This is a genomic window from Spirillospora sp. CA-108201 (genome assembly GCF_050936235.1).
Lineage (GTDB): Bacteria > Actinomycetota > Actinomycetes > Streptosporangiales > Streptosporangiaceae > Spirillospora.
In genome coordinates, this window is record NZ_JBNJNE010000001.1 from 6,276,407 (window position 1) to 6,730,936 (window position 454,530).

Sequence of the window (454,530 nt, forward strand, 5' to 3'; positions counted from 1 at the left end):
GCTTCACGCTGACGAGCAGCTCCACCGGACGATGCCTGAGCCGCGGGACGCCCGCCGCGGGCGTCCCCTGGGGGGCGGCAGCGAGTACTCGGTGGTCATGGCCCCCTGCGGCGGCCCGAACCAGGTCTGGAAGCCGGTGCGGTTCGCGCCGTCGGTCCACCGGCTCGCCAACGGCGACGGGTACTACCTCCAGGCGAGCTGGTCCGGGCTGAAGCCGGTGACGCTGAAACCGTCCTCCTACGCGGCATGGCGGCCCAGGGCTGGGCCGTCGAAGGCGCCGGCTGACCCCGCCGGCGGTCATCCGTAGCTCACGCCGTCGCGGGCGGCGTCGGCCTCGGCGGCGGGCTCGGCGTTGAGGGCGAGCCACGCGCGCAGCGCCATGTGCAGCTCCAGCCGGTCGGACGCCGCGTGCACCGCGTCCCCGAAGAGGTCGTCCAGCTGCCGCAGCCGGTACCGGACGGTCTGCGGGTGCAGGTGCAGGTGACCGGACACCTCCGTGGCGTTGAACCCGTGCTCCAGGCAGGCCAGGAGCGTCTCGGCGAGCCGGTAGCGCTGCGCCGGGCGCGCGCTCAGCAGCGGCGCGAGCCGGCGGGCGATCACCTTCTCCACCAGCGGCCGCTCCCGCATCATCACCAGGATCGGCATGTGCCGCTCGGCCGCGACGGGCGTCGCGCCGCCGACCAGGCCCTGGCAGGCCAGCGCGAGGGTCTCGCGCGCCAGCCGCAGGGACGTCGCGACCCCGCCCACCCCGACCGCCGGGCCGGTCGCGGCCGTCCAGCCGTGCAGCTGCCGCTCCAGCATCCGCGCGCGGCCGGGGCCCTCCGGATCCGGGACGACCAGGCAGGGCTCCGCCAGGTGCAGGCCCAGCAGGACGTCCGGGGGCAGCGACGGGTGCCGCGCGTCGGAGTCGTGCTCGCGGAGGGCGACGACCGCTAACGTGCGAGGCGGCGCCCAGTCGGCCTCGCGCGCCGCCCCCTTGAGCTCCGCCGGGCAGGCGCCGGTCAGCAGCAGGTCGAGCAGGTGCCGCCGGTGGTCCTGGAGCGTGCCCGCGGCCCGCGCGGCGGCGTCCGCGTGGCCCTCGGCGACGATCGCCGCCACCTGGTTCAGGTAGTCGAGCGCCGCGTTGGCGATCGCCGCGATGACCCCCGGGCTCGTCCGGTACCCCATCCGCTCGGCGCGGTCGGTGAGCCGCTCGACGGCCAGCCCCGTCCCGATCCGCGTCGCCGCCTGCCAGGAGTCCAGCGTCCGCCCCTCGCCGGCCTCGCCGACCCCGATCTGCCGCCAGAACTCCACGACGTCCGCCGACGGGGCGGCGGGGTCGGCCATCAGCTCCAGGAAGTGCCCGATGGCGCACTCCACGCCCAGTTGCATCGCCTTGGCGTAGCGGGGGTCGTGCGGCCGGACGAACTCCGGCAGCCGCCCCTCGATCCGGCGCACCGCCTCCGCCGCGATGCCGGGAACGTGCTCGCGAAGATCACCCGCGATCCGGGCGGCGCCCTCGAACGACAGGTCGAGCTCGATCCGGCGCACCGGAAGGCGGACCACCTGGCTGAGGTCGGACATGAGATCTCCGTCGGGGACGTCGTGCCAGGAGAGACGGCCCGCCCCCGCCCCGATTACGCGGGTCGGCGCGACTTTCTCGTTCGGCTGGAACGAGGTCGCGAGCCTCTAGGCTGGCCGGTATGGCGACGGAGGCGTCCCCGAAGGCGCGGGCTCGTAAGTGGAAGGACGAGACCAGGCTGGGGCTGGTGCGGCGGGCCCGCCGGATCAACCGGATCCTGGCCGAGACGTACCCCGACGCGCACTGCGAACTGAACTTCGGCACCCCCTTCCAGCTCCTGGTCGCGACCGTGCTGTCGGCGCAGACCACCGACATGCGGGTGAACCTGACCACGCCCGCGTTGTTCGCCAAGTACCCCACCCCCGAGGACCTGGCCGCCGCCGACCCCGAGGACGTCGAGGCCATCCTGAAGCCCACCGGGTTCTTCCGCGCCAAGACCAAGTCGGTCATGGGCCTGTCGGCCGAGCTGCGCGACCAGTTCGGCGGCGAGGTCCCCGGGCGCCTGGAAGACCTCGTCAAGCTGCCAGGTGTCGGGCGCAAGACGGCCAACGTCGTCCTCGGGAACGCGTTCGACGTCCCCGGCATCACCGTCGACACCCACTTCGGCCGCCTGGCCCGACGCTTCGCCTGGACGACCGAAGACGACCCCGTGAAGGTCGAAGAGGAGATCGGCTCCCTCGTCCCGCGCAAGGACTGGACGATGCTGTCCCACAGGCTGATCTGGCACGGCCGCCGGATCTGCCACGCGCGCCGTCCCGCCTGCGGGGCGTGCCCCCTGGCGCGGCTGTGCCCGGCCTTCGGCGAGGGGCCGGTGGACGAGGAGACGGCGCGCAAGCTCGTCAAGCCCGGACCCTTCTCGTGAGCGCTTCTCCCGGCCGCCCGGGAAGGAACGCGGCCGTTCCGGAGTTGGGGACGGACGTGACCGACGCCGCCCCCGACTGCCCCGCCTGGCTCGACCGCTTCCGCTCGGAGGCGCCGAGACTGCCCGTGCCGCCCGTGTTCCCGCCCGCCCCCGCCGCCCGCGCCGCCGCCGTCCTGATCCTGTTCGGCGACGGGTCGCACGGCCCGGACGTCCTGCTCACCGAGCGCGCCGCCACCCTCAACAAGCACGCCGGGCAGCCCGCCTTCCCCGGCGGCCGCATCGACCCCGGGGACGAAGGCCCGGTCGCGGCGGCGCTGCGCGAGGCGTGGGAGGAGGCCGGCGTCGAACCGTCCGGCGTGGACGTGCTGTGCACGCTGCCGGAGCTGTACCTGTCGCACAGCGAGCACCGGGTCACGCCCGTCGCCGGCTGGTGGCGCGAGCCGTCGGAGGTCGCGCCGGGCCACCCCGGGGAGGTCGCGACGGTCGCGCGGGTCCCGATCAGCGAGCTGGTCGACCCGGGGAACCGGGTGATGGTCAAGCACCCGTCCGGGATCAGGGTCGGCCCCGCGTTCCACGTCCGGGACATGCTCGTGTGGGGGTTCACCGCCGCGCTGCTCACCCAGGTGCTGGCCGCGGGCGGCTGGGACCGGCCGTGGGACACCTCCCGCGTCGAGGACCTCCCCGAGGACGTCGTGAGCCTCGCCGCGCGCGACCGGGGAGCGGACGTCGCCGCCCGCGACCGCGAGGCGGACGTCGCCGCGCGCGACTGAGCGAGGGAACCTCGCGGCGCGGCCGAGGAGCCTCGTCGTTTCCCACGAAATCGCCCTGCCTGTCCGGCGGCCGCCGATGCGCAGGTCAGACGGCCGTTCGCGATGCGTACGACCGTCGTCACGGTCGCATGTCACCCCCGGCGGCTATCCGGCGTGCCCCAAACTGGTCCATCGAGGGGACGTGAAGGAGCGGCCCGGACCTATACGGTGAAGCGGTGCTGCACGACCACGTTCTCGACCTGATCCTGCTCGTGCTCGTCGTGCTGTTCGGAGTCTCGGGCTACCGGCAGGGCTTCATCGTGAGCCTGCTGAGCTTCGTCGGCTTCGTCGGCGGCGGCGTCATCGGGGTCCTGATCGCGCCGCCGATCGCCGAGGCCGCGGTGAACGGCGCCGCGCAGCAGGCGCTCCTCGCCATCGTCGTCGCGTTCCTGTCCGCCACCCTCGGGCAGCTCGTGGCCTCGTCCCTCGGCGCCGTCCTGCGCAACCGGGTGACCGGGATGAACGCCCGCACCGCCGACGCGGTCGGCGGCACGTTCGTCAGCGCGCTCTCGCTGCTGATCGTCGCGTGGTTCTTCGGCAGCCTGGTCGCCAACTCCGAGTTCAAGCCCGTCCGCACGCAGGTCAAGGGCTCCTCCATCATCAACGGCATCAACGACGTGATGCCCTCGCAGGCGCAGACGTGGTTCACCTCCTTCCAGGGGTTCGTCAAGAGCAGCGAGTTCCCGCAGGTCTTCAACGGCCTCGGCGGCGAGTCGGTGGTGCAGGTCCCGCCGCCGGACGAGTCCGTCCTGAACACCCGGGGCCTGAAGAACTCCAAGAACAGCATCGTGAAGGTGGTCAGCACGGCGCCGCAGTGCCAGCGCCGCATCGAGGGCACCGGGTTCGTGTTCGCGCCGCAGCACATCATGACCAACGCGCACGTCGTCGCGGGCGCGCGCGGCTCCTCGGTGGTGGCGACGATCAACGGCGACACCAACCGCGGGCGGGTCGTGCTGTACGACCCGAAGCGCGACGTCGCCGTCCTGTACGTGCCGGGACTGAAGGCGCCGGCGCTGGAGTTCGCCAAGGAGGCGCGCGTCCGCGACGACGCGATCGTCGCCGGCTTCCCGAAGAACCAGCCGTTCACGACCGGCGCCGCCCGGATCCGCGCCCGGCAGACGGCGCGCGGGCCCGACATCTACCACTCCGGCCAGGTCAGCCGCGAGATCTACGCCATCCGCGGCAAGGTCGAGCCGGGCAACTCCGGCGGGCCGCTGCTGTCCACCGACGGCCGCGTCTACGGCGTCATCTTCGCCGCCGCCCTGGACACGCCGTCCACCGGCTACGCGCTCACCGCGGAAGAGGTCACGCCCGACGCGCGCGCGGGCGCCACCGCCACGAAGCCGGTCTCGACGCAGAGCTGCTCCGACTAGGCTGTGTTCGAAATCCCGGCCCGCTTCGCTCGCCTGGCGGCCCGCTGCGCGACCGGGCCTGGGCGAACGCGGCATCGCTTCGCGATCCGCCCGGTTCCGCTCGCCTCCGGCTGCGCTCCACTTCGCAGCTCACGCGTTCGCGCGCATCGCCGAGGCCCTTTCGAACTGGTCCTAGCCAGTGGTGAGGCGGAGGGCGATGGGGCCGTCCTGGGGCTCCTCGGTCAGGTTCCGTGCCCGCCGCGCGATTCCTCGTACGTCGATGCAGTACGGAGGGGCGTCCTGGTACGGGACGATCCGGTCGGCTGCGCGGCTGAGCAGAGCCTCGGCGCCGCGTGCGTTTCCACGGCGCAGGTGAGTTATCCCCACGGCGACCTGGGCGAGCCCCCGCCAGAGTTCCCGTTCGGACTCGGGAGCGGCCTTCCAGACCGCTTCCAGCACCTCATGCGCGTGGAACGGGCGGTCGGCGTCAAGGAGGCGCTGCGCCTCGGCCAGGGCTTCCGCCGGTGGCATGTCGAGGTCGTCGGGCATCGTGGGTATGCCGGTCTCGCCGTGCGGCAGTGGACGTCCGTAGGCGTCCCGCGGGCGTGCGTTGCGTGGGCGTCCCGACTCGTCCCGATCCCGCATGCCTCCACGGTACGCGGGTTCAGCGGCGCGGCTCCGGGTCGGTCAGCCAGTCGAGGAGTTGGGCGTCGAACTCCCGCGGACGCTCCTGGTGGGGGAAATGCCCCGCGCCCTCGATGAGCGTCCAGCGGTAGGGGGCCTTCACGTAGCGTCCGGAGCCCTGCGCGCTGGCCGGGAGGGTGCACGTGTCGAGCGCGCCGTGGACTTGGAGTGTGGCGGCGTGGATGGGGGCGCGCATGCGGTGCGCGTAGCGGATGCCGTCTGGACGGGCCTGCGACCGGATGAGCCAGCGGTGGTACTCCAGCGCGCTATGGGCGACCCCGGGGATCTGCACGGCCTTGCGTACGAGCCGCTCAGTGCGCTCGTCCGGCCAGCCGGGGCCCGACCAGTCGTGCAGGAGCTTCCCGACCAGCGCCGCGTCGTCGCGGACCAGGCGCCGTTCGGGCCACAGCGGAACCTGGAAGCCGAACGTGTGCCGCGTCGCCCAGCCCTGCCCGCGCGGGTCGCCCGCGACGGCCTGCCGCAGCCGCAGCGGATGCGGGGCGCCCACCACCGCCAGCCGTTGGACGATCTTCGGGTGGTAGACGGCCATCGTCCAGGCGAGCAGCCCGCCCCAGTCGTGCCCGACGACGGTCGCGTTCGCCTCGCCCAGCGCGCGGACGAGCCCGGCGGCGTCCCCGGCCAGCGTGACCAGGTCGTACCCGCGCGGCGGCTTGTCGCTGCCGCCGTAGCCGCGCAGGTCGACCGCCGCCGCCCGGTAGCCCGCGGCGGGCAGCGAGACGAGCTGGTGGTGCCACGACCACCAGAACTCGGGGAACCCGTGCAGCAGCAGGACGAGCGGCCCCTCACCGGCCTCGGCGACGTGGAAGCGCGTCCCGCCGGCGCTGACCTGCCGGTGCGTCCACGGGCCGTCGACCTCGACCAGCGCCGCGTCGTGCCCGGACACGGCGCCGGTCAGCCCGTCAGCTCGGGATCGCCGGAGTCGCCCCGGTGGCGCAGCGCGGTGAAGTCGTCCTTCAGCGTCTTGCGGGTCCGTCTGGCCCCTTCGATCTTGCGGATGCGGAAGTACCCGATGGCGAGCAGGACCAGGGCGAGCAGGAGGTACACCCCGGCCACGATGAGGAACGCGGCCCAGTGCCAGATGCCGGCGGCCACCAGCCCGTAGGCGAACGCGATCGACAGCAGGATGACGATCAGCCCGCCGATCAGCGCGGCGATCGTGAACATCACGCTGCCCAGCGCGGCCTTCTTGGCGTCGCCCTTCAGCTCCAGCTTGGCCAGGTCCATCTCGGCCCTGATCAGGTCGGAGACGCTGCTCGACGCCAGGGCGACCAGCTCGCCGAGGGACTTGTCCTCGACGCGCTCGCCCGGTTGTGCCTCGGACATATGGCTATTCTCCTTAGTCCGGGCGCGCGCGCTGACGCACCCTTCTCCGGAAGACGACGGCCGCGGCCGCCGAGGCGAGAACGCTCGCGATCAGGACCGCAGTCGTCACTCTCTCGAATTGTGACGGGTCGGTATAGGCCAAACCGCCGATCAGCAGCGAAACGGTGAATCCCACCCCGGCCAGGAGCGCGACGCCCGCGATCTCGTTCCAGCGCAGGTCCTCCCCGAGGGTGGCGAGGCCGAGCCGCACGGCCGCCCACGCCCCGCCGAGGACCCCCACGAACTTACCGACCAGGAGCCCGGCGATCACGCCGAGGGCCACCCTGTCGGTGAACACCGCGCCCAGTTGCGCCGCGCCGAGGCCCACGCCGGCCGACACGAAGGCGAAAACCGGCACCGCGACGCCCGCCGAGAACGGCCGCAGCACGTGGTCGGCGCGCTCGGCGTTGGTCGGCCGCCCGTCCGGCGTCTCCTTCGGGCTGGTGAGCATCCCCATCGCGACGCCGGCGACGGTCGCGTGGATCCCGCTGCGCTGCAGGCAGTACCAGGCCAGGACGGCGAGGGGCACGTACACCCATGGCGAGCGGAAGCCGCGGCGCTGGAGCAGCCCGTACACCCCGATCAGCGCCACGCTGAGGAGCAGCGGCGTCCAGTGCAGGGTGCTGGTGTAGAAGAGCGCGATGATGGTGATGGCCATCAGGTCGTCCACCACCGCCAGCGTCAGCAGGAACGCCCGCAGAGACGCGGGGCACGAGGTGAACGTCACGGCGAGCACCGCCAGCGCGAACGCGATGTCCGTGGCCGTCGGCACCGCCCAGCCGCGGGACGCGCCCGGCTCGCCCGCGCTCACCGCCAGGAAGATCAGGGCCGGCGCCGCCACCCCCGCCGCGGCGGCGATCACCGGCAGCGCCGCGTCCCGCGGATTGCGCAGCTCGCCGTGCGTCAGCTCCTCGCGGAGCTCCAGCCCGGCGATGAAGAAGAAGACGGCCAGCAGCCCGCTGGACGCCCAGTGCTGCACGTCCATGTGGCCGAGATGCAGCCAGTGCGGGCTGATCTCGAACGTCTGGAGGCTCTTGTAGGCGCCGTCCCACGGCGTGTTGGCCCAGACCAGCGCCGCGACCGCCGCGAGCAGCATCACCACTCCGCCGATCGTCTCGGTGCGGAGCGCCTTGGCGACCTGGACGCTGTAGCGGACGGTGGGACGGAACGGCCACGTGGCTGCAACGCGGCGTTTCACTGGCGGGCGCGCCATAGAGAGAACCCCTGGGAAAGCGGCGGACGTCTGGACAAGGCCACGGCCCGCACGATCACTACGGGACGTTCCCTGCCGACCAGACTTCCCGGCGCACCTGGGGATATTTTACCTGGCTCGCTCAGCGGGGAGGCCCGGCGGCCCCTGACTCGGGCGTCGAAAAACGGCCCGCGCGCCGAAACGGCCCGCGCACGGCGGTGTGCCAGGCGCGGGCCGTCGCGAACCCTGCGAACGCCGTGCGGGTCAGTCGTCCGACTTGGCGCTGGGCAGCTTCTCGGAGATGAGGTCCATCACCGTGCTGTCGGCGAGCGTCGTGACGTCGCCGACGCTGCGGTTCTCCGCGACGTCCCGCAGCAGCCGGCGCATGATCTTGCCGGAGCGGGTCTTCGGCAGCTCCGGAACGATCATGATCTGGCGGGGCTTGGCGATCGGGCCGAGGGTCTTGGCGACGTGGTCGCGCAGCTCGCGCAGGAACTCCTCGCCGTCGACGCCCTCGCCGGCGTCGCCGCGCGGGATCACGAACGCCACGATGGCCTGCCCGGTGACCGGGTCCGTCGCGCCCACCACCGCCGACTCGGCGACCTTCGGGTGCGAGACCAGCGCCGACTCCACCTCCGTCGTGGAGATGTTGTGCCCGGACACGAGCATCACGTCGTCCACGCGGCCGAGCAGCCACATGTCGCCGTCCGCGTCCTTCTTGGCGCCGTCGCCCGCGAAGTACAGGCCCTCGAAACGCGACCAGTACGTCTTGACGTACCGCTCGTCGTCGCCCCAGATCGTGCGGAGCATGCTCGGCCACGGCTCCCGGACCACCATGAAGCCGCCGCCGCCGTCCGGCACCGAGCGGCCCTGGTCGTCCACGACGTCCGCGGCGATGCCGGGCAGCGGGCGCATCGCCGCGCCCGGCTTGCCCTCCGTGACCCCGGGCAGCGGGCTGATCATGATGGCGCCGGTCTCGGTCTGCCACCACGTGTCGACCACCGGGGTCCGGTCGGCGCCGATGTGCTTGCGGTACCAGACGTAGGCCTCGGGGTTGATCGGCTCACCGACCGACCCCAGCACGCGCAGGGACGACAGGTCGTACCGGGCCGGGATGTCGTCGCCCCACTTCATGAACGTGCGGATCGCCGTGGGCGCCGTGTAGAAGATGGACACCTTGTACTTCTGGATGATGTCCCACCAGCGGCCCTTGTCGGGGGTGTCGGGCGTCCCCTCGTAGATGACGCTGGTCGCACCGTTGGCGAGAGGCCCGTACACGATGTAGGAGTGGCCCGTCACCCACCCGATGTCGGCCGAGCACCAGTAGACGTCCGTCTCCGGCTTCAGGTCGAACACCGCCCAGTGCGTGTACGCGCACTGGGTCAGGTAACCGCCGCTGGTGTGCAGGATGCCCTTCGGCTTACCCGTCGTACCCGACGTGTACAGGATGTACAGCGGGTGCTCGGAGTCCATGGGCTCGGCGGTGTGCTCGTCGCTCTGCCGCTCGACGACGTCGTGCCACCACAGGTCGCGCTCGTTCTCGGCCACCTGCTCCCCGGTGCGTCGCACCACGAGCACGTGCTCGATCGTCGGCGTCTGCGCGACGGCCTCGTCCACGATGCCCTTGAGGTCGGACGGCTTGCCGCGCCGGAAGCCGCCGTCCGCCGTGATGACGAGCTTGGCCTGCGCGTCGTCGATGCGCGTCCTGAGGGCCTCCGCCGAGAAGCCGCCGAACACCACCGAGTGGGTCGCGCCGATGCGCGCGCACGCCAGCATCGAGATCGGCAGCTCGGGGATCATCGGCAGGTAGATCGCGACCCGGTCGCCCTTGCGGACGCCCAGTTCGAGCAGGGCGTTGGCGGCCCTGTTCACCTCGCCCTGGAGGTCGGCATAGGTGATGGTGCGGGAGTCGCCCGGCTCCCCCTCCCAGTGGAACGCCACCGTGTCGCCGCGTCCGGCCTCCACATGCCGGTCGACGCAGTTGTAGGCGACGTTCAGCTCCCCGCCCACGAACCACTTCGCGAAAGGCGGGTTGCTCCAGTCCAGGACGTCGTCCCAGCGCTTCGTCCAGGCGAGCCGGTCCGCCTGCTCCGCCCAGAAGCCCAAGCGGTCCTCGGCGGCGCGCTCGTAGGCGTCCGCCTTGACGTTCGCCGACGCGGCGAGGTCCGGGGGCGGGGGGAAACGGCGCGTCTCCTGCAGAAGGTTCGACAGTGTCTCTTGGCTCTGGCTCAACGCGAAACTCCTTGCTAGCTCAAGCGGGGGTCGCCCGGTATCCCCACTTCACCAGGTAGGTCCCGGTCCCCACAAGGCCGCGATCCCGGGTGTCGGGGGGATGGACGCGATCGGCGCTCACTGCTCTGGATCCTGCATTGTGATGCCCGACACAACGGGCCTTCCCGCGTGCGGCCCCAGGGAACCGTCTCGGCTACGCGCCCCACTGGGCCGCTGCGTAAGCGCTCCGGACGACGGCATAAAGTCAGGCCGTGACCGATGCTCTAGCTGATGTTGCGAACCTTCCCGGCGTCGTCGACGCCGTCGACGAGGCGCGCAGGGCCGTGGACCGGCTGCTCGGCCACCGCGTCCTGCGGCGGCGCAGCGCCGAGGTCTCCACGGAGTCGGCGCTGCGCGGCGCCCGGGCCTCCGCGGTCCTCGACGGCGCCTCGGTCACGCTGGACGAACTGCGCACCACCGATCACCCGTCCGACCCCGTCGTGCAGGGGGCCCTGCGCGTGTCGGCCGAGCTCGGAACGCTGACGGAGGTCTGGCGCAGAGCGCCGCGGCAGGCATTGGCGCGCCTGCACGTCCTCGCCGCCGCGGACGCGGTCGACAGCGCCGATCTCGGACGTCCCCGCCCCGGCGACGGTGTCGTGAAGGACGTTCTCGGGCTGGGGGAGCCGCCCTCGCCGTCCGAGGTGGCGGCTCGCCTGGACGCGCTCAGCGGGCTGCTGACCGAACCCACCAAGGCGCCGGCTCTCGTGGTCTCGTCGATCGTGCATGGCGAGCTCCTGGCTCTGCGTCCTTTCGGCTGGGGAGACGGGGTCGTCGCCCGTGCCGCCCAGCGGCTCACCCTCGTCGCCCGTGGGCTGGACCCCAAATCGCTGGTCGCCCCTGAGGTCGGCCACCTCGAACTCTCCGACGAGTACGCCGAGGCCCTTCGCGCCTACACGTCCGGTTCGGCGGAAGGCGTCGCGCGTTGGATCGTCCACTGCTCCTCGGCCATCGCGGCCGCCGCGCGGGACTCGCAGGCCATCTGCGAAGCGTTCATGCGCGGCTGAGAATGTCACCTGGTAGGAGCATCCTGGTCCTATGGCCGATCGCATGCACGGGCGCCCCGCGGCACCGACCGAGACCACGATCTCGTCGGCGAGCTGGGATTCGCGTGACCTGACGGGGGAGCAGCACGACAGCGTCCTGTTCGTGGACGTGGACATGACCGAGGCCGGCGGCACGGGTGCCGTCTTCACCGACTGCACGTTCCGGGGTGTGCGCTTCAACGCGTCCAGCCACACCGACGGGGCGTTCCTGAACTGCACGTTCGTCCGGTGCGGTTTCTTCGACGCCGCCTTCACAGGCTGCAAGTTCGTGGGCAGCATGTTCGACGGCTGCACCTACGACCTGATGAAGGTCAAGGGCGGCGACTGGTCGTTCACCGGTCTCCCCGGCGCGGACCTGCGGCGCGCGGCGTTCACGGACGTGCGCATGCGCGAAGCGGATCTCACCGGAGCCCGCTGCGCCGGAGCGGAGCTGCGGGGGGTCGACCTCTCGGGGGCGTCGCTGCACAAGGCCGACTTCTCCGGTTGCGACCTGCGCGGAAGCGACCTGTCGTCGCTGGACCCGCTCACCGCCGAGCTGAGGCGCGCGGTGATCGACCCGTTCCAGGCGGTCGTGCTCGCGACGGCGCTGGGGCTGGACGTCCGCGAGTAGGGCGGGGCCTACCGGGTGCGCGGGCAAAGCGAACGGCGTCCCTTACCAGGACGCCGTTGCTGAGACACGTCACACCGGGTTACCAAGCGTGCACCTCATATCCGTCGGATCGGGTCAAGCCCGTCTCGACGCGCCTCCCGCGGCTGGTCGCGCGTGGGTACCCGGCTGCCGTGCCCGGACACTCGGTCCGTATGACCTGTGTACGCCTTATTTGCCCAGATGACAAGCCCCATTCGGAAAACGGCGCGCGACCCGCCGGGGCGGCGCCGCAAGGGACTCCGGTGCCCTCTGAGGCCGGTGAGGCATATTCCGGACTTCCGTAACCGTCATTCGGATCGCAAAATTGATCACTCAGTGTAACTATTTCCCTTTGGTCGCCGATCGGGCGAAGGCACAGGAAAGATCTTTAGTTCTCCTGTACGCTCCCACTCCCGTCCCGTTGCACTTCGTGCGCACCGGAACGGGGCCCTGCCGGGTCCGGGAGGCGCACCCTGCGCCGGCCGCTCCGGCGGATCGTCGCCGTCAGGTGCGAAAAATCGCCACGTGCCGGGCGAGTTTGCGGCTCGACGGAACTCTCGACGATCGGGCAGCATATGTTGTATCCGCCTAGACTTGAGTCGGTGAGTTTGCTTCTTCCATAGAGCGGACTTACCCGTGGCATAGCCCGAACTCCCCGAGACCATTCTGGGAAAGCGGGCCGGCTCTACCCCCCCGGAGCCGGACCGCCGGCGACCCCCGCTCTCCCCCCCGGCGGGGGTCGCCCTGTCGTGAGGCGGCCGGGCGGTGGCCCCCGGGGTATCGATCCCGCGCCACCGCCCGCCCGCCGCCTCGGGGCGAAGTTATCCACAGTCGGCGGAATCTTCTCGCCGCCCTCCGCGCCCGCCGCAAGGTGGATGTCTCCGAACGTCGAAGGAGCATCCGATGAATCTCGCGGCACTGATCGTCACGGGCGACCCCGCCCTCGCCGACGGCCTCCTCCGCCTCGCCGCCGCCGCAGACGCGCACGCCGAGGTCGCCTACGGCGCCGACGAGGCCCGCCCCGCCTGGAGCTGGCCCTCCCTCGTCCTCCTCGGCGCCGACATCGCCGAGGACGTCGCCGCCGCCGGCCTGCAGCGCCGGCCGGGCGTCGTCCTCGTCACCGGCGACGCCTCCGCCGACGCCTACCGCCTCGCCGTGGAGGCCGGCGCCCAGGACGTCGTCGCCCTCCCCGACCACGAGGACTGGCTGATCGACGCCTTCGCCGCCGCCTGCGAACCCGAGGGCGGCTGGGCCACCGCCCTCTGCGTCGTCGGCGCCCGCGGCGGCGCCGGGGCCAGCGTCCTCGCGACCGCGCTCGGCCTCGGTGCGGCGGGCCAGGGCCTGCGGACCCTCCTCGTCGACGCCGACCCGTTCGGCGGCGGCGTCGACCTCCTCCTCGGGCTGGAGTCGCACGAGGGCGTCCGCTGGCACGACCTCGCCGAGCGCCGCGGCCGCCTCAGCGCCGCGACCCTCCGCGAGACCCTGCCCGGCTCGGGCGACCTGTCCGTCCTGTCCTGGCGGCGCGGCGAGCCCGTCCCCGTCTCCGAAGAGGCCGTCCGCTCCCTGCTCGACGCCGCCGCCCGCGGGTTCGACCTGGTCGTCGTCGACGTCCCCCGCCACCCCGGCGACATCGGCCGCGCGGCCCTGCGCACCGCCGCCGCCACGTTCCTGCTCGTCCCGGCCGAGGTCCGCGCCACCGTGGCCGCCGACGGCCTCGCCACCGCCCTCCGCCGCGACACCGCCGACCTGCGCCTCGTCGTCCAGGGCCCGGCCCCGGGCGGCATCACCCCCGACGCGGTCGCGAGCGTCCTCGGCCTCCCGTTCGCCGGCTCCTTCGACCGCGACCGCCGCCTCCCCGCCGCCGTCGACTCCGGCGACCTCGAACGCGCCTGCCGCCGCGGCCCCCTCGCCGACTTCTGCGCCTCCGTCCTCGCCGATCTGGCCCTCCAGCCCGACGCCTACCGGGAGGCGGCGTGAACGGCCTCTCCAGCGCCGTCCGCGACCGGCTCGCCACCACGGGCGCCGAAGCCACCACCGGCCGCGTCGCCGCCGCGCTCCGCGCCGAGGAGCGCCTCCTCGGCGACCGCGAAGTCCTGGCCCTGGCCGACGAGTTACGCGCCGAGTTCGTCGGCGCCGGCCCCCTGGAGCCCCTGCTGCGCTCCCCGGACGTCACCGACGTCCTGGTGAACGGCCCCGACGAGGTCTGGATCGACACCGGCTCCGGCCTGGTCCGCACCGCGGTGCGCTTCCCGGACGAGGTGACCCTCCGCCGCCTGGCCCAGCGCCTCACCGCCGCCGCCGGCCGCCGCCTCGACGACGCGTCCCCCTACGCCGACGCCCGCCTCCCCGGCGGAGTCCGCCTGCACGCCGTCCTCCCGCCGGTCGCCGCGACCGGCACCTGCCTGTCCCTGCGCCTCCCACGCCGCCGCGCCTTCACGCTGGACGAACTGGTCACGGCCCGCACCATCCCACCCGAGGGCGCCGACCTGCTGGCGGCCCTGATCGAGTCCCGAGCGGCCTTCCTGATCAGCGGGGGCACCGGAACCGGCAAAACGACCCTGCTGAGCAGCCTGCTCTCCTTGGCGAACCCCTCCGAGCGCCTCCTCCTGGTAGAGGACTCCGCCGAACTGAAGCCCACCCACCCCCACGTCGTGAGGTTGGAGGCCCGTCCGCCCAACACCGAGGGCGCCGGAGGCGTGACCCTGAACGACCTCGTCCGCCAGGCCCTCCGCATGCGCCCCGACCGCCTGGTGGTAGGCGAGGTCAGAGGCCCCGAGGTGGTGGTTCTCCTGCAAGCCCTGAACACGGGCCACGAGGGAGGTTGCGGCACTCTCCATGCCAACACCGCGGCCGATGTCCCCGCCCGCCTCGAAGCCCTGGCCTGCGCGGCGGGCCTCACCCGCGAGGCCGTCCACAGCCAGCTGGCCGCCGCACTCGACGTCATCGTCCACCTGGTCCGCGACCCAGCCGGAGGCCGCCGCCGAGTAGCCGAGATCTGCCTTCTGCAACGAGGCCCAGACGGCCTGGTCGGCGTAGTCCCCGCAATCTCCTTCACCGCCTCCGGCGAAACCCTCCCCGCCAAGGGCGCCACCGCCCTGACCACCCGCCTACACCTCCCCGCACCCAGCCACCTTCTGCACTCTTGCCTCCCGCGTGGACCGAAATGACCTTCCTTCCTACGACTTGCCTCCTGAACCTGCTGCGAGGTGCCTGGTGTTGATCGCCATGACCGTCCTCGCGCATCTGCCGCCGTGCGGAGCCGCCCGACTCCCACCCCGGCGCCCTCCTGCCTGGACCTGCCGCGAGGTGCCCGATGCTGATCGTCCTAGCCGCCCTCTGCGGTGGCGCGGCCGTGTGGATTCACCTGGCGCCCGCCCCCGCTGCGTACCGCCTGGATCGCCTGGGCGCGCCGCCGCCAGGCGACCCGATGCGTCCGCTACGCGCCAGGCTGGAGGCCCACAGGGAACGGCGAACGCGGCCGCAACGGCGCCGGGGCTCGATCATCGAACTCTGCGATGCCATGGCCGCCGAACTGTCCGCCGGCCGGACCCCCGACGAAGCCTTCACGGCGGCCGCCGCCGTCCTCGACCCGTACATCTCCAGAGAACTGCTCAGCCTGCCCCGCCCACCGCCGGACCACCTGGACGAACTGGCCGCGCAGCCAGGCGCCGAGGGCCTCCGCCTCCTCGCGGCCTGCTGGCGGATCGGTTCCGAACGCGGCGGCACCCTGGCCACCGTCCTGGACGGTCTGGCAAGCGCCCTCCGCGATGAGGAGGCCCAACGCCAGGACGTGTCCGTCCAACTGGCGGGCCCCCGAGCCACAGCCCGCCTCCTGGCCGCCCTTCCCCTCCTGGGCCTCGCCATGGCCGCCGCCCTGGGGGCCCACCCCATTCCGTTCCTCTGCACCACTCTTCCTGGCCTCGCCTGTCTGATCGCAGGCACAGCCCTCAACGCCACCGGCCTCTACTGGACCCGCCACCTAGCCAAATCCGCCGAATCCCCCCACTAGCCGACGCCCCACTGGCGTCCAGAGGAGAGATCGGGCGAGGAGCGCGCTGGTGGCGGCCCGTGGGGGCGAGCTTCGGCAGCTGGGGCCTGCGGGGCCTGCTCCGGAAATGGCGTCTTGCGCGCCTATGGAGTCGCGGGGGTGTGATCGGACGATTCGAGCAGGAAGGAGTAGGTGAACTGATGACGACGCTCATGGTCCTGCTCTGCGCAGCGGCGTCTGGGTTTCTTCTTCCCTGGGGGACCAACACCTCCGCGTGGAGGCTGAGCGGCCAGTTCGGGGGGCCTCCGCCTAGGCATGCGGCTCCCAAACGGCGGCTCGCGTGGGTGCCGCATCGCGTTCGCCCACACGCCGGGTCCGTCCATGCCCCAGAAGCAAAGGACAGGGACGGGCCTCCCGAAGCATCCGGGCGCCGCGACGTGATTCTTCGCCGGGCGGCCGCGGGCGTCGCCGGAGCGTCGTGCGTGGTGATGCTGGGCGGCCTGGCCGGTGGAGTGATCGGTGTGCTGGTCGCCGCGGCCGTCTGGATGTCGTTCAGCCGCCTCGGCGGTGGCGAACGCCGCCGCAGACGGGCGCGGCTCATCGCCGACCTCCCCGTCGCCGTCGATCTCCTCGCCGCCTGCCTGCGCGGCGGCGCGCCCTGGCACGAGGCGGTCGAAGCGGTCGCGGGCGCGGTGGGAGGCCCGCTCGGCGAGGAGTTGCGAGCCGTGTCCGTCCAGATCCGATTAGGGGCGGACCCGGCCGAGGCATGGCTGGCCCTGACGGAGGAGCCGATGCTCGCCCCCCTGGCGCGCGCGGCCGTCCGGGCGGCGTCGACAGGAGCGGCGCTGGCCCCCTCCCTCAGCCGCCTCGCCCGTGACCAGCGCCGCGTGGCTCGTTCGGCCGCCGCCGCCCGGGCGCGAGCGGCGGGCATCCGGGCACTCGCCCCGCTCGGGCTGTGCTTCCTTCCCGCCTTCGTCCTCCTCGGCGTCGTCCCGGCCATCGCCGGGATCGCCTCGACGATCCTCCTGCCCTGGTGAGCGGGTTATCCACAGAACGCGGTCAGCCCTTCACCCGGCCCTCCAGCACGGCAGCCTTGAACCGACACGAGCGAAAGGAGCCCCCATGAGGGCGTGGAAGACGGTGGTGCGGCGATGGTCCGGAACGTGCAAGGACCGCGGGATGTCCACCGCCGAGTATGCGGTCGGCACCATCGCCGCGGCGGCCTTCGCCGGCCTGCTGTTCAAGATCGTGACGAGCCCGCAGGTGAAGACGATGCTCTTACGGATCATCGAGAAGGCCCTCAACCTGGCTGGTTGAGGGATGGCGGGATGGCCACGGCGGAGATCGCCGTGGCCCTCCCGTCCCTGGTGCTGATCACCGCGATCGCACTCTGGGGCGTGAGGGCGGCGTCCATACAGCTCGCCTGCTCGGACGCCGCCCGCAGCGGCGCACGAGCGGCCGCCAGAGGTGAGTCGCTCACCGCCGTACGTGAACTGGTGGAGAGGGCCGTCCCGAAGGAGGCGACCGTCCAGGTCCACCGCGACGAAGCCACCGTCCGAGTCGACATCTCGGCCCCCGTGGCCACAGGAGCTGCGATCGGCCTCCCGCCCCTCACCGTCCACGCCCACACGGCCGCCGAGACAGAACCGAACGCCCCGCCTGCCACCCCATAACCCACACACCCACCGCCGAGTGCTCACGGTCGAGCCCTCAGAAGTCGCCACGACCGCGAGTACCTCTCCCGCCTGCTCAGCGGATGGGGACGCCCGCGCGGACATCACGCAGCTCATCGAGCGGAGAGATCTTGCAGGCTCGGTTTCCGTCCCGGCCGAGGCCCGATGCCACCGCCGGACTTACACGGCCTCGCACGCAGCGAGGCAAGTGTCGGAGACGAGATGCGGCGCGGACCCGTGACGCGAGGTGCGGCGCGGACCCGTGACGCGAGGTGCGGCGCGGACCCGTGACGCGAGGTGCGGTGAGGGCGGTGAGGCGTGGGCGGGGAGCGGGAGGGCGGTGAGGGAGTTGAAGTGTGGGCGGGGAGCGGGAGGTGCGGTGTGGTCGGGGCGTGGGGCGGTGGGGTCGAGGCGTGGAGGGGGAAAGTGCGGCAGCGGGTTGGGGAGCGGGAGTGGAAGGGCTGGGGGCGGCGGGTGAGGGCTTGGGGTGGGGATCGGGGGTCGGGGTCGGTCTGGGTGTTGGGGTTCGCGGTCGTCGTCTGGGTGGCGGGGGTGGCGGCGATCTTGGTTGGCGGGGTCCGGGGAGCGCGGAACCGGGGGGAGGCGGCGGCGGACATGGCGGCGCTGGCGGGGGCGGCGCGGGTCGCGGACGGGGGCGCGGCCGCCTGTGCCCGGGCCGGGCGGATCGCGGTCGGGTCGGGGGCGCGGATGGTGCGATGCGTGGTGCGGGGTGAGGTCGTCGACGTCTCGGTGGCCGTCGAAGTCCCGAGGCTCATGGGGCTGGGGGGACGACGGATCGTTTCTCGGGCGAGGGCTGGCCCTGTGGCGCGAGACGGCGTACCCTGGCGCCACATGTCTCGTTGCACTGAGTGTCAATAGAGGCGGGGAGGGGTGCGGAGAATGAAAACACGTTCCTCTTTGTCATCCCGCTGTGACTTTTGCTACCGGGTGGTACGTTACGCTGCCGTAAGCCTGTAGTTATCGCCGGGTGCGGTGCGCCCGGCGGAAGACCGGCGCGAGCTGTCGAAGGGATTGAGGCCGTGACCATCATTCGCAGGATCGGTGCGATCGCGCTCGCGGCACCCCTTGCGATGAGCTTCCCGGTACTCGCCGCCCTGCCCGCGCAGGCGGCCTCGACCAGCGTCATCGTCCCGGCCAACGGCGCCGTGATCAGCAGCGGGTCCCAGGTGACGGCGAAGGCCCACTTCGACTTCGCGATCACGATGCAGCTGCGGGTGGAGGGTCCCGGGATCGGCGACACGTTCCTCCAGGAGAAGGGTCTCTCCGGCGATATGTCCGGAACCTTCTCGATCAACCGAAATGGTCGCTACAAGGTCTTCCTGCTCGGCAAGCAGACGAACCACGTCTACGACTCCAATACCTTCACCGTGCGCATCACGCCGGCGGCCCCCACCGGCGTGTCCGCCGGGGCGTCCGGCGGCAAGCTCGTCGTGAAGTGGAACCGCGGCCTCGAAGACGACCTCACCGGCTACACGCTCGCCGGTTCGGGCGTGAAGTCCAAGTCCGGTTCGCTGAACTCCCTCTGCTCGGGAACGAACTGCTCCACCACCCTGGCGCTGACCAGGTCCAGCGGCGCGGCCTCCGTCGGCGTCAAGGCGGTCAGGTCCACGGGCACGGGTGGATCGCTCTACTCGGGCATCACCTCGGCGACCGCCTCGCTGGGCGGCGGAACCGGTTCGACCCCTGGCGGTTCGGTGCCGTCCCTGCCGTCCGGCGGCTCCGGGGTCCCCAGCGCCGGCACGCCGCTGACGCCGTTCAACAACGAGTCGCCGGTGACCCTCCCGTCCGTCCAGCCGGACGGCGCGACGCCGGGGTTCACCTACCCCGCGCCGCAGATCGCCACCGATTCGCCGCGGGCCCAGAACATCGCGGCGACCGACCGGCTCCAGTGGGGCAAGAGCGTCGGCATCGCGCTGGTCCTGCTGATCGTCGCCGCGCACCTCGGGACCTGGACGCGCCGCCTGCGCGTCGCCCAGGCGGGGACGAGCAGCAACGGCATGGCGGCCCGCATCGCGCGCAGCGGCACCGGCCGCAGGCGGGTGAGCAAGACGCGCCAGCAGATCGCGCGCGCCGAGGCCCTCGCCAAGACCGCCCCGGTCGCGGCGGCCAGAGCCAAGGGGGCCCGCTCGTCGAAGCGCGGGACCGGCACGGCCGTCCTCGACTCGAAGCCGAAGACCGGCCGCCGTCCCGCGACCCTTCGCAAGCCGTCCGGCGGAGTGAACGTCCGCCTCGCCGACTCCGGCGCGAAGCCCAAGCGCGGCGCGAAGCCCAAGCGCGGCCGCCGTCGCAAGTGACCCTCTGAACCACCCCTGACCGAGCAGAGCACACGCCCCTGCGGGCCGGATGGGTCTGCTTGGTCTGCGTCTGGTGCCTGGCAGGACGGCAACGCGCGCAGCGGTCTCCGCGCCGCCCCTCCGGGCTTTCGGGCGTTCGGTGCGCTTGGGGTTGTGGGGAGGGCGGACTTGGGTTGGTCAGGTGGCTTGGTGATCTTGGGATAGGCCGGTGAGGATGCCTTGCAGGCCCAGGTCGAAGCGGTCTGTCAGGCCTGGGCGGGCGGTCAGGGTGTCGGCGACCGCCACCAGGTTCGGGTAGCGGTCGGAGGGCAGGTCGTTCAGGGAGCCGCTGATCTCGGCCAGGCGTGACGGGTTCTCGGGGCCCTTGCCGAAGTTGCCCGTCCTGGGCGGCCTCGCGGTCGACATCCCTGACGAGCGGCGTCTCGGCAGGCTCGGCCGGGCGGAGGCGGCGCAGCCGGCCGAGCGCGTCGCGGGAGGCCCGCTCGACGCCGAGGCCCTCCACCGCCTGTACGGCTACAGCGAGGGCAACCCGCTGTTCGTGGTGGAGACCATGCGGGCGGACGCGCCCGCGGACACCGCGAGGGTGCGGGCGATGATCGCGGGACGGCTGGAGCGGCTGTCGCGGCCGGCCGTGGGCAGCGCCAGGACCCAGCTGCGTCTGCTGACGGCGTTGCCGGCGCCGCTCGTGGCGTGCGAGGGGTACGGGTCGGAGCGGATGACGCGGGTGCACGCGCGGGCGCTGCGGCTGGCCGGCCGGCTCGGCGCCGGGCCGGAGCCGCCGCTCGTGTGGTCGCTCGCGCTGGCCGCGCTCACGCGCGGCGAGTGGGCGGCGGCGCACGACTCCGGTGAGCGGCTGCGGGACCGCGCCGAGCGCGACGGAGACGTTCCTCTCCCACGCCGGCGAGCGGGCCGGACGCGGCGCCCCGCTGTCCCAGATGGTCGTCTTCCGGATCGGCCAGGGCGTAGCGAGGGTGCCCGACGAGGCGACCGCGTTCTCGCACCGGGACGCCCGCTACCTGTTCCACCCGATCTCGGTGTGGGCGGACCCGTCCGACGACGGGGCCATGACCGCCGGGACCCGCGCGTTCGCGTCGGCCATGCGGCCGTTCGGCACGGGGGCGTCGTACGTCAACTTCACGGCGGAGGGGAACCGCGTCCGCGACGGCTACGGCGAGGAGTACGCGCGGCTGGTCGCGCTCAAGGACGCCTACGACCCGGCCAACCTGTTCCGCCTCAACCAGAACATCCGTCCGACGCACCCGGCGGAACCCGTGCTCGCGTGACGCGGCCCGCCTCGTTCACCGCTTTCCCGGGGGACGGGTGAGGGCAGTGGGGCTGGCGAGAGCTCTGGGCACGGTCTAGGCTGCCTTGCCAGTCGGATCGTCTGGCTTGTCCGGCAATGCGGTCCGTTGTCCGAGACCTCGGCCCCGTCCTGAACCGGGCCCGATGGAGAGGGGACCCTCCGCATGATCTTCCTGGGACTGCTCGTCGCGCTCGCCGCCGGCGCCGTCGGCGTCGCCGTGGTGCTGGACAATCCGGGCGCGACCCGGCTGACCCTGTTCGGCGACGAGGTCCCGGGGATCACCTCGCAGTGGCAGGTCTTCATGGCGGGCGCCGTCGTCGCCATCGTCTTCATGGCGGGCATGATGGTCGCGACGCTGGGGTTCCGGCGCGCGATGGGCATGCGGCGCGAGCTCCGCGACCTGCGGGACGAGCACGAGGAGTCCCTGCAGACCCTGGAGATGGAGCGGCGCAGGCTCCAGCAGGCGCTGGCCCAGGCCCGGCGCGGGATGGACGACCAGGCCTCCGTCCCCGCCCAGCGCGTCGCCCCCAACTGAACGCGCTACTCCGGGGCCTCGTGCAGGAGGACGGCCAGAAGGTCGAGAGCACCGCGCTTGTCCAAGGGCTCGTTGCCGTTGCCGCACTTGGGGGACTGGATGCAGGACGGGCAGCCCGAGTCGCACTCGCAGGACGCGATGGCGTCGCGGGTAGCGCGCAGCCAGGAAGCGGCGTCGCCGTAGCCGCGCTCGGCGAATCCCGCGCCGCCCTCATGCCCGTCGTAGACGAAGACGGTGAGCAGCCCGGTATCCGGGTGGACGGCCGTAGAGACGCCGCCGATATCCCAGCGGTCGCACGTGGCGAACAAGGGGAGCAGACCGATCGAGGCGTGTTCGGCGGCGTGGGCGGCGCCTGCCAGGTCGAGGTCGTCCAAACGCGAGATCTGGTCTTCGGAGAGCGTCCACCATACGGCGCGCGTACGGAGAGTCCTTAGCGGCAGGTCCAGGGGTTTCTCGCCGAGCATCTCGCCCGTCTGCAAGCGGCGCATCTGGTAGGCGACCACTTGGCGGGTGACCTCGACGGTCCCGAAGCTGAGCGTGGCCTCGCCCCAGGAGACCGAGCGGAGCCGCTCCACGATGCTGATGTCGGTGACGTCGCGGGCGGTGGTCGAGTAGTCGGGGTCGGCCGCTTCGACGAGCGCGACAGAGTCGTCCAGGTCGAGGGTCTGGACGATGAACGACTCGCCCTGGTGGATGTAGACCGCCCCCTCATGGACGGTGGTGTACGCGGACGGCTCGTCCACGGTGCCGAGGAGCCGCCCGGTGGAAGCTTCGACGACCTGGATGGGGGCGCCGCCCGCGCCCCGGATGTCGGCCAGGTCGCAGGCCCTGTCGCGCCGCGTCCAGTACCAGCCGGCGGGGCGCCGGCGCAGCAGACCGCGGCGCACCAGGTCCGGCAGCAGGTCGGCGGTCGCGGGCCCGAACAGCGGAAGGTCGTCCTCGGTGAGCGGCATCTCGGACGCCGCGGCGCACAGGTGCGGTTCGAGGACGTAGGGGTTGTCGGGGTCGAGCACGGTGGCCTCGACCGGCGTCCCGAAGATCGCCTCGGGGTGGTGGACGAGGAACGTGTCGAGCGGGTCGTCGCGGGCCACCAGGACCGACAGCGCCGCCTGCCCGGAACGTCCGGCGCGTCCCGCCTGCTGCCAGAGGGACGCGCGGGTGCCCGGCCATCCGCAGACCAGGACCGCGTCGAGCCCCGAGACGTCCACGCCGAGCTCCAAGGCGTTCGTGCTCGCCAAGCCGACGATCGAGCGTGAGCGCAGGGCGGCCTCCAGGGCGCGCCGTTCTTCAGGCAGATAACCGGCGCGGTAGGCGGCGACCTGCTCGGCCAAGCCGGGGGCTACCTCGTGCAGAGCGCGCTTGGCGCTGAGCGCCACCGACTCGGCGCCGCGCCTGGACCGTACGAAGGCCAGCGTCTGAACGCCCTCGACGACAAGGTCTGCCAAGAGGTCACCGGCCTCGGCGGTGGCCGTACGGCGAACGGGCGCACCCTGCTCACCGCGCAGGTCTGTCAGCGGCGGTTCCCACAGGGCGAACGTGGCGGGCCCGCGCGGAGAGGCATCGTCGTCCACGGCCACCACGTCAAGGCCAGTGAGGCGGGACGCGGCCACAGCGGGCTCCGACGCGGTGGCCGAAGCGAGGATGAACGTGGGGGACGCGTGGTACCGCGCGCAGACCCGGCGCAGGCGGCGCAGAACCTGCGCGACATGCGACCCGAAGACGCCTCGGTACCCGTGGGCCTCGTCGATGACGACATAGCGGAGGCGGCGCAGGAAGGACGACCACCGGGCGTGCGAGGGAAGGAGCGACCTGTGCAGCATGTCCGGATTCGTCAGTACGTAGTTGGCGTGCTGCCGGACCCACGTCCGTTCGTCCTGCGGGGTGTCGCCGTCATAGGTCGCGGCGCGCAGCCGCGTGAGGCGCAGCGAACGGAGAGCGCGGAGCTGGTCGGCGGCCAGAGCCTTCGTCGGCGAGAGATACAAGACCGTTCCCTCATGGCGAGGGTTCTCGTCACCCGCGTAGATCGCCTCGACGCAGGGCAGCAGGTAGGCGAGCGACTTGCCGGACGCCGTCCCTGTGGCGATGATCACAGAGCGTCCGGCGCGGGCGTGCTCGGCCGCGGCGGCCTGGTGCCTCCACGGGGACTCGATGCCGGCGGCGGCCAGCCGCTCCACCAGCAGCGGCGTCGACCAGGAGGGCCACGCGGCCCGGCGTCCGCGCCGTGCGGGAACGCTCTCCACATGGGTGATGCGTTCGCGCCGCGCGGGGTCGGCGAGCAGCCGGTCCAGGGGAGTTGAGGATCTTTGGGCGCCCATCAGGTTTTCAGTGTGCCAGCCGGGGCAAAACTACGGGAACGCCCCGGCGCCGGAGGGCCCGTTCCCCCTGCTCTGACCCTGAGATCAGCAGGTCAGGCGGGATGGCGCGAACTTTCGCCCGTGTGGGCGATTACGCGCGTACACGACGCCGGGGCGTGGTTGAATCACGGCGAAGTCTCGGCGGTCGGCGCCCTACCCAAGGGGCCCGGACGAGCGGGATCGGATAGTGCTGCACGGCGCGTGGAGGATCTGTGGATCTGAAGGTTAACGACTACACCACCGACGATGGCCTCACCGTCATCAACGTGGAGGGCGAGATCGACGTCTACACGGCGCCGAAGCTTCGCGAGAAGCTCATCGACCTGGTCAACAAGGGCAAGTTCCACCTGCTCGTGGACATGGAGAAGGTGGAGTTCCTCGATTCGACCGGGCTCGGCGTCCTCGTCGGCGGACTGAAGCGGGTGCGCGCCCACGACGGCTCGCTGGAACTCGTGTGCACCCAGGAGCGCATCCTCAAGATCTTCCGGATCACGGGGCTGACCAAGGTCTTCGGCATCCACGACTCGATCGCCGAGGCCGAGGAGAAGCGCAAGGGCGCCAAGTAGGCGGCCCGCGGCTGAGATGTCGACCGTTGAACTGTCCTTCAGCGCGCTGCCCGTCCACGTCCGGACCGCCCGCCTGATCGTGACCGCCGTCGCGCGCCGCAGCGGCGTCGCCGAACCTCTCCTGGACGAGGTCCGGCTCGCGGTCGCCGAGGCGTGCTCCCGGGCCGTGGAGGCGCACCGCCGGCACTGCCCGGACGAACCCGTCCGCCTCGAACTGCGCGGCGGGAAAGGCCGCTTCGAGGTGATCGTCAGCGACACCGTCCCCGGCGACCTCTCGCCGGAGGGGCTCCCCGCGGCCGCTTCGGACGAGGAGGAGGACGAGTTCGTGCTGGGCGAGGGCTCCGCCGAACTCGGCCTGGCGGTCATCGCCGGGCTCGCCGACGACGTGGAGATCGCCAACACGCCGAAGGGGGTCCAGATACGGATGAGCTGGCCGGCCGAGGCCGAGGCGAGTATTTGATTGCAGTGTTTGCTTTTTCGGGCCTGGGGGCCCGAAAAAGCAAGCCACTGCGTGCGATCGCTGCATCGCTTCGGCTCGCCCAGGGGCTCGCTGCGCGATCAGGTTCTCGCTCCGCTCGAACCTGCCTTCGGACGCGATCGCGGGTATTGAGGTCGCCGCGTGGTTGCTCCACCGGCTGAGGTCGGCGGTGTGTCCTTTGCAACCGTGGTCTCTGTAGGGCTTGGCGGCCCTGCTCGTGCCTTCCTCCTTCGGGCCTTGACGGCCCTCCATCATCGAGAACTGCTGGCGATCGCTGGCATCGCTCCGGCTCGCCCAGGGGCTCGCTGCGCGAGCACGTTCCTGCTTACCCGAACCCGCCTTCGAATGCGGGGGCAGGTCATTGACGTCTCTTAAGAAGCCCGCCCCATCGGGCGCACCTGTTCACCTGACGGGCCCGCACCAGAGGCTGCCCGGTGCTCTCGCCGCATGTGCCTGTGTCCACGTGTCGCGCTGCCCCCTGGCCCGGAGTGTCTGCGCCTCTCGTCGCGTCTGTGGCGTGGCCCGCGCTGGGGGCGCGGGAAAGGGTGGGGCGTTGCCTCGCGTGGCGGGGGGCGGGGGCGGTCACCGTGGGTGAGCGCGGGTGGGGGGCCGTGGGGCTGGTGGGGTGGAGGGTGTGAGATTCTCTTGTGATCGTCGGGATCTGAGGCGATTTGGGTCTAGACATATTCCGTGTTAATGCCTAGCTTGAATGCCGAGGCCGGTGGTCGTGCCGATGTGCCGGTCATGGCCTGTGCCCGTCAAGGTATCGGCCGGGTAATGAAAGTCTGGCCCGGTCTGACCTGGGACGATGCCGCCTGAACAGGCCAATGGGTCAATTTCCGGCGTATCGCGTGTTTCATTTCGGCGACATCTTCGTGAAGGGCGTCGCGGCCTTAACATTCGACTTACGCGTGCGTAGACTCCCGGCACCCGTGTTGCCGTGCGAGGCGTTCGAAATCGTGACTCGTTGGGTACGCGGTAAAGATCGCTTTTATCTCGGTCGCGATCGCAACGCCCCTGTCGAGGAGGACGGATGCCCGGGTTTTCCCTGTCAGACCCGGCCAGCGCTGAAGTGGATCTCGGCGGCGGCGACCTTTCCCTGGTCGTCGTCGTCGCCGTGGTCGCACTGCTCGCACTGGCCGTCGCCGCGGGTCTCGTACGCGACGTCCTGGCCGCCGGCCAGGGCACCGCGAAGATGCAAGAGATCGCGCGCGCCGTTCAGGTGGGCGCCGGCGCCTACCTGAAACGCCAGTTCCGCACGGTCGCGATCTTCGTGGTCCTGATCCCGCTCGTCCTGCTGATGCTGCCCGCCGACTCCACCGGCGAGCGGATCGGCCGGTCCGTCTTCTTCGTCATCGGTGCGATCTTCTCCGCCGTCACCGGGTTCACCGGCATGTGGCTGGCCGTCCGGGGCAACGTCCGCGTCGCCGCGGCCGCCCGGGAGGAGGGCGGCGAGAAGACCGCGATGCGGATCGCCTTCCGCACCGGCGGCGTCGCCGGGATGTTCACCGTCGGGCTCGGCCTGTTCGGCGCCGCGGTCGTGGTGCTGGCCTACCAGGGCGACGCGCCGAAGGTGCTGGAGGGCTTCGGGTTCGGGGCCGCGCTGCTCGCCATGTTCATGCGGGTCGGCGGCGGCATCTTCACCAAGGCCGCCGACGTCGGCGCCGACCTGGTCGGCAAGGTCGAACAGGGCATCCCCGAGGACGACCCGCGCAACGCGGCGACGATCGCCGACAACGTGGGCGACAACGTCGGCGACTGCGCCGGCATGGCCGCCGACCTGTTCGAGTCGTACGCGGTCATGCTCGTCGCGGCGCTGATCCTCGGCACCGCGGCGTTCGGCAACCAGGGCCTGGCGTTCCCCCTGATCGTGCCGATGATCGGTGTGATCACCGCGGTGATCGGCATCTTCGCGGTGGCGCCCCGCTCCGGCGACCGGTCCGGGATGACCGCGATCAACCGGGGCTTCTTCATCTCCGCGGGGATCTCGGCGGTCCTCGTCGCGGTCGCCGCCTTCGTGTACCTGCCCTCGTCCTTCGCCGACCTGGACGGCGTCCGCGACAAGGCCATCGCCGGCCTGGACGCCGACCCGCGCCTGGTCGCGCTCGGCTCCGTCCTGATCGGCATCGTGCTCGCCAGCGCGATCCAGCTGCTCACCGGCTACTTCACCGAGACCAACCGCAAGCCGGTCAAGGAGGTCACCAACAGCGCCCGGACGGGGCCCGCCACCGTCATCCTGTCGGGCATCTCGCTCGGCCTGGAGTCGGCCGTCTACACCGCGCTGGTGATCGGCGCCGCGGTGTACGGGGCGTTCCTGCTCGGCTTCGGCAACACCACCGTCGCGCTGTTCGCGGTGGCGATGGCCGGCACCGGGCTGCTCACCACCGTCGGCGTGATCGTCTCGATGGACACCTTCGGGCCCGTCTCCGACAACGCCCAGGGCATCGCCGAGATGTCCGGGGACGTCCGGGGCGAGGCCGCCTCGGTGCTGGAGCGGCTGGACGCGGTCGGCAACACCACCAAGGCCATCACCAAGGGCATCGCGATCGCGACGGCGGTGCTCGCCGCGACCGCGCTGTTCGGCTCGTTCCGCACGACGGTGATCGCGGCGCTCGCCGGCGCGTCGAACAGCGCCAAGGACGCGATCGGCGCCGAGTTCCTGGACTTCAACCTGTCGATCGCGAGCCCGAACGTGCTGATCGGGCTGATCATCGGCGCGGCCGTGGTGTTCATGTTCTCCGGTCTGGCGATCATGGCGGTGGGCCGCGCGGCCGGCCGGGTCGTGGTGGAGGTGCGCGAGCAGTTCCGCACCAAGCCCGGGATCATGGACTACAGCGAGAAGCCCGACTACGACCGGGTCGTGGACATCTGCACCCGGGACGCGCAGCGCGAACTCGCCACGCCGGGCCTGCTGGCCATCATGACGCCGATCGCGGTCGGCTTCGCCCTCGGGTACGCGCCGCTCGGCGCCTACCTCGGCGGCGCCATCGCCGCGGGCGTGCTGATGGCGGTGTTCCTCGCCAACTCCGGCGGCGCCTGGGACAACGCCAAGAAGCTCGTCGAGGAGGGCCACCTCGGCGGCAAGGGCAGCGACGCGCACGAGGCCACGATCATCGGCGACACGGTCGGCGACCCCTTCAAGGACACCGCCGGTCCCGCGATCAACCCGCTGATCAAGGTGATGAACCTGGTCGCGCTGCTGATCGCGGACGCGGTGGTGACCTACGCGGGCAACACCCCGCTGCGCGTCGGCGTCACCGTGCTGTCCGTCGCGGTCGTCGTCGCGGCGATCGTGATCTCCAAGCGGCGCGCCGACCCGATCGCGGACTCGTCCGGCGACCCCGCCGTCGAGGGCGGCAGGCCGGGGCCGGACGCCGCGAAGAGCGGCGAGGCGGCGGGCGGGCTCGACAAAGGGGCTCCGGAAGAAGCGGCCGTAGGCGCCGACCAGGCCGGGGCCAAGGCCGAGCCGGACGCCGAGGAGTCGTCCGCCGGGAAGTCCTGACCGTCTGAACGCGTGGGGCCGGTGGCGACGCGCCACCGGCCCTCCGCGTTTCCAGGGGTCCCGTGCGACCATCCCGGGGCCGGTCGTACGCTGGACGTGAGGGCGGGACGTCCCGTCCTCGACCCAGGCGGACCGAACTCGGGAGGCGGCCGTGGCGAGCGGCGGCGGCAAGCGGGCGATGTCGGGGCCCAAGGGCTTCGCGATCGTGATCGGCGGGATGCTCGGCATCATGCTCGTGCTCTGGACCCTGGCGGCCCTCGCGGCCCCCTAATGTGACGCCCATGCCCACGCTCATCGTGCTCCGCCACGCCAAGGCCGAAGCCGGCCTCGGCATACCTGACATCGAACGCAGGCTCACCGATCGCGGGCGCCGTGACGCGACCGCGGCCGGGGACTGGCTGCGCGCGAACGACCTCGTTCCCGGGCGGGTCCTGTGCTCGCCCGCCGCGCGGACCCGGGAGACCCTCGCCCGCCTGGCGCTGGACGCGGAGACCGCCTTCGAGCCGGGCATCTACGACAACGACCCCGACGGGCTCCTGACCCTCGTCTCCGAGGCGCCGGACGCCGGGACGCTCCTCCTCGTCGGGCACAACCCGTCCGTGCACCACCTCGTCCACGACCTGGCCGGCCAGGCCCCCGACGCCTTCCCCACCTGCACCGTCGCCGTGATCGACTTTCCTCCCGGCGAGTGGGCGGACGTGCGGCCCGGCCTCGGCGCGCTGCGCACCGTCCACACGCCGAAGGACTGACGGTTCAGCCCGGCGGCTCGGCGGCCTCCAGCGACGACGCGATGACCTGGTTCACGTCCTCGCGCAGCTCCCTGATCGTGTAGCGGGTCCCGGAGACCTGGAGCAGGGCGTGCCGCAGCGGGGTCGGCTCGTCGGGGCCGACGCCCTCCTTGATCTCGGCGCGGCGCCGCCGGGTCAGCGTGGACAGGTAGGAGTCGAGCTCGGCGAGCTCCTCGGCGAGCTCCAGGACGGGAATGCCGGCCTCCGGGTCGCGCTCCCCCGGCTCCTCCAGCAGGCCGGCCGCCTCCTCCAGCTGGTCGGCGAGGCGGTCGAGGATCTCGGGGATCGGCCCGGTGTCCACGGCCTGCTCCCGGGACAGCTTCGCGACCGCGATGAGGTGGTCGCGGGCGCGGTGCGCGGCGGCCACGGCCCTGCGCAGCCGGTCGATCAGTTCGAGGTCGGGCACCCGCTCGTGGCCGAGCCGGGTCCGGGTCTCGGCGACGGCCTCCGCCGCCCGCTCCGCCGTCACGATCGTGTCGTGCGCCAGCCGGACCCGCTCCCCGGCGAGGACGTCCGCCGCCGTCCGGACGAGGCCCGCGTGCGTCCGCAGGAGCCGTTCGAGCTGGCCGGGCAGCCGTTCGAGGTGCCCGGCGGGCCACAGCAGGAGGACGGCGAGGTAGGCCATCAGCGACCCGGCGAGCGTGAGCCCGATCCGCTCGCCCGCGATGCGCCAGTCGGCGGGCGCGGAGAAGTCCAGCAGCATCATCGCCAGGGGCGTGCCGAACAGGGCCCAGTAGGAGAAGTTCACCGCCCGCATCGCGAACCCCGCGCCCGCGAAGCAGAACGCGATGACCGCGACGGTCGGCTGCCCGGGCGCGAGGGTCAGGATGACCGCGGCGACGGCGGCCCCGGCCGCGGTGCCCCCGACGCGCTGGACGAGCCGGTCCACGGTCTCGCCGTAGGTGGCGCGCAGGCTCAGCATCGCGGTGATGGTCAGCCAGTGGCCGTGCGGGATCTTCAGCGCGGCGGCGAGCGCCATCGACACGACCGCCGTCACGTACACCCGCGACACCTGCCGGAACGTGGGGGACCGCGTGCGGACGGCGCGGCGCACCCGGTCCCAGACCGGCGTCGGGTCGAGCGTGCCCGGCATCCGCGGCGCCCCGAACCTGATGCGCAGGCCGCCCGCGACGAGCCGGCGCGTGGAGGCGACCTCGCCGGCGATGCGGTCGACGGAGCGGCGCACCTGGCCGATCAGCGCGACCGCGACCAGGTCCTCGTCCCCGGCGAGCCCGGCGCGCCTGATCTGCTCGGCGGCGCGGACCATCCGCCGGACGGCGGCGGACTCCTCGCGGCCGAGCGGCGCCTCACCCGCCGTGGCGATCGCCCCGGACAGCAGCCGCAGCCGCGCCGCGAGGGCCGAGATCGCCGTCTGCGTCTCCAGCTGCCACTCGCGGTCCGGCGGGTAGTTCTTCGCCGCCTCCAGCACGGCCTGGAGCGTCACCGTCTCGTGCAGGACGCGCCCCAGCGCGTCGATGACCCGCTCGGGCCGCGTGGGTTCGTTCCCCGCCCGCCCCGACCGGTACAGCCCGTAGGTGGCGCGCGCCGCCGTCAGCGACTCCGACGCCGCCCGCCGCTTGGCCTCCCAGTCGGGGATGCGGGTGACCGCCATCAGGTCGGGGTTCGTCAGCTCGACGGCGTCGAGGGGCCCCGCGTCGGGGGCGCCCACGTCCTGCGCGACGGCGTCCAGCGCCTCGGCGACCGCGTCGGCCGACTCGCTCAGCGCCTCCCGCAGCGGCCGCAGCCGCCGCGCTGGCCAGGGCGCCAGCAGCAGCCCGGCGGTGAGCAGCCCGCCGACCAGCTCCAGCAGCCCGACGTCCACCACGTCCGCGGACGGCGGCCGGACGGCGCTCAGCAGCACCGCGAGCCCCGCCGTCGACCCGATCCGCGGCACCGCCACGCCGAGCGCGACCAGCGGCGGAACCACGATCACGGCTGGCCACAGGTGCCCGCTGAGCAGCCCGCCCACCCCGGACCCGACCGCGACGATCAAGACGCCGACGGCGAGGTTGCGCGCCCGCGCCCCGTAGGGGCCCTCCGGCGCCCGCAGCGCGACGAGGTACGCACCGAGCGCGATCATCGACCCCTGCGCGGCGCGCCCGGTCAGCGCCCCCACGAGCAGCGGCACGGTCACCGCGAGCGCAGCGGCCAGCCCGTAGTAGGGCGCCGCCTGCCCATGCACCTGGGCATAAGCCCCGCGCGCCCGCCGCAGCATGGGGGGTGTCTACCCCCTTTTCCCCTGGGGCGCTACCCCTGGGGGTCCTCGGCGTCGGCGGCTTCCACCTCTTCGCGGGAGATGCCCAGGAGGAAGACGATGGTGTCGAGGTAGGGGACGTTGACGGCGGTGTCGGCGGCCTGGCGGACGACGGGTTTGGCGTTGTAGGCGATGCCGAGGCCGGCGGCCTGGAGCATGTCGAGGTCGTTGGCGCCGTCGCCGATCGCGACGGTCTGGCTGATCGGGATGCCGGCCTCGCGGGCGAAGCGCTCCAGGGCGGTGGCCTTGCCGGCGCGGTCGATGACCTGGCCGGTGACGCGGCCCGTGAGCTTGCCGTTCTGGATCTCCAGGGTGTTGGCCGCGGAGTAGTCGATGCCGAGGTCCTCGACGAGGGCGTCGGTGACCTGGGTGAAGCCGCCGCTGACGATCGCGAACTTGTAGTCGAGGCGCTTGAGGGTGCGGACCAGGGTGCGGGCGCCGGCGGCGAGGCGGAGGCGGTCGCGGACGGCGTCGATGGCGGAGGCGTCCAGCCCGGCGAGGAGCGCGACCCGCTCGCGCAGTGAGCCCTCGAAGTCGAGCTCGCCGCGCATCGCGGCCTCGGTGACCTTGGCGACCTCGTCGAGGCAGCCGGCGTGCTCGGCGAGCAGCTCGATGACCTCGCCCTGGATGAGGGTGGAGTCGACGTCCATGACGATGAGCCGCTTGGCGCGCCGGTGCAGGCCGCTGTGCTGGACGGCGACGTCGACCTGCTGCTCGGCGGCCTCGGCGGTGAGCGCGGCGCGCAGGCCGTCGGGGTCGGCGCCGGACACGTCCAGCTCGATGCAGGTGACGGGGTTCTGGGCGAGGCGCTCGATGCGGTCGATGTTGGCGCCGTGCGCGGAGATCCGCCCGGCGATGCCCGCCATGGCGGCGGGCTTGAGCGGGTTGCCGAGGACGGTGACGTGCAGGCGCCCGCTGCGCTTCGGCATCCGCTTGTTGCGCCCGGTCGACAGCTCGATCTCCATGTCGAGGTCGTTGGCGACGCGTTCGGCGGCGTTCCACACCCGTCCGATGTCGGCGCCCTCGGTGTAGGAGAGCAGGACGCCGAGGACGAGCCGTCCTCGGATCACGACCTGCTCGACGTCCGCCACCGTCAGTGGGAACTGCGAAAGTGTCCGGAAGAGGCGCGACGTGACGCCGGGGCGGTCGCGGCCGGTGAGTGTGATGAGCAGCGTGCGCTCTGCTGACCCGTCCATAGCTGTCCACAACGGTACCGGCCGCGCCGGGCGTCCCGCCCGTCAGGTCCGGCATGCGAGACGCTATCCGGGCAGGATCAGGTTCAGATCGCCGAATTCGTGCCAGAGGTAGCCCTCGGCGAGGGCGGCCTCGTAGGTGGCGGTGAGCAGGTCGCGGCCCGCGATGGCGGTCAGCATCATCAGGTGGGACGACCTGGGCTCGTGGAGGCCGGTGAGGAGGCCGTCCACGGCTCGGACGCCGCCCTCCGGGGTCACGACGTGCTCGGTCCAGCCGGAGGACGCCTGGACGCGTCCCGCGGCGTCCACGGCCGTCTCCAGGGCGCGCACGGCGGTGGTGCCGACGGCGATCACCCGGCGGCCCCGCGCCCGGACGTGCCCGGCGAGGGCGGCGGTCGGTTCGGGGACGGCGTAGCGCTCGGCGTAGGGCGGTTCGTGGGCCTCGGGGGAGGCGACGCCCGTGTGGAGGGTGATCGGGGCGATCAGCACGCCGCGCGACACCAGCCGCGTCACCAGTTCGGGCGTGAAGGGGCGGGCGGCGCTCGGCATCTCCGCGCCGCCGGACGAGCGGTCGTGCGCGAAGGCGGTCTGGTAGGCGGCGGCCGGCCAGTCGCGGCGGACGTACCCGTACCGGATCGGGACGCCGTGGCGCCGCAGGTAGGGGACGACGTCGGTGCTCAGCCGGGCCTGCCAGAGCCGGTCGGACTCCCCGCGGGAGGGGTGGCGGTGCCGTCCGACCAGGGTGAGGGTGGCGCCGCCGGGCATCGGGATCCACTCGCCGGGGGAGCCGCCCCCGTACGGGCGGCTGGCCTTGCCGGTGAGGCGGCGCAGCTCGACGAGCCACAGCCGGTCGTCTGCGCCGGGGACCGGGGTGGAGAAGTGCACGCTGATCCGGTCGAGGCGGACGGCGGCGGGCAGGGTGGCCGAGGTGTTGACGACCAGCAGGTCCCCCGGGTCGAGCAGGTCGGGCAGGTCGCGGAACCCGTGGTGGGAGACCGTGCCGGCGGCGCGTTGTGGGCTCGTGCCGGCGGCGCGTTGTGGGCTCGTGCCGGCGGCGCGCCGGGAGACCAGGAGCCGGACGCCGTCGCGGGTCCGGCCGCGCGCCTCGGGCGGCTCGTGCGCCTCCAGCGAGGCGGGGAGGGTGAAGTCGACGGTCATGTCCGGACCTCCAGACGGAGAGCGGCGATCGCGCCGAACGCGGCGATCGCGGCGAACAGCGCCCCGGCGACGGCGAGCCCGGCGTCCAGCCGGGCGGCGCCGAAGCCGGTGACCAGCGCACCCGCGAACCCGACCACGAGGGACGAGCCGAGGGTGTCGCTGATCTGCAGCGCGGAGGAGTTGACGCCCTGCTCGTCCTCGGCCGACAGGTCGAGCAGCAGGACGGAGAGGCTGCCGATCGAGAAGCCCATCCCGGCGCCGCCGACGATCCACGCGGGGGCGGCGAGCCAGCCGGAGAACTGCAGGGCGACGGTGGCGAGGACGATCCCGGTGGTGACGAGCACGGCGCCGAGCAGGGCGTAGAACTCGCGGGGGCGCTCGGAGCGGCCCTGGATCTGGGACGCCGCCGACCAGCCGAGCGCGCCGACCGTCAGGACGACCCCCGCCTGCGTGGCGCTGAAGTCGTGCAGCCGCGTCAGCGCCAGGGGGATGAAGACGTCGGTGCCGAAGAAGGCCCCCGACAGCAGGGCCCGGACGACGATGACGCTCGGCAGCCCGCGGCGGAGCCGGAGGGTTCCGGCGGGCACCAGCCGGGGCAGCCCGAACGCCACGCCGGCGAGGCCGAGGAGGATCGCGGGCAGCATCGTCCGGCCCGTCCTGTCGAGGCCGTAGAGGAGCACGCCGGTGCCGGCGGCGACGCCGAGGGCGGCCGGGAGCCGCGACCGGCCCGGGCCCGGGGCGGCACCGGACGGCGCGATGCCGCGCAGGACGGGGAGCAGCAGCAGCGCCGGCGGGATCACCAGCGGGACGAGCCCGAGGAACACCCACCGCCAGCCCGCGTGCTCGGCCAGGGCGCCGCCGGCCGCCGGGCCGATCAGCGACGGCAGCACCCAGGCGGCCGACAGCGCGGCGAACACCCGGGACCGCAGGTCCTCCGGGTAGACGCGGGCGATCACGACGTAGAGGGCGACGAGCGGGACGCCCGTGCCGAGGCCCTGCACGGCGCGCCCGGCGACGAACACCCACATGGACTGGGCCGCGCCCGCGACCAGCAGCCCGGCGACGAACACGCCGAGCCCGATCAGGAACGGCCGGGTCGGTCCCGACCGGTCGACCCAGCCGCCCGCGAGCACCGTGGACAGCAGGCTCGTGATCAGGGTCGCGCTGAAGCCCCACGCGTACAGGGGCAGGCCGTCCAGGTCGCCCGCGACGACCGGCATGACGGTGCCGACGGCCATGCTCTCGAACGCCAGCAGCGTCACGACCAGGACGATCCCGAGCGTCGCGCCCCGGAACCCCGTGCCCAATATGCCCCGTTTTGTTGCCACCCGATCATGATCAAGGACGGCGGTCACCGCGCGGCCGCCAGGTCCGCCGCGCGGTAGCGCCCGCTGGGGAGGCGGCCGGAGACGAGCCGGTGGAGCGCGGCGGCGGCCTCCTCGGGCGGCGGGGCCGCGTCCGCGTCCTCGCCCGCCGCGCGGAGCATGGCGGTGTTCATCTCGCCCGGGTCGGCCCACCACACGGCCACGCCCGGCTCCTCGGCCGCGAGGACGTTCGACAGCTGCTCCAGCGCCGCCTTGGACGCCCCGTAGCCGCCCCACGTCTCGTAGCCCTCCACGGCCGCGTCCGACGTGATGTTGAGGATCGCGCCGCGCCGCTCCCGCAGGCCGGGCAGGACGGCCTGGATCAGCGCGAGCGGCGCCAGGACGTTCGTCGCGAACGTGTCCGCCACGGCGTCCTCGGGAAGCGAGGCGAGCCGGGGCATCGGCGTCGGGCCGAGCGTGCTCGCGTTGTTGACGAGCAGGTCGAGCCCGCTTTCCACCGCGCGGGCGAGAGCGGCCCGGTGCGCGGGATCGGCGACGTCTCCGGGGATCGCCGTCGCGCCGGTCTCGGCCGCGACCGCGGCCAGCGCGGCGCCGTCGCGGGCGTCGATGACGAGGGTCCAGCCGTCCCGGGCGAGGGTCCGGGCGAGCGCCCGGCCGAGGCCGCGGGAGGCCCCGGTGATCAGTGCCGTCTTCATGCTCTCGACGCTAGGAACCGGCGCGCCCGGCGGCATCGGCCGACGGGTCCCCCGGACGGTCGTCAGATGGTCCTAGGACCCGCGTCCCGCGCCCGCGGGAGGGGCGGCGCGGCGCGTACTCCCGCCGGCTGATTCGAGAAGACCCGCCTAGAGAGTACGGTCTTCACATGCGCGCGTCGCGGGGCGCGCGCCGGGGGGAGAACGAGAGGCCGGATGGACACGGACGAGGGCTGCCGAGGCGACCAGGGCGCGACCCTGCACGCCGTCAGCTCCGCCGTGCTCGCGGTGACCCGCCACCTGTCCGTGCACGAGGTGCTCCAGGTGATCGTCCGGGCGGCCGCGCAGCTGCTGGACGCCCGGTACGCGGCCCTCGGCGTGCCCGACGACGAGGGCTCGTTCGCCGAGTTCGTCGTCGAGGGCGCCTCGGAGGAGGAGTGGGAGCGGATCGGCCCGCTGCCCCGCCAGCACGGGATGCTCGCCGCGATGCTGAAGGGCGACGCGCCGAAGCGGCTCGGCGACATCCGCAAGGAGCCCGAGTTCGAGGGCTGGCCGGTCGCGCACCCCGTCCTGAAGGACTTCCTCGGCGTGCCGATCCGCGACGGCGATGACGTCCTCGGCATCGTCTTCCTGGCCAACAAGCGCCGTCCCGGCGGCTTCACCCAGGACGACGAAGACCTGCTCACCCTGTTCGCCGCGCACGCCGCGATCGCGATGGCGAACGCCCGCCTGTACGAGCACAACCGCGAGCTGACGGTCGTCGCCGAGCGGAACCGGCTCGCCCGGGAGCTGCACGACGCCGTCGCGCAGAAGCTGTTCTCGCTGCGGCTGACGGCCCGCACCGCGACCGCGCTGGCCGAGCGCGACCCGGTCAGGACCGTCCAGGAGCTCCAGCAGGTCGAGCGGCTCGCCGCCGAGGCCCTCGCCGAGCTGCGCGCCGTCATCTTCGAGCTGCGACCCGCCGATCTGGCGGACGGCCTCGTGGCGTCGCTGCGCAAGCACGTCGAGGTGCTCGACCGCGCGCACGAGTCCAACGTCCGCCTCTGCGCCGACGAGGCGATCGTCCTTCCGGAGGAGCATGAGGCCGTCGCCTTCCGCATCACCCAGGAGGCGCTCTACAACGCGCTACGCCACGCCGGGGCGAGCACCGTGCAGGTGCGTCTGCGCACGGAGGACGAACGGGCGGTGCTAGAGGTCTCCGACGACGGCGCCGGTTTCGACGCGTCCGAGACGGAGCCCCAAGGCGGGCTGGGTCTCACCTCCATGCGCGAGAGGGCGTACTCGATCGGCGGCGACCTCGCCATCGACGCCGCGCCCGGCCGGGGCACGACCGTGCGGCTGGAGGTGCCGCTGTGAGCGCGGAGCGGGGGCCGATCCGGGTCCTGATCGCCGACGACCATCCGGTCGTCCGGCAGGGCCTGCGGACCTTCCTCGGAATCCAGGACGACATCGAGGTCGTCGGCGAGGCCGAGGACGGCGCGTCGGCCGTGACACTGGCCGAATCCCTGGAGCCCGATATCGTGCTCATGGACCTCAAGATGCCGGGCGCCGACGGCCTGACCGCGCTGGCGGAGCTGCGGGCTCGCGGGGTGGCGGCACGGGTCCTCGTCCTGACCAGCGTGACGGAACGCGGGCACGTGCTGCCGGCGGTCCAGGCCGGGGCGGCCGGGTACCTGTACAAGGACGTCGACCCGCAGGCGCTCGTCCAGGCGATCCGGGCGGTCAACGACGGGCACGTCCTGTTCGCGCCCGACGCGGCCGAGGCGATGCTGCGGAACGGGACGGCGGGTGACGCGGGACGGGACGACCGCGGCCTCGCCGCGCTGACCGAACGGGAACGGGAGGTGCTCGTGCACATAGCGCGGGGCAGGTCCAACCGGGAGATCGCCCGCGCCCTCGTGGTGTCCGAGAAGACGGTCAAGACGCACGTCAGTAATCTGCTCATGAAACTGGGAGTCCAGGATCGGACGCAGGCGGCGCTGTACGCGGTCCGGCACGGTGTGGGAAACACGAGTGCCGCCGGGGAAACCGGGAAGACCACCGCCCGCGGCTGATACAACTCCTCTGACAGGATCGTCATCGAAATTGGTATGAACGTAGCAATCAGGTACGCAGCAGGCAGCGACATCGGGTGCAACCGGGAGAACAACGAGGACTCCGGGTATGCCGGTGCGCGGTTGATCGCGGTCGCGGACGGCATGGGCGGGTATGCGGGCGGCGAGGTCGCGAGCTCGACCGTGATCGGCTCACTGCGCTCGCTGGACGCCGACGCCCATAAAGACGATCTTGTCGACATGCTGGGCCGCGCCGTGGCCGAGGCCAACGAGAAGTTGCGCATCGTCCGGGAGGAGCGCCCCGACCTGAGCCGGATGGGGACCACGCTCACCGCCATGCTCTGGTCCGGCGAGTCCGTCGCGCTGGCGCACGTCGGAGACTCGCGCGGCTACCTGCTGCGCGACGGCGAGCTCTTCCAGATGACGCAGGACCACACCATGGACGAGCTGCTCAAGGCGGAGGCCGAGCAGGCCGGCCAGCAGGCCGATCCCGCGGAGACGTCCCGGCTCTCGCACGTGCTGTACCGCGTGCTGGACGGGCGCGACGACCGCGAGCCCGACCTGCGGCTGCGCGAGGCCCGTCTCGGCGACCGGTACCTGCTGTGCTCGGACGGCCTGAGCGGCCCGGTCGACGCGCAGAAGATCTACGAGGTGCTGTCCGCCGAGGCCGACCCGCAGCGCGCCGTCGACCGGCTGATCGAGATGGCCCGCGACAACGGCGGTCCCGACAACATCACCGCCGTCATCGCCGACGTCGTCGAGGCCGAGCACCTCTCCGGCGCCGACGAGCCCGTCATCGTCGGCGCCGCCGCCCAGGCCTGACACTCGCCGGCCCGCCCCGGGCCGGACGCCGGACCCGGCCCGACGCTCCCCGGGCCGGCCGCTTCCTCGGGCCTCGACGCCCCGGGCCCGCCGCGACGGCGCCGGCTCGTCCGCCCGTGCGACACGCCGCGCCCCAGTTCGCCGCGCCGATCTCCTCCCCCTCCGGCGCATCCCCGGCCCCGCCCGGTTCGCGCGCACGTCCCGTTCGCCGCACGCCCCGAACAGGACGATTCATTCATACTCGTAACGCGAAAGAGTGCCCATGTAGCAGGTGATTTGTCCTACTCTTGCCCCAGAGGTGGTGTCGCCGAGCGCTGAGTAACGGTCTAATAGCAGATCGTTGCCCGGACTTGACCCGCCTCAGGGTGCACCCGATATACGGGTCACTCACCTGTATGTCATCGAGGCGGAGGATTCGTTGGGGGGAGCGCCCGGGGCGGCGTCCGCCGGTGCACCGCGAGGTGCGCTCGGGGGGATCGTCAGCCGGACCCTCACCGCAGCGCGGCACGGACCCCAGGGTGCGCTGCTGCGTGTCGCGGCGATGGCCGTCGCGGCCATCGGCGCGGCATGGATCCATCGCGTGAACGACCCCGGCGTGCTCTGTCCCCTGCGGGCGCTCACCGGAATCCCGTGTCCCCTGTGCGGGGGCACGACCGTGTTCATCGAGTTCGGCTCGGGCCGCCCCGGCCAGGCCGTCCTCGCGAACCCGGTCGCGCTCACCGGCGCCATCGCCGTCGCCGCCGCACCGCTGGGACTGGGTGGACGGTGGTGGGCACTACAGCCGAAAGCCCGTGCCTGGATGCTCGGCACCGCCCTCGTCGGGTCGGAGCTGTGGCAGCTCGTCCGGTTCGGTGTTCTGCGAGTTTGAGCCTCGGTCGGTCCTCGGACAGACTTGCGGAGCCCACCGGGTCCGGCGGGCGTCACATAACCACAGGGTCAATCAATAAGGAGCAAGTGTGGGTAACCCCTACGACCCGTACGGTCAGCAGCCGGGCTACGGGCAGCAGCAGCCCGGGTACGGCCAGCAGCCCCCGGCCCAGCCTGGTTACGGCCAGCCCCCGGCTCAGCCCGGTTACGGCCAGCAGCCCCCGGCTCAGCCCGGGTACGGCCAGCCCCCGGCCCAGCCGGGCTACGGCCAGCCCCCGGCTCAGCCCGGGTACGGCCAGCAGCCCCCCGCCCAGCCCGGCTACGGCGCGCCCTCGGGGCCCTCCCAGCCCGGCTACGAGGTGCACCACCACCACTACGGCTCGGGCGGCCAGCTCGCCGAGTGGGGCTCGCGCGCCGGCGGCTACATCATCGACTACCTGATCTTCGGTGGCCCGGTGTTCGTGCTGTACATCCTGATGATCATCCTCTCCAGCTCCGGCAGCTCGGGCGCGGCCCTGTTCGGCCTCCTGCTCATGCTGATCGGCGCGGCCATCTCCATCGCGGGCGGCCTGTGGATCTGCTACCAGGAGGGCACCACCGGCCAGTCCATCGGCAAGCGCCAGATGGGCATCCGCCTCATCAGCGCGCAGACCGGCCAGCCGATCGGCTTCGGCATGGCCTTCGTGCGCAAGATCGCGCACGTCGCCGACAGCTTCCTGTGCTACATCGGCTTCCTCTGGCCGCTGTGGGACGAGCGCAAGCAGACCTTCGCCGACAAGATCTGCAACACCATCGTGGTCCGCGCCTGACCCACGACCCACGACAGCGGGGCGCCCCAACCAGGGACGCCCCGCTTCGCCGTCCAAGGCCCCGAATCCCCAGGCAAAGCCCGCACTCCGCCAGCGCTCCGCCCAGGGACGGGGTGTTTTTCCGTGTGGGCCCCCACACCCCTCGGCAAAGGCGGGTTCGCCCCCGGCAGCTTTCGCTTCGCTAGCGCTCCACCGGGTCGAACGCGCTGTTGCAGGCCGCCACCAGGGCGCGGCGGACGGCGCCGTCCAGGAGGCGGAGGGCCTCGCCGCGGCGCCGCATCTGGTCGGCGCTGAGGCCGCGGTCGTCCATCTGCCGGGCGAGGTCGACGACGAGGGAGAGGCGTCCGGCGAGGGCGGCGACGCGGTGGGCGCGGGGCGGGTAGCCGGGGGACAGCGGGTGGTCGCCGCGGTCGGGGTCGCGCAGGTCGACCAGCGCGTCACCGATCTCGGGCGGGACGCCGGCGAAGTCGTCGACGGCCAGCAGCGCCTCGGTGGCGTCCCGCATGGCGAGCGTGAGCCGCCGGTCGGCCTCCGCGAGGGACGGGACGTCGGGCGGCGCCGCCGACGCCTCGTGCGTCGTCCAGCGGACGCCGACGTAGGACGAGCCGCGCCGGTCCTCCGACGGGACGAGCCCCATCGCCCGCCCGTCGAGCACGGCGACGACGGCGGCGCCCGCCTCGACCGCCGCGGCGTTGAAGGCCGGCGGCCCCGTCAGCCCCAGCGGGTCGCCGGGCTCCGGCAGCGCCAGCCGCAGCGCCGCCAGCCCGCCGACGCGCAGGTCGCCGAGGCCGCGCCGCAGCGTCACCTCGGCGGGCTCGCCGCCGACGATCTGCGGGCCCGCGCCCTTCTCGATCTCGTCGACGGCCTCGTCCAGGCCGACGTGCCCCGTCAGCCAGGCGTTGCCCCAGGCGACGAGGGCGATCGCGACGGCCCTGCTCATACGTCCGTGCTCATTCTCGGTCTCGTGCGTTCCGCAATGGGCATGCGATCCACGATAAGCGCTCCGATCGCCGGTGCCACCGTACGTAAGGGACCTCTCGCGTCGCGGCGGCGTTCCCGGGCCCGACTTCGGGTGCCATCCCGGGGGGCCACTCCCGCCCCGGATCGCATAGGTTCTTTCCTGCAAGCGGCAGCACGGACCACCGGATTGGGGACGAAGGCGCGCGATGGCAGGCGAGGTGCTTCAACTCCGCGGAGTCGGGGTCAGGCGCGGCGGGGCCACCCTGCTGCGCGATGTCACATGGACCGTCAACGAGGGCGACCGGTGGGTCATCGTCGGCCCGAACGGCGCGGGCAAGACCACGCTGCTGCAGATCGCCGCCGCCATGCTGCATCCCACCGAGGGCAGCGTCCAGATCCTGGAGGAGGAGCTCGGCCGCACCGACGTGTTCGAGCTGCGGCCCCGGATCGGCCTCGCCAGCTCGTCCGTCGCGGAGAAGGTCCCGTCGGGTGAGACGGTCATCGACCTGGTGCTGACCGCCTCGTACGCGATCCTCGGCCGCTGGCAGGAGGAGTACGACTCGACCGACCTCGACCGGGCCGTCGCGCTGCTGGAGGCCCTCGGCGCCGCCGACCTGATCCGCCGGACGTTCAGCACCCTGTCGGAGGGCGAGCGCAAGCGCGTCCAGATCGCCCGCGCGCTGATGCCCGACCCCGAACTGCTGCTGCTGGACGAGCCCGCCGCCGGCCTCGACCTCGGCGGGCGCGAGGACCTCGTCGCCCGCCTCGCCGCCCTCGCCGACGACCCCGCCGCACCGGCCATCGCGATGGTCAGCCACCACGTGGAGGAGGTCCCGGAGGGCTTCACGCACGCGCTGCTGCTGCGCGGCGGGGGGATCGTCGCCCAGGGCAAGGTGGACGAGGTCTTCACCCCCGGGCACCTGTCGGAGACGTTCGGGCTCCCGCTGGCGATCGACCGCCAGAACGGCCGCTGGTACGCCCGCTCGGCCCGCTGAACCGGACCGGACGCCACAAAGCGACCCCGATCGGCGGGGGTGCGGGGCGGGGTCCCTACGATGTGTGCGCCGCCGGGAACTCCTAGCGCAGGGATGGGACGGACGTGAATCTGCTGGACGCGGCCGCCGTCTTCGCGGCCGGTGTGGCCGCCGGGGGCATCAACACCGTCGTCGGGTCCGGGTCCCTGATCACCTTCCCGACCCTGGTGGCGCTCGGCTTCCCGCCCGTGGTCGCGAACATCTCCAACAACATCGGGCTCGTCCCGGGCGGCGTGGCGGGCGCCTACGGCTACCGCCACGAGCTGAAGGGGCAGCGCGGCCGGCTGACGCGCCTGGCCTCCGGCTCCGTCATCGGGGCCGTGATCGGCGGCCTGCTGCTCCTCGGCCTGCCCGCCGAGGCGTTCGACGTCATCGTCGTCGCGCTGATCGTGATCGCGCTGGTCCTGGTGGTCGTGCAGCCCCGCCTGCAGAAGTGGATGCTGCGCCGCCGGGAGGGCGAGCACCGGCCGCAGCACGGCGGTCCGGCGCTGTGGGTCGGCGTGCTCCTCGCGGGCATGTACGGCGGCTACTTCGGCGCCGCGCAGGGCATCATCCTCATCGCGCTGCTCGGTATCATGCTGGACGACGACCTGCAGCGCCTGAACGCGGGCAAGAACGTTCTGTCGGCCGTCGTGAACGGCACCGCCGCGATCCTGTTCACGCTCATGTGGCTGCTCGGCGACGCCGAGATCAACTGGTGGGTCGTGCTGCTCATCGCCGCGGGCTCCACCTGCGGGGGCCTGGTCGGAGCCCGGGTCGGCCGCCGGATCCCGCCGCTGGCGCTGCGCGCCGTGATCGTCGTCGTGGGCGTCGTCGCGATCGTCAATCTCCTGTCCTGACCAGGGCTTTCGCGTCGTCGGGAAGGGTTGCGAATCAGACGTTCCGGGTATAAGTCGAATATACGTTCGACTACCGGAGGTTCGCGCGGATGAAGGGCGACAGGGTCGAGATCGTGATCGACGCCGGCGAGGGGTCGCGGACGTACGAGGTCGCGGCGAGCCGGGCGGGCCGCCGCGTGGAGATCGCGACGCGGCGCGGCGTCGTGGAGGTCAGCGAGGTCACCCGGACGGGCACCCCCGTCCGCACGGCCCGTTTCATGGCGAGCCGCGTCCTCGCCCTGGTGGAGCACCCTGCGGCCGCCGACGGCCGCGAACCGTCCGGCTGACCGCCGCGAGCCGGGCCCGCCGGGCCCGGCTCGGCCGGCGGCCGGCGGCCGGCGGTCACGACTTGCGGTGGGTCCCCGGAACGGCGTTCCGGGAATCGGGGACCAGGGACGCGTAGACGATGACGTTGTCCACGTAGTGCCCTCGCTTGCTGTCGAACCTGCCGCCGCAGGTGACCAGGCGCAGTTCCGGCCGCCCTCCTTGCCCGTAGACGCTGTCGGTCGGGAACTCGTCCTTGTCGACCCGCTTGATCCGGTCGATGCGGAAGGCCGGCGCCGTGCCGTCCTCGCGGACGACCTCGATCGTGCGGCCCGGGCGGAGCGCACCGAGCCGGTAGAAGGCGCCGGGGCCCGACTTGGAGTCGACGTGGCCGACCAGCACGCTGCTGCCGTTCTCGCCCGGCGTCGGGCCGTCCTCCCACCAGCCGACCTCCCGGACCCGGTCGAGCGGCGGAACGCCGAGTGTCCCGTCCCGTTCCGTGGCGACGCGGCGGATCGGCGCGTCGACCTTGATGGACGGTATTCTCACGCGTTCGGGAACGGACGGCCGGAGTGCGCTGTCCGGTTCGGGCTCCGCGTTTCCGGGAGCCGGCCGCACGAGTTCCGAGGACGGCGGTTGCGGCGGCGGATCGGTGTGGTCGCGCACCAATCCCACGACGAACATCGCGGTCCCCGTCGCGATGAGCGCGGCGGCCAGCCGGTACCAGAAACGGCTCGACCGGCCGCCGCGCCTGCTCGTGTCCATGGGCTCAGGAAACGCCCTTCACCTGACGGCGACGGGCCACGACGCCGATGCCGCCGCCCAGGGCGAGAACCCCGAGACCGGCGCCGGCCAGCATCGGGAAGCTCGACATCGAGGTGCCGCCGCCACCGGCGCTGACGCCGCCGCGCGGCTTGATCGGCTTGAGGAAGCTGCGGAAGACCCACTTGCCGATCAAGGCCGGTGGGACGCTCTGGCGCAGCTGCGTCCAGCCGCTGTTCTTGCAGTCGGCGCCGATGTGCTTGCCGAAGGGCAGCGTGCCGACCTGCTTGAACCTGGTGCCGGGGCCGTTGCGGACCGCCAGGCCGCTGCGTGCGGTGACCTCGTACCGGCAGACCTTGACGGGCGTGATCGGCTTGAGGAAGGTGCGGGAGACCCACTTGCCGATCCAGGCCGGCGGGACGCTGCCGCGCAGCTGGGTCCAGCCGCTCCTCTTGCAGTCGGCGCTGATGTGCTTGCGGAACGGCAGCGTGCCGATCCGCCTGAACTTGACGCCGGGACCCGTGCGGACCGCCAGGCCGCTCCGTGCGGTGACCTCGTACCGGCAGACCGCCGCCGCCTGGCGGGCGGTGGTCGCCGCCTCGGCGTGGTTCCCGGCGGTCGCCGCGACGGCGGCGGTGCCGCCGGACAGCAGCGACAGCCCGCCCGCCGCACCGGCCACGGCGAGTGCCATGCCGGTTCGCGCACTTGACCTCATTCTTCCCCCATCGAAATGATCTTCGATGCCGGAGGTGTCCGGCAATCGTTTCCTTGATCACGCTTCCCGAGGGGAATTCCGCGCATGTCGTCCAGGTCGCAAACATTAGGAATAGTGATCAGTGTGTACCGTGAAGGCTTTGTCGCGGAATCGCCAATGGCAATCTCCATAGCGCTGGCGAAAGGCTCATATTGGACATCCGGACCCCTTTAAAGGGGGTCAATCAGTGAAAACCCCATGATCTCCCCGGTGTCCGGGCCATACCGGCACCATCGCGAGGGACGGCGGGCACGCGCGAAGGCGCCCGCGCGGTTGCGCGAGCGCCTCGGATCGGAGCTTTCGGGTCGGACCCGTCAGACCGGGCGGACCTGGAGGGTCCCCTCCTCGGTCACACGGGTCTCGAAGGACGGCTGGCGGGCCGTGGCCGGGCCGTGCATGACGGAGCCGTCGGCGACGCGGAACGTGCTCCCGTGCCAGGGGCAGACGACGCAGGTGCCGGCGCCGTCGTTGGTCAGAACGCGGCCCTGGTGGAGCGGTCCGGCGAGGTGGCTGCACCGGTCGGCGAGGACGTGCACCTCCTCGCCCTGCCGCAGCACGAACAGGTCGATGTAGCCCAGGCGCCGGGAGACGGGCCAGCCGTCCGGGAGGTCTTCGACGGCGCACAGGTCGTGCCATCCGAGCGGGACCAGGTGGGCGAGCTGGTCGGCGTGGCTGGCGCCGGCGGCCTGCCGGAACGCCAGATGCCCGCCGAGGTAGGCGCCCGCGACGAGGGCGCTGAGGCCCGCGAAGCCGAGCGCGCGCCCGGCGGCGTCGCGGCCCTGGTAGCGGGCCACGAAGGACGCCGAGTACAGCATGCTCGCGGTGGCCGTCCCGGCGGCGTGGACGAGCCCGACGCGCTGCTGCTCGCGGTGCAGGGACGACCAGTCGGCGATGCCGGTGAGGACGGTCGGGACGGCGCCGGCCAGCCCGGCCGCGACGAGGACCTGCGAGGCGCGCCGCGTGCCGGGGACGAGGTCCAGGAGTGCGGCCGACATCCACATGCCGATGGGCAGGTCGGTGAGCGGCGGGTGGGCCGGATGGCCGACCGGGACGCCGTGGAGGGCGTCCTTGACCGGCCCTGGGCGCAGCACCCGCCGGACGGCCCCGGACAGCGCCCGGATGGGGCGGTCCAGGGCGCCGGCGTGCTCCAGCCCCTCGGTGGCGTAGGCCAGCCGCGCGGTCGCCTGGGGGCTCTCCCCGCGCCGGAAGATGTTGACCCGTCGGTTCATGCCCCTCCTTCGCGGTCCTGCTGGGACGCCTGTTGCGACCCTAGTCTCCCGCGTTCGTCCGCGGCCAGTCATACCTACCTGGTGCCGGGAGGGGCTAAACAACGGGTCAGCGGGCCGCCTCCAGAGTGACGGGGACCCCGTTGAAGACGGCGTTGCCCGAGAGCGGGTCGATGTCCTGCTCGTCGGTGACCGCGTTGACGTTCACCCCGGCGTTGCGGCTCGCGACGCGCGTCCTGGTCCCGGGGCGGTCGTGGCCCCAGCCGTGCGGCAGGCTGACCACCCCGGCCATGATCGTGTCGGTGGGCTCGGCGACGGCCTCCAGGGCGCCCGCCCGGGACGTGACGCGGACGGTGTCGCCCGCGGCGATGCCGAGGCGGTCGGCGTCGGCCGGGTTGAGCTGGAGAGTGCAGGTGTTGGAGCCGCGCACCAGCTCGGGGACGTTGTGCAGCCAGCTGTTGTTGGACCGCAGGTGGCGCCGCCCGATCAGCACCATGCCGCCGGGCGTCCCCGGATCGCGCAGGGCGGAGCGCAGCCGGTCGACGTCGGCGGCGCACGTGGACGGGCACAGCTCGATCCGGCCGGACGTCGTGCACAGGACCTCGTCCAGCCGCGGCTTGAGGGCGCCGAGGTCGAGCCCGTGCGGGTACTCGGTGCGCAGCCGCGTCAGCGTCAGGCCGGTGACGCCGGAGGCGCCGCCGGGCTCCTCGCGGAGCGCGGGCTCGCCGCCGAACGCGTCGCCGTAGGGGCCGAGGCGGAGCATCATGTCGAGCCGCTGCTCGGTGAGGGTGCCGGTGTCGAGCATCTTGCGCAGCTCGTCGGGCTCGCGGCCGAGCACCGGGGAGCCGGGGAGCGCGACGGCCTTCTCCAGCGTCGCCCTGATGATCATCTCGTCGAGCAGGGCGGGGTCGCCGCCGGTCCCGGAGGCGGCCAGGGCGAGCCGCGCGAGGAGCTCGGCCTCGCTGGGCCGCCCCTCCGGCAGCGGGACGGCCGCCGGCGAGTAGCGCGCGTAGTCGCGGACGGCGAGCCCGGTCAGCGCGATGTCGTAGTGCGGGGTCTGCGCGGGGCGCGGCGGCGGCAGGACCACGTGCGCGTGCCGGGTCGTCTCGTTCAGGTAGGGGTCGACGCTGACCATGAACTCCAGACCGGCGAGCGCGCGGTCGAGCCGGGCGGCGTTCGGCGCCGACAGGGCCGGGTTCCCGCCGATCGTGACCAGCGCCCTGATCCGGCCCTCGCCGGGCGTCTCGATCTCGTCGGCGAGCGTCGCGACGGGCAGTTCGCCGTTGACCTCGGGCAGCCCGCGGACGCGGCTGCGCCACCGCCCGGTCGTGAACGGCTTCTTGCGCCGGTAGACCGGGGCGTGCGCGGGCCGCGGGAACATCGCCCCGCCCGGACGGTCGAGGTTGCCGGTGAGGACGTTCAGGACGTCCACGAGCCAGCTGTTCAGCGTCCCGTAGGCCTGCGTGCACGTCCCGATGCGGCCGTAGACGGCGGCGCTCTCGGCCGCGGCCAGCTCGCGCGCGATCGTGCGGATCGTCGCGGCGCCGATGCCCGTGACCGCCGCGACGTCCTCGGGGGCGAAGTCGACGGCGAGGGCGCGCAGGTCGTCCAGGCCGTTGACGCGGCCGGCCAGGTGCTCGGCGGTCCTGACGAGGTCCTCGGCGAACAGGGTGTGGACGAGCGCCATCAGGAGGAACGCGTCCGTGCCCGGGCGGATGAACACGTGCTCGTCGGCGAGGGCGGCCGTCCGCGTCCGGCGCGGGTCGATCACCGTGATCTTCCCGCCGCGCGCCCGGATCGCCTTGAGCCGCCCCGGGAAGTCGGGCGCGGACGCGAGGCTGCCGTTGGACTCCAGCGGGTTCGCCCCGAGCATGAGCAGGTGCCCGGTGCGGTCGAGGTCGGGCACGGGGATGGCGAGGGGGTCGCCGAACATGTGCCCGCACGCCACGTGCTTCGGCATCTGGTCGGCGGTGCTCGCGGTGAAGAGGTTGCGGGTGCCGAGCGCCTTGACGATCGCGGACCCGTACAGCGGCCCGGCGATCGAGTGGGCCGTCGGGTTGCCGATGTAGACGGCGACGGCGTCGCGCCCGTACCGCGCGACGACCTCCGCCAGCCTCCGGCTCACCGTCTCGAACGCCTCGTCCCATCCGGCGGCCTCGCCCGCCACGAGCGGCTCCGCCAGCCGGTCGGGGTCGCCGTCGAGGCTGCCGAGAGTCGCGCCCTTGGGGCAGATGTAGCCCTTGCTGAACGGGTCCTTCCCGTCGCCCCGGACGCGCGTGACCGCCCCCGCCTCGTCGAGGGTCAGTTCGAGCCCGCACAGGGCCTCGCAGAGGGGGCAGGTGCGGAAGGCCGTGCGGTCGCCCATCGAGACACTCCTTGTGAACGGGACCGTCTCTCTATCATGGCCGCCCGCCCCTGACGGCGCCATGCCGAACCCCGCCCCGTAACGACACTTCGGAGTTACTTCAAATCAATCCTCATCCAGCGCGACCGCGTCGGCTTCTCCCGGGTGGAGGTCAGACGGAGAAGGGCGCGGCGGATTTGAAGTCGGGATGGAGCTCGATGGTGGGGGCCAGGGCGGTGAGGACGCGGCGGGCGCGGGAGAGGGGGTGCTGGGGGAAGTGCGGGTCCCAGCCGGGGTCCTCGGAGAGATTGCGGGGCAGACCGCCCTGGATCTCCGGGGCGTAGGCGTGCTGCGCCCACCAGCGCATCATGTCCTGGAGGTCGTGGCCCTGGCCGTACTCGGTCAGGTAGTGGTTGAGGGCGGTGCTGTCGCGCATCCCGGTGACGCCCTGCTCCAGGCACTGGATCTTCAGGACGAGGCTGCGGTCCGCGCGGGGGACGGTGAAGGAGGCGACGTAGGCCACGCCGGCCGGGCGGTCGGGCAGCGGCAGCTTGACGATCTGCTGGACGGCCGGGAGCCCGTCGAGCGTCACCACGTCCAGTTCGATCAGCCCGCCGCCGGATTCGGCGGACCCCGCGGCGATGGCGCGGCGCAGCCGGTCGAGGTGCTCCAGCGGGGCCGGCAGGTTGGGCGGGATGTCGAAGCCGTAGAGGGCGAGGGTGTCGCCGTCGGGGTTGCGGAAGGCGCCGGGCTGGAGCGGCTGCCAGCCGGTCTGGTCGAAGCGCAGGGACATGGAGGTGCACGTTAACGCACAGGACAGGGCGGAGAGGGAGCGGCCAGGCTGAAGATCGTCCGGCCGCTCCCCGCGCGGGGACGCCCCGAGGCCGGACGTCCCTCCGATGAGGGTCAGGCGCCGTCCGCCGGGGGGCGGCAGGCGGGGCACAGGCCCCGGAACGTCACCTCCGCCGCCTCGATCCGGAAGCCGCCGCCGGCCGCCGGCTCCAGGCAGGGGTCGTGCTCCGCGGCGCCGTCGACGTCCTCGGCCGCTCCGCAGCTCCGGCACACCAGGTGGTGCGCGCCGGCGGCGCGACGCTCGGGCCGGGCGGGGCCCGCCACGGTCATCGGGTGCGGGGCCTCGGCGTCTCGCGTGCGATCATGCGGGTCAACCTATCCCCGCAAACATGAACTGCTCAAGGGAAAGAGTCGTACGTCTTTGCCGGGGCGCGGCGTGCTCGTGGCATGCTGGGCCGATCCGACCCAGAGGTCCATGGGGGGCCGGACGGAGGCGAGGCGATGGCCATGCGGGGGAAGACGGGCGTGCGGGGGTCGACGGCCCTGGTCATGGCCGGGGTGGTGCTGGCCGCGGCGGCGTGCGGCGGCTCGGACAAGTCCGATGCGGAGGGCGCGACGCCTCCTTCGCCGCCCGGCGGTCAGCAGGACGGGACGCAGCCGACGAAGGCCGCCAAGCAGCCGATCCTGCTCGCGTTCGGCGGCGACACGCACTTCGAGGGGTCGCTGCGCGGGCGGCTGGCGCAGCCGTCCACCGCGCTCGGCCCGGTCGCCCGGCAGCTGCGCGCCGCCGACCTCGCCATGGTGAACCTGGAGACGGCCATCACGACGGGCGGGACGCCCGCGCCCGGCAAGCAGTTCACCTTCCGGGCGCCGGCGACCGCGTTCACGGCGCTGAAGGCGGCGGGCGTGGACGTGACCTCCATGGCCAACAACCACGGCATGGACTACATGGAGGGCGGCCTGCGCGACTCCCTCACCGCCATCAAGCGCAGCGGGTTCCCGGTCGTCGGCATAGGCAAGAACGCGGACGCCGCCTACCGTCCGTACCGCGTCACGGTGAAGGGCAACAAGATCGCCATCGTCGGCGCCACGCAGGTGCTGGACGACAACCTGGTCCAGGCGTGGACGGCCACCGGCACCAAGGGCGGGCTCGCGTCCGCCAAGGACATCCCCCGCATGGTCCAGGCGGTGAAGGAGGCGCGCAAGGGCTCCGACGTCGTCATCGTGCACCTGCACTGGGGAGCCGAGCTGAAGGGATGCCCGCTGCCCCGGCAGCAGGAGCTCGCCAAGGCACTCGTCGCGGCGGGCGCCGACGTCGTGGTCGGCGGGCACGCGCACATCCCGCTGGGCGGCGGCTACATGAACGGCGCGTACGTCCACTACGGCATGGGCAACTTCGTGTTCTCCTCGGCGCAGGGCCAGACGGCGAAGTCCGGCGTGCTGCTGCTCAAGGTGGAGAACGGCAAGGTCACCAAGGACAGGTGGAATCCCGCGCTCATCTCCGGCGGCATCCCCGTGCCGATGAAGGGCGCCGCCGCCAAGGCGGAGATCAAGCGGTGGAACGGCCTGCGCTCGTGCACCGGCCTGAGCGCCCGCCCCTCCTGAGCTGACGCCGCCCCGCGCGCGGGTTCGTTCGGGCGGGCCCGCGGCCGCACGCGTCCAGCCTGTCTCGTACACCGACGGGCGGTGCGTGCAGGTGTTGCACAACGGGCCGTACTCCGACGAACCCGCGTCCCTCGCCCGCATGGCATCGCTGATGAAGGCCGAAGGCCTCGTGCCGCACGGCCTGCATCACGAGGTCCACCTGTCCGATCCTCGCGAGGAGGATCCGGCCAAAATGCGCACGATCCTGCGCCAGCCGGTCTGCTGGGGAACTGTGGACACGCCGCCCCAGAGGCGTAGTTTCACGGGAAACAAGCTCCGAGGGACAGGCGGGCGTGCCGATGCGTGACCAGTGGGTGAGGTCCGGCGAGATCGAGCTGGCCGTGCGGGTGCGGGGCGTGGAGAACCGGCCGACGGTCGTCCTCGTCCACGGCTACCCCGACACGGGCGCGATGTGGGACGAGGTCGCCGGGCGGCTCGCCGAGCGGTTCCGCGTCGTCGTCTACGACGTGCGCGGGGCGGGGGCGTCCGGTGTCCCGGCCGACCCGCTGGACTACCGGCTGGACGCGCTCATGGGCGACCTGGAGGCCGTTCTCGACGGCGTGGGCGCCGACGAGCCCGTCCACCTGGTGGGACACGACTGGGGCTCGGTACAGGGCTGGGAGGCCGTCATCGGTCACCGGCTGCGCGGCCGCGTGGCCTCGTTCACCTCGATCTCCGGCCCGGACCGGCGGCACATGGCCCGCTGGGCGCGGGAGGCCGTCCGGTCCGGGCCGCGGGGCGTCGGGCAGGTGCTCGGGCAGGCGCGGCGCAGCGTCTACATGCCGGTCCTGATGACGCCCTGCGTGGGCGAGGCCGCGGCCCGCTTGCTCGCCGCCGGGTTCGGCCGGGTGATGCGGCTGCGCGAGGGCGCCGAGCCGCGCTCCGGGCACCCGGCGGGCACGCTGCCCGCGGACGCCCGCAACGGGCTCGGCCTTTACCGCGCCAACATGGGCCGGGCCGAGGGAGCGCTCGGCGATGGACGGACGGACGTCCCCGTCCAGCTCATCGTCCCCGTCAAGGACCGCTACGGCTCGCAGTCGCTCCTGCTGTCCGCACGCGGGCCCGTGGAACGCCTGTTCGTACGGCGCGCACCGGCCGGCCACTGGGTGGCGCGCAGCCACCCCGACCTCGTCGCCCGCTGGATCGGCGAATTCGTCGAGCACATCGAGGGCGGACCAGAGACACCCGCTATCGCCCACGCGCGCGCGGCAGGGCTGCTCGGCCAGGACTTCGGGGGCGACCTCGTCGTCATCACGGGGGCGGGCAGCGGCATCGGGCGCGCCACCGCCCATGCCTTCGCCGCCGCAGGGGCCCGCGTCGTCGTGGCCGACATCGACGAAGGCGCGGCCAAGCGCACGATGGAGGAGATCCAGGCTGCCGACGGCGAAGGCCACGCCTACGGGGTGGACGTGGCCGACGCCGAGGCGATGGAGCGGTTCGCCGACCACGTCCGCGACACGCTCGGCGTCCCCGACGTCGTCGTGAACAACGCGGGCATCGCCATCGCGGGGTCGCTGCTCGACACGTCCGAGGAGGAGTGGAACCGCATCCGCTCCATCAACCTGGACGGCATGTACCGCGGCTCGCGCCTGTTCGGACGCCAGATGGTGGAACGCGGCGAGTGGGGCCACATCGTCAACATCTCGTCGATGGCCGCCTACCTGCCCAGCCCGGAGATGCCCGCGTACGGCGCCACCAAGGCCGCCGTCCTGCAGATGACCGAGGCCCTCCGCCTCGACCTCGACCGCTACGGGATCGGCGTCTCCGCCGTCTGCCCGGGCGTGATCGACACCCCCATCGTCGGCAGGACCCGCTTCGTCGGCCTGGCGTCCGGCGCGGAGACCGAGCTGCGCGAGCGGATAGCGCGGGCGTCCGAGCGCCGGGGGTTCGCGCCGGAGAAGGTCGCGCGGGCCATCCTGCGGGCCGTCCGGCGGGACAGGCCGGTCGTGCACGTCACCGCCGAGGCGCGCTTCGGGCGGGCGCTCTCCCGCGTGTCGCCCACCGCGAACAGGGCCCTGGCCCGCGCCGGGCGCCGCGCCGGGGACCGCCTCCAGGCGGGCCTGGAGCGGCCCCGGGGGTGACTCAGTGCCGCATCAGGGTCTGCGAGGGCGTCTCGCCGAAGCGCTGCCGGTAGTGGGCGGCGAAACGGCTCATGTGGAAGTACCCGGCGGCCCCGGCGACGTCGGTGATCGTGCCGGGGCCGGGCAGGGCCAGGGTGAGCGCGGCGCGGGCGCGGTCGAGCCGCACGCCGCGCAGCAGCTGCGTGGGCGTCATGCCCCACTCGGTCTGGCAGACGACCTGGAGCTGCCGCACGCCGAGGCCCACCGCCGCCGCGATGTCGGTGACGCCGATCGGGTGGTGGTGGTGGGCCTCGACCCACTCCCGGATGATCCCGGCCAGATGGTGGGGGACCCGGTCGGCGGGCTCGGCGAGGCTCGGCGTGCCCGTGTGGGGCAGGCCGAGCAGGATCGCCGTGAGCAGCGACTCCTCCAGGCTGCGCTCCGCCAGCGGGTGGAGCCCGCCCTGCGCCGCCGCGTCGTCGAGGACGTCGCACACATAGCGCCAGGTCCGCTCGACGATCGAGGACGGCACAAGGCCCTCCTCCCCGACGTCGTGGAAGCGCAGCGGCGCGGAGTGGGCGCGCCCGAGATGGGCGCCGAGATGGTCGGCGAGCCGCCCGGTGCTCGTCGCGATGACCATGCAGCCCTCCGTCGGGTGCGGCGTCATCCGCATCGCCTCGTCGTGCGACAGGACGAGGCCGCCCCGGGTCGTGCGCCGGCGCCCGGAGGTCCGGTACTCCACGCCCATCGGCGCCATCGGCGCGCACATGGCGAAGTGCCCTTCCGTGGGCGGCGTGTCGACGATGACGCCGCCGCCCCCGTACCGCACCCAGACGAGGTTGACCGAGCCCACGCCCAGGGCGTTGACCAGGCCGTCCATCGGCACGTCCGGTTCGATCGCCTGGAGGTCGTGGCCGACGGCGAACGGCTCGACCGTGTCGTGCAGGACTCCCATGTCGTTGCTGAGGATGCGCCGGTGAGCGGACAGGGGCGGCTTGGTATCGGAAGAAGTCATCGTCCTGGCGGGGGCGCCGTTTCCTCATCGTCGACGGACAGAACACCTCGGGCGCGCAGCCGCGGCATGACCTCGGCGGCGAAGTAGCCCAACTCGTCAGCGTAATTGAGGAACGACAGAGCGATACCGTCGAATCCCGCATGAGCGAAATCCGCCAGCCCGTCCGCGACGTCGTCGGGGTCCCCGACCAGCGGGCAGCTGCCGTGGCCGGCCGCGAACCTGTCGCGGTACACCTGGAGCATCTCCGGCGTGAACGACTGCGCGTGCAGCCCCTGCAGCCGCATCACCTCGTCGACGGCGGGCCAGTCGGCGCGCTCGTCGGCGTAGTAGTGGAGGAACTCCTCCGCCTCCTTCCTGGTCGGCCGGCACACGACGTGGCCGAGTGTGAAGACGCCCACCGTCCGGCCGTGGTCCGCGGCCTCGGCGCGGACGGCCTTCACGATGTCGGCCCCGTCCTGCGGGCCTCCGACGACGGTGAACGCCCGGTCGGCGTTGCGCGCCGCGAACGAGCGCCCCTGCTTGGACGATCCGGCGTTGATGACGGGAATGCTGTGCCCGTTGTACGGCTTGGGCCTGCCCACGACGTTCTTGAGCTGGAAGAACCGGCCGTCGTGGTCGAACGGCTCGTCGGACGACCAGATGCGCCGGACGACGTCCCACCACTCCTGCGCGAGCCCGTAGCGCGTGTCGTGGTCGCCGGGCAGCGAGAGCCCGAACATCTCGTATTCGGGAGCGTGCCAACCGGCCACGATGTTCAGCCCGACCCGCCCTTTGCTGAGGTGGTCGGCGGTCGCGAGCTGCTTGGCCGCGACGACGGGGTGGTGGAACGCGGTGTGGACGGTGGTGAACACGCGGAGCCGCCGCGTCTGGGCGAGCAGCCCGGACGCCCAGACCAGCGGGTCGAGGGCGCTGCGGTGGAAGTCGGTGTCCGGCCCCCAGTCCGTCCAGCGCGCCACCGGGAGGAGGAAGTCGATGCCGGCCTCGTCCGCGATCCGGGCGAGCCGCAGATTGTCGTCCCAGGTGGCGTGCCATCGCTCCGGCGCCGTGGTGATGGCCAGCCCCGATTCGGTGTTGGGGGAGAACAAGCCGAGTTGGAATGCCATGCGGAACCTTTCTTGTACAGCGCGTCCGGTAATGCCGGTCCGGTCGTCGCGCCCAGTATCGGAAGGCGTCACCACGATGGGCAACGCGGTGACATAGAGTGGCCGCCATGCAGGTGCGCGTGCTCACCTTCAACACCCTTTTCAAGGGCGAGGCCAGGGCCAGGATGGGCGTCCTGGCCGAGACGATCGAGCGGTCGGACTACGACGTCGTCTGCCTGCAGGAGGTCATCTCGTGGAGGGTCCTGCGGCTGCTGCGACGGGTCGCGGTCTCGTATCCGCACGTCGCCTGCCTGCCGCTGTTCCCGCTCGTGCGCGGCGGACTGGTGACCCTTTCCCGCCACCCGATCACCCGCCGCCATTTCCGGGCGTACGCCCCCGCCCCTCCGGTACGGCCGGAATGGCTGCTGGGCAAGGGCGCCCTGTTCACCCGGATCCGCCTTCCCGACGGCCACCTGACCGTTGTGAACACCCACCTTTCGGCGAACCTGGACATGGACTGGTCCGCGTCCAACGTCTACGCGCGAATCGAGAAGGCGGAGCTGCGGAGCCTGGCGGCCGCCGTCGACCGGATACCGAAGACGGAGCCGCTGGTGGCGATGGGCGATTTCAACGTCCCCCGCGACTCCCCCCACCTCGCCGAGTTCGTTTCGAGCACCGGCCTGCGGGACGTCTTCGGCGGCGCCGCGGAACCGACCTTCCGCCCCGAGTACGCCGAGATCGGCGCCATCGACCAGGTGCTGGTCGGGCCCGGCCTTGAAGCGAGGACGCGCCTGGTCTTCAAGGAGAAGGTCCGGCTCCCCAGCGGGCACTCGACCGTCCTGTCCGACCATTACGGGATCGAGGCCGACCTCACCAGCGGCGGCGCGGATGACGGCTAGCCGTCCTTGCGGGCCACGCTCGGTGTGCCGGTGTCGACACCGGGCACCGGCGAGGCTTCTCCGGAGTCCGCCATCCCGCCGCCACGACCTTCCACACCGGCCCAAAACGTGATCATTCAGTCTACGCCGCGCGGGCGTCGCGCGAGGGCGGCCGCCGCGCGGCGGTTAGGCTGCCGTCATGTGCGAGATCGCCGGTGGGGCGGGGGAGGCGGTGGCGTCGATGCCGCGCCCGGTGCGCGGCGCGGCGGTCGACCCCGTCGCGCTGGAGCCGGTGGACGAGGTCGAGATCGTCACCCTGGTCGACAACGTGTACGACGCCCTGCTGCGCGATGACGAGCGGACCCGCCGGGCGCGGTCCGGGGCCGGCGCGGTGGCGGCGCCGCAGTTCGAGGAGGGGCGCACCTTCGCGGGGATGGTCGCCGAGCACGGGTTCTCCGCGCTGGTCACGGTGCGCCGGGCCGGCCGCTCCACCACGCTGCTGTTCGACACCGGCCTGTCGCCCGACGCGATGATCACCAACGCCGACCGGCTCGGCGTCGACCTCGGCGACGTCCAGGGCGTGGTGCTCAGCCACGGCCACTTCGACCACGCGGGCGGGCTGGCGGGGATGGTGGGCCTGCGCGGCGTGCGGTCGCTGCCGATGGTGCTGCACCCGCTGGTCTGGACGAGGCGCCGCTTCGCCGTGCCCGGCCGGGAGGTCGAGGAACTGCCCACGCTGAGCAGGCGGGCGCTGGACGGGGAGGGGTTCCAGGTCATCGAGCGCCGCGAGCCCTCGCTGCTCCTGGACGGCAGCGTCCTGATCACCGGCGAGGTGGACCGGACGACCGAGTTCGAGCACGGCATGCCGCCCCCGCACCAGGCATGGACGGGCGCCGACTGGGTGCACGACCCGCTCGTCCTCGACGACCAGGCGCTCGTCGTCCACGTCCGGGGCCGCGGGCTGGTCGTGCTGACCGGCTGCGGTCACGCGGGCGCGATCAACATCGTCCGGCACGCGCAGCGGCTGACCGGGGTCGAGAGGCTGCACGCGCTCGTCGGAGGGCTGCACCTCGGCGGCCCGGCCTTCGAACCGGTCATCCCGCCCACCGTCGCCGCCCTCACCGATCTCGCGCCCGGGCTCGTCGTCCCGGGGCACTGCACCGGCTGGCGCGCCCAGCACGCGCTGGCCGCCGCTTTGCCGGACGCCTGGGTCCAGAGCAGCAGCGGCACCGCCTACCGCCTGAGCGCCGCCTAGCGCGTCCGCTTCACTCGGGCTTGCGGGCCTCGATGAGGGTCCGGGCGGAATGGGCGATGAAGACGCCGTCACGCCGGATCCGCTCGTCCAGCTCGCGCAGGCGGTCGCGGTGGTCGTCGACGGTGAAGCCGGGCACGATCCAGATCACCTTGCGCAGGAAGTAGACGACCGCGCCGACGTCGAAGAACTCCATGCGCAGGCGCTCGGATCGCAGGTCCGCGACGTCGAGCCCCGCGGCCCGCGCGTCGGCGCTCTCCACCTCCGGGGCGCGCTTGCGGCGGGCCTCGGGCTGCGGGCCGAGGAAGAACTCGGTCAGCTCGAAGACGCTCGCCGGGCCGACGTGCTGCGCGAGGTAGGTCCCGCCCGGGGCGAGGACCCGCGCGATCTCGGCCCACCGGACCGTGGCCGGATGGCGGCTGACGACCAGGTCGAACGCCCCGTCGGCGAAGGGGAGCGGCGACGCGCCGGAGCCGGCGACGACGACCGCGCCCCTCGGGTGCAGGAGGCGGGTGGCCTTCGCGACGTTCGGCGGCCAGGACTCGGTCGCCGCCATCGTCGGCGGGAGCTCCGCGGCTCCGGCGAGCACCTCTCCCCCGCCGGTCTCGACGTCGAGCGCCGCCCGCGCCCGGCCCAGCCGCTCGCTCATCAGCCGCCCGTACCCCCAGGACGGGCGCTGTTCGGTCGCGCGGCCGTCCAGCCAGGAGAAGTCCCAGCCGTCCACGGACACCGTCGCGGCCTCGGCGACCAGATCGTCGAACGTCCGCCCCGTCATTTCGGAAGCCCCAGCATCGTCCGGCAGGGGGCGAGGCCCTCGACGGTGACGGGGACGGTGCGGTGGCGCTCCCAGTCGGCCCGGGTGAGCCGGTACCGCTGTTCGAGGGTCATGATCCCGCGCACGACGTGGCGCTCCACTCCGTTGGGCTGGTAGCCGAGCTTGCGCGACACCGCGTTCGAGGCGTGGCTGTCCTCGAAGGCGGCGGAGGCGGCCTCCTCGGCGTCCAGGCCCGCGAAGGCCAGGTGCAGGACGGCCGCGCGCATCTCCGTGCCGATCCCGCGCCCGTGGTGCCGCCGGCCGAGCCACGAGCCGGTCTCGACCTGCCGGAGGACGACGAGATCGCGCGCCCAGAGGGACTGCTGCCCGACGACTTCGCCCTCATGGAACACGGTGAGGTCGAGCTCCCACTTCTCGGGCGTCCATTCCGCGAGGTTCCTCCAGTGGTGCTGGACGACGCCGCGCGCGACCTCCCCGGGCGGGCGGTCCGTCCACGGCACCATGAACGGCATCGTCTCCGGGTCGTGGACGCCCTCGGCGGCGAGGTCGGCGAGCGCGGCGAGTTCCTCGGGCGAGGGCAGCCGCAACTCCAGCCGCGGTGTCCTCAGCCGCAGCCCGAGCGGCGGGAAGTGATCGACCAGCATTCCCTCACCATGGCCCCTCCCACCGCTCTCCGGCACCTGTTTTCACGGTCCGGTCAGTGGCCCAGGAGGAGGAAGACGACGCCGCCGACGACGTGGGCGATGACGGTCACGGCCAAGACGGCCACGAACAGCGCCTTCGCGGTGGGGTGGTCGAAGTGGGAGCCGGGGCGTCCGCGCTGGGACGACCTGCTCTGCGCCTGCTGTTCGAGCTCGTCCAGGGACGGCAGGAAGGACGGTCGCTTGAGAGCCATCGAGGGAGCGTCCTCCTTCGTCGGGGGCTGTTTCCACCTCCTTCAACGCGCCGCGAGCCCGGTTCTAATCCGCCGTCGGCAGGCGTCACGACCAGCGCACGCCCAGGGCCGCGCCGGGGTCGCGCAGCGCGGAATCGATCTCGGCCAGCAGGCGCAGGACCGGCTCGTCGCCGGTCCGGGCGAAGGCGGACTCGACGGCCCCCGCCGCGGGGCCTCCGGTCAGCCAGCCGACGACCTGGAGGCGGGGAGGAGCCGAGGCGTCCCAGAACGCGTTGATCAGCCGCGGGGCGCCCTTTCTCCAGGTCAGCCCCTGGAGGGCGAATTCGTGCAGATGCCTGATGGAGGCCTCGGACGCCAGCCGTCCCCATGCGTCCAGGTAGCGCGGGACATCGGCCTCGGCCGCCGCCAGGGCGCAGAGGGCCGTGTCCACCGAGGGGCGGGAGGGGAACCGCTCCAGCGTCCGTGTCCAGAACGCGTCGAAGAAGGCCGCGAGGGCGTCGCGCTGACCCCAGGTCCGCCACCCCGCCCGGGCGAACTTGCCGAACACGATCTCCGGGTCGGGCCAGGCGAAGGCGTCGGCGGCGGCCAGCTCCAGGAGGCGCGGCGCGAAGTACCGCAGCTCCTCGGGGCCGCCCCACGTGTTCAGCGCCTTGGCCGCGTACCGGGACAGCTCCTCCGCACCGAGATCACGCGGGCGGTGCCGGAGCAGCGCCCGCCCCTCCTCGGGGCCGACGCGGCACGGGCATCCGGCCGGCGCGGCGGGATGAGGAACGTGCGCGAACGCCGCGTACAGCTCCTCGATCTCGCGCATCAGGCCGTGCGGAGCTCGTTGATCGTGACCTTCCGCTTCGGGGCGCCGTCCGTGCCGCCGTCCGCGACGCCCTCCCCGGCGACCTTGTCGACGACGTCCATGCCGGAGGTGACGTGGCCGAAGACCGTGTAGGACGCGGGGAGGTCCGTGGTGTCGCCGTACAGGATGAAGAACTGGCTGCCGTTGGTGTTCGGGCCCGCGTTCGCCATGGCCACGGTCCCCCGCGTGTAGCGCGCGGAGCTCAGGCTCTCGTCGTCGAACTGGTAGGCGGGCCCGCCCGCCCCGGTCCCGGTCGGGTCGCCGCACTGCAGGACCAGGAGGCTCGTGCCCGTCGTGAGCCGGTGGCACGAGGTGCGGTCGTAGAACTTCTGGGCCGCGAGGTAGGCCAGGGAGTTCACCGTGCACGGCGCCGTCCGGGCGTCCAGCGAGATCTGGAGCGTGCCGAGGCCGGTCTCGATCGTGGCGCGGGACGGCGGCGCCGCCGGGGGGTCCGCAGGCGGCCTCCCGACGTCCTTGGTGTTCGTGCCGGTCGCGGGCCGGTACGCGCACGACGTGGACGGCGTCGACTGGGCGACCGGGGTCCCGCCGCGGCCCCGCCCGGCGCCCTCCGCCCCGCGGTCGCCCTTGAGAAGGAGCGCGGCGACGAGCCCGCCGGCCAGGACGACGGCCGCGGCGGCGGCTCCGGTGACGAGGAGCACCCGGCCGCCCCGTCCGGCCGGTCGCGGTCCTCCGGGGTTCGGGTACGTCGCCGGAGGCGGCGGGGGCGCCGGGGCCGGCCGCGTCCAGGGACCGGCGGCCGGCTGCGTCGCGCCCGGCGGCGTCCAGCCCGCGGCCCGCGGTGGCGCGGCCGGTCGTGCGGCGGTCGAGGTGCCCTCCGCGAGGAGGTCCGCGTTCGGGCCGAGCCCGAGCAGCCGCTGCAGCACCTGGAGGGCCGTGGGGCGGGCCGCGGGGTCCTTCGCCAGGCTCGACGCGACGAGGGCCCGCAGGTCTCCGGTCAGCGCGCCGAGGTCCGGCTCCCCGTACAGGATCCGCTGCATGACGGCCGGCACCGAGTCGCCGCCGAACGGCGGGACGCCGTTAGCGGCGAACGAAATCGTGCAGCCCCACGCGAACATGTCCAGCGGCGCGCCGCCCGCGGATCCCTCCACCTGTTCGGGCGCCATGTAGGCGGGGGTGCCGACGGCGCCGGTCAGGGTGGCGGAGGTGGCCTCCAGCGGCCGCGCGACGCCGAAGTCGATGACCTTCGGGCCGTCCGGGCCGAGCAGCACGTTGGCCGGCTTGAAGTCGCGGTGGACGACGCCGGCCTCGTGGATGGCCGCCAGCGCGGTGGCGGTGCCGACGGCGAGCCTGACCAGCTCCGCCGGGGACGCCGCGCCCTCCTCGACGACCCGGTCGCGCAGCGACGGCCCGTCGATGTACTCGCTGACGATGTAGGGGGTGTCGCCGTCGGCGTCCGCCGCGAGGATGCGGGCCGTGCAGAACGGGGCGACGCTGCGGGCCGCCGCCAGCTCCCGGTCGAAGAGGGTGCGGGCCCGCTCGTCCCGTCCGAAGTCGGCGTGCAGGAGTTTCGCGGCGACCCGCCGCCCGGTTCCGGACTCGCCCAGGAAGACGACGCCCTGGGCGCCCTCGCCGATGCGGGCCGTCAGCCGGAACCCGCCGATCTCGCGGGGGTCGGCGGCGCGCAGCGGGCGGGTCTCCGGCATCCAGAACCTCCACGACGAAGCGGAGAGAGCAGCCTATCCGCGGCCTATCCGCGGCCTATCCGCGGCGGGTCGCGTGCTCGGTCAGCTCCAGGTCGACGAACGCGCCGACCATCGCCCGCCACACCGTCTCGGCGACCTCGGGCGAGAGCCCGGCGCCGGCGGCCCGTTCCTGCGCCAGCGCGACGACCCGCTCGACCCGGTCGGGCGCGCGGACGGCCCGCTCGTCCCGTTTGAACGCGGCGGCCGCGCGCACCAGCCCCTCGCGTTCGGCCAGCAGCCGCACGAGCCGCTCGTCGACGGCGTCGATCCGCGCGCGCACGTCCGCGAGCGTCTCCGGTGTCTCCATGCGGATCAGCATGCCGCACGCGGTCGGGAGGCGCGCGGTCAGGTGGGCGCGGTCAGGAGGGCGCGGTCAGGAGGAGAGGCGCAGGAGCAGGGCCAGCAGGGCGGCGCGGTCGTCCTCGGGCAGGGGTGCGAAGAGCTCGTCGAGGACCTCGTCGACGATCCGCCGGCCGGTGGCGAGGAGCTTCTCGCCGGCGGGGGTGAGGTGGTGCTCGACGCTGGGGAGCCGGCCCGGCCGCCGGTCGATCAGCCCCTGCGCGGCCAGGCGCCCGGCGAGCGTCCCGAACGCCTGCTCGCTCTGGAACGTCTCCGCCGCCAGGGCGCGGGCGGACGCCCCGGGAGCGCGGCCGATCGCGCGCAGGGCGTCCCACTGCGCGGGCGTCGTGCCGGCGGCGGCGAGGCGCCTGTCGAGCGCGCGGTGCTGCCGGCGGTGGGCCTGCCTGACCGCTCTCGCGAGTTCCTGCACTTCGACGGGCATGTGTCAAGGGTAGGAGCGCGGGCCCGCCGGGCCCGTCAGCGACGCCTGGACGACGCGATGAGGTCCCGGTACCAGCCGTAGGACGTCTTCGGCGTGCGCTTCTGCGTCTCGTAGTCGACGTGGACGAGTCCGAACCGGGGGTGGTAGCCCTCCGCCCATTCGAAGTTGTCCAGGAGCGACCAGGCGAAGTAGCCGCGGATGTCGACGCCCTCGTCGACGGCGGTCCGCATCGCCGCGATGTGGGCGTCCAGGAACTCGATGCGGGACGGGTCGTCCACGGCCCCGTCCGGGCCGGGCTCGTCGGCGAACGAGCACCCGTTCTCCGTGATGTAGAGCGGCGGCAGGTCGTAGCGGGAGTCGAGGGTGCGCAGCAGCGACAGGAAGGCGTCCGGGACGATCGGCCAGCCCATCCCCGTCGTCGGGTACCCGGTGATGTCGACGATGTCGAACGGCAGCGGGCCCTCGGCCGGGGTCGCGATGCGCGTGGGGTTGTAGTAGTTGACCCCCAGGAAGTCGACGGGTGAGGCGATGACCGACATGTCCTCGGAGCGGATGAACGGCGCGTCCCCCATCAGGTCCGGGTAGCGGCCGAGCAGGACGGGATCGGTGAACAGCCGGTTCATGAACGCGTCGAAGGCGTCGGCGGCGGGCTGGTCGGCGGGGGAGGCGGCCCAGGCCGGGGAGTAGTGGTTGGTCAGCCCGACCGTGCGCGCCCCGCGGCTGCGCAGGGCGTTGACGGCGAGGCCGTGCCCGAGGAGCTGGTGGTGCGCGGTGGGCAGCGCGTCGAGCAGCAGCGTCCTGCCGGGGGCGTAGACGCCGAACGCGTAGCCGTAGGCGGTGACGACCACGGGCTCGTTCAGGGTTATCCACATGTCGACGCGGTCGGAGAGGCGCTCGGCCGCCAGGTAGGAGAATTCGGCGAACCGGTAGGCGGTGTCACGCTCCATCCAGCCGCCGGCGTCTTCGAGCGGCTGCGGGAGGTCCCAGTGGTAGAGCGTGGCGGCGGGGGCGATGCCGGCGGCGAGCAGGCCGTCCACCAGCCGGTCGTAGAAGTCGAGGCCCTTGGCGTTGACGGCGCCGCTCCCGGAGGGCTGCACGCGCGGCCACGCGATCGAGAACCGGTACGCGTCGACGCCGAGGCCCGCCATCAGCGCGACGTCCTCGGGCCAGCGGTGGTAGTGGTCGCAGGCGACGTCGCCGGTGTGGCCGTCGCGGGTCCGCCCGGGCGTGTGGGAGAACGTGTCCCAGGTGGACGGTCCCCGCCCGTCCTCCTCGACCGCGCCCTCGATCTGGTAGGCGGCGGTGGCGACGCCCCAGCGGAAGTTCTCCGGAAGACCCATCCGCGCTTCCTTCCCCCATGGTCCGACCGAAAATGCGAATAGCCTTCGGATATTAGTGGCGGGGTGGTGCGGGCGGAAGACTCCCGCGACCCAGAGGTATGGCACGCTGTGCATGCTCGGCACCGCTGCGTCCGAGGGACAATGGCGGGGTGACCGAGATCCGAACCCCGCTCCGCCGCCGTCCCGCCCAGCGCCGCAGCGCCGAACGCGTCCAGCGGATGCTGGACGCCTGCGCCGAGATCCTGGACGAGGACGGCTACGACGGCCTGACCACGACGCGCATCGCCCAGCGCGCCGAGGTGGCGATCGGCTCGGTCTACCAGTTCTTCCCCGACAAGCGCGCGGTCGCGCAGGCGCTCGCGCTGCGCAACCTGCAGGAGTTCGGCGACCGGATCTCCGGGCGGCTCACCGCGGGCGAGTTCGTCGACTGGTCCGACACGGTCGGCGCGATCATCGAGATCTTCGTGGAGATGCACCGGACCGTTCCCGGCTTCCGGGTGCTGCGCTTCGGCGACGTCGCCGACGTGAACCTGCTCGACTCCGACGCCGACAACAACGCGGTGGTCGCCGACCGGCTCCGCCGGATGATCGTCGACACCTTCGGCGTCCAGGACACCCCCGGCCTCGCCACCGCGCTCGCCATCGCGGTCGAGGCAGGCGACGCCGTGCTGAAGATGGCCTTCCGCCGCAGCCCGGACGGCGACCCGCAGATCGTCGCGGAGGCCGAGCGGCTGATCCACGGGTACCTGGCCGCGCACATCCAGGAGTCCTGACCCGGACGTCGGACGCATCCGGGAAACGCCGGATGAAAGGGACTCGCTATGGCAGACTCCCGTCCGCAAACCGACACGGAACGGGTGAGTTCGCTGGACGAGGAAAGACTCCAGACACAGCGCAAGCTGCTGATCCGGCAGCGGGTGCGCCTCATGGTGAACCAGTACGAGGTGCACGCGGAGGGGCCGGGCGGCGAGGAGGGCGAACTGCTCGCCTTCGCGCAGCAGAAGCGGCTGGCGTTCAAGGAGCAGGTCACCCTGTACTCCGACGACTCCAAGACGCGTCCGATCCTCGGGTTCAAGGCGCGCAAGCGCATCGACCTCGCGTCGGCGTACGACATCACGGACGCCCACGGGCAGCCGATCGGCGTGTTCCGCAAGGACTTCAAGAAGTCGCTGCTCGCCTCCACCTGGCATCTGGAGCAGCCCGGCCTCGGCCTGACGACCGGCAGCGAGCGCAACAAGTTCGTCGCCGTGCTCCGGCGGGTCTGGCAGTTCATCCCGTACGTGGAGAACCTGCCGTTCGCGTGGCCGTACCACTTCGACTTCTACGCCGGCGACCAGGTCGTCTTCAGCGTCGAGAAGAAGTTCGGCTTCCGCGACCGCTACGTCGTCGAGATCAGCGATCCGCGCCTCGACCGCCGCCTCGTCATCGCCCAGGCCGTCGGCCTGGACGCCCTCCAGTCCCGCTGACCCCGGGGCCGTCGCGCCCGCTCGCCCGCACCCCCCTGCCGGGGGCGCGGGCGGCTGTATTCGAGGGGCCGTGCTCGGGCGCCCGTGTTCGCGCGCCTGTGTTCGCGCGCCTGTGTTCAATGGCGCACGCGTCACGGGTTCCGGCGACTCCCTGGCCTCGGCGCGCTTTACATGTTACGAAGGCATGTAAAGCCATGGGCGGTGCACACCCGCGTCGCGCTCGCGCGGCGTCACCCCCGGAGGAGGATCCCCCCGTGAGTTCCCACGATCTCTACGTCACGCCCGTCCCGACCGACACGTGGAACGTCCCGATGGCGGGCGACACCCGCTTCACCTGGGAGTACGACGAGGGCCGCGACCGGCTGCTGAACCTGTACCAGAAGGGCAAGGACAAGCAGTGGGACGCGCAGAAGCGCATCGACTGGGACCTTGAGGTCGACCCGGTCAACATCGCCGGGCTGCCGGAGAACTTCAACCCGCTGTTCGGGTCCGACATCTGGGACAAGATGTCACAGAAGGAGAAGGACGAGTTCGGCCGCCACCAGGGCTCGTGGCTGTTCAGCCAGTTCCTGCACGGCGAGCAGGGCGCGCTGAACGTGTCGGCGCGCATCGTCCAGACCGTCCCCGACCTGGACTCCAAGTTCTACGCCGCCACCCAGACCATGGACGAGGCGCGGCACGTCGAGCTGTACGGGAAGTTCGTCCACGAGAAGATCGGCATGTACTACCCGGTCAACCAGGACCTGGCGAAGCTGCTCGCCGAGTCGCTGGAGGACAGCCGCTGGGACCTGCCCTACCTCGGCATGCAGGTCCTCATCGAGGGCCTCGCCCTCGCCGCGTTCGGGCTGTACCGCGACATGTCGACCAACCCGCTGGTCAAGCAGCTCCTCGCCTACGTCATGCAGGACGAGGCGCGGCACGTCGCGTTCGGGCGGCTCGCGCTCAAGGACTACTACGCCGAGCTCACCGACAAGGAGCGGGCCGAGCGCGAGGAGTTCGTCGTCGAGGGCTGCTACCTGATGCGCGACCGCTTCAAGGGCCGCGAGGTCTTCGAGCAGCTCGACATGCCGGTCGACCGGTGCATGGAGTATGTCGACAACTCCGACATGTACACGCTCTACCAGTCGCTGCTCTTCAGCCGCATCGTCCCGTGCGTCCGGGACGTGGGCCTCTGGGGCGACAAGGTACAGGCCGCCTACCTGGACATGGGCGTCCTCGACAACGCCAAGGCCGACCTCGAAGCCCTGATGCGGCAGGACGAGGAGATCGCCGAGAAGGTCGACGCGGAGCGCTACGCGACCGAGCTCGCCGCCCGCAAGGACGAGGTCGACGAGGCCATCTCCCTCGGCGCGGGCGAGTAGCCGGAGGGTCGTCAGGCGGGGGCGCCCCTCAGGGGCCGCCCCCGCTTTAGTTTTATCGGAAATTGTCGGTATTTGACATTCCGCCGAACAGTTATGATCAGTCCATCTAGATCTTTCGGGTTTCCCCAAGTCATTTTGGAATCGGCCGCACGCGGCACCGCGGTGTACTAGCGTCCCCGCTCGACGGCGCGCCGGGATTCACCAGCCGCTCGGGCGCACGCCGCAGGTGCAGGCCAATCCGAAAACCCCGGGGGAAAGAATGAACCGCTCCGCCAGAAGCCTGTTGAGGGTCTCCGTCCTCGCCTCTTTCGCCGCCGCGGTCGCCGTGGCGGCCGCGCCGACGGAGGCCGCGCCCGCGAACGCGGCGCCGAGCGCGGTGGCGGGCCCGTCCACGCTGCTCCTCTACGAGACCGCCGCCACGGGCCATAGCGTCATGCGCACGCTTCCGGCCCCGGCCGCCGGGACGGGCGACCGGACCGCGGACCTCGCCGGCGGCGCCGCGGACGGAGTGCTGCGGGCCGCTCCGGCGAGGCCGGGGACGCGCGCGGCCCGCGCCCGCAAGCCGGGGACGGCACTGCCCGTCCTGTCCGGCGGAGGGGGCGACGTCCCCGGGACGCTGCTCGGCGGCACCGGCAAGCTCGCCCCGGTCGGCAAGCTCGGGAAGGGCCTGCCCACCGGAAAGCTCCTGTCCACGGGCGGCCTCGGCCGCCGCGAGGCCGCGCGGTCGGCCGCGCCGGGCGCCCGCGCGGCCGAGACGCCCATCAGCCTGGCCGGCCCGGGGCCGAGCTCCGGTCTGCCGGACCTCGGCTCCCTGCTCGGCGGCGCGACGCCCGGCGGCCTGCCCGTCGGCTCGGTGCTCTTCCCGCCGGCCGCGCGGTACGCCGGGCCCGGCCCGTCCGGCGACCTGGTCGGGAAGGCCGAGGGCGCCGCGGGCAAGGCCGGGAACGGCCTCACCCGGCCCGAGAGCGGTGTCGGAAACGTGGTCGACGTGCTGAAGTCGCGTGACGGCTCCCGCCGGACGGCGACCCCCGGCCCGGCGGAAGGCCCGCTGTCCATGCCGGACGCGTCCGCGCTCGGCGTGCCGAAGGTGCCGGCGCTGTCGGCGGTCCCGGGCGTTCCGGCCGCCCCGGGGCGCGACTGACAGGCGGCCCGTCGTCCCAGCTCACGGGGCGGTCCAATGGAAGTGATCTTCCGCTGGGCCGCCCCGTTCCGATGTGCCGGATCCTTTGTTATCCGTCCGAGATCAGCGGTATGCACGCAGTAAAGACGATCTTGAAATGCGGTCACCCGGCGAAGTTGATCAGCTTCGATGGGCAAAAGCTGAGGTGACAAATCCCACAAACAACGGCCTCACGGCTTGATCTACAGAGGACACAACGTACGGTCAGGGACTTGTGCGGCTCTTCAGTGATTTCGAAAAGTGAAGATGCCTTTCCAGCCGCACCTGCCGGACGCCGATCCGCGATCAAGCGGGCGCGCCTGAGAGAGCGGCGCGGGGCGGGCTGAGGAGCCCGCGGGCGGCGGGGGGATCCGGGGGACGGCGGACGTCGCCTGGCCACGCCGCGAGAAACGGCGGTGAGATCCGCCGGGCGTCCGGGGTCCTGTCCCCTAACAAAGGACTCCTCTGTGGGTAGCCCTGTCAGGCGTCTTCTTCGAGCGCGCCTACGCACCATCCTGATCGTCTCCGGCGCCGCCGTCGCCGTCCTTGCCGCGGGCGCGTTCGCCCTGGCCGGGCGCGACGGCCCCGCCGACTCGGCACAGGCGGCGCAGACCGCGCCCCAGGCCGCGGACCCGCTGGCGGACCGTCCGCACGGCGAGCCGACCCGGGCCGGCCGAGGCCGGCCCCGCTCTCCGGAGCCGTCGCCTTCGAAGACTCCCAGGAAGAGCAAGAAGAAGAAGTCGTCGAAGAGCGACGACCAGGCCGCGAACCTGGCGAAGCCCAAGAAGAAGAAGCAGTTCAAGGTCGTGAAGTCGGGTTCCTGCGAGGCCTCCTACTACTGGGAGGGCCAGATGACCGCGAGCGGCGAGCACTTCGACCCGAGCGGGCTGACGGCCGCGCACAAGACGCTGCCGCTGGGCTCGAAGGTCCGGGTGACCAACAAGAACAACGACCGTTCGGTCATCGTCCGCATCAACGACCGCGGCCCGTACGCGGGCGGACGCTGCCTGGACCTGTCCAAGGCCGCCATGAAGAAGGTCGGCGGCACCGGATCGGGTGTCATCCCCGTCCGCTACGAGGTCCTGTCCAAGGGCTGACCCCATCGGTTCCGACCCGCCCGGCGGGCGCCGCGGCGTGCCCGCCGGGCGGTCAGAACCCCTGGCCCAGCCCGGCGCCCGTCCGCGCGTCCGGAACGTCCCGGGCGCCGGACGACCACGAACCGTGCCGCCGCTCCATCGGCTGCGTGTCGCCGGTCGCCTCGGTCGCCTCGGTCTCCTCGGCCTGACCGGCCGCGCCGGGCGCGAGCGTGGCGAGGCGGTCGCGGAACCAGTCGGTGAGGGCGGCGTCGACCCGGACGGCCTCGGTGATCGGCGGGCGCGGCTCGGTGCCGGGCTCGGCGGCCAGCGCGTGCCCCATCCGGAACGTGGTGGACTCCGCCTGGCCGCCGTGCCTGCGCAGCTCGTCGCGGAGCGCCGTGGTCTCCCGTGCGGGGACGACGCGGTCCTTGGCGCCGCCGACGAGCAGGACCGGCACGTCCCGTCCGGCGATGTCGGCGGCGAGCGACCCGAGGTCGAGGCGGTCGGCGAGCGCGACGGCGTGCTCGGTCCAGGCGCGTTCCGAACCGGACCGCTTCTCCACCGCCCGCGCGGCCCGCGCCGGGGCGACGACGGGCGCGACGAGCGCGGCGGTGCTCACCGGGACCGTTCCGTGCGCCACGGCGAGCAGGGCGGCCGAGCCGCCCGCGCTGAAGCCCGCGAGGCCGACCGGGCCGTCCGGGACGTCGAGGTCGCGGCGGATCTGCGCGAGCGCCTCCGGCAGCCGCCGGGCGGCGCTCTCCACGGCCGCGCAGTACGCCTCGATGCTCTCGGTCTCCAGGATCGATCCGGAGCCGAGGCCGCCGGGCGAGCGCCCCGGCAGGTCCAGGTACACGCGCCACACGGGCACGCCCGTCATCGGGATCGCCGTCGCCAGGGCGCTCGCCGTCCGGGGCGGGTCGAAGCCGGGCCAGGCGACGATCAGCCGGGTCGGGCCGGACGCGGTCGCGTCGACGGCCGTCGGGGGCAGCGCGACGTAGGCGTCGCCTGCCGCGGTGCCGTGGACGGGGCGGTTCGTATGGTCGCCGCTCATATCGGTACGTCAGCTCCTGCGATGCTCGACGGGCCATGCCGGTCGTGCCGGGCGGAGGCGGCGCTCCCCCCGGATCGCTCATGTTCGCAGCGGACGCCAGCCGACACGCCGCGAACCGCCGCACGCCGACCAGGAGAGTGACGAACACCTCACCTCAGGTCACCTGGATCGGGCGTGACCGTCGGATCCGCTCGGCGATCACCCTGCCGAGGCCGGAATGGTCCGGCTGTGACCCGCACCTCATGATCGATCGAAGGGAACAAACCCGGCACTCGTCGCGTCCTAGTCGTACGTGGGCGTTGCGGGGGCGTGCCCTCACAGACGTCCGACACAAGGAGTGCTGGTGGACAGGAAGCGCAGTGCAGCCGCCGCCGGGCAGGCCTGGCATATCTACCGCGAGACGCTCGAACCCGACGCGCCGGGATTCTGGGAGCGCGTCCGCGCCGTCCCCAGGATGCTGAAGTCGGTCCTGCGCGGGCAGTACAAGGGAATGTCCTTCGGGACGCTCGGACTGCTCGCCCTGGGGCTCGTCTACATCATCTCCCCGATCGACGCCGTCCCCGACGTCATCCCCGTCGTGGGCATCGCGGACGACACCGGACTGGCCCTGTGGCTGGCCACCGTCCTGGTGAAGTCCGCGGGCGACTTCGTCGCCTGGGAGCGCGGCGGACGTCCCACCGTCATCGTCGGCGAGCCCGTCGACTGACGACCACATAGCGTCAGGACGCGGTCGGCCCGAGTTCCTTGGAGAACCGGTCGGCCGCGTCGCGCATGATGGGCACGACGTTCGGAACCGCCTCGTGCGTCATGCGCCCTGAAGGCCCCGACACCGAGATGGCCGTCAGTGTCGGCGCGCCTTGCAGCGCCACCGCGACGCAGCGGACGCCGACCTCCTGCTCCTCGTCATCGACCGCGTAGCCCTGCCGGCGGATCTGCTCCAGTTCCGCCAGGAGGGCGTCCGCGTCCGTGAAGGTGTTGGGGGTGTGCGCGTCCATGCCCGTCCTGGCGAGGATCTCGCGGACCCGCTGGTCGGGCAGTTGCGCCAGGAGCGCCTTCCCCACGCCCGTGCAGTGCGGCTGGACGCGCCGCCCCACCTCCGTGAACATCCGCATCGAGTGCTTGGACGGCACCTGCGCGACGTACACGGCCTCGTCCCCCTCCAGGACCGCCATGTTGGCCGTCTCGCCGACCTCCTGCACCAGCCGGGACAGCACCGGGCGCGCCCACGTGCCGAGCAGGCGGCTCGCACCCTCGCCGAGCCGGATGAGGCGCGGGCCCAGGGCGTAGCGCTTGGACGGCTCCTGCCGGACGTAGCCCTGGTTGACCAGCGTCCGCATCAACCGGTAGATCGTCGGCATCGGCAGTCCGGAGACCTCCGTGAGTTCCGACAGCGCCATCTCGCCCCCCGCGTCCGCCAGATGCTCCAGCAGGTCGAACGCGCGGGCCAGCGACCGAACGCCCTCTGCCACCCGTGACTCCTCTCCTCCGCGACCACCCGATTCTACGGAGAGATGATTTCGCTATGCGAAAGAGGGTGGGCGTCGGGATGAAGCACGTTACTTCGGCGAGTGATGCGGCAATAACTCCCTGTGTCCGATGTCACGGCACTACCCCCGGGTGGCCGTGGGGAGAACGCTAGGGGGAGCGTGTGCGAGGGGAGCGTCGAAGAGGCCGCTGGGGCGCGATCACGATGAGCGGCGCGCTGGCCACGCCGCTCACGCTGCTGAGCCCCGCCGCCCAGGCGGTACCGGAGGCGGCCCCACCGAAGGTCAGGCTGCTGGTGGCCATGACACCCGACGGGGTCACACCCCAGGGGGCCGACTACACGCTGGCGTTCACCGTCCGGGTCCGCGCCGGCGGTGGCGTCGCCCGCAAGGTCGGCCTGCGCCTCACGGGCGACCGACCGCTGTCCTGGACGAGCCGCACACCGGACTGCACGCCCCTCGGTTCCGGCCAAGGGTTGCGCTGCACCCTGGGCGAAGTGGGTTCGGAAGGGCGTCAGCGCAGGGGAACCGTACGATTCCCGGCCTCGATGGTGAAGGGACCGTCCGCGCAGCCACTGAGCATCCTCGCCGTAGCGAACGCCTCCAACGCCCCGCGCCGCACGACCCGCACGGTCTTCGACTTCTCCAGGGGCACCCGGCTCGTGTCGAACGGCGCGGCAAACCCGTCCAGCACCACGACGCCTCCGGCCACCGGGCCTCACCTGACGCACTGCAAGCAAAGCAGCGCAAACGCGGCGGCCCGTCCGTGCCGGCCGCCGTCCAACAGCGAACCGGCCCACGCCACCATGCCGAGCCCAACCGCACAGTCGAGCGGAAATGAGCCGGCGCAATGCGCGGAGGCCAACGCCGGCGTTAACGGACGGACGTGCCCGTCGTCTGACGGCAAGACGAGCCCGAGTGCGCCGCCAAGCGGGAACAAGCCGACGCATTGCGCTGAGGGCAACACCGGCGTCATCGGACGGGGGTGTCCGTCGCCGTCTGGGGGCAACCCCACGCCTGGAGTCAAGCCGTCTGGTGCAGCGACCCACGGCGCCAAGCCGAGTCCTAGCCGCAAGCCGAGTGGGGGGAGCGCGCCGTCGCACTGTGCGGGTGTGAGCGGGCGGCCGTGTGCGTCAGCCTCTGGGCATGCTGACAAGCCGACCTCTGGGGCTTATCCGCGGACGGTGGAGCCGGGTGGCGCGCCTACGCCGTGCGTGGGAAGCAGCACGACCGTGGGTGGGTGGCCGTGTCCGACGACGGTTGAAGGGAAAACGCCGCACGTTGCTGTGCCGTCCCACAGCGACAAGCCACACCAGAGCGCCAAGCCGCCGAGCCAGAACGTGAAGCCGCCGAGCCAGAGCGTGAAGCCGCCCTCCAACGTCATGCCGTCTCATGGCGCCAAGCCGAGCCACGGCGGAAGGCCGTCCGGTAGCGCGGAGCCGAGTGCGGGCACCGAGTCGCCCCACGGCACCGAGTCGCCCCACGGCACTGCGTCGCCCCACGGCGCCGAGCCGTCGGATGGTGCGAAGCCGTCGCAGGGCGTGAAGCCCGGGAAGCCGAAGGTGGGAGCCCAGCTGGATGAGGGCGGCCTGCCGCCTGGGAGCGGGCCCGTGGTGAGCGGGCCGGGGGCTCCGGGCGGGCAGCCGGGAGCCGGAGTTCCGGCCCCTCCGAATGTGCCCGAACAGGCGCTGCCGACGCCGTCGGCGCCGGTCGTCCTGCCGCCGGTGAAGCCGCCGGCCCTGCCGCCCGTGGCCGACCAGAGCCGCACGACCCTGATGTCCCCGGCCGGCGTGCAGGAAGGGGAAGGGAAAGGGGACGGGACGGACTGGGCGGTCGTCCTCGCAGTGGCGGTGGTGGCCGAGATCGGCCTGCTGTGGGGCGCGGCCTGCATCGTGCTGGCGCGGCGCCGGGCGGCGCTGAGCCGCACCAAGTCCGGCGCAGAGCAGGACAGAACGGGCTGATGTCGACGAAGGGGTCAGGGCGAGGCGAACGGGCGCGAACCCCGGCCCCGCATCCGAATCAGCGGACGAGTGTCCTGGTATCGCCCCGAAAAGGGATCGGTGTCGCTATGCTGACCGGCGACGGTAAAGGCGGGCGTGACGGACAGGGGATCCGGTATGTCAGACGCGACGCTGCAGTGCCCGAAGTGCGACTCCCGGCTCGACACCCACGAACGCCACGGCGTCGTGATCGAGGAATGCCCGGGGTGCAAGGGCGTCTTTCTCGACCGCGGCGAGTTGGAACAGCTCATCGACGCGGAGAGCCGCTACCTCGCCGCGCTTCCGGACGAGGTGAACCCGGAGACGACGTACCAGGGCAGGCACCGCCGGGGCATCATGCAGCAGATCTTCTCCGCCGACCGGTAGCCCCGGGCACGGTCGGTGACCGGCCGGAACCCCTGGTGTGAAAGGGGATTTCCTCTTGTCACGGGGATGACAAACCGGGCTTCGGCGAATGTGACCGGCAGCTAATATCGCACACTGACTACCATCCGGTAGCTTTGTGATCATCGCCGGTCACCAGGGCGTCCAGACGAAGTCGTCCGGCGGGCGCGCCGCACCTTCGCCGGCGGAGTGCAACCCCCTCACGGCACCGTCCACGGCCCCGTCCGGCCCGTCCCCTCGGGAGATGATCAATGGCATTGGGCTCGCTGCTTCCCGAACTCCTGCCCGGCGGCTCCGGCCGCACCCCGCTGATCGAGCGGGTCGCGCGGTGGGCGAGGGAGAAGCCGGACGCCCCGGCCTTCACCTTCGTCGACTACTCGGCCGACCCGTCCGGCGCGCACCTCACGCTGAGCTGGGCCGAGACGGACCGCAGGGCGCGCGCCATGGCGGTGACGCTCCGGCAGGTCACCGGGCCCGGAGAGCGCGCCGCGCTGCTGCTGCCGCAGACGCCCGACTACATGATGTCCATGCTCGGCGCCCTGTACTCGCACGTCATCGCGGTCCCGCTGTTCTCGCCCGACCTGCCGGGGCACGCCGACCGGCTGATCGGCGCCTACGCCGACGCCGAGCCCGCGGTGATCGTCACGACGCGGAACGCGCTGCCGCACGTGGAGAAGTTCCTCGCCGACCACGACGTCCCGCAGCCGAAGGAGATCGTGTTCGCCGAGGAGGTCGACCAGGCCCTGGCGGACCGCTGGCGGGACGAGCCGGTCGTGTTCGACGACGTCGCCTACCTCCAGTACACGTCGGGATCGACGCGCCGCCCCGCCGGAGTGGAGATCACCCACGGGAACGTGACGGCGAACGCCGCGCAGCTGTGGGCCGGGTGGGCGCCCGAGAAGCCGGATCCCGAGCTGGTGAGCTGGCTGCCGCTGTTCCACGACATGGGCCTGATCGCGACGATGGCGCTGCCGCTGGTGCGCGGCGACCACGCCATCTTCACCGACCCCGTCTCGTTCATCATGAACCCGATGCGGTGGCTGCAGCTCATCGCGGGCCGCCCCGGCAAGAACGTCTACACCGCGGGGCCGAACTTCGCCTACGAGTACGTCGCGTCCATGGCCGCACCGGAGAAGATCGCCGACCTGGACCTGTCCGGGCTGACGACCTGCCTGAACGGCGCGGAGCCGATCCGCACCTCGACGCTGTCGACGTTCGCCGACGCGCTCGCGCCGGCCGGGCTGCGTCCGGGCGCGCAGGCGCCGGGCTACGGGCTGGCCGAGGCCACCGTGTTCGTCACGGCCGCCGCCGAGGACGTCCCGCCGAAGATCATCTCCGCGGACCGGGAGGCGCTCACCCAGGGCGACCTGCGGCTCCGCGAGGACGGCGCGGAGGGGACGAGCCCGCTGGTGTCGTGCGGGCGCCCCAGCGGCCAGATCGTCGCGATCGTCGACCCCGAGGCCCGCGTCGAGCAGCCCGACGGGCGCGTCGGCGAGATCTGGGTGCACGGCCCCAACACGGCGCCGGGCTACTGGCGCAACTCCGAGCGGAGCCAGGAGACGTTCGGCGGCGAGCTGTCCGAGCCCGGGGACCTGCCGGCCGGGCCGTGGATGAAGACCGGCGACTACGGGGTCGTCCACGAGGGTGAGCTCTATGTCACCGGCCGTATCAAGGACCTCATCATCGTGGACGGCCGCAACCACTACCCGCAGGACATCGAGGTCACCGCGCAGGAGGCGCACCCGGCGGTCCGCCCCGACCACGTGGCCGCCTTCGCGCTCACCGGGGAGGAGACCGAGCGGCTGGTGCTCGTCGCCGAGCGCAACCGCCGCGTCCCCCTCGGGCGGCTCGACGTGGGCGAGGTGGAGTCGGCGGTCCGCGCGGCCGTCAACGTCGAGCACGAGATGAGCGTCCACGCCTTCGTGTTGATCGAACCGGGTGGCGTGTCGCGCACCTCCAGCGGGAAGATCGCACGGGCCGCGACCCGGCAGCGCTACCTGGACGGCGGCCTGGCGACGACCGCGAACCGCCTGGCATCCCGCAGGTAACGACGGAACCGGCCGCGCGGAGGCGACGGAGCCTCCGGGCGGCCGCGGCGAATCAGGAGGATCATGCTTTCGGGGCTGGGGCGTCTCATCCACCGGCGACGCTGGACCAGCCTCGTCCTGATCCTGATCATGACCGGGGTGGCGGGCGCCTGGGGGCTCGGCGTGTTCGCCAAGTTCAAGGAGGGCGGCTTCGAGGACCCCGACGCGTCCTCGACGCTCGTCGCCAAGCTGGGCGCGACCTACTTCGGCAGCACCAACCCCGACGTCCTCGTCCTGTATTCGAGCGACACCATGACGGTGGACGACCCGCGCTTCGAGGCGAGCGTCGTCACCACCATCGCGCGGCTGCCCAAGGCCCAGGTCGAGGAGATCATCTCCTACTGGTCCTTCAACGGCGAGGCCGCGCGCACGTTCGCGTCCCACGACCGGCACTCGACCTTCGTCGCGGTGAAACTGAAGGGCAAGGAGGGCGCGGACAAGACGGAGAACTACCACGCCGTCAAGGACCGCTTGGCCGCGCCAGGGCTCGACGTCCGGTACGGCGGCAGCGTTCCGCTGGGCGAGGAGTTCGGCAAGCAGGTCGTGGCCGACATCGTCCGCGCGGAGACCATCACCGCCCTGCCCCTGCTCATCTTGCTCGTCATCCTTTTCGGCGCCGTGACAGCCTCGGTTCTGCCCATCGTCGTGGCCGTCTTCTCGACGGTCGGGGGACTGGCCGTCCTGCACGTGGTGACGTACGCGGCCGACGTGACGTCCTTCGCGCTGGAAGTCGTCACGATGATGGGTGTCGGCCTAGCGATCGACTACTCGTTGTTCATCATCAGCCGTTTCCGTGAGGAACTTCAGCGCGGTATGGCCGTGCAAGGTCTGCCACCCGGAAAACCCTGGAAGCGGGAAAGCGGCAAGGCGGCGCGCAAGGCCGCCAAGAAGGCGCACAGGGCGGCGCTCAAGCCCATACGTGAAGCCGCCCTGGCCGCCACCATGGCGACAGCGGGCCGCACCATCATGGTCAGCGGCGTCACCGTTTCAGCGGCCCTCGCGGGCCTCCTGCTCTTCCCACAGATGTTCCTCCGGACGATCGGGCTCGCCGGCATTGCCACCGTCATGGTCGCGGTGTTCGGGGCCACCGTCCTCCTGCCGACGCTCTTGGCTCTCCTAGGGCCGCGCGTCGAAGGCGGGCAGATGTGGTGGCGGCGTCCCACGTCCAAGCGCGCGCGGCGAAACCCAGAGAGCGGCTTCTGGTATCGGCTCGGCCACAGCGTGATGAAGCATCCGCTCCCGTACTTCGCGGTCGTGCTCGTCATCCTGGGCGTGATGTTCGTGCCGTTCCTGAACGTCCAGTTCGGCAGTGTGGACGCCCGTGTCCTGCCCAAGGACAGCCCCACCCGCGCCGTAGTGGAGACCATCAAGAAGGACTTCCCCAACGGATCCGTTGAGCCCATCGACGTGGTGGTGTCCGGAGACCTCATCCCGCGCGACTGGACCCCGTCGGGCAAGGGCGACCCCATCCCGCCCTACCTGGAGCAGTTCCGCAAGCAGCTCGCGTCCCTCCCCGGTGTCACGAAAGCCCAGTACACCGGCTACTCCGGCTCGTACGGGGGCGTGCGCATCTCCGTCACGCACAAGTACGAGCCGATGGACCAGCACGCCCAGGACCTCGTCACCGACATCCGCGGGATGAACCTGTCCAAGGACGGCTACCCGATGCACATCGACGTCGGGGGCAGCACCGCCGCCCAGATGGACCTGATGTCGAGCCTGATGAGGTCCCTGCCGAAGATGGCGCTCGTCGTCGGGATCGCCACGTTCCTCCTGCTGTTCATGTTCTTCGGCTCGATCGTCCTGCCGCTGAAGGCCATCGTCATGAACGTCCTGTCGATCGGCGCCTCGTTCGGCGCGATCGTCTGGGGCTTCCAGTACGGGCACCTCGCCGGGCTGCTGGACTTCACCCCGACCGGCGGCGTCGAGGCCACCAGCATGATCCTCATCCTCGCGGTCGTGTTCGGCCTGTCCATGGACTACGAGGTCTTCCTGCTGAGCCGCATCCGGGAGGAATGGGACCTCACGCACGACAACCGCGTCGCCGTCGCGTCCGGAATGCAGCACACGGGCGGCATCATCACCAGCGCCGCGTTGCTCTTCCTCCTGGTCATCGCCGCGTTCAGCATGGCGGGGATCACCGTCGTGAAGCTGATCGGCGTCGGCATGTTCGTGGCCGTCGTCGTGGACGCCGCCCTCGTCCGCTCCCTCCTCGTTCCCGCCACGATGCGCTTCATGGGCGCGGCCAACTGGTGGCTGCCGGGCTTCCTCGCCGGCCTGCACGCCCGCATGGACCTGCGCGAACGCACCGCCCTCGCCCCGGCCGGCGCCACGGCGGCCCCGCCCCGCCTGCCGGACGAACAACCCTTCCCCTACGCCCTCAACTGGGAGGAAGCGACCCCGGCGCCCACCCCTGCCGGGCAAGCCGCTCCGCGGGGCGCGGCACCGCCGGATGGGCGCGGCCGCCCGCACCCTGCCGGGCAGCCCGGGATACGGCAAGAGCCGCCTCTCGTCAGCCGGGACTCGGGACCTTCCGGCGCACCCATCGCCCCGAAGTCTCCTTCAGGCCGGACGGCCGAGGCCCCCGTCGAGGTGCCGCACGCCCGCCGGCGGGTGGACGCGAACGCCGCGTTTCAAGCGGGCCCGCAGCCGAGCAGGGGAGAGTCGCCGAAGCTGGTCTTCCGGACGGCCCCTGACGGCGCGGAGCCCGCCCGCGCACCGGAGCCCGAGACGGCGCCGTGGGCGCCCTGGGCGGACGGCCCGCCACGACCGGCACCGCGCCCCGCCCCGCGCACCAGGCGCGTGATCGTCCCCAACCCGGACGGTTCAGGCTGGCACTGGGGCGAAGAGGAAGCCCCTACCTGACACCGGGGCAAGCCTCACCGATCGGGCGGGCGCGGAAGCCCGAAGCCCACGGCGTCGAACGCCTCGAAAGGGCGCTTCACGGCACCGCCGACCTCCCCTTCGAACCACGTGGGGGCATCCCGCGGACAATCGCCGCGAAGAGCCCCCGCCCCCACCGGCACGAAAAGTACGACCGACTGACCGAGCAGGTCCTGGGCCAACAGCCGCGACGCCTCCACCATCCCCGCGGCGCGGTCACGATCCCCGCGGCGCGGTCACGATCCACGCGGCGAGTTCACCATCCCACGGCGCGGCCACCATCCCCACGGCGCGGTGACCATCCCACGGCGCATTCGCCATCCCACGGGGCGTTCGCCATCCCACGGGGCGTTCGCCATCCCGCGGGGCGTTCGCCATCCCACGGCGGGGCGCGGTGCACTCGTTCGGGTCCGCTGCACACAGGGTGACAGCCGGGTGCTGCCCAGCCGCCAGGCGCGCCTCGGCGCCTACCTTACGAATGGCATGAAGTGTCGGACAGGCGCGTCTCGGTGCGTGCCTTACAAACGGCGTTGAGCGCCGAATTTCGAATCATTCTGTCTTCCGCAGAAGTCGCCCTTGTCGGGGACGCCAGACGACGCCCCGCCCACGCGAAAACTAACCGCTCCGCAAGGCGGGCCTTCCCTATCCGCAAGGCGCACCAAACCCCCTCGCCCCGTCGGGCCAAGACGCCCCCGCGCGATGTGAAGATGACGCCCATCAAAGGAGCGAGTCGATGATCCCCTGTGCCCGGCCGACGCCGTCCTCGTCCCGGATGCGCCGCCCCAGTTCACTCGCCCGGTCGGCCATCCCCTGATCCCCGACCGCACGCCCGATCTTGGACGCGAGCCGCGGGACGGTCATCGCGCGGAACGGCAACGGGGCGGGCCCCGCCCCCAGCGCCGCGATGCGTTCGCCCCAGTACGGCTGGTCGCCGAAGAACGGGCACACCACCGTGGCCACGCCCGCCCGCAGCCCCGCCGCCGTCGTCCCGGCACCCCCGTGGTGCACGACCGCCGCCATGCACGGGAACAGCCACGAGTGCGGCACGTCCCGGACGGCGAACACGTTCGCGTCCGACGTCGCCGGGTCGCCCTGGACGATGCCCCGCACGCCGGCGAGCTTCAGGGCCGCCCGCACGGCCATCCCGGTCATCTCGGCGTCCTTCGGCACCATGCTCCCGAACCCGACGTACACCGGTGCGGGCCCGGCAGCCAGGAACTCCGCGAGTTCCGCGGGAGGCTCCCACTCCGGCTCGTCAAGGAACCAGTAGCCCGTCATGTTCACGTTGGAGGCCCAGTCCTCGGGGCGCGGGACCACCGTCGGACTGAAGCACGCCAGGACCGGGGCGCCGTCGGTCCGCCGGCCCCGCAGCGGCAGCCGCGGCAACCCCAGCGCCTGGTCCCGCCACGGGTTGATGAACGGGCGCGACAGCTGCCACGCGATCTGATCGACCGCGAGGAAGCTCGCCCGCTTCGCCCAAGGCCCGAGCACGCGCGCCTGCGGGACGAACGGGTGCGGAAACGCCCCGGTCGGCTCGCTCGGCTGGAAATGGATCAACGCCCATGGAACACCGAGATGCTCGCCCAGATGCCGAGGAAGGAATCCCAGTGTGGGTCCCAAGATCAGATCTGCGCCCTTGCACGCGTCCGAACACTCGGCCAGCAGCCGCTCGGCCATCGGCCCGAGGATCCGCCGGAAGCCGCCGAGGAACTTCACCGGATTCCGCCCCCCGGCCAGCAGTTCCTGCCCGGCGTCGGATTCGAGGATCTCCGTCGGATCCGCCGTCAGCGGCGCGAGTTCAAGCCCCGCCGCGACGACCATCGGCGAGTACCGCGCACTCGCCACCAGCCGCACGTCGTCCCCCCGCGCCCGCAGTGCCCGCCCGAGCGCCACGCAGGGCTGGATGTCCCCCCGCGACCCCGCCGCGAAGATCACGATCCGGCTCACGCTACCTCCTACCAGGCATCACTGCGCGGGACGATCCGAGGCTTCTCCACCGGCTCCTCCTCGGGCATGTAAGGCTCGTACCACCCTTCCGGCGGCGCGGGCCGCCCCCCAACCCCGCCTTCGCCGGGCTCCTCGAAACCCACACCGTCCCCGGAGCCTTCCCCGAGAGCCCCCTCACCGGCCGCGCCCTCGACACCCTCCCGGGACCCCATCGCCCGCCCACGCAGAGAGAGGTCCGCACTCCCCTCACCAACACCGCCGACAACCCCCAGCCCACCAGGCTGGTCCTCGGCGGTGCGCTCGGGTGGGGTGGCCTGCACGGGTGTCCCCGACCCTCCGTACGGCGCTGCGTCCGCATCGTCGGTCGCTCGCGTCCCGGCTTCGGCGGGGATGGTGTCCGAGGCTTCGAGCCGGGCCTCGCCGCTTACGTCCCGGTCGGCGTGCTCGTCGGGTTCGCTTGGGGGGTTGTACGGCAGAGCGGCCGGGCTCTCAGCCGGGGATTGCCCGGAGCCCCCGGCGATCTCGGCCGGGACTTCCGAGCGGTCCTCGGATGGGGGTTCGGCTCCCTGGGAGGGAGGGGCGTTAGTGCCGAGGGCGTGCTCACTCGGCGCTGCCTTTTCGTCCCACTGGGGGCCGGGTGGTTCGGCGGTGCCGCCCGTGCTCGGTGGGGCTGCGCTCTGCGGGGCTTCCACGTCCCCGATGGGACGACCACCGGTGGGATTGGTGTCTCTCGGGGCCTCGGGGGCCTTGTTTTGTGGCGAGCTACTGGTGCTGGACGGCTCGGTGTCAGGGAGGGCCAGGTTGTGCTCACCGGGGGCGTGCGGGGAGCCCGGGGGGTGGGAGAGGGCGCCTATTGGGAGTTCTTGATGCTCCCCGAGGGACGTGACGGCGGGCTCTTCGTTGGCCGGGTTTTGTCCGGCTGGCTGGTCGGACAGCTGGGGGCGCTGCGAGGTGGGGGTTCGGGGGAGCGCCTCGGCTGAGGGGTGCGGGACCTGTGGGGGGCCGGAGGGGGTGTCGGTGATGTTGCGCGTGTTTTGAGGTTTTGGCGCTTCTCGGCGCGGGGTGCTTTCCGGGGGCGGTGGTCCGGGGGCCTCGGCCGGTGGCTCGGACACGAAAGGGTCGCCGGGCGGCGGGGTGGGGCCTATGCCTGCGGGAGCGTCGACCGGCGGAGGGATGGAGGGAGGGCCCGGGAGCGGAGAGGGGTCGGTGCCAGGCGGCAAGTCCGTGGGACTGCCGGGGTGTGGGAAGGCAGCGTTGCGGGGTGGCAGGTCCGTGGGAGGTGGGGAAGGGGCGGTGCCAGGTGGCAGGTCTGTGGGATTGCCTGGGGGTGGGGAGGGGGCGGTGCCGGGTGGCAGGTCTGTGGGGGCGCCCGGGGGTGGGGAGGCAGCGGTGCGAGGTGGTGCTTCTGCGGGGGTGCTTGGTGGCGGCTCGGTGGGGGCGAGCGGCTGCGGCTCTCGGGCGGGCCAGTCTTTCCACGGGTTGGGGGTGGGTGGGGGCGGAGGCCAGGGGGTTTCGGTGGTCCAGGTGTAGGTGTCGTCCTGGGGTTTGGGGTCGGTGTCGGTCCACCAGTGGGGGCCCGGGGTGGGGTCGGGCATGGGGTCTTCCTCCCAGGTCAGGGGGAGTGGGAGGGGCTCGCCCGGTGGGGTGGCGACCGCGACCGGGGCGGTCAGGGCGGGGACGGGCTCGCGCGGAGGCGTCGCGGGGCGGCGGGGCTCGGGGTCGACGAGAGGGGAGGACTTGCCGTGCTTGGGGCCCAGCCAGCCGCGGCGGCTGGGGAGGGTGAGGCCGCTGATCAGGCCGCCGACGAGGACGAGGACGGCGCCGAGGATGAGGCCGGAGGCGGTGCCGCTGCGGAACGTCTCCAGTTCGGCGGCGCTCGCGCCCTCCGCGGGGACGTGGTGGATGAGCAGGCCGACGATGGCGATGCCGAAGGCGCCCGAGGCCTCGCGGATGACGTTGATGATGCCGCTCGCGACGCCCGCCTGCTGCTCCGGGACGGCCTTCAGGACGTACATGACCAGCGGCATGCCCATCGCGGCACCGACGCCGACGATCATGACGCCGGGCATGAGGTCGGCGTAGCCGTCGCCCTGCTGGATGGTGGAGAACAGGAACATGCCGAAGGCCATGAGGGCGAGGCCGCCGCCGATGGCGGGGCGGGGGCCGAGCTTGGCGGCCAGCCAGAACGCGACGGGCGTCATGACCATGATGGCGATGGACGGCGGCAGCATCACCAGGCCCGCCCGGGGCGGGGAGAAGCCGAGGAAGCGCTGCAGGAAGGTCGCCGAATAGAAGATCATCCCGTTGAAGCCGATGCCGTAGAGCATCTGGGAGAGCAGGCCGCCGGCGAAGACCCGGTTGCGGAAGAACCGCAGGTTGATCATCGGGTCGGGGGCCCAGCTCTCCACCAGGACGAAGCAGGCCAGGGCGATGAACGCGAGCGCGAACACGCTGAGGACGGACGGGTCGGCCCAGCCGTGCTTGTTCCCCGACTCCAGCCCGTAGGTGAAGGCGAACAGCATGGTGGCGGAGATGAGGACGCCGGGCAGGTCGACGCGGGCGTCGCGGTTCTCGCCCTTGCCGGTGAGCACGACCAGGCCGAGCAGGATGACCAGGACGCCGGGCACGATGTTGATCAGGAAGATCCAGCCCCAGCTCCACTGCTGGACGATGAAACCGCCGATGGTGGGGCCGAGGGCGGTGGCGCTGGAGCCGGCGCCGACCCAGACGATCGTGCCGAGGGAGCGCTGCTTGTCGGTGCGCCCGACGGTGACCATGACCTGCGTGGCGGGGAGGGCCAGGGCGGCGCCGGCGCCCTGCGCGACGCGGGCGAGGATGAGGGTCGCCGAGTCGGGGGCGAGGCCGCACACGGCGGACGCGGCGGTGAAGACGACCATTCCCGACACGAAGGTGACGCGGCAGCCGAAGACGTCGGTGAGCCGTCCGCCCGCCACCATCAGGCAGGAGAACATCAGGATGTATCCGGTGGCGACCCAGTCCTTGGCCGAGTTGGACATGTCGAGGTCGCTCATGATGGTGGGCAGCGCGTTCGCGACCACCGTGTTGTCCATGGTGATCATGAATGCGCTGACGGCCACCACCGCCAGCGCCCATCGGTATCGGCCGCGAGTCAACAGTCCGTACGGCGTGGACTTCCGCGCCGGCCGCGGAAATCCGCCGCTTCCCCCTAAAAAAGTCGTCGCTATTGTTACTATTGGTTCGCGCTTCGTTACCCAGCCCCGGCTGCGGGCCGTGGTACCACAACTATCCCATCAGGCCACATTGGTTACTGCCGAGTCTTGTCATCGCCGTGACAAGACATGAGGGAGAAAAGTGGTCTGGGTGCGCATCGTGAGTCGCTCATCGTAAGACAAAGTGGTCCCTCCGCTTCGACGAACGATCCCGGTTTCATGGGGGGAACCCACCGCATGCAGAGCAACGATCGTTCCGGAGCCGCGCGGGAGAACGCGCAGGACGAGACACGGATCAGCGAGGATTCGGTCCGCCGGCACTTGATCGAGCAGATCGCGCGCCGCTCCAGGACCACCGCCGCCGACGTCGACCCCGACCGGCCGCTGGAGGAGTTCGGTCTGGCCTCCAGGGACGCGGTCGCGATCGCCGGCGAGCTCGAGCAGATGCTCGGGCGCGCCCTCCCCGCCACCCTCGTCTGGGAGCACCCGACGATCAACAAGCTCTCCGTCGCGCTGGCGGGCGGGACCCCCGAGGAGCCCCCGGCGCCGGAGCCGGTCGTGCGGCGCGCCGCGGGCGACGAGCCGATCGCCGTCGTCGGCGCCGGCCTGCGCTTCCCCGGCGGCGGCCGCGACCTGACCGGCCCGGACGAGTACTGGCGCTTCCTGACCGGGCGCGGCGACGCGATCCGCGAGGTGCCGGACGGCCGGTGGGACGCGTTCGACGACGGCTCCCCCGAGGTCGGCGACCTGCTCGGCACCACGACGCGGCTCGGCGGCTTCCTGCGGGACGTGGCCGAGTTCGACGCGCAGTTCTTCGGCATCACCCCGCGCGAGGCCGCGGTCATGGATCCGCAGCAGCGGCTCGTCCTCGAAGTGGCGTGGGAGGCGTTCGAGCACGCGGGCATCGGCCCGGCGTCGCTGCGCGGCAGCCGCACGGGCGTCTTCGTCGGCGTGTCCGCGCCGGAGTACGCCGCGTTCACCGCGTCCGACCTGGCGTCCCTCGAACCGTTCACGGCGACGGGCGCGGCGCTCAGCATCATCGCGAACCGGCTGTCGTACCTGCTCGACCTGCGCGGCCCCAGCATGATCGTCGACACGGCCTGCTCGTCGTCGCTGGTCTCGGCGCATCTCGCCGTGCAGGCGCTGCGGAGCGGCGAGGCCGACGTGGCGCTGGCCGGGGGCGTGAACCTGCTGCTGTCGCCGACCGTCACGATGACGTTCGACCTCGCCGGCGGGACGGCGGCGGACGGGCGCTGCAAGGCGTTCGACGCGTCCGCCGACGGCATGGTCCGCGCGGAGGGCTGCGGCGCCGTCGTCCTGAAGCGGCTGTCGGACGCGGAGCGGGACGGCGACCGCGTCCTCGCCGTGATCCGCGGCTCCGGCGTCAACTCCGACGGGCGCTCCAACGGCCTCGTCGCCCCGAACTCCGACGCCCAGCGGGCCCTGCTCCGGAACGTGTACGCGAGCGCCGGCATCGACACGCGCGGCGTCGACTACGTCGAGGCCCACGGGACGGGCACGTTCCTCGGCGACCCCATCGAGGCCAAGGCGGTCGGCGAGGTCCTCGGCGCGGGCCGCGATCCCGAGGAGCCGCTGCTGCTCGGGTCCGCGAAGTCCAACCTCGGGCACATGGAGTCCGCCGCGGGCATCGCGGGCCTCATCAAGACGGTTCTCGCGCTGCACCACCGGGTCATCCCGCCGAGCGCGCACTACAAGGAGCCCAACCCGCACATCCCGTTCGACGAGCTGCGCCTCGCGGTCGTCGCGGAGGAGACGCCGTGGCCCGACCGGGGGCATCCCGCGCGCGCGGGCGTGTCCGGGTTCGGCTTCGGCGGGACGAACGCGCACGTCATCCTGGAACAGGCGCCCGCGCAGGAGACGACCGTCCTTCCGGCGGTGGTCAGGACGTTCCCGCTGTCCGACACCAGCGACGACCGTGTCCGCGACCACGCGGCCCTCCTGGCCGAGTGGCTCCCGGACCAGGACGCGGATCTCGCCGACGTCGCCCGCACCCTGCACAGGCGCGCCGGGCGCGGCCGGGCCCGCGCCGCCGTCGCGGCCCGGGACGGCGCGGGGCTCGTGGAAGGGCTGACCGCCCTCGCCGAAGGCCGTCCCCACCCGGGCGTGGTGACGGGCACGGCGCTCGGGGCGCCCGGCCGTCCCGTGTGGGTGTTCTCCGGGTACGGGGCGCAGCGCGCGGGCATGGCGCAGCGGCTTCTGGAGGAGGAGCCCGCGTTCGCCGAGGCCATCGACGACCTGGACGGCCTGTTCGCCGAGGAGGGCGGCCCCGGCCTGTGGGCGCTCCTCGAAGAGGGCCGCAGGCCGGACGGCCCGGCCGACACGATGCCGGTGCTGTTCGCGATCCAGATCGCCCTCGCCCGCATGTGGCGGGCGTACGGCGTCACGCCCGGCGCGGTGGTCGGCCACTCGATGGGCGAGGTCGCGGCGGCCGTCGTCGCGGGCGCGCTGACCGTGGAGGACGGCGTCCGCGTCATCTGCCGCCGGTCCCGCCTGCTGACGCGGCTCGTCGGGGGCGGCGCGATGGCGGTCCTCGGCGCGTCCGCCGCCGAGGTGGCGCGCCTCGGCGAGGGCCTGCCCGAGGTCTACGCGGCCGTGCACTCCTCGCCGAAGCAGACCGTGGTGACCGGCGACGCCGGCCAGGTCGCCGAGATCGTCGAGCGGGCCGAGGCCGAGGGCCGGCTCGCCCGGATGGTGCAGGCCGAGGGCGCCGGCCACTCGCCCCAGGTCGACCCGCTCCTCCCCGAACTGCGCGAACTCCTCGCCGACGTGGGCGTCGAGCGGGGCGCCCCGCTCGCCGAGGGCATCAGGCTCTACACCACCGCCCTGGACGACCCCCGCGCGTACCTCGACTCGGCGTCCGCCCTCGGCGTCGACCACTGGGCCGCGAACCTGCGGAACGCGGTGCGGCTCACGGACGCGGTCGCGGCCGCCGCAGAGGACGGCTTCCGGACGTTCGTCGAGGTCAACGCGCACCCGATCCTGGCGCACGCGGTCGGCGAGACCCTGGACGGGACGGGCGCGCTCGTCACCCACACGCTCAAGCGGGCGCCGAAGGGCCAGGAGACCGACGACACGCTGACGTTCCACGCGCAGCTCGCCACCCTGGCCGCGCACGGCCACGCGGTCGGACGGCCCGTGGACGGGCGGATCGTCGACGTCCCGCGGTCGCCGTGGCGGCACGAGCGGCACTGGGTCGACCTTTCGGCGCGCACGTCGGGCAGGCGCGACGAGCATCCGCTGCTCGGCGCGCATGTGGAGCTTCCCGGAGAAGACCGGCACGCCTGGCGCGCCGACGTGGGGCTCGCCGCCCAGCCGTGGCTGCGCGCGGCGGCCGGCGCCGGCGCTTGGGCGGGGCTGCACGCCCTGCCGGTCGCGGCGTTCGCGGAGATGGCGCTCGCCGCCGGGGCGGCCGCGCTCGGCACCGGGGACGTCCGTGTCAACAGCCTGTGGATGGAGCGGCCGCTCGCGCTCGCCGACCACACGACCGTGACGACGACGTTCACCGAGGCGGAGCAGCGGGTGGAGATCCACGCGCTGACCCCCGCGGGCACGTGGACGCGGCTGGCCAGCGCGGACGTCGGCGAGGACCACCGTCCCCCCGCCGCGGCCGGGCCGGGCGCGGCCACCGAGGTCGCCGCCGCCGAGCGCGGCAGCCGCCAGTACCGGCTGCACCCCGAGGTCTTCGACCGCTGCCTGTCCGTCCTGTCGGACGAGGCGGCGGGCGGCGACGGCGGCGTGTGGCAGGCCGAGACGATCGGCAGCCTCCGGGTGTTCGGGCCGACGCATCGCGGCGGGCACGTCCAGGCGAAGGCCGTCCGGGACGAGGAGGCCGTGACGGGCTCGGCCGTCCTTCTGGCGGCGGACGGCCAGGTCCTCGCCGAGGCGACCGGCATCGTGCTCCGCCGGGTGGAGCGCCACGACATCCCCGTCCCGCTCGGCGACAAGCTGGTCGAACTCGTCTGGGACGAGACGCCCCTTCCGGAGGGCGCGGAGCCGTCCGAAGGCGGCACCTGGCTCGTGCTGGCCGACGAGGGCGACGCGCTGGGCGACGCGACCGCCGCCGGCCTGGGCGGACGCGGGAAGCGCGTCGTCCGGCACCGGCCGACGAACCGGCCGCCGGACGACCACCCGGCCATGGACGAGCCGGTCGAGGGCGTCGTGCTCGTCCCGCCCGCCGATCTCGTGGACGAGGAACTCGTCCTCGCCGTCGCCGGGGTGAGCCGCTCGCTGCCGGACGGCCCCCGCCTCTACGTCGCGACCCGCTCGGCCTTGCCCCTGTCGGGCGAGGGCCTGCCCGGTCACGGGTTCGTCAGCGCGCTCACCAGGGTTCTGGCGTTCGAACGCACCGTCCAGCGCGCCACCCATGTGGACGTCGACCGTCCCGCGGATCTCGTCGCGGAACTCCTCGCGGGCGACGGCGCGCGGGAGGTCGCCTGGCGCGCCGGCACGCGGCAGGTGGCGCGGCTCGCGCAGGCCGTCCTGCCGGAGACGCCGGCCAGGAAGAAGCGCGTCGTCCGGCGCGGCGGCGCCTACGTCATCACCGGCGGGTACGGCGGCATCGGCCTGGTCACCGCGCGCCTGCTGGCCGAGCGGGGCGCCGGGCGCATCGTCCTGTCCGGACGCGGCGGCCCGGGCGCCGACGCCGAGAAGGTGATCGCCGGCCTGCGCGAGGACGGCGTGGACGTCGGCGTCGTGCTCGGCGACATCGCCCGGCCCGGCACGGCCGAGCGCCTGGTCAGGGTCGCCCAGGAGGGCGGGACCCGGCTGTGCGGCGTGGTCCACGGCGCGGGGGCGATCGACGACCGGCTGATCGCCGACCTCGGCCCGGAGGATCTCCACAGGGTGTGGACGGCGAAGGTCGAGGGCGCGCGGCGGCTCAGCGAGGCCACCTGGGACCTCGACCTCGACTGGCTCGTCATGCACTCCTCGGCGGCCGCGCTGCTCGGTTCGCCGGGGCAGGCGGCCTACGCCGCCGCGAACGCCGCGATCGACGCGCTCATGGCGTACCGGCGCGCGAACGGGCGCCCCGGGACGACCATCAACTGGGGCACGTGGTCGCAGGTCGGCGGGGCCGCCGAGACGTCGGTCACCGTGATCGACCCGATCAGCCCGGCGGAGGGCGCGCAGGCGCTGGAGGCGCTGCTCGTGCACGGCAGGGCGGCGACGGGCGTGCTGCGCTTCGACCCCGCCACCGCGGTCGGGTTGTTCCCCGAGATCCGGAACATGCCGTACTTCGCCGCGCTCACCGCGGCGGCCGACGAGCAGGGCGCGGACGACGCCGGCGACTGGCCCGGCGTGGAGGCGCTCGGGGACCTCGACCCGGCGACCGCCCGCAGGATGATCGCGGCGCGGGTCAGGCACCGGATCGCGGCGGTGCTCGGCTTCGACCCGCAGCGCCTGGACCCGGCCGTCCCGCTCACCGACCTCGGCCTGGACTCCCTCGTCGCGGTCCGGATCAAGAGCGGCGTCGAGCACGACCTCGGGCTGACCGTCCCGGCGTCGGTGCTGCTCCAGGGCGCCAGCGTGAACGCCTTCGAGGAGTGGGCGGCCGGCGAGTTCGGCCTGGCCGGCGCCCCCGCCCCCGTCCCCGCGGCGGCGTCGAACGCCGAGTCCGGGTACGTCATGCCGCGCGACGCCGCCGAGCGCCTCGCCGTCCGGATCTTCGAGGACGTCCTCGGCCTCGACCGCGTCGGCGTCACCGCCGACTTCTTCGCCGACCTCGGCGGCCAGGACCACCACGCCGACCAGGTCGTCGCGCTCGTCGCGACGGAGCTCGGCGGCGAGGTCACCCGCGGGGAGCTGTTCGAGACGCCGACGGCGCAGAACGTCGCCGAGTACCTGAGGGCCGCGGACGAGGAGGCGGCGCGGCAGACCGTCCGCCGGCTGAACAAGAGCGGTTCCGGGGGGCGTGGGGGGTCGTCCCCCCACAGTGACGCGAGCGGTTCCGGGGGGCGTGGGGGGTCGTCCCCCCGCAGTGACGCGAGCGGTTCCGGGGGGCGGCGGCCGATCTTCATCGCGCATCCCGCCGGCGGCACGACCGCCTGCTACCGGCAGCTCGTCGACCTGCTCGGCGACGACCAGCCGGTGTACGGGCTGGAGCGGTTCGAGGACGCGCCGCCCGTCGAGGAGCGCGCCGCCCGGTACGTCCGGCATCTCCTGGAGGCGCAGCCCGAGGGCGCGTTCCGGCTCGGCGGCTGGTCGTTCGGCGGCGTCCTCGCCTACGAGACGGCCCGGCAGCTCCGGGCGGCGGGGCGCGAGGTCGAGTTCGTCGCGCTGTTCGACGCGGGCCTCCCGCTGGCGGTGGACGACGAGTCCGACACCCTCGCCCGCCGCTTCTCCGCCTTCGCCGACTACATCAACGAGACCTACGGCCTGGAGGTCGCCCTCACCTACGAGGAGCTGTCCGGGCTGGACGAGGAGTCGCAGTTCGCGCTGGTCATGGAGCGTGCGGCGCCCCTGGTGGACCACATCCCCCCGGCGGCGCTCACCCACCAGCTCACGTCCCACCAGGACACCCGTTCCCTGGAGGCGTACAAGCCGGAGCCCTACGACGGGCATGTCGTCCTCTACCACGCGCCCGAGGAGACCCCCTGGGCCGTGCGGGACGCGCGCTACGTGCTCGACGGGACCAACGGTTTCGGCGGGCTCTGCGCCGACCTGGAGATCGTCACGATCCCCGGTGCGCACCATCTCAACCTGCTCGATCCGCCCGGTGTGGGCGTTCTCGCCGCGCACCTGGAGGCCCGGCTCGCGGGACGGCGAGAGAGCGACACCGCCCCCGCGCCGATCACGGCCCGCTGAACGGCCGCCCCCCTCGAACCCCGTTCCACGGAGGACACCCCCATGGCCCACTCCGGCCCGTCCAACGCCCTGCTCGACGCCGTCAGGTCCGGCGCGAGCGGTCCCGAGCTGCAGGAGATCGACCTGCCGACCCGCTTCCGCGCGGCGTTCACCCGCAAGGACGAGGTCGGGATCTTCGAGGGCCAGACCGACAAGGACGTGCGCCGCTCCCTGCACGTCGGCGAGGTCGAGATGCCCGAGCTCGCGCCCGACGAGTGCGTCGTCGCGGTGATGTCGGCGGCGATCAACTTCAACACCGTCTGGTCGGCGATCTTCGAGCCGGTCCCGACGTTCGCGTTCCTGGAGAAGTTCGGCCGGCAGGGCTGGTACGGCGCCCGCCACGACCTGCCATACCACATCCTCGGCTCGGACGGCTCGGGCGTCGTCGTGCGCACCGGCAGCGGCGTGAAGAGCTGGAAGGTCGGCGACAAGGTCGTGCTGTCCCCGTCCTACGTGGACGAGGAGGACCACGGCTCCTACGACGACGGCATGATGTCGGAGAGCCAGCTCGCGTGGGGCTTCGAGACGAACTTCGGGTCGCTCGGCGAGTACTGCATCGTCAAGGCGAACCAGCTGATCCGCAAGCCCGCCCACCTCACGTGGGAGGAGGCCGGCTCGAACACGCTGTGCGCCGCGACCGCCTACCGGATGCTCGTCGGGACGCACGGCGCCCGCATGAAGCAGGGCGACGTCGTGCTGATCTGGGGGGCGACCGGCGGGCTCGGCTCGTTCGCGACGCAGCTCGTCAGGAACGGCGGCGGCATTCCGGTCGCCGTGGTCTCCTCCGAGGAGAAGGCCGACATCGTCCGGTCGCAGGGCTGCGAGCACATCATCAACCGCAACGACCTGGAGCTCGGCGAGCAGGGCCTGCGGCACCCGAAGGCCGGCCGGATGCTGGGCGAGGCGATCCGCCGGCTCGTCGGCGAGGACCCCGGCATCGTGTTCGAGTACCTCGGCCGCGAGACGTTCGGCGCGTCCGTCTACGTCGCCAGGCGCGGCGGCAAGATCGTCACCTGCGGCTCCTCCACCGGGTACCGGCACGAGTACGACAACCGGTTCCTGTGGATGCGGCTGAAGAGCATCATCGGCTCGCACGGCTTCAACTACCACGAGGCCGTCGAGATCAACCGGCTGATCGGGCTCGGCATGATCCACCCGACGCTGTCGAAGGTCTTCCCGCTGGACGAGGCCGGGGACGCGACCCGGGCCGTCCAGACGAACCAGCACATCGGCAAGGTCGCGGTCCTGTGCGGCGCGACCGGCGAGGGCCAGGGCGTGGACGACCCGGCGCTGCGCGAGCGCATCGGCGAGGAGAGGCTCAACCTCTACCGCCGCTGACGCGCGCCGGCGGGGCGGGCCCGGGCGCGGGGCCCGTCCTTTTGCTTCTACGCCTTCTGAAGGCGGGTTGAAAAACGTTTCGTTGACAGTACGAGGCGCGGATAGCGATTCTTTGGGACGGCATTAGCGCGCGCCAGCAGACCGCCCCCGCCCCAAAAGGAGTCGCGTGATGCAGCGTCGAACCCTGCTCGCCTGCGCCGTTCTCGCCGCCTTTACCGCCATTCCCGCCGCCGAAGCCTCCGCGGCGCCGGCCCCTTCCGCTCCCGACCCGGCCGCACCGAGGTACGGGCGCGTCGAGGGCGCCCGCACCTTCACCCCCGACGCTCGCAATGCCGGGGCCGTCCAAAGATTTCGCGACCTGCACCAGTCCCGCCTGCGCCGCGAGCAGATCCACCATTTCTGGGGCGTCGAGCCGGCCGCCGGCACCCACGACGGGATGACGGCCACCCACAGCGTCGACACGGGCTACCGGGTCTCGGGCAGCGCCGACTTCACCTACACGCCCACCATCAAGGCCGCCGGGTCCTGCATGGAGATCACGACCGTCTACTCGCAGGCCGTCGGGAACGAGATCTGGGCCTGGGACTGGTGCGGAGGCAACGGGCCCGCCAAGGAGGTGAAGATGGACGCCGCCTTCCTCCAGACCTACACCAGGAGCGTGAACGGGCACCCCGCCTACAGCGTCCAGCTCGTCAGGACGAACGCCTCCACCAACGCGTGGTCGGCGTACCTCTACAACTACACGACGAATTCCTGGAGCCTCCTCTACAGCAAGTCGGGCCGGGACACGAGCTCGCTCACCTACGGCTGGGACATCTTCGAGATCTACGCGACCCGCAACCCGAGCACAGGCAACGCCTACTACTGCGCGGACGCGAAGAACGTCGTCTTCGAGAGCAGTTCCATCCGGCTCCGGCGAAACGGCGCCTGGACCCCGGCGACCCCGTCGGACTCGCCCTGGCAGCCGACGGCGACCCCCGATCCCCGCGACTATCTGTGCCCGTCGCTGCAGTTCGTCCGCGCGGGCGCGAACGACCACTGGATCGTCAGGCAGTAGCTCAGGTGGGCAGCGGCCGATCGTTCACGACGTGCTTCATCACGAGCGTGGAGTTCAGCCGCTGCACCCCCGGCAGCGCCGCGAGAACGTCGTCCTCCAGCTCCTGGTACGCCTTCAGGTCCGCGGTGACGATGCGCAGCAGGTAGTCGGGGTCGCCGAAGAGCCGCTGGGCCTGCACCACCTCCGGCACCCGCGCGACGGCCGCCTCGAAACCCAGCAGGGTGTCGCGGTCCTCCTGCCGCATGGTGACGAACACCAGCGCCTGGAAGGTCAGGCCGAGCGCGGCGGCGTCGACGACCGCGCGGTATCCGCGGATGGTGCCGCCGCGCTCCAGTTCCCGCAGCCGCCGGTGGCACGGCGAGACGCTCAGCCCCACCCGGGCCGCCAGTTCGGTGACCGTCAGCCGCCCGTCCTCCTGGAGCACGGCAAGGATCTTCCGATCGATGGCGTCCACGAAGCAGATCCTTCCACGAACGGCCCGCATTGCGGCACAAGTTGAAATCACTTTCTGCCAATTCAATCGTATTCTCCCCGTAATGGCACCCGGTGGGGAAGGAATGCGATGGCGGTGGGATCGGTGCTCGCGTTCTGGGCGGTGGCGCTGCTGCTCATCGTCGTCCCGGGCGCGGACTGGGCCTTCATCGTCGGCGCCGGGCTGCGCGGCGGCTCGGTCGCCCCCGCCGTGGGCGGTCTGATCGCCGGCTACGCCGCGGTGACCGCGATCGTCGCCGCGGGCGTCGGCGCGCTGGTCGCCGGCTCCCCGTCCATCCTGACCGGCCTCACCGCCGTCGGCGGCCTCTACCTCGTCTGGCACGGGGCGACGACCTTCGCCCGCCCCTCCGCCCTCGACGTCCGGCCCGGCGCCGGCACCCGCTGGAGCACCTTCCTGCGCGGCGTCGGCGTGAGCGGCCTCAACCCCAAGGGCCTGCTGATCTTCCTGGCGCTGCCGCCCCAGTTCACCGATCCGCGCTTCGCCTGGCCCGTCCCCGCGCAGCTCGCCGTCCTGGGCCTGACCTTCATGGCCACCTGCGCCGCCTTCTACCTCTGCCTCGGCACCCTGACCCGCACCGTCCTGACCCCCCACCCCGCAGCCGCCCGCATCGTCACCCGCCTCTCCGGAGCCGCGATGACCGCCATAGGCGCCTGGCTCCTCCTGGACCACCTCCTCCCCTGACGGCATCTGCTACCCGGAGGACGCGGGCCTGTCCTGGCAGAGCGCCGTCTGGACGGCGGCCTTCATGTCGTCGCTCTGCGCATCCGTGCCGCCCGGGTCGACGTTCACCATGACGGTCGCCTGCCTGCCGCCGACCGTGGCGCCGCCCGTGGTCTCGTAGCCGAAGATGTCACCGCCGTGCCCCCAGTAGAGGCCGCCGCCGCAGGGCAGCGTGTTGCTCTCCAGGCCCAGGCCGTAGGCCCGGTCGCCGGAGCCGCCGGTCGGACGGGTCCTCATCATGTCCCGCAGCTGGGCCGGGCGCAGCAGCCTGCCGCGTACGAGGGCGCCGAGGAACCGGTTGAGATCGGCCCCGCTGGAGATCATCGATCCGGAGGCGCCCGCGACCGAGGGATTGATCGCGGTGACGTCGAGGAGCGGTGCGCTCGGGCCCGGTCGCGCGTATCCCCGCGGATGCGGTCCGGGGATCGCCGACGTGTCACTCGGGACGAAGGTGTGACGCAGGCCGAGCGGCCGGATGACGCGCCGGCGGATCTCTTGGCCGTAGGTGCGGCCGGTCACCTTCTCGATGAGCATGCCGGCCAGCAGGTAGTTGGTGTTGGAGTAGCGCCAGCCGTCGCCGGGCTTGAAGGTGCGCGGTCGGGTGAGCGCGAGGTCCACCAGGTCGCGGGTGTCGTGGTGGGCGAGCGGATCCTTGAGGATCTCCTGCGGGTCGAGGAGGGCGACGTAGTCGGGGATGCCGCTGGTGTGCTGGAGCAGTTGGCGGACGGTGACGATGCGCCCGTCGTTGTCGTTTCCGCGTACGACGCCGGGCAGATAGCGCTCGACCGGTGCGTCCAGGACGACGCGGTGCTCCCCCACCAGCTGGAGTACGACCGTGGCCACGAACGGCTTGGTCATGCTGCCGATCCGGAACAGGCTGTCGCCGCGCATGGGCGTACGGCTCTCCACGTCCGCGACGCCACTGGTCAGCACCGTGCCGCCGTTCCGGTCCCGCACCTGGACGACTGCTCCGGGCCCGCCGTCGACCGTGGTCAGCCGGTCCAGGAGCCGCCGCAGCTCGGCCTGGCCGGTGCCGCCGGCTCCGGCGGGGCCGGTTCCGGCCCGCGATGTGCCGGTGCCGGTCAGTGCGCTCACCGCGACACCGGTTGCCACGGCCAGGGTGAGTGCGCCGCGCAGCGCACGCCTTTGCTTGATCATGTTCGATTCCCTGCTTGTCCGGTGGTGACGGGTGGTCGATCGAATGAGGGGTGGCCTAGGCCGTCGCGGTGGCCTCGGCCCTGCGCCGCGCGGGAGCGGACTGGATCTGCCCGCGGGTGTGCGGGAAGAGGGCCAGCCAGATCAGCGCCGCACCCGCCGGCAGGAGGTCCAGGTCGGCCGTGATGCCCGCGAAGGCCAGGACGAGGAGGGCGGCGCTGACGGCGGCGGTGCCGCGCCGGGGGCCGACGACCGCGTACTGGACGAGCAGGGCGGTCAGGCCCAGCATGAAGAGCACCGGCCCGATCTCGTAGAGCGACTGGGGGAGGACGGCCGGAACGTCCGCGTACCGGTCGGAGAGCGCGCTCTTCTCGGCGGCGTCCGCCGCCCGCAGGCCGACGACGATGTCGATCACCGCGACACGGATGAAGGTGACCAGCCCGACGGCGGCCACCGCGGTGAGGGCGCCGGCGGTGATCCGGCGCGCCCTGCCGCGCTCCGCGACCGGCATGCGCCGCCGCAGTCCCGCGATCACCAACCCGTACAGGAGCAGCGAACCCAGGAAGAGCAGGTGGCCCACCGTCCAGGCGGGGCCGGGCCCGTGCTGCCCGTCGCGGCCGTCGATGAGCCGGACGACGCCGTAGGCGAGCATGAGGGCGGGGGCGAGATGGAAGGCGATCCTGGTCACGGGCGGTTCTCCTGAGGTTCGTGAGCTGCGTGCTTACGCTCTCGATCCTCTGGGAGACCGGTGTCCCGGCGGATCGCCGCCGCAGGCGATCTTCGGGCATCGGTGGCGCGGGGGAGAAGCGGGGTGCGGCTCCCCCGCGCGAGGGAGTCCCCTCTCAGGAGGGTTCGATCAGCCGGGTCTCGTACGCGGCGATCACCGCCTGGACGCGGTCGCGGATGCCGAGCTTGGCCAGGACGTTGCTGACGTGGGTCTTCACGGTGTGCTCGCTGACGACCATGGCCGCGGCGATCTCCGCGTTGGACAGGCCGCGGCCCAGCAGGCGCAGCGTCTCGCGCTCCCGTTCGGTCAGGACCGACAGGCGGTCGGAGACGGCCGCGCCGGCACGCGGGCGGTTGCGCGTGATGTCGGAGATCAGGCGGCGGGTGACGGCGGGCGCGAGCAGCGACTCCCCCGCCGCCACCACCCGGACCGCGTGCACGAGATCGTCGCGGCGCACGTCCTTGAGCAGGAACCCGCTCGCACCGGCGTAGAGCGCGTCGTAGACGTAGTCGTCCTGGTCGAACGTGGTGAGCATGATCGCGCGGGTTCGGGTCTCGGCGCAGACGGCCTTCGCGGCCTCGATGCCGTTCAGGCCCGGCATGCGGATGTCGAGCAGCACGATGTCGGGGTCGTGCTCGCCGACGGCGGCGATCGCGGCGCCGCCGTCGCCCGCCTCGGCCACCACCTCGATGTCGGGCTGCGCGTTGAGGATCATCGCGAAGCCGCTGCGGACGAGTTCCTGGTCGTCGGCGAGAACCACCCGGATCACGCGGTCACCGCCGCGGCGCAGGGGAGACGTGCCACGACCTGGAACCCGCGGCCAGGCAGCGGACCGGCCTCGGCCGCGCCGCCGCAGGCGACGGCGCGTTCACGGATGCCGATGAGACCGTCACCGCCCCGCCGCCAGCCCGGATCCTTCTCGCCGCGGCCCTGCCCGTCGTCGGTCACCCTGATCTCCAGTTCGTGCTCGGTCCAGCGGAGCCGGACCTCGGCCGTCCGCGCGCCGGCGTGCTTCACCGTGTTGGTGAGCGCCTCCTGCACGATGCGGTACGCCGCGAGGTCGACGTCGGAGGAAAGGCCGCGGCTCGCGCCCTCGACCGTGAGCCGCACGCGGACCTGGGTGCGGTCGACGTGCTCGACCAGGGCGGGCAGCGCGCCGACGGTCGGCTGCGGCGCGCGTACGCCGTGGTCCTGCTCCTTCTTCAGCACGCCCAGCGTACGGCGCAGCTGGGCCATCGCGTCCCGGCCCGCTTCGGCGATCGCGTCGAAGACCCGTTCGGCCTGGTCGGAATCGGTGTGGACCACCACCGGGCCGGCCTCGGCCTGAACGACCATGATGCTGACGGCGTGCGCGAGCACGTCGTGCATGTCGCGCGCTATGCGGGACCGTTCCTCCGCCGCCGCCCGCGCCGCCTCGGCCTCGCGTTCGCGCTCCAGCGCCTCGCGTTCACGTTCGAGCTGCGCGGACCGTTCGGCCATCGCGTCCGACCGCTCCCGCGCGGTCCGGGTCAGCGTGCCGAGCAGGAAAGCCGTCATGGGCAGCAGCAGCGTGAACATGAACTCGCCCGCGTCGTTGCCCTTGACGAGCAGCGCACCGGGCGGGATCGTCGCCACGATCGCGGCGATGAAGCCCCAGCGCTGCCAGCGATGGCGGCCCAGGTCGGCGAGGGTGTAGATGGCCACCAGCGCGCCGTACTGCAGCTGCTGGCCCGGCTGGTGGTGCAGCGACACCGCCATGGCGAAGGACGCCACGACCAGCGCGACCGCGAACGGCGCCCGCCGCCGCCAGATGAGCGGCACGACCGTGCCCAGGTTGAACACCACACCGAACGGCGACACCTCCGGCGCCGTCCCGAACGGGACGAACACCGGAACAGCGACCGCCGCGGCGACCAGCACGTCCACGAACCGGCCGGCCCCCGAACGGGAACGCGGGCGCGCGAAGAATTGACCGAACCGTTCCGACATTCACCCAGTATTACGGCCAAAGCGGGCGTGATCGCCTCGCTCGCGCGAGGGATTCGGCCCGGACCTCCCCAAACCGCGCCGACCCCCAAAGTTCACCTCCCTCGCCGCCCCTCCCCGGCCACAACGATGGCGCGATCGGACTACCGAGGTCTCACCTCCCATAGCCCATAGGGAGGAAACCAAGTCGTTAGCTCTATGTTGCCAGTCGATTACTCTTAGTTTGCATCCGTGCCCACGACCGAACATGAGCTGCCGCTGGAGATGGTCCGCAACCGGCCGCAGCTCGTCCCCGAACTCCTGCGGAGCGTCTTCGGACTCGACGTCTCCGATCACGCCCGTGCCACGCTCGCGTCGGAGTCCTACGCCGACACCAATCCGGCGGAACTGCGCTGCGACGCCACCGTCCTGCTCGGCGACCCGAAGTCGCCCGTCCTGGGCGTCGTGGTGGAGAGCCAGTTACGGCCCCTGAAGCAGAAGTCCTACAGCTGGCCCGCCTATCTGGCGTCATTACGCCTGCGGCGCCGCTGCCCCGTCATGCTCCTCGTGCTCTGCCCGGACCAGTCCACGGCGAGAGGATGCGCCCTCCCGATCGACATGGGCCACCCGGGATGGGTGCTCGAACCCCTGACCGTCCACCCCGGGATGCTGCCCCCGATCACCGACCCCGACCAGGCCAGGCGCCTCCCCGAACTGGCGGTCCTCAGCGCCCCCGCGCACGCGGACGGCCCGCACTCGGAAGCCGTGCTCCGGAGCGTGGCCACCGCCATCGGCTCCCTGACCGGCGACGTGGGCGCGCTCTATCATGACTACGTACTGTCGCGGTTCTCTGACGCCGCCCGCAAACTCATGGAGGACATCGTGAAGCTCGACCACTACGAGTGGCAGTCAGAGTTCGCCATCACCCACCGCGCCGAAGGCCGCACCGAGGGCCGAGCCGAAGGCCGCACCGAGGGCCGTGTCGAGGGGGAGGCCAAGGCACTTCTGCTCATGCTCAAGATCCGCGGCCTCGACGTTCCCGAGGACGTCCGTGCTCTGGTCGAGGGATGTACCGACTCCGACCAGATCGAGCGGTGGATCGAGCGCGCCGTCAGCGCCGACTCGGTTGAGGATCTCTTCAGCTGATCGGGTTCGCCCGTGGGGCGGCATGCGGTCAGTGCGGGGTGGCCGCGCTCCGCTGTGGCTCCATGTCGGGGCGGGGTTCGGTGCTCAGGGGCATGGGTGTGATGCGGGCAGGGCGAGGCGGTGGAGGCCTGCTCGGATGCGGTCCGGGTGCATGTCCTGGGCCGTGACGAGGTAGTCGATCACGTCGGCGCGGAGGGCGGTGAACACGGCGTGGGCCAGGTAGTCGGCGTCCTCGCCGGGACGGGCGGCGCGGAGGCGGCGGCCTAGTTCCGCGATCCAGAACCGGCTGGCCTCGTTGGCGTAGTAGGCGTAGGGGCCGCGGTGCTCCAGCGCGCGGATGAGGCCGCGGTTCGCCCAGACGAAGTCGAAGAGGCCGTCGAGGTAGGAGTGCAGTGCCTCGCCCGGTCCTCCGCCCGGCCCGAGTGGTGGCGGGCCGGCTTGCACGGCTTCCCGCAGCGCCGAGACCCGCGGGTGCAGCACCGCCTGGATGAGCGCGGTCCGGTCGCCGAAGCGCCGGAACACGGTTCCTTTTCCCACCCCGGCCGCGTCGGCGATGTCGCTCATCGAGACGTCCTGCACGCTGCCCCGGTCGAACAGTTCGGCCGCCGCCGCCAGGATCGCCTCGCGATTGCGCGCGGCGTCCGCACGTTCCGTTCCGCCCACCCGTCCTCCTTGCCTATCCGGACCGCTGGTCCGTATGGTAGCCCGCGCCGGTATCCGGACCGCCGGTCCGGATCTGAGGAGAACGGAAGTGGTGCCGCATGACTTCACAGGCCGACTGGCGGGAGGCCGCCGCGCGGGCGATCGAGGCCATCCGCGCCGCGCCCGTCGAGCCTTATCGCGAGGGTGCGCCGGCACGCCGAGTGGTCAGGACGGAGGGACGGCGCACCGGGCGGACCCGCCCGTTCGGGGTCAACGTGACCAGGGTCGGCGGCAGGCTCTATCTGTGCTCGTCCCATCGGCGGCGCGACTGGGTGCGCAACGTCGTGGCGGCCGGCCGCTGCACCGTCGAGCGGGACGGCCCCGGCGGAACGGACGCCGACTACTCTGCCGTCCTTGTCGAGGGCCGGGAAGCGGCCGAGGTCCTCGCGACGTACCTGCCGCAGGCCGGATTCCAGGATCCCGAGCTGCCGTTCGCCGTCGACGCGTCCGTCGCCGAGATCATTCCGCACGCCGCGACCACGGCGGTCTTCCGTCTCGATCCCCTCGGCGTCCCGGCGGGGGCCGGTCGCTGAGCGGGGCGGTGTCGTGGGCGGTGTCGGATCGTGGAGGCGGACGCGTGTCCGTGGTTTCGTCTGGCTGGGTGCGGGTGGGGCTTCGCTTGTGACGGTGAGTAGGGATTTCCTCTGTTTTTGGGCGTGTGAGGCCGGACGGTGTCCTTGCGCTGGAGCCGGGTCCCGGGGGCGGGAAAGAGTGTGAAATTTTCTCACGTCACCGGCCGAACCTGGACGTTTGCCGATCTAGACTTTGCGCCTTGGGTACGTCACGGGTCATGATTTGCCCCACACAGGTCCCATAAGTAAGTAATTACCCCGTGTGAACGGCGCGCAACGCAGGGGGACGGAGCTGGGAGGTTCTGTGGCGAACGACGGTTCGACCACCAGCGGGCGCCCGTGGGCGGATCTGCCGAGGGAACTGGCGGATCACATGCGACCCCACCTCGACGAGGTGGCGGACGACATGATCCAGGAGATTCAGACGCGCGTCAGGGAGTACGACCGGCCGGGGGACGGCTCCTACTCGGGAACCCTCAGGCTCGCGGTCGAGCGCGTGCTCCACTTCTTCGTCGAGCGGGTGGCCGATCCCGGCCATGATCCCGCTCCGGTGACCGACTTCTTCCGCGCCATCGGCCGCGGCGAGGCGGGCGAGGGGCGCAGCCTCGACGCGATGCAGACGGCGATGCGGGTCGGCGGCATGGTGGCGTGGCGCCGGATGACCGAGGGCGCCGAGACGCTGCAGGTGCCGCCGCGCACGTTCGGCGCCGTCGGCGAGGTCCTGATGCAGTTCCAGGACGAGCTCGCGCACGCCGCCGCCGAGGGGTTCTCGCAGGCCAAGGCGGCCGTCGCGGGCGAGATGCAGCGCCGCCGCAAGCGGCTGCTCGACCTGCTGTTCGCCGACCCGCCGGCCGCGCAGGAGGCGATCGCCGACCTCGCCGCCGCCGCGCACTGGCCCGTCCCGCGGACGGTCGCCGCGGTCGCGCTCGGCCGGCACCACGCCGACACCCGCCAGCCCGCGTTCCCGCCGGACGTGCTGGCCGACCTGACCCGCCGCACCCCCAGCCTGATCATCCCCGACCCGGACGGCCCCGGCCGCGCCAAGCTCGTGGACCGCGCCCTGTCCGGGACGCTCGCGGTCGTCGGCCCGACGGTCCCGCTGATGGAGGCGGCGCGCTCGATCCAGTGGGCGCGCAAGACGCTGTGCCTCGTCCAGCGCGGGGTGATCGAGGCCGACAGCGGCGTGATCCGCAGCGTGGAGCACATGTCCACGCTCATCCTGTTCCAGGACGAGGGGCTCATCACCTCGCTGGCCGACCTGCGGCTCGCGCCGCTGGCGCACCTGCGGGCGAGCCAGCAGGACCGGCTCGCCGAGACGCTGCTGGCGTGGCTCCAGTCGGGACGCAACGCCAACGAGGTCGCGATGCGGCTGCACGTCCACCCGCAGACCGTCCGGTACCGGCTGCGCCAGCTGGAGGAGCTGTTCGGCGACCAGCTCCTGGACCCGGACCTGCGCTTCGATCTGGAGATCGTGCTGCGCGCCCGGGCGCTGCTGGCCGACAACGCGGGCGAGCGGATCATGCCGCCGGCCCGCGCGGCGGTCGGGGACTCCGGCGAGGTCGTCAGCCTGCGGCGGGGCTGATCAGAGCCGGCTGGAGGCCCGCAGCCGCTCGGCGGTGGCGACGCGCTCGGCGAGCCGGGTCTGCGCGTCGCAGAGCAGCCACAGCTCGCCCTCGTCGGCGGCGACGATCTCTTCGAGGCAGCCGTTGAGGAGCTGGTAGTCCGACAGGGGGGTGACGCGGGTGGCACGCAGGCCGGTGTCCGAGCGCTCGCTGTGCCAGCCCGGCATGCACATGGTCGCCGACATGAAGCGGGGCTCCCTCGGTCGGTTCATGGTAGGTCTACCATAGGACCACCAAACACTGACCACAATGCGTTAGCCGCAACCCCAAGAGGGCGCGGCGGCGAGTGGGATCTGTACGGTATGAGGTCAATGCACCGACCTGGAGCAGGATCTGGTATGCCGCGACCCCCCGCGAAGGCCCAGGCGATCAGCAACGCGCTCGCCGCCCGTATCGTCGAGGGCGAGCTGGACCCGGCCGCCTGGCTGCCGTCCGAGCGGGAGCTGGCGCGCGTGTACGAGGCCGACCGCTCCACCGTCCGGCGGGCGCTGCGGCTGCTGGCCGAGCAGGGCCTCGTCCAGTTGCGGCACGGCGCGGGCGCGCAGGTGCGCACGGCTCCGAGGGTGCGGCGCGCGGCGTCCGACATCACGCGCCAGGTCGGGGGGTGGCGCGGTTTCCACGTGTCGGCGGGACGGGACGGGCTCACCCCGTTCACCCGCACGGCCGTCGCCGAGGTGCCGGCCGACGAGCGACTGGCGTACCACCTGGACGTCCCGGTCGGGACGCGGGTACTGGAGCGGGCGCGCGTCCAGGGCGTCGAGGGTGAGCCGCCCGTCCAGACGGCGACGACGTGGGTGATCCCCGAGATCGTGGAGCGGATCCCGGTGCTGCGCGAGCTCGACACGGGCCCGGGCGGCATCTACTCGCGGCTGGAGGAGGCGGGCTACCGGATCACGTTCGAGGAGTCGGTGACGTGCCGGCTGCCCCGCCCGGACGAGCAGGAGACACTGGAGATCAAGCCCGACCAGCCCGTCCTGACGCTGTGGCGACGTGCCCGCGACCAAACCGACCGCGTCGTCGAGGCCACCTACCGGGTGGTGGTCGGCGACCGGCACGAACTCGTCTACCGCTACGGGGCGGGCGCATGAGCGGCGAGGAGCGGCCGGCGGTGCGCCAGGTCGCGTCGCGCGTCGTCTACGAGAACCCGTGGATGGTCGTCCGGGAGGACGAGGTCGAGCGGCTGGACGGGTCGCGCGGCATCTACGGGGTGGTCGACAAGCCCGACTTCGTGGTCGTCATCCCGGAAGAGGGCGACGGGTTCCATCTCGTCGAGGAGTACCGGTATCCGATCGGCAGGCGCACGTGGAGCTTCCCGCAGGGCGCGGCTCCCGGCCGGCGCGAGGCCGACCCGGAGGAGCTCGCCCGGCGGGAGCTCGCCGAGGAGACCGGGCTGCGCGCCGGGACGCTGCGGCGCCTCGGGTACCTGAACTGCTCGCACGGGACGAGCGGGCAGGGCTTCACCGTCTTCGTCGCGTCCGACCTCCAGGCCGGGGAGGCCGACCGGGAGCCCGAGGAGCAGGACATGCGGCAGAAGTGGGTGTCGCGCCGGGAGTTCAAGGAGCTCATCCGCGACGGCCGCATCACCGACGACTCGACCGTCGCCGCGTACGCCCTGCTCACCATGGATCTGACCGGGTAGCGAGGTCCGCGGGGATCACGACGCGGATGCGGCAGCCGGTGGGGGCGTCCAGGACGCTGATGTCGCCGCCGTGCAGCTGGGTGGCCCAGTTCGCGATGGCGAGGCCGAGCCCGGTTCCGCCGCCGGGCGTGCCGGCGCCGGGCGCGGACCCGCGGGAGAAGCGCTCGAACACGCGGGCGCGCTCCTCGGGCGGGATGCCGGGCCCCTCGTCGGCGACTTCGACGACCAGTCCGCCGGGAGGGTGCGCGGGACGGGCGGTGATCCTGACCGGGCGGCCGTCCGGGCTGTGCCGGGCGGCGTTGTCGAGCAGGTTCGCGACGACCTGGTGGAGGCGGTCGCGGTCGGCGGCGGCGCGCAGGCCGGGCGCGACGTCCGGCTCGAACACCGCGTCCGGGCGTCCCGCCCGCGCCTCCGCGACGACGTCGGCGACGAACGCGGCGATGTCGATGTCGGTCACGTCGAGGGCCGCCGCGCCGGCCTCGACCCGCGACAGGTCCAGGAGTTGGGTGACGAGGCGCCCGAGCCGCTCGGTCTGGTCGAGGGCCGTCTCCAGGACGTCCGGCGTCGCGGGCGTGACGCCGTCCGCGACGTTCTCCAGCACGGCCCGCAGCGCGCTGATGGGGGTGCGCAGCTCGTGCGAGACGTTCGCGACGAACTCGCGGCGCTGCCGGTCGACCTCGGCGAGGTCGGCGGCCATCCGGTTGAACGCCTGCGCCAGCTCCCCGACCTCGTCGCGCGAGGTGGCGCGCACCCGGCGGCTGTAGTCGCCGCGCGCCATCGCCCGCGCCGCCGCGGTCATCTCGCGCAGCGGGGCGGTCATGCCGTGGGCGAGCAACTGGGTGACGATCAGCGAGATGAGCACGCCGACCGGCATCGTCTCCCGGGCGCGGAACCCCAGCGGGTACCCCCACAGCACGATCAGGACGGCGACGCACGCGGTCACGACGACCACGACGCCGAACTTCACCTTGATCGACTGGAGCGGGTCGAGCGGGCGGGGCAGCCGCGCCCACAGCCTGCGGGCGAACCGGGCGCCGTCGGCGGTCACAGCGCGGCCTCCAGGCTGTAGCCGACGCCGTGCACGGTGCGGATCAGCTCCTGGCCGAGCTTGCGGCGCAGGGCCTTGACGTGGCTGTCGACGACCCGCGTCCCGGACGCGTCCGCCCAGTCCCACACCTGCTCCAGCAGGACGGCGCGGGTGAGCACCGCGCCGCGGTTGCGCAGCAGGCACGCGAGCAGGTCGAACTCGGTCGGCGTCAGGTGCACCTCGCGGCCGTCGCGGCGCACCCGGCGGGCCCGCCGGTCGACCTCCAGCTCCCCGAGGCGCACCGGCCCGCTCTCGGCGTCCAGCGCGGGCCGGTCGACGCGGCGCAGCACCGCGCGTATGCGCGCCACCAGCTCGCGCATGCTGAACGGCTTGGTGACGTAGTCGTCGGCGCCGACGCCGAGACCGACGAGCAGGTCGGTCTCGGCGTCGCGCGCCGTCAGCATCAGCACCGGCACGGGACGCTCCGCCTGGACGCGGCGGCAGACCTCGAGGCCGTCGAATCCGGGCAGCATCACGTCCAGCACGATGAGGTGCGGTTCGTACGCGCGGGCGCGCTCGACCGCCGAGGGCCCGTCTCCGGCCGTCTCGACGCCGAACCCCTCGGCCGCCAGACGGTCGGCCACCGCCCGCGCGATCGTCGGTTCGTCCTCCACGACGAGGACGCGCGTCTCGTGTCCAGTCACGTCACCCGACTCTAGAAGGCCGGTTTGCGGAGGCGGAGTGTGATGTGTGCGGGAACTGTGAAGATCTTCGGGTCACCAGGTGTGGACGGGCTCGTTTCCGCGCTGGTGCTCGGCGTAGGCGCGGGTCATCATGCGCAGGGCGTCGTGGCGGCCGACGCCGTGCTCCTCCTCCAGGGACCGGACGGTGTCGATCTGCCAGGCGGCGCCGGTCTGGCCGGTGACGCAGCGGCGCTCGACGATGCCGAGGAGGCGGTCGCGGCGGGCGGGGTCGACGCCCCAGCGGTCGAGGCCCTCGTAGGCGAGGGGCAGCAGCCTGCGCAGGACGAGCTCGGCGGCGGGCACCTCGCCCATGCCGGGCCAGTAGAGGGTCGACTCGAGGCCGTCGCGCGCGGCGCGGTGCAGGTTCTCCTCGGCGGTGGCGAAGGACATGCGGGACCAGACGGGGCGGTCCTCCTCGGCCAGCATCCGGACGACCCCGTAGTAGAAGGCGCCGTTGGCGACGACGTCGGCGACGGACGGCCCGGCCGGCAGGACGCGGTTCTCCACGCGCAGGTGGGGGCGGCCCTTCACGACGGCGTAGATGGGACGGTTCCAGCGGTAGATCGTTCCGTTGTGGAGGGTGAGCTCGCCGAGTTCGGGGATGCCGCCCTGGTCCAGCACCTCGCGGGGGTCCTCCTCGTCGCACAGCGGCAGCAGGGACGGGAAGTACCGGGTGTTCTCCTCGAACAGGTCGAACACGGAGGTGATCCAGCGTTCGCCGAACCACACGCGGGGCCGGACCCCCTGCGTCTTCAGCTCGTCCGGGCGGGTGTCGGTCGCCTGCTCGAACAGGGTGATGCGGGTCTCGTGCCACAGCTGGTGCCCGAACAGGAACGGCGAGTTGGCGCCCATCGCGACCTGGGCGCCCGCGACGGCCTGTGCAGCGTTCCAGTACGCGCCGAACTCCTCGGGACTCACCTGGAGGTGGAACTGGACGCTGGTGCAGGCGGCCTCGGGGAGGATCGTGTCGGCGTGCATGCGCAGCGGCTCGGGGCCGTCGATGGCGATGCGCATCTCCTCCCCGCGCGCGGCGAAGATCTGGTCGTTCAGCATCTTGTAGCGCGCGTTGGACGACAGGGTCTCCTCGCCGATGTCGGTGCGCCGCAGGGTGGGCAGTATGCCGATCATGACGAGCCGGCCGCCGACCTCGCGGGCCCGGTCGTCGGCGTGCGCGAGGTGGTCCCGGACCTCCGTCTCCAGGGCCCCCGTGCCCGCGCCGCCGAGCTCCCGGGGCGGAATGTTGATCTCCAGGTTGAACTGGCCCAGCTCGGTCGCCCAGGCCGGGTCCGCGATCGCCTTGAGCACGTCGGCGTTGCGCATCAACGGCTCGCCGAGCGAGTCGATCAGGTTCAGCTCGATCTCCAGCCCGATGTGGGGGCGCTCGAAGTCGAACTGGGATTCGCCCAGCATCCGGGCGAGCACGTCGAGGCACCTGCGCACCTTGTCGCGATACCGCCGCCGGTCCTCGCCGCTGATGGAGACCGAAGCCACGTCCCTGCCCATGTGTGTCCGTCCCTGTACTCCGGAGGGAATCGTCATAAAACGGGATGTCCCAGGAGGCGAAGGTGAAAACACGGCGTGCAGTTTCGGGCTCCCCGTTTCGTGACCGGCCGGTAGCGTGTGTCGTCAGGCCCGGAGACCGGTACGTCCCCCTGGAGGGCCCATGCGCATGCGCCCCCGGTCCATCCGGGCCAGGGACACGCTCGTCGCCGCCGTGCTCGCCGCGCTGGTGCTCGGCGTCACCGCCATCGGCGCGGACGTCGCCGTGCGCAGCGCCGTCAAGGCCGAACTGCTCCGCCGGACGCAGGTCGACGCCCGGCGCGTCAGCGGCGGCGTCCGCGACGGGACGCTGGAGGGGGCCATCCGCGACGACTCCCCCGGCCGCGTCCTGATCCAGGTCGTCGAGCCCGGCGGGCGGGTGACGAACGCCACACCCGGCGCTACGGACAGACCACCGGTGAGCAGACTCTGGCCGCCGAGCAACATGAGGGTCCAGGACTTCGCCGAGTGCCGCGGCCGGTGGCCTGACCGCGAGTGCTACGTGGCCGAGGCGATCCGGGTCAGCACCGCGCCCGACTCCGTCGTGGTGTACGCCGCCGCGCGGCAGCCGTCCTATCTGGTGGACGGGCTGCTGGAGGGGGCGCTCGGCTCGGGCGTGCTGCTGCTGGCCGCCGTCGCCGCGGGGATCACCTGGCGGGTCGTCGGGCGCACGCTCGGGCCCGTCGAGGCGATCCGCGTCCAGCTCGCGGAGATCAGCGCCACCGATCTCAGCCGCCGGGTGCCGCAGCCGTCCGGCCAGGACGAGATCGCGCAGCTCGCCCGCACCGCCAACGAGACGCTGGACCGGCTGGAGCGGGCCGTCGCGCGGCAGCGGCAGTTCGCCTCCGACGCCTCGCACGAGCTGCGCACCCCGATCGCCGGGCTCCGCGCCAACCTGGAGGACGCCTCCATGCATCCGGAGGACAACGACCTCCGGGGCGTCATCGCGTCGGCGCTGCGCGACACCGACCGGCTGGAGTCGATCGTCGCGGACCTCCTGCTGCTCGCCCGCATCGGCACCGGCGGGACCGCCGTGCAGGAGCCGATCGACCTGGCCGCGCTCGCCGGCGCCGAGGTCCGCCGCCGCTCGTCCGAGCTGAAGATCGTCACCGAGCTGCCCCGCGGCGTCGTGGTGCGCGGGGTCCGCATGCAGCTCGTGCGGCTGCTGGGAAACCTGCTCGACAACGCCGAGCGCTACGCCGGGTCCTGCGTGACGGTGGAGGTGTGCAGGCGGGACGGCCGGGCGCTGCTCGTCGTCACCGACGACGGCGCCGGTATCGCGCCCTCCGACCGGGAGCGCGTCTTCGAGCGCTTCACCCGCCTGGACGCCGCGCGCAGCCGCGGCACCGGCGGCGCGGGCCTCGGCCTCGCGATCGCCCGCGAGATCGCCCGGGCGCACGGCGGGACGCTGCGGATCGAGGACCACCCGACCGGCGCCCGCTTCGCCCTGCGCCTCCCGCTCGACCAGCACCAGCGCACGCCCTCGGAGTAGCCCCGGCCCCGGCTCGGTGGCCTTCCGGGGGTGGCGTGGTTCGGGAAAGCGAAAGGGCCGCCCGGGTGGGCGGCCCTTTCGGCAGCGGGATCGCTCAGGCGCGGACGGCCTGGATCTCCAGCTGGATGTCGACCTTGTCGCCGAGCAGGGCCTTGTCGCCCGCCAGCGGGATGTTGAACTCGATGCCCCAGTCCTTGCGGTTGATCGTGGTCGCGGCGGAGAAGCCGGCGCGGGTGCCGCCCCACGGGTCCTCGCCGACGCCGTTGTACTCGACCGTGAGGGTGATCGGACGGGTGACGTCCTTGATCTTCAGCTCGCCGTCCAGGAGGTACTCGCCGTCCTGCGCGCGGACGCCCCTGGTCGTGAACGTCATGGTCGGGTGGTTCTCCACGTCGAGGACGTCCGAGGTCCGGACGTGGGCGTCCCGGTCGGCGTTGCGGGTGTCGATCGAGGTGACCTGGATCTCCGCCGTGGCCGTGGACGCCGACAGCTCCTCGGCGATCTGCACGGACCCGGTGAAGTCGGTGAACGTGCCGCGCACCTTGGTCATCAGGTGCCGGATCACGAAGGTGACCTCTGAGTGGGCGGGGTCGATGTTCCAGGTTCCGACGGTCAGCTCGGGGGCGGCGGCGGCGATGCTCATGGGAACTCCTGTCGCAATGCTTGAAACTTCAACGAACTCGTCGAAGGTTAGTTGAGGGTTCAAACAGATGTCAATCCCGGCTTGTTCCCGGGGAGGCCGAACCTTCCGGAGAGCGCTGTGAAGCACGGACCGCGATTTCTTTGGCACACCGTGCAACCTCTCCGGGCCCTCGCACGTAGAGAGCGGGCACAGAGACGAGCCGGAGCCCCTCTCCGGCGGAATCACTTGGAGTCTTCGTGAACGACGAACCACCCCGCGCCGCCGGGCGGGCGGCCCGGACGGCGGCGCCGGCCCTGCTGGTGACGGCCCTGCTCGTGACCGGATGCGGGGGCGGGCACAAGGGCGCGTCCGCCGGAGCGTCCCCTGCCGGCGGCAAGGAGAAACTGCCCGAGGCCACCACGTACACGACGCTGGACGACCTGCCCCGGGACGAGGCCCCGTCCGCCGCGAGCGACGGGACCGTGGTGCACCCGGACGGCGCGGTCCCGGTGTCGGCCAAGCCGGGCGCGCCCGCCATGGCCGAGCTGCCGAGCACCCAGCTCAAGGGACCGACCTGGGTCCCGGTCGTGGAGAGCCGCCCGGGCTGGCGGCGCGTGCTGCTGCCGAGCCGCCCGAACGGCGTGACCGGCTGGATCCCCGACTCCGGCCTGAAGACCGCGCGCAGTTCCAGCGCCGTCAAGGTGGACCTCGGCGACAAGAAGCTGACCCTGTCCCGGGACGGGCGCCAGGTGGGCTCGTGGCCCGTGGCGATCGGCGCGCCGAAGACGCCGACGCCCACCGGGCGGACGTTCCTGCTCGCCTCCCTCGCCCCGGAGAAGCCCGACTTCAGCCCGCTGGTCCTGCCCGTCGGCGCGCACTCGGCCACCCTCGACACCTTCGGCGGCGGTCCCGGGACGGTCGCGTTCCACGGCTGGCCGTCGAAGTCGGTGTTCGGCAAGGCCGTCACGCACGGCTGCGTGCGGGTGCCCGCCGACGCGCTGAAGCAGCTCGCGAAGGTCCCGCTCGGTACGCCCGTCCAGATCACGGACTGACGCACCGGCCCGGCCGCACGGCCGGGTCGCTCGACCCCCCACCCCATCCCCGACGTCAAGAATCCCCTGAGGAGAGAACCGTGCGTTTGCAGGCACTCACCAAGTGCGCGGCCGTCGCCGGCGCGCTGGCCCTGCCGTTCGCCCTGTCCGCCACCCCCGCGTCCGCCACCCCGGGCGGCGCCGGCTCGGCGGTCGCCATCGCCGCCACCGGCTCCGTCGTCGTCCCGCCGACCTCCGCGGTGGCGTCCTCGGCGCAGCGGCCCACCAGCAAGAGCGCGGCCGAACTGCCCGCCAACCCGCTCGTGTCGGCGCGGCTGCTGAACGGCTCGGCCTGGGCCGGGCACGGCCGCGCGTCCGTCGCCGACCTGCGGATCGCCAAGCTCGGCCTGTCCGCCCACGCCGTCTCCGCGAAGTGCGAGAACGGCACCGGGGTCTCCCACGTGGTGGGCGCGAAGCTGGGCGCCCGGGCGCTGGAGGTCGGCGCGACGCCCAACACCGTCGTCACCGCCGACCTGAAGAGCCTCGGCAACGTCACGGTCGTGCTGAACAAGCAGGTCCGGGGCCACGACGGGAACCTCACGGTCACCGCGATCGAGGTGTCGGCGACCCTGGCGGGCAAGACGCAGACGATCAGCATCGCGTCGGCCAGCTGCGGCAAGACCGGCCAGCCCGGTCAGCCCGGTCAGCCCGGCGAGCCCGGTCAGCCGTCGCAGCCGTCGCAGCCGGGTCAGCCCTCCTCGCCCGCGACCCCGCCCGGTGAGGCCCCCGCCCCGACCCCGGTCCCCGGCGACCTGCCGGTGACCGGCTGATCCGAGCCGCCCGCGCATGAGGCCGGGGTCCGCGCACCTTCGCGCGGACCCCGGCCTTGTTCGTCCCGGCCCTTCAGCGGACGGGACGCCGGAAGGCCGCGCGGTAGTCCTTCGGGCGCCGCCCGGTGTGCCTGGCGAAGAGGGCGGCGAACGTTCCGGGGTCGCGGTACCCGACGGCGGCGGCGATGGCGGCGACCGTCCGGTCGGTGGTCTCCAGAAGGTGGCGTGCGCGCCGGACGCGGGCCGACTGGAGGTACTCCAGCGGGCTCTGGCCGGCCTCGTGCGCGAAGCGCCGCAGCAGGGTCCGGGTGCTGACGTCGAACGCGTCCGCCAGCGCGGCGAGGTCGTACCGGGCGGCGAGGCTCTGGTCGAGGTGCCGCATGACCCGGCGGGAGAACGCGTGCCCGGGCTGCGGGAGGAGGCGGGCGTCGACGTAGGGGGCCTGGGACGAGCGCGCGTCGTCCACGAGCGCCATCCGCGCGGTCGCCCGCGCCACGCCGGCGCCGCTGTGCCGGCGCACCAGCTCCAGGGCGAAGTCGTACATGGCGCTGAACGCCGCCGTGGTCGTCACCCCGGCGTCGGTGACGACCAGGAGGTCGGGCCGGACGTCGGCGGACGGGCAGCGCCGGGCCAACTCGTCCGCGAACAGCCAGGCCGTCGTGACCCGGCGCCGGTCGAGCAGCCCGGCCGCGGCGAGCAGGAAGGCGCCGACGCAGATCGAGACCACCGCGCCTCCCGCGGCGGCGTGCGACCGGACGCCCGCGATCTCCGGGCCGAGCCCGGCGAGCCTCGCGTCCACGTCGAGGCCCGGATGGAGCTCGAACCCCGGCACCACGAGGACGTCGACCTCGCGGAGCGGTGAGACGGCCAGCGCCACGCCTCCGGAGGCCACGACGCGGCGCCGCGGCGACACGACCGACACCTCGTAACCGGCGCGACCGGGACCGGCGACGTGCCCGGCCATCGTCAGCAGATCCGGCACACCGAACACCTCGGAAGCGAAGCACCCCGGATGGGCCAGCACCCCGACCCGCAACGCGCCCATGTGCCCGCCCCTCTCCGATCGATGGCGAGATTACCCCCGGACATGGCGATCCGGCCTCTCCCCGTCCGGCCGCCGTCCGGCCACGCTGTCTCCATGAGCACCGAAGACGCCACGAGCCCTGAGAACACGCCGGGCACTGACGAGACCGAGAACCTCGACGAAGCCCCGGGCGCCGGTGGGGGGCTCGATGATCCGATCGCGGACTTCGCCAGGCGGCGGGTGGACGTGGACGGGGTGGTGAAGACCGTGTACGTCGCGGGCACCGGTCCGGCCGTCGTGCTGATGCCTGAGATGCCCGGCATCAGCCCGGACGTCCTGCGGCTGGCGCGGTGGGTGCGGGACGCGGGCTTCACCGTCCACGTGCCCTCGCTCTTCGGCCGCGACGGCGCGCATCCCACCGTCGAGGACGGCGAGCGGATCGTCCGCCGGGCGTGCGTGAGCGCCGAGTTCCGGGCCTTCGCGGGGGGCGGCACCAGCCCCGTCACGGCATGGCTGCGCGGGCTCGCCCGGCATGCCCACGCCGAGTGCGGCGGGCCGGGGGTCGGCGCGGTCGGGTTGTGCTTCACCGGGAACTTCGCCCTCACCATGGCGCTCGAACCGGCCGTCATAGCGTCCGTCGTGAACCATCCGTCACTGCCGCTGGACGACCCCGCCGCCCTGGAACTCGGCGACGACGACGCCCGAGCGGTCAAGGAGCGCGTCGCGCGTGACGGCCTGACCGTCCTCGCCTACCGCTTCGACGACGACCGGTGGTGCACCGGCCGGCGCTTCGCCGCCTACCAGGCGCTGCTCGGAGACGCCTTCGACGGGCGCGTGCTCCCGGGCGGCGTCGCGAACACCGACCCGCCCCCGTTCTTCCGCGACGTCGTCGCGACCCCCCACAGCGTCGTCACCGCACACCTCGTGGACGAGGACGGCCACCCCACGCTCCGCGCGAGGGACGAGATCCTCGCCTACCTGGCCGACCGCCTGAACCCCCAGACCCCCTAGGACGCGGCGGCTTGGCGGCCGGGGGTGCGGAGGGGGTGGGCGCTGCCCTCCAGGAGGACCTTCGCCACCAGGGCCGGGTCGTCGGACATGGGGACGTGGCCGCAGCCCTCCAGCCACACGAAGCGGGCGTCGGGGAGGCGGCGCTGGGCGCGGACGGCCTGGCTTCGCAGGAGCAGGCGGTCCTTCGTGCCCCAGGCGATGGTCACGGGGACGTCGGCGCAGGAGCCGAGGAACCGGATGGCGCGGCCCGCGCGGAGGGTGGGCTCGAAGCCCGGGGCGTCGCGCATGGCGCGGGCGTCGCCCGCGAGGGTCTCGACGTCCATCAGGTCGGGACGGCCGTAGATCATGCCGAACATGAGCGTGCGGCGGCGCGGGGAGCGGGCCAGCCGGGTGAGGAAGGTCTCGGGGACGCGGGCGCCGAGCCGCGTCGCGCGCAGCACCGACATGCCGTAGCGGAGCTCCAGGGCGTTGAAGAAGCCGGCCGGGGACAGGGCCGTCGCCGAGCTGGCGAGGCCGCGGTCGGCGGCTTCGAGGGCGAACAGGCCGCCGAGGGAGTTCCCCGCGATGTGCGGGCGGTCCAGGCCGAGGGCGGCGAAGGCGTCCGCGAGGGCGGAGACGGCGGTGTCCAGGGTGTAGGGGGTGCCGCCCGGAAGCGGCGGGGAGTCGCCGAAGCCGGGCAGGTCGACCGCGACGACCTCGCGTTCGGCGGCGAGCAGGTCCATGACCGGGGCCCACCCCTGGCGGCGGTGGCCGATGCCGTGCAGCAGGACGAGGGGCGGCCCCTCGCCGCGGCGCTCGAAAGCGATGTTCACCCGCGCGTTGTCCACGGGCGAAGGTTAGGCCGGAAGTTACTCAGCGGTCACTGGTGATGCTCGTCACTGCGCACTCGGCGGGGCGGCGGTGCTCCAGGGCGGTGCGCAGCTGCGCGCGGCCCCGGTGGATGCGGGAGCGGACGGTTCCGAGCTTGACGTTCAGCGACGCGGCGATCTCCTCGTACGACAGGCCCTCGATGTCGCACAGGACGACGGCCGCGCGGTACTCGGGGGCGAGGCCGTCCAGCGCCTTCTGGATGTCGTGGTCGAGGTGGCGCTCGTCGTAGGCCTGCGCGGGGCCCGGCTCGCGGCCCTGGAGGCGCTCGGCGGCGTCGTCGCCGAGGGAGTCGAACCGGATGCGCTGCTTGCGGCGGGCGCGGTCGAGGAACAGGTTCGTCGTGATCCGGTGCAGCCAGCCCTCGAACGTGCCGGGACTGTAGGAGGACAGGGAGCGGAAGACCCGGATGAAGACGTCCTGGGTCAGGTCCTCGGCGTCGTGGCGGTTGCCCGTCAACCGGTACGCCAGCCGGAACACCCTGGTCGAGTGCTCGCTGACGATCTCATCCCACGTCGGCGGGGTCCACGCCATCGCTCCTGCGCTCACCACTACCCCCGTCTGATACTCAATCGTTACGGCCAAGCATGCCGGTACCCAGATAAGAGCCGTGTAAGAACGTCGGGCGTGGCCGGATCAGGCACACGGGATGTGACCCATCTCATTGGACCGGATGTCGACAAGGATTGAGTCGCCGCCGGTCCGCGTGGAGGATCGGGGCAGGTCCCCACCCCGAGACGCGAGGACGCGGCATGGCGCGAAGCTACAACCTGGCCGACCTGCTCGAGATCCTGGCCGCGGCGGGGCCGGACCGCCCCGCCCTGGTGGCGGGCGCGGAGCGGCGGACGTACCGGCAGCTCAGCGAGCGGGCGAGCCGCGTCGGGCACCATCTCGCCGAGGCCGGGGTGCGGCCGGGCGAGCACGTGGCGATCCTCGCCTACAACCGGGCCGAGTGGATCGAGGCGATGCTCGGCGCGTTCAAGATCCGCGCCGTGCCGATCCCGGTGAACTTCCGCTACGTCGCCGCCGAGCTGCGCCACGTGCTGGCCGACTCCGACTCGGTGGCGCTCGTCGGCGAGCGCTCCCTGCTGGCGAAGGTCGAGGAGATCCGGGGCGAGCTGCCCGCGCTGCGGCACGTCGTCGTGCTGGAGGACGGCTCCGCGGCGGAGATCCCCGGCGCGGTCGAGTACGAGAAGGCACTCGCCGGGGCGTCGCCCGGCGACGACTTCCCCGAGCGCTCCGGCGACGACCGCTACATCATGTACACGGGCGGCACGACGGGCTACCCGAAGGGCGTCGAGTGGCGCTGCGAGGACATCTTCTTCGGCGCGCTCGGCGGCGGGAACGTCCTCGGCGACCCCATCGGCGACCCCGAGGAGCTGGCCGCCAACGCCGACCAGCCCGCGATGGCCGTGCTCGACTGCGCGCCCGTCATGCACGGCGCGGGCCAGTGGGTCGCGTTCATGGGGTTGTTCAGCGGGGCCAAGGTCGTCCTTTACACCGACCACGCGTTCGACGCGGACCGGGCCCTGCGGCTGCTCGCCGAGGAGCGGGCGAACGTGATGATGCTGGTCGGCGACGTCATGGCGCGCCCGGTCGCGAAGGCGCTCGCCTCCGGCGGCCACGACACGTCCTCGCTGATGGCGGTCGCGTCCGGCGGCGCGCCGCTGACCGAGGGCGCGAAGGCCGCGCTGCTGGGGCACCTGCCGAACCTCATGTTCCTCGACAACTACGGCGCGTCGGAGACCGGCGCCTGCGGCCCGTCCGTCGGCGCCGAGGAGGGGACGGCCCGGTTCATGATGAAGCCGGGCATCACCGTCCTCGACGACGACCTGAACGTCGTGCGGCCCGGCGAGATCGGCAGGCTCGCGCGCAGCGGCCGCATCCCGCTCGGCTACTACAACGACCCCGCGAAGACGGCGTCGACGTTCTTCACCGCCGCGGACGGGACGCGCTGGTCGGTCCCCGGCGACTTCGCGAGCCTGGAGGAGGACGGGACGATCACGCTGCTCGGCCGCGGCTCCCTGGTGATCAACACGGGCGGCGAGAAGGTGTACCCGGAGGAGGTCGAGGTCGCGCTCAAGGCCCACCCCGCCGTGGAGGACGCGGTCGTCGTGGGCCTGCCGGACGAGCGGTTCGGGCAGCGCGTCGCCGCCGTGGTCGCCCCGCGCGCCGGCGCGACGGTGACCCTTGAGGATCTGACCGAATACTGCCGCGACCGTCTTGCCGGCTACAAGCTTCCGCGGCAGATGACCCTGGTCGACGAGGTACAGCGAACGGCCGTCGGCAAGTCCGATTACAAGTGGGCCAGGAGCGTGCTCGCTTAGAGTTCTGGCAAAGTCACGGTGTGCGGGTTATACCACGCCTGAGCACTTTTTCCCCTGCGGACGCCAGTCAAGAATCAATTGATGGCGAGGGAGCGTGCCTTGGGCGCGTTCCGGCGATTATCCGCCTCATGAGTGGGGATCGGCTGATACCGCTCGCGCGCCGGTATCGCCTGCTCTCTGTCGTCGGCAGAGGCGGCATGGGCACCGTCTGGCGGGCGTACGACGAGATGCTCGACCGGGATGTCGCGGTCAAGGAGGTGCACCTCCCCCCGCGCATCACCGAGAGCGAGCGCAGGGTGATGTGCAGGCGCCTGTTCTCCGAGGCCCGCGCCACCGCGGCCCTGCGCCACCCCGGCGTCGTCGCCGTGCACGACCTCATCATCGAGGACGGCCGCCCCTGGATCGTCATGGAGTTCCTGGAGTCGTGCTCGCTGCACAGGCTGGTCACGGAGGACGGCCCGCTCGGCGTGCGCCGGGCGGCGGAGATCGTCGCGGCGGTCCTGTCGGTGCTGCGCGCGTCGCACGCGGCGGGCATCCTGCACCGCGACGTCAAGCCCAGCAACGTCCTGCTGTGCGACGACGGCCGGGTCCTGCTGAGCGACTTCGGGCTCGCCGTCCACACCGGCAAGGGCGCGCAGCCGGCCGACACCCTGCTCGCCGGGATCGAGGGCTCTCCCGCGTACCTTCCGCCGGAACGGGTGAACGGCCTGCCGAGCGTGGAGGCGTCCGACCTCTGGTCGCTCGGCGCGACGCTTTACACGGCGGTCGAGGGCTTTTCGCCTTTCCTGCGGTGCCACGCTCTCGCCTCGATGGTGGCGGTTCTTCTGGGCGACTACGCGCGCCCGGTCCGGGCCGGGCCGCTGACGCCGGTCGTCGAAGGGCTGCTGCGGCAGCGGCCGGAGGACAGATTGACCGCCGAAGCCACCGCGGAAATGCTGCAAAAGGTCATCGGAACGGTCCCCGAACCCGGTTTCACTCGCGCGCCTGTGCCGCATCCCCGCCGTTTCTCCGCCCACCGCACCGTTCTGGGGCGCCGCGTTCCGTGGGCGCTCAGCGGCGCCTGGGTGTCGCGGGACGCGCCGAGGGCGCCGGTCCCGCGCGGCCCGCGGGTCCCGTGGGCGCTGCGGGGCGGCAGGCCGCCGGGGGACCGGTCCGGGAAGCCGCCGTGCGGTTCGCGGCAGGCGGGGTGGCGCGTCCCGGCGCTGCCGTCGCGGCGGCTGCGGCCCGGGGCGGTCGTCAGTGTCGCGCTGCTGGCGGCGGTCGCGGCCGGGGCGGGCACCTGGACGGCCCGGTGGACGTCGATCGGCAAGGGCGACGCGGTCGCGCTGCGTCCCGCGGCGGGCGTGTCGGTGAAGACGGCGAAGTACCACGAGGCGGGCGCCTACTCGGTGCGGGTGCCCGCGGGCTGGCAGGCGGAGCGGCGCGGCGGCGTGATGTCCTGGAAGGACGCCGGAAACGGACGGGGGCTGCGCATCGCCCCGGTTCCGGGCGACGCGCTGACCGGGCTGCGCGCCGAGGAGCGCGACGCGGTGGAGAGGCACCGGTATCCCGGGTACCAGCGGCTGCGGCTGGAACCGGTGCCCGAGGTCATCGACGGCGCCGCCGAGTGGGAGTTCACCTGGCGGGACGGTGTGCACGACGCAGTGCGGCACGTGCTGTGCGGTCGGGCGGCCGGGTACGAGTTCTGCTTCCACGCGCCCGACCCGGAGTGGACGCCGGGCCAGCGCCTCTACGACGGGATCCTCAAGTCGTTCAGGCCGGAGAACGGCGGCTGAGCTCCGGCCGGATCGCCGGGCCGGGTCAGGTCGTCTGCTGGAGGCGCAGGAGGAACTCGGCGTTGGAGGAGGTGCCCTTCATCTTCTCCAGGAGCTGCTCGACGGCGGCCTGCTTGTCCAGGCCCTGGAGGGCGCGGCGCAGGCGCCAGGAGAGGGCGAGCTCCTCGGGGGACATGAGCAGCTCGTCGCGGCGCGTCCCGGACGCCTCGATGTCGACGGCGGGGAAGACGCGGCGGTCGGCGAGGCCCCGGTCGAGCTTCAGCTCCATGTTGCCGGTGCCCTTGTACTCCTCGAAGAAGACGTCGTCCATGCGGGACCCCGTCTCCACCAGCGCGGTGGCGAGGATGGTGAGCGAGCCGCCGTTCTCGATGTTGCGGGCGGCGCCGAAGAACTTCTTCGGCGGGTAGATCGCGGTCGTCGCGACGCCGCCGGCGAGGATGCGGCTGCTGGAGGGCGCCGCGAGGTTGTAGGCGCGGCCGAGCCGGGTGATCGAGTCGAGCAGCATCACGACGTCGTGGCCCTGCTCGACGAGGCGCTTGGCCCGCTCCACGGCGAGCTCGGCGAGCGCGGTGTGGTCGCGCGCGGGACGGTCGAAGGTCGAGTGGATCACCTCGCCGCGCACGGTCCGCTGCAGGTCGGTGACCTCCTCGGGGCGCTCGTCGATGAGCACCACCATCAGGTGCACCTCGGGGTTGTTCTGCGCGATGGCGTTCGCGAGGGCCTGCAGCACCATCGTCTTGCCGACCTTCGGCGGCGACACGACGAGCCCGCGCTGCCCCTTGCCGATCGGCGAGACCAGGTCGATGACGCGGGTCGCGAGCGGGCCGGTGTCCAGGCGCAGCCGCTCCTCGGGGAACAGCGGGGTCAGCGCGCCGAACTCGGGCCGGTTCGCCGCCTCCGCAACGGGGAGGCCGTTCACCGTCTCGACGCGGGTGAGGGAGGGGGAGTCGCCCCGGCCCTGCTTGGGCGCCCTGGCGAAGCCGGCGACCACGTCGCCGGGACGCAGGTGGTGCGCCCTGACCTGGGCGAGGGAGACGTGGACGTCCTCGGGGCCGGCGAGGTAGCCGGACGTGCGGACGAAGGCGTGCTTGTCCTGGAGGGACAGCAGGCCGTGGAAGGGGACGGTCGGCGCGTCGTCGGCCGGGCGCCGCTGCTGGCGCGCGTCCTTGCGGGCGCTCTGCGCGGCCACGGCGTGCGCGCCGCGTGCGGGTGCCTTGCGGCCTGCCGCGGGTTCTGATTCGAGAGTGGGGGCGGACATACGGGTCCCTTCTCAGGCGGGCGCACGGCGGGCGGCGCCGCCCGGAGTCGAAGTCCGCGTACGGCGGCGGAACCCGCGGCGCGTACGCGAGAGGAATGCGAAGGATGCAGCTCGGTCCACCGGGCTGACGTCGGCTCCCTTGTGCGATGGCCCCGCACGCCGTGTGCGCGCCGGACCGGAAAGTCACCGGGCGCTCAGATGGCCCGGGCGGGGAAGAGACGTCCTCGACGTGAGTCGTGAGAGTCCAAGGACGTTGCTTCGACAGTACAGCAATCGAGGTCGCTTTCGCATTCCCCCGTTTCGGTGACGGCTTCCACGCGGCTGTCCCCCTGCGTCCGTCCGGCGCCGCGGCGTCCCCCGCCCCGCGGTCCCGGTGCTCGTGCTGATGATGGTTATGACTAACGGACCGGCCTCCGGGTTCCAGCGGCCCCTCCCGCGGCCGGGCGCCGGGCGGCCGCCGAATACGATGAGCGGCGCTGCGCGGCGCGAGGGAGGACGATGGGCGAGGGGCTGCGGTCCGAGGTGGCCGGGGGCGTCGGGACGGTCACCATCGACCGTCCGGCCAAGCGGAACGCCATGTCGGCGGACATGTGGCGGGCGCTGCCCGGCATCCTGGACGGGTTCGCCGCCGACCCGGCCGTCCGCGTCGTGGTGCTGACGGGGGCGGGCGGGAACTTCTGCGCGGGCGCCGACATCGCCGAGCTGGACGACATCCACCGCGACGACGACTCGCACCTGTCGACGGTCGCCGAGCGGGCGCTCGCGGCGTTCGGCAAGCCGACGCTCGCCGCGATCGAGGGGTACTGCGTGGGCGGCGGCTGCCAGCTCGCGGCCGCCTGCGACCTGCGGTTCGCGGCGGAGGGCGCGCGTTTCGGGATCACGCCGGCCAGGCTCGGCATCGTCTACCCGGCCGCCGCGACGGCGCGGCTCGTCCGGCTGGTGGGGCCGTCGGCGGCGAAGTACCTGCTGTACTCCGCCGACCTGGTCGACGCCGCGCACGCGCTGCGCGTCGGGCTGCTGGACGAGGTCGTCCCCGAGGGCGGCCTGCACGACCGCGTCGCCGCGTTCACCGAGACCCTCGCGTCCCGCTCCCTGCTCACCCAGCAGGCGTCCAAGGACATCGTGGACGCGATCGTCGCCGCGGGCCCGGTCGAGGAGAGGGCGCGGCGGTGGCTCGCCGAGGTCGCGGCCAGCGGGGAGGTCGAGGAGGGCATCGCCGCGTTCCTCGAACGCCGGGCGCCCGAGTTCCCCTGGAAGTCGCCCCTGCGGTGAGAGCCCGGCGCTGACGGCGGTCCCGCGGCGGTCAGGCGTTGAGCGCGGGCCAGGCGGACACGTCGCAGAACCGGCCTTCGGGGAGCCGGTGGAGGCGCCGGGCGGCGGCGTCCGGGTCGCCGAGCGGCTCTTCGTCGCCCGGACGGCGCAGCTCGGCGAGCGGCAGCACCCCGCACACCAGCGACTCCGGCGTCCGCACCATGAGGAGCGGGCCGATCCGCGCGCCGCCCCGGTCGACGTCGCGCAGCGCGCCCAGCAGGGCCCGCGCCGGGCCGGTGGACTCCACGCAGTGCTCGCGCAGCGCGGCCACGAGGTCGAGGAAGTCGCCCTCCAGGCCGCGCGGGCCGCGTCCGGACAGGTAGTGGCGGTCCCCGTCGGTCAGCTCGACGCGCAGCCCGTGGTGCTCGGCGAACCGCTCGAACGGGCCGGTCAGCGCCGGGCGCGCCTCGGCCGGCGCGACGGTGAGCGCCCCGGTGACCAGGTCGGTGGGTTCGGCGCCGAGGGACGCGGCGGCGGCCTGGTCGAGGCGCCGGGCGAGCTGCCCGCGGAGCGCGGCCGTCTCGGCGGCCAGCCGCCGCAGGGCCTCGCCCTGCTCCTCGGCGGCCTCCCGCCGCTCCCTCAGCCGCTCGCTCACGTCCGGGACGAGCCGGTCGTTGATCTGCGTGACGAGCGACCGGATCCGGGCGTCGGCCTCGGCGAACGCGGCGCGGTCGCCCTCCTGGTCGGCGGCGAGCCGGTCGAGGCGCTCGCGCTGGGAGGCGCGGAACTCCTCCAGCTCGTCCCGGGTCCCCTTGAGGGCGCGCAGCTGCGTGCGGATGTCGGCGATCTCGGGCGCGCCCGGCGTCCGGCCGCGCTCGAACGCCAGGTACAGCTCCCGCCCGGCGATCGCCAGGCACAGCAGAACCAGAACCATCGTCATCGCGCCCTCCCCGGGCCTGCTCGCGGGGCAGACTACGCCCGCCGCGCCCGCCGGCGGAACGGCTCAGCGGTTGAGGTAGGCCAGGACGGCGAGGACGCGGCGGTTGTCGTCGCCGGTGACGGGCAGGTCGAGCTTGGCGAAGATGTTCGCGGTGTGCTTGGTCACCGCGCGCTCGGTGACGACGAGCCGCTCCGCGATCGCCGCGTTGGAGCGTCCCTGCGCCATCAGCTCCAGGACCTCGGTCTCGCGCGGGGTGAGGCGGCCGAGCGGGGTGTCGCGGGTGCCCCGGGCCACGAGCCGGGAGATGACCTCGGGGTCCATCGCGGTGCCGCCCGCGGCGACCCGGCGGACCGCGTCCACGAACTGGGCCGCGTCGAACACGCGGTCCTTGAGCAGGTAGCCGATCGCGCCGGTGCCGTCGGCGAGCAGCTCGCGGGCGTAGAGCTGCTCGACGTACTGGGACAGCACGAGGACGGGCAGGCCCGGCACCTGGCGCCGGGCCTCCAGCGCCGCCTGGAGGCCCTCGTCGGTGAAGGACGGGGGCAGGCGCACGTCGACCACCGCCACGTCCGGGCGGTGGTCGAGCAGTGCCTTCAGCAGGGACGGGCCGTTGTCGACGGCCGCCGCGATCTCGAAGTCGTGCGACTCCAGGAGGCTGACGAGCCCTTCCCTCAGGAGGGCGAGATCTTCGGCGAGGACAACGCGCACGGCAGCTCCATGGTCACGATCGTCGGGCCGCCCGCGGGCGAGCTGAGGGCGAGGACGCCGTCGAATGTACCGATCCGGCGCTCGATCCCGCGCAGCCCGGAGCCGCCCTCCAGGGTCGCGCCGCCGCGGCCGTCGTCGGTGACGCTGATCCGCAGCATGCCGTTCTCGTGCCGCATGTCGACCCAGACGCGGGACGCCCCGGAGTGCTTGGCCGCGTTGGTGAGGATCTCCGACACCGCGAAGTAGGCGGCGGACTCGACCGGCGGCTCGGGCCGCGCCGGCAGGTCGGCGGACACCTCGACGTCCAGCGGGTGGTCGAGCGCGAGGGCCCGGACCGCGTCGGCGACGCCGCGGTCGGCGAGCACGGGCGGGTGGATGCCGCGGACGAGGTCGCGCAGCTCGTGCAGCGCCTTGGCCGACGAAGCGCGGGTCTCGGCGAGCAGGATGCGGGCCTTCTCCGGGTCCTTGTCGAGCAGGTGCTCGATCGCGCCGAGGCTCATCCCCATCGCCACCAGCCGGGCCTGCGCGCCGTCGTGCAGGTCGCGCTCGATGCGGCGCAGCTCGGCGGCGGAGGCGTCCACGGCCTCCGAGCGGCTCTCGGTGAGGTGCTGGACGCGCAGCGCCAGCTCCGACTTGCGCGTCGGGCCGAGGATGGCGCGGCCCCAGTGCCCGTAGGCGGTCAGCATCTTCGGGCCGATGGCGTAGCCGAGGGCGATGAACGCGCTGGCGGCGGCCACCGTGGAGAGGACCCGTCCGGTGTCGCGGCCGAACCCCTCGGTGACGTGGATGTAGGCGTACCAGTCGCTGCCGCCGTAGTGCCCGATCATGTCGCCGGCGAAGGCGGCGAGCACGTACCCCCACACCCCGTAGAGGATCAGCAGGGCGGGCAGCGCCGCGGTGAACACCGAGACGACCGGGTCGGTGACGACCCACAGGTAGTCCCGCCAGGTGGCGGGGTCGCTGATCAGCGCGACGAAGCGCTTGAACACGCCGTTCAGGCCGGGCTCCCGCTCCGGTTCGGGAAGGTAGGGCCGTGCGATCTGGACGTCGGTCCACCGGTTGATGCGGACCCGGTAGGCGTCGAGCCGCTCGCGCAGCAGCATCGTCGAGGACGGGAACAGCAGCACCCCGACGAAGCTCGTGATCATCGACACGACCGCGATGAACCACAGGCCGACGAAGGTCGCGGGGATGGCCAGAAGCCAGAGGGCCAGCCCGCGCCAGGGCGCCCGCACATGCCGTTGCAGCCGTGTCTCTTCCACCAGTCCACCGTTCACCGGATCCTCCGCGGGTCGCTTGCCGTCTGGTGTCCAGTCTTCTGGCGGCGGCCCCGCAGCACAGTGTGCCCGCAACCCGAGCGTGGGGTGTACCTGAGTACACCCGGACGCGGGCCCAAAAAATTGGATCGGACATAAAAATAGTCTTGACCTTGTAGGCGTAATCAGTCTAATTTTAGGCTCGTTCCATTTAATTGGAGGCTCCCATGACCGCACCCGCCCGCGCCCCCGCGGCGCGGCGACCGGCCGAGAAGATGGACCCGGCCCTGCTGAAGACGTCGTTCGTGCTGGTCCTCGGCCCGGTCCTCGCCCTGCTCGACACGACGATCGTGACCGTCGGCCTGGACGCCGTCGCCGGCGAGTTCCACAGCACGCCCGCGACGTTGCAGTGGGTCTCGGCCGGGTACCTCCTCGCGATCTCGATGGTGATGCCGCTGGCGGGCTGGGCGAGCGACCGGTTCGGCGCCCGCAGGACGTGGATGGCCTCCGTCGCCCTGTTCGCCGCCGGGTCCGCCCTCTGCGGACTCGCGTGGTCGGCCGCGAGCCTCATCCTGTTCCGCGTCCTCCAGGGCGTCGGCGGCGGCCTGATCCAGCCGGTCGGGCAGTCGATCGTCGTCCGGACCGCCGGGCCCGCGCGCCTCGGCCGCGTCTTCGGGATCACCCTCCTGCCGCTGACGTTCGCGCCGGTCCTCGGCCCGGTCCTCGGCGGGCTGGTCGTCGACCGGTTCGACTGGCGGTGGATGTTCCTGGTGAACGTCCCGCTCGGCCTGCTGACCCTGCTGCTGGCGGCCCGCCACGTCCCGTCCGACACCCGGCGCGGGACGGGCGGCGACCGGCTGGACGTCCTCGGCCTCGCGCTCCTGTCACCCGGCCTGGCCGCGCTCGTCTACGGCTTCTCCGCGGCCGGCGGCGAGGGCTTCGGCGCCCTCCGCGTCGCGATGCCGCTGCTGGCCGGGGCGGCGCTCGTGCTCGGCTACGGCGCGCACGCCCTGCGCCGCCGCGCGGCGGCCCTGATCGACCTGCGCCTCTTCGCCCGGCGCGGCTTCGCGGTCGCCACGGCCAACTCGTTCCTTCAGGGCGCCGCGCTCTACGGCTCGATGCTCCTGCTGCCGCTCTACTACCAGCAGGTCGAGCACGCGACCGCGCTGGAGGCGGGCCTCCTTCTCGCCCCGCAGGCCCTCGGAACGGCCGCCGCCACGTTCTTCGCGAGCCGCCTGGCCGACCGCGTGGCGCCGCGCCCGCTGATCCTCACCGGCATCCTGCTGACGCTCGCCGGCACGGTCGCCTTCACCCAGCTGGGCTCGTCGCCGGCGGGCTGGCTCCTTGTGGCGTCGCTGGTCGTCCGGGGCGCGGGGCTCGGGGTGGTGATGGCGCCCGGGATGGCGACGATCTACGCGAGCGTCGAGCGCCACGAGGTCGCGCGCGCCGCCGGGGCGGTCAACACCCTCAACCGGGTCGGCGGCTCCCTGGGCACCGCGATCCTCGCCGTCGTCCTGCAGCGCTCCCTGGACGGCCACGCCCCCGCGGCCGCCTACGGCCGCACCTTCTGGTGGGCGGTCGGCCTGTCCGCCCTCACCCTCGTTCCCGCCCTGCTCTACCCGTCCCGGAAGGAGAACCGATGAGGCTCCGGCTGCTCAGCGTTCACGCACACCCGGACGACGAGTCGAGCAAGGGCGCCGCCACGCTCGCGAAGTACGCGGCCGAGGGCGCGGACGTCCTGGTCGCGACCTGCACGGGCGGAGAGCGCGGCGACGTGCTCAACCCCGCGATGGACCGGCCAGGGATCCGGGCGGACCTGCCGGCGATCCGGCGGGCGGAGACGGAGGCGGCGCGCACGATCCTCGGCGTCCGGCAGCGGTTCCTCGGCTTCGTCGACTCGGGCCTGCCCGGCGCGGGCGAGCCGCTGCCCGACGGCTGCTTCGCGCGCACGCCCCTCGCCGAGGCCGCCCGCCCCCTCGTGGCGCTGATCCGCGAGTTCCGTCCCCACGTGGTCGTCACCTACGACGAGACGGGCGGCCATCCGCATCCGGACCACATCAGGACGCACGAGGTGACGGCGGAGGCGTTCGACGCGTCCGCCGACCCGTCCCGCCACCCGGGGACTACCACCTCGCCCGTTCCCGCGTGAAGACGGAACTGCCCGAGAGCGACCTCTTCGCGGGCCTGCGCTGACGCTCAGAGCGCGACGAACGTCAGGCCGCGCTTCTTCATCTTCGGGATGACGGTGTCGAGGGCCCTGAGGGTCTGGGAGCGGTCGCCGCCACCGTCGTGGCACAGCATGATGTTGCCGGCCTTGCCCTTCAAGAGCGTGCGGCGGATGTGGCCGACGCCCGGACGGGCCCAGTCGCGCGGGTCGACCGCCCAGTCGATCGGCAGCATCTCGTGCTCGGCCACCAGGTCCAGGACCGTCTTGGACCACGCGCCGCCGGGGGAGCGGAAGAACTGCGGGACGACGCCGGTCACGTCGGCGATCCGGTCGTGCGCCTCCACGATCTCCTTGCGGACCCGCTTCCTCGACAGCCGCGCGATGCTGATCGGGTGCGTCTCGGTGTGGTTGCAGATCTGGTGGCCCGCGTCGGCGATGCGGCGGGTGAGCTTGGGGAACTCCTTCACCTGCTCGCCGATGACGAAGAACGTCGCGTGGATCTGGTGCTCGGCCAGCAGGTCGAGCACGCGCGGCGTCCACAGGGGGCTCGGACCGTCGTCGATGGTGAGGGCGATCGACTCGGCGGGCGGCGGGGGAGACAGCTGCGTCAGCTCGCGGACGGGGGTCTCCAGCGCGGTGAGCTTCGCCGGAGTCCACGGCGCGGGCCGGGGGGTCGGCGTCGGGGTCGGTGTCGGCGTCGGGGTCGGATGGATGACCGGCCGCGCGCGGGGGGTCGGCGCGGCCCACCCGGGCGCCCCCGGCCCGTGCGGCGGACGCGCGCCGTCCGCGCCGAGCGCGGTGAGACCGGCGGCGGCCCCCATCAGCCAGAGTGCTTTGCGGCGGGATGTCCAACCTGAGTCCTCAACCTCCACAAGTCCCACGCTATCGGGGTTTTGGGCGGGTAGGAGGCCGCTATGGGATCACAATCGGCTCACCCGAGTGGTCCGATTTCGGGCGGGAGCGCTGCGTCGCAGGTCGGGCCACTGCGGGCGGCGCCGGCGGTCGCCGTCCTTCCCGCGGCGGCCGGCCCGGAAAGAGGGCCGTGACCTGTGCGCGGGTGAGGCGCGGACGGCGACGAACGTGACGGCGGAGGTGTTAACGTCATCAGTGCGAATCGGGGGTCGGACGTCCCTGCCCGGGAACGAGGCGGGACGGCCGAGCGAGCGCGGCCCGGCGCAGCCGGCGTGCGGTGACCGTTACCAGGCAGTGCGCCGCGGGGGCCGATCTGTTCTGGACGACGCCCACGCCGCTGACCCCGTCGCCGGGCCCGATCCGAGGAAGACCGCGCGGCCCCGCGGTGTTCACCGGTTCCGGGAAGGCCCCGCAGGCCCGCCCCACCGCATCCCGGTGGCGGCGGCCGGGGTTGTCCCACCATGCCCTCCACCACCGGCCCCCGGCGGCCCGCCCTCATGCTCGCGGTGCTGCTCGCCGGGCAGTTCATGGTCAATGTCGACACCGCGGTCGTGAACGTCGCGGGTCCGTCCGTCAGAGAGGATCTGCGGCCGTCCGGCGGCGCGCTCGAACTCGTCGTCTCCGGTTACACGCTCGCCTACGCCGTCCTGCTGGTGACCGGTGCGCGGCTCGGGCAGGCGCGCGGCCACCGGCGGATGTTCCTGCTCGGGCTCGGCGCGTTCACGGCGGCCTCGCTCGCGTGCGGGCTGGCCCCCTCCACCGGCGCCCGCCTCGACCTCGGCGGTGCGGCCCTGCTGTCGGCGGCGGCGCTGCTGGCCGTCGTCCCGCTGCTGTTCGGGCGCGAGGCGGGCTGGCCGCTGTGGACGTGGGCGTCGCTCGCGGCCTGCGTGCCCGTGGCCGCCCTGTTCGTCAGGCGCCAGCGGCGCGCCGCGTCCCCGCTGCTCGACCTGGGCGTGCTCGGGCGCCCGGTCGTGGCGTGGACGCTCGGCGCACTCGGCGCGGCCACCGGCACCTTCTACGCGATGATGTTCGTCCTCGCCCTCTACCTGCAGGACGGGCTGGGCCGCAGCGCGCTGTTCTCCGGCCTGGTGCTCCTGCCCTGGGTCGCCGCGTTCGGGATCGCCGGGCCGCTCGTGCCGCGCCTGCCCGCCCGCATGGCCGACCGCGCGCCCGTCGCCGGGTACCTGCTGCTCGCGTCGGTGTACGCCGCGGTGGGGCTGACCGCGCGGACGGGGCGGCCCTCGCCGCCCTGCTCGGCTTCGGCGGGCTCGGCCTCGGGTTCGGGTTCGCGCCGCAGCTCGGCCGGCTGACGGCGCACGTCCCGGACCGGCACGCGGCGGACCTCAGCGGGCTGGTCAACATGAACTTCCAGCTCGCGGGCGTCGCGGGCGTCGCCGTCTTCGGGACCCTGTACCTCGGCTTCCCCGGCGGCCACGGCCCGGCGTTCACCGCCGTGATGTACGCCTTCGGCGCGGCGGCGCTCGCCGCGGCCGCCGCCTCGTGCGCGGGGCACCGGGCGGCCCGGCGCGAGGATCAGGGAAGCAGCCCCGCGCGGCGGGCGGCGGTCACGGCCTCCAACCGGGTGTGACTGTCGAGCTTGCGCATCGCCGACCGCAGGTAGCTCTTCACCGTCTCCGGCAGCAGCCCGAGCCGCTCGGCGGTCTCGGCGTTCGTACAGCCGATCGCGACGTACGACAGGACGTCCAGCTCGCGGGGCGACAGGACGCGGACCGGCGGTCCGGCCGGCTTGTCCAGCCCGGCGGCCGCGAGGCGCAGCGACGCCTCCCGCAGCCGGTCGCGGGTCGGCAGGTCGCGGACCTGCTCGGCGAGGGCGCGCAGCTCGGCGTGCACGGCCCGGACCTCCTCCCACCGCGCCGCCGACGTGCCGGGCGGCGTCCGCGCCAGCGCCTCGTCCGCGCGGTCCTGGACGGCGAGGTCCTGTTCGAGGTCGCGGGCCGCCTGCACGGCCGCGCCCACGACGCGGTCGGCGAGCGAGAGCGGCTCCCGCAGCGCGCCGTACAGGACGCCGCGAACGCGCCGCCGCACGACGATCGGTACCGCGACGATCGACAGCAGCCCCTCGCGCCCGACGGGCTTGTCGTAGTCGTGGCTGATCGACGCCGAGCACGGGTAGTTGCTGACCCACACCGGGCGCCCCATGGCCATCGCCTTGCCGCCGAGCCCGTTGCCCTGGCGCACCACGAGGCCGGTCAGCGAGTCGGTCGTGTTGCCGACCAGCTCGGTGATCACCAGCCGGTCGCGGCCGCCGAGCGCGCCCCCGAACACCATGGGCAGGCCGGTCGTGCGCTGCAGCGTCAGCACCGCCGACCGGACGGCTCCCGCGTCATCGCCCATGCTCCGAGAATGCCCTGAGCGAGCCCCGCACCGAAAGTGGCGGGACCCGCGAACCTCTAGGCGCGCCGTGCGGCGTCCTCCAGGCCGAGGATGTCCACGGCCTCGGCGCGCATCTGCACCTTGCGGATCTTGCCCGTGACCGTCATCGGGAACTCCTCCACCACGTGCACGTAGCGGGGGATCTTGTAGTGGGCGAGCCTGCCCTCGCAGAACGCGCGCAGCTCCCCGGCGGTCAGGCCGGGCACGCCTTCGCGCAGCCGCACCCAGGCCATCAGCTCCTCGCCGTACTTCTCGTCCGGGACGCCGATGACCTGCGCGTCGACGATGTCGGGATGGGTGTAGAGGAACTCCTCGATCTCGCGCGGGTAGATGTTCTCCCCACCCCGGATCACCATGTCCTTGATCCGGCCGGTGATGCTGACGTAGCCCTCCCCGTCCATCACCGCGAGGTCGCCGGTGTGCATCCAGCGGGCCGCGTCGACGGCCTCGGCCGTCTTGTCCGGCTCGTCCCAGTAGCCGAGCATCACCGAGTAGCCGCGGGTGCAGAACTCGCCGGGCACGCCGCGCGGGACGGTCACGCCCGTCTCCGGGTCGACGACCTTGACCTCCAGGTGCGGCAGGACGGTCCCGACCGTGGACACGCGGCGCTCCAGCGAGTCGCCCGCGCGGGTCTGCGTGGACACCGGCGACGTCTCGGTCATGCCGTAGCAGATCGCGACCTCGCTCATCCCGAGGCGCTCGATGACCTGCCGCATCACCTCGACGGGGCAGGGCGACCCCGCCATGATCCCGGTGCGCAGGCTGGACAGGTCGAGCCCGGTGAGCGACGGCTCGTTGAGCACGGCGATGAACATCGTCGGCACCCCGTACAGCGACGTGCAGCGCTCGGCCGCGACCGCCTCCAGGGTGGCCTTCGGGTCGAACGCGGGCGCCGGGATCACGATGCACGCGCCGTGGCTGGTCGCCGCGAGGTTCCCCATGACCATGCCGAAGCAGTGGTAGAAGGTGTTCCTAGGTCACTTCAGGAGGCGTCCCCATGACGACTACCGAGCGTAATCTCATCCCCGTCGTGGACTACAGCCGCGCCAGCTTCGACAAGGCGAAGGACGAGCACACCGTCAGGGATCAGCAGAGCGTCAACGACCAGACCGCCGCGCGGCTTGGGTGCAAGATCGTGGCCCGCTTTGCCGACAACGACAAGTCGGCCGCGAAAGAGTCCGTCGTCCGCCACAACTTCGAAGCCATGTTGAAGGTGCTCCGGGCGGGAGCACTGGCGGATGGGACCCCCGTCATGGGTTGCATCGTCGTCGCCGACGACCGCTTGGTCCGGCGCGCAGGTGACTACGAGCGTTTCGTAGACGCGATCACCTACGACGAAGGACGCGTTTTCGCAGACAAGCGGGGATTCAAGGACCTTTACAGTGAAGACGTCGAGTCGATGGGGCTTATGGGCGCGGTCATCTCCCGCATGGAGGTGAAGAAGATGCGCCGGAGGGCAAGGCAATGGCACCGGACGCGTGCAGAACGGGGAACGGCTCCGGGTGCCCCCCGTCCGTTCGGCTGGTCCGATGACCGTATCTCGCTGAACCTCCGAGAAGCTGAATTGATCCGCAACGCGGTCGAAGCATTTATTGCCGGACAATCCATAAGCTCAATTGTCAGAGAATGGCAGAGTAAGGGCGTTCAGACGCCGCGCGGCAATGCGTGGAAGGTTGGCACCCTGCGAAGGGCATTGGAAAACCCGCGCTTGTGTGGGTGGAGGGCCATCAAAGGTGAGTTGGTCACCGACGCGGATGGTACGCCCGTTTCGGGAGAGTGGGAGCCGATCATTACCCCGGAGCAATGGCGGGCGATCTCAGCGATAGTCAGGGAGCGCACGGGCCACAACGTGAGCCGGGACGGTGCCGTACGGGAGCCGCTCGCCCGTGACCACCGCGAACACCGCTACCTCCTGACCGGCTTCCTTCGATGTGGGCGCATCAAGGAAGACGGCACAATGTGCGGGATGAAATTGCGTGCCGGAAAAGTCACCACCAGTTCGGGGCACCGTTATGTCTGCCCAGCGCCAGGGGTGGGGGGCTGTGGACGACTCGGACGTCGAGGCGACATGGTAGACAGCTTCATTTCTGAAGCCGTAATTGCCAAACTCGAAGAGCGGGCGGGCGAATTCAAGCGGGCGCAGGGGGCGTGGCTGGGTCAAGCCGAACTCGACGACCGCGAAGAGCAGATGCGCGAATTGCGCGAAAGGTTCCGGCAAAGGAGAATCTCCAACAGCCTCTACTTCGACATGGTAGAGGAGTTGGAGAAAGACATCTCGCGGTTGCGTGTCGAGCGTGATCGGTACTCATTGGCCGTCGAACGTTCGGCAATCGACCTAACCGATATCCGGCGGCGGTGGTACTCCGAAACCGACGATGACCGGTTGGACCTTTCTCGGAAGCGCGCTTATGTACGGAAGTGCTTCGTGGCAATCATCGTTCACCCCGCCGGAAGTGGGACGAAGTTCAATCCCGACCTCCTTGAGCCAGTGTGGCGTGAAGACTGATCAGCGCTGCTGAACGGCACGGCCCCAGACTCTCGGAAGTCTGGGGCCGTGTTGTGATCTGCGACACTTTTATGCTCCGCGTGGCCGGGGCTCACGGTAACTCCCGGACACTCACGGACGTTCACGGTAACTCCCGGACATTCCCGGACGGGCCGCAGGCTCGACAGGCCCGGGTTTGTGGAGGTTTGAGTGTCGCCCTGTTGTGGCAATCTTGATCACGGAGTCGCGTGAGCGTCTTCGTGGCAGGCGAGTGGCACGCCGGGTCGGCACCGGCACCGAGACCCCGCGAGGGGACCTCATAACCAACAGGTAGCCGTACAACACGACAACACAGGTACGCACGGGCAGTTGCCCGCCGGGGTGGGCTCTCGGCACCGGAGATAGGCGCCAGGCGGAAGGCGTTCCGCTGAACAAGCCTCACACACAGATCGCCCTTACCAACTTCTCTCAGATACGCCACTCGCCAACAAGCATCGGACCATCGGGTTTGCGTCAGCATGCCCACCGTTCGGGTGCCCAGGTCGCGGAGCAAGCCGCGCACTCCTTCCACCGAGAGAAGGAGTGACCAGGGTTGGAACCCAGTCCGGAAGCCATCGCATGGGGCAAGCGCCAAGCCGAGCGCTCCCCGCGCTGGACAGACGCCACATGGCGTCAGGTCGGGACGATCTTCGGGATTGAGCTGTCCCCCGAGGGCGTCCCCGCCGAGCAGGACCAGGCCGCCACCGGCCAGGACGACCAGTCCATGCCGGAAGCGGCATGAGCGCCCCGCAGATGCCCGACCTACCGCCCGAGCTGCTCGCCGCCGTCCAGCGAGCGGCGATGCCCGACTTCGACCGCTGGCACCAGATGATCAAAGCTGCCGGAGGGTGCGAACAGCCCGTACGCCTACGCGGTGAGCGGATCACGCTGGACGGTGAGACCGGCGAGTTGATCGAGTCGTACTCGACCGCCGACGAGCCGACCGGGTTCCTGATCACCGCGTGCGGCAACCGTCGGGCGTCTCGGTGCGCCGCGTGCGCCGAGGTGTACCGGGACGACACCTATCACCTGATCATCTCTGGACTGACCGGAGGCAAGGGTGTGCCCGAGGAGGTCAGCGAGCACCCGCGCGTGTTCCTCACCCTCACCGCCCCGTCGTTCGGTGCTGTGCACGCCCACCGGGAGAAGGGCGGGAAGCCGCAGCCGTGCCGACCCCGCCGGGATGATCCTGTGTGTGCGCACGGTCGTCCGGAGGGGTGCCGAGCGCGGCACCAGGCCGACGACCCGCAGGCAGGGCAGCCGATCTGCGTCGACTGCTACGACTACGCCGGGTCGGTGCTGTGGAACGCCCACGCCCCCGAGCTGTGGCGGCGCTTCACCCTCACCGTCCCGAGGCTGATCACGGCCGAACTAGGCATCACCCACAAGGCCCTACGCGAACAGGCCCGCGTGTCCTACGCCCGCGTGATCGAGTACCAGCGGCGCGGCCTGATCCACTTCCACGCCGTGGTGCGCCTGGACGGACCGGACGGCCCCGACCAGCCCCCGCCCCCATGGGCCACCACCGAACTCCTGGAGCGCACGCTACGTACCGCCGCCGGACAGGTCGAGGTACCGGCCCCGCATCCGGACGGGACCAGCCCGCCACTCAGCTTGCGATGGGGGCGTCAGCTCGACACCCAGGCCATTCAGGTGGCGGCAGAGCTGGACGGCATCGCCGACAAGCACGTAGCCCGCTACATCGCCAAGTACGCCACCAAGGGGGCCGAGGACTCCGGCACCGTAGACCGCCCCATCCGCTTCGCCAGCCAGATCAGTTCGTTGCAGGTTCCGGTGCACGCCCGCCGCATGATCTGGACGTGCTTCACTCTGGCCGACCTGCCCGAGTACCACGACCTACGGCTGCGCCACTGGGCCCACATGCTGGGCTACGGAGGGCACTTCTCCTCCAAGTCCCGCCGCTACTCGGTCACCCTCACCGAGCTACGCCAGGCCCGAGCTGACCACGCCACCCAGGCAGCCCGCCAGGCCGAAGGCCGACCCGAGCCCGACCCGGACCGAACCACGGTGACCACAGGGCAATGGAAGTACCTCGGAAGCGGCCTCATGCACGGTGAACACTTCTGGGCCGAGCAAGCCCGCAACCGCATCCAGCAGGCGAGAGCCATCCGCCGAGGGATCACCGAGCGTGACAAGGAGCGGAAGGCGAGCTAGCCCGGATCACCCGGCGTCGAGGAGTTTCATTACAGGGTCAAGGCGGCCCTACGGGCCGCACACACGGGGCCGGGCGCAGGTGCCGCAGGCCGGTTCCGTACTTGCGCGGGGACCCCGCGCGGGGCCTCGCGACGGGCCATTGCGGGCAGGCAGGTGCTGCCCGTCCGCCGGTCAAGGCTACGAGGCCCCGCCCCCGCGCAAGTCCGGAACCGTCCAGCTTCAATCTGCGGCGTGTCCGATGCTCAAGGGCTGATCTCGTCCAGGGTGGGCGCGGGGCCGAGTGCGGGGTTGGGCCCGCCCACCGCAGGGCGGGACCGTGGACGGCCGCCGCGCCTTGCGCGTGCGGCCTTGGGGGCCGTTCGCGGCGCGGCCCCGACCACCGCCCCGCCCACCGTGGACGGCCCGCCCGTACCGCACCGCCCAAGCTGAGGCAGGCCCCGCGCAAAGGCTCACCGCATGAGGTGCCGGGCAGCGGCTTCCAGGCCGGGCGACGCTTGAGACGGAATTGCCGCAACGGCGCCGGCTGACTCCCTCCGGTCGCCCCTCCGGGGTGGCCTACGGCCATCGACCGGCCCCAACCATGTCAGCGCACAGGGAAGCCGCGGCCCTCAGGGCGTCACGGGTCTACACATGGAACAGCCCCGCTCCGGACAGTTCCGGAACGGGGCCACCACACGCGGATCATGCGATGTCGAGGTCACCGCGCTTGATACGGCCGATGAGTCGCTGAAGGTCATCAGGGCCCACCATCAGGTGACCTTCGCCAGGAGCCTTGCTATCCCTGACTCCGATCCTGTCGCCAAGGCTGGCAAGCTCGACGCACTGTGCCTCCGTGCCACCGGTAGACCTGCTGCTCTTTCTCCAGATGGCTTCCCTCACGTGTACCTCTCCATCGCTTGCTTTAGCAGTTCTCTAGATGAATCCACGGACTCAGCCTTCGATCCGATGCGATCGAATCGCTCCATGAACCACCGAACCTCATCGCCGTCGGTGACGAGCCGACCGGCCCGAGGCGCCTCCACGAAGGCGTCCGAATCTCCGTCAGGCCCACTCAGGACCATGAACGGCCCGTCCAGCCCGGGGTAGGCCCCTGCCGACCTGCGCACTATACGCAGCCAAACCGTGGGCAGGTCCGCAAGCTCCACAAGTCGCGCAAGCTGCTCCCTCATGACCTGCGGACCTCCAACCGGCCAGTCGAGCACATTCTCGGAGACCGTCACCCAGAGCTGCGGCGGGGTTGACCTGGTAAGTATGCCCTGTCTGGCCATGCGATGTTCTACCGCTTTCTGGGCGTCCAGAGCCTGCCCCACCCCCAGCAGCGCCCTTGCATACGCCTCAGTCTGGAGCAGACCGGGGACGATCTCGTTCCCGAAGATCCGTATGACTGCCGCCGTCTGCTCTTGGTCTGTGTAGGTCTTGAACCAGTCGGGGTCAGAGGCGCGACGGGCGTAGTAGACCATCAGCCCGAGCAGGCCACCCGTCTTCCATGCCTTGTCGATCTCGTCCGCTTGCCGCTCAGTGAGCTTCTGCTCTCCCGTCTCGATTCTGGAAGTGGTGGATTCGGCCACGCCCATCATGTCCGCCATCAGTCGGAGCGTCTCACCTCTCTCGGTGCGAAGAAACCGCAGGTAGAAGGCGATGAGGTTCCACATCGACCCCTTCGGGTCCGGACTCGGCTTGCGCGGCAACGAGGACTCCCTTCCCTTCTCTTCCACTTCCATCACTTCCATGGAAGTGGTCTCACCCGTGGACAGGCTAGAGCGCGAATAGCAACCTAGCCAGTAGTTCCGGTGAAGAGCGGAGGGTGCGAAGCGGGAGAGAGCCGGACGAGGATCAGAAGTCGGGCAGAGGTGGTTACCGCTGTGCGGCGAAGCAGGAGAAGCCGAGGGAAGCTGACTTATGGGTACGAACAGGCCCCAACAGGAAAACCGCGCTGTCGCAGTCCCACACGTTGATCACACGGATCCACTTCCCAGTCAGCCAGAGCCTCAGGGACGGTGGGCCGCTCCGTACGTCGCCAACTCCGGGAATTGGGCTGTGATCACGCGGCACCCTCTGACGTACTCGGCAGTCAGTTCTGGCTTGAAGAGCCAGCTTGTGGCGGAATCCCTCACCGAGCTTCGGAAGGCGATACAGGAAGAAGACGCCCGTTGGCTGGGGTACGTCGGCCAGCAAATGTCACACAGAAATACGGCGGGCGGATCGAGCTGATATGTACATCGACTTGAGCGGGATGCTGAACCAAGTCCTTTGGCTGTCGATCAGCCTTTATCTGTCGGGCGTACTCAGCGGCGGCGTAATCTTCTGGCTTCTTTGCCGCCCGCTGTACCGGCGAGGCCGCCACCAGAGGCGCGCCACCACCTCCCGAGGATCCGTGCAGCCGCCGCCCCGCCCTTCCCCGCCTCCACTTGCGATGCGCCCACCCAGACAGGGCACAGCAACGTCCTCGCGGTCCTGGGGGCCGCAGACGAGGCGACCCTAAACCCCTCCGGGCGTGCGGCGGGAGGCCCGTCGAGCGGGGGAGCGCTCCGGGTCACACCAGGGCCCCGCACGCCCGGGGGTTCCACACCCCTGCACCTCAGGATGAAGAAGGAAGGTGGTCTATCCGAGCCAAGACGACAGAGACGTGAGCAGTGGGGGCCCCGGGTGGACAACCCCTGGCCTGGGGTCCCTCCCCCCAAAGGTTGGAGAAGTCGCATGACAGTCACCGTCCAGACCCCGACCCGGAACCCGCGAGAGCTGGCAGGCCCCGACCTGTTCAACCGGCTCGTCCAGCGCGTCCGGAGCGACTACGTCCACGTCGCTACCTTCTACGCCGAGCTGGTGGTAGAGCAGATGCTCTGCTTCCTGGGGACGACCGCCGAGTACGACCCGGCCAACCCGCCCGAGGGCATCGTGATGGACGAGGAGGGATTCACCCACCTCACGCCGTCGAAGGAGATCGACGACGCCATGCATGCCTTCCTGGACATGACGGCGGACTACCGGGAATTCTGCAAGAAGCTGACCGGAGACCGCTTCATCGACCACGTCCCGGTCACCAACGCATCCATCACCAGCGGCCGGTCGGTCGCCATCACCGTCCGGGCGATGCGCCACTTCGGATGGCCGGTGGACGACCGATTCTGGGAGACGGGCACAAGCTGTTGCTCGGACATCTGCCAAGGCCGCCTCACCCACACGTAGGGACACATGACGCGAAGCGACTGGAATGACCTTCCCGCCACCGTGCGAGAGGTCATCGCCAACCAGACCGGACCAATCCGCCAGGTGGAGACAGCGCCCTCCGGTAACCACGCCGACATTGCCTCAACGGTGATCGGCGAGGACGAGACGGTATTCGTCAAGGCGGCGCGCAAGCACCCGGACAAGGACGGCCCGGAGGTCACCTCGCTTCGCTGGGAGGCGAAGGTCAACCCCTTCGTTCGCAAGTTCGCCCCTCGGCTTCAGTGGAACGCCGAGGCCGAGGGGTGGCTTGTGTTGGGCTTCGAACATGTCCCCGGGCGACGTCCGGACTACTCTCCCGGCTCGCCCGACTTGGACCTGGTCGCCGAAGCTGTCGAACTCCTCCAAACGACACCGCCACCTGCCGTCGTGGACCGCCCCGTCACGACGCGGTGGGCGGGCATCGGTGGAGACGTGTCACCAATGGCAGGGACAGCACTGCTCCATACCGACATCAACGCCAACAACGTCATCATCACCCCCGGCGAGACGGTGTACCTCGTTGACTGGGCCTTCGTCAGCCACGGGGCCGCCTGGGTCGAGATGGGACAGATGATCCCGTGGCTGTTGTCGGCGGGGCACACGCCCAGTTCGGCCGAAGGGTGGTTGAGCCAGTTCGCGGCATGGAGGGAGGCCGACCCCGCCTCCATCGACCAGTACGCCCGGCTGCACGAGGCCGTATGGACACACCGCCATGAGAAGTTCCCCGCCGCATGGATGAGGCCCTACCTCGAAGACGTGCGGACCTGGGCCCGGTATCGAGGAGTACTCGAATGAACCAGCAGAACGCGCCAGCCACGCACCCCCCGCAAACCGTCCAGGTACATCCGGCGGAGATCCTCACCACCCCCGGAGGCGAGCAAGTCCCCATCGACTGCGGGATGGTCGATCTAGTTCAAGCGCTCTGGGAGTTGAGCATGGGGACTCTCCAGTGTTGTGAAGACGTCGGCGCGAGCATCTACGGCGGGGGGTGGTTGTATCCAAGGCCGCGCCGGGTCCGGTACGCCGCCTTCTGGGACGGCTTCGCCTGGCTGAAGATGCCCGTCGAAGACGCGGAGCGTCTCATGGCGCTGACGGCCGACATCGCGGCGGGACATGGGTGGGAGTGCAGTTCACCTATCCAGAGGCGGGGACGGCTGCCAATCGCCAACTTGTACCTTCCCGCCCGACAGGTTGAACAGGTGCTCGCCGTGCTCGGACGGGTGTAGGGGAGACGTGTGCCGCAGGCCAGGGCCGGTTAGACATTGAAGTGACCTGGATGTACGTTCTAGTGGTAGAAGGGCACCGGCACGCAGACGCGGTCCTCCTCGTCGTAGCCGCACAGCTCGCCGACGAAGTAGCCGTTGTTCAGGATGTTGTGGTGCGAGAGCGTCGCGCCCTTGGGGAACCCCGTCGTCCCGGACGTGTACTGGATGTTGATCGGGTCGTCGGCGGTGAGCATCCGGCCGATCTCGGCGAGGACGCCCGGCTCGCCCGTCCGGCCCGCCTCCAGCAGCGCGTCCCAGCCGGGCGTGCCGATGAGCACGACGTCGCGCAGGGCGGCGCACTTCGGCCGCACCTGCTCGATCATCGCCGCGTAGTCGGACGTCCTGAACACCGGCACCGCGACCAGCGTCCGGATCCCGGCCTGGTTGAGGACGAACTCCAGCTCGTGCACCCGGTAGGCGGGGTTGATGTTGACGAGGACCGCGCCGAGCTTGGCCGTCGCGTACTGGACGAGCATCCACTCGGCGCAGTTCGGCGCCCAGACGCCCACCCGGTCGCCCTTGACGACGCCGAGGTCGCGCAGGCCCAGCGCGACGGCCTCCACGTCGTCGGAGAACTGCTCGTAGGTCCAGCGGCGGCCGGACTCCCGCTCGACGAGTGCGTCGCGCTCCGCGTGCGCGGCGACCGTCCGGTCGAGGTTCGCGCCGATCGTGTCGCCGAGCAGCGGCGCGGCCGAGACGCCCGACGCGTAGGAGAGGCCGCTCATCGCAGGTCCTCCTCCCGGAACTCGCCCGCGGGCCGGTCGTCCCGCCCCGGATGCTTGTCGATCTCGCTGGCCCGCAGCTCGACCCGGCGGATCTTCCCGGAGATCGTCTTCGGCAGCTCGGCGAACTCCAGCAGCCGGACCCGCTTGTAGGGCGACAGCTGCTCCCGGCAGTGCGCGAAGATCGCCCTCGCGGTCTCGGCGTCCGGCGCCCAGCCGCCCGCGAGCGTGACGTAGGCCTTCGGGACGGCGAGCCGCACCGGGTCGGGCGAGGGCACGACCGCGGCCTCCGCCACCGCCTCGTGCTCGATCAGCACGCTCTCCAGCTCGAAGGGCGAGATCTTGTAGTCGGACGCCTTGAACACGTCGTCCGCGCGGCCGACGTAGGTGATGTACCCGTCCTCGTCGCGGGAGCCGATGTCGCCGGTGTGGTAGCGGCCGCCGGCCATCGCCTCCTCGGTGCGCTCCTCGTCGCCGTGGTAGCCGGTCATCAGCCCGAGCGGGCGGTCCTCCAGGTCCAGGCAGATCTCGCCCTCCTCGCCGGGCTCCCCGGTCAGCGGGTCGATCAGCACCACCTCGTAGCCGGGCACGGGACGTCCCATCGAGCCGGGCTTGACCGGCTGGCCGGGCGTGTTGGCGATCTGGACGGTCGTCTCGGTCTGCCCGAAGCCGTCCCGGATCGTGCGGTCCCACGCCCGCTTCACCCGCTCGATGACCTCGGGGTTCAGCGGCTCGCCGGCCGCGACGACCTCGCGCGGCGGGGTGGCGAGCCGTCCGAGGTCGGACTGGATCAGCATCCGCCACACGGTCGGCGGCGCGCAGAAGCTCGTCACGCCGCAGCGTTCGAGGGTGTCGAGGAGCCGGTCGGGGTCGAACCGGGTGTAGTTGAAGATGAACACGCACGCCTCGGCGTCCCACGGCGCGAAGATGTTGCTCCACGCGTGCTTCGCCCACCCCGGCGACGAGATGTTCAGGTGGACGTCCCCGGGCCGCAGCCCGATCCAGTACATCGTCGACAGGTGCCCCGCCGGGTAGGACGCGTGCGTGTGCTCGACCAGCTTCGGCTTGGCGGTCGTCCCGGACGTGAAGTACAGCAGCAGCGTGTCCCGCGACATCGTCAGGCCGTAGGGGGTGAAGGACTCGCCCTCCTCGTAGGCGTCGGCGTACCGCAGCCAGCCCTCCACGGGCTCGCCCACGGCGATCCGCGTGTACTCGCCCTCGACGCCGTCGAACTTCCCGGCCTCGGACGAGGTGGTCACCACGTGCCGGGCCCGGCCGCGCGTGAGCCGGTCCTGGAGGTCGGCGGCGCCGAGCAGCGGCGTGCACGGGATCATGATCGCGCCGAGCTTCATCGCCGCGAGCACGGTCTCCCACAGCTCCACCTGGTTGCCGAGCATCAGGATGACGCGGTCGCCGCGCCGCACCTCCGCCCGGCGCAGCATGTTCGCGACCTGGTTCGACCGCCGCGCCATCTGGGAGAACGAGTACTTCGCCTCGGCGCCGTCCTCCTCGACGATCCACAGCGCGGGCGAGTCGTTCCCATCGGCGATCTTGTCGAACCAGTCCAGCGCCCAGTTGAAACCGGTCAGCACCGGCCAGCGGAACTTCTCGTACGCCGTCGCGTAGTCGTCGCGATGCGCGAGCAGGAAGTCGCGCGCCGCGCGGAACTCGACTGCGGGCATGGTCTTCTCCCTCGTGGCCGCACGGGCACCCGGTCAGAAGGATGCTTCGCCATCCGGGTGGCCCACGCCACCCCCGAACGGGGGTGGTGGGGTGGTCTTACCCTCCCGTGACGAAGGTTGAGCGCAGCAACAGCGCCATGTGGTCGCCGATTTGGCCGGGGGGCCAGCCGCGGTCGTCGAGCAGCGTCCCGCTCACCTCGTTGGCGATCAGCGCGAGGAGCATGTCGGTGGCGGTGTCGACCGTCCAGCCCGGGGCGAGCACGCCCTCCTCGTCCAGCCGCCGGATCAGCGCGCGGTTCGTCTCGTACCGCCACCGCATGGCGGCCTCCCAGTGCCGGGCCGCGTCCGGGTCGCTGCCGGCCTCCCGCTCCACCGCCCGCGCCACGGCGAGGACGCGCGGCATGAACTCGGCGTGCCGGCGCGCGAACATCTCCAGTGCGGTCACCGCGTCGGCCGCCTCGCCGACGGGCGCGAACCGCCCCCGCAGGTCCTCGACCTCGTTGACGTGCTCGAACAGCTCGCTGATCAGGTCGGCCCGCGACGCGAAGTGCAGGTAGACGGCCCGCCGCGACACCCCGGCGCGCTCGGCGACGGCCGCCATCGTCGTCGCCGCCATCCCGTGCTCCTCGACGAGCTCCCGCGCGGCCCGCAGCAGCGCCGTGCGGGAACGCCGGCTCCGCGCGTTGCGCGGCTCCTCGATCGCCCTCGTCATGGCGTCCATGCTCCCAGCCGGGCGCCCGCGCCGCCGGGGTGACGGGAGTCACGCCCGGGAGCCTGTCACAGCCCGCCACACCACCTCGTCAACCTGACGTAGCCCTCCAACGCAAGGAGATCGCCATGGACGCCCGTTTCAACTACTACGGCACCGCTTCCGGCGGGAAGTTCATGAAGCACCTGCTGTCCGCGGCCAAGGTCGTCTCGGGCTCGACGGTGCCGTCCAAGACGCTGCACCTGATGGAGCTGCGCGCCAGCCAGATCAACGGCTGCGGGTTCTGCGTCGACATGCACAGCAAGGACCTCGCCCACGAGGGCGAGACCTCGGTGCGCCTCAACCTGGTCGCCGCCTGGCGGGAGGCGACCGTGTTCACCGACGCCGAGCGCGCCGCCCTGGAGCTGGCCGAGGAGGGCACCCGCCTCGCCGACGGCGCCGGCGTCTCCGACGAGGTCTGGGAGACCGCCGCCAAGCACTACGACGAGGAGGAGCTCGCCGCGCTGGTGTCGCTCATCGCCCTCATCAACACCTGGAACCGGATGAACGTCATCACCCGGCAGCCCGCCGGCTCCTACCAGCCCGGCCAGTTCGGCTGACCGGCCCGGAAGGCGGACGCGCCGCCCTTCACCCGGGGGGAAGGGCGGCGCGCCCGGCCCGCCGTCAGGCGGTGCTGTAGGCGGCGAGTCCCTCGGCCGTGCCGACACGGCGGAGGCCGGCGTTCTCCAGGACGCGGACCGACGCCGGGTTGGACGGCTCCACGGTCGCGACGGCCCTGTCCACGCCGGGCGCGGTCAGGGCGAACGCCACGATGGCGCGGGCGGCCTCGGTGGCGTACCCGCGGCCCCGGCGGGACGGGACGACGCCGTAACCGAACTCCACGGCCCCGTCGACGGGCGGCCAGAACAGGCCGACGGCGCCGACCACCAGGCCGGTGGAGCGTTCGATGATCAGGCGCTGGCCGTGCTCGCCGAGCGCGGACGGGTTCTCGGCGACGAAGCCGGCGATGGCGCGGTCGCCTTCGGCGGGGAAGTCGCCGGCCCAGTGGGCGAGCCGGTCGCCGGACCGGACGGCGGCGATCTCGCCGGACGTCCACGGCCGCAGGACGAGACGGTCCGTGGTCAGATCCGCGCTCGGCGGCTCCGCGCCGGGGAGTCCGGAGTCGGGCGGGCCCGAGGTGGTCAGGTCGGAAGAAGACAAGTCTGGCTCCTGGTCGTGCTGGACGACCGGGCCGCGCTCAGTCGCGGGCGGCCCGGACAAGGGCATGCTGACGAAGCGCCGTGCGGGCCATATTCATCAACCTCCCCTGTCGCAGGAACGCCGCAGAGCCTACTACGGCGGGCATGCCTGCTCTGACGGGCTTGCGGCGACCGCGCCGGTGACGGTGTCCGCGGCGGTCAGGGGACCCGGAAGCCGCGGAAGGTCACCTTCCTCCGGGTCTCGAAGCCCAGCCGTTCGTAGAGGGCGATCGCCCGGGTGTTCGCCGCGGCCACGTGCAGGAAGGGGCGCTCGTTCCGGGAGGTGACGCGCGTCGCGAGCGCCCGTACAAGGCGGGCGGCGTGGCCGCGCCCGCGCGCCTCGGGGGTGGTGCAGACGGTGCTGATCTCCGTCCATCCCGGGGGCCGGAGCCGTTCGCCCGCCATCGCCGCCAGCGCCCCGTTCTCGCGGATGCCGGTGTAGGCGCCGAGTTCGCGGGTGCGCGGCCAGAACGGACCGGGCCGGGTCCGTGCGACGAGGTCGAGCATCTCGGGCACGCTGTCCTTCCCCAGTTCGACGACGCGGGCGTCGGCCGCGGCGGCGTCGGCCTCGCCGCCGCCTAATGGGAGCTGCCGGGTCGTAGAGACTCGGTAGCCGTAGCCGCCAGCAGGTGAGCACTCCCGCCGCCGGAAGCCGTCCGACTTCTGAGGTCAGACCGTGCCCCTGCTGGTCGGCCGGGAGGCCAGACCGCTGATGGGGTGGCGTGCCCGCCCAGTGGGGTGTGAGCACTGGATCCATTAGGCCGCGTGCCGCGCTTTCCGCAGGCTGCAAGGAGCGAAGTACCTGACCAGGAGGACGAGTGCTGCTGATCGGCGATGACTGGGCCGAAGACCACCACGATGTCGAGGTCCAGGACGAGACCGGCCGGAAACTGGCCGCCGCGAGGTTGTCCGAGGGCGTGGAGGGGATCGCCAAGCTGCACGAGCTCGTCGCCGAGCACGGCGGTGGGGACCTTGATGCCGCCGAGGTCGTGGTCGGGATCGAGACCGACCGCGGCTCATGGGTGCAGGCCCTGATCGCCTCCGGTTACCAGGTCTATGCGATCAATCCCCGGCAGGTGGCCCGGTTCAAGGAGCGGTACGCCTCCTCCGGCGCCAAAAGCGACAAGGGCGACGCACACGCGCTGGCCGACATGGTCCGCATCGACCGGGCCCAACTGCGGCCGGTGGCCGGGGACAGCGCCCAGGCCCAGGCCGTCAAGGTCGTCGCCCGCGCCCACCAGACCCTGATCTGGGAACGCACCCGCGCCTTCCAGCGGCTGCGCAGCACGCTGCGGGAGTACTTCCCCGCTGCCCTGAACGCCTACGCCGACCTGGCCCTGACCAGCACGGACGCACTGGAACTGCTGATCAAGGCGCCCGCCCCGGCAGCCGGGGCGAAGCTGACCCGCACCCAGATCACGGCCGTCCTGGCCCGCGCCCGCCGACGCAACCGGGACGCCAAAGCGGCCACGATCCAGACCGCGCTGCGCCAACGGCAGCTCGGCCTGCCCGAGCCGGTCACCGCCGCTTACGCGGCCACCGCCACCGCCCACGCCCATCTGATCATCGCGCTGAACGAGCAGATAGCCGCAATGGAGGAGCAGGTGAAGGCCCATTTTCGAACGCACCCGGACGCTGAGATCTACCTCTCGATGCCCGGCATCGCGGAGATCACCGGCGCCCGGGTGCTCGCCGAGTTCGGAGACGACCCCACCCGCTACGCATCCGCCAAAGCCCGCAAGAACTACGCCGGCACCAGCCCCATCACCCGGGCCTCCGGCAAGAGCCACACCGTCCAGGCCCGCTACGTCCGCAACAACCGCCTCGCCGACGCGCTGCAGACCCAGGCGTTCTCAGCCCTGCGCGCCTCGCCCGGCGCCCGCCGCTACTACGACAAACAGCGCGCCCGCGAGACCGGCTACAACCCCGCCCTGCGCCAGCTCGGCAACCGCCTCGTCGGCATCCTCCACGGATGCCTCAAGACCCGCACCCTCTACGACGAAGCGACCGCCTGGTCGCACCACGCACACCTCCATGCCGCTTGACATCAAACGACATGGGGTGTCTGACCAGACCATCTGCAGGCCTTCGAGGACGAAGACCGGCTCCCAGTCCGGCGGCGGCGTCGCGGGGCTGCTGAACAGGTCGGCGAGTTCGCCGCGGCCGAGCAGCCGGGCGAGGTCGGCCCAGTCCGCCGCGACCGGGTCGGCGGGCACCGCGGAGAAGGTCGCGACCTCCGGCAGGTAGGCGGCGGCCCGGCCGCGCCGGCGTGCGAGGTGCGCGTGGTGGCCGCCGAGCGACGCGCCCACGGGATCGTCGAGCGGGGTCTCGTCCTGGTTCGTCATGTCTCTGCTAGCCGGCGGGGACATAGGGCGGGGCGACGCCCCAGCCCCAGTGCGGCATGGGGGCCTGGAGGGGCGGCTTCGCGTCCGGCCGGGAGTTGGCGAGGGCGATGCGCGTGCCCCATTCGATGTAGGACGCGAACGCGGCGCGGAACTCCGGGTCGTCCGGGAGACCGACCTCGTCCGCCGCGTCCATGAGGAGCGAGACCCAGCGGCGGCGCTGCGCCTCGGTGATGGACTTGCCCAGGTGATGGCGCACCATGTGGTGGTAGCCGCCGCGCTCGCGGCTGTAGCGTTCGGGCCCCTGGAAGACCTCGCCGAGCCACGCCGCGACCCACTTCGGGTGGTCCGGCGCCATGTGCTCGAAGAGGGGGCGCAGCAGATCGTCCTTCAGGACGTTCGTGTAGAAGCGCTCGGTGAGCCGTTCGAGCGCCTCGCTCCCGCCCGCCCAGTCGTACATGGTCGGGACGGACGAGCCGGCGCCGCGCACCGCCGTCCGCTCGTAGTGCCGCATCTCCTCGATGCGCTGGACGTACGGCTTGATCTCCGCGAGGAACGCGGGGAAGTGCTCGCCGCCCCGGAAGCCCCGCATGTGGTCGTCGGCCGACGTCCAGCAGATGCGCAGGATGTAGGAGGACGGCTCGTCGACGCACCTGGACAGTTCGTAGTCCACGCACTCCGGGGCGGCGGCGAGCGGTACCGACGCCCGCGCGTAGGCGGCCTCGAAGTCCTCGGCGTCCGGCGGGTCGATGCTGTAGCGGACGTACTCGACGATCACGGTCCCCCCAGGATGCTTCCGGTCGGATTATCACTGTAATCCTGTAATCATCCGACCGGAAGCGAAAAGATCAATCCTGGGCGGGCGAGCGGCGGAACCAGGCGACGATGCCCGCCGCGACCGCGAGGACCACCGCGGCCAGGCCGATCCAGAGCCAGCCCGACGAGCCTCCCGAATCACCGGTGGACGCGGCGTCCGTCCCCGACGGCGCCGGCGCCGGGGGCTGGGCGGCACCGGTCGAGCCCTGCACGGTGAACGTGAAGGAGCCCTCGACCGGATGGCCGTCCGACGCGACGACGCGCCACCCCACGGTGTACTGCCCGTTGGGCAGCGTGCCGTTCACCGCCTGGGTGACCTTGTTGTCGACCGCCCGCGCCGACCCCGCCTGGTACTGCCTGCGCGACCCGTCGGTCACGACCACGCGCGGCAGCCGCACCGGGTCCGCGTACGTCAGGACGATCTGGGACGGGGCCGCCACCGTCGAGTCCTTCGCGGGGCTCGCCGACGTCAGCCCGGTGTGCGCCGACGCGGGGACCGCCGTCGTCGCCAGGACGGCCGCGAGCGCCGCGACGCCGGCGGCCCCCGCAGCGCCGCCCGGGTCACGCCCGGCTCCGCGCCCGGGTCACGCCGTAGGCGCCGACCCCGACGCCGACCACGCCGACGGCGATGCCGATGCCGCCGAGCAGCCGGGCCGTCCCGTCGCCGGACGACGCGGACGACGTCGCGGCGGCGGGCTTCACCTGCGCGGTCAGGCCGGTCGCGGCCGTCGAGCCCTGGGGAAGGAGCTTCAGCACCGGCGCGGGGTGCTCCGGCTCGTTCGCCCCCTCCGCGGGGGCCTCCTCCCACGTGACGACCTCGCCGCCGGTGTAGGTCTGGTCGGCCGTGAACACGAGCCGGTCGGTGTCGGTGGGCAGCGGCCCCATCGAGACGTCGAACTCCTCGAACCGGCCCGGCTCGATCTTGCCGCCGCTCCAGGTGATCTTCGTGACGGCCTCGGTCAGCTCGCCGCCCTCGATCTTCACCGGCTTCGGCAGCCTGGACTTCTCGACCTTCACCGTCCAGCCCGGCAGCGGCCGGACCGACACCGACGACAGCGGGTGGTCGTTCGGCAGGTTCACCACGAGCTTGGTGGTGGAGGCGTCGTCGCGCTCGTTCGGCACGCGGAACGAGACCTTGGAGTACGAGCCCTGCTCGGCGGTCCTGGGGTTGACGGTGACGTGGGCGGACGCCGCCGCGGCAAGGCCGACCACGGACAGGGCGGTGAGGGACGCGACGGCCCCGGCGCGCCGGGCATGCGGAAGGAAGGGCATTGCGGAACTCCGTTCGAGACGTACGGGAATGGCCGGGCGCCGTGAACCGGCGTCCGGTGACGTACGGCGCTCCGGCTCAGGAGTGAGCGAGCGCCCTCGAACGCGTGGGGGGACCCCGCCGGACGACCTGGTGCCGCAGGACACGTCCGGTGGCCGTGACGGCCGCCGCCGCGGGCGCCGTCCGGAGAGGGCGGACCGGAGGCTCGGCCGGTTCCACGGCGAGCAGGGCCAGCAGCAGCCGGATCGGGCGGTCCGCCAGGGCGGCCACCCTCCGGGCGAGCGACCACGCCGCCCGCTCGCCGCGCCGCAGCCACCACGCGGCCACCAGCGCGGCCGTGCAGTGCGCCAGCGTCATCGCCAGGCCGTTCCCGCCGTGGGCGGCGGGGAGCGCGACGGGGTCCACGGCGCCCGTCATGGCGGCGTGCGCCCCGGGCGTGTGGTGGGACGGCGGCGCGCAGGCGGCCGTGAAGAGGGTGTGGAGGGCGAACTGCCCGCCGAGGAGCCCGCCCAGGATCGTCGCGAGCGAGCGCTCGTGGCCCGCCAGCACCAGCGTCACGCCGAGGACGGCGCCGAAGCCCGCGAGCGCCGCCCAGGCCGGCACCGCCGCGCCGCCCGCCAGGACGTGCCCGAGGGTCGCCAGCGTCGCGCACACGGTGGAGAACACCACCGCGCGGGCGGGCCGGAACAGCGGCTGCGGCGCAAGGGGGCTCATGACGCGCTTATCGTCCCATCCCCCGCGCGCCCTGCCCAGCCGCCCCCGGAACTTCGCTGACACGCCCAACATCTAGGGGTTGTGCGTTGATCGTCAACTAGATGTAGGGTTCAGTCCCGTGCTGGTCCGCCCCCGCCGTTCGCGGCGGGGGCGGCGTAAGAGGGAACCCGGTGGGAATCCGGGACTGCCCCGCAGCGGTGAGCGGGAACGACCGCCGTCATCACGCACTGGGCCCGGCGGCCTGGGAAGCGACGGCCAGTAGGACGCCTCGGCAGAGGCGGCGCCCGGCGAGTCCGAACACCTGCCCGCACGCGGGGCCGGGAGACCGGCCCCACCACAGGTCCGGGCCCGTCCCGGATCGACACGTCCAGGCCTCGCGGGTGGGCCGGGGGCGGAGCGCGGCCTCCGCCGCGCGCCGTTCGCATGCCTCCGCGGGGCGCATGCGAGGGGAGACGTACGTGACACAGGCTCTGGCCGCGCCGCCGGCGGAGATCACCGTCGAGGTCGAGGCGGCCTGCGAGGGGGTGCCGGGCGCGGAGGCCGGACGGGTGCTGGCCGCCGTCCGGTCCGCGGACGGATTGGACGCGGCCGCCCTGCGGGACCTCGCGATCGGGGAGGCAGCCGCGCTGATCCCCGCCGAGCCCGGCTACTCCAGGGTGGCCGCGCGGCTGCTCGGCGGCCGGATCCGGGACGAGGCCGCCGCGGCCGGCGTCCGGACGTTCGCCGAGTCGGTCGCCGCCGCGCACCGGGAGGGCCTCCTGGCGGACGACCTGGCCGCGTTCGTCCAGGCCAACTCCGCGGGGCTCGACGCGCTCGTCGACGACGGGGCCGACGACCGGTTCGAGTACTTCGGCCTCCGGACGGTCTACGACCGGTACCTCCTCAGGCATCCGCAGTCGAGGCTCGTCCTGGAGCGCCCGCAGCACTTCTTCCTGCGGGTTGCCTGCGGGCTCGTCATCCCCGACGAAGTCGGGCCGGGGGGTGCGGGGGGTCGGCCCCCCGCGGGGGGCACCGAGACCGTGGACGAGGCGGCCGAGCTGTACGCGCTGCTCAGCACGCTGTCGTACCTGCCCAGCTCGCCCACGCTGTTCAACTCCGGGGCCCGCCGCCCGCAGCTCTCGTCGTGCTTCCTGCTCGACTCGCCGCGCGACGAGCTGGAATCCATCTACGACCGGTACGGCCAGGTCGCGCGGCTCAGCAAGTACGCGGGCGGCATCGGCGTCTCCTGGACGCGGGTGCGGTCGCGGGGCTCGCTGATCCGGGGCACGAACGGGCACTCCAACGGGATCGTCCCGTGGCTGCGCACGCTCGACTCGTCCGTCGCCGCCGTCAACCAGGGCGGCCGCCGCAAGGGCGCGGCGTGCGTCTACCTGGAGCCGTGGCACGCCGACGTCGAGGAGTTCCTGGAGCTGCGCGACAACACCGGCGAGGACGCGCGCCGCACCCACAACCTCAACCTGGCCAACTGGGTCCCCGACGAGTTCATGCGCCGCGTCGAGGCCGACACGGCGTGGTCGCTGTTCGACCCCAAGGAGGTGCCCGAGCTGGTCGACCTGTGGGGAGACGAGTTCGACGAGGCCTACCGGGCGGCGGAGCGGGAGGGCCGGTTCGTCCGGCAGCTCCCGGCCCGCAAGCTGTACGGGCGCATGATGCGGACGCTCGCCGAGACGGGCAACGGCTGGATGACGTTCAAGGACGCCGCCAACCGCGCCTGCAACCAGACCGCCGAGCCCGGCAGGGTCGTCCACCTGTCGAACCTCTGCACGGAGATCCTGGAGGTGACGGGCGACGGCGAGGCGGCCGTCTGCAACCTCGGGTCGGTGAACCTGGCCGCGCACGCGGGGCCGTCCGGCGTCGACTGGGAGCGGCTCCGGTCGACGGTCCGCACCGCCGTCCGGTTCCTGGACCGCACCATCGACCGGGGCTTCTACCCCACGCCGGAGGCGGAGAAGGCCAACCGCAGGTGGCGGCCGGTCGGGCTGGGCGTGATGGGCCTCGCGGACGTGTTCTTCACACTGCGCCTGCCGTTCGACTCCGACGAGGCGCGCGAACTGTCGACGCGCATCGCCGAGGAGATCGCCCTCGCCGCCTACAACGCGTCGGCCGACCTCGCCGCCGCCCACGGCCCGCTGCCCGCCTACGAGGCGACCCGCACCGCGCGCGGCCGGCTCCACCTGGACCACTTCCCGGACGCGGCGCCGTCCCGTTCCGCCGACTGGGACGCGCTGCGGGCCCGCGTCGCGCAGGTGGGGCTGCGCAACTCGCTGCTCGTCGCGATCGCGCCGACGGCGACGATCGCGTCCATCGCGGGCTGCTACGAGTGCATCGAGCCGCAGGTGTCCAACCTGTTCAAGCGCGAGACGCTGTCCGGCGAGTTCCTCCAGATCAACCGCTACCTGGTGGAGGACCTGAAGTCGCTCGGGCTGTGGACGCCGGCCGTCCGCGAGGCCGTCAAGAAGGCGAACGGGTCCGTCCAGGGGCTCGTCGACCTGCCGGAGGAGATGCTGTCGCTCTACCGGACGGCCTGGGAGCTGCCGCAGAAGGCGCTCATCGACCTCGCCGCGGCCCGCACCCCCTACATCGACCAGTCGCAGTCGCTGAACCTGTTCATGGAGACGCCGACGATCGGCAAGCTCTCCTCGATGTACGCCTACGCGTGGCGGGCCGGGCTCAAGACGACGTACTACCTGCGGTCCCGTCCGGCGACGCGGATCGCGCAGACGACGGTCGCCGCGGCCGTCTGCTCCCTGGAGAACCCCGAGACCTGCGAGGCGTGCCAGTGACCGCGCGAGAGGAGGGGCACCGGCGAGAGGAGGGGCGGGGCATGCTCCTCGACCCCGGCATGGACCTCACGCTGCGGCCGATGCGCTATCCCGACTTCTACGAGCGGTACCGGGCCGCCATCCGCAACACCTGGACGGTGGAGGAGGTCGACCTCGCCTCCGACATGGCCGACCTCGCGCGGCTCACCCCCGAGGAGCAGCACCTCGTCAACCGGCTCGTCGCGTTCTTCGCCACCGGCGACTCGATCGTGGCGAACAACCTCGTGCTCAACCTCTACAAGCACGTGAACGCGCCGGAGGCCCGGCTCTACCTATCGCGGCAGCTATATGAGGAGGCCGTCCACGTACAGTTTTACCTGACCCTCCTGGACACCTACCTGCCCGATCAGGACGAGCGCGTCAAGGCGTTCGCGGCGATCGAGCACATCCCGTCCATCCGGGCCAAGGCGGAGTTCTGCTTCCGCTGGATCGACTCGCTCGGCTCCCTGGACGAGCTCCGCACCGCCGCCGACCGCAGAGCGTTCCTGCTGAACCTCATCTGCTTCGCGGCCTGCATCGAGGGGCTGTTCTTCTACGGCGCGTTCGCCTACGTGTACTGGCTCCGGTCGCGCGGCCTGCTGAACGGCCTCGCGTCCGGGACGAACTGGGTCTTCCGGGACGAGTCCATGCACATGGAGTTCGCGTTCTCCGTGGTCGACACCGTCCGGGCGGAGGAGCCCGGCCTGTTCGACGCGGAGCTGACGGCCCAGGTCACGGCGATGATGGAGGAGGCCGTCCAGGCGGAACTGGCGTTCGCCCGCGACCTGTGCGGGGACGGCCTGCCCGGCATGAGCGCCGGCGACATGCGCGCCTACCTCGAATACGTCGCCGACCAGCGGCTCGTCCGGCTCGGCCTGCCCGCCCGCTACGGCACCGCGAACCCGTTCGCGTTCATGGAGTTGCAGGACGTCCAGGAGCTGTCCAACTTCTTCGAGCGACGCGTTTCGGCCTACCAGATCGGCGTCGAGGGGGCGGTCGCGCTCGACGAGGCGTTCTGAACCTTTCAGAACGGGCAGTCGTTGGACTGTAAAGACAAGGCCGAGGAGGAAGAACATGCCTTCCGTCATCGACCGCATCAAGCGGTTCGCCCGGAGCCCGCAGGGCCGCAAGGCGCGTGCCCGGGCGGAGCGCCTCGCCCGGGATCCGCGCACCCAGGCGAAGGTCCGAGGACTGCTGTCGCGCGGGCGCGGTGGCGGGCGCCGCCGCTACTGACCTCCGACTCCACTCCCGACCCCACCGCACCCGAGAGCCAGACCCGCACCGAGACCGGACCCGTCCCCTTCCCGGGGGCGGGTCCGGTCCCGTGTTGCGCATTGGACGTAACTGCAACTTGTTTGCAATAGTGGCCTCATGGCCGACTACACGCTTCCCGACCTGCCCTACGACTACGCCGCGCTGGAGCCGGCGATCACCGGCGAGATCCTGGAGCTGCACCACTCCCGGCACCACGCCGCCTACGTCAAGGGCGCCAACGACACGCTGGAGAAGCTCGCCGAGGCGCGCGACAAGGAGCAGTTCGGCGGGCTGGTCGGCCTGGAGAAGACGTTCGCGTTCAACCTCTCCGGCCACGTCCTGCACTCGATCTTCTGGGACAACCTGTCCCCGGACGGCGGCGACCGCCCGGACGGGGAGCTGTCGGCGGCCATCGACGAGCACTTCGGCGCGTTCGAGGCGTTCCAGAAGCAGCTCACGGCGGCGACCTCCGGCGTGCAGGGCTCCGGCTGGGGCGTCCTCGCGTGGGAGCCGCTCGGCAGGCGCCTCGTCGTCGAGCAGGTCTACGACCACCACGGCAACGTCGGCATGAGCACGACGCCGCTGCTGGTGTTCGACGCCTGGGAGCACGCCTACTACCTCCAGTACCGCAACGTGCGCCCGGACTACGTGGAGAAACTCTGGTCCCTCGTGAACTGGACGGACGTGAAGGCCCGCTTCGACGCGGCGTCCTCCCGATAGACGGCGTCCTCCCGATGGACGGCGGCGCCCGCGCGGCGCCGCTGAGGGGGCGGCGTTCACCTGGCCGGGATCGTGCTCAGAACCTTTCCTCGCGGCCTGGTGAACGCCGCTTCCGCCTTGTGCGCACGCGATGCCGCGCGGTTGTGCGCCCGCACTCGCGCACCCGGCCGGCGTTTGGCACGGTCACCGTTGTGCCCGGGCGGTGCGACTCCTCCGCGGCGCCGCCCCTAGTCTGCTCCTTATGACCGGCGAGTACCTGTACTGGGAGAACGTCCCGACGCGGTGGAAGGACAACGACGTCTACGGGCACGTCAACAACGTCGTCCACTACTCGCTGATGGACACCGTCATCAACGAGTGGATGATCCGGACCGCCGGCTTCGACCCCGCGGCCTCCGGCTCGATCGCGCTCTGCGTCGAGTCCCACTGCGAGTACAAGGCCGAGGTGGCGTTCCCCGACACGATCCGGGTGGGGCTGCGCGTCGGCGAGCTCGGCCGCTCCAGCGTCCGCTGGGAGATCGGCATGCTGCGCGGCTCGGACGGCGCGCTCGTCGCGCAGGGCCACTTCGTGCACGTCTTCGTCGACCGGGGCACCCGCCGCCCGGTCGAGATCACCGGAACCGTCCGCACCGAGATGCAGAAGCTGGTGGCCGCATGACCGCGACCCGCGCCGCCGTCCTCGTCGAGTCGGGACGCCCCGCCCCCTACGCCGCGTCCCGCCCCCTGGAGATCGCCGAGCTCCGCCTCGACCCGCCCGGCCACGGCGAGCTCCTGGTCCGCATCGGCGCCGCCGGCCTCTGCCACTCCGATCTGTCCGTCATCAACGGCTCCCGGCCGCGCCCCCTCCCGATGGCCCTCGGCCACGAGGCCGCGGGCGAGGTCGTGGAGACCGGGCCGGGCACCGAGTTCGCGCCCGGCGACCACGTCGTGCTCGCGTTCGTCCCGGCCTGCGGGCACTGCGAGCGCTGCGTCGCCGGACGCCCCGCCCTCTGCGGCCCGGGCGCCCAGGCCAACGGCGCCGGAACCCTGCTCGGCGGCGGCCGCAGGTTCCGCGCCCCGGACGGCACCCGCCCCCACCACCACCTCGGCGTCTCCGCGTTCTCCGAGTACACCGTCGTCTCCGCCCGCTCCGCCGTGAAGATCGACGGCGATCTGCCCTTCGACGTCGCCGCGCTGTTCGGCTGCGCCGTCCTCACCGGCGCGGGCGCCGCCCTCCACAGCGCCGCCGTCGTGCCCGGCGACACCGTCGCCGTCTTCGGCCTCGGCGGCGTCGGCCTGTCCGCCGTCCTCGCCGCGAAGGCGGCCGGGGCCTCCACCGTCCTCGCCGTGGACGTCGTCGCCTCCAAGCGGGACCTCGCCGAGCGCCTCGGCGCCCGTCCCGTCGCGGGCGGCCCGGACGCCGTCGAGGCGATCCGCGACCTGACGTCCGGCGGCGCGGAGAAGGTCGTCGAGACGACGGGCGTCGTCTCGACGACCTCGAACAGGCCTACGCGGCCACCCGCCCCGGCGGCACGACCGTCACCGTCGGCCTCCCCGCCCCCGGCGCGCCCCTGACCCTGCCCGCCCTCAGCCTCGTCGCCGAGGAGCGGACCCTGCGCGGCAGCTATCTCGGCTCCTGCGTCCCCCGGCGCGACGTCCCCCGCTTCATCGCCCTGTACCGCGACGGCGCCCTTCCCGTGGACGCACTTCTCAGCGGCCGCCTTCCGCTGGACGAGATCAACGCGGGTTTCGACCGTCTCCACACCGCCGAGGCGGTCCGCCAGCTCATTACATTTCCGTGAACAAAGGTAATCGCGTGCTATCGTTTTCATTCACCATTGTGAGTGAGCGATGCGGGCATGAAGAGAACCGCGACGGGCGACGGACGCGGGCAGGCCGAGGGCGAGCACCAGCCTGACCAGCCGAGATCCTGGCGCCGGCAGCCGTCCACCTGGCTGGTCGTGATCGTCATGGCGGTCACCGCCTCCTATTTCCAGGACACGCTCCGCGCGGTGGCCGAGGGGTGGCTGACGCCCGGCGAGCTCGCCGATTCGGTGTCCGCGGGCGATGCGATCCGGGTCGTCGACGTCCACCATGACCTCGACTCCGGAAATCCCGTGCTCGTCCCCGCACGAAAAGGCGGTGGGGACGCGCTTTCCGGCGGTGAGACGCCGCCCGACTCGCTGGACGAGGAATGGCTGGCCGCGCACGGCGCGATCGACGTCGGCTCGTCCCGCTGGGAGATCACCATCGAGACCCGGCGGAACGAGGACGTGGAGATCGTGGACGTCCGGCCGGTGATGGCCGGCGGACGGTGCGGCCCGGCCCCGACGGGCGCGTACATCGAGAACCAGGCCGCCGGGGGGAGTGACAAGATCCCGCTCTACCTCGTGATCGACGGCCCGCGCCCGCGCCCGGTCTTCCAGCGGAACGAGGACGGGAGGCTCTCCCCCTTCTTCGTCGGGGCCAAGGCGCAGCGGCTGACCCTGGAGAAGGGCAGGAAGGAGACGCTCGCCATCATGGCGAGCATCGGGCCCCCGGACGAGTTCCCGGAGAAGGAGGGGCCGTACTGCCGATGGAGCGTGCGGGTCGACTACATCGCGGGCGGCGGGCGCCACCAGATGTCGATCACGGCGCCGGGGAACCGGTTGTTCGCGCTCACCGGCAGGCTCCCCGACGTCGCGCGCTACCAGGTGGTGTTCATGGACGGCCTGAACTGCCAGAGGTCGCACTACACGAGGGTGCCGGCGGCCAGGTACGCGAAGCTCCTCAAGGCGTCGTCGCCGCCGAAGTGCCCGTAGGCGCGGCCACCGCGTCAGCGGGCCGGCTCCTCCGGTAGGAGAACGCGACGGCCAGGCCGACGAGCCAGCCCCAGACGACGCCGAACCGCATCGCGAAGGGCAGGATCAGCGTCACCTGCGTCCCGAAACCGACGGCGTCGTAGTTCAGGCGGGACAGCGCGGCATGGAAGAGCCCGGTCAGCGCGCCGGTGAGAACGACGAGCGACCAGCCGAAAAGGAACGCGTCCAGGGTGCCGTGGCGTGCCCCCGTTTCCAGCCCGGAGACGACCTTCCACAGCAGCAGCCACAGCAGCACGAGGAAGACGAGCGCCACGGCGGTCGACACGGGCCAGCCTTCCGTGATGCCGGAGTAGTCCATCGGCTTCCGGCCGCCGCCGGGCGCGAGCCAGTCGTCGCCCGCGCTCGGCGGAGGCTCCGGCCGCAGCCTCGGATAGAGGGAGATGTCCGACAGTGCTCCGGGCAGCGAGAGCCTGTGACGGGCGTCGGCGGAGACGAATCTCGTGGCGCCGCCCAAGAACGCCAGGCACACCGCGGGGATGACGCCGACGGTGGCGACGTGGCGCGCTCGCCCTGGCAGGTCGCCCACGGCTCTCGCGGGCACATCGGGGGAGTCGCCGGGCCGTTTCGTCCCCCGCAGGCGGTACGCCAGGTAGAGGCCCGCCAGCGGGAGCCCGATCCACAGCGACATGCCGGCGCCCGCGAAGAGCGCGTCGGACGGCCAGAAGTGGTGGTCCGTCCGCAAGTCGATCTTTATCGCCAGGGGGATGTGCGCCGCGTCGCCGACGCCGCCGAGGACCACGATCGTGAGGGCCGCCACCTCGCCCGCCCCGAAGGCCAGCATCACGACGCTCGTCCACCGCAGGAGCGCCCCGGCGAGCCCCGTTCTCGCCGTGACGGAGCGTGCGACGAAGTAGACGAGCGCGACGGTCAGCAGGTGGACGCCGATGCGCAGCGGCCAGCTCCACGGGGCGAGGTGGGGGGCGACGGAGTCGTTCGGCGTCAGGGGTGCGAAGAAGGAGATGACCCTGAGGACGGGATCGTCTCCATAGCGAAAAGCGGTCAGCCGTACCGGGACGTGCGCGGACGTGTCCCACTGCGTGAACGATAGACACCCCGTGGCGCTGATCCCCGCCGCGGTGCTCCAGGAGCGTCTCATGCGGGCTCTCAGGCGAGGACGTGGGTGGTGAGGAGTTGCTCGAAGTCGGCCTCGAAGGCCTCGTAGCGGGCGCGCAGGTCGGGCCCCGGCCAGTCGGCGGGCAGCAGCGACGGGGGCAGGAGGGGGTCGTTCAGGAGGTGGCGCAGGACGGCCGCCGCGAAGGTGAAGCGCTCGGCGATCGCGGTCGCCCCGGCCAGGGCGGTGCGCAGGGCGTCGGCCTTGGCCGTCCAGGCGTCCAGGTCCCACAGCGAGGCGGCCAGGGCGGCGGGGTCCTGCTCCGGGCGGCCCGTGAGGAAGGTGCACTGGCGGACGACGGGCTCGGGGCGCGGGCGCGTCAGGTTCGCCGGGCGCAGCCAGGTGCCCTCCCGCAGCTCGGCGAGCCGCAGCGTCGACATGGCGTGGCGCAGCGCGGCGCGGTCGGCGGCGGGACGGCGCTCGGCGGTGATGACGGCGATCTCCCAGACGCCGTCCCACGGGCGGGTCGGGGGGAGGCGGGCCTCGTCCTGGCGGGCCTGGCGGGCGAGGAGGCGCTCGGTGAGGGCGTACGTGCCGCCGGACTGGACGAGGTCGCCGGCGGCGACCATCCGCGAGAGGGCCACCCGGATCGTCCCCTCCGCGATGCCGAACAGGTCGCCGACGCGGACGAGGTAGCGGGCCGGGAGGCGGGGCGGGTGGACGCCCAGCAGCGTGCTCAGGACGACGGACCGAGCGGTGAGCGGGCGAATCTCCAGGCTGTCCATGGCTGGTGGTGACCCTACCCGGGGGGGAGGGTGGCCTCGTCCTCAGATTACAGTCTTTCCGTCGCGTGATCCGTAAGTGTAATGTCGGACCATGGCGTCCTACCTCATCGAGTCCTTCGACCGGCTGCCCTTCGGGGACGCGGAGAAGGCGCGCCGCTACGCCACCGAGCGCTACCGGGGCGCGGCCGGCCGCAACTGGTACGACTGCGACCCCACGCTGCGGTTCCTCATGCGGCGGCACCTGGGCGACGGCTTTCCCTGGGCCGAGCCCCGGCTCAGGGAGATGGGCGCGCTGATGGGCGGGCCGATCGCCGAGCGGGCCGAGGAGACGGACCGCGACCCCCCGCGCCTGGAGAAGTACGACCGGTGGGGGCGCGACATCAGCGAGGTCGTCATGCCGCCCTCGTTCGAGGCGGCGCGCCGGGACATCGTGGCGACGTCGTTCACCCGGCCCGACTTCGTGGCCGAGGCAGAGCGCCGCGGCGTCGACCCCGCGCCGATGGGCGTGGCCTGGAGCTACCTGCTCGACCAGGCCGACATCGGCATGGCGTGCGCGCTCGGCACCGGCGGCGACATGGTCGTGGGGCTGACGGAGATGTTCGCGCCGGACGACGTCAAGGCGCGCGTGCGGGAGCTGTTCGCGGCCGGGGAGATGTCCGGCGAGGCCGCGCAGATGCTCACCGAGCGGTCGGGCGGCTCGGACCTCGGCGCGCTGGAGTCGACCGCGTCCAGGGACGGGGACGCCTGGCGCCTCAGCGGCTTCAAGTGGTTCGCCTCCAATGCGGGGGGCTCGGCGTTCGTGGTGCTGGCCAAGCCGGAGGGGGCCGTGGACGGGGTCCGCGGCATCGCGCCGTTCCTCGTCCTGCGGGAGCGGCGGGACGGGTCGCGCAACGGCGTCCGGATCCGGCGGCTCAAGGACAAGCTCGGCACGCGGTCGGTGGCGTCGGCCGAGATCGAGTTCACCGACGCGGAGGCGTTCCTGCTGGCCCCGGCGTCGAGCGCGGGCGAGGGCGGGGACGGCAGGGGCCTGGCCCGCATGATGGAGCTGACCAACGGCGCCCGCCTCGGGATCTCCATGATGGGCCTCGGCTGCGCGCGGCGGGCCCTCGTCGAGTCGCTCTGCTACACGCGGGCCCGCGAGGCGTTCGGCGCGCCGCTGGGCGCGCAGCCGCTCATGCGCCGCAAGCTCGCCGAACTGATCGTGGAGACCGAGGCCGTGCAGGCGCTCGTCTTCGACGGGTACCTGGGGCGTCCCCGGCTGCGCCTCGGGGCCACGCTCATCAAGCTGCGGGCCGCGCGGCTGGGCGTGACGGCCGCGAGCGACGCGATCGAGATCCACGGCGGGAACGGCTACATCGAGCAGTGGCCGGTCGCGCGGATCCTCCGGGACGCGCAGGTCAACCCCATCTGGGAGGGCGGCGACAACATCCTGTGCCTGGACGTCCGCCGCGCCGTCGAGCGGCAGGACGCGCACGAGCCCTTCCTCGAACGGCTCGACCAGGCCGTCGAGCGGGCGCCCGGCGGGGACGACGAGACCGCCGCGCTGGTCGGGCAGAGCATCGGGCATCTCCGCGAGGCCGTAGAGAAGTGGCGCGGGCTCGACAGGACCGTGGCCGAGGCCCGGCTCTACCCGCTCGCCCAGTACATGGCCGACGTGTACGCGGCGGCGCTGCTGCTGGAGCAGGCCGGCTGGGAGCGCGCCGATTCCGGCGAGGACCGCAAGGCGCTGGTCGCGCGCCTCTACGCTCGGAGCCACCTCGCCGACCCCGGTCCGCTGCGGGGCATCGACGACCCGGCGGACGACCTCGAACGCTTCGAGGACCTGGCGGACGGCGCGTTCACCGGCGACTAGGAGGCCCGCGTGGCGGTACGGATCGAGCGGGACGGCCCGGTGACCACGGTGGTGATGTCCCGCCCGGCGACGCGCAACGCCGTGGACGGCCCGGCGGCGCGCGAGCTGGCAGCCGCGTTCCGCGAGTTCGACGCGGACGGCGGCGCGAGCGTCGCCGTCCTGTGGGGCGAGGGCGGGACGTTCTGCTCCGGCGCCGACCTCACCTCGGTCGGCACCGCGCGCGGCCCGCGCCTCGACCCGCCCCCGGCCGACGGGCCGCTCGGCTGCACGCGGATGCGCCTGTCGAAGCCGGTCATCGCGGCGGTCGCGGGCCACGCCGTCGCCGGGGGCCTGGAGCTGGCGCTGTGGTGCGACCTGCGTGTCGCGGAGGAGACGGCCACGTTCGGGGTCTACTGCCGGCGGTGGGGCGTCCCGCTGGTCGACGGCGGCACGGTCCGGCTCCCGCGGCTGATCGGCGCGAGCCGCGCCATGGACCTGATCCTCACCGGACGGCCCGTGGACGGGCGGGAGGCGTTCGAGATCGGCCTCGCCAACCGCCTCGTCCCGCTGGGGAGGGCGCGGGAGGCGGCCGAGGAGCTGGCGGCGGAGCTGGCCAGGTTCCCGCAGACCTGCCTGCGGGGCGACCGGCTGTCGATGCTGGAGGCCGAGGGCCTCGCCGAGGACGAGGCGATCGCCGCCGAGTACGGGCACGGCCTCGGCTCCATGGAAGACGCGGTCAAGGGGGCCGGGCGGTTCGCGGACGGCCGCGGACGGCACGGCGACTTCACCGACATCTGAGCCCGGCGGGGGCCGCCCGCGCCCCGCCGACGTCACCTGGGGGTCGTTGACCGAACTCGATTCGGGACCGTAGGTTCCTGAGGGGCGGCCGCCGTGACCGAGGAGAGCGAAAGCGATGACGCTGACCGTGGAGGAGGCGGGCCTGGCGCTCGCCGACCCGAAGGCCTACGCCGACGACCGGCGGTTCCACGACTCCCTCGCGCTGCTGCGCCGCGAGTCCCCGGTGCACCGGGTGGAGGCCCCCGGCTACACGCCCTTCTGGGGGATCACCAGGCACGAGGACGTCCTGGAGATCGAGCGCAACCACCAGCTCTTCCGCAACGCGCCGCGCCCGGTGCTCGGCACCGCCGAGTTCGACGCGCTGAACCGGCAGCGCGTGGAGCAGGGCGTCGCGCTGCGCACCCTCGTCCACATGGACGACCCCGACCACCGGGTCGTCCGGGCGATCGGCGCGGACTGGTTCCGGCCGCGCGCGATGCGGGCCCTGGAGCCGCGCGTCCGCGAGCTGGCCAAGCGGTACGTCGACCGGATGGTCGACCTCGGCGGCGAGTGCGACTTCGCCCGGGAGGTCGCCGTCCACTTCCCGCTGTACGTGATCCTCTCGCTGCTCGGCCTGCCGGAGAGCGACTTCGACCGCATGCTGAAGCTCACGCAGGAGCTGTTCGGCGGCGATGACGACGAGTTCCAGCGGGGCACCACGAACGAGGAGAAGCTCCAGGTCCTGCTGGACTTCTTCGCCTACTTCCAGGCCCTGACGGAGGAGCGCCGCAGGCGTCCGACCGACGACCTCGCCTCCGCCATCGCGAACGCGCGCATCGACGGCGAGCCGCTGAACGACTTCGACACCGCCTCCTACTACGTGATCGTCGCGACGGCCGGGCACGACACCACCAGCGCGACGATCGCCGGCGGCCTGCACGCGCTCGTCGAGCACCCCGGCGAGATCGAGCGGCTCCGCGAGAAGCCGGAGCTCATGCCGCTCGCCGTGGACGAGATGATCCGCTGGGTCACGCCGGTCAAGGAGTTCATGCGCACCGCCACCGAGGACTACGACCTGCGCGGCGTCACGATCCGCGAGGGCGAGGCGGTGCTGCTGTCCTACCCGTCCGCGAACCGGGACGAGGAGGTCTTCGACGACCCGTTCCGCTTCGACGTCGGGCGCGACCCGAACCGGCACCTGGCGTTCGGCTTCGGCGTCCACTACTGCCTGGGCGCGGCGCTGGCCCGCATCGAGGTCCGCGCCTTCTTCGAGGAACTGCTGCCCCGCCTCGGCTCGATCGAGCTCGCCGGGGAGCCGGAGAGCATCGCCACCACCTTCGTCGGCGGCCTCAAGCGCCTCCCCATCCGCTACACCCTCGCCTAAGGAACCCCCGGTGCAGATCGAAGCCGCGGTGCTGCGCGCCGCAGACGTCCCCTACGCCATCGAGGCGCTCGACCTCACCGACCCCGGGCCCGGCGAGGTCCTCGTCAAGATCGCGGGCGTCGGGATGTGCCACACCGACCTGCTCGGCCGCATTCCCGGAGACCTCGTCGCGAAGCCGGTCGTCCTCGGGCACGAGGGCTCCGGCGTGGTCGAGGCGGTCGGACCCGGCGTCACCGGCCTCACCGCCGGCGACCACGTGGTCATGTCGTTCGACTCGTGCGGGACGTGCGCCGATTGCCGCGCCGCCAAGCCCGGCGCCTGCCCGCAGATGACCGCGCTCAACATGCTCGCGATGCCGCTGGACGGGACGCCCCGCGCGACCGGTCCCGGCGGCGAGCCCGTCCACACGCGCTGGTTCGGGCAGTCGTCGTTCGCGAGCCACGCCCTCGGGACCGCGCGCAACGTCGTCCCGGTCGGCGGGGACGTCCCCCTCGACATGCTCGGGCCGCTCGGCTGCGGAGTGCAGACCGGCGCCGCCTCCGTGCTGATCTCGCTTGGCGTTCGCGCGGGCGACAGCGTCGCCGTCTTCGGCGCGGGCGCGGTCGGGCTGGCCGCCGTGATGGCCGCGCGGATCGCGGGCGCATCCACGATCGTCGCCGTCGACCTGCACGCGTCCCGGCTCGACCTGGCCCGCGAGCTCGGCGCCACCCACGTCCTGAACGGGGCGGACGACGACATCGCCGGGCAGATCCGGGCGATCTCCGGCGGCGAGGGCGTGCAGTACGCGCTCGACTCCACCGCGGTCCCCGAGGTCGTCTCGACGGCGGTCGCCTCGCTGCGCACCACCGGCGTCTGCGGCCTGGTCGGCGTCGGCGCCGCCGAGTACCGGCTGGACGCGAACCTCCTGCTCATGGGGCGGACGGTCAAGGGCATCATCGAGGGCGACGCCGTCCCCCACACGTTCATCCCGCGGATGATCGAGATGTGGCGGCAGGGCCGGTTCCCGTTCGACCGGCTGGTCACGACCTACCCGCTCGCCCAGATCAACGAGGCGGAGGCCGACGCGACGTCCGGCAAGGTCGTCAAGCCCGTCCTCATCCCGTGAGCCCCGTCCCGGGGTCCTCGAAGTACGCGGCGCTCCCGGCGTCCGCCGGGTAGTACGACTCGACGGCGACCTCGTCCAGCGTGATGTCCATGGGCGTGCCGAACGTGGTGATGGTGGAGAACATCCGCAGTTCCCGCCCCCCGGCGCGGACGATCATCTGGATCATGACGTCGGCGCCGGACGGCGCCTCCTCGGCGCCGGGCTCCAGCAGTTCCTCGTAGAGCGCGGCGAGCCCGGGGTCGGGGGCGGCGGCGAGCTGGCGCCCGACCCGGGCGCGGAACACCGCGCGCACGTCGGCCAGGTTGACGACCAGGCGGGCGAGCCCGCGCGGGTCCAGGCCGAGCCGCAGCAGGTTGACCGGCGGCCGGAGCAGCTCGGGGTCGACCTCGGCGAGGAACGGCTCGACGGCGCGGTTGGTCATGACGATGTCCCAGCGGCGGTCGAACGCCAGCGCCGGGTACGGCTCGTGCGCCCGGAGCACCCGCTCGACCGCCCCGCGGGCGGCGGACAGCGCGTCGTCGTCGAGCGGCCGTTCGGCATAGCGGGGCGCGAAGCCGGCCGCGAGCAGCAGCCGGTTGCGGTCGCGCAGCGGCACGTCGAGCCGCTCCGCGAGCCGCAGCACCATGGCGGCGCTCGGACGGGACTTCCCCGTCTCGACGAGGCTGACGTGCCGGGCCGAGACGTCGGCGGCGATCGCGAGGTCGAGCTGGCTGAGCCGCCGGCGATGCCGCCACTGCCGCAGGAGCCCCCCGATCGTGTCCATGGGCGTCGAGCGTACTCAGCGCGCGCGGCGAGACGCCATGAAACGGGACTTCATCGACAGCCGGCCGCGACCGCGGAAACACTGCGTCCATGACCAACAAGGACATCGTTCGGGGCGCCCTGTCGGAACTGATCGCCACGGGGAGCGCCGACGGGCTCCGGCCCCTGCTCAGCGACGGCTTCGTGCACCACCGGCCGGACGGGACCTCCTCGACCAGGACCGAATGGCTCGCCGCCGTGGAGGCGGCGCTCACCCCGCTCGCCGGCATGCAGGTCGAGATCCTCCACCTGCTGGCCGACGGCGACCACGTGGTGCTGCACACGCGGCGGCGGCTCCCGGACGGGCCGCAGATCGCGGTCGTCGACGTCTGGCGGGTCGACGACGGGCTGCTCGCCGAGGCGTGGGAGATCATCGAGCCGGCGGCACAGGCGGCCGCCAACCTCACCTGGTGGGCCCCCGCTCCCGCCTGACCCGTCCCGCCCGGCCTAGATCATGACCCGGCCTAGATCATGACCGAGTACACCTAGACGACCCGGTGGAGGAGGCCGTCGCCGCGCGCGAGGCGGCGGCAGTTCTCCGCCGCGACCGCGAAGTAGCGGTCCCACGTCTCGCCCGTCAGCCACGCCACATGCGGCATCACGACCACGTTGCCGAGCTCCAGAAGCGGATTCCCCGCCTCGACGGGCTCCTTCTCGAAGACGTCCAGCCCGGCGCCGCCGAGACGCCCCGACGCCAGCGCCGCCACCAGCGCCGCCTCGTCGATCACCGCGCCGCGCGCCGTGTTCACCACGATCGCGCCCTCCGGCAGCAGCGCGAGCCGCCCGGCGTCCAGCAGGTGACGGGTCTCGTCCGTCAGCGGGACGTGCACCGACACGACGTCGGCGGTGCGCAGCAGCTCGTCCAGCTCCCGCCAGGCCGGATCGTCGCGCCGGGGCCGCCGGGTCGTGTAGAGGACGGTCGCCCCGATCGCCTCCAGCATCCCGCGCAGCAGGGTCGCGATCTCCCCGCCGCCGAGGAGCCCGACCGTCCGCCCGGCCAGCTCGCCGCCCACGAGGGACCGGTCGGCGGGCCACCCCTCGCCGCGCCGCGTCCGCGCGTCGAACGGCACGACCCGCCGCAGCGCCGCCAGCATCAGCAGCAGCGACGTCTCCGCGACGGCCTGCGCGTTGCGGCCCGGCATGTTCGCGACCGCGACACCGCGCTCGGCCGCGGCGTCCAGGTCGATGGTGTTCACGCCCGTACCGAGCTTCTGGATCAGCTTCAGCCGCGGCGCCCGGTCCATGTCGGCGGCCGTCACCGGGCGCAGCACGTGCCAGAGCACCTCGGTCTCCGGCAGCAGCTCGGCGAACCGCGCGTCGTCCTGCTCCGAGCAGCTCACGATGTCGAGACCGGACTCCACGTGATCCATGTCGTAGTGCAGCAGCACCCGCATGCCGCCTCCCCTCCCTCGCCGCGACCCCGGCGTCACCATCCGGAGTCCCCCGCGATTATCGTGCGGAGCATGACCAGGAGTGGGACCGAGGTGAGCGCCGTGCGGACGGAACTGCCGATCGTCCAGGCGCCGATGGCGGGCGGGCCGTCGACGCCGGAGCTGGCCGCCGCCGTCTCGAACGCGGGCGGCCTCGGCTTCCTCGCCGCCGGCTACAGGACGACCGAGGCCATGCGCGCCGACATCGCCGCCACGCGCGAGCTGACGTCCCGCCCGTTCGGGATGAACGTCTTCATGCCGTCGCTGGACGACGTCGACCCGGCCGCCGTCGCCGCGTACCGCGACCTCCTCGCCCCCGAGGCCGCCCGCCTCGGCGTGGAGCCCGGCACCCCGGGCCCCCGCGACGACGCCTACGACGCGAAGATCGCCGACCTGGTGTCCGATCCGCCCGCGGTCGTCAGCTTCACGTTCGGCTGCCCGGCCCCGGACGTCATCCGGGCCCTGCGGGACCGCGGCGCCGCCGTCGTCGTCACCGTGACCACCGTGGACGAGGCCCGCCAGGCGTCCGGCGCCGACGCGCTCTGCCTCCAGGGCCTGGAGGCCGGGGGCCACCGCGGCTCGTTCACCAACATCCTCGACGACCCGCTGCCGCTGCGCGCGCTGCTCTCGGCCGTCCACAAGATCACTCGGCAGCCCCTCATCGCCGCCGGGGGCCTGGCCACCGCCGCCGACGTCGCCGGGATGCTCTCCCTCGGCGCCGTCGCCGCCCAGCTCGGGACGGCGTTCCTGCGCTGCCCGGAGAGCGGCGCCAGCGCCGTCCACAAGGCCGCCCTGGCCGACCCCCGCCACACCTCGACCGCGATGACCAGGGCGTTCAGCGGACGTCCCGCGCGCGGCCTGATCAACCGCTTCCTCACCGAGCACACGGCGGACGCCCCCGCCGCCTACCCGGACGTCCACTACGTGACGGCGCCCCTGCGCCGTGCGTCCGCCGCCCAGGGCGACCCGGAGGGCGTCAACCTCTGGGCAGGCGAGTCCTTCGACAAGACCACCGAGACCCCGGCCGCCGCCCTGGTGGCCGCCCTCGCCCCCGCCTGAGACGGGCTCGCCGCGCGGGGCGTCCGCCGGAAATCCAAGTGCCGGACGTCCGAATCCATGGCACGCTCAAGCGACGCCGCAGCCTCCCCGAGGAGCCCCTCGATGAAGGATCTCGAAGCGCGCATGCGCGCCCGCGAGTGGTTCCACTCCCTGACCCTTCTCCCCGGCGCCTGGGCCGTCGTCCGCGTGGACGGCCGGTCCTTCTCCCGCTTCACCGAGGCCAACTTCGACAAGCCGTTCGACCCGCGCTTCCGCGACCTCATGGTCGGCGCCGCGACGACCCTGCTCACCGAGCTCGGCGGACGGTACGCCTACACCGAGAGCGACGAGATCTCCGTCGTCCTCGACCCGTCCTTCGACCTGTTCGGCCGCGAGGTGGAGAAGCTCGTGTCGCTGTCGGCGGGCATCGCCACCGCCGCCTTCACCCACGCCGCCGGGCAGCCCGCCGTCTTCGACGGCCGCGTCTGGATGGGCACCTGCCTCGACGACGTGATCGGCTACCTGCTCTGGCGCCGGGCCGACGCGGCGCGCTGCGCGCTGAACACCTGGTGCTACTGGACGCTCCGCAAGGAGGGGCTGTCCGCGCGGCGGGCCGGCCGCGAGATGGAGCGGACGCCCGCCGGCGAGAAGAAGAAGCTGCTCCTCTCGCACGGCGTGAACTTCAGCGCGGTCCCGGCCTGGCAGCGCCACGGCATCGGCCTCTGGTGGGAGACGTACGAGAAGACGGGCCACGACCCGATCCGCGACACGTACGTGACCGCCACCCGCCGCCGGATCCGCGCCGAACACGACCTCCCCCTGGACGACGCCTACCGCGACCTCCTCGGAGGGGTCTTGCGGCCGACCGCCTGACTACACCTCGGCGCCCCAGTCCCACAGGGCCTGGAGCACCGGCCCCAGGCGGCGGCCCCGCGGGGTGAGCGCGTAGTGCGTGCGCGGCGGCCAGCCCGCCCTTCTCTCCCGTTCGAGGACGCCCGCCTGGACGAGGTGGGCCAGCCGATCGGCGAGCACCTTGTCGGACAGGTCCGGAAGGGACTGCCGCAGCTCGCTGTAGGAGCGGTCGCCCCGCAGGAGCTCGCGGATCACCAGCGTGGTCCAGCGCCCGCGCAGCGCGCCGAGGGCGATCTCCACCGGGCAGGACGGGGTGGGCCGCGCCGCGTCCGCGCGCGGATCGTCGGGCAGCCCCGGGCGGCTGACCGTTTGGTGAGTCACGAGGGCGCCTCCTAGCGTTTCGCGTCCCGGCCCTGTCTACCGGAAGGACGCCTGATGCGCCCCTTGGCCGAACGCCCCGAGGACGTCCCGCACGTGTTCGCCGACCGCTTCAACAGCGGCGACCCGGCGGCGGTCGCCGAGGTGTACGAGGACGGGGCGGTGTTCGTCCCCGAACCGGGCGGCCCGCTCACCGGCGCCGACGCCCGCGCCGCCAACGCCCGCTTCGTGGCCCTCGGCCTGCCGATCAAGGTCGCCCCCCGCCACGTCTACACCGCCGGCGACCACGCCCTGCTGATCGTCGACTGGGTGATCGAGGGCCCCGCGGACGAGGGCCCGGTCCGCATCGAGGGCACCGCGACCGACGTCGCCCGCCGGGGCCCGGACGGCCGCTGGCGCTACACCGTCGACAACCCCTTCGGCACGGCCGCCGCCGGCGGGCAGCCGACGTGACCAGCGCAGATGTGCGGCGCGGGCGTCCCTGGGAAAAATCTGGGAAGGTCGGGCCGGGCCGTGTCGATCGCGCCGTCCGCCGTTCGACCTAGGGATGAGAGAGGGCCCCGGCGGAGGGGCCCGGACAGGGAGACACCGGACATGAAGTACATGCTGATCATGCGGGCGACCGACGAGGCCTACGCGGGCATGGCGGACACGGACCCCGCCGAGATGATCGAGACCGTGGGCCGGTTCAACCAGGAGCTGATCCAGGCGGGCGTGCTGCTCGCCGCGGAGGGCCTCGACGACCCGTCCGAGGGCGTGGTCGTCGACCACTCCTCCGAGCCGCCCGCGGTCACCGACGGCCCCTACGGCGAGACGAAGGAGCTGTTCGGCGGGTTCTACCTCCTCGACGTGGCCTCGAAGGAGGAGGCCGTCGAGTGGGCGAAGCGGGCGCCGGCCGGCGCCGGCTTCAAGACCGAGATCCGCCGCGTCTCGACCATCGACGAGTTCCCGCAGGACAACGAGTGGATCGAGAAGGAGCGGGCCTGGCGCGAGGCCACCGGCCAGCTGTGACGGGCGACCCCACCGGCCGCGAGGCCGTCGCCGCCGTCTGGCGGATCGAGTCGGCGCGGATCGTCGGCGCCCTCGCCCGCTACACCGGCGACTTCGCGCTGGCCGAGGACCTCGCCCAGGAGGCGCTGGCCGAGGCGCTCGTGACATGGCCGCGCGACGGCGTCCCCGGCAGGCCGTCGGGGTGGCTGCTCACCGTGGGGCGGCGGCGCGCGATCGACGCGTTCCGCCGCCGCTCCGCCCTCGACGACCGGTACGCCGCCCTCGCCCACGACCTGGACGAGGGCGGCGCCGCCACCGGACGCCCGCCCGGGAAGGCCGACGACGTGCTCTGGGACCCCGACCGGATCGACGACGACGTGCTCGCGCTCATGTTCGTCTCGTGCCATCCCGTCCTGTCGCGGGAGGCGCGGATCGCGCTGACGCTCCGCGTGGTCGGCGGCCTGACCAGCGACGAGATCGCCCGCGCCTTCCTCGTCCCGACCGCCACCGTCCAGGCCCGGATCACCCGCGCGAAGAAGACCCTCGGCGCGGCCCGGGTGCCGTTCGGGGTGCCGTCGGCAGAGGAGCGGGCCGTGCGCCTCCCGTCCGTCCTCAACGTCGTCTACCTGATCTTCACGGAGGGGTCCACGGCCAGCTCGGGCGGCGAGCTGATCCGGTTCGACCTCGCGGGCGAGGCGCGGCGCCTGGCCCGCGTCCTGGCCCGGCTGGTGCCGGACGAGCCGGAGGTCCACGGCCTGCTGGCGCTGCTGGAGCTGACCGCCGCGCGCTTCCCCGCCCGCACCGCCCCGGACGGCGAGCCGGTGCTGCTGGAGCACCAGGACCGCACCCGCTGGGACGGCGCCGCGATCCGCCGGGGACGCGCCGCCCTGTCCCGCGCCGGGAAGGCGGGCCGGGGCCTCGGCCCCTACGGCATCCAGGCGGCGATCGCCGAATGCCACGCCCAGGCCCCCTCGGTCGCCGAGACCGACTGGGACCGCGTCGTCCTCCTCTACGAGGCGCTGGGCCGCCTGGCGCCCTCCCCGGTCGTCGACCTCAACAGGGCCGTGGCGGTCTCCATGGCGAAGGGACCGGCCGCCGCCCTCCCCATCGTGGACGGCCTCGCCGCCTCGGGCGCCCTGGCGAACTCCCATCTCCTCCCGAGCGTCCGAGGTGAACTCCTCACCCGCCTGGGCCGCCCCGAAGAGGCACGCACCGAACTGGAACGAGCCGTCGAACTGGCGTCCAACGACCGCGAACGCGCCCTCCTCCGCCACAAACTCACCGCCCTCCCCTGAAGGAGGACGTGGCGGGATAATCGGGCCATGCGGTTCGGGATCCTGGGGGAGACCCGGGCGTGGCGGGACGACGGCGGCGAGGTCGCGCTCGGCGGGCCTCGCCGGCGCGCGGTGCTGGCGACGCTGCTCGCCCGGCCGGGGGACGTCGTGCCGGTCGGACGGCTGGCGGAGGCGAACGGCGGCGGCGCGGACCACGCCCTCCACTCCCAGGTGTCGCGGCTGCGCTCGGCGCTGGGCCCCGTGATCGAGCGCACCGTCGGCGGCTACCGGATCCTGGTCCGCCCGGAGGACCTGGACGCCTGCCGTTTCGAGCGTCTGGCCGACGAGGGACGGGCCGCGCTGCGGCGCGGGGACCCGGCCCTGGCGGCGGACCTCCTGGGGGAGGCCCTCGACCTCTGGCGGGGCCCGCGCTCGCGGACCTGGAGGGCGGCGCGGGCATCCGGCTCGACGAGCGGCGCCTCGCGGCCGTCGAGGACCGGATCGAGGCGGGCCTGCGGCTCGGAGCGCACCGGGAGGCCGTCCCCGAGCTGCGCGAGCTGACCGGACGGCACCCGCTGCGAGAGCGCCTCGCCGCCCTGCTGATCACGGCCCTGCGGGAGGACGGCCGCCGGGCCGAGGCGCTCGCGGTGTTCGAGGAGACGCGCCGCCGCCTCGCCGACGAGCTGGGCGCCGACCCCTCCCCGGAACTGGCCGCCCTGCACGCGAGCCTGCTGCGCGGCGCCGCCCCGCGCCCCGTCGCACCGCCCGCGCCGCTGACGGCGCTCATCGGCCGCGACGCCGACGTCGCCGCGATCACGCAACTCCTCGCCGCGTCCCGCCTCGTGACCCTGACCGGCCCCGGCGGGGTCGGGAAGACCCGGCTGGCCGTCGAGGTCGCGGGCCGCGCGGCGGGGGAGGTGTGCTTCGCCGGGCTGGCGCCCCTGCGCGACGGGGCCGTCCTGCCGCAGGCCCTCCTCGCCGCGCTCGGCCTGCGGGAGAGCAGGCTGGGCGGTTCGGCGGCCGAGCGGCTCACGGCCGCGCTGTCCGGGCGGCGCCTCCTGCTCGTCCTCGACAACTGCGAGCATCTCGTCGGCGAGGCCGCCGCCCGGCTGTTCACCGCCAGGGCGACCGCCGCGCGGCGCGACGCACCGCCCGGCCCCGGCGCCGTCCGGCGGATCTGCGACGCCCTCGACAACCTCCCCCTCGCGATCGAGCTGGCCGCCGCACGGCTGCGCACCCTGGACGCCGCCGACCTCGCCTCCCGGCTGGACGACCGGCTCGGCATCCCCACCCGGGGCGACCGCACCGCGGACGAACGGCACCGCACCCTGCGCGCCGTCGTCGCGTGGAGCTGGGAGCTGCTGGACGCCGACGAGCGCCGGGCCGCCGAACGCTTCACCGTCTTCGCGGGCGGCGCCACGGTCGCCTCCGCGCGCCGCCTCTGCGGTTCCGATGCGCTGGAGTCGCTCGTGGACAAGTCCCTGCTGGAGCTGTCCGGCGGCCGGTACCGGATGCTGGAGACGGTCCGCGCGTACGGGGCCGAGCGCCTGGCCGCGTCGGACGAGGTGCACGCGGTCCACGCGCAGCACTACCTGGCGCTGGCGCAGCGCGCCGATCCGCACCTGAGACGGGCCGAGCAACTGCGATGGCTGCCCGTCCTCGCCGCCGAGCACGACAACCTGCTGGCCGCCCTGGGATGGGCGGTCGAGTCACGCGACATCGGAACCGGTCTCCGGCTGATCGCCGCCATGGCCGACTACCTGTGGATCCGAGGCCTGGCCGGCTCGGTGGCGACTCGGGCGGCGTCCCTCCTCGACCTGATCGGGGAGGCCCCACCCGACGGGCTCGCCGAAGAGTACGTGGCGTGCGTGCTCCTGGCCGACACGTGGCAGCACCACCGCGCCACGGCCGAAGCGCTGCTGCCGCGGACACCGCGCCGCTACCCGTTCGTCCCGTTCCAGTGGCTCATGCGGAACGTGAACGGCCCGGGAGCAAGGGCCGCGTACGCGCACGTCGCCGCCGACCGCGACGGCCCGGACCCCTGGGCCCGCGCCGCCGCCCGGTTCGTCGCGGGCTTCCCCGCTCTGGCCGACGGCGGCGAGGCGTCGGCCGAAGGGGAGTTCGGCGCGTCCCTCCAGGGATTCCGCGCGGTCGGCGACCGCTGGGGCGCCGCCCTGGCCCTCGACGCGCTCGCCGGACTGGCACACCGCCGGGGCGACCACGCGCGCGCGATCGAGTTGACGGACGAGGCGCTCGCCCTCACCGAGCGGCTCGGCGCCCTGGAGGACAGCGCCGACCTGCTCGTCAACCGGGGCGACTACCGCGTCCGCGCCGACGCCCCCGCCGCCCGTGCCGACTACGAACGCGCGGCCGGGCTCGCCGCCCGCGCGGGCAGCCCCACCTACCTGGCGGCGGCCCTGCGCGGCCTCGGAGACATCGCGTTCCGCGCCGGGGACCACGCCGAGGCGGAGCGGCTGTACGGCGACGCCCTCGGCCGCTTCGACCCGCACTGGGTGAAGAGCGTCGGGAACCGGGTCGGCGCGCTGATCGGCCTCGGCCGGGTCGCCGCCGCGCGCGGCGACCACGAGACGGCGAGGACGCACCACCGGAACGCCGTCGAGTCGGCGGCCCTGGCGGGCGCCTTCCCCGAGGCCGCCCGAGGCGTCGTAGCCCTGGCCGCCCTCCCCGCCGGAGACCCCGCGGAGCCGGCCCGCCTCCGAGCCGCCGCCGCGGCCCTGCGGGACGCCTCCTCAGAACCGGGCAGGCTTGACGCCCTCCGCCTGGCCGGCCTCCCCGAACGGGTGATCACAGCGGTGAGCGCGCGGTGAGCGTCCGGTGAGCGCGCCCCGCCACGCTCGTCCGCATGAACATCCTGATCTCCGGCGCGTCCATCGCCGGGCCCGCGCTCGCGTACTGGCTGACCCGCCACGGCTTCACGACCACCGTCGTGGAGAAGGCGCCGAGCCTGCGGGACGGCGGGCACGCGGTCGACTTCCGCGGTGAGGCCCACCTGACCGTCCTGCGCCGGATGGGTCTCCTGGACGAGATCGAGCGGGCCCGCACCGGCATGGGCGCGATGGCGTACGTGAACGCTGACGGCAAGGTGCGGGCGCGGATGCCCGCCGACCTGTTCGCCGGGGACGTGGAGATCCTCCGCGGCGACCTGGCCCGCATCCTCCACGACGCCACCGAGGAGAGCACCGAGTACGTCTTCGGAGACTCCATCGCGTCCCTCGCCGAGGACGGCGACGGCGTGCAGGTCGCCTTCGAACGCTCCGCACCGCGCCGGTTCGACCTCGTCGTCGGCGCCGACGGGCTGCACTCCACCGTCCGCCGCCTGGCGTTCGGCCCCGAGGAGCGGTTCGTCCGGCACCTCGGCGTCCACTGCGCGATCTTCACGACCCCCAACCACCTGGGCCTCGACCACACCGCGCACGCCTTCCGCACCGGCGGCAGGCTCGTCGCGGTGTACAGCGCGCGGCACAACACCGAGGCCAGGGCCGTCTTCTACTTCGGCTCCCCGCCGCTCGACCTCGACCGCCACGACACGGCGGGACAGCAGAAGATCCTCGCCGAACGGTTCGCCGGCAACGGCTGGGAGAGCGACCGGCTGCTCGCCGAGATGCCGCACGCCCGGGACTTCTACTTCGACTCGGTCGGCCAGGTCCGCATGGACGCCTGGTCGAGCGGCCGCGTCGCGCTCCTCGGCGACGCGGCCTGGAGCCCGTCCTCCCTGTCCGGCCTGGGCACGGGCCTCGCGGTCGTCGGCGCCTACGTCCTGGCCGGGGAACTGGCCGCCGCACGGGGCGACCACCGCGTCGCCTTCCCCCGCTACGAGAGCGCCCTACGGGACTACGTCGCGAAATGCCAGAAGATGGGGGACGGCGTCGTCAAACTGATGGTCCCGAAGAACCGCGCCGCCGTGGCGCTGCTCGACCGATACTACGCCCTGATCCCTTACCTGCCCGGCAGGACGATGGTCGCCAAAATGGCCCGACGAACGGCCGAGTCAATCAGTCTCACCGACTACTGAGGCGCGGTCTCGCCACTCCCGGCAACCCGAACGCGATCCACGGTCGCAGTACCGGAGACCGGTCAGAAGAGGCCGGGCATGTAAGGGGCGCCATTCACGCGGACTCCGCGGGCCACGGCCGCCGCCCTTGCCGCACCACGCGGATGCCCGGCCTGCCCGGCCCTGCGGAAATACTCCTCGGCCCCCGCCATGTCGTCTTTGTGCTCGCGGCGTACGCCGAGGTTGAACAGGGAGTCCGGGTCGCCCGCGGCCGCCCCCTTCTCCCACCACTCATCGGCCTCTTCGCGTCGGCCCTGGGACCAGAGATGGTTGGCGAGGGCACTGAGCGCACGACCATCGCCCTTCTCGGCGGCGCGCCGCAGCCATTCCTCGGATTCCTCCGCCCGCCCCATCTCACCGAGTGCCAGGCCAAGATTGGTGATCGAATCGGTCTGCCCCGCCTCGGCCGCGATACGGAACTGCTCGGCGGCCCCTTGCACGTCCCGGCGGCGGATGAGCAGCAGCCCGAGATTGCGCCGAGCGTCGACCTCACCCGCCTCGGCCGCCTTGCGGTACCAGCGCTCGGCCTCCTGCGCCCGCCCCTGCTCCCGGAGCGCCTCCGCCTCCTGGAACTCGGCCTCTCCACTACCCGTCTCCACGCCGTCCCCTTCCGTGATCATCACGATCGGACCGCCCCGGCCCCGGAACGGTTCCCTCCGGTTCTTGACGATCTCGTCGGCCTGTCCGAAAACCCGCACCCTAATAGGTGGAGGTATTCGGAGAGGCCGCTCAAGATCATTCTCTTCGCGGCGGCATTTGCGCCCTCTCCAGAACGGCGGACGGTTTCAGCAGTGGCGAAAGGAAAAGCGTTGCCACTAAGCAAACAAGAACGGGGAAAACCATGGATCCGGCATGCGAGGTCTTGCGCATCCGAGGAAACGTTCCTCTCTACAAGGGAGGCGACGTGCGTTCCGTCATCCGAACGGATGGTGGACGTGAAGGTTGGGACGCTCTTATGGAGTGCCCCGAGCGTGCTGTCGTGCTGTGGGACCTCAACGGGGCGACCTTGGAGCTCGCCCCCCTCGAAGGAATGCCGCAGCTCGACTCCGACGTTCGTCGGTTGCTCCCCCAAGTGGGGGGACGGTACGCCGTCAACGGGATCTTGACGGGCTGGGCGTACGGCCAGGTCAGCGAAATCGGCCTGGCCGTCCCCAACTGTCATGTCTGGGGGCAGTTCGCCTGCGAGCACTGGGACTGGGAGACGCAGACCCGCCGCGAGCTGGTGCCGCCCTCGTCCGGGCTGAGTACGGCCCACGAAAAACTGCACGGGGTGGTGAAGGACCTCCGTCTGGACACCGAGTGCATATACGCCAAATCCCATTCGCTCGCCTTCCGCTTCCCGGTGGACACCGACGAGAAGGTGGTCGAGCGGCTGGCGTTCAAGCCCTCCGTGGTCATGGATGTGGGCGACGCGCCCGACAGGGTGATCATGGACGAGCTCGACCGGATGCGCCGCGAGGACGGCATCCCGACCTTCAAGGTGGGCGTCCGCAACCTGCGGGAAGGGGTCGACCTGTTCCTGCCCAGCCCGCCTCGGGGCGTCCTTCCGTTCATGCGAGCGCTGAGGGACGCTCCCGTCCGATAGCGCCGGCTCCGTAGTCGATCCGACTGCGGGACCGTCGCCCCACCCAGTGGCCCCCGGGACATCCCGGGGGCCACGTACCCACCCTCCCGGAACCCGTCGGCCCTGCCGCGTCGGGGAACGTCTCCGCGGCGATGCGGACGGCCTTCATCGGCTGCCGCGCAGGCGCAGGATGTAGGTCGCTGTGAGTGCGACGGCGCGGTCTTCGTCTTGTGACAGGTCTGCGAGGGCCCGGGACGCCGTGGTGCCCGGGATGTCCGCGAGGGCCTGGGGCAGCCGTCGACGGGCGGATGAACCAACGGTGCCTTGGGCGAGGCGGTCGATGAGCGCGGTGGCGATCTCGTCCGCCAGGGCGGGACGGCTCGCCAGGGCGGCCAGTGCGTCGGCCGCGTCGACGTCGTTCGCCTCTTCGGCGACCATGTCGATCAGTGTCGGGACGGCGTCCTCCACGCTCCGTGCTCCGAGCGCGAGAGCCGCACTCCTGCGAACCGCGATGTCAGGGCTCGTGAGGACGTCCCGCAGCAGCGCGGTCGCCCTTTCGCCCGGGATCTCGGCGATCGACTGGACGGCCCGTCTCCGCACCTCGGCGTCGGGTGAGCCGAGGCCCTCCGCCAGCGGCTCCAACGCGCTGTCGCCCGACTGCGCCAGAGCCCATCGAAGGGCTCCGGCCACGTTCGTGTCGGTCTCGCTCAGCGCCGCCTCGACCAAGGCGGCCACTGGCGTTACGGATGACAGGGCCGCGCGTTGGCGCTTCCCGGCGCTTTCCGACACCAGAGCCTGGAGGAGTGCGACGACCTGGAGGACGTCCTCCCAGCCGGCGGGCTCCGCGGCGTCGATCCGCCGGAGTCGCGTGAGCAGTTCGGTCTCGCGGGCGATGCGCTCCCGCGTCCGGCGGACGAGGTCGTCGACGAGCTCGGAGGGGGCGAAGCCGGGATCGTCGAGCGCGCGCCCGACCTCGCGCAGCGACAGCCCCAGCGACCGCAGGCTCTCGATGTGGAAGATCCGCCGGATGTCGTCGCCGGAGTACTCGCGGTAGCCGGCAGCGGTCCGGCCCGTCGGCCGCACCAGGCCGAGCGACTCGTAATGCCTGAGCATGCGGGCGCTCACCCCGGACCGTCGCGCAACATCACCGATCAGCATCGCCCGTCACTCCTCCCGGCCGGTCGTGCCGAGCACCGTCCGGGACCAGTGGCGCAGTTCGGTGGCAGCCTCGGCGCGGGTGAGGGAGCCGCGTTCCAGGTAGATCTCCTGGAGATGCCGGATCGCGGCCCCCACCATGGGGGAGGGCGGAATGTCGAGCATCTGCATCACGGCTCTGCCGTCGAGGACGACGGGGACGTCGTCACGCCTGATGTACCGGGCCCGTTCAGCGGCTGCGCGAGCGTCGGCCTCTTCCTCGGCGCGGCACGCGGCCTCCCACGCGTCGTAGTCGGCGGCGTCCAGGGCGCGAAGGCCTGCCCAGTGCCAACCCTCCATGTCGCGTTCCTGCCCGAAGCCGATCGTGTCGAAGAGGTCCAACGCGCCCGTTCTGACCGCTCCGAGGCGCGCGAGCGCGGCGTTGACCGGCCAGTCCCCGCGTGGTCCTCCACGGATCCAGGCGTACTCGGGGCCCCAGCTCTGACGGCCGTCCTCCCACAGGGCGGCGGCCTGGCCGCCGTCACCACCCCAGAAGTCCGCCTCCACGTAAGCGAGGCGGCCGCCGCGTGACCAGTCCTCCAGTCTCCTGGCGAAGGCCGGGGACATGAGGGTGAACGCCTCGCTCTGCCGTGGCGCGCCGGTCAGCTCGTCGAAGATCTCGCCGGTCACCGGTACCAGCCCCAGGCGCTGCCGAAGGGGCGCCACCACGGCCCGCGGCAGATCGTCCGACAGGGACCGGAGGCGGTCGAAGTCACCGACAACACCGCAGAGCACGTAGGACATGCCCGAACCCTAGATCGGGCAACGACACCCGACCGCCATGTTCTGCTGGGGCCGGACCAGCCCACAGCACGCCGCATTCGGCCTACACCCACTCGAATCTGGCGTCCGGGTCGCGCAGCAGGCGTTCCGTGGCGATCGCGTGCGTGCGCACGCGTGAGCCGGGGGCGGCCCGAGCGGCGCGCAGCACGGGCAGGATCACCTCACCGAGCGCGATCAGCGCCCGGCTGAGGCTCCGCTGCACCGCGCGCCCGCCGCGCCCGAGCTGCGTCGCCAGCACCGCCGCCAGCTCCGGCTCCTCACCCTCGGGCACGAGCACGACCGCGGCCCGCCAGGCGCTCCGCGCCACCTCGTCGTCGGCGTCGGTCAGGAGCTCCCGCGTGATCGCCGGCCACGCCCGCGGGTCCCCGACCTTGGACAGCGTGTGCAGCGCCTGGCTCCGGGCCTGCGCGCGCTCCGATCGGAGTTCCCCGATGAGCCCCGGAACCGCCGTGGACGCGGAATGGCAGGTCAGCGCCCACGTGAGCATGTCGCGCACGAAGAACTCGGGTTCGACCGCGCAACGCTCGATGAGCTTGCCGACGAACCTCGGGTCGGGGGCCATGCCGACCGCCATCGCCGCCCGCAGCCGCACCGAGGCGTCGGCGTTCTCCAGCGCCCGGAACGCCCGCGCGGTGTCCGTGTCCTGTCGCGGCATGGTCATCGGGACCACCTCCCCGGTCACAGTGAAGAGCCTGTCACCGTGTCAAGGTCAAGCGCGGTCACGGCACCACGGCGCAGGGCTACGGTTCGGCCTGCGGTTCTTCTCGCGCGCCACCGCCCGGTTTGAGGCGTGGGAAAGTGTGAAATAACAGAATCTGATTACTCTCGGGGGGAACTCGTGCGCACGCTGTTGAACGTCCTCTGGCTGGTCCTGGCGGGCTTCTGGATGGCGATGGGCTACGTGGTCGCCGGGGTGATCTGCTGCATCCTCATCATCACCATCCCGTTCGGCATCGCCTCGTTCCGCATCGCGGGCTTCGCGCTGTGGCCGTTCGGCCGGACGACCGTGCCCCGGCGGGACGCCGGCGCGGGCTCGCTCATCGGGAACATCATCTGGATCATCTTCGCGGGGTGGTGGCTGGCCCTCGGGCATCTCCTCACCGGCATCGCGCTCTGCATCACGATCATCGGGATCCCGTTCGGCATCGCCAACTTCAAGCTGATCCCGATCTCGCTCACCCCGCTGGGCCAGGAGATCGTCCCGTCGGACCGCGCCGGGACCTTCTGAACGGCCGCCCTTCCGAGGGCTTCACGGGCCCGGACGGGGCGGTTACCCTCTAACTGGCGTCCACGCCGGTCGTAGTGCCCTGCTCTGGGAGAGTCCCGTCCCCACGGGACTTGTTCGGCTCTCGCACCGGCTCCTCTGTCCCGCTCAGCTGAGGAGTCGTCCCCGTGAAGCGCAAGCACGCGCACTTCAAGCACAGACCCTTCCACCGCGCGGCCGGTGCCGCGCTGGCCTCGGGCGCCGCCGCGGCCGTCCTGTCGTTCGGCGCGCTGGTCGCGGCGCCGGCCCCGTCGTCGGCGCAGCCCGCGGCCGCGATCTCCTGCACGTATCCGGCGTGGGCGGAGGGCGCCTCCTACAAGGTCGGCGACAAGGTCGTCTACAGCGGCCGCGGCTACGAGGCGATCGTCGCCCACACCGCCTACCCGGGCGCCGGCTGGAACCCCGCGTCCACCGCCACGCTGTGGCGCGAGCTGGGCGCCTGCGACACGTCCGAGCCGCCGACCACGCCGCCCACGGATCCGCCCACCACCCCGCCCGGCGGGGACGGGACCTGCGCGGTGAAGCCGAGGCCCGCCGGCAAGATCCTCCAGGGCTACTGGGAGAACTGGGACGGCTCGTCCAACGGCGTGCACCCGCCCTTCGGCTGGACGCCGATCGACAACCCGGTGATCAAGCAGCACGGCTACAACGTGGTCAACGCGGCGTTCCCCGTCATCCGCTCGGACGGCACCGTCCTGTGGGAGGACGGCATGGACTCCACGGTCAAGGTCTCCACCCCCGCCCAGATGTGCGCGGCGAAGGCCGCGGGCGCGACGATCCTGATGTCGATCGGCGGCGCCGCCGCGGGCATCGACCTCAGCTCCGGCACCGTCGCCGACCGGTTCGTCCAGACGGTCGTGCCGATCCTGAAGAAGTACAACTTCGACGGGATCGACATCGACATCGAGACGGGCCTGTCGGGCAGCGGGAACATCAACCAGCTGTCGGCGTCGCAGTCCAACCTGATCCGCATCATCGACGGCGTCCTCGGCCAGATGCCGTCCGACTTCGGGCTCACGATGGCGCCGGAGACCGCGTACGTGACCGGCGGCAGCGTCACCTACGGCTCCATCTGGGGCGCCTACCTGCCGATCGTCAAGAAGTACGCGGACAACGGCCGCCTGTGGTGGCTGAACATGCAGTACTACAACGGCAGCATGTACGGCTGCTCGGGCGACTCCTACTCCGCCGGGACGGTGGAGGGCTTCGTGAAGCAGACCGAGTGCCTGAACAACGGCCTCACCGTCCAGGGCACCACCATCAAGGTCCCCTACGACAAGCAGGCCCCGGGCCTTCCCGCGCAGCCGGGCGCGGGCGGCGGCCACATGTCGCCGGGCCTCGTCGGCCAGGCGTGGAACCACTTCAACGGCCAGTTGAAGGGCCTGATGACCTGGTCCATCAACTGGGACGGGTCGAAGGGCTGGACGTTCGGCGACAACGTCCGGGGCCTTCAGGGCCGCTGACGCCCTGACCCGGGGCGGGCCCGGCGCCGTCCGCCGGACCCGCCCCGCTCGGCGCTTGACGTTGACGGCGGTGTCAAGGAGTAGCGTCGGCCGTGAAGCCGAGGAGGGGCCGATGCGCATCGGGGAACTGGCCGCGCGTGCGGGCGTGAGCACGCGCATGCTGCGCTACTACGAGCAGGAGGGGCTGCTGCCCGTGCGGCGCGCGGCCAACGGCTACCGCGAGTACGAGGAGTCCGACCTGAGGCTCGTCGAGCAGATCCGCGCGCTGCTGGACACGGGCTTCACGCTGGACGACGCGCGCCCGTTCCTCGACTGCCTGCGCGCCGGCCATGCCGACGGCGCCTCGTGCCCCGAGTCGGTCGCGGTCTACCAGCGCGCGCTCGGCGAGATCGACGCGGAGATCCGCGCGCTCATCCGGCGCCGCGCCGAGGTGGCGGGGCGGCTCGCCCGGTCCTGCGCGGGCTGCGCGCCGGGGCCTCAGGAGGTCCAGGCGGTGCCGGTCAGGCGTTCGTAGACCTCGGCGTAGCGGGCGCGGGTGGCCTCCACGACCTCGTCGGGGATGGCGGGGCCGGGCGGGGTGCGGTCCCAGTCGAGCGTGCTGCTCCAGTCGCGCACGAACTGCTTGTCGAGGGAGTGCTGCGGACGGCCGGGCACCCACTGGTCGGCGGGCCAGAACCGGGACGAGTCGGGCGTGAGCACCTCGTCGCCGAGGACGAGCGAGCCGTCGGCGGCGCGTCCGAACTCCAGCTTGGTGTCGGCGATGATGATGCCGCGCTCGGCGGCGACGGCCGCCCCGCGCCGGTAGATCTCCAGCGTGACGTCCCTGAGCCGCGCGGCGGTGTCGTCGCCGATCTCGCGGACCACGTCGTCGTAGGTGATGAACTCGTCGTGCCCCTCGGTGGCCTTGGTGGTCGGAGTGAAGATCGGCTCCGGTAGCCGGGACGCCTCGCTCAGGCCCTCCGGCAGGGCGACGCCCGAGACCGTGCCCGACTTCTGGTACTCCTGCAGGCCGAGCCCGGCGAGGTGCCCGCGGGCGATCCACTCGACGGGGAGCATGGTGAGCCGGCGGCAGCGGATGGCGCGCCCGGCCCACTCCTGCGGCACGTCGGTGGCCGACACGACGTGGTTCGGGATGATGTCGGCGAGCCGCTCGAACCACCACAGCGACAGCTGCGTGAGGATCTTCCCCTTGTCGGGGATCGGGGTCGGCAGGACGACGTCGTAGACGCTCACCCGGTCGGACGCGACGAGGATCAGCTCGTCGCCGTCCGCGTAGACGTCCCTGACCTTGCCCGAGTGGACCAACTCCATGACGCTCCCCATCTGCCCGCTGTGCCGGTAGGAGTCTTCCACAGCGCCGCCCCGCCACCTGCGGCGGCACCGGCCGCCGGGCGGCTCCGCCGGCCCTTTCCGTTGCATCGGCCGCAAGGTAGGACGAATGGGGCGGCGGCCTCCGGGTAGGGCCAGCGTGAACGCGTACAGGGAGTGTTTGCCATGGACAACCGCGTATCGCCCGAGGTGGAGCTGGCGTGGGAGGACTTCCACCGGCTCGTGAACATGACCTCCGACGAACTTCGCACCTGGTTGCTCACGGACGCGTCCGGCGAGGAGGCGTTCCCGGCCGACGGGCCCGGCCCCGGGGTGTCGGAGCTGGGGGCCCACGTGGTGGACGTGCTGCGCAAGCGGAAGGTCGACCTGACCGAAAGCGACGGGGAGGTGATGCAGGAGGTCGTCGACTTCGTGGAGGACCGCCTGGAGCACCGTCCGCCGAACGCGGAACGCGATGAGGAGTGGCGTCACGCGCTGATGAGCGTGGGGCACGACCCGCTGCGTCCCGAACCGTCCGGCGCCTAGGAGGCGAGAGCATGCGGAACCCGCCGCACCCTGGCTAGCGGCAGGTCGGAGGCCGCCCCGGAGAGAGTCCGGGGCGGCCTCCCGTCTGCCGGCCGCGCCCGACGGCTGGTCAGCACGCGGTCGTGGTGTTCGACTGGGGAGTCCGGCTTTCGACGGCGGAAGAGGGAGGAGTGGCGGGAACGTCTCGCTCGACCCCCCCGGGTGGCGGCGCAGATCATGTGCGGAATCGGCTTCATCGGCAGGCGGGCTGATCTTCGTCCGCCGGACGCGGTGCGCGGCGGGCTGCCGGTCCTCGCGGTGGCGGTGACCGCGATCCACTTCCTCATCGTCTACGGGCTCAGCGGGGTGACGGAGAGGCTGCCGCTGGAGCGGTTCCGCGGGGCCGACGTCGCGCGGATGCGGATCGTCTACCAGGACGGGCACGGCGTGCTGCGGCACGTCCTCAGCCGCGCGCCTTGCCGATGGCGTCGCGGACGCGGTCGGCGACGGCCGCGACCGGCCCGACCGCGAGGTGCTTGGCGGGCGACTCCACCCCCTGGTGGGGGTGGGTTGGGGCGACCGCCTCGGCGGCCCTGACGGCCGCGGCCATCCCGCGCATCTGCTCCGGCGTGGCCTCGCGGGCGATGCGGGGGAACTCCTCCTTCTCCTCGTGCGTCGCGTGCGCCACGAGGTCCCTGCGGAACCTGGCGAACGTCGCCTCGAAGCCGATGGTCTCGGGATCCATCTTCTCCAGGTCCGAGAGGACTCCCTTGGCCCTGTTCTCCTCCTCCAGCCGCTCGTCCACCACCTGGGAGCCGTCGCCGTCGGCGCGCCGGGCGAACGGGTGGACGACCTCCTCCTCGGCGGTCTCGTGCACGGCGAGGAGCCTGCGCAGCCGGTCGAAGGCGTCCTTGCGCACCCTGCCGTGGTTCTTCTCCACGAGCATGGCGAGGTGGCGGATCTCCTCGTGCTGCGCGAGCAGCAGATCGACGACGTTCTCCTTGGCGGCCTGGTCGGCCATGACGGGACCCCCTGTCGGTGTTCGGCGCTGTAGGAGTACGAATCGTGGCGATACCCGAGGTGAGGGCTTCAACCATCCGGGCGCCGCGCCGGGCTGAGTAGGGTGAACGCATGCTGCACGGGCGGGACGGGGAACGGGCCGCGATCGACGGACTCCTCGGCCGGGCCCGCGCCGGACGCAGCGGGGCGCTCGTGCTGCGCGGCGAGGCCGGGATCGGCAAGTCCGCCCTCCTCGACCACGCCGCCGGCGCCGCGGACGGCATGCGCGTGCTGCGCGGGACGGGCGTCGAGACCGAGAGCGGCATGCCGTACGCGGGCCTGCACCTGCTGCTCGGCCGCCACCTCGACCGGATCGGCGGCCTCCCGGACGCGCAGGCCGAGGCGCTGCGCGCGGCCCTCAACATGGGCGGCCCGGAGGCCGAGAGCGACCGGTTCCTCGTCGGGCTCGCGGTGCTGACCCTGCTGTCGGACCTGGCGGAGGAGCGTCCGCTGCTCTGCCTGGTCGACGACGCGCACTGGATGGACGGCGCGTCCGCCGAGGCGCTGCTGTTCGCGGCCCGCCGCCTGGACGCCGAGCCGATCGCGGTCGTCTTCGCGGCCCGCGACGCGGTCGCGCCGGAATGCGCCGCGCCGGAGTTCTCCGCGCCAGGGCTGCCGGAGCTGCGCCTGGGCGGCCTCGACGGCGACGCGGCGGCCGGGCTGCTGGCCGAACGCGCCCCCGACCTGCCCGGCCACGTCCGGCGGGAGATCCTCGCCGGGGCGATGGGCAACCCGCTCGCGCTGCTCGAACTGCCCGGCCGGGGCGGTCACGGGTCGGCGTACGAGCGGATCCTGCGGTCGTTCGCCGGGCGGATCGCCGCGCTGCCGGAGCCGGCGCGGCGGCTCGTCCTGCTCGTGGGCGTGGACGATCTCGGCGACGCCGGGGTGGTGGTGAGGGCCGCGGCGCGGTTCGGCGCGGCGGCCGGCGCGTCCATCGGCGACCTGGAGCCCGCCGAGCGCGCGGGACTGCTGCGCACCACGCCCGACGGGCGGCTGGAGGTGCGGCACCCGCTGATCCGCACCGCCGCCGTGCGGGAGGCGACGCTCGGCCTCCGCCTGGCCGCCCACCGGGCGCTGGCGGAGGCGTACCTGGAGCGCGGCGACGTCTGCCATCACGCCTGGCATCTGGCCCGGTCGGTGACGGAACCGGACGAACGCGTCGCGGCCGTGCTGGAGAAGACCGCCGAGACCGAGCGGAACGCGGGCGGCAACGCGGCCGTCGCCGCCATGTACGAGGCCGCTGCCGGCCTCACCCCGGACCCGGCCGAGCGCGGCCGGCGGCTGGCCGCCGCGGCGCGGGCGTCGGCCGACGCGGGACTGCCCGAGCGCGCGGTCGAGCTGGCGGCGCGGGCGGAGGCCGACCTGCCGGACCCGCTGGCGCGGGCGGAGCTGACGCTGATCCGGGCGTCCCTCGCCGACGAGCAGGACCGGGCGGGCGACGCCCACCGGCTGTTCGCCGAGACGGCGGCGTCGGTCGCGCGGCTCGATCCCCGCACGTCCGGCTACCTGTACTTCCAGGCCGCGGTCGCCGCCGCCAACGCCGGGGACTTCGCCGCGATGGACGGCATCGCCGCCGAGGGCGTGCGCCTCGGCGTCCCGAACGCGCCGCACCTGCGGGCGCTGAGCCGGGTGTTCGCCGGGCAGAACCCCCTCTCGGACGCGGACCCGGCGGACGGCGTGGCGGCGCTGCGCGAGCTGATGGAGGCGATGGTCGCCTGCTATGCGCCGCGCGAGCGGATCCGCGCGGGCATGTGGCATCTCATGGTCGGCGACGTGCGGGGCGCCGCCGAGGTCGCGGCGGCCCTGGAGCGGCGCTTCCGCGACCGGGGCGCGATCGGGCTGCTCGCGCCCGTCCTGATGCTCCGGTCCCGGACGGACCTGCTGCTCGGCAGGTACCGCGACGCGCTGACCGGCGCCACGGAGGGCGTGCGGATCGCCGCCGACACCGGCCAGCACCGCATCCGCGTCTACCTCGACACCAGCCTCGGGCAGCTCGCGGCGATCCAGGGCGACGAGGAACGCTGCCTGGAGCTGACGGAGGAGGCGCTGTCACGCGGCGTCCCGCCGAGCAACGTGCACGCCGCCGCCGCGCGCAGCCTGCTCGACCTCGGGCTGGGCCGGTACGAGCCGGCCCTGGACCGTCTCGCCGACGTCGTCGCCGGACCCTCCCGGCAAGGCGCCATCGCCGCTCTGCCCGACCTCGTCGAAGCGGCCGTCAGAGCCGGTGCCCCAGAGCGCGCGCGGGACGCCGCTGACTGGTACGGCGTTTGGGCTGCGCAGACCCAGCAACCCTGGGCCCAGGCCATCGCGGCACGCTGCGCCGCCCTCCTGACACCCGACGACCCAGACCCGCTGTACGCGAAGGCCCTCGACCTGCACCGCGAGGGCGGGACACCTTTCGAGCGGGCACGCACCGAACTGCTGTACGGCGAGTGGCTCCGCAGGTCACGCCGCAGGAACGACGCACGGGCGCGGCTGCACGCGGCGCTTGAGGCGTTCGAGCGGCTCGGCGCGGCACCATGGGCGGAACGCGCCCGAACCGAACTCCGCGCCGCCGGAGAAAGCCTCACCACCGGACGGGACGACGCGGCCTCCCGCGACGACCTGGCCGCCCGGCTCACCCCGCAGGAACTCCAGGTCACGCGTCTGGCGGCGACGGGCCTCAGCAACCGCGAGATCGGCGCGCAGCTGTTCCTCAGCCCCCGGACCGTCGGCTACCACCTCTACAAGGCCTACCCCAAGCTCGGCATCACCACGAGAGCGGCCCTGGCCCGCCTCGACCTCGGCTAGCTGTGTTTCCTAAGTCCCGGCCCACTTCGCTCGCCTGGCGGCTGTGTTTCACCAGTCCCGGCCCAGTTCGCTCGCCTGGCGGCTCGCTGCGTGACCGGGCCTGGGCGAACGCGGCATCGCTTCGCGATCTGCCCGGTTTCGCTCGCCTCCGGCTTCGCTCCACCGGGCAGGTCACGCGTTCGCGCGCACGGCCGAGGGCACTTCGAGACAGGCCTTAGCTGCGTGCTTGGACGAAGTCGATTAGGCGGTCTGCGTCTTGCTTTTCCAGGACGATTCCGAAACTCTCGGCCAGCGTTTCCGGTAGGTCTTCGGGGGCCAGGGCGCGGGACTCGACGTCGCCGTCCGGGCGGGTGAGGGTCAGTTTCGTCCCGTCCAGCACGCGGTGCGAGCCGGCGGAGAACTTCTGCACGAAGGGGCGGGTCGTGAACGGCGAACGCGCGCTGGTCGAGACGAAGTAGCTGCCCACCTCGAAGTCGATGCGGAACACCTCGTTCAGCACGAACGTGTGCCGCTGGACCCAGCCGTCCGGGCCGCGCTGGTGCATCTCCCATTCGGCCGTGTTCGGCGTCCAGGCGGTGACGGTGCGGCCTCGCCGGAGCCGGAAGCCCCAGCCGTCCTGGACGGCCTCCTCGCCGTCCACGAGCCGCAGCGGCTCCAGCGGACCGGCGCCGAACCCCACGTCGCACAGCCACGCCGGCTCGTCCGGCGACGCCTCCGGCGGGCGGACGTGCAGGAGCGCGTGCGTCAAGGGAAGGATCTTCGCCGCCCCCAGGGTGACCCGCCCCGCCAGCGCCGTGACCTCGTACCCGAGCCTCTCCAGCACCGCCGCGAACAGCCGGTTGTGCTCGTAGCAGTAGCCGCCGCGCGGGCGCTCGACCAGCTTCGCCTGGACGGCGTCCAGCGACAGGTCGACCGGCCGCCCGAGCATGATCTCCAGGTTCTCGAACGGGATGGACGTGACGTGCGCGCGGTGCAGGGCCCGCAGCGCGGCGGCGGTCGGGGCCGGGGCGCCGTCGTGGCCGATCCGCTTCAGGTAGGCGGGCAGGTCGACCGACTCGCCCTGCCACCCGCAGCCGAGATCCTCGCTCATGTTCTCCCTCTCCCCGGTGACGGCGACTCGCCGGACGCCCACGGCTCGCCGGTGATGGTGACAACACCGCCGGCGTCCCGGATCCTCCCGGCGATGCGGTCGACGTCGCGCCGTTCGGCCGGGGGCAGGGCGGCGCCGGCCGCAGTGCGGAGCGCGCCCGCCTCGGCCAGCAGCCCGGCCGCGGCCTGATGATCGCCTGCCAGGGAGCGCGCCCCGGCCAGCCCTTCCAGCGCGAGCGCGACGGCGCGCGGGTCGCCGACGGCGCGGGCGGCGGCGAGTCCCTCGGTGTGCAGGGCCAGCGCGCCGGCGGCGTCACCGCGCTCCTCGGCGACGAAGCCGAGCTGGGCGTGCACGAAGGCCAGGCCGGCCGTCCCGCCGATGCCGCGCAGCCAGTCGAGCCGGGCGCGCAGGTGCTTCTCGGCGGCGTCGAGGTCGCCGCGGGCCCGGGCGACGAGCCCGAGCCCGACCTCGGCGAACTCCTCGGCCGACCGCGCCATGTGCCGCCGCGCCAGGTCCAGTGCCCGCTCGTGCAGGTCGCGGGCCTCGCCGAGGGCGCCGGTGAGGAGCGCGACGCGGCCGAGGCCGGACAGCCGGAACGAGGTCTCCGGCCACATCCGCGACTCCTCGGCCAGCCGGAGCCCGTCGCGGAGCAGCCGCGCGGCCCCGTCGTAGTCGCCGGTGATCTCGGCGCGCCGGACGAGCGCGTCGGACGCCTCCAGCCGTCCCCACGGGTCGCCTAGCTCGGCGAACAGCGCGGCGCTGCGCACCGCGTCCCTTTCCATGGCGGCCAGATCGCCGTGCCCGACGGCCTGCTTGGCCCGCGTCGCGAGCGCGGCGGCCGTGAACCAGCGGTCCTCCTGCTCCAGGAACACCGCCAGGGCTCGGTCGACGCGTCGCTCGTTCAGGGCCAGATCCCCGTATGCCCAGTGCACGTGGCTCAGCAGCCACTCGGCCCTGGCCTTGGCGAGCGGATCGTCGTGCTCGGCCAAGGCGGCCTGCCGGAGCTCCTCCGAATCGACGCCCTCGCCGACCAGCATGGTGAAGGCGGTCAGCCACGTCGCGGCCTCGGTTCTGGCCGGTGACGCCTGCGGATGGGCGGACACGGCCTCGGCGAACGCGCGGCGGGCCTCCCCGAAGCGCCCCCGCAGGTACCAGTACCAGGCGAGCGCGTTCACCAACCGGAATCCGGCGCCGTTGGCCAGCGCCGCGCGCAGGTTCACGGCCTCCACGTCGAGCAGCTTCAGCCAGTGCCCCTGTTCCGGCCCGCGCAGCCGCTCCGACGCCTCTTCGGCCAGGCCGGTGTAGTGCAGGACGTGACGGCGGCGGAACTCGTCCTCCTCGCCCGCTTCCCGCAGGCGTTCCAGGGCGTAGGCGGCGACCGTCTCCAGCAGCCGGTACCGGCCCTCCTCCGTCCGGACGACGAGGGAGCGGTCGACCAGCCGGGCGAGCACGTCGACGCCGGTGCCGCAGACCGCCTCCGCGGCGTCCAGTGTGCAGCCGCCCGCGTGGACGGCGAGGCGCCGCAGCGCGATCCGCTCGGGCCCGGTGAGCAGCTCCCAGCTCCAGTCGATCACCGCGCGGAGCGTCCGCTGCCGGGCCGGGCCGCCGTGCCGCCCGCCCGCCAGCACGCGGAACCGGTCGTCCAGCCGCTCCGCCAGCTCCCGCACCCCGAGCGCGCGGACGCGGGTCGCCGCCAGCTCCAGCGCGAGCGGTACCCCGTCCAGCCGCCGGCAGATCGCCGCGACCCACGGCGCCGTCCCGGCGTCCAGCACGAAGCCGGGGGACGCCGCCGAGGCCCGCACGACGAACAGGCGGACCGCGCTCGACTCCCGCAGCGCGTCCGGCGCGGTCTCGCGACCGGGCAGGTCGAGCGGCGGGACGAGCTCCAGCCGTTCCCCGGCGATCCCGAGGGGCTCGCGCGACGTCGCGAGGACGCGCAGTCCGGGCGCGCCGGCGAGCAGCCGCCCGGCCAGCTCGGCGACGGGTTCGAGCACGTGCTCGCAGTTGTCGAGGACGAGCAGCGCGCGCCGTCCCCGCAGCGCGTTCGCGAGGGGGCTGCCGGCGGACTCCTCGCGCAGCCCCAGCGCGCGGGCGACCTGCCCGGCCACGTCGTCGGCCCCGGCCAGCTCGACCATCCACACCCCGTCGGGATGGTCGGCGACCGACCGGGAGGCGATCTCCACGGCCAGCCGCGTCTTGCCGACGCCCCCCGGTCCCGCGAGCGTCACCAGCCGGTGCTCGGCCAGCAGGGACCGGCCCCGCCGGGCCGCCTCCTCGCGCCCGATCAGCTCGTCGAGCGCGGCGGGCAGCCGGGGAGCCGGACGCGGCGGAGCGGGACCGTCCGCGAGCATCGAACGGTGGAGGTCCGCGAGCTCGGGCCCCGGGTCGGCGCCCAGCTCGTCGGCGAGCCGCTCGCGCAGCGCGTGGTAGCCCGCGAAGGCCTCGCCCTGCCGCCCGGCGCGGTGGAGGGCGCGCAGGTGGAGGGCCTGGAGCCGCTCGCGCAGCGGGTGGCGGGCCGCCGGCGCGGCCAGCTCGGCCGCCACCGCCGCGTGCTCGCCGAGGTCGAGTCGGGCCTGCGCGTGCCGCTCCAGCGCCACGAGCCGCCCCTCCTCCAGCTCGGTGATCGCGGCGCGGGCGAAGCCGGCGTCGGCGAAGTCGGCGAAGGCGGGGCCGCGCCACAGCGCGAGCGCGTCGCCGAGGAGCCGTCTGCGGGCGAGGGGATCGGCGGTCTCCCCGCCGAGCGCCGCCGTGAACCGCACGGCGTCGACCGTCTCCGGGTCGGCGTCGAGCGCGTAACCGGGCGGGCTCGCGGCGACCAGGCCCCGGCCGCCCGGCTCGCCCTCCTCCAGGGCCTTGCGGAGCTGCGAGACCCGGGCTTGGAGCGTTCCGACCGGGTTGCGGGGCGGCCGGTCGCCCCACAGCGCGTCGATCAGCAGATCGACGGACACGGGCCGTCCGGGACGGGTGAGCAGGACGGCGAGCAGCGTGCGGACCTTCGTCTCCGGCACGCGCACGGGCGCGGCGGCGTCCGTCCACACCGCGAGCGGTCCCAGCACCCCGAAGCGCACGCCGTCCAGCGTAGCCACCGCTACGGACGGACCCGCAGCACGTCCGTAGCTGCCATGGCGAGGGTGGAGGTAACACACACCCAGGAGGACACATGAAGACTTCGGTGACCGTCATCGGTCTCGGACCCATGGGCGCGACGATGGCCAGGACGTTCCTGGAGAAGGGCCACCCGACCACGGTCTGGAACCGGACGGCGTCCAAGGCGGCCCCCTTGGTGAAGGACGGCGCGGCCCTCGCCCCCACCGTCGCCGACGCGCTCGCGGCCTCCGACCTGGTCGTCGTGAGCCAGACCGACTACAAGGCGATGTACGACTCGCTCGACGGCGCGGACCTCCAAGGACGCGTCATCGTCAACCTCAGCTCCGGCAGCCCCGGCGAACTGCGCGGTGCGAGCGAATGGGTGTCCGAGCGGGGCGGCGTCCTGCTCACCGGTGGCGTCATGGTGCCTCCGCCGGGCATCGGGCAGCCAGGCGCGTACGTCTTCTACAGCGGCCCGGAGCAGACGTTGGAGCGCCACCGGGAAACCCTGGGCCTGCTGGGGGACGTCACGTTCGTCGGCGAGGACGCGGGCCTGTCGATGCTCTACTACCAGGCGCAGCTCTACCTCTTCTGGTCGACCTTGACCGCTTACATGCACGCCGTGGCCCTGCTGGGCACCGCGGGCGTCTCCGCCAAGGAGTTCCGTCCGTTCGCCACGTCCACGCTGCTCGGTCTGGGCGGCGACGGGCCGATGGGCTTCGTGAAGTACGCCTCGGAAGCGATCGACGCAGGCGTCTACCCGGGCGCGGACAACACCCTTCGCATGCAGGCCGTCGGAGCCGACCACGTCGTGGAGGCCGCCCGCGAGGCCGGAATCGACACCGCCGGGCCGACCGCCCTGCGGGACCTGTTCCGGCGTGCCGTGGACGCCGGCCACGGCGAGGACGGGCTGTCCGCCGTCATCGAGGCGGTTCGCCGCCCCTGAGCAGCGGGAGGCGGAGCACGAACCGGGCGCCCGCGGGGGAGTCGGCGATGCGCAGGGAACCGCCGTAGATCTCGGCGATCTCGCGGGCGATGGGCAGGCCGAGCCCGGTGCCCTGGGGGTCCCGGACGCGCGACTCGCTGAGGCGGGCGAACCGCTCGAAGACGCGTTCGCGGGCCTCCTCGGGGATGCCGGCGCCGTCGTCGGAGACCTCCACGACCGCGTCGCCGCCGTCGCGCGCCACGGTCACCTCGATGAGCGACTCGGCGTGCCGCTCGGCGTTGCCCAGCAGGTTCCCGAGGACCCGGCTCAGCCGCACCGGGTTCGCGCGCACGACCACGCCGGGCTCCAGGTGCGTCCTGGTCGGGACGTCGCCGGCCCGCAGGCCGACCTCCCGGCGGACGAGGGCGGCGAGGTCGACGGGCTCCACGGGCTTCGGGGTGCGGGCGTCGAGCCGGGACAGCTCCAGCAGGTCGGCGACGATGTCGTTCAGGCGCCGCGTGTCGCGGAGCGCGCCGCGGACCATCGGCTTCCAGTCGGCGTCGTCGGGCTCGCCGAGGGCGACCTCCAGCCGCGTCCGGAGGCCCGAGATCGGGTTGCGCAGGTCGTGGGAGGCGTCGGAGACGAAGCGGCGCTCCCGGGTCACCGCCTCCTCCAGCCGGTCGAGGGTGGCGTTGACCGTCTCGGCGAGGCTCTGGATCCCCCCGGCGGCCTCCGGGACGGGCACCCGGTGGTCCAGGCCCCGCGCGTCCAGGTCGGCCATCTCGGAACGGATCAGGTCGACCGGGACGAACGCCTGCCCGATCGTGTGCCACGTCCACCACGCGATCAGGCTGAGCAGCGCGACCAGCAGGCCGAACAGGGCGAGGGGCAGCAGCCACACGTTCAGCAGGCCGGGCAGCGGAGCCGCGGCGATGACCACGACGTCCGGGCCCCACGGTGAGGTGCGGATGCGGAGGCCGAACGCCCACAGGCATGTGCTGACGAAACGGGGGCATATCCGCTGGTCGATCAGCAGCTCGCCCCTCGCCAGGTCGGCGGTGGCGAGCGCGGGGCGCCCCTGGATCGCGTCGCTGGCCGCAACGACCCGCCCCTGGGGGTTCACCACCTGCACCATCGGCGCCTCGCCCGGAGCCACCTCGATGACGCCGGGATTCCGTCCCCTGGAGAGCTCGAACGCGATCCGCTCCGCGGTCCGCTCCGTCTGGCGCGCGACCCTGTTCTCCGCCCAGTCCCGGGCGAGCAGCAGCATCAGGACCAGCGCCAGCGCCAGGATCAGCGCCGACACCGCGACGGTGATGAGAGTGGCGCGCCCCCGCACCGAGAAGAGCAGCCGCCTGCCCCACATGCGGGCGTACTCCCGATTCCCCGTCGTCACCCTGGCATCCCGGAACCGTGCACACCGTCACTCTAGGTGACTCACCGTGAAGGGCCCGCGCCGCCCACGACGCCGGAACGACGCCGGAACGGCCCCGTGAACAGGACAAGGGCCGCGATCCGTATATCGAGGGTGACGGGCCGCCTTCCGGACGTGAGGGCGGCCGGGACGGGGAGGCGGTGCTGTGGTCGGAACGCGGGACCGCGTGCTGGTCGGCGAGATCACGTTGCCGGGCGTGCGGCGGTCGGTCGGGTGCGTGCGCGGCTTCGTCCGGACCGTGGCGGCCGGTCATCCCGCCCTGGACGACATGGTCCTGGTGGCGAGCGAGACGGTCGCGAACGCGATCACGCACACGGCGTCCGGGCTGGAGGGCGGGCTGGTGAGGGTCGCGGTCCTGGCGGGGGACGGGGGCTACAGGATCGAGGTCGCCGACGAGGGCGCGGCGGGCGGCCGTCCCCACGTGAAAGGGGAGCGCTCGCGGGACGGAGCGGGCGCGGAGTCGGGACGCGGGATGCGCATCGTGGAGGCGCTCGCGTCGCGATGGGGTTTCCGGACGGACGGCGGCCGGACGGTGGTGTGGGCGGAGTTCCCGGCCCCGAGGGCCCTGCCGGCCCCGGCCGCCGCGGTGGGGCGGGGCCGGGGCCGGGAGGGGCCGGTCAGCGGCCCCGGTTGAGCTGCCGGGTGGGCATCTGCCGGGCGTTGCGGCGGTTGTTCGCGAAATTCGCCGACCTGAGGTCGGAGTTCTTCCGCCTGCCCTTCTTCCGGGATTTGGAGAAGGGGTCGTTGTTCATTTCATGGTTCATTGCACGCATGAAGAGATCACCTCCGGGCACGTCTGAATTCGGCCGTGAAAGGCCGCGAAGAGGGTGAGGAAGGGCGCGCCGCATCGCCGCAGGACACACGCGTGCCGATGCGAAGGAGGAGCGCCGGGGAAGGAGACGGGAGCGGGCCCGCGGCAACACCGGGGGCGGCTCGACCGGAAAAGGATCAAAGCTTCATGGGGGTTAGTAATCCATACTTCCGGGCGCCATGTCAAGCATTAATTTCTGCCGGGCGTGAACTCGATGGCGGGGAAACGGCGATACATGCCGGGAGGCTTCATGAAGCTGCTGGCTCGGGTCGCCGTCGCGGTGGCCGCGGTGACGGTGACGAGCGGGCTGTCCGCGTACGGGTACTACTGGCGGTTGCAGAACGCCGTCCAGCACGAGGACGTCGACCGGCTGATCGGGGGGAACCGGCCCAGGAAGCTCAACGGGGCGGTCAACATCTTCGTGCTCGGGTCGGACACGCGCGAGGGCGCCAACGCCCAGTACGGGCGGGGCCTGCGGGGCAAGCCGCCCGCGTCCGACACGATGGTGCTGCTGCACCTGTCGCCGGGCGGCGGCCAGGCGATCGCCGTCGGCTTCCCCCGCGACCTGATGGTCCCCATTCCGGCGTGCACCCGCCGGGACGGGACGAAGGCGCCGGGCAGCGGCGTCGCCATGCTGAACGAGGCGATCGCCCACGCGGGCCCCACCTGCACGGTCCACACCATCGAGCAGCTCACGAAGGTCCGCGTCGACCACTTCGTGCAGGTGGACTTCGTGGGCTTCAAGCGGATCGCGACGGCGGTCGGCGGCGTGCCCGTGTGCGTGACGGCCGACGTCCACGACAAGGACTCGGGACTGACCCTCACCAAGGGGCGGCACCGCCTGAAAGGCGAGGACGCCCTGGCCTACGTCCGCAGCCGCAAGGGCTTCGGGAACGGCAGCGACACCGAGCGCATCCGCCGGCAGCAGCTCTTCTTCGGCGCGCTCGCCAAGGAGGCGATGAGCGCGGGCGTCCTCACCGATCCGGGACACCTGAACGCCCTGCTCAAGGCCACGGCCGAGTCGCTGACGACCGACAGGGGGCTCACGGTCGCGGAGATGCTGAAGATCGTGCAGGGCATGCGCGACCTGGACGCGGGGAAGCTGCGCTTCGTCACCGTGCCGTCCGGGGCGTACCCGCTGAACCGCAACCGGGTGGCGCTCACCCAGCCCGCCGCGAACGAGTTCTTCGACGCGCTCCGCAAGGACGTGGTGGCGCCGGCTCCGGCGAAGTCGCCGGGCGCGCCTCCGGGCAGGGCGCGGGTCTTCAACGCGTCCGGGATCGACGGCCGCGCCGCGCAGGTGGCGGCGCAGCTCCAGGACGCGGGCTGGCAGGTCGCCGAGGTCGGCGATCTCGGCTCCCGCCCGCAGGCCACCGTCGTCCATTACGGGACGGGCGCCGAACCGCAGGCGAGGGCGCTCGCGAGCCTCCTGCCGGGCGCGCGGGTCGCGCCGCGCGCCAAGACGCCGCCCGGCGTCGTCGACCTGGTCATCGGGACGGGCTTCAGCCGGGTCCGGACGTCCGGCGGAGTCCCCGTCCAGCGCGGCGAGAGCCGGGCGAGCGACGAGGTCTGCGAACAGGTGGCGTGACCCGCGGGATCTGCGTGGCGCGTTCTGTGGGGTGCCCGTCGTGGACGCCACAAGAACCCCGGTGACAGCCTGGAGGCATGCGCGTCGCGTTCGTGATCTATGACGGCTTCCAGATCCTGGACCTGACCGGCCCGCACGAGGTGTTCGAGGCCACCGGGCGGTACGAATGCCTGGTCGTCGGCCCACAGGCCGGACCGGTGACAGCGTCCGGCGGCCTCCGCGTCCACGCGCCCTTCGGCACGGACCTCGCGGTCGTTGGGCAGGGGCTTGTCGTGCAGCTTCTTGCCGGAGGGGTCCAGGGCGCAGGCATGGTGTTCGCCCTTGCCGACGTCCAACCCCAGGAACACCGCGTACCCGACGCTCGCGTTCGCCTCTATCGGGAGGTGTTTGGCCTGGTCACGAGTCCTGGCGACGGCTGTCGGCATCCACGTTACGGCGAGACGATGACTTCGTCACGGAAGGTTGCCTTGTCCCTTGAGCGGTCCACCGACGCCACCCGGGCCCGGTGACAACACCCCCCCGGATCATTCCTGCGACAGGGGGCTTGAGCCATGCCGGGCCGGGCTTTCCACCGGCATGTCGGCGTCGCGCCGTCGGACTACCGGGACCGTTTCAGAGGAACGAGGGAGTACGCATGTTCGAGGATCGTATGTCGGCGTAGGGCCGACCGTCCTCCCTCGACGGAAGCGACGAAACACGCAGAACTCTCCCTCAGGAGCGCTCTGCGGAGACCTCCGACGGCATTGCGCCGCGGAAACGCCCGCCAGCAGCTTGCGGGCAGCTCGTGGAACCTTCCGCCGGTATCCGGAATCGCACCTCCGATCGCTGACGAGGGCGAGGCACTATCTGCCACCGACGCGATCCCCTTCTTGATGGCGTCCTCACGGGCCGACGAGAGACTGCGCTCATGGTGGTCACAGCGGTCGGGCGCAGGCCGCGGCGGCGGTCTCGGGCGTCTGCCGCGAGTGGCTGAGCGTGTCGTCGGGCAGGACGAGCATCAGCCCGGTGACGGCCGCCCTCCCCCGCGCCGGAGTCGGGGGACTCAACGCCCTCCGGACCCGCTCAGCCTGACGATCAGCAGCGTCGCCTGCGGCGTCTCGCCTTCGTCGGTGGAGCGGTCGCCTGGCCGATCGTGGCGCTGCTCGGTGCCGGGACGCTCATGGGCGGCTGGATCGGCACCCGCGCCGGCCATGTCTCCCCCGGCCGCTCGGCGCGCGCTGCTCCAGTCCGCGGGTGTCATCTCCGCGATCAACGTCCTGGGTCCTCGGGATGTCCGAAGCTCTGCGCCCGAAACCGACGCCGTCCGCCTCGACCAGGATCGGGGGGACGATATGGTCTTCCGAACGCCGGTTCACCGACGCCGACTCGTCACGTAGAGCGGGCACGACGTCGCCTCCACACCACCCGCCGAATCAGGCAATCGGCAGATGCTGGGTTCATGTGCGGCGTGCGGCCGATTGGTCGACACGGTCCGGCAGGGCGGCCGCTCCAGTCAGGCACACGTCGCAGTTCCCGCATGAGCCCGGGTAAGCGGCGTCGCCAAGGGTGCCGGCACGGGTGGTGCTCGATGCTGTGCCAGGTGCGGGTTAGTAGGTTGACCAGGCAGTTCACCCCGGTGACGGTGAGCGCGATCATTCCCGGATCGGTCGGTTGTGCTTGGTCTGGTCCCGAGCCGTGATCATGGTTGCGCTTCCCTTGGAGATCCGCACGGTCTGTTTTGGCGCCCCGACTTGGTAGGGGCGCAACAAAAAAATAGAGGTAAGGAGCTTCGCATGCGTAGCGTCTACAACACTGGCGGCCCCGGGGACGAGGCCGCCGACCAGACCAGAGGAGCGGTCCCACCTGCGGACCCTTCAGGGCCGGGCAGCGCTGAAAGGTCCGCCGAAAAGGCGGCATCCGCCGTTGGATCGGACCGAAGCGACACCCATGGCTGGCTGCTGACGGCCGCACTCTCAAAAGTGGGTCCTCCTTCGGAGGGAAAGTCAGTGCGATCCGCACCCTCCGGTGAGGGGTCGTCACCGACCTGGCCCCAGTGGCTCACCGAGAAGGTCCGCAAGGGCAGGGTTGGGCTCTCCAGGGGCGAGTTGAAAGTCGTCCGGGGCCTAGTCCAAACGGTGGAGAACTGCGGCCGAGTAGGTATCCTCAACGCGTCTCGTCTGCAGCCCGACAGGGTCATCGAAGCCGCCGACCACGGTGGCGTGATCCTCGTCGAGGCACCCGGACTGTACTTCGTCGATTATGGCGGACGGGTAACGTCGGAAAACCTTTTGCCGGAGGACCGACTGGGGCTGGAGTTCGCCTCCAGGCTCGTCAAGGCCCTGCGGGATGACTATCCGGATGCGAAGGTCGTTGTAGTCGGTCTTTATGACGATTACAACCCCTATAGTCACAGCACTCCCCGAGGGGCGGTGTCCTGGCCCTTCGATCCGGATCGCGTCAGAGAGTTCCGAGAGAGTGTTCCCGGTGTTCTCGAAGAAGCCGGGGTCATTTCTCCTGGAGCCGATAGGCGAGATCATGTTGAGTTTTGGGAGGCGGACATGGTGTCCGCCGCGCACAACTTGATAGACGAGTTGACGGGTAGCGGTTATACGATCGAGTCGGATGGACGACTTGATTACGTGAACCCGGAGGTCGAGAATCCAGAGCATTTTCGCTTTCCACTGCGAAAGGAGAACGGACACCTCGCGTGCGAGGTCCTGGATCTTGTGAAGGTGCTCAAGAGCATGGAGATCCTCCGTGCCGCCAATCTCGACCGAGAGATGCGGCTCGTTGTCGCGCTTCCGGAGTATTTCCGGAAGCAGCAAGATCGGCTTTGGGAGCTGTTGCGAATATTCGGAGTGCAGTATTACGAATACCACAATGTCTTCTATCCGGAGGATGCCCTCCCCGGGGAAGTGACCCGGGCCGCTCAACGCCTGTTGCGTTCTGCGCGGCAGCATGGCGGTCCACATCTCCGGCCGCCACAACCGAACAGCGTCACCGCCCGCGGCTAGGGCGGAGACGCCGGCCACTGGCAGCGATCAACGATTAGCGCGGAGGGCCCGGCATCACCGCCGGGCCCTCCTTTGCGGGAGAACCTCCTTGACCTCGTACTTTCGTGCACCCGGCAGAACGGGAGGTGATGCCCTTCGGCTGCCTCCTGCCATTGGGGGTGGCGGAAGGTGAAGCCTTCTTCCAGGAGGCGGCCGGGGACGACGCGGCGGCTTTTCATCAGTGGTTCGGTGTCCGAGCGCAGTGCGAGCGCTCCGAGCTCGGCCATCCATTTCGCTGTGGGCAGGCCCACCGGGACGCCCCACGCTCTGCGCAGGTCTCGCATCAGGGAGGGCTGTGGCAGAGGGTTCGGAGCCGCGAGATTCACCGGCCCGGCAATATCGTCCTGGTCGATCAGGAACTCCAGCGCGCGCACGAAGTCCTGGTCATGGATCCAGGACACGTACTGCGCGCCGCCCGCGACCGGGCCGCCGAGGCCGAGCCGGGCCGGCCAGAGCAGGTGGTCGAAGACCCCGCCGCAATCGGGGCTCACCACCATGGCGGAACGCGGGGCGACCTTGCGGGTGGACGGTGTCCCGACCCGCTGCTGCGCCCGCTCCCCGTCCTTGGCGATCTTCACGCTGTAGGCGCCCAGTAGCCGGGAACTCCGGGCTCGGTGCCGCCGATGATGCCGGACGCCTCGTCGTTCCTTACGTCCCTTGCGTCGTGGACGGCAACCTCATCACGAGCCCAAGCGTGTCGGCCGGTACCGACATGGCTCTCTGGCTGGTCAGACGGATCCACGGCTGCGACCACGCGCGCAAGCTGCGCGTGGCCACCCACCCTGCCATGCTCGACGTCTCCCGTGAACGCCTTCGGCATCTCCCAGGCCACCGCCTACCGGTACCTGCACGAGGGCATCGACGTCCTGGCCGATCGGGCACCCGATCTGCACGAGGCTCTCGAACGCGCCGTCGCCGACGGGCTGGGGCACCTGATCCTGGACGGGAAGATATTCGACACCGACCGGTGCCGCCTGAGCACCATCAGCGTCAAGGGCGAGCAGATCGATTCCTGGTACCCGGGAAAGACCCACGACTTCGGCGGCAACATCCAGGCCCTGTTCGAACCCGACGGGTTCCCGATCTGGACCAGCGACGTCGAACCCGGCCACACCGTCGACATCACCGCCTCCCGCGTGCTGCCGATCCTGGCCGACCCCGGCTACGACGGCGCAGGCCACGGCGTCCATATCCCGTTCAAGCAGCCCACCGATGGCGGCGAACTCCACGTCGACAACCGCACCTACAACGCCCTGCCGCGCGCGCTGCGCAGCCTGGGCGAACGCGGCTTCGCCCTGCTCGCCGAACGCTGGACCACACTCCAGCACATCACCCTCAGCCCCGGCCGGATCGGCGATCTCGTCCGGGCCGCCCTCGTCCTGGTCCATTCGAACACCGCCGGATCACCTGAAAGTCAGTGAGAAAACGTCTGTACGAGCCCGCGCTCCCGTACATGGCGGACGAGCAGTAGGCCGAGGAGACGGGGCCGGGGAGGCCTGCCCGATTGGAACGAACATTCAGCCCTACCGGTGATGATCTTCGCTTGTAGGCATAATCACCCGAATGGCGATGTCGCTTCCGGTGCGGTTCCGCAGCGATGGGGTGAGGGTGGCGGTGGAGACCGACCCCCTGCACGCCCCGCTGCGCGACTTTCTCATCAACGACCTGGGGGACGACGTCTCCGCGATAGCGCGCGCCCAGGGGCGGCTGAGCGACGGCGCGGCCCTGCCCTGGCAGGAGCAGTACCGCTACCACCGCCTCGACTTCGACGGCACGACCGTGCACGTGCGCGACGTCGCCGGATGGGCGTCCTGCGACCTCGAACCGGCCGTCCTGCGGCGATGCCTGGACGAGTACCTCCACCAGGTCGGCGCCCTCAGGAGCCGCCGCAGCCTGGAGCGCGATCTCGGCGGGCCGGGCAACGGCGAGCCCATGGCCGCCTCCCTCGCCCTCGGCTCGGTGTCCCGGCGGACGCAGGGATGGGGCCTCGTCCAGACCCCGCGCGCCGTGCTGGAGGACCTCGCCGGGCTCACCCCGCACCCCGACGGCTGCATCCCGCACGGCGTCATGGAGACCGGCTCGGGCGCCTGCTGGGCGGACCTCGCCGTCCTGGACGAATCGGGGAAGCGCCTACGCAGCGGCACCAAGACCTTCATGCCGAAGGGCATCGACCCGGAACGCGTCATGGGCGAGCTGGGGAACGCTCTGACCCAGGCCCGCTTCCTCAACGGGATTCCAGGGGCGTGGTCGGGCGTCGTCGCCGGTGTGCCGGTGCACGGCTACGTCGACCCGGAGGCCGTCCTACGGCTCCCCTGCCAGCCCATCGAGATCGGCGGCGTCGTCCGGCGCGTCAAGGTGTTCTTCCCCGAACTCGCCGATTCCGGTGTGGACCTGGCGTCCGCGGCGTCCAGCGCCAGCGCGTTCACGCCTTCGGTCTACGGGCCACGGCACGTCCTCACGGCGTTCCTGCTCCACGACGTGCAGAGCCACCGCCACCACCTGGAAGTCGTCCGCGCGGCACGTCCCGGCTGGGAGCACACGGGCAACGCCTGCCACATCCGCATGGACGTCCAGACCGTCCGCCTGGAACACCTGTGGCTGCCCGGCCACACCTGCGAGGTGCCGACGGGCGAATTCGCCAGCGTCCTCTACGAATACGACCGCCTGACGGCACCCTGACCCCGATCGGCCGTCACGGCCTAGGAGAACGCCGCGACGACCGTGTCGGTGAGGGCCGCACCGGCCATGCCGTCCGGATCCAGTTCCGGGTCGTAGATGGCCACCTGGAGACCGACCGCGCGGGGGCTCGCCACCAGCGTCCCCAGGACGGACGTCAGCTCCTCGAACGACAGACCGTCCGGGTTGGGGGAGTCGACGGCCGGCATCACGCTCTTGTCGAGGATGTCGGCGTCCAGGTGGATCCAGTACCCCTCGATCGGCGCGGCCTCCAGATGCGCCCGCGCCCCCTCGGCGGCGGAGTCCGCGCCGTGCTCGCGGATGTACTCGATCGGGAAGCGCCGCACGCGCGAGGCATCGAAGGCGTCCAGGTCGAACAGCTCGAAGTCCTCGGGCTCCCGCTGGACGCCGATGTGCGCGACGTGCTCCTCCCGCACGTAGGGGCCCAGCCCCTCGACGTCGGTGAGGGCGGCCGGACCGTGCCCGGTGACGAGGCCGAGCGCCGTCCCGCCCGCCGTCAGCCGCCCCGCGGCGGCCGACGGGTCCCGCCGCGGCGAGTAGTCGTCGTGCCCGTCCAGGTGCGCCAGCCCGTGGACGCCGCGGCGGCGCAGCGCGAGCATGGGGCCCAGCAGGATGCCGCAGTCGCCGCCGAGCACGACCGGGAACTCGCCGCGGTCCAGCACCTCGCCGACGCGGGCCGCGAGACGCTCGGTGTAGTCGGCGAGGCCGGGCCCGTTCAGGTAGCCGGTCTCGTGGTGCGGGCCGAACACGTAGGGCGGCGGGTCCACGCGGCCGGCGTCCTCGGCCTGGAGGCGGCCGACGATGCCGTGGCCGCGCAGTGCGCGCGCCAGCCGGCGCACGCCGGGCTCGTGGCCCTCGCGCGGCGGACGGAGTCCCAGGTTGGACGGTGCGTCGAGCACTGCGATCATTCTTGCAATCTAGAACACCGAGACACCTCGGGCACATCGCCCGACTGCCGGGACCCCGGACAACGGCCGTGGCCCGGGAGCGGCCGCGGCGACGGGCGGCGGCCGGACACAACGGGAAGGGGCGTCCGATGACCGCTTCGGGACGACTCGTCGACCGCCTCCTCGGCCTGCCCGAGCCGCCGTCGCCGCATGTCGAGTCGGTGCGGGACCTGCGCGTGCCCATGCCGGACGGCACCGAGCTCGTCGCCGACCTGGACCGGCCGCGCGGCGCGGGACCGCTCCCCGTCGTGCTGATGCGCACCCCGTACGGCAAACGGCAGGCCGTCGTCCGGCTGTTCACCGGCGTCCTGACCCGGCGCGGGTTCCAGGTCGTCGTGCAGAACGTGCGCGGCGTCTTCGGCTCGGGTGGCGAGTTCCACGCCTTCCACGACGAGAAGGACGACGGCTTGGCCACGCTCAAGTGGCTCCGTGCGCAACCCTGGTGCGACGGAAGGGTCGCCATGGTCGGCGCCAGCTACCTCGGGTTCGCCGAGTGGGCCGTCGCACCCTACGCAGACCCGCCGTTGGCAGCGATGGGGTTGGGCATCACCGCGTCCGAGTTCGCCAGCTCGTTCTACCCCGGTGGTGCACTCGCCCTGCACAACACTCTCGTCTGGTCGTCCTTGATGGGCACGCAGGACGAGAAGCGGCGGCCGTTCCACAACAGGCGCGTCCGGCAGGCGATGCGGCACCTGCCGGTAGGCGAGGCCGACCTCGCGGCCATCGGACGCCCCGAATCGTTCCTGCGCGAAGTCGCCGCCCACGCCGAGCCCGGCGACGACTTCTGGGAGGCGACCGACCACAGCGCCGCCGTCCCCGCGACCACCACCCCCACCACGATGGTCACGGGCTGGTGGGACCTCTTCCTGCGCGGCCAGCTCAGAGACTTCACCGCCCTGCACGCGGAGGGTCGCCAGGTCCGCATCACCATCGGCCCTTGGGGGCACGACGCCAAGGCCCTCCGTGCGACGCTCCACGACCAGGTCTCCTGGCTGAACGCCCACCTGAACGGCGACAAAGCCCAGCTCCGCAGGGCGCCGGTAAGGCTGCACCTGCAACAGGCAGACACCTGGCTGGACTTCGACCAGTGGCCCCCACCTGAGACCGAACCCACGCCGCTCTACCTGTCCCACGGCCTCGTCTGGGACGAGCCGGACGCGGATCCCGCCACGTTCACCTACGACCCCTTCGACCCCACCCCGAACGTCGGCGGGCCACTCCTGTCACCGGGCAAGGGGAAGCAGCGCGACAACGCCCCCCTCGAACGCAGGGGCGACGTGGCCGTCCTCACCGGCGCGCCGCTGACCAGGGACCTCGACGTGATCGGGCCCGTCTCGGCGACGATCCACGTGCGCACCAGCACCGGCCGGGGCGACCTGTTCGTCCGGCTCTGCGACGTCGACCGCAGCGGCGTCTCCCGCAACGTCACCGACGGCATCCTGCGCATCACGTCCACCGGGATCGTCCGCGCCGAGATCGAGATGCATCCGACCGCCTACCGCTTCCGGCGCGGCCACCGCCTGCGCGTCATGCTCGCGGGCGGCGCGTTCCCCCGCTTCGCCCGCAACCACGGCACCGCGGAACCCGCGGGCCGGGCCGTCGCGTCCCGGCGCACCCGCTTCGAGATCCTCCGCGACGCGGCCCATCCCTCCGCGCTCCACCTCCCTCTCTGGAAACCCTGACCGTCCCGCCGCGGACGAGGCCGCCCGGCCGACGCTCAGCCGAGACCTTCCGGCCGCCCGTCGCGGCCGGACGCCCAACGTGTTCCACTCATCGCACACCGCGGTCCGTTCGTCGACAAGCCAGGGCAAAGCCGCGATGCGCCGTCGCACCCCTCGCTACGTTCTTCGCATCCGCCAGTCGGCCGGCGCGAGCCGCTTCGGGGGGAGCGGCCGTTCTGCGTCCGCGCCGAGACCGCGACGGCGGAACGGGGGGAGAGGGGTCACTCGGGGGAGTGGCCCCTCCGTCCGTGCCGGGCGGCGGGGGAGAGCCGCAGGTCGCCCTGGTCGAGCCGGACCGCCGCCTGCAGCCCGTCCAGGCTGCGGCCCTTGCGCGCCTCGTACGCGCCGATCCCCTCGAAGATGCCGGTGACGCTCTCCCACTGCATGTCGGGGCGGCCGATGGCGTCCACGAACTGGCGGACGGTCTCCCGGACCGCCCAGCGCATCCGCCGTCCGTAGCGGCTCTCCGGCGGGCGCGTACTCCGGGACGAGGCCCTGGATCTCCTCGACCATCTCCACCGCGGCCGTCTCCAGGTGGGGCCGCAGGGGCCCGGCGACCTCAGGCGGGAGCCCGGACAGCGGGAAGCGCCGCCCGGCGGACGGGACGGTCCGACTCATGGCGCGCCCTCCTGAGGCCGACTGCCCTCAGGCTCCGTTCGGGGAGCGACGATCCGATAGGCATGTTCGGAAAGGTTTGGAGGGGATTGTCACCCGGCTGACATCCGGGAGCCCGCGCCCCCGGCGTGTCGCGGGGTGCGGGGCCGGCGGCGCGAGGGCGGGCTCCGCCGCATAAATGGGGATCTCCCCTCGCGGCCTTCCGGGGGCGCCGGTGAAAGTCCGGGCAAAGGTATCCCCGCGCCCGTTCCCGTATTCCGGCGTCCCGCGTCAAGAAGACGAAGATCGCGATGCGGGGCGAGCTTTTCCGATCTGACGGGAAATGGTCGTTCTGTGAGCCTGGGTCGAAAAATTGACCCGGGGGGAGTCGACTTCGGTGCGGGGCTGCGGAATGGTCTCCCGCATGGATTCACGAATTCGGGCCGCCGCCGGTGCGTCCGGCCCCGTCCGGTGGCTGCTGGCTTTTCTCAGTGCCCGGGAGAAGGCACTGCGCACGCACTCCGGGACCGCCTCCGGCCCGGCCGAGTGGCTGCTGGTCTTCCTGGAGGTCGAACGCGCGGGGGCGGCGGCCCGGCGACGCCCGGCCGCCCTGCCGCCCCGCCGCGGCAGGACCGAGGAGCCACCGTTCGGCCGGCTGTCCGCCCGCAGCGCGTAAAGGAAGATCATGACCATCGAGATGCTCCTCGCCGCCCTGATCGGCGGCGCGATCGGCTTCGCCGAGCTCGTCGCGCGCTACCGCGACCGGCCCGCCGCGGCCCTGCTCTCCCCGGGCGGGCTGCTGTTCGTCTTCGTCAACGCCAGCGCGGCCGTCGTCGCGCTGATCGCGGTGACCGCCTCCGGCTGGACGTTCGGGCTGCCCGCCACCACACCCCCGGCGAGCCTCGTGGTCGTCCGGGTCATCGCCGCGGGGCTCGGCTCCGCGGCGGTGCTGCGCATGTCGTTCGCCCCCGCGCAGGGCCGCGGCGCCGGCGCCGGCCCCGTCGCCCTCCTCAACGGCATCCTGCGGATCGCCGACGGCGAGATGGAACGCAAACGCGCGCTCAGCAGGCTGTCGCACGACGACCTGGCCGGGCTGTCGTTCGAACGCGACCACGCCGCCCTCGCGGAGCTGTGCTGCCACCTCATGCGCGAGTTCGACCTCGCCGAGGCCCAGCGGCTCGGCGGCCTGGCGGCCGAGCTGAGCGGCCGCGACGACCTCACCGACGCCGACAAGCTGGACTGCTGGGGGCTGGAGCTGACGCGGCTCGTCGGCGAGCGCGCCCTCCGGCAGGCGGCACGGCGGCTGCGGGACCGCCCCCGCGACGGGGCCGGCCCGGCGGCCGAACCCGAGCGGCGCCCGGCCGCCCCGGCGACCGACCACGACCACCTGGTCGAGACCGCCCCGGCCCGGCCCCCGGTCGCCAAGGCCTCCCGCCTCGCGCCGAGCGCGAACGGCAGGGCGGAACGCAAATCATTCAGCGACGCCTGACACTCCGAGGAATACCGGTGCGCCCCTTCGCCAGGGCGCACCGGTATTTTCGCCGGACGGACGCCCGCGGGACGGGCGGCTATCTCGGCTGGCCGGAAAGGGCCGCCGCGGAATCGTCCCGCGCCTCCAGCGCCGCCGCGATGCGGTGCAGCGCCTCCGCCATCGAGACGAGCGCCTGCACCTGCGCGGCGGCCATGAGATTCCCAGGCGAGGGGTCGGCGGCCTGCGCCTCCGCGGCCGCCTCGCACGCCTGCTGGTTCCACCAATGCACGTGCCGATCCTATTCGGTGACACGAATGCGGCCCATTGCGCCGCGCCGCCCCGCGGCCGGCCCTGAAAAGGCTTTGCCGGTACCGGAATTGAAAGGACCCCGCCGTGAGCACCGAACCCCGCGCCGCCCCTCCCGCCGGAGCGTCCGGCGTCTCCTCCGCCGGACCTCCGCCCTGGACGGGGAAGCCGGTACGGCGACTGACCACCGCGGAACTCGCCGAGGCCCTCGCCTATCTGGAAAGGCACCGCCCGGACGACGACGTCCTCGGCCGTGCCCTCGCGGGCGAGTTCGCCCGGCGGACGGCCGCCGCCGAGTTCGCCCGCCGCGCCGCGGCCGACCGCCGCAGGACCGTGGAGAACGGGCCGGGCAGAGACACGGGCGGCGACAACGGCCCCTTCAGGGGACGCGACCTTGGCGAGCCCCGCCCGGCCTCACCGGATCTCGACGGGTCGAGCCGCCCGCCCCTGACGCCGCCGCCAGGACGTCCCCGAATGCCGCAGTGACCCGGAGGGCCCGCCGGAGGGCCTCGTGTGCAGGGGGCCATGAGGTCGCGCGTCACTTCCGCGGCCCGGGGTATAGACGCGCCATGGAGGTACGGCTGCGCAGGGTGTACGAGGCGCCGACGGCCGACGACGGGGCGCGGATCCTGGTCGACCGGGTGTGGCCGCGGGGCCTGTCGAAGGACAAGGCCCGCCTGGACGAGTGGGAGAAGGACGTCGCCCCCTCCACCGAGCTCCGCAAGTGGTACGGCCACGACCCCGCCAGGTTCGAGGAGTTCACCCGCCGGTACGACGCCGAACTGGCCGAGCCCGACCGCGCGGCGGCCTTCGACCACCTGCGGGAACTCGCCCGGCAGGGCACCGTGACCCTGCTCACCGCGACCAAGGACGTCGAGCGCAGCCAGGCGGCCGTCATCGCCGCCAGGCTCCGCGACTCCTCCTGACCCCCGCCGGCCGAACTCCCTCACGGTCGCCCCTACGGGGTGGCCTCCATGTCGTTCCGCCACCGCGCCAGCCCCCATCCCGCCAGCCGCAGCCCCACCATCGTCCGAACCTGACCAGGAGCCGTCAGCGCCGCCACGAACTCCATCGTCAGCAGGCCACTCGCGGTCCCAGGAGGCCCCTGCACCGCATAGCCGCCCATCACGACCACCGCCCAGCCGACCTGAACACCTTCGCCACCGCATCGGCCGCCGCCAATGCCTCCAGCCGCCTGGCCCTCACATCTCCCACTGGTCCGACTCCTTCCAGTCGGGCTAGACCCTGGGTCCCCCGACATAGCCGCGTCGGGCCGGGGCCGCTCTGATCTACCGCTGATCTCTTGCCTCTGTCCGGAAAGCCAGGCCCTCCAGCCGTTGGTGCAGCTCAGCGCGCTTGAGTCGTCACCGAACGTTCCGGTGTCGCACTCAGGGGAGACTTTAATGATACTCGCGATAAGTACACAAGTGGTAGTCATGCGAGAGGGCCTGCCACCCGGAACAGGTGCCTCTACCAGGGTGGTCAGGCTGGCAAGCGGTAGACCAGTTCGTACAGGTGAGAACCCTTGACCAGCACCGATACTTCTACGGGCCGGTCATCGTGAGAGTAGGCGACCCGGAACTGCCTGATCACCGGAACGTCTGGCAGTGCCAAGAGATCGATCTCTTCGTTCGTCGGCATCCGGGCGGACACAGCGTCTACGAAGTGCTGAAGGTCGTATCCCAGGTCAGCCAGGACGCGCGGCGCTCCGCCGGGGATCCTCTGCGACCCGGCCAACTCCGTACCGGCCGCCAGTTCCAGCGGGTAGTACGACCACTCGACCTCGACCGGCCGAGCAGCATGGCGCAGCAGTCTCCGCCGTACGAGCACCCGCTCTCCTGCGCCGATGCCCAGCGCCGCCGCAACATCGTTCGGTGCCGGTAGCTCCGCGACCTCAAGCAGTTCGTAGGAGTAGCCGCCAGGCGTCGGCTCGAAGTAGGCCCCAACCTCCACCCGGAACGGCTGGCGGTCCCGTACGAAAACACCCTTGCCCTGACGGCTCGTCAGGTAGCCCTCGGCCTTGAGCACCGCCAGGGCTTTCTGGACGGTGGTGTTCGAAACGCCGAACTCCGCGACCAGGTGTGCTGTCGAAGGTAGTTGGGTACCCGCCACCAGGTCCCCGGCCATGATCCGCGCCCGCACCTCCGCCGCCATCTGCTGGTACGGAGGCCGGTCGTCCGCTCGTTGGGTCAACGTGAACCCGCCACCAGTCGGTAGCGTAGATGGCGCTCCTCGGCGATCATCACCATCACCGATGCTTCGAAGGCCACGCCTTCAACGTTCAAACAGGTGCGCGACAGGACGATCACGGGCGTGCCAGGAGTCAGGCCGAGCTCGGCGGCCTCATCTTCGGTAGCACCTCGAAACACGATGTCCTCCCGAGCTTCGTGCACCTCATAGCCCATGTCTGCAAGCAGAGTCACGGCCCCGCCTTTGATCTTCTCCGGAGTGGCCAGAGCCGTCCCCTCCGCGATTCCTGTCGGATACCACGAGTCGGTAAGTTCCACAGGCTGACCGTCGAGCAGCATGGTTCTGCGCCGGCTCACGGCGACCTCTCCCGGAGCGAGACCCAAGGCCGAACACACGTCTGAAGGTGGGACCTCCAGCGACACCCCGCGTAGGCGCTGAGTGCCGACGCGGCCAGCACTTGCGGCTTCCTCCGTCCAAGCATCAACCTCGCCCTCCTGTCGAGGAGACAGGTACGGCAGCGAACTCACGATCCACACAGCACTTCGCCCTTCCTGCCACTTCCCGCGAAACCCATTATGGTGCTCGCCGACTCCGGGATGCACATCTCAGCGATCAACGACTCCACCGCATTCCCCGTAGCCCAAGCTCCACGACACCTGCGTGAGGGACTCTTGGCGGTCGTGGTCATGAGGGTCAAGCGTGCGCGCGGGCGGCCGGATGCGGCCTTGACCGGGGACCCCTCCGACGGGCCGCCCCGGCCTGATGTGGGCAGCCCCAAGGGCAGCCCGAAGCCCGCGAGGCTAGCAGCCCGCCGCCCCGGTCAAGGCCGCATCCGGCCACCCACACCGTTGCGGCCCGTGCCTTCTGCGGTCCAAGCGACAGCGCCGTGACCAGCGCAGAAGCACCGCCCAAGGCGTCATCACCGCGTCAACACCACGTCATCCGGAGGGGTCGCAACGGCCCCGAACGGACGGGAACCGACCCAATCCCGGTGGGCGCCCCACCCCGGAAAAGCGGGGTTGACCTGGGCAGACGCCACCAGACCGGAAGCGTCCGGAACGGGCAGGAACACCCAGGCCAACCCCGTCCAGGAACTGGCAGTTCACCGACACCAACGACGTGGCGCAACTCGTCTTCAAGCCGTGCGGCGAGGACCGCAACTTCAACATCAACACCGAGCTGCGCGTCTACAGGGGAACATCGGACGCCGCGAAGACCAGCTTCATGGCCTTCGACTCCACCGACGGGAGCGTCAGGACGACCTACCACTTCGCGTGGAAGAAGTGCCCGGGCTGACCGGACCCCCACCCCGGCACGCCGGGCCGCGCCCTCTGACCAGCGAGGACGCGGCCCGGCCGCCGTCCGGGCGGGGGTCGCTGCGGCGAGGCGTCCCAGCAGCACTCGGAACGGGTTTTAGAGTGAGGGGGTCTCTAGGAAGGATCCTCACATGCCCCTCGCCTCACGCCTGCCGGCCCCGCCCGAGACCATGGCCGTCCTGGAGGAGACCTACGCGGGCGTGCTGCGCCGCGATCCGGGGGAGGCCGAGTTCCACCAGGCCGTGCACGAGGTGCTGGAGTCCCTCGGCCCGGTGCTGGCCGCGCGGCCGGGCCTCGCCACCGCCAAGCTCGTCGAGCGGGTGATCGAGCCGGAGCGCCAGATCATGTTCCGCGTCCCGTGGCAGGACGACGACGGTCAGATCCACGTCAACCGCGGCTTCCGCGTCGAGTACAACGGCGCGCTCGGGCCGTACAAGGGCGGGCTCCGCTTTCATCCCACGGTGAACCTCGGCATCGTCAAGTTCCTCGGCTTCGAGCAGATCTTCAAGAACGCGCTCACCGGCCTCGGCCTCGGCGGCGGCAAGGGCGGCAGCGACTTCGACCCGCACGGCCGCTCCGACGCGGAGGTCATGCGCTTCTGCCAGTCGTTCATGACCGAGCTGCACCGCCACGTCGGCGAGCACACCGACGTCCCGGCCGGCGACATCGGCGTCGGCGGCCGCGAGATCGGCTACCTGTTCGGCCAGTACCGCCGCGTCACGAACCGGTGGGAGGCCGGGATGCTGACCGGCAAGGGCATGCTGTGGGGCGGCTCCGCGGTCCGGACGGAGGCGACCGGCTACGGCAACGTGATGTTCACGGCCGAGATGCTGCGCCGCCGCGGCGAGGACCTCGACGGCCAGCAGATCGTCGTCTCGGGCTCCGGCAACGTCGCGATCTACACCATCGAGAAGGCGCAGCAGCTCGGCGCGAACGTCATCACCGTCTCCGACTCCGGCGGCTACGTCGTGGACGAGAAGGGCATCGACCTCGACCTGCTCAAGCAGGTCAAGGAGGTCGACCGGGGCCGCGTCTCCGACTACGCCGACCTGCGCGGCGCCTCCGCCCGGTTCGTCCCGGGCGGCCGGGTGTGGGACGTCCCCGCCGACATCGCGCTGCCGTCGGCGACGCAGAACGAACTGGACGCCGACGCCGCCGCGATCCTGATCCGCAACGGCGTGAAGGCCGTGTCGGAGGGCGCCAACATGCCGACCACGCCGGACGCCGTGCACGTCCTCCAGGACGCGGGCGTCGCGTTCGGCCCCGGCAAGGCCGCCAACGCGGGCGGCGTCGCGGTGAGCGCGCTGGAGATGCGGCAGAACGCGAGCCGCGCCTCCTGGGCCTTCTCCCAGGTGGAGGAGGAACTGCTGGCCATCATGACGAGCATCCACGACACCTGCTACGAGACCGCCGACCGCTACGGCGCCCCCGGCGACTACGTGGTCGGCGCCAACATCGCCGGCTTCGAGCGCGTGGCCGACGCGATGCTGGCCCAGGGCCTCATCTAGGACGCCGTTCACTTCCCGCCCGGGGGGCGCCCCGCCTCCGCGCGGCACGCGGCCCAGACCTCCGTCACCGATCCTGGGCCGCCGCGGGGCTCAGGCAGGCCCGTCCTGGGCATGGACGGAGAGTGAACGCGCAACCGCGAAGAGCTCGCTTCCGGCCCTTGGTCCAGGTGGCCGTGCGCACGTCGCTGACCACGGTGGCTCTGGTCGCCGTCTACTTCACGGCCCCGTTGAACAGGACGTTCTCGGTACTGACCGGGGTGGTGCTGGCTGTCGCGCTGCTCGCCCTGGTAGTGCTCGTCGCGTGGCAGGCGAGATCGATCGCACACTCGTCCTCCCCGCGGCTGCGCGCCATCGAGGCGCTGGGGACGACCGTCGCGCTGTTCCTGCTGCTGTTCGCCTCCAGCTACCGCCTGATGAGCCACGACACCCCGCCCGGCTTCTCCGAGCCGCTGACGCACATCGACGCCCTGTTCTTCACCATCACGATCTTCACTTCGGTCGGTTTCAGTGACATCGTCCCGATCTCGCAGACGGCCCGCGCCCTGACGGCGCTCCAGATGCTCGGCGACCTGGTCTTCCTGGGCGTCGTGGCCAAGGTCTTCCTGGAGGCGATGCGGCAGGGCGTCGAACGCAGAACCGGCGAGCCTCTCCACTTCGGGGAACTCCCCGGCCGCGGCGAACACCGATCGGGTGACGGCTGACGACCCGACCGCAGGGGCGGCCGACGCCCCGCGTCCGCCCGCGTCGGACGGGCCGGGCTCAGAAGTCGAGCAGGCCGGAAGCGGCGCGGTCGGCGTCGATCAGATCACTGAGCAGGCCGGCGGCAGCGGCGGCGAGGTCCTGGAGCGGGGCATCGGGGGCCGCCTCGCGCCCGAACGCATGCCGGACGGTCCGCGCGAGAAGTTCGGCGTGCCGCTCCGGGGCGCCCGCAGGGGCGGAGCCCTCGGCGCGCAGGAAGCCCTCGAACGTCGCCTGGTAGGCGTAGCCGATCTCGTCCAGGCTCAGGTCGTCGCGGAGAAGGCCGTGCTCGGCGAGCAGTTCGAGGTAGTCGCGCGCCATCGCGGCGTGGCGGTCGTCGCGCGCGGTGTCGGGAGAGCCGGTCAGCTTCCCGAGCAGGTGGGGATCGCCGAGGAGCAGGCCGCGCAGCAGCGGCCGGTCCATGATCGCCAGGAAGTACGCGCGGGCGAAGCCGTGCAGGAGGCAGACCCCCCGGGTCCTGCTGGAGCGCCCGCCGCAGCTCGTCCATCGCGCGGAGCACCTCCCGCGCGAAGACCGCGCCGAACAAGCTCGACCAGGGCGTCAACGTCGCGGACGCCGCGAAGGCCGCGGGCGTGCGGCACATGGTGTTCTCGTCCGTCGGCGGCGCGGAGAGCCAGAACCGCTTCTACGTGGAGCGGGGCTGGGGGCGGATCGAGAAGTGGCGGATCGAGCAGCACATCCGGGAGCTGGGCGTGCCCGCCACGATCCTCCGGCCCGCCGGGCTCATGGAGGACTTCACCAGCCCCGCGCGGTTCTTCCAGAACGGCTCGCTGAACGTCCCCTGGCGCGACGACCTGGTCATGCAGCTCATCGCCGTCGACGACACCGGCGCCTTCGCCGCCCGGGCCTTCGCCGGCCCGGACGGCCACCTGGGCAAGGCCATCGAGATCACCGGCGACCGGCTCACCGCCCCGCAGATCGCCGAGGCGCTCGGCGCGGCGGCGGGACGTCCCGTCCCGCACACCAGGATTCCCGTCGAGGCCCTGTGGAAGCACGCCCCCGAGGTCGCGAAGGTCTTCACCTGGGCGGACGCCGCCTACTACGACACCGACCTCGCTCCGCTGCGCAAGGCCCACCCCGACGTCATGGACTTCCGCACCTGGCTCAAGCACTCCGGCAAGGCCCGCCTCACGGCGCAACTGGAGGCCGCCGCCCCCTGAAGCGCCGCCCCCGGAGACCGAAGGCCCCGCCGGTAGGGTGCCGTGTCGTGCTGAAGACGCGGCTCGACATCGCTCGGATACGGGCGGCCCGCCGGACGATCGACCCCGTTTTCCTCGACTCCCCGCTGTACCGCTGCGAGGCGCTGGAGACCGCCCTCGGGTGCGCGGTGAGCGTCAAGTTGGAGACGGCGAATCCGGTCCGGAGCTTCAAGGGGCGCGGCACCGAGGTCGTCGCCGGGCTTCTCGCCGGCAACGGCCCCCGGGCGGCGGTCTGCGCCAGCGCGGGCAACCTCGGCCAGGCCCTCGCCTGGTCCGGGCGCGGCCGGGGGCTCGACGTCACCGTCGTGGCGTCCCGCTTCGCCCCCGCGGCCAAGCTCGACCGCATCCGCGCGCTGGGCGCCGGGCTGGAGTTGGTGGACGGCGACTTCGACATGGCGCGCGAACGGGCGGCGGCCATCGCGCGGCACGACGGCATCCGGCTCGTCGAGGACAGCCTGGACATCGAGACCTGCGAGGGCGCGGCGACCATCGGGCTGGAACTGCTCGACTCCGCGCCGACGATCGACGCCGTCCTGGTCGCGCTCGGCGGCGGGGCGCTGGCCACCGGCGTGGGCCACGTGCTCAAGACCTTCGCGCCCGGCGTCGAGGTGATCTGCGTCCAGCCGTCGGGCGCCCCGGCGATGACGCGCTCCTGGCGCGAGCGGCGCGTCGTCACCACCGAGTCGACCGACACCATCGCCGACGGCGTCGCCGGACGGCGTCCCATCCCGGAGGTGCTGGACGACCTCCTCGCGGTCGCCGACGACGCCGTCCTGGTCGAGGAGGCGTCGATCATCGCCGGCATGCGGATGCTCCTCGACGGCGCCGGCCTCGTCGTCGAACCGTCGGCCGCCCTCGGCGTCGCGGCGATCCTCGAAGACCGCCCCCGCTTCGCCGGCCGGCACGTCGTCACCATCGTGTGCGGCGCCAATGTCGACGCGAGCGCCTACCGCCGCTGGGTCGGCGCGGGCCCCGATCACACGTCCTGAACCTCCCGCCGCCAGGACGGGCCTGTGGAACCATCCCAGGATGGCGCGCTTCGAGCAGTTCGTCGAAGAGCTGCTCGACTTCCTGTTGACGCGGCTGGACGAGGTCGGCTTCGAACGACTCGTCGCCCATGAGCCTCGGCGCATGGCAGCCGGCTACATGTTCACGGACCGTGGGTGAGTAGCGTCGAGCCCCGGGGCGCCGCTCTCGCGTGCTTTCACCTGCTGATTCCGTGCCAGCGCCTGCCTCCGGCCGGCCGTACTGGTATCCGTTGACCTCACGCTGGGCGCGGCCCGGTCAAGGGCGCTTCCCGATTCCTGACCGGTCGCGGCGCCCGCGCGCCGGGCCGCCGCGAAAGCGGGAGCCATGCCGCGGGACGGTTGGCGCAGGGGTTTCCTGGGGCATGCCATGGGCAGGGGGAAGTCCGTTGTTATGACGTGTCCTTCGACTACCGGGGGGTTTTCGGAGATGACCGCGGGATGGTACGGGCCAGGGGGAATGGACCCGTTCGAGGAGATGCTCGCCCGCTTCTTCGGAGCGCGGGCGCACCGGCGGCCCATGGAGCGGATCAGCATCGCGCGGCTGATGAGCGAGCCGGCGCGGGACCTGGTGCGGGACGCCGCCGCGCAGGCGGCGCAGTGGGGCAGCCGCGATCTGGACACCGATCACCTGCTGTGGGCGGCGACGCGGCAGCAGGGGACGCGGCAGTGGATGGCGCGGGCCGGCGCGGACCCGGACAAGATCCGGGAGGAGATCGAGGACCATGCGCGGCGCGGTGAGCCGCGCGACGTCCCGCCGGAGCTGACCCCTTCGGCCAAGCGGGCGCTGCTCGACTCGCACCAGGTGTCGCGGGCGCTCGGGTCGTCCTACATCGGGCCGGAGCACCTGCTGTTCGCGCTGGCGCTGGACCGCGGGTCGAGCGCCGGGCGCATCCTCGACCACGAGCACGTGACGCCGGACTCGCTGCAGCAGGCGGCGTCCGGCGGAGGTCCGGGGCAGCCGCCGCCCGGCGGTGGCGGCGGGCAGCCGAGCGGGACCCCCACGCTGGACGAGTTCGGACGCGACCTGACCGCCCTCGCCCGGGAGGGACGCATCGACCCGGTGATCGGACGCGAGGACCAGATCGAGGAGACCGTGGAGGTCCTCTCGCGGCGCACCAAGAACAACCCGGTGCTGATCGGCGACCCCGGTGTCGGCAAGACCGCGATCGCCGAGGGGCTGGCGCAGCGGATCGTCGACGACGAGGTCCCCGAGACGCTGCGCGGCAAGCGCATCGTCCAGATCGACCTGGGCGGGGTCGTCGCGGGCACCCGGTACCGGGGCGACTTCGAGGAGCGGCTGAAGAAGCTCGTGGACGAGATCCGCGAGCACGCCGGCGGGCTGGTCGTGTTCATCGACGAGATCCACACGATCGTGGGCGCGGGCAGCGCGGAGGGCGCGATGTCGGCGGGGAACATGCTGAAGCCCCCGCTCGCCCGCGGCGAACTGCACGTCGTCGGCGCGACCACGATCGACGAGTACCGCCGCAACATCGAGAAGGACGCGGCGCTGGAGCGGCGGTTCCAGCCGATCCTCGTGCCGGAGCCGAGCACCGACGACAGCGTCGAGATCCTGCGCGGCCTCCGCGACCGGTACGAGGCGCACCACCAGGTGCGCTTCACCGACGAGGCGCTCGTCGCGGCCGTCGACCTGTCCAGCCGCTACCTGACCGACCGGTTCCTGCCGGACAAGGCGATCGACCTCATCGACCAGGCGGGCGCCCGCGTCCGGCTGCGCTCCACGCGCGACGGCGGGCGCCGCGAGCTGGAGCAGCGCCTCGACCAGCGGCGCCGCGAGAAGGACCAGGCCGTCGCGGACGAGGACTACGAGCGCGCCTCCGAGCTGCGCGACGAGGTCGGCCGGCTGGAGAAGGACCTCACCGCGACGCTGGAGAACGGCGGCCCGGCCACGGTCCCGGAGGTGACCACGGAGGACATCGCCGAGGTCGTCTCCCGGATCTCCGGCGTCCCCGTCACCCGGCTCACCCAGGCCGAGCGGGAGCGCCTGTCGAACCTGGAGGGGCACCTGCACGAGCGCGTGATCGGGCAGGAGGACGCGGTCGCGGCGGTGGCGCGGGCCGTCCGGCGGTCGCGCGCCGGGATGGGCGACCCGGACCGGCCCATCGGCGGGTTCCTGTTCCTCGGCCCGACCGGCGTCGGCAAGACCGAGCTGGCCAAGGCGCTGGCGGAGGCCCTGTTCGGCAGCCAGGACCGGATGATCCGGTTCGACATGAGCGAGTTCCAGGAGCGGCACACCGTCAGCCGCCTGATGGGCGCTCCGCCCGGATACGTCGGCTACGAGGAGGCGGGGCAGCTCACCGACGCCGTCCGCCGCCAGCCGTACTCGGTGATCCTGCTGGACGAGATCGAGAAGGCGCACCAGGACGTGTTCAACGTCCTGCTCCAGCTCCTTGACGACGGCCGCCTCACCGACGCGCAGGGCCGCACCGTCGACTTCCGCAACACCGTCGTGATCATGACGAGCAACCTCGGCTCGGAGCTGATCACCGGCACCACCGAGATCGGCTTCGGCACGTCCGGCGACGGCGGCGGCGGGCTGCGCGACCGGATCATGCGGCGGCTGCGCGAGTCGTTCCGGCCCGAGTTCCTCAACCGGATCGACGAGATCATCGTCTTCCGGCGGCTGGAGGAGGGCCAGCTCCGCCAGATCACCGACCTGCTGCTGGACGAGACGCGCCGCCGCCTGCGCGCCCAGGACGTCTCCGTCACCTTCAGCACCGAGGCCGTGGACTGGCTCGCCGAGCGCGGCTACCAGCCCGAGTTCGGGGCCCGGCCGCTGCGCCGCACGATCCAGCGGGAGGTGGACGACGAGCTCTCCGACCTGCTGCTGTCCGGCGATCTGCGGCAGGGCGGGCACGTCGACGTGTCCGCGGTGAACGGCGGCCTCCAGTTCGACGTCGCCACTGGGTAAGGGTTACAGTCGTCCTATAACCCTTACGAACGGGTGCGGGAGGACGTGTGCTCATTCCCCTGGCCGACTACGCGGCGGGCGTCGAGGTCGCGAACGACCTGGTCGCCACGTCGCCGGACGTCCGGGGCGCCGAGGCGCTCTCCGGGCCCGGCGACCTGGCGGGCCTGCTCGCGGCGTACGACCTCGCGGCGCCGACCGCCGCGGACGTCGAGAAGGTCCGCCTCCTGCGCGGCGAGGTGCGCGCCGTCATGCGGTCGGAGACCGAGGACGAGGCGGTGGAGCGCGCGGCGCTGCTGGCCGGGCACGCCGGGCTCGCCCCCGTACTGCGCCGCGACCCGTCCGGCCGGTGGCAGTGGTACGTGCCGACCGCCCGGAACGCCGCCCTCGTCGCGGAGGTCGCCGCCCTCGCGGGCGTCGCGCTGCTCGGCCTCGTCCGGGCGCTCGGCCACGGCCGTTTCCGTGCGTGCGCCGCCCCCGGCTGCGGCGGCGTGTTCGCCGACGCCAGCCGCGCCGGCCGCCGCCGCTACTGCAGGCCGGAGCTGTGCGGAAACAGGCTCAACGTCGCCAACCACCGTGCGCGCCGCCGGGCGGTGGCCCGATGACGCTCACCGGCGCGATCCCGCTCCCGGACGGGACCCTCGTCCGGGGCCGCGGCCTGCGGAACCCGCTCCCGGACGGCCCGGCCCCCGACTTCGGGCTCTACCTGGGCTCCGGCCGCCTCCGCCGCAGGCACGAGCCGGGGCTGGACTGGCCGTCCGTCTGGATCGACTGGCCGGACTTCCTGCTGCCCCGCGACCGGGACGAGGCCGTCCGGCGGATCCGCGCCCTGCACGAGCGGGCCCGCTCCGGCGCGGCCGTCGAGGTCGCCTGCGGAGGCGGCGTCGGACGCACCGGAACGGTCATCGCCTGCCTGGCCGTCCTGTCGGGCGCGGCCCCGGCCGAGGCCGTCGCCTGGACGCGCGAGCACCACCACCCGCGCGCCGTGGAAACCCCCTGGCAACGCCGCTGGGTGACCCGCTTCCCGCCCTGACACCGTCCCCCGGGCCGGCCCTACCCGAGGATCAGCTGTGCGGCGTGTTCGCCGATCATCATGCTGGGGGCGTTGGTGTTGCCGCCGATGATGCTCGGCATGATCGACGCGTCCGCCACGCGGAGCGCCTCGATGCCGCGCACGCGCAGCCCGGGGTCGACGACGGCCCGCTCGTCGACGCCCATCCGGCACGATCCCACGGGGTGGTAGACGGTCGTGGCGCGGTTCGGCAGCTCCTCGGCCAGCGCCTTCCGGCCGGGGTACCGCGGCCCGGGGGACAGCTCCTCCTTGACGTCCCCGGCGATGGCCCGGCTCGCCATGACCTCGCGGACGAGCTCGATGCCGTCCAGCAGCAGCCGGGCGTCGTCGGGCTCGGTGAGGTAGCCGGGGTCGATGACCGGCGGGGCGGACGGGTCCGCCGACCCCAGCCGGAGCGTGCCGCGGCTCTTCGGGTAGATCAGCGTCGGCATGATCGTGAGCGCGGACCGCTTGTCGACGGCGTGCCGCACCGGCGCGTCCTGGTTCGGGAACGGGTACGACCACGGCAACGCGTGCAACTGGATGTCGGGCACCGCGCCCGCCTGCCCGCTGCGGACGAAGCCGACCGCCTCGAACACGCTGCGGGCCACCCACGTCCCGCCCCTCGTCCACTCCTTGGCGACGCCCCTGGCGAAGTAGGGGGCGGTGCCCCTGTGGCGGGCCGTGTCCATGACGAACGTCATCGGCACGAACATGTGGTCGTGCAGGTTGTCGCCGACCGGCAGGTCGGAGCGCACCTCGATGCCGTGGTCCCTCAGATGGGCGGCCGGGCCCACGCCGGACAGCATCAGCAGGTGCGGGGAGCCGAACGCCCCCGCCGACAGGACGACCTCCCGGGACGCCCGGATCGTCGCACCGTCCTTCTTGCCGGCGACCTCGACGCCCGTGGCCCGCCCCTTGTCGATCACGACCCGCCGCACGGTCACGTTCGTCAGGACCGTCAGGTTCGGCAGGCCGTGGTCGTCCAGGTAGCCGACGGACGAGCTGTAGCGCAGGCCGTCCGCGACGCTCTGCTGGAAGATCCCCACACCCTCCTGCTCGGCGCCGTTGTAGTCGTCGTTGCGCTTGACGCCCGCCGTCTGGGCGACCGCCTCGATGAATGCCTCGGAGGCGGGGGTGAGGTCTCGCTGCCGGGTCACCTGGATGGGGCCGCCCGCACCGCGCAGGTCGGAGGCGCCGTCCTCCCAGTTCTCCATCCGCCGGTAGCTGCCGAGGACGTCGTCGAAGCCCCATCCGGTGCAGCCCTCGGCGGCCCAGTCGTCGTAGTTCCTGCGGTGGCCGCGCACGAACAGCATCCCGTTGATCGACCCCGAGCCCCCGAGGACGCGCCCCCGGACCTGCGGGATCCTCCGGTCGAGCGCGCTCTTCTGCGGCGTGCTGTAGAAGCCCCAGTCCAGCCGCTTCTTCAGCTGCGGGACGTTGTGGAAGACGGCGATCAGCCCCGGCTTGCGGACCAGCGGCGTCCTGTCCGGACCGCCCGCCTCCACCAGGACGACGCTCGCCCCGGACTCGGCCAGCCGCCTGGCCAGCACGCAGCCGGCGCTGCCGGCCCCCACCACGACGTAATCAGCGCTCCGGTCCATGTGTTCCTCTCAGCGGACGCCGTGCAGCGAGGCGACCGCTAACGAGGGCCCGCGCCTGGCCCTTGTCGGCGCCGCCGTCCGGCCGGGCGCGGGAGTCCCCGCCGGTCGGGCGACAGAAATGGGTGGCCCGATCGTAGAAGGGCGGGGACCGGCCTCCAAGGGGTGTCCCGGTGACCGGAACCTCACCTCCGCCCGCGCCCTTTCCCGCCTGGTCGGCGGTCCGCGGCGGGCCCGGTCGGCGGACGTCGCCGACCACCGGCGTGCGGTTGCGGAGAACGGTGCCAAATCTCCCGACCGGAATCGGCTGGTTCGCTTTTCTGCCTGCACTGGTCCGGCCGCGCCCCCGCGGCGCCGTTTCGGCGGTTTCCGGCGGGCTCTTGCCCGCGATCGCGAGCGGGGTTAACGTTCGCTAAATCCGATAGGAAAGTTTCCTATCCGATGGAGTGTCCATGCCCCGCTCCCGCGCTCCACCGCGTCACCGCCGTTCGTCGGCTGCTCCCCTCACGCGGCGGGTCCCGCCGCGACGACGTCCCATGACCACCCCCATCACGCAAGGACCCCCCGCATGGAAACCACCCCACGCACGAAGAACCCAAGCGCGAGGACCCCCCGCACGAAGCGCTCGCGCCGGATCGCCGCCGTCACGGCCGGCGCCGGCCTCGCCCCGCTCGTCGCCGTGGTGATCCCGGCGACCTCGGCCTGGGCCCACGGATACGTCTCGGCGCCGATGAGCCGCCAGGCCCAGTGCGCGCAGCACATCGTCCAGTGCGGCTCCATCCAGTGGGAGCCGCAGAGCGTCGAGGGTCCGAAGGGCCTGCGCAGCTGCAGCGGCGGAAACTCGCGGTTCGCCGACCTCGACGACGACGCCAAGGGCTGGCGGGCCACCACCGTCGGCCAGACGGTGACCTTCACCTGGACGTTCACCGCCCGGCACCGCACCTCGAACTACGAGTACTACGTCGGCGGCCGGCGCGTCGCCGTGGTCGACGGCAACGACCAGCAGCCCCCGGCCACCGTCTCGCACTCGGTCAACCTCGGCGGCGTCACCGGCCGGCAGAAGGTGCTGGCGATCTGGAACATCGCCGACACGTCCAACGCCTTCTACGCCTGCGTCGACGTGAACGTCCAGTGATGCCGGTCCGCAAGGCGCGGCGCGTCCCGCTGCCCCGGGGCGCCCGGCTGACCGGCGCCCTCCTGCTCGCGGCGGGGACGCTGTCGGCCGTCCTGCCGATGGCGCCGGCCTCCGCCGCGGACTGCGCGGCGGCGTGGAGCTCCTCCGCCGTCTACACCGGCGGGGCCGCGGTGTCCTACAACGGGCACAACTGGTCGGCGAAGTGGTGGACGCAGAACGAGACCCCCGGCCGCGCCGACGTGTGGGCCGACAAGGGGACCTGCGGCGGGTCGTCCGACCCCGGCGATCCGCCCGGTCAGAGCGGGTTCGTGGTGAGCGCCTCGCAGTTCGACCAGATGTTCCCGAGCCGCAACGCGTTCTACAGCTACGGCGGCCTGACCGCGGCCATGGCGGCGTTCCCCGCGTTCGCCGACACCGGAAGCGACACGGTGAAGAAGCAGGAGGCGGCCGCCTTCCTGGCCAACGTCAACCACGAGACCGGCGGGCTGGTCTACGTCGTCGAGCAGAACACGGGGAACTACCCGCACTACTGCGACGCGAGCCAGCCCTACGGGTGCCCGGCGGGGCAGGCGGCCTACTACGGGCGCGGTCCCATCCAGCTGAGCTGGAACTTCAACTACAAGGCGGCGGGCGACGCCCTCGGCCTCGACCTGCTGAACAATCCGTGGCTCGTGGAGCGCGACGCGTCGGTCTCGTGGCGGACCGGGCTCTGGTACTGGATGACCCAGAACGGCCCGGGCACCATGACCGGCCACAACGCGATGGTCAACGGCCGCGGATTCGGCGAGACGATCCGCAGCATCAACGGCGCCCTGGAATGCGACGGCCGGAATCCGGCCCAGGTGCAGAGTCGGGTGAACGCCTACCAGCGATTCACCCAGATCCTCGGCGTCGCCCCAGGCTCCGATCTCACCTGCTGAGGGAATCCTGAGGGCGGCGGTTCGCCGACGGCCCGTGCCCGGTGACCCCGATCACTCGTAGGGGTCGCCGGGCCTGCCGACCCGCTGGAGGGACCGCCCGCGCAGCGTCTGGACGACCGTCGCCCGGCGCCCGGTCGCGGGCGGCTCCCACACCCCGTCGACCCGCACCCACGTGTCGGCGGGCGGACGCGGCAGGCCGCGCACGATCACGGGGAACGGGACGGCGTCCCCCGCGCAGCACGCGACCTTGAGGCGGGTGACGCGCCAGCCGCGCTCGCCCTTCGCCGGCGGGCTCACGAAGCCCGTCAGCCGCACCGGGACCCCCTCGAACGAGGCGGGGTCGCCCGTCTGCGCCTCGTAGGCGCGCCCGATGAACTCGCCCATGCTCATCGGGGCGGGCGCCCCCGTCCTCGGCAGCGGGGCGAAGCCCTCGGCGGGCGCCGGCGGCGGCGGCGCGGCGCGGCCGGCGCCGCGCGCGGCGGTGAACGAGCCGAGCGCGGGCGGCGCGATCACGAAGACCACCAGCACGGGCAGGCAGAGCAGCCACGCCACACCCGGCCCGTGCGCGTGCCCGTCGTGGTCGCCGCCGGTGTCCCGCCATTCCCGGCGCAGCCCGGCGGCGCCCAGCACGACGAGCGCGACCGCCGCGGCCACCAGCGGGTAGCGGAACGCCGGCCGGACGTAGTTGACGTATTCGCCGCTGCCGAGCGTGATCCACAGCATCGCGCCGCCGAGCAGCACGAGCAGCAGGTTCTGCGCGGACCGGCTCACGACAGCAGCCCTCCCACCAGCGCGCTGACCCCCACCGCCAGGCAGAACGTCAGCGGGACGAACCGGACCGCGAAGCTCCGGCCGAAGAACCCGGCCTGCAAGGCGATCAGTTTCAGGTCCACCATCGGCCCGACCACGAGGAACGTCAGCCGCGCGGTGGTGGAGAACTGCGACAGGCTGGCCGCCACGAACGCGTCGGCCTCCGAGCAGATGGACATCAGCACCGCCAGCACCGCCAGGAGCAGGACCGACACCGCGGCGTTGCCCGCCGCGGACGAGACCCAGGACGAGGGCACCGCGGCGTTGATGGTCGCGGCCGCCGCGGCGCCCACGACCAGGAACCCTCCGGCGTGCATGATGTCGTGCCGCATGGCCTGCCGGAACGCGTCCAGGCGTCCGGCCGCCCCGTGCGCGTGAGGGCGGGAGGGCACCCTGAGCCATTCGCGCTTGCCCAGCAGCAGCCACGCCCACCCGGCCAGCACCGCCACCAGCAGCGAGGCGGCGAAGCGTCCCACCACCATCTCCGGCTTCCCCGGGAAGGCGACCGCGGTGGCGACCAGCACGACCGGGTTGATCGCGGGGGCGGCGAGCAGGAACGTGAGCGCGGCGGCGGGAGCCACCCCGCGCGCCATCAGCCCGCCCGCGACCGGCACCGACGCGCACTCGCACCCCGGCAGGACCGCCCCCATCGCGCCGGCGACCGGAACCGCCGCCCCCGGCCGGCGCGGCAGCACCCGCCGCCACACCGAGGCCGGGACGAACGCGGTGATGGCGGCCGACAGCGCGACCCCGAACACCAGGAACGGCAGCGCCTGCACGCACACCGCCACGAAGATCGTGGCCCAGGCGTCCAGGGCCCGCGCGTCGATTCGGGGCGCGGCCCACACGCGCCCGAGCACGAGCGCCGCCGCCAGCGCGCCGAACACCCACGCCGCGCGCGCTCCGGACGCCGTACGCCGGCGCCCCCATTCCGCCGGCGGAAGCAACTCCTCGGCCGCCCGCAGGCCAGTGCGTCCGGTCATGCAGGACATCGTCCCAGAGACGACCCCCCGCCCCGCCCGACTTGGAATCTATGACCGCCTGCCGTTCAGACGTCGCCGGCGTGCCCGTGCTCCGGCCGTCCGGGCCGCGGGTGTGCGGTCAGCGCATCGCGTGGGACGCGCGGCCCCCGACCCGTTCGTCCATCTGGCCGCGCTGCTGCGGGACGTCGGTGCCTTCCTCGCGCATCTCCTCCAGGCGCATGGCGACGCCGATGGCGAAGAAGGTCGGGGCCCATTCGCCGACGAAGATCCCCCAGCGGTCGGCGCGGTCCATGCCCCTCTCCTCCAGCTGGTTGGACAGCGCCCACGACGCGAACGCCAGGCCGATCGACCCGAGTCCCGCCATGTACATGTGGTGCGACTTGAGGCCCCGCTTGTGCAGTGTCCTGATCATTTTCCCCCCTTGGTCGGTCGGCCCGTACCCGGGCGTTCACCGGCACAAGCACGCATTAACCGGTTTTTGCCCACTCCGGACGCACGGGTATCCGGCCCCCGCCGGCGGTCGGGATCCGTGGCGAGTACCCGTTGGGGAGGCGGCGCACCCGCGGGCGGAGCGGGGTGCGCCGTTCACCGGTGCCGCGCTCCTCTGAGATCCAGTAGAGGCGCGGCTCAGGGTGTCAGACGCGCTGCCAGAGCGCCGGGACGTTCTCCGGCGTCCAGCCGGGCTGCGCCTGGTGGGACTGGATGCACTCGTAGCTGGAGCCGTTGTAGGTCACGACGTCGCCGACCTGGTAGACGGTGCCCACCGCCCAGCTGCCGCTCGGCGGGTCGTCGGGCGGGTTCGGCGTGCCGGTGTAGAGCGTCAGGCCGTAGACCTGGAGCCCCTCGTTGACCGGCTGGAAGAACGTCGTCCCGCCGCTGCTGCAGTTGCCGGAGCCGCCCGACGTCGTGCCCTGGGCCTGCGTGCCGGAGATGAACGAGCCGCCCGAGTCGCCCGGCTCGGCGCACACGTTCGTCTGGGTGACCCCGGACACGGTGCCCTGCGGGTAGGTGACGCTCGTGTTGAGCTGCTGGACGGTGCCGCAGTGCCAGCCGGTGGTGGAGCCGGACCGGCACACCGAGGAGCCGGTCTGCGCCACCGTCGAACCGGAGACGGCCGGATCCTGGACGGAGCCGTAGCCGTTCACGCGTGCGACCGGCGACCAGTTGCCGTTCGTCGCGACCCAGGCGTAGTCGTTGCCGGGGAACGAGGAGCCCTGGAAGCCGCCCTGCTGGACCTGGTTGTACCCGCTGGTGGACGTGCCCGGCTGGCCGCAGTGCCCCGCGGTGATGAACCCGGGCGTCCCGCCCCGCGTGACCGAGAAGCCGATCGAGCAGCGTCCCGAGCCGTTCATGTAGTAGGCGTCGCCGCCCCGCAGGTCGTAGTACGTGCGCGGCCTGATGGTCGAGCGCTTGACGGCGACGTCGGCGGCGCCGACCCCGGCGGCCTTCGCGAAGGCGCGCGCCTCGGCGGGCGCGGAGCTCAGCACGACGATGCGGTTGGCCCTGACGTCCGCGTACCAGACGGGGGAGTGGGACGGGGCGCGGCGCGCGGCGGCGCGGTCCAGCTTCGCCTTGGCGGCGGTGAGGTCGGCCAGGCTGCGGCCGACGACCGTCGCCCGCGCGCCCCGGGCGGTGATCTCGGACGCCCGGGCGGGGTCGGTGGTGGCGACGTGCAGCGTCTCGGAGGTCTTGCCGCTGACCCGGCTGCCGGCGAAGGCGCCGCCGAGGCTCAGCCGCAGCCTCCCGGCGGTGACGCCGGAGAGGGCGTGGAGTACCGCGCCATTTACGCGCCCGAGGCCCTCGCCATCCCCGCGCGCATGGACCTGGCCCGCGAGGATTCCAGCATCGGCGAGCGCGCCCGCATCCTGGAGAATCCGCCCGCCAAACTCGTCATCGTGGACGACGAAATGGCGCTGATGCCGCTGCGCGGCGACGATCCCGGCATCACCGCGCTCATCCGCCCGTCGACCCTGCTCGACATTCTCATCGAGGTTTTCGACACCTGCTGGGAACAGGCGACGCCGCCGCATTTCGACGACGAGTCCGGCTCCGCCGACGTGTGGCCCCGGCTGTCCGACGCCGACCGGCATCTGCTCACCCTGCTCGCCGCCGGGCTCAAGGACGAGGCGGTGGCCCGCCACACCGGAATGGGCGCGCGCACGGTCAGCCGCCACGTCGCCCGCCTCCTGCGCACCCTCAACGCCCGCACGAGGTTCCAGGCCGGCGTCCACGCCGCCCGGAGGGGCCTGGTCTGACGGCCCGCGGGAGCGGGTCGTGAGCGCGCGCCGGAGTCACCTGGCAGGCCGGGGGCGTGCGCGCCGCGTGTCGACGTTGGCGGTCAGGGCTGCGAGCACGCCGGGCAGGTCCGCGACGGTCCGCTCGGGCAGACCGGTCACGGTCTCCTCCGCCAGGGCGCACCACAGCTCCTTGACCTGCTCGGCCAGGGCGGCGCCGGAGTCGGTGAGCTCCACGACGCTGGCGCGCTTGTCCGCCGGCGCGGGCCTGCGGCGCACGTGTCCGGACGCCTCCAGCTTGCGGGTCATGAGCGTGACGCTGGGCGGCTCGCAGCCGAGCGCCTCGCTGAGCTGGGCCTGGATCCTCGGGCCGCTCCGGGCGAGTTCGAGCAGCAGCGTCTCCTGCCCGGGATGCAGGCCGAGCGGGGCCAGCAGCGCCGCGGCCCGGGCCCGGTGGCGCAGGCTCAGCAGGCGGATGGCCTGGTTGATCGCGTCGGCTCGGTCGAAGTCCACGGGCCCTCCTTGACGGATTGGTTATGCGCATAACATTATGCGGATAACTAATCCTACCGCGCCATCGAGGAGCCGACATGTCCGTGAAGGTCGCCGTCATCTACTACAGCGCGACGGGCGCCGTGCACGCGCTCGCGCAGGCCGTCGCCGAGGGCGCCGCCTCCGCCGGGGCCGAGGTGAGGCTGCGGCGGGTCGCCGAGCTGGCGTCCGGCGACGCCATCGACGAGAACCCGCGGTGGCGGCGGCACGTGGACGCCGCCGCCGCGATCCCGGAGGCCGCCGTCGAGGACCTGGCGTGGGCCGACGCGTACGCGTTCGGGACGCCGACCCGCTTCGGCACTCCCGCCGCGCAGCTCAAGCAGTTCATCGACCAGAGCGTCGGACTGTGGCGGGAGGGCGTGCTGGCCGACAAGCCGGTGACCGCGTTCACCTCGGCCTTCAACCGCCACGGCGGCAACGAGGCCACGATCCTCGCGCTGTCCAACGTCTTCTACCACTGGGGCGCGCTGATCGTCCCGCCCGGCTACACCGACCCGGCCGTCTACGCCGCCGGAGGCAACCCCTACGGCGCCTCGTCGGTGACCGGCCCGTCCGGCGACGGCCCCGACACCGCGTCCCTCGACGCGGCCCGCCACCAGGGCCGCCGGCTGGCACGGACGACGACCCGCCTGCTCGCCGGCGCCGACGCGCGGGGGCTCGCCCCGCAGAGCGTGTGAGCGGCGACGTCATGCGCGGTTCCGCTCATCCTCAGGAGGTGCCCGTGTCGTCTCAGCCGTCCGCGAAGGCCTCGGACCGCGAACCCGGGAAGGCCGGGGCCGGGGTCGGCTGGGCGGTGCTGGTGCTGGTGTGCGCGTGCCAGTTCATGGTGATTCTGGACGCGTCCATCGTCAACGTCGCCCTGCCCTCGATCGACCGGGACCTCGGGTTCACCGCCGCGGGACCGGCCTGGGTGGTGAACGGCTACCTGCTCACCTTCGCCGGGCTCATGCTGCTGGGCGGACGTGCCGCCGACCTGTTCGGCCACCGCCGGACGCTGGCCGCCGGAATGTTCCTGTTCTCCGCCGCCAGCCTGGTCGCCGGCCTGGCGACCGCGCCGCAGATCCTGGTGGCGGCGCGCGCCGTCCAGGGCGTGGGGGCGGCCGTGCTGGCCCCGGCGACGCTGGCCGTGATCAACACCGCCTTCCCCGGGGGCCGCGAGCGGGCGCGGGCGTTCGGCGCGTGGTCCGCCGCCGGCGGCGTGGGCGGGATGGCGGGCGCGGTCGCGGGCGGCGCCCTCACGACCGGCCTGTCCTGGCGGTGGGTCTTCCTGATCAACGTGCCGATCGGCGCGGTGCTGATCGCGGTGGCCCTGGCCTCGCTGCCCGGCGCGCGGCCCGGCCGGCGGGAACCCCTCGACGTCCCCGGCGCCGTCACCGGGACGGCGGGGCTGGCCGCGCTGATCTACGGGGTGATGCAGAGCACCGACCACGGCTGGACGTCCGCGCGGGTCGCCGGCCCGGCCGCGGCGGGCCTGCTCCTGCTCGCCGCCTTCCTCGTGGTGGAGGGACGCCACGCCCGGCGGCCCCTGATGCCGCTGCGGCTGTTCAGGATCCGAGGGGTGGCCGCGGGCAGCGGCATGCTCCTGCTCTTCGGGGGGATCGCCATCGCGATGTGGTACTTCACGTCGCTGTTCCTGCAGAACGTCCTCGGCTACGGCCCGCTCCAGGCCGGGCTGGGGCAGACGCCCGCGGCGGTGCTGTTCATGGTGGTCGCGCGCTTCGCCGCCGGGCTGCTGCCGCGGACGGGTGCGCGCCTTCTGGTGCTGGCGGGCTCCTGCTGCTTCCTCGCCGGGTTCGGGTGGCTTTCCCAAGCCGATGCCGGCAGCGGCTACCTCACCGGCGTGCTGGGGCCCACGCTGCTCGTCGCGGTCGGCATCGGGCTGACGTTCCCCACCCTCATGGCCGCCACGACCGCGGGCGTCCCGGAAGGCGACGCGGGGGTCATCGGCGGGCTGGCCAACACCGCCTCCCAGGCGGGCGGGGCGGTGGGCCTGGCGGTGCTCGCGACGGCCGCCGCCGCGCGGACGCGGGAGGCGGCCGGCGCGCCGACCACGACCGCCGCCCTCGCCGCCGGTTACGACCGGGTCTTCCTGATGGCGGCCGGCCTGGGCCTGCTCATCGCGGCGATCGGCCTCCTGCTGCCCCGCCGCCGGGCCGCGGCGTGACGGTCGATGCATCCGCCGAGCCGTCCCGGTACGAGGTGATCGTGTGGGGGAGGCAGCCCCACGTACCAGGTCCGCGCCCGCCGCGCCGACCGTCTCGGCGAGGACCTCCGGCATGGTCAGCACCGAGGGGCCGGTGTCGAACCGGTACCCGCCGGCGGGCCCGGTGTTCGCGGCGGGCCCGGTGCGGACGGTGCCGCAGCAGCCGCCCGGCACGTCACGGGCCTCGACCAGCACCACCTCCCGGCCCCGCGCCGCCAGGTGGATCGCCGCGGACAGGCCGCCGAGGCCCGCCCCGATCACGACGACCGGTCCCCGCGCCCCCATCAGCCCGCCCCGGGACGGCCGCCATGCGGGCGCGCCGCAGGATGTCGGGTTCGCACTTTTCTCTCCATCGCCGTCCCGGGTGAGTTCCGCACAGTTCTCGAGGTCTGCACAGTTCTTCGGGACACGGCGGCCGGTCGGTTGCATCGCCCCGGGGAGCCCGACTTCAGTGGGCTTGTACCGTCGCGCGGGGTTTGGGTGCTTCGCCGCGCTCGGCCGCGCGGACGATCCCCGAGCACATCCCCCCGAAGATCCGGTCGTGGAACGGGCGGAACGCCCACCAGTACGCGTGCCCGGCGAGGCCGCGGGGGTGGAACAGGGCCCGCTGCGTCAGCAGCGTCCGGGAGCCGTCGCGGCGCACCGTGAACTCCAGCCAGGCCGGCCCCGGCAGCCGCATCTCGGCTCGCAGCCGCAGCAGCCGCCCCCGCTCGATCTCCTCCACGCGCCAGAAGTCCACCGCCTCGCCGATCCGCAGCCGGCGCGGGTCGCGGCGGCCGCGCCGCAGCCCGACCCCGCCGACCAGCCGGTCGAGGACGCCCCGCGCCTGCCAGGCGACGGGGAAGGAGTACCATCCGCGGTCCCCGCCGATCCCCTCGACCACCTCCCACAGCCGCTCGGGCGTCGCGCCCGTCCGGCGGACCTGCTCGTCGGTGTAGAGGCTGCCGCCCGCCCAGTCCGGGTCCGTCGGCAGCGGGTCGCTGGGCGCGCCGGGAGTGCTCGCCGACGACCAGCGGGTCGCGACGTCCGCCTCCCGGACGCGGCGCAGCGCCAGTTCGACCGAGCGCTCGAACCCGATCGGCCCGTCGGGCGGCGGCGGCACGTACTCGGCGAGGTCGTTCTCCCCGCACACCACCTCGTTGCGCAGCGACTCCACCAGCGGCCGCGCCAGCGCGCCGGGCACGGGCGTGACGCCCCCCACCCACAGGCTCGACAGCCGCGGGCTCAGCACCGGGACCGGAAGGATGATCCGGAGCTTCAGGCCCGCCACGCGGGCGTAGCCGCGGATCATGTCGACGTAGGTGAGCACGTCCGGACCGCCGACGTCGAAGCCCCGGTTCACGTCCGGGGGCAGGTCCGCGGCCGCCACCAGGTAGTACAGGACGTCCCGGATCGCGATCGGCTGGATGCGGGTGCGCACCCAGCGGGGCGTCACCATCACCGGCAGCCGCTCGGTCAGGTACCGCAGCATCTCGAACGACGCCGAGCCCGAACCGATGATCACCGCGGCGCGCAGCCACGCGGTCGGCACCCCGCCGTCCAGGAGGATCCGGGCGACCTCCGCGCGGGACCGCAGGTGCGCCGACAGCTCCTCCTCCGGCTCCATGCCGCCGAGGTAGACGAGCCGCCGGGCCCCCGCCTCCCGCGCCGCGGCGGAGAACGTGCGCGCCGCCCGCCGGTCGGTCTCGGCGAAGCCGCCGGCGCCGCCGATCGCGTGGATCAGGTAGTAGGCGACGTCCACGCCCTCCAGGGCCCGCCGGGTCGACCCGGGGTCGGTCGCGTCGGCCTCCACGATCTCCACCCGGTCCGCCCACGGGTGGTCGCGCAGCCGCCGGGCCGAGCGCGCCATGCACCGGACCCGGTAGCCGGCGTCCAGGAGTTCCGGCACGAGGCGGCCTCCGATGTAGCCGCCGGCCCCCGTGACGAGGCAGGTCCGCCCATTGCCGGCCTTCATGTGCTCCTCCAGGGTCGGTCGCCGTCGGTGCGGGCGGGAGCCGAGGGCGCGTGCACCGGCCCGCCTACCGGTCGTCGGGGTCGATGATCGGCGGCGGGTAGTCCAGCGACCGCCTGCCGTCCTCGTCCAGCGTCCAGGGGCGGTGGACGCGCGAGCCCTCCACGCCGGCCAGTTCGGGCACGTACCGGCGGACGTAGTCGCCGCGCGGGTCGAACCGCGACGCCTGCCGGAACGGGTTCATCACCTGGTCGGGGCGGGTGCTGTTCCCGGTTCCGGCGACCCACTGCCAGTTCCCCGCGTTGTCGGCGACGTCGCCGTCGGCGAGCCACGCGTTGAAGTGGCCGAGGCCCCGCCGCCAGTCGATGCCGAGGTCGCGGGTCAGGAACGAGGCGGTGATGAGCCGGGCGCGGTTGTGCATGAACCCCTCGCGGCGGAGCTGGCGCATCCCCGCGTCCACGATCGGGACGCCGGTCGTGCCGTCGCACCACGCGGCGAACGCGTCCCTGTCGTCGTTCCACCTCCGGTCGCGCGACCGGTAGTCGCGCCGCGGGAGGTCGCGGAAGGCGGCGGCGACCTGGTGGTGGAAGTCCCGCCACGCCAGCTGGCGCCGGTAGGGGTCCGGCGCGGCCTCCGCCAGTTCCCGCGGCGAGACGCAGCCGAACTTCACGTACGGGCTGAGCCGGGACGTGCGGTCGGCGGCGAGGTCGTCGCGGACGTCGTCGTACGCGGCGGCGTCGTCGCGCAGCCACGCCCGCATGCGCTCGCGGCCCGCGCCCTCCCCGCCGGGCGCCAGGTCGGGGGACGGGGAGCCCGAGGTCAGGTCGCCGAGCCGGGGCAGCGCGCCCGGCTGCACGCCGGACGGCAGCCGGACCTCCCGCGGCACGTCCGCGGCCGGACGCCACCGGGCCGCCTCCCAGGCCCGCCAGTACGGGGTGAACACCTTGTAGTGGTCGCCGCTGACCGGGGTGAGCTCGCCGGGCGTGACCACGGTGATGCCGGGATGCGCCGACACCTCCAGGTCGATGCCGTCCGCGCGTGCCGCCTCGCGGATGCGGTCGAGGCGCCGGGCCGCGTACGCCGACCGCTCGTCGGCGAGGTACAGCGTGCGGGCGCCGGTCTCCCGGGCCAGCCGGGCGACCTCCTCGGCCGGGTCGCCGCGCCGCACCACCAGGTCGCCGCCCCGGTCCTTGAGCGATTTTCGCAGGTCGGCAAGGCTGTCGAGGAGGAACCGGACGCGGTTGGGCGCGGCGAACGGACCGTCCAGGATCGCGTCGTCGAAGACGAAGACCGGCACCACCCGTCCGGCCTCGCAGGCCGCGGCGAGGGCGGGGTTGTCGCGGACCCGGAGGTCGCGGGTGAACAGCATCAGCGAGGTGTCCATCACCTGGGTCTTCGGAGCCGGGGGCGCGAACGGTTGCGGTGGGCGATGTCGCCGTTCAGCGCGGTGGCGAACGGGGAGGTCGGTGCCGAACTGGGATGCAACCGGAAGGTCCGGCTCCGGCGAAGCTCAGTGAGACCGCGCGATCGGCGGGCTCGCTTCGCCGGAGGACGGGAGACGCCGAGAGGATCACGGACGCCGTACGCTGTGCCGTCGGAGCAGCACGGGAGACCGAAACGCATGCGTGGGGAGACGGACCGGGAGCCGGGGCTGGGCGTGGGCGCGGTGGCGCAGCGCCTGGGCTTGGCGGCCGCCACCCTGCGCACGTGGGACCGCAGGTACGGCATAGGTCCGAGCGGGCGCAGCCCCGGCGGCCACCGCCGCTACACGCCCGCGGACGTGGCGCGGCTGGAGGAGATGCAGCGGCTGATCCTCGCGGGCGCCCCGCCGGGTGAGGCCGCCCACGCCGCGCTGCACGAACCGCCCGGCGCGCCGCGTCCGCCCCGCGGGCACGGCGCCGGAGGAAACCGCGTGCCCGTCGGGGAGGCGCCCGCCGGAGCCGACGCCGCCGAGGTGCGCGGGCTGGCTCGCGCGGCGATGTCGCTGGACGTCCCCGCCCTGACCGACACCGTCCGGACCGTGATCGCGCGGGACGGGGTCGTGCGGGCCTGGGACGGCCTGGTGGTCCCGGTCATGGTCGGGATCGGCCGCAAGCACGCGGCGGGCGGCGAGTGCATCGAGGTGGAGCACCTGCTGACCACGGTGGTGCTCGGCTGCCTGGCGGAGGTGCCGCCTCCCAGGCGGCCGGTGAACGTCCGGCCCGTCCTGCTCGCCTGCGCTCCGGAGGAGCAGCACAGCCTGCCGCTGTACGCGCTGGCCGCCGCGCTGGCGCAGGGCGGTGTCGCGGCGAGCCTGCTGGGGGCGCGGGTGCCCGCGCAGGCCCTCGCCGCCGCGATCCGGCGGACGGGGCCGGGCACCGTCTTCGTCTGGTCGCAGATCGCCGAGACCGGCGCCCCGGACTGGCTGGCCGAGCTCCCGGGCACCCGTCCCGCGGTGCGGCTCATGGCCGGCGGCCCGGGCTGGCGGCGGGACCGCCTGCCGGACGCGGTCCGGCTCGTGACGAGCCTTTCCCAAGCCGTGACCGAGATTTCGGACGGCCCCGCAGCGCCCTGACCGGCGCGGAAGTCACCCACGCGCACGACACGCGGCCGTGTCGGGCCGGACGCCGCCCCTGGAATCGACTATGAACAAGTTTTGAAACGATTCTCCAGGGAAAGGCCCAGCTCATGAACCTGGGAGAGCGGCTCGCGCGCGGGGACGAGACCGCGCTGACCGAGTGCTACACCTCCCTCGGCCCGCTCGTCCGCCGCCACGTCGTCCGGCTCGTGCCCCGGCACACCGTGGACGACGTCGTCCAGCTGGTCTTCCTCGAGGTCTGGCGGTCGCGCGGCCGCTTCGACCCGGCGCGCGCCCTGGAGCCCTGGGTCCTCGCCATCGCCCGCAGGCGAGCCATCGACCAGCTCCGCGCCGAGGCCCGCCACTACCGCCGGACGCTGCCCCTGGAGGAGCACGCCGAGCCGCCCGCCGCGCGGACGCCCGACGCCTCCCCGTCCGTGGAGACCGCCTGCGACGTCCGGGAGGCCCTCGCGGTCCTGCCCCTGCCGCAGCGGCAGGCGATCGTGATGGCCCACTTCGGGCAGCTGACGCAGACCGAGATCGCCGACCGGCTCTCCGTCCCTTTGGGCACCGTCAAGGCGCGCACGGCCCGCGGCCTGCGCCGAATGAGAGAGCTTCTGTGACCGCCGCCCCCCATCCGCGCCCCCGGCTGGCGGTGTCGAGCTGCCTGCTGGGCGCCCCCGTCCGCCACAACGCCGGCCACAGCCGCGACCGGTTCCTCACCGACGTCCTCGACCCGCACGTCGACTGGGTCCCGGTCTGCCCCGAGATGGAGATCGGCCTCGGGACGCCGCGCCCCACGCTGCGGCTGCTCACCGACGGGCATCTGGTCACCAGGGACGGGTCCGCCGACCACACCGCCGCGATGACCGCGCTCGCCGGGACCCGCGTCCCCCAGCTGGAGGAGCTGGACGGCTACGTGCTCAAGTCGCGGTCGCCGTCCTGCGGGCTGTTCCGCCTGCCGCGCTACGCCTCCGGCAGGCCGGGCGAGCGCACCGACGACCAGCCGGTCGACCGCCAGGGCCGCGGAGTGTTCGCCGACCTCGTCCGCGAGGCCCTCCCGGACCTGCCCGCCGAGGAGGACGGCCGCCTCCGCGATCCCGTCCTGCGCGAGCACTTCATCGAGCGCATCTTCGCCCACGCCCGGCTCCGCGAGCTCTTCGACGAGGAGTGGCGGCCCCGCGACCTGGTCGCCTTCCACAGCCGCCACAAGCTCCAGATCCTCGCCCACGACCCGGCCGCCTACCAGGCGCTCGGACGGATCGTCGCGCAGGCGGGCACTCGTCCACGCGACGGGCTGGAGGCCGACTACCGGCACACGTTCAGCGCGGCGTTCGCCGTCCGTGCCAAGCGGGGCCGTCACATGAACGCCCTCCAGCACGTCCTCGGGATGCTCAGCGGCCACCTCGACGACACCCGCCGCCATGACCTCGCGGCCGCCATCGAGACCTACCGGCAGGGGCGGGCGCCGCTGAGCGTCCCCATCGCCCTGCTGCGCCACCACGCCATGGGCGAGAAGCTCGACTACCTGACCCAGCAGACCTACCTGGACCCGTACCCCGCCGACCTGGTCCTCCGCCATTACCTCTGACCGCGAGGGCCCGTGCCGAACGGGCCGGTGGTGAGCGAGGCTCACCACCGGCCCGTCGACCAGTCACGCCCGTTCAGCAGGCGGCGGGCTCCAGGACCACGCCGGCGTCCTCCGGCTTCTCGGCCGCCGGCGGCGCCTCCGGCGCGGCGGCGGCCTTCGGGCGCTTCGGCAGCAGGAACGCGACCCCGAGCATCCCCAGCGACAGCGCGGCGCTGATGACGAACGCCAGCCGCATCCCGTCGAGCTGGGCGAGCGCGGCGGCGGCCCCGTCGGCCATCCGGCTCTCGGCGCGCCCGGTCATCACCGTCACCACCAGCGCCGTGCCGAAGGCCGCGGCGACCTGCTGGAGGGTGCCCAGCATCGAGCTGCCGTGCGCGTAGAGCGGCGCCGGGAGCGCCCCGAGGCCGAGGGTGAACACGGGGGTGAACGCCGCCGCGAGCGAGACCATGAGCAGCGAGTACAGGCCGAGCACCTGCCAGTACGGCGTCGTCGCCGAGATCTGGGTGAACCCGGCCAGGGCGAGCACGATGCCGGCCGCCCCGGGGATGATCAGCATGCGCCCGCCGAAGCGGTCGAACAGCCGCCCCACGACCGGGCCGAGCAGCCCCATCGCCAGCCCGCCGGGCATCATCAGCAGGCCGGTCTCCAGCGGCGTGAGCCCGCGCAGGTTCTGCAGGTAGATCGGCAGCAGGATCATCGACCCCATCATCGCCATGAACCCGAGGGCCATCAGCAGCAGCGAGAGCGCGTAGGCGGGGTGCCGCAGGACGCGCAGGTCCAGCAGGGGCACGTTCCGGCGCTGCAGACGGAGCTGGCGGACGGCGAACACCGCGATCGTGACCGCCCCGAACGCGACGATCGCCGCGGGGACCGCCGCGCGGCCCTGCCCGAACCTGCTCAGCCCGTACACCAGGGAGCCGAACCCGAGGGCGGCGGCCGCGACGCTGAACCAGTCGACGGTGCCGGCCTGCGGCTCCCCGACGTTCTCCAGCCGTCCGAGCCCCCGCCAGGCGATCAGCGCCGCGACCGGCAGCACCGCCGCGAACCGCAGCCGCCACGAGCCGAGCTGCAGGATCAGGCCCGAGACGGCCGGACCCATCGCCGGCGCGACCGAGATCGCCATGGTCACGTTGCCCATCACGCGGCCGCGGTCCTCCTCGGGCACGACGGTCATCAGCGTCGTCATCAGCAGCGGCATCATCACCGCCGTTCCGGTCGCCTGGACGATCCGCGCGAGCAGCAGCACCTCGAACACCGGCGCGACCGACGCCAGCGCGGTCCCGGCGAGGAAGACGCCCATCGCGGTGGCGTAGGCGCGGCGGGTGGTGACCCGCTGCAGGAACCACCCCGTCACCGGGATCACCGCCGCCATGGTCAGCATGAACGCGGTCGAAAGCCACTGCGCCGCCTGCTCGGTGACGTCCATGTCCGCCATCAGCCGCGGGATCGCGTTGATCATTACCGTCTCGTTGAGGATCACCACGAAGGTGGCCAGCACCAGCAGCCGGATCACGGCGGGCGTCCCCGAACGGCCGGCCCCCCGGGCCGCGGTCTCCGGCAGCTCGCCGCTCGCGTGCTCTCGCGTCGTCGTCATGCCCGGGTAGACCGGCGCCGCCCGAAGAACTCATCGCCCGATTCGAGAATTCTTTCGACCGGCCGGCGACCTGCACCGGCAGGACCGGCGCGTCCGCGAGCCCGTGGTCAACCACCTGCTCCGGGTGACGCTGCGCATCATGTGCCGCTACGAGACGGACGACGCGGACCTCCTCGTCGCCGCCCTCATGCAGACTCCGTCGAGGACCACCCCGCCGACCTGGCCGGAGACGGCCACGCCGACCCGGCGGAGGCCGCCCTCGGCGTCCTGTCCGCCGAGTTCGGGCCGCGCGTCGCCGAGCTCGTCCGCGCCGTGACCAACCCCGTCTACGACCGCGGCCGGGACGTCCACGCCCAGTACCGCGCGCACGTCGTCGAGAGCCTGGAACGCCACCCGGCCGCCCGCGTCATCAAGGTCACATCACCGGCCAGCTCGACCGCGCCGACGAGCGCTTCGCCGCCATCCTGCAAGTCCACGCCGTCGCCGGCCGGGCGGTCTGACGCGGTCTACGCCCGTCTCCGGAGGGCCTCGGCCCGATGCCCGGCGATGTTCCGGACCTTCCTCGTGCCGCCGCTCTCGGCGAGCAGTTCGAGGACCGGCAGGAAGGCGGTCCTCTCCGCGAGCCTGCGCTGCATCCAGGGTGTGGCGCCCGCCAGCTCGGCGGACGTCGGCGTCCGCCCGTCCTCGATCGCCAGGTGGAGCGACCAGTCGCGGACGCGGCGACGCACGAACGCGCCGTGCCCTTCCACCTCGAATCCCCGCAGCTCCGGCATGAGTTCCGTTGCCCACCGCTGGAAGTCCTCCGGACCGCCGGCCCTCAGCGCGACCTCGTCCACGAGCTGGACGACCGCCGTCTTCGCCACCGAGGAATCGGGATCGCGCAGGATCAGGGCCGCGATCCGGCGCTCGGCGGCCGGACGGCGGGACGCGGCGACCGCGGCGACGACCTCGCGATGGACGCGGACCCGCACATGCTCGTCCTCGACGGCCTCGTCGACGTCCACATCGAGCATCCCGGCCTCCGCGACCAACGCGGCCAGATCCGCACGCAGAGCCATCAGACACGCCATCCCATCACGACCACCCCATCCAACAGGAGACCGCCGAACCCGTCGACCAGGCCGAGAGCAGGAGAGGAGGAGGGACGCGGGGTGGGGTGCCCCGCGTCCCTCGCGGGTCAGCCGGTGGTGCCGGTCCAGGCGGCCGGGATGTGGGCCAGGCGGACGCGCTGGGGGTGGTCGCCGACCGGGACGGAGGTGATCTTCTGGCCCGTGCCGAAGCCGATGGCGGTGACCTGGTCGGCGCCGCTCTCGGAGATGACGCAGGCGCGGCCGTCGCCGCTGACGGTGGCCCAGCAGGGCTTGGAGGCGGTGACCAGGGGGCCTTCCTGGAGGGTGGAGCGGTCGACGACGGTGGCGTAGTCGTCCATGGTCCCGGCGACGCAGAGCCTGCTTCCGTCGGGGCTCATCGACAGGCCGTGGTGGCGGGAGTCGTTGACGAAGGTGGTGCGGTCGTCGCCGGTGGCCGGGTTCTTCGGCAGGGTCCGCACCCGGGTGATCTTGTCGGTGGCCATGTCGTACTCGACGAGGCCGTTGAAGAAGGACACCTGGAAGTACAGCTTCGACTCGTCCGGGGAGAGCACCGCGGGCCGGATCGCGTTCGACAGGTCCCTGCGGCCGAAGGCGTCGAGGCGCGACCGCATGTCGATGGTCTTGACGATCTTGAAGGTGGACGCGTCGGCGACGGTGATGTGCCGGTCGCCCTTCGTCCAGTCCTGGGACGGGTCGTCGAAGTCCGTCTCGACGTTCCCGATGGACATGTTCAGGATGTACCGGCCGTCCCTGGTGAAGATGTTCTCGTGGGGCTTGTCGCCGGTGGCGAACGAGCCGAGCTGCTGCCGGTGTTGATGTCCAGGACGTGGACGACCTTGCCGAGCGAGGCCGACACCGCGACCTTGGCGCCGTCGGGGGAGACGGACATGTGGTCGGCCCGGTAGCCCGAGACGGCGAACCGCCACCGGACCTTCCCGGTGGTCAGGTCGATGGAGACGACGTCGCCGAAGCTCGGCCGCGAGGCGACGAGGGCGGAGCCGTCGGGGGTGGAGTACAGGTCGTCGACGAGCTGGTCGTGGCCCTCGCCGGCGGTGGCCCGGATGCCGAGGAAGACCGCCAGGTTGATCGGGTTGAGGTGGATCGCGGTGAGGCGCCGGCTCCGGTCGGGGACGACGTCGACCCGGCCGATCCTGGCGAAGTCGCCGCTGGACTTGATGACGTCGGCGGTGCCCTCCCAGTTGTTGCCGACGAACATCACCTCGCGCAGCGGGGCCGCGTGGGCGGTGGACGCGGTGACGGCGGGGGCGATGGCCCCGGCGGCCAGGACGGCGGCGGCGGCGATGCTCCGCAGGCGACGGTCCGGTCTGGGGCGGGCAGGGGTGGTCGCAGCGTGCATGCTTGCTTCTCCCAGAGGGGGTGGGGGTCGCCCTAATCCGAACATCACCGTGTTCAGATTTTGGTTACTGGATAGTAAGCAGGGGTGGTGTGCGCCGCAAGACCCGATGTGGACGGAATTCTTGTCACCTGGTGGAGGAGCGCGTCACCCCGCGCTCATGCCGGGATGATCAGGCCGTAGTGCCCGTCGTAGCGGTGGTAGAGGACGTTGCCCCGCCCCGTCTCGGCGTCGCGGTAGAACACCCAGCGCACGCCGGCCGCCTCCAGATGCTCGACCGCCTCCTGGACGGTCAGCTTGGGCGCGGGACGCGGGCTGATCGTCAGCGGGACGGCGCGGGGCGTGCCCGTCCGCTCGCGCGGCGTCGCCTGCGCCAGCCGGTACCCGTGGTCGGCGGGGTAGATGACGCTGTCCTCGCCCGTCTCGACGTCGGTGAACAGCAGGAAGCCGTAGTCCAGCACCTCCATGTCGAAGGCCGCCTCGTCGGGCGTTTCGGGGGTCAGCGTGAAGGACTTGTGCCGGATCAGCTCCCGCTCCTCCGGGGGACGCGGGTAGTAGTCCGGACGATGCGTCGGCTCGGCGCCGTGCCGCCACTCGTGCGGGCCCGTCGCGGGACTCGTGGGGTAGGCGCCGCGGCGGGCCTCCCAGTGCCGGGCGATCCGGTCGAGCCGGTTCCGCAGCCGGTCGTGGAGCCGGTCGACGGCCTCGGTCATGCTCCGCGCCGCGACGTGTGCCCGGACCAGGCGGCCGTTGACGTCCACGTTGGCCTGGGCCGCCGCGGGACGCGCCACAGCCGGATCCGGCGACATGGTCAGTTTCACGCGCGCGAACAGCACCGGCTCCGCCGCGTGCCGGAACACCGCGCTCACCTTGGAACGCGCGTAGTCGGCGGCGCCCTCCGGCATGCTTCCCCGGTGCTCCACGGTCACCTCGGGCGCGGTGCCGGCCGTCGTCCGGTCCATGGCGTCCCCTCCCGGCCGCTCTACCGCTTCGCCCACGCGGCCGGCTGGTGCTCGATGGTGGAGTCCGAGGACGGGTAGAACGTGGTCTCGTGGCCGTCGTCCCATCGCACCAGGTAGGGCGGCTCTCCGTCCCGTCCGTGCACTTCGAGGATCTCGGCCCTGCGGGCCGCTTCGCCCACGTGGTGCCCGTGGACGATCAGCCGGTCTCCTTCGCTCGCTCGCATCGTGTCCCCCTCACGTCGCGTTGAGTCCATGGTGCGGGCAGGCGCGGGTGCGGCACCAGGGCCAAAGGTCCATATTCATGCAGGTCAGTCGGTATGCCGAGATTCCGGCTATCCGGTCGGGGGAGGGGAAGGAGTCGGGGAGCGGCCGACGACGGGAGGGCGATGTCCGGCAGAAGCACGATGCCGACCCGGATCGTGGCGGGGACGGCCCACCCGGGGCTCGCCGCCGCCGTCGCGGCCGAGCTCGGCGTCCGGCCGGTGCCCTGCGACGTGGAGAGGTTCCCGGACGGCGAGCTGCGGCCGGTCGTGCACGGCGTGCAGGGCGGGGACGTCTACGTGGTGCAGCCCACCGGTCCCGCGGTCAACGACCACCTGGTCGAGTTGCTGCTGCTCCTGGACGCGTGCCGCCGGGGCGGCGCCGAGACCGTCACCGCGGTCGTCCCGTACTTCGGGTACGCCCGGCAGGACCGCCGGGGCCGGGCGGGGCAGGCGCTGGGCGCCGGGGTGATGCTCGGCGCGCTGGCCTCGGCGGGGGCCGACCGGCTGATCGTGGTGGAGCCGCACACCGTCGCCCTGGAGGCCATGTGCCCGGTTCCGGTGGAGATGCTGACGGCCGTCCCCCTCCTGGCGGACGAGCTGGCGGAGCTGACACCGGACTCGGCCGTGCTGGTCGCGCCCGATCTCGGCGCGGTCAAGCCCGCCGAGCACTACGCGCGGCTCCTGCGGCGCCCGGTCGCCGTGGTGCGCAAGACGCGGGTGAGCGGTGAGAGGGTCCACGCCGAGGAACTGGTCGGCGACGTGGAGGGCCGGCCCGCCGTCATCGTGGACGACATGATCAGCACCGGCGGGACGGTCGAGGCGGCCGTGCGCGTCCTGCTGGCCCACGGCGCCTCGCCCGACATCACCGTGGCCGCGGCGCACGGGCCGCTGGCGGACGCCGCGCGGGACCGGCTCGACCGGCTCCCGATCCGCCGCCTGCTGGTCACCGACACCCTCCCGGTGGCCGGGGCGCGGGCGCCGCGGCTCCGGGTGCGGTCCGTGGGCCCGCTGATCGCCGACGCCGTCGGCCGCCTCCACCACGGCCAGTCCCTGGACACCCTGCTGGTGGGCGGCTGACGCACGGCCGCGTCGCCGACGCGGGTCCCGGCGATCCGCGGCGCGGCGGCCGGAAGATCACGCGGTGCCGTAGCCTCCGCCGCCGGGCGTCTCCATGACGAAGACGTCCCCGGCGCCGACGGGCAGCGAGTCGCGTCCCTCCATCGGCGTCACGGAGCCGTCCGCGCGCCGCACCCACTGCCGTCCGAGCGCGCCTGGCCCGCCGCCCGCCATCCCGTACGGCGGGACGCGCCGGTGGCTGCACAGCGTGGTCACCGTCATCGGTTCGAGGAAGCGGATGCGCCGCCGCCCGCCGTCGCCGCCGCGCCACCGCCCCGCCCCGCCGCTGCCGCGCCGGATCTCGAAGCCCTCCAGCAGGACGGGGTAGCGCCACTCCAGCACCTCGGGGTCGGTGAGCCGGGAGTTGGTCATGTGGGTCTGGACGACGTCGGCGCCGTCGAAGCCGTCGCCCGCGCCGGACCCGCTGGCCACGGTCTCGTAGTACTGGTGGCGCTCGTTGCCGAAGGTGACGTTGTTCATCGTGCCGGAGCCCTCGGCCATCACCCCCAGCGCGGCGTACAGGGCGCCGGTCACGGCCTGGGACGTCTCGACGTTGCCCGCCGCCACGGCCGCCGGGTAGCTCGGCGCGAGCATCGAGCCCGGCGGGATCGTGACGCGCAGCGGGGTGAGGCATCCGGCGTTCAGCGGGATGTCCTCGGCCACCAGCGTGCGGAACACGTACAGCACCGCGGCCATCGCCACCGACGACGGCGCGTTGGCGTTGCCGGCCGACTGGGGTGAGGTGCCGGTGAAGTCGATCTCCGCCGTCCGGGCGCGGCGGTCGACCCGGACCGCGACCTTGATCACCGCGCCGCCGTCCAGCTCGTAGGCGCGGGAGCCGTCCCGCAGGGCCGTGATCACCTGGCGGACCGCCTCCTCGGCGTTGTCCTGGACGTGGCGCATGTAGGCGTGCACGACGTCCAGGCCGAAGTGGCGGACCATGTCGCGCAGCTCGCCGACGCCCTTCTCGTTGGCGGCGACCTGCGCGCGCAGGTCGGCGACGTTGTCGAGCGGGTTGCGGGACGGGTGGAGCGCCGAGGTGAGCAGCTCGACGGTCTCGTCCTCCCGCAGCCTGCCGCCCTCGACCAGCAGCCAGTTGTCGATCAGGACGCCCTCCTCCTCCACCCGCGTGCTGAAGGCCGGCATCGACCCCGGCGTGATCCCGCCGATCTCGGCGTGGTGCCCCCGGGACGCGACGAAGAAGGAGATCTCGGCGGCCTCGTCCCCCGCCGCGCCGGGCTCGACGTCCCCGAGGAAGACGGGGGTGACGACGGTGACGTCGGGCAGGTGCGTGCCCCCGTGGTAGGGGTCGTTGAGCACGTAGACCTCGCCCGGCCGCATTCCCCCGGCGGCGCGGCGCCGCTCGATGAGCTCCCGGATGGACGCCCCCATCGAGCCGAGATGGACGGGGATGTGGGGCGCGTTGGCGATGAGCCCGCCGCCCGCGTCGAAGATCGCGCAGGAGAAGTCGAGCCGCTCCTTGATGTTGACCGAGTGCGCGGTGCCGCGCAGCCGGACGCCCATCTGCTCGGCGATCGACATGAACAGGTTGTTGAAGATCTCCAGCATGACGGGGTCGGCCCCGGTGCCGGCGGCGCGCCCGCCGGACCGGGCCGCGACCCGGGCGAGGAGCAGGTGGCCGAGGTCGTTCACCGTCGCCCGCCAGCCCGGGTCGACGACGGTCGTGGCGTTGTCCTCCACGATGATCGCCGGGCCGGGGACGGCGTCGCCGGGCCGCAGGCGGTCCCGCCGGTACAGGTCGACGTCGCGCCACGCGCCGTCCACGTGCATCGGCACGCGCTCCGCCTCGGCCGGGCCCTCGCCGGCCCCGGCGACGGGAGTCTCGGCGGCGCGGTCGCCGGCGCTCACGGCCTCGACCGACACGGCCTCCACGACGATCTGCTTGTCCCGCATGAGGAACGAGAAGCGGCGCAGGTAGGCCTCCTCGAACTCGGCGACCATCGCCTCCACGGAGCCGGCCCGCACCAGGAGGGCGGTGTCGGTGCCGGCGTAACGCAGGTGGGCGCGGTGCACGACCTGCTGGGCGTCCGTCCCCTCGTCCCGCAGCTCCTCGCGAGCGTCGCCCTCCAGCCTTCCCAGGGTCGCGTCCAGGTCGGGCAGCAGGTCCTCGCCCAGCGGCGCCTCGACCGCGCACTCCCGCATGGCCGTGACGTCGGCCAGCCCCATCCCGTACGCCGACAGCACCCCCGCCAGCGGATGGACGAGCACCTGCCGCATGCCGAGGGCGTCGGCGACCGCGCAGGCGTGCTGCCCGCCCGCCCCGCCGAACGTGGCCAGGACGTATCCGGTGACGTCGTAGCCGCGCTGCACGGAGATCTTCTTGATCGCGTTGGCCATGTTCGCCACCGCGATGCGCAGGAACCCGGCGGCGACCTCCTCGGGCGGGCGGCCGTCGCCGGTCTCGCGGGCCAGCGCGGCGAAGCGGTCCCGGACGACCGCGGCGTCGAGGGCCCGGTCGCCGTCCGGGCCGAAGACGTGCGGGAAGTGGTCGGGCCTGATCCGTCCGAGCATCACGTTGGCGTCGGTGACGGTGAGCGGCCCGCCGCGCCGGTAGCAGGCGGGCCCGGGGTCGGCGCCGGCGGAGTCGGGCCCCACCCGGTACCGGCCGCCGTCGAACCGCAGCACCGAGCCGCCGCCGGCCGCGACCGTGTGGATGCTCAGCATCGGCGCCCGCATCCGCACCCCCGCGACCTGCGTCTCGTACTGGCGCTCGAACTCGCCCGCGTAGTGCGAGACGTCGGTGGACGTGCCGCCCATGTCGAAGCCGATCACCCGGTGGAAGCCCGCCGCGGCCGACGTGCGCGCCATGCCGACGATGCCGCCCGCCGGGCCGGACAGGATCGAGTCCTTGCCGCGGAAGCCGTGCGCCTCGGTGAGCCCGCCGCCGGACCGCATGAACATGATCGGCGCGCCGTCCAGCTCCTCGGACACCTGGTCCACGTACCGGCGCAGGATGGGCGAGAGGTAGGCGTCGACGACGGTGGTGTCGCCGCGCGAGACCAGCCTCATCAGCGGGCTCGTCGCATGCGACTCCGAGACCTGGGGGAAGCCGGTCCGGCGCGCGATCCTCCCGACGGCGATCTCGTGGACGGGCTGCCGGTAGGCGTGCATCGACACGATCGCCACCGAACGGAACCCGTCCTCGTACGCCGCCCGCAGGTCGCGTTCGACGGCGTCCTCGTCCAGCGGGACCAGGACCCGCCCGTGCGCGTCGACCCGCTCCCTCGCCTCGATCACCCGCGCGTAGAGCGGCTCGGGCGGCACGATCTCCCGGGCGAAGATCTCCGGGCGGTTCTGGTAGGCGATCCGCAGCGCGTCGCGGAATCCCTCGGTGATGACCAGGACGGTCGGCTCGCCCGCCCGTTCGAGCAGGGCGTTCGTCGCCACCGTCGTGCCGAGCCGCACGCCCGCGACCAGCTCCGCCGGGATGCGCTCGCCGGGCGCGACCCCGAGGAGACGCCTGATCCCGGCGACGGCCGCGTCCCGGTAGCGCTCCCTGTCCTCGGAGAGGAGCTTGCGGGTGACGAGCGTGCCGTCCGGCCGCCGCGCGACCACGTCGGTGAACGTGCCGCCGCGATCGATCCAGAACTCCCAGCGCGGCGCCATGGCGACCTCCGAAACGGCTTCTCCCTTGGCCGTTTCCGCTCGTCGAGGGTGGAAACACCCCGCGGTAGAGGAGGGAGGCGGCCGATGGAGGACCAGAACGGGATGCGCTCCATCCTGGTCGGCTACGACGGGTCGCCGGCGGCCGAGCAGGCGCTCCGGTGGGCGGCGGGCGAGGCCCGGCTCCGCGGCCACGCCCTCACCGTCTGCCACGTGTGGCACTGGCCCTACCCGGCGCGTCCGCCGGACAAGGAGACCCTGGAGGTCCTCCGGAGCGAGGGCGCGGTCACCGCCGACGAGGGCGTCCGCAAGGCCCGCGCCTTCGCCGACGGCCTGGAGGTCCGCTGGTGCCTGGAGCGGGGGTCGGCCGCGGCCGCGTTCCTGAAGGCGTCCCGCGGCGCCGTGATGGTCGTGCTCGGCTCGCGCGGCCACGGCTTCGAGGGGCTTCCGGTGGGCTCCACCGCGGTCCAGGTTTCGGCCCAGGCCTCCTGCCCGGTCGTCGTCGTGCGTTCTCCCGCACGGCTGGACGGCGGGCCGATCGTGGTCGGCGTGGACGGCTCCCCTGCGGGCGACGCGGCGCTCGGCTTCGCCGTCGAGGAGGCCGCGGTGCACCACGACCCGGTGACGGCGGTGTGCAGCTGGTGGGATCCCGCCGCGCTCCCCGGACCCGACCGGGTCCCCTTCGTCGACCCGCAGGCCATCAGGCACGAGGCGATCGCGCGCTTCGAGCAGGCCGTCGCCCCACGGCGGGCCGAGCGGCCCGAGGTGCTGATCGAGACGAGGTTCGTCCCGGACGCGCCGCGGCGGGCCCTCGTCGGCGCCTCCCACGGGGCGGCCCTGCTGGTCGTCGGCGTCCGGGGGATCGGCTCGCCGCCGCAGACGCTCCTCGGGCCGGTGCCCCAGGCCGCACTCCACGAGGCCCGCTGCCCGGTGGCGGTGGTGCCCGCACCCGAAACCGGGAGGTGACGATGCTGGACTTCGACGACCGCGCCGACGCCGGACGGCGCCTGGCCGAGCGGCTGGACGAGCGTTCGGACGACCTGCGCGGCCGGGACGCCGTCGTGCTGGGACTGCCGCGCGGCGGGGTGCCCGTCGCCTTCGAGGTCGCCCGGGGGCTGGGCGCGCCGCTGGACGTGATCGTGGTCCGCAAGCTGGGCGTCCCCTTCCAGCCCGAGCTGGCCATGGGCGCCATCGGCGAGGGCGGCGTGCTGGTCGTCAACGACGAGATCATCCGGCACACGGGCGTCGGCGAGGCCGACCTGACCGCCGCGCAGCACCGCGAGCAGTCCGCACTGGACGCCCGGGTCGAACGCTTCCGGCGCGGCCGCCCCCGGGCCGGGCTGAGCGGCCGCACGGCCGTCGTCGTCGACGACGGCGTCGCCACCGGCGCCACCGCGCGCGCCGCCTGCCAGGTCGCCCGCGCGCTGGGCGCCCGCCGCGTGATCCTGGCGGTCCCCGTGGGCTCCCCCGGCACCCTCGCCGACCTGCGCCGCGTCGCCGACGACGTGGTGTCGCTGCTGGAACCCGACCTCTTCCACGCCGTCGGCCAGTGGTACCGCGAGTTCGGCCAGACGTCCGACGGCGAGGTGGTCGAACTCCTGGACCGCGCCGCCGCCCCGCCCCCCACCGCCCGTCACGATCACGACCCCACCGGAACCCCCGAACCCGCCGAAACCGCGAACCCCCCGGACGCCGCCCACTCCGACGAGACCACCACGCCAGGCGGAACCGACCCTGACGGGACGACCAACCCGGGCGGCACCGCCCACCCCGGCGGAACCACCGACCCCGGCTGGATCGCCGACCTCACCGGAAAGACCACCCCAGGCAGACCAGGCAACCCTGGCGGACCAGCCACTCCGGGCGGACCGGCCAATCCAGGCGGACCGGCGAACCAAGGCGGAGGCGCCCACCCCGGCGGAGCCACCAACCCTGGCGGGGCGGCGAACCCTGGCGGGGCGGCGAACCCTGGCGGGGCCGCGAATCCCGGCGGGATCGCCAAGCCGGGCGGGTCGAGCAGCGCCGGCGGGTCCGCTCATCCCGGCGGAGCCACCAACCCCGGGCCGGCCGTCAACCCCGCATCCGGCCCGTCTGGGGGCGCCCACTCCTCCGGGGCGTCCAATCCCGTTGCGGGTGCGGGCGGCACGCCGGTGGTCGACGAGGAGGTGTGGATCGACGGCGGGTTCGTGGAGCTCACCGGGCATCTCACCGTGCCCGCGCGGGCCGGCGGGGTGGTGGCCTTCGCGCACGGGAGCGGGAGCAGCAGGCACAGCCCGCGGAACCGGCTGGTGGCCGCCGGGCTCAACCAGGCGGGCCTCGGGACGCTGCTGTTCGACCTGCTGACCAGCGGGGAGGAACTCGACCGCGGCAACGTGTTCGACATCGGCATGCTCGCCGACCGGCTCGTCGCCGCCACCGCCTGGCTCCGTGCCCGGCCGGAGCTCGCCGGCGCCCGCATCGGCTACTTCGGAGCGAGCACCGGCGCGGCGGCGGCGTTGCGGGCCGCCGCCGAGCCCGGAGCGGACATCGCCGCCGTCGTCTCCCGCGGAGGACGACCGGACCTGGCCGAACGCCGCCTGAGCGACGTCCGGGCTCCCACACTGCTGATCGTGGGCGGCGACGACCCGCAGGTGCTCGCCCTCAACCAGCGGGCGCAGCAGCGGATGCGCTGCCAGAACGAGCTGACCGTCGTCCCGGGCGCCACCCACCTGTTCGAGGAGCCGGGCGCGCTCCAAGCCGTGACCGAGCGCGCCAGAGCCTGGTTCCTCACCCACATGGGCTGAGATGGCGGTGCGGGCCTCACATCACGGCCCTGGGGGCCGCGGGGCTGGCCGCGGTACGGGCCGTGGGACGGGGCGCGGCGCGTTTCTCCTGCTCGCCGGCCGGCTGGAACAGTCTTCGGAGTTCCTCGGGCAGCTTCCACAGCGCCTGGTCCACGCCGCCCGCCATCTTGGAGGACACGACCCCGGTGACGATCGCGGCCGTCTTGGGCACGTCGTCGCGTCCGATGCGCGCCTGCTCGGCGAAGTGGACGGTGAGCTCGTGCAGGTCGTACTTGCGGGGCACGTGGCCGGGGCTCCACCCGTCGTAGTACACCCCGCGCAGCAGTTCCGGCAGCTGGGCGGCAAGGTGCGCGGCGGACTCGGCCGTCAGCCGGTCGCGCAGCGTGTGCATCCAGGCCCGGAGCGCCCGGTAGGCGAACCTGCGGTCCTCGGTGCCGAAGGCTGCGGCCACATCGGTGATCCACCGGTTGGTGGTGTCGATGCTCCGATCCAGCCCCTGTATCCCTGTGAACGTCATCGCAACGGCTCCAGAGCGGTCTCGGCGAACACGGACCATTCCAGCGTGCCGCCGCCCGGACGCGGGGCGGCAGGGACGAAGGTCCCCAGGTCGGGAGCGTTTTCGCAGGTCCGGGCGTCTGTGAGGTCAGCGGCGGGCCCGCGGGAGGCCGACCGGCTCCTTCAGGCGTAGCGGCACAGGGCCCCGATGCCCTGGGCGGGGAGGTCCGGCGTCCCGGGGTCCAGGACGCGCACCTCCGCCCCGGTGAGCACGGCCGCGCGGACGGCGACGTCCACCAGCCGCCCGTGCTCCACGGGGTCCGCGCCCGTCTCGGCGAGGGTCGCGCGCCGGTCGGACACCTGCGTCGGCGCGGGGCCGAACCAGGCCGTCCGCCGGTCGGCGGGGTCGTCGGCCACCAGCAGCGTGCCGACCCGGCCGCGAGCGAGCGCCCGCAGGGTGGCGGCCGCGCCCTCCACCGCCAGGCCGGACGGGCCCCGCCCCTCGTCCAGCCGCTTCAACAGCGCGCGGGTCTCCTCGTCCGCCCACCGGCTCACCTTCTCCCGGACCTGCCTCTGGCGGCGCCGCCGCGCGCCGTCCCGGCCCCGTCCTCCGGAGACGTGGCCGACGGTCACCTCGTGGCGGACGCCTTCGGGCAGGTGCTTGGTGAGGTACTGCATGGCGCGCACGTCGCCGCCGAGCAGCAGGACGTGCGCCCCGGTCTCGGCGAGGTCGTCGGCGAGGGCGTGCGCCACCCGGGTCGCGTTGTGCTCCCAGGAGTCCTCGGCGCGGTGCTGGTGGCGCGACTGGGACCAGCCGCCCGGCGCGCTGCGCACGATCTCGTCGTCGGGACCGTCGATCGTCCTCGTGGTCGCGGTCCCCGTCCCGCCGCGGGACGTCTCGATCTCGGCGCCCTTGCGGTCGACGAGGGTGAGCACGTACGGGGGACGCTCCTGGAGCCACGCCAGCAGCGGCAGGAGGCGCGGCGCGGGACCGTGGACGGCGAGGTCGGGCTGCCGCGCGTCCGGCATCTCGACGACCGTGGGCGCCGGATCGCCGTCGAAGGCGAAGGCGGCCAGCGCTCCGGAGCCCGGTTCCGCCCTCGCGACCAGCCGGTCCAGCGCGTCGACGACGGCGCCGTCGGCTCCTCGCGCGCGGAGCCGCCTGCCCAGCCGCTCCCAGCGGAGCGCGGCGTCCTCCTCCCCGGGAGGCGCGGTCAGGTTGAAGTAGACCGATGTCACCGGCCCTCCCGAACAGAGCCGACGCAGGGTCTCGGTAGCGATTGTCTCGTCCGGCCTCATGCCAACAGCCTGTACAGCGAGCCACCGTCCGATTAGGGGCGAAGGTCCACAGGTCGCCGGACGTTCGTGAGTCCACCCCGAACGGACCCCTTCGCGCGCCGCCTTCGCCCGCGCCGGGCCGTGCGCCACACTGAGCGGGAGTCCAGGCGTCCAGGGGGAGGAGCCGCGTGGCTCACGACCGTAAGGCCCGCGACCACTCGGAGACCGGCTTCCACTGGCTGTTCGGGGACCAGTTGGGCCCGCACTTCCTGCGGCCGGACGCCGAGATCGTCATGATCGAGTCGCGTGCGGTCCTGCGGCGGCGCCGCTTCCATCGCGCCAAGGCGCACCTGGTCCTGTCCGCGATGCGGCGCCGCGCGGCCGAGCTCGGCGACCGCGTCCGCTACGTCAAGGCGGAGACGTACCGCGACGGCCTGGAGCGGGCCGTGGGCGACGCGCCCGTGACGGTCCACCACCCCACGTCCCATGCGGCCCTTCGCTTCGTGCAGGGGCTCCGGCAGGTGGAGGTGCTGGAGCCGCGCGGCTTCCTCGTCCGGCCGGACGCGTTCGGCCGGTGGGCGGAGTCCGCCGGCGGCGGGCGACTGCGGATGGAGAGCTTCTACCGCCAGGTGCGCCAGGACCACGACCTGCTGATGGACGGCGACCAGCCCGCCGGCGGGCGATGGAACCTGGACGGGGACAACCGCGAGTCCCCGCCCGAGGACGAGGCGACCCTGCCGGTGCCCGCTCCCTACCGGCCGCGCGAAGACGAGATCGACGAGCGGGTCAGGGACGATCTGGACCGGTGGGAGCGGAGCGGGGACGTCTCGTTCGTCGGCCGCGACGGCCCCCGGCGGTTCCCGGCCTGCCGCGCCGAGGCCGCCGAGGCCGCCTACCGCGCGGGCGACGCACCGCTCAACTCCGTCGAGGGCTACGTCCGGCAGGTCGCCGGGTGGCGCGAGGACGATCCTGGGCAACCACGCCCTCCAGCGCGGCTGGGACCCCCGGCGGTGACCGACTGGTTCCACCGCTGCTTCGTGGACGGCTACGACTGGGTGATGCTGACCAACGTGATCGGCATGTCGCAGTACGCCGACGGCGGCCGCATCACCACCAAGCCCTACGCGTCGGGCGGCGCCTACATCGACACCATGAGCGACCTGTGCGGCCCGTGCGCCTACCGGCCCGCCGAACGCACGGGGGAGCGGGCCTGCCCGTACACCGCCGGGTACTGGGAGTTCGTCCACCGCCACCGCGAACGGCTCTCGCACAACCACCGCACCGCCCGCGCCGTCAAGCAGCTGGAGCGCCTCGGCGACCTGGACGAGGTCCTCGCCGACGTCCGCCGGCGCGACCCGCACGCCGCCCCCTGACCGATCGCCTCCCGCCGCCCCGCCGGGGTCGGCGAGCTCGTCGCCGAGGAGGTGTTCGAGGACGCGCATCCGGTACCGGACGGTCTGCACGTGCGCGCTAGGTTGGACCGAATGGTCCAATCGAGGAGGCGTGCGTGCGGAAGAAGTTGACGGCGAAGGGGGCGGCGACCCGGGGGCGGATCGTCGAGGGCGCGGCCGAGGTGGTGCGCGACAGGGGAGTGGCCTTCGCGACCCTGGAGGACGTCATGGCGCGCACCCGGGCCAGCAAGAGCCAGCTGTTCCACTACTTCCCCGCGGGCAAGGACGAGCTGCTGCTCGCGGTCGCGCAGTACGAAGCCGATCAGGTCCTGGAGGACCAGCAGCCCCACCTGGGACGCCTGGACTCGTGGGACGCGTGGCGGCGCTGGCGCGACGTGGTGGTCGAGCGCTACGAGGCGCAGGGCGACCGGTGCCCGCTCGGCTCCCTGTTCCTCCAGGTCGGCCGCGCCACCCCCGGGGCGCGCGCCATCGTGGTCGAGCTGATGGACCAGTGGCAGGCCAGCCTGGCCGCCGGCATCCGCTCCCTCCAGGAATCCGGGAGCCTGCCCGCCGACGTCGACGCCGACCACCGGGCGGCCGCGCTGCTGGCGGGCATCCAGGGCGGCGTGGCGATCCTCCAGTCGACCGGCCGGTCCTCCCACCTGCGGGCCGCGCTCGACCAGGCGATCGACGACCTGCGCCGCCTCGCCCCCGCCTGATTGGACTTGCAGGTCCATTTTTCTCCTTGCAGAGTGGCGGGTGCCGCGCGGGCCGACCGGCCGAGCGGCACGGCACGAACCGAGGGGGAGCGCGTGATGAGCGGACGTCTGCAGGGCAAGCGGGCGCTGGTGACCGGATCGACCAGCAACATCGGGCGGGCGATCGCGGAGGCGTTCGCCGCCGAGGGCGCGCATGTGATCGTGTCCGGCCGCAGCGCCGGGCGGGGCCGGGAGGTCGTGGACGGCATCCGCGCGCAGGGCGGCCGCGCCGACTTCGTGCGGGCCGACCTGGACGGCGGCGCCGAGGCGTCGCGGGCCCTGGCGCGGGAGGCGGCGTCGGCGCTCGGCGGCGGCATCGACGTCCTGGTCAACAACGCCGGGATCTACCCCGGTGACGGCACGGCGGCCACCGACGAGAAGACGTTCGACCAGGTCTACGCGGTCAACGTGAAGGCGCCGTTCTTCCTGACCGCGGCGGTCGCCCCCGCCATGGTCGAGGCCGGCGGCGGCGCGATCATCAACCTGGGGTCGTGGATCGCGCGGCTGGGCGTCCCCAGGGGAGCGCTCTACAGCTCCACCAAGGGCGCGATGGAGACCCTCACGCGGGCGTGGGCCGCGGAGTTCGGCCCGCACGGCGTCCGCGTGAACGCGATCTCTCCGGGCGTGATCCTCGAACCCGCGCCGGGAGAGCCGCACCCGGGCGAGGCCATGATGACCGGCACTCCGGCCGGGGGCATGGGCGAGCCGCAGGCCATCGCGCACGCCGCCGTCTACCTGGCCGCCGAGGAGTCCGCCTTCGTCCACGGCATCACCCTGGACGTCGACGGCGGCCGCACCACGACGGCCGTCATCGCCGCCTGACACCCCCGAACCCGGTGCGGCCCCGCCCGGATCGTGCGCCTCCCGGTCGGGTCGTGTGGTCAGGGGGCGCTGGCGAGTTCCTTGGAGTTGGGGCGGGACGGGTGGCTGCGGCCGAGCGGTCCGGCGGCCATCGCCCGCACGAGCGTGTCGGTGACCCGGGTGACGAACGCGCGGCCCGCCTCGTCGACGCCGTGGCCGCAGGCGCGTCCCCGCATCGTGCACACCCAGCGCATGGTGCCGGTGGCGAACACCCCGGCGCCGCTGGGGGTGGTGTAGTAGGACGCGTGCGCGACCGTCGTGCCGTTCCCGCAGCTGATCGGGGAGCGTCCGACGATCTCCAGTGTCGGCGGTGTCGGACCGCCGGCCGCGATCGCGTCGGCCTCGGGGCCGATCATGCCGGGGAACCGGGTGCCCGCGCGCACGCCGGTGCCGCGGAACATCCAGAAATCGGGCCGGTACACCGTGAACGCGCCTTCCGCCGGAAAGCACAGGTACTGGATGCCGATGATGTCGCTCTCCGGTCGCGGCACCGGCGGCAGCCGCCAGTCCTGTGTGGATTCGGCGGGATTCGTTCGGGCGACGGGGTCGGCGTCGGAGTCCTTGTAGCAGACCACCAGCCGGTCGGCGCCCAGCGGCGTCGCCTCGAACCGGATGTGCCGGTTCACCGCGTTGGCGCCGAGGAAGGCGATGTTGACGCCCTGGTCGCGTGCCTGCGTCGCCCGCCGGCGCATGGTCGACGACCAGTACTCGTCGTGCCCCAGGGTGAGCAGGCCGCGCGCCTTGCTCAGGATGGCGGGGTCGCTGTGCAGGTCGTTGTCGGTCGCGTAGGCCAGCGGGACGCCCGCCTTCTCGGCCAGGGCGATCGCGGGCTGCTCGTAGGTCAGGAACTTGCCCGCGCCTGTCTTGTCGTAGGGGCGGTCGAAGCTCACCGCGTAGGACCGGTCGGAGTAACCGGACGGCCCTTCGTACAGGTCGTGGCCGCCCCACATGTTGTACGCCTGCCAGGTGGTGGTCGCGTTCAGCACCACGACCCGCCCGGCGGCGTCCGGCGAGCGGACGGTCACCGGCACGTACCGCTGCGCGCCCGAAACGGCGGTCAGCCTGATCAGGTAGCTGCCCGCGGGCCAGCCCGACGTGGCGACGGTCATCGACGGCCGCCACGGCGCCGACACGGTGCGCGTCTTGCGGTCGATCCGGGCCGCCGCCTGGCGGACGCCGGCGACCTGCCCGGACCGCCACACGCGCCGCGCGTTCGCGCCCCCGTACCAGCCCATCCGGAACGCCTCGGCGCTGAACCCGGACGTCGTGGTGGAGACGAACAGCCGGAACGACCGGCCCGGCAGCACGCTCACATGATCGGCGTACCCCTCGATCTCGTGCTCGGCGCCCTTGCGGCGGACCTGCCAGTCCGCGGTGCCGGGTTTGGCGTTCTCGGACGCCTCCGCCGTCGCCGCACCCGCCTTGCCCGGCCGTTCGGCGGACGAGCGCCGCGACGTCGAGCAGGCGCCGGCCAGGCCGAGCGCCGAGACCAACGCCAGCGCGACCGAGATCCGGAACACGCGCGGAAACACGCCTAAGGGACGTCCCTCTTCTGCATCTGCCACGGTGGGCCCACCCTCCCCCGAACTTCCTGCGGGCACCCCGTCCACCGCCACGTACCAGAGATCGTCTTCCCAGCTCGCGACCACATAACCGCCGGTTCGGAGCGCACTCGGCGGCTCCACCTGGTTCATGGAAGTTCGCTCCGTCATGTCGCCGCAGCGACCGTCGAAGAGGCGATCCGTCAGCCGGGGTTCGCGTGGTCGTATCGCACGGGCGTCCGCCACTCGAAGGCGACCAGCGCGAGGAGCAGCGCGCTCACCAGACCGAGCGCGGCGATCGCGGGCAGAAGCCGCGCGGCGGGGATGAGCAGGAGGAGCGCCGCGGCGACGACCGGCGGGGCGGCCGGGACGGAGCGGACGGCGAGCCCGGCGAACGCCGATCGCCCCAGCAGGAACACGGCGGCCCCCGCGTACAAGGCGGTCAGGACAGGCCAGTCCAGGGCCCGGTCGTGATCGGGGGAGGGGCCGGACAGCTCCGCGAGAACCTCATGGGCGCCGAGGGCGATGTAGAGGGCGCCGGCGATGAGCGGGAAGTGGACCATGGTGTAGGCGTCGCGGGCGATCTGGGCGCGGCGCAGGCCGGACGCCCGTTCGAGGACGTCCTCGGCGGCGTCCGCCAAGCCCCGGAAGTACAGCAGCCACAGGCAGACGACGGTGACGAAGGCGACCAGCGCGGCCAGGAGCACCAGGGGCCCGGCCACCGAGTCGCCCGCCCCGGCGCCCGCGGAGATCAGTGACTCGCCCAGCGCGATGATCAGCACCATGCGGTGCCGCTCGGCGAAGTGGCCGGCGCTGCGGACCGTCCAGCCGCCCAGGCCGGAGGCGACCCGTCCCCCGCCGAAGTCGACGGCGAACGCGGCGGCCCACAGCGCGGTCTGCCACGTCCCCCCGAGCAGCGCGCCCGCGAGGAGCGCGATCAGGGAGATCGTCTGGGGGACGGCGTCGAGGAGCAACTGGTCGCGCAGCCCGCGGTCGCCCGCGACCGAGGACAGGTGCAGCCCGAAGTAGACCGCCCGGACGACGCAGAAGGCCACCGCGAGGACGAGCGGCGCGTCGACCGTCCCGGCGTGGCGGCCGAAGGCGTCCGGCATGACCAGCGCGGCGACGAACAGGGCCGCCATCACCACCAGCATCCCGCTCCGGACCACCCCGCGGTCGGCGCGCACCCGGTTGCCCAGCCACGCGTACGCCGCCCAGGACCACCAGAGCAGCAGGAACAGGATCAGTCCGCGCACCAGCGACACGGCGGACGGGGAGTGCGCCAAGAACGAGACGACCCGAGTGATCGCGAACACGAAGACGAGGTCGAAGAAGATCTCGAAAGACGTCGCCCGGTGGGATTCGGACGTGATCGCCGGGCGCCGCCAAGGGAGGTCTGCCACCGGCCCAGGCTACCGGCACGGAAATCCACGTCACCGCTGGTCAGCGGCCGTCGCCGCCCGTTCACACGCGCCGTCCTCGATCAGGTGGCCTTGCCGCGGGCGATGGAGAGGTTCATGCCGACGAAGTCGAGGGTGACTTGTAGGGCTTGAAGAACGGGTGGAAGAAGCCCGCCAGCGTCGTTCCCGTTCGGCGGGCGGTGGGGTGGCCGTATGAGGTCAGGGGGTGGATTTGGTGATCTTGCCAGTGAATGCTGGCGGTGGTGGTCGGTGGAGGAGGCGTTGTGGGGCGTTCGTTGGATGGTCTGGTGTCGCGGCGTGCCTTCGAGTTGTGGGGCGCTGCAATGCTGGGGGCCGTTCTTGGAGGGGCGCTGCGCGGGCGTGCGCGGGCCGCCGGCCCGTCGTCGGGGGAGTGGGCCGATGTGCCTGCGCCGCCGTTGGCGGGGCGGAGTCATCTGCTCGGCATCGCCGCGCCCGACTCGTGGCACGTTTTCGCCGGTGGTACCGAGAACGCGTTTCTGCCGGAGTCGCGTGCCGTCATGCTGCAACGGACACCGCGTGGCTGGACGCGCGTCGCGATGCCTGAGGGGTTGGTCGTCGTCAACGATGTCCGCGCTCGGCACGCCGCAGACGCGTGGGCACTTGCCGCAGGTCAGAACGCCCAGGAGCGCACCGACCTGCTGCACTGGAACGGTCATCGCTGGACGACGGTGGCAGGCCCTGCCGGCGAGCTTCTGCAGGCCATCGACGTCGATCGGACGGGCGGCCTGTGGGCGACCGGGATCAGCGGGGACGCCACGACGGTGTCGGTGCGACGGCACGGCCGGTGGACGAACGCGCTGACTCTCCCGCTGCCCTCCGGGCTGAACGCCATCGCCGCCGGGAGCGCCTCGGACGTCTGGGCCGGGGGATATGGCGAGTCGCAGATCGGACCCACCCCGCTGTGGCACTTCGACGGCACCGACTGGACGCGCACTCCCTGGGGATCGCAATGGGCTCACTGGATCCTGCAGATCGAGTACGTCGCCCCGGACGATGTCTGGTTCTACGCCCTCGAACAGCACCCGCTGTTCCCGCCGCCGTCGCTGCACCACTGGGACGGCTCCACGTTCACCGTGCACCAGCTTCCGAGCTCGTCCGGCCTCGGCGGGGAGGTGCGCCCGAAGTCCACGGTCGGTTTCCTCGGATCGATCGCCGGTGACGGGCGCGGTGGGGTTTGGGTCTCCAGCCCGTTCGACCCCGCGCATCTGCTGCACTTCGACGGCACTTCCTGGAGCCAGGCCACTCCGCCTATCGGGGTGACCGCGTACTCGATGACGCGCGTCCCGCACACCACCACCGTCTGGGCCGGTACCCAGATCGGAACCGTCTGGCGTCGTTCCTGACGACCCAGGTGGTCCTGCGGCGAGTTTCGCTAGGGGCCGGTTCGACGGCTGTGGCGGCGAGCGACGGGCGAGGGGGCCTGGGGTCAGGTATTGAGGGAGGAGGCCCGCCGCCGCGGCCTGCGCGAGGAGGCGGGGGTGCGGGGGTTCCCGCGCTGGGAGCCGGACGCGGCGGGCCGCGGCTCGCGGGCCGCGGCGGTGTTCGGCGCGGCGGCCGCGCGGGCCGGCGGGCGGGCGCCGGTGATGCGGGCCAGGTCGGCGTCACCGGGACGCACGCGGGTGACGCGGGGGGTGATGCCCGCCTTGGACATCAGGTCGTCCATCTCGCGGCGCTGCTCGGGAAGGACGAGGGTGACCACCGTTCCGGCGTTTCCGGCTCGGGCGGTGCGGCCGCCGCGGTGGAGGTAGTCCTTGTGGTCGGCGGGCGGATCCACGTTGACGACGAGGTCGAGCTCGTCGATGTGGATGCCGCGGGCGGCGACGTTGGTGGCGACCAGCACGGTGATGTCCTTGCGGTGGAAGCCGTCCAGCGCGCGGTTGCGCTGCGACTGCGTCTTGCCGCCGTGCATCGCGGCGGCGCTGACGCCGCGGGCGGTCAGCTTGCGGACGAGGCGGTCCGCGGCGTGCTTCTTGCCGACGAACATGATGACGCGGCTCTCGCGGGCCGCGATGTGCACGATCGTCTCGTGCTTGTCGTCGCCGTCGACGTGCAGCACGTGGTGTTCCATGGCGGTGACCGCCCCGGCCGGCGGGTCGACCGAGTGGGTGACCGGGTCGCTGAGGAACCGGCGGACGAGCCGGTCGACGCCGCCGTCGAGCGTGGCGGAGAACAGCATCCGCTGCCCGCCGGGCGGGGTCTGCTCCATGAGGCGGGTGACCTGCGGCAGGAAACCCAGGTCGGTCATCTGGTCGGCCTCGTCCAGCACCGTGATCCGCACGTCGTCGAGCCGGCAGTCGCCGCGCTCGATCAGGTCGGCGAGGCGGCCGGGCGTGGCGATCAGGACGTCGGCGCCGCGGGCGAGCGCGTTCGCCTGCCGCGCGATCGGCAGGCCGCCGACCACGGCGGTCATCCGCAGGCCCACGGCGTCCGCGTACGGTTCGAGCGCGCCGGAGACCTGCTGGGCGAGCTCCCGGGTGGGGACCAGGACGAGGACGAGGGGACGGCGGGGCTCGGCGCGGTGGCCGGCGGTGCGGGCGAGCAGCGCCAGGCCGAACGTGAGCGTCTTGCCCGACCCGGTGCGTCCCCGGCCGAGGACGTCCCGCCCCGCGAGGGCGTTCGGAAGGGCCGCCGCCTGGATGGGGAACGGGGCGGTCACACCCTGGCGGACCAGCGTCTCCTGGAGCGGCGCGGGCATCGGAAGTTCGGCGAACGACGCCACGGCGGGGAGCGGGGGCGTGGCCTTGGCGGCGGGCCTGCGCTCTTCCGCCGGCTTCCCGGTGGACCTGGACCGGGACCGGGGGCCTCGGGCGTTCGAACGAGGGGCGCGGGGCATGGTGGAGCCTTCCTTGAGAGCGGTGCGTGTCAGGGAAGTGCTCCGTCATGCGGGACCGCGGCCTCGCGGGAGGCCGGGTGGAGGATTCTCAAGAACGAACCGGGACGGTCCGGCGGGGGGTTCTTCCGCGGACCGGGGAGAGACGAGAGGCGCGGATCAGGCGCCGAAAACGGCAGCGCGGTGCGCGGTCCTCGGGACCGCGCACCGCCGCAACGCCGCGATCAGGCGGGGACGATGTTCTCCGCCTGGAGGCCCTTCTGGCCCTGGGTGACGTCGAACGACACCTTCTGGCCCTCCTGGAGCTCACGGAAGCCCTGGGCCGCGATGTTGGAGTAGTGGGCGAAGACGTCGGCGCCGCCGCCGTCCTGCTCGATGAAGCCGAAGCCCTTTTCCGCGTTGAACCACTTGACGGTACCGGTGGCCATGATCATCTCCTTCAGGGGTCGGTCCCGTTCGCACACCGTGTGCGGACGGAGACGCCGCGATGGCCCATCCGGAAGATCCAGAAAAAACAAAAGTGCGCCTGAGGTCAGATCCAACAGGCGCACACACATGTCTATGGGAACCGCAACTGACATCTACGATATCACAGGGTTCACAGGTCCGATCAGGCGTCCCTGGTCACGATAATTTACCAGCTGGTCTGCGAGAAGCCTTCAGGGAACCGCCCGGTACGCGCATAATGAGGTAATGAAACCCACCGGCCCCGCCCGACGGCGACACCTGCCCACCAGCCCCTTCAAACCTCCGCCCGCCGCTCCGCCGGCGAAGGAGTTCACCCTCGACGACCAGGTCACCCACGACAAGTACGGGCTTGGACGCGTTCTGGAGGTCGAGCCGGGCAATGCCGTCCTGGTCGACTTCGGTACACGGAAAGTGAAGATCCTCTCACCGTTCACGAAGCTTTTCAGGCTCTGAGAACCCCCCCGGGACCCGGCACGGCCCGCAGAGTGGCGCGCCGCCGACCGGGTCCGGACAGGCCCGCGGAAGCCGGGCCCTGAGCGACGAGAACGCCGCCGCCGCACCTGACTCAGCCGGACGACCGCGGTCGAAGGGTGGGCTCGGCGACTCCTGGCGGGGCGCCTGGGAGGCGCGCCCCGGCCACCTCGATCAGCCGGGCGGCCATGTCGGAGAACAGGAGCATCTGGCGCGCGGTCGCCGGACTGAAGGGCTCCGCACCGACCCGCCCGAGGACGGCGAGCACTCCCCGGGTCGCCTCTCCCGTCTCCAACGGCAAGATCAGGATGGGGCCGGCCGGGAGACCGGTGAGCGTCTGGTCGGCGGCGATCCGCGCGGACACCGCCCGTCGGGACGTGAACGCCCGGCCGAGCATCGACCGTCCCCGCCGCACGGTCAACCCGCGTATGCGGTCGCCGCCAGGGCCGTCGGCGACCTCGACCCGCAGTGTGTTGCCGTCCTCGCCGGGCAGGGCGACGAACGCGAGCGGGACGCGCGCCAGTTCCCGGGCGCGCGCCGCCACGAGGGCCAGCATGTCCGGTACGCCGGTCCCGTCCAGGACCACCGCGCTCATCAGGTCGAACGTGGCCGCGAACCGCCGGCGGTCCGCCTCGCTCGGCGCGGCTCCGGCGGCGCCCCACCCGTTCGATCCGGGTTCGCCCGTCATCTCGTCATCCCGTCCTCCCGCTCCGGCGGGGCCGGGCCCGGCGCTCAGGCCGCGGCCGATCGGGCGAGCGCCGCATCGACGGAGGGGCGGACGGCGAACACCCGGGCCAGCCCGCTGACCCGCAGGAGCCTGACCATGTGCGGGCGCGGAGCGGCGAGGACGAGCGTGACGCCCTCCGGCTCCGTGAGGCGGCGGGCGCCGGTGAGCAGGGCCAGCCCGGCCGCGTCGCAGAACGTCACCCCGGACAGGTCGATGACCACGAGGGGCCCGGCGTCCCGCAGCGCCGTCTCCAGGGGCTCGCGCAGGGACGGGGCGGAGGCGATGTCGAGGTCGCCGGTGATGGTGATGAGGGTGTGGCCCGCGAGTGCGTCGCGGTGCAGCCCTGCCCCGGGGGAGGCGGTGCCTGCGGTTTGCATCTGGGGGCTCCGATCAGGAGTGTGCGTGGCGCGCGGGTCCGGGACGGACCTTCGGCGCCGGACTCAGAGAGGCCGCATCGAGGTCGTGGAGGGCCCGGCGACTGTAGCGGGCGCGATGGCCGTCGTGGGCGCGGTGCGCGCGATGGGCGCGATGGGCGCGGTGGGCTTCGGGGCCGCGGCGGTCCCGGTGCCGGCGGCGTGCGTCCGTGTCCGGGGTGGACGGTGGAGCGGCGTCATGAGCGCCGACCTGTCTGGCCTCGGAGGCCGAGTATCGGGAGAACGGGGGGACGCCGGCTTGGTCGCCCGCATCGAGAACCCCTGATCCGCCACGAGTCTACGCTCTTCGACGACGACGCGCGCGCCTCGCGCCGACCGCCCCCGTCCCCCACCCGACGCCGCCGGACGCCCCCTCACCGACCAGCGGCAACGCGACCGAACCACGACCGCCGAGCCGGCGGCGAGCGCGCGCGGAGCGTGTGCCGGTGGGGGCGTATGAGGGCTCGATGCGGGCAGGGGACGGGCATGAGCGATGTGTGGATCTCCGCCGCCGACGGTGACGACCTGATCCGTGCCGACGCGATCGTGATCTTCCGCATGGACCGGACGGGTCGCCTGACCGTGCAGCTCCGCGACGAGGCGAAGGTCAGCGTGACGCTCCTCGAAGGCTCGCCGGGCGGCGCCCGCCCGCCCGCCGACTTCCACCGCCGCCTGATCCGGCTGATCGCCGAACTCGCGGACTCCGAAGGTACGCAGTTGGTCCGCGCTCGGCACGAGAACGGCGCGTGGCACTGGACGAGCGAGAGCCTTTAGGCCGCCTCGCCGGGGCGCGCACGGTCGGCGCCCCACCGGGCGTTCGCGACAGGGCACCGGCGGAACCCCGGGTGCGGCGGGTCAGGGAAGGCGGCTGAAACGGTGGGCGGCGCGGATCAGGGCGATGATCGTCAGGGCGGCCATCAGGGCGCATTCGAGGGGGAGCGGCGGACGCCACGAGCCCAGGGCCAGCGGCTGGAACAGGTGGTGCGGAGCGTCCGGCAGATATGCCGCCATGGTGCGGCGCATGACGTCGACGGCGTAGGTGAGCGGGTTCGCCAGAGCCAGGCCCTTCATCCACACGGGCATCGCGCTCAGCGGGAAGAACGCGCCGGACAGGAACACCATCGGGGCCATGATGACGGTCAGGACGGTGCCGAAGGTCTGCGGTCGCCGCAGGATGGTGGACAGCAGGACGCTCAGGACGGTCATGCCCAGCGAGACGAGCACCAGTTCCCCCAGCAGGAGGGCGATGAGGACGCCGTCGAGCGGGACGCCGACCGGGGCGGCGGCGGCGAGGAGGACGGCGGCCTGGCACGTGGCCACCGTGGTGCCGCCCAGGCACTTGCCGATCAGCAGGGAAGCGCGGCTGACGGGGCCGGCGAGCATCTCGCGCAGGAAGCCGCCCTGCCGGTCCCACATGATCGAGGTGCCGGTGGCGAGCGCCGGCCCCTGCGCGGCCGTGACCAGCGCGCCGGAGAAGAGGAAGAGCTGGTAGGAGTCGCCGTTCGGGCCGGGCATCAGGTTCGACAGGCCGATGCCGAGGATGAACAGGAACATCAGCGGCTGGACGAGGGAGATGGCGGCCCCGATGCGGTCCCGCCGGAAGTGCAGCATCTCGCGCCGCCACACCATCCCCATGGCGCGCAGTTCGGCCCGGGGCCCGCCCTTGCCCGGCTCGGACGCCGCCCGGACCCGCACCGGGCCGGCGGTCGGTTCCGGCGGGGCGTCGTCGCGGATCCGGTGGCCGGTGTGGTGCAGGAAGACGTCGTCCAGGCTGGGCGGGGTGACCCGTGCCTCGTACACGGGGACGTCGAGTTCGGTGAGCAGGCGCGGCAGCACCCGTGCCCCGTCGGGGACCTGGAGGCGCAGCCCGCCGCGGTCGCGGGCCACGTCCAGGCCGAGGCGCTCGGTGATCAGCAGTGCGGCGGCCGCGTCGTCGCCGGTGCGCAGCTCCACCCGGTCGGCGCCGAGCACCGACTTCAGCTCGGCGGGGCTGCCCTGCGCGACGATCCGGCCCGCGTCGATGATCGCGATGCGGTCGCACTGCTCGGCCTCTTCGAGGTGGTGGGTGGTCAGGAAGAGGGTGACGGACTCGGTCTCGCACACGTGCCGCAGGTGGCGCCAGACCTGGGCGCGGGCGTTCGGGTCGAGCCCGATCGTCGGCTCGTCCAGGAAGAGGATCTGCGGGCGGTGCAGCAGCGCGCGGGCGATCTCCAGGCGGCGGCGCATGCCGCCGGAGAAGGCGTGCACGGCGCGGTCGCGGCAGCCGGTCAGCCCGACCAGGGCGAGCGTCTCCCCGATGCGCGCCTCCACCTGGCCGGGCGGGACGTTGTAGAGGTCGGCGTGGAACCTCAGGTTCTCGGCCGCGGTCAGCTGCACGTCCAGGGTGGACTCCTGGAAGATCAGCCCGATGCGGCGGCGCGCCGCGGCGGCGTCGGTTCGCGTGTCGTGGCCGGCGATCTCGATCCGGCCGGACGTGGGCACCGCCAGCGTGCACAGCATCGCGATCGTGGTGGTCTTGCCCGCCCCGTTCGGCCCGAGGAACCCGAAGCTCTCACCGGGCGGGATCGTCAGGTCGAGCCCGGCCACCGCCTCGACGCCGGGGTACCGCTTGCGCAGCCCGACCGCCCTGATCGCGGGGGTCGCGGCGGCGGGCGCGGCGGCGCCGGGCGCGGCGGTGGCGGGTCGCGCCGTCACGACCGGCCCGCGATGGCGCCGAGCCAGGTGTCGGGGACGTGGCAGCCGAAGCTCCACCGGTGCCGGGGCGTCGGATTGACGATGCAGTGCCAGAACAGGCGGTCCGGGTCCTGCTCCACCTTGAAGAACCGCGCCAGCCGGGGGCGTTCCCGCAGGGTGACCAGCTCGTCGGTCTCCGGGTGCTGGTACCGGAAGAACGAGGTGTGCTCGGAGTCGGGGAACCCCTCGTCGAAGTCGATCAGGTACATGCGCCAGCCCGGCTGGTCCTCGTTGGTGTGCCACAGCCGGTAGCTGGACGGCGGGTACCACAGGTTGCCCGACAGCCGGACCTCGCCGCCGAAGATCTTCTCCAGCGCGCCGACCAGCCGGATCTTGGCGGCGTAGTAGGACGCGTAGTCCGCGTGGTCGGTGTGGGAGTCCAGGTTGACGAGGTGGAAGTCGCGCCTGCGCCGGGTGTCCAGCGCCGCGCGCCACCGCCGGTACTCCGCGCTGTTCGGGGCGAGCGACGTCGAGCGCAGGTCGTCCGTACGGAACTCCTCGTCGAACTCCGCGAGGTCGACCGTGGACGGCTTGATCTTCAGTGCCGGCAGCTCGGCGAGGACGGCGTCGAAACCGGGGAGGTCTTCCATGTCGTACTCGTAGTGGTAGAACGCGGTCGGTTCGGCCGCGGCGGGCGCCGCTTCCCTCCTCGGGCCGGGCACCGCCTTTCCGGACGCCGCCTTCCCGGACGCAGCCTCCCCGGACGCGGCCTCGGAGAAGTCCGGCGAGGACGACGCCGCCGCGAGGTCCCGGGCGTCGAACAGGTAGCCGTGCGCCTGGCCGAGGCGGACCATCTCCGCGACCGCGGTCATGGCCTTCATCTGCTGCCTGATCCCGCTGTCGCGGAGGGCGACGCGCAGGAAGGCCGCGCAGGACTCGACGGACATAGGTGAGATCACTCCTCAGATCGACGCGGGCGGAGGGTCCAGCAGGAGCGCCGAGGGGACCCGCTCCGGATGGGCCAGCCGCAGGAAGTGCATTCCGAAGCCGGACATGCCGAGCATCAGCCCGGGGAAGAAGCCGGTGGCGGACGCGGGCGGGGCGTCCTCCAGGTTGCGCCACTGCGCCTGCACCTGGACGTTGGCCTCCAGGCGGAACGCGGGCTCGTCCGCCAGCAGCGCGAACCGCAGGAACAGTTCGGCGTTGCCGGACCGGCCGTGGCACAGCGAGTCGTTCATGAGGCGCGGGAAGTTGCGCATCGTCGCGGTCAGCGCGCTCCTCGCCTCGGTCAGCACCGCGTCGTCGTCCTTGCCGAGCGCCGCCCAGCTCTGGATGCGGCTCAGCCCGATGCCCGCCGCGCCGTTGCACCAGGCGTTGGCGTAGTGGCGGCCCTGCCAGAGCGTCCCACCGGGGAACTCGCGCAGGTCGTACCAGTCCTGCGCGCTCTGGTCGAAGTGGAGGGCCTCGTAGGCGAAGGCGCGCCGGCCCGCCGAGACGTACTCGGCGCGGTCGGTGAGCCGGCCCAGCGTGATCAGCGCCCATCCGACACCGCCGGCGCCGTGGGACAGCCCGGTCAGGTTGCCCCCGGCGGCGCCGAGGTCGGAGCCGGGCCAGGAGAGGGTGTCGCCGTCGGCCTCGGCGCGGCTCAGCAGGTGCGCGGCGCAGCGGTGCGCGTGCTCCAGGCCCCGCCCGTCCGCGACGCCGGCCAGGCCGGTCAGCACCGGGATGAGCCCGGCCGCGCCGTGGAAGACGTCCAGGTGGTGGTCGCCGTCGATGCGTCCGGCCAGATCGTCGGCCAGTGCGAGGGCGTGGTCGAGCAGGGCGCGCTCGCCCCACAGGCGGTGCAGGTGCGTGAGGACGTAGATCATGCCGCCGAGCCCGGTGAAGGCCCCGATGCGCTGCCGCTCCCAGGTGGCGACGGCGTGGTCCAGCGCCCGGCGCGCCGCCGCGCGGAACTCCGGACGCGGGTCGAGGGCGTCGAGATAGGCCAGGAACAGGGCGATGCCGCCCGAGCCGTTGTAGAGGTCGCCCTCGATGTCGACCTCGTCCCGCCCGTCGGGGGTGATCACGAAGGACGTCCAGGGGGCCGGCGCGTCCGGCGCGCGGAGCATCGCGCAGAGCTGCTCCCCGAGCGCGGCGGCGCGCTCGACGCACGTCTCGGCGAAGTCGGCGCTCGTGACGTCGCCGCCGGACAGGCCCGCGGCGATGTACTGGCGCTGCTGGGCGCGGTTGCGCGCGGACAGGCCCCGGATCCGGGACGCGGCGTGGTCGAGCGGGCTCGTCTCCAGATCCGCCCCGACCGCGGACGCGTGGTCGTGGACGAGCCCGGTGCCGCCCGCCTCGACGCTGAACAGCGGGACGTCCCGGCGCCACATCGACGCCACCTCCCAGTCGGGGAGGGCCGCGTCCTGGTCCCACTTGCGCGGGAAGGTGCGGACGGTCTCGACCAGCAGGTCGGCCTCCAGCGGCTCCAGCAGGCACCGGGGGTGCAGGGCGGCCGCGAGCAGCTGCGAGTAGACCTGGGTGCTCCAGTTGACGAAGCGGACGTCCGCGTCGGCGAACAGGTCGCGGACGCAGGCGATCGCCTCGTCGGGCCGCCGCCGGAACCACTCGTAGACCCGGTCGAAACCGGAGCCGATGGCGTCGACGTAGTCCTCGGCGTGGGTCAGGTCGTCGCCGACGAAGACCCGGTTGGCGGCCCCCGGGTCGACGCGCACCCCGTCGCGGTAGCTGACGGACGACGCGAAGGACTGGAGGCGGTCGACCTGCGGCACCGGCATCGGCATCTCGTAACCGCCGCCGCCGGTGTACCCGCTGATCCGCATCTCGCCCTCGGGCGCCGCGCCGCTCCTCGGCCACTCGATCAGGCCCGTCCTGAAGACCGAGTCCATCAGCGTGCCCGACGGGCGCGGCCATCCCTTGGGCAGGGCGCCGAGCACCGTCTCGCAGTCGCAGATGAAGGCGTGGCCGTCCGCGATGAGGACGTTCTCGAAGTGCAGGTCGCCGCCGCCCAGCACGTAGAAGATCGCCAGGTAGCCGCCGAGCTCGGCGTGGACGCGCTCGGCCTCCTGCCGGGTGGCGACCCGGTTGCGGTCCGGCGGGATCAGCGCCTCGAAGCCGTAGCCGTCCTTCGGGAGCACGGCCCGCCCGGCGAAGTCGAGGACGCCGTCGTCGCGCAGCCGAGCCAGCAGCCCCTGGAACGCGGCCTCGCCCGCGAGGCCGCGGGGCTTGTAGACCACGGACTCCCGCGCGCCGTCCGCGAGCTCGACCTCGACGATCGCGACGCTGCGGCCCCCGGCGTGGTGGTCGGAACGGCCGAGCCGCGCGGTGCGCACCGCGGCCACGGGCCGCCCGAAGAACGCCTCGGACAGCTCGGCGGCGTCGTCGCGGAGCCTGCCGATCATCTGCGCCCCGTGCTCGGCGAGCTGCCCGGTCGTCTGGGCGAGCCAGCGGCCCAGCAGGGGGAACTCCAGGTAGAAGCGGTGGTAGGCGCCGGCGTCGGCGAAGGTCTTGTCGAGGTAGGCGAGGTAGTCGTCGTGGGTCGCGCTCGCCGGGTCGATCCCGTGCAGCCGGCAGTGCACCTTCGCGTCGGTCTCCACCGCCCAGGCCAGCGCCAGCTCGAACCGGTCGAGCAGGTAGGCCTGGAAGTCGGCCACCAGCCGGGGGTCGACGCGGACCGCGGGCGCGCCGCCGTCGACCGCCCGGGTCAGCCGGCGGCCGAGCTCCACCAGGAAGGGCTCGCAGGCGGTGGCGAGCCGGCCGTGGTAGACGTCGTCCGCGCGCCACTCCGCCGGGGCGAACGCCTCGTCGCCGGGGTCGAAGCCGTCCAGCGTCTCCCGGTAGACCGGCAGCCAGCCCTGGTGGAGGTCGGCGAGCATCCGGCCGAGACGGCTCCCGGGGTCGGTGAGGCCGAGTTCGTGCGCGCGATAGGTCCGCAGGACCTCGCGCAGCGACTCCTCCGTGTGCCGCTCCCGGCGCGGGCTCGTCTCCGCGCCGAACTTGGCGGCGAGCTTGGCGGCCAGCCGGTCGATCCTCCAGGCGTCGAAGGCCTCCAGCGGCTCCGCGCCGGACGGCGGGCCGAGGACGGACACGATCCGGATCCGCTCGGACAGGTTCGCGGCCCGGGCCGCGATGTCCACGGGGAAGGTCGGCTTCACGCGGGCGGGCTCCTCGCCTGGGGAGAGTCGGGCCTGGGGGAAGGTCGGGGCCTGGGGAGAAGTCGGGGGGTGATGGGCCGATGGCTTCGGCCCATCGGTGTTTCCGCGCCCCCGGCGCGTGGCCGGGCTCTAGGACGGAGGGGTTACTTGGTGCTTCCGTCGCACGCGAAGGTGAACGGCCCCGAGCTGCACGTGGACGCGCAGGCGTAGGCGTCGACGGCGGCTATGCCCTCGGTCCAGTAGCCCAGTGAGGCGGTGTCGGGCTGCGCGACGGCGGCGGGGACGGCGGCGGCGGACACGCCGAACCGTCCCGCTCCGGCGAGCAGCTCCGTGCGGACGTCGGCGTCGGCGGCGGCGTGCCGCAGAATCGTGCTGGGTGACATTTCTTCCTCCTGGTTCGTTGCTGTTCACTCGACCGTTCGTGGCGCCAGTCGGATTCCGAGTCGGCGCTCGGCCTCCCGGAGCTCTTCGACGGCGATGTCCATGCTCGGCTTGTCGTTCTGCCAGTCGATCAACTCCCTTTCCTCGGGGGAAATGCCGACCCGGGTCCAGAAGAACTCGAGCCAGGTCTTGGTGGCCTGCGGGTGAAGGTCGCGGATCGGCTCGACACCGTCCGGGAACTGCTCGTTGCGGACGTCGAGCGCGAGCCTGAGCATCTCGCGCGCCTTCCCGTCCGGCGGGAGCACCGAGCACAGGACCATCAGGAACTGGAGCTGGCGGACGGTGTCGATGCCCTTGTGCTTCGTCAGGTCGCTGGGCGGCTTCGGGCCAGACCTCACGGCTCACCCTCCTTCCGTTCTCGGCCGCCGGACGCGCAATTGTTCGGCGCAATTCGAGCGGCTCGCGGGACGGACACCAGAAAAACTCTGCGTACTCAGTTCATTACGCAGAGTAACCTTAACAAGGGGTTGCCGGGAAGGTCAATGCCGAAAAGGCCGGCGCTCCGATCCGCCGAAACCGGAAGAATGAAGCAATTCGCCGACCGATTGGAGGCTTGCCGCCCGCTATGCGAGCACCTCACCTGACCGCCGCGGTCAGATTTCAGTTCCCCCTGGAGACCATTCCGCATCCCGGCCCCCGCCCGCCGGTAAGGTCTCGCGGCACGCGACCCATCGGCTTGGACCGCTCCTCGGGGGCCGGCGCATCGCACGAGCCGTGCATGCCGGAGTTGCTCAACAGCACGCGGAACTGGGAGACACCTTCCCCGTTACCGTTTTCACGTCCCCGCCACGGTGGGGAGCTGCCGGGTCACCCGGCCCGGCATGACTCAAGCCCTGTCGCACAGATGATCCGGGGGGTGTTGTCACCGGGCCCGGGTGGTGTCGGTGGACCGCAGGGCTGCCAGGTCGCCCATCTGCCCGGTCTGACCATGCGGCGCATGGCCGGGCGCCTGGTCGATGCGGTCAAGGCCGCCCTGGACGCCCAGAGCGTCGTGGTCCCCGGCACCGCCGCGGTCGCGACCGTCCTGCCGCACCTGGCCCTCAGACGTCATCTACGCCATGCTCCGCGACGAACAGCCCTACCAGCCCACACGCAAACCCGCTGCACGAGCAGCTTGACGAATCCCCTGGGGACATTCCCGGGGGCCGTGGTCCTCACGGTCGGCGCGGCGGTCGCCTCGGGCGTTCAGGTGGCCCGGTTCGGGACACGGCGGGGCCGAGGCGACCTGGAGCGACGTGAGCGGAGGTCAGCGCGGCTGATACGCCTTGGGCAGCCGCATGCCGCGCTCAGCCATGATCTGGCGGACGCGGTCGGGGTAGTCGGTGATGATCCCGTCGACGCCCATGTCCATGAGGGCCTCGACGGTGGCGGGGTCGTCGCAGGTCCACGGGATGACCTTCAGGCCCCGGGCGTGCGCTCGCGACACCATCGCGCGGTCGGGGTAGAAGCGGAAGCCGGGGTCGCCGATCTTGCCGTTCTGGGGGAACCCGTAGTTGGGCGACAGGGCGGTGACTCCCGGGACGGCGGCCGCCGCCCTCACGAAGTCGCCCCCGAAGTCGTCGGCGTCGAGGCCGCCCAGCCAGGGGGAGGCGCCGGGCCGGCCGACCTGGAGGAAGTCGTAGTTCGTCAGCGCCACCAGCGGCCAGCCCGGCGCGAGCCGGTGCATCCGACGCAACGCGCCCCAGTCGAAGGACTGGATGGTGACCTGCCGTTCGATCCCCGACGCGCGGATCTCCTCGAAGACCCGGCGGACGAACAGCTCGCGCGGCGCGGTCTGCTCGGGCGCGCCCGCCTCGACCTTGGTCTCGATGTTGAGCTTGACCTGCTTGGCGCGGTAGCGCTTGACCAGGTCCAGCACGTCCTTGAGCTCGGCCATCCGGAAACCGTGGACGACCTCCTGCTCGGGGAATCCGGGCAGTTGCCCGTACCCGCAGTCCATCGTCTTGATCTGGGCCAGGGTCAGGTCCTTGATGTACTTGCCGACGTAGGGGTACATCGGGTCGCCGGGCGCGACCGGGGCGGTGTCGCGGCACTTCTGGGCGCTGACCTGCCGGTCGTGGGTGACGACGACCTTCTCGTCCTTGGTGATTTGGGTGTCGAGTTCCAGGGTGCTGACGCCCAGGCGCATCGCCTTGCCGAAGCCCTCCAGTGACTCCTCGGTCGTCATGCCGATGCCGCCGCGGTGGGCCTGCAGGTCGAAGTGGGTCTTCTGGGGCGGTACCCCGGGGCCCGCGGCGGTCGCCGCGTGGGCGGGCGCCGGCGCGGCGACCGCGGACGCAAGGGCCAGACTCGTCAGGACAACACGTATGGACATCAGGACCTCCGCTAATCTCGATCAACCCTCGCGACGCTAGACCGGGGCCCGGCCCCCGTGGTTGACGTGGCGTGATGGCCTTATGAACACGCGAGGGACACGAGCGGGAAACCGGGCCCGTCCCGCTGGGCGCTGTTCGACCCGGCCACCCTGTGCCACCAGGCGACGCTGGAGATCTACCTCGAAGCGATCGGTGTTCCCGGCGGCGAACGGGACCGGTGGCTCGACGCGTGGGAACGCGCCCGCGCGACCACCGGCGCACACGGCGCCGTCCGGGCGGGGGAGGCGTCCTGGAAGATCCTCGGCGTGCACGAGCCGATCGAGGTAACCCGCCGCCGGCCCCGGCGTCCTGCCGGTCTACGTGCCCCGCGACGTCGATGGCGAGCCCGGGACCGGCGCGCGGGCGCGCCTGGCCGCGGCCGCTGTGCCGGACGCGGGGACCAGAATGATCCAGTTGCTGCGCCGGAGCGGCCGCTCCCAGGAAGCCGAGCGGCTGGGGCGGCTGGGGCGGCTGGGCCTGTCCGCCGAAGGCGGCATCGAACTCGAATCCGTCCCGAACCTTCTCCTGCGTCCCCGCCTCTAACGGGACGGCGGTGAGGGTCACCGAAGAGCGCGGTTCGGCGATCCACCGGATACCGGCCGGCTCCGGGAAAGGCGGGCGCCCGGTGTCGGCCAATCTGCCGCTGTTCCGGATTCCGGTTCTGCGGCGGTGTGATGGCGGCGCTTTGAGCTTGGTTGTGGCCATCTCTGCCTCCACGAGTTGGATAGGTTTGCCTTTGCCCGAGTCCCTGATTGCATAGACAAGAAAGGTTCGCCCTGTGCGGGAGCAGCCGAGGCGTCCGCGACTGCCCAGCGGAAGCGAGCAGCTCCGACCTGGAGACCCGGCCGCCATCGGGGACTACGAGGTGGTCGGCCGGCTCGGCGAGGGCGGCATGGGCGCCGTCTTCCTCGGCCGGCACGACGGGCGGTACGTCGCGATCAAGGTGATCCGCGCGGAGCTGGCGGCCGACGAGGGCTTCCGCGCCCGCTTCCGCGACGAGGTGCGCAACGCCCGGCGGGTGGCGTCGTTCTGCACGGCGAAGGTGCTGGACCACGGCGAGGAGGGCGGGCGGCCGTATCTGGTCACCGAGTACGTGGACGGCACTCCGCTGGACGCCTACATCGAGACCGGAGAGGCGCTGCCGGACGGCACCCTGAACGGCGTCGCGGTCGGGGTGGCGGCGGCGCTGACCGCGATCCACGCGGCCGGGCTGATCCACCGGGACCTCAAGCCGCCCAACGTGATCCTTTCGGTCTCGGGGCCACGGGTGATCGACTTCGGGATCGCCCGGGCCACCGACGCGCCTTCGGGGCACACGCAGGCGGGGTTCGTCGTCGGCACGCCGGGGTGGATGGCGCCCGAGCAGGTGCTGCTCGGCGAGGTGTCCACGGCGGCCGACGTCTTCGCGTGGGGCTGCCTGGTGGCCTTCGCCGGAACCGGGCGGCACCCGCACGGCACGGGCACGGTCATGACGATGGCGGCCCGCGCCGAGCACGGCGAGCACGACCTGACCGGCCTGGCCGGGCCGCTGCGCACGCTGGTCGAGCGTGCCCTGAACCCCGACCCCGCGCGCCGTCCGCAAGCCCAGGAGCTGCTGCTGGAACTGGTCTCCGGAGGGGCGCCGGGTGCGGCGTCGCCGGGTGCGGCGCAGGCCGCCGCCGGCGCCGAGCTGACCCGTACCTGGCAGGCCGACGCGCTGCCCCCGCCGTGGATCCCGCCGTCCCCGCCGCAGGGGGTGCACACGAGGCTCTACGAGCAACCCCAGGCCCAGGCCCAGGCCCAGGCCCAACCCCAGGCCCAGCCTCAGCCTCAGCCCCCGCCGCCGCCGAGGCCGATGCCGCCGCCTCCGGCACCGTGGACGCCGCCCCCGGCGACGGCTCAGGCGCCCCCGAGGCCGCGACGCGGTCGCGGCTGCATGGGCTGCCTGGTCGCCGCCGTCGTGGTGGTCGTGGTGCTCGTCGTCGCCGGCGTCTCGGCGTACCGCTACTTCCAGCCCGTCGAAGGGCAGCAGAACAAGCCCGCCAGGGACGGCCAGTTCACCTTCGTGGCGTCGCCGGCGTCCTGCGGCGTGACCGTGCGCGGCCTCAGGCCCTACACCGGCGACAAGCTGTGCCGCGTCAGGATCACCGTGACCAACAGCGGGACCAGGACCCGCACGCTCACCGCGGACCAGCAGAAGCTTCTCGACGACGGCGGATCTTCACACGAGGCGCGGGCGATGCTGCAGGGCGCCAGCGCGGACGTGCGCAACAACTCGCCGGCCAAGGTGCTGCCCCCCGGCGCCAGGTTCAGCGGCATGCTGATCTTCGAGATCGCCGCCACGGCGGAGCCGATCTCCGTGGTGCTCCACGACGCCGCCCTGAGCAAGGGCGTCCGCATCGCCGCCAAGTCCGGCTGAGCGTGCGCGGCCGGTCCAGCCGGGCCCGGGTGCCGCCGGACGGGGTCAGCAGCGGCCGAGGAAGGCGGGCCGCAGCGAGCTGACCTTGTAGCCGAACTGGCCCGTGTTGCCCTTGGCCCCCGCGAGCGGCTCGCGGGGGTACTTGTGGCTCTCGCCCTTGAAGCGGGCTTCGGAGTACATGCACCAGGTCTTGCCGGTGCGGTTCCAGAAGGACAGGGAGTGGTCGTTGAGGCCGCCGCCGAGTTCGCTCAGGTCGCGCGCGACCTTGGCGTAGGAGCCTCGCGAGCCGTGGGCGTTGGGGAGGCGCCAGACGCACATCCGGCCCTGCGGGCAGTCGGTCCAGGAGCGGAGGGCGACCGGTGGGGCCGAGGCGTCCGAGGCGCCCGAGGCGCGGGTCGTGCCCGCCGGGACGGTCGACGCGCTCGCCGGTGCGAGGGACGGGGCCTGGACGAGCGCGGTCCCGGCGGCGAGGACCAGCACGGCTGGGGTCGTTCGGATCGACGGCATCTGCGATCTGCCTCCTGTTGTTCTCTTTGTACTCGATTGACTACTCTCTGTAGTCACTTGGCAGTGTAACCCGGCGGGACGGCCTTCGAGGCCGCCGCGCGGCGGCCCGCGAAAGGTCTCGCCGAGATTGGCCGGTTCCGGAGGTTGCAAGATCGACCGGACTCCGGACGGTGTGTCCTAGCGGTATCGGACTCGGCGAAGACCAGGGCGGACGCACCGCGGACGGAGTCGCGGTCCGATCTCCGAGACGGCGAAGGTGCCGCAGTGCGCTTGTGCGGGGCATCGCCGCCGCCGTCGCGGCCCGGCTCGATGAGCCGTACCCGCATGACGTGAAGGGCTGGGCCTGCGCCGCGAAGCCCACGGGACGAAGGAGTGGCCGTGAAGTCTCGGATGAAGGGCGCCGAGCTGGTTCGCTCACGGGGCGGCTGGTGGGGCGCGGCCGCCCTCGTCACCGTCCTGCTGCTGGCCACGCTGCTGGGCGGGGGGCGGGTCGGCCTCGCCGTCGCCGCCACCGATGGCAGCGCCTGGCTGTGGAGCCGGACGGCGGGCGAGGTGGACCGGGTCAGCCCCGACAGCGGCAAGGTGGAGCAGCGCCGCGCGGTGACCGACTCCCGCGGCCACCGGGTGCAGGTCACCCAGAACGACAAGTTCCTGCTCATCCACGACCTGGAGACCGGCCGGGTGTCGTCGCTCGACCTCAACGGCCTGGGCTTCTCGGGACGGCTGGACATCGGCACCCGCGGCGACCCGCACCTGGTGATGGGCTCCAGCGGAGCCGCGCTGGTCGAGCGCACGACCGGAGCGGTCCGCGCGCTGGACCCGGCCACGCTGCTTCCCGTGGGCGCGGTCCTGCAGCTCCCCGGCCCGCTGGTCGGCGGCGAGTTCGACGACGCCGGCCAGCTGTGGGTGGCGGCGCCCCGGCAGGGCACCGTCATGGCGATGAGGGTCACCGGCGAGGGCGCCACGATCGTCCGCACGGCGGAGGCCGCCGAGCCCGACCACGACCTGACGATGACCGTCCTGGACCAGGGCGCGCTCGTGGTCGACCGCGGCGGGCGCGATCTGGTGGTCGCGACGGGCGACGACACCCGCCGGATCACTGCGCCGGTGCCGCTCGCCGGCGCGATGGTGCCCGAGCGCACCCACGGCGCGCTCGCCGCGATCACCGTGCCCGGCGCCGGCTCGGTGGTCACGCTGGGCGACGTGCGCCAGGGCGGTCCGGTCCGGTCGTTCCCGCTGACCGACCCCGTCCAGGAGCCCGCCGTGCCGTTCGCCGGCAAGGTGTACCTGCCCATACGGGAGACCGGTCAGGTCCGCGTCTTCGAGCCCGCGGGGCGGCAGACCGGCATGCTGTCCATGCCGGCCGGCCGCGGTGACATGGAGCTCCAGGTCCGCGAGGGCAACCTGTTCGTCAACGCGCCGGGCAGCACGGACGCCCTGGTCGTCGGCGGGGACGGGGTGGCCCGCAACGTCGGCAAGTATCCGGGCGGAGCGGGGCAGGGCACCGAGAAGCCGGGTACGCCCGACGACGGGGCGGGCAGCCCGCCGCCGGTACCGGCACCGCCCGCCGATCCGGTCTTCCCCGACCCGATCGACCCCGGGCGGCCCACTGACGCGCCCGTGACGCGGCCGTCCAAGAAGCCCGAAACGCCCCCCACGGTCATCCCCACGGAACTGCCTCGGCCTACGGTGAACCCCGTCCCGCGCACTCCGTCACCTCGGCTGCCCTCGCGGACGCCCACGACGACCCCCACGAGCGCATCGCCCACGAGCAGGACGCCGACCAGCATTCCGACCACGCCCAGGCCGACCACGCCCAGGCCGACGACACCGAGGCCGACCACGTCGAGGCCGACCACGCCCAGGCCGACCACGCCCAGGCCGACCACGCCCAGGCCGACGACACCGAGGCCGACCACGCCCAGGCCGACCACGCCGAGGCCGACCACGCCCAAGCCCACCCCGACCAAGCCGAAACCCACGCCGACCAAGCCCAAGCCGACCACCAACCCGTACACGCCGGCGCAGGTCTGCAACGCGACCGCGGGCGGCAACTACAAGGTCCAGCGGTCGTCGTCGTTCCAGGGCGGGCGGATCTACCAGCTCTACAGCGCCACCACCAAGAAGAACTGCGCTGTCACGATGAAGACCACGGACATCGGCAAGGGGACCAACGTCTGGATCCGCCTCCAGAGCCAGAAGGGCGGCAAGGTCGCCTCCGACAACGGCACGTTCAAGTACTACGCCGGACCGGTCTTCGTCCTGGCGCCGGGCGACTGCGTCCGGTACTCGGGCGGCGCGTCCGGCGCGAGCGCCTCGGCTGGCTGGGGCAACTGCGGCTAGAAGGGTAACGAGTGAGCACCACGACAGCGACGCCTGCGCTGCCTGACGAGGAGGCGCTGCTGGCCGCCGCCGCCTTCGAGCGGATGGCCGCCGGCATCCAGTCGGCGGCACGCTGCGATCCCGCCACGGTGCGGCTGATCCTCACCGCGTTCGCGGCGGGCGGGCACGTCCTGCTGGAGGATCTGCCCGGCATGGGCAAGACGACCCTGGCCCGCGCGCTCGCGGCGGTGACCGGCGGACTGATCGGCCGCGTGCAGTGCACCCCGGACCTGCTGCCGTCCGACGTCACCGGAGTGACGATCTTCAATGAGCGCAACCGCGAGTTCGAGTTCCATCCGGGCCCGGTGTTCGCCAACGTCGTCATCGTCGACGAGGTCAACCGGACCTCGCCGAAGACGCAGTCGGCGCTGCTGGAGGTGATGCAGGAGGGCCAGGTCACCGTGGACGGGAAGGCGCACCCGGTGCCGCGCCCGTTCCTGGTGGTGGCGACGCAGAACCCCATCGACCTGGAGGGGACGTTCCCGCTGCCGGAGGCGCAGCTCGACCGCTTCCTCATGCGGCTGTCGCTGGGATACCCGGGCGAGGAGGCGGAGCTGTCGCTGCTGCGCGGCTCGTCCCTGGCCGATCCGGGCGACCTGGCCCCGGTGCTGATCGGCGAGGAGATGGCGCGGCTCGGCGCCGCCGCCGACCGGGTCGCGGTCGCCGAATCCGTCTACCAGTACGTCCTGCGGCTGGCCCAGCGCACCCGGCGGCATCCGCAGCTGCGGGCCGGCGTCTCCCTCCGGGGCTCCATCGCGCTGGCCCGCACGGCGCGGATCCACGCGCTGGCCGACGGCCGCGGCTACGTCACCCCGGACGACGTCAAGGCCCTGGCGGGGCCGGTCTGGGCGCACCGGCTGGTGCCGCTCTCGGGCGCCGCAGGCGCGGCGGAGACCGCGGAGCTGCTGGACGGCGTCCTGGCCGAAGTCCCCGTCCCGGCGCCGCAGGGGAACGGCTAGGCCGTGACCCGCGGCACCCTCCGCCCCACCGCCCGCGGCTGGGCGCTGCTCGCGTCCGGAGCCGTCCTGAGCGGCGGGGGTTTCGGTCTGGGCTACCTGGCACCGGGTGCGCTGGGGGCGCTCGCCCTGCCGGCCGTCGCGCTGGCCATGCTCCTCGCCGGCCGGCTCCCCGCCACGCGGGTCGGCCGCCGGATCACGGCGGCGCGGGTCCGCGCCGGCGAGCCCGTGACCGTCATCCTCGACATCGCGACGGGAGGCGGCGCCAGGAGCGCCACGGCCGCCGAGCGCGTCACCGGGGTCGGAGATCCGGTCGTCCTGTCCCTGGGCCGCGCCGGTCCGAGGATCCGTTACGAGCTGACCCCGCAGCGGCGCGGCGTGGTGGAGGCGGGACCGCTCAGCCTGGTCCGCACCGACCCGCTGGGGCTCGCGCGCGCCGTCCGGGCGGCCGACGACGTGCCGGTGCGGCTGCTGGTGCATCCGCGCCACCACCACCTCGCCCATGTGCCCGCCGCCGGCGGCGGGGGCCGGGACACCTCGTCGGCGTCGGTCCGCGCCTCCGAGGGGGCCTTCGCCGGGCTGCGCGAGCACGCGCCCGGCGACGACGTGCGCCAGATCCACTGGCGGACGTCGGCGCGCCGCGGGCGCCTGATGGTCCGCGAGCACGCCGACTCCGCCGGCACGGGCATGACCGTCCTGGTCGATGACCGCTACGGCCCGGACGAACTGGACGCCCTGGTGGAGGTCGCGGCGTCGATCGTGCGCTCCGGCCCGGACGTCCCGGTCGAGCTGCGGCTCGCGGGCGGCGTGCGCTCCGCCGCGGCCGCGGGCGTCACCGGCCACCTGGACGTGCTCGCCGAGGCGGCGGCCCGGCCCGGCGCGGACTTCGCGGGCGCCTGCGCGGGGCTGCGCTCGGCGCCGACGGGACGCGCGATCGTGCTGCTGTCCACGAGGGCGGCGGACGAGGACGCCGCCGCCGCGATGCGGTCGCTCGCGTCGCGGCACACCGTCTCGCTGGTCGGACTGGTCGGCCCCGGCGACGCGGGCGGCGGCCTGGCGCCGCCCGCCGGGGTGCGGCTCCTGTGCGCCGCCGATCCGGCCGGCTTCGCCGCGCGGTGGAACGAGAGCCGGTGGTGGGCGCGGTGACCCGGATCCGGACCGTGCTCTCGTCCGCCGCCGTCGCGGTGGCCGCCGCCGCGTCGGCGCCGCTGCTGGCGGTGGGCTACGACCGGCCCCTCCCCGCGTTCGCCGTGCTGGCGGTCACCGCCGCCCTCGGCGTCGCGGTGACGTCGGCGGCCTACCGGATGCTGCGCGGGCTCGGGCCCGCCGCGATCCCGGCGGGCCTGCCCGTGGCCGCGGTCTGGCTGGTCGCCCTCGCGTCCTGGGCTCCCGGGCCGGTCAAGGGCCCGGTGCCGGCCGCCGTGGACGCGGTGCTGCACTCCGGCGCCCGCATCCTGACGACCTCGCCGCAGGCCCCGGTGACCGTGGACCTGCTGGCGTTCCCGGTGGCGGCGGTCTGGCTGGCCGCGGCCATCGCGACGGTCTTGTGCCGGGACGGCCGCGTCCTGCCCGCGCTGCTGCCCGGTGCGCTCCTCCTGTGCGGGGCCGCAGCGCTCAACCCGCAGGCGGCCGGGCCCGGCTACTGGTCGGCCGCCCTGCTCGCCGCCGGCGCCGCGGTGCTCCTGGTCTCCGCGCCGCGGGCCCGCCCGGACACCGCGAGTGCCGGGTTCACCGTGCGCATGCCGGACCTGGCGGACCTTGCGGACCTGGCGGACCTGGCGGACACGGCGTCCGCGTCTGCCCGTCGCCGTCCGCGCCCGCGCGTCGGCGCGGTCGTCGCGGCGGTGGCCTGCGCGGTGGTCCTGCCCGGCGCGGTCGCCGCCGTCGGCGGGTCCGGCGTGCTGGAGAACTGGCCGGTCAAGGCGGCCGATCCCCGCAGGGCCGCGGAGACCCCCGAGGCGCCGACCGAGGAACGCAACCCCCTGTCCTACCTGTCGGCGTGGTCCGCCGATCCCGGCAGGCCGCTGATGGAGGTGTCAGGACCGAGGACGCAACTGCGGTGGGCCGTCCTCACCGAGTTCACCGGGCCGACCTGGCTGCCCGACAGCACCTACCTTCCCAGCGGGGCGAACCTGCTGCCTCCCGCCGAGCTGCCGCCGAAGACGCTGCGGACGAAGGTGCGCGTCTCGGTCGGCGCGCTGCCGGGCGGCTGGGTGCCGGCCCCCGGCATCCCGACCCGGGTGGACGGCCTCGCGGTCGAGCAGGACGCGGACTCCGGCGCGCTCCTGTCCTCCGACGGGCCGGTGGCCGGGCGGAGGTACTCCGTGACGGGCGACGTCCCGGAATGGAGCGCGATGCGGACGGCCGACGCGGTGACCGCCTCCGGCGAGGAGGACCAGCGCTACCTCCGGTTGCCGCCCGGTGCGCCGCCGAAGCTGGCGGAGATCGCCCAGCGGGCCGCGGGGGACGGCAACGCGCACCAGCGCGCGTCCCGTCTCGCCGAGTACCTGCGCGACTCCTACACCTTCAGGCCGGGCGCCCCGGGCGGGCACGGTTACGCCGAGCTCGCGAAACTGCTGGTCGCCCCGGGCCGCAGGGGCGGGGGCGCGACGTCGGAGCAGTTCGCCAGCGCGTTCGCGGTGCTGGCGAGGGCGGCCGGGCTGCCGAGCCGGGTCGCGGTCGGGTTCGGTCCGGGAAGCGGCGACCGCGACCGCGTGGTCCGCACCGGCGACGCGGTGGCGTGGGGCGAGATCTACTTCCGGGACCTGGGGTGGGTGCCCTACGACCCGAACCCGCGCGAGCGTTCGCCCGCCTCCGCGCAGGCCCCTTCCCCGAAGCCGACCGAAGAGGAGGGTCCGCGGCCCGACGAGCCCGATGCCCGCGACGCCGGCGGCAAGGGCGGCGCGGGCGGCGGCGGGAGCCGGGGGGCGGGCGCCGGCGAGGGGATCCTGCTCGTCCTTCCCGCGCTGGCACTGCTGGCCTTCCTGCTCGGGGTCCCGCTGCTGGGCGTGATCCGGATCCGCCGGCTGCACCGGGGCGCCGCTCCCGACCGGGTCAGGGCGGCCTGGACCGAGCTGATGGTGGCGGTGCGCGTCGCGGGCCTGCCCGTGCCCGCGTCCGCGACCCCCGTCGAGATGTCGGCGCGGCTCGCGCGGGAACTGCCGCGCGCCGACCCCGAACGGCTGCGCAGGGTGGGCGGACTGGTGAACGCCGCCCGCTACGGCGGCTCGGTCACCCCGGAGGACGCGGCGTTCACGGTCGCGGAGGTCCGCACCGTGGTCGCCGCGCTCCGCCGCTCCCGGCCGATCCCGCGCCGCCTGCTCTGGTGGTGGGACCCGCGCGCGCCGCTGTGGGCGGCTCAGCCCGCCCGCTTGCCGCGGTGAGTGCAGACGGGCTGGGCGTAGGCGACCCGCTCGACGTCCAGCACGGCGACGACCGTCAGGCAGTACTCCACGCTCGGGTTGAGAGCGAGGATCTGGGCCTTCGCCGTCCCCGCGGGCACGTTGGCCATGGTGGACGGCGTGCGCCCCACCGGGCCGCCGACCACGTAGTACGCGGCCCTGCCGCCGGTGGCGTCCCTCCAGCTGATCTCGATCGAGACCCGGCTGTCGACGATCCGCACCTGGCTCGGCGCGTACCTGGTCTCCGGCCGCACCACCGTCGGGCTGGACGTGGGCGCCGGCGGCTCTGAGCCGGGCGCCTGCGAGGTGGGAGCGGGCGCCGAAGGCGCGGGCGCGGACGGGGACGCCGGAGGCGGATCCGTGCGGCGCCGCTCGGCCGTCCCCGAGCCCGACAGAAGGGAGACCGCGGCGAACACGACCAGGGCGAGCACGAACGCCACCAGGGCCAGCAGCGCGATCCCGCGACGACGCGGTCCCGCGGGCGCCGCCTGCTGCTGCGGCGTGAATGGCCCCTGCTGTTCCGCGAAGGGCATCTGCTGCTCAGCGTAGGGCGGCGGTTGTTCCGCGTAGGGCGCTTGCGGTTCCGCGTAGGGCGGTTGCTGTTCCCCGTGGGGTGTCTGCTGCCCCGCGAACGGCGTGTGCGGCTGAACGAAGGGCGCCTGCTGGTCCACGTGGGGCGCTTGCTGTTCCCCGAAGGGCGCATACGGCTCTGCGTAGAGTGCCTGCTGGTCGGCGTAGAGCTGCGGTTCCTGTCCTGCGAACGGCGCATGCTGGTCGCCGTAGGGCGCCTGCGGTCGCGTGTAGACCGCGTCCGGTTCCGCGAAGGCCACCGGCTGGTCGGCGAAGGTCACCTGCTGGTCCGGGACCGGGACTTGCTGTTCGGTGACCGGCGCTTGCTGTTCGGTGTACGTCGCCTGAGGTTCCGCGAAAGTCACAGGCTGGTCCGCGAAGGTCACAGGCTGGTCCGCGAAGGTCACAGGCGCGTCCGCGAGCGGTGCCTGCTGCTCTGCGGCCGGGACCTGCTGGTCTTCGGGCCAGACCTGCTGGTCGGTGTACGTCTCCTGGGGTTCCGCGAAGGTCACAGGCTCGTCCGCGGGGGGTGCCTGCTGTTCCGGGAGAGGGACCGGCACCGGATCGGGTTCCGGGGCCGCCTCCTCCTGCGGGCTCTTCTCCTGGACGTCCTGCGCGGGAGCGGCGCGCAGCCCTTCCTCCAGCGCCTCGGTGAACGCCCGCACCGTCGGGTACCGGTCGGCGGGATCGCTCGCGAGCGCCTTCGCGAGGGCGTCGCCGAGCCACTCCGGCACGTCGTCGCGCGGTACCCGAGGGGCAGATTCGTCCGGGTCGCGTTGCCCGTCGGAGGCGAAGGGAGCCCGCCCGGCCAGCAGGCTCCAGAGGGTGGCGCCGAGCCCGTACACGTCGGCCTGCACGGTCTGCGGCTGCCCCCGCAGCGCCTCCGGAGCGGCGAACCCGGGGTGGACGCGCTCCCGGGCGACCGGCCCCAGCACACCCGGTGAGGGATGCGCGGCCAGTCCCCGTGCGGTGGCCGAACCGGTGAGCAGCGGCCCCGCCTCGCCACGCAGGATCCGGCCCGGGCGGACGTCGCCGTGGACCAGTCCCTCGTCGTGCAGCGCCTGCAAGGCCCGGCCCGTGGAGACGGCGGTCCCGACCGCGTCCGCGACCGGCAGGGACTCCGGCGAGTGCGCGTCGCCGGGGCAGTACTCGGACGCCGTGTACATCTGCCCGGTGGTGGCGCGGCCGCTCCGCAGCACGCTCACCAGGTGATCGCCGCGGGAGGCGCGTTCGAGGGCGGAGAGCTCCTCCGCCGGGGTCTCGGAACCGTCGAGCCGCACCCTGACGGCGACCGCGGCGCCGGACTCCTCGTGCTCGGCGCGGTAGGTCACCGAGCCGGTGCCGCGATGGACGATCGACAGCCCGCCGTACCCGGGGATCAGGCTCGACGAGTCGCCGCGGGAGCCGACCCGCAGCTCGGGCGGGGGACCGTCGGACGGCCAGGTGAACATCGTCCCGGCGGGGACCGGCGCCGACTCGGCGGCGCCGAGCAGCTCCAGCAGCTCCGCCAGCGTCAGCGGCCTGGCGGTCGCGATCACTTCCGGGGCGAAGACGTCGCCGCGCTCGGTGTAGAAGCCGTGCACGATCACGGTGTGGCCGGTCGCCGCCAGCCGGTCGGCCAGGAACGGGACACCGGCGTCGGGAAGGTCCTCGTCGAAGTCCGGAGCGAACAGGAACGCCGCCGGGGCACGGACCCTGCCGCTCTTGGAAAGGTCGCGGAGCCCGCTGGCGGAGGCGGCGTCGAACACGGCCGGGAAGCGCCCGGTGTCGCGCAGCCTTCGTGAGAGGTCCGGGTGCCCTGCCACGATGAGGTTCGGTGCGGCGACCATCACATCAGGTTCAGGCCGGGATGGTCGGACATCGGCACAGGGACCCTCCTCGCTGACAGGTCGAGTGTAGTGCCCATCCCTTCTAGACGTCCGGGTGTGTCCTCATTGCGCAACCCGTCCCGGCCCCCGATCCGCGGACGGGTCCGCCCTCTCACCAGACGATGGCCGAATTGTCGCCGTCCTCGCCGCCCGCCTCGACCGCGTCGGGGGTCGAGGCGCTCTCGACCGGTTTGCCGGCGTGCATCTTCTGGATCATCGCCTCCGCCGCCGCCTTGCCCCGCGCGATGGCGTCCCGGTCCCTGCGCTTCCACCAGGGGGTCAGCCACATCTCGACGGGACGGGCGGTGCCGGCGACGACGGCGGCGCGGCCGAAGGGCATGGTCCGCAGCTCCTCGGGGGTGAGGATCTGCTTCCCGTCGTGCTTGCCGACGAGATCGGAGAGGTCGGAGAGGTCCTTGGCCGTGCCGGAGCCACCCGAGATGATCTTGACTGTGGCGTTGTCCCACAGGGACGCGGCGCCGTCCGAGCCCCACACCCTGCGGGCCTCCGCCAGCGACGTCAGGTAGACGTGCAGGCTGATGGAGTAGCCGCCGGACTCTCCCATGTAGGTGGCCAGGCCGCCGAGGGGGCAGATGTCGGCCACCTGGTTCAGCTCGAACGTCAGCGGCGGGTCGAGGCGGCCGGACGGGTTCCTCATCGCCGTGCCGCGCGCGCTGCGGAAGTACTGCTCGATGATGGTCGTGACGATGGGGGCGATGCCTCCCCAGTCGCTCTGCTTCTTGGAGACGAAGTACAGGGTGTTCCGGCCCTGGAGGAACTGCTTGAAGTCGAACTCCTCCCCGGGGTCCGGCGTGCAGTCGTCCAGCACCTCGGGCTGCGAGAAGCACGACATCACCTGGATCACTCCGGACCACGCGTGCTCGTCCCGCATCGTGAACTCCAGCGCCCCCGGATATCCGGGGGCGGTCCGACCCTCGCGCTCGCCCTGGCGCAGGATCTCCAGCGCCTCCTGACCGTCGGCCTCGTAGACCCAGCGCATCACCTCGCGGAAGTTGAGCCTGCCGATCGCCCCGGCGTGCAGCAGGCAGCGGATGATGGTGATGATGCCGCTGAGCGCCTTGCCCCCTTCGTGTCCGATGTCGAAACCGCTCGACTGGACGAGCGTCCCCGACCGGACCGCGCACACGTTCGGGTCCTCGCACCCCTGCAGCGGCGACCAGCGCATCCGGTTCGGCCAGCCGGTCCAGTTGTACGGGTCGAAGACGTACACCTCGCCGTACTGCGCGCGCACCATGGCGGTGTTGATGAACGTCTCCCGGCGGCTGGACGTGACGATGCACGGGCCGGGCGCGTCGATGGTGAACGGCGTGACGAAGTGCACGTCCTTCCCCTGGCGCGGCGCCGCGACGACGATCGCGGTGTCCTCCAGGGACGCGTACAGCTTCCGCCGGGACCTGATGTCCCGTCCGATGTAGAACCCGACGTCCTCGGGCTTCACCGACCGCTTGGGAACGCTCTGGGTGGACGGCCGGACCTGCGCGGCCTTGCTCTGGACGGTCCGGGCGCTCAGCAGCTGGCGGACCTCCCAGCCGGAGGCGAATCCCAGCCGCAGCCGGCGGAACGTCCGGTGGCGCCGCCAGTTCAGCAGGAGCCGGGCCAGGAAGAAGGCGACGACGGCCGCCACCAGGAGCAGCACGGCGAGCAGCATGAAGAAGACGGGGGTCGACCCTACGGCCGCTGCGGCCGCTGGCGGCCACGCCCTGCTCGGATCGGTGGGATGGCGCACGAGGTTGAAGGTGACGTGCAGGCAGTCCGTCGGGCTGGAGTCCGGCCATCCACCGCCCGAGAGGACGCCGGACAGCTGGCCCGCCAGCCATGTCAGGAAACTGCTGGCCCCACCCATCAGCGCGCACACCAGGCCGATACCGATGAAGACCACGTAGACGTCATCGTCGTCGTTACCGGCCATGGAGTCTCCTCAATCGTGATGTTCCGGATCGTCGGCGGGTCATGCCGTGGTGACCCCCGAGACCCGCCAGTCGTTCTCGTCGCCGCGGGTCAGGGTGACGAAGGCGATCGCGCGGGTGGGCGTGCCCTTCCAGCCGTCCCTGCCGACGGGGGTGACGGCGACCTCCCATTGGCGGTGGGCGGTCCGGGCGTTGTCGGGGGGTGCGCCGTCCTCGGGCGTCTGGGGCGTCAGGCGGACCCGGGCGTAGGCGCGGTGGTCGCGCCAGAGCGAGGGCACCGTTCCGGTCGGCTGGGCCTCCGCCCGCGCGGCGTACTCGGGGGTCAGGTAGGGCCGGGCCCGCTGGTAGGCGTCGCTCTGGCCGCGGTCGATCGCCGCGTCGACCGTCCACATCGTCTGGACGGCGGCGCGCGACACGGCGGTCGCGTCCCGCCGGTCGACGGTCTTCGGGTCGGGGAGGCCGCGGGGCGTCCCGGTCGGCGCGGGCGGAGGCGAGGGCACGGCGGCCGGCGGGGACGTGGCGGTGCCGCCCGTCCTCTCCCGCTGCGGCTCCCGATGCGGCAGCCCGCACCCCGAGGCGAGCAGCAGGCCGGTGACGGCCAGGACGGCGGGCCGGAAACGGCGCCGGGCCGACGACTGACGATGAGGCCTTCGCATCATGCCCTCGCCGTCTTCGGTGCCGAGAAACGGACTCCGCCGCTGAATTCACCCTCGTTCATAGGGCCGATCTGCACGACGGTTCCCGTGTACGGCGCATGGAGCATCTGGTTTCCGCCGACGTAGATTCCGACGTGGTGCGGATCGGCGTCGCCGGGCTTGGTGAAGAAGACCAGATCACCGGGTTGGAGATTTCCGCGGCTCACCTTCGTGCCGCGGGAGTCCCTGATCTGGTTTCCGGTGTAGTGCCCCAGCTCGATCTTTCCGCCGGTCGCGTGGTACACCGCGTACAATGTCAGGCCCGAGCAGTCGAAGCCCCCGCCCGTGGGGCCGTTGATATTGCCGCCGCCCCATACATAGGGGGTCTTCAACCAGCGCTTGGCATAGGCGATGATGCTCTGCCCGAGTTCTGACGGGGCGCCGCCGCCGAACGAGGCGCATGACATTCCGGCATTGTTCGCCTCGCCGAGGGAGAAGCCGTTGCCCGCGTACCGTTCGGCCCACGACAGCACCAGATCCACGTAGTCCCAGGAGTGGTTGTAGGCGTAGATCGCCTTCCTGGTCTGGGCGGGCGCGCCGCTGGCGTGCAGGTAGTTCGCGGCGCTGAAGATCGCGTCAGACGGGTCGTAGCGGCTCTTCCTGCCGTCGGGTCGGCCGAGATCGCCCTTCTCGCTGATCGTGGGGCCGTCGACGGCGTAGGCGTCGAAGGTGGCCTGGAGGAACTGCATCGGACCGCCCGCACCGGCGTAGTTGGCCCCCGAGTGGACGCCGGGAAGGGGGGAACGGCCGTGGTCGGTCTCCACCTTTCCGATTCCGGCGAGAACGTACCAAGGAATGCCCCACTTCGGCTCGGCGGCTTTGTAGAGCTTGACGTAGTTGGAGGGAATGCTGGTCGCCGGGGCCTTGGCCGCGGCGGCGACGTTCTCCACGTTTCCGGAGCCGAACGGCCCGACGGCCGGACCGCGTTCGTAAGCCGCCGGGATCGCGGTCGGGCCCCCGCTCGGAGAGCTCGGCTTGGGTGCCGGGCTCAGCAGGTCCGGGCCGTCGGGGTTCGCGGGCCCGCACACATTGGTGATGCCGAACGAGGAGACCTTCTGGATCGCCACGGCCATCACCCCGGCCATGAGACCGAGAATGGCGACGGTCCCGAGGCAGCCCGTCCTGAGGACGAACTTCCCCAGGCTGAACGTCACCATCGGAGATCATTCCTGGAACAGTTGATGATGTGGCCTTCCAAGATCGGCAGTGGCGCCGCCGCTCCTCCCGCCAGGGGGTGGAACGCCGGACGGCCACCGTCGGCGTGCTCTCCGGGGCATGCCCCGTCCTGCCGGGACCCGCCGACCAAGACCGTGCGGTCAACGCGCGGTGATGCAAGGTGCGACCTGCCGGCCGCGTCCGGCGAGCGGGCGTCGCGGAGCCGTGCGGGCGGCGGGTTGCCGGCGGCGGGCCTTCGCGGACGGTCGCTTCCAAGGGGCGACCTCCGCCGGCGCGGAGGCGGCCCGAGCCACAGCAGTACCAGCGCAAGCCAGGGCAGAACCAGAGCAGAGCCGCTCGCGACTTTTCCGGAGGTGGCACCCGTGGTGCGGGCAACGACGAACGACGCCCGGCAGTACGGGGCGGTCGGCCCTGAGGCTCCGCCGAGTATGCCGGGACCGTCGGCGTACACGGCTCAGCAGGCGCGGCCCCAGAGCGAGGGCTTCGCCGCGCAGGCGGTCATACCCGCCGAGCAGGGTCCCTTGCCGAGGAGCGCGCTCGGTCTGGTCACCTATAATGGACAAGCCCCCGGGCTCTGGCTCTCCTCATGTCATGGGGGAGCCGGTGCCTCCACACTTGCCGCTCTCATCGCCAACAGCGTGAGCGCGGGACGTTACTGGCCGACGCCCGCACCCGCGGGCCGGTCCCAGGTACTGCTGGTCGCCAGAAGCCACGCGGCCGGACTGTGCGCCGCTCAGGCGGCCGTGGCCCAGTGGGCCGCGGGCGGCCTTCCGAGCGTGCAGCTGGTCGGCCTGGCGGTGGTGGCCGATGCCCCCGGGAAGCGACCGAAACCGCTTGCCGACCTCCTGCGCCTGATCGCCGGCGGTGTGCCCCAACTGTGGGACCTGCCCTGGGTGGAGGCGTTCCGCCTCGGCGATCCTCCGGACAGTGTCCGGCTCCCCTCCGCGTACGCACGTCTGGTCCGCGACATGAGCGGTCCGGTTCCCGTGTGACCGCGCCAGAGTTACCGATCTCCGGGGCTTGACGATTACTGCGGCCCCCGGACCGTTCAGTACGAATACAGAACCGTGCTCGGAAGGTGTCTCGCCGGTCCAGCCCTGACCGGCGGCGCCCCCTTCCGGGAGGGCTCATCGAGCAAGCGCGCGGCTGTCGTGCCGTGACGCGCCGGTGAGCCCCGGCCGAACCGCCGTCCGCTTGCGCACGGCCGGCCAGAACTCTCGATCGCATCATCTCGGAGGACGCGCATGCTCGACGCGACGATCACGTGGACGGCCCACCTGTTCGGCCATGCGGCAGCCCTCGCCAAGGACATCCCGAATCCCGGGCAGGGCGAGGCGCCGCCGTTCGCGGACAAGATCGAAAAGCTGCTCGGCTGGGCGGCCTGGGGCGGTCTGCTCGCCTGTGTGGCGGGCTTCGTCATCATCGGCGCCCGGATGGGCATCCAGCACAGGAAGGGTGAGGGGGGAAGCCACCTCGGAAGCATGTTCATCGTGGGATTCGGCTGCCTGCTCATCGTGAGCGCGGGACTGATCGTCAGAAACCTCGCCTCTTGATGGCGGCGCCCTCACACCTCGGCGCGGCACGCGAGAAGGGCCGCGCGAGCCGGGCGCCCGTGCGCCGGCGCGTGCCCTTCCTGGCCGCCGCGTTCCTCGTGCTGGGCGCCGCCCTGCTCGCGATCAGCCTCCTTCCCGCTCGCACGCCCGAGATCGTCCTGGACGGCCAGCGCGGCGCGGGGTCGTTGGAACACTCCCAGACGGCCGGGCCGCTCGCCGGCGGCCCGGCGCGGCTCGCGGTCGAGGCCGCCCCGGCCGTCCAGGGACCGGGCCGGGCGAGCACGGTGGGCCTCGCGGCGCTGGCGGCCCCGGTCGACTGGGGCAAGACCGACGACATCGAGACCATCGACACCGATCCCGGCGCCAAGCTCCAGTTCGACCCGGCGACCGGCCGGATCAGGGTGTGCAGCACCGAAGGCGGCCACCTCGCCCGCGGCTACGCCATCGTCGACGGGAAGGAGGTGGCCAGTGTCCACGCGGACGACAAAGGCAAATGCGATGAGATCGAGATCCCCGGCTACAAGCGCACCACGGACGGGAAGTACCAGTTCAAGGTCTGCCTCCGCAGAAGCGACTCGGAGCCGGACGGGTACTGCAACACCAGCAACAGTGCTCAGTGGCCGAAAGCCGACAAGAAGAACGACTCCTGCTGGGATCTGAAGTCCGAGGACGAGAAGATCGACTGCGTCGGGGGAGTGGAGGAGTACTGCAGCCAGAAGCAGCACGGCAGCGGGATGTTCCCGAAGCAGTGCAAGAAAGATAACTCCGACAAGAAGACGACGGCACTCAAGCCTCCCACCGGAAGAAAGCCGGATATCAACGCCAGACCCGACGCGTCGCTGCCGCGCGGCCACGCGAAGGGGGTCGGCAGCGTCACCGAACCGGTGGAGCCCTTGCTGCGCTGGCTGCTCTGGACCGCTCTGGCGGGCTGCGTGCTGGGTTTCATCCTCGCCGGCGGGACCATGGCGCTCAAGCACAAGAGGGGCGAGTTCGGAGCGCAGGCCGTCGGCCTGGGATGGGTGATGATCGCATGCGTCATGGCGGGTTCGGGATTGGCCCTCGCCTTCGTCAGCCTTCTGGTCGATCCCTTCTGAGAAGAAAGCCCATCGTGCGTGAGTCGATCGACTTCGTGTTCCCTGCCATGTCCCGTCCTGGTGGTTCCTGATGGATGACCTTCTTGACGAGGCTTGGGCGTGGCTCGTCAACAAGCTGCTGGACTGGGCGCTGTCGAGCTTTCAGACGTTCCTCACCTGGTGGATGAGCGACAGCGCCTACAGCGTGTCGTTGACAGGTGAGAGAGGCGGAGTGCTGTACATGCTCCGCGAGTACACCAACTGGTTGACCGCCGCGATGGCGTTCGCCGGCTTCCTCGTCGCGGCCTTCCGAATAGCGGTCCAACGCAAGGGCGAACCGTTCCGGCAGGCGATGTCCCAGTTCGTGGAACTGGCCGTCATCATCCTGACGCTGGCCACGCTGGTCAATCTGCTGAACATCGCCGGGGACAGGTTCTCCCAGTGGATCGTCGAGGGCATGGGGCCGAAGGACGACGCCTGGATCGACAACTGGAAGAACGGCATCAGCCTGCTCGGGGACGACAAGAGCGACACGTCCTTCATCCTCGCCTTCTTCGCCCTCGCCGCGGCGCTCTCGTCGGCGATCCAGTTCGTGCTGATGCTCTTCCGGAGCGGGGCCCTGATCATCCTGGTCGGGATCATGCCGACCCTCGCCGCGGCGAGGTTCAGCGCCTACGGGAACGCCGCCTACCGGCAGGGCCTCGCCCTGCTGGCCGCCCTGATCGTGGTCAAGCCGGTCATCGCGGTGATCGACGGCGGGGCCCTGGCGCTGATGGCGTCCAAGTTCGAGGCCGACCGCCTCTTCGGCCTGGCCCTCGCGGGCGGGTCGGTGTTCGCCATGCCGATGACCTTGCGCGCCATCATGCCCGCGGCCACGGAAGGCCTCGGCTTCTTCGGCATCCGCCACGTCGGCCACTTCACGTACGGCGGCACCGCGATGGCCATGCGCAGGCAGGCGACGGGCTTCTTCACTGGCCTGATGGGCGGCCCCGGCGGCAGCGGGCCGGGTCCGAAGCCGGGCCCCAGCTCGGGCGGCGGCGGCGGTTGGGGCTGGGGCGGTAGAGGCGGTTCGGGCGGCGGTTCCGGCGGCGGCGTACCGACCGCTGGGCCGAGCAACGGCCCGGTCGGCGGGCCCGGCGGCGGCCCCGGCGGCGGCGGACCGAACGGCGGACCGGGTGGACCGGGTGGACCGGGTGGTCCGACCGGCGGTCCGAGCGGCGGTCCGAGCGGCGGTCCGAGCGGCGGTCCGAGCGGCGGTCCGGGCGGTCCGGGTGGTGGTCCAGGCAGTGATTCAGGTGGTCCGGGCGGCGGCGGAGGAGCGCCGGGACCCTCGGGAGCCGACCCGTCTTCCAGCGTTCCCGCATACGACGTCCCGGCATACGACGTCCCCCCGTACGACGTTCCCGACCCTGACTTCTCCTCCATCGGAGGCAACGGCAGCGAGATGCCCAGCTACCGGCCCCCCGATTCCGGTTCTCCTTCGGGCGGGTCCGGTTCTCCTTCGGGAGGGAGCACCGGGCGGACGCCTCCTTCCGGGGGCCGGGGCCCGGGCGGCAGCGGCGGAAACACGGGTAATCCAAGTGGCAGCATCTAGGCCCGAACGAACGAGGAGGAGCCGACGTGGCGTCCGACTACCGTGAACCCACGTACGGGAACTGGCGGAAGCCGGTCTCCCCGGGGATCGGTCGGCTGGGACTGGCCGGCACGCTGATCCTCATGGTCGGGTTGATCCTCATCACCCTGATCGCGACGGTGTCGCTGGTGGTGAGCCTGGCCGGCGCCGTCGTGCTGGGCCTGGTGATGCTGCCGCTGGTCATCCAGGACGCGCACGGGCGGACGGCCCTCCAGGCGCTCACGGCGCGGGTGACCTGGTGGTCGGGCCGCGCCCAGGGGTGGCACCTCTACCGTTCGGGACCGCTGAGCGTCGTCCCGCACGGCTCGTGCCGGCTTCCGGGGCTGCTCGCCCAGTCCCGGCTGGTGGAGGGCCGAGACTCCTACGGGCGCCCGTTCGCCCTGGTCGTGATCCCGTCCACGAAGCACTACACCGTGGTGTTCGAGTGCAACGCCGAGGGCGCGGCGCTGGTCGACCAGAGCCAGGTCGACACGTGGGTCTCCCACTGGGGGCAGTGGATGGCCTCGCTCAGCTACGAGCCGGGCCTGGTCGCCGCGAGCGTGACCATCGAGACGGCCCCCGACACCGGGACCCGCCTTCGCGAGGAGATCTACGCCAACACCGACCCGAACGCGCCCGAGCTGGCCCGGCGGGCGCTGGACGAGATCGTCTGGAACTACCCGGTGGGCAGCGCGCGGGTCTCCACCCGCATCGCGGTGACCTACGCGGCCCTCCCGCAGCTCGGGGGCAAGCGCCGCGACCAGGACGCCATGGTGCGGGAGATCGGGATGCGCATCCCCGGGCTGGTCTCCGGGCTGTCGATGACCGGCGCGGGATCCGCTCGCGCGCTGACCGCGAAGGAACTCACCCGCGCCGTGCGGATCGCCTACGACCCGGAGGCGCAGACGGTCCTGGAGTCCGCCGAGGACCAGGAGACGCGCTGGGAGGACGCCGGGCCGGTCGCGGCGCAGGAGTCGTGGGACCACTACGTCCACGACAGCGGCTGCTCCATCACGTGGGGCATGTCGGAGGCGCCGCGGGGCGAGGTGCTGTCCAACGTGATGACCGGGCTGGTGGCCCCGCACCACGACATCGCCCGCAAGCGCGTCACCTTCCTCTACCGGCCGCACGATCCGGCCTCCGCGGCCCGGATCGTGGAACGCGACCGCCGGGACTCGCGCTTCCGCCTCGACGGCTCCTCCAGCGCCGCCAGGAACGAGATCGACGTCATGAAGAGCGACCAGTCGGCGCTGGAGGAGGCCCGGGGGGCGGGGGTGATCCGGTTCACCGTCCTCGTCACCGCCACCGTCCGCTCGGCCGAGGAGCTTCCGGTCGCGGCGGCCGCCGTCGACACGCTCACGGGCCCCGCGCGGCTGCGGCTGCGGCAGATGTACGGGTCGCAGGCGTCGGCGTTCGCGGCCGCCCTCCCCCTCGGCATCGTCCTTCCCGACCACCTCCAGGTGCCGGCGCTGGTGAGGGAGGCCCTGTGAAGCGTTCCGCGAAGCCGGCCCCTGGCGGCGCGGCCGGGGAGCCCGCCGCCGCCGAGCAGGACGGCGAGAAGGAGAAGAAGGGCGGCAAGAAGGGCGAGAAGAAGGGCAGGCCCGAGCTCAAGCCCGGATTCAGGGGGTTCGCCCGCCGGGGCGGCGGCCGGGCGTCCTACGTGGAGATGCCGTCGGAATGGCGCGGCACCACGGTCCAGGTGTGCGGGCTGTGGCCGTTCGGGGCCGGGTCGGGGACGCCGATGGTGGGGGTGCCGCTCGGCCGGGAGCTCACCACCGGCGCCGCGCTGTGCTGCGACCCGATCTCGTGGTTCCAGCGGGCCAACCTGATCCACAACCCGTCGGCCCTGGTCCTCGGCAAGCCGGGGCTGGGCAAGTCGACGCTGATCCGCAGGATGGTGGTGGGTCTGGTCGGGCAGGGGGTGTTCCCCATGGTGCTCGGCGACCTGAAGCCCGACTACGTCGACCTGGTCCGGGCGATGGGCGGGCAGATCATCAAGCTCGGCCGCGGTCTCGGCTCGCTGAACGTGCTCGACCCCGGCGCGACGGCGGGCGCGGCGGCCCGGCTCCCCGAGGCGGCGCGGACCAAGCTGGTCGCCGACGCGCACGGCCGCCGGCTGAACATGGTCAGCGCGCTGCTCACGCTGCTGCGCGGCGGCCCGATCGCCGACACCGAGCGCACCGTCCTCAACGCGGCGCTGCGGGTGCTGGACGAGCGCCACCCCGGCGTGCCCGTCCTGCCCGACCTCATCAAGGTGATCGACGACGGGCCGGAACGGCTTCGCGCGGTGACCCTGGCGCGCGGCGACGAGGCGCGGTACCGCGCGGCCGTCGACCCGCTGCACGCGTCGCTGCTCGGGGTCCTGGACGGCCCGATGGGCGAGACGTTCGCGCACCAGACCACCACCGCGATCGAGCTGGACAACCCGGGCGGCGTCTGCATCGACATCAGCGGGATCGACGACGCCGACGCCGAGCTCCAGGCCGCCGTGCTGCTGGCCTGCTGGTCGGACGGGTTCGGTTCGATCGAGGCCGCGCACGCGCTGGCCGACGAGGGGCTCGAACCGCAGCGGCACTTCTTCGTCGTCCTCGACGAGCTGTGGCGGGTGCTGCGGTCCGGGCGGGGCCTGGTGGACCGGGTCGACGCCCTCACCCGCCTCAACCGGCAGCGCGGCACCGGGCAGGTGATGATCACGCACACCATGGCCGACCTGCTGTCGCTGAGCGACCGGGCGGACCGGCTGAAGGCCAAGGGATTCGCCGAACGCGCGGGCATGGTGATCTGCGGCGGGCTGCCGCAGGCGGAGATGGCGATGGTGAACGAGGTGGTCCGGATGTCCTCCATCGAGGAGCGCATGATCGTCGACTGGTCGACGCCGCCGTCCTGGAACCCCGAGCTCAAGCAGGACAGCGAGCCCCCGGGGCGCGGCAGGTTCCTGGTCAAGGTCGGCGGACGCCCCGGCATCCCGTTCAAGGTGGAGCTCACGTCCGTCGAGCGGGACGTCAACGACACCAACAAGCGCTGGACCAACTCGACCACGAGGCCGCCCGCCCAGATCCTCTGACCGGCGCGGTCGCCACGGCGCCCGTCCTGCGGCAAGGAGCCGCGGGGCGGGCGCCGTCGTGTCCGCGCCCTCGTGCGCGCTCTCTCCACTCACCAGATGCGTCACGGAGACGCGATCGAAGATCGCCACCGGCGGCGTGGGCGCCGGCGGGCTGTTCGTCCGGCCGACCGTGGTCCTGGACGCGCCGCCGACCGCGCGCGTGCGCCGGGAGGAGATCTTCGGCCCGGTCGCCGTGGTCACGCCCTTCGACACCGAGAACGAGGCCGTGGCGGCCGCCAACGACACCCCGTACGGCCTGAACGCGATGGTGTTCACGGAGGACCTCTCCCGGGCGCACCGGGTGTCGGCGGCCCTGAAGGCCGGCACGGTGCGGACGAACTGCTTCTTCATCCGCGACCTGCGCGCCCCGTTCGGCGGGGTCGGCGACTCCGGCCTCGGCCGCGAAGGCGGCGCCTACAGCCGGGAGTTCTTCACCGAGCCGAAGGCCGTGGTCCTGGCCATCGACCCGAACGGCTGACGCGGCGGGCGACGGCCCCGCCTTCTCAGACGCCGAGCCGCCTCACTGATCTGTCCCGTGAGGTTGGGGACGCGGCTGGCGGGTGGGTGGCCGCCGAGTGCGGTGTGGCCGCGCATCCGTCCCCGGCAAGGCGGTCTGGTGCCGGCATCGGCCGTGCCCTGACGTCCCTCTTCACTGACGAACCCCAATCCAACCGCCAGTAGACACCTTCCCGAACAGCACTTTGACGGAGAGAATTCTGGATCGTTCCATATGTCTACTTTTACACAAAGCCGTGTTCGGCGCGATTGTGCAGGTTCGACAAACCAGCATTGGGTCGCGCCGTTATCTCGTCTGCATGACGAGAGTTCACCTACGCCGCTAACCTGAAAAAGACGCCCCGGCAGAGGGCCTTGTGAGGAAGGCGGATCATGAAACTGGTCATGCTTTACAAAGATCAAGGTTCCGGTGGAAACGGATGTCCGTCCGTCTACCTGGCGGAGAACGGGGACATCGTCGTCCAAGGGCACGCCGTGGACGGCGGCACCTTCGCCGAACTGGCCAACGTGCTGCCGGGCGAGAACGCCGTCCGGATCGCGCCGGACGTCCTCGAGGGCGCGATCGAGCGGCTGCGGGCCGTGAGGGAGGAGCGCTAGGTGGGACGGGTCTTCCACTCACTCGCCGACAAGGAATTCAACCGTCTCTTCAGTGACTTCGCGTACTCCGCTTACCGTCTGGAGTCCCTGCAGAGCTACGACGTCTCCTACGAGCAGGACGAGTTCGCGCTATTCCTAGCCGGTCAGGAGCGTGGGGAATTCCCGGGGATCGCCGACTGGATCGAAGGCAGCGTGCGACCGGCGAAGAAATCCGGAAAGCGCATGCACCGGGTCCATGTCGTCGAGGAACCGCTGTCCGACTACGTCCGGTTCGAGTGTGCCTGGTCGTACGAGCACACCGTGCCGGCCGGAGAAGACGTGCGGATCATCCCGGTACGGCGGGGCGAGTGGCCCGAAGGGCTGCCCCGCTACGACTACTGGCTCTTCGACTCCTGCCGCCTCGTCACCATGCACTACGAAGACGACGGGGCGTTCGCGGCGGCAGAGATCGTCGACGATCCCGAAAAGATCGTCCAAGCGAGCTACTGGCGGGACCTCGCGGTGAGCCGCGCCGTCCCGTACCGGGAGTTCGCCGCCCGGTACGACGGACGGTTCCTGGCCAAGACCGGCTGATGTCCGGCGAGAACCGGACCGCGGCGAACGAGTTCGAGGGGGACGCCGGCACCGTCATCCAGGCGCAGGGTGTCCAGGGTGGTATCCGCATCGGCGGTCGCCGTGAGTTGCCACCGCCGCGGCAATTGCCGATCGACGTCTCCGGTTTCGTCAACAGGGAGGCAGGTCTTCGAGCATTGGACGTCCTGCTCGCGGGCACCAGGGCGGAGGTGGCCGGGCCGGCCGGATCGGCGGGCACGCCTGACACAGGTGTGCCCGCCGTCGTGGTGTCCGCCGTGTCCGGTGCACCGGGCATCGGCAAGACCGCCCTCGCCCTGCACTGGGCGCACCGGTCCAGGTCGCGATTCCCCGACGGCGACCTCTACGTGGACATGCGCGGCTACGGCCCCGGCCGTCCACTGACGGCGGGCGAGGCCCTCGACGGGTTCCTGCGGGCCCTCGGTGCGCCGCCGGAGGCCATCCCCGATGACCCCGGCCAGCGGGCGTCCATCTACCGGACGCTTCTCGACGGCAAGCGCATGCTGATCGTCGTCGACAACGCCGCGTCCCCCTCCGACATCAGGCCCCTGCTCCCGGCGTCGCGCGGGTGCTTCGCACTGATCACCAGCCGAAGTACACTCGCCGGTCTGGCAGCCAGGGAGGGAGCGGCGCGCGTGACCTTGGACGTACTGTCGCCCGACGAGTCCGTCGCCCTGCTCGCGACCGTGCTCGGAACGGACCGGGTCGCGGAAGACCCACCGGCGGCCCTCCGCGTCGCCGAGCTCAGCGGTCACCTCCCGCTGGCCCTGCGCGTCGTCGCCGAGCACGCTGCGGGCAGGCCGGAACTGCCCCTCGCCGGGCTGGTCGCCGAACTGGAGGACGAGCGGCACCGGCTCGACGCCTTGGCGGCCGAAGAAGACGAGCTGAGCGACGTGCGCGCGGCCTTCTCCTGGTCCTACCGCGCCCTGAGCGATCCTCTCCGTCGCGCCTTCCGGCTCCTCGGCCTGCACACCGGCCCCGACATCGGCATCGGCGCCGCCGCTGCGCTGATGGGCGCTGCCCCGGCCGCCGCAGGCCGCCGGCTGCGTGGCCTCACCGCCGCCCACCTGCTCCGTGAGACCTCGAACGACCGCTTCCATCTCCACGACCTGCTGCGCGCCTACGCACGCGAACGCTCGGACTCCGAGGACTCCCAGCGGGATCGCACGCGCGCCGTGCGGCGGATGCTCGCTTGGTACCTCCACACGGCCGATGCCGGACGGCGCCTCATCCTGCCCCACTCCCATGCGGTCCCGCTGGTCCCCGCCGAAGACGTCGATGTGCCCGGGTTCGCCGGTGCGCGGGAGGCGGCCCGGTGGTTCGAGCGCGAGCGGCCCAACGTCCTCGCCGCGCTGCGGCTCGCCGTCGACCTCGGACAGTACGACATCGCCTGGAAGCTGCCCGTGGTAACTGACGGCTTCTTCGAACTCGGCTCGTACTGGTCCGACTGGGAGAACGTGCACAGGCTCGGGCTGCGTGCGGCGCAAGACCTCGGCGACGCCCTCGGCGAGGCTTCCAATCTCTTCTGCCTCGGTGACGCGGGCTGGCGCGGCGGCCGGTACGACGAGGCGCTCACCTACTACCGACGGGCGGTCGAACTGAGCCAAGAACTCGGCGACGCGTGGCTCGAGGGCTTCGCATCGCGCGGCATCGGTCTGATCCATGAGGAGCGCCACGAGATCGGGGAGGCGGCCGACCACTTCCGGTCGGCGTTGCGGGTCTTCCGGGAGAACGGGGTACGGCGCGGCGAGGGCATGGCGCTGCTGAGTCTCGGCCGCTGCGCCGCCGAGACCGGGGACCGGCGGGAAGCCGTCGACCTCTGCGAACGAGCCCTCGCCGTCTTCGCCGAACTGGGCGACGACTGGAGCGAAGCATGGGGCACGCTGTCGCTCGCCTCCGCCCTGATCACCCTGGAACGTGCACCGGAGGCCGAACCGCGGCTGCGGCGGGCGGCCGACGTCTTCGAGCGTTTCGGTGATCGCCGCAGCACGGCGATGGCACTGGTCTCGCACGGTGATGCGCTGCTCGCCATGGACGACGCCTCCGGCGCCGCCGCCCGCTGGCGCGAGGCCGCCGGAATCTACGATGAACTCGGCGACGACCGAGCGGAGGAACTACGCGCACGGGTCCGGAGCCTTGAGCGAGGGCAGACCGATGACCCTTGACGCGACCATCCGCAGCGGCACCCGACCCCTCGCCGAACAGTCCTTCGCCGCGATCTGCGACGTGCACGACGCGGTCTTCGCACAGCCGCCCTTCGCATGGGTGCCGCGGATGTCGGCGGAGAACGCCGACTACCTGCGGCGGCTCATGGACGATCCGACCTTCGGGCTCGTGCTGGCCGAGCACCGTGGCCTCATCGGCTATGCCTTCGGTCACCGCCTGCCGGCCGACCACGGTTGGTGGAACGACTTCACAGAGCCGCTTCCCGACGCCCTCACGGCTGAATGGGACGGGCGTACCTTCGCCCTGATCAGTCTCGCTCTGCTGCCACCGTGGCGTGGCCTTGGAATCGGCCGGCGCCTCCTCAACGAACTACTGGCAGGACGGGACGAAGAGCGCGCCATCCTGTCAATGCAACCGACCGCTGTCGCCACCCAGGACTTCTACCTTCATCTCGGATGGCGCAAAGTGGGACGCAAAGGCCCCCTGGACGGCGTCGTCCCGCCCTACTGGGACATCTTCCTCTCGACCGTCCCCCCGCCTTCGCATCGACAGTGAGGCGCCCGCCAGCACCACGAGGATCCGCGTGGCAGCTTCCGCCCCCTACTCCCGGAGAAAGTCGTACCTACGCGCGACGGCAAGCCCTAGATGTTCTGTCCTGTGAGGTTGGGGACGCGGCAGGCGGGTGGGTGGCCGCCGAGTGCGGTGTGGCCGCGGTGCACAGTGACTGTAGGTGTGGAGCCATTGCGGGAGTGCTCGGCGGCGTTCGGCTTCGCTGGTGTAGGGCTGGTTGTAGGCCCATTCGTCGGTCAGGGTGCGGGTAGGGTCGGCCGAACGGCGAGGTGCCAGCCCGTAGGGCTGGTCCTTTTCCGTTCGGCCTCCCTCCGAACCGGGCGGACCCGTTTCCGAGTACCCGGCTCTCCAGCGATCTACTGCGTGAGCGGTGTTGCAGAGTGCCCGTGGATAAGGTCGTGGCAGTTCCCGCAGACCACGAGGGCCTTCCTGCGGATCTTGGCCATGGCCGTGGCCCAGGCGGGCTGCGGCTGTCCGGCCCTTCCGAGGTCGGCGAGTTGGCGGACGTGGTGCACTTGGATATCGTCCGTTCGCTCGCAGAGCTCGCATCGCCCTTTCAGCAGCCGGGTGACCAGCTGCCGGTTGGGATAGACGGGGCCGGTGTGCTGGCGGTCGGTGAGGACCGCGTTCTTCTGCCGCTTCAGGGGGATGCCGCCGAACCAGGCGACCAGCGGTTTCCTGCCCTCGCGCTCGACCTTGGCCTCGAACCGCGTGCGCAGCCCGTGCGGTGTCTCGACCTTCGCCTTGTGACGGGCAGCGGTCTTCGTCACCGTCGAGCGGTGCTTCCTGGCCAGGGTGTGGAGCATGGAGGTCTCCATGACCCAACGCAGCCGGTGCAGTCGGAAGACGTCACTGGCGAGCAGGTAGTACTGGACGATGCCCCGGTACTCGGCCCCGAATCTGGCGACGATGTTGTAGTCGCTCTCGTTGACCATCGGATTCCGGCACGCGGGTTTTCCGCGTGACAAGTACGGGGCGGACTTGGCCTTGACCACCGAAGCGGGAACGTGCAGGACGACCGTCCCGTTGAGCGACCGGCGGTTGCGCCCGTCGCTCTTGGACGGTCTTCGTGTCCTGGTCGCGCTGCTCGCGACGGCGATCTCATAGCCGAGGAACCTGGCCCGCTGGGTGCGGGCATGGGTGATCAGTGTCTTGTCTGGCGAGAGCTCCAGCTTGAGGTCGTCACGCAGGAACTCCGTCAGACGCTGCTTGATCTGTTCGGCTTCGGCCTTGGGCCCGGCGAACCCGAGCAGGGTGTCGTCGGCGTATCGGCAGTACCTCAGTCTCCGGTAGCCGGGATCACGGGAGTCCTGGCTGGGGAGGCTGTGGAGCCGCCGATAGAGGTCCCGCACTTGTGTGCGGTCGCCTTTGCGGCGGGCTCTGACGATCGCTCCCTCCACTGCCCGGTACTCCGGGTTGCGTGCCCGGAGCTTTCCCAGAGTGAACTCGGGGATCAGAGTCTTCTCGATGAAGACGTCCAACTTGTGCAGGTAGATGTTCGACAGGATCGGGGACGCGATGCCGCCCTGCGGGACTCCGCTGAGCGTTGCGTTCCAGGTCCAGTCCTCCAGATACCCGGCTGTCAGCATGTTGCGCAGCAGCCGCAGGAACCGGTTGTCGTGGATCTTCTCGGCCAGGATCCCGACCATCACCTGATGATCGAGCGATCCGAAGCAGTCGGAGATGTCCCCCTCGACGAACCATGTGGTTCCGGTCCAGGTGTTGGCCACCTCGCGCAGTGCGGTGTGGCAGCCTCGGCCGGGCCGGAACCCGTGGGACCGGTCGGAGAACGTCGGCTCGTAGTAGGCCTCCAGCAGGAGGCGGACCACCTCGCCGACGAGCTTGTCCGACCAGGTCGGCATGCCCAACGGGCGCGTCTTTCCGTTCCTCTTCGGGATGTGCGTCCGCCGGACCGGCCGGAACCGGTAGCGCTCGTGGCGCATCGCGGTGACGATCCGGTCGATCCTCTTCGTCGACATGCCGTCCGCGGTCTCCCGCGTGACCCCCGGCGTCATCGCGCCCTTGTTGGCGTAGATGCGGCCGTAGGCCAACAGATACAACTGCGGGTTGAACATCTGCCGATACAGCTCTTCCAGCGGCAGGCCGCGCCTGCCGCGCTCACGCAGGACACCCAGCACCGTTTCGGCGCTCTGCATTACGCATACCTCCCGACTCTCGGTGTCCCGATCACCTGGCCCCCTTCGCCCTGCGGACGGCTTTCCCGTCCTCCTTGGCCGGTCGTGACTCCGGCGACTACTACGAGGCCTCCGTCACCCTGGGGCTCGCGCCCGGTAGGCGATCCCACGTTCGTCACGGTCGTACGTATCAGCGTGATTTAGGCGTCCCGTTCGTCTCCTTCAACACCCTCACTGGGCGTCGCTCCTGGCCCCGAAGGTTGCGAATTCGTTCTTCAACCCACGTCGCAGGGCCGGCACCGGTTTCAGTCGCCTTTCCGGTGGATGTGAACTTCCATCTTCTGGATACTGGGATTCAGGCAATCCAGCTTTCGCCATGTCACACGGGTCCCCCAGAGCACCGTCCCTGACGCTGAGCCCGGTCTCTGGTTTCCTGGCATGCTCTTGTCCCCATAAGCCTTTCGGCGCTGGGTAAGCCATCAGACCCAGGAACCTCCCTTCGAGTTCCTCCCGGATGATCCAGGGATACGACCATGCGCCTCGTGGCGCACTTGTAGCGTTCGACCTTGCCATTGGTCTGGGGCCGGTAGGGGCGGGTGCGCTTGTGGGCGATGCCGGCTGCGGTGAAGGTGTCGCGCCACAGGTGTGAGCTGTAGCAGGCGCCGATGTCGGTCAGGACGCGGGCCACGGTGATGCCGGCGTCGTTGAAGAAATGCCTGGGCGCGCTGCCAGAACGCGGCGGCCGTCTCTTTGGTCTCGTCGGGCAGGGTCTCGGTGTAGGCCAGGCGGGAGTGGTCGTCGACGGCGTTGTGCAGGTAGCTGTAGCCCAGGCTGGGGCGGCCGCCGACTTTGCGGGGCCGGGTGGGGTCGCGGTGGGCTGATGAGTTGCGGCCGCCGGTGGCGCGGCCGTGCACGCGGTGGCCGCCGCCATCGGGGATGTTGCCGAGTTTCTTGATGTCGACATGGACCAGGTCGCCGGGCGCGGGATGTTCGTAGCGGCGGACGGGGCGGCCGGTGGCGCGGTCCAGGTGCCGCAGGCGGGGCAGACCGTAGCGGGTCAGGACGCGGTGGACGGTGGCGGGGTTGAGGCCGAGCAGGTAGGCGATGCGGGCCGGTCCCCACCGAGCAGTACCCGCACCTTGATGATCCGCCGCTCGGTGCGGGTGGGGATGCGGCGCGGGCTGCGGTGCGGGCGCGAGGACCGGTCGGCCATCCCGGCCTCGCCCAGCTCCCGGTAGCGCGCGGCCCACCGCCGGGCGGTGCCGACCGAGACCTGGAACCGTTCGGCGGCCGTCGCAGCGGCCAGCGGTCATCGACCACGCAGCGGGCCAGGCGCAGGCGTCCGGTCTCGGTCAGCGGGGCGTCACGGTGGGGCATGAGGCCTCCTGCGGTGCCGGTGCAGATGTCGCAATCCACACCGAACCCGGAGGCCCTCCCTCATATCAAGATCATCCGACCGTGCCGCCGTGTTCCCAACCTCCGTGGGCAGTACGCCTAACCGTGGGTGCGCCACCAGCCGGCCGCGGCGTCCACGGCGAGGCCGGTCGTCCAGATGTCGGCCGGGTCGTCGGGCAGCAGGCGTTCCCGCACCGCGTCCCCCGTGGTGGAGGAGAGTGTGGCGCCGGTGAGGGGAAGGCCGTCGCCCAGGACCTCGGCGGGGACCTGGCAGACCGCGGCGGCGGCCGCCACCCCGAAACCCGCCCGTTCCGCCAGGTCGCGGACGGTGGCGGCGGGGTCGATCGGCGCGGGGCCGCGATCGGCCAGCAACCGGACGAGCCGGACGACGCGGTCGGCGCGGCCCCAGCAGGGGACCGGGGCCCGGGCCGCCTGCCAGCCGGGCGGCCCGGCCGGGTCGAACGTTCCGCCGGGCGCGTACTCCACGGCCGTCGCGGTCCGGTCGTGCCGCTGGTAGTCCAGGATCAGCAGCGTGCCGTTCGGGGTGCGCCAGAGCTGCCCGGGCGCCTCCTTCTCCAGTCGCCTGTCGACCATCTGGCGTTCGGCGTTGGACTGCCCCTCGGCACCGGCCGGAGTGAGGCGCAGTACCCGGCAGGCTCCCTCGGCGTCGCCGATCGGAGCGTTGGCCCAGAGACGCAGGACGTCGAGGATGCGCTCGCGCTGCGGCTCGGGAGTCCACGGCAGGATGGCCGGGAGCGCGTAGCCCGCCAGGGTGTCCAGGCCGACGCCCGCGTAGGCGCGGGGCGGCAGGGAGACCGTCCGGACGAGGTAGGGCCGGCCGGCCGCGGGCTCGTCGGTCGCCGACTCCAGCGCGCGCGCCAGAAGCCGCTGGCGCACGAGCCACCGCGTCTGCGCCCGGGTGCGCGCGAAGGGCAGGCCGGGAGCCGGTGAGACGAGCGCGGGCAGTGCCGGGGGCTGGGGACGGCCGGTCCGGTCCCGCAACTCGATGGCCAGGAGGAGGCACTCGACGGCCGTGCGGGCCGCTTCGAGGACGCCGTCGCGCAGGGCCGGCGCGGTCACCTCGGGCAGCACGGCCTCCAGCGCGTCGGCGGCCCCGCGCGGTCCCGTCAGCGACGCCTCCAGCAGGCGCGCCGCCCCCTCCCGGTCGAGCCCGCGCAGCGCCGCCGACCCGTCCGGGTCCACCGGGTCACGCAGCGGCCACCAGCCGGGCGGCGGCACCAGGCTGCTCTTGCTGCTCATGACGGGGGAGAAGAGCAGCCGGGCCGTCCGGGTCCCGTCGGGGGCGGTGACCGTGATCGCACCGCGGCTCAACCGGATCTCGCTCGGTCCGGCGGCGCCCGGGAACGTCACCTCGGCGGCTGCCGGCGCCTCGGGGCGCGCGGTGGCGGCGGCGGGGTCGAGGGTCAGCGCGACGCTCTCGCCCGTCTGCCCCTCGACCCGGAACGTCTGCCAGACGCCGTCCTTGATCCGTGACACGACGCCGGTCTTCCCGTCGTACCAGGGCAGCATCCCGTCGGGCAGCCGGGGAAGCCTCAGCGCCGGGCCGTCGTCGCCGGTGACGGACGCGTCGCCGGTGACGGACGCGTGGGCGTGCCAGCCCCGTTCGGCGATGGTGAGGTGTCCGCGGTGCTGAATGATCGTCCGGCCTGCCTTCGGCGACTTCGACGGCGTCGCGTCGCCGGGTACGGCGAACTCGGCGGGGACTCCACCGCGCAGGGCCGCCAGCAGGGCGTCCACGGGGTCGGCGGGGTCGAGCCCCTCGGCGAAGCCCGGCTCCAGAGCGAGGAGGCCGCCCGGGCCGGCGAGCCGAACCAGCCGTTGCAAGGCGTCGTGCAGGAAGGGGAGGTCCGGGCGGCCCGCGTCGGCCTTCCAGCCCTCGACGGCTTCGCGCAGCACCTCCCGCGTCTCCGGCAAATCCCAGACCGCCCTCGTCGTGGCCGGGTAGTCGACGTTGCCGTAGTACCCCAGGTCGCGGACGAACGCGTCCAGCAGGCCGGCGAAACGCTCGCGTCCTTCCGGCCCGGATGCCACGTCCGCGGCCTGCCGTCCCGTGTCGAAGGACGGGCCCCACCAGCGGGGCGAGTCGGTGCCCGTCCTCCCCTGGGGGATGATGTGCCGGTGGTCGGGAGGCGGGAGCGCCGGGTCCGTCTCCTCGCCGTACACCACCCCGGCGTCCGGGAAGAGCCGGTCCCCTGCCTGGTCGGCGAGCTTCAGCAGGACGGCGGCCGCGCACGCCCGTCCCGTGGTGCCGAACCACTGCGCCGGCAGGTGCGCCCCCGCCCCGCTCTCGGCCAGGCACTCCAGCCACATCTGCCGGATCTCCTCGGCGACCTCCTCGCCGCTCTCCTCCTCGTGCCGGGCGCGGTCGGGCTCGGCGGCGACCAGCAGCTTCAGCAGGTCGCCGTCGCGGCCGGCCACCGCGGCGAGCGGCTCGCGGGCGGCCGCCCAGACCTGGTGCGACGCGATCGGCACGAGCCCGGCGCGCAGCAGCCGCTCGGCGAGGAACTCCTCCTCGTCCCGCTTCTTGATCTTCGCGGCGCGGGCCAGCGTGCGCAGGTCAGGGAAGATCCGGGCGTACGGGATGAGCCCGGCGTCGAAGCCCGCGCAGACCACCTCGCGGAAGCGGGCGTGCGCCTCCGCGGCGGGCAGCTCCGCGGCGAGCGTCTTGGCGTAGTCGCGCAGCGCGGCCGGTCCGACGCCGCCCGCGGGCACCAGTTCGAGGAAGACGGCGTGGACCCGGTCGAGGTCGAGCAGCGCGGGATGGGTCTTCTCGACCTTGCGCGCCTGCCCGAACGCCCAGAACGCGAGCTCGCTCTCTCCCGCCCGTACCAGCCCCCGGCAGGCCTCCTCGAAGAACGGCGCCAGGTCGGCGGCGGGCAGCGGGCCCGCGGCCTTGGTCAGCATCTTCTTGGCGCCCGTGGGCCCGGCGGCGGCGAGGTCCGCCGGTGCCGGCGGCCGCGGAAACTGGGTCATCGCGTCCTTCGTCCCTGATCTCCTGAACGATCCTGAGAACCTGCGACGGTCCGCCCACGTGATCGGTTCCGCGGCGCCGGAGGCTCCGGCCGCGCACCGAGGGCCGGCGTCCTCGCTCACGATCCCGTCATTTCGACGATCGCACTAGGATCCCGGCATGACGGTCGGGAGGCGCCGCGATGAGCGGACCTGAGCTCAGCGGGACGCTGGCGCTGCGACGCCACTGGTGCCGACCGGACGAACCCGTCCTGCTGTGCCTGTACTGCCACGGCGCCGCCCTGCGCTTCGACGTGGACGGCCACGACTGGCGGGGCGTCCCGGGCGGCGCCGGACGCGCCGTGCTGAACGCCGTCGGGGCCGGCGTGGACTCGGCGTTCCGCGAGGAGAGCCTCAACCCGCCGGCGGTGGTCGTCTTCGGGCCGTCCGGCGGCATGGCCGCGCGGATGACGCTTCCCGAGTCCGCGGACACCCGCTACTGGGTCCTCACCCCGTACCGGATCGGCGTCGTGGCGATGGTGCGGGGCGAGGCCGCCGAGACCGGGCCGCAAGGCGAACCCCAGGCGGGCGTGCTGTCGCGGGCCCGCAGGATCGCCGCCGGGGCGGCGGAGTTCGGACGCGCGCTCACCCGCGACCACCCCTATCCACCGGGCGAACCGGTGCCGCTGTCGCGCGTCGCGGGCCTCGCCGAGGCCCCGGCGGCGCAGATCGCGCACCTCGGCCTGGACCGGCGCAAACTGCCGTCCGGGTTCCGCCCCCGCAAGGTCCCGGTCCTGCGGATCGGGCTCCGCGACGGTTCCGGTTTCGACGTCACCGCACCAGACGACGAGGCGGCGGGACGGCTCGCCCACCTCGCCGCGCAACGTTCCTGACGGGTGGCCCCATGCCGCGCAACGAGCAGAAGCTGTACGAGATCGCCCGCGCGCACTGGTGCGCGCCCGGCGAGAGGCTGGTCATGGGCGACCACGCCGCCGGGCACGTCGGCGCGACCGTACGGGGGGTGAGCGCGGCCCCGCACCCGCCCGCGGTCCCGGACGGTTCGCAGGTCCCGGACCCGTCCTGGCCCCTGCCGACCGATCCGGTCCGGACGGGCCGGTTCTGGTACGACGAATGGGCCGACGACCCGGTGGTCTGGGGGTGGGCGCACGCGCCCGGACCGGACGCGGCGGCGGCCGCGGTCGCCGCCCACATGACCGGGTACGCCGACGAGGCGTGGCTGCTGCTCACGGACCGGCGTCTCGCGGTGTCGGTGGAGTCGCGGTTCGCCCGTCCCTCCGCGCGGCCGGGCGGGCTGCGCGGTCGCGTCCGCGGCGCTCGCGGCGATCGGTCGCCCGACCCCGCCGGGCCGCTGACGACCTGCTGGGAGATCCCGTTCGCGGCCCTCCGGGGTCTGCGGGCGGTGCCGCTCGGCCGCACCCCGCGGCCGGAATGGTTCATCCGGATCGACTTCGCCGACGGCTCGGCGTTCGACTTCCGTCCCCGCCGCGGCGCCAAGGCCCCCGACTACGCCGACTCGGTCAACGCCGGTCTGGCGTCCAGGAACTGAGCCCGGAGTCAATTCGGAGATCAAGAAGGCCTTCCGCCGAACGCCGCGCGCCTGATCACGATCGGGTCCGCGGATGGTAAGAGTCTTGTCGGTTCAGTGGTGATTTTGTATGTTCGCTCTCACCCGGGGGAAGTCCGTCGTCCCGCTGTTCGCCGCCGAGTCGGGAACCGATGCCGGCGGCGGCGCCCATCTCCCGAGGAGACGCCATGTCCGAGGTCAAACGCCGCGATCTGCTGGCCGGGGCCGCGGCCCTCACCGGATTCGCGACCGTCGGCCTGCTCCCCGGCACCGCAGCGGCCGCGACCCGGCAGCGCCCCGGCGCCCTCCGGCCGCCCTCCCTCACCGCCGGCGACAAGGCGGTCGTCGCCCGCGTCGACGCCCGCCGGGCGCTGCGGCACCTCAGAGTGCTCAGCGACGAGATCGGCTGGCGCATCGCGGGAACGCCGTCGGAGCACCGCGCCGCCCGCTACATCGCCGAGTGCCTGCGCGATCTCGGCTACAGGGTCGAACTCCAGCCCTTCCCCGTCGCCGACAAGTACCTGGCGGAGATCCACTCCCGGGGCGAACGGGCCTGGCAGTGCAGTGCCTCCCCGCAGGGCGCCGTCGCCTCCGCGGACGGCACGGTGGTGGACGTGGGACAGGCCACCGAGGTCACCGGTGACGTGCGCGGCCGGCTGGTGCTGTTCGACCGGGTGCCCGGCATGGAGACCGAGCAGGCCGCGGCCGCCGCCGGCGCGGGAGCCGCGGCGGCGCTCATCGTCAACGCGCGCTCGGTCACCTATCCCGAGCGCAAGGCCGGCACCTTCGTCCCGACGCTGAAGGAGACCGTCGCGATCCCGGTTCTGGGCCTGGCCGAGTACCACGGCGAGCGGATCCGCGCGGGGGCCCGGCGGCTCTCCTTCACGATCACCCACCACTCGGGGCTGACCTCCTACAACGTCCTGGCCGAACGCAAGGCGTCGCTGCCCAACCCGACCGGCAAGGCCGTCATCGTCAGCGCGCACTACGACAGCGTCCCCGGCTCACCCGGCGCCAACGACGACGGCAGCGGAACCGTGCTGTGCCTGGAACTGGCGCGCGTGCTGAGGCGGCTGCCGGCCCAGCAGGCGGTCCGCGTCTGCCTGTGGGGCTCGGAGGAGTACGGCCTGATCGGTGCCCGGCACTACGTGAAGCAACTCGACGAGGCGGGCGTCGCGCAGATCACCGGCTGCTTCCAGAACGACATGGTCGCCACCAGCCATCCCCCCGCGGGCACGTACTGGCTGCTGTCGGTGGACGGTGCGGACAACACCACGACGGCCGCGGTGGCGGCCGCCGCGAACCGGCTCGGCTACGCCGGTCAGACGAAGGGCCCCACCGCCCGAGGCTCCAGCGACCACGAGGCGTTTCACGAGCGCGGCATCCCGGCGGGCAACTTCAGCTGGCGCGGCGCCGAGGCGCCCAGCCAGTTGGAGCCCCTCTACCACACCCCCGAGGACACGATCGCCCAGAACGTCAGCCCGGAGCGGCTGCAGGTGTCCCTCGAACTGATCGGTTGCGCCCTCTACGACGTGGCACGCCGCAAGTAGCGGCGCGGCGCCGTCTCCCCGCACATCGCGGCGACAGGACAGGAGCGGGAACGGATCTCCTCATGCCACCATGAACGGTGATTCGTGAGGAGGCCCGTTGCATCGTCTGGTCGTGTCCTTGACCTCGCCCGGGGCGTATCGAACGGTACTGGAGGCGCTGAAAGCGCCGCTGCCGGCGAACGCACCGCCCGGACGGCACATCTTGATCGAACCGGGCTCGTACCCGAACACGGGGTTCCGCAGTTCGGGCGACTTCGTCATGACGGCCGTGGAGGGCCTGGGCTCGGTGACGCTCGACGGCCGTACCATCGGCACGGTCGAGGTCACCGGCAAGGTGACACTCCAGGGGCTCATCGTCCGGAACTGGAGTGACAAGGGCCTCGCGCTGGAGGTCGCGAAAGGCACCATCCTGGCGGAGCAGTGCGAGTTCATGACCCGGGGCCGGATCGCGGTGCGGGCGTCGAAGGGCGCCCACCTCACCCTGCGGGACTGCGAGGTGCAGGAGGGCGCGGTCGTGTACAGCGCCTCGTCCGGGCTCATGGAGGGCACCTCGGTGGGCGGGACGGAGGGCAACGCGGTCGCGATCCGCAGCGGCAGCACGGTGACCCTCCGGGCGTGCCGGATCAGCGATTCGGGCGACCGCGGCATCTGGGCGACCGAGGGGTCCAAGCCGGTCATCGAGGGATGCACGATCACCGATCCGGCAGGCGTGGGGATCCGGGTGGACGAGCGCGCGGAGGCCACGCTCCGCGACTGCGAGATCCGCGGCGCGGGCAAGTCGGGCCTCGTGGCGGTGGAGAAGGGCAGGGCCGTCGCGGAGGACTGCCTGATCACGGGCGCGGAGGGCGACGGGATATGGGTGGCGACCGGCGGGTCGCTGACCGCGCGGCGGGTCAGGACGGTGTCGCCGCGGCGCGCCGGCGTGGCCGTCGAGAAGGGCGTCGCGCTGCTGGAGGACTGCGAGGTCGTCGACACGTCCAAGAACGGCGTCCACCTCGTCCGGGACGCGGACGTCACGATCGTCCGGGGGCGCGTCGCCGGCGCGGGAGTGGTCGGCGTCGAACTGAAGAGCGGCTCGCGCGCCCGGATGGAGGGAACGACGGTCACCGGCGGCAAGGTCGCCGGCATGAGCGTGGATCCGGAGACCGACCTCGTCATGCGCGGCTGCACGCTGGCCGACAACGTCGGCCGGGGCATCCTCACCTGCCTCGGGGCGAACGTGGTGATCGACAACCTGACCAGTGTCCGCAACGGGAAGCCGGACCGGTTCGACTTCGATCTCGCCGCCGCGAACGCCCGGGCCGCGAAGCGGGCGGAGGCCAAGCCCGAGGGGGAGGCCCCGTCCAAGCCCGTGAGTCAGGCCCCGGCCGAGCCCAAGGCGGCGCCGCCCGCGTCGGCGAAGCCGGAGGGTGGGACGTCGGCGGATGCGTTGCTGGCCCGGTTGGATTCGATGGTGGGTCTTGCGGGGGTGAAGCGTGAGATCCGTAAGTTGACGAATTTGCAGAAGGTGGCTGAGCAGCGTCGGTTGGCGGGGTTGCCGCCGGGTCCGTCGATCGGGCGGCACATGGTGTTCGCGGGTCCGCCGGGGACGGGGAAGACGACGGTGGCGCGCCTGTATGGCGGGATCCTGGCGGCTTTGGGGGTGGTGGAGAAGGGTCAGGTGGTGGAGGTGAGCCGGGCGGATCTGGTGTCGGAGAATGTGGGCGGGACGGCGTTGCGGACCACGGAGGTGTTCCAGCGGGCGTTGGGCGGGGTGTTGTTCGTTGATGAGGCCTACACGTTGTCGCGGAGGTCGACGGGGACTGATTTCGGTCAGGAGGCCATCGACACGCTGGTGAAGTTGATGGAGGACCACCGCGAGGAGGTGGTGGTGATCGCGGCGGGGTATTCGGCGGAGATGCGTGATTTCCTGTCGGCGAATCCGGGGTTGAAGTCGCGGTTCTCGCGGACGGTGGAGTTCGAGAACTACAGTCCGGCCGAGCTGTTGCAGATCACTGAGTCGCATGCGGTGCGGGACGGGTACCGGCTGGGTGAGGATGCGCGGGCGGCGATCCTGGGGCATTTCTCTTCGCAGCGGCGGGATGCGACGTTCGGGAACGGGCGGGCTGCGCGGCAGGTGTTCGAGGCGGCGGTGGAGCGTCAGGCGCAGCGTCTGGCCGATCTGGTGGAGTTGCCGTCGGGTGATGAGTTGAGTCTGCTGGTGGCCGGGGATCTGGATGTGGGGGCGGGGCTGGCGGCGCGGTTCGGGGAGGCGCGTGATGCGGGTCAGGTCAGCGCGGTGATGGGCCGCCTGTCGGGCATGACGGGGTTGGAGGAGGTCAAGCGGGAGATCGGTGATCTGCTGGATCTGCTGGCTTCGGCGCGGCGGCGGCGGGCGGCGGGGTTGGAGGCCGAGCCGTTCACCGGGCATCTGATCTTCGCCGGGCCGCCGGGGACGGGGAAGACGACGGTGGCGCGGCTTTATGGGGAGTTGCTGACGGCGTTGGGGGTGTTGGCGCAGGGGCAGGTGGTGGAGGCGGCGCGGGTGGATCTGGTCGGGCAGTATGTGGGGCAGACCGCGCAGAAGACCACTGAGGTGTTCGAGCGGGCGCGGGGCGGGGTGTTGTTCATCGATGAGGCCTACACGTTGTCGCGGCCGGGGGGGTCGGGTCATGATTTCGGGCAGGAGGCCATCGACACGCTGGTGAAGTTGATGGAGGACCATCGTGACGAGGTCATCGTGATCGCGGCGGGTTACACCGGTGAGATGGAGGGGTTCCTGGCCACCAATCCGGGGTTGGCGTCCCGGTTCGCGCGCACGTTGAACTTCCGGCCCTATGAGGTCGAGGGGCTGGTGTCGATCTTCTTGGGCAAGTCCAAGGCCGCGGACTACCGGGTGCCCGAGCCGACCCGGCTCGCGTTGACGGAGTATCTGACGGCCCATCATGGCCGGTTCCGGGAGGGCAACGGGCGTGAGGTCGACAAGCTGGTGCGTTCGGCGATGACCGCGCACGCCCGCCGTACCGAGCAACTCGCCAACTCCGGCGCGGAACTCACCACCGAACAACTCGCCACCCTCCTCCCCGAAGACATCACCTAGTCGCTGCTGACCGAAAGGTCGAGCTTGCGCCACACCCCGAGCCACCCGGACAGGGCGGCTCGGGGCGGGTCCTCGGCTCAAGGAGCCGGCGCGTTCAGCCGGCCGTGTCCGGCGCCTCGTCGGGCGCGACGCTCCACCAGGCGGCCGTGTCGGGCGGAAGGACCGCGTCCCGGCCTTCGGTGCGGATCGGCGCGCTGCTCAGCAGGAGCGAGCCGGAGACCGGGATCCGGACGCTCCGGTCGCCGGTGTTCACCGCGCACAGCATGCGAGGGCCGTCGGACCGGCCTCTGCGCTCGAACACCAGGCAACCCGGCCGCGCGTCCAGCCAGCGCAGCTCACCGTCGCCCAACGCCGCATGGTCGCGCCGGATCCGGAGGGCCTGGCGGTAGAGGTTCAGCATGGACGTCTCGTCGCCTTGCTGCGCCTCCACGGTGAGCGACTTCCACTCGGGCGGCGACGGCAGCCAGCCGCCGCCCGATCCGAACCCGAACGGGGGCTCGTAGCCGGACCACGGCAGCGGAACCCGGCAACCGTCCCGGCCGCCCTTGAGGCTCTCCAACTGCGGGTCGGTCAGCAGCTCGGCCGGGATGTCGAGCACCTCGGGCAGACCGAGCTCCTCTCCCTGGTACACGTACGCCGAGCCGGGCAGCGCCAGGGTGAGCAGCGCCGCCGCCCGGGCCCGGCGATGACCGAGCTCACCGTCGCCGTAGCGGGTGACGTGCCGCTGGACGTCGTGGTTGGACAGCACCCAGGTGGTGGGCGCGCCGACGGAGCCGGTCGACGCCAGGGACTTCTCGATCACCGAGCGCAGCGCGCCGGCGTCCCAGTCGGTTCGCATGTAGTCGAAATTGAAAACCTGGTGCAACTCGTCCGGCCGCACGTAGTTGGCCAGCCGATCGAGCGAGGGCGCCCAGGCCTCCGCGACCCCGATCCGCTCTCCGGGGTAGGAGTCGAGCAGCCGCCGCCAGGCACGGTGGATGTCGTGCACTCCATCCTGGTCGAAGTACGGCACCTTGCCGCGTCCCAGCAGCCGCGACTGCGGCGCGTCGCCGACGTCGGGCAGCCCGGCCGCCTTGACCATGCCGTGCGCCACGTCGATGCGGAATCCGTCGGCCGCCAGATCCAGCCAGAAACGCAGGACGTCGTCGAACTCGGCGCGCACGTCCGGGTGCTCCCAGTTGAGGTCGGGCTGCTGCGGAGCGAACAGGTGCAGGTACCACTGCCCGTCGGGCAGCCGGGTCCAGGCGGAACCGCCGAAGACCGACTCCCAGTCGTTGGGCGGCAGTTCCCCGGCGTCGCCTCGCCCCGGCCGGAAGACGTAGCGCTCCCGCGCGGGCTCGCCGGCCCCGGCGGCCAGCGCCTCCTGGAACCAGACATGCTGGTCGGAGGTGTGGTTGGGCACGATGTCGACGATGACGCGCAGCCCCAGGCCGTGCGCGTCCTCGATCAGGCCGGCGGCGTCGTCGAGCGTGCCGAACGCCGGATCCACCGAGCGGTAGTCGGTGACGTCGTAGCCGCCGTCGACCATCGGCGAAGCGTAGAACGGCGTGATCCACAATGCGTCCACGCCGAGCGCCGCCAGGTAGGGGAGCCGGCCGCGGATTCCGTTCAGGTCGCCGACGCCGTCCCCGTCCGCATCGGCGAAGCTGCGCACGTAAATCTGGTAGATGACCGCGTCGCGCCACCAGCGCGCATCACCCGCGGAAAGGCTCGGGGACCCCGCAGGGCGCTCCACTCCGCGCGCCGGTGAAGGAGACGTCGATGAGAGATCCATACGAGGGACCGTCTGGAGAGCCGGCCGATGCGCAGAAACGACGCCGGCAACCGTCATCGCCCGGTCCGGAGTTCAGCCGGCTTTGCGGGCCGGGTCGTCCATACCTGTGCCGTCAGTACGGCGCCGGCGCCGAACAGCGCCACGCCGAGAGGAACGTGGACGGCGACGTTGCCGTGGACGGCGAACTGGATGCTGACGAACACCCACAGCACCGCGGTGACGGCCAGGTACCGGCCTGATCCGCGACCGGCCCGCCACACCAGCAGCGCGGCGATGGTCTGGAGAACCAGTGCGAATGTGACGACGCCGCCCGTGGTTTGGTGCAGACCACGGCCGTCCGCGTTGGACAGGAGTTGACCTGCGGTGAGCCCCTGCACCAGCAGCGCGGCGGCTAGGAACACCGTGGTCGCCTTCATCAGGCCGAAGAACCGTGGGGGCGGGTTCCGCTCCGCGTGGGTGTCGGAGGGCGGGTTGGTCGGCGAGGACATGCGATCACTCCGTGGTGGTCGTTGCGCTGGGTGGGACGGGGGACGGAATCGGCGGCCGTGAAGGGCACACCCCGGTTCAGTCGGCGGGGGAGCCCGCGTGGGCCGGCGCCTCGGCGGTCCTGGCCTCGCGGTCGGCGACCATCGGTTCGGCGGTCGCCGTGCCGGCCTGCCGACCGGGCGCCTTGGCGTTGATGAAGACGCCCGCGACCAGCGCGGCAAGCAGGATGACGCCCGCGGAGGTCCAGGTCGCCACGGAGTAGCCGTGCACGGTCGCCTCCGCCAGTGCGGCCTTCGCCTGCGGCGTCTGCTGGAAGGGGTCGGCCCCGTGGCCGGCCAGCCAGTCCGTCGTCGCGCTTGCGGCGATCGTGTTGAGGAGCGCGGTGCCGACCGATCCGCCCACCTGCTGCATGGTGTTCAGGGTCGCCGAGGCCGCCCCCTGCTCGTGCGGGGCGACGCGGCCGGTGGCCGTGGACATGGCCGCCATGAAGGTGACTCCCATGCCGAGGCCCATCATGCAGATCCCGGGCAGGACGTGGCCGACGTAGGTGGCCTGGACGTCCATGGAGGCCAGGACGGCCAGACCGCCGGCGGCCAGCGCCAGGCCAGGGATGATCAGCGCCCGGACCGGCACCCTCGGCAGCAGCCGCACCGAGATCTGCGTGGAGCCGATGACCATGCACACGGTCATCGGCAGGTAGGCCGTACCCGTCTTCAGCGGCGACCAGCCCTTGATGCCCTGGAGGTAGAAGGTCAGGAACAGGAAGACGCCGAACATGGCGATGGTGACCAGGGCCATCGTCAGGTAGGCGCCCGCCCGCTGGCGGTCCCTGACGATGTGCAGGGGCAGCAGCGGCGTCCGGGCGCGGGTCTGCCACAGGGAGAAGAGCCCGAGGATCAGCACGCCGCCGACGAGCAGGGCCAGCACCCGGATGTCGTCCCAGCCCCGGGACTCGGCCTCGCTGAAGCCGTAGACGATGGACAGCACGCCGCCGGAGCCCAGCGCGGCGCCGACGACGTCAAGCTGTGCGCCTGCCCTGCGCCCGGGGTCGTCGAGCAGCACGATCGCGCCGACCATCGCGACGGCGGCCACCGGGGCGTTGACATACAGGCACCAGCGCCAGTCCAGGTACTCGGTCATGAGGCCGCCGAGCAGCATGCCGACGGCGCTGCCGGCGCCGGCGACGGCGCCGAACACGCCGAACGCCCTGCCGCGTTCGCGCGGGTCGGTGAAGGTCGTGGTCAGCAGGGACAGCGCGGCGGGGGCCAGCAGCGCGGCGAAGACGCCCTGCACTGCGCGGGCGGCGAACAGCATGCCGGGGCCGGTGGCGGCGCCGCCGAGCGCGGAGGCCGCGGCGAAGCCGAGCAGGCCGACGATGAAGCTTCGCCTGCGCCCGAACAGGTCGCCGAGGCGTCCGCCGAGCAGGAGCAGGCCGCCGAAGGCGAGGGTGTAGGCGGTGATGGCCCACTGCCGGTTGCCGTCGGTCATGCCGAGGTCGCGCTGCGCGGACGGCAGGGCGATGTTGACGATGGTCATGTCCAGCACCACGATCAGCTGGGCGAGGGCGATGACCACCAGGCCCCACCAGCGGCGGGGGCTGGATCCGGGTGGGGCTTGCGGGGCCGTGCCGGAACGGGCGGGGATGTTCTCTGGTGAGGCCGTTTCGGTCATGTGGCGGATACCTTCCACTCGTGTCGCGAGCCGCCCGGACCGTTCGCCGTGCGGCGTCCTGACGGACACGAGACGTCGGCGCGCCTCCCCCTGTAACAGTCGAGGTGGTGTGACGTAGGCCACCCGACCGCGCGTGTTACAAAACGGCGGGGACCGGCGTCCAGTGCATGAGGCAGGTCGAGCACAGACAGGCGGGAGCCGGGGATGAGCGAGCACAGGGAACGGACCGCGGGCACGGCCGAGCCCGCGGACCCGGTGGACTCCGCCACCGAGGTGTTCGTCGCCCACCGCAACCTGCTGTTCACCGTCGCCTACGAGATGCTCGGCTCGGCCGCCGACGCCGAGGACGCCTTGCAGGAGACCTGGCTGCGCTGGGTGGACGTCGATCCGTCCACCGTGCGGGAGCAGCGCGCCTACCTGGTGCGGATCGTCACCCGGCAGGCGCTGGACCGCCTGCGCATGCTCGGCCGGCGCAAGGAGTCCTACGTCGGTCCGTGGTTGCCCGAGCCGCTGCTGACCACGCCGGACGTCGCCGAGGACGTCGAGCTGGCCGACAGCGTCTCGATGGCGATGATGCTGGTGCTGGAGACGCTCCAGCCCACCGAGCGGGCGGTGTTCGTGCTGCGCGAGGTGTTCGGCCTGGACTACGACGAGATCGCCGAAGCCGTCGGCAAGAGCCCGGCCGCGGTCCGCCAGCTCGCCTATCGGGCGCGGACGCACGTCGCCGCGCGCCGACCGCGCGGCACCGTCTCCCCGGCCGAGACCCGAGCGGCCCTCCAGGCCTTCCAGCGAGCGGTCGAGACCGGCGACCTGCAAAGCCTGCTCGACATCCTCGCACCGGACGTCGTGGCCCTGAGCGACGGCGGCGGAGTCAGACACGCCCTGCTGCGGCCCATCGTCGGCGCGGACAAGGTGGCCCGACTGATGGCCGCGGGCTGGTGGAAGCGCGACGCCAGGAGGTCGGTCGAGCTGGTGCAGGTCAACGGCGGCCCGGCGCTGCTCGTCCGGGTCAACGGTGAGATCGACGGCGTGGTGGCGGTGCGGGTCGAGGGCGGCTGCGTCACCGGCGCCTACCACGTCCGCAACCCCGAGAAGCTGTCCCGTGTGGAACAGGAGACCACCCTGAGCCGCTGAGGCCCGAACAGCCCACGCCCTCACCGGGCACCGGCCCGCCGTGCAGAATGGCTGCGGGGCGCGGTCTCAGCCGGTCACATCCAGATGTACTCCTCGGCGATGGCGCCGTCCTGCCACCTCGCCACGGTCACCATCCGGCCGCCGCCCTCGAATTCCCCGACCACGCAGGTCCATTCGCCGGACCCGAACCGGATCGGGTGGGACGCGATCTGTACGGGCTCGCCACCGGTCTTCGCGATCATCGCCTTCATGGCGTCGACATGCTCCCCGATGCCGTGGGTCGGCGGTTGGCCCTTGAGATCCACGAGGACGTCGTCGGTGTGGTAATGGGAGAACACGCCGCCCCAGTCGGCACCGTTCCACCCTTCGAAGTCGAGTTCGTCCATACCGTTGAGATTGCGAGTCACCGTTTCGTCGGCCATGGTCCCAGACTCCTTCCCTGCTCTGGGTCTCCTGTCTCGCTGCTCCTTTGACCGCCGGGGCGGAAACCGCCAAATCCGCTGGAGCCGCCGTGGCCCGGTAAACCCTGCCCCCGCCCGGCGTCCGGTAAAACCACGGGAGCGTCATCTCCACGACCGCGGCGAGAGGCCGGAATGCGAGAGCGTTCGCGACGTCCCAGGTACGCGGCGGACGAAGGCGTGGGGTTAGCACTACCCCGGTTGGCGTCCTGGGCCTACGGCCCGGCGAGGCCTCCAGGTCGAGCATTGATGGCATCGGCCGTCGGGAAGCGCCCGGCTTCGGCCGCACTGAGGAGTGATGGGTCATGAGCGGGTCCAGGACTCGAACCATGGCGCTGTTCGCCGCGCTCGCACTCGCCGGGACGCTCGCCCCCGCGATGCCGGCCCGCGCCTTCGCCGGGCACCGGCCCGCCGTGCAGAGGATCCGGTCCTCCGGGACGACGGAACTGACCTCCGGCTGGGCGATCCGGTCGTCCGCGGACACCGGCGACACCGGCGCCGAGATCTCCAAGCCGGACTACTCGACGAAGGGCTGGCTGCCGCTGTCCCGGCCCGGGACGCTGATGGCGGGCCTGCTGGAGAACGGCCGCTACCCGAACATCTTCCACAACGACACCATGGCGAAGGTCCCGGCCAAGCAGTTCGACGTGAACTGGTGGTACCGCGAGCAGTTGACCGTCCACCCCCGGAAGGGCGGCCGCACGTTCCTGGTGATGAACGGCGTCTCCGGAAAGGCCGACCTCTGGATCAACGGGAAGAAGATCGCCGGAGGCGCGCGGTTCCAGGGCTCGTACGCCCGGCTGGAGTACGACATCACGCCCCACGTCCGGGACGGGGCGAACGCCATCGCGCTCGACGTCTCCCGCAACGACGCCGACATCACCAGGTTCGACACGCCCATGCGGTACCTGACCCAGAACCAGGTCGACTGGAACCCGATGGCGCCCGACCAGAACACCGGTCTGCAGTACGCGCCGCAGATCGTCCAGGAGGGCCCGGTCTCGGTCCGCGACGCGCACGTCCTGCAGGACGTCGCCCGCGACCTTTCCACCGCCGACCTGACCGTCAAGGCCGACGTGCGCAACAGCACCGGAACGGCGCAGCGGGTGTCGGTGTCCGGCACGGTGGCGCACGGCTCCACCCGCATCGCCTGCGAGGCCACGGTCACGGTGCCCGCGCACGCGACCCGCACGGTCGCGATCAGCCGGGCGGACTGCCCCGGCCTGCACCTGGAGCGCCCGGCCGTGTGGTGGCCGTACCAGATGGGCGACCAGCCGATGTACCACCTCGCACTGGACGCGTCCGTGGGAGGAACGGTGTCCAGCGCCGCCGCCGAGGACTTCGGCGTCCGGACGGTGACGTCGCGGCTCACCAAGCCCGTCCCGGGCAAGACCCACGGCAAGGACGGCTACCGGCAGTTCATCGTCAACGGCAAGCCGCTGGTCATCCGCGGAGCCGGATGGTCGCCGGACCTCTTCCTGCGCTACTCCCCGTCCAACGTCTCCCACCAGATCTCCTACATCCGGAACATGGGCCTGAACGCGGTCCGGTTCGAGGGCAACTTCCCGCCCGACGACATGTTCGCCCAGCTCGACCGGGCGGGCGTCCTCGCCATGCCGGGCTGGCAGTGCTGCGCCCTCTGGGAGGGCAGGTCGTCGACCTGGTCGGACGACGTCAAGGCCAACGCGTCCAACCAGGCGGCCACGATGGCGGAGCGGCTCCGCGACCACCCGAGCGTCTTCACCTTCTTCCAGGGCAGCGACGACGCGCCCGACCCGGAGAAGGAGGCCCTCTACCTGAAGGCGTTCGAGGAGGCCGACTTCCGGCTCCCGCAGGTCGCCGCGGCGGAGTACAAGTCGTCGCCGAAGCTCGGGCCCGCCGGCGCCAAGGAGGGCGGCTACAACTACTTCCCGCCGAGCGCCCTGTGGAACAACAGGCGGGAGACCGTCAACACCGACGACCCGACGCTCAGCATGACCGGCAGCGCCTGGGGATTCGACACCGAGGTCAGCACCGGGAACACCATCCCGACGCAGGACTCGCTGAACCGCTTCCTCCCCGCGGACGAGCAGAAGAAGATCTGGGACCCGGCGACCGCGCAGGGCCAGACCGCCGGCCAGGACATGTACCACACGTTCTTCTACTCCGACTACACGCGCCTGTCCCGGATGGGCGTCTACAACACCCCGCTGTGGCACCGGTACGGCCCCTGGAAGGACGCCGGTTCCTACCGGAAGACCGTCCAGCTCGGCCAGTACGAGGTCACCCGCGCGCAGTTCGAGTCGTACATCGGCAACTCCACCGACAAGGCCAACCCCAGCACCGGGATCATCTACTGGATGCTGAACAAGGCGTGGCCGTCGCTCCAGTGGAGCATGTACGGCTCCGACTTCGACCAGCCGGGCGTCTACTTCGGCGCGAAGAAGGCCAACGAGCCGGTGCACGTCATGTACGACTACGACGACGGCTCCGTCAAGGTCGCCAACCTGACCGGCGCCCGCCAGGACGGCCTGCGCGCCACCGCGCAGATCATCGACCTCGACGGCCGGGCCCGCGCCACCGCCACCGCGCCCGTCGCGTCGCTGGGCAGCCAGGACGTGCGGACCGTCCTGCGCCCGAAGGTCCCGGCCGGGATCTCGAAGACCTACTTCGAGAAGCTCGTCCTCACCCGCGGCTCCAAGGTCGTCAGCCGCAACGTGTACTGGCTGTCGACGAAGGCCGACAAGGTCGACTGGCCGAAGACGCACGCGCCCGGCCAGTACACCCCGTCCAACGGGTTCGCGGTCTTCCAGAAGGACGGCTACGCCGACCTGACCGGCCTGCGCGCCCTCAAGCCCGCCGACATCAAGGTCCAGGCCACCACCCGCCGCGAGGGCGGCGAGACGGTGACGAGCCTGACGATCCGCAACGTCGGCCACGGCGGCGCCCCGGCCCTGTTCACCCGGGCCGACCTGTTCGCCGGCGGCAAGCAGGTGCTGCCGATCCGCTGGAGCGACAACGACATCACGCTCTGGCCCGGTGAGCGGCAGACCATCACCGCCCGCTACTCCGGCACGTCCGCGAAGCCCGACGTCCGCGTCAACGGCTTCAACGTCCCCGACCAGACCCGCCGCGCAAGCTGACCTCCGCCCCGAAGGCCGGACGGCACCCCCGTCCGGCCTTCGCGCATCCAGGCCCGTGCGCCTCAGTCGAAGGTGGTGGAGATCTCGTGCCAGCCGCCGGGAACGAAGGCGGTGGCTTCGTCCGGCCCCCAGGTGCCTTTGGCGTAGGGGAGGGGCCGGGCGGGGAGGTCGAGGACGGGCTGGACGATGCGCCAGGACTCTTCAGCCAGGTCGAAGCGGACGAATCGTCGGGGGTCGCCGGTCACGGCGTCGGTGAGGATGCGCTGGTAGGCCGCCTCCATCGGGCCCAGGACCCTGGTGAAGTCCACGCTGAGCGGGACTTGCCGGGTGCTGTTGCGTCCGGGGACCTTGGCGAGCAGGTCGAATGTGACCCCCGCGTCGGGCTGGATGCGGAAGCGGATCAGATTGGGCTCCGGGGCGCCGTCGAAGTACGTGATGGGCGGGGTGCGGAGTTGGGCGACCACTTCCAGGTCGGTGGTGCCCAGTGCCTTGCCGGAACGGATGTAGAACGGGACGTCGGCCCAGCGCCAGTTGTTGATGCGCAGGCGCATCGCCGCGTAGGTCTCGGTGGTCGAACCCTCCCGGACGCCCTCGGTGGCGAGGTAGCCGTCGTACTGGCCGCGGACGACATCGCCGGGCGCGAGGGTCTCGACGGCGCGCAGCACCCGCCACTTCTCGTCGATGAAGGCGCGTGCGTCGGTCGACGGCGGCGGGTCCATGGCCAGGAGCGCGAGGATCTGCAGAAGGTGGTTCTGAACGACATCGCGGATCGTACCGTTGGCGTCGTAGAACGAGCCGCGGTCGGCGACGTCGAAGTCCTCGGCCATGGTGATCTGCACGTTGTCGACGTGGTGACGGTTCCAGATCGGCTCCAGGAGCATGTTCTCGAACCGGAACATCAGCAGGTCCTCGATCGGCTCCTTGCCGAGGAAGTGGTCGACGCGTCTCAGATGGTCCTCGTCGAAGAACTTCAGCAACTCGGCGTTCAACGCCCGCGCCGACTCCAGGTCCTTGCCGAACGGCTTTTCGACGACCATCCGGGCGTTCCTGTTCAGGCCGACCTCGGCCAGGCCCCCCGCGACCGTCGCGAACAGCGAAGGAGGAACCGCCAGGTAGTGAGTGAGGAATCCCGCGTCGCCGACCTCGCGACGGATCGCGTCGAAGGTGGCGCCATCGGTGTAGTCGCCCGCGACGAGCCGCAGGTTCCCTGCGAACTTCTCGAACGCCGCGTCGTCCACCTCGTCGTACTTGGCCTCGCAGGCCTCACGGGCCCGACTTCGCAGCCCGGCCAGGTCGAGGTCGGTCTTGGCGACCCCCACGATCGGCTGGTCCAGCACCCCGTCCGCCGTCAGCCGGTACAACGCCGGCAGCAGCATCTTGTACGCCAGATTCCCGGTGATCCCGAACAGCACCAACGCGTCGGCCCGCTCCATCGCCGGCCCCCTTTCCGTCGGCTCACAGCTTGCCGTCCCGGCCATCCGGCGAACAAGCGTCCCGCGGGTCGCATAGTGCTCGGTCATCACGTGCGCGGAGATTCGTGCGACTCCTCAAGCGGGCCACGTCGGATTCAGTAGAGCAGTCCCGGGGTCAGGGCGGCCGCCGCGGTGGCGAGGAACACGATCCCGCCGACGATGTCGCGGGAGCCCACCCGCAGATGGGCGATGATCGCGCCGATGAAGTACAGCACGAGGCCGGAGGCGGCACCGTTGATGACCGCGCCGAGGATGCTGACAGTGGCGTAGGCGACGAACACGACTTCTCCGGTTCTGTGGGGGCAGTGTTGCTCGGCACCCCGTTGCGGTGTGCCGTTCTCCTGGATGACGAGTCGGCAACTCGATGTGCGCAGCCTGATCTGCGGTTCGGCTGGGACGCGGGTCTCGCTGCGGGCGGCCATGGGGGCTGAGAAAGATCCCGGTGCGATCCCCTCGGCCAGTTCCTGATCACCGGCGACGGTGTGCGGCAATCTCGAACGGTCATCGGGTCTGCTGGTCCATCTGGTCGCGCAGTTCCCGCTCGGTCAGCTCCTCGACCGCGCCGACCTGGGCGTAGCCGACCGCCTCACCGAGGTCGGCCTGGCTCCAGCCCCTGGCCTTTCGGATCTCCTCCATCAGGGCTGGCACATCGCAGGTGGCGAGGGCCTGACTCACGTCGGCCACGGCGGCGCCCCGGCCCTGTTCACCCGGGCCGATCTGTTCGCCGGCGGCAAGCAGGTGCTGCCGATCCGCTGGAGCGACAACGACATCACGCTCTGGCCCGGTGAGCGGCAGACCATCACCGCCCGCTACTCCGGCACGTCCGCGAAGCCCGACGTCCGCGTCAACGGCTTCAACGTCCCCGACCAGACCCGCCCCGCCGCCTGACCCCGGCACGAAGGCCAGGTGGAGTGCCCGATGTCGCGACCGACCGCACGGGGCCGCAGGGTCCGTCACGGCGTTCGCGTCGCCGCGGGTCAGCGGGCGCCCGCGCCGTGCAGCAGGGTGTCGACCACCACGTCGGCGGCCTGCGCCGGGCTCAGCTCGGGCAGTTCCTCCGCGGCGTGCAGCATCAGCGGCGGAAGAAGCGACGCCACCCAGCCGTGGGGCAGGTCGGCTCGCAGCAGGCGCTCCTCAGTGGCGCGCTGGAGGAAGGCGTCGATCGCCTCGACGAGGGGCCGGCGGCGCTCCTGGATCGTCTTCTCGTGGAGCATGCGGCTCGTCTCGACCGGCCATTCGCGGTTGACCGCGATGATCCCTTCGACGAAGCGGTGGAGCGCGACGGCTACGGGGGCCTCGCGGAGCCTGGCGGCGGTGACGGCCTTCTCCACCGCGTCGTACCGGGCGCGGTACACGGCGAGGAGCAGCTCCTCGCGGGAGGCGAAGCGGCGGTAGACGGTGCGCCGGTCCACTCCGGCCGCGGTGGCGATGGCGGCGATGCTCGTCGAGGGGTCGTCGGCCAGCAGGCGTGCGCCTGTGTGCAGGACGAGCTCCAGGTTGCGTGCCGCGTCTGCTCTCATCTGCCCAATATACCCAGCGGAGGTGCACATCCTGAAAATATTGACACAGCACAGATGAGGCTCATAGATTAAGTGTCACAGAGATGAGGCAGTTCTGATCATGTCCCGCCCTCCCGGCGAAGGGGGGCGGATCCCGGTGGTGGCCGGCTGCCGGCATCCATGACGACGAGAGGGGAGAGGACCCATGGCGAGGACATGGTTGATCACTGGGGCGTCGCGGGGCTTCGGGCGCCGCCTCACCGAGGCCGTGCTGGAGGCGGGCGACCAGGTCGTCGCCACCGCGCGGCGCCCGGAACAGCTGGACGACCTGGTGGCCCGGTACGGCCGGCGGATGAGGCCGGTCGCGCTGGACGTGACCGACGCTGCCGCCGCCGCCCGCGCGGTGAAGGAGGCCACCACCGCCTTCGGCGGCCTGGACGTGGTCGTCAACAACGCCGGTTACGCCAACAGCGCGCCGATCGAGGAGATGGCCGAGGACGACTTCCGCGCCCAGATCGAGACCAACCTCTTCGGGGTGGTGAACGTGACGCGGGCCGCACTCCCCGTCCTGCGCGCGCAGCGTTCGGGAACCTTCGTGCAGTTCTCCTCCATTGGCGGACGCGTGGGCGGCACCCCCGGAATGGGCGCCTACCAGACGGCGAAGTTCGCGGTCGAGGGCTTCTCCGAGGTGCTGGCGAACGAGGTCGCGCCGTTCGGCGTGAAGGTCGTCATCGTCGAGCCGGGCGCGTTCCGCACCGACTGGCAGGGCTCGTCCATGCGGCTCCACCCCGTCGGCCCCGACTACGAGGAGACGGTCGGCGCCGTCAACCGCTTCCGGCAGGACGGCGACGGCGAGCAGCCGGGCGACCCGGCCCGCGCGGCCAGGGTCATCATCGAGGTGGTCGGCGCCGACGACCCGCCGCGCCGGCTCGTTCTCGGCGGCGACGCGCTCACGCTCGCGCGGAAGGCCGCCGAGGCCCGCGCCGCCGAGACCGAGGAGTGGGCCGCCGTGAGCCGCTCGACCGACTTTCCCGCCGCTGAGCGCTGACGTTCGAAGTCGAGGACCCGGTCGCCGAAGGCTGCCGCGCTCTGCCGCGGACCCGCTGCCGTCCCGGGGCGTAGCCCTCGCGCTCCGCGGCCAGTTCGACCACGGTAAAGACGACCGAACGCAACAAGGCGAGAGAAGTGTCCACTTCTCTCGCCTTGTTGTGGTGCGTCCGAGGACGGACCAAGCCCGTCCCCCCAATCGGCTACCCCCTACGCGCCGCCCCACCGTTCCCGGCGACGCCGTAACACCGCAGCGTGGCTTGCTCCCGAACGCGTTCAGCCCTGCCCTGAACGCCGGTCACGTCAGACCGGTTCCAGAACGTCCCCGGACACTCTCTCGATGATGTGGATGATGAGGCGCGAAAGGTCGCCGCAGTAGACGGACGGGTTCAGGTAGCCGACTCCGGACTTGTAACGGTGCGCGTAGAGTCCGCCACCGCAGATATCGCGGATCGGGCAGGCCTGGCACGTGTCGCAGAGCGCATCCGCGCCGATTTGGCGGGCGATCACGCCTGGCTGGCGCAAGAGCTCGTCGAACGAGTCGCTGGACACGTGATGGCCGGTCGCGGCGGCTCCGTTGAAGGCCGACTTGAGCTGGTGGCAGAAGTCGATCGAGCCGTTGGTGTCGATGGTGAGCGATTGGAAAGGCGAAAGGCCAACGGTCTCCGCGCGGCTGCGGCCACCGAGGACAAGGTTGATGATCTCGTCGAACAGACGGATCGACGTGGGCTTCACCGGAGCCTCGTACCAGCGGTCGAAGATCGGGATGAGCCAGTCGGCGTAGGGCGTGGTATCCGAGTCGCCGCCCCAGGCCGGTGGTGGCTGGGTCCAGTTCCCGTGCGGGAGCAGGAAGTCCACCATGGGCGGCTCGTGGCTGATGAGCGAATCGTAGACGTCGATCGGATCGTTCGCGACGTCTATCGTGCACAGCAGGCCGGAGAACAGGTCCCGATACTCCTCGGAACGCAGGGCGTTGAGGCCGCGAACGGCCGCGTCGTAACTGCCACGACCGTTCGCGTACTTACGGTGCCGATCGTGAGCTTCCTGGCCTCCGTCCATGCTGACGAGGGCGCGGATCCCGCACGCGCGCATCAGCCGCAGGTTCTCCGGGGTGAGGAGGACCGCGTTCGTGGTCATGCGGAGGTCGAGTTCGATGCCGGGCGGCGTCTCCGCTCGGAAGCGCTCGGTCAGATAGGTGATCAGTTCAGGGCCCGCCATGAGCGGTTCTCCGCCGTGCAGCACGACCTTGGCGACGGATATGTCATCCGCATGGGTGCGCATGTGCTCACCAAAACGGGTGGCGCCGTCGTCCACCGTGGCCTTCGACATGTTGGCCGGGTTGTCTTTCCAGCTGTCGTCGGACATCTCGTAGACGTAGCAGTAGTCGCATGAGAGGTTGCACCTGCTGTGCACCTTCATGACGAACTCAACAAAGGGCATCGGCTGCCACTGCGGATCCGCCAGGACGCTTTTCACGAGATCTTTCGCCGGCCACTCAGGACATTTGGCGCCTGGGCTCACATTTGAGCTCACCCGGACCAGAGGGAGTTCCTTCATTTCAACCGCCCTTGCCCTTGACTTCCGAGCGGGGAGGCTGTGCGATGACGGCACTCGGACACCGCGCAGCCTCCCCTTTTTCGACCCTGAATTATCAGCTGTTGAACGCGGAGGTCGGCGTTACGGAACCGTCGTCACTGGTCACGTGGGCGACCGCGGAGTCCAGCGCGCTGGAGCCCGAGTCGGCCGAGGCGGCGGATGCGGCCATTGCCAGCGCGGCCGTCGCGGCGGCGGTGGCCGCCGCGAGAGCCGCTGCGCGACGCAGTTGGTCCAGTTTGGAGTTGTCGGTCATGTGGGCGCCTTTCCGTCCGGCGAAATGATCTCTCTGAGATTAAGGGTGATCATCCACGTAAATCTATTGGCAATGATTTACATAAGATCCCGTCGACATGCTCAAGAGATTGCCGGGACGCTGGTCGGCGCATCAGGCTTCGCCTGAGTCGACTGGTGGTTGGTTTAAATAAGATCGAAGCGGGTATAAAAACCTGCCGAGTTGCGGGCGTTGCGGTCTCGATATGCCGGCGAGTTTTACTCTGTGAGATCTATTCGGACAGCAGAGACTTCCAGGCATGAACGGCACGGGCAGGCAGGCGTGCGGACACATCGGAATTCCCCGAAACATGCGTACGGCCTGCGGCGCCCGCAGCGCTGAGCGCATTCTCGAATGGTGAGATGGCCGGGGAGGGCGGGCATGTCACAGAGTGATCGCGGCGTGACGTGTCGCCGGGCGGAGATGCCACGAGGCTCCGCAGGACGGCGATTGCTCAGATCATCTCGCCCGACGGAGCCTCGTTGCCCGTGCCGGCTGCCATGCCGTCCACGCCGTCCACCATCCCCGGGTGCCCTGCGAGGTCATCGAGCCCGAGAACACCGGTGGGGCGTCCGGCCTTGGTGAACCCCCCGCCGGGGATGCCGGGGAGAGCCGTTCGGCGGGAGGGACGGCGAGCCTGCGGCAGGTGTGGGCACAGATTGGTGATCCGCGTGATCCGCGCGGGCGCCGTCATTCGCCGGTGGTGATGTTCGCGCTGGTCCAGGCTGCTGCCACGGCCCCGCATCCCCGACACCCTCTGCCGGCCCCTGGCGCAGGTGGATGCCGCCGAGGTCGACGCGGCCTACGCCCCGTTACCGGGCGTCTTGCCGTTCGGGCATTGCCCGCCACCGCGCCCGCGCCCTGCACATGCCGGTCATAGCCCGGATGAGCGGTCAGCTCGGCCTCCAGCGCGCGCTCCAGCACCGCTTTGACCGGCTCGCCCGGCATCGAGCCTGCCCGGTGAGGCGCAGCCCGCCGGGCCCCCGAAGAACGGGGGTGCTTCACCCACTGATCACTTGCTCCTCGGCAAGATCACTTTCCACGCCTGAGCGAATACCCTCTTCGGGTCTCCTCGGGCAAGGAGTTTCGCCGGCTGGGCCATCTCGGTGGGTGGGTCGATCATCGGCCGGTCGAGCAGTTCGTCGATGCCGGCTTGTGAAGATGATGCTTCTTGGCGATTGCTGGATCGAATACGACTACTCGCGGGTGACCTGTCTGGAGGACTGCCTCAGATACGTCATCGCCACATGGGGCCTGGTAGGCGCCCGCGAAGAATTGTTCAACGAGTACCGCGGCGACCTGCGCGAACCTCTGCGCCACGCTGCCGCCCGAGTCTCGACGATCTTGTCGGCCATGTGACCTGACATCGGAGGCTCGGGCTGAAGATGACATACAACCCCGACTTGTGGAAGCCAGGGGCGTCCCGGCTTCCGCAAGGCTTAATGATCTGTGTCCGAGGGGCGACCACAACCATTTGCACATGCCCACCGCCACCCTGATCGGCGACGTCTACCGCGTCCCGGTGGGATAGCTATCCGCCTGCCTGTCGCAGCAATATCCCGGCCCGTACGCGGCGTGACCGTGTACGGGCCCAACGCTATCGAAAGTGCCCGGCCTGAGCACCAACTGGCTCCAAAGACGCGGAATAGATCTCCCCGCGCCGGTTCGAATCAGGTACAGGGGACCACGCGCATGGCTGCCCGCACAACCCCGCCGCCCACCGCTGCCAACTGACGATCCCGTCCCGCTTCCCGATCGGGTGATCACGGCGGGTTCGCGTCGGTGGTGACACGCACCCGCTCGTAGACGGTTTACCTACCCGCCTTGTCTCAAACGGACCGGTGACCCCGGCGTGGACGTCAATGGGAGGTCGTGTTGCTGGGGGACTGAGCTGTAAACCCACACGCCATCTCGTTGATAGACGTGCTGCCGTTCCTGGCTGTCGCAGAGAGAGCTGTGTGGTCGAGCCGTGTCGCTGTGGTATCACAACCATTTCCCATGTCACCTCGGGGGTGGTGTCCACCGGGTCACTCTGGATCTGGCTGATCGACGGCACGTTTTTTTGCCAATGCTCGGCCAGGTTCGCCTCGGCGCTCGTGAGGATTTCCTCTGCGCTGGGAGTGAGTATGTCGTATGTCTATGAGCCGGATGCCTTTTTCGTGCCCCCGCCGTGTTGCGTTATCCGGGGACGACACCGAATGCGCACGGCGCTGTAGGTGAAGGCAGAATCAGTGGCCTTGCCAGACCAAATGTAGGCCTCGCCCGGGCGGAGGTGCGCTAGTTTTTCGGCTGTGAGGCCAGACAGGGCGGCATTCGCCTTCTGTAGGTGCTTCAGCCAGGCCGGCGAGGTGAACTTATGCAGGATGACGTGGTTGGAGAGCTCGATCAGTTGTACCGGGACGGACGGCGGGTCTTGGCTCGCGACCAGGATGCTCATGCCCTTATGGCGCATTTCGCGGACAGACTCGACAAGCCCAGCCACGAGGTCGGGGCTGTCGATGTACTTATGGGCTTCATCGAAGACGACCAGCTTGTTGAAACGGCGGTCACCGTCGCGTGCGTCGGCGAAGAGCTGCATGAGGACGACGAACAGGCCGAGGGCGTCGTCTTTTTCGATGAGGTCGTCGCGCAGGTCGACGATGACAAGGCGGCCAGGGCGGATCAGGCTGGTGAGCCGGACGTTGTCGTCGATGTACTCGGCGGCCAGGTCGAGGCGGTCTTCAGCGAGGTCCTTGATGTGCTCCGGCATGCGGGAGTCAGCCAGTTCCTGGCGGATCGTGCCGAGGGTCAGGTTGTTGCGATGTTTGCGGATGGCCTTGGCGATCTGCTTGATGTACGTGGACCGGTTTCCGACGGCACCGAGCAGGAACTTCCAGTGCTCAGCCTTGAGTTCGGCGGAGGAGAACGCAAGAGGGTGCACTTCGATACCGGGGTACTGCGCGCGGCGTTCGTCGACCTGGGCCTCCGGTGTGAGGAGGAGAACGTCGGTCAGGGCTCGCGGCTCGGCGCCGTAGCGTTCCTTGAGGGTGGCGAGCTGGACGGTGTCGTCGTTGGGATACACCATCGAGGTGAACTCCGGCGCGTAGTCCTGGGCCTTGCTGTAGTGGAAGACCACCGTGGCCAGCGGGTGGGGCAGGACGTTGACGGGCGGGGCCGGGAGCGAGGCCGCTTCGATGATGCTGCCCAGGGTGTAGCTCTTGCCGCCGCCCTGGACGCCGAAAAGGCTGATGGTGTGGGTCTCGTTGAGGTCGAGGGAGACGGTACGGCCTGCGACGTCTCCCAGGACGCCATGCTGAGATGAGGGACCTGTGACACCAAGGTAGATATCTGAATGTCTTGTGCCAGGGATGTTCGACCCGGGGCTGGGGGTGTCCACGCTCGGGGCGTCGTGGATGTTCTGCGGATCAGGGGAGGCGGCCTCGAGGGATGACGTGTCGGGCGGAGCCGGGTCCGCGGGAGTTGGTGGAGTGGGCGGGTCAGGCTCCCCGTCCTCGCTGCCGGGTTTACCGGATGCAGGCTGCAACTGGGCTGAAGTCGGTTGTGAGTGCGACGCCGGTTCCTCTTCCGTTGTCAACTGCTCTGGGTCCGCCACCAGAGCGTCTTCTGCGCGGAATGCCGCTTCGGCTAGACGCGGGACCGACAGCGGGAGCAGGGCCAGTGTCGGAGCTGTCGCGGCACCGTCCGCTGAAGGAGCGTTGACGTCATCCACCGCCGGCTCGGCATCGTCCTCTAGAGCCGGGGTACCCGGTCGCGCGGTCGGGATCGCCTCGACCAGTTCGCTGATGAGGTCTCGGCCGATGCGATGGAACTCCACCTCGCCGTCGGTTTCATAGTCGGTGCCGGTGCGGGCGAGGTCGAAGATCAGGCCGCTCCGGGTGAAGCGGAGCTGATAGCCGTCATCGAGGCTGTCGAGCAGCTGATGGGTCGCCGTGCGGGTGGTCCGGCTCAGGGTGCCGTGGCGAGCCGCGCGCTCCAGGTAGAAGCGGAGCATGGAGGCGAGGGCGAGATTCTTGACGGGGCGGTCGACACGGTCGGGGGTGTTGAGGTTCGAGTCGAAGGACTCGGCGAGTACCGTCTGGCTGCGCTCCAACTGCTGGGTGACCTTGGTCTTGAGTCGCTGGTAGGCGCTGACGTCGTCGAGCGCGGTGTAGCACTTCACCTCGACGAGGCGGCATGTGATGGTCCGCTGCCGTGCGTCGAGTTGGAACAGCGCAAGGTCGCTGCGCTGGAAGGAGAGGGCGTCGCCGAGTTCGCGGGCTTGGCGGCGGGCCTCTGTGTACAGCTCCGGGTGGGCGTCGAGGGGGACGACAATCTGGTTGTGTAGGACGTCCTGGTAGTCCAGGTAGAGGCGGGCGAGGGACAGACCGAGGACTTCGGTCCGCTGATTGGGGGCGGTGGAGGCGAGTTTGAACGCCAGGTTGCCCGACAGCAGCCGGAGTTGGTCGAAGAACGTGTTGAGATGACGTTCCGCAACATTGAGGCCGTGCTGCTCAGCCGTTGGTCTGAGGAGAGCGCGCAGCTCGTCGACCGAGTTGGAGCTGACCATGATCTGGTGGCCGAGTCCGCTGGTCTGGGAGGGCGCATAGTCGATGACGTACTCAGGCCTGCCGTGCTGACCGGCGTTGTCGAAGTACTCCAGCCCCAATGTGCGGTCAATGGTGACGACCCAGTCGCCGGACTGGTGTGCCTGGTAGAGGAGATCACGGGCGTCCGTGTCGAGGGACAGGACGGTGCACGGAACGCTGCGCAGCGCCTGCCCGGCGGTGGCCACGCAGGCCGCGGCGGTGGCGAGCAAGGCGGGGAGTCGACCCATGAGTGTGGTGAGGTCTTCGCCGTCTTCTATGGCGATGGCCGTACCGTAGCGAGGGACGGTGCGCCAGACGATCTGCTGACCGCTGTCCTCGTAGGCGGAGGCGGTCGCCTGTACCAGGCCGTGGACGGGCGAGTGGGCAATGGTCTGGCGCGGCATGGAGGCATGCTGTTCGCCGCCGAAGGCGTCGATGAGGACGGTGAGGTGGGCGTCGAACTCCGCCGGTTGGCGGGTGAACTCCTCCACCGAGCGTACGGAATGGACGAGCTTGGCAGTGCGGGCCGGGCCAGTGGTGTGCAGGAAGGCTTCGGCCTCGGCGGAGGGAATCTGGCTCTGCGCGCTCTGCAGTTCCATCAGGGCGGCGCCGGTCTCGGGCGCCTCGGGATCGGTGACGCACAGGCGAATGTCGTAGGTAAGCTCGCGGGTCGTGGTGCGGCGCTGCAGTTCGAGCAGGGCATCGGCAACAAGTTCGGCCCGGCCCGCGTTGACGACGTTCATGACGAGGGTGTGGACATATGGGTGCAGGCGAATGTAGCGCTCGATGCGGTCGGCCAGAGCGACTCCCGATAGGGCGCCGCTGGCGTTGCTAGTGGCGTGGGCACTCTCAGGAGGCAGGTGAAGGGCGGTGGCGAGTCGCCCGATCACTCCACGTGGGTCTGTGGTCTCGCTCGGCAGGTAGGCCCCCCAGTATGGGGTGAGATTGTCGGCCGCGGCCATCAGCCGTCCGTCCTGGCGTGGGACGGCGAACGGGAAGCCGAGGGGTCCCAGCGAAGCCAGCAGCGAGTCCCGTACAGACAGAACCGCCTTCTTGTCCCCGATGGTGAGGTGGGACATCCAGTCCAGGCTGAGCGCTGACCACGTAGCCAGCCAAAGGGCCCTTAGGGGGTGGGTGGGGGCGACGAGCAGCACGGTGTCGTGCCGGCCCATGCCATCCGTGAGCGTCGCCGCCACGCAGTCGATCTGCTGGACCCGGGCGAGTGACTCCAGAGCGCTGCCTCGGGTGGTGTCCGTGGCTCTCTCAAGCTGGAGCGCAGTTGCGTCAATGAGCTCGGCGTACGCCTCGGCATACGCGGCGAGTTCATCCCGCACCCGCTCAAAATCGACCGCCTCGCTGACCAGGAACTCGGCAGATTCGGTGGAGTCGGACGTCCCCCCTGTGACTGCGGCGAAATATGTCCGCCGGGCGGCGACGAACGCGTCGTACGTCTCGGCTGCTCGGCCGCTGAGGGAGCGTCCGAGGTCCGCCTCGTCGCTATCGGGCATCTGGGCGGTGCCGTCGGGGTGCAGGAGCAACCGGCGCAGGCTGGTGTCGTCTGGATGTGCGAGGAGGTGCTGTTGAGCCTGGACGAGCAGCGGGGACAGTCGGATCTCGCCGTTGCCCGCAGCATGGATCTTCGCGCTGAGGGTGCGGTGCGGGCTCCGGACGCCGGACGCCTTCCAACGGATGTCGGTGCTGGCAACCCCGGCCGGGTCCTCTCCCGCGGAGAGCGCCTCCAATTGGAGGGAGCGTAGAGCCTGGGTGAGGCCGGGGAAGCGCCCCGCACTGCGCTCCGACGGTTCCTCGGTCTCAGCATTAGGGACGACGTAGAAACGCTCGCTCTCGCCGCCGGGCAGGCCGTGGGCGCCGGGGGCGACGTTGAGAGGATCGCCCTCTGCGTTCAATGGGACGACGCGGATGTAGTGCCACCCCTCCTCCCAGTCGATTCTGTTGAGGCGGCTCAGCGCCTTCTTATACTCCGGCTTGGCCGTCTTCCCCTTGCTGACATGAGCGACCCTGCCGATCGGTCCGCCGTCCTCGGAGACGATCTCCACACGGAACTTCTCCAGTCCTTCCACAGTGCGAGGGTCGGGCTGCACGGCGAAGCGCGCGGTAACGTCGCGGATCCCCTTCTCTCCGCTGAGAAGGTAGGGCTGGCCTGCCATGGCGGCCAGAGCTGGGTAATCCTTCAGGTGCTGGGAGTTGTCACCTGCTGAGGGCAGGCCGAGTTCGCGGATGTCGATGGAGACAGTGGCGCGGCGGCGCTCGTCGATGCGCCAATTACCGAAGGACAGGCTCCAGTTCTCCCGCTCGATAACGATACGGCGGGTCCAGACCGTGGGCTCTTCCAGGCCACAGCGGGTGGCGAAGGCCGCGAGACGGGCGGCGAAGGCACTGTCACTCAGGCCGAGGTCTAGCGCGCGCTGCCGTTCGGACCGCGGCGAGTCGGTGAGTTTCTGGACCAGACCGTGGTTCTTGTCGGCCCGTTCCCGTACGAGGGCGGGGTCAGCGAATAGGTCGAAGTCGGGTACGAGGCCGAAGTGATAGACCGCCGCTCCGGCTACCTGGTCCCGGTAGGCGTTGACCTGCAAGGTGAGGAGGTACTGGGCGACGGCCCGGTCGCCTACTCGCCGTCCTTCAGAACCGCGGACGGCGGCGAGCAATTCGTCGACGGCGGGACGGAGCCGCTGCGGCACCTGGTCGAGGAGATGGTCGACGAGACGGGTGTATGCGTCTCCGAGGGGGACTTCTTCGAAAGTGGCGATCCCGAATGAGTCCTCGGCGCTGACCCGGATGCCGGGCGGCACGAAGACCAGAAGCGGGCCAGGCAGGACGCCTTCACCCTCACTGCGGTTGCGCAACTCGACCAGCTTGGTGCTGCTGACCCCCACGTCGTGCAGTGATCGCCCAGGGGAGAGGTCATCGGCAGAGCACAGCAGGCAGACCGTCGTCTCAGGGTCGAGTGCACCGCGTAGCCGGCGCACCAGGGCGGCGGCGAGTTCGGGTTCGACCTCGGTGACACGCATGCAATGCCCCGCGCCGCGCTTGCCGATGAGCCTGGCCAGATGGGGCACAAGGACGCCCTCGAGGGCTTCACGCAGGTCTTTGGCAGTGGCCTCGACCAGGCCGGTCGTGCCGGTCGGGGTGCTGGTCATCGGGTGCTGGCTCCCGTACGTGCTGCGGTACCGATGGCATACCGGGGGGTTATGGTCTGCGTCAGGTAGGCGTCTGACATGTCCTGGTAGTAACCGATCTCGCGCAGCCGGTTGAGGAAGGCAGCGGAGTTGGCGCGCAGCGCCGCCTGATCGTCGAGTTGGGCGCCGGTGAAGCCGTCGCCGTCGGGGAGATGGTCGATGTACAGCCCGTATCGGCTGCGGAGCAGCCCGAGAAATGCGTCGACCCGCATCGGGGCGGTGGCCAGATTGCCGCTGGCGTCGTCGCTCTCGCGCAGCAGTGAAATCTGAAGGAGGACTTCGAGGAGACGTCCGTCCAGGACGAACCGGCGGGCGGCATCTGCTGTGCCACCGCGCGGCTGGGCCAGAAGTGCGCCGGGACGGTGTTTCAAAAGCATCGAGTCGAGGCACTTCACGAATTGGCCCCGGTAGTAGCGGCCGCGGTAGTGCAAGAGCATCTCAGTGTACTCGTCAAAAGGGTCGAGCCCGAGTTGGATGATCTGCTTGAGCTCGGGCGGAAGGTCCTCCTCTTCGTCCCGCACTCGGTTGACCCGCTGTAGAAAGAAGGCGTCGCGGTCCTTGCGGCGCTTTCTGTCCAGGAGTCGCAGCGCTTCTTCCGGGGTGAAGTAGTTCCGGCCGGCGGGTCGGCTCAAGGTCCCGGCTTTGGCCAAGGACTCAGCGAAATCATCCAGCTTCTTCACCTGGTAGGTCGCCTGGATGAAGCTTGGGATGCGCCGGTACCAGATGTTCGCGCTGTGTTCGGCGAGGGCGGCGGACGCGGTGCCGGGGGTGCCGTCCGTGTCGAGGAAGAGCCGTACCCGGTACGGACAGCGGTCCGCCGCGTCCTGCGAGCTGTGGCCCTTACGGCAGGAAGCTGGCACCGTACCGGCCTCGACGACCGCGGGCAGCAGCTTCATCATCCGCAGGTGGTACAGCGCCAGGTGAAAGGCGAACAACGTCTTGAGATAGTCCACGAGCACGGTGCGCGGCATATGGTCCTGGTGGTACAGGAGCCGCATGATGTCCTGGCAGAGCAACTGCGCGGGCTCGGCGCACAGCGGCGGATAGGGGGTGCGGGGCTTGCTCGTGTCCGCTTGGTCCCGCATCTTCCGGCCCGCCAACTCGACCAGGTGCAGCAGCGCCTGTGTCTCCACGTCGGTGTCCGGACCGGGGGTGATGGTGCCGGTGGTCCGATCGACGTCCGAGAAGAAGAACTCGCGCAGTTCCTTCAGAGCTCCCTCGTCCGCGCAGAGCATCTCGTACAGCTGCTCGTCGGCCCCGTACGGACGGGATCTGCGGCTGTTGCGGAACCGGTAAGTGAAGCCGTGCAGCGGCCTGGGGGCGGCCACTGCTTCGTCAGCCCGGCCACGGTTGACCATGTCCATGAGGTGGGTGACGGTCCAGCGGGTGGTGGTCTCCCGGTCGAAGCCGTCGAACACCTCGGGGTGTTCGAGAAAGAGCTTGACGAACACATCGACGTCGAGCGTCGCCGTTCGGCTGATCTTGCTGGGCATGCCGTAGTGCCAGAGCCGGGCAAGCAGCGCTGTGAGGACGCGGTCCATGTCCAGAGGCTTGTAGTCGACCCGGCTGACACCGGGGTGATGAAAGGTGCCGAGCGATCCCGTCAGCGCCATACTGTCTCCTCTGCCCCCTCGGCGTGTCCATCGTCGTCCAGGTCGTGGGCTGCGGCTGCCGAGGCGGCCGCCAAGTCCTCCATGTACAGGACGCCGTCCTCGGCGCGGTGGACGCGGCGCAGGTCGTGCCCGTGGGTGGTGAGGAGCACTTCTTGGTAGGGGACGGCAGCCAGCCGGTTCTTGAACACGGCCAAGGCAAGCTGCTGCCCTTGGACGTCGGCCACCGAGGGGCGGTACCCCTGTCCGAATCGCTGCAGCAGTTCGAACAGGTCGAGCCGGATATCCAACTCGGCGGTACCGCCCTGCCTGTTTGCGGGGTCACGGTATGTCAGGCGGAGTGCCGTCCGGCTGGATTCGATGTAGTCGGACTCAGGCGGGTCGACGGGGGTCAAACGGAAGCCTTCGGCAGGGAAGCGACGATAGCTGCGGATGAGACCGCCCGTCACTTCACGGACCTTCAGGGCCAGAGCATCGCCGATGCGGTCCGGAGCCGTCAGCCCTTCCCCCCGGTTGAGGGCGCGCAGCACCATGTCGCGTGCGTCCTCAACCGAGGCATCAGTGCCCAGCAGGTCCATGAAGCGCAGCACGGAGGGATAGGGCAGCATCCGCTGGGCCCGCTCCTCGTCGTGGAGCTCGAAGTAGAGCAAACGGCGCGCCGCGTCAAGGTAGCGACGGTGGTCAGCTGCCTGGTCCGCGTGCCCCCGACCGTTGTGGTTCGACTGACTGAGCTCGGCGAACTGCTGGTCCAGCAGCACGCGGTCCCGGTTCCCGCGACCGTCTACAGTCACCAGGGCACCGTCTTCCAGCAGCCCGGTGTAATCAAGGCGGCGGTCAAGGCGCGGCTGTGGAATGGTGGCGACGTCTGCCTCGCGCAGCAGGGAAAGCAAGCGATCATGCTCCCTCCGGCTGCCGTCCGCAGCCGGGGGAGCTCCAAGGTGTGCAGAGAAGTAGAAACTGTCCAGGATGGCCTGGGCATCGCCGGCCGCGTACAACTGGTGGATCTCCGCGCAGTCGCGGCCTGAGGTGAGAGTGAAGGCGAGCGCCGAGCGCAGGTCGCGCAGCGTTATGTGCAATCTGCCACGCAGCTGGGTGAGTTCGTAGATCCGGCGCAGCCTCCGCATCACCTGTGGACCGGCGGCGGGGTGCTGGAAGGTCTGGGCGTTGTGCCGGGCGTAGCATTTGGCGGCGAGGTTGCAGGATGCGCAGTCCTCCCAGAACCGCTCATGCGTCATCCGTCCGATCATGCGCTCCAGCAGCGACTCACCATCCTGGGGAACACCCTCTGGACCTGTCTGCCGAGCCGCCACGTCGCGGGAGTTCAGATTGACGACGGCGACCGCCTGCCCCGTGCCCCGTCCGGCGAGGCCCAGGTTGACGAGCTTGGCGAGATGCGGGTAACGGTCGTGGCGGTGGCTCAGAAAGTCGATCAGACGCCCCTCGTTGATCGCGATCAGCCGCGTCTCGCCCTCGTTGCTCTGCCAGCCGGACTCGTCCGCTCCGGCGAACGGTGCGAAGAACTCCTCCAAGACGTCGTCCCCGCCCACCTCACCTTCGTCCTGGCTGCCATCGTGGTTGGTACGAAACCGCCGGCCGTCCAACGTGAAGTCGTTGCCGTTGGGCCGCGAGGGCCCGAAGTCGGCGCCCTGGTCCTGGGCGAGGCGCTCGAAGCGTTCCAAGAACGCGGTCTTCCCGTCGCCCGCGTTCCCTGTGACGATGACGAGAGCGTGTTCGCCCCGCCGCAGCGCGGGGACGAGCTTGCGGTCCAAGGCGGTCTCGACGTAAACCGACATGGCGTGCGGGTCCAAGCCCCGCGTGCCGCGGTTGCTACGCCGACTCTGGCTGTACAGGGTCTGTAGATGGGTGACGAACGGGTTGGTGTTGGGCTCGGGCAGGGTCGTCTCGTCGAGACCGTTGCCGGACGGCGGGGCGAGCGGCCGTTCCGAAGGCTCGGGCACATGAGGGGGCGTGGGGACGTTTCGATCCGACTCCAACGTCTGGAGCGCCCGAAGGAGTTCTTCGGCGGTGGTGAACCGCTCGGCGCGGTACGGGGAGACCAGCCGGAGCAGGATCTCGGCGAAACCCGGGGTGAGATCGTCGAAGCCGCTGTATGCGACCCGCGGGTCGATCGGCGCGACCCCGGGCAATGGGGCCCTGGCGTCCCAGGGGTACTCCCCGCCGGTCAACGCCTCGTAAAGGGTGACACCGAGCCCGAAAAGGTCGCGGTCGACGTAGCCGGTGGCGTTGGCCGGCACCTGATCCAGATCGGGCGGGGTGTAGCGGGCGCTGGTGTAGGTATGCCCCTCGGAGGAGTCGGCGGTCTTAGCGATCCCGAAGTCGATCAACTTGACGCCGTCGTCGGTCCACAGCAGGTTGCTCGGCTTGATGTCGCAGTGCCACACCCCGAGGTCGTGGATGTGCCGTAGCCCCCGTGCGGTATCAACGGCAAGTCGTAGTACGTCCGCCGCACCCATCCGCCCACCGCGGCTCACCTCAGCCACGTCCTTGCCGTCGACGAACTCGAAAACCAGGTACGGGTACGGGTCGGGGGCGGGTAGCCGGTCCGCGTCCACCATGGACACCACGTTGAGATGCGGTGCGCTCTGCAGACGCTGTAGCACGTCGGCCTCGCGTTTAAGCCGGTCGAGAACGGAGTCACGGTCCCTGAGGACCAGTTTCACCGCGCGGTCGAGGCTCCTGATGGTGTCGTACACCCGGTAGGCGACACCGAATCCGCCGGGCCGACCCAGTCGGTGGCGCACCAGGTATTTGGTGCCAAGCTGGAAGTCAGGAGGCAAGTTTTTGAAGAAGTCCGACCCGCGGGGTGCGTCCGTGTCGCCAGGCTGATCGGCGGCGGGCGGCTGTGCCGGTAGTGCGGCCGAGGAGCCGATCCGCTTCGCCGGGGCCCGGCGTGCGCCTATCGCCAAGTTCAGCCGGCGCAGCGCTTCCAGGGCGGTCGGTCGGGTGTCGGGATTCGTCGCGCACAGCGTCCGCAACCAGTGCGCCATCTCCACCCGGACCCCGGCGTTGTCCAACACGTCGGTCGGAAGCTGGCCGGCGGCTTTCGCCTGCTCTGTCACCGAGCCGAATGGCAGCTCTCCGGTGAGCAGTTGGTAGCCGATGACACCGACCGCGTACACGTCTGAGGCCATCCCCATGGCGGCGGGATCGACATGGCACTCGGGAGCGAGATACGCCGGGTCGGCGACCTGCCGCGCCTCCTGAAACACCGTGTGGCCACGCTGCTGTGCGGTCTTGGCGTACTCGAAGCCGGTCAGCATCGCCCGGCCGTCCTGCGCGATCAGAACCGTCGACGGGTTCAGCTCACGGTGCGCGATCCGTCGGCTGTGGGCATGCGCGAGCCCCTGCAGGACATGCCGGATGGTGCGCAGCTTGGTATCGGCAGTGAGCGGGTTGGCAGCCCCGGTCAGGTGCAACTTCAGCGCATGCCCGGGGACATCATCGAAGACGGTGACGTACACACCCCGGTCCTCGTCGGCGAAGAAGTCCCGTACCCCGACGATGTTGGGGTGGGCGGGTAGCTTACCCAACGCCTCATAGGCGATTCCGATCCGTTTCTGCTGCCGTAGACGCTCGACCTCCGGCGCGTAAGGGTCGGCTTGGCGGACCTGAAGCCGGACCGTGCCCGACCCCTGCACGGCCAGGGCGTTCTTCGCCCGATACTCGTCCAGGACGTCGGCGCCGTCGGCATGCTGCGATTCGCTGAGCCGCTCGATGACCTCCCAGCTGCCGAACCTCAACGGTCCCGATGGGGCACGCGAGGTGCCCCGAACCGTGTCCACGATCGCTTCATGGTGCGCGGAGATGTCTGTGTCGAACTGCCCAGATGACACGGGAACGTGGGTGGAGTCCGCCAGCCGCCCGACCAGGTCGGGCAAGGTGACCGTCGCTTTCGCGTCTCGCCGTGCGGGAGTGTTGTCCAGCAGGACCGCGTCCGTGGCCGATAGGACGACCAGGGCATCGATCCAGAGCCGGGACAGCGGTAGGTGCGCGGTCTCCAGGATCGATTTGAGCTGTGTGGCGTGGCTCTGCAGCTTTGGCACCGGGCTGCGGAACGGGGCACGCCGCGTCGGATACCAGTAGCTGCTATCGACCTCGATGCGGCCGTGGGCGCCCTTGACGTCGATGACGTACACAGCGTGCCCAGTGACCACCACGAGGGCGACTTCGAACAGACGGCTCTCATGCGGGATCTCGACGGAGTGCAGGACCGTCCAGTCGTCCGGCGCGTGATCTCGCAGGTGCGCGATCACGCGCCTCTCGGCATCGTTGGTGGCCTCCCCGACAGCAACGATCCTGGCACCCATCAGCCAGTGGCCTCCTCGACGGCAGCGGTGAGCAGTTCGAGCGCCTCGTCCTCCAGGACATCAGCGCGGTCGCGGCATTGGTAGGCGGAGCGGACGGTGGCGGCGATGCGCTCGCGATCCGTGGGAGATGCGACTGGAATGTGGAGCGCCTGCAGGCGTGCTGGATGGAAACCTTGCTGTTTTCCGCCGTAACTCATGGATCGCAAGACTCTGAAGGCAGCATCAGATCGGAGGAAGGCAAACAGGTAGGCGCCAGGAATAGCGTGGTCGCCGCTCGTGATCCGTACGAAGTCTTGGCTGTAGGCGTGCTCCAACCAGGAACCTGTGACAAGCGTGGAGCGCCCGTAGACTTCGTTCTCCCCCAGGGTTCCCCGTCCTGCGATGAGGATCGTCTCATCCTGAAGGCGTGAATCTTCCGGTGCTTCAGAAGCACTGATCCAGCGCCCTTCAGGGCTGATCCAAAATGCCTGCCTCTGTCCGATCAATCGCATGCCATGAGATTCATCGGTGTCAATTCTCTTGAATCGTGCGCCGATACGTAGGCTGTCACTCGTGCAGATGCGCCCGAGGCCTTGCCCCGGAACCGACTCCAGAGTCCGGATGACTCTCCGGGCGCGCGGCGAGAAGTTGAGCGCCCGAAGTGAGAACGAGTCGAGGTTTTCCACCTCGAACCCGAGATCACGGTCCTGTTGATGCCAGCGCAGTTCGTTCAGCTCGGACAGCCCATTGCTATCGAAGAAGTCTTTCGTCGCGGCGACGAGTTCAGCCTGGTGGCGAGCGCGTAGCTGCGCGCTCTCCTCCACCAGATTATGGATCTTCGACTCTACCTGCTCACCGAATCGCGGCACCGGAAGTCCCGCGATGTGGTGCGGCTCGATGTGCTTGACGGCAGAGCCGTATACCGACCCGCGCACGAGCGCCTCGCCGAACCGGCTGAGTAGAAAGGCATACAAGTATCCCGACTTGATCTCTCCCGGGTCGGGTTGGACTTTAAGCGTGTCCTGCGAAGACCAGATACCGTCCATGTCCGGACGGACGTACGCCCGCCTGCCGGCGTTGAACCCCGAGCACGAGATCAGTGTCATGCCCGGTTCGAGCTTCAAGTACGACAGCGCCGCCGAGCGGGCGTCGGTCTTGCGGAGCCGAGGCAGCCCCGTCAGATCGGCGGCCATCATGTCCTTCGTCCCGAGGAACGGCACGCTGTGCTCGGGGGCGGGGAGGTACACCCGGCGGAACATGGGACCGTTGAAAATCCCCCCGTTGTGCCCCGCCGTAAGGCTCGACAACGGCACCGTCTCCGGAAGCTGTTCCAGCAGCTTCTTCACCTTCAGCGCGCCCGAGACATACGGCGAGGCGTCGAGCCGCAGTCCCTGCTCGCGGAACCAGGCGGACGTCACCGGGGTCGACAGGCTGGCGATCTTCACGCGCCCGCCTCCGTGTTCTTGCGCGGGTCGGAACCGGGCACCGGGTACTGGGCCCGGAACTTCCGGTAGTTCTCCGCGATCACTGGCAAGTCGTTGTCGATGACCGGCTTGCTACGGTGCAACGGGCGCACGACCTCCTTGCCACGGATGCGGAGACGCTCCTGCTCCACCGAGGTCTCCACCACGATCTTCCCGTCGGGCTCACGCTTGTACAGGTCGTTCCCGCGCCGGTCGAAGCCGACCTTCTCGGCGACCGCCATGAAGACCGGGTACTCCTTCTCCGTTCCGAGCCGGTGATTGCGGACCTCCTGGTCCGTCTTGCGCTTGAGGAAGAGGAGCGTGGTGAGGATGTTGACGTTGGCATCGACGATGAACGTCTCCACCGGGAGTTCGACACTCGCGAGGACCCAGCAGTGCTCCAGGATGTAGCGACGGATCGCCTCGTCGGTCGGGCCCGGGTTCGACAGGATGCCGTTGGGTAGAACGATGCCGATCCGGCCGCCGGGCTTGACCCACTCGATGGCACGCTGGATGAAAAGCTGCTCGGGAGCCATGCTGCCCGGCTTGCTGGTCAGGCTCTCTTCGATCTCGCCGGTCGCTTTGTTACGGCCCCAGGACTTGGCGATGCCGTCTCGGAAGGAGCCCAAGACCGATTCATCACTGACAGGGATGTCCGCCCCGAACGGCGGGTTGGTCAGCAGGACGTCCACGCTCTTGAGCGGGATCTTCGTCTTTGCTTTCTCGACACCTGGGAGATGCCCGCGCGGGAAGCCGAGGGAGTCCATATGGAAGACGTTCCCTGTGGTCTCCGCGAGCGTCATGATCGCCATGGCGGTGGCGCGAACCAGGAAGGGGTCGAAGTCCGCACCCATCAGGTGCTTCTCCGCGTACTCCTTGAGCCGGTCCCGGTAGCGCTCCCGTTCCTCGTCCGTGTCCGGGAAGCCGTAGGTGCCCGCCTGCTTCTTCCAGGTGTCGTGTAGGTGCTTGAGCGTGGCCTGGAGGAAGCCGCCGGTGCCGCAGGTTGGGTCGAGGACAGTCTCGTCCTCCTGCGGGTCGAGGATCTCGACCATCAGGTTGACCGCCCCGCGCGGGGTGAAGTATTGACCGCGGTCGCCGCGCAGATTGGTACCGACGAGCTCTTGGTAGGCGAGGCCCTTTGCGTCGACGTCGGTGCCGCTGAGGTCGTAGGGAGCGATCTCGCTGACGATGAAGGCGAGAGCTCGGTCGGAGAGGGTGATCTCGTCGGTAAGCTTGAAGACGTCTTTGTACTCGCGTTTGACATCCTCGAAGAGCTCCCGGACGCGGGCGCTAATCGCCGCCCGGCCGCCCTCTTCGAACATCTCCTTCAGACCGGTGCGGAATCGTCCGTGGCCGGTGCCCCGGCTGACCCGCTCGTCGTACATCTTGGAGAACAGCAGGTAGAGGAACTGCCAGAAAGCGGCGTCCTTCGGCATGCCCTCGTTGCCGTGGATGTAGTTGTGGCAGCGGCGGAACGCGGTCTTGAGGCGTTCCGGCTCGGCTCGGCGCAGTCGCTGGTGCGAGGCTACGGTACGGCTGCCGAGGGTGCTATCGGCGATGGCCCAGTCACTGCGGTCCTCGAAGTCCGCGCCGAAATCGCTGACCACCTTCTTGAGGAAGAAGAAGTCGACTCCGTTCGTCCACATGCCGTCCGCGCAGAGCGGGCGGTCCTCGTTGCCCATCAACTCCTGGAGGGCTTCAAGGTCCTTCCGCGCCTCGTCGGGCTCGCGGAGCTTGACGACGTTCTTGCCCTTGCTCTTGGGTTCCGGCTTGCAGATCACCACGCGGCGTAGGTTGGCCGTGGTGTGCAGGGCGCCGGACTCGAAGATTGCGATGTCGGCTGGTTTGGTCCGCTTCCGCTTGGCGCCCTCTTCACTGATGGTGACGCGAAAATCGCGCGCCATGTCGGCGGGGTCGATTCCGTGCTCGTGGACGAGGGCACGGGCGATGCGCTGGCGGACCTTCTCCTTCTCGGTCTCCTTGATCGCCTCACCAGTGATGTAGTCGACGATCTGCCCCTCTTCCAGGGCCGTGACCTGGGGCTGGGTCTCTTCCGCTGCCACCGTCCGGCCGGCACCGTCCCGGGGCTGCTGCGGGATGTCCAGGTCCAAGGTCAGTTCCTCCATCGGCGTGGTGCTTCTTCCCTGTGCTCGGTGGTGCATACGATGCCCGCCGCCCGGGACTGCGTCTGCTCTGTAAGCCCTCCAAAGCGGCTGTCACCTGCGATCCTACGGCCCAGGAAACGACCGGCGGAGCTTCCTGGAGAAGGGACCTCGACCGGTCGCACGAGCGCGATGACCATACCGTCAGGCGCTGACAATCAGCGTGTCTCGGGGGCCAGAGCTGCGTCCAGTTGCCCCCTGTCATGGCCCCGTTGGCCCGGTGTCGGTGTCGGTCCCTTCGCTCTGCCGTACCTCGTACGCCAGCTCGTCGAGCGAACCCTGGTCGGGTACGAACCAGCGGACTGTTCCCTGCGTCGAGGTGTTCACCCCGGACGCCGCGACCCGCATCTTGCGGGCCAGACCACTGGGCGAATACCACTCTCCGTCCACAGCCCATCGCAGCGGGGTTCTGGTGCCGTTCTCGTTGGACCAGGTCGCACGGGCGCGATCCGGGTTCGAGGCGAGCCACTCCGTCATGTCCCGTCGTTCCGGCCGCGAGAATGGGCGGAACTCCAGCTCCGTGCCCTCCGGGATGCGGCTGGCCTCGATAAGGGTGATGACGGCGTTGACTTGCCGTCCGCGTTGCTCGGTTCCAGCGACCTGGTAGCCGTCTTGGAGGACGGGAGCGGTGGTGTCAGAGTCAAGGCCGCGCATGGCTGCGCGCACCACCCGCTGCATGCGCTCGGCGTTTCGGACTGCGGCGATGATGTGGCTGGTTTTGCCGTACTCGTCGTCGATCGCGCGCAGTACCCATGCGAAGGTGTCCCGCACGAGCTGCGGAACCCTGGCGAGCTCGCTCGCCCAGTCGAAGTCCGAGCTTTCGATGGCTGTGGTGTTCAGACGTCGGAAGACGATATGGGTGACGAGGAGATCGCCGTGTGAGGCGGCAGCGTCGGCGCGCCAGAGCAGTCCGTCGCGGAGCGCCTGCAGCTCAGTACGGACTGTGCGGAGCAGCTCGACCGAGCGCCAGACCCGATACACGTTCGGCGTTTTCCCGAAGATTTGCTCATAGATGCCGTCCTCCCACAACCCCGCGAGGTTCTGGTCTCGCTTGGCCACCGCCGCGAGCTGAGCATTGGGGTGGACGGCAGCTAGAGCCTCAGCAGCTTCCGACATGGAACAGCCATGCTGCGGGTCCGGGACATGCTCACCGCGCTTGATGACATAGCTGCGGTGCAGCAACAGGGCGAAGTCGTCCCGAAGCTGGATCTGCCCTTGGTCGAGGGACTTGAAGTCGCGATCCTCGATGGGGTTCTGCGTGTTCGTCGTCGTGGTGACCTGATCTCCGAAGCCTTCCGGGCAGTCCTCCAACGAGATCAACCGCACCGTGACCCGGCCGATCTGAGCAGTGTCGGGATCCTTGACGAAGGCTCGGTGCAGTGCGCTTACGGTCTGCGCGCCGTTGACCACGCTGATGCCGCTCAGCCTGAAGTCACCGACTTTGCCGGGGACGGCCCGCCCCACCGGCTTGATCGTCTCGCAGAGCATGGTGATGCCATTGCTGAAGTACCAGAAGTGCTCGGGCTGCTCCAGCAGCGTGTTCTGGATCTTGACGTTGACATCGGTCAAATCGAGAGAGTCTCGGATGTTGCGGGCGAAGAGCCCCCGCCGGTGCTCGCCGTACAGGTCAGCGAGGTCGGGGACAGCCATGGTGCCGTAAAGCGCCTTGTACGGGGTCGACTCCTGTACGAACCCATCAAGCCTGACTGTGGCGTCGATCTTCGGCATCGCCGCGTCGCCGAGGATAGCCCGGTGGAAGTCGCGCAGATCGAGGACCTCGTAGTCGACGATCTCGTCGACCTGGTTCTGTGCGGCGATCTTCTCCTCAAGAAGCTCTCGCACCCTGGAGTCGAGGGGCGCAGTCCGCATCAGCGCCAGAACGATGGTTACCTTCGGTAGACCCAAGTCGAACGCCTGTTGGAGATCCGGTACGAGTGCCTGGAAACGGCTGTTGAACTTCGAGTAGGCTCGGTCGAAGATTAGGTCAAGGCCGCGGAACAGCTTGTGAACCGCCTCCTCGTCAAACGCGCCCTTGCCGGCGTCACTCCACTTGGCCTGCACTAGACAGATCCGTGGTTGCGGGGCGCTGAGCTCAACCGATATCGCGTCCACACCGCGATCGTCAGCGCCGTCGAAGACGCACGCGGCGGCAGCCCGCGGACCGACTTGGTGCTCGTTCTGCACGGCGAGTGCCGCGATCCCGCGACTGAGGAATGCCTGTCTACGGCTCTGGTCGGACGTTGACTTCGGCAGGTCGGACAGGTCTAGCAGTCCGGTGTATCGCTCATCGATGGCATTGCGGATGTACTCGATGTGCAGCTTGCTCATGGCTTTCCCCTGCCCCAAGACTTACTGATGTAGGGAGGGTATAAGGCGAGGGGTACTCCTGGGGAACCGTCGTACGGGTTTCGCCAGCCGGAGCGTGCTCGCCAACGAGGCGCACTGCTGCGTTGGCGTGCGTAAGCAACTCTGCGTGTCCGAGCACCACGCCGCGTCGGCGCCGACCACGTTGTGCCGGTTCTGCAGGGGCTCCCGGCGTCCGGCTGTGGTCCGGTTGAACGGCGATACCTTCTCGGCCTCGTCCGCTGTCACGAGATACCTTGGCGCGAAAGTTGATCAGCTGGGATTGCTGCTTCCGTTACCCAGCGCCCACTCACTGAGGGGGACGTCTGCGCGTGTAACCACCTCATGAGACGGCGCACTGTGTGTCAGTCCCGAGTATGAGCTGATACCCATTACTTAATATGGGGAGCTTTGGGGATCGGACGGCCTCAGTGATTTTGGAGAGATTTACCTTTCTGGTCTCGCGATGTGTGGCCAACGCCAACGGTCTGGCTCTACTATCGCTCGATGTTGCTGTTGTGCGGCTTGTGGGCGAGTCGCGTTCGAGGCCGCAAATGATCATGCATATGAAGGTGGGTTTTGTCTGATATTGGTCGATACGTTGGGATTCGACTCTGCTGGCTCGGAGTCGTGGGCGCTGCGTTGCTGACTTCTAGCTGTGGTGGCGGGTCGAAGGCTGTTGCTCTGCCCTCGTTGACGGACGCAAGCACGCCCCTGCCCTCGTCGTCGACTGCGGCGGAGGAGAAGGCTGCGGCATCGGCGTATACGAGGTTCGTTGCCATGCTGGATCGTGCAGACTCTTTGCCTGCCGAGTCTCGTAAGCGTGAACTCGCTGCCGTCATGGTCGAGCCGCAGCTATCGAGAGTACTGCAACGCATCGACAAGATGAAGAGCCAGCACATCGCGACTTACGGTCGCATCATCGTCCATGTGAAGGGCGTTCAACTCACTGCGGACGGCGCCACGGTGTCCGACTGTCAGGACTCTCATGGCTCGGGTCTTCTAAACTCAGTTACACAAAAGAAGATTAATCGCGGTGTCCGGCAGGGAAATACCAAGGCTCTGCTCGTGAAGGGGGCTGATGGGAAGTGGCGGGTCAGTAAGTCCATCACGATCGGTGAAGGGTGCTGACCGTTGGACGCTGTTAGGCACGTGCTCGAGCTTGGTCTTCTCTTCCCCTCTTTCGTGGCTGCACCGCCTCCGCAGGACCCCTTGCCGCCTGATGCGAACGCCTATAGCTACAACTTCGGTGCGCAAGATGACGGCGACCCTGGTGACGGAGCAGCGCTCACGGCTCGCCCGCCCAAGAACCTCGCGGGCGAGTCTCACGATCTGGGACCGCATGATTGTCGGACGCTCAGCGACAGCGTGCAGGTCTGCACGCCGGAGAATGAGGGCGGGGGTAAGGCGCACAAGATCTCTCCGGCCGAACTGGCGTTGACGAAGTGGGCGCGCATGCCGATTCCGGTGCCAGCGGTGCAGACGGCGCCGCCCCGCCGCAGGGAGGGCTTGGTAGGGCTGCCGGAGTGGTTCTGGGTGACCAACTGGCATCCGCTAAGCGGTCGTGTCGCAGCTCGCAGCGTGTGGGTTGAGGTGACCGCTCGGCCGCAGAACATGACCATTTCCCCGGGTCCTGGAGAGTCGGTCGTCCGATGCTCGGGGCCCGGTACGGCCTACGACAAGTCCCGCCCGGCCGCATCACAGCGCACCGATTGCTCCTACACCTTCGCACGGTCTTCATGGCGTGAGCCTGGCCGGGCGTATCGGGTGCGAGTGACCGTCGTGTGGGGCGGCACCTGGCGCGGTTCTGATGGGTCGGGCGGTGTGCTTCCACCCTTGAGCCGCTCGACGACCTTCCGGTTGCGGGTAGCCGAGGGACAGGCGCTTTACGGATGAGGGTCGGTATGAAGTCGAGTGGCCAAGTGCTGTCGGGGCCTGCCGGCTCCAGTGCGATGAGCGGCACCGGTCCTGCACCGTCCAAGCGGCTGGCGCGGCAGCGCCGTCCAGGGACGATCGCCGCGGCGGTGATGCTGCTGGTGTTGGCCGTGGCAACCAACGTGTACCTGTTTCGTTCTTCGGGCGGTCGGGTGTCAGTTATCAAGGTGGCACGCGACGTCGCGGTGGGACACAAGGTCACGCAGGCGGATCTCGAATAAGCCGAGGTTGCGGTGGAGGCGGGAGTGACAGTGGTTCCAAGCCGTCAACTGCCCCAGGTTGTCGGGCGGCGGGCTGCCGTGGGACTGCGGAAAGGATCGCTCCTGGCGGCGTCGCAACTGACGACGGAGCAGAGCCCTCCGGCGGGGCGGGCGCTGGTGACCGTACCGATGAAATCCGCTGCGATTCCACCTGGGCTGGCTCCGGGTTGGAGCGTTTGTGTGGTGTTCACCTTGGGCAATCAAGGCCAGGAGCCCGTGACCGGTGCTCCGCAGGGCCGGGCGGAGACCACAGTCCCACGGGATGTCGCCGCGGTAGTCGATGAAGTGGACGGGCCGGATGCCGAAGGCGTGACAACGGTGTCCTTGATGGTGCCCAACTCGGACAGCGGTGCGGTGGCGAGGCAGGCAGCCGCCGGGATGGTCGTTCTCGTCGTGACGGAGAGGCGGGGCTGATCATGGCGCTGCACTGTTTGGTCTCGCCGGGCGGATCGCCAGGTGTCACCACTGCCGCCTTGGGGCTGGCGCTGACTTGGCCAAGCGAGGTGCTGTTGGCGGAGTGTGACCCCATGGGGCGGCGCGTTCTGCCGGGCTTCATGGCGGACCGCGTCCGCGAGCCGGTCGGCACCGGGCTGCTCGGCTTGGCAATGGCAGCCGAGTCGGGGCCGCAATCTCAGCTTCCGGTGGAGGACTATCTGATCCCCATTCCCGGCGAGGATTCCGTGAAGTTGTTGCACGGAGTCCGTGATCCTCGACATGGGGTGCGACTGGGGCCATTGTGGGGCCGGCTGGCCGAAGCGTTGTCCTCGCGGCAGGGCGATGTGATCGCGGACCTCGGGCGCATCGGTGGACGAGACACCCCCGATGACTTGCTGCGGGCTGCGAAGACCGTCGTCATGGTGTTGAAGCCGACGTTGACGCAGGTCGATGTTGCCGGTCCACGACTCGACGCTCTGACGGGTCTGGTAGGCGATCACACGACTGTCGGGCTGTGCCTGGTCGCGGAGGGGCCATACAGCGCGGCGGAGGTCGAACGCGTTCTCCAGAAACCGGTGTTGGCGGAGCTCCCGTGCGCGCCCGCCGACGCCCGGGTCCTCTCGGACGGTGCTCGACCCCGAAGGATCTTCAAGGCTTCGCTGCTTCTGCGGTCGTTCAAATGTCTTGGTCGGCGCATCCGTATGACCGCCGACTCGCTGCCGACGGGCACCGAGGGCGGGACGGTTCTCTCGGGCGTTGGTGCTGCCGCTCGGGTGGACCAGTGAGCGCGCCGGGATGGACGTTCGCCAGGCCGGAGGGTGCTCACCATGCCGTTCCCACGTCCACCGGCGCAGCACTGCCGGCTGAGGCGGACGACGCGAACGTATGGGCGGCGGTCCACGAGGTCTCCGCGCAGCTTGTAGACGTCCTCAGCGACGCCATCGACCGGATACGGGCACGGCAGTTGATCGACGCCCAGGTGCAGGCGTGGGCGCATAACCAGATGGCGTCCGGCCAAGTGATGTCGGCCGAAGCAGTGCGGAAGGTCGCACGACTGGTCTTCGACCGCCGGTTCGGGCTCGGCCCGTTGCAGCCGTATCTGGAACGCTCCGACGTGGAGAACATCGTCGTCAACGGCTGCAGACAGACGTGGGTCAGCTACACCGACGGCACCAAGCGACCAGGACCGTCAGTCGCCGAAACCGATGAGGACCTCATCGAGTGGGTTCAACTGCTGGCGCGCCGCGGGAACACCGGCCGGGAGTTCTCCCACGCCTCGCCGCTGCTGGACGTCGCGCTCTCTGACGGTGTCCGGCTGGCCGTGGTGGGGTGGGTGTCGAGGCGCCCGCATCTGGCGATCCGGGTACACCGGCTTGTCGATGTCACCTTGCGACAGCTCACCGACCTCGGCACCCTGACCAAGCCGCTAGAGGTATTCCTGAAAGCGGCGATTCGGGCACGCCGAAACGTCATCGTGTGCGGGGAGGTCAACACCGGTAAGACGACGCTCGTGCGTGCGTTGGCCAACGAGATTCCGCCCGAGGAGCGGGTCATCACGTTGGAGAGCGATTTCGAGCTGTTCCTAGACGACCCGCGTCTGGCGCACCGCCACCAGGACGTCGTGGCCTTGGAGGGGCGGCAGGCCAACGCTGAGGGCGCAGGCGAGGTTCGATTGCAGGACCTGGTGCCGGCGTGCCTGCGCTTGAATCCCGATCGGGTGATCGTGGGTGAGGCGCGGCACGGGGAGCTGGCGCCGATGTTGGAAGTGATGTACTCCGGTGCGCGAGGCTCGATGTGCACGCTGCATGTCCACCGGCCGGAACACGTGTTCAGCCGTGTTGTCCAACTCGGCCGTCGTGCCGATCTCGGGCTCGGGGCCGATGATGTGCACCTGATGTTCGGTCTGGCTGAGCCCTTGGTCGTCTACTTGGAGCGGGATCAGGCGAGCAATGCGCGATTCGTCTCGCAGGTGATGGAGATCGGGCCGCCAGCGGACTCGGTAGAACCGACCCGCAACCTCGTCTTCAGCCCAGGAGCTGATCGGCGAGCCACCCCCGCGGATGGGCACATCAGCGCCACCCTCCTCGACGAACTCGTAGCGCACGGCCTCAACCCCGAGTTGCTGAAGCCCAGTTCCGGCACGGGGGGCTGGTTGTGATGAGCCTTCTTGCGGCCCTGGCCGGCCTGTGCGCCGCCGGAGCCGTCTTAGCAACCGTGGCTGGACTGCGGGGTTCCGAACCTGCGGAACGGCAGGTGCGTCCGCCATCGCGGTTGCAGACGCTCCTACGCTCGTCGGCCTGGCCAGGGCGCCGTAACCGGTTGCTCGCCGGTGTCGCAGTGGCGCTCGCGGTGTTCCTGATGTCTGGGTGGCCGGTCGCCGCTCTTGCGGTAGGCGCCGGGGTGTACGCGGTTCCGCCGATGCTGTCGGGACGGGGACCGCAGCGCCGGATCGCGCGGTTGGAGGCGCTGGCTCAGTGGTCCCGACGGTTGGCGGAGATGATGGGCGCCAGCCGCGGCTTGGAGCAAGCCTTGGCGGACAGTGCCCGGATCGCGCCCGAGGCGATCCGCGCACCGGTGACCGTCCTGGCGGAGCGGCTGAACAATCACGCCAACACCGAACAGGCGCTTCAGGGGTTCGCCGACGAGCTGGATGACCCAATCGCCGATCTGATCGCGTGCGCACTGGTGCTGGCTGCCCGGCGTCGTGGGCCTGGGACGCGGGAAGCGTTGAGCCTGCTGGCAAACGCAGTCGAACACGAGGTCATCGTCCGTCGAGACGTAGAGGCTGAGCGTGCCGGATTGCGCACGACGTTGATCGTCATCGTGACTTCCGTTGTCGTGCTGAGCGCGCTGTTTGCTTCATCCCAGACGTTCGCCGCTCCCTACGGCACCGCGTTGGGCCAGACGGTCCTGGCCGTGGTCGCGGTGATCTATGGGGCCGGGCTCTGGTGGATGCGTCGGCTGGCCGTTCTATCGACCGGCGCCCGCTTCCTCAACACCACCCGTCGGGCGCCGGCTGAGCAGGGAGCCAGGCTGTGACCGGAGCCGCCGCTATTGCCGGGTGCTTGGGCGCCCTCGGCCTCATCCTGCTCATCCGTGAGTTGCGGCCTGCCCCTCCTCGACTGGATGCCGCACTGGCTCGCGTCCTACCGGTTCCGAACCACCTGCCGCCCGTTGACGATCTGAGCACCCGCGACAGTGTCGGACGGTGGCTGGCGGATCGTGTCGCGCGACCGGCTGGACTGCTCGCCATACCTCGGACTGATCTGGCATTGCTCGGCCGTCGGGTCGAGCGGTTCATGCTGGACAAGCTGGCCCTGTTCATCACCGGGCTTGTCGTGCCACCCGTCTTCAGCGGGCTGGTGGCCTTGACCGGAGGCTCACCGGAGTGGACGTTTCCGGTCATTGCCGGGCTCGCCATGGCCGCGATCCTGTGGCTGGTCCCGGATTGGCACGTACGGTCTCAGGCTCGTCAGCGCCGCCGTGACTTCAGGTACGCATTCACGTCCTATCTCCAGCTCGTCGTCCTGGAGCGCGAAGCGGGTGCCGCCTTGAACGCCGCGCTGGAGAACCCGGCGAAGATCACCGAGGGGTGGCCGTTCCGGCGCGTACACGAGGCGCTGATGCGCGCCCGGCGCGCCCAGCAGCAGCCCTGGCGGGCTCTTGCCCAACTCGGTGAGGAGATCGGCGTCCGGGACCTGATCGATCTGGCTCACACGGCTGAGATAGCCGGTAGCGAGGGCGCCAAGATGCACGACGTCCTGGTTGCCAAGATCACTTCGATGCGGCACGAGGCGTCCGCTGCCGCGCGCGCCGAGGCCAACTCCCGCACCACCGCCATGTGGGTGCCGACCAGCCTGCTCATGCTCGGCTTCGTGATCCTCGTCGGCTTCCCATTCTTCTCCAAGCTCCTGGCGTCTGGCTGAACGCTCGGACTTCCACACAACACATCGGGGGACCATGAACATGCTCAACGCAGTGGCGATCCGCGTCGCGCTCGCTTTCCACGACCGCAGCCGACGACTCGCCGCAGACTTGCGCGACCGCGGCGACCGGGGCTCCGGGGTGGTCGAGACGATCATCATCGTCGCCGGATTCGCCGGACTGGCGTTCATCGTCTACATGGCCGTGTCCAGCAAGGTGCACGGCTGGATAAACAAGATTCCTGGCGCCGTCGGTCAATGAACACGCCTGGACGAGTGCGAAGGCGGGAGGACAAGGGGTCCACGACCGTTGCGACGGCCATCACCTTCCCTGCCGTGGGGCTGCTCTTCCTCGCGTTTGCGCAGGCGGTGATGGTTTCGGTGGCGCGTGACGTGGCGCAGTCGGCTGCTGAAGAAGGGCTTCGCGTCGCACGCGCCCGCCAAGGAACGTTCGCCCAAGGACAGGCCGCCGCAACCGCCTTCGCCCGCAACGAGCCCGTCCTACAAGCACCCGCGGTCGCCGTGTCAGGCGCCAACACCATCACCGTCCGGGTTTCTGGTCGCGCGCCGTCGTTCTTGCCAGGCGTCAACATCGCCGTTTCTAAGAGCGTGCGCGGTGCCCGTGAACGCTTCACTACTCCAGGGCCGACGTGATCGTGAGCAGGGAGACCCTGGCCCGTGTGAATCGTCCGCGCGATGCGGGCAACGCGGTAGTCGAGACCGCGATCCTCGCGCCGGTGTTCGTGACGCTTCTTGCCGGGCTGCTCGTGGTGATGCGGGTAGCGCATGGCAGTGCCGTGGTCGCACAAGCCGCTGCCGACGCCGCGCGGCAAGCGTCCATCGCCCGCACCGCACATCAGGCACAAGCCGAAGCGAGAACCAGCGCGATGCGCACCTTGCGTGACCGGGGCCTTCACTGCGCGCCTTCCGTCCGACTCGATCTGTCGGGCTTCAACCGGCGAGTCGGGCAGTCGGCCACGGTGTCCGCGCAGGTGAGCTGCGCGATCGGGCTCAGCGACGTCGGGCTACCCGGGATGCCAGGAGCCCGAACGGTCACCAAGACCCACCGATCACCGATCGACCCCTACCGGACAGCTCGATGATCGTTTTCACGTGGTCGCGGCCGCGCGTGGGCGCACTACACCAGCAGGCCGAGCGCGGAAGTGTGAGCGTCTTCGCCGTCATCATCACATTGGTCGTCCTGGTGTTCTTCGGTGCCGTCGTCGACTTCGAGCAGGTTCTCGAAGCCCGGCAAGACGCCAACACCATTGCCCAGGAAGCCGCCCGCGCCGGCGCCGGACGAGTCGACCAGAACCGTGCTTATGCCCACGGGCAGTACGTCGTGGATCGTGAGTCCGCGATACGAGCGGCGCGGTCCTACCTTCGGGCCAGCCACCACACCGGCACCGTGACCACGGCTGGAAGACGGACGATCCGTGTCCACGTCTCCATCACCCGCCCCGCGCAGTTCCTGTCCCTGATCGGGATCTCCGTGCTGCAAGCCGATGGCACCGCCATCGCGAACCTGACCACCGGAGTGGAAGGATCCCAGCAGCCGTGACCTACAACGGACGCAGCCACCTCGCCGATTTCGCGCGCGGGCTCGCCGCTCTCGTGGTCTTCGTGTTCCTTCTGGTCGGATGGCCGGTCGCGATGTACGCCACGGGAGGCTCACCTCTCCCGGACCGGGTCCCGTCTTGGGAGGAGGTCAGCGCGACTCTCATGCGGCAGGACACCGACCAGAGCGTGTTCCTGGCCACCCTCTGGCTTGTCGGCTGGGGCGCATGGTGCCTGTTCATCGTCAGCGTCTGTGCCGAGGTGGTGAATTACCTGGCCGGACGATCCAGGCCCATCCTGCCGCGCACGATCCGACCGCTCCAACATCTGGTTCGGGACCTGATCGCCACGGCCACGCTCACTTTCAGCGCCGCCGCATCCCTGGCCTCCTCAGCCTCCGCCGCGACACACATCCCCGCTGCGAACGGCGTCCACGCCGCCGCCGCTCCGGAGCCGGGCACGTCAAAGCATCAGTCGCCCGGATTGAATGCCTCGACCCCAGGACCACCTGCATCTGACTGGACTCCGCTGCTGGCCGACGAGCCCTCACCCCCTCCAGAGGCCGACCAGCGCCCTTTGCGAACCCACATCGTCAAGCGAGGCGAGACCCTCTGGGACCTCGCTCGTCGCACCTACGGGTCCGGCACCCTCTACCCCAAGATCTTCAAATCCAGCCGGGGCATCGACCAGCCTGACGGAGTCCCCGCCCTTACCGATCCCGCCGTGCTCCACCCGGGACAGCACGTACGGCTCCCACGACCGAGCGCACCAGATGACGCATCTTCGTCCCCGCGAGCGATGCCGCGTGGAGCCGGTCACTCGGCGCCGTCTGGACGCGGTGAGGCAGGCAGCATCCGAACTCCAGCTCCGGGCTCAACAACCGATGAGTCGACGGCGTCGCAGGTGCCGAATCCAGTTGTGGCACCGCCCGCCCGCCAACCCGCCAGCCCGACACCTTCAGCACCACACGATCAGGACGAACCACATTCGCCGTCGGCGATCTCGCTGCCGTCCGGCTCACGTATCGGCCTCAGTCTCGCTGCTGCGCTCTGCGTGGCCGTGGCGGCAACTCGCCTGCACCGACGCCGCCGGCGCCCGTTGGAGATCGACCTGGGCTCCTCCCAACAGGTTCCCGAGCCCCCGATAGCGGCCCCGGCCCTCAAGGCCCGCAAGGCGCACCTGGATACCTACGCCGTCCGCGAAGCTACCGTCCCGTCCGACTCGGACCTCGTCCACGAGGACCTGCTGGCCAAAGAACCCGACCACGTGGTCGTCGGCACCCGTGACGGCCACGCTGTCACGGCGCCCCTGCCCGGGCTCAGCCTTGGCCTGTCCGGAGAGGGCGCGCACGCTGCTGCCCGCGCGGTTACCTGCGAACTCTTGGCCAAGGCCCACCGCTACCGCGCCGAGGTCGTGATCCCACATGCCGACGCACAGGCGCTCTTTCCGGGCGACGACATCACCGACCTGGCCGCGGCGCTCGAGGGTTTGGTCGTCACACCATCCCTGCGCGAGGCCATCTCCAAGATGGAGCTGGAACTTCTGCGCCGTGGCCGAACCCTGGAGATGACCGAACAGCCCGACGTCCCCGCGCTGCGTGCAGCTGATCCCGGCGAGCCACTGCCGACCGTGCTGCTGGTCGCGTCTGTTCCCGCGGATAACGCCACCGTGCACGCTTTCGCAACACTCGGCCGCCGCTACGGCATGGGCGTTCTCAACCTCGGCGACTGGCCGTCCGGCACTGGCGTGGAACTCTCCAGCGACGCGACCGTTACGGACGCTCACGGCCCCGATGCCGAACGGTTCACCGGAGCCCACCTGTTCCATCTGACCACCATCGACGCCACCGGCATGCTGCAAGCCATTCGGACCGCCACTGGCTTCGAAGCAGACGATGCGTCCTCCTCATCGGGCGCGGACACTGGGCCCACACCCGAACCCAATCCGCATGCTGCCTCGACCATCGTCCCGCCCCCACGTCCGCATGAAGAAGCGCAGCGCCCCCCGGTCCGCCTTAGCGTGCTCGGGCACGTCCGCCTGCACACCGCAGACGGCCCCATCAACACCGGGCTGCGCCAGCGCGCCCGTGATCTGCTCGCGTATCTCGCCCTGCATCCAGACGGCGTCACCCGCGACCGAGCCAATGCCGATCTTTGGCCAGATGACAGCCCCGAGGGTGTCGTCATGAAATTCAACACCGCCGTCGGCAACATCCGCAGCGTCCTCCGGGCCGCTACCGGCCTCAGCGAACCCATGTACGTCATCCACAGTGCCGGCCGATACCGCATCGATCCTGACCTCGTCGACATCGACCTCTGGCAGCTGTCCTCCGCCCTGGCTGACGCCCAGCGGGCCGCCAACGACACTGCTCGCATCAAGGCACTCACGGCGGCCGCCGACCTCTGCACCGGTGAGTTCGCAAGTGGCCTCACACAGGAGTGGGCCGAGAGCCATCGCGAGTACCTCCGCCGTACCATCGGCGACGCCCTCGCGAACCTCTCCCGGCTCATTCAGGAAGACGACCCGGAGCGAGCGCTGATGATGTTGGAACAGGCCATCACCCATGATCCCTTCTGCGAGTCCCTCTACCGGCACATCATGCGGCTGCAAGCGCACCTCGACCGTCCGGACGCCGTCCGCCGTACCTACCGGCTCCTCACGACTCGTCTCGATGAGCTCGACGCCGAACCCGACGACGAGACTCGTAATCTTTTGAATTCCTTCGCGCGGCCGTCGAATCGAAACTGACGACAGTCACCAGCGCCCATCAAGTGCGCAAGCGCCGGTTCCGTGCGAGCCTTGGCAACGGGCCGGTACTGCCCAAGGCGTTGTCATGACCAGGGGGATGTGATCGGGTATCCGCGTGGACGTCGACCAGTTCTTCAGCTTCGGGCCGCGCGCTCCATTCGAAGTGCAACATGTCTTTACTAACCGGGAAGTGCAGATCAGGGCCTTTCGGGACCGGTTCGTCCAACTGGCCGAACGGTCGTGGACCGTTGACGAACTGCTCGACTTCCAGCGGCCGGCGTCCAACCTCATCGCCGTATCCGGTGAGGGCGGGATCGGTAAGTCCACGCTGGCCCGGCACGTCGCAAGCCTGGCGGTGGCCGGTGAACTGGACGGCCTGCCACGACGTGGCGCGCAAGCGGTGCTGGACTTCGCCGACCCTGCCAGTTCAAGCTTTGAGGCCGTCCTGTTGCGAGTGCGTGCCGCGCTCGCGCCGTTGGCGAGAACGTGGCCCGCGTTCGATGTGGCGCTGGCCGTCTACTGGCAACGTAAGCACCCAGGCGAATCGCTGACGGCGTTCCTGCGGAAGGAGAACGCGGCGGAGTCGCTCGGTGTCGCAGACCAGGTGGGTAACGCCGTCGATCAACTCCTCGGTGGCTTCGGCGCGCTGTCGGTCGCGTACCGGGCACTGAACCTGCTCGGCCGGACCGCCACGCAGAAAGCGCGGTTGAAACGGCTGCGAGCTGATCTGCCCGCGCTCGATCCGATCCTCAGTGAGCAGGACCCGGATCGGATGCTGGGGTACATGCCGGTGCTGCTGGCCGCCGACCTGGAACGAGCGCGCCGCAAGCATCCGGCGCTGGCGTTGTGCGTGTTGGACACACTGGAGAACGTCCAGCGCCTGCCGGCCGAGCGCGGTGGCCTGGAGGACCTGGTGTCCAGGCTGGTGTATCTGACGCCGAACGTGGTGTTCCTTGCGGCCGGACGGCTCGCGTTGCGTTGGCACGACCCGGCCAGGGCCGTCACGCTGACCTACGGCGGCGAGCGCCGCTGGCCGGGCCTGGCTGACGGCGACCAATTCGGCCTGAACGGGTTCGACGGGGTGTCGGCCGAGGCATACCTAACCGCGCGGCTCACCGTGAACGGGACCCCGGCGATCGGGTCCGGGATCAGGGAACGGATCATCGCGGGATCGGGCGGGTCGCCGCTCTACCTTGATCTCTCGGCCGGACTGTTCGGGCAGTACCTGGCACGGGGCCAAGCGCCGCCCGCCGATTCGTTCGGGCTCGGGTTTCCTGAGTTGGTGCTGCGGACGATGCGGGACTTGTCCGCGCCCGACCGTGACCTGTTGCGGACCGCGGCGCTGCTGGAAGCGTTCGATGAGGACGTCCTGCAAGCGGTGCTGCCACATCTGCGGCTCCGGCAGATCGAGCGGTTCGTGCAACGCCCGTTCGTCCGGCGGGACGAGACGGTGTGGCCGCCGTACCGGCTGCACGAAAACCTGCGCCGCAGCGTCATCGAATGCGACGCGGACACCGACGATAGCTGGACACAAGCGGAGAGGGCCCGGAACACCGAACGGGCGATCGAGCATCTGACGCGCGTCGCGTTGGCGGTCTGGGACGACGATGCTGACCACCCGCTGCCCTTGGGCGTGCGGAGCAGGCGATGTGTGGCGGCGTTCCTGCTCGTTCTGCGTGCGGCGGACGAACATCGGCTGGCGCCGGAGTCCATCGGCGACATCGCCTACAGCCTCACCGTGCTCGGGCATTGGCAGGTGCTGGTGTCCCTTCCAGAGCTGTCTGGCTCGCAGGAACTGGCGCGACTGACCGCGGTCGCGCGGCTGGCGGCACGCGGCGACGTCAACGTCGAGGAGAGGTACCGGGCGCTGCGTGAGTTGATCGGTGAACCCGTGGGTCCGTACGCCGACTACTTCCGGCACGAACTGGCGAGCCGCGCACACATTGTCGGCCACGTTGAGGAGGCCGCCGACCACCTGTCCGGAATCGAGCCCGCTTCGCTGATCGGTGCGAGCGGGCGGTTCGGCTTGGCCGATAACGCGCTACGCCGAAGCGACTACCGGTCCGTCGCGCGGCTGATGGACGGTGCATCGCAGACGGGCCCCGACCAAGTGCGGGTCGCTGACATGCTCGGCCACACCTACCTGCACAACGCGCAGTTCGCCGAAGCAGCCCAGTTCTTCGAGTCGACCTTGCAAGCGGCGCGCGAAGCCAATGCCCCGCTGTGGGAGGCGCGCGCGCTGCGGCACCTGCTGCTGGCGCTGATGTGGTTCGACCCAGACCGCACGCTGTCGTTGCTCGGCCGCGCGCGGGACCTGAACAGCTCCGCCAGCGAACCGATCGGGCTCGCCCAGTGCGACATGGCCGAGGCGATGGCACGGGCGCTTCGCGGCGAACGCCGAGCGGCCATCGGACTTCTTGAAGTGGCGGCGCGCCGATTCGGGGATCTCGGAGCCTCCCGTGAGCTGCTGCCCGTCGAGACGTTGCAAGTTCTGCTGGACGCCTCCGGTGGCCGCATGAGGCAGGCGGCTCGCACCGCACAGAGCCTGGGTGAGGACTGCCTCCCAGCCTGGGCACCGGTGACCCAGTTGTGGGCGGGGCTGGACGCCGACTTCAGCGCCGTCGAGTGGCTGGACGATCCGGGATCCGCGCGGCGTCGCTGGTCGGAGGTGCTGGCACGGCTGAAGGCACCGATCTGCGGGCCTCCGGACGCAGGCGACCGCCGTGCATTGATTGCGACCGGCCGCGTGTCCGACGCTCTTGTCGAGTCGGCGATTCGGGGCGCACTGGCCAGCTCGGCGTTCGACGGCTCGCGCGACCTGGCGGCCGCGTTGCGGACGCTCGGAACCGGCGGTGTCGTGCCGGGTGTTCGGACGGTGGTGAAGGTACGCCGACGACGTCACGAACGGCTGGAAACGGTCCGCAGCTTTGAGGAGCTGCGCGTTACGGCAGGCATCCGGGCGCCACGGCTGTTGGATGTCGGAACAGTCGGGGAGGCGTGGTGGGCTGTCTTGGAACGCCTACCTGGCACGCCTGCGGACCGGCCGACAGCTGAACAGCAGCGGGAACTAGGCCGCCAGCTTCGCCTCTGGCACTGCCAACCCCCCGGTGACGGCCTGCGCCTGGACGATCCCGGCGCGCTGGGTGTTCTGCTGGGCTGGGCACGAACCGCTGCCCCGGACGCCTACCCGGCCATCGCCGAGCACTTCGCCGCAGCCTGCCAGGGCCTACCCATGACCGCGATCCATGGCGACGTCGCGGTGTGCCACAACGCGCAGTTCGACGGGGACGTCCTCACCGGGTTGCTCGACCCGGGCGCGACCGAATCTGGACCACCGATGCTCGACCTCGCCTGGTGCCTTGCCGTCGACATGCCTCGCGGGGCAGCTCCCGGCCCGCTCATCGAGGGTTACGGCAGCGAGGCCGTCGACCAGGACGCCCTGAACGCGCTGCTGCCATTGATGATGCTGCGCCGCCTCATCGACACCCCGTCCCTCGGGCTCGCCGACAGCGACGGCCGGTGGATTAGGCAGTGGCTGGGCGACCGTCGTCCTGATCTGCTCACTCTGGCGGAATGAGCCCGGCCCGGCGGGCGCACGCATACGGGATGTAGTTGTCCAGCACGTTCGCGGGCACGGCAAGCCGTGCAAGGAGGTCAGCCTCGTCGTCTCGCGCGTAGAAGCGGTTGAGGCCGTCGAAAAGCGCCAGCCCGTACCCGGCCCCGAGGACATGGGGCTCCCACTCCTGGTGACTCGGCCGGGTCGTCAGCGGCATGGTCGCCTCGACCACGATCACTCGCGGCCGCCACGCTCGCAGATCGGCCGACCGCAACACGGCGGCCTCCGCCCCCTCCACGTCGACTTTCAGCAGGTCGAATCCCGGTTTCGTGTACGCGTCGAGGATCGTCTCCAGAGGGACAACCTCAACGCTCAACTCCTCGTAGTGCCAACCATCCGCGAGATGCCCCTCTAGGACATCTCTGCGTAGGGTGCTGAGACCACCGCCACCAGTCTTCCCCCGCCCCGGAAGCACTCGGAAGAACGTTGTGGTACCCGGCTCATCTCCCACAGCCACGCGCAGGTTAACGTCGTTCGGCCGGGCCAGCCGGAGGCGTGAGTGGCGCTCGGGCAACGGCTCGATGTTGACGCCTCGCCAGCCGAGGCAGTCCACAAGATTCTTGGTCAGAGAGCCGCTGATGGGCTCGCCGGCACCGACGTCCACGAAAAATCCGTCCCACTGGCCGGCGAAGGCGCGCATCAGTACGACATCCTCCGCATTGCCCGCATACGCGATCAAGTCATAACGACCCACATGCGCCAACCTACGACCGTCTCGCCCAGCCCTATCAAGATCGTTAAGGCGTCAACGGGCGTACCTTGCCCCTTACAAGGATGAGTAGGGCGTCGAGTGCTCAGCCCTTGTCCGCCAGCTTTGCTGCGTGGGATCGAAGGCCGCGCCGCATTGGGCGACCAAGCAGTCACCAGAACGAGGAATCCCAGCTCGTTGCGTCCAGGACCGTGTTCCAGACCGCTTCCTGCTGCCGGGCCGTCTCCCGGTCGCGTCGCGCGGTGCCGTCGATATGGGCACGCTCGCTTTGCAGCAACGCCAGTTTGTTGCGCAGCTCCTGCTCTGCCTTGGTGACCGGAAGCTTCTTGCGCTGGCTTCCCGCCTTGCCAGCAGTGCGGAGCCGGGTGAATTCAGCCTGTTGCGGCCGCAGCTCGGCCATCTCGGCATCAATCTGTGAGAGCAGTGCGGCACGTTCGCCCGCCAGCGCATCCAGCTCAGCGCGTACTGCCCGCTCCTCCTCGCTCCAGGAATCCTTCTTGAGCTTCTGCCCAGTCTCCTGGAAGATTCGGGAGCGTTCGCGGTCGAACTCGCTCCGTCGGGACTGAAGCTCGGCCTCACGCGCGTCGATCTCCAGCCCTCGCTTCTTACGGGCCGTCATCACCGGCCCCGGCGTCGCTGAGGTACTCACCGGCCCATCGTCGCTCCGGGACGATCCGCCGTCTGCTGTCCTCCCGGAGACAAGCCACTGCTCTGGCGTACCTGGCCAGCTGGGGCTGATCGGTTTGTCGGGGTTGGTAGCGTCGGTGCGGTGAGGCGTGAGGAGCCGGTTGAGCGGACTCGGTGGACGATCCACGGTGAGCGGGTGGTGGACGAGAACCGGCACATCCGGCTGTCGATCGCCAACGTCGAGCTCCCGAACGGCGTGGTCTTCGACCAGTACGTATTCAAGATGCCCCGGTGCGTGATGACGGCGGTGCTGGACGAGGCGGGGGAGAACATCCTGCTCATTTACCGGCACCGGTTCATCCTGGACCGATGGGACTGGGAGATTCCCGGCGGATATGTCGAGCCCGGGGAAGACCCCGTCATCGCGGCTGCCCGGGAGGCTGAGGAGGAGACGGGCTGGCGCCCCCGCAGCGTGGAGTTCGCGTATTCGTTCCAGCCCATGGTCGGGTCGGCGGATGCCCCGCAGGATCTGTACGTCGCTCACGGGGCGGAGTTGGTGGGCGAACCGCATGTCGACGAGGCCGAAGAGGTTCGCTGGATGGCGTTGGACGAGGCGCAGCGGCTGATCAGGAAGGGCGAGATTGTTGGGGCGGCAACAGTCATGGGTGTCCTCCACGCGGTCGCAGCGCGGGCAACCGCTGTTCCGCGTACTCCCTGAGGTCGCGTACCGGCCGCTCGTCGCCGTAGGGCGCGAGTGACCGGTCGACGTTGCGGATGTAGCGGTACACCCGGGCGGACGTGAGTCCCGCAGCGAGGTTGATAGCGATACGGCCTTGCGTGCACGCCTCGTCGACCTTGCCCTGGGCGGCAAGCGTCATCGACAGGACAGCGATGTTGAACGCCTTGCCACGTTGATAGGTCGGGTCCATGTTGAGGGACCTGGTGGCGTAATCCTCAGCCTTGGCGGGTTCGCCGAGGTCCCGGAAGCAGTGGGCGATCTTGGCGGCGAAGTATGCCTGATCGAAATAGCCCAGCCAGGCTGGCGCCTTGGTGCTTGTGGTGCGCTCGAAGGTGCTTTCGGCCCTTGTCAGGGCGTGAGCACAGGCGCGAGATTCGCGTTGGGCAGCGTATCCGCGGGCTTCCATGACGTGGCATTCGGTCATGAGGACGGGTATCCCGGCGCGTTGCGCGGCGGTTTGAGCGGTCCGGGCCAAGTCGACGGCTCGCCCGGGCTGAGCTACGTACAGGCACTGCTGGCTCATGGCGGCGAGGATCTCAGCGCCGAGGGAAACGTCGCCGGCGAACTTGGCCATGGCCAGGGCCTGGATGAGGTATCGCTGTGCGAGACCCTGTTTGTCGAGGTCGTGATAGAGCCAGGCTGCGACCTTGGTCAGGTCCGCCGCGGCGCTGAAGAGCTGACGCCGGACTTCCTCAGTGCACCTTCCGTCGCGGAGCATCGGACCGACGTGTGTGTGCAGGTATTCGATGACGGGCACGCGAACGTGGCCACCGCCGAGCCGGTTGTCCAGGATCCGGAAGGCGTGAGTCACCTCCCGTATCTCCTCGACATCGGCCGCGCCGATGCGTCGGCCGGTGCCTTGGAGGGGTGTGGGGTCCCAGGGGCCGACAAGCCAGCGCAGCGCGGCGGCGGTGAACGCGGACTGATCGAAGTCGCACTCGAGTAGGCGTCGGTGTTGCTCGTTGTCAGCCTTCCAAAGCAGGCCGGCGATGCGGGCGCTGTTGCACTGTGTGGTCGGCAGCTCGAGGCCGACGCCAGTTGGCACCTTGGACGTCTTCATACCGATGTCGGCGACGGTGACGCGCCGTCCGAGTTCGACGGTGAGGACTTCGCAGATCAGCTGCGGTACGGGTGACCGAGGCTGCTCGCCGCGAAGCCACCGGGTGACCGAGCTGTGGTTATAGCGGAGCTCCGATACGCCTCGTAGCCTGCCGACCCGGTTGACGCGGTCCGCTAATCCCTTGTTGGAGAAGCCCGCCTCTGTGATGAGTGTGGCGAGTGCGCGGTTGGGCTGCCTGTCCTTACGTGGCATGGCCGTCCTTCACGGGCTACCGGTGGCTTGCAGTTTCGCACGGGCTCTCGACGGCCGCCGAGGACTTGACCTGCGCGCACGCCCCCCAGTTCACGCACCACCCCCGTCCGCACGCCTTATGGGAGCCCATGTGGGTCCGGTTCGCTGTGCGGCGGGAGGTGAGACCGATGACCACGCAACAGCAGGTCGATGCGCCTTGCGACAGCGCGGACGGTGGAGCGAACCGCAGCCCCTGTGAAGGCGAGCCGTGGCCGCAATGGCCGGCGGCGCGCGGCGGCTGCCGAGTACGGTCCGCCGCCTGCCCCCGCCAAGTCTTGCTTCACGGAAGTCATGCCATGACCGCAGCGACCGACCCGGCCGCGATCTCGCCTGAGGCGATCAAAGCCGCACTTCAAGCCGAGTTCCCCGGATGGCGCGTGATGCGCACCGACCAGCTCCGTTGGTGGGCGTTGTGCGGCCCTCTGCCTGCCGACAGGTACCACGAGCAGGACGTGGTGGAAGCCGATACGCCCGAGGCTCTCCGCCGAGAGCTCCGGCGACTGAAGCAGGCCAAGTCATGACCAACGGCATCGGCGGCGGCGACCTGGCCGAGGCGCTTCGAGCTCATTCCGGCTTTCCTCTCCGTCAGCCCGCCCGCTCCCGAGCCTGGAACCACCTCATGGGGGGCTTGACCAGAGCGGCCAACGGAATCGAGACCGCCGTCAGGCACAAGCACTGTCGCGCTCCGCCCCGTGCCGCTCACCGCAGATCGACACGCGATTCAGCTGGCCATAGGAGAGGCGAGAACTCCGTCCCGGCACCACCTGTGACCTCGCGCATCATCGACAAGAACTTTAGGGAGCAACCATGACCACGATCTCCGATGCCCGTCCCCTCATCAGGGCGGAACTCCCCGAGTCGTTCCACCTCGGCTGGAACCGCATCGACGGCGTCTCGGTCGAGGGCAAGGTCATCACCATCGACCCGGCCCGCTACTTCTTCCGGTACGAGAACCCGTCGTGGATCATCTGCGATTGGCGCGGCGTCGAAGCCGAGCTTCTGACCGCCCGCGAGACTGAGAGCACCGCGGTCGAGCAGATGGCCCTGGACTTCGTCCGGACACACGGCAGGACGACCACCGACCCCGCCGAGGTGCTCGCGGTGGCCTGGGAGGCAACCGCCTACATCTTCAGGGACGAGTACCTGAACGAGCCGGGCCTCATTGCGCTCGGCGTGCGTCCCGAACACCTGCGGATGCTGCGCGAGCTGGGCACCGTAATGGCCCTCAACCGCGTCGAGCAGAACGGCAGGATCAGCAACGTCGGACCGGCCTGGATGTTCCCCATCGCCTGCAAGGTCATCTACGGCCTCGACCACGACGAGGCGCAGCTGGTCGACGAGCTCTACCACGGCACCTGGTTCGACGAAGCCCGGCGTGTGGAGGCGACCAAGGCCAACGCCGCGCTCGGAGGACGGCTGGTGCACGGCTGCCAGTCCCAAGTCGACATGCGGGGAGGTGCGATCGTGCCGTTCGGCGTGGACCTCGGCGAGTTCCGCCGGGAACTGCGACAGTTCGGGGATGACTGGATCGAGCGGATCGAAGCCTGTGGCAAGTAGCGTTCAGGGACCCGAGGGAGCGGACCCGGTGTCCGCTCCCTCGCCGGTCCTCTCGGCCCTGCTCGCTGCCAGCCCACTGAGCCCTCGCCGAACCGTCAGCCGCGATCCCATCCATGTCTGGACGCTGTCGGCCGTTGAGCGCGTCCACCTGGACGACGGCACCACAGTCATCCTCAAGTCCGCCGTCGCCCCGTTCACTGGCGAAGCACGTGTCCTGGAATATGCGGCGCACCACGGCGTACCAGTACCAACGGTTCTCGCCTCCGACCGACAGGGTGAAGATCACCTGTGGATGCTGCTGGAGGACCTGGGTGAGCACTCCGAAGAAGACACATCGCTGTATCTGGGGGCAGCCACTGCGGTAGCGGTCCATGTCTGCCCGCCGATGCTGGGCCTCCCCGTTATGGACGCCCAGGAACTCGGGTCACTGCCGGGCCGCGCACTCGGCTCGCTGACCCGCCTCCAAGAGGCTGGACGCTGGACGGACACGGCCGACATCCGGCACTCCCTAGGACGGCTTGCCGCCGTCGCCGATAAGCGCGCCGTGGGGACGACCACACCACCGTTCGGCATGTGCCACAGCGAGTTCCACCCCACCTCGATTCACGCGGGCCCTGAGGGTGTGCGCGTCCTGGACTGGGCACGGTCCTTTATCGGCCCCGGGCTGCTGGACCTGGCGTCGTGGCGCGACACCCCGCTGCCGCTCGATACCGAGGCCATCGCGGAGATGATCGACGCTTACATCGCCGCCGGCGGATCGGAGAGCGCCGCCGCGAACCGCGGGGGCCTGCCGGCGGAGTCCTGGGCGGGCGGCTGGCATCGCATCTGGATCTGCGAGTGGTACCTGCAGCAGAGCCTTCGCTGGATGCCCTACCCCGACACCGACGGGGCCACGCAACGCGTGGTGCGACGGCACCTCACGGAGGCAGAAGAGTGTTTGACATAGCCAACATCCATCCGTCCATGGCTCTCACCACCCCGGCCGGCGACGATGTGGAGATCGACCTCGACATGGTTCCGCTGGTTCGTCGCCTGTGGGCGTTAGGACTGCGAACAGGTGGCTGCTGCCAGGACTTGGGGGCGTCCATCAGATGCGGACCTGGATGGGCGACTGGCCCGGGACGGCAGCGGCACGCCGACTTCTACGCCGGACAGGTGTGGCTCAAGATGCCCGCTGAGGATGCGCGAGCGATGCTGGACATGCTCGCGAGAGTCCTGCCGCAGATCAAGGACCGGCTCAGCCGATGGACGCGTGCGGACGCCTGGGAGGTCTTCGTCTATCTCGTAGCCGACGAGCGAAGAGTGGTCCCCTCCTGCTGGGCACAAATTCACTTTCCCAAGGCTCAACTCCTGGAGGTCACCGAGGCTCTGAGTGTTTACCACCCGCCAGTCGTAAATACTCAAGGGGAATCTTGAATGATGCTTAAGTAGAAGAAGTGTCAACTATTATTCGCTCGCCCTTGAGGGTATGTCAGCGGGATCAAAGTCCACGGGCTTGACATCTCGATTGGAGTGGATACTTGATTGGGGCCGGTTCGCGCGTATCAACAGTGGCCGAAAGAACGGCAGCTGCGTGCGCACCGGTCAGGAGGATTCAAGGAATGGCGAGAATCGATCTCGAACCCAAGGCGTCGGTCATGGGAGCGTCGATGTCATGGCGGCGCGTCTTTCCGGGGCGAGCGGACCAGATTCCGGTGGCGAGGCAGTTCGCGATGTTCCTGTTCGCCGAGACCTCGATCGCCTCGGACGTGGGGTTCGTCGTGACGGAGCTGGCCACCAACGCGATCCGTCACACCCGATCGGGCCAGCACGGAGGACGGTTCACCGTCGAGCTGGTGCTCGGCGGACTGGCCTACGTCGGAGTCGGTGACCTGGGCGGCGGCGGATATCCGACGGTGAGATACGACCCGCTCGACTGTCGAGGCGAGAGCGAGAGCGGACGTGGCCTGTGGGCGGTCTCGCAACTGGCGGCGATGCTGGGCGTCCACGGCAGCCCGATCGAGGGCCACACCGTCTGGGCGGACCTGATCTGCGTCGACAAGCCGCACAAGGAATCACCGCTGGTCACACCAACCAACCTGACCGATTAGAGCGGGACCAGCCTGTCCATAGCAGGCTGGTCCCGCCCTCCAGGTTAGGACCACGCTCAGGTCCCGTCTGCACCTTCGCCAGGTGCAGACGGGACCTTCCCTTGTTGAGGGAGCCGCGGATGGGCGGGGGCAACGGGGGGCGCGGTCGGGGGAGCAACCGGGGGGCTGTCTATGAGCGCTCCCTCCTCCCAGCGGTATCGACGCAGGTCAGCACGCACACTGGGTGGGGCGGCGATGCGACCGGATACCCCCACGGGGGCATGCGAAGGGGTGTGGTCGGCCGCAAGGAGTCGTTTGCCGGCTACCTGGCAGAAAAAGAACTCCGCCCCTTCCGGGTTGACTGCTGTAAGCGCACAGTATTCCGCGCATCCATTGCCCTGTGGAGAGCTGAGGCTAGAGCCCGAGAAGTCGGCGCATTGGCGTTTGGGGATTGGGGCGAGTCCCGGGCGCTGTCGCCGAGACCGGTCGATCCCTAAAGTATCGTTTACTGAGGTAAGCCTCTCCAGTCGTTACGGCGACACAATTTGTCGGCGCTCCGTGTTGCGTTCGTAGCGGCGTCGAGAAATGGTCGTCATGGCGGACGACGCCAGGCGGGAAAGCCCCGCCGAATCGGCCGCCATTCAGGAGGCAAAGACAATGGCGAACACCAACATCACCGCAACGGCTGACACGGCCACCACCGCCCCGACGAACGGCGCGGCGGACGAACGCCCGACCGGTGCGGCCGGGGCCGTGTGGGACGCACTGAATGCCGCGCCGGACGGCGCGACGGTGACGGCGCTGGCCGAGGCGTCGGGGACCAGCCGCGCGACGGTGACCAAGTCCCTGACGACGTTCGAGGAGGCCGGGCGCGCCGTCAGGGCGGCCGGTGAAGGCACCGGTCGGGGCCGTACCCCTGACGTGTGGTCCCCGGTCACCCCCATGGCCGCTACCGGGGCCGTCGACCCCGATCCGATCGCCTCGGCGGACGACCGCACCACCGACACCCCAGCAGAGCCGGAGACCGCCACCGGGTCGGGTGTCATCTCACCGGACACACTCGCGACCGCCATGCAGGTCCTGGCGGACGAAGCCGACCGGCGGTCTGCGGCGGCTGAGTCGCTCCGTAAGGCGCAGGAAGAGGAGGCCGAGCGGCGCGCACGGGTCGACGCCGAACTGCGGAAGGTGGAGCAGCGCGAGACCGCGCGCGTGGTCCTCACCGACCTGCTGAGCACGGTCACCACCACCCTCGCCGCGATCGCAGCCGACGACGATGAGCAGGTCACGCGCGGCATGGAGGACATCGCGCGCTACGTCGGGAGCGTCCGCCGCACCACCCGAACCACCACGGGAACTCGGACGGGTGCGGGAATGCGCGCACCTCGCGCGGCCGGGGACCGGGGCGCGCCGTCGCCGCTGCGGCCCCTCATCGCTGAGCACCTGAACGCGCACCCGGACAAGGAGTTCACGCCGGGGGAGATCGCCAAGGTCCTGGACCGGTCGTCAGGTGCCGTCGCCAACGCTCTCGACACCCTCGTGGGACGAGGCGAGGCGGTTCTGACCTGTGAGCGCCCCCGCCGATTCCGCGCGGCCAACCCGGCTAACTCGGGGGCGACCACCGGTAGCGGCGACGGGGACAGCACGGACGCCGCGTAACCCCGTAGGCGGGGCGGACGGGTAACGGCCCGTCCGCCCCGTCATGACTCGGGGTCTCACGACCCCACCCAACGCGATGAGGTTGTCATGACGAAGGAGACGCTACATGTCCGGTGACGCGACCGGAACGACCTCGCACAGCACGCAACATGATCCTCACGACCAGGTGTTCGTCCTGCTCGGCTGGGCATGGGATGTCGCGCTGGCCGCGCGAGCTGCGACCCGGTATTCAGTTACGCACGCGAGGGTCTCAGAGATCGGCGCGCTCAGCGCACTCATCCGCGTCGACCAAGATCACGCGGAGACGGTAGATCTGTCCCACCCGCTCCTGGCCGTCCCGCTTCCCGAAGTGGGGACGCCGATCGTGATCGACGGATGGCACCGGCTCCACAAGGCCCGGCAGACCGGCGTCACGGAGTTGCCGGTCGTCTTCCTGAATGCCGACGACGAGCGCGCATGCCGCATCATGGGCGGCAGTGTGAAACGCCGCTGGTAGACCGGCGAGGACAGCACACCGCGCTACGCGCGAAGGGCCCGGGTAGGCGGAACGCCACCCGGGCCCCGTGCGTGCGGTGGCGGGGGCGGCCCCGTGCGGCTCAACGATCAGGCGACACGGTACTCATTGAATGATGCCGACAGCCGCCTGCGCCGCCCTCACAACGGCACTCCATTCGGGCCGGGAGATCACTTGAGCGTCTTCGAGTTTGGTGGGCAAGGAGTCCAAGAGAGGATCTAGGACAGCGGTCAGACTTTCGATTGCCGCAGCCTCTGCCTCACTCTCAAGCGTCACACCGATCTGAGCTCGCGGGTCCTCTGCGACCGAGGTGTCGTCGTAGAGGACGTTGACATTGTGGGTCAGGTCATCGTAGAAGCCTGGCTGGGGGTAGGTGCGCTCCACCCAGACGCGACGCTGATACTCCGGATCCGAAAGCGCCTGTAGGGCCTCGATGACAGCACGACGCATGTCAGGGAACTGTACGACCACGAGATTGACCCTAGCAGCCATCACGGAGATCTCCAACTATCCCATTTCAACCACTCCGACAAGGGGACATGGGCCTGATCCCAGTTCTCCTTGATGGACCCTTCCAATGGCTGCCCATTTCGGCCGATGACTTTTCCGTTGACGCGAACAACGACATGGTCGACCTGTTGAGCAGGCTGGGGGTTGTTCGGATCCCCCTCATCTATCCTGATTCCGTTCCCACGGTTCTCTGGGTCGGTCCAGCGGCGGCCGACACCCTTCTTGTTCGGACTGCCGTCCCCCCACTTATCTGGGACCTTCTCGAGTGCCTCTGCGGGCGGCATCTCATCGACCCATTTGCCACCCTTCGGCTCGGGACGCGAGGCATCGCGGCCGCCGGGTTCGGTGGCGGTCTCGCCGTTCCCGTTCGCCACCTCCGCTGCCTCCTGCACACCCTGCTGCTCACCAGGGGAGGAGCCGGTCTTCTCGTCTTCTGGCATACGGGGCTCGGTCGCCTCCGCGGTGCTGGGAGAAGGAGGCTGGTGGCGGTTGTCGGGCGGATCGCCGTCGCTCGTGTCACCGATGGATGCCTTGGCCCCTGGGGGCTTTGGTGGCTGTCCGCTGCTGTCCTGGGGTGAGGTTGCGCTGTGCGGCGGGAAGCTCGCGTCGCCTTGTGGACCAGTGGCGTTCTGGCCACCGTCGTTGCTGGCCTGGGTGTCTTGGAAGATGGCTCGGTTGCGTTCCGCGGCCGCCAGTTGTTCCGCGCGGGCCAAGGCCAGGCTTTGCAGGCGGGAGTGGGGCTGGGCGGGTGGCTGGGAGGAGTCGGCCGGAGGGGTGCTCTGAATTGGTGCGGGGTCGTCGGTGGTCTCGAGGCGGGGGTCGGGCCGTTGCTCAGAAGACTGAGGTGAGGGCGGGTCGAAGTCCTCGGAGTTGTCACCGTCGATTCTGTCGCCGGTGCTGCTGGCGTCGGCGTTGTCCTGAGGGGGCGGATCCTCGTCGCGGTCGTCCTGCCCTCCCGTCTCGTCGGTCTGGGGTTGGCCGGCCCCGGACCCGCGGTCGTCGTCCTCCCGCTCACCCTCGACTTGACGCGGGTCCTCCGGCTTGGCCTGGACGGACTCCTCCGCCTCTGCGCCGCCGTTGCCGCTCTGGGCCAGGTCGGTCTTGTCGCGGCCCTGCTCTTCGAGCGGCTGGGAACCGCCTTCGGTGTCGCCGGTCTCCGGCTTCTCCTTGTCCTTGGCGCCGGATTCGGCTGACGGGCCGGCGAGGGTCTTCGGCTTCTCGCCAGCTGAGGCGGCGGAGGAGGACTCGTCGGATTGGTCCTCACGGTCGTCGCGCTGTCCATTGCCGGCGTCCGGCCGTTCAGGGAACTTCCAGCCCGCTGCTCGGAGGCTGTCCATGCGGGGGGTTTTGCCGTCCGCTCCGGGAGTAGTGGACGGAGACTCACTGCCGCTATCTGGTGGTGTGGGCTTGTCGGTGGTCTCGGGGCCTTTGTCTGGCACACCCGGGGGCCTATCCACACCCACGTTCGCAGCCCTTCCACTGGGGGGAACGCGAACCGGCCCGCCGGACGGCTCGCCGCGCGTGTCCGTGACGTGCGGGGTGAATGCCGGATCACACCGCCCCTATGTAAGCGTGCATGCGCGAACTTTGCACCTGCACGGTGCCGAGACCGTAACACTCGCATGCGTTTTCACGGTGTCTCGCCTGTCCAAGGCTTCAGACTCGTTCTGATTCGCTTCTGTGACCGGACGAGCAACGGTTTATACCGACCCTAATCAAGTAATTCGGCGCAGCCTCGTCCATCGAAGCCTGGAGTGTGGAGAGGTGGTGGTGTGTGGGGCCCACCTGAGGTCGGGTCACTCGTCGGCATTGGAAATAGCGGCGGTGAAGTTCAAAGATGGGCGAACTGGGTTGAGGGCCTACATGGCATAGCGTCATCGCCATTTATTGAATAGGAAAAACGTGATAGTTGACTCTATTTTCGGTGCCGAAAATTGAGGAGGGGGCGAGTGGTGCCTGTCCAATCGGAGCGATGGTAGCTCTCGACACCGATGGCTGGATGGCAGGTGGAGCAGCGTGCGGCGATCATTTGGCCATGGCCGATGACCAGACCGACGTGGCCGGGGTTGGTGGCGGAGGCGCCGGGGCCGGAGTTGAAGAAGACGAGATCGCCGGGCTGGGCTTGGTTGTTGGGGATGCGGACGCCGAAGGGCCACTGGGTGAAGGTTGTGCGAGGGATAGCGAAGCCGACGGCTGCGTAGGCGGCTTGGACGAGGCTGGAGCAGTCCCATGCGTCGGGTCCGGTAGCACCGAAGACGTAGGGCTTGCCGCGTTGGGCCATAGCGAAAGCGATGATCTTTGCGATCGTCGCGGAGGGTGCGGCGAGGGCGGCGCCGGCCTCTGCGCACTCGGCTGGGGGAGTGACCTCGGTCCGAATGCTTCCGGTAGTGGGTGTCGTCTTGTACCTACGGGCGCGGTTGAGGACGTTCTCGACGTAGGTGTTGCTGTGGTTGTACGCGAAGAGCGCGGCTCGTATCTTGGGCGGTGCCCCGTTGTGGCGTAGGTAGTTGGCGGCTGCGGGTATGGCGTCGGCTGGGTCGTAGCGGTCTCTCTTGCCGTCATGGTTGCCGTCGACACCGAAGCTTGCCCAGGTACCGGATAGGAACTGCATGGGACCGCCGGCTCCGGCGTGGTTCTCACCGGAGTGGACCCCGGGCGCCTTGGAGCGTCCATGGTCGGACTCGATGGATCCGACGGCGGCGAGGATCTCCCAGGGGATTCCGAAGTCGGTGGCGGCTTTGCGGTAGAGGGCGAGGTAGTCGGCGGGGATGCCGCTGACCTGCGGCCCAGCGGCCTGCGGTTCGCATGCGCCGGATCTGGGTGTTGAGCCCGTGACAGCACCGATGAGGACGACCGCCAGGACTACGAGGGCAACCAGGAGCGCGATTACCGGCAATCAGTGTCCTCCGTCCTGCCGGGGCGAGCACCGATCGGCGGCGATGCGCTTGCCAGGTCGGTCAATCGGCGTCGGGGGCCGTCCTGGCCTGCTGGGAGCCAGACGGGTCCAGCGGGGCCGACGGTGGCGGCGTCGGTGGGTGTGTGGACAGCGGTGGCGACCGGGACCGGTGGTGTCGCTAGCAGCGCGCGAAGGTTGGCTTCGCGGCGGGCGTTGGGCAGCCAGAACAGGACTGGGGTGGTTATGCCGGTGGCCTCGGTGAGGGCTTCGTAGCCGTTGAGTTTGGCCGCGACTTTGGCGAGGGTGACACTGCCGGTGTCGTGTTCGAGGAAGAAGTCGACGGTTGCCGGCTTCTGGGGTCGGCGGGTGGTTTCGGTCCATCGGCCGTAAGCGTCAGGGCGGGCGAGGTCTCCCCATAGTTGGGTGCAGCGGCGCTCGGGCCACCACTTGTCGAGATGGGCACCAGGGGTGTGGCGGGCGTGGGCGTGGAGTTGGGTGAAGAACTCGTTGACGCCGACCTGGTGAGCCAGGTGCCGGGAATGGCTGATCATCAATGCGGTGGTGCGGCGGTACCCGAGTCCCGCGAGAGTGGTGTCGCGGTGGGCGGCCAGGCACTGAGCGCCCAGAGGGCCGAGGACCCAGTGATATGGCGCTGCTCCGACCGGGACCCATGGCTGGAAGCGTTCGAGGGCCTTGAAGCGGAACAGCTGTAGGAGGCGATCGCGGGCCTTGCTCGGTGTGGTGAAGAAGATGGCGGCGAGTTGGTGAGTGGTCAGCACGCGGTGCTCCCAGACCAGCTCCAGGATCGCCTGGTCGCGGTCGGTGAGGCGCCCGCGGAGCTCAAGGAAGAGCTCGGGCGTTGCTCGTCCGGGCCTGCTGGGCGCCCTGCGGTGGCGGATTGTCTTTTTCAACGTGATTCCTCAGCGTCTGGACGCTCGGCGCGGGGGTCGCGCAGCCGCGGCACGGTCTTGCCGACGGCGGGCTTGGTCGTTTTCACATGGGGTGTGAAACGTTGGCGTGCGGCTGCGCGGATGTGGTCGGCGCGGCCAGGGATCGGGGCGCAGAGTGGGCGGGTGCGGAAGGTGAACGCCTGGGTTGGCTGGCCTGCTGTGACGAGGCGTCCGGCGGCTTGGTAGGCACCGAGGTGAGTGAGGTCGTGCGCGGACAGAATGGGGCCGGCGTGGCGAGCGAGGTCTCCGGCATCTTCAGGCGAGGCGGCGAAATAGATCTTGTTGCGGGCGTCGGCGGAGACCGCGTCGCGCAGGTCCTTTGGCAACTGCGAGAGGTGCTGGTGGGCGAGGACGAGCGAGAGTCGATACCCGCGGGCCTCGGCCAAGATGTCGGAGACCGAGCCGGGCAGGTTGAGGAAGTTGTGGCACTCGTCGATGTAGGCGGCCGAGTCCGGGCGCTCGTTCTCCGGCAGCGCGGCTCGGCGTGTGATGCCTTGCCAGGTGTGGGCGAGGAGGAGCGATCCCATGAGGCGGGCGGCGTCTTCGCCGAGCACACCTTTGGGAAGGCGGGCCAGGACGAGCCCGCCGTGGTCGAGGTGCTGAGCCAGGTTGACGGTCGAGCTGGTCGCCGAGAGGGCCTGATGAACGAACGGACGCAGCAGGACGGCGCGGAGCTTGTTCATTACGGGACCGATCGCGGCCGCCCTTCCAGCCGGTGACAGTTCGTCGTAGCCAGCCCAGAAGCCGCGCAAGAGATCGTCCGAGAGCCGCCCGACTACGCGCATACGGAAGGCTGAATCGGTGAGGAGCTGCGGGACTTGGGCGAGGGTGGCGCGGGAGCCATGGGCTCGCATGAGGCTCAGGCAGGACGAACGCAGCAGGTCGTCCAGACGTGGCCCCCAAGATGAACGGAAGCAACGGTGGAAGATCGACACCACCGAGTCCACGGCGAACGCAGGATCGGGGCCGGACAGAATCCCAACCGAGGGCGGCGGAGCCGGGTCGGACGGGTCGAACACCACCGTGCGGCCAGCCATGCGGCTCGGGAGCCGGTCGATGACGTCGGCGATCAAGTCACCTTTGGGGTCGATGACCAGGGCGCCTCGCCCATCATGCGCATCGGCCAATACGAGGGACGCGAGGAGCGTCGATTTGCCCACGCCGGTCTGCCCCAAGACGTGAACGTGTTGCCGTGCCCCGATGATTGGTAGGGCAACGGAGCGTGGGTGGCCGGCGTCGGCGTCACCCAGCACACGTGCGGGTCCGGAGATGGGGTCTGGGCCGGTGGGAACATCCGGAGACGGCGCGACTGGCCGGGCACCCGCGCGGATGATGCCGGGCGCGTCAGGGTCCATGGGCAGGTGCGCGAGCGCCGCCAACTCGGCCGCGCCTAGCAGGTAACCGCGACGCAGCCGACGCTCTTGAAGGATGAGCGCGGGATCTCGTAGGTCGCGCCGGCGTAGGTGCTGGTGGCCAGATGCATAGAGCGCGGCGACCGAGGCGACGGCATGGGCTCGGCCGCGCAGCCACTTTTCCGAGCGTCCGGTATCGGGCGCGGCGACGGCGTAGCGGATCTCGACTTCAAAGCGCGGCTGCGTCGCCTTGGTCAGAACCGCGCGGACCTGCTCGGCACGTTCCGGGTGCGCGCTCACGCCGAGAGTGCGGGACGGATGGCCGGATGGCCTTGCACCAGCACCGGGTGTGACAAGGTCGAAGAAGAAGCCTCGCGAGGATGCAGGGGTTCCACCCTTGAGCGCGGCTGCCACGCGGTGGGCCCGGGCGAGTCGGCGGCCAGTGACAGGCCGGGCTAGAACCTGGACGGTGGCGTATTGCCCTCGGTCGAGACCAGAAACCGCGCCGAGGAGCGAACGGATGGGGTCGGCGGGGTGATCGGATTTCAACGGGTACGAGTCGTCCCGCGATAGGACGAGACGGCCTCCGACCGCCGCCAGTTCCAACGGGATGGGAGATGTCGCGGGACTGGTAGTGGTGGTTGCTCCTGGCCAGGCAGCTCGGATGGTCTCCTCTACCATTCCTGGCGGCACCGTTCCGGGAACCCAGATCTGGACCCGCACTCCGGCGGCGTCGGCGACGTACTCGAAGGCCAGATGTGATTGGCCGAAGACCAGGCGCTTCCATGTCGGGGCGAGCAGGCCGGTTTGGTGAGCCCACCATGCGGGCGCGCTCGCCGGGTCGACCTGCGGTGGTACCGACACTGTGACCAGGCGGGCGTCGCGGGCGAACCGCCGGGCCTGCCAGCGCCACAGCAACTCACGCGAAGCCCGGTACGCCACGGCGGCGGCTCCCGCCCCGAAGGCGATGACTGGGCCGTCATGGGCAACGAGCGTCGGGAGGTGCTGTGCCTGATCGAAGATATGCGTCCAGCGCGGGACGTCGTCAGGCGTCGTCACAGCGGGTCGCCCTCCCCGTCGTGGTAGTCGAGCAACTCGGCGGGATCGGTGGTGATGACCTTGTGTTCAGCGGGGGAGGAGATGGCGGCGAAGGCCGCCCGGTCGCCGGCGTTACCACCGCAGAGGAGGCCCTCGCCCTGTTCGGCTGAGAGCAGGAACGCCCGCTCACCCTCGGACAGCCCAAATGCGTCGCCCACGGCCGAGATGGCCTGGGGTGCTTGGCGGAGCAGGATCTGTGTTGCCGAGTTGGCGACAACGGCGCGGCCGAGGTCGGAGGCGAGCAGGTCGGCGGCGTCCTGAGTGACGACCGTCAGCCCGGCCCAGTGCTTGCGGGCGGACTTGGCGAGCCGGTAAAGGAAGCGGGCTCCTTCGGTCTCCTTCATCAGCATCCATGCCTCGTCCACGATGACCAAGCGGGGGCGGCGGTCGGCAGGGTTGGCGACCTTGCGCCAGATCGCGTCGAGCGCGAGCAGTACACCGACGGATTTGACCTCGTCGGGTAGGTCTCGTAGGGAGAACACCACCAGGTGCCCGTCCGGCCGCGTCGTCGTCGCTTGTGCGAACAGCTCCCTGTAGGAACCAGAGACGTACGGGATGAGGCGGTCGGCGATCGCGAGGCCCTCTGGGTGCGAACTGATCGATAGCTGCTCCACGAGATCGGCGAGGAGCGGGGCCGAACGAGACCAGGTGGCCGGGGCAGAGTTGATGCCCTTGGCCGCGTAGGCCGCCAGCACTGCGCGATCGAGTACAGGCCGTGCGGACGACTTCAGCGGTTCACCGAGCATGGCGGCTACGAGTGTCTGGGTGAACAGCGCCCGCCGGATCAAGGTGTCGTCGCCTTGGTTGGTTGGCAGGTCGAAGGGGTTGAAGGCGACACCTTGGGCGCCGAGGCCGAGGTGGGTGCCACCGGTGGTTTCGCTCAGGGCTCGGTATTCGTCTTCGGGGTCGATCACCGATACCTCGACGCCGTGGTAGAGCAGGCGCAGTGCTTCGAGTTTGGTGAAGTAGCTCTTGCCGGCACCGGACCGTGCAAGGACGACGGAGTTGTGGTTGTCCTGGGCGAACCGGTCCCACATGACGACACCGGAGCTCGCGACGTTCACCCCGTACAGGACCTCGTTCGTGCCCGTCGGGGCGTTCAGGTCCGGCGAGGCGAACGGGAACGAGGCGGCCAGGGCGCTGGTGTCGAAAGTGCGGCGTTGCCTGATCGCATCGGTTCCGAGCGGCAGTGTGGACACCCAGCCCTGCATGGCGCGAAAGGTCGTTGGTTGTGCGTCCAGCAGCAGGGATGCGGCCAAGGCGCGGACCTGCTGAACTTCGGCCTCCAGTTCCGCGGTGTCCCAGCAATGAACGGTGAGGTACAGCCCGACTCTGAACAGCCGACCGTCTCCACGTGCCAGCGACGCGGCCAGATCGGCGGCATCGTCGGCAGCGGCTTCGGCGCTGAAATCGGCCAGCCTGCCCGCCTCGGCGTTGGCGCGGACGCTGGATTCCAGACGAGCGAGCTGACGTCGGAGCCGTTGAGCGGCGACCATCGGCGGGATCGGCTCAACGTGCAGGGAGACGTCGAGGCGTCCGGGGTAGGTGAGGAGCGGCTCCAGCCAGCCGGCGCCGACCTCGCGCGGGTATCCCGTGACGGCGAAGGACGTGCAGCAGCCGTCTGGCATTTCCAGGGACGATGCGTTCACTCGGAGCGCGGAGGGTGCGAGTAGATCGCCCAGGCTGGCAGCCCCATCGTCCTCTTCGGTGGGTGCGGCTGCGGTGAAGGCCGCGCGGGCAAGTGTGGACAGGTTCATCGGATCACCACTTGAGAGACCGGGCGACCACTTGCACGTACGGCAGCGGTCAGAACGTGAGCGAAGTTGTCGCGGTCGAGGCTGCTCAGTGCGGATGTCGGGAACGCTCCGCCGGTACCCAGCGCGGCGGCTATCTGCAGGACGTCGGCCTCACTCGTGGAGCAGGCCAGGAGGCCACAGCCCAGTGCGGCTACGGCCTGGTCCCACATCACCCAGGCGAGCGCTTCATCGCAGACGTCCGGGTCGTCGTCCCGGTCGATGAATCGAGAGCGGAAGTCGGCGCGTGTCAGCCAGAACCCGTGAACGATCAGCAGCTCGACGGCCGCGAGCTCAGCGCAGGTGCCTTGTGCGTAGCGACGGAGTCTCCTGGCCAACTGGTTGACGGCTGGTCGCTGCGAGCGTCGATGAGGGTGCGTCATGCCGAGGCTCCTTCGGTGGTGTGCGCGGTGATGGGCCGGTCCAGATCAGCGGGTGGAGCGGGCCTCTCGTAGCCGGGCGAGAACGTGTCCGAAAGCACGCGGACACAGGCGTCGGCGTCCAGGGCTTCGGCAGTGACGCCGAAACCGGTCAGAGCTCGGACGGTTTCGGCCGCTCGGCGGGCGACGATGGCTGCGCCTGCCTGACGTGCCCGGCCTCGCCGTCCCGAGCCCGGGACAGGCTGGTCGCGCACGACGATGAGCACCTCCCGCATCAGCAACGTGCGTGAGTCGCCGAGCTCATGGAGGAGATAGGCGGCGTGGTCCTCGGCCGCCTGTTGCAAGGACGGGTGCGGAAGATCGGGTGCTGCTTCCGCCACCCGCGAGGCGAGGTCGGACAGATCGACAGGACGCGCCCGGATCAGAATCTGCACCGGGGCCTCAAGCGAGTTGAGCCACCGGCCGAAGAACCCCACCAGCGCGGCCTGCTCAGCGGACGTCCGCAAGCCGAACGAGATCGTTCCTGCCCGGACGAGCGCAGCCGTCCCCTCGCCGTCCAAGTCCATGACGCCGTCTTGGCGGACGGCACGAACCGGGAACCGCAGGGAACCCGGCAGCCGTCCTCGGACCTTGCACCAGGCCGGGGCCTCGGGAATCGCTTCGGAGGCTGCGACGAGCGTGCGCCGCCGGCGTAGGTGCTCCAGGCCGGCGAGGGCGAACCGGTCCAGGCCCATGCCGTCACGGCGGCCGAGCGCCATCGAGCATCCGACCGTCACCAGCGGGAAGCACAGCCCCGCCGTAACAGCGACCGGCAGCAACGGGGAGACCGTGATGACCACCGACGTTGTGATCAGGGCGGTCGCGCCGAGGATGATGAGTTGACGCGTGGTGAGCCCGTACATGATCTTGTCTGGCTGTTCCACGTCGGCCGGGATTCGCGCAGACAGCGGCTCGTGATCATCGTTCAACGGTTCCCCCTGCCGTGGCGTCGGCGTCGAGGCGGATCGAGCCGCACGAACCTGGGTGGAGCTGGACGGTGTGGACGTTCGGCACGCCTGTAGGAACGGGGCGGCGGCTGCACCGGTATGCGCGGGTGCGGCCGGGCCGGGCCACCTGCACCCGTCCGGCCGGGTACGGGCGGGACGTGCGGGCGGTGCGGCGCGCCCCTGGGTGCGGCGCCGTGTCCGGGCCTGTGATGCGTTCGTGTGCTGCCGTGTGCGCCGCTGTGCGTGCCGCTGCGGGTCGCGTTCGCGGGGCCCGGGCGGTGACGGTGGCGCCGGTCAGGGCCACGCGGTTCACGGCATTGGGGGCCGTGGCCGGGCCCGCGATTCGGGCGCGGTCCTGGGTCGCTGTGCGGGCCACCGGACGGCCCACCACGTGGCCGGTCAGGGCCACCGCGCCAGCGGGGTCCACCGCCGGGACCAGGCCGGGTACGTCCGGCGGCAGCGGTTGCGGCGCGTGCCCCACGGGCGCCCCGCATCGCTTTCCCGGCGACGCCCAGCGCCGCGCCGACGCCTTTATAGACCAGGAAGGTGCGCACGAGCTGGGAGAGCACGCGCGGCTGCGCGGGCTGCCAGACGGTACGCGCGACCCAGCGAGGGATGCAGATCAGGATGTACAACAGTGCGATCACCAGCAGCAGATCGACCAGCTCGGCCTGCTCGGTCGGGACGCCGTAGAAGGTGTGGTTGTTGTCGTTGTGCTGAGACAGCAGCAGTCGCAGCGCGGTGATGAACACGAACGACTGGCAGACCTGGATCGCCAGGGCTCCGGTGATTCCACGCCACCACAGGCGGGCGAGGCCATCGGTGAGCGGCAGCGCGTGGAACATGAGCGCGAGCGGCGCGATGCCGACCAGGACCATGATGATCGCCAGCCGCATCACGTAGATGAAGGCCAGGATGCACGCAAGGACGACGACCACCAGCGTGACGATCACAAAGAAGATCCCCGCGGTGTTGATCGACGCCTCGATGCCCTCGGCGAAGATTCGTCCAGCCTGGTCAGGGTCGATCTGTTCAGCCCCGTTCATGAAGATCGAGCGGGCGAGGCCGTTGGCGAGCTGTATGCCGTAACCGATCACGACGAGGCTGGTGTTCATCGCGATGAACGCGGCCACCAGGCGCACGATCGTCTGGCCCGGCGCGGCCATCCCGGAGAAGGTCTGACCGGCGAGCAGCAGCACGCCGGCGAGCATCACCAGGAGCACGAAACTGGTGTTGGCGATCGTGCGGGAAGTGCCCCAGATCTGCTCGGCCTGGTTCATGGCGGGCGACCCGATCTCAGGTGTCGCGAGCTGGGTATCGGCGAGGAACCCCAGCACCGGTTTGAGAGAGCTTTTGGCCAGCGAACGGAACCAACCGGTGATCGCCTGCTTGGTGTGGCAGCTCACGTCCACCCAGCCGCAGTCGTCCTCCTCCTGGTCACCGGATGAGCCGTCGTCCGCCGGGTCTACCGGGACGATGGCGGAGACCGTGCTCGCGTGCTGGAGCGGCACGGAGGTGTCGGTGGTGGGGTGCAAGACCAGGCTCAACGCTGAGGCCCCCGCCAGAAGCGAGGCAATGACCAGAGTGCGTCCCCGACGAGTTCCGCGGATCCCGGCCCGCACGATCAGGACCCGACGACGTACTTGAGAATCTGCACTAGGGCGGGGGCGAGCGCGGCGATGCCGTAACCGATGGCGGCATTGCGCAGCGTGCGCTTACCCGCCTCCGCCTCGCTCGGGTCGCCGCCGGCCAGCAGGTACCGGACTCCGCCGATCGTGGCGAACAGCGTGGCCAACGCCACCAGCAGGCCGACGATGACATTTCGAAGGTTGTTGATGACCTGCTGAAGGCGACCATTGCCTGCCGGGGCGGAAAGCAGGTGCGCCTCGGCCGCTGAAGCCAGCGTCGCGGCGATCACCAGGCCGCACACCAAGACGCCCGCGCACCACAGCAGAACGGCGGCAGCGAGGCGTCCTCGGCCTACCTCAGGTCGGCGGGCCGGAAGAAGAACGAACAACGGACGGATGCTCAAGGGGCAGCCCTCCAGGCGTGGAACGACGCAGCGAACGAGATGAGCAGCGGTGGCTGTCCGGTGGAAGGTGACGAACCACGGGTGAAGACGGGCCGGGCCTTGCGGGCGTCCTCCTTCGGCAAGGGCACTCGGCGGATGTCGGACGGATGGGGACCGGGTGAACATCCGGCCCGGACCCGTCTTCGACCCAGGTTGCTTTCACCTAGTAACCGGACGGCTCACATCCCGGCCTTGGACATCAGTGAGGCGATGTCGTCGCGCAGACCCCCGTCGCGCATCGCTGCGACCAAGCGCTTCTCGGCGCGGCTACGACGCTTCATCAACGCCGCATAGGTCACGCCGAACTTCTCGGCGAGGCTGGCCGGGGCAATGCCCTCCAGCCTCGTCATTGCGATGATCTCGGCGTCGTCCGTCGTAAGGACTTTCTGCCGGACGGCCGAGCTCAGAAGCAGATCTACATGGCCGTCGGATGGGGCCGCCGCGGGATTGATCTCCGCGAGCGTGGAGGGGGCCACCGGGACAACCTGCGGGCGCCAGCGGTAGGCGCGCTCGACGGCCTTGGCCGATCGCCAGACCAGTCGCTGCGCGATCCGGGGTTCCTCCAGGTCGACCCGGTGCAGCGCCTCGTGGAACGCCGACAGCAGATCACCGGCTACGCGCGACGTACCGGCTCCCGGCTCATGGTCCAGCCCGCGCAACCGATCGCGAACGATCGCCTTCAGGCCAGGCAGTGCGATCCCAACGCATCCCATGACCCAGGACGGCCCCTTGCGGCGAGCGCGCTGGACCAGCTCCCTCCACGCGGCGTCGCGCGCACTCTGCCGGGTGGACGGGTGAAGCAGGATCGCCCGGAGTTCGTCCAGCGCGATCGCACGAGCGGGGAGCCCGTGTCCGAGAGCCGAGCCGTCCACCGTCAGCGGCGCCGGTCCCCGGGTCAACAGATCGAACGTCCTCTCTGCGACGTCCAGCACGTGTCCCTTCTGGATGCCAGTGCTGCGGGTGGGCCGGTCAGAGCGGTCGGCCGGACGGGCAGTGATGGTGGCGGTCATGAGAACCCCCGAGAGGTCGGTGGTGAATCGGACACCGACATCTCGACAGAGGCCATATGCAGATCATGGGCAGCTGCTCGGCAACCGCCCGCGTCCAGGACCTGTTCATGATCTGCACATACTCGCCGTGACCAGGAAAATGCAGTTCCGCTGCTCGTGTGTACACGTCGTCAGCCCTCAGAGGCCAAGCGCGAACATGTGTCTAGATCGCCGCTGACCAGCATGGACACCGTGCGCGCGAGGACGTCCGCCAAGAAGGATCAAAGTCTTGATCCCGGGCTTCGGTGGCCCCCGTCCAAGGAAGGCCACCGAAGCTTCGTAGGGAACTGGCTGGTTAGTCGCCGATGAGGTTACTGAGAAGAGTGATGACGCCCAAAGCGATCCCGATGGGGACAGCCGCCTCTGGTTGCTGCCAGGCCAGTAAGGCCGCCCCGCCCGCACTGATCAAGATCACGTAGGTCCGAGTTGAGATGTGAGGCGACTTCTGAGGTGGTGGCTCCTGATGTGGTGTTCGAGGTCTTTCTGCGGCCAACCCTTGCTTCCGCCGTGAACCCATATCGCTGCTACTCCGTCCTGGTCGAGCCAAACATTCGGGGGTGTATGGGCGGCCCCCTCGCAGGAGGCCTACTTCTTTCTTCGTCCTCTCTCGCCTCTATAGCGGGTGCAACCTGTCAAGTTGTAACCTAGCAGACTGCTACATGGCATACAACATGCGAGAAGTTTTGAGTGAAGGAAAACTCAGGATCGCCAGATGACGGTTGAAGGCAAGTTGAGCTGTCGAGAACAACGGACGCCTTCGGCTGTGGAACTGCCAACAAGCTCGGGGAGGGTATTCGGCCTGGTGGGATAGCGTTCCAGCGCGGTCGCTGGTAGTTGCTAGAGGAAGCGTGACCCCGTGCGGCAGTCCAAAATCAGGAAAGCTGTGGTCACTTACTTGGTGAGACAGGGGGCCGGGCGACCATCACGGGTCACCCGACATGACCAGCACCAACAAGCCGAGCCCGACGCCCGCCGGCAGCGCGCGGCAACTCCTGCCGCTTACTGTCTGGCTCTGCCCCGACGACACCAGCGACCGTTCCGTTCAGGACGCCCAGCCCTGCCACGGTCCTGCCCATCGGGCATCACGAACTCAGACCTGTGAACGGCACCTTGGCTGGATCAGTCCGGGACTCGCGCGCCACCTCGTCGTGACCACCACCGGTGAGCACGATGTGATCGCCGAGGCGTTCACCACCAACTCCGCCACTCTGCGCACGGCGGCTGAACTCGATCGGCGGGCTGTCGCGTGCGTGCCGCACTTCCCGCTTGCTCAGCAGATCGGCACACAGTTGCGTGCGAGCCTGCCGCACGAACACCTTCGCCGAGTCGCGATGCGGCCCTGTCGCGCCGACCAGATGCACCGCGGCCTCGCCGACCACTCCGGAAAGGTCGCGCTGGTGATCGCGGCTCCGCCCACGGTCGGAAACCGTGCTGCTGAACCTAAGCCGAGGCGAGCGCGAGGAGCGTGCCCGGCCTGCTTGTCGGATGTCCTGACGGACAGCGCCCTTCGCTCCGCTTCGTTTCTATCGGCTGCTTACCGAATCCTCCGGCCAGGAGGGCACCTGGCGGTCGTGACCACTGCCAGGCACCACCAAGGCCACCTCATCGACCCCGCTCCAGCGATCATCCGCGAGGCACGCAAGGCCGGGTTCCGCTACAGCCAGCACATCATCGCCGTCCGTGTCCCCGTTGAAGGCGACACCTTGCTCGTCCAGGTCAGCCCCGGCAGCCTCGGTCAACTCCGCGACATCCGCTCCCGTGCCCTGCCACCGGCGGCGCGCGTCCACGCCGACGTCTGCCTGCTCACGCGACCGGGCAACAGCGATCGGGAAAGCAGCCGATGAACACGAACATCCGTACAGCGGACGCGCTCGCGTCCGTGCTGCTCACCGGTCAGCAGCCCTCACGCATCCAGCGCAAAGGCCGCTACACATCCGAGTCGATGGCCCATCCCGCCAAGATGTTGCCCGCGATCGCAGCCCAGGTCATCGCCACCTACACCGAGCCTGGTGACCTAGTGATCGACCCCATGTGCGGCATCGGGACCACCTTGGTCGAAGCCGTTCACCAGGGACGGGACGCCATTGGAATGGAGTACGAGGCGCACTTCGCCCAGATGACCGCCGGCAACCTCTGCCAGGCTCGCTCCCAAGGAGCCACCGGCACCGGCCAAGTCGTTCACGGTGACGCCCGCAACATCGCCACCGCGCTCGCCGACCTCAGCGGGACAGTCGCTCTCGTGCTGACCTCTCCGCCTTACGGGGCCGCCACCCACGGACAGGTCTGTACCGGCAGGGACAACGGCGGCGGAAGAATCGACAAGTCACACCACCGCTACTCCACCGACCGGCGCAACCTCGCCCATCGCCCGACCGCCGAACTCGTCATGAGCTTCGGGCAGATCCTCACCGGATGCACGGCCCTGCTCCGCCCCGGTGGGGTCGTGGCTGTCACCGTCCGCCCCTTCCGCGTGGCCGGCGAACTCGTCGACCTGCCTGGCGAGGTCATCAGTACTGCCGAAGCGCGCGGCCTGGTCTTGGTGGATAGGTTCGCCGCCCTGCTGTGCGGACTGCGCGACGGACAGATCGTCACCCGCGCCTCGTTCTTTCAGATGATCGAGGCCCGCCGCCTCCGTGAAGACGGCATCCCCGCTATGGCCACCGCCCACGAGGACCTGCTGCTGTTCCAGCCAGGACCGGCACTGAGAGCGGGAGGCGACCGGTGAAGCGTCGTTGCGATTCCGGGGTGGAGGGCGGCTGCTCGCTATCCATCTGCTCGCCGTTCAGCTCCCCAGGCTTGACGGGGCTTGACCTTGGCCAACGAGGTCGGGCTGGATCGACCGGCCGATTCCGGTTCGGCAGCGCCACTGGAACGGGCGGGGCGGTCGCTCGATGAGTGCCCCGGACAAGACCAGACGACAGATCCGGGTCTCGGTGCCGGACGAGCCGCCAAGGCTCTCGCCGGACGCAGCTCGCATCCTGCTGCGGATCGTGCTCACCGCACGCTCCCGACCGGACCCGGAATCCGAGCAGGTACAGGAGAAGAACGAATGACGCTCACGAGTACGCCTTCGCCGCACGGGGCCGAGCAGCACCATGACTTGAGGTTCGCTTTTTACGGGCGAGTCTCGACCGAGGACAACCAGGACCCTGCAGCCTCACGTGCCTGGCAACTCCGCCGGGCGACCGCGCTCGTCGAGCCCAAGAGTGGGATGATCGTCGCCGAGTACTTCGACATAGACAAATCCCGTTCGATCCCGTGGGCCCGGCGTCCGCAAGCCTCAGCGCTGATCGAGGCGCTGAAGAGCCCCGCTCGGGACTTCGATGCGGTCGTGGTAGGGGAGCCGCACCGTGCCTTCTACGGCAACCAGTACTCGTTGACGTTCCCGCTGTTCGAGCACTTCCGGGTGCCGCTGTGGGTGCCCGAGGTCGGCGGCGCGATCGATCCGGCGAATGAAGCCCACGACATGATCATGGGTGTCTTCGGTGGCCTGTCCAAGGGCGAGCGCAACCGGATCAAGATCCGCGTCCGTTCGGCCATGGCCGCGATCACCGCGACCGAGGGCCGCTACCTCGGCGGACGCCCGCCCTACGGTTACGAGTTGATCGACGCCGGACCTCATCCCAACCCGGCCAAGGCGGCGGACGGCAAGCGCCTTCGCCGCCTGGTCCCGCATCCGGCCTACTCGCTGGTGGTGAAGTGGATCTTCGCCCAGTTCATCGGCGGGCGCGGCATCTTCGACATCGCCGAGGAACTCACCCGCGAAGGCGTACCGTCCCCGTCGGCAGCCGATCCGGACCGCAACCAGCATCGGGTCCAGGTGGCCTGGTCGAAGTCGGCTGTGCGAGTCATCATCACCAATCCGCGCTATACAGGCCGTCAGGTCTGGAACAAGCAGCGCAAGGACGAGGTCCTCCTCGACGTCGACGATGTCGCACTCGGCCACACCACCAGGCTGCGCTGGAACGACCGCGACCAGTGGGTCTGGTCTGAGCAGCAGGCCCACGAGCCGCTCATCTCGGTCGAGGATTTCGAACGCGCCCAGGTCATCCTCGCCTCACGCGGACGTGGCCCTGCGACGCACAAGCCGCACCGGACCCGACGTCCCTACGCGTTCCGGGGGTGCCTGCACTGTGGGTACTGCGAACGGAAGATGCAGGGCAACTGGAACAACGACCAGGCCTACTACCGGTGCCGGTTCCCGGCCGAGTACGCGCTCGCCAACAAGGTCGTCCACCCCAAGGTCGTCTACCTGCGCGAGGCCGAGATCATCGAGGACATCGACACCTGGCTCGTCACGGCGTTCTCACCGACCCGCATCAAGGCCACGATCGAGGCGATGACCGCGCAGGCCAGTGTCACGGAGAACACGGCCGCCACCCAGCTCCGCAAGCAGCTCGCCACATGTGACCAGCGCCTCAATCAGTACCGCGCCGCGCTCAACGCGGGCGCCGACGCCGTGCAGGTCGCGAAATGGATCAACGAGACCGAGCAGGAACGCGCTCGGCTGGAGGGTGAGCTGCGCGCCGTCCCCGCAGACCAGGCGGTCACCAGCGACGCGCTGGCGGAGTTGCTGCACCAGACCGGCGAACTCGCCCACGCGGTCGTCCACGCCTGCCCGGACGACAAGGCCGACCTGTACGCGAAGCTCGGGCTGAGGATGACGTATTACCCGCAGAAACAACTAGTGGAAGCCTGGGTGACCCCGGCTTCCACATGTGCAAAAGGTTTGTGTCCGAGGGGCGACACGCCCCGACAGCACATGGCCCGCCCATTCATCGTTCGTCGCGCCCCACCGTATTCCGGTTGGTGCATAGTCTTCGGCTGAACGGCCGGATTGATGCGGACCCCCACGCAGATGCGGTGTTCACCTGCCGGGCTAACCAAAGTGCCCATAACGAAATCGTGTTGTAGTCGCCGCCCGATGGTGCGGCGCGTCTTCAATGGGTTTCATGGATATCGGCGAGATCTGGGCATACAGGGACGGCGGCGACACCCGTGGCGGGAGGTTGGTGCGTGTGGAGATCGTGTACCTTGATCATCCGCGGCGTCCGGGTTGTGTGCACGTCCGGTTGCTCGATGGTCAGGATGCCGGCGTGCAGGAGTGGGCCTCACCTGACCGGTTGCCCGTGACTTGGGCCGAGGTGGAGAGGGTGCGGCGTGATGACGAGCGCCTGGAAGCCGCGATCAAGAATTCGGAGCATGCCCATGGAACCGCGGCTCTTGAGGCGGCGAAACACGTGTTCAACGCGGTCAAGGCGACCGGCTTGTTCCGCTTTCGGACGACCAAACCGGGGGCGGGTGTTCTCGAAGTAGCCGAGCCGGCCAAGGCAGCTGAATGGCTGGGGTGGGACGAGGCGGAACTGGACGATAGCGTGGACGGCTTCAGGGACAGGCACGGCACCTACATCGCGGCTTGGCCCATGACGATGCAGATTGCTGCGCGGATCGCGGTCCGGCGGCCTGATGATGTGTTGGGGGCTGTGCTCCACAGGGTGGCGGAGGTGCGGGACGAGCACGAGAACGCAACGTACGGCAGGCTCCGTACCTCGCGGAAGCTCGAACGCTGGGAGGCCGTCGCCCGGGTCCTGCACGAATGGTGCGGTCAGGAAGCCGCCGACCGCTACGACGAACTGGAGGCGCTGCGAGCCGAGGTCGAACGGCTGGGTGCAGTGGTGGAAGCTGCCGTCACTGCGCTGCGGCGGAAGGGACATCACGCTATCGCCGCCACCATTGCGCGCGACCTGGGCGTCCGTATCTCCAGCCCTCCCGGTACAGGTCGCTGACGGACTGCTGCGTTCCTGAGTGGGGGCGGCGGTATTCCTGGTACGGCCCGTCTGGGCTCCAGTCTCCGAGGTAGGGGCGTAGATCGTCGGGTTGTGGCTCGAACTCGAACTGTGAGCCAGCCAGGCGAGGGAGGTTCTCGACCGGGTCCAGCCGATCGGCGAGCGCACGCGCCCAGCCGAGCCAGGATCGGATCTGGGCCGCCTCCGCAAGGTTCGCGTGTCCGGAGTTCGCGGTGTCCAACGCATCGCACAGTTCGCGGATCTCCCGGGCTGAGTTCCAGCCTTCCCGGAGCGCTGTGAGGACCTGCCGCCGGTGTTCTTCGGTTGCTCGTTCCGTTGCCCGTGTCATCGCGGTATGCCAGCGGGCTTCGGTCTCTGCTTCTTCCCTGTCCAGTTCCGCGATGAATTCCGCGTGTTCTCGTTCGGCTTGCTGCCGGCGGTGCTCTGCGTCCTTTGCGGCTTCCTCTGCCTTCTTGATGACGTCCGGCAATCGGGCTTCGAGACCTTCCTTTTCGTTGTCCGTCCATGTTTCGGTCTTGCCGCGTCTAAAGGTTAAAGCGAGCTGTAGTCGGCCGGTTGGATTCGATATGACCTCGGGTTCGATCCGCTGCCAGGAATATAGTCGGCGTTGCTGCTTGCCCGGCGCATCAGGCACCAGCTCCGTTTCCTCGTGTTCTTCGCTGAGTGCCACGTCGAAACGGTTCTCGCTGTCAATTTGCAGGAACAGGCCACGGGGCTTGCGTTTCCGTGACAGAGCGAGGCAATGGCCGCGCTGTTCGGCCTCGTTGGCCAGGGACTGGACGATCCGCAGCGCCCGTGGCCGTTCACCTTCGGAGACTTGGAGTATTTCGGGATTAGCCGCGATCATCCCGGCCAGGCCAGCGGGGCTGCTGATCAGATCGCGGGCGCCGAGTCGGATCCGGTTCCATTCGGTCTGAGCTTCCGGGCTCCCGTCCGAGAGCCGGACGATCAGGTCACCGCTCGATCGCCCGGTGTGGAGCAACTCGAACCCATTCGGAACCAGGCCGCCCTGTTTGATCGCGTGTATGGCCTTCCGGTAGGCGGCGCGGGTCCGTTCGTCTGGCCGAAGCACGCGGACGGTGCCCTCCTCGCGCAGCCGCTGAGCGAGTGCGTCGGCGGTGATGATCGGCTGCTTGGCGGGTGACCGCGGCGTGTCGGCTGTTTCCGAAAACCGTCCGTGCTCTAGGTAGTGGCGGCCCGCTTCGGTGATCTCGGCCCGCCAGGTGCCGTCTTCGATCGGCGTGGTCACCAGGCCGCGTCGCCGTAGGGCGTATACGGTTTGTGCAAGGTCGTGGTCTCGGCGGGTCACTGGGTCGGCACTGGCGTCGATACGCCGCAGAACATCCAGTTGTCGATCGTTGAGCTTTGTCCAGCGCTGCATCTCGGTAGACCAGTCTATGAAGGGCGTTCTCCGCGACGAGTTCGCGCACGGCTGCGTAGCGGGGCATCTGCAGTGCCTCGAACAGCGCACCGAGAGCCGTTGCGCGCTGATGATGTTCGGCCAGGCCGCCCGAACACTTGACCGGAAGCTGATCCACAGCCAGTTGCTGCAGCCCGTACAGCGCTGCTCTCCGCCACGGCGACCCTAGAGCCCGACAGCGGCGGCCGCCATGCGTTTCTCGAGCATTTGGTCGAACCTGTCGAGCGTTCGGTCGGCTGCGTGATCGGGCTCAGGCTGGTCTCGTACACAGCTCTGGCGGATAGGGCTGCCGCCAACGATAACCGTCTGGGGGGACGAGTTCTCTGAGGTGATCGCCGGTGTGGGGCACCATGCTCTTGAAGCAACGGGCTGGCGCCGCGCGCGGGTTGGTGCGCGCCAGGTACTCAAGTGCGTCACGTCCGGTGAGGTTGGCGTATCCGCGCTGGCCGCGGCCGTGGAACACATAGGCGGGCCTGCCCCATTTCCCAGCCCCTGCGGCTCTGCGGCGCGAGACGGTGACGATGAGCCGGCCGGCCTTACGCCAGTTCGGCGCCTGCCAGGCGTCCAGCCAGACCCGCCGCCCGTTGGAGATCCATCTGACGTCCCACTCGTACAGGCTGAGAAGGCGGGCATCGGCGTCGAGAGTCGAGGGCCCTGCGGGACGAGTATCGATCAGTTGCTCGTGGTTGCCGGTATGCCGGGTGTTCCGGATGTGGTCGCACTCGATCAGCCGGGCGCGCAGGTGAGCGAGGAAGGTCAGTTTCGGTATCCACTCATCGATAGAGGGTTCGTGCCGGGCATGGATCAGGTGCCGGTCGGGCACGGCGAAGGCGGTGTCCAGGTGGTGGGGGCCGAGTTTGATCCCGATCTGGGTGAAGGTCTCCTCTCCCAGATCGATAAGGGCATCTCGCCAGCGGGCGATGAGGGCGGGGTGCGCCAGCTCATCGAGGGTTTCGACGTGCTGGACATCGCGGGCGACCAGACTCCGGAACCGACGGTCGTCGAGATCGAGGAGCCTTCGGATGTCTGGTGTGAGCGGAGTGTCGGGAGCGGAACGGACATCTGCCGGTCGTGCGGTCACGATCCGGTGAGCTTCCAGACGGCGCTGCCGGATGCAGGCCACTCGGCGGTCGGCGGAGAGCGTGTCGGGGTCTTCCATCCCGCGTTCGATGATCTTGTTCCACCAGGAGCGCTGGTGAGCGCCCTCCTGGATCACCAGGGTCTGTTCCCACTTGTGGCAGACCTGCGGTGACCAGAGCCATTGTGTGACGGCGGCGGGGACGCGGTTGAGTGTCGCTTCGGCGACCGCCAGGAGGCTGAAGACCTGCTCGTCCTGGCCGCAAAGGGCATCGATCTGGCTGACCGTGATGTCGGGGTCGAGCGCGGCGACGGCGGCCGAAGTACTTAAAGCGGTCATGGTGTCCTTAGGCTGCGGCACTACAAGGCGCACGATGGTAATCGTGTGGGTAGGTGCGTGCGGGGAATTGGTCGTCAAAGGTCTGGTTCCCATCCTCCGTTGAGCAGGTCGATGACCGGCTGCAGGCATCGGTCGGCTGTGGTCTGGCCCACGGCCACGACCCGGTCAGGGACCCGGCGTCGAGGGCGGTCGGGAGGACGCGCGGGTCGGCTACGGATGGAGGGGATCAACCGGCTGACCTGGTTCGGCGGCGGCCTGGCCGACGTCGGCATCGAGGCCGGGACCGCATTGCGGGACGAGGCCGACAAGGCCCGGGCGCGGGCGCTGATGGATGGCGCGCATCCCGTCACCGGTGAGCAGTTCGTGCGGCCGAAGCGGGCCGCGCACCCGGCGTCGAAGCTGGTGGCCCGCCGCTGGCCGACGCGCTCGACAAGGCCGCCGCCGCCGACCGCGGTGTCCCGCTTACTGAGCTGGCCCGTACCGCATGGGCGGCCGCGCAGCTGGGACGGCTTGCGCGGATAGTCGACCGGGACGGTGAGGCGCTCCGGATCCCGGTCCGTGACGCCGAGCGCCTGGCCGCCGAACTCGCCGTCCCGGTCTGGCTGGAGGACCTCTCCGACACGGGCGTGCTGCAGGTCGCCCACGCGCGGCGAGGAGGTCTGGATCGGTGACCGCGGGCTCGACCTGACGACCGACTGGCATCGACAATAGAGATAATCAGGGATATTGTTCATCGTTCGCAAACATGCAGCCACCCTGGTGACGGTCTATCTCTGCTAGATAACCGCTCATGTCTCGATTCGAGAACGCATTCCCTTATTGGTCCATGGGTGTTTGGCCAACATTTTGCGCCCTGCTTCCAAGTCTGGGCATGGACACGCGGCGCGTCATCAAACAAAGCGCGCTGCCCCAATTAGCGTTGTGGGCATGAGAGAGAAGCCCATGCCGGAGGAGCTCCTAGCTGCAACCGCCCGCCTCGTCACCGAGACGGTCGACCGTCTCCAGGAAGTCCTCTCCTATAGTCAAACTACTTCCGATTTCGAGTGGCCGCGGATGCTGCTCTACCGGTTGACTGACGCGCAGGACACCATCGGTATGCTCGTGGGCCTCCACGCCGCGCACGTTTATCGCGCTGGCTACTCCCGGGAGTCGATTGGCAGATACACGCAGACGTACCAGCAGGTCGCTCGCACCGAGATTCCACAGAAGCAGGACTTCGATTACCTCGACGGCCTCACCGGTCAGCCTGCTAAAGAAGAACGATCTTCGCGATACATCGCCGGAAAAATCGCCCGTGATCATTTCGGTGATAGTGATTTCCATGAGGAGTGGACGATCGCTTGCATCCACGCACTTCAGGCGCTGCAATGTGACGAGCCCGAGGTGTTGGACCAGTTGCCTGCGAGTATTAGCATCAAAGCACAGCGCGTCTATGCGACGATGACGCCCGAGCGGTTGGAAACCGCACCCGCCTAAAGCTCCAGCATTGCTGTTGATGAGGAACTGGGTGCGACAAGGTCAGCCGACCCCGCCCCACGCTCCGATAGCTGGGCCTCAGACCACAATCCCGCAGGACGAGGACACCTACACCGCCACCATCGGTGTCATCTTGGCCGAGCTCAAATCAATCAATTAGATAGTGAGCTTCGATGTAGGCGACGGTGGAGTCGTACGGCTCCCCCACCGGTTTCAGCCTGTACCGGCGGAAGACGGCGGCCGTGGCGCGGCGGACGCCTCGGTTGCGGGCGTCGGCGTTGTCCCAGGAGCCGGCGAGGGTTCGGGTGACCACCTGGTCGATCTCCTCGGCCAGGTTCCTTTCGGTGACGGTGAGCCCGGGTGGTGCGTGGTCGTGAATGATCCGCGAAAGGACGCCCACGTGGTCGTCATCGAGTACGACCGCTTCGTCGGGGTGCTTTTCGGCGTCTACGATGGCGCGGGCGATCCGGAGCGCTTCGGACAGGAACTCCAGGGCATCCTGGGCGTTCTGAATGATCCGGTCCCGCAGTAGCCTGATCCGCTCCGCCAAGGCGGTGTACCGCGCCGACCCCGGTTCGACGCCTTCGTCGAGAGCGGCCTTGATGCGGTCCAGGATCTCCGCCGCGGACGGCGGCGTCTCATCCTCATTATCGCGCCCGCCGGGCTTGCGGCGGACCAGTCCCAGCAGTTCTTTGAGGATGGCGATGCCCTGTGCGTCCAGGATGAGGGGTTCCTCCTGCGCGGCGACCGCGGTGAAGGAGTGGACGTGGGCGTTGATGATGTCCAGCACCATCGGCCCCAGCTCGGCCAGCCGCTCCTTGCGCTCCTCGTCGGAGGACTTCTTGAACAGGGTTGTGTACACCGACCCGAACAGCGCGAAGCCGTCCCGGTACTTGGCGACCCGCTTGTCGGTGCTGATGAGCGGATACAGGCGTGCCAGGAGCCGGTAGTCCCTGCTGAACACCTCGGCGGCGCCGGGGTTGGCGTCCAGGAAGATGTTGATGGCGCGCACGGACTCGTATCCGTGGACGGTGAGGTCCAGGTCCTCGACGTCGGCGAAGAGGTCCTCGATGCGGGCGAAGACGGTGCGGAACTCGGCGACCAGCTCCGACAGGTCGGTGACGAACCCTCCGCCGCGGCCGGCCGCGCCCGGGGATGCGGGGTCGACGACGGCCCGCTGGACCTCTTCGGCCAGGCCGATGTAGTCCACGACCACCCCGGAGGTCTTGACGAACCCGGCAGGGGACACCCAGGTGCGGTTGGGTCGGGTGATCGTCTGGAAGAGGGTGTGGGCCTTCAGCGGCTTGTCCAGATAGAGGACGCCCTCGTTGGGGGCGTCGAACCCGGTCATGAGCTTGGCGGTGACGACCAGGAAGCACAGCGGGTCGTCGGGGGTGAGGAACCGCCGCTTCTGCTCCTCCTCCTCGGTCTCTGAGAGCCGGAACGGCCGCAGGGCGGGGTCTTCGTCCTTGGCGGTGGAGACCGAGATGTTCACCTCGGCGATGATCCGGTCATGCGTGCCGATCTCGGCGAGCGCCTGGGACGCCTCGAACCCGGCCAGCAGCTCGTTGAGCTTGTCGGTGTAGGCGACGGCCAATTCGCGGTTGTAGGTGACGACCTGGGCCTTGAGGCCGTTGCGGTAGGCGCCGGCCAGGTAGTGGTCCACGATGTCCTGGCAGACCGCGTGGATGCGCTCGGGATTGGCGAACACGCTGGTCAGGCGCCCGAACTTGCGGGACAGGGTCTCCCGGTCGGGGTCGTCGAGGTCGAACTCGTCGGCGAACTGGTCGAACTCGGCCTGCAACGCCTGATCATCCATCTCGAACGCGACCGGGTGTGGGTCCAGCATCACCGGGACGGTCGTCTCATCCTGCAGAGACCGTGAAACCGAGTACCGGTGCAGCACACGGTCCGGATCGCTCTCCTCGCCGAAGAGAGCGAAGGTGTCGGTGGCGAGATTGCGGACGGGGGTGCCGGTCATGCCGAAGAACTTCGCGCGCGGCAACGCCGCGCGCATCTGCCCGGCCAAGGAGCTGGATTGGGAGGACTGGGTTCGGTGCGCCTCGTCGACCATCACGATGATGTTGTCGCGGGTCGAGAGGTTCTTGCCGGCGTCGGCGAACTTGTGGACGGTTGTGGAGATGACGCCGCGCACGTCGTCGGCCAGCAGGGTCCGCAGCTCCTGGCTGGTGGCGGGCTGGTGGAAGTAGGCGTCGCCCATCGCGGAGGTGAACACCCCGGAGGTCTGCCGGACCAGGTGGGTCCGGTCCGACAGCAGGATGATCGTGGGTGACTCGGTGCGGGCGTCGGTGAGCAGCAGCGAGGCGGCGAACACCATCAGCAGCGTCTTCCCCGACCCCTGGTGGTGCCAGATCAGGCCCTTCGACCCGCCCGCCAGGACCCGCTGGTGGATCAGGTGCGCGGCCTCCATCTGCGGATAGCGGGGCAGATACTTCTTGTCCGCCCCGCCCCCGGAGGTGTCGAACAGAGCAAAGTTGGCGAGCATGTCCAGGATCGTCGCCGGGTTGAGCAGAAGTTCGACGGAGCGCTGCACGTCCGCCTGGCCGGACAGGTTCTCGTCGTCAGCGGTGGACCGAAACGGCTGCCACAGGTTCGTGGCCGCGCCGGCGGCACCGAACCGCAACTTCAGCCCGTCGGAGGCGACGGCGAAGACATTGGGGGTGAAGAACCACGGGTACTCGGTGGCGTACACGTCGTTGATCTCGCGGGCGGCGTCCACCCACGCGGACTTCGAGGTCGGGGACTTCACCTCGACCACCACCAGCGGCAGGCCGTTGACCCAGTACACCAGGTCGAACCGGCGGGAAGTCTTGCCCGGGACGGTGATGGTCACCTCGTCCGACACCACCAACGTGTTGGCGGCCGGATGCTCGAAGTCGATGACCTTCAAGGCATGCCACACGCCGTCGGCGTCCCGGAACTCCTTGAGCCCGCGCAGCAGGTGCAGCACCTGCTCGTTGGCCCGCACCAGCCCGCCTTCGACGGCGTTGACCATGGCGACGATCTCCTCGACCACCGCGTCCACGTCGAACCCGTCGATCACCTCAGGGTTGAGCCGGAGGATGGCGTCCCGCAACTGGCCGACGAGAACCGTCTGCGTCGTCTCACGCGGCAACGCCCTGCCCGCAGTGAAGGCCCAGCCCATCGGGAGAGACCACTGGATCATCAGGTTCTGAAACTCGTGCTCCCGAATGCCCTTCACCACGACTCACCCCTCCAGCGAAGCAGACTCGATGTCGACGGTGCGGTCCAGCAGCCCAGACAGCAGCCCTGCCCGGACTTCGCGGAGGCGGGTGGCCTCCGAGCGAGTCGCCTCCAAAGCAGACCCCATGGCGTCAAGTTCCACTGCCATTTCGCGTTGGCGGTCGAGCGACGGTAGACGCACTGCCATGCCCTTCGCCCGCTTGGCACTGATGTGCTTGATGTTGGTGCCACCCGCAACGTCGAGGAAGGCCCTGGACTCGTAGGCCCACATGCTCCAGTGGAAGACGAACTCGGGGATGCAGACCCCTTCCCGCGCCCGGAGACGGAGCAGGGTCATCTGGGTGCAGACAGGCCCTGGAAGCTCGTCTCGCCACATGGCGGGCATCCCGACCGCATTCGCACTTGCGCTGCCCTCCGACACCACGACGTCGCCGTAGCGGAGGCCGAACTTTTCGCGCTCCGCCGGATCGTAGTTCATCTCCAGCACGTCGGACAGGTCGAGCCTCCCGTAGCCGACGTTCGCGGAACGTAGGTAGGGCGTCATGTACGGGCCGGCCGCCCTGTCGGGAGTCCGACGCACGCCAGTGGAGAAGTCGAAGGCATACTCAGCTCTCACTGCTTCAACCGAACCATCGGTGATGAGGTCAGCACGTCGGCAACGCAGTACTGCTGCTAGTGCCTCAGCCTCGGCGTCGAGTGCGGTGATCTGGTCGTCAACCGCGTTGATGACCTCAACGATTCGCTTCTGCGTCGGCAGCGGTGGGAGTGGGATGTGATGTTCGAGGAACTGGCTTTCCTTCCACCTGTTCCGGCTGGCAGTCGTGCCAGTCGAGGCGGCCTCCACGTGGTCCCAAACCTGCTTCTGCTGAAAGTAGAGGTTCAGGTAGTCAGCCGAGATCCGTTCGGTGTTCGTGTCGAACAGCGGGAACTCGTTGGATACGAATGCGCCAGCGAACTCGGGCGGAACCAGCCCGAACGATCCCTTTCCTGCAAAGAGGCGGTTATAAATGAATTGCCCTGGTGTAACTCTGTAGACAGTCACGGCTTTAGACGTCTCGCGCGTGACGGTCTCGCGATGAAATGCCCCTTGGCCGTACCAGCGCACACCCAGAAGTCGGTACCCGACGCCGCTCTCGATCTTCTGGGCGTCCCGCCGCTGGGCGACTAGTTCGGCCAGCGCAAAATGGGGCCAGGCGTCACTCATCGAATCCCTCGATTCCGGCGGCTGCGAGGACTTCTAGCATGTGCTGCTCAGTTTTCTGGCGGACAGCCCGGGCAAGGTTGTAGGCCTCGATGAGGGTGCCGAGATCTTCCTGCTCGGCGGCGCATTGCTTGATGTACCGGCCAATATTGAGGTCGTACCCGTTCGCCACGATCTCCGTGGTGGGGACGAATCGTACTGCGAGTCCGCCGTCTGCGTCGGGGTCCACCGGGTTGTGGTCGGCGTCGAATTTCGAGTGGTAGGCCGTCACGACGTTGGCGATGTCGGCGCTGGTGAGGATGTTGCGATTCTTGGCCTTGACGAACCGGTTGGAGGCGTCGATGAACAGCACGCCGCCCTGCCGCTCTGGGGCCTTGGTGCCGGATGCCCGGAACACCAGGATCGCTGTGGGGATGGTGGTGTTGTAGAAGAGGTTGGCCGGCAGGCCGATGATCGCTTCGAGCAGGTCGTCGTCGATGACGCGCCGGCGGATGGCTGCTTCCTGACCGCTGCGGAAGAGGACGCCGTGCGGCAGGACGACGCCAGCGCGCCCCTTCCTCGGGTCCATGCTGGCGATCATGTGTTGCACGAACGCCCAGTCCGCCGTTGACTGTGGGGCGACCCCGCCGATGGCGCGCGGGTCCTCGGTCCAGGGCTTCCACTTCAGGCTGTAGGGCGGGTTGGCGACGATCACGTCGAACTGCGCGACCTTCCCGTCCGGCTTCTTAAAGCGCGGGTCTCTTAGGGTGTCGCCGACCTCGACCTTGAACTGGGTGAGGTTGTGCATGAAGAGGTTCATGCGGGCCACGCCCGCGGTGTCTGCTACAGCCTCCTGCCCGTACAGCTTGAGTGTGTAGCCGCGCCCGCCATGGGCCTTCAGGAGGTTCGCAGAGGCGATGAGCATGCCGCCCGACCCGCAGGTCGGGTCGTACACCGATTCGAAGCTCTGGGGGGCGACGACCTCGACAATCAACTCGACGACCTCGCGGGGGGTGAAGAACTGGCCGGCTCGGGTGCCGGATCCGTCGGAGAACCGCTTCAGCAGGTATTCGTAGGCCCCGCCGAGCACATCGTGGGACATGTTGCCTTCGTGCATCTTCGGCGTGCGGTCCATCGCCTGCATGACCGCCGCCAGCACTTCCCTCGGCAGCACCTCCTCGGATGTCCAGGTCATGGACCCGAACAGGCGGGAGAACTTGTCGGGGTTGGCCGTCTCGATCGCCTGCAGGGAAGCGCGGACACGCTTGCCGAGGCCGGGCTGGGTGACGGTGGCCAGGATGGACGACCAGGACGCACGGCGTTCTTGAGCGGTGCCGAGGGAGATACATGGGACCTCGAACGACTGGTAGTCGCGGTATTCGATCTCGTGGGCTTCCTCGGCGGACAGGTCATCCAGGCCCTCGTTGTCGGCCTGGAACTCCTGGTGATTGTGCTCCCAGGTGTCCGACAGGTACTTCCAGAACATCAGCGGGAAGACCACGGAGGAGTATTGCGCTTCGGGCATCGCCACGCGCAGCTCATCGGCTGCGTCCCACAACCGGTTCTCGATCTCCTGCTGCGTCACTGCCATCAGTCGGTGGTGTCCTTCTAGTCAGAGGGGTGACGGCCAGACGGCCGTAATGTTTCCACTGGTCACCCCATTTCGGACAGCCTCAGCATGGGCCGTGCGCGTCCTCAAAGGGGGAATCCACGTGGTGGGTCATGTTCCAGGTGGTCGACTCGTCAACGATAGTCGCCTTGTACGACGAAGTACGGGTAGTGCGTGCCCTCGGATGTCTCTGCTCGGGCCCGGCCGGCCTGGATGACACGTGCCCAGGTGGGGAAGCCAGGAAGGAACTCGAGGTTTGCTCATCACACCTCACCGGAGCGGGCGGTGCCGTCAACGTTGCGGACCGCCCGCGCGAAAGCGCACAAGTAATATCTGACTCTGCTCTGGACTTCCGCTCAGCCTGCGGCGACCGACACGTCCCGCAGTGGCCCGGAACGATGCACACGATCCCGGCAACGCCTAGGGATCCGGCCGCGAGTCTGCTCGTTGAGTAGCGCTTCGAAGCGCAGCCTGGAGAGCTACCGCAAGGACACGCGATTACAAGATCGATGTCGCAGAGTGCTGCAAGAGGCTGTCTCGCGACGTTTGTCAGAAAGCGTTGACGAAGCGGTGTTGAGTGACGTAGATCTCCTGTAGGTGCGGGTTGAGTGAGGGGGAGCGATGGCGACAGGTACAGCTGGTGGCCTGCTGGATAACCGAGACCGGCATGCGCAGTCGATCTTCAAGCATGCGATTCTCCGGCAGTACCTGCCGCGCTTCATCGCCATGCCTGGCAGCACGGCCACCGGAGGGAAGCTAGTGGTTCTTGACGGCTTCGCCGGGCGTGGCCGCTACCCCGACGGTACCCCCGCATCGGCCGAACTCATCCTCCGGGCGATTCGGTCTTTCAGTAACTCCAGGGACGTCTCGTCCGTTTTTGTTGAGAGAGAACAAGAAAACTACGTTGAACTCAAGGTCGTCGTCGACGAGTACGTCAAGCAAGGTCTTCGGGCTCGGTCCTGCCCGGGGAACGTCGAGGACCATCTTGACGTCGTGGTCCAGCAGGCTACCGGCTTGCCGCTCTTTCTCTTTTTGGACCCCTGCGGCGCTGGCCTGCCGTACGACCGGCTGCGGGACCTGCTATGTCGACCGAGGCAAGGCCGGCGTCCGCAGACGGAGGTCCTGCTCAACTTCAGCGCGCACCTTACGAGACGTGCGACCGGCGCGTTGAACAAGGGGATGATGGATGAGTCGATCATCCCTCGGATGGACACGACGTGTGGCGGTGCATGGTGGCGGGAGACAGCGTTGGGTACCTTGCATTCTCCCCAGGGCAAGACCTTCGAAGCAGCTGCTCACGCCGTAGCGCAGGAATACGCCGAGCGAATTGCCCGCGACACGTCCATGACGCCGGTGGTCATCCCGGTTAGCCGACGTCTGGGTCAACAGCCGATCTACCATCTGGTTTTCCTGACCCGGAGCCCGGTGGGCTTGTGGGAGTTTGCTGACGCCGTGGGGAGAGCACGCCGAGCTTTTCTGGAGCACCTAGGCACTCTCGACAGTGACAACCTGCCAGGGCAACAAGGACTGTTCGGGGAGGCCGAGGACAACGACATGGAGTGGCTGATCAAACAGGAGCAGGACGAGGCCGTCAAGATCATCACTACCAACCTGCGTGCTCTCACCCGTCGCTGCGGTGACGTCAAACTCGTTGAGCACACACGGGATTTGTTCGGTGAGGCGTACGGCTTCGCTATCGAGCCAGCCGTGACTCAGGCCGTCAGGAGCCTACGAGCCACTGGCGAACTCGTGCTCAAGACCAACGATAGGAAGCGCCGCAACCAAGTCTTTGGGCCTGCTACACCCTAGCGTGCAGCAGCCAGCGCTGGCATCTGGTCCCAGTGGCGGCCATCAAGCTCACGGCCAGCTGCCTTGGGGGTTCGTCCACCCCACTGTTTGAAGAAGAACGGCACCTTCGCGGCAAGGCAAGCATCTCGTATTTCCTCCGCCCAAGCCGGATCGAGCGGCCGGTGCCCCGGCCCCGATTCACCGCCTGCGATGACCCAGCCGATTCCGTCCAGGTTCAGCCTAGTTAGCGGGCCTATGAGCGGCTCGCAAGACAGGAAGCGCACGGCGGCCGGCACGGTTCGCAGATCATCGACGCGGGAAAGGGCGTCGGTGTTCTCGACGGAGACTCCGATCCAGAGGTTCTGTGGCCAGTCGAGCTGGCTGGCGATCTTGCGCAGCCGGGCTGATCGTTTGGTGAGCACCTGATACGTGTGCTGTGGAGTGTCCGCGATCACGCCGAACACCCGGCGGACGAAGTCCAGTGGTACCCGAGCATGAAACAAATCGGACATCGAGTTCACGAACACCACGCGAGGTGAGCGCCAAGCGTAGGGCTGCCGGAGCGAGTCAGGGTGCGTGGTGACTCCAAACCCCGGCCCCGATGTCCGGGGATCACCATCAGCCTGGTACTTCTCGACGCCCATCGCCTTCAGCCGCTTGGCCAGCGCCAACGCGTAACAGTTGTCGCAACCGTCGGAGATCTTGTCGCACCCGGTTGTGGGGTTCCACGTCACCTCTGTCCACTCGATGGCTGAACGTGTCGCCATGATCTCGATCTCCTCGCGTGTGGGGCCCAGGCTTCCTGGCTCCTACCCTGGCATAGTGATAAATTTATAGCGGTAATAATTTATCACCTGGATCGGAAAAATGGCAGGTATCCGGGGGCGTCGGAAGAGATCTGAGAGTCGCTACGCGGCAGAGGCCTCGCGGCTTGCCGCCAGACTTCGGCAGGCGCGTGAGCAGCATGATCTGACACAGGAGCAGTTGGCCGTGCGCGCTGGCGTGTGTGTATCGACCGTCCGGAAGATCGAGCGCTCAGAAGTGGTGGAGCCGGGTTATTTCACGATCGTGGCCATGGCGAGGGCTTTGGGGCTGTCGCTAGTGGACATCGAGAGCTGAAGGTTGGCTCCACGCGAGTTCCCAGCGCCCGCCCTCTTTTCGCGGGGCTGCGGCGACATGCTGCCCCGCTCATACGTCAGGAGGGCCCTGACATGATGCGGTCATCTGGGGACCGCTACAGGTCGCCGCGGTACCAGGCCTCGGTCTCGGAATCGATCTGCTCGATGTCGGGTGCTGGGATGCTGATGGAGCCGACCCAGGCCGCGATGAGTTCGGCGGCCTGGGCCACTGTGTCGTCATCGACGCGGCCATGGACGTGGAAGAACGTGATGAGTGCCCCGCCGGTGGGGTGGTCGGCGTCGCAGGACGGGCACAGGATGACCACGGTCGTACCGTGGATGCGGTGCCCGTCCTGCCGGTCGATGGGGTGGGGGACTCGCGCGGCCAACAGCCCCTCCGCGCCGCAGCGCGGACACGTAGGGGCTTGCGCGGAAGACACGATGTCGATCGGTCCTCCGCGTGGTGGCTCCTGGCCGCTCGGTGTCATTGATATTGGTGGATCGCGTTCGCGCCGAACAGGCTCTTGACGTCACCGAAGAACGCCGGGTCCGGCCGTACTTGGAAGAGCTCCAGGTTGTAGAGGGTGCCCCGACCGCCGTGGGTCATGCACGCCAGATGTACAGGGACGTCGCCCGGGTGCGCTTGGAGGATCCGCTTGAGCTCCCTGACGTTCTCTGAGTTGATCTTGGTGCTGGGGACGCTGATGACCACGGGCGGTTCGGTCCCGGTGACCGATGACACGTCGAGGATCTGCATTTCCTGGGCGTTGACCGAGACGCTCCCGTCGCGCTCGTTGATCCTTCCCAGGACGCTGATCACCACGTCCTCGGCCAGCGCCGCCGAGTACAGCTGGTAGGAGCTCGGGAAGAACAGCACCTCGATACTGCCGTCGAGGTCTTCGAGCTTAATGATCGCCCAGGCGTTCCCCTGCTTGGTGACCTTACGGGACAATCCGGAGATCAGCCCGGATAGACGGACCATGCCCTGGCGGCCGCCCTCGCTAACTTCGGCGGTGGTAGCGTCCCGGTTGCGTTCCAGGATCCGTTCTGCGCCGTCCAAGGGGTGGCTGGAGACGTACAGGCCGAGCATCTCCCGCTCGAAGGTGAGCAAGGTCGACTTCTCCCATTCGTCGCCCTGGGGGATCGTGACGGCCAGGGCTGGCGCGCCGCCGCCGTCGTCGTCCATCCCGCCGAACAGGGAGTCCTGCCCGTGCGAAGCGGCCTTCTTCTCGCTGATCACCGACTCGACGGCCTGCTCGTGGACCTGCATCAGCGCCCTGCGCTCGTGGCCGTGGGAGTCGAACGCGCCCGCCTTGATCAGCGATTCGATAGCGCGCTTGTTGCAGACCGGCATTGGGACCTTGCTGAGGAAGTCGGTGAAGTCGGTGTAGGCGCCCTTCTCCTTGCGGGCAGTGGTGATGCCTTCCACGACGTTGTCCCCGACGTTGCGGATGGCGTCCAACCCGAACCGGATGTCCTCGCCGACGGCGGCGAACCTGCCGACCGACTCGTTGACGTCCGGCGGCAGCACCTTCACCTTCATGCGGCGGCATTCACCGAGGTAGACCGCCATCTTGTCCTTGTTGTCGCCGACCGAGGTCAGCAGCGCCGCCATGTACTCGGCAGGGTAGTTGGCCTTGAGGTAGGCGGTCCAGTACGACACCATCCCGTACCCGGCGGTGTGGGACTTGTTGAACCCGTACTGGGAGAACGGGACCAGCACGTCCCAGACGGCTTGGGCGGCCTCGGCCGAGTAGCCCTTTTCGGCCATCCCTGCGGAGAAAATGGCCCATTGCTTGTCCATCTCCTCCTTCTTCTTCTTGCCCATCGCGCGGCGCAGGATGTCGGCGCCGCCGAGGGTGTAGCCGGCCAACTGCTGCGCGATCGCCATGACCTGCTCCTGGTACACCACCAGGTGGTAGGTGTTGCCCAAGATTGGTTCCAGTGCGTCCTTGAGCTCGGGATGGATTGGGGTGATTTCCTGTTGCCCGGCCTTGCGGAGCGCGTAGTTGGTGTGGGCGTTAGCGCCCATCGGACCCGGCCGCCCCAAGGCCAGGACGGCGGAGACGTCCTCGAACCGAGTCGGGGCCATCAGCTTGGTCAGGTCCCTCATCATGGACGAGTCGAGCTGGAACACCCCCAGCGTCCACCCGGCCTGCAGCAGCTTGTAGGTCTTGGAGTCATCCATCGGGATCTGGGTGAGGTTCACCTCGATGCCGCGGTTGGTTTTGACGTTATCGATCGCGTCGCCCAGGATCGTCAGGTTCCGCAGCCCCAGGAAGTCCATCTTCAGAGCGCCCAGCTCCTCGCAGGAGGGGCCGTCGAACCCGGTGATGCGTGCGCCATCGTCGGGCCGTTTTTGGATCGGCATGACGTTGATCAGCGGCTCGGACGACAGGATGACACCTGCGGCGTGCACGCCGGTGCCGCGTGTCAGACCCTCGATGCCGACAGCGGTGTCGATGACGCGTTTGACGTCCACGTCGTCGCTGTAGAGCTGCCGCAGTTCGGTGGCCTCACCGTACCGGGGGTGTTTGTCATCGAAGATCGCTGACAGGGGGATTTCCTTGCCGGCGGCGGCGGGCGGGAAAGCTTTGGTGATCTTGTCGCCGACGGCGAACGGTAGCCCGTGGATGCGGCAGCTGTCTTTCACCGCGGCCTTGGACTTGATGCTCATGTAGGTGATGATCAGCGAAACGTTGTCCTCGCCGTAGCGGTCGGTGACATAGCGGATCATCTGGTCGCGCTGCCGGTCGTCGAAGTCGAGGTCGACATCGGGCATGGAGACGCGTTCGGGGTTGAGGAACCGCTCGAAGATCAGTCCGTGCTCGATGGGGTCCAGGTCGGTGATGCCGGTGACGTAGGAGACCATGCTCCCGGTTGCCGACCCCCGGCCCGGGCCGAGCCAGATCCCGTTCTCGCGGGCGTAATTGCAGATGTCGGCCACGACCAGGAAGTAGCCGGGGAAGCCCATCTCATCGATCACTGACAGTTCGTAGTTGATGCGCTCCAGGACCTCGGCGGGAACCGGGTCGCCGTAGCGTTTCACCGCGCCGCGCGCGGCTTCCTTGCGCAGCCAGGTTGACTCGTTTTCCCCTTCGGGGATGGGGAACTTGGCGGACAGGTCCCGGCGTTCGAACACCGGGTCGTAGGGCTCGACCATCTCGGCCACGAGCAGGGTATTGCGGCACCCCTCCAGCCACGCGTCGGAGGAGTCGACCGCGCGCATCTCATCGGCGGTCTTGAGGTAGTAGCCCGACCCTCCAAACCGGAACCGGTTCGGCTCGGTGATCAGCGCCTGGGTGCCCACGCATAGCAATGCGTCGTGCGCCTCGGATTGGTCCTCAGTGACGTAGTGGGAGTCGTTGGTGACCAGGGGCGGCAGCGCCAGCTTCTTGCTGATCTCCAGTAGACCTTCACGCACCCGGCGTTCCAGTGGGAGCCCGTGGTCCATCAGCTCCAGGAAGTAGTTCTCTCGGCCGAAGATCTCCTGGTACTTTGCGGCTGCGGCCAGTGCCTCATCGAACTGGCCGAGCCGCAGCCGGGTCTGCACCGCACCCGACGGACAGCCAGTGGTGGCGATGATCCCCTTGCCGTACTGGGAGAACAGCTCGTCGTCCATCCGCGGCCACTTGCGGAAATGGCCTTCCAAGGAGGCCAGCGAGGACAGCCTGAACAGGTTCCGCAGACCATCGGCGTCGCGGGCCCACATCGTCTTGTGCAGGTAGGCGCCCGACGCCGAGACGTCACCGCCCTCGCCGGTCTGCTCGTTGGTCTTCTTCTGGTGCGGCTCGCCCCACAGGATCGGTTTCTTAACGTGGCGGGACTCGGGCGCCACGTAGGCCTCAATCCCCAAGATCGGCTTGATCCCGGCCTTGCCGGCGAGCTTGAAGAACTCGTACGCACCGAACATGTTGCCGTGGTCGCTCATCGCGACCGCGGGCATCCCGAGTTCTGCGGCTCTGGACACCAGCGGGCCGATCTTTGCCGCCCCGTCCAGCATGCTGTACTCGGTGTGAACGTGCAGGTGAGCGAACTGATCCGACAACGCTGAATGCCCTCTCGAGGTGGCCGCCAGGGGGCGGCGGCGCGTGGTGGAGACCGGTCCCCTGAGCCTACGGCGATCCCCGTGGCTCGTGTGACGGACGCGCCGCACCCGGCCAGCGCCGGCGGGAAGTGGGCTCCAGCGAGCCGGTGCTGCCGCACCGTACGCATCCTGGGAGCGGCTAGGCGCCGATGACCGACCGGAGCGCTGCCTCCATCATCAGCGGCCGGGACAGCCCCTCTACGGGCCCGCCGGCGCGAGCATCCTGGCAGGCTTCCAGGACCGCGGTGGGGTCGATGACGCCCAGGTCGCCCAAGATCGTCCCATTGCGAACCAGCTCGGTGAGGAGGGGGACGCCCCAGCGGCGCATGGCGGTCTCCATGACGGGGGCGAAGTTTTCCCGCAGCACCGGCCATACCGTCTGCTCGGACATGCCGCGCCGGGCCAGGTAGGTGCGCAGCAGCCGTTTGTGGCGACGCCATTGCAGGGGGAGCTGCTCGGTGAAACGCAGCAGGTCCGGGGTGGCCAGCGGCGACACCGGCCACAGCCCCTGCCGCATCGTCTGGGGCCAGCGCGGCTCCAGCCCCGCCAGGATCGAGTACATCAGCACGGGTGCTGGTACCGGGCCCCGGTCCAGGCGCTCGACCGCGTCTCGCCCGGCCGGCCCGAGCCATCCGGGCATGGGCCGGAGCGTACGCGGCTGCCCGAGTCGGCGCCGCTCGTCCGGCCTCAACCCCATCAGGTCGTCTCCCGCCGCGCCGGTGAAGACAGTCGTGACCCCGGCCTTGACCAACTGCTGCTGCATCACGATGGTCCCCTCGGCGGTGTTGCCGTCGCGGGGCGTGAACGGCACCCCGGCCCGACGCGCCCCGCCCGGCCGGAACGGGGCGTGCTCGGCGATTGGCACGACATGGTCGGCCCCCAGCTCCAGGACCTGGATCATGTCCGCGCGGCGGGACATCTGCTGCTCGCCGGGTTCTCCGGGCAGTCGCAGCACCCCTGTGCGGATGCTTTCGCGATGCCCGTGCCCGCGCAGGTCGGCCAGAGCAACCGCGACGGCCGCCGAGTCCATTCCGCCCGACAGCTCCACCGCCACGCTCCCGGACGTGGCTGCCGCCCACCGGCCGGTCACCTCGACCAGCATCCGCTCCCACACCTGGACCGGGTCCGCTCCGGGCCGCAGTTCACGCGGCAGCGCGTGCTCGGCGGGCGGCGGGTAGGTGATGGCCAGGCCGGTGCCGTCGAACCGGGCGGTCGCGCGTTCGGTGAGGGTCAGCACGTCCCGCAGCAGTGTCTGGGACGAGTACAGGGCGCGCATCACGCAGAACCGGGTGACGTCATCAAGGTTCAGCCGATCGGCCGACCAGAACGCCGACAGGTCCAGCAGGTCCCAGGAACCATGCAGGACACCGTCGGCGGCGGCGAGTTGGAGCGGCGCGGCGCTGACCGCTCCGCAGGTGACTTCCACACCGCCCTTGGTCTCGTTGTGCCTGGTCTCGATCAGGTCGATGATGGTGAAGCCGAGGGGCCAGCCTGCGGCCTCGGCGCGGTGGGCCTGGTACCGGTTGGGAGGCAGGCTCAGTGGGCCCGCGTCAACCCGCAGCGTGGGGAGGCTGTCCGGCCTGTCTTGGAGCCCGGTAGCGCGTTCACGTACCAGCAGGAATGCGCTACCGCCGTCTTGCCGGGTCACCATTTGGTGTTCCAGGGCCTCGTGTGGGAAGGGCTCGAACCACCCGCACGGGGCGGCCCACCGTTTCCCGTCGAACTCCCATCCGGCCGCCAAACCCGGGCTGGCGCCGGTCTTAGCGGCGGGGGCGGTGATTTGCAGCTTCAGCATCCTGACTCACTTCCTTCCGGCATGATGCGGCCCCCGGCCCGGGTCACGCGGCGATGTATCCGGGCCGGGGGCCGCTTGGTTCTGAACGGGTCAGTCCTCTTCGGTGTAGGTGTCGGAGTCGCCCGTCTCCTTGCTGTTGAGCGCCTCGGCCGACGGGACTTCCAGGGTCAGGTGACCGACGAACAGCTCGTCGGCCTCCTGCAGGGTTCTCGCCGACACTGTCGGCCTCGTGCTGGTCATTACGGTGTTCTCCTCTCCCCGGGCCGCGGACGGGCCCGGCGGTCTTCAGATCCGGGTGTTGCGGCGCATCTCACTCAAACGCAGCCGCACGGCGATGACCATGGGGGCGGTCTCACCGACCGGATAGATCACGGTGCTTGGCATGGAGGGCGGGGCTAGATGTCGACCGTCACGCTGATGCGTCTGTGGTCGGAGTCGGGGTGGTCGGGGTCGCGGAAGTCGTGGACGCGGTACGAGCCGGGCACGTAGGCGTCACGGAGCGGGTCGTTGAGGAGGATGCCGTCGATCGCCAGGCACTGGCGGCCGTTGGGGCGCTCGATTTGGGTGGGGGTGAAGTCTTGGGCGAGTTCGGCGGCGTGGTGGAAGCCGATACCGCCCTCCCGTTGCCGGGTGTCGGGGTTCCACCATCCGACCAGGGCGTCCAGGGCGCGGGTGTCGTAGATGTGCGGGCCTGCCTGGCGGGCCCCGCCTTGGAACTGGACGCGGTAGTTGATCGCGCGCGGGTTGTGCAGGCCGGGCTTGTTCATGTCGTCGGGCTCGAAGTGCGGGCCGCTCGGGACGGTGTTCCAATCGCCCAGCAGAGCGCATGGGATGGCCGGGTCGGCGAGCCGATCGAACCGCCGGTTGTCGGCGAGGCGGGTGTCGCCGGAGTAGATGTCGCCGTGCGTGGCGGCGATCCGGACGGGGTCGGTGCGGCAGGGAAGGGTGAACAGCATCAGGTTGCGGTTCCGGGAGGCGAAGTCGGGGAGCCGGTGGGAGTAGAACCGGCGGACCACGACCTTTTCCGGGTTGACGTAGATGACCGGGGCGAACATGCCCCATTCGCGGGGTAGCGAGCACGGGTAGGGGGAATAGGCCGGCCCGCCCGCCTCCCGCATCGCCGCGGCGGCCTCGTAGGCGCCCTCCATCCCGTTCAGTTCGTACCGGTCGCCCTCCCCGATCACGGCGATGTCGGGCCAGTCCCCATCGTGGAACATCCCGGTGACCTTGCTGTAGTCGTAGGGGCCGCCGTCGCCGGAGTAGGAGGAGAACCCGGCTTCGGTCCGGCCGCCGTGTTCGACGTTGATGTAGCTGAGCCGCAGTCCGGTCATCGTGCGGGCCCTTTCATATCGAGGTCTTCATCGGCCCTTCTGGGTGAAGGAAGAGGGCGGTGGGCGATGCGGTCGGCCAGGGCCGCGCGCAGTGTGATCGGTGGATGCGTCGGCGCGAGCACCGCCATGACGGCGCCGGTGAGTCGGGACAGGCCGGTGCGGGTGGGGCGGGCGGCGCGCAGCATCGTCCAGAAGGCGCGGGCGGCGTCGGGGCCGGTGGTGCGAGCGGCGATGTCGGCCGCGATTTCGTTGACCCAGCTCAGGAGCATGGTCGTTACCCACACGACTGGGGCGGCGACGACCAGGGTGTGCCAGGGGAGGATCAGGCCCATCCCCAGCCAGCCCGCCAGGATGACCACCTGCAGCACGCCGTAGATCAGCAGCCAGGGGCGGCGGACGTGGTTGACCTCGTGTGCCAGGACGTAGGCCAGCGCAGCAGGCTTGTCCAGGAGCCGGTCGCCGACCACGATGACCGGGTGCCGCCGGTTGGGCATAACCGCGGCGTTGACGCGCATGCGGGCGCAGTCACAGCCGGTGGTGTCCAGGGCGCAGGCATGCTCGGGCAGGTGTTCGGGGGAGTACAGGTGGACGCGGTCGGCGAAGGGCAACCGCCGGCGGACATGGTCCTGGGCGCGGGCCAGGGCAGCACGGACATCCGGGTGCAGACCGGAGGTGAGCTCCTGCTCGTAGGCGTCGGCGGTGGTCCAGTCCACGCCCCGCAGTGGGCTGGCGCGGAACGTCACGCAGACGGCAGAGACGGCCCAGCCGGCGATCAGGGCGGCCAGGGCGCCTGTAACCGTCGAGGCCCAGGCGGGGGACAGACCTGCTCGGGCCGCGGCGCCCAGGCCGATGCCGACGGCCAAAAGCAGGGCGGGGACGATCAGGATCCTGCGCTTGCTGGCTTTGTGACCGTCCTTGGCGACGTACTTGGCGTGCATCGCCTCAGCGAAGTCGCCCCGCAACGGCGAGTTCTTTGCTGGTGCGGTGAGGGAGGTGGTTTTCACTTCTCGTCTTTTCCTGTCGATTGCGTTGAGTCGGGGAAGGAGAGTTGGGTGTCCTCCCTGCCCCACGCCAGGGCGGGGAGGACGGTTGGAATGGAGGGGTTATGCCGCGGGCTCGTGGCGTTTGGACTGGGGGTTAAGAGCGGTCACGTGCGCGAACCGGACCGACCACTGCGGTCCGTGGTCGATACCGAGGGCGACCTCGGCCAGGCGCAGGAGTTGGATGTCGCCGGTTCCGGCGGGGGCGTAGATGCAGGCGGCATCGCGGTAGTACCGCTGCGTCTCCCGGTCGGTGCGCAGTCCGGCGGCTGCATGGATCTCCATCGCGGTGCGGGCCGAGTCCATCGCCGACTCGACGTTGCCGTACTTCGCGCTCATCAACTCGCCGTCACAGGGTTCGCCGTGGTCGAGCAGGTGCACGGCGTGGTAAGCGGCCACTCGCGCGGTGAGGAGCCGGTGCTGCATCAGCCCGAGTTTGTGCTTGATGGTGGGCAGGTCGGCCAGCGGAGCGCCGTAGCGGACCCGGGTGGTCACGAACTCGACGGTCGAGTCCACGATGCCCTGATGGATGCCGAGCGACACCGCGGTCAGGTTCGGCCGGCCGTACAGGACCGATGAGCTGTAGGCGACGTCGAGGCCGTCGCCTTCCTCCCCGAGCCGGTCGCAGATCGGGACTCGGACGTCCTCGAACACGATGTCGCCGAAGCTGAATCCGCGCAGGCCCAGAGCGGGCTGGTGCGGGATGAGCCGGACTCCGGGCAGGTCCGCCCTCACCAGGAACGCCGACAGGCTCTTGGAGGGCCGGGTGTCGGCGTCGCCGGTGCGGACGATGACGCCGTGTACGTGGCCGACATGGCTGTTGCCGACGTACTGTTTGCGGCCGTTGAGGATGTAGTGGTCGCCGACGCGGCGGGCGCTGGCCCGCATCCCCAGCACATGCCCGCCCGAGTCCTCCTCGGTGGTGGCGATGGTGGGAAGGCAGGCGCCGGCCGCGATCGGCGGCAGCCACCGATGCTTCTGCTCCTCGGTGCCGAAATGCAGGACCTTGGCGACGCCGAGCTGAGACGCCTGTGCGATCGCGGCGGCCGCGCCGCTCACGCGGGCCAGCTCCTCAATCATGATTGTCTTGGCGAGGTGCCCGGCGCCCATGCCGCCGTACTCGGCAGGGCTGGTCACCCCGATCCATCCCTGCTGGGCGATCAGGTCGGGAAGGACGTGGTCGACGAAGGCGGAGGATTCCATCTCAGCGACGCGGGGCGCGACCTCGGCGAGCGCGAAGGCGCGCACAGCCTTGCGCAGGTCCTGGTGGTCGTCGGTCTCGAACACGGACACCATCCCTTTCCACTTGGGCCCACTGCCGGACGGTCGGATCCGGCACATGTCATCGCCGGGGACCGGTATCAGCCGCTTGTGCCACCGGACCTGTGGCGGCCGCGAGTGTCGGCTCGCTGCGCGAGCACGTCCAGGAGTGCGTCACGGTGACGCTTGATCAGTGCGAGCGAGGTTTGCCCGGTGTCCCGGGGGAGTGGATCGGTGCCGATGACGCACACGGTGCCCAGCACGGTCCCGGTGGGTTCGTGGATGAGTGGCGCGCCGGCGTAGGTGCGGACCCCGAGCTTGTCGACCACCGGGTTGGAGGCGAAGTGCGGGTTGGCGCACACGTCCGCCAGAATCAGCGCCTTGGTGCGGTCGAGCATCTCGGGGCAGAACCCGTGATCGGGCCGCATGGTCCGGTCCACCGCCCGCATGCCCGGCGGGTTGTGCAGTCCGACGAATGTCTGTTCCTGTTCGGTGAACAGGTTCACCATCGCGTACAGGTTCTGGCCGTGTTCGCCGAGTTCGGCAGCGAAGGTGTCGGAGATCTGGGCGGCGAACCGGTCGAACTCGGCGTCCGGCTCGCCGAGGCCGTATTCGGCGAGCAGTTTCATGCGCTGCTCGGCTGCGTCGTGCCAGGTGGGCACGTGCAGGCCAGCATCGGGGTCGTACTTCATGCGGATGCTCCGAAGGGCTGGTGCGGCTGCTCTGCTGTGTGCGTGTGGGCGAGTGCGTGGTCGACCAGATCGAGCAGTGCGGTGATGGCCGAGTGAGGGTCGCGGGCGTCGAAGCGCACGATCGGGACGTGGCCGGGGATGTTCAGGGCTTGGCGGACCTCGGCGGGGGTGTAGCGGTACGGGGCGTCGGCGAACTCGTTGACCGCGACCACGAACGGGATGCCGCGCTGCTCGAAGTAGCCGATGGGGCCGAAGCTGTCGGGCAGCCGGCGGGTGTCGATGAGGACCACGGCGCCGACCGCGCCGTAGGTGAGGTCGTCCCAGGTGAACCAGTAGCGGTCCTGGCCGGGTGTGCCGAACAGGTACAGCACGATCTGCTGCCGCTCGAAGGTGAGGCGGCCGAAGTCCAGCGCCACGGTGGTGGTGGTCTTGTCCTCCACGCCCACCAGGGAGTCGACGCCGGCGCTGACCACGGTGAGCTGCTCCTCGGTGGTCAGCGGATCGATCTCGCTGACCGCGCCGATCATGGTGGTCTTGCCGACACCGAACCCGCCACTGACGATGATCTTCGCCGCCAGGGGCGCGGGATCGCCTCGCCTGGGTCTAGCGGTCTCCGCGCGGTCAGGCGACATCAGACAGCCTCGTCTCCAGGCCGGACCGCAGTGCTTCCAGCAACTGCAGTCGGTCGGACGCTCCCGGGCCGGGCAGGGCCATGACCAGGGCACCGCGGTCGATCAGATCACTGATGATGATCTTGGCGGCCTGTACGGGGAGTCCGAGGCGGGCGGCGATCTCGGCGACCGGGCACGGCCGCTCCCGACACAGCTCGACCGCTTGGGCCGACTCGGGACCGAGCCCGTGGACGTGTGCGTTGTCCGCGGCCTGAAGCAGGGTCACCAGCCGCATCGCGTGCTGCGGGCTGGTCCGGCCGCCGGTGATCGCGTAGGGGCGTACCTGTTCGGTGTCGTAGGTCTCCCACGCCTGATCCCATTCCGGCGCACCAGCCGCGCCGGCCAGGGCCGCCGTGGCGGGGGCACCTGGAGGGCGGTGCGGGTCGTCACCCGCCGGCTCGGGCATGGTCACCGGCCCCCGTCGGTGTGACGGCTGCCGCGGGTCGCGGTGGTCAGGTGCTCGGACACGCTCTTGACCAGCAGGGTTATCTCGTAGCCGACCATTCCGACGTCGGCGTCCGGGTCGGCCAGGACGCCGAGTACACAGCCGACCAGACCGGACTCGGCATCGGGCTTGAGGCTGGGCCCGGTCGCGGCGGCGAAATCGGCGCTCACGACGAACACCAGGAAGCCGGCGTCCTCGATGACGAGCTGCCGGAAACCCCCGTCCGGGGCTCCAATCAGGGCGCCGGCGGACCGGGCCAGGGAGTGCAGGCTGGACATCCACGCGGCGGCCCGGTCGGCCGCAGCGGTGTCCAAGCCCGATACCGCCATCTTCAGCCCGTCCCGCGACACCAGCACGGCGTGGGTCGCACCGGCGACCCGACAGGTGAACTCCTGCAGAAGCCAGGCCAAGTCACCCTTCGTTGTCGAGGTTGCTGCGGGGGGCGATGGTGGGGGAGTCGTCATCGGATTCTCTCCATGGATGTGGAATGGCCGCGGCTCAGGAGCGAAGGTCAGCCGCTCTCGGGCCCGTCGGTGGAGTCGAGGCGCTGCTCGGCCTGGCCGCGCCGGACCCCGGTGGTGAAGCGCGCCACCAGCTCCGGTGACGGCGGCCGCACCGGCACCGGCACCGGGGCGGGCTCGGCGGGAGGCGGTGGCACGGCGTCCGGAACGACTCCCGTCTTGGGGCGTCGGGGAAGCGGGGGCCGACCGCCCGGCGGCACCGGCGGCACCGGCGGCGCGGACGGCGCAGCGGATGAGGGCGGCTCTCCCGCCGGTGGTCCCTGCGCGGTAGCACTGGCTGGGGCCGATGCGGGCGGCGGCGGCGCTGGAGGGGATGCCGAAGGGCCGGTCGGGGCGAGGGCGCGGCGGAGGAGGGTGTTCTGCGGGAGCACGGTAGCGGGGGCCGGGGGGTTCAGGAGGGTGTGGGGCAGGAATACCAGCGCGTGCATCCCGGGCGACTGCGGACGCAGCTCGATCCGGATGCCGTGCCGGGCTGCCAACCGCGCCGCCACCAGCAGCCCAACCTGCCCCTGCTGGACCTGCTCTCGCAGGGAAATCTGGAACGGCGCGTCCAGAATTCGCTGCAGCGCAGCAAGTCGTTGCGCCGACAATGCCAGCTCGCCCTCGTCCTGGACCCCCACGCCAAGGCTGCCCTTGGGTGTCTGGACCGTCGCCATTCGCACTGCGCCGCTGGAGAACCGGGTGGCGTTCTCCACCAGCTCGGCCAGGATGTGGATCACATCCGGGCCCGCGTAACCCGGAATCTCCACATCGTCGTTGGGAAGCGTCAGCCGGACCCGCTGGTACGCCTCGACCTCGGCCATCGCCTGACGCAGCACCGTCGAGATCGGCATCGGCGCGGAGGCGCGCCGCGCGGTACGGCCCCCCAGCACCGCCGACCGCGCGGCAGCGCGACGCAGCTGGGTCGCCAGATGATCGATTCCGTACAGATCCGCGAGGAGATCGGGATCTTCCAGGTCGTTCTCGATGGCCTTGAGGCGCTCCAGCATCCGGCTCACCAGTGAATGCACCCGGTGCCCGACGTAGACCAGAACCTCACTGTCGGGCTCCTCAGCCGCGTCCAGCCGGGCGGCCGGCGCGTGCAGCAGACGGGCACGGGCACGCAGGTCAGCCGCGATCACCGCAACGATGGCGTCGGCGGTGTCGTCGTAAGCGTCGGCCGGACGGAACGCCTGGAACCAGCGAGCCCCGATCCACTGACGTCCCAAGAAAGGCCGCTGCCAATGCCAGTACAACTCGCCGGGATCACCGGGGCCCGGTAGCAGCGCCACCAGCCGACCCACATGCGGGTGGACGTCCACACGCTGCGCGGTGACCGCTATCGCACCCGCAGGGCCCCCCGCGAGCGGCGCAGTCGAAGCGCGCAACCCGCGAGCAGCGAGACGACTGGCCAGCTCACGCGCGTGGTCGAGAGCCTGCCCGAATGGTTCAGCGCCGCTGAGCCGAACCGCCGTCTGAGGAAGATGGGGCCTCACGGCAACACCCCAACGCCGCACCACAGATCCACGTCGGTGGGAACCGGCCACGGGCCGAGGTCCGGACGCCATACCGGTGCCGGGACCAGGCCCGGTGGGATCATCACCATCCCGGCGCACAATCTCTCAAGACTTGCGGGGTTCCGGACGCGTGGCGGGCCGGGGCTGATGTCGGCGCAGAGACTCCCGAGCGCGGTCAGGCTGTGGTCGTGCTCGGCGGTCAGATGGCAGAAGGCGATGCAACTGCCGGCTGCCAGGGCAGCCCGGAAGGCGGCCAGGGCCGCGACCGCCTGGGGTTCGGCGAGGACGTCCAAGCTGTTCATCAACAGCACGGCCACCGGACGTTCCAGGTCCAACGTGGCGGTGGCGCCGTTCAGCACCGCGCGGGGGTTGTCCAGCCCTGCCTGCACGAATCCGCAAGCGCCGAGGTCGCTGCTGGTGTAGTAGATGTTGGCGTGGAGCATCACCAGTAGGTCAGCGTCGGCGTACACCACTCGGGCGCGCGGGTTGATCGACTGGGCGATGAAGTGCGGCTCGTCGTGCATCGGCATGTCGACGCCGACGACCAGCAGCTGGTCGATGCCGCACTCGCCGACCATGGCCCGCACTGCGCGGGTTCGGAACGCGAGCCGATGCCGGGCCATCGAGGTGATCTGCGGGCACTGCGCTTCCACGGTTTCGCCGAGGATACGATCTGCCGGATTGAAGTCTTTCCCGCCGCCCCAGAAGGTCCACAAACGCGGCATCGCAGGCTGGTCGGGGTCGTATCCGCTCAGACCACGTTCAGCGGAGCGGCAGTCGTGTGGCATACCGCCGCTCACCGGGCACCACCCGGCGTATGGCCTGACCCCTGAGGGCCAGGGAGGCGGGCGACCATGCCGACGACACGAACTGTCTCGTACAGCTCACCCTGATAGCTGCCGTCGGGGGACCAGAGCTGCACGTCGACCAGGCCGGGCGGTAGGAGGTCCCAGCCGTCCGCGAGTGCGGCGATGTCCTCTTCCTCGCGGAAGATGATCGAGCTGCGGCCCTTCTCGTACGCCTTGGTCATTCCGCTGACGCGGGCCTGACTGGTGCGGGTCTTAGTCGCGTGGGACAGCACGAGGACGCTGCCAGGGGCCAGACGGCCCCGCAGGCCAGCCGCGACGGCGGCGGGGTCGTCGACGAAGTGCAGGACGGCGGCCAGGACCACGACCGCCGGCGCGGTGAGGTCGATGCGCCCCTCAAGGTCAGGGTGGTTGAAGATGCTGTCGAGGTCGGTGACGTCACCGCCGAGCACACGGCCGTAGCCGGTGCGAAGGGCGCGGGCGCGCGCGAGCACGACCTCGTCGTTGTCGTAGGCGAGCACGACGGCGTCAGGGGCGACGTTGCGAACGCAGGTCTCCACCGAGTCCAGCGACACGTCGTCAACAATGCCGACACCGATGTCGAAGACCTGCCTGATGCCGTACTCGGCGACCGCCCAGGAAGCGGCGCGGCTGGCGAACAGGAAGTTCTCCCTCGCGACCGCCGGCGCGTCCGCGGAAGTCCGGATGACAGCAAGGGCGGTCTCCCTGTCAGCCGCAGTCCAGCTCTTGCCGCCCAGGTAGAAGTTGTAGACGCCTGCTTCGCAGGCTCGGGTGAAGTCGCGGGCGAGACCGGGCGGGATCATCATGACTCCGCCGCAGCGAGCAGCTTGTAGAGCCCCTCGGCCGTGTCGGCGTCCACCGCAGTTGTCCGGGTGGGGGCCGTGTCCCTCCCACGCCGTTTCGGGTCGAGGAAGGCCCACCAGCGGTCGGCGCTGGAGTGGACGATGTTCCAGTTCGGGAAGTCCCGCTTCAGCGGTGCCTTGGCCCGCGCGATGGCGTCAGAGACGTCCGTCGTTGTGTTCATGCTGTTTCCCTGTTGGCGAAGACGGGGTGCGGACGGCGACGGGGATCCGGTGTGGGACGGTCTCCCCGCCGCCGTAGTCATGGGTGAGGAGTGCGCGAGTGCCTTGGCTGTGTGCATGGTTGAACCAACTCGGACACCGTGAGCGCGCGCCTCACTCGCTCGGCAGCTGCGTCCACGTGTTCAGTGAGGGTGATTCGGTCACCGTCATCCCATGCGAACCAGCTTTTGCCGCGGTCGGCCACGACTTGGACGGAACCTGACAAAAGCTCCCAAACACGCCCGTCGCGCATGTTCGTGTTCCTTATCGACAGTTCCGGAGGAACTTGCCCGAAAGTGCGTTCGACGATCAGGTCGGCAGTCTCATCGAGTCGTTCGGCAAGCGCCGTCAGGTGGAGAATCGCCTCGTGGTCTGGCTGGGTCACCATGTGCCTCCCGACTTACGGGTGAGGCTTACAAGCCAGCCACGCCTCCAAGAGGCATACAACGACCAGTTCGGCACATGGCCGGATCGCTGGCTGGTGCCACATTGGCAACAGGGCTGGTAGCGGAGGAACGGTCCGCCCCCTAGCGTGGTGTGGAGGACGTATGTCTCCCGCGTTGGGAAGGCCGAGCCGATGCCGGATTCAAAGCTGTGCCCCGGGTGCCGAAAGACGCTGCTCTCGCGCTACAACCCCGAGCCGGTCTGCAGCCTCTGCCGGCGGGCTACGGAGAGTCACAGCATCAGCGCGCCTGTCTGGATATGGGACACCGAACCGATGCGCAGGGCCCTCGCTGAAATGAATCTTGGCGGCGTCCTTGCGTTGGTGCGCTCTTCGGCCGGGCTTACACAGCAAGAGATGGCTGATCTCGTGCCGGGCTGGACAAAGACCAAAGTCACGCGGATCGAGTCGGGTGAACGTCGGACCTTGTACGACATACGCGAGCTGCTCGCATGGGCCGACGCGATCTGCATGCCGCGTGAAGCACTGGTACCACTCGTCCTCGGCCAGCCAGACACTGGGCCTGTGTTGCAGTGGGCCTCGAAGGAGCAAGGCATGGATCGCAGGACCTTCAACGGGGGTCTGTTGGCGCTGACGGCCTCGGCGTTCCTGCCGGATGGGTTCGTCCCGCCGAACCGGGTCGGACGGGCGCACGTCAACTATCTGAAGACCTGCGCCGATGAGTTGTGGACCCGAGACTGGAGTGTCGGCGGCGCCAACCTCCTCATGCAGGCGTTGAAGCTGGTCGGTCGAGCTAAGACGATGCTGGATGAGAGCGACTACACCGAGGGAATCGGGCTCGGCTTGATGCGGGCAGGGGCTCATCTCGCCAACTGCACGAGTTTCTTGGCGTTCGATGCAGGAGATATCGCGCTGGCCCGCAGACTCGCGCAGGAGGCAGCGACGCTCGCCGACAGTGGCGAGGACTCGGCATTGCGCGCCCATGTTTACGCGACGATGGCGATGCAGTCCACTGCTCTCGCGCGGATCAGCAAGCGGAGAGGGCCTGCGCGTGAAGCACTGCGCGCTTTGAAGATCGCGGCGGACTCCGCAAAACATCATCCCTCGCCGAAACTTCATGCGCTCATCGACATGCGGACCGCGACCGTCAGAGCTTTGCTGGCTGATGAGGCAGGAGCGCAAGCCTCGATCGGCGCTGCCAAGCGTGAACTTGATCGAGGCAGTCATCCCGACGAGTGGCAATCGTTGGGGTTCGTGACGTGGACCGAACTGTTGGGACACGAGGCGCGGGTAGCTTCCATCCTCGGTTACGAAGAGAAGGCGACTGGGCTGCTCCAACAGGTGCTTGATGATCCCGCCCTCGCACTGCGGAACAGGACCTTCTACCGGGCCACGCTGGCAGAGACCCGGCTGGCGGCAGGCGACATCGCGAGCGCACTGGAGACAGGGCATGTGACGTTGAACGACCTGGAGAAGTCCGTGGGGTCGGTCCGGGCGCTCAAAGCCCTTCAGCCTCTGGCCGATGCCGACTCTGACTTCCACGACCGGTATGGGGCCGTAGCGGACGGTCTCGCCACAAAAGTATCGTCGTCGACATGACATCACCTGAGTTTCGCCGGTTCGATGCCCAGCAGGCTCGCGAGATCCGTGGCATCGTCGAGGGGATCTACCGGGATGCCTACGTCGATGCCATCGCCAGTGGTGATCCGTTCGACTCGCCCGAACGGTTCATCACGCGATTTGACGCCTACACGTCTTCCGGTCGCGGGTTCGACATGGTCATGGCCTTCGAGGACGGCCAGCCCATTGGGCAAACCTGGGGCTGGCCGCTCGGTCCCGACACCGCCTGGTGGTGTGGCCTCCTTGAGGTCCCGGAGCCGGGCTTCGCTTTGGAAGACGGCGCCAGGACGTTCGCTCTTTCAGAGATCATGGTCGGTGATCAGTGGAAGGGCCAAGGAATCGCCCATGCCCTGCACGATGCCCTCCTTGGTGAGCGATCGGAGACCCGGGCGACCCTCTTGGTGGAAGCCGACAACGTCACGGCATACCGCGCCTACTCGTCCTGGGGTTGGGAGAGAGTTAGCCAATTGCGTCCCAACTGGCCAGACGCTCCATTGTTCGACGTGCTGGTGCTGCCACTGCCGCTGGGATCGTCCGCTTGACTGTGGTTGTGCAGGTGCGCGTTGAGGAGCGTGTGGTTGTGGTCAGATGGACGTCGGCGCGACTTGGGTCCAGTCTGTACGCAGCCGCCAGCGGTGAAGACCTCGCCGCACTCGCCGCAGCGTCGCTGAACGTCGTGCTGGGTCCTGCTTGACCCGCACGCCTTCCGCTTCCGTGAGGCGAGCCGCCTGGCCGATTACCAGGTCACCATCCCCAGCCCTCCGGGCGGCAAGCTGGCTGCGGGACGTCCGCAGCTCTCCGCGTTTCCCGCCGCCGAGACTCGCGGTGGTTTCGCTGGATCCCCGCTTCGCGAAGCGTTCGGGGCCTACCCTTCCTTGGATGAGTAGCGTCGCGGCCGATGAGTCACCGGTGGTTCTGCGTAACGCGATGGTCGACGAGCTGGTGCGGTGGGGGTCGCTTCACGACCGGCGGGTCGAGGCCGCGATGCGCACGGTGCCGCGGCACCTGTTCCTCCCTGGCGCCACCGTGCAGGCGGCCTACGCTCAGGACGGCGTCGTCACTCATCCCGGCGCCGACGGTCGGCCGCGCAGCATGGCATCGGCCCCGCCGGTGGTCGCGCAGATGCTGGAGCAGCTCGACGTGCAGCCCGGCCACCGCGTCCTTGAGATCGGGGCCGGCACCGGCTACAACGCTGCCCTCCTGGCGTATCTAGCGGGTCCGGACGGGGGCGTCACGGTGATCGATATCGACCAGGACGTGGTGGACGGCGCCGAAACTGCGCTGGCTGCTGCTGGATTGGGCGCTGTTCGGGTGGCGTGCGGCGATGGTGAGTACGGCTACCGTCAGGCCGCCCCTTACGACCGGATCATTGTCACCGCCGGCGCGTGGGATGTGCCGGCGGCCTGGACCGACCAGCTCGCGCCGGGCGGGCGGATCGTGGTGCCGCTTCGGATACGAGGGCTGACACGCTCGGTGGCGCTGGAGCGCCAGGACGGTTTCCTGGTCAGCCGTTCCTTGCAGTACTGCGGCTTCATCCCGATGCGCGGTGCCGGGTACTGCGCCGAGCCCACCATCCGGCTTTGCGACGACCCGGAGGTGTCGGTGCGGCTGGACGACGGGATGAGGGTGGACGCCGACGCCCTGCGCGCCGCGCTGGACCATCCGCCGGTGCACCACTGGCTGGGCGTGAACGTTGCCGAGGACGCCGTCGGTGACGTCGAGTTCTGGTTGGCCGACCTGGAAGGGTTCTGCCGCCTGCTGACCGGCGGCGGCGCCGACGCAGGCGGGCTGGTCGAACCGATGTACCGGTGGGGAAGCATGGCAGTGATCCAGCACGGCACGATCGGCTACCTGACCATGCGACCCGCTCCTGCGGGTCCCGGCGGGCGACGCGTCTTCGAACTAGGTGTCTGTTCCTACGGGCCGTTCGGCGACCAGGTCGCGGCCGATCTCGCTGGCCGGATACACCGATGGGAACAAGAGAGCCGCTCCGGCGGCGACATCTGGATCGAGGTCCACCCGGCCGCGACCACGCCACGAGGGGATGGGCTTCTCATCGCCGATAAGCAGCACGCCCGCGTCATCGTCCGAACCACCCGACCGCGGACCTGACTGGCGCCAAGCGCCCTGACGGCGATGGGCTGGGGCTCCCGCCCGGGGGCGGACGCTTCGAACTCGGCAGGTCGTCGTCATCGCTCCGACAGGCAATGCTCGTCTGGCGAGTACGGCCACGTCACCGGCCGGTGCTCGGTACCGTCGATGCACATGAAAGCCATCCAGCGAGTCGCGATCATCGGTTGTGGAGGCAGTGGCAAGACCACCGTCGGCCGACGCCTCGCCGCATCGCTCGGCACCACGATCACGCACCTGGACGCGGTGTACTACGACGACGAGTGGAACAAGCTGCCGCAGGACAAGTTCGCCGCGATCCAGGAAGAACTGGTGGCCGCCGACACCTGGGTGATCGACGGCAACTACGCCGGAACCCTTCCGATCCGGCTGCGCCGCGCCACCCACGTCATCTTCCTCGACCTCCCCGGCATCACCTGCCTGTGGGGCATCGCCCAACGACGCTGGCGCTACCGCGGCGGCCAGCACAACGACGGCGTCTACGACACCGTCAACTGGGGTTTCATCAAGTACGTCTGGGGCTATCGCAAGGAGATGGCGCCGCGGGTACGAGCCCTGCTCGGCGATCACGCCGGCGACGCCGAGGTGTTCATCGTGCGGTCCCGCCGCGAGGCCAACCGCCTCACCGCGGAACTGGAGCGCACCGTCCGCTGACCGCCCAGAGGCGGTGACCCGATGCCGTCCTCCCTCCTTGGGCAGCCGGACTCGAACGCCCAGCGGCCGTTCACCGACCCGGCACAGATCTCCGGCCTGCACGCCGATCGCCGCCGGATCGAACGGCGCAGCAATGCGCTGTTGAGCGCCAAGACGCACGGCCTGCACGTCGGCGAAACCGCAGCCGACCTGCTCGCCTCCGCCATCCTCCCGGCCAAGCGGTACGACGTCGGTGCGCCGGTGGTCGCCGACATCGGCTGCGGCAACGGACGGCCCACCCGTGCTCTGCTCACCCGCTTCCCGCAAGCACGATTCCTTGCCGTTGACGCCTCAGCCATGATGCTCGGCCAGGCCCGCGCCCACCTCGCGCCTAACAGGCCTCTCGAGTCGGGCGGACTTCGGCCACAGAGTCACTTGGGCACCGGGTTTTGTGGGGGAGGGGTTCGGCAGTGCGTCGGCGCTGATGAACGCCACCATCAGTAGGTTCCGTAGCTCAACGACCAACCAGGACTCGCTGACCTGGGTGTCCGCATTCGATGATCAAGCGACGAAACGGTAGGTTCCGCCGATTCTGGGCAGTCGACACTCGCTCCGCCCAGTCACCGCGCTCACTGCTGGCGGGACCACCATCGCATCCGCCGCGGAGATCATGGCCAACCAGTCTGCACTCTCCTGCTTTGTCAGACCCACGGCGTAGCATTCGGGGCAACGTGACGGGGGGTTGTGGGATGTCCAATCCAAGCTCGGCTCGGAGGAATAGGACACGCGGTCGGGGCTCGACGGCGAGGCGCGGATGAAGAGGATCGGTGTGGGGTCGCACATCGGTGACAGCGGGGTTGCGCTCATTCACCAGATGGTCAACACGATGGGGTTCGTGTGGCATGAGCGCACTGGAACCCTTGATGCGGGGGTCGACGGTGAGATCGAGTTGCGCGACCCGTCGACAGGGGAGGTCGCCAACAGGGTGATCTTCGTCCAGAGCAAGGCGAGCGACCGGCCCTTCCCCGGAGAGAACGACCAGAGTTTCCACTATCTGTGCAAACAGGCTGACGTGGACTACTGGATGAGCGCCGACAATCCCGTTCTGCTGATCTGCTCTCACCCGCAGGCCGGCCAGGCGTGGTGGATGCACATTCAGAGCTGGTTCGGCGACCCGAGCCATCGCGCGTCAGGCCGCATCGACTTCGACAAGCGCACGCAGAGTTTCGACCACAGTGCGGCCCACCGGCTGCTCAACCTCGCCGACCCGCACGGCCACGCTCACGTCGCGGTGGCCGACGACCGGCAGGAGGTTCTGACCAGCAACCTCCTCAAGGTCACCATTCCCGCGCTCCTTTATCGCGCTCGAACCACGATCGCTGATCCTCGCGAGGTGATCGCACGGCAGCAGGAGACCGGCACCGCAGACCTGCGACGCGACTTCATCCTGCGACGCGGATACCTCTATAGCTGGTTGCCGCCGCAGGAGACCGCGCTTGGCCACGTCACCAAAGGCGCCACGGACGCGATCGAGTCGGCAGAATGGGCCAGCGACCTCGCTCGGCAGCGCTGGCTCGTGCAACTCCTCAACTACGCCCTGCAACGCGACGTGAATATCGACTGCGACTGGCACAACGGACGCAAGATCGTCTACTTTCGGGCCACTGCTGACCTCAAGCAGCGCCAGATTCGCGGGGCTACTGGAAAAGCTCGGCTAGTGTTCCACCCAAAGTTCAAGAAGAACAAGCCAGAGGAGATCAGCTACTGCAAACACGCCGCCCTGAAATGGAGATTCCTTCAGTTCGGCGACGAGTGGTACTGCGCGCTGAGCCCGACCTTCCACTACACCCGAGATGGCTACCGCGACTCGCTGTTCCTGTCGGAGTATCTAACCGGCATCAAACAACTCGACCGCAACCCCGCCGTCCACGGCCACACCCGTATGTGGGCGACCTACCTCCTGGGCGATGAAGGAGTCCTCGAACCTCACGAGACGATCTTGACCTATGGCGGCCTGCTGGACTTCACCGCCGACCGGGCCATCAACGACGCCTCATGGTTGGCTGACCCTCGCGAGACCGACATCGACGAGTCGGCTGGCAAGGAATCTCCTGAGACCGACGAGCTGACATTGTTCGAGGTGGAGCAGTGAACCTGACCGTCTTGGACGAGCCGCCGCTGGAGTTCAGCGGCAGCGCCCGCCACATTGACCCGCGTCACGGCATCACCGACTATGGACCCGCCGACGCCACCAACACCGCTCTGCGTACCATCCGCGTCGGCATCGTCGGTGCTCCCGCGTCCATCCAAGGACTGCGCCGCTGGCTAGACGGATGCCGCCAGCCCATCGCTGCCAAGGACAGCCGCCTCGGGCGGCTGTTCGTCCCGTTCCCCGGTTTCGACACCAGCGCCGGCTTCCGCTCCACCCTCGTGTGGGACTCGCGCCTGGAACGGCCGATCCGCGACCGCGATCTCAAGCATCTAGCCAACCTGCCGCCCCAAGCCGCGGTCAAGGCCGCCGTAGATCTCTACGCCGCGGAGCTCGACGTTCTCGATGAAGAACCCGGTTGCGACGTCGTCCTCATCGCCCGGCCCGAGCACCTCCCCGAACGCCCCGCGCCCGAGATTGATCCGGAGGCCCCTTGGAAGAAAGCACCACCTGCTGTACCGGTTGAGGACTTCCGCGCCCTACTCAAAGCCGCTGCCATGCGCTACAGCCGCCCCATCCAGCTCATCCGACGCACCACCTGGGACCCCTCCTACATGCCCCCCGGCAAAGACAAGCCGCGTCTCCAGGATGAGGCGACGCGGGCATGGAACCTGCACACCGCTCTTTACTACAAGGCCGGCGGCGTGCCCTGGCGCCTACCGCGCAAATCCACCGACCTCGACAGCTGCTACGTCGGTGTCACCTTCTACCGCAGCGGCGATCACACCACCCTCGAAACCAGCGTCGCCCAGGTCTTCAACCAGCGCGGCGACGGCGTCATCGTACGAGGAGCCCCCGCCAAGGTCTCCCACCATGACAAGCAACCCCATCTCAACGAGAACGACGCCCACGCCCTCCTATCCGACGCACTCGGCCGCTACCGCAAGGAGCATCGGCACCTGCCCGCCCGCGTCGTGCTGCACAAGACCTCCTCCTACACTCCTGAAGAGATCGCCGGATTCCGTGCAGCTGCGGAAACCGCGGACATCGACACCGTCGAGCTGCTCTGGTTCCCCGGCCACGACCCGGTACGGCTGTTCCGGCCCGCCACGCACCCGCCTCTACGGGGCACCCTGCTCAGCCTGGACGCGAGCCAGCACGTCCTCTACACCCGAGGAAGCGTCCCTTTCTACGGGGCCTATCCCGGCATGTACATCCCGACCCCGCTGCCGTTCCGGATGATCCAGACCGAGTCCAGCCCGGAATACCTGGCCGAAGAGTTGCTCGCGCTCACCAAAATGAACTGGAACCAGACCCAACTCGACGGGCGAGAGCCGATCACCCTGCGCACCGCGGACCGAGTCGGACAAATCCTGCGCCATCTCAACCCACAAGACCGCCCACAAGGTCGCTACGCCTTCTACATGTGAGATCAAGACTTGCGTTACGGTTCAATGCCCACGGTGCCCGACCGGATCCTGATCTGGAGGGATGCGACCGGAATCCGCTGTGCCGCCGAGTTGCCTGAATCCCTCCTTGTGGAGACCGGTGAGACGGAATTATGAACCGTTGGGGCCGTCACTGTTGATGTCTATGCTGCACCATGTTCACTTTGGTGGCGGTGCTAATTGCTCTCGCGGCCGATCTCAGGAGGAGGCCCAAGAATGCAGCCGGATCGAAGTCGCGGCCGGGCCCCGGCCGAGGATAGGATGATGGGTCTGTGAGCGATACTGCGCCCCCCTTTAGAACCCACTCCCGCCGCCCTCTCGTCTTCCTGTCTGCAGGTCTGGGCACAGACATCGGACCAGTCTCGTTGATGCTCCTCGGTGGCGGATTCCAGCCTATGCATTGGACCGAAGTCACCGAAGGCGGAATGGCCCGGAGCCTGGCCTCCAGGCTGAGCAGATGCACCGCCCTGGTCGCGATTGTCGACCGGCCGCTTGTAGGTCCCGCGGTCATCCTGGAGATCGGCGCGGCCTTGGGGCGGGGCCTGCCGGTGGTCATCCTAGCGACGAACGCCGATGCCGCTACAGGTATCGGACCGGTGCTCCAAGACCTGTCGACGATCGTGGTCAAAGGTGATCAAAAGGCAGCTGGCACCCGCCTAACCGAGACCCTCCACGCGCTGATCGAGGCGCAATCGGCTGATCCCGGCACCGGTCTCAAACCAGCCCACGCCATTCAGGGCCCACCCGCTTCGGCGGTCGGTGTCACCTTCGAGATGAAGGTGGCCAGCATCTTGAAGGAGCAGGGAGCGCGAGTCGCCCCCGAAAGGCTAGACCAGGCGCCTGACACCGGGTACGACCTAGCGGTCTGGGTCGACGGGCTCCCCCATCCGAGCCTCAACCCCGTACTCATCCAGGTCAAACGAAAGCTCAAACCAGGCAGAGGTAACGACAGTGCAGCTACTGCCAAGGAGCACCTTCAGGAAATACTCGCCGCCCATAAGTGCGTGCTTGGACTGATCGTCGTCGACGGTGCACGGGAGCCCGACTGGAGCATTACCGCGGTTTCTGCGATCGCGACGATCGGAGCCGACACTCTTGCACGTACCAACCTCGCCGTGCTTCTCAACAGCGGACGCAACCGATGGGCGCACCAGGCCGGATGACCCCCTACGACGTGGCGCGCATCCAGCGGGAACTCGAGGGGCTGGATACTGCCGCGAACACCACTGCCAAGGGGAACAACCTCCAGCATTTGACCGACTACCTGCTCAGCCAGATCCCCGGCGTCACCATCCGCGCCAAGAACATCCTCGACCACACCCGCAGCGATGAGAAGGATCTCTGGATCCGCCATTCGGGTGTCTGCGGCCTCCCGTTCTCCGACCTGTACCTGCCGGTGGAGTGCAAGAACGAGCAGCGATCCACCTCCGCGAGCGAGATCCGCGACTTCGCCGCCAAGATCCGCTACAGCTCCGGCACCGACGGGCTGCTGGTCACCCGGGCAGGGCTGAGCGGCGCCCCAGGCCACCGGGCGCATGACGCGATCCATCTGGAACTGGCCAACCAGGTCCGGATCACAGTGATTACCTGCGCTGACGTCGGCAAGCTCACCGATACCGACGATCTGGTCGAGCTCCTAAACGAACGCTTCTTCGAGCTTAGGTCGAACAAGACCTACGTATCCATCTGAACCGGCCCGAGAACGTCAGTTCCGCACTGGCTCGACGATGACCAGCTGCCTTGCGATTGTCCACTGAATCGCGGAATTGCTCAGACCGCGCTCGCGTGTCCGCGGAAGTGTTCACCCGAGCGCGGGACTTACACCATCCGTCATGTGTGCGGGGGTGTTTGAAGCGTTCGGAGGAGTTGGTGGGTGCGGTCGTCGGGTTCGGTGTCGAGGTCAGCGAGGCGGGTGGACAGGAGCTGGTAGGTGCGTTGGGCGGCGTCGGCATGGCCGAGTTGGGCTTGGAGTTGCATGAGGTCGCGGTAGAGGGGCTCCGCGTAGGGGTCGAGGGTTATGGCGTGTTCTAGGGCAGCGACGGCCAGGTCAGGCTTGTCGTGCTGGAGAAGGCGGGCCTGGCGGGTGAGGGCGTCAGTGACGGTGAAGCGGAGGTGGTCGCGGTAGGTCTCGGCCCAGTCGTGGGTGAGGTCGGTGGCGAAGTCGCCAGTGTAGAGGTCGGTGACAGGGGTGAGCGCGGTGATGCGTTCGGGGTCGGTGGTGGCGTGCCGTGCGTGGTCGAGGGTCTTGGTCAGGCGCCACAGGTCGGTGTCGATGAGGTCGGTGTCGAGGCGGTAGTTGCCCGCGGTATGGATGACGTACATGGGTTCACGGAGTCCGGTGGCGGTGCGCAGGGTCTTGCGGATGTTGGCGGTTGCGGTGTTGAACTGGTTGGCGGCGGCCTCGGGGTCGTGGTCGGGCCACAGCGCGCCGATGGCCTGGTCGCGGGTGATTCCGTTGGGTTGTAGGGCCAGGTAGGCGAGCAGGTCGCGGGCGCTGCGGCGGACGCCGGTGGTGATGGTGCTGTCTGCGGTGTGAATGCGAACTGGGCCGAGCAGTTGCAGGGAGACGGGACATGATCGTTGTCGACCGCTGGGCCGGGGCTGCGGGAGGGGCTGGGATTTGGTGTCCGATTTGTTGGGGGCGCTGACCTCGTCGAGGGGCGTCCTGGGTTGCGGGGCTTGGGGGGGCGGGGAGGCGCCTGTTGAGGTGCGGAGGGTGTCGAGCATCGCTTTGGCGTCGTCGCCGGTCAGATGGAACAGTCTCGTTCCTGTGAGCCTGTCGGCGTGGGGGCCGTCGGCTTGTACGACGGTGGCGTCGTCGGAGAGGTGCACGGTGGTCCCTGCTGAGCAGGGGCCGAGGATGAGGGCACCGATTCCGTAGCGGCGACCGAGCTGGGTGATGGCGTGAACGGTGGGTGCCGTCGCTTCGGGGATCGCGGCGACCAGCAGGAGGTTGGGGAGGGGCTCGGCCGGGTCGGTGGCGCGTACGGCGGCCAGATCGGTCTCACTGGCAGCTTCCAGAAGCCGGGCGCGACGAAGAACCTCGGCCTCGAGCTGTGTGATGGCGGCCTCCGGCGTGGGCGTCATGGTGAGCCCTGGGACGCCGGTGAAGGCGGTGTCAGGGTAGAGGATCTGGGCGTCGGGCCGTGGGATGAGGATTTCGGCGCGGTCGCGGTGAGCCTTGGCGAGGAGCTCGGTGGTGGCCGCGCGAGCGGCACCCTGGGCGCCGCTTCCGGCCAGGCCCAGGTTCAGCCCGGGCAGCGGGAGCGTGATTGCCGTGCGGTCGCGGGTGCCCAGGGTGATGTGGTCGGCTGCTGGGGCGGTGCGGTCTTGGCCGACCAGCTCGGCGTCGGACGGTATCGGGGCGTCGTGATCGGCGTAGACACGATCCAAGTGGGCTTTGCGGGCCTTGGCGACCGGTTCCGGAGGACCCGATGGGCTGGCGGAAACGTCCGCGGTGTCGGCGAGGGGACGGCTGCGGCGGCGGTGCAGGCGAGTGGCGGCTACGGCGAGACTGAGCGCGGCGGCGAGGCCGAGGCCGAGATAGGAACCGGACGGCAGGGTGATGGCTGACGACGGGCGGTCCTCCTCCGCGTTCTGCAGCTTGGGCTGGGGCGGTTTGGCGGGCGAGCTTTCCTCTGGCGGTGCGACGATCGGGCTTGGAACCTGCGACGGCCCCTCCGCCGTGGCGCTGGATCCGGTGTGTGGAGCGCGCGGCGCATGGCTGCCTTCTCGGCTCTGCCCGGGCTTTGAAGGACCGCTGGTCTTCGCAGAGCCCGGGTTGCGGGCCGGTGGTGGAGAGGCCGTCTTTTTGCCGGCTTGGGGAATCCTGACGCGCTGGCCGGGGTGGATGTCGTCGGGGTCAGTGAGAGCCGGTACTCCGTCGGGCTGGTCGACGATGCGGCTGGCCTTGAAGATCTCGAGGTAGTGGTCGCCCGAGCCGTAGGCGCGACGGGCAAGGCCCCACAGGGTGTCGCCGCGATGGATGATCCGCGTCCGCCACGTCTGCTGGTCGGGATCTGGTGTCTGGGGCGTGGCGTCGCTGAGCAGCGGTTCCCACTCCGTGCTTTGGGGAGGGAAGACGCTGGGCTCGTGCGCTGAGGGTGTGTCTGTGCTGGCGTGAGCGGTCGCCGATGCCGGTGCGGACAGGGCTGCGCCAGTGCCGAAGAGGAGGGTGGCGGTTGCGACCAGATCCCGTGCCAATAGTTGCAGGGGCCGGACCGGACGCGGCAGGGAAGGAGTCGTACGTCCGGCCAGGTAGCAGATGGTTTCCGTGCAGGTGGTGGCGGCGAACAGAGTCCAGGCCGTCCAGCCGAGCAGCCTTACCGCCGTCAGGAACAGCCGGTTGTCGGTGTCGGGGCGCAGCAGTGTGGCGGTGATCTGGTCCCAGGCCGGAACGTGTTCGGGGATGGGCGAGCCGGCCACGATGTACAGGCCGGTTGGGACTCCGACCAGCAGGAGGGCGAAGACCGCGAGGGCGCCGAGTCCTCGCAGGATCTCGGTGGCGCGGGTGCGTCGGGCGTGGGTCATGGCTGGGCGGGTCCTCGCACTCCGGTGGTCAGGTTCGCGGTTGCGGCACCGTCGGCACGCAGGTGGCTGATTCCGATGACGGGTAGGAAAAGCGCGGGCCGGGTGATGGTGACGTGGACCTGGATGGCGCGCGTTCCGGACGCGGTCACCGTGCCGGTGTAGCCGCCCGCCCGCAGGTAGTCGCGTGCGGCGCGGACTGCGGCACGGCGGTCGATGGTGAACGCACCCTCGGTGTAGGCGCGGTTGAGGTCGACGCGCCCGGCGCCGGCGCGGGCGGCCTCTTGGGCTGCGGTGGTGGCGTCCTGGCGGGCTTCGAGTTTCTGCTCGAAGTCGACGACGGCGCCGAAGAACACCACCACTACCAGGGTGAGGATGATGGCGAAGATGCTCACACTGCCGGCGTCGTTAAGGCGCTGTCGGTAACGGCTGATCCATGAGGGCAAGGCAGTCACCGCGTCTTTCCCCGATAGGGGTCGACAGGGGACCGGTGAGTCTTGGTTACGGTTCGTGATCCCGGCATGCTCGGTAGCGCCACGTCGGTGAGCCGGATGACGCAGGTGATCCGCGCCGACACTGTCCCGGCCTGGCCCACCGAACGGTGGAAACCGGATAGGTCGAGTTGGACGGTCGGGCGGCAGTGCAGTCCCCGGTCACTCAGCGTCGCCATGGCGCTCGATGTCGCGTCCGCGCGGGCTCGGGCGGGGGTTCGGGCGATGGAGGCGTGTCGGGCCGCGTCGGCGGCGGCCTGGGCGACGACGGCGCCGCCGTGCTGGACGCGCATCGCCACCAGCAGCCCGGCCAGGAACGTGATGAACAGCGGTGCGAGGATCGCCACCTCAACGGCGGCGTTCCCGGCGTCCCTCGCGCGCAACGGTCCCCTCTGCCCGTTACTGCTCCTCATGGCTGCTCGATGGTGAAGCGTTCTCTTGCGCCCCGTGCCGTGCGGCTGATGGCGATATCGACGCCGGGCAGAATCGAGGGGGCACTTCCAGCGACGCGGACGGTGATGGTCGTGTCTCCGGACACGGTCACGTCCGGTGAACGCAGGACGGGTTCGGCGTGAGCGAAGGAGATGGCGGCGGAGCGGCCGTCGGCTGCGGTGCCGTGTCGGGCGCGAGCCACGCGTAGTCCTTCTTCCGCCGATGACAGCGCCACGTCACGGGCGACCGAGACCATGACCGCTTGCAGTAGGCCGAGGAACAGCACGCCGACGGCGGGAAAGACGATCGAGGCCGTGACGGTCGCCGATCCCGTCTCCCGTCCAAGACCTCCGGCCCGGTTGCGCCGGTTCATGGTCCGCTGGAGCCGGGGATCTTGCTGAGCCAGCCGTTCACCTTCCCGGCGACGGCGAGGTAGACGGTGAAGGCCAGGCCGGCGAATCCGGCCACGATGATGATGGTCTCCACCACACCCGACCCCCGGTCTCGACGGATGTCGAGGTCCGCGAGGCGGTTGAGAACGGCGATCGTCATGCGTGCCGCAGCGGTATTGAGCGTGTTCATGGTCCCCCGAGTCGGTGTTGCGCTGTTGGTGTTAGCCGGATGCCAGGAGCTTGGAGAAGAACGGGAAGCCGATCAGGATCACGAAGCCGAGCATCAGCAGCGAGGTCGGTACCCACATGGCGGTGGTGCGGGCATTGGCTTCGGCGCGAGCAGCGGCGGACGCCTCGTGTCGCATCGAGGTGATCTTGGCGATCAGGACGTCGTGCATCTTGGCGCCCTCGCCACCGGCGATCTCCGCGGTGTGTGCCAGGTCGGTCAGATCCCGGACATCGATGTCGGCGCCGAGCTGGGCGAGTGCACGCCACGGCTGTTGCTGGCCATGCCGGGCACGGGTCAGCGTCTGGTCGATGCGCTGGAAGGGCCATCCGTCGGCGATCTTCGCGGGGTTCTCCAGGGCGGCGTTGAGCGCGGCGCCGGCCTGGCGTTCCAGGACGACCAGTTGCAGGTAGGAGGTGAAGGCGTAGCGGAAGTCGCGGCGGCGCTGCCGGGCCTGGGAGCGCACGTTCCAGTCCGGGACCAGCGACAGCGCCGCCGCCAGGACGATGCCCGCGAGGAGTGGAACGGCCCACGGCAGTCCGCCGCCCGCCGCATTGATGAGGCAGGTCAGCATGGATGGGGCGGCGAGTCCGGTGAGGAACAAGGCCAGCTTGTCGATCATGAAGCGTTCGACTGGACGGTCCAGCAGTGCCAGGTCGGCTCGAGGAGCAGCGAGCATCCCGGCCGGACGTGCGACACGTTCGACGAGCCACTGTCCGACCTGGTCAGCGGTCGTCGAGCCGCCAGTGTCCACCGAAGCGGGCGGAAATGGCACGGGTTGGACGCGGGCCAGAACGGCATCGAGACGTGGCGGTGCGGGCCGGAACTCCCGGACGAGCACGATGACCCCGGCGGCGGCCAGGCAGCCGGCGAAAACGGCAAGGAGGGTCACCTGGTCACCTCCTGTTTGGCTACTGGGCGGGCGATATGCAGGAAACGGGTGCCGGTGGACAGCACGGCCAGGCGCCGCATCCACCACAGCCCTGCCGCGTAGATCCCGACGACTACCGCCAGCACGCTTTGACCGAGAGCGGTGTCGTAGGGGCCGGCGAGGGTGTCCGACGATGCGAACAGCACACTGAGAACGCCGACTGACGACACGATCACGATCAGTGTGGTGCGCAGTCCCGCCCGCTCGGCCTCGACGTCTCGGCGGACGATCACCTCGTGCTCGACCGCGTCGGCCAGCAGGCTCAACGCCTCGCGGGTGCCGGGGCCGCGGCGCCGGGCCGCCAGGAGGAGCGAGCAGGCAATGAGGTCGCCGATGGGGTCGTCCAGCTCGTCGGCGAACGCCCGCAGTGCTTGCTCGGTACTGGCGTGGCTCTTCAGCCTTCGGGACAAGATTTCGACTGATCCGAGGATCGGCGCAGGTGCGATGCGGGCGCTGTCGGCCAGAGCCTGTTCCAGGCCGCGGCTGGCACCGATCATCTCGGCGAGCCGCCGCGACCACTGCGCCAGCGCCTCCAGCCGTGCGATCCGCCGTTGTGGTGCTCGCCCGGAGAGCATCGGCGGCAGCGCGTACACGCCGGCTCCGGTTGCCAGTGCCGCGACGGGCCACTTCGACAACAGCAGGGTCACAAGGCCAGACACGGCGCCGGCGAGCAGCCGGTTACGACGACCGGGCCATGCCGGAGATCGCAAGATGGTCTGTATCCGGGACGGTGGGCGCCCCTCCGATGCCCCAGGACCGGCACCGGCAACGCCGACGGCGATGAGTAGTAGAGCCCCGGCGGTGCACAGGCCGGCGAAGGCGGCCAGCCAGCCCATCACTGCCAGCTCCTATCAAGGACCGCGGGATCGAAGCCGTGCTCGACGAGTTCCTCCAGCAGGGCTGGGCTGATGTGTCCGCCGCCCGGGGCGGCGCGTCCGCCGGGACCTGGACTGAAGATGAAGTTGCGGGTCGGCTCGGCTGAATCCGCGGGTGGACCGACCTCCATCACCTGTGACACGTACCGGGCGTTGGTGGCCTGGTCACGGCGCAGATAGACGACGAGGGGCTCGGCAAGTCCGAACATCATGTGCACGTCTTCGGCGCCGAGGCCGAGGTCAGCGCGGCGGCCGAGTTGCACGACGCGGCTGAAGACATGCTCGGGACGATGGACGTGCAGCGTGCACATCGAGCCGCGCGCTCCGGAGTACATCACCTCCAGCATCGGTGCGAGTTCGCCGTGGCGGGCCTCGCCGACGATGACGCGGTCGGGGTTGAGGCGCAGGCACGCTGGCACCAGGTCCTGCAGCCGCACCTGGCCGGCGCCTTCGGAGTTGGCCTGCCGTGCTTCGAGCGCGACCACGTCCGGGTGGCGGTGTGCCAGGCGAGGGTCATCCAGGAACAACTCGTAGTCGCTTTCCAGGGTGATGATCCGCTCTTCGGGCGAGATCTCTCCGGCCAGGGCGCGTACGAGCGTGGTCTTACCGGTGTTGACCTCCCCGCACACGATGATGTTGCGGTGCGCGGAGATCGCCGCTCGCAGGAACGCCTCCAGCGGTGCGGTGAGGGTGCCGAGTTCGGTGAGCTGGCGCAAGCTGATGTCGACGAGCCTATGGACCCGGATCGCCAGATGCGGATGCCGCGATACCCAGCCCACCACCGCCAGCCGGACTCCGTCGGCCAGCGCGACGTCCAGCAATGGGGACGCGTGGGAGAACTCCCGGCCGCTGTTACCGCGCCGCGCCAGCAACTGGACCCACTCGATCAGGTCGTCGTCGGTTTCGGCGACCGGCGGACCGGGTTCCTTGGTGCCGTTGGTGTAGCTGATCCACGTTTGACGGCAGCCGTTGACGACGATGTTCTCCACGTCGGAGCGTTCCAGGAACGGCTGAAGCGCTCCCAGTCCGAACCGGCGGTCGAACACCAGTTGCGCTACCCGCTGCTGCTCCGACGCTGAGTTCAAGCGACCGGCCGCCATCTGCTCGTGCGCCCATGCCTGCACCTGCGCTTGGATCAGCTGCCGCGCCCGCACACGGTCCACCCCGTCGGCCAAGACGTCGACCAGCTGTGCCGATATCTCACGCACTGCCGCCCAGACATTCGTCTCACCAGTGGATGAGAGAGCGTTCGGTGCCGCCTGCGCGTGGGGAGCAGCACCAAAGAGCCCCGGCCTCGTGGAGGACCATCCCGATACGGTCATCGGCGGACCCCCGAAGCCGCCAGCGGCGACGCTGACCGCCTCGCTCCATCGAGGGCGGTGGCCGCGGTTTCCGGCTCGGCGACGGTCCCCCGGATACGGTGCCCGAGCACGTCCAGCGACCGAACAAGCAGCGAGGTTCTGAAGGTCAGCCGGGGACGCGCGCCGTCCGACAGGACGCGGGCGTCCGTCGGCGAACACGGCAACTCGGCAAGCACTGGGAAACCCAGCACCCGCTCGACGTCTGCAGCGCTGTAAGCCCCATCGGCGATCAAGCACAGCCTGATCGCCGCTTGCCCGCCCACCAACTCCTTGAGCGCGTCCAATCGAGTTGCGGCGGCATCGACTTGCGTCACAGTCGGCTTGAGGACCATCACCACAGCGTCGGCCGACTTCAGCAACTCGGTCGGGGTATCGGTGCCGCCGACTCGTCCCAGGTCGGCAATCACGTCACCGTCCCAGGCCAGCAGCGCTTCGGCCAGCCGCCGCCAGAGCGGCCTCAGCCGGATCCCGTGTCGGGGATCGCGGACACCATGCAGCAACCGCGCATGCCCGTCGTCCGTGATCGGCACCACGTATTCCTCCAGCGCGACTGGGCCCTGGGGATCGGCCTCGGCTGCCATCGCGAGCCCGAGCAGCCCCGGCCCGGCAGACGCATGCATCCGGTCGGCCATGAACCCCGGCAGCACCCGGCGTCCCATCGGGTCGCACTCGGCCAGCAGAACACGGCCCGGCCAGGCCAACGCCAGCCCGAGCGCGGTCGTCGACACCCCCGGGGACCCGCCCGGAGAGATCAGGCAGTGCAGCGCCATCTCCTCAGCCCCTCATTTCGGTCACCACGAGGACGACCAGCCCGGCCGCCGCCTGCCGCGCCACTCGGCTGCTGTCGGCATCAGCCACCAGCAGCGCCACCGTCATCGCCCCCTCTGCGTCCGGACCCTCCACCTGATCGACCACGCCTGAGACGTCCCGAGCCACACCGACCTGTTCCTGACCCGGCCTCGCGCCCGCGCCTTGCTCCTGGCCGCTGGGCGTGAACACCACGCGGACACGCCAGCCTGGAGCCAGCCCCGGCGGGATCGCGCTGGCCTTCAGCGGCACCGTCACCAGCGCCTGCCCAGGCGGCGGACTTTGCTGCGTCGCGAGCTGCGACGCCGCCAGCAGGGTCCCCTTCCTCAGGCCCACGGCGGCACGTCGCCCGACCACCTCACCCAGCTGACGTTCAGGAACCACCGGCACTGTGGAACCGGTGGCGACGCGAACGACGTCCAAGTCCGCCTGCACGATCTTGTGCCCGACCGCAACATCACGCGCCAGCCGAACCACCGCGACCCGCTGACCCGATGATTGGAACAGGTACACATTCGCCAAGACCGCGAACGCCAGCAGCATCACGCCGGCCACCACCCATCGGGGCCGACGCTGCCGCGCCAGCCGCTTGGACGGCGCGGGATTCGGGCCGCCGGTCAGCTTCGGAACCGTCGGCTTGGGCAGCGTGCCGCTCCTGGTCTTCATGCCACCTCTCATCCGTAGAGTCCCTGCGCCTCGGCCACCCGCAGCCGGAAACTCGTCGACCGCGTCAGGGGCGGCAATGCTCCACCCGATCCGTCCGAACCCCGCCAGGTGCCGCCCCACAGCACGCTCACCCGCACCCGGTAGGCCCCGCCCGGCTGATGCGCGGATGACCGTTGAAACGTGTACGAGCAATCGGTGCGCTGCGCAGATGCCGGACGAGATTTGTCGTACGCGGTTCCAGGACCTGTGCACCGAACGGGGCGTCCGTTGCCCGGGTCGACCGTCATGCTCTGCGGCCCCGCCGACACCTCAACCCACACATCACGTGCGCTGGCCCGGCTGGTGATCGTGTGCCAGTTCGTGACCCAGAACCACTCCGGCAAGCCCACCAAGCCCGCCGATCGCCGCGGTGGTGCAGTATGCACCTTCGGTGCGGGAACCGGCATCTGCGCCCACTTCGTCATTGCCAGTTGCGCGGGTGAAGGCTTTGGTGCCTTACCGCCCTCGGATTCGGGTGCGCACACGACCTGCACGTACTCCTGGAGTTCCTGGCAATCCCGTGGCCTCATTTCTTCGGATTCGATGGGTGGATGATTAGACGAGTGCGATCTCGGTCTACCACTCGGCCTGTCTCTTCCAGGGGAATTGGCGCCGTACTCGTATCCGTGAATGTTGGCCACTGGCGGCAGCGGATCCGTTGGGGGTGACATCAGGTTCGCGATGTTGGCTGAAAGTGACCCTACAATTAGAACGTTGACTGTAGTGCCATACATTTCTCAGCAGCCTTCACCGAGCGAGATTATCTTGACTACGCGCCACTGTCCATCGCTTCCTTTGGACAAGTGTGCCTTGACTCCTTCCTCTCTGAAGCCTCGATTCACCTTCTTTTGCGTGCGGGAATTCTGTAGGCCAGCGTTGCTGGCGTCCAAGCAGTCGAGAAGAATTGCCTTGTCGCCATTGATGCGGACGCTCTGCACGTGCGGGATGGAATTCCCGTAGGAAGTCAAGTCCTTGGCATTCAATTGCTTGGCGCGATTGATTACCCGCGACAACTGGGGATCGGACATGAACCTCGACAACTCTTGCTCGCGGATATCCGTCGGAAGGGAGTCGGCATTATCCAACTGCGCAACAACGTTCGTATACGCGGTCGTCACAGCCTCATCGTCGGATGGCGGGGATGTCGGGGCCGTGGTCTTGGTGGAAGGGAGCGTGGCTGTGCGACCCTCGGTATCGCAGCCCGTCAGCAGGAGCGCAAGACCAATGGCGCCCGGAAGGCAGAGCAGAGCGGCCACCCGTCGGCGGATCGCGATCAAGTTCCTGCCTCCTTGTGTTTGATCATTCTCGGTGCTGCCGCAGCAGCACCACAATGTCGAGCGATCGTAGATGCGCACGGTAGGACTTCGCATCCTTGTCCCGCCGTGAAGAGAGTAAATCTCCGGATGCCTACGGCCAAAGGCGGATGCATATGTACCGAATATGGCGGTATGCCCATAATTGGGGGGAGAGGCGTCCCGCCTGGATGTCGAATTGGGTGCAGCTTTCTCCTCACATCCCGGGAGGAACAGCGGAGTCGGCGGAAATTCGTCCGTCCTGAACGGCTGCGACGAGCCTTGTTTCGGCAACGTGCCGCAGTTTGTACAGGGGCTTCGCCGACACTCCCTGGACTCGGGCGTACTCCTGGACGGAGGTGCCGTCCAACCGCGTGGTGATGATCAGTTCGGCGGCGGCGGGACTGATGACCCCTTGGCGTGTGGCGTCCAGCAGCAACAGCACCGGGTCCGGGCCGGCCGCGGACGCACGGTCGGGCAGTTCGCCCGGGTCGCACGGGATGTGGCGGGCCTCCCTGCCACGAGCCCGCAGGGCGCCCTTGCGGGCCCAGAACATCAGGCGTGCGGCGATGTGCGGACGCGAGGTGTCAATACGCGCCACCTGGGCGACGAACTCGGTCAGCAACTCCGAGACGATGTCGTCAGCGAGGTGGCTCGAGCTGGAACGGATGATCCGCGCCGCGATGCTCTTGAGGCCGGGCATGGCCATTCCGACGCAGCCCACCACCCATGAGGGCTCTCCGGTCCGTGCCCGGCGGATGAGTTCGCACCACACCTGGTCTTTCAGATCGCTGGATGCGGAGCGCTCCAGCAGCAGGTCTCTCAGCGTGCTCAGGTCGACCGGCCGCGGAGGCAGGCCGTGCCCGATCACTCGGCCGTCCACCGTGAGCGAGCCGGGGCCGGTCGTCAGTAGCCGGAAGGAGTCCTCGGCAACAGTCAGCGCATTGCGCGACCGGAACGCAACCGTGTTGGCCGGGTGCTGGTGATAGGTGCGGTGGTGGTTCATGCCGTCCCCCGAGAGATCGTGATGGATCGATGACTCCAGGTGTCCACCACGGCGTGTGCAGATCATGAACAGTCCATGGGTGGGGCGCCTGTGCACACGAAGTGTTGACGGCGTGTTAGAAACGGCCCTGGCCTGCGATGACGCCCTAATTGCGACGTTCTTTCGTCCAAACAGGCAAAGTCGATCCAGTGTTTAAAACGGCCGCTGCCTGGCTGTTTACCCACTGCCAGATTTCTTCGGTAAAGATCTCAGAGTGGCTGACGACCCCGGTCGCGGTCTCGCTTGCTAAAGTCCCTCTCATACCTGCATGCGAACTTCTGCATGATTTGCATCGGGTCTGGTTGTGTGCTGCTCGGAGCCGTTGTCGCGGTGAATTGATGCGGGCTGGCCTCGGATGGCACGGCGATGCGTTGTCGACGCCCGGCGCTGCCGGTTTGGTGCTGCCCATGGTTCTGGTGGGCGAGCGGGAGGACCCTTGAGGACGAGTTGCTCCATGCGGTGTCCCTGATGCTGCCGGAGGTGGCCCGGCGTGCCAGCCGGTCGCGCTGTCGCCGTGCACCAGTACACGAACAGCCCGCAGCGCTGCCTGTGTGCTTCATGTGCAAGCGCAGCACCTGTCACTGGAGTGTGCACAGAGTGCCTATAATCCCTGCGACCTGCGGTGTTGTCACCGACGGGTGGTGCGTACGTGGCGGAAGTCGTGCTCGACGAGTGCCCAGCTCCCGCCGGAACGGCCCCCGACGCGAGGCCTCCCATCGATGCGGATTACGTGAGAGCCCTAGTTGGTGAACGCGGGGCGGGGCGGGCGCGTCTGACGTAGGTGGGTAATGCGAAGCTTGAGCGGCGGGCCGCCAAGAGCCGATCGCGTCGGCCGGTGCAACTGGCGGCGATGTGGATTGCGCTGCCGGTCACATTCACCTGTGCCGTGGTGATCGCCGGTGTGGCGTTGTGGTCGGGACTGTGGCTGCTGGACGTGCACGGCGTTAAGCACGAGAAGCAGATCGACTCCAAGGTGCTGTTTGACCTGGTGAAGTTGTCATTCGCCATGGTCGCCGGCGTAGGCGGTTTGGTGGCCTTGGTGGTGGCCTATCGCAAACAGCGCACTGAGGAGAACAGCGCGTTGCGCGAGGACACCAAATTGCACAGCGACCGGTTCACCGCTGCGGTCGCCCAGCTCGGCGATCCCTCTCCCGCCGTGCAGCTGGGCGGAGTGCACGCCTTGGCCGGTCTGGCAGACGACGCCCCCACTCCCCAGCTCCGTCAGACCTGCATCGATGTGCTGTGTGCCTACCTGCGCCTGCCCTACGATCCCGATCCCGGCGACCGCCCCGACGAGAGCGCGGACCCGGCCGGGTATGAAGCTCACTTCCGCGCCCGTGCCGCTTACCGGGCACTCCGGGAGGTCCGCCACACCGTCATCCGCATCATCGGCAACCACCTGCGCGACGACGCCTCGGTCTCCTGGCAGGACCACGACTTCGACTTCACCGTCGTCGTCTTCGACGGCGGCGACCTCCACGGCGCTGTCTTCACCGGCGCTACTCTCTTCACCGGTGCCGCCTTCGCCTCAGGGCGTCTCGATCTCAGCGGCACGCGATTCGCGAACGGCACGATCGACTTCAGGGCTGCGCGGTTCACGGGCGGCACGGTCGACCTCCAAAACGTGCAGTTCACGGACGGTACGGTCAGCTTCGTGGGTGCGGAGTTCACGGGCGCCACGGTCTATTTCGTCGGCGCGATGTTCATAGGCACCAGCATCTACTTCTCCGGTACGGAGTTCACGGGCGGCGAGGTCCTCTTCATCGAAGCGAAGTTCACCGCCGGCGAGGTCAACTTCAACGGCGCCAAGTTCGTGACCGACACAGTCGATTTCAGCAACGCGGAGTTCCCTGACAACAGCGTGCTCTCCTTCGTGGGGGCGACCGGGAAGCGGCCGCAGGGGCTTCCGGATGACTTCGCTCCGCAGCTTTCGTGAGCGGCGACGCGGGAGGCGCAGCCGCCTCTCTCTGCCAAACTGCCGTGAGACGTATGAGTCCTTGGCGATAAGCAAGGCAGACAGGACGAACGACGCAGTGACGATGCCTCTCGCCGAGCCAGGTTCAGCCCTGCTTCGCAGATGTCGGTCTCGGAGGGCTGTTCCACCTGGTGGCCGTGTCGTCATTCCGCAGGGTGACGAGGCGGTGAGCGACTTCTCGCCGGGCCCAGTCGTCGCTCGGAGCTTTGCGGATGTAGGGACTCAGCCCACTGAGTTCACGGACGTGCATGAGCGCGTCGAAGTCTGGATAGGTACGCACGTCCCAGCCGTAGGCGGCTGTGAAGGCATGAAGGTCTTGTTCGGTATGGCGGTTGAACCGGCGGCGCATGTAGTGAGGCTGGATCAAGTCCCACTCGCGCGGACCGTGGGCGACGTGGTCCCAGTCGCCGAGCACGACCTCGCCATTGCGGACCCGGATGAGATTATTGGTGTGGGCGTCTCCGTGGATCAGCCCAGAGGAGAGCACGCCGACCAGTCTCGTCCAGGCGGTGCGCATCACACTGATTCGGGTGAGCAGCCATGATCGATCCTCGTTGCTCATGGCATGGGGGTGGCGTTGGGCTGCCTCGGCGACACTGCCCAACGGGTCGGTCATCAGCTGCAGCTTGAACGGCGGGACCGGCTGATCGTGTAGCGCCCGGAGCAGCCGGCCGAGTTCGGCGCCGGTTCCCGGTGGCCCGTCACAGACGTCGAGCAACCGCCACATCGACACCACGTGCGCGTTGACGTGGAAAGGATCGGCCTCGGCAGGCTCGGTGCATGGGAAGCCACGGCTGGCCAGCCATCGCGTTACCGTGACGGACTGGGTGATCCTGTCGAATGCCTTGGGAGTGCCGGCGATGCGAACGACCAGTCGTGCCGTCGGCAGCGCGATGACCGTGTTGCTGTGCTGCCCCACCAGGCGGGCGTCACCCGTCGGGATTGAGTACCGTTCGCTGATCGCGTCAATGAGGAGCCGGATCTGGTCTGGCAGAGCTGCCATGGGGGTGACTATCCGCAGATCACCGGGTGCAGCGGGCCAGTACCGGACGTGCGGCCTCGTATAGCTCGGTGACGGCCGGCTGACCCTGATGAGGCTGCAGGGCGGCGAGCACTTCGGTGACCCGAAGGCAGACACGGCGTGAAGAGATCTGAGCGGCGAGCGCGAGGAACTCATGGCCGCGGGCGCAGGCCTGTTCGATATCCAGGCTCTGCGCGTGTGCGATCGCAAGGACGCCGAGGGTGAAGGCGCGGGGGCGTGGTTCGGTACGGATGACCAGACTCTGCTCGGCGGAACGGACGGCGTGCCGTCCCATTCCAAGGTTGATGTAGCAGCGGGCTTCCTCGTGGCGCAGATGCCCGATTCCGTAGGCGCTTATCCAATTGGGTTCGGTCGTCGTTCCGGCTTGCTGATAGGCGTCCCACACATCGCCGAGGACGCGCTGGGTGCGCGCACGGTCACCTGTTAGCGACCATGCGAGCGCGGCCTTGGTCGTCAGGAAGGCCCGCCCGAGCGGAGGGACCGCGCGAGCAATGCCGGCAGCGCCTTCGGTGTAGGCCAGTGCCTGTTCCACGTATCCCGATTTCTGGGTGGGACGGCGGGCAAGCGCGGCTTGGTGCATTTCATGCTCCCCACGCCGCGACAACACCCACGCCGTCAGCGATGGGTCGCCGGACTCGTTGGCCATGCTCGCGGCCCGGCCGAGCAGCGTCAGTGATGCGGCCAGCCGGTCGGCATCCAGATTCATCGCCGCCACGCGCAATGTGAACTCGGTGGAGACCGCGAAGAGCCGCCGACGGAGGGGATCGGACGCGTGTCCGCGCAGCCGCGGCTCGATGACGTCGGTCAGGTAGTCAGTGGCCTGCTGGCGAACGCGGGTGCCGCCGAACTGCCGGTCGGAGGTCATCAGCGCTGCGAGCATGCCGCGGATCGCCTCGACGTCTCCCTCGTTGGTTTTGGGTGCGGGTGGCGGTTCAGGCCCGTCCTCGAAAAGTGCGTCGTCGCTCATACCGAAGGCCCGGGTGTACAGGATGCGGTAGCGCTCGGTGACTCGGACGACATCGCCCTTCTCCCACCGCTCGATGTAGCGGCGCAGGCTGCGGACGCTCGGCATCTTGTGGGGATAGTCGGCTGCGTCGCGCAGCTCCTGAGCCATGCGGGGGATGTCCCATCCCCTCGTCCGCCGTTCACGGCGCAGCCGAGCGCGCACCTGTGGGGTCGTCTCATAGGGCATGAGCGTGCACCTCCCTGTCTGTCGGCTGCCGGGCGAACGCTGAAGATGTCGCAAGCTGTCGAACATTGTCGGCTAGAGCTGTGGCGCCCGCCACAGATTCACTAACGGTGACCAGATCGCCACCCAGTGCTGAGAGTCGGTCATCGTGCATCGATTAACCAGAGGGTCAGGCAGCGGGCAGGCCGTGAGCGCCTGCGCGTCGTCCTCTTCGGCCAGATGATCACCCGACCAGAGTCTGGGAGGGGACATCGCTCTGGGCGTCGGCGTCAGGCCGATGATGGTGCGGTTGGCAGCCGTCTGAGAGTAAGCACGCCCAAGGTTGCCGTCGGATCCACCAGGCCTTCCCGCGTACTTGTTACGGCGAGTGCGGCGGGCCGGGAGGATGTGCTGCCGCAGCCCGGTGTGGGATCCGGACGGCTCTCCTGGGGCCCTGGACGATACGTCTTTCGACTCGCCACTCGTGCCCGCTGTCCAGGCGACCCCAGAGCAGATACGGCCGACCTCATTGCTGGAGGAAACATTAGGGGACCATGCTGAGAGACCAGCTAATTGAGCGCGATACGGCGGATTCTCTAGCGGAATTCGTCGCTCGGTGGAGAGCTGGAGATTCGAGTTGAAACGACGATGTGCAGCATCAAATTTTTACTATTTCTAAGTGCTGCATACTTGACGCCATGGATAGAGGCGAGTGCTGATTGTGTCCGGTCGCTCGTTTCAAGCGGCTACAAAAGCGGCAGCGGGCGACCGGGAGAAAAGGGGAATGGAAACGTGGAGAAGAAAGGCTGGGGCATGTGCTCTCCCGGCGAGTGGTTGTGGGGGGTGGACCCGATGCGGTGGCGTCGGATCTACCCGGGCCGGGCCGATCAGGTGCGGGTGGCGCGGGTGTTCGCGGCGACGCTGTTCGAGGGGACCGGGCGTGAGGAGGACGTGGCGGTGGTGGTCGCGGAGCTGGCGACCAACGCCGTGAGGCATTCGCGGTCGGGAGGCGAGCGGGGCTGGTTCGGTCTGGAGGTGACGCTGTCCGACATCGCCTACATCGCGGTGACCGACCTGGGTGGGGGCTGTGTACCCACGATCCGGTCGGAGACGCCGGGGTGCGAGCCGCGGGTGGGTGGATACGGCCTGCTCACGGTGTCCAAGCTGGCTTTGACGATGGGGGTTCACGGCAGTCCCGAGGACGGCTTCACGGTGTGGGCCGACATGGACCTGCGTCGCACCGCCCAGAACGGCCCGGGCCAGCAGGCGACGCTGGCGTCGTAGGGAGGGCCCAGCCTGGGGTTAGCAGGCTGGTCCCTCAAGGAACAGCGTAGAAGAACGCTGCTTGCGAGGGGAGGCCCCGTCCGTAGGTCCGCATCCGCGGGTCTGCCGACGGGGCCGCCGCATGCCTGTGCCGGTTTGAGGGTTTTGTCTGGCGAGTGATCGGCGCTGGCAGCGGGCCACCTTTTCAGGCTTCTCTTCGGGGTTCTTCTCGGTCTTCTTTCCGGGGCTCTGTCTATGAACAGAAGGTGCCGGCCTCGATCTCTGGGCAGGTCGTAGGCGTGGTGCATATTCTGTTCGTGGCCCCGACTCGTCACCAGGACGACCCCTGGTAATAGCTCGCGATGTGGGTTCGGTTCTACTCCGTTTTCTGATCACGCCCTCCGGCTGGCCTGCTGTTCCTCCCTCTCCCGTCGAAATACCGCATGTAAGCCGACCTGCCCGCGGGCCCGTCCGGCACGAGCCGTTCGCGCCCGAGGTGCGAGGTCGCCGTTGCCCGACGAGTCGACGAGGCGCGAGAGGCGTGAAACGCCTCATTCGAGGTGCCGCAGTTTGGTGAATCGCGTCTTTGGTGAACGGGCCTTCGAAAATGTGTGTCCATCGAGCCAGGTCTCGGATGTGAATTGGGGGAAAACTCGCTTTGCCGTCGGATGGGTTTAGTGTTGCTGGCGCGAATGGTTAGGTTGTTCAGCCCTGAAGGTGATTAAAAATGTGGCCGAAGGTGCTTGCCTGGTCGGGCGGCATCGAGAAATGGTCGAGCTCCCGATGAACGGGAACGGCACCGGAAGTCCGGTCGCCGGTCACATCGAATGGGAGATGAAATGGCCGCGAAGAACATAACCGCAAATGACGCCGCAGGAAATGGCGTCACGGGCACCGAGAACGCCGGGGACGGCGCCGCCGTCACTGGGGGCGGGGCGCGCCCGTCCGGGGCGGCTGGGGACGTGTGGGGCGCGCTGACCGGCAACCCCGGTGCGACCGTGACCGCGTTGGCGGAGGCGTCGGGTGTCAGCCGTGTCACCGTCGCGCGGACGCTGACCGCCTTGGAGCGCGACGGGTACGCCTGCCGGACGCGTGGCGGGCGGGACGGCGGGAAGCGGCAGCCCGACACCTGGCACCCGGTCACGGCCACCACCGACGGCACCCCGGACGCGTCCGCATCGGACGCGCCGAGCGGGGACGCGGACGCCACCGACGACACCCAGGCCACCACCGAAGCGCCGACCACCGACGACACCGCCACCGGAACGGACGCGGCACCCGAGGCGCCCGCCGCCGACGAGGACGCCCCGACCAGTTCGGACACCGTCACCACCGGGGACGCGGACGCGAGCGAAACCACGGACGCCGGGGACGCTGGGGCTGGGATGGACGTGGCGGCGGTGGCCGAGGCGCGGGACGCGCTGACCGGGCTGCAGGACGCCATCGCGGCGGCGCTGACCGCGCTGGACGGCGGGGACGGTGCGGGGGCGCTGGCGGCGGTTGAGGGCGTCTACGGCGGGTCGGGGAAGGCGCGGCGGCTGGTGCGCGCGGCCGCCAACGGGCGCCCGCGTACCGCGTCGGGGGCGCCGCGTTCGGCGCCGGGTGAGATGCGCGCGAAGGTCGCCGGACACCTGACCGGCCACCCTGGCGCGTCGTTCACTCCACACGAAATCGCGAAGGTGATCGGGCACTCGGCGGGGGCGGTGTCCAACGCCCTGGACCGCCTCACCGAGGCCGGTGAGGCCGAGTTGGTGTGCGACCGGCCCCGCCGGTTCACCGCCATCACCGCCCGCCCCGCCAAGCGCGCCGCGCGCTGACCGCACGCACCGACCGCCACTTGGGGGCGGGCCGCCGCGCCACGCGCACCCGCCCCCGGCGTCCCGACCACCCGCACTTGCAAGGAGCCGTCACATGACCACCGTCCCCACCACCCCAACGGCCGCCGCTACCCCGACCACTGCGCCGACCGCCGGACCCGGCTCGGTACCCGCGCCTGGTGGCACCGGTCGCCTCGGACAAGGTGAGTTGCGTCGAAGGGTCGCCGCCATCCTCGCCGACCGGCCCGGCGAGGTGTTCACCCCAGGTGAGATCGCCCGGAGCCTGGACCGGTCGGCAGGTGCGGTCGGTAACGCGCTGGCCGTGCTGGCCGACCGTGGGCAGGCCGAACTGGTGGCCACCGGGCCGCGCCGCTACCGGGCCACCGCCACCACCGCCGACGCCCTCAAAGGCGGCGGCGCGTCCGCCGCCCGGACCGCGCGCCCCGCCACCGCCCCCGCACCGAAGGCCGCGCCCGCGCCGACGCCCAGCACGTCCGGCACAGTCGTTGCCTCGGGGACGTCGGCGAAGGGTGGGAAGTCGGCGGTCGGGCCGGTGGTGAGGCCGAACGGCCAGACCTACCACCCGCGCCGGTTGGCGGACCTGCCGGACGTGGCGGCGCTGCGGCGACTGCGGGAGGCGTCCATCCCCGCCCTGCTGTACGGGCCGCCCGGCACGGGGAAGACGTCCCTGGTCGAAGCGGCGTTCCCGGACCTGATCACCGTGGCCGGGGACGGGGACACCGCCGTCGCCGATTTCGTCGGCGAGTACACCCAGGCGCCCGGCGGTGGTTACGAGTTCGTCTACGGGCCGCTGATCACGGCGATGACCGAGGGCCGCGCGCTGCTGATTGACGACGCCACCCTCATCTCGCCGAAGGTGCTGGCGGTGGTGTACCCGGCAATGGACGGGCGGCGGCAGATCACCGTCAAGGCGCACAAGGGCGAGACGATCACCGCCGCCGAGGGGTTCTACGTGGTCGCCGGTCACAACCCCGGCGTTCACGGCGCCGTGCTCACCGAGGCCCTGGCCTCCCGGTTCGCCGCGCAAATCCGAGTGTCGACCGACTATGACCTGGCCCGCACGCTGGATATCGAGCAGCGCGCGGTGCGGGTCGCGCGGAACCTGGCCCGCCGCCAGGAGTCCGGCGAGATCGGCTGGGCGCCGCAACTGCGCGAGCTGATCGCCTTTCAGAAGATGTCCGGGGTCCTGGGCCCCGAGGCGGCGGTGGCCAACCTTCTCGGCATCGCCCCCGAAGAAGACCGCGACGTGGTCGCCGAGGTCATCAGTTCCGTCTACGGACGCGCCGTCACCCCGCTCGCCCTCGGCCAGCAGATCTAACCCGCACCCGCCCGCACATCCCCGCACCCGCGCCCGCACGCACCCTCACGGAGGAACCATGGCAACGCACGTCATCCCCGCACCCACCGCCCCGCCCGCCGCCGCGCCGCCCGGCACCGGGGCAGGCGCTACCGCCCCCACCGCCACGGTGGCGGCCCCCGCGCCGGTGACCGGGCCGAGCGGGGCGTGGCTGCGGCTGTCGGCAGCGTTCACCGACGCCGTCACCGACCTCACCGACCGCGAAGACCTCACCGTTCAGTGCGCGCCTGGCCTCGGGCGAGGCGCGCCCGGTTGCTTCGTCCCGTCGCTGGCCGCCATCGAACTCGACGGCACGCACCTGCGGCAGGACCCGGCCACATGCGACCCGTCCTGGCCCGCCGACCGCGACCGATACCCGGTCCTGTGGGGCGTCCTCACGCACGAGGCCGCGCACGCCACCCACACCCGCTGGTCGGTCCCGGACGGCGCGCCCGCCGCCGCAGCCGACGCCGCGATGGCACTGGAAGAGTCCCGGATCGAGGCGGTCCAGGTACGCCGCCGCCCCGCTGACCGCCGCTGGCTGCGCGCATCCGCAACCAGCCTCATCCTGGCCGACTTCACCACCGGCCCCACCGCGCCCGCCACCGCAGCGGCCACCGCACCCGGTGGCGGGTCTGCGCCGTCCGGTGGCGCGCCGTCTGGCACCTCGGCAGGTGCACCGGCCACCCCGCCGACCGCCCCGCCGGTCACGACACCGCATACCGCCATGACGCCGTGGAACGCCGGACGCGCCGCCGCGCTGCTGCTGGCTCGCACCGACGCCGGAATCCTCGAACCAGCAGAAACCAAGACTCTGGCCGAGGTCGTTCTCGACGTGCTCGGACCGACCCGGTTGAGCGCGCTGGCCGCCCTATGGCACCTCGCGCACGCCACCGGCGACGACGACACCGCCACCATGATGGACCTGGGGCGGCGGTGGTGCCGGATCCTGGACGTCAACCCCGAACGCCCCGCCCCGCCCCCGCCGCCCGGAACACCGGGCGCCTCGGGCGACCCCTCCCCGCTGGCCGAAGCCCTGGGCGCCACCATGGCCGCCGTTCACGCGGCCGCCGCCACCCCGGCCACCGGCGCGCCCGGCCCGGATCCGGCCGAGAAGCGGCGGCAGGAGAAGGACGCCCGAGACAAGGCCGACCGGGCCGCGCGCCGCGTGTTCGGCGCCAGCACCGCCTCGACCACGGCGCGGGGGCGGACCGCGATCACCGGTACCCGTCCGCCCAACCCCGACGAGCAGGCCGCCGCCCGCCGTCTGGCCCGCCGGTTCCGCGCCGCCGCGCACCGCGACCGCGTCACCACCACCCACACCTCACCCACCCCGCCCGGACGCCTGTCCATGAGGGGTGCGCTGGCCGCCGACGCCCAGCGCGCCGCCGGTGTCACCCCGACCGCCGAACCGTTCAGCCGGACGGTTCGGCGTCACGTGCCCGCGCCACCGCTGCGGGTGGGCATCGCCTGCGACGTGTCCGGATCAATGAACACCCTGGCCGCACCGGTGGCATCGGCCGCGTGGATCATGGCCCGCGCCGCCGGGCACCTCCCCGACGCCCTAGCGGCCACCGTCATCTTCGGCGCCCGCGTCCGACCAATCGCCCACCCTGGGCACACCCCGGCCGCCGTGACCGAGTTCGCCGCCCGCGACCCCAGAGAAGACTTCGTCCAGGCCGTCGACGCCCTCGACTCCGCCGTGGAACTGACCCGGACCGGCGCCGCCCGGCTACTGGTCATCGTGTCCGACGGCATCTTCAAAGACGACCAGCGCGAAGAAGGCCAGAAACGCATCGACCGCCTCACCGCCGCCGGGTGCGGCGTGCTGTGGCTGTCGATGTCCGGCCGCACCAAACCCATGAAGGGCGCGCACCTGGTCACCCTGACCGACCCCGCCGCAGCCGCCGACGCCATCGGCGTCGCCGCAGCCCGCGCCCTCCGCACCGCCTGAACCCGCCGCCCGGTGTGCCCCCCGGGCAGGGGCGCACCGGGCCGACCAGGCCCCCCACGACGGCACCCGCCGCCCGCTATCAGCCCTAGGACCGCCCGGAACGGACAGGCGTCACCGGGACGCCGCCAATCCAAAGAAAGCTCCAACACCGACAGGAGAGGCACACCGTGAACCGCATGGAGTCCTACATTCGTGACCGCCATGACGACGCTCACCAGCGGCATTGCGAGGCAGAGGCGAAGATGCTCCCCGGTCTCGACGAAGGAGAAGACATCGCCGCCCCGGTCGCCGCCGCCCGCGCCACCGCGTCTTGGTGGGACGAGCCGGTCCCCGGCATCAGCCACGAGGGCCTGGACCCTGTCGAGGCGCCGCCGCGCGCCCGCGACACGGCCCACTTGGACGCCCTCGCCACCCGCACCGAAAGGCCCAGCTCGTGAACCATCTTCGACCAGCCCCGACCGAGCCCGAGACGACCGGCACCTGCCTGATCCTCGAGCTGTGCGGCCTCATCGGCGCCACCGCCAGACTCGATGAGAAACCCCGCGACCGACACCAGGCCATGCAAGAGGTGGTCGCGGCGGCCTACCGCGTCGGCGCCGCAGCCGGTCCCGTCCTGGACGGCGAGGCCGCGCTGATCACTGCTCTGCGGGATGCGGCCCTCGCCCGCCCGCCTATCCCCGAGTTGTGCCCCGGCTGCCAGAAGTTGAGCGGCGGCCGGTGCGGACATCACATCGGGAGCACTGACGTCGCCGAGACCTACCACGAACTCGGCCACGCCCTCAGCGGCCCCAGCTACACCGCCCCCGCCAGCCGCCACCATGAACCGGCCCGGTGAAGGAGCCTCGATGCCCCGCACGATCCGCATTGATGATGAGGTCCGCGCCTTTCTGGCACGCCGCAGGAGGCATCGAGGTGAATCCTCCAACGAGGTTCTGCGCCGCTGGCTCAGCCTGGACCCCGATCCCGACCCCGGCTACACCCGCCGGGGCAGCACTGGCCCGGTACCGACGGTCACCCAGCGGGCCGTCCTGGACGTGCTGGCCTCCACCGGCACCGCGATGACCGCCGCCCAGATCACGGCTGCGGCCAGGATCAGCCCCGCCGCCACAGGCAAGGCCCTGCGGCACCTGGAACAGGCAGGCAATGTCCACCGCCGTCACGTGTCCGGCGACGCCACGCGCCGCTGGCACGACGAATGGCGGATCAATGACACCGACGGCGACCCCGAACAGGCCTGACCGGCCACCGCCCCCTGAGGGCCTCTCCGTTGAAGGGCGCCCGTCGCGTTCCCGCCCCGTCCAGGCACCACGTCAGGACGGGGCGGGACCCTGGACGCCGGTGATGATCTGCTTGACCTTGCGGCGGTCGATGCCGTACTTCTCGGCCAGAAAGCGCTGGGAGACCGGTCGGCCGGGCCCGTGCAAGCTGGCGCGGTACTCGGCCAACATGGCCTGCTCCGGCGTCTGCTCCACTTCGGTGCAGATCGACTCGGCCAGTTCCATTCCGGTGCGTACGCCTTTCGCGGATGCTGGAGGCGAGGGTGCATGGCGGGTGAGGGTCATCAGCAGCTCGAACGAGCCGACCAGTGCCAGGGCGGGCCAGGCGCTGACCAGCGCGCCGATGGGCCCGTGTGCGGCGCCGTGCGCCACGTTGGCGCCCACCGTGGCGCAGATCCCCGCAGCCAGGCTCCACCCGGCCAGCGCCGGTACGGGCCGGTCGCGGCGGGTGGCGTCCAGGATCACCATGGATGCCGCCCAGATGAGCCCGTCCACGGTGAAGGGGACCAGTCTCGCCGTCGCACCGGGCTCGCCGTGGGAGCGGACCAGGTCGAGCATGTGCGCGTAGGAGATGAGCGCGGCGACGACGGCTACCGCCACCACCGCCAGCGCCGTGGTCGCCTTGATCAGTCGATCGGTCACCGGCCGGCTCCTCTCCCCGGTGCCTTTGCTCGCCGGTGCGCGGTCGGTCGGGTGAAACCGAGCAAGGTGGAGCGGCGGTAGGACTGGACCTGCACCACGGTGCCGGTGTGCGGAGCGGCGATCATCTTTCCGCCGCCGATGACCAGGCCGACGTGGCCGGGGTTATTGGTCGAGGTGCCGGGCCCGGAGTTGAAGAACACCAGATCTCCCGGCTGCTCGCGTCCGATGGGGATGCGGGGGCCGTGCCGCCATTGCGCGCCGGACACGCGCGGGATGCTGATCCCGGCGGCACGGTAGGCGGCGTAGGTCAAGCCGGAACAGTCGAAGGCGCGCGGTCCGGTAGCGCCCCACACATACGGCTTGCCGAGTTGCGCGCGGGCGAACGCAATCGCCTTGGCGGCGGCTTGGCCGGAAGGCACCGCCGAGAAGCCATTGCCGTTGCCGCACCCTGCCCCCATCGTCGCCTCGGGCTGGCCAGTCCCACCTCGGGCATAGGTGCGGGCTCGTTTGAGGACTTGTTCCACGTAGGAGCGCGAGTGGTTGTACTGGAACAGCGCGGCCCGGACGCGTTCGGGTGCGCCGCCGTGTTTGAGGTAGCGGGCGGCGGCGGGGATCGCGTCGGCCGGATCGTAGACGTTCCTGCGGCCGTCGCGATTGCCGTCGACGCCGAACGCGGCCCACGTGCCGGGCATGAACTGCATGGGCCCGGCGGCTCCGGCATGGTTGCGGCCTGAGGCGATGCCGGGGCCGGCGCCGCGCCCGTGATCGGACTCGACCTTCCCGACGGCCGCCAAGACGTGCCACCCGATCCCGTACTCCCTGCCGGCCTTGAGGTAGAGGCTCAGATAGGCGGGTGGGATGTCGCTGACGGACCCGCCGGGAGCGGGCTGGCATGCGCCGGCCCCAGTCCCGGTCCCGAGGCCGGGGAGGAGGGCGCCGAGCACGGCGACGAGCACGGCGGCCAGGCCGAGCAGCGCAGCGGTAGCCCCGACCAGGAGGGGCATCAGCGGGTCTCCGACTCTTGCCGTGGCGTAGTGCCCCAGAAGGTGGCCAGGTCGATGAGCCGATACCTGCGGCCTGTGGTTCCGGCGGGCTGCCATACCCGTCCTGCAGGGCCGTCGGATGAAGCGGTAGAGGTGTGGACGGCGGTCGCGACCGGAACCTCGGGGCTACCGAGCAGGGCGCGGAGGTTGGCTTCGCGTCTGGGGCTGGGCAGCCAGATCAGAACGGGGGTGGTAGTGCCGGTGGCTTCGGCGAGGTCGGCGTACCCGCCGAGTTTCCCGGCGACCCGGGCGAGGGTTTCGGTGCCGGTGTCGTGTTCGAGGAAGAAGTCCAGCGTCCGCGTCGCCCCGCCGGGGCCGGACTGGGTCCAGCGCCCGAACCCGTCCGGTCTGGCCAGGTCACCCCACAGGGCCGCGCAGCGCTGCTCCGACCACCACTGCACCAGGGCGGTGCCATCGCCGCGGCGGCGCGCAGAGTCGTGGAGGTTGACGAAGAAGTCGTTGACGCCCGTCTGGTGGGCCAGGCGGGGTGAGACGGCGATGCCGGACGCGCTGTCCTGCCGATACCCGAACTCGGCCATGGTGTGGCCGTGCTGGATGGCCAGGACGTGCGCCCCGGCGGGTCCCAGCACCCAGTGCCAGGGCCGGGATCCGACCGGGGTCCAGGGCCGGAACCGCAGCAGGGTGTGCAGGCGGTGCAGGTGGTTGAGGCGTTGGCGGGCACGCTCGGGACTGGGAAAGAACAGCGCGGTGAGCTGGCCGGTGGTGAGAACGCGGTGTTCCCAGACCAGGGCGAGCAGTTCCCGGTCCCGTGCTGTGAGCCTGTAGGCCACCTCGGCCACGAGTTCGGCGGTCATCCTGGGCGGCCGGACCTGCGTGCCGCGCAGCCGGGTCGAGGTCTTGGTCTGGCGTGTCACGACTCCTCCGGCTGGACGTGTGAGGCGTCCCCCGCTGAGTCGGCCGGCTCGGCGGTTGTGGCGGGGGCGGTGTCGAGGTGACGGAGGCCGACGGCGGGGATGAGGCGCTTTCCGCGTACGGCGGAGAACCGTTCGCGTGAGGCGCGGCGGACGGCGGTGGCGCGGCCGGGCATCGGGTCGGGCAGGGGCCGGGTGCGGAAGGTGAAGGCCGGGGTGGGGCTGTTGCCGTCCATCAGGCGGGCGGCGGCCTGGTACGCCCCGAGGTGGGACAGGTCGTGCGGGGCGAGCAGGGGTGCGGTGTGGCGGGCCAGGTCGGTGGCGTCTTCGGGTGAGGCGGCGAAGTAGATCTTGTTGCGGGCGTCGGCCGAGACGGCGTCGCGCAGATCTTTGGGGAGCTGGGACAGGTGCTGGTGGGCCAGGGTGAGGCTGAACCTGTAGGCGCGGGCCTCGGCGAGGATGTCGGAGATCGATCCGGGCAGGTTGAGGAAGTTGTGCGCCTCGTCGATGTAGGCCGCGGCATCCCGCCTCTCGCCCTCGGTCTGGGTGGCGCGCGGGGTGATGGCCTGCCAGGTGTGCGCCAGCAGCAGCGACCCGAGCAGCCGGACGGCGTCCTCGCCCAGTACGCCTTTGGGCAGCCGCGCCAAGATGAGACCACCGGTGCCGAGCATGCTGGCGATGTCGAGGGTGGAGGCACCGCCGGACAAGGTGTTGCGGACGAACGGCCGCAGCAGCACCGCGCGGAGTTTGTTCATCACCGGCCCGATCACCGACGCTCGCGCCGCCGGAGTCAGCTCGTCGTAGGAGGCCCAGAACCCGCGCAGCAGTTCGTCATCGAGGCGTGCAGTGATGCGGGTGCGATAGGGGGTATCGGTCAGCAGGCGCGGGACATCGGCCAGGGTGGCGCGGGTGCCGTTGACGCGGGTGAGGGTCAGGCAGGCCGAGCGCAGCAGGTCGTCCAGGCGCGGCCCCCAGGAAGAGGAGAAGCAGCGGCGGAAGGTGGTGACGATCGACTCGGCGGCGAACGCCGGGTCGCCTCCGGCCAGCACGTTCAGGCAGGGAGGGCGGCCACGGTCGCCGGGATCGAACACCGCGGTTGTGCCGACGGCCCGCTCGGGGAGTCGGGCGAGGACGTCGGCGACCAGGTCGCCTTTTGGGTCGATGACCAGGGCGCCGCGCCCCGCTCGTGCGTCAGACAGGATGAGATTGGCCAGGAAGGTGGACTTGCCGACGCCGGTCTGCCCGAGCACGTGCAGGTGCTGGCGGGCGCCGGCGACCGTCAGCCCGACCGGGCGCGGCGCCCCTGCTTCGGAGTCTCCGAGCACACGGACACCGGGCCCGGAGATGGGGACGGTCGGGGAGGGCGCGATGGGGCGGGCGCCGGCGCGGGTGACGCCGGGCGCGGCCAGGTCGTAGGGCAGGTGCGCCAGCGCCGCCAGTTCCGGCACCGACAGCAGGTAGCCGCGTTGAAGGCGGCGTTCGGCCAGCTGGACGGCGGGACGATGGAGGCGTCGGCGGCGTAGGTGCTGGTGGCCCGAGGTGAACAGCGCGAATGTGGATGCTACTTCGTGGGCGTGTGCGCGCAGCCACCCGGCACCGGCTTGGTCGGGGTGGCGGGTGGCGACGCCGTAGCGGATCTGGACCTCGAAGCGCGGCTGGGCGGCTTTGCCGAGGACGGCGCGGACTTGTTCGGCGCGTTCGGGGTGCTGGCGGGTGAGTTCGCTGGGGTTGTGGTGCCCGGACATGCGGGGGGTGAGCAAGTCGAACAGGAGACTCTGGGGTGCGGTGGAGCGGCCTCCGCGCAGCGCTGATGCGGCTCGGTGGGCCTTGCCGAGGCGGTGGCCGGTGGCGGGGCGGGCCAGAATCTGCACGGCAAGGTGTTCGCCTTCGGCCAGCCCGGAGGCGGTACCCAGGAGCCCCCGCAGGGGGTCGGCGTCGTGGTCGCTGGCGAGCGGAAAGTGCTCCGGCCTAGCCAGTACCAGCCATCCGCCCGCCGCTCGGTGCTCTGGGTCGAGAGGGAGTGGTGGTGCGGCGGGGTGGGTGGTGAGGGTGGCGCCGGGCCAGGACGCCCGGACGGTCTTCTCGACTATTCCGGGCGGGATGGTGCCGGGGACCCAGATGTGGAAGCGGACGCCCTTGTGGTCGGCGCGGTACTCAAAGGCGAGGTGCGGCTGGCCGAAGACCAGCCGCTTCCAGCGCGGGTGGGTGAGGCCGATGAGGCGTGCCCACCAGGCGGTGGCGCTGGCCGGCTCCACCTTCGGTGGCACGGCCACCTCGATCAACCGGGCGCCCGGGGCGAGTCGGCTGTTGCGCCAGTCCCACAGCACCCACCGGACACTCGCCCAGGTCGCGGCAGCACCGAGAACACCCAGCTCGGTGATGGGGCCGTAATCGGTGGCCAGGTCGATGAGATGGTCCGGGACGTGGCCGAGGTCGGACAGGAGCCCGGACAGGCCAGTGCCTTTGGCGGCGTCCTGGATGAGAGTCGTTCGGGTCATCGTTGGTCGGCCTCCGTGTCCGTGGCTGCGGTGGCGTAGTCCCGCTCAGCGCGGGTGGCGAGTTCGGCAGGATCGGTGGTGACGAGCTGGTGCTCGTGGCCGCTGGCGATGGAGGTGAACGCGGCTCGGTCCGAACCGGCGCCGGTTCCACACAGCAGGCCTTGGCCGCGGTCGGCCGCGAGCAGGAAGGTCTTCTCGCCGTCGGTAAGGTCGAAGGCTTCGGTGATCTGGTCGATGGCCTGGGGTGCTTGGCGGAGCAGGATCTGGGTGGCGGAGTTGGCGATCACCGCCCGTCCCAGATCAGTGGACAGCAGGTCCCCGGCGTCCTGGGTGACGACGGCGAGGCCGGCCCAGTGCTTGCGGGCGGACTTGGCCAGCCGGTACAGGAATCGGGCGCCCTCGTCCTCGCGCATAAGAGTCCAGGCCTCGTCGACCACGACCAGCCGGCGGCGCCGCTCGTCGGGATTGGCGACGGTGCGCCAGATCGCGTCCAGGGCCAGGAGCATCCCGACTGGGCGGACTTCGTCGGGCAGGTCCCGGAGCGAGAACACCACCAAGTGCCCGGCCGGGCGGGTCGTTGTCGGCCCGGCAAACAGGCCACGGTGGGAGCCGGTCACGTACGGCGCCAGCCGCGCCGACAGGCCAGCCGCCGTGCCCGACTCTGGCGCCTCCGACCCGGCGACCGCGTCGAGCTGGGCGGTGAGGTCGGCCAGAACGGGGGCGGGCCGCGCCCAGGTGCGGGGGTCGGAGCCGATACCGCGCGCACGGTAGGCGGCCAGCACCGCCCGGTCCAGCACTGCCCGCGCCCCAGGTGTGAGCGGCTTGGTGAGCATCGCCGCGATCAGTGTCTGCAAGAACAACGCGCGGCGGATGAGGGTGTCCTCGCCCTGCCCCTCTGGGAGGTCGAAGGGGTTGAAGCAGACACCGGGCGCCCCGAGCGCGATGCGGGTGCCGGCGACGTGGTCGCACAGCCGCCGGTACTCGTCTTCAGGGTCGATGACGGCGACATGGACGTCCTGGTACAGCAGCCGCAGGGTTTCGAGTTTGGTGAAGTAGGACTTGCCGGCGCCCGAGCGGGCGAGGGTGACGGAGTTGTAGTTGTCCTGGGCGAACCGGTCCCACACCACCACCCCCGCTGAGTAGGCGTTCAGCCCGTACAGCACCGGCGTGTCACCCAGCACCGGCTGCAGGTCTGGCGAGGTGAAGGGGAACGCGGCGGCGAGCGCGGCGGTGTCGAACACCCGCCGCGCCCGCACGCTGTCGTGCGCGAGCGGGAGGGTGGTGGTCCAGCCTTGCAGGGCGCGGAAGGTGGTGGGCTGGGCGTCCAGCAGCAGCGAGGCGGCCAGCGCCCGCACCCGCTGCACCTCGTCCTCCAGCACACCCGCGTCCGGGGCGTGCACGGTGAGGTACAACCCGACCCGGAAGAGACGGCCGTGACCGCGGGCGAGGGAGGCGGCGAGTTCGGCGGCGTCGTCGGCTGCGGCCTCGGCGGCGAAGTCGGCCAACCTGCCTTGCTGGGCGTTGGCGCGTGACGCCGACTCCAGGCGGGCGAGCTGCCGACGGAGCCGCTGCGCGGCGATCAGCGGCGGGATCGGGTCGATGTGCAGGGAGACGTCGAGGCGCCCGGGGTAGGTGATCAGCGGCTCCAGCCAGCCCGCGCCGACCTCCCTCGGGTACCCAGTTACGGCGAACGACGCGCACACCCCGCCAGGCAGTTCCAGCGACCGGGCGTTGACCCGCAGGGCTGACGGTCCGAAGCCCCAGTCGCCCAGGCCGCCTCCAGGGCCGTCTTCGGCGAGAGGATCGCCCGGCGTCTGAGACTGGGCGGTGAAGGTGAGGACGCGTGACAGCGCACCAAATGAAGGCCGCATCAATCCTCCTGCCGGTGAGTGATGACGTCCTCGGGGGCCGCGTTGTCCACAAGATGGGGCTCGCCTGGGGATAGAGATCCGGCGATGACGGCGGTGGCGCTCGCGGCGTCCAGAACCTCGGCCGGTATAGCGAGCGCGCACAGGGCTTGTACGGCTTCGCCAGCGCGCCGTAGAGCGACCGCCGCGCCCGCGTCACGGCCCACTCGGTGACGGGTGTCCTTCCGCCAGGGCAGAGCGGGAGCCGGGCCTGCGGAGCGGGTGTGGTCGGTGATGACGATGAGGATCTGCCGGATGAGCAGGTCGTGGGCAGCGCCCAGGTCGGTGAGGAATGCGGCGTGCTCACGCGCGGCCTGCTCCAATGCCGGATCGGGCAGCGCGGGCGCGTGCTGAGTG

At 70.9% G+C, this 454,530-nt stretch carries 405 protein-coding genes, 12 pseudogenes and 1 riboswitch (2 of these 418 only partly in view); of the genes and pseudogenes, 208 read left to right on the forward strand and 209 right to left on the reverse strand.

Annotation, left to right across the window (positions count from 1 at the left end; translation table 11 throughout):
* Together ACQEU6_RS30295 and ACQEU6_RS30300 are read left to right on the forward strand one after the other, a co-directional pair.
* Positions 1–12, forward strand: the final stretch of a protein-coding gene (locus tag ACQEU6_RS30295; RefSeq protein WP_499336448.1) for an RNA polymerase sigma factor. The gene continues 1,206 nt to the left of window position 1, outside the view; 12 of the gene's 1,218 nt are visible here — the last part of the coding sequence; its start codon lies off the left edge, out of view; its stop codon occupies positions 10–12.
* Positions 13–31: 19 nt separating this feature from the next.
* On the forward strand, positions 32–307 hold the full coding sequence (locus ACQEU6_RS30300; RefSeq protein ID WP_499336449.1) for a ricin-type beta-trefoil lectin domain protein: 276 nt from the start codon (positions 32–34) through the stop codon (positions 305–307).
* Here ACQEU6_RS30300 and ACQEU6_RS30305 read toward each other — a convergent pair.
* Complete coding sequence (locus tag ACQEU6_RS30305) at positions 298–1,563, reverse strand: PucR family transcriptional regulator (protein WP_499336450.1); 1,266 nt, start codon at positions 1,561–1,563, stop codon at positions 298–300. The genes ACQEU6_RS30300 and ACQEU6_RS30305 overlap by 10 nt on opposite strands.
* Before the next feature lie 119 nt (positions 1,564–1,682).
* On the opposite strand from ACQEU6_RS30305, the gene nth reads away from it, so the two are divergent.
* The 3 genes from nth to ACQEU6_RS30320 all read left to right on the forward strand — a co-directional run bounded on the left by nth (position 1,683) and on the right by ACQEU6_RS30320 (position 4,605).
* A complete protein-coding gene (gene nth / locus ACQEU6_RS30310; protein WP_499336451.1) occupies positions 1,683–2,423 on the forward strand; it encodes an endonuclease III in 741 nt (246 codons plus the stop codon).
* Positions 2,424–2,479: 56 nt separating this feature from the next.
* Positions 2,480–3,193 (forward strand): NUDIX hydrolase, encoded by a 714-nt coding sequence (locus ACQEU6_RS30315; RefSeq protein WP_499336452.1) that lies wholly within the window; start codon positions 2,480–2,482, stop codon positions 3,191–3,193.
* Positions 3,194–3,408: 215 nt separating this feature from the next.
* Positions 3,409–4,605: a MarP family serine protease gene (locus ACQEU6_RS30320; protein WP_499336453.1), complete on the forward strand. Its 1,197-nt coding sequence runs from the start codon at positions 3,409–3,411 to the stop codon at positions 4,603–4,605.
* A 171-nt stretch (positions 4,606–4,776) separates the two neighbouring features.
* Here ACQEU6_RS30320 and ACQEU6_RS30325 read toward each other — a convergent pair whose 3' ends face one another.
* The 5 genes from ACQEU6_RS30325 to acs form a co-directional block, all read right to left on the reverse strand.
* A complete protein-coding gene (locus tag ACQEU6_RS30325; RefSeq protein WP_499336454.1) occupies positions 4,777–5,229 on the reverse strand; it encodes a DUF309 domain-containing protein in 453 nt (150 codons plus the stop codon).
* A gap of 19 nt (positions 5,230–5,248) precedes the next feature.
* The gene (locus tag ACQEU6_RS30330; protein ID WP_499336455.1) at positions 5,249–6,172 is read right to left on the reverse strand and encodes an alpha/beta fold hydrolase; all 924 of its coding nucleotides are present in this window, start codon (positions 6,170–6,172) and stop codon (positions 5,249–5,251) included.
* A gap of 8 nt (positions 6,173–6,180) precedes the next feature.
* The gene (locus ACQEU6_RS30335; RefSeq protein WP_499336456.1) at positions 6,181–6,612 is read right to left on the reverse strand and encodes a phage holin family protein; all 432 of its coding nucleotides are present in this window, start codon (positions 6,610–6,612) and stop codon (positions 6,181–6,183) included.
* Positions 6,613–6,625: 13 nt separating this feature from the next.
* Positions 6,626–7,849, reverse strand: a complete 1,224-nt coding sequence (nhaA, locus tag ACQEU6_RS30340) for a Na+/H+ antiporter NhaA (protein ID WP_499336457.1) — start codon at positions 7,847–7,849, stop codon at positions 6,626–6,628.
* 258 nt (positions 7,850–8,107) lie between these two features.
* On the reverse strand, positions 8,108–10,075 hold the full coding sequence (gene acs, locus ACQEU6_RS30345; protein ID WP_499336458.1) for an acetate--CoA ligase: 1,968 nt from the start codon (positions 10,073–10,075) through the stop codon (positions 8,108–8,110).
* Between the two features lie 251 nt (positions 10,076–10,326).
* Between acs and ACQEU6_RS30350 the strand changes: the two genes are divergently transcribed.
* The 10 genes from ACQEU6_RS30350 to ACQEU6_RS30395 all read left to right on the forward strand — a co-directional run bounded on the left by ACQEU6_RS30350 (position 10,327) and on the right by ACQEU6_RS30395 (position 19,761).
* Positions 10,327–11,118, forward strand: coding sequence for a Fic family protein (locus ACQEU6_RS30350; RefSeq protein ID WP_499336459.1), 792 nt, complete (start codon positions 10,327–10,329; stop codon positions 11,116–11,118).
* 31 nt (positions 11,119–11,149) lie between these two features.
* The gene (locus ACQEU6_RS30355) at positions 11,150–11,767 is read left to right on the forward strand and encodes a pentapeptide repeat-containing protein (protein ID WP_499336460.1); all 618 of its coding nucleotides are present in this window, start codon (positions 11,150–11,152) and stop codon (positions 11,765–11,767) included.
* Positions 11,768–12,688: 921 nt separating this feature from the next.
* A complete protein-coding gene (gene ssd / locus ACQEU6_RS30360; RefSeq protein WP_499336461.1) occupies positions 12,689–13,762 on the forward strand; it encodes a septum site-determining protein Ssd in 1,074 nt (357 codons plus the stop codon).
* Positions 13,759–14,952 carry a TadA family conjugal transfer-associated ATPase gene (locus ACQEU6_RS30365; protein WP_499336462.1) on the forward strand — a complete coding sequence of 398 codons (1,194 nt, stop codon included), beginning with the start codon at positions 13,759–13,761 and terminating at the stop codon, positions 14,950–14,952. Before ssd ends, ACQEU6_RS30365 begins: the two co-directional genes overlap by 4 nt.
* Positions 14,953–15,305: 353 nt before the next feature.
* Complete coding sequence (locus tag ACQEU6_RS30370) at positions 15,306–15,794, forward strand: type II secretion system F family protein (RefSeq protein WP_499336463.1); 489 nt, start codon at positions 15,306–15,308, stop codon at positions 15,792–15,794.
* 416 nt (positions 15,795–16,210) lie between these two features.
* Complete coding sequence (locus ACQEU6_RS30375; RefSeq protein WP_499336464.1) at positions 16,211–16,810, forward strand: type II secretion system F family protein; 600 nt, start codon at positions 16,211–16,213, stop codon at positions 16,808–16,810.
* A gap of 142 nt (positions 16,811–16,952) precedes the next feature.
* A complete protein-coding gene (locus tag ACQEU6_RS30380) occupies positions 16,953–17,090 on the forward strand; it encodes a DUF4244 domain-containing protein (RefSeq protein WP_221494190.1) in 138 nt (45 codons plus the stop codon).
* A gap of 11 nt (positions 17,091–17,101) precedes the next feature.
* Positions 17,102–17,446 carry a TadE family type IV pilus minor pilin gene (locus ACQEU6_RS30385; RefSeq protein WP_499336465.1) on the forward strand — a complete coding sequence of 115 codons (345 nt, stop codon included), beginning with the start codon at positions 17,102–17,104 and terminating at the stop codon, positions 17,444–17,446.
* A gap of 474 nt (positions 17,447–17,920) precedes the next feature.
* Entirely contained in the window at positions 17,921–18,325 is a 405-nt protein-coding gene (locus ACQEU6_RS30390) for an Rv3654c family TadE-like protein (protein ID WP_499340384.1), read from the forward strand.
* A gap of 161 nt (positions 18,326–18,486) precedes the next feature.
* A complete protein-coding gene (locus ACQEU6_RS30395) occupies positions 18,487–19,761 on the forward strand; it encodes a hypothetical protein (protein ID WP_499336466.1) in 1,275 nt (424 codons plus the stop codon).
* Between the two features lie 177 nt (positions 19,762–19,938).
* Here ACQEU6_RS30395 and ACQEU6_RS30400 read toward each other — a convergent pair whose 3' ends face one another.
* Together ACQEU6_RS30400 and ACQEU6_RS30405 are read right to left on the reverse strand one after the other, a co-directional pair.
* A complete protein-coding gene (locus ACQEU6_RS30400) occupies positions 19,939–20,166 on the reverse strand; it encodes a hypothetical protein (RefSeq protein WP_499336467.1) in 228 nt (75 codons plus the stop codon).
* A 108-nt stretch (positions 20,167–20,274) separates the two neighbouring features.
* Complete coding sequence (locus ACQEU6_RS30405; protein ID WP_499336468.1) at positions 20,275–20,574, reverse strand: hypothetical protein; 300 nt, start codon at positions 20,572–20,574, stop codon at positions 20,275–20,277.
* Positions 20,575–20,606: 32 nt separating this feature from the next.
* Between ACQEU6_RS30405 and ACQEU6_RS30410 the strand changes: the two genes are divergently transcribed.
* Together ACQEU6_RS30410 and ACQEU6_RS30415 are read left to right on the forward strand one after the other, a co-directional pair.
* The gene (locus tag ACQEU6_RS30410) at positions 20,607–21,044 is read left to right on the forward strand and encodes a BBE domain-containing protein (RefSeq protein ID WP_499336469.1); all 438 of its coding nucleotides are present in this window, start codon (positions 20,607–20,609) and stop codon (positions 21,042–21,044) included.
* Between the two features lie 183 nt (positions 21,045–21,227).
* Entirely contained in the window at positions 21,228–21,599 is a 372-nt protein-coding gene (locus ACQEU6_RS30415; protein ID WP_499336470.1) for a hypothetical protein, read from the forward strand.
* Positions 21,600–21,604: 5 nt separating this feature from the next.
* Here the strand turns inward: ACQEU6_RS30415 and ACQEU6_RS30420 are convergent, their stop codons facing one another.
* On the reverse strand, positions 21,605–23,914 hold the full coding sequence (locus ACQEU6_RS30420; protein ID WP_499336471.1) for a DEAD/DEAH box helicase: 2,310 nt from the start codon (positions 23,912–23,914) through the stop codon (positions 21,605–21,607).
* Between the two features lie 251 nt (positions 23,915–24,165).
* Here ACQEU6_RS30420 and ACQEU6_RS30425 point away from each other — a divergent pair, with 251 nt between their 5' ends.
* The 4 genes from ACQEU6_RS30425 (at position 24,166) to ACQEU6_RS30440 (ending at position 29,248) form a co-directional block, all read left to right on the forward strand.
* Entirely contained in the window at positions 24,166–24,519 is a 354-nt protein-coding gene (locus ACQEU6_RS30425) for an STAS domain-containing protein (protein ID WP_021597910.1), read from the forward strand.
* Positions 24,520–24,535: 16 nt separating this feature from the next.
* On the forward strand, positions 24,536–24,979 hold the full coding sequence (locus tag ACQEU6_RS30430; RefSeq protein ID WP_499336472.1) for an ATP-binding protein: 444 nt from the start codon (positions 24,536–24,538) through the stop codon (positions 24,977–24,979).
* Between the two features lie 1,051 nt (positions 24,980–26,030).
* Positions 26,031–28,499: a sodium-translocating pyrophosphatase gene (locus ACQEU6_RS30435; protein WP_499336473.1), complete on the forward strand. Its 2,469-nt coding sequence runs from the start codon at positions 26,031–26,033 to the stop codon at positions 28,497–28,499.
* Between the two features lie 281 nt (positions 28,500–28,780).
* Positions 28,781–29,248, forward strand: coding sequence for a SixA phosphatase family protein (locus ACQEU6_RS30440; protein WP_499336474.1), 468 nt, complete (start codon positions 28,781–28,783; stop codon positions 29,246–29,248).
* A gap of 4 nt (positions 29,249–29,252) precedes the next feature.
* Here ACQEU6_RS30440 and ACQEU6_RS30445 read toward each other — a convergent pair whose 3' ends face one another.
* The 5 genes from ACQEU6_RS30445 to ACQEU6_RS30465 form a co-directional block, all read right to left on the reverse strand.
* Positions 29,253–31,502: an FUSC family protein gene (locus ACQEU6_RS30445; protein ID WP_499336475.1), complete on the reverse strand. Its 2,250-nt coding sequence runs from the start codon at positions 31,500–31,502 to the stop codon at positions 29,253–29,255.
* Positions 31,503–31,534: 32 nt separating this feature from the next.
* Positions 31,535–32,737 (reverse strand): phosphoserine phosphatase SerB, encoded by a 1,203-nt coding sequence (gene serB / locus ACQEU6_RS30450; protein WP_499336476.1) that lies wholly within the window; start codon positions 32,735–32,737, stop codon positions 31,535–31,537.
* Positions 32,738–32,800: 63 nt separating this feature from the next.
* A complete protein-coding gene (locus ACQEU6_RS30455; protein WP_499336477.1) occupies positions 32,801–33,892 on the reverse strand; it encodes an S-adenosylmethionine:tRNA ribosyltransferase-isomerase in 1,092 nt (363 codons plus the stop codon).
* Positions 33,889–35,220, reverse strand: a complete 1,332-nt coding sequence (locus ACQEU6_RS30460; protein ID WP_499336478.1) for an MFS transporter — start codon at positions 35,218–35,220, stop codon at positions 33,889–33,891. Before ACQEU6_RS30460 ends, ACQEU6_RS30455 begins: the two co-directional genes overlap by 4 nt.
* Before the next feature lie 23 nt (positions 35,221–35,243).
* Entirely contained in the window at positions 35,244–35,912 is a 669-nt protein-coding gene (locus ACQEU6_RS30465) for an SDR family NAD(P)-dependent oxidoreductase (RefSeq protein WP_499336479.1), read from the reverse strand.
* Between the two features lie 213 nt (positions 35,913–36,125).
* Between ACQEU6_RS30465 and ACQEU6_RS30470 the strand changes: the two genes are divergently transcribed.
* From ACQEU6_RS30470 to ACQEU6_RS30490, 5 genes are all read left to right on the forward strand, one after another.
* Complete coding sequence (locus tag ACQEU6_RS30470; RefSeq protein WP_499336480.1) at positions 36,126–37,265, forward strand: GAF domain-containing sensor histidine kinase; 1,140 nt, start codon at positions 36,126–36,128, stop codon at positions 37,263–37,265.
* Positions 37,262–37,963, forward strand: coding sequence for a response regulator (locus tag ACQEU6_RS30475; protein ID WP_499336481.1), 702 nt, complete (start codon positions 37,262–37,264; stop codon positions 37,961–37,963). The genes ACQEU6_RS30470 and ACQEU6_RS30475 overlap by 4 nt, the downstream gene beginning before the upstream one ends.
* A gap of 36 nt (positions 37,964–37,999) precedes the next feature.
* Complete coding sequence (locus ACQEU6_RS30480) at positions 38,000–38,785, forward strand: PP2C family protein-serine/threonine phosphatase (protein ID WP_499336482.1); 786 nt, start codon at positions 38,000–38,002, stop codon at positions 38,783–38,785.
* Between the two features lie 580 nt (positions 38,786–39,365).
* Positions 39,366–39,653 (forward strand): DUF2752 domain-containing protein, encoded by a 288-nt coding sequence (locus tag ACQEU6_RS30485; RefSeq protein ID WP_499336483.1) that lies wholly within the window; start codon positions 39,366–39,368, stop codon positions 39,651–39,653.
* Positions 39,654–39,741: 88 nt separating this feature from the next.
* Positions 39,742–40,461 (forward strand): RDD family protein, encoded by a 720-nt coding sequence (locus ACQEU6_RS30490; protein ID WP_499336484.1) that lies wholly within the window; start codon positions 39,742–39,744, stop codon positions 40,459–40,461.
* 181 nt (positions 40,462–40,642) lie between these two features.
* Here the strand turns inward: ACQEU6_RS30490 and ACQEU6_RS30495 are convergent, their stop codons facing one another.
* Complete coding sequence (locus ACQEU6_RS30495) at positions 40,643–41,401, reverse strand: Rv1486c family protein (protein WP_499336485.1); 759 nt, start codon at positions 41,399–41,401, stop codon at positions 40,643–40,645.
* A gap of 226 nt (positions 41,402–41,627) precedes the next feature.
* On the opposite strand from ACQEU6_RS30495, the gene ACQEU6_RS30500 reads away from it, so the two are divergent.
* The 3 genes from ACQEU6_RS30500 (at position 41,628) to ACQEU6_RS30510 (ending at position 43,620) form a co-directional block, all read left to right on the forward strand.
* A complete protein-coding gene (locus tag ACQEU6_RS30500; protein ID WP_499336486.1) occupies positions 41,628–42,416 on the forward strand; it encodes an ABC transporter ATP-binding protein in 789 nt (262 codons plus the stop codon).
* Positions 42,417–42,520: 104 nt separating this feature from the next.
* Positions 42,521–43,294 carry a sulfite exporter TauE/SafE family protein gene (locus ACQEU6_RS30505; RefSeq protein WP_499336487.1) on the forward strand — a complete coding sequence of 258 codons (774 nt, stop codon included), beginning with the start codon at positions 42,521–42,523 and terminating at the stop codon, positions 43,292–43,294.
* Positions 43,295–43,383: 89 nt separating this feature from the next.
* Positions 43,384–43,620 (forward strand): DUF8836 family protein, encoded by a 237-nt coding sequence (locus tag ACQEU6_RS30510; protein ID WP_499336488.1) that lies wholly within the window; start codon positions 43,384–43,386, stop codon positions 43,618–43,620.
* Positions 43,621–43,675: 55 nt separating this feature from the next.
* Here ACQEU6_RS30510 and ACQEU6_RS30515 read toward each other — a convergent pair whose 3' ends face one another.
* The 6 genes from ACQEU6_RS30515 to ACQEU6_RS30540 form a co-directional block, all read right to left on the reverse strand.
* Positions 43,676–44,362 (reverse strand): class F sortase, encoded by a 687-nt coding sequence (locus ACQEU6_RS30515; protein WP_499336489.1) that lies wholly within the window; start codon positions 44,360–44,362, stop codon positions 43,676–43,678.
* Positions 44,363–44,366: 4 nt separating this feature from the next.
* Positions 44,367–45,050, reverse strand: coding sequence for an SH3 domain-containing protein (locus ACQEU6_RS30520; protein ID WP_499336490.1), 684 nt, complete (start codon positions 45,048–45,050; stop codon positions 44,367–44,369).
* A 377-nt stretch (positions 45,051–45,427) separates the two neighbouring features.
* The gene (locus ACQEU6_RS30525) at positions 45,428–46,342 is read right to left on the reverse strand and encodes a Rieske (2Fe-2S) protein (protein ID WP_499336491.1); all 915 of its coding nucleotides are present in this window, start codon (positions 46,340–46,342) and stop codon (positions 45,428–45,430) included.
* 106 nt (positions 46,343–46,448) lie between these two features.
* Positions 46,449–48,704 (reverse strand): molybdopterin oxidoreductase family protein, encoded by a 2,256-nt coding sequence (locus tag ACQEU6_RS30530; RefSeq protein WP_499336492.1) that lies wholly within the window; start codon positions 48,702–48,704, stop codon positions 46,449–46,451.
* A gap of 151 nt (positions 48,705–48,855) precedes the next feature.
* Positions 48,856–49,476 carry a hypothetical protein gene (locus tag ACQEU6_RS30535; RefSeq protein ID WP_499336493.1) on the reverse strand — a complete coding sequence of 207 codons (621 nt, stop codon included), beginning with the start codon at positions 49,474–49,476 and terminating at the stop codon, positions 48,856–48,858.
* A gap of 113 nt (positions 49,477–49,589) precedes the next feature.
* On the reverse strand, positions 49,590–49,805 hold the full coding sequence (locus ACQEU6_RS30540) for a hypothetical protein (protein ID WP_499336494.1): 216 nt from the start codon (positions 49,803–49,805) through the stop codon (positions 49,590–49,592).
* 171 nt (positions 49,806–49,976) lie between these two features.
* On the opposite strand from ACQEU6_RS30540, the gene ACQEU6_RS30545 reads away from it, so the two are divergent.
* The 3 genes from ACQEU6_RS30545 to ACQEU6_RS30555 are packed head-to-tail and all read left to right on the forward strand — an operon-like array spanning position 49,977 to position 53,200.
* Complete coding sequence (locus ACQEU6_RS30545; protein ID WP_499336495.1) at positions 49,977–51,080, forward strand: CapA family protein; 1,104 nt, start codon at positions 49,977–49,979, stop codon at positions 51,078–51,080.
* Between the two features lies 1 nt (position 51,081).
* Positions 51,082–51,426: a GyrI-like domain-containing protein gene (locus ACQEU6_RS30550; protein ID WP_499340385.1), complete on the forward strand. Its 345-nt coding sequence runs from the start codon at positions 51,082–51,084 to the stop codon at positions 51,424–51,426.
* Entirely contained in the window at positions 51,419–53,200 is a 1,782-nt protein-coding gene (locus ACQEU6_RS30555; RefSeq protein WP_499340387.1) for an SDR family oxidoreductase, read from the forward strand. Before ACQEU6_RS30550 ends, ACQEU6_RS30555 begins: the two co-directional genes overlap by 8 nt.
* Position 53,201: 1 nt before the next feature.
* Here ACQEU6_RS30555 and ACQEU6_RS30560 read toward each other — a convergent pair whose 3' ends face one another.
* Together ACQEU6_RS30560 and ACQEU6_RS30565 are read right to left on the reverse strand one after the other, a co-directional pair.
* Positions 53,202–54,194, reverse strand: coding sequence for an AraC family transcriptional regulator (locus tag ACQEU6_RS30560; RefSeq protein WP_499336496.1), 993 nt, complete (start codon positions 54,192–54,194; stop codon positions 53,202–53,204).
* Positions 54,191–55,297 carry an LLM class flavin-dependent oxidoreductase gene (locus ACQEU6_RS30565; protein WP_499336497.1) on the reverse strand — a complete coding sequence of 369 codons (1,107 nt, stop codon included), beginning with the start codon at positions 55,295–55,297 and terminating at the stop codon, positions 54,191–54,193. Before ACQEU6_RS30565 ends, ACQEU6_RS30560 begins: the two co-directional genes overlap by 4 nt.
* Positions 55,298–55,404: 107 nt before the next feature.
* Here ACQEU6_RS30565 and ACQEU6_RS30570 point away from each other — a divergent pair, with 107 nt between their 5' ends.
* Positions 55,405–56,175, forward strand: a complete 771-nt coding sequence (locus ACQEU6_RS30570) for an endonuclease/exonuclease/phosphatase family protein (protein ID WP_499336498.1) — start codon at positions 55,405–55,407, stop codon at positions 56,173–56,175.
* A 178-nt stretch (positions 56,176–56,353) separates the two neighbouring features.
* Entirely contained in the window at positions 56,354–57,409 is a 1,056-nt protein-coding gene (locus tag ACQEU6_RS30575) for an MBL fold metallo-hydrolase (protein ID WP_499336499.1), read from the forward strand.
* Between the two features lie 10 nt (positions 57,410–57,419).
* Here ACQEU6_RS30575 and ACQEU6_RS30580 read toward each other — a convergent pair whose 3' ends face one another.
* From ACQEU6_RS30580 to ACQEU6_RS30615, 8 genes are all read right to left on the reverse strand, one after another.
* Positions 57,420–58,181, reverse strand: coding sequence for a class I SAM-dependent methyltransferase (locus ACQEU6_RS30580; protein ID WP_499336500.1), 762 nt, complete (start codon positions 58,179–58,181; stop codon positions 57,420–57,422).
* Complete coding sequence (locus ACQEU6_RS30585) at positions 58,178–58,825, reverse strand: GNAT family N-acetyltransferase (RefSeq protein ID WP_499336501.1); 648 nt, start codon at positions 58,823–58,825, stop codon at positions 58,178–58,180. The genes ACQEU6_RS30580 and ACQEU6_RS30585 overlap by 4 nt, the downstream gene beginning before the upstream one ends.
* 53 nt (positions 58,826–58,878) lie before the next feature.
* Positions 58,879–59,076, reverse strand: coding sequence for a hypothetical protein (locus ACQEU6_RS30590; protein ID WP_499336502.1), 198 nt, complete (start codon positions 59,074–59,076; stop codon positions 58,879–58,881).
* A gap of 85 nt (positions 59,077–59,161) precedes the next feature.
* On the reverse strand, positions 59,162–59,887 hold the full coding sequence (locus ACQEU6_RS30595; RefSeq protein WP_499336503.1) for a hypothetical protein: 726 nt from the start codon (positions 59,885–59,887) through the stop codon (positions 59,162–59,164).
* Complete coding sequence (locus ACQEU6_RS30600; RefSeq protein ID WP_499336504.1) at positions 59,887–61,590, reverse strand: protein kinase domain-containing protein; 1,704 nt, start codon at positions 61,588–61,590, stop codon at positions 59,887–59,889. Before ACQEU6_RS30600 ends, ACQEU6_RS30595 begins: the two co-directional genes overlap by 1 nt.
* A 55-nt stretch (positions 61,591–61,645) precedes the next feature.
* The gene (locus ACQEU6_RS30605) at positions 61,646–61,936 is read right to left on the reverse strand and encodes a chorismate mutase (protein WP_499336505.1); all 291 of its coding nucleotides are present in this window, start codon (positions 61,934–61,936) and stop codon (positions 61,646–61,648) included.
* A gap of 66 nt (positions 61,937–62,002) precedes the next feature.
* Positions 62,003–62,410 carry a MarR family winged helix-turn-helix transcriptional regulator gene (locus ACQEU6_RS30610; protein WP_499336506.1) on the reverse strand — a complete coding sequence of 136 codons (408 nt, stop codon included), beginning with the start codon at positions 62,408–62,410 and terminating at the stop codon, positions 62,003–62,005.
* Positions 62,411–62,445: 35 nt separating this feature from the next.
* Positions 62,446–63,750 carry a GH1 family beta-glucosidase gene (locus ACQEU6_RS30615; protein WP_499336507.1) on the reverse strand — a complete coding sequence of 435 codons (1,305 nt, stop codon included), beginning with the start codon at positions 63,748–63,750 and terminating at the stop codon, positions 62,446–62,448.
* Positions 63,751–63,899: 149 nt separating this feature from the next.
* Between ACQEU6_RS30615 and ACQEU6_RS30620 the strand changes: the two genes are divergently transcribed.
* The 5 genes from ACQEU6_RS30620 (at position 63,900) to ACQEU6_RS30640 (ending at position 68,833) form a co-directional block, all read left to right on the forward strand.
* Positions 63,900–64,523: a TetR/AcrR family transcriptional regulator gene (locus tag ACQEU6_RS30620; RefSeq protein WP_499336508.1), complete on the forward strand. Its 624-nt coding sequence runs from the start codon at positions 63,900–63,902 to the stop codon at positions 64,521–64,523.
* Between the two features lie 84 nt (positions 64,524–64,607).
* Complete coding sequence (locus tag ACQEU6_RS30625; RefSeq protein WP_499336509.1) at positions 64,608–65,216, forward strand: LURP-one-related family protein; 609 nt, start codon at positions 64,608–64,610, stop codon at positions 65,214–65,216.
* A 254-nt stretch (positions 65,217–65,470) separates the two neighbouring features.
* Positions 65,471–66,577 carry a ferritin-like domain-containing protein gene (locus ACQEU6_RS30630; protein ID WP_499336510.1) on the forward strand — a complete coding sequence of 369 codons (1,107 nt, stop codon included), beginning with the start codon at positions 65,471–65,473 and terminating at the stop codon, positions 66,575–66,577.
* A 283-nt stretch (positions 66,578–66,860) separates the two neighbouring features.
* Positions 66,861–67,718, forward strand: a complete 858-nt coding sequence (locus ACQEU6_RS30635) for a hypothetical protein (protein ID WP_499336511.1) — start codon at positions 66,861–66,863, stop codon at positions 67,716–67,718.
* A 485-nt stretch (positions 67,719–68,203) separates the two neighbouring features.
* Complete coding sequence (locus ACQEU6_RS30640; protein WP_499336512.1) at positions 68,204–68,833, forward strand: septal ring lytic transglycosylase RlpA family protein; 630 nt, start codon at positions 68,204–68,206, stop codon at positions 68,831–68,833.
* A gap of 52 nt (positions 68,834–68,885) precedes the next feature.
* On the opposite strand, the gene ACQEU6_RS30645 is transcribed toward ACQEU6_RS30640, so the two are convergent.
* Entirely contained in the window at positions 68,886–69,863 is a 978-nt protein-coding gene (locus tag ACQEU6_RS30645) for an alpha/beta hydrolase (RefSeq protein WP_499336513.1), read from the reverse strand.
* 343 nt (positions 69,864–70,206) lie between these two features.
* On the opposite strand from ACQEU6_RS30645, the gene ACQEU6_RS30650 reads away from it, so the two are divergent.
* The gene (locus tag ACQEU6_RS30650) at positions 70,207–70,569 is read left to right on the forward strand and encodes a YkvA family protein (protein WP_364418863.1); all 363 of its coding nucleotides are present in this window, start codon (positions 70,207–70,209) and stop codon (positions 70,567–70,569) included.
* Positions 70,570–70,582: 13 nt separating this feature from the next.
* On the opposite strand, the gene ACQEU6_RS30655 is transcribed toward ACQEU6_RS30650, so the two are convergent.
* Together ACQEU6_RS30655 and ACQEU6_RS30660 are read right to left on the reverse strand one after the other, a co-directional pair.
* Positions 70,583–71,332 (reverse strand): IclR family transcriptional regulator, encoded by a 750-nt coding sequence (locus tag ACQEU6_RS30655; RefSeq protein WP_499336514.1) that lies wholly within the window; start codon positions 71,330–71,332, stop codon positions 70,583–70,585.
* 529 nt (positions 71,333–71,861) lie between these two features.
* The gene (locus ACQEU6_RS30660; RefSeq protein ID WP_499336515.1) at positions 71,862–72,059 is read right to left on the reverse strand and encodes a hypothetical protein; all 198 of its coding nucleotides are present in this window, start codon (positions 72,057–72,059) and stop codon (positions 71,862–71,864) included.
* A gap of 961 nt (positions 72,060–73,020) precedes the next feature.
* Between ACQEU6_RS30660 and ACQEU6_RS30665 the strand changes: the two genes are divergently transcribed.
* From ACQEU6_RS30665 to ACQEU6_RS30680, 4 genes are all read left to right on the forward strand, one after another.
* Positions 73,021–73,308 carry a hypothetical protein gene (locus tag ACQEU6_RS30665; RefSeq protein ID WP_499336516.1) on the forward strand — a complete coding sequence of 96 codons (288 nt, stop codon included), beginning with the start codon at positions 73,021–73,023 and terminating at the stop codon, positions 73,306–73,308.
* Positions 73,309–73,464: 156 nt separating this feature from the next.
* Positions 73,465–73,713: a TFIIB-type zinc ribbon-containing protein gene (locus ACQEU6_RS30670; RefSeq protein WP_499336517.1), complete on the forward strand. Its 249-nt coding sequence runs from the start codon at positions 73,465–73,467 to the stop codon at positions 73,711–73,713.
* A 269-nt stretch (positions 73,714–73,982) separates the two neighbouring features.
* Positions 73,983–75,779 (forward strand): fatty acyl-AMP ligase, encoded by a 1,797-nt coding sequence (locus tag ACQEU6_RS30675; RefSeq protein ID WP_499336518.1) that lies wholly within the window; start codon positions 73,983–73,985, stop codon positions 75,777–75,779.
* A gap of 63 nt (positions 75,780–75,842) precedes the next feature.
* The gene (locus ACQEU6_RS30680) at positions 75,843–78,683 is read left to right on the forward strand and encodes an MMPL family transporter (protein ID WP_499336519.1); all 2,841 of its coding nucleotides are present in this window, start codon (positions 75,843–75,845) and stop codon (positions 78,681–78,683) included.
* A gap of 735 nt (positions 78,684–79,418) precedes the next feature.
* On the opposite strand, the gene ACQEU6_RS30685 is transcribed toward ACQEU6_RS30680, so the two are convergent.
* Both ACQEU6_RS30685 and ACQEU6_RS30690 read right to left on the reverse strand, forming a co-directional pair.
* On the reverse strand, positions 79,419–80,648 hold the full coding sequence (locus tag ACQEU6_RS30685; RefSeq protein WP_499336520.1) for a glycosyltransferase: 1,230 nt from the start codon (positions 80,646–80,648) through the stop codon (positions 79,419–79,421).
* Positions 80,649–80,656: 8 nt separating this feature from the next.
* Positions 80,657–83,719, reverse strand: coding sequence for an MFS transporter (locus ACQEU6_RS30690; RefSeq protein WP_499336521.1), 3,063 nt, complete (start codon positions 83,717–83,719; stop codon positions 80,657–80,659).
* On the opposite strand from ACQEU6_RS30690, the gene ACQEU6_RS30695 reads away from it, so the two are divergent.
* From ACQEU6_RS30695 to ACQEU6_RS30710, 4 genes are all read left to right on the forward strand, one after another.
* On the forward strand, positions 83,718–83,972 hold the full coding sequence (locus ACQEU6_RS30695; RefSeq protein ID WP_499336522.1) for a hypothetical protein: 255 nt from the start codon (positions 83,718–83,720) through the stop codon (positions 83,970–83,972). The genes ACQEU6_RS30690 and ACQEU6_RS30695 overlap by 2 nt on opposite strands.
* 104 nt (positions 83,973–84,076) lie before the next feature.
* On the forward strand, positions 84,077–90,661 hold the full coding sequence (locus ACQEU6_RS30700) for an SDR family NAD(P)-dependent oxidoreductase (protein ID WP_499336523.1): 6,585 nt from the start codon (positions 84,077–84,079) through the stop codon (positions 90,659–90,661).
* A gap of 42 nt (positions 90,662–90,703) precedes the next feature.
* Positions 90,704–92,038, forward strand: a complete 1,335-nt coding sequence (gene ccrA, locus ACQEU6_RS30705; RefSeq protein ID WP_499336524.1) for a crotonyl-CoA carboxylase/reductase — start codon at positions 90,704–90,706, stop codon at positions 92,036–92,038.
* A gap of 169 nt (positions 92,039–92,207) precedes the next feature.
* Complete coding sequence (locus ACQEU6_RS30710; RefSeq protein WP_499336525.1) at positions 92,208–93,095, forward strand: hypothetical protein; 888 nt, start codon at positions 92,208–92,210, stop codon at positions 93,093–93,095.
* A gap of 1 nt (position 93,096) precedes the next feature.
* On the opposite strand, the gene ACQEU6_RS30715 is transcribed toward ACQEU6_RS30710, so the two are convergent.
* A complete protein-coding gene (locus tag ACQEU6_RS30715) occupies positions 93,097–93,549 on the reverse strand; it encodes an Lrp/AsnC family transcriptional regulator (RefSeq protein ID WP_185029243.1) in 453 nt (150 codons plus the stop codon).
* 108 nt (positions 93,550–93,657) lie between these two features.
* On the opposite strand from ACQEU6_RS30715, the gene ACQEU6_RS30720 reads away from it, so the two are divergent.
* On the forward strand, positions 93,658–94,269 hold the full coding sequence (locus ACQEU6_RS30720) for a LysE family translocator (protein ID WP_499336526.1): 612 nt from the start codon (positions 93,658–93,660) through the stop codon (positions 94,267–94,269).
* A gap of 9 nt (positions 94,270–94,278) precedes the next feature.
* Here the strand turns inward: ACQEU6_RS30720 and ACQEU6_RS30725 are convergent, their stop codons facing one another.
* The 4 genes from ACQEU6_RS30725 to ACQEU6_RS30740 form a co-directional block, all read right to left on the reverse strand.
* Positions 94,279–95,466 (reverse strand): serine hydrolase domain-containing protein, encoded by a 1,188-nt coding sequence (locus ACQEU6_RS30725; RefSeq protein WP_499336527.1) that lies wholly within the window; start codon positions 95,464–95,466, stop codon positions 94,279–94,281.
* Positions 95,467–95,521: 55 nt separating this feature from the next.
* Positions 95,522–96,151: a hypothetical protein gene (locus ACQEU6_RS30730; RefSeq protein WP_499336528.1), complete on the reverse strand. Its 630-nt coding sequence runs from the start codon at positions 96,149–96,151 to the stop codon at positions 95,522–95,524.
* Between the two features lie 154 nt (positions 96,152–96,305).
* Positions 96,306–96,959, reverse strand: a complete 654-nt coding sequence (locus tag ACQEU6_RS30735) for a response regulator (RefSeq protein ID WP_499336529.1) — start codon at positions 96,957–96,959, stop codon at positions 96,306–96,308.
* Positions 96,956–98,158 carry a sensor histidine kinase gene (locus ACQEU6_RS30740; RefSeq protein WP_499336530.1) on the reverse strand — a complete coding sequence of 401 codons (1,203 nt, stop codon included), beginning with the start codon at positions 98,156–98,158 and terminating at the stop codon, positions 96,956–96,958. Before ACQEU6_RS30740 ends, ACQEU6_RS30735 begins: the two co-directional genes overlap by 4 nt.
* Positions 98,159–98,386: 228 nt before the next feature.
* On the opposite strand from ACQEU6_RS30740, the gene ACQEU6_RS30745 reads away from it, so the two are divergent.
* Complete coding sequence (locus ACQEU6_RS30745) at positions 98,387–99,280, forward strand: hypothetical protein (RefSeq protein WP_499336531.1); 894 nt, start codon at positions 98,387–98,389, stop codon at positions 99,278–99,280.
* An 84-nt stretch (positions 99,281–99,364) separates the two neighbouring features.
* Here the strand turns inward: ACQEU6_RS30745 and ACQEU6_RS30750 are convergent, their stop codons facing one another.
* On the reverse strand, positions 99,365–99,943 hold the full coding sequence (locus tag ACQEU6_RS30750) for a TetR/AcrR family transcriptional regulator (RefSeq protein WP_499336532.1): 579 nt from the start codon (positions 99,941–99,943) through the stop codon (positions 99,365–99,367).
* A 98-nt stretch (positions 99,944–100,041) separates the two neighbouring features.
* Here ACQEU6_RS30750 and ACQEU6_RS30755 point away from each other — a divergent pair, with 98 nt between their 5' ends.
* Both ACQEU6_RS30755 and ACQEU6_RS30760 read left to right on the forward strand, forming a co-directional pair.
* Positions 100,042–100,515: a nitroreductase/quinone reductase family protein gene (locus ACQEU6_RS30755; RefSeq protein WP_499336533.1), complete on the forward strand. Its 474-nt coding sequence runs from the start codon at positions 100,042–100,044 to the stop codon at positions 100,513–100,515.
* 343 nt (positions 100,516–100,858) lie between these two features.
* Entirely contained in the window at positions 100,859–102,136 is a 1,278-nt protein-coding gene (locus ACQEU6_RS30760) for a PucR-like N-terminal domain-containing protein (protein WP_499336534.1), read from the forward strand.
* Here ACQEU6_RS30760 and ACQEU6_RS30765 read toward each other — a convergent pair whose 3' ends face one another.
* Positions 102,137–102,388, reverse strand: a complete 252-nt coding sequence (locus ACQEU6_RS30765) for a hypothetical protein (RefSeq protein WP_499336535.1) — start codon at positions 102,386–102,388, stop codon at positions 102,137–102,139.
* 126 nt (positions 102,389–102,514) lie between these two features.
* Between ACQEU6_RS30765 and ACQEU6_RS30770 the strand changes: the two genes are divergently transcribed.
* Together ACQEU6_RS30770 and ACQEU6_RS30775 are read left to right on the forward strand one after the other, a co-directional pair.
* Positions 102,515–103,264, forward strand: coding sequence for a GntR family transcriptional regulator (locus tag ACQEU6_RS30770; RefSeq protein WP_499336536.1), 750 nt, complete (start codon positions 102,515–102,517; stop codon positions 103,262–103,264).
* Entirely contained in the window at positions 103,261–103,815 is a 555-nt protein-coding gene (locus ACQEU6_RS30775; protein ID WP_499336537.1) for an NUDIX domain-containing protein, read from the forward strand. The genes ACQEU6_RS30770 and ACQEU6_RS30775 overlap by 4 nt, the downstream gene beginning before the upstream one ends.
* On the opposite strand, the gene ACQEU6_RS30780 is transcribed toward ACQEU6_RS30775, so the two are convergent.
* From ACQEU6_RS30780 to ACQEU6_RS30790, 3 genes are all read right to left on the reverse strand, one after another.
* Positions 103,793–104,863 (reverse strand): HAMP domain-containing sensor histidine kinase, encoded by a 1,071-nt coding sequence (locus ACQEU6_RS30780; protein WP_499336538.1) that lies wholly within the window; start codon positions 104,861–104,863, stop codon positions 103,793–103,795. The genes ACQEU6_RS30775 and ACQEU6_RS30780 overlap by 23 nt on opposite strands.
* Positions 104,860–105,546: a response regulator transcription factor gene (locus ACQEU6_RS30785; RefSeq protein WP_499336539.1), complete on the reverse strand. Its 687-nt coding sequence runs from the start codon at positions 105,544–105,546 to the stop codon at positions 104,860–104,862. Before ACQEU6_RS30785 ends, ACQEU6_RS30780 begins: the two co-directional genes overlap by 4 nt.
* 72 nt (positions 105,547–105,618) lie before the next feature.
* Positions 105,619–107,088, reverse strand: coding sequence for a glutamate-cysteine ligase family protein (locus tag ACQEU6_RS30790; RefSeq protein WP_499336540.1), 1,470 nt, complete (start codon positions 107,086–107,088; stop codon positions 105,619–105,621).
* A 160-nt stretch (positions 107,089–107,248) separates the two neighbouring features.
* Between ACQEU6_RS30790 and ACQEU6_RS30795 the strand changes: the two genes are divergently transcribed.
* Positions 107,249–108,616, forward strand: coding sequence for a sensor histidine kinase (locus ACQEU6_RS30795; RefSeq protein ID WP_499336541.1), 1,368 nt, complete (start codon positions 107,249–107,251; stop codon positions 108,614–108,616).
* A 94-nt stretch (positions 108,617–108,710) separates the two neighbouring features.
* On the opposite strand, the gene ACQEU6_RS30800 is transcribed toward ACQEU6_RS30795, so the two are convergent.
* On the reverse strand, positions 108,711–109,259 hold the full coding sequence (locus ACQEU6_RS30800) for a YceI family protein (protein ID WP_499336542.1): 549 nt from the start codon (positions 109,257–109,259) through the stop codon (positions 108,711–108,713).
* 236 nt (positions 109,260–109,495) lie between these two features.
* Here ACQEU6_RS30800 and ACQEU6_RS30805 point away from each other — a divergent pair, with 236 nt between their 5' ends.
* Together ACQEU6_RS30805 and ACQEU6_RS30810 are read left to right on the forward strand one after the other, a co-directional pair.
* Positions 109,496–110,290, forward strand: coding sequence for a L,D-transpeptidase (locus ACQEU6_RS30805; protein ID WP_499336543.1), 795 nt, complete (start codon positions 109,496–109,498; stop codon positions 110,288–110,290).
* Positions 110,291–110,370: 80 nt separating this feature from the next.
* Positions 110,371–111,099, forward strand: a complete 729-nt coding sequence (locus tag ACQEU6_RS30810) for a choice-of-anchor P family protein (RefSeq protein ID WP_499336544.1) — start codon at positions 110,371–110,373, stop codon at positions 111,097–111,099.
* 73 nt (positions 111,100–111,172) lie between these two features.
* Here the strand turns inward: ACQEU6_RS30810 and ACQEU6_RS30815 are convergent, their stop codons facing one another.
* Positions 111,173–112,144, reverse strand: coding sequence for a GlxA family transcriptional regulator (locus ACQEU6_RS30815; protein ID WP_499336545.1), 972 nt, complete (start codon positions 112,142–112,144; stop codon positions 111,173–111,175).
* Between the two features lie 93 nt (positions 112,145–112,237).
* Between ACQEU6_RS30815 and ACQEU6_RS30820 the strand changes: the two genes are divergently transcribed.
* Complete coding sequence (locus ACQEU6_RS30820) at positions 112,238–113,134, forward strand: dienelactone hydrolase family protein (RefSeq protein WP_499336546.1); 897 nt, start codon at positions 112,238–112,240, stop codon at positions 113,132–113,134.
* On the opposite strand, the gene ACQEU6_RS30825 is transcribed toward ACQEU6_RS30820, so the two are convergent.
* Together ACQEU6_RS30825 and sigE are read right to left on the reverse strand one after the other, a co-directional pair.
* Entirely contained in the window at positions 113,131–113,961 is an 831-nt protein-coding gene (locus tag ACQEU6_RS30825; protein WP_499336547.1) for an alpha/beta fold hydrolase, read from the reverse strand. The two genes, ACQEU6_RS30820 and ACQEU6_RS30825, sit on opposite strands and share 4 nt — an antisense overlap.
* A 25-nt stretch (positions 113,962–113,986) precedes the next feature.
* Positions 113,987–114,535 carry an RNA polymerase sigma factor SigE gene (gene sigE / locus ACQEU6_RS30830; protein ID WP_499336548.1) on the reverse strand — a complete coding sequence of 183 codons (549 nt, stop codon included), beginning with the start codon at positions 114,533–114,535 and terminating at the stop codon, positions 113,987–113,989.
* A gap of 218 nt (positions 114,536–114,753) precedes the next feature.
* Here sigE and ACQEU6_RS30835 point away from each other — a divergent pair, with 218 nt between their 5' ends.
* The gene (locus tag ACQEU6_RS30835) at positions 114,754–116,328 is read left to right on the forward strand and encodes an acyl-CoA synthetase (protein ID WP_499336549.1); all 1,575 of its coding nucleotides are present in this window, start codon (positions 114,754–114,756) and stop codon (positions 116,326–116,328) included.
* 128 nt (positions 116,329–116,456) lie between these two features.
* Entirely contained in the window at positions 116,457–118,103 is a 1,647-nt protein-coding gene (locus ACQEU6_RS30840; RefSeq protein WP_499336550.1) for a serine/threonine-protein kinase, read from the forward strand.
* A 25-nt stretch (positions 118,104–118,128) separates the two neighbouring features.
* On the opposite strand, the pseudogene rho reads toward ACQEU6_RS30840, so the two are convergent.
* Positions 118,129–119,317, reverse strand: a pseudogene (gene rho, locus ACQEU6_RS30845) (transcription termination factor Rho); the annotation flags it as partial.
* Positions 119,318–119,859: 542 nt separating this feature from the next.
* Between rho and ACQEU6_RS30850 the strand changes: the two are divergent.
* Positions 119,860–120,633, forward strand: a complete 774-nt coding sequence (locus ACQEU6_RS30850) for an enoyl-CoA hydratase/isomerase family protein (RefSeq protein ID WP_499336551.1) — start codon at positions 119,860–119,862, stop codon at positions 120,631–120,633.
* 31 nt (positions 120,634–120,664) lie between these two features.
* Here the strand turns inward: ACQEU6_RS30850 and ACQEU6_RS30855 are convergent, their stop codons facing one another.
* The 3 genes from ACQEU6_RS30855 to ACQEU6_RS30865 all read right to left on the reverse strand — a co-directional run bounded on the left by ACQEU6_RS30855 (position 120,665) and on the right by ACQEU6_RS30865 (position 123,522).
* On the reverse strand, positions 120,665–121,552 hold the full coding sequence (locus ACQEU6_RS30855) for a hypothetical protein (RefSeq protein WP_499336552.1): 888 nt from the start codon (positions 121,550–121,552) through the stop codon (positions 120,665–120,667).
* A gap of 63 nt (positions 121,553–121,615) precedes the next feature.
* On the reverse strand, positions 121,616–122,260 hold the full coding sequence (locus tag ACQEU6_RS30860; protein ID WP_179845488.1) for a response regulator: 645 nt from the start codon (positions 122,258–122,260) through the stop codon (positions 121,616–121,618).
* Positions 122,224–123,522: a sensor histidine kinase gene (locus tag ACQEU6_RS30865; protein ID WP_499336553.1), complete on the reverse strand. Its 1,299-nt coding sequence runs from the start codon at positions 123,520–123,522 to the stop codon at positions 122,224–122,226. Before ACQEU6_RS30865 ends, ACQEU6_RS30860 begins: the two co-directional genes overlap by 37 nt.
* Before the next feature lie 221 nt (positions 123,523–123,743).
* Between ACQEU6_RS30865 and ACQEU6_RS30870 the strand changes: the two genes are divergently transcribed.
* Complete coding sequence (locus ACQEU6_RS30870; RefSeq protein ID WP_499336554.1) at positions 123,744–125,159, forward strand: DHA2 family efflux MFS transporter permease subunit; 1,416 nt, start codon at positions 123,744–123,746, stop codon at positions 125,157–125,159.
* Positions 125,156–125,641, forward strand: a pseudogene (locus ACQEU6_RS30875) (PIG-L family deacetylase); the annotation flags it as partial. The gene ACQEU6_RS30870 and the pseudogene ACQEU6_RS30875, both read left to right, overlap by 4 nt.
* A 71-nt stretch (positions 125,642–125,712) precedes the next feature.
* On the opposite strand, the gene ACQEU6_RS30880 reads toward ACQEU6_RS30875, so the two are convergent.
* Positions 125,713–126,555, reverse strand: coding sequence for a polysaccharide deacetylase family protein (locus ACQEU6_RS30880; protein WP_499336555.1), 843 nt, complete (start codon positions 126,553–126,555; stop codon positions 125,713–125,715).
* A 501-nt stretch (positions 126,556–127,056) separates the two neighbouring features.
* On the opposite strand from ACQEU6_RS30880, the gene ACQEU6_RS30885 reads away from it, so the two are divergent.
* Together ACQEU6_RS30885 and ACQEU6_RS30890 are read left to right on the forward strand one after the other, a co-directional pair.
* Entirely contained in the window at positions 127,057–127,905 is an 849-nt protein-coding gene (locus ACQEU6_RS30885) for an MFS transporter (protein WP_499336556.1), read from the forward strand.
* A 50-nt stretch (positions 127,906–127,955) separates the two neighbouring features.
* Positions 127,956–128,183 carry a hypothetical protein gene (locus ACQEU6_RS30890; RefSeq protein ID WP_499336557.1) on the forward strand — a complete coding sequence of 76 codons (228 nt, stop codon included), beginning with the start codon at positions 127,956–127,958 and terminating at the stop codon, positions 128,181–128,183.
* Here ACQEU6_RS30890 and ACQEU6_RS30895 read toward each other — a convergent pair.
* Positions 128,129–128,950, reverse strand: a complete 822-nt coding sequence (locus tag ACQEU6_RS30895) for a helix-turn-helix transcriptional regulator (RefSeq protein ID WP_499336558.1) — start codon at positions 128,948–128,950, stop codon at positions 128,129–128,131. The genes ACQEU6_RS30890 and ACQEU6_RS30895 overlap by 55 nt on opposite strands.
* Before the next feature lie 56 nt (positions 128,951–129,006).
* Positions 129,007–129,954 (reverse strand): annotated as a pseudogene (locus tag ACQEU6_RS30900) (AMP-binding protein); the annotation flags it as partial.
* A gap of 32 nt (positions 129,955–129,986) precedes the next feature.
* Here ACQEU6_RS30900 and ACQEU6_RS30905 point away from each other — a divergent pair.
* The 3 genes from ACQEU6_RS30905 to ACQEU6_RS30915 all read left to right on the forward strand — a co-directional run bounded on the left by ACQEU6_RS30905 (position 129,987) and on the right by ACQEU6_RS30915 (position 133,688).
* Positions 129,987–131,495, forward strand: coding sequence for a recombinase family protein (locus ACQEU6_RS30905; RefSeq protein WP_499336559.1), 1,509 nt, complete (start codon positions 129,987–129,989; stop codon positions 131,493–131,495).
* Between the two features lie 571 nt (positions 131,496–132,066).
* Positions 132,067–132,255: a hypothetical protein gene (locus ACQEU6_RS30910; RefSeq protein WP_499336560.1), complete on the forward strand. Its 189-nt coding sequence runs from the start codon at positions 132,067–132,069 to the stop codon at positions 132,253–132,255.
* Positions 132,252–133,688 (forward strand): replication initiator, encoded by a 1,437-nt coding sequence (locus ACQEU6_RS30915; RefSeq protein ID WP_499336561.1) that lies wholly within the window; start codon positions 132,252–132,254, stop codon positions 133,686–133,688. Before ACQEU6_RS30910 ends, ACQEU6_RS30915 begins: the two co-directional genes overlap by 4 nt.
* 681 nt (positions 133,689–134,369) lie before the next feature.
* Here the strand turns inward: ACQEU6_RS30915 and ACQEU6_RS30920 are convergent.
* Together ACQEU6_RS30920 and ACQEU6_RS30925 are read right to left on the reverse strand one after the other, a co-directional pair.
* Positions 134,370–134,567, reverse strand: a complete 198-nt coding sequence (locus tag ACQEU6_RS30920; RefSeq protein WP_499336562.1) for a DUF397 domain-containing protein — start codon at positions 134,565–134,567, stop codon at positions 134,370–134,372.
* Positions 134,564–135,409, reverse strand: coding sequence for a helix-turn-helix domain-containing protein (locus ACQEU6_RS30925; protein ID WP_499336563.1), 846 nt, complete (start codon positions 135,407–135,409; stop codon positions 134,564–134,566). Before ACQEU6_RS30925 ends, ACQEU6_RS30920 begins: the two co-directional genes overlap by 4 nt.
* A 976-nt stretch (positions 135,410–136,385) precedes the next feature.
* On the opposite strand from ACQEU6_RS30925, the gene ACQEU6_RS30930 reads away from it, so the two are divergent.
* From ACQEU6_RS30930 to ACQEU6_RS30940, 3 genes are read left to right on the forward strand one after another with little or no spacing between them, the layout of a single operon-like run.
* A complete protein-coding gene (locus ACQEU6_RS30930; RefSeq protein ID WP_499336564.1) occupies positions 136,386–136,874 on the forward strand; it encodes a glycine-rich domain-containing protein in 489 nt (162 codons plus the stop codon).
* Positions 136,875–136,880: 6 nt separating this feature from the next.
* Positions 136,881–137,690, forward strand: coding sequence for a hypothetical protein (locus ACQEU6_RS30935; protein ID WP_499336565.1), 810 nt, complete (start codon positions 136,881–136,883; stop codon positions 137,688–137,690).
* Positions 137,687–138,121 carry a hypothetical protein gene (locus ACQEU6_RS30940; protein ID WP_499336566.1) on the forward strand — a complete coding sequence of 145 codons (435 nt, stop codon included), beginning with the start codon at positions 137,687–137,689 and terminating at the stop codon, positions 138,119–138,121. Before ACQEU6_RS30935 ends, ACQEU6_RS30940 begins: the two co-directional genes overlap by 4 nt.
* 62 nt (positions 138,122–138,183) lie before the next feature.
* On the opposite strand, the pseudogene ACQEU6_RS30945 reads toward ACQEU6_RS30940, so the two are convergent.
* From ACQEU6_RS30945 to ACQEU6_RS30955, 3 genes and pseudogenes are all read right to left on the reverse strand, one after another.
* A pseudogene (locus ACQEU6_RS30945) lies at positions 138,184–138,885 on the reverse strand (AMP-binding protein); the annotation flags it as partial.
* Entirely contained in the window at positions 138,882–140,564 is a 1,683-nt protein-coding gene (locus ACQEU6_RS30950) for an AMP-binding protein (RefSeq protein ID WP_499336567.1), read from the reverse strand. The gene ACQEU6_RS30950 and the pseudogene ACQEU6_RS30945, both read right to left, overlap by 4 nt.
* A gap of 97 nt (positions 140,565–140,661) precedes the next feature.
* Positions 140,662–141,276, reverse strand: coding sequence for a TetR/AcrR family transcriptional regulator (locus ACQEU6_RS30955; protein ID WP_499336568.1), 615 nt, complete (start codon positions 141,274–141,276; stop codon positions 140,662–140,664).
* Positions 141,277–141,401: 125 nt separating this feature from the next.
* Between ACQEU6_RS30955 and ACQEU6_RS30960 the strand changes: the two genes are divergently transcribed.
* Complete coding sequence (locus tag ACQEU6_RS30960; protein ID WP_499336569.1) at positions 141,402–141,872, forward strand: carboxymuconolactone decarboxylase family protein; 471 nt, start codon at positions 141,402–141,404, stop codon at positions 141,870–141,872.
* A gap of 64 nt (positions 141,873–141,936) precedes the next feature.
* Here ACQEU6_RS30960 and ACQEU6_RS30965 read toward each other — a convergent pair whose 3' ends face one another.
* Positions 141,937–142,473: a GNAT family N-acetyltransferase gene (locus tag ACQEU6_RS30965; protein ID WP_499336570.1), complete on the reverse strand. Its 537-nt coding sequence runs from the start codon at positions 142,471–142,473 to the stop codon at positions 141,937–141,939.
* 197 nt (positions 142,474–142,670) lie between these two features.
* The gene (locus ACQEU6_RS30970; protein ID WP_499340389.1) at positions 142,671–143,018 is read right to left on the reverse strand and encodes a GNAT family N-acetyltransferase; all 348 of its coding nucleotides are present in this window, start codon (positions 143,016–143,018) and stop codon (positions 142,671–142,673) included.
* Positions 143,019–143,329: 311 nt separating this feature from the next.
* Here ACQEU6_RS30970 and ACQEU6_RS30975 point away from each other — a divergent pair, with 311 nt between their 5' ends.
* Both ACQEU6_RS30975 and ACQEU6_RS30980 read left to right on the forward strand, forming a co-directional pair.
* Entirely contained in the window at positions 143,330–144,556 is a 1,227-nt protein-coding gene (locus ACQEU6_RS30975; RefSeq protein ID WP_499329217.1) for an IS110 family RNA-guided transposase, read from the forward strand.
* 16 nt (positions 144,557–144,572) lie between these two features.
* Positions 144,573–144,758: a hypothetical protein gene (locus ACQEU6_RS30980; RefSeq protein ID WP_499336571.1), complete on the forward strand. Its 186-nt coding sequence runs from the start codon at positions 144,573–144,575 to the stop codon at positions 144,756–144,758.
* A 105-nt stretch (positions 144,759–144,863) separates the two neighbouring features.
* Here the strand turns inward: ACQEU6_RS30980 and ACQEU6_RS30985 are convergent, their stop codons facing one another.
* The 4 genes from ACQEU6_RS30985 to ACQEU6_RS31000 all read right to left on the reverse strand — a co-directional run bounded on the left by ACQEU6_RS30985 (position 144,864) and on the right by ACQEU6_RS31000 (position 147,653).
* On the reverse strand, positions 144,864–145,631 hold the full coding sequence (locus ACQEU6_RS30985) for a group II truncated hemoglobin (protein ID WP_499336572.1): 768 nt from the start codon (positions 145,629–145,631) through the stop codon (positions 144,864–144,866).
* A 70-nt stretch (positions 145,632–145,701) separates the two neighbouring features.
* Complete coding sequence (locus ACQEU6_RS30990) at positions 145,702–146,181, reverse strand: copper resistance CopC family protein (protein WP_499340391.1); 480 nt, start codon at positions 146,179–146,181, stop codon at positions 145,702–145,704.
* Between the two features lie 49 nt (positions 146,182–146,230).
* The gene (locus ACQEU6_RS30995; RefSeq protein WP_499336573.1) at positions 146,231–146,941 is read right to left on the reverse strand and encodes a YcnI family copper-binding membrane protein; all 711 of its coding nucleotides are present in this window, start codon (positions 146,939–146,941) and stop codon (positions 146,231–146,233) included.
* A gap of 76 nt (positions 146,942–147,017) precedes the next feature.
* On the reverse strand, positions 147,018–147,653 hold the full coding sequence (locus ACQEU6_RS31000; protein WP_499336574.1) for an MFS transporter: 636 nt from the start codon (positions 147,651–147,653) through the stop codon (positions 147,018–147,020).
* Positions 147,654–147,758: 105 nt separating this feature from the next.
* Positions 147,759–147,976, forward strand: a riboswitch (cobalamin riboswitch).
* 135 nt (positions 147,977–148,111) lie between these two features.
* Between ACQEU6_RS31000 and ACQEU6_RS31005 the strand changes: the two genes are divergently transcribed.
* The 7 genes from ACQEU6_RS31005 to ACQEU6_RS31035 all read left to right on the forward strand — a co-directional run bounded on the left by ACQEU6_RS31005 (position 148,112) and on the right by ACQEU6_RS31035 (position 155,208).
* Complete coding sequence (locus tag ACQEU6_RS31005; RefSeq protein WP_499336575.1) at positions 148,112–150,436, forward strand: ribonucleoside-diphosphate reductase subunit alpha; 2,325 nt, start codon at positions 148,112–148,114, stop codon at positions 150,434–150,436.
* Positions 150,433–151,473, forward strand: coding sequence for a ribonucleotide-diphosphate reductase subunit beta (locus ACQEU6_RS31010; RefSeq protein WP_499336576.1), 1,041 nt, complete (start codon positions 150,433–150,435; stop codon positions 151,471–151,473). Before ACQEU6_RS31005 ends, ACQEU6_RS31010 begins: the two co-directional genes overlap by 4 nt.
* A 55-nt stretch (positions 151,474–151,528) precedes the next feature.
* Positions 151,529–151,687 carry a hypothetical protein gene (locus tag ACQEU6_RS31015; RefSeq protein WP_185029180.1) on the forward strand — a complete coding sequence of 53 codons (159 nt, stop codon included), beginning with the start codon at positions 151,529–151,531 and terminating at the stop codon, positions 151,685–151,687.
* Between the two features lie 138 nt (positions 151,688–151,825).
* On the forward strand, positions 151,826–152,428 hold the full coding sequence (locus tag ACQEU6_RS31020; RefSeq protein WP_499336577.1) for a superoxide dismutase: 603 nt from the start codon (positions 151,826–151,828) through the stop codon (positions 152,426–152,428).
* Between the two features lie 241 nt (positions 152,429–152,669).
* The gene (locus tag ACQEU6_RS31025; protein WP_499336578.1) at positions 152,670–153,086 is read left to right on the forward strand and encodes an acyl-CoA thioesterase; all 417 of its coding nucleotides are present in this window, start codon (positions 152,670–152,672) and stop codon (positions 153,084–153,086) included.
* Positions 153,083–153,982, forward strand: a complete 900-nt coding sequence (locus tag ACQEU6_RS31030) for an alcohol dehydrogenase catalytic domain-containing protein (protein ID WP_499336579.1) — start codon at positions 153,083–153,085, stop codon at positions 153,980–153,982. Before ACQEU6_RS31025 ends, ACQEU6_RS31030 begins: the two co-directional genes overlap by 4 nt.
* A 284-nt stretch (positions 153,983–154,266) precedes the next feature.
* Entirely contained in the window at positions 154,267–155,208 is a 942-nt protein-coding gene (locus ACQEU6_RS31035) for a hypothetical protein (RefSeq protein ID WP_499336580.1), read from the forward strand.
* On the opposite strand, the gene ACQEU6_RS31040 is transcribed toward ACQEU6_RS31035, so the two are convergent.
* Together ACQEU6_RS31040 and ACQEU6_RS31045 are read right to left on the reverse strand one after the other, a co-directional pair.
* On the reverse strand, positions 155,177–156,364 hold the full coding sequence (locus ACQEU6_RS31040) for a hypothetical protein (RefSeq protein WP_499336581.1): 1,188 nt from the start codon (positions 156,362–156,364) through the stop codon (positions 155,177–155,179). The two genes, ACQEU6_RS31035 and ACQEU6_RS31040, sit on opposite strands and share 32 nt — an antisense overlap.
* A gap of 8 nt (positions 156,365–156,372) precedes the next feature.
* Positions 156,373–157,104, reverse strand: coding sequence for a PaaX family transcriptional regulator C-terminal domain-containing protein (locus ACQEU6_RS31045; RefSeq protein WP_499336582.1), 732 nt, complete (start codon positions 157,102–157,104; stop codon positions 156,373–156,375).
* Positions 157,105–157,195: 91 nt separating this feature from the next.
* Between ACQEU6_RS31045 and ACQEU6_RS31050 the strand changes: the two genes are divergently transcribed.
* The 4 genes from ACQEU6_RS31050 (at position 157,196) to ACQEU6_RS31065 (ending at position 162,201) form a co-directional block, all read left to right on the forward strand.
* The gene (locus ACQEU6_RS31050; RefSeq protein WP_499336583.1) at positions 157,196–158,956 is read left to right on the forward strand and encodes an acyl-CoA dehydrogenase family protein; all 1,761 of its coding nucleotides are present in this window, start codon (positions 157,196–157,198) and stop codon (positions 158,954–158,956) included.
* 9 nt (positions 158,957–158,965) lie between these two features.
* Positions 158,966–159,733, forward strand: a complete 768-nt coding sequence (locus tag ACQEU6_RS31055) for a crotonase/enoyl-CoA hydratase family protein (RefSeq protein ID WP_499336584.1) — start codon at positions 158,966–158,968, stop codon at positions 159,731–159,733.
* A 115-nt stretch (positions 159,734–159,848) separates the two neighbouring features.
* The gene (locus tag ACQEU6_RS31060) at positions 159,849–161,096 is read left to right on the forward strand and encodes a cytochrome P450 (RefSeq protein WP_499336585.1); all 1,248 of its coding nucleotides are present in this window, start codon (positions 159,849–159,851) and stop codon (positions 161,094–161,096) included.
* Between the two features lie 10 nt (positions 161,097–161,106).
* Positions 161,107–162,201 (forward strand): NAD(P)-dependent alcohol dehydrogenase, encoded by a 1,095-nt coding sequence (locus ACQEU6_RS31065; RefSeq protein WP_499336586.1) that lies wholly within the window; start codon positions 161,107–161,109, stop codon positions 162,199–162,201.
* On the opposite strand, the gene ACQEU6_RS31070 is transcribed toward ACQEU6_RS31065, so the two are convergent.
* On the reverse strand, positions 162,191–162,964 hold the full coding sequence (locus tag ACQEU6_RS31070) for a helix-turn-helix domain-containing protein (RefSeq protein WP_499336587.1): 774 nt from the start codon (positions 162,962–162,964) through the stop codon (positions 162,191–162,193). The two genes, ACQEU6_RS31065 and ACQEU6_RS31070, sit on opposite strands and share 11 nt — an antisense overlap.
* Positions 162,965–163,053: 89 nt before the next feature.
* Here ACQEU6_RS31070 and ACQEU6_RS31075 point away from each other — a divergent pair, with 89 nt between their 5' ends.
* A complete protein-coding gene (locus ACQEU6_RS31075) occupies positions 163,054–163,434 on the forward strand; it encodes a nuclear transport factor 2 family protein (protein ID WP_499336588.1) in 381 nt (126 codons plus the stop codon).
* Between the two features lie 53 nt (positions 163,435–163,487).
* Here the strand turns inward: ACQEU6_RS31075 and ACQEU6_RS31080 are convergent, their stop codons facing one another.
* Positions 163,488–164,396 carry an NAD(P)-dependent oxidoreductase gene (locus ACQEU6_RS31080; protein WP_499336589.1) on the reverse strand — a complete coding sequence of 303 codons (909 nt, stop codon included), beginning with the start codon at positions 164,394–164,396 and terminating at the stop codon, positions 163,488–163,490.
* A gap of 69 nt (positions 164,397–164,465) precedes the next feature.
* On the opposite strand from ACQEU6_RS31080, the gene ACQEU6_RS31085 reads away from it, so the two are divergent.
* Both ACQEU6_RS31085 and ACQEU6_RS31090 read left to right on the forward strand, forming a co-directional pair.
* Positions 164,466–165,491, forward strand: coding sequence for a nitronate monooxygenase (locus ACQEU6_RS31085; protein ID WP_499336590.1), 1,026 nt, complete (start codon positions 164,466–164,468; stop codon positions 165,489–165,491).
* 102 nt (positions 165,492–165,593) lie between these two features.
* Positions 165,594–166,343 carry a tRNA(His) guanylyltransferase Thg1 family protein gene (locus ACQEU6_RS31090; RefSeq protein ID WP_499336591.1) on the forward strand — a complete coding sequence of 250 codons (750 nt, stop codon included), beginning with the start codon at positions 165,594–165,596 and terminating at the stop codon, positions 166,341–166,343.
* On the opposite strand, the gene ACQEU6_RS31095 is transcribed toward ACQEU6_RS31090, so the two are convergent.
* Entirely contained in the window at positions 166,344–166,703 is a 360-nt protein-coding gene (locus ACQEU6_RS31095; RefSeq protein WP_499336592.1) for a winged helix-turn-helix transcriptional regulator, read from the reverse strand.
* A gap of 54 nt (positions 166,704–166,757) precedes the next feature.
* On the opposite strand from ACQEU6_RS31095, the gene ACQEU6_RS31100 reads away from it, so the two are divergent.
* From ACQEU6_RS31100 to ACQEU6_RS31120, 5 genes and pseudogenes are all read left to right on the forward strand, one after another.
* A complete protein-coding gene (locus ACQEU6_RS31100; RefSeq protein WP_499336593.1) occupies positions 166,758–167,153 on the forward strand; it encodes a YybH family protein in 396 nt (131 codons plus the stop codon).
* Between the two features lie 141 nt (positions 167,154–167,294).
* Complete coding sequence (locus ACQEU6_RS31105) at positions 167,295–167,711, forward strand: YciI family protein (RefSeq protein ID WP_499336594.1); 417 nt, start codon at positions 167,295–167,297, stop codon at positions 167,709–167,711.
* Positions 167,708–168,985 carry an RNA polymerase sigma factor gene (locus ACQEU6_RS31110; protein ID WP_499336595.1) on the forward strand — a complete coding sequence of 426 codons (1,278 nt, stop codon included), beginning with the start codon at positions 167,708–167,710 and terminating at the stop codon, positions 168,983–168,985. Before ACQEU6_RS31105 ends, ACQEU6_RS31110 begins: the two co-directional genes overlap by 4 nt.
* Before the next feature lie 27 nt (positions 168,986–169,012).
* Positions 169,013–171,792: pseudogene (locus ACQEU6_RS31115) on the forward strand (ATP-binding protein).
* Between the two features lie 35 nt (positions 171,793–171,827).
* Positions 171,828–172,997 (forward strand): FAD-dependent monooxygenase, encoded by a 1,170-nt coding sequence (locus tag ACQEU6_RS31120; protein WP_499336596.1) that lies wholly within the window; start codon positions 171,828–171,830, stop codon positions 172,995–172,997.
* Between the two features lie 62 nt (positions 172,998–173,059).
* On the opposite strand, the gene ACQEU6_RS31125 is transcribed toward ACQEU6_RS31120, so the two are convergent.
* Entirely contained in the window at positions 173,060–173,734 is a 675-nt protein-coding gene (locus ACQEU6_RS31125) for a tetratricopeptide repeat protein (RefSeq protein WP_499336597.1), read from the reverse strand.
* A gap of 281 nt (positions 173,735–174,015) precedes the next feature.
* On the opposite strand from ACQEU6_RS31125, the gene ACQEU6_RS31130 reads away from it, so the two are divergent.
* A complete protein-coding gene (locus ACQEU6_RS31130; protein ID WP_499336598.1) occupies positions 174,016–174,621 on the forward strand; it encodes a hypothetical protein in 606 nt (201 codons plus the stop codon).
* 144 nt (positions 174,622–174,765) lie between these two features.
* On the opposite strand, the gene ACQEU6_RS31135 is transcribed toward ACQEU6_RS31130, so the two are convergent.
* The 3 genes from ACQEU6_RS31135 to ACQEU6_RS31145 form a co-directional block, all read right to left on the reverse strand.
* Positions 174,766–175,758, reverse strand: a complete 993-nt coding sequence (locus ACQEU6_RS31135; protein WP_499336599.1) for a HEAT repeat domain-containing protein — start codon at positions 175,756–175,758, stop codon at positions 174,766–174,768.
* 6 nt (positions 175,759–175,764) lie between these two features.
* Positions 175,765–176,538: a hypothetical protein gene (locus tag ACQEU6_RS31140; protein WP_499336600.1), complete on the reverse strand. Its 774-nt coding sequence runs from the start codon at positions 176,536–176,538 to the stop codon at positions 175,765–175,767.
* Between the two features lie 82 nt (positions 176,539–176,620).
* Positions 176,621–177,238: a HEAT repeat domain-containing protein gene (locus tag ACQEU6_RS31145; RefSeq protein WP_499336601.1), complete on the reverse strand. Its 618-nt coding sequence runs from the start codon at positions 177,236–177,238 to the stop codon at positions 176,621–176,623.
* 177 nt (positions 177,239–177,415) lie between these two features.
* Here ACQEU6_RS31145 and ACQEU6_RS31150 point away from each other — a divergent pair, with 177 nt between their 5' ends.
* The 3 genes from ACQEU6_RS31150 (at position 177,416) to ACQEU6_RS31160 (ending at position 179,818) form a co-directional block, all read left to right on the forward strand.
* Positions 177,416–177,805 (forward strand): YccF domain-containing protein, encoded by a 390-nt coding sequence (locus ACQEU6_RS31150; RefSeq protein WP_499336602.1) that lies wholly within the window; start codon positions 177,416–177,418, stop codon positions 177,803–177,805.
* 164 nt (positions 177,806–177,969) lie between these two features.
* A complete protein-coding gene (locus ACQEU6_RS31155) occupies positions 177,970–179,304 on the forward strand; it encodes a glycosyl hydrolase family 18 protein (RefSeq protein WP_499336603.1) in 1,335 nt (444 codons plus the stop codon).
* 112 nt (positions 179,305–179,416) lie between these two features.
* The gene (locus tag ACQEU6_RS31160; protein WP_499336604.1) at positions 179,417–179,818 is read left to right on the forward strand and encodes a MerR family transcriptional regulator; all 402 of its coding nucleotides are present in this window, start codon (positions 179,417–179,419) and stop codon (positions 179,816–179,818) included.
* On the opposite strand, the gene ACQEU6_RS31165 is transcribed toward ACQEU6_RS31160, so the two are convergent.
* Entirely contained in the window at positions 179,782–180,615 is an 834-nt protein-coding gene (locus tag ACQEU6_RS31165; protein ID WP_499340393.1) for a phosphoribosylaminoimidazolesuccinocarboxamide synthase, read from the reverse strand. The two genes, ACQEU6_RS31160 and ACQEU6_RS31165, sit on opposite strands and share 37 nt — an antisense overlap.
* A 183-nt stretch (positions 180,616–180,798) precedes the next feature.
* On the opposite strand from ACQEU6_RS31165, the gene ACQEU6_RS31170 reads away from it, so the two are divergent.
* Complete coding sequence (locus ACQEU6_RS31170) at positions 180,799–181,158, forward strand: DUF3140 domain-containing protein (protein WP_499336605.1); 360 nt, start codon at positions 180,799–180,801, stop codon at positions 181,156–181,158.
* 442 nt (positions 181,159–181,600) lie between these two features.
* Here ACQEU6_RS31170 and ACQEU6_RS31175 read toward each other — a convergent pair whose 3' ends face one another.
* Positions 181,601–182,158, reverse strand: a complete 558-nt coding sequence (locus ACQEU6_RS31175; protein ID WP_499336606.1) for a hemerythrin domain-containing protein — start codon at positions 182,156–182,158, stop codon at positions 181,601–181,603.
* Between the two features lie 110 nt (positions 182,159–182,268).
* Between ACQEU6_RS31175 and ACQEU6_RS31180 the strand changes: the two genes are divergently transcribed.
* Complete coding sequence (locus ACQEU6_RS31180) at positions 182,269–184,986, forward strand: helix-turn-helix transcriptional regulator (protein ID WP_499336607.1); 2,718 nt, start codon at positions 182,269–182,271, stop codon at positions 184,984–184,986.
* Between the two features lie 214 nt (positions 184,987–185,200).
* Here the strand turns inward: ACQEU6_RS31180 and ACQEU6_RS31185 are convergent, their stop codons facing one another.
* Positions 185,201–186,076: an arylamine N-acetyltransferase family protein gene (locus tag ACQEU6_RS31185; RefSeq protein WP_499336608.1), complete on the reverse strand. Its 876-nt coding sequence runs from the start codon at positions 186,074–186,076 to the stop codon at positions 185,201–185,203.
* Positions 186,073–189,144, reverse strand: coding sequence for an AfsR/SARP family transcriptional regulator (locus ACQEU6_RS31190; RefSeq protein WP_499336609.1), 3,072 nt, complete (start codon positions 189,142–189,144; stop codon positions 186,073–186,075). Before ACQEU6_RS31190 ends, ACQEU6_RS31185 begins: the two co-directional genes overlap by 4 nt.
* A 92-nt stretch (positions 189,145–189,236) precedes the next feature.
* On the opposite strand from ACQEU6_RS31190, the gene ACQEU6_RS31195 reads away from it, so the two are divergent.
* Entirely contained in the window at positions 189,237–190,109 is an 873-nt protein-coding gene (locus ACQEU6_RS31195; protein ID WP_499336610.1) for an NAD(P)-dependent oxidoreductase, read from the forward strand.
* On the opposite strand, the gene ACQEU6_RS31200 is transcribed toward ACQEU6_RS31195, so the two are convergent.
* Complete coding sequence (locus ACQEU6_RS31200; protein ID WP_499336611.1) at positions 190,084–191,484, reverse strand: sensor histidine kinase; 1,401 nt, start codon at positions 191,482–191,484, stop codon at positions 190,084–190,086. The two genes, ACQEU6_RS31195 and ACQEU6_RS31200, sit on opposite strands and share 26 nt — an antisense overlap.
* Before the next feature lie 184 nt (positions 191,485–191,668).
* Here ACQEU6_RS31200 and ACQEU6_RS31205 point away from each other — a divergent pair, with 184 nt between their 5' ends.
* Positions 191,669–192,157, forward strand: a complete 489-nt coding sequence (locus tag ACQEU6_RS31205; RefSeq protein ID WP_499336612.1) for an ATP-binding protein — start codon at positions 191,669–191,671, stop codon at positions 192,155–192,157.
* On the opposite strand, the gene ACQEU6_RS31210 is transcribed toward ACQEU6_RS31205, so the two are convergent.
* Complete coding sequence (locus tag ACQEU6_RS31210; protein ID WP_499336613.1) at positions 192,141–192,287, reverse strand: hypothetical protein; 147 nt, start codon at positions 192,285–192,287, stop codon at positions 192,141–192,143. The genes ACQEU6_RS31205 and ACQEU6_RS31210 overlap by 17 nt on opposite strands.
* A 297-nt stretch (positions 192,288–192,584) precedes the next feature.
* On the opposite strand from ACQEU6_RS31210, the gene ACQEU6_RS31215 reads away from it, so the two are divergent.
* Positions 192,585–193,922, forward strand: a complete 1,338-nt coding sequence (locus ACQEU6_RS31215) for an LCP family protein (RefSeq protein WP_499336614.1) — start codon at positions 192,585–192,587, stop codon at positions 193,920–193,922.
* Between the two features lie 224 nt (positions 193,923–194,146).
* On the opposite strand, the pseudogene ACQEU6_RS31220 reads toward ACQEU6_RS31215, so the two are convergent.
* The 3 genes and pseudogenes from ACQEU6_RS31220 to ACQEU6_RS31230 form a co-directional block, all read right to left on the reverse strand.
* A pseudogene (locus tag ACQEU6_RS31220) lies at positions 194,147–194,299 on the reverse strand (IS110 family transposase); the annotation flags it as partial.
* 537 nt (positions 194,300–194,836) lie between these two features.
* Positions 194,837–194,968 carry a hypothetical protein gene (locus ACQEU6_RS31225; protein WP_499336615.1) on the reverse strand — a complete coding sequence of 44 codons (132 nt, stop codon included), beginning with the start codon at positions 194,966–194,968 and terminating at the stop codon, positions 194,837–194,839.
* Positions 194,965–195,174, reverse strand: a complete 210-nt coding sequence (locus ACQEU6_RS31230) for a hypothetical protein (RefSeq protein ID WP_499336616.1) — start codon at positions 195,172–195,174, stop codon at positions 194,965–194,967. Before ACQEU6_RS31230 ends, ACQEU6_RS31225 begins: the two co-directional genes overlap by 4 nt.
* 520 nt (positions 195,175–195,694) lie before the next feature.
* On the opposite strand from ACQEU6_RS31230, the gene ACQEU6_RS31235 reads away from it, so the two are divergent.
* Positions 195,695–196,915 (forward strand): hypothetical protein, encoded by a 1,221-nt coding sequence (locus ACQEU6_RS31235; RefSeq protein WP_499336617.1) that lies wholly within the window; start codon positions 195,695–195,697, stop codon positions 196,913–196,915.
* On the opposite strand, the gene ACQEU6_RS31240 is transcribed toward ACQEU6_RS31235, so the two are convergent.
* Positions 196,912–197,532 (reverse strand): DUF1731 domain-containing protein, encoded by a 621-nt coding sequence (locus ACQEU6_RS31240; RefSeq protein WP_499336618.1) that lies wholly within the window; start codon positions 197,530–197,532, stop codon positions 196,912–196,914. The genes ACQEU6_RS31235 and ACQEU6_RS31240 overlap by 4 nt on opposite strands.
* A gap of 225 nt (positions 197,533–197,757) precedes the next feature.
* On the opposite strand from ACQEU6_RS31240, the gene ACQEU6_RS31245 reads away from it, so the two are divergent.
* Both ACQEU6_RS31245 and ACQEU6_RS31250 read left to right on the forward strand, forming a co-directional pair.
* Entirely contained in the window at positions 197,758–198,375 is a 618-nt protein-coding gene (locus ACQEU6_RS31245) for a transposase family protein (RefSeq protein ID WP_499336619.1), read from the forward strand.
* A gap of 142 nt (positions 198,376–198,517) precedes the next feature.
* A complete protein-coding gene (locus ACQEU6_RS31250) occupies positions 198,518–199,633 on the forward strand; it encodes a hypothetical protein (RefSeq protein ID WP_499336620.1) in 1,116 nt (371 codons plus the stop codon).
* A gap of 20 nt (positions 199,634–199,653) precedes the next feature.
* On the opposite strand, the gene ACQEU6_RS31255 is transcribed toward ACQEU6_RS31250, so the two are convergent.
* Positions 199,654–200,559 (reverse strand): arginase family protein, encoded by a 906-nt coding sequence (locus ACQEU6_RS31255; RefSeq protein WP_499336621.1) that lies wholly within the window; start codon positions 200,557–200,559, stop codon positions 199,654–199,656.
* A gap of 128 nt (positions 200,560–200,687) precedes the next feature.
* Between ACQEU6_RS31255 and ACQEU6_RS31260 the strand changes: the two genes are divergently transcribed.
* Positions 200,688–202,280, forward strand: coding sequence for a CocE/NonD family hydrolase (locus ACQEU6_RS31260; RefSeq protein ID WP_499336622.1), 1,593 nt, complete (start codon positions 200,688–200,690; stop codon positions 202,278–202,280).
* A gap of 260 nt (positions 202,281–202,540) precedes the next feature.
* Here the strand turns inward: ACQEU6_RS31260 and ACQEU6_RS31265 are convergent, their stop codons facing one another.
* Positions 202,541–202,882, reverse strand: a complete 342-nt coding sequence (locus ACQEU6_RS31265; RefSeq protein ID WP_499340395.1) for a PucR-like N-terminal domain-containing protein — start codon at positions 202,880–202,882, stop codon at positions 202,541–202,543.
* A gap of 455 nt (positions 202,883–203,337) precedes the next feature.
* Between ACQEU6_RS31265 and ACQEU6_RS31270 the strand changes: the two genes are divergently transcribed.
* Complete coding sequence (locus ACQEU6_RS31270) at positions 203,338–203,589, forward strand: hypothetical protein (RefSeq protein WP_499336623.1); 252 nt, start codon at positions 203,338–203,340, stop codon at positions 203,587–203,589.
* Positions 203,590–203,598: 9 nt separating this feature from the next.
* Positions 203,599–204,402, forward strand: a complete 804-nt coding sequence (locus ACQEU6_RS31275) for a hypothetical protein (protein WP_499336624.1) — start codon at positions 203,599–203,601, stop codon at positions 204,400–204,402.
* Positions 204,403–204,481: 79 nt separating this feature from the next.
* On the opposite strand, the gene ACQEU6_RS31280 is transcribed toward ACQEU6_RS31275, so the two are convergent.
* The gene (locus ACQEU6_RS31280; RefSeq protein ID WP_499336625.1) at positions 204,482–204,673 is read right to left on the reverse strand and encodes a hypothetical protein; all 192 of its coding nucleotides are present in this window, start codon (positions 204,671–204,673) and stop codon (positions 204,482–204,484) included.
* Between the two features lie 104 nt (positions 204,674–204,777).
* Between ACQEU6_RS31280 and ACQEU6_RS31285 the strand changes: the two genes are divergently transcribed.
* Together ACQEU6_RS31285 and ACQEU6_RS31290 are read left to right on the forward strand one after the other, a co-directional pair.
* Positions 204,778–205,176, forward strand: coding sequence for a hypothetical protein (locus ACQEU6_RS31285; RefSeq protein ID WP_499336626.1), 399 nt, complete (start codon positions 204,778–204,780; stop codon positions 205,174–205,176).
* A gap of 83 nt (positions 205,177–205,259) precedes the next feature.
* Positions 205,260–205,616, forward strand: coding sequence for a DUF488 domain-containing protein (locus ACQEU6_RS31290; protein ID WP_499336627.1), 357 nt, complete (start codon positions 205,260–205,262; stop codon positions 205,614–205,616).
* Positions 205,617–205,648: 32 nt separating this feature from the next.
* Here the strand turns inward: ACQEU6_RS31290 and ACQEU6_RS31295 are convergent, their stop codons facing one another.
* The 3 genes from ACQEU6_RS31295 to ACQEU6_RS31305 form a co-directional block, all read right to left on the reverse strand.
* Positions 205,649–205,816 carry a hypothetical protein gene (locus tag ACQEU6_RS31295; protein WP_499336628.1) on the reverse strand — a complete coding sequence of 56 codons (168 nt, stop codon included), beginning with the start codon at positions 205,814–205,816 and terminating at the stop codon, positions 205,649–205,651.
* A 356-nt stretch (positions 205,817–206,172) separates the two neighbouring features.
* Positions 206,173–206,844 carry a GntR family transcriptional regulator gene (locus ACQEU6_RS31300; RefSeq protein WP_499336629.1) on the reverse strand — a complete coding sequence of 224 codons (672 nt, stop codon included), beginning with the start codon at positions 206,842–206,844 and terminating at the stop codon, positions 206,173–206,175.
* A 35-nt stretch (positions 206,845–206,879) separates the two neighbouring features.
* Positions 206,880–207,482 (reverse strand): GntR family transcriptional regulator, encoded by a 603-nt coding sequence (locus ACQEU6_RS31305; RefSeq protein WP_499336630.1) that lies wholly within the window; start codon positions 207,480–207,482, stop codon positions 206,880–206,882.
* A 496-nt stretch (positions 207,483–207,978) separates the two neighbouring features.
* Here ACQEU6_RS31305 and ACQEU6_RS31310 point away from each other — a divergent pair.
* From ACQEU6_RS31310 to ACQEU6_RS31320, 3 genes and pseudogenes are all read left to right on the forward strand, one after another.
* Positions 207,979–208,176: pseudogene (locus ACQEU6_RS31310) on the forward strand (DUF4360 domain-containing protein); the annotation flags it as partial.
* A gap of 190 nt (positions 208,177–208,366) precedes the next feature.
* Positions 208,367–209,704 carry an NADP-specific glutamate dehydrogenase gene (gene gdhA / locus ACQEU6_RS31315; protein ID WP_499340397.1) on the forward strand — a complete coding sequence of 446 codons (1,338 nt, stop codon included), beginning with the start codon at positions 208,367–208,369 and terminating at the stop codon, positions 209,702–209,704.
* A gap of 173 nt (positions 209,705–209,877) precedes the next feature.
* Positions 209,878–210,405, forward strand: a complete 528-nt coding sequence (locus tag ACQEU6_RS31320; protein WP_499336631.1) for a potassium channel family protein — start codon at positions 209,878–209,880, stop codon at positions 210,403–210,405.
* Positions 210,406–210,463: 58 nt separating this feature from the next.
* On the opposite strand, the gene ACQEU6_RS31325 is transcribed toward ACQEU6_RS31320, so the two are convergent.
* Positions 210,464–210,865 carry a hypothetical protein gene (locus ACQEU6_RS31325; RefSeq protein WP_499336632.1) on the reverse strand — a complete coding sequence of 134 codons (402 nt, stop codon included), beginning with the start codon at positions 210,863–210,865 and terminating at the stop codon, positions 210,464–210,466.
* Between the two features lie 83 nt (positions 210,866–210,948).
* On the opposite strand from ACQEU6_RS31325, the gene ACQEU6_RS31330 reads away from it, so the two are divergent.
* The 6 genes from ACQEU6_RS31330 (at position 210,949) to ACQEU6_RS31355 (ending at position 216,649) form a co-directional block, all read left to right on the forward strand.
* Positions 210,949–211,623: an NmrA family NAD(P)-binding protein gene (locus ACQEU6_RS31330; RefSeq protein ID WP_499340399.1), complete on the forward strand. Its 675-nt coding sequence runs from the start codon at positions 210,949–210,951 to the stop codon at positions 211,621–211,623.
* A gap of 47 nt (positions 211,624–211,670) precedes the next feature.
* Positions 211,671–212,651: a threonine ammonia-lyase gene (locus ACQEU6_RS31335; RefSeq protein WP_499336633.1), complete on the forward strand. Its 981-nt coding sequence runs from the start codon at positions 211,671–211,673 to the stop codon at positions 212,649–212,651.
* 40 nt (positions 212,652–212,691) lie between these two features.
* Positions 212,692–212,829 (forward strand): hypothetical protein, encoded by a 138-nt coding sequence (locus ACQEU6_RS31340; RefSeq protein WP_499336634.1) that lies wholly within the window; start codon positions 212,692–212,694, stop codon positions 212,827–212,829.
* Between the two features lie 288 nt (positions 212,830–213,117).
* Positions 213,118–215,619: an ATP-dependent Clp protease ATP-binding subunit gene (locus tag ACQEU6_RS31345; protein ID WP_499336635.1), complete on the forward strand. Its 2,502-nt coding sequence runs from the start codon at positions 213,118–213,120 to the stop codon at positions 215,617–215,619.
* Between the two features lie 47 nt (positions 215,620–215,666).
* Entirely contained in the window at positions 215,667–216,221 is a 555-nt protein-coding gene (locus ACQEU6_RS31350) for a CGNR zinc finger domain-containing protein (protein ID WP_499336636.1), read from the forward strand.
* Positions 216,218–216,649, forward strand: a complete 432-nt coding sequence (locus ACQEU6_RS31355) for a protein-tyrosine phosphatase family protein (protein ID WP_499336637.1) — start codon at positions 216,218–216,220, stop codon at positions 216,647–216,649. The genes ACQEU6_RS31350 and ACQEU6_RS31355 overlap by 4 nt, the downstream gene beginning before the upstream one ends.
* Before the next feature lie 20 nt (positions 216,650–216,669).
* On the opposite strand, the gene ACQEU6_RS31360 is transcribed toward ACQEU6_RS31355, so the two are convergent.
* Complete coding sequence (locus ACQEU6_RS31360) at positions 216,670–218,271, reverse strand: GMC family oxidoreductase (RefSeq protein WP_499336638.1); 1,602 nt, start codon at positions 218,269–218,271, stop codon at positions 216,670–216,672.
* Between the two features lie 565 nt (positions 218,272–218,836).
* On the opposite strand from ACQEU6_RS31360, the gene ACQEU6_RS31365 reads away from it, so the two are divergent.
* Positions 218,837–219,403, forward strand: a complete 567-nt coding sequence (locus ACQEU6_RS31365) for a lytic polysaccharide monooxygenase auxiliary activity family 9 protein (protein WP_499336639.1) — start codon at positions 218,837–218,839, stop codon at positions 219,401–219,403.
* Positions 219,403–220,323: a glycoside hydrolase family 19 protein gene (locus ACQEU6_RS31370; RefSeq protein WP_499336640.1), complete on the forward strand. Its 921-nt coding sequence runs from the start codon at positions 219,403–219,405 to the stop codon at positions 220,321–220,323. Before ACQEU6_RS31365 ends, ACQEU6_RS31370 begins: the two co-directional genes overlap by 1 nt.
* Positions 220,324–220,374: 51 nt before the next feature.
* On the opposite strand, the gene ACQEU6_RS31375 is transcribed toward ACQEU6_RS31370, so the two are convergent.
* From ACQEU6_RS31375 to ACQEU6_RS31395, 5 genes and pseudogenes are all read right to left on the reverse strand, one after another.
* Positions 220,375–221,094: a TIGR03943 family putative permease subunit gene (locus ACQEU6_RS31375; protein WP_499336641.1), complete on the reverse strand. Its 720-nt coding sequence runs from the start codon at positions 221,092–221,094 to the stop codon at positions 220,375–220,377.
* Positions 221,091–222,125 (reverse strand): permease, encoded by a 1,035-nt coding sequence (locus ACQEU6_RS31380; RefSeq protein ID WP_499336642.1) that lies wholly within the window; start codon positions 222,123–222,125, stop codon positions 221,091–221,093. The genes ACQEU6_RS31375 and ACQEU6_RS31380 overlap by 4 nt, the downstream gene beginning before the upstream one ends.
* 109 nt (positions 222,126–222,234) lie before the next feature.
* Positions 222,235–222,528: a hypothetical protein gene (locus tag ACQEU6_RS31385; RefSeq protein WP_499336643.1), complete on the reverse strand. Its 294-nt coding sequence runs from the start codon at positions 222,526–222,528 to the stop codon at positions 222,235–222,237.
* Positions 222,529–222,751: 223 nt separating this feature from the next.
* A complete protein-coding gene (locus ACQEU6_RS31390) occupies positions 222,752–223,603 on the reverse strand; it encodes a carbohydrate-binding protein (protein ID WP_499340401.1) in 852 nt (283 codons plus the stop codon).
* Between the two features lie 6 nt (positions 223,604–223,609).
* Positions 223,610–224,146 (reverse strand): annotated as a pseudogene (locus tag ACQEU6_RS31395) (alpha-lytic protease prodomain-containing protein); the annotation flags it as partial.
* On the opposite strand from ACQEU6_RS31395, the gene ACQEU6_RS31400 reads away from it, so the two are divergent.
* Complete coding sequence (locus tag ACQEU6_RS31400) at positions 224,033–224,371, forward strand: helix-turn-helix domain-containing protein (protein WP_499336644.1); 339 nt, start codon at positions 224,033–224,035, stop codon at positions 224,369–224,371. The pseudogene ACQEU6_RS31395 and the gene ACQEU6_RS31400 sit on opposite strands and share 114 nt — an antisense overlap.
* A 36-nt stretch (positions 224,372–224,407) precedes the next feature.
* Here ACQEU6_RS31400 and ACQEU6_RS31405 read toward each other — a convergent pair whose 3' ends face one another.
* Positions 224,408–224,863, reverse strand: a complete 456-nt coding sequence (locus ACQEU6_RS31405; RefSeq protein WP_499336645.1) for a MarR family winged helix-turn-helix transcriptional regulator — start codon at positions 224,861–224,863, stop codon at positions 224,408–224,410.
* A 77-nt stretch (positions 224,864–224,940) separates the two neighbouring features.
* Here ACQEU6_RS31405 and wrbA point away from each other — a divergent pair, with 77 nt between their 5' ends.
* On the forward strand, positions 224,941–225,579 hold the full coding sequence (gene wrbA / locus ACQEU6_RS31410) for an NAD(P)H:quinone oxidoreductase (RefSeq protein WP_499336646.1): 639 nt from the start codon (positions 224,941–224,943) through the stop codon (positions 225,577–225,579).
* A gap of 44 nt (positions 225,580–225,623) precedes the next feature.
* Positions 225,624–227,066 (forward strand): MFS transporter, encoded by a 1,443-nt coding sequence (locus tag ACQEU6_RS31415; protein WP_499336647.1) that lies wholly within the window; start codon positions 225,624–225,626, stop codon positions 227,064–227,066.
* A gap of 99 nt (positions 227,067–227,165) precedes the next feature.
* Here ACQEU6_RS31415 and ACQEU6_RS31420 read toward each other — a convergent pair.
* The 3 genes and pseudogenes from ACQEU6_RS31420 to ACQEU6_RS31430 all read right to left on the reverse strand — a co-directional run.
* Positions 227,166–227,534, reverse strand: a pseudogene (locus tag ACQEU6_RS31420) (FAD-dependent oxidoreductase); the annotation flags it as partial.
* 19 nt (positions 227,535–227,553) lie between these two features.
* Positions 227,554–229,059, reverse strand: coding sequence for an SDR family oxidoreductase (locus ACQEU6_RS31425; RefSeq protein ID WP_499336648.1), 1,506 nt, complete (start codon positions 229,057–229,059; stop codon positions 227,554–227,556).
* 64 nt (positions 229,060–229,123) lie between these two features.
* A complete protein-coding gene (locus ACQEU6_RS31430) occupies positions 229,124–230,440 on the reverse strand; it encodes a cryptochrome/photolyase family protein (RefSeq protein WP_499336649.1) in 1,317 nt (438 codons plus the stop codon).
* 237 nt (positions 230,441–230,677) lie between these two features.
* Here ACQEU6_RS31430 and ACQEU6_RS31435 point away from each other — a divergent pair, with 237 nt between their 5' ends.
* From ACQEU6_RS31435 to ACQEU6_RS31445, 3 genes are all read left to right on the forward strand, one after another.
* Positions 230,678–231,610, forward strand: coding sequence for a MerR family transcriptional regulator (locus ACQEU6_RS31435; protein ID WP_499336650.1), 933 nt, complete (start codon positions 230,678–230,680; stop codon positions 231,608–231,610).
* A gap of 113 nt (positions 231,611–231,723) precedes the next feature.
* Positions 231,724–232,236: an RNA polymerase sigma factor gene (locus ACQEU6_RS31440; protein ID WP_499336651.1), complete on the forward strand. Its 513-nt coding sequence runs from the start codon at positions 231,724–231,726 to the stop codon at positions 232,234–232,236.
* Positions 232,233–233,204, forward strand: coding sequence for a YbgA family protein (locus ACQEU6_RS31445; RefSeq protein ID WP_499336652.1), 972 nt, complete (start codon positions 232,233–232,235; stop codon positions 233,202–233,204). Before ACQEU6_RS31440 ends, ACQEU6_RS31445 begins: the two co-directional genes overlap by 4 nt.
* A gap of 73 nt (positions 233,205–233,277) precedes the next feature.
* Here ACQEU6_RS31445 and ACQEU6_RS31450 read toward each other — a convergent pair whose 3' ends face one another.
* From ACQEU6_RS31450 to ACQEU6_RS31480, 7 genes are all read right to left on the reverse strand, one after another.
* Complete coding sequence (locus ACQEU6_RS31450; RefSeq protein WP_499336653.1) at positions 233,278–234,798, reverse strand: MDR family MFS transporter; 1,521 nt, start codon at positions 234,796–234,798, stop codon at positions 233,278–233,280.
* Positions 234,799–234,945: 147 nt separating this feature from the next.
* Positions 234,946–235,191, reverse strand: coding sequence for a hypothetical protein (locus ACQEU6_RS31455; RefSeq protein WP_499336654.1), 246 nt, complete (start codon positions 235,189–235,191; stop codon positions 234,946–234,948).
* Between the two features lie 113 nt (positions 235,192–235,304).
* The gene (locus ACQEU6_RS31460; RefSeq protein ID WP_499336655.1) at positions 235,305–235,856 is read right to left on the reverse strand and encodes a hypothetical protein; all 552 of its coding nucleotides are present in this window, start codon (positions 235,854–235,856) and stop codon (positions 235,305–235,307) included.
* A gap of 119 nt (positions 235,857–235,975) precedes the next feature.
* Complete coding sequence (locus ACQEU6_RS31465) at positions 235,976–236,617, reverse strand: YncE family protein (RefSeq protein ID WP_499336656.1); 642 nt, start codon at positions 236,615–236,617, stop codon at positions 235,976–235,978.
* A 2-nt stretch (positions 236,618–236,619) separates the two neighbouring features.
* Positions 236,620–237,246, reverse strand: a complete 627-nt coding sequence (locus tag ACQEU6_RS31470) for a YncE family protein (RefSeq protein ID WP_499336657.1) — start codon at positions 237,244–237,246, stop codon at positions 236,620–236,622.
* Positions 237,247–237,401: 155 nt separating this feature from the next.
* Positions 237,402–238,205 (reverse strand): sigma 54 modulation/S30EA ribosomal C-terminal domain-containing protein, encoded by an 804-nt coding sequence (locus ACQEU6_RS31475; protein ID WP_499336658.1) that lies wholly within the window; start codon positions 238,203–238,205, stop codon positions 237,402–237,404.
* Positions 238,206–238,225: 20 nt separating this feature from the next.
* Positions 238,226–238,429: a DUF1918 domain-containing protein gene (locus ACQEU6_RS31480; RefSeq protein WP_499336659.1), complete on the reverse strand. Its 204-nt coding sequence runs from the start codon at positions 238,427–238,429 to the stop codon at positions 238,226–238,228.
* Positions 238,430–238,591: 162 nt separating this feature from the next.
* Between ACQEU6_RS31480 and ACQEU6_RS31485 the strand changes: the two genes are divergently transcribed.
* Positions 238,592–239,545 carry a ribose-phosphate diphosphokinase gene (locus tag ACQEU6_RS31485; protein WP_499336660.1) on the forward strand — a complete coding sequence of 318 codons (954 nt, stop codon included), beginning with the start codon at positions 238,592–238,594 and terminating at the stop codon, positions 239,543–239,545.
* Between the two features lie 57 nt (positions 239,546–239,602).
* Here the strand turns inward: ACQEU6_RS31485 and ACQEU6_RS31490 are convergent, their stop codons facing one another.
* A complete protein-coding gene (locus ACQEU6_RS31490; protein WP_499336661.1) occupies positions 239,603–243,211 on the reverse strand; it encodes a hydantoinase B/oxoprolinase family protein in 3,609 nt (1,202 codons plus the stop codon).
* An 84-nt stretch (positions 243,212–243,295) separates the two neighbouring features.
* Between ACQEU6_RS31490 and ACQEU6_RS31495 the strand changes: the two genes are divergently transcribed.
* Entirely contained in the window at positions 243,296–244,174 is an 879-nt protein-coding gene (locus tag ACQEU6_RS31495; protein WP_499336662.1) for a universal stress protein, read from the forward strand.
* Positions 244,175–244,176: 2 nt separating this feature from the next.
* Positions 244,177–245,991: a phosphoribosyltransferase family protein gene (locus ACQEU6_RS31500; RefSeq protein ID WP_499336663.1), complete on the forward strand. Its 1,815-nt coding sequence runs from the start codon at positions 244,177–244,179 to the stop codon at positions 245,989–245,991.
* Positions 245,992–246,007: 16 nt separating this feature from the next.
* Here ACQEU6_RS31500 and ACQEU6_RS31505 read toward each other — a convergent pair whose 3' ends face one another.
* The gene (locus ACQEU6_RS31505; protein ID WP_499336664.1) at positions 246,008–246,508 is read right to left on the reverse strand and encodes a DUF2267 domain-containing protein; all 501 of its coding nucleotides are present in this window, start codon (positions 246,506–246,508) and stop codon (positions 246,008–246,010) included.
* A gap of 161 nt (positions 246,509–246,669) precedes the next feature.
* Positions 246,670–247,725, reverse strand: a complete 1,056-nt coding sequence (locus ACQEU6_RS31510; RefSeq protein ID WP_499336665.1) for a baeRF2 domain-containing protein — start codon at positions 247,723–247,725, stop codon at positions 246,670–246,672.
* A gap of 227 nt (positions 247,726–247,952) precedes the next feature.
* Between ACQEU6_RS31510 and ACQEU6_RS31515 the strand changes: the two genes are divergently transcribed.
* The 3 genes from ACQEU6_RS31515 (at position 247,953) to ACQEU6_RS31525 (ending at position 250,735) form a co-directional block, all read left to right on the forward strand.
* A complete protein-coding gene (locus ACQEU6_RS31515; RefSeq protein WP_499336666.1) occupies positions 247,953–249,137 on the forward strand; it encodes a cryptochrome/photolyase family protein in 1,185 nt (394 codons plus the stop codon).
* A 134-nt stretch (positions 249,138–249,271) separates the two neighbouring features.
* The gene (locus ACQEU6_RS31520; protein ID WP_499336667.1) at positions 249,272–249,874 is read left to right on the forward strand and encodes a TetR/AcrR family transcriptional regulator; all 603 of its coding nucleotides are present in this window, start codon (positions 249,272–249,274) and stop codon (positions 249,872–249,874) included.
* Positions 249,875–249,970: 96 nt separating this feature from the next.
* Complete coding sequence (locus ACQEU6_RS31525) at positions 249,971–250,735, forward strand: SDR family NAD(P)-dependent oxidoreductase (RefSeq protein ID WP_499336668.1); 765 nt, start codon at positions 249,971–249,973, stop codon at positions 250,733–250,735.
* Between the two features lie 59 nt (positions 250,736–250,794).
* On the opposite strand, the gene ACQEU6_RS31530 is transcribed toward ACQEU6_RS31525, so the two are convergent.
* Together ACQEU6_RS31530 and ACQEU6_RS31535 are read right to left on the reverse strand one after the other, a co-directional pair.
* Positions 250,795–252,306 (reverse strand): N,N-dimethylformamidase beta subunit family domain-containing protein, encoded by a 1,512-nt coding sequence (locus tag ACQEU6_RS31530; protein ID WP_499336669.1) that lies wholly within the window; start codon positions 252,304–252,306, stop codon positions 250,795–250,797.
* Between the two features lie 212 nt (positions 252,307–252,518).
* Positions 252,519–253,718, reverse strand: coding sequence for a low temperature requirement protein A (locus ACQEU6_RS31535; protein WP_499336670.1), 1,200 nt, complete (start codon positions 253,716–253,718; stop codon positions 252,519–252,521).
* Between the two features lie 248 nt (positions 253,719–253,966).
* Here ACQEU6_RS31535 and ACQEU6_RS31540 point away from each other — a divergent pair, with 248 nt between their 5' ends.
* Positions 253,967–255,100 carry a hypothetical protein gene (locus ACQEU6_RS31540; RefSeq protein ID WP_499336671.1) on the forward strand — a complete coding sequence of 378 codons (1,134 nt, stop codon included), beginning with the start codon at positions 253,967–253,969 and terminating at the stop codon, positions 255,098–255,100.
* A gap of 83 nt (positions 255,101–255,183) precedes the next feature.
* On the opposite strand, the gene ACQEU6_RS31545 is transcribed toward ACQEU6_RS31540, so the two are convergent.
* Positions 255,184–256,590, reverse strand: a complete 1,407-nt coding sequence (locus tag ACQEU6_RS31545) for a DEAD/DEAH box helicase (RefSeq protein ID WP_499336672.1) — start codon at positions 256,588–256,590, stop codon at positions 255,184–255,186.
* Positions 256,591–256,811: 221 nt separating this feature from the next.
* Entirely contained in the window at positions 256,812–257,015 is a 204-nt protein-coding gene (locus ACQEU6_RS31550) for a cold-shock protein (protein ID WP_067460243.1), read from the reverse strand.
* 265 nt (positions 257,016–257,280) lie between these two features.
* Here ACQEU6_RS31550 and ACQEU6_RS31555 point away from each other — a divergent pair, with 265 nt between their 5' ends.
* Positions 257,281–257,508, forward strand: coding sequence for a hypothetical protein (locus tag ACQEU6_RS31555; RefSeq protein ID WP_179837973.1), 228 nt, complete (start codon positions 257,281–257,283; stop codon positions 257,506–257,508).
* Positions 257,509–257,620: 112 nt separating this feature from the next.
* Here the strand turns inward: ACQEU6_RS31555 and ACQEU6_RS31560 are convergent, their stop codons facing one another.
* Together ACQEU6_RS31560 and ACQEU6_RS31565 are read right to left on the reverse strand one after the other, a co-directional pair.
* Positions 257,621–258,214: a GAF domain-containing protein gene (locus ACQEU6_RS31560; RefSeq protein WP_499336673.1), complete on the reverse strand. Its 594-nt coding sequence runs from the start codon at positions 258,212–258,214 to the stop codon at positions 257,621–257,623.
* A 44-nt stretch (positions 258,215–258,258) separates the two neighbouring features.
* On the reverse strand, positions 258,259–258,630 hold the full coding sequence (locus ACQEU6_RS31565; protein WP_499336674.1) for an STAS domain-containing protein: 372 nt from the start codon (positions 258,628–258,630) through the stop codon (positions 258,259–258,261).
* A 522-nt stretch (positions 258,631–259,152) separates the two neighbouring features.
* Here ACQEU6_RS31565 and ACQEU6_RS31570 point away from each other — a divergent pair.
* Positions 259,153–259,440 carry a hypothetical protein gene (locus ACQEU6_RS31570; protein ID WP_499336675.1) on the forward strand — a complete coding sequence of 96 codons (288 nt, stop codon included), beginning with the start codon at positions 259,153–259,155 and terminating at the stop codon, positions 259,438–259,440.
* 81 nt (positions 259,441–259,521) lie between these two features.
* Here the strand turns inward: ACQEU6_RS31570 and ACQEU6_RS31575 are convergent, their stop codons facing one another.
* The 7 genes from ACQEU6_RS31575 to ACQEU6_RS31605 form a co-directional block, all read right to left on the reverse strand.
* On the reverse strand, positions 259,522–261,360 hold the full coding sequence (locus tag ACQEU6_RS31575) for an ATP-binding cassette domain-containing protein (RefSeq protein ID WP_499336676.1): 1,839 nt from the start codon (positions 261,358–261,360) through the stop codon (positions 259,522–259,524).
* Complete coding sequence (locus ACQEU6_RS31580) at positions 261,357–262,286, reverse strand: Nif11-like leader peptide family natural product precursor (RefSeq protein WP_499336677.1); 930 nt, start codon at positions 262,284–262,286, stop codon at positions 261,357–261,359. Before ACQEU6_RS31580 ends, ACQEU6_RS31575 begins: the two co-directional genes overlap by 4 nt.
* A gap of 15 nt (positions 262,287–262,301) precedes the next feature.
* Entirely contained in the window at positions 262,302–265,496 is a 3,195-nt protein-coding gene (locus ACQEU6_RS31585; protein ID WP_499336678.1) for a type 2 lanthipeptide synthetase LanM family protein, read from the reverse strand.
* A gap of 143 nt (positions 265,497–265,639) precedes the next feature.
* Positions 265,640–265,879, reverse strand: coding sequence for a cinnamycin family lantibiotic (locus tag ACQEU6_RS31590; protein WP_499336679.1), 240 nt, complete (start codon positions 265,877–265,879; stop codon positions 265,640–265,642).
* Between the two features lie 24 nt (positions 265,880–265,903).
* On the reverse strand, positions 265,904–266,275 hold the full coding sequence (locus tag ACQEU6_RS31595) for a DurN family substrate-assisted peptide maturase (RefSeq protein WP_499336680.1): 372 nt from the start codon (positions 266,273–266,275) through the stop codon (positions 265,904–265,906).
* A 524-nt stretch (positions 266,276–266,799) separates the two neighbouring features.
* The gene (locus ACQEU6_RS31600) at positions 266,800–266,988 is read right to left on the reverse strand and encodes a hypothetical protein (protein WP_499336681.1); all 189 of its coding nucleotides are present in this window, start codon (positions 266,986–266,988) and stop codon (positions 266,800–266,802) included.
* A 195-nt stretch (positions 266,989–267,183) separates the two neighbouring features.
* The gene (locus ACQEU6_RS31605) at positions 267,184–268,251 is read right to left on the reverse strand and encodes a glycerophosphodiester phosphodiesterase family protein (RefSeq protein ID WP_499336682.1); all 1,068 of its coding nucleotides are present in this window, start codon (positions 268,249–268,251) and stop codon (positions 267,184–267,186) included.
* Between the two features lie 445 nt (positions 268,252–268,696).
* Here ACQEU6_RS31605 and ACQEU6_RS31610 point away from each other — a divergent pair, with 445 nt between their 5' ends.
* Both ACQEU6_RS31610 and ACQEU6_RS31615 read left to right on the forward strand, forming a co-directional pair.
* Entirely contained in the window at positions 268,697–268,834 is a 138-nt protein-coding gene (locus tag ACQEU6_RS31610) for a hypothetical protein (protein WP_499336683.1), read from the forward strand.
* Positions 268,835–269,069: 235 nt separating this feature from the next.
* Complete coding sequence (locus ACQEU6_RS31615) at positions 269,070–270,689, forward strand: serine/threonine-protein kinase (RefSeq protein ID WP_499336684.1); 1,620 nt, start codon at positions 269,070–269,072, stop codon at positions 270,687–270,689.
* Positions 270,690–270,734: 45 nt separating this feature from the next.
* On the opposite strand, the gene ACQEU6_RS31620 is transcribed toward ACQEU6_RS31615, so the two are convergent.
* Positions 270,735–271,196 carry a peptidase inhibitor family I36 protein gene (locus tag ACQEU6_RS31620; RefSeq protein WP_499336685.1) on the reverse strand — a complete coding sequence of 154 codons (462 nt, stop codon included), beginning with the start codon at positions 271,194–271,196 and terminating at the stop codon, positions 270,735–270,737.
* A 378-nt stretch (positions 271,197–271,574) separates the two neighbouring features.
* On the opposite strand from ACQEU6_RS31620, the gene ACQEU6_RS31625 reads away from it, so the two are divergent.
* The 4 genes from ACQEU6_RS31625 to ACQEU6_RS31640 are packed head-to-tail and all read left to right on the forward strand — an operon-like array spanning position 271,575 to position 277,917.
* Complete coding sequence (locus ACQEU6_RS31625; RefSeq protein WP_499336686.1) at positions 271,575–273,539, forward strand: NHL repeat-containing protein; 1,965 nt, start codon at positions 271,575–271,577, stop codon at positions 273,537–273,539.
* Positions 273,540–273,550: 11 nt separating this feature from the next.
* Positions 273,551–274,537 (forward strand): AAA family ATPase, encoded by a 987-nt coding sequence (locus ACQEU6_RS31630; RefSeq protein ID WP_499336687.1) that lies wholly within the window; start codon positions 273,551–273,553, stop codon positions 274,535–274,537.
* A 3-nt stretch (positions 274,538–274,540) separates the two neighbouring features.
* Entirely contained in the window at positions 274,541–275,680 is a 1,140-nt protein-coding gene (locus tag ACQEU6_RS31635; RefSeq protein WP_499336688.1) for a DUF58 domain-containing protein, read from the forward strand.
* Positions 275,665–277,917 (forward strand): transglutaminase TgpA family protein, encoded by a 2,253-nt coding sequence (locus ACQEU6_RS31640; protein ID WP_499336689.1) that lies wholly within the window; start codon positions 275,665–275,667, stop codon positions 277,915–277,917. Before ACQEU6_RS31635 ends, ACQEU6_RS31640 begins: the two co-directional genes overlap by 16 nt.
* On the opposite strand, the gene ACQEU6_RS31645 is transcribed toward ACQEU6_RS31640, so the two are convergent.
* The 4 genes from ACQEU6_RS31645 to ACQEU6_RS31660 form a co-directional block, all read right to left on the reverse strand.
* Positions 277,893–280,334: a serine/threonine protein kinase gene (locus tag ACQEU6_RS31645; protein ID WP_499336690.1), complete on the reverse strand. Its 2,442-nt coding sequence runs from the start codon at positions 280,332–280,334 to the stop codon at positions 277,893–277,895. The genes ACQEU6_RS31640 and ACQEU6_RS31645 overlap by 25 nt on opposite strands.
* Positions 280,335–280,485: 151 nt before the next feature.
* Positions 280,486–282,303 (reverse strand): type IV secretory system conjugative DNA transfer family protein, encoded by a 1,818-nt coding sequence (locus ACQEU6_RS31650; RefSeq protein ID WP_499336691.1) that lies wholly within the window; start codon positions 282,301–282,303, stop codon positions 280,486–280,488.
* Between the two features lie 39 nt (positions 282,304–282,342).
* On the reverse strand, positions 282,343–282,960 hold the full coding sequence (locus ACQEU6_RS31655) for a hypothetical protein (protein ID WP_499336692.1): 618 nt from the start codon (positions 282,958–282,960) through the stop codon (positions 282,343–282,345).
* A complete protein-coding gene (locus tag ACQEU6_RS31660; RefSeq protein ID WP_499336693.1) occupies positions 282,957–284,153 on the reverse strand; it encodes a C40 family peptidase in 1,197 nt (398 codons plus the stop codon). Before ACQEU6_RS31660 ends, ACQEU6_RS31655 begins: the two co-directional genes overlap by 4 nt.
* A gap of 447 nt (positions 284,154–284,600) precedes the next feature.
* On the opposite strand from ACQEU6_RS31660, the gene ACQEU6_RS31665 reads away from it, so the two are divergent.
* The 11 genes from ACQEU6_RS31665 to ACQEU6_RS31715 all read left to right on the forward strand — a co-directional run bounded on the left by ACQEU6_RS31665 (position 284,601) and on the right by ACQEU6_RS31715 (position 295,938).
* Positions 284,601–285,164, forward strand: coding sequence for a DUF6668 family protein (locus ACQEU6_RS31665; RefSeq protein ID WP_499340403.1), 564 nt, complete (start codon positions 284,601–284,603; stop codon positions 285,162–285,164).
* A 252-nt stretch (positions 285,165–285,416) separates the two neighbouring features.
* On the forward strand, positions 285,417–285,725 hold the full coding sequence (locus tag ACQEU6_RS31670) for a hypothetical protein (RefSeq protein ID WP_499336694.1): 309 nt from the start codon (positions 285,417–285,419) through the stop codon (positions 285,723–285,725).
* Positions 285,725–286,819 (forward strand): hypothetical protein, encoded by a 1,095-nt coding sequence (locus ACQEU6_RS31675; protein WP_499336695.1) that lies wholly within the window; start codon positions 285,725–285,727, stop codon positions 286,817–286,819. Before ACQEU6_RS31670 ends, ACQEU6_RS31675 begins: the two co-directional genes overlap by 1 nt.
* Before the next feature lie 70 nt (positions 286,820–286,889).
* Positions 286,890–288,392, forward strand: a complete 1,503-nt coding sequence (locus ACQEU6_RS31680) for a hypothetical protein (RefSeq protein WP_499336696.1) — start codon at positions 286,890–286,892, stop codon at positions 288,390–288,392.
* Between the two features lie 26 nt (positions 288,393–288,418).
* Positions 288,419–289,900: an SCO6880 family protein gene (locus ACQEU6_RS31685; protein WP_499336697.1), complete on the forward strand. Its 1,482-nt coding sequence runs from the start codon at positions 288,419–288,421 to the stop codon at positions 289,898–289,900.
* Positions 289,897–291,474, forward strand: coding sequence for a putative type IV secretion/conjugal transfer ATPase (locus tag ACQEU6_RS31690; protein ID WP_499336698.1), 1,578 nt, complete (start codon positions 289,897–289,899; stop codon positions 291,472–291,474). Before ACQEU6_RS31685 ends, ACQEU6_RS31690 begins: the two co-directional genes overlap by 4 nt.
* Positions 291,475–291,532: 58 nt before the next feature.
* A complete protein-coding gene (locus ACQEU6_RS31695) occupies positions 291,533–291,991 on the forward strand; it encodes an aldehyde dehydrogenase family protein (RefSeq protein ID WP_499336699.1) in 459 nt (152 codons plus the stop codon).
* A gap of 410 nt (positions 291,992–292,401) precedes the next feature.
* Entirely contained in the window at positions 292,402–292,626 is a 225-nt protein-coding gene (locus tag ACQEU6_RS31700) for a hypothetical protein (protein WP_499336701.1), read from the forward strand.
* Positions 292,627–293,199 (forward strand): DUF6879 family protein, encoded by a 573-nt coding sequence (locus ACQEU6_RS31705; protein WP_499336703.1) that lies wholly within the window; start codon positions 292,627–292,629, stop codon positions 293,197–293,199.
* Complete coding sequence (locus ACQEU6_RS31710) at positions 293,199–295,382, forward strand: ATP-binding protein (RefSeq protein WP_499336705.1); 2,184 nt, start codon at positions 293,199–293,201, stop codon at positions 295,380–295,382. The genes ACQEU6_RS31705 and ACQEU6_RS31710 overlap by 1 nt, the downstream gene beginning before the upstream one ends.
* Complete coding sequence (locus ACQEU6_RS31715; protein ID WP_499336707.1) at positions 295,372–295,938, forward strand: GNAT family N-acetyltransferase; 567 nt, start codon at positions 295,372–295,374, stop codon at positions 295,936–295,938. Before ACQEU6_RS31710 ends, ACQEU6_RS31715 begins: the two co-directional genes overlap by 11 nt.
* 86 nt (positions 295,939–296,024) lie before the next feature.
* Here the strand turns inward: ACQEU6_RS31715 and ACQEU6_RS31720 are convergent.
* From ACQEU6_RS31720 to ACQEU6_RS31735, 4 genes and pseudogenes are all read right to left on the reverse strand, one after another.
* A pseudogene (locus ACQEU6_RS31720) lies at positions 296,025–296,199 on the reverse strand (IS481 family transposase); the annotation flags it as partial.
* A gap of 110 nt (positions 296,200–296,309) precedes the next feature.
* Positions 296,310–298,109 carry a reverse transcriptase/maturase family protein gene (locus ACQEU6_RS31725; RefSeq protein ID WP_499330630.1) on the reverse strand — a complete coding sequence of 600 codons (1,800 nt, stop codon included), beginning with the start codon at positions 298,107–298,109 and terminating at the stop codon, positions 296,310–296,312.
* Positions 298,110–298,641: 532 nt separating this feature from the next.
* Positions 298,642–299,465: pseudogene (locus ACQEU6_RS31730) on the reverse strand (IS481 family transposase); the annotation flags it as partial.
* Positions 299,466–299,582: 117 nt separating this feature from the next.
* Positions 299,583–302,477: a hypothetical protein gene (locus ACQEU6_RS31735; protein WP_499336709.1), complete on the reverse strand. Its 2,895-nt coding sequence runs from the start codon at positions 302,475–302,477 to the stop codon at positions 299,583–299,585.
* Between the two features lie 179 nt (positions 302,478–302,656).
* On the opposite strand from ACQEU6_RS31735, the gene ACQEU6_RS31740 reads away from it, so the two are divergent.
* The 4 genes from ACQEU6_RS31740 (at position 302,657) to ACQEU6_RS31755 (ending at position 308,667) form a co-directional block, all read left to right on the forward strand.
* Complete coding sequence (locus ACQEU6_RS31740; RefSeq protein ID WP_499336711.1) at positions 302,657–303,346, forward strand: hypothetical protein; 690 nt, start codon at positions 302,657–302,659, stop codon at positions 303,344–303,346.
* An 11-nt stretch (positions 303,347–303,357) separates the two neighbouring features.
* Positions 303,358–304,020: a hypothetical protein gene (locus tag ACQEU6_RS31745; RefSeq protein ID WP_499336712.1), complete on the forward strand. Its 663-nt coding sequence runs from the start codon at positions 303,358–303,360 to the stop codon at positions 304,018–304,020.
* Between the two features lie 206 nt (positions 304,021–304,226).
* Complete coding sequence (locus ACQEU6_RS31750) at positions 304,227–305,588, forward strand: M28 family peptidase (RefSeq protein WP_499336713.1); 1,362 nt, start codon at positions 304,227–304,229, stop codon at positions 305,586–305,588.
* A 112-nt stretch (positions 305,589–305,700) separates the two neighbouring features.
* A complete protein-coding gene (locus ACQEU6_RS31755) occupies positions 305,701–308,667 on the forward strand; it encodes an AAA family ATPase (protein WP_499336715.1) in 2,967 nt (988 codons plus the stop codon).
* Positions 308,668–308,761: 94 nt separating this feature from the next.
* Here the strand turns inward: ACQEU6_RS31755 and ACQEU6_RS31760 are convergent, their stop codons facing one another.
* The 3 genes from ACQEU6_RS31760 to ACQEU6_RS31770 form a co-directional block, all read right to left on the reverse strand.
* Positions 308,762–310,441, reverse strand: coding sequence for a glycoside hydrolase family 13 protein (locus ACQEU6_RS31760; protein WP_499336717.1), 1,680 nt, complete (start codon positions 310,439–310,441; stop codon positions 308,762–308,764).
* 53 nt (positions 310,442–310,494) lie between these two features.
* On the reverse strand, positions 310,495–310,929 hold the full coding sequence (locus ACQEU6_RS31765; protein ID WP_499336719.1) for a hypothetical protein: 435 nt from the start codon (positions 310,927–310,929) through the stop codon (positions 310,495–310,497).
* Between the two features lie 76 nt (positions 310,930–311,005).
* Positions 311,006–312,598: an MFS transporter gene (locus ACQEU6_RS31770; RefSeq protein WP_499336720.1), complete on the reverse strand. Its 1,593-nt coding sequence runs from the start codon at positions 312,596–312,598 to the stop codon at positions 311,006–311,008.
* A 204-nt stretch (positions 312,599–312,802) separates the two neighbouring features.
* On the opposite strand from ACQEU6_RS31770, the gene ACQEU6_RS31775 reads away from it, so the two are divergent.
* On the forward strand, positions 312,803–313,732 hold the full coding sequence (locus ACQEU6_RS31775; protein WP_499336722.1) for an RNA polymerase sigma-70 factor: 930 nt from the start codon (positions 312,803–312,805) through the stop codon (positions 313,730–313,732).
* Positions 313,733–313,806: 74 nt separating this feature from the next.
* Here ACQEU6_RS31775 and ACQEU6_RS31780 read toward each other — a convergent pair whose 3' ends face one another.
* The gene (locus ACQEU6_RS31780) at positions 313,807–314,154 is read right to left on the reverse strand and encodes a hypothetical protein (protein ID WP_499336724.1); all 348 of its coding nucleotides are present in this window, start codon (positions 314,152–314,154) and stop codon (positions 313,807–313,809) included.
* A gap of 341 nt (positions 314,155–314,495) precedes the next feature.
* Between ACQEU6_RS31780 and ACQEU6_RS31785 the strand changes: the two genes are divergently transcribed.
* Entirely contained in the window at positions 314,496–317,312 is a 2,817-nt protein-coding gene (locus tag ACQEU6_RS31785; protein WP_499336725.1) for a glycoside hydrolase family 2 protein, read from the forward strand.
* Between the two features lie 62 nt (positions 317,313–317,374).
* On the opposite strand, the gene zwf is transcribed toward ACQEU6_RS31785, so the two are convergent.
* The 3 genes from zwf to ACQEU6_RS31800 form a co-directional block, all read right to left on the reverse strand.
* Complete coding sequence (gene zwf, locus ACQEU6_RS31790; RefSeq protein ID WP_499336727.1) at positions 317,375–318,745, reverse strand: glucose-6-phosphate dehydrogenase; 1,371 nt, start codon at positions 318,743–318,745, stop codon at positions 317,375–317,377.
* A gap of 134 nt (positions 318,746–318,879) precedes the next feature.
* Positions 318,880–319,275 carry a hypothetical protein gene (locus ACQEU6_RS31795; protein ID WP_499336729.1) on the reverse strand — a complete coding sequence of 132 codons (396 nt, stop codon included), beginning with the start codon at positions 319,273–319,275 and terminating at the stop codon, positions 318,880–318,882.
* A gap of 10 nt (positions 319,276–319,285) precedes the next feature.
* Entirely contained in the window at positions 319,286–319,420 is a 135-nt protein-coding gene (locus ACQEU6_RS31800; protein ID WP_499340613.1) for a hypothetical protein, read from the reverse strand.
* A 30-nt stretch (positions 319,421–319,450) separates the two neighbouring features.
* Here ACQEU6_RS31800 and ACQEU6_RS31805 point away from each other — a divergent pair, with 30 nt between their 5' ends.
* Positions 319,451–319,672 carry a hypothetical protein gene (locus tag ACQEU6_RS31805; RefSeq protein ID WP_499340405.1) on the forward strand — a complete coding sequence of 74 codons (222 nt, stop codon included), beginning with the start codon at positions 319,451–319,453 and terminating at the stop codon, positions 319,670–319,672.
* An 89-nt stretch (positions 319,673–319,761) separates the two neighbouring features.
* Here ACQEU6_RS31805 and ACQEU6_RS31810 read toward each other — a convergent pair whose 3' ends face one another.
* Positions 319,762–320,304 carry a TetR/AcrR family transcriptional regulator gene (locus ACQEU6_RS31810; RefSeq protein ID WP_499336731.1) on the reverse strand — a complete coding sequence of 181 codons (543 nt, stop codon included), beginning with the start codon at positions 320,302–320,304 and terminating at the stop codon, positions 319,762–319,764.
* A gap of 184 nt (positions 320,305–320,488) precedes the next feature.
* Between ACQEU6_RS31810 and ACQEU6_RS31815 the strand changes: the two genes are divergently transcribed.
* Positions 320,489–321,331, forward strand: a complete 843-nt coding sequence (locus tag ACQEU6_RS31815) for an oxidoreductase (RefSeq protein ID WP_499336733.1) — start codon at positions 320,489–320,491, stop codon at positions 321,329–321,331.
* A gap of 302 nt (positions 321,332–321,633) precedes the next feature.
* On the opposite strand, the gene ACQEU6_RS31820 is transcribed toward ACQEU6_RS31815, so the two are convergent.
* The 4 genes and pseudogenes from ACQEU6_RS31820 to ACQEU6_RS31835 form a co-directional block, all read right to left on the reverse strand.
* On the reverse strand, positions 321,634–322,806 hold the full coding sequence (locus ACQEU6_RS31820) for an FxsB family cyclophane-forming radical SAM/SPASM peptide maturase (RefSeq protein ID WP_499336735.1): 1,173 nt from the start codon (positions 322,804–322,806) through the stop codon (positions 321,634–321,636).
* A gap of 175 nt (positions 322,807–322,981) precedes the next feature.
* On the reverse strand, positions 322,982–323,179 hold the full coding sequence (locus ACQEU6_RS31825; protein ID WP_499336736.1) for a hypothetical protein: 198 nt from the start codon (positions 323,177–323,179) through the stop codon (positions 322,982–322,984).
* A 472-nt stretch (positions 323,180–323,651) separates the two neighbouring features.
* Positions 323,652–323,891: a hypothetical protein gene (locus ACQEU6_RS31830; RefSeq protein ID WP_499336738.1), complete on the reverse strand. Its 240-nt coding sequence runs from the start codon at positions 323,889–323,891 to the stop codon at positions 323,652–323,654.
* A gap of 128 nt (positions 323,892–324,019) precedes the next feature.
* Positions 324,020–324,180: pseudogene (locus ACQEU6_RS31835) on the reverse strand (IS256 family transposase); the annotation flags it as partial.
* A 172-nt stretch (positions 324,181–324,352) separates the two neighbouring features.
* On the opposite strand from ACQEU6_RS31835, the gene ACQEU6_RS31840 reads away from it, so the two are divergent.
* Positions 324,353–324,556 (forward strand): hypothetical protein, encoded by a 204-nt coding sequence (locus ACQEU6_RS31840; RefSeq protein ID WP_499336740.1) that lies wholly within the window; start codon positions 324,353–324,355, stop codon positions 324,554–324,556.
* Between the two features lie 778 nt (positions 324,557–325,334).
* Here ACQEU6_RS31840 and mads8 read toward each other — a convergent pair.
* The 6 genes from mads8 to ACQEU6_RS31870 form a co-directional block, all read right to left on the reverse strand.
* Complete coding sequence (gene mads8, locus ACQEU6_RS31845; RefSeq protein ID WP_499336741.1) at positions 325,335–330,920, reverse strand: methylation-associated defense system ATP-binding protein MAD8; 5,586 nt, start codon at positions 330,918–330,920, stop codon at positions 325,335–325,337.
* Entirely contained in the window at positions 330,917–332,572 is a 1,656-nt protein-coding gene (gene mads7, locus ACQEU6_RS31850; RefSeq protein WP_499336743.1) for a methylation-associated defense system protein MAD7, read from the reverse strand. The genes mads8 and mads7 overlap by 4 nt, the downstream gene beginning before the upstream one ends.
* On the reverse strand, positions 332,563–336,897 hold the full coding sequence (mads6, locus tag ACQEU6_RS31855; RefSeq protein ID WP_499336744.1) for a methylation-associated defense system protein kinase MAD6: 4,335 nt from the start codon (positions 336,895–336,897) through the stop codon (positions 332,563–332,565). The genes mads7 and mads6 overlap by 10 nt, the downstream gene beginning before the upstream one ends.
* On the reverse strand, positions 336,897–338,321 hold the full coding sequence (gene mads5 / locus ACQEU6_RS31860) for a methylation-associated defense system restriction endonuclease subunit S MAD5 (protein ID WP_499336746.1): 1,425 nt from the start codon (positions 338,319–338,321) through the stop codon (positions 336,897–336,899). The genes mads6 and mads5 overlap by 1 nt, the downstream gene beginning before the upstream one ends.
* Positions 338,318–340,465, reverse strand: a complete 2,148-nt coding sequence (mads2, locus tag ACQEU6_RS31865) for a methylation-associated defense system DNA methyltransferase MAD2 (RefSeq protein WP_499336748.1) — start codon at positions 340,463–340,465, stop codon at positions 338,318–338,320. Before mads2 ends, mads5 begins: the two co-directional genes overlap by 4 nt.
* 237 nt (positions 340,466–340,702) lie before the next feature.
* Positions 340,703–342,829 carry an AIPR family protein gene (locus ACQEU6_RS31870; RefSeq protein ID WP_499336750.1) on the reverse strand — a complete coding sequence of 709 codons (2,127 nt, stop codon included), beginning with the start codon at positions 342,827–342,829 and terminating at the stop codon, positions 340,703–340,705.
* A 795-nt stretch (positions 342,830–343,624) separates the two neighbouring features.
* Here ACQEU6_RS31870 and ACQEU6_RS31875 point away from each other — a divergent pair.
* The 12 genes from ACQEU6_RS31875 (at position 343,625) to ACQEU6_RS31930 (ending at position 357,279) form a co-directional block, all read left to right on the forward strand.
* Positions 343,625–343,975: a hypothetical protein gene (locus ACQEU6_RS31875; protein ID WP_499336752.1), complete on the forward strand. Its 351-nt coding sequence runs from the start codon at positions 343,625–343,627 to the stop codon at positions 343,973–343,975.
* A gap of 773 nt (positions 343,976–344,748) precedes the next feature.
* A complete protein-coding gene (locus tag ACQEU6_RS31880; RefSeq protein ID WP_499336754.1) occupies positions 344,749–345,000 on the forward strand; it encodes a hypothetical protein in 252 nt (83 codons plus the stop codon).
* Positions 345,001–345,455: 455 nt separating this feature from the next.
* The gene (locus ACQEU6_RS31885) at positions 345,456–346,259 is read left to right on the forward strand and encodes a hypothetical protein (protein ID WP_499336756.1); all 804 of its coding nucleotides are present in this window, start codon (positions 345,456–345,458) and stop codon (positions 346,257–346,259) included.
* Positions 346,256–347,632: a TadA family conjugal transfer-associated ATPase gene (locus ACQEU6_RS31890; RefSeq protein WP_499336757.1), complete on the forward strand. Its 1,377-nt coding sequence runs from the start codon at positions 346,256–346,258 to the stop codon at positions 347,630–347,632. The genes ACQEU6_RS31885 and ACQEU6_RS31890 overlap by 4 nt, the downstream gene beginning before the upstream one ends.
* 179 nt (positions 347,633–347,811) lie before the next feature.
* Positions 347,812–348,513, forward strand: coding sequence for a type II secretion system F family protein (locus ACQEU6_RS31895; protein ID WP_499336759.1), 702 nt, complete (start codon positions 347,812–347,814; stop codon positions 348,511–348,513).
* Positions 348,510–349,400, forward strand: a complete 891-nt coding sequence (locus ACQEU6_RS31900; protein WP_499336761.1) for a type II secretion system F family protein — start codon at positions 348,510–348,512, stop codon at positions 349,398–349,400. Before ACQEU6_RS31895 ends, ACQEU6_RS31900 begins: the two co-directional genes overlap by 4 nt.
* A gap of 34 nt (positions 349,401–349,434) precedes the next feature.
* Positions 349,435–349,659, forward strand: coding sequence for a hypothetical protein (locus ACQEU6_RS31905; protein WP_499336763.1), 225 nt, complete (start codon positions 349,435–349,437; stop codon positions 349,657–349,659).
* A 74-nt stretch (positions 349,660–349,733) separates the two neighbouring features.
* Positions 349,734–350,051: a hypothetical protein gene (locus ACQEU6_RS31910; protein ID WP_499336765.1), complete on the forward strand. Its 318-nt coding sequence runs from the start codon at positions 349,734–349,736 to the stop codon at positions 350,049–350,051.
* Between the two features lie 2 nt (positions 350,052–350,053).
* Complete coding sequence (locus tag ACQEU6_RS31915) at positions 350,054–350,500, forward strand: TadE/TadG family type IV pilus assembly protein (RefSeq protein ID WP_499336766.1); 447 nt, start codon at positions 350,054–350,056, stop codon at positions 350,498–350,500.
* Complete coding sequence (locus tag ACQEU6_RS31920; RefSeq protein WP_499336768.1) at positions 350,497–350,958, forward strand: TadE/TadG family type IV pilus assembly protein; 462 nt, start codon at positions 350,497–350,499, stop codon at positions 350,956–350,958. The genes ACQEU6_RS31915 and ACQEU6_RS31920 overlap by 4 nt, the downstream gene beginning before the upstream one ends.
* Entirely contained in the window at positions 350,955–353,702 is a 2,748-nt protein-coding gene (locus ACQEU6_RS31925) for an AfsR/SARP family transcriptional regulator (protein WP_499336770.1), read from the forward strand. The genes ACQEU6_RS31920 and ACQEU6_RS31925 overlap by 4 nt, the downstream gene beginning before the upstream one ends.
* Positions 353,703–353,817: 115 nt before the next feature.
* On the forward strand, positions 353,818–357,279 hold the full coding sequence (locus ACQEU6_RS31930) for a phosphotransferase (RefSeq protein WP_499336772.1): 3,462 nt from the start codon (positions 353,818–353,820) through the stop codon (positions 357,277–357,279).
* On the opposite strand, the gene ACQEU6_RS31935 is transcribed toward ACQEU6_RS31930, so the two are convergent.
* Positions 357,263–357,958 (reverse strand): FkbM family methyltransferase, encoded by a 696-nt coding sequence (locus ACQEU6_RS31935; protein ID WP_499336773.1) that lies wholly within the window; start codon positions 357,956–357,958, stop codon positions 357,263–357,265. The genes ACQEU6_RS31930 and ACQEU6_RS31935 overlap by 17 nt on opposite strands.
* Before the next feature lie 220 nt (positions 357,959–358,178).
* Positions 358,179–358,676, reverse strand: a complete 498-nt coding sequence (locus tag ACQEU6_RS31940; protein ID WP_499336775.1) for a hypothetical protein — start codon at positions 358,674–358,676, stop codon at positions 358,179–358,181.
* 174 nt (positions 358,677–358,850) lie between these two features.
* Between ACQEU6_RS31940 and ACQEU6_RS31945 the strand changes: the two genes are divergently transcribed.
* Entirely contained in the window at positions 358,851–359,372 is a 522-nt protein-coding gene (locus ACQEU6_RS31945; protein WP_499336776.1) for an NUDIX hydrolase, read from the forward strand.
* Here ACQEU6_RS31945 and ACQEU6_RS31950 read toward each other — a convergent pair.
* Positions 359,314–360,705 carry an NsdA family TPR-like regulatory protein gene (locus ACQEU6_RS31950; RefSeq protein WP_499336778.1) on the reverse strand — a complete coding sequence of 464 codons (1,392 nt, stop codon included), beginning with the start codon at positions 360,703–360,705 and terminating at the stop codon, positions 359,314–359,316. The two genes, ACQEU6_RS31945 and ACQEU6_RS31950, sit on opposite strands and share 59 nt — an antisense overlap.
* A 335-nt stretch (positions 360,706–361,040) precedes the next feature.
* Between ACQEU6_RS31950 and ACQEU6_RS31955 the strand changes: the two genes are divergently transcribed.
* From ACQEU6_RS31955 to ACQEU6_RS31985, 7 genes are all read left to right on the forward strand, one after another.
* Complete coding sequence (locus ACQEU6_RS31955; protein ID WP_499336780.1) at positions 361,041–361,265, forward strand: hypothetical protein; 225 nt, start codon at positions 361,041–361,043, stop codon at positions 361,263–361,265.
* Between the two features lie 286 nt (positions 361,266–361,551).
* Positions 361,552–362,301 carry a hypothetical protein gene (locus ACQEU6_RS31960; RefSeq protein ID WP_499336782.1) on the forward strand — a complete coding sequence of 250 codons (750 nt, stop codon included), beginning with the start codon at positions 361,552–361,554 and terminating at the stop codon, positions 362,299–362,301.
* A 28-nt stretch (positions 362,302–362,329) separates the two neighbouring features.
* The gene (locus ACQEU6_RS31965; RefSeq protein ID WP_499336783.1) at positions 362,330–363,247 is read left to right on the forward strand and encodes a phosphotransferase; all 918 of its coding nucleotides are present in this window, start codon (positions 362,330–362,332) and stop codon (positions 363,245–363,247) included.
* A complete protein-coding gene (locus ACQEU6_RS31970; RefSeq protein WP_499336785.1) occupies positions 363,235–363,717 on the forward strand; it encodes a hypothetical protein in 483 nt (160 codons plus the stop codon). The genes ACQEU6_RS31965 and ACQEU6_RS31970 overlap by 13 nt, the downstream gene beginning before the upstream one ends.
* Positions 363,718–363,902: 185 nt before the next feature.
* On the forward strand, positions 363,903–364,391 hold the full coding sequence (locus ACQEU6_RS31975; RefSeq protein WP_499336787.1) for an ATP-binding protein: 489 nt from the start codon (positions 363,903–363,905) through the stop codon (positions 364,389–364,391).
* Positions 364,392–364,964: 573 nt separating this feature from the next.
* Positions 364,965–366,026 (forward strand): helix-turn-helix domain-containing protein, encoded by a 1,062-nt coding sequence (locus ACQEU6_RS31980; protein ID WP_499336789.1) that lies wholly within the window; start codon positions 364,965–364,967, stop codon positions 366,024–366,026.
* 106 nt (positions 366,027–366,132) lie between these two features.
* Positions 366,133–366,522 (forward strand): hypothetical protein, encoded by a 390-nt coding sequence (locus ACQEU6_RS31985; RefSeq protein ID WP_499336791.1) that lies wholly within the window; start codon positions 366,133–366,135, stop codon positions 366,520–366,522.
* Positions 366,523–366,645: 123 nt separating this feature from the next.
* On the opposite strand, the gene ACQEU6_RS31990 is transcribed toward ACQEU6_RS31985, so the two are convergent.
* From ACQEU6_RS31990 to ACQEU6_RS32040, 11 genes are all read right to left on the reverse strand, one after another.
* Complete coding sequence (locus ACQEU6_RS31990) at positions 366,646–367,047, reverse strand: SCO4402 family protein (protein WP_499336793.1); 402 nt, start codon at positions 367,045–367,047, stop codon at positions 366,646–366,648.
* On the reverse strand, positions 367,032–368,387 hold the full coding sequence (locus ACQEU6_RS31995; protein WP_499336795.1) for a hypothetical protein: 1,356 nt from the start codon (positions 368,385–368,387) through the stop codon (positions 367,032–367,034). Before ACQEU6_RS31995 ends, ACQEU6_RS31990 begins: the two co-directional genes overlap by 16 nt.
* A gap of 578 nt (positions 368,388–368,965) precedes the next feature.
* Complete coding sequence (locus ACQEU6_RS32000; protein WP_499336797.1) at positions 368,966–369,946, reverse strand: C40 family peptidase; 981 nt, start codon at positions 369,944–369,946, stop codon at positions 368,966–368,968.
* Positions 369,937–370,857 (reverse strand): replication-relaxation family protein, encoded by a 921-nt coding sequence (locus ACQEU6_RS32005; protein ID WP_499336799.1) that lies wholly within the window; start codon positions 370,855–370,857, stop codon positions 369,937–369,939. The genes ACQEU6_RS32000 and ACQEU6_RS32005 overlap by 10 nt, the downstream gene beginning before the upstream one ends.
* On the reverse strand, positions 370,854–373,307 hold the full coding sequence (locus tag ACQEU6_RS32010) for a type IV secretory system conjugative DNA transfer family protein (protein WP_499336801.1): 2,454 nt from the start codon (positions 373,305–373,307) through the stop codon (positions 370,854–370,856). The genes ACQEU6_RS32005 and ACQEU6_RS32010 overlap by 4 nt, the downstream gene beginning before the upstream one ends.
* Positions 373,304–375,103, reverse strand: a complete 1,800-nt coding sequence (locus ACQEU6_RS32015; RefSeq protein ID WP_499336802.1) for a VirB4 family type IV secretion system protein — start codon at positions 375,101–375,103, stop codon at positions 373,304–373,306. Before ACQEU6_RS32015 ends, ACQEU6_RS32010 begins: the two co-directional genes overlap by 4 nt.
* Positions 375,100–375,522 carry a hypothetical protein gene (locus tag ACQEU6_RS32020; RefSeq protein WP_499336804.1) on the reverse strand — a complete coding sequence of 141 codons (423 nt, stop codon included), beginning with the start codon at positions 375,520–375,522 and terminating at the stop codon, positions 375,100–375,102. Before ACQEU6_RS32020 ends, ACQEU6_RS32015 begins: the two co-directional genes overlap by 4 nt.
* Positions 375,519–376,487 (reverse strand): PrgI family protein, encoded by a 969-nt coding sequence (locus tag ACQEU6_RS32025; protein ID WP_499336806.1) that lies wholly within the window; start codon positions 376,485–376,487, stop codon positions 375,519–375,521. The genes ACQEU6_RS32020 and ACQEU6_RS32025 overlap by 4 nt, the downstream gene beginning before the upstream one ends.
* Positions 376,484–378,040 (reverse strand): TrbL/VirB6 family protein, encoded by a 1,557-nt coding sequence (locus ACQEU6_RS32030; protein WP_499336808.1) that lies wholly within the window; start codon positions 378,038–378,040, stop codon positions 376,484–376,486. The genes ACQEU6_RS32025 and ACQEU6_RS32030 overlap by 4 nt, the downstream gene beginning before the upstream one ends.
* A gap of 89 nt (positions 378,041–378,129) precedes the next feature.
* Complete coding sequence (locus ACQEU6_RS32035; protein ID WP_499336810.1) at positions 378,130–378,423, reverse strand: pilin; 294 nt, start codon at positions 378,421–378,423, stop codon at positions 378,130–378,132.
* A 332-nt stretch (positions 378,424–378,755) separates the two neighbouring features.
* Entirely contained in the window at positions 378,756–379,586 is an 831-nt protein-coding gene (locus ACQEU6_RS32040; RefSeq protein ID WP_499336811.1) for an RNA polymerase sigma factor, read from the reverse strand.
* 977 nt (positions 379,587–380,563) lie between these two features.
* Here ACQEU6_RS32040 and ACQEU6_RS32045 point away from each other — a divergent pair.
* From ACQEU6_RS32045 to ACQEU6_RS32065, 5 genes are all read left to right on the forward strand, one after another.
* Entirely contained in the window at positions 380,564–381,469 is a 906-nt protein-coding gene (locus tag ACQEU6_RS32045) for a hypothetical protein (protein WP_499336813.1), read from the forward strand.
* The gene (locus ACQEU6_RS32050) at positions 381,466–382,350 is read left to right on the forward strand and encodes a DNA methyltransferase (RefSeq protein WP_499336815.1); all 885 of its coding nucleotides are present in this window, start codon (positions 381,466–381,468) and stop codon (positions 382,348–382,350) included. The genes ACQEU6_RS32045 and ACQEU6_RS32050 overlap by 4 nt, the downstream gene beginning before the upstream one ends.
* Positions 382,351–382,516: 166 nt before the next feature.
* Entirely contained in the window at positions 382,517–382,678 is a 162-nt protein-coding gene (locus ACQEU6_RS32055) for a hypothetical protein (RefSeq protein WP_499336817.1), read from the forward strand.
* Entirely contained in the window at positions 382,675–384,453 is a 1,779-nt protein-coding gene (locus tag ACQEU6_RS32060; protein WP_499336819.1) for a recombinase family protein, read from the forward strand. The genes ACQEU6_RS32055 and ACQEU6_RS32060 overlap by 4 nt, the downstream gene beginning before the upstream one ends.
* A 124-nt stretch (positions 384,454–384,577) precedes the next feature.
* Complete coding sequence (locus tag ACQEU6_RS32065) at positions 384,578–385,411, forward strand: hypothetical protein (RefSeq protein WP_499336821.1); 834 nt, start codon at positions 384,578–384,580, stop codon at positions 385,409–385,411.
* On the opposite strand, the gene ACQEU6_RS32070 is transcribed toward ACQEU6_RS32065, so the two are convergent.
* Both ACQEU6_RS32070 and ACQEU6_RS32075 read right to left on the reverse strand, forming a co-directional pair.
* Positions 385,344–386,813 (reverse strand): hypothetical protein, encoded by a 1,470-nt coding sequence (locus tag ACQEU6_RS32070; protein ID WP_499336823.1) that lies wholly within the window; start codon positions 386,811–386,813, stop codon positions 385,344–385,346. The two genes, ACQEU6_RS32065 and ACQEU6_RS32070, sit on opposite strands and share 68 nt — an antisense overlap.
* 289 nt (positions 386,814–387,102) lie before the next feature.
* Positions 387,103–388,302: a hypothetical protein gene (locus ACQEU6_RS32075; RefSeq protein ID WP_499336825.1), complete on the reverse strand. Its 1,200-nt coding sequence runs from the start codon at positions 388,300–388,302 to the stop codon at positions 387,103–387,105.
* A 183-nt stretch (positions 388,303–388,485) separates the two neighbouring features.
* On the opposite strand from ACQEU6_RS32075, the gene ACQEU6_RS32080 reads away from it, so the two are divergent.
* The gene (locus ACQEU6_RS32080) at positions 388,486–388,791 is read left to right on the forward strand and encodes a hypothetical protein (RefSeq protein ID WP_499336827.1); all 306 of its coding nucleotides are present in this window, start codon (positions 388,486–388,488) and stop codon (positions 388,789–388,791) included.
* Positions 388,792–389,196: 405 nt separating this feature from the next.
* Positions 389,197–389,745, forward strand: coding sequence for a hypothetical protein (locus ACQEU6_RS32085; RefSeq protein WP_499336829.1), 549 nt, complete (start codon positions 389,197–389,199; stop codon positions 389,743–389,745).
* A gap of 148 nt (positions 389,746–389,893) precedes the next feature.
* Here ACQEU6_RS32085 and ACQEU6_RS32090 read toward each other — a convergent pair whose 3' ends face one another.
* Genes ACQEU6_RS32090 through ACQEU6_RS32100 form a run of 3 tightly spaced genes read right to left on the reverse strand, consistent with a single transcriptional unit; the run spans position 389,894 to position 395,741 of the window.
* Positions 389,894–392,971 carry a type I restriction endonuclease subunit R gene (locus ACQEU6_RS32090; protein WP_499336831.1) on the reverse strand — a complete coding sequence of 1,026 codons (3,078 nt, stop codon included), beginning with the start codon at positions 392,969–392,971 and terminating at the stop codon, positions 389,894–389,896.
* Positions 392,972–392,974: 3 nt separating this feature from the next.
* Positions 392,975–394,174, reverse strand: coding sequence for a restriction endonuclease subunit S (locus ACQEU6_RS32095; RefSeq protein ID WP_499336833.1), 1,200 nt, complete (start codon positions 394,172–394,174; stop codon positions 392,975–392,977).
* Entirely contained in the window at positions 394,167–395,741 is a 1,575-nt protein-coding gene (locus tag ACQEU6_RS32100) for a type I restriction-modification system subunit M (protein WP_499336835.1), read from the reverse strand. The genes ACQEU6_RS32095 and ACQEU6_RS32100 overlap by 8 nt, the downstream gene beginning before the upstream one ends.
* A 639-nt stretch (positions 395,742–396,380) precedes the next feature.
* Between ACQEU6_RS32100 and tcmP the strand changes: the two genes are divergently transcribed.
* A complete protein-coding gene (gene tcmP, locus ACQEU6_RS32105; RefSeq protein ID WP_499336837.1) occupies positions 396,381–397,568 on the forward strand; it encodes a three-Cys-motif partner protein TcmP in 1,188 nt (395 codons plus the stop codon).
* Here tcmP and ACQEU6_RS32110 read toward each other — a convergent pair.
* Complete coding sequence (locus ACQEU6_RS32110) at positions 397,565–398,314, reverse strand: DUF5131 family protein (RefSeq protein WP_499336838.1); 750 nt, start codon at positions 398,312–398,314, stop codon at positions 397,565–397,567. The genes tcmP and ACQEU6_RS32110 overlap by 4 nt on opposite strands.
* A gap of 100 nt (positions 398,315–398,414) precedes the next feature.
* On the opposite strand from ACQEU6_RS32110, the gene ACQEU6_RS32115 reads away from it, so the two are divergent.
* Entirely contained in the window at positions 398,415–398,666 is a 252-nt protein-coding gene (locus ACQEU6_RS32115) for a helix-turn-helix domain-containing protein (protein ID WP_499336839.1), read from the forward strand.
* A 115-nt stretch (positions 398,667–398,781) separates the two neighbouring features.
* Here the strand turns inward: ACQEU6_RS32115 and ACQEU6_RS32120 are convergent, their stop codons facing one another.
* The 15 genes from ACQEU6_RS32120 to ACQEU6_RS32190 form a co-directional block, all read right to left on the reverse strand.
* Complete coding sequence (locus ACQEU6_RS32120; RefSeq protein WP_499336841.1) at positions 398,782–399,153, reverse strand: DUF6300 family protein; 372 nt, start codon at positions 399,151–399,153, stop codon at positions 398,782–398,784.
* Positions 399,150–402,713: a DNA polymerase III subunit alpha gene (gene dnaE, locus ACQEU6_RS32125; RefSeq protein WP_499336843.1), complete on the reverse strand. Its 3,564-nt coding sequence runs from the start codon at positions 402,711–402,713 to the stop codon at positions 399,150–399,152. Before dnaE ends, ACQEU6_RS32120 begins: the two co-directional genes overlap by 4 nt.
* Before the next feature lie 178 nt (positions 402,714–402,891).
* Complete coding sequence (locus ACQEU6_RS32130) at positions 402,892–404,403, reverse strand: hypothetical protein (RefSeq protein WP_499336845.1); 1,512 nt, start codon at positions 404,401–404,403, stop codon at positions 402,892–402,894.
* A gap of 234 nt (positions 404,404–404,637) precedes the next feature.
* Complete coding sequence (locus ACQEU6_RS32135) at positions 404,638–404,787, reverse strand: hypothetical protein (RefSeq protein WP_499336847.1); 150 nt, start codon at positions 404,785–404,787, stop codon at positions 404,638–404,640.
* 155 nt (positions 404,788–404,942) lie between these two features.
* Complete coding sequence (locus tag ACQEU6_RS32140) at positions 404,943–405,878, reverse strand: hypothetical protein (RefSeq protein WP_499336849.1); 936 nt, start codon at positions 405,876–405,878, stop codon at positions 404,943–404,945.
* The gene (locus tag ACQEU6_RS32145; RefSeq protein ID WP_499336851.1) at positions 405,875–406,816 is read right to left on the reverse strand and encodes a M48 family metalloprotease; all 942 of its coding nucleotides are present in this window, start codon (positions 406,814–406,816) and stop codon (positions 405,875–405,877) included. Before ACQEU6_RS32145 ends, ACQEU6_RS32140 begins: the two co-directional genes overlap by 4 nt.
* A 165-nt stretch (positions 406,817–406,981) precedes the next feature.
* A complete protein-coding gene (locus ACQEU6_RS32150) occupies positions 406,982–408,214 on the reverse strand; it encodes an acyl-CoA dehydrogenase family protein (RefSeq protein WP_499336853.1) in 1,233 nt (410 codons plus the stop codon).
* Positions 408,215–408,279: 65 nt separating this feature from the next.
* The gene (locus tag ACQEU6_RS32155; protein ID WP_499336855.1) at positions 408,280–408,870 is read right to left on the reverse strand and encodes a GAF domain-containing protein; all 591 of its coding nucleotides are present in this window, start codon (positions 408,868–408,870) and stop codon (positions 408,280–408,282) included.
* Positions 408,867–409,502: a GTP-binding protein gene (locus tag ACQEU6_RS32160; RefSeq protein ID WP_499336857.1), complete on the reverse strand. Its 636-nt coding sequence runs from the start codon at positions 409,500–409,502 to the stop codon at positions 408,867–408,869. Before ACQEU6_RS32160 ends, ACQEU6_RS32155 begins: the two co-directional genes overlap by 4 nt.
* Positions 409,492–409,947, reverse strand: coding sequence for a DUF742 domain-containing protein (locus ACQEU6_RS32165; RefSeq protein WP_499340407.1), 456 nt, complete (start codon positions 409,945–409,947; stop codon positions 409,492–409,494). Before ACQEU6_RS32165 ends, ACQEU6_RS32160 begins: the two co-directional genes overlap by 11 nt.
* A 2-nt stretch (positions 409,948–409,949) precedes the next feature.
* On the reverse strand, positions 409,950–410,396 hold the full coding sequence (locus tag ACQEU6_RS32170; protein ID WP_499336859.1) for a roadblock/LC7 domain-containing protein: 447 nt from the start codon (positions 410,394–410,396) through the stop codon (positions 409,950–409,952).
* Between the two features lie 101 nt (positions 410,397–410,497).
* Positions 410,498–411,778 (reverse strand): histidine kinase, encoded by a 1,281-nt coding sequence (locus ACQEU6_RS32175; protein ID WP_499336861.1) that lies wholly within the window; start codon positions 411,776–411,778, stop codon positions 410,498–410,500.
* Between the two features lie 200 nt (positions 411,779–411,978).
* Complete coding sequence (locus tag ACQEU6_RS32180; protein ID WP_499336862.1) at positions 411,979–412,803, reverse strand: SAM-dependent methyltransferase; 825 nt, start codon at positions 412,801–412,803, stop codon at positions 411,979–411,981.
* Entirely contained in the window at positions 412,800–413,636 is an 837-nt protein-coding gene (locus ACQEU6_RS32185; RefSeq protein WP_499336864.1) for an SAM-dependent methyltransferase, read from the reverse strand. Before ACQEU6_RS32185 ends, ACQEU6_RS32180 begins: the two co-directional genes overlap by 4 nt.
* The gene (locus tag ACQEU6_RS32190; RefSeq protein ID WP_499336865.1) at positions 413,633–413,854 is read right to left on the reverse strand and encodes a hypothetical protein; all 222 of its coding nucleotides are present in this window, start codon (positions 413,852–413,854) and stop codon (positions 413,633–413,635) included. Before ACQEU6_RS32190 ends, ACQEU6_RS32185 begins: the two co-directional genes overlap by 4 nt.
* A gap of 776 nt (positions 413,855–414,630) precedes the next feature.
* Between ACQEU6_RS32190 and ACQEU6_RS32195 the strand changes: the two genes are divergently transcribed.
* The 9 genes from ACQEU6_RS32195 (at position 414,631) to ACQEU6_RS32235 (ending at position 423,964) form a co-directional block, all read left to right on the forward strand.
* Positions 414,631–415,893 carry a helix-turn-helix domain-containing protein gene (locus ACQEU6_RS32195; protein WP_499340409.1) on the forward strand — a complete coding sequence of 421 codons (1,263 nt, stop codon included), beginning with the start codon at positions 414,631–414,633 and terminating at the stop codon, positions 415,891–415,893.
* The gene (locus tag ACQEU6_RS32200; protein ID WP_499336867.1) at positions 415,890–416,456 is read left to right on the forward strand and encodes a GNAT family N-acetyltransferase; all 567 of its coding nucleotides are present in this window, start codon (positions 415,890–415,892) and stop codon (positions 416,454–416,456) included. Before ACQEU6_RS32195 ends, ACQEU6_RS32200 begins: the two co-directional genes overlap by 4 nt.
* Before the next feature lie 337 nt (positions 416,457–416,793).
* On the forward strand, positions 416,794–418,026 hold the full coding sequence (gene fxlM, locus ACQEU6_RS32205) for a methyltransferase, FxLD system (protein WP_499336869.1): 1,233 nt from the start codon (positions 416,794–416,796) through the stop codon (positions 418,024–418,026).
* Positions 418,027–418,179: 153 nt separating this feature from the next.
* Complete coding sequence (locus ACQEU6_RS32210; RefSeq protein WP_499336871.1) at positions 418,180–418,698, forward strand: P-loop NTPase family protein; 519 nt, start codon at positions 418,180–418,182, stop codon at positions 418,696–418,698.
* 21 nt (positions 418,699–418,719) lie between these two features.
* Positions 418,720–419,181, forward strand: coding sequence for a class I SAM-dependent methyltransferase (locus tag ACQEU6_RS32215; protein WP_499336873.1), 462 nt, complete (start codon positions 418,720–418,722; stop codon positions 419,179–419,181).
* A 310-nt stretch (positions 419,182–419,491) separates the two neighbouring features.
* Complete coding sequence (locus tag ACQEU6_RS32220) at positions 419,492–420,829, forward strand: DUF4365 domain-containing protein (protein WP_499336875.1); 1,338 nt, start codon at positions 419,492–419,494, stop codon at positions 420,827–420,829.
* Positions 420,826–422,256: an argonaute/piwi family protein gene (locus ACQEU6_RS32225; RefSeq protein WP_499336876.1), complete on the forward strand. Its 1,431-nt coding sequence runs from the start codon at positions 420,826–420,828 to the stop codon at positions 422,254–422,256. Before ACQEU6_RS32220 ends, ACQEU6_RS32225 begins: the two co-directional genes overlap by 4 nt.
* A 413-nt stretch (positions 422,257–422,669) precedes the next feature.
* Positions 422,670–423,437, forward strand: a complete 768-nt coding sequence (locus ACQEU6_RS32230) for a hypothetical protein (protein WP_499336878.1) — start codon at positions 422,670–422,672, stop codon at positions 423,435–423,437.
* Entirely contained in the window at positions 423,434–423,964 is a 531-nt protein-coding gene (locus ACQEU6_RS32235) for a hypothetical protein (RefSeq protein ID WP_499336879.1), read from the forward strand. The genes ACQEU6_RS32230 and ACQEU6_RS32235 overlap by 4 nt, the downstream gene beginning before the upstream one ends.
* A 140-nt stretch (positions 423,965–424,104) precedes the next feature.
* Here ACQEU6_RS32235 and ACQEU6_RS32240 read toward each other — a convergent pair whose 3' ends face one another.
* The 12 genes from ACQEU6_RS32240 to ACQEU6_RS32295 form a co-directional block, all read right to left on the reverse strand.
* Positions 424,105–426,804 carry an AfsR/SARP family transcriptional regulator gene (locus tag ACQEU6_RS32240; protein ID WP_499336881.1) on the reverse strand — a complete coding sequence of 900 codons (2,700 nt, stop codon included), beginning with the start codon at positions 426,802–426,804 and terminating at the stop codon, positions 424,105–424,107.
* Complete coding sequence (locus tag ACQEU6_RS32245; RefSeq protein WP_499336883.1) at positions 426,801–427,196, reverse strand: pilus assembly protein TadG-related protein; 396 nt, start codon at positions 427,194–427,196, stop codon at positions 426,801–426,803. The genes ACQEU6_RS32240 and ACQEU6_RS32245 overlap by 4 nt, the downstream gene beginning before the upstream one ends.
* 56 nt (positions 427,197–427,252) lie before the next feature.
* On the reverse strand, positions 427,253–427,675 hold the full coding sequence (locus tag ACQEU6_RS32250; protein ID WP_499336884.1) for a TadE/TadG family type IV pilus assembly protein: 423 nt from the start codon (positions 427,673–427,675) through the stop codon (positions 427,253–427,255).
* Between the two features lie 26 nt (positions 427,676–427,701).
* Positions 427,702–428,097: a hypothetical protein gene (locus ACQEU6_RS32255; protein ID WP_499336885.1), complete on the reverse strand. Its 396-nt coding sequence runs from the start codon at positions 428,095–428,097 to the stop codon at positions 427,702–427,704.
* A complete protein-coding gene (locus ACQEU6_RS32260; protein ID WP_499336887.1) occupies positions 428,094–428,276 on the reverse strand; it encodes a hypothetical protein in 183 nt (60 codons plus the stop codon). The genes ACQEU6_RS32255 and ACQEU6_RS32260 overlap by 4 nt, the downstream gene beginning before the upstream one ends.
* Before the next feature lie 61 nt (positions 428,277–428,337).
* The gene (locus ACQEU6_RS32265; protein WP_499336888.1) at positions 428,338–429,234 is read right to left on the reverse strand and encodes a type II secretion system F family protein; all 897 of its coding nucleotides are present in this window, start codon (positions 429,232–429,234) and stop codon (positions 428,338–428,340) included.
* Positions 429,231–430,109, reverse strand: a complete 879-nt coding sequence (locus ACQEU6_RS32270) for a type II secretion system F family protein (protein ID WP_499336890.1) — start codon at positions 430,107–430,109, stop codon at positions 429,231–429,233. The genes ACQEU6_RS32265 and ACQEU6_RS32270 overlap by 4 nt, the downstream gene beginning before the upstream one ends.
* Positions 430,109–431,323, reverse strand: a complete 1,215-nt coding sequence (locus ACQEU6_RS32275; protein WP_499336892.1) for a TadA family conjugal transfer-associated ATPase — start codon at positions 431,321–431,323, stop codon at positions 430,109–430,111. The genes ACQEU6_RS32270 and ACQEU6_RS32275 overlap by 1 nt, the downstream gene beginning before the upstream one ends.
* A 143-nt stretch (positions 431,324–431,466) precedes the next feature.
* Positions 431,467–432,279 (reverse strand): hypothetical protein, encoded by an 813-nt coding sequence (locus ACQEU6_RS32280; protein WP_499336893.1) that lies wholly within the window; start codon positions 432,277–432,279, stop codon positions 431,467–431,469.
* Positions 432,280–432,283: 4 nt separating this feature from the next.
* Entirely contained in the window at positions 432,284–432,982 is a 699-nt protein-coding gene (locus ACQEU6_RS32285) for an SAF domain-containing protein (RefSeq protein ID WP_499336895.1), read from the reverse strand.
* 776 nt (positions 432,983–433,758) lie between these two features.
* A complete protein-coding gene (locus ACQEU6_RS32290) occupies positions 433,759–434,376 on the reverse strand; it encodes a hypothetical protein (protein ID WP_499336897.1) in 618 nt (205 codons plus the stop codon).
* A gap of 154 nt (positions 434,377–434,530) precedes the next feature.
* Positions 434,531–435,385, reverse strand: a complete 855-nt coding sequence (locus ACQEU6_RS32295; protein ID WP_499336898.1) for a hypothetical protein — start codon at positions 435,383–435,385, stop codon at positions 434,531–434,533.
* Between the two features lie 808 nt (positions 435,386–436,193).
* Between ACQEU6_RS32295 and ACQEU6_RS32300 the strand changes: the two genes are divergently transcribed.
* The gene (locus ACQEU6_RS32300; protein WP_499336899.1) at positions 436,194–437,294 is read left to right on the forward strand and encodes a pentapeptide repeat-containing protein; all 1,101 of its coding nucleotides are present in this window, start codon (positions 436,194–436,196) and stop codon (positions 437,292–437,294) included.
* Between the two features lie 124 nt (positions 437,295–437,418).
* Here the strand turns inward: ACQEU6_RS32300 and ACQEU6_RS32305 are convergent, their stop codons facing one another.
* Together ACQEU6_RS32305 and ACQEU6_RS32310 are read right to left on the reverse strand one after the other, a co-directional pair.
* Entirely contained in the window at positions 437,419–438,336 is a 918-nt protein-coding gene (locus tag ACQEU6_RS32305) for a phosphotransferase (RefSeq protein ID WP_499336900.1), read from the reverse strand.
* 19 nt (positions 438,337–438,355) lie between these two features.
* Complete coding sequence (locus ACQEU6_RS32310; RefSeq protein WP_499336901.1) at positions 438,356–439,567, reverse strand: NsdA family TPR-like regulatory protein; 1,212 nt, start codon at positions 439,565–439,567, stop codon at positions 438,356–438,358.
* 768 nt (positions 439,568–440,335) lie between these two features.
* On the opposite strand from ACQEU6_RS32310, the gene ACQEU6_RS32315 reads away from it, so the two are divergent.
* The 7 genes from ACQEU6_RS32315 (at position 440,336) to ACQEU6_RS32345 (ending at position 447,172) form a co-directional block, all read left to right on the forward strand.
* Positions 440,336–440,827, forward strand: coding sequence for an ATP-binding protein (locus tag ACQEU6_RS32315; protein ID WP_499336902.1), 492 nt, complete (start codon positions 440,336–440,338; stop codon positions 440,825–440,827).
* 818 nt (positions 440,828–441,645) lie between these two features.
* On the forward strand, positions 441,646–442,623 hold the full coding sequence (locus ACQEU6_RS32320; RefSeq protein ID WP_499336903.1) for a MarR family transcriptional regulator: 978 nt from the start codon (positions 441,646–441,648) through the stop codon (positions 442,621–442,623).
* Positions 442,624–442,831: 208 nt separating this feature from the next.
* Positions 442,832–443,962, forward strand: a complete 1,131-nt coding sequence (locus tag ACQEU6_RS32325) for an AAA family ATPase (RefSeq protein WP_499336904.1) — start codon at positions 442,832–442,834, stop codon at positions 443,960–443,962.
* Between the two features lie 58 nt (positions 443,963–444,020).
* Positions 444,021–445,934 carry a hypothetical protein gene (locus tag ACQEU6_RS32330; protein WP_499336905.1) on the forward strand — a complete coding sequence of 638 codons (1,914 nt, stop codon included), beginning with the start codon at positions 444,021–444,023 and terminating at the stop codon, positions 445,932–445,934.
* Between the two features lie 176 nt (positions 445,935–446,110).
* Entirely contained in the window at positions 446,111–446,371 is a 261-nt protein-coding gene (locus ACQEU6_RS32335) for a hypothetical protein (protein WP_499336906.1), read from the forward strand.
* Positions 446,368–446,769 carry a hypothetical protein gene (locus ACQEU6_RS32340; RefSeq protein ID WP_499336907.1) on the forward strand — a complete coding sequence of 134 codons (402 nt, stop codon included), beginning with the start codon at positions 446,368–446,370 and terminating at the stop codon, positions 446,767–446,769. Before ACQEU6_RS32335 ends, ACQEU6_RS32340 begins: the two co-directional genes overlap by 4 nt.
* Positions 446,770–446,779: 10 nt before the next feature.
* A complete protein-coding gene (locus ACQEU6_RS32345; RefSeq protein WP_499336908.1) occupies positions 446,780–447,172 on the forward strand; it encodes a MarR family transcriptional regulator in 393 nt (130 codons plus the stop codon).
* A 72-nt stretch (positions 447,173–447,244) separates the two neighbouring features.
* Here the strand turns inward: ACQEU6_RS32345 and ACQEU6_RS32350 are convergent, their stop codons facing one another.
* The 6 genes in view from ACQEU6_RS32350 to ACQEU6_RS32375 are tightly spaced (each overlapping or abutting the next) and all read right to left on the reverse strand, a layout consistent with a single transcriptional unit that may run on beyond the window.
* Positions 447,245–447,853, reverse strand: a complete 609-nt coding sequence (locus ACQEU6_RS32350) for a DUF2637 domain-containing protein (protein ID WP_499336910.1) — start codon at positions 447,851–447,853, stop codon at positions 447,245–447,247.
* Complete coding sequence (locus ACQEU6_RS32355; protein ID WP_499336912.1) at positions 447,850–448,857, reverse strand: C40 family peptidase; 1,008 nt, start codon at positions 448,855–448,857, stop codon at positions 447,850–447,852. Before ACQEU6_RS32355 ends, ACQEU6_RS32350 begins: the two co-directional genes overlap by 4 nt.
* Positions 448,857–449,771 (reverse strand): replication-relaxation family protein, encoded by a 915-nt coding sequence (locus ACQEU6_RS32360; RefSeq protein ID WP_499336914.1) that lies wholly within the window; start codon positions 449,769–449,771, stop codon positions 448,857–448,859. The genes ACQEU6_RS32355 and ACQEU6_RS32360 overlap by 1 nt, the downstream gene beginning before the upstream one ends.
* The gene (locus ACQEU6_RS32365) at positions 449,768–452,266 is read right to left on the reverse strand and encodes a DUF8128 domain-containing protein (protein WP_499336916.1); all 2,499 of its coding nucleotides are present in this window, start codon (positions 452,264–452,266) and stop codon (positions 449,768–449,770) included. Before ACQEU6_RS32365 ends, ACQEU6_RS32360 begins: the two co-directional genes overlap by 4 nt.
* A complete protein-coding gene (locus tag ACQEU6_RS32370) occupies positions 452,263–454,137 on the reverse strand; it encodes a VirB4 family type IV secretion system protein (protein ID WP_499336918.1) in 1,875 nt (624 codons plus the stop codon). Before ACQEU6_RS32370 ends, ACQEU6_RS32365 begins: the two co-directional genes overlap by 4 nt.
* A protein-coding gene (locus ACQEU6_RS32375) for a PrgI family protein (protein ID WP_499336920.1) crosses the window boundary here: on the reverse strand, positions 454,137–454,530 show its end. The gene runs 602 nt beyond the window's last position; the window shows 394 of its 996 coding nt (coding positions 603–996); its start codon lies beyond the right edge, outside the window — the gene reads right to left on this strand; it ends in the stop codon at positions 454,137–454,139. The genes ACQEU6_RS32370 and ACQEU6_RS32375 overlap by 1 nt, the downstream gene beginning before the upstream one ends.

Excerpts from the sequence above, each read along its gene's own strand:
- ACQEU6_RS30300 (WP_499336449.1), top strand. The coding sequence starts at position 32 with ATGCCTGAGCCGCGGGACGCCCGCCGCGGGCGTCCCCTGGGGGGCGGC.
- ACQEU6_RS30305 (WP_499336450.1), bottom strand. The coding sequence starts at position 1,563 with ATGTCCGACCTCAGCCAGGTGGTCCGCCTTCCGGTGCGCCGGATCGAG.
- nth (WP_499336451.1), top strand. The coding sequence starts at position 1,683 with ATGGCGACGGAGGCGTCCCCGAAGGCGCGGGCTCGTAAGTGGAAGGAC.
- ACQEU6_RS30325 (WP_499336454.1), bottom strand. The coding sequence starts at position 5,229 with ATGCGGGATCGGGACGAGTCGGGACGCCCACGCAACGCACGCCCGCGG.
- ACQEU6_RS30335 (WP_499336456.1), bottom strand. The coding sequence starts at position 6,612 with ATGTCCGAGGCACAACCGGGCGAGCGCGTCGAGGACAAGTCCCTCGGC.
- ACQEU6_RS30355 (WP_499336460.1), top strand. The coding sequence starts at position 11,150 with ATGGCCGATCGCATGCACGGGCGCCCCGCGGCACCGACCGAGACCACG.
- ssd (WP_499336461.1), top strand. The coding sequence starts at position 12,689 with ATGAATCTCGCGGCACTGATCGTCACGGGCGACCCCGCCCTCGCCGAC.
- ACQEU6_RS30370 (WP_499336463.1), top strand. The coding sequence starts at position 15,306 with ATGGCCGCCGAACTGTCCGCCGGCCGGACCCCCGACGAAGCCTTCACG.
- ACQEU6_RS30380 (WP_221494190.1), top strand. The coding sequence starts at position 16,953 with ATGTCCACCGCCGAGTATGCGGTCGGCACCATCGCCGCGGCGGCCTTC.
- ACQEU6_RS30385 (WP_499336465.1), top strand. The coding sequence starts at position 17,102 with ATGGCCACGGCGGAGATCGCCGTGGCCCTCCCGTCCCTGGTGCTGATC.
- ACQEU6_RS30400 (WP_499336467.1), bottom strand. The coding sequence starts at position 20,166 with ATGTCGACCGCGAGGCCGCCCAGGACGGGCAACTTCGGCAAGGGCCCC.
- ACQEU6_RS30415 (WP_499336470.1), top strand. The coding sequence starts at position 21,228 with ATGATCTTCCTGGGACTGCTCGTCGCGCTCGCCGCCGGCGCCGTCGGC.
- ACQEU6_RS30420 (WP_499336471.1), bottom strand. The coding sequence starts at position 23,914 with ATGGGCGCCCAAAGATCCTCAACTCCCCTGGACCGGCTGCTCGCCGAC.
- ACQEU6_RS30430 (WP_499336472.1), top strand. The coding sequence starts at position 24,536 with ATGTCGACCGTTGAACTGTCCTTCAGCGCGCTGCCCGTCCACGTCCGG.
- ACQEU6_RS30435 (WP_499336473.1), top strand. The coding sequence starts at position 26,031 with ATGCCCGGGTTTTCCCTGTCAGACCCGGCCAGCGCTGAAGTGGATCTC.
- ACQEU6_RS30440 (WP_499336474.1), top strand. The coding sequence starts at position 28,781 with ATGCCCACGCTCATCGTGCTCCGCCACGCCAAGGCCGAAGCCGGCCTC.
- ACQEU6_RS30445 (WP_499336475.1), bottom strand. The coding sequence starts at position 31,502 with ATGCTGCGGCGGGCGCGCGGGGCTTATGCCCAGGTGCATGGGCAGGCG.
- serB (WP_499336476.1), bottom strand. The coding sequence starts at position 32,737 with ATGGACGGGTCAGCAGAGCGCACGCTGCTCATCACACTCACCGGCCGC.
- ACQEU6_RS30455 (WP_499336477.1), bottom strand. The coding sequence starts at position 33,892 with ATGACCGTCGACTTCACCCTCCCCGCCTCGCTGGAGGCGCACGAGCCG.
- ACQEU6_RS30465 (WP_499336479.1), bottom strand. The coding sequence starts at position 35,912 with ATGAAGACGGCACTGATCACCGGGGCCTCCCGCGGCCTCGGCCGGGCG.
- ACQEU6_RS30470 (WP_499336480.1), top strand. The coding sequence starts at position 36,126 with ATGGACACGGACGAGGGCTGCCGAGGCGACCAGGGCGCGACCCTGCAC.
- ACQEU6_RS30480 (WP_499336482.1), top strand. The coding sequence starts at position 38,000 with ATGAACGTAGCAATCAGGTACGCAGCAGGCAGCGACATCGGGTGCAAC.
- ACQEU6_RS30495 (WP_499336485.1), bottom strand. The coding sequence starts at position 41,401 with ATGAGCAGGGCCGTCGCGATCGCCCTCGTCGCCTGGGGCAACGCCTGG.
- ACQEU6_RS30500 (WP_499336486.1), top strand. The coding sequence starts at position 41,628 with ATGGCAGGCGAGGTGCTTCAACTCCGCGGAGTCGGGGTCAGGCGCGGC.
- ACQEU6_RS30510 (WP_499336488.1), top strand. The coding sequence starts at position 43,384 with ATGAAGGGCGACAGGGTCGAGATCGTGATCGACGCCGGCGAGGGGTCG.
- ACQEU6_RS30515 (WP_499336489.1), bottom strand. The coding sequence starts at position 44,362 with ATGGACACGAGCAGGCGCGGCGGCCGGTCGAGCCGTTTCTGGTACCGG.
- ACQEU6_RS30520 (WP_499336490.1), bottom strand. The coding sequence starts at position 45,050 with ATGGCACTCGCCGTGGCCGGTGCGGCGGGCGGGCTGTCGCTGCTGTCC.
- ACQEU6_RS30525 (WP_499336491.1), bottom strand. The coding sequence starts at position 46,342 with ATGAACCGACGGGTCAACATCTTCCGGCGCGGGGAGAGCCCCCAGGCG.
- ACQEU6_RS30530 (WP_499336492.1), bottom strand. The coding sequence starts at position 48,704 with ATGGGCGACCGCACGGCCTTCCGCACCTGCCCCCTCTGCGAGGCCCTG.
- ACQEU6_RS30535 (WP_499336493.1), bottom strand. The coding sequence starts at position 49,476 with ATGTCCCTGCGCTTCGACCAGACCGGCTGGCAGCCGCTCCAGCCCGGC.
- ACQEU6_RS30540 (WP_499336494.1), bottom strand. The coding sequence starts at position 49,805 with ATGACCGTGGCGGGCCCCGCCCGGCCCGAGCGTCGCGCCGCCGGCGCG.
- ACQEU6_RS30545 (WP_499336495.1), top strand. The coding sequence starts at position 49,977 with ATGGCCATGCGGGGGAAGACGGGCGTGCGGGGGTCGACGGCCCTGGTC.
- ACQEU6_RS30555 (WP_499340387.1), top strand. The coding sequence starts at position 51,419 with ATGCGTGACCAGTGGGTGAGGTCCGGCGAGATCGAGCTGGCCGTGCGG.
- ACQEU6_RS30560 (WP_499336496.1), bottom strand. The coding sequence starts at position 54,194 with ATGACTTCTTCCGATACCAAGCCGCCCCTGTCCGCTCACCGGCGCATC.
- ACQEU6_RS30565 (WP_499336497.1), bottom strand. The coding sequence starts at position 55,297 with ATGGCATTCCAACTCGGCTTGTTCTCCCCCAACACCGAATCGGGGCTG.
- ACQEU6_RS30570 (WP_499336498.1), top strand. The coding sequence starts at position 55,405 with ATGCAGGTGCGCGTGCTCACCTTCAACACCCTTTTCAAGGGCGAGGCC.
- ACQEU6_RS30575 (WP_499336499.1), top strand. The coding sequence starts at position 56,354 with ATGTGCGAGATCGCCGGTGGGGCGGGGGAGGCGGTGGCGTCGATGCCG.
- ACQEU6_RS30580 (WP_499336500.1), bottom strand. The coding sequence starts at position 58,181 with ATGACGGGGCGGACGTTCGACGATCTGGTCGCCGAGGCCGCGACGGTG.
- ACQEU6_RS30585 (WP_499336501.1), bottom strand. The coding sequence starts at position 58,825 with ATGCTGGTCGATCACTTCCCGCCGCTCGGGCTGCGGCTGAGGACACCG.
- ACQEU6_RS30590 (WP_499336502.1), bottom strand. The coding sequence starts at position 59,076 with ATGGCTCTCAAGCGACCGTCCTTCCTGCCGTCCCTGGACGAGCTCGAA.
- ACQEU6_RS30595 (WP_499336503.1), bottom strand. The coding sequence starts at position 59,887 with ATGCGCGAGATCGAGGAGCTGTACGCGGCGTTCGCGCACGTTCCTCAT.
- ACQEU6_RS30600 (WP_499336504.1), bottom strand. The coding sequence starts at position 61,590 with ATGCCGGAGACCCGCCCGCTGCGCGCCGCCGACCCCCGCGAGATCGGC.
- ACQEU6_RS30605 (WP_499336505.1), bottom strand. The coding sequence starts at position 61,936 with ATGGAGACACCGGAGACGCTCGCGGACGTGCGCGCGCGGATCGACGCC.
- ACQEU6_RS30610 (WP_499336506.1), bottom strand. The coding sequence starts at position 62,410 with ATGCCCGTCGAAGTGCAGGAACTCGCGAGAGCGGTCAGGCAGGCCCAC.
- ACQEU6_RS30615 (WP_499336507.1), bottom strand. The coding sequence starts at position 63,750 with ATGGGTCTTCCGGAGAACTTCCGCTGGGGCGTCGCCACCGCCGCCTAC.
- ACQEU6_RS30645 (WP_499336513.1), bottom strand. The coding sequence starts at position 69,863 with ATGAGCGGCGACCATACGAACCGCCCCGTCCACGGCACCGCGGCAGGC.
- ACQEU6_RS30670 (WP_499336517.1), top strand. The coding sequence starts at position 73,465 with ATGTCAGACGCGACGCTGCAGTGCCCGAAGTGCGACTCCCGGCTCGAC.
- ACQEU6_RS30675 (WP_499336518.1), top strand. The coding sequence starts at position 73,983 with ATGGCATTGGGCTCGCTGCTTCCCGAACTCCTGCCCGGCGGCTCCGGC.
- ACQEU6_RS30680 (WP_499336519.1), top strand. The coding sequence starts at position 75,843 with ATGCTTTCGGGGCTGGGGCGTCTCATCCACCGGCGACGCTGGACCAGC.
- ACQEU6_RS30695 (WP_499336522.1), top strand. The coding sequence starts at position 83,718 with ATGGTGATCATGAATGCGCTGACGGCCACCACCGCCAGCGCCCATCGG.
- ACQEU6_RS30690 (WP_499336521.1), bottom strand. The coding sequence starts at position 83,719 with ATGGACAACACGGTGGTCGCGAACGCGCTGCCCACCATCATGAGCGAC.
- ACQEU6_RS30700 (WP_499336523.1), top strand. The coding sequence starts at position 84,077 with ATGCAGAGCAACGATCGTTCCGGAGCCGCGCGGGAGAACGCGCAGGAC.
- ccrA (WP_499336524.1), top strand. The coding sequence starts at position 90,704 with ATGGCCCACTCCGGCCCGTCCAACGCCCTGCTCGACGCCGTCAGGTCC.
- ACQEU6_RS30710 (WP_499336525.1), top strand. The coding sequence starts at position 92,208 with ATGCAGCGTCGAACCCTGCTCGCCTGCGCCGTTCTCGCCGCCTTTACC.
- ACQEU6_RS30720 (WP_499336526.1), top strand. The coding sequence starts at position 93,658 with ATGGCGGTGGGATCGGTGCTCGCGTTCTGGGCGGTGGCGCTGCTGCTC.
- ACQEU6_RS30725 (WP_499336527.1), bottom strand. The coding sequence starts at position 95,466 with ATGATCAAGCAAAGGCGTGCGCTGCGCGGCGCACTCACCCTGGCCGTG.
- ACQEU6_RS30740 (WP_499336530.1), bottom strand. The coding sequence starts at position 98,158 with ATGTCGGAACGGTTCGGTCAATTCTTCGCGCGCCCGCGTTCCCGTTCG.
- ACQEU6_RS30755 (WP_499336533.1), top strand. The coding sequence starts at position 100,042 with ATGACTTCACAGGCCGACTGGCGGGAGGCCGCCGCGCGGGCGATCGAG.
- ACQEU6_RS30765 (WP_499336535.1), bottom strand. The coding sequence starts at position 102,388 with ATGAACCGACCGAGGGAGCCCCGCTTCATGTCGGCGACCATGTGCATG.
- ACQEU6_RS30770 (WP_499336536.1), top strand. The coding sequence starts at position 102,515 with ATGCCGCGACCCCCCGCGAAGGCCCAGGCGATCAGCAACGCGCTCGCC.
- ACQEU6_RS30775 (WP_499336537.1), top strand. The coding sequence starts at position 103,261 with ATGAGCGGCGAGGAGCGGCCGGCGGTGCGCCAGGTCGCGTCGCGCGTC.
- ACQEU6_RS30790 (WP_499336540.1), bottom strand. The coding sequence starts at position 107,088 with ATGGGCAGGGACGTGGCTTCGGTCTCCATCAGCGGCGAGGACCGGCGG.
- ACQEU6_RS30795 (WP_499336541.1), top strand. The coding sequence starts at position 107,249 with ATGCGCATGCGCCCCCGGTCCATCCGGGCCAGGGACACGCTCGTCGCC.
- ACQEU6_RS30800 (WP_499336542.1), bottom strand. The coding sequence starts at position 109,259 with ATGAGCATCGCCGCCGCCGCCCCCGAGCTGACCGTCGGAACCTGGAAC.
- ACQEU6_RS30815 (WP_499336545.1), bottom strand. The coding sequence starts at position 112,144 with ATGGGCGCGTTGCGGGTCGGGGTGCTGGCCCATCCGGGGTGCTTCGCT.
- ACQEU6_RS30820 (WP_499336546.1), top strand. The coding sequence starts at position 112,238 with ATGAGCACCGAAGACGCCACGAGCCCTGAGAACACGCCGGGCACTGAC.
- sigE (WP_499336548.1), bottom strand. The coding sequence starts at position 114,535 with ATGGCGTGGACCCCGCCGACGTGGGATGAGATCGTCAGCGAGCACTCG.
- ACQEU6_RS30835 (WP_499336549.1), top strand. The coding sequence starts at position 114,754 with ATGGCGCGAAGCTACAACCTGGCCGACCTGCTCGAGATCCTGGCCGCG.
- ACQEU6_RS30840 (WP_499336550.1), top strand. The coding sequence starts at position 116,457 with ATGAGTGGGGATCGGCTGATACCGCTCGCGCGCCGGTATCGCCTGCTC.
- ACQEU6_RS30850 (WP_499336551.1), top strand. The coding sequence starts at position 119,860 with ATGGGCGAGGGGCTGCGGTCCGAGGTGGCCGGGGGCGTCGGGACGGTC.
- ACQEU6_RS30855 (WP_499336552.1), bottom strand. The coding sequence starts at position 121,552 with ATGACGATGGTTCTGGTTCTGCTGTGCCTGGCGATCGCCGGGCGGGAG.
- ACQEU6_RS30870 (WP_499336554.1), top strand. The coding sequence starts at position 123,744 with ATGACCGCACCCGCCCGCGCCCCCGCGGCGCGGCGACCGGCCGAGAAG.
- ACQEU6_RS30885 (WP_499336556.1), top strand. The coding sequence starts at position 127,057 with ATGCCCTCCACCACCGGCCCCCGGCGGCCCGCCCTCATGCTCGCGGTG.
- ACQEU6_RS30890 (WP_499336557.1), top strand. The coding sequence starts at position 127,956 with ATGAACTTCCAGCTCGCGGGCGTCGCGGGCGTCGCCGTCTTCGGGACC.
- ACQEU6_RS30895 (WP_499336558.1), bottom strand. The coding sequence starts at position 128,950 with ATGGGCGATGACGCGGGAGCCGTCCGGTCGGCGGTGCTGACGCTGCAG.
- ACQEU6_RS30905 (WP_499336559.1), top strand. The coding sequence starts at position 129,987 with ATGACGACTACCGAGCGTAATCTCATCCCCGTCGTGGACTACAGCCGC.
- ACQEU6_RS30915 (WP_499336561.1), top strand. The coding sequence starts at position 132,252 with ATGAGCGCCCCGCAGATGCCCGACCTACCGCCCGAGCTGCTCGCCGCC.
- ACQEU6_RS30925 (WP_499336563.1), bottom strand. The coding sequence starts at position 135,409 with ATGGAAGTGGAAGAGAAGGGAAGGGAGTCCTCGTTGCCGCGCAAGCCG.
- ACQEU6_RS30930 (WP_499336564.1), top strand. The coding sequence starts at position 136,386 with ATGACAGTCACCGTCCAGACCCCGACCCGGAACCCGCGAGAGCTGGCA.
- ACQEU6_RS30935 (WP_499336565.1), top strand. The coding sequence starts at position 136,881 with ATGACGCGAAGCGACTGGAATGACCTTCCCGCCACCGTGCGAGAGGTC.
- ACQEU6_RS30940 (WP_499336566.1), top strand. The coding sequence starts at position 137,687 with ATGAACCAGCAGAACGCGCCAGCCACGCACCCCCCGCAAACCGTCCAG.
- ACQEU6_RS30950 (WP_499336567.1), bottom strand. The coding sequence starts at position 140,564 with ATGCCCGCAGTCGAGTTCCGCGCGGCGCGCGACTTCCTGCTCGCGCAT.
- ACQEU6_RS30955 (WP_499336568.1), bottom strand. The coding sequence starts at position 141,276 with ATGACGAGGGCGATCGAGGAGCCGCGCAACGCGCGGAGCCGGCGTTCC.
- ACQEU6_RS30960 (WP_499336569.1), top strand. The coding sequence starts at position 141,402 with ATGGACGCCCGTTTCAACTACTACGGCACCGCTTCCGGCGGGAAGTTC.
- ACQEU6_RS30970 (WP_499340389.1), bottom strand. The coding sequence starts at position 143,018 with ATGCTCGACCTCGTCGCACGGACCCGGCCCGGTCCGTTCTGGCCGCGC.
- ACQEU6_RS30995 (WP_499336573.1), bottom strand. The coding sequence starts at position 146,941 with ATGCCCTTCCTTCCGCATGCCCGGCGCGCCGGGGCCGTCGCGTCCCTC.
- ACQEU6_RS31000 (WP_499336574.1), bottom strand. The coding sequence starts at position 147,653 with ATGAGCCCCCTTGCGCCGCAGCCGCTGTTCCGGCCCGCCCGCGCGGTG.
- ACQEU6_RS31015 (WP_185029180.1), top strand. The coding sequence starts at position 151,529 with ATGCCTTCCGTCATCGACCGCATCAAGCGGTTCGCCCGGAGCCCGCAG.
- ACQEU6_RS31020 (WP_499336577.1), top strand. The coding sequence starts at position 151,826 with ATGGCCGACTACACGCTTCCCGACCTGCCCTACGACTACGCCGCGCTG.
- ACQEU6_RS31025 (WP_499336578.1), top strand. The coding sequence starts at position 152,670 with ATGACCGGCGAGTACCTGTACTGGGAGAACGTCCCGACGCGGTGGAAG.
- ACQEU6_RS31030 (WP_499336579.1), top strand. The coding sequence starts at position 153,083 with ATGACCGCGACCCGCGCCGCCGTCCTCGTCGAGTCGGGACGCCCCGCC.
- ACQEU6_RS31035 (WP_499336580.1), top strand. The coding sequence starts at position 154,267 with ATGAAGAGAACCGCGACGGGCGACGGACGCGGGCAGGCCGAGGGCGAG.
- ACQEU6_RS31040 (WP_499336581.1), bottom strand. The coding sequence starts at position 156,364 with ATGAGACGCTCCTGGAGCACCGCGGCGGGGATCAGCGCCACGGGGTGT.
- ACQEU6_RS31045 (WP_499336582.1), bottom strand. The coding sequence starts at position 157,104 with ATGGACAGCCTGGAGATTCGCCCGCTCACCGCTCGGTCCGTCGTCCTG.
- ACQEU6_RS31050 (WP_499336583.1), top strand. The coding sequence starts at position 157,196 with ATGGCGTCCTACCTCATCGAGTCCTTCGACCGGCTGCCCTTCGGGGAC.
- ACQEU6_RS31060 (WP_499336585.1), top strand. The coding sequence starts at position 159,849 with ATGACGCTGACCGTGGAGGAGGCGGGCCTGGCGCTCGCCGACCCGAAG.
- ACQEU6_RS31070 (WP_499336587.1), bottom strand. The coding sequence starts at position 162,964 with ATGGACACGATCGGGGGGCTCCTGCGGCAGTGGCGGCATCGCCGGCGG.
- ACQEU6_RS31075 (WP_499336588.1), top strand. The coding sequence starts at position 163,054 with ATGACCAACAAGGACATCGTTCGGGGCGCCCTGTCGGAACTGATCGCC.
- ACQEU6_RS31080 (WP_499336589.1), bottom strand. The coding sequence starts at position 164,396 with ATGCGGGTGCTGCTGCACTACGACATGGATCACGTGGAGTCCGGTCTC.
- ACQEU6_RS31085 (WP_499336590.1), top strand. The coding sequence starts at position 164,466 with ATGACCAGGAGTGGGACCGAGGTGAGCGCCGTGCGGACGGAACTGCCG.
- ACQEU6_RS31090 (WP_499336591.1), top strand. The coding sequence starts at position 165,594 with ATGAAGGATCTCGAAGCGCGCATGCGCGCCCGCGAGTGGTTCCACTCC.
- ACQEU6_RS31100 (WP_499336593.1), top strand. The coding sequence starts at position 166,758 with ATGCGCCCCTTGGCCGAACGCCCCGAGGACGTCCCGCACGTGTTCGCC.
- ACQEU6_RS31105 (WP_499336594.1), top strand. The coding sequence starts at position 167,295 with ATGAAGTACATGCTGATCATGCGGGCGACCGACGAGGCCTACGCGGGC.
- ACQEU6_RS31120 (WP_499336596.1), top strand. The coding sequence starts at position 171,828 with ATGAACATCCTGATCTCCGGCGCGTCCATCGCCGGGCCCGCGCTCGCG.
- ACQEU6_RS31135 (WP_499336599.1), bottom strand. The coding sequence starts at position 175,758 with ATGCTGATCGGTGATGTTGCGCGACGGTCCGGGGTGAGCGCCCGCATG.
- ACQEU6_RS31140 (WP_499336600.1), bottom strand. The coding sequence starts at position 176,538 with ATGTCCTACGTGCTCTGCGGTGTTGTCGGTGACTTCGACCGCCTCCGG.
- ACQEU6_RS31145 (WP_499336601.1), bottom strand. The coding sequence starts at position 177,238 with ATGACCATGCCGCGACAGGACACGGACACCGCGCGGGCGTTCCGGGCG.
- ACQEU6_RS31160 (WP_499336604.1), top strand. The coding sequence starts at position 179,417 with ATGCGCATCGGGGAACTGGCCGCGCGTGCGGGCGTGAGCACGCGCATG.
- ACQEU6_RS31165 (WP_499340393.1), bottom strand. The coding sequence starts at position 180,615 with ATGGAGTTGGTCCACTCGGGCAAGGTCAGGGACGTCTACGCGGACGGC.
- ACQEU6_RS31170 (WP_499336605.1), top strand. The coding sequence starts at position 180,799 with ATGGACAACCGCGTATCGCCCGAGGTGGAGCTGGCGTGGGAGGACTTC.
- ACQEU6_RS31175 (WP_499336606.1), bottom strand. The coding sequence starts at position 182,158 with ATGGCCGACCAGGCCGCCAAGGAGAACGTCGTCGATCTGCTGCTCGCG.
- ACQEU6_RS31180 (WP_499336607.1), top strand. The coding sequence starts at position 182,269 with ATGCTGCACGGGCGGGACGGGGAACGGGCCGCGATCGACGGACTCCTC.
- ACQEU6_RS31185 (WP_499336608.1), bottom strand. The coding sequence starts at position 186,076 with ATGAGCGAGGATCTCGGCTGCGGGTGGCAGGGCGAGTCGGTCGACCTG.
- ACQEU6_RS31195 (WP_499336610.1), top strand. The coding sequence starts at position 189,237 with ATGAAGACTTCGGTGACCGTCATCGGTCTCGGACCCATGGGCGCGACG.
- ACQEU6_RS31210 (WP_499336613.1), bottom strand. The coding sequence starts at position 192,287 with ATGAACCATGAAATGAACAACGACCCCTTCTCCAAATCCCGGAAGAAG.
- ACQEU6_RS31215 (WP_499336614.1), top strand. The coding sequence starts at position 192,585 with ATGAAGCTGCTGGCTCGGGTCGCCGTCGCGGTGGCCGCGGTGACGGTG.
- ACQEU6_RS31235 (WP_499336617.1), top strand. The coding sequence starts at position 195,695 with ATGCGTAGCGTCTACAACACTGGCGGCCCCGGGGACGAGGCCGCCGAC.
- ACQEU6_RS31250 (WP_499336620.1), top strand. The coding sequence starts at position 198,518 with ATGGCGATGTCGCTTCCGGTGCGGTTCCGCAGCGATGGGGTGAGGGTG.
- ACQEU6_RS31255 (WP_499336621.1), bottom strand. The coding sequence starts at position 200,559 with ATGATCGCAGTGCTCGACGCACCGTCCAACCTGGGACTCCGTCCGCCG.
- ACQEU6_RS31260 (WP_499336622.1), top strand. The coding sequence starts at position 200,688 with ATGACCGCTTCGGGACGACTCGTCGACCGCCTCCTCGGCCTGCCCGAG.
- ACQEU6_RS31270 (WP_499336623.1), top strand. The coding sequence starts at position 203,338 with ATGGATTCACGAATTCGGGCCGCCGCCGGTGCGTCCGGCCCCGTCCGG.
- ACQEU6_RS31275 (WP_499336624.1), top strand. The coding sequence starts at position 203,599 with ATGACCATCGAGATGCTCCTCGCCGCCCTGATCGGCGGCGCGATCGGC.
- ACQEU6_RS31290 (WP_499336627.1), top strand. The coding sequence starts at position 205,260 with ATGGAGGTACGGCTGCGCAGGGTGTACGAGGCGCCGACGGCCGACGAC.
- ACQEU6_RS31295 (WP_499336628.1), bottom strand. The coding sequence starts at position 205,816 with ATGGGCGGCTATGCGGTGCAGGGGCCTCCTGGGACCGCGAGTGGCCTG.
- ACQEU6_RS31300 (WP_499336629.1), bottom strand. The coding sequence starts at position 206,844 with ATGGCGGCGGAGGTGCGGGCGCGGATCATGGCCGGGGACCTGGTGGCG.
- gdhA (WP_499340397.1), top strand. The coding sequence starts at position 208,367 with ATGGCCGTCCTGGAGGAGACCTACGCGGGCGTGCTGCGCCGCGATCCG.
- ACQEU6_RS31325 (WP_499336632.1), bottom strand. The coding sequence starts at position 210,865 with ATGGACCGGCCGCTGCTGCGCGGCCTGCTCCTCGGCGATCCCCACCTG.
- ACQEU6_RS31340 (WP_499336634.1), top strand. The coding sequence starts at position 212,692 with ATGGCGCGCTTCGAGCAGTTCGTCGAAGAGCTGCTCGACTTCCTGTTG.
- ACQEU6_RS31345 (WP_499336635.1), top strand. The coding sequence starts at position 213,118 with ATGACCGCGGGATGGTACGGGCCAGGGGGAATGGACCCGTTCGAGGAG.
- ACQEU6_RS31355 (WP_499336637.1), top strand. The coding sequence starts at position 216,218 with ATGACGCTCACCGGCGCGATCCCGCTCCCGGACGGGACCCTCGTCCGG.
- ACQEU6_RS31360 (WP_499336638.1), bottom strand. The coding sequence starts at position 218,271 with ATGGACCGGAGCGCTGATTACGTCGTGGTGGGGGCCGGCAGCGCCGGC.
- ACQEU6_RS31365 (WP_499336639.1), top strand. The coding sequence starts at position 218,837 with ATGGAAACCACCCCACGCACGAAGAACCCAAGCGCGAGGACCCCCCGC.
- ACQEU6_RS31370 (WP_499336640.1), top strand. The coding sequence starts at position 219,403 with ATGCCGGTCCGCAAGGCGCGGCGCGTCCCGCTGCCCCGGGGCGCCCGG.
- ACQEU6_RS31380 (WP_499336642.1), bottom strand. The coding sequence starts at position 222,125 with ATGTCCTGCATGACCGGACGCACTGGCCTGCGGGCGGCCGAGGAGTTG.
- ACQEU6_RS31385 (WP_499336643.1), bottom strand. The coding sequence starts at position 222,528 with ATGATCAGGACACTGCACAAGCGGGGCCTCAAGTCGCACCACATGTAC.
- ACQEU6_RS31400 (WP_499336644.1), top strand. The coding sequence starts at position 224,033 with ATGCCGCTGCGCGGCGACGATCCCGGCATCACCGCGCTCATCCGCCCG.
- wrbA (WP_499336646.1), top strand. The coding sequence starts at position 224,941 with ATGTCCGTGAAGGTCGCCGTCATCTACTACAGCGCGACGGGCGCCGTG.
- ACQEU6_RS31425 (WP_499336648.1), bottom strand. The coding sequence starts at position 229,059 with ATGAAGGCCGGCAATGGGCGGACCTGCCTCGTCACGGGGGCCGGCGGC.
- ACQEU6_RS31430 (WP_499336649.1), bottom strand. The coding sequence starts at position 230,440 with ATGGACACCTCGCTGATGCTGTTCACCCGCGACCTCCGGGTCCGCGAC.
- ACQEU6_RS31435 (WP_499336650.1), top strand. The coding sequence starts at position 230,678 with ATGCGTGGGGAGACGGACCGGGAGCCGGGGCTGGGCGTGGGCGCGGTG.
- ACQEU6_RS31440 (WP_499336651.1), top strand. The coding sequence starts at position 231,724 with ATGAACCTGGGAGAGCGGCTCGCGCGCGGGGACGAGACCGCGCTGACC.
- ACQEU6_RS31450 (WP_499336653.1), bottom strand. The coding sequence starts at position 234,798 with ATGACGACGACGCGAGAGCACGCGAGCGGCGAGCTGCCGGAGACCGCG.
- ACQEU6_RS31460 (WP_499336655.1), bottom strand. The coding sequence starts at position 235,856 with ATGGCTCTGCGTGCGGATCTGGCCGCGTTGGTCGCGGAGGCCGGGATG.
- ACQEU6_RS31465 (WP_499336656.1), bottom strand. The coding sequence starts at position 236,617 with ATGTCCATCGGGAACGTCGAGACGGACTTCGACGACCCGTCCCAGGAC.
- ACQEU6_RS31470 (WP_499336657.1), bottom strand. The coding sequence starts at position 237,246 with ATGCACGCTGCGACCACCCCTGCCCGCCCCAGACCGGACCGTCGCCTG.
- ACQEU6_RS31475 (WP_499336658.1), bottom strand. The coding sequence starts at position 238,205 with ATGGACCGGACGACGGCCGGCACCGCGCCCGAGGTGACCGTGGAGCAC.
- ACQEU6_RS31480 (WP_499336659.1), bottom strand. The coding sequence starts at position 238,429 with ATGCGAGCGAGCGAAGGAGACCGGCTGATCGTCCACGGGCACCACGTG.
- ACQEU6_RS31485 (WP_499336660.1), top strand. The coding sequence starts at position 238,592 with ATGTCCGGCAGAAGCACGATGCCGACCCGGATCGTGGCGGGGACGGCC.
- ACQEU6_RS31490 (WP_499336661.1), bottom strand. The coding sequence starts at position 243,211 with ATGGCGCCGCGCTGGGAGTTCTGGATCGATCGCGGCGGCACGTTCACC.
- ACQEU6_RS31495 (WP_499336662.1), top strand. The coding sequence starts at position 243,296 with ATGGAGGACCAGAACGGGATGCGCTCCATCCTGGTCGGCTACGACGGG.
- ACQEU6_RS31500 (WP_499336663.1), top strand. The coding sequence starts at position 244,177 with ATGCTGGACTTCGACGACCGCGCCGACGCCGGACGGCGCCTGGCCGAG.
- ACQEU6_RS31505 (WP_499336664.1), bottom strand. The coding sequence starts at position 246,508 with ATGACGTTCACAGGGATACAGGGGCTGGATCGGAGCATCGACACCACC.
- ACQEU6_RS31525 (WP_499336668.1), top strand. The coding sequence starts at position 249,971 with ATGAGCGGACGTCTGCAGGGCAAGCGGGCGCTGGTGACCGGATCGACC.
- ACQEU6_RS31540 (WP_499336671.1), top strand. The coding sequence starts at position 253,967 with ATGCTGGCGGTGGTGGTCGGTGGAGGAGGCGTTGTGGGGCGTTCGTTG.
- ACQEU6_RS31545 (WP_499336672.1), bottom strand. The coding sequence starts at position 256,590 with ATGCCCCGCGCCCCTCGTTCGAACGCCCGAGGCCCCCGGTCCCGGTCC.
- ACQEU6_RS31550 (WP_067460243.1), bottom strand. The coding sequence starts at position 257,015 with ATGGCCACCGGTACCGTCAAGTGGTTCAACGCGGAAAAGGGCTTCGGC.
- ACQEU6_RS31555 (WP_179837973.1), top strand. The coding sequence starts at position 257,281 with ATGAAACCCACCGGCCCCGCCCGACGGCGACACCTGCCCACCAGCCCC.
- ACQEU6_RS31560 (WP_499336673.1), bottom strand. The coding sequence starts at position 258,214 with ATGACGGGCGAACCCGGATCGAACGGGTGGGGCGCCGCCGGAGCCGCG.
- ACQEU6_RS31565 (WP_499336674.1), bottom strand. The coding sequence starts at position 258,630 with ATGCAAACCGCAGGCACCGCCTCCCCCGGGGCAGGGCTGCACCGCGAC.
- ACQEU6_RS31570 (WP_499336675.1), top strand. The coding sequence starts at position 259,153 with ATGAGCGATGTGTGGATCTCCGCCGCCGACGGTGACGACCTGATCCGT.
- ACQEU6_RS31580 (WP_499336677.1), bottom strand. The coding sequence starts at position 262,286 with ATGTCCGTCGAGTCCTGCGCGGCCTTCCTGCGCGTCGCCCTCCGCGAC.
- ACQEU6_RS31590 (WP_499336679.1), bottom strand. The coding sequence starts at position 265,879 with ATGTCACCCAGCACGATTCTGCGGCACGCCGCCGCCGACGCCGACGTC.
- ACQEU6_RS31600 (WP_499336681.1), bottom strand. The coding sequence starts at position 266,988 with ATGACGTCTGAGGGCCAGGTGCGGCAGGACGGTCGCGACCGCGGCGGT.
- ACQEU6_RS31605 (WP_499336682.1), bottom strand. The coding sequence starts at position 268,251 with ATGTCCATACGTGTTGTCCTGACGAGTCTGGCCCTTGCGTCCGCGGTC.
- ACQEU6_RS31610 (WP_499336683.1), top strand. The coding sequence starts at position 268,697 with ATGATCCAGTTGCTGCGCCGGAGCGGCCGCTCCCAGGAAGCCGAGCGG.
- ACQEU6_RS31620 (WP_499336685.1), bottom strand. The coding sequence starts at position 271,196 with ATGCCGTCGATCCGAACGACCCCAGCCGTGCTGGTCCTCGCCGCCGGG.
- ACQEU6_RS31645 (WP_499336690.1), bottom strand. The coding sequence starts at position 280,334 with ATGGTCGCCGCACCGAACCTCATCGTGGCAGGGCACCCGGACCTCTCA.
- ACQEU6_RS31650 (WP_499336691.1), bottom strand. The coding sequence starts at position 282,303 with ATGGCCGGTAACGACGACGATGACGTCTACGTGGTCTTCATCGGTATC.
- ACQEU6_RS31655 (WP_499336692.1), bottom strand. The coding sequence starts at position 282,960 with ATGATGCGAAGGCCTCATCGTCAGTCGTCGGCCCGGCGCCGTTTCCGG.
- ACQEU6_RS31660 (WP_499336693.1), bottom strand. The coding sequence starts at position 284,153 with ATGGTGACGTTCAGCCTGGGGAAGTTCGTCCTCAGGACGGGCTGCCTC.
- ACQEU6_RS31665 (WP_499340403.1), top strand. The coding sequence starts at position 284,601 with ATGCCGGGACCGTCGGCGTACACGGCTCAGCAGGCGCGGCCCCAGAGC.
- ACQEU6_RS31670 (WP_499336694.1), top strand. The coding sequence starts at position 285,417 with ATGCTCGACGCGACGATCACGTGGACGGCCCACCTGTTCGGCCATGCG.
- ACQEU6_RS31675 (WP_499336695.1), top strand. The coding sequence starts at position 285,725 with ATGGCGGCGCCCTCACACCTCGGCGCGGCACGCGAGAAGGGCCGCGCG.
- ACQEU6_RS31680 (WP_499336696.1), top strand. The coding sequence starts at position 286,890 with ATGGATGACCTTCTTGACGAGGCTTGGGCGTGGCTCGTCAACAAGCTG.
- ACQEU6_RS31700 (WP_499336701.1), top strand. The coding sequence starts at position 292,402 with ATGAAACTGGTCATGCTTTACAAAGATCAAGGTTCCGGTGGAAACGGA.
- ACQEU6_RS31710 (WP_499336705.1), top strand. The coding sequence starts at position 293,199 with ATGTCCGGCGAGAACCGGACCGCGGCGAACGAGTTCGAGGGGGACGCC.
- ACQEU6_RS31715 (WP_499336707.1), top strand. The coding sequence starts at position 295,372 with ATGACCCTTGACGCGACCATCCGCAGCGGCACCCGACCCCTCGCCGAA.
- ACQEU6_RS31725 (WP_499330630.1), bottom strand. The coding sequence starts at position 298,109 with ATGCAGAGCGCCGAAACGGTGCTGGGTGTCCTGCGTGAGCGCGGCAGG.
- ACQEU6_RS31735 (WP_499336709.1), bottom strand. The coding sequence starts at position 302,477 with ATGACCCAGTTTCCGCGGCCGCCGGCACCGGCGGACCTCGCCGCCGCC.
- ACQEU6_RS31740 (WP_499336711.1), top strand. The coding sequence starts at position 302,657 with ATGAGCGGACCTGAGCTCAGCGGGACGCTGGCGCTGCGACGCCACTGG.
- ACQEU6_RS31745 (WP_499336712.1), top strand. The coding sequence starts at position 303,358 with ATGCCGCGCAACGAGCAGAAGCTGTACGAGATCGCCCGCGCGCACTGG.
- ACQEU6_RS31750 (WP_499336713.1), top strand. The coding sequence starts at position 304,227 with ATGTCCGAGGTCAAACGCCGCGATCTGCTGGCCGGGGCCGCGGCCCTC.
- ACQEU6_RS31760 (WP_499336717.1), bottom strand. The coding sequence starts at position 310,441 with ATGGATCTCTCATCGACGTCTCCTTCACCGGCGCGCGGAGTGGAGCGC.
- ACQEU6_RS31765 (WP_499336719.1), bottom strand. The coding sequence starts at position 310,929 with ATGTCCTCGCCGACCAACCCGCCCTCCGACACCCACGCGGAGCGGAAC.
- ACQEU6_RS31770 (WP_499336720.1), bottom strand. The coding sequence starts at position 312,598 with ATGACCGAAACGGCCTCACCAGAGAACATCCCCGCCCGTTCCGGCACG.
- ACQEU6_RS31775 (WP_499336722.1), top strand. The coding sequence starts at position 312,803 with ATGAGCGAGCACAGGGAACGGACCGCGGGCACGGCCGAGCCCGCGGAC.
- ACQEU6_RS31780 (WP_499336724.1), bottom strand. The coding sequence starts at position 314,154 with ATGGCCGACGAAACGGTGACTCGCAATCTCAACGGTATGGACGAACTC.
- ACQEU6_RS31785 (WP_499336725.1), top strand. The coding sequence starts at position 314,496 with ATGAGCGGGTCCAGGACTCGAACCATGGCGCTGTTCGCCGCGCTCGCA.
- zwf (WP_499336727.1), bottom strand. The coding sequence starts at position 318,745 with ATGGAGCGGGCCGACGCGTTGGTGCTGTTCGGGATCACCGGGAATCTG.
- ACQEU6_RS31800 (WP_499340613.1), bottom strand. The coding sequence starts at position 319,420 with ATGGAGGAGATCCGAAAGGCCAGGGGCTGGAGCCAGGCCGACCTCGGT.
- ACQEU6_RS31810 (WP_499336731.1), bottom strand. The coding sequence starts at position 320,304 with ATGAGAGCAGACGCGGCACGCAACCTGGAGCTCGTCCTGCACACAGGC.
- ACQEU6_RS31815 (WP_499336733.1), top strand. The coding sequence starts at position 320,489 with ATGGCGAGGACATGGTTGATCACTGGGGCGTCGCGGGGCTTCGGGCGC.
- ACQEU6_RS31825 (WP_499336736.1), bottom strand. The coding sequence starts at position 323,179 with ATGACCGACAACTCCAAACTGGACCAACTGCGTCGCGCAGCGGCTCTC.
- ACQEU6_RS31830 (WP_499336738.1), bottom strand. The coding sequence starts at position 323,891 with ATGACGGCGCCCGCGCGGATCACGCGGATCACCAATCTGTGCCCACAC.
- mads8 (WP_499336741.1), bottom strand. The coding sequence starts at position 330,920 with ATGACCAGCACCCCGACCGGCACGACCGGCCTGGTCGAGGCCACTGCC.
- mads7 (WP_499336743.1), bottom strand. The coding sequence starts at position 332,572 with ATGGCGCTGACGGGATCGCTCGGCACCTTTCATCACCCCGGTGTCAGC.
- mads6 (WP_499336744.1), bottom strand. The coding sequence starts at position 336,897 with ATGGGTGCCAGGATCGTTGCTGTCGGGGAGGCCACCAACGATGCCGAG.
- mads2 (WP_499336748.1), bottom strand. The coding sequence starts at position 340,465 with ATGGAGGAACTGACCTTGGACCTGGACATCCCGCAGCAGCCCCGGGAC.
- ACQEU6_RS31870 (WP_499336750.1), bottom strand. The coding sequence starts at position 342,829 with ATGAGCAAGCTGCACATCGAGTACATCCGCAATGCCATCGATGAGCGA.
- ACQEU6_RS31875 (WP_499336752.1), top strand. The coding sequence starts at position 343,625 with ATGCTGGATCGTGCAGACTCTTTGCCTGCCGAGTCTCGTAAGCGTGAA.
- ACQEU6_RS31880 (WP_499336754.1), top strand. The coding sequence starts at position 344,749 with ATGAAGTCGAGTGGCCAAGTGCTGTCGGGGCCTGCCGGCTCCAGTGCG.
- ACQEU6_RS31885 (WP_499336756.1), top strand. The coding sequence starts at position 345,456 with ATGGCGCTGCACTGTTTGGTCTCGCCGGGCGGATCGCCAGGTGTCACC.
- ACQEU6_RS31905 (WP_499336763.1), top strand. The coding sequence starts at position 349,435 with ATGAACATGCTCAACGCAGTGGCGATCCGCGTCGCGCTCGCTTTCCAC.
- ACQEU6_RS31920 (WP_499336768.1), top strand. The coding sequence starts at position 350,497 with ATGATCGTTTTCACGTGGTCGCGGCCGCGCGTGGGCGCACTACACCAG.
- ACQEU6_RS31935 (WP_499336773.1), bottom strand. The coding sequence starts at position 357,958 with ATGCGCGCCTTCGCCGGCCAGTGGGACGGATTTTTCGTGGACGTCGGT.
- ACQEU6_RS31950 (WP_499336778.1), bottom strand. The coding sequence starts at position 360,705 with ATGCCACGTAAGGACAGGCAGCCCAACCGCGCACTCGCCACACTCATC.
- ACQEU6_RS31955 (WP_499336780.1), top strand. The coding sequence starts at position 361,041 with ATGACCGCAGCGACCGACCCGGCCGCGATCTCGCCTGAGGCGATCAAA.
- ACQEU6_RS31960 (WP_499336782.1), top strand. The coding sequence starts at position 361,552 with ATGACCACGATCTCCGATGCCCGTCCCCTCATCAGGGCGGAACTCCCC.
- ACQEU6_RS31975 (WP_499336787.1), top strand. The coding sequence starts at position 363,903 with ATGGCGAGAATCGATCTCGAACCCAAGGCGTCGGTCATGGGAGCGTCG.
- ACQEU6_RS31980 (WP_499336789.1), top strand. The coding sequence starts at position 364,965 with ATGGCGGACGACGCCAGGCGGGAAAGCCCCGCCGAATCGGCCGCCATT.
- ACQEU6_RS31985 (WP_499336791.1), top strand. The coding sequence starts at position 366,133 with ATGTCCGGTGACGCGACCGGAACGACCTCGCACAGCACGCAACATGAT.
- ACQEU6_RS31995 (WP_499336795.1), bottom strand. The coding sequence starts at position 368,387 with ATGGACAGCCTCCGAGCAGCGGGCTGGAAGTTCCCTGAACGGCCGGAC.
- ACQEU6_RS32015 (WP_499336802.1), bottom strand. The coding sequence starts at position 375,103 with ATGAACCTGTCCACACTTGCCCGCGCGGCCTTCACCGCAGCCGCACCC.
- ACQEU6_RS32020 (WP_499336804.1), bottom strand. The coding sequence starts at position 375,522 with ATGACGCACCCTCATCGACGCTCGCAGCGACCAGCCGTCAACCAGTTG.
- ACQEU6_RS32040 (WP_499336811.1), bottom strand. The coding sequence starts at position 379,586 with ATGACCGCCACCATCACTGCCCGTCCGGCCGACCGCTCTGACCGGCCC.
- ACQEU6_RS32045 (WP_499336813.1), top strand. The coding sequence starts at position 380,564 with ATGACCAGCACCAACAAGCCGAGCCCGACGCCCGCCGGCAGCGCGCGG.
- ACQEU6_RS32050 (WP_499336815.1), top strand. The coding sequence starts at position 381,466 with ATGAACACGAACATCCGTACAGCGGACGCGCTCGCGTCCGTGCTGCTC.
- ACQEU6_RS32055 (WP_499336817.1), top strand. The coding sequence starts at position 382,517 with ATGAGTGCCCCGGACAAGACCAGACGACAGATCCGGGTCTCGGTGCCG.
- ACQEU6_RS32060 (WP_499336819.1), top strand. The coding sequence starts at position 382,675 with ATGACGCTCACGAGTACGCCTTCGCCGCACGGGGCCGAGCAGCACCAT.
- ACQEU6_RS32065 (WP_499336821.1), top strand. The coding sequence starts at position 384,578 with ATGGATATCGGCGAGATCTGGGCATACAGGGACGGCGGCGACACCCGT.
- ACQEU6_RS32070 (WP_499336823.1), bottom strand. The coding sequence starts at position 386,813 with ATGCAGCGCTGGACAAAGCTCAACGATCGACAACTGGATGTTCTGCGG.
- ACQEU6_RS32080 (WP_499336827.1), top strand. The coding sequence starts at position 388,486 with ATGGAGGGGATCAACCGGCTGACCTGGTTCGGCGGCGGCCTGGCCGAC.
- ACQEU6_RS32085 (WP_499336829.1), top strand. The coding sequence starts at position 389,197 with ATGAGAGAGAAGCCCATGCCGGAGGAGCTCCTAGCTGCAACCGCCCGC.
- ACQEU6_RS32095 (WP_499336833.1), bottom strand. The coding sequence starts at position 394,174 with ATGAGTGACGCCTGGCCCCATTTTGCGCTGGCCGAACTAGTCGCCCAG.
- ACQEU6_RS32100 (WP_499336835.1), bottom strand. The coding sequence starts at position 395,741 with ATGGCAGTGACGCAGCAGGAGATCGAGAACCGGTTGTGGGACGCAGCC.
- tcmP (WP_499336837.1), top strand. The coding sequence starts at position 396,381 with ATGGCGACAGGTACAGCTGGTGGCCTGCTGGATAACCGAGACCGGCAT.
- ACQEU6_RS32110 (WP_499336838.1), bottom strand. The coding sequence starts at position 398,314 with ATGGCGACACGTTCAGCCATCGAGTGGACAGAGGTGACGTGGAACCCC.
- ACQEU6_RS32115 (WP_499336839.1), top strand. The coding sequence starts at position 398,415 with ATGGCAGGTATCCGGGGGCGTCGGAAGAGATCTGAGAGTCGCTACGCG.
- ACQEU6_RS32120 (WP_499336841.1), bottom strand. The coding sequence starts at position 399,153 with ATGACACCGAGCGGCCAGGAGCCACCACGCGGAGGACCGATCGACATC.
- ACQEU6_RS32130 (WP_499336845.1), bottom strand. The coding sequence starts at position 404,403 with ATGGTGACCCGGCAAGACGGCGGTAGCGCATTCCTGCTGGTACGTGAA.
- ACQEU6_RS32135 (WP_499336847.1), bottom strand. The coding sequence starts at position 404,787 with ATGACCAGCACGAGGCCGACAGTGTCGGCGAGAACCCTGCAGGAGGCC.
- ACQEU6_RS32140 (WP_499336849.1), bottom strand. The coding sequence starts at position 405,878 with ATGACCGGACTGCGGCTCAGCTACATCAACGTCGAACACGGCGGCCGG.
- ACQEU6_RS32145 (WP_499336851.1), bottom strand. The coding sequence starts at position 406,816 with ATGCACGCCAAGTACGTCGCCAAGGACGGTCACAAAGCCAGCAAGCGC.
- ACQEU6_RS32150 (WP_499336853.1), bottom strand. The coding sequence starts at position 408,214 with ATGGTGTCCGTGTTCGAGACCGACGACCACCAGGACCTGCGCAAGGCT.
- ACQEU6_RS32155 (WP_499336855.1), bottom strand. The coding sequence starts at position 408,870 with ATGAAGTACGACCCCGATGCTGGCCTGCACGTGCCCACCTGGCACGAC.
- ACQEU6_RS32160 (WP_499336857.1), bottom strand. The coding sequence starts at position 409,502 with ATGTCGCCTGACCGCGCGGAGACCGCTAGACCCAGGCGAGGCGATCCC.
- ACQEU6_RS32165 (WP_499340407.1), bottom strand. The coding sequence starts at position 409,947 with ATGCCCGAGCCGGCGGGTGACGACCCGCACCGCCCTCCAGGTGCCCCC.
- ACQEU6_RS32185 (WP_499336864.1), bottom strand. The coding sequence starts at position 413,636 with ATGATGATCCCGCCCGGTCTCGCCCGCGACTTCACCCGAGCCTGCGAA.
- ACQEU6_RS32190 (WP_499336865.1), bottom strand. The coding sequence starts at position 413,854 with ATGAACACAACGACGGACGTCTCTGACGCCATCGCGCGGGCCAAGGCA.
- ACQEU6_RS32195 (WP_499340409.1), top strand. The coding sequence starts at position 414,631 with ATGAATCTTGGCGGCGTCCTTGCGTTGGTGCGCTCTTCGGCCGGGCTT.
- ACQEU6_RS32200 (WP_499336867.1), top strand. The coding sequence starts at position 415,890 with ATGACATCACCTGAGTTTCGCCGGTTCGATGCCCAGCAGGCTCGCGAG.
- fxlM (WP_499336869.1), top strand. The coding sequence starts at position 416,794 with ATGAGTAGCGTCGCGGCCGATGAGTCACCGGTGGTTCTGCGTAACGCG.
- ACQEU6_RS32210 (WP_499336871.1), top strand. The coding sequence starts at position 418,180 with ATGAAAGCCATCCAGCGAGTCGCGATCATCGGTTGTGGAGGCAGTGGC.
- ACQEU6_RS32215 (WP_499336873.1), top strand. The coding sequence starts at position 418,720 with ATGCCGTCCTCCCTCCTTGGGCAGCCGGACTCGAACGCCCAGCGGCCG.
- ACQEU6_RS32220 (WP_499336875.1), top strand. The coding sequence starts at position 419,492 with ATGAAGAGGATCGGTGTGGGGTCGCACATCGGTGACAGCGGGGTTGCG.
- ACQEU6_RS32230 (WP_499336878.1), top strand. The coding sequence starts at position 422,670 with ATGCATTGGACCGAAGTCACCGAAGGCGGAATGGCCCGGAGCCTGGCC.
- ACQEU6_RS32235 (WP_499336879.1), top strand. The coding sequence starts at position 423,434 with ATGACCCCCTACGACGTGGCGCGCATCCAGCGGGAACTCGAGGGGCTG.
- ACQEU6_RS32240 (WP_499336881.1), bottom strand. The coding sequence starts at position 426,804 with ATGACCCACGCCCGACGCACCCGCGCCACCGAGATCCTGCGAGGACTC.
- ACQEU6_RS32255 (WP_499336885.1), bottom strand. The coding sequence starts at position 428,097 with ATGAACCGGCGCAACCGGGCCGGAGGTCTTGGACGGGAGACGGGATCG.
- ACQEU6_RS32260 (WP_499336887.1), bottom strand. The coding sequence starts at position 428,276 with ATGACGATCGCCGTTCTCAACCGCCTCGCGGACCTCGACATCCGTCGA.
- ACQEU6_RS32270 (WP_499336890.1), bottom strand. The coding sequence starts at position 430,109 with ATGGGCTGGCTGGCCGCCTTCGCCGGCCTGTGCACCGCCGGGGCTCTA.
- ACQEU6_RS32280 (WP_499336893.1), bottom strand. The coding sequence starts at position 432,279 with ATGGCGCTGCACTGCCTGATCTCTCCGGGCGGGTCCCCGGGGGTGTCG.
- ACQEU6_RS32285 (WP_499336895.1), bottom strand. The coding sequence starts at position 432,982 with ATGAAGACCAGGAGCGGCACGCTGCCCAAGCCGACGGTTCCGAAGCTG.
- ACQEU6_RS32295 (WP_499336898.1), bottom strand. The coding sequence starts at position 435,385 with ATGATCTGCACACGCCGTGGTGGACACCTGGAGTCATCGATCCATCAC.
- ACQEU6_RS32305 (WP_499336900.1), bottom strand. The coding sequence starts at position 438,336 with ATGGCAGCTCTGCCAGACCAGATCCGGCTCCTCATTGACGCGATCAGC.
- ACQEU6_RS32310 (WP_499336901.1), bottom strand. The coding sequence starts at position 439,567 with ATGCCCTATGAGACGACCCCACAGGTGCGCGCTCGGCTGCGCCGTGAA.
- ACQEU6_RS32320 (WP_499336903.1), top strand. The coding sequence starts at position 441,646 with ATGGCCGCGAAGAACATAACCGCAAATGACGCCGCAGGAAATGGCGTC.
- ACQEU6_RS32330 (WP_499336905.1), top strand. The coding sequence starts at position 444,021 with ATGGCAACGCACGTCATCCCCGCACCCACCGCCCCGCCCGCCGCCGCG.
- ACQEU6_RS32335 (WP_499336906.1), top strand. The coding sequence starts at position 446,111 with ATGGAGTCCTACATTCGTGACCGCCATGACGACGCTCACCAGCGGCAT.
- ACQEU6_RS32345 (WP_499336908.1), top strand. The coding sequence starts at position 446,780 with ATGCCCCGCACGATCCGCATTGATGATGAGGTCCGCGCCTTTCTGGCA.
- ACQEU6_RS32355 (WP_499336912.1), bottom strand. The coding sequence starts at position 448,857 with ATGCCCCTCCTGGTCGGGGCTACCGCTGCGCTGCTCGGCCTGGCCGCC.
- ACQEU6_RS32365 (WP_499336916.1), bottom strand. The coding sequence starts at position 452,266 with ATGACCCGAACGACTCTCATCCAGGACGCCGCCAAAGGCACTGGCCTG.
- ACQEU6_RS32370 (WP_499336918.1), bottom strand. The coding sequence starts at position 454,137 with ATGCGGCCTTCATTTGGTGCGCTGTCACGCGTCCTCACCTTCACCGCC.